At 38.1% G+C, this 461,373-nt stretch carries 411 protein-coding genes and 9 tRNA genes (2 of these 420 cut by a window edge); 239 read left to right on the forward strand and 181 right to left on the reverse strand.

From position 1 onward, the window contains the following. The 3 genes from ACQY77_RS17340 to ACQY77_RS17350 all read left to right on the forward strand — a co-directional run. Nucleotides 1-634 carry the 3' portion of a hypothetical protein gene (locus ACQY77_RS17340; protein WP_056095002.1) on the forward strand. It extends 41 nt beyond the left edge of the window, so 634 of the gene's 675 nt are visible here — the last part of the coding sequence; its start codon lies off the left edge, out of view; its stop codon occupies nucleotides 632-634. Nucleotides 635-818: 184 nt separating this feature from the next. Next, a complete protein-coding gene (locus ACQY77_RS17345; protein WP_147273612.1) occupies nucleotides 819-1,001 on the forward strand; it encodes a hypothetical protein in 183 nt (60 codons plus the stop codon). Between the two features lie 52 nt (nucleotides 1,002-1,053). After that, nucleotides 1,054-2,667, forward strand: coding sequence for a recombinase family protein (locus tag ACQY77_RS17350; protein ID WP_369817107.1), 1,614 nt, complete (start codon nucleotides 1,054-1,056; stop codon nucleotides 2,665-2,667). Here the strand turns inward: ACQY77_RS17350 and ACQY77_RS17355 are convergent. After that, nucleotides 2,627-2,700 (reverse strand) — tRNA-Met (locus ACQY77_RS17355). The genes ACQY77_RS17350 and ACQY77_RS17355 overlap by 41 nt on opposite strands. A gap of 532 nt (nucleotides 2,701-3,232) precedes the next feature. On the opposite strand from ACQY77_RS17355, the gene ACQY77_RS17360 reads away from it, so the two are divergent. From ACQY77_RS17360 to ACQY77_RS17370, 3 genes are all read left to right on the forward strand, one after another. Beyond that, nucleotides 3,233-3,613 (forward strand): START-like domain-containing protein, encoded by a 381-nt coding sequence (locus tag ACQY77_RS17360; RefSeq protein ID WP_421941039.1) that lies wholly within the window; start codon nucleotides 3,233-3,235, stop codon nucleotides 3,611-3,613. A 30-nt stretch (nucleotides 3,614-3,643) separates the two neighbouring features. Next, nucleotides 3,644-5,080, forward strand: coding sequence for an LptF/LptG family permease (locus ACQY77_RS17365; RefSeq protein ID WP_421941038.1), 1,437 nt, complete (start codon nucleotides 3,644-3,646; stop codon nucleotides 5,078-5,080). A 121-nt stretch (nucleotides 5,081-5,201) separates the two neighbouring features. Next, complete coding sequence (locus ACQY77_RS17370) at nucleotides 5,202-6,413, forward strand: bifunctional 3,4-dihydroxy-2-butanone-4-phosphate synthase/GTP cyclohydrolase II (protein ID WP_421941037.1); 1,212 nt, start codon at nucleotides 5,202-5,204, stop codon at nucleotides 6,411-6,413. 360 nt (nucleotides 6,414-6,773) lie between these two features. Here the strand turns inward: ACQY77_RS17370 and ACQY77_RS17375 are convergent, their stop codons facing one another. Beyond that, nucleotides 6,774-11,051: a translocation/assembly module TamB domain-containing protein gene (locus tag ACQY77_RS17375; RefSeq protein WP_421941036.1), complete on the reverse strand. Its 4,278-nt coding sequence runs from the start codon at nucleotides 11,049-11,051 to the stop codon at nucleotides 6,774-6,776. 221 nt (nucleotides 11,052-11,272) lie between these two features. Between ACQY77_RS17375 and tsaD the strand changes: the two genes are divergently transcribed. Continuing rightward, nucleotides 11,273-12,274: a tRNA (adenosine(37)-N6)-threonylcarbamoyltransferase complex transferase subunit TsaD gene (gene tsaD, locus ACQY77_RS17380; protein ID WP_421941035.1), complete on the forward strand. Its 1,002-nt coding sequence runs from the start codon at nucleotides 11,273-11,275 to the stop codon at nucleotides 12,272-12,274. Between the two features lie 145 nt (nucleotides 12,275-12,419). Next, entirely contained in the window at nucleotides 12,420-12,620 is a 201-nt protein-coding gene (locus ACQY77_RS17385; RefSeq protein WP_421941034.1) for a hypothetical protein, read from the forward strand. A gap of 73 nt (nucleotides 12,621-12,693) precedes the next feature. On the opposite strand, the gene recA is transcribed toward ACQY77_RS17385, so the two are convergent. The 3 genes from recA to ACQY77_RS17400 form a co-directional block, all read right to left on the reverse strand. Beyond that, complete coding sequence (gene recA / locus ACQY77_RS17390) at nucleotides 12,694-13,704, reverse strand: recombinase RecA (protein ID WP_421941033.1); 1,011 nt, start codon at nucleotides 13,702-13,704, stop codon at nucleotides 12,694-12,696. A gap of 123 nt (nucleotides 13,705-13,827) precedes the next feature. Continuing rightward, complete coding sequence (nth, locus tag ACQY77_RS17395; protein ID WP_421941032.1) at nucleotides 13,828-14,493, reverse strand: endonuclease III; 666 nt, start codon at nucleotides 14,491-14,493, stop codon at nucleotides 13,828-13,830. A 38-nt stretch (nucleotides 14,494-14,531) separates the two neighbouring features. Next, nucleotides 14,532-15,488 carry a helix-turn-helix domain-containing protein gene (locus ACQY77_RS17400; protein ID WP_421941031.1) on the reverse strand — a complete coding sequence of 319 codons (957 nt, stop codon included), beginning with the start codon at nucleotides 15,486-15,488 and terminating at the stop codon, nucleotides 14,532-14,534. Nucleotides 15,489-15,693: 205 nt separating this feature from the next. Here ACQY77_RS17400 and ACQY77_RS17405 point away from each other — a divergent pair, with 205 nt between their 5' ends. Genes ACQY77_RS17405 through ACQY77_RS17415 form a run of 3 tightly spaced genes read left to right on the forward strand, consistent with a single transcriptional unit; the run spans nucleotide 15,694 to nucleotide 17,519 of the window. Then, nucleotides 15,694-16,245: a hypothetical protein gene (locus tag ACQY77_RS17405; RefSeq protein WP_421941030.1), complete on the forward strand. Its 552-nt coding sequence runs from the start codon at nucleotides 15,694-15,696 to the stop codon at nucleotides 16,243-16,245. 1 nt (nucleotide 16,246) lies between these two features. After that, nucleotides 16,247-16,933 (forward strand): LA_2272 family surface repeat-containing protein, encoded by a 687-nt coding sequence (locus ACQY77_RS17410; RefSeq protein WP_421941029.1) that lies wholly within the window; start codon nucleotides 16,247-16,249, stop codon nucleotides 16,931-16,933. 4 nt (nucleotides 16,934-16,937) lie between these two features. After that, nucleotides 16,938-17,519 (forward strand): hypothetical protein, encoded by a 582-nt coding sequence (locus tag ACQY77_RS17415; protein ID WP_421941028.1) that lies wholly within the window; start codon nucleotides 16,938-16,940, stop codon nucleotides 17,517-17,519. Nucleotides 17,520-17,521: 2 nt separating this feature from the next. Here ACQY77_RS17415 and ACQY77_RS17420 read toward each other — a convergent pair whose 3' ends face one another. The 3 genes from ACQY77_RS17420 to ACQY77_RS17430 form a co-directional block, all read right to left on the reverse strand. Beyond that, on the reverse strand, nucleotides 17,522-18,721 hold the full coding sequence (locus ACQY77_RS17420; protein ID WP_421941027.1) for an MFS transporter: 1,200 nt from the start codon (nucleotides 18,719-18,721) through the stop codon (nucleotides 17,522-17,524). A 305-nt stretch (nucleotides 18,722-19,026) separates the two neighbouring features. Further along, a complete protein-coding gene (locus ACQY77_RS17425) occupies nucleotides 19,027-19,170 on the reverse strand; it encodes a hypothetical protein (protein WP_421941026.1) in 144 nt (47 codons plus the stop codon). A gap of 139 nt (nucleotides 19,171-19,309) precedes the next feature. Further along, entirely contained in the window at nucleotides 19,310-19,894 is a 585-nt protein-coding gene (locus tag ACQY77_RS17430) for an RNA polymerase sigma factor (RefSeq protein ID WP_421941025.1), read from the reverse strand. A 260-nt stretch (nucleotides 19,895-20,154) separates the two neighbouring features. Between ACQY77_RS17430 and uvrA the strand changes: the two genes are divergently transcribed. Then, nucleotides 20,155-22,968: an excinuclease ABC subunit UvrA gene (uvrA, locus tag ACQY77_RS17435; protein ID WP_421941024.1), complete on the forward strand. Its 2,814-nt coding sequence runs from the start codon at nucleotides 20,155-20,157 to the stop codon at nucleotides 22,966-22,968. Between the two features lie 50 nt (nucleotides 22,969-23,018). Beyond that, nucleotides 23,019-23,630, forward strand: coding sequence for a LysE family transporter (locus ACQY77_RS17440; RefSeq protein ID WP_421941023.1), 612 nt, complete (start codon nucleotides 23,019-23,021; stop codon nucleotides 23,628-23,630). A 570-nt stretch (nucleotides 23,631-24,200) separates the two neighbouring features. Here ACQY77_RS17440 and ACQY77_RS17445 read toward each other — a convergent pair. The 9 genes from ACQY77_RS17445 to ACQY77_RS17485 form a co-directional block, all read right to left on the reverse strand. Next, a complete protein-coding gene (locus ACQY77_RS17445) occupies nucleotides 24,201-25,235 on the reverse strand; it encodes a DUF2157 domain-containing protein (protein ID WP_421941022.1) in 1,035 nt (344 codons plus the stop codon). Nucleotides 25,236-25,294: 59 nt separating this feature from the next. Continuing rightward, nucleotides 25,295-27,508: a cation:proton antiporter gene (locus ACQY77_RS17450; RefSeq protein ID WP_421941021.1), complete on the reverse strand. Its 2,214-nt coding sequence runs from the start codon at nucleotides 27,506-27,508 to the stop codon at nucleotides 25,295-25,297. 150 nt (nucleotides 27,509-27,658) lie between these two features. Beyond that, nucleotides 27,659-27,997 carry a hypothetical protein gene (locus ACQY77_RS17455; RefSeq protein ID WP_421941020.1) on the reverse strand — a complete coding sequence of 113 codons (339 nt, stop codon included), beginning with the start codon at nucleotides 27,995-27,997 and terminating at the stop codon, nucleotides 27,659-27,661. Nucleotides 27,998-28,058: 61 nt separating this feature from the next. Beyond that, the gene (locus tag ACQY77_RS17460) at nucleotides 28,059-29,018 is read right to left on the reverse strand and encodes a bifunctional riboflavin kinase/FAD synthetase (protein WP_421941019.1); all 960 of its coding nucleotides are present in this window, start codon (nucleotides 29,016-29,018) and stop codon (nucleotides 28,059-28,061) included. 11 nt (nucleotides 29,019-29,029) lie between these two features. Beyond that, on the reverse strand, nucleotides 29,030-29,893 hold the full coding sequence (locus tag ACQY77_RS17465) for a YitT family protein (protein WP_421941018.1): 864 nt from the start codon (nucleotides 29,891-29,893) through the stop codon (nucleotides 29,030-29,032). Continuing rightward, complete coding sequence (gene truB, locus ACQY77_RS17470) at nucleotides 29,890-30,621, reverse strand: tRNA pseudouridine(55) synthase TruB (RefSeq protein ID WP_421941017.1); 732 nt, start codon at nucleotides 30,619-30,621, stop codon at nucleotides 29,890-29,892. The genes ACQY77_RS17465 and truB overlap by 4 nt, the downstream gene beginning before the upstream one ends. Before the next feature lie 26 nt (nucleotides 30,622-30,647). Further along, nucleotides 30,648-31,442, reverse strand: coding sequence for an undecaprenyl-diphosphate phosphatase (locus tag ACQY77_RS17475; RefSeq protein WP_421941016.1), 795 nt, complete (start codon nucleotides 31,440-31,442; stop codon nucleotides 30,648-30,650). A 105-nt stretch (nucleotides 31,443-31,547) separates the two neighbouring features. Next, entirely contained in the window at nucleotides 31,548-31,772 is a 225-nt protein-coding gene (locus tag ACQY77_RS17480) for a DUF3098 domain-containing protein (RefSeq protein ID WP_421941015.1), read from the reverse strand. After that, nucleotides 31,772-32,650 carry a cell division protein FtsX gene (locus tag ACQY77_RS17485; protein ID WP_421941014.1) on the reverse strand — a complete coding sequence of 293 codons (879 nt, stop codon included), beginning with the start codon at nucleotides 32,648-32,650 and terminating at the stop codon, nucleotides 31,772-31,774. Before ACQY77_RS17485 ends, ACQY77_RS17480 begins: the two co-directional genes overlap by 1 nt. A gap of 439 nt (nucleotides 32,651-33,089) precedes the next feature. Between ACQY77_RS17485 and ACQY77_RS17490 the strand changes: the two genes are divergently transcribed. Next, nucleotides 33,090-33,515: a lipocalin family protein gene (locus tag ACQY77_RS17490; RefSeq protein WP_421941013.1), complete on the forward strand. Its 426-nt coding sequence runs from the start codon at nucleotides 33,090-33,092 to the stop codon at nucleotides 33,513-33,515. Between the two features lie 183 nt (nucleotides 33,516-33,698). After that, complete coding sequence (leuS, locus tag ACQY77_RS17495) at nucleotides 33,699-36,485, forward strand: leucine--tRNA ligase (RefSeq protein WP_421941012.1); 2,787 nt, start codon at nucleotides 33,699-33,701, stop codon at nucleotides 36,483-36,485. A gap of 208 nt (nucleotides 36,486-36,693) precedes the next feature. Here leuS and ACQY77_RS17500 read toward each other — a convergent pair whose 3' ends face one another. From ACQY77_RS17500 to ACQY77_RS17510, 3 genes are all read right to left on the reverse strand, one after another. Beyond that, nucleotides 36,694-37,986 carry a DEAD/DEAH box helicase gene (locus ACQY77_RS17500; RefSeq protein ID WP_421941011.1) on the reverse strand — a complete coding sequence of 431 codons (1,293 nt, stop codon included), beginning with the start codon at nucleotides 37,984-37,986 and terminating at the stop codon, nucleotides 36,694-36,696. A 349-nt stretch (nucleotides 37,987-38,335) separates the two neighbouring features. Then, nucleotides 38,336-39,670, reverse strand: a complete 1,335-nt coding sequence (locus tag ACQY77_RS17505; RefSeq protein ID WP_421941010.1) for an MFS transporter — start codon at nucleotides 39,668-39,670, stop codon at nucleotides 38,336-38,338. Nucleotides 39,671-39,672: 2 nt separating this feature from the next. Next, complete coding sequence (locus ACQY77_RS17510; RefSeq protein WP_421941009.1) at nucleotides 39,673-41,019, reverse strand: APC family permease; 1,347 nt, start codon at nucleotides 41,017-41,019, stop codon at nucleotides 39,673-39,675. A gap of 332 nt (nucleotides 41,020-41,351) precedes the next feature. Here ACQY77_RS17510 and ACQY77_RS17515 point away from each other — a divergent pair, with 332 nt between their 5' ends. Together ACQY77_RS17515 and ACQY77_RS17520 are read left to right on the forward strand one after the other, a co-directional pair. Next, nucleotides 41,352-43,220, forward strand: a complete 1,869-nt coding sequence (locus tag ACQY77_RS17515; protein WP_421941008.1) for a DNA topoisomerase IV subunit B — start codon at nucleotides 41,352-41,354, stop codon at nucleotides 43,218-43,220. A 13-nt stretch (nucleotides 43,221-43,233) separates the two neighbouring features. After that, the gene (locus ACQY77_RS17520; protein WP_421941007.1) at nucleotides 43,234-45,387 is read left to right on the forward strand and encodes an ATP-binding protein; all 2,154 of its coding nucleotides are present in this window, start codon (nucleotides 43,234-43,236) and stop codon (nucleotides 45,385-45,387) included. 50 nt (nucleotides 45,388-45,437) lie between these two features. Here ACQY77_RS17520 and ACQY77_RS17525 read toward each other — a convergent pair whose 3' ends face one another. From ACQY77_RS17525 to ACQY77_RS17535, 3 genes are read right to left on the reverse strand one after another with little or no spacing between them, the layout of a single operon-like run. Next, nucleotides 45,438-46,451, reverse strand: coding sequence for a YihY/virulence factor BrkB family protein (locus tag ACQY77_RS17525; protein WP_421941006.1), 1,014 nt, complete (start codon nucleotides 46,449-46,451; stop codon nucleotides 45,438-45,440). Nucleotides 46,452-46,455: 4 nt separating this feature from the next. Further along, the gene (locus ACQY77_RS17530; protein ID WP_421941005.1) at nucleotides 46,456-48,777 is read right to left on the reverse strand and encodes a BamA/TamA family outer membrane protein; all 2,322 of its coding nucleotides are present in this window, start codon (nucleotides 48,775-48,777) and stop codon (nucleotides 46,456-46,458) included. After that, entirely contained in the window at nucleotides 48,761-53,749 is a 4,989-nt protein-coding gene (locus ACQY77_RS17535; RefSeq protein WP_421941004.1) for a translocation/assembly module TamB domain-containing protein, read from the reverse strand. Before ACQY77_RS17535 ends, ACQY77_RS17530 begins: the two co-directional genes overlap by 17 nt. A gap of 146 nt (nucleotides 53,750-53,895) precedes the next feature. Here ACQY77_RS17535 and ACQY77_RS17540 point away from each other — a divergent pair, with 146 nt between their 5' ends. From ACQY77_RS17540 to ACQY77_RS17560, 5 genes are all read left to right on the forward strand, one after another. Further along, nucleotides 53,896-54,384, forward strand: coding sequence for a cytidine deaminase (locus tag ACQY77_RS17540; protein WP_421941003.1), 489 nt, complete (start codon nucleotides 53,896-53,898; stop codon nucleotides 54,382-54,384). Nucleotides 54,385-54,420: 36 nt separating this feature from the next. Continuing rightward, nucleotides 54,421-56,106, forward strand: coding sequence for a PNGase F N-terminal domain-containing protein (locus ACQY77_RS17545; protein WP_421941002.1), 1,686 nt, complete (start codon nucleotides 54,421-54,423; stop codon nucleotides 56,104-56,106). A gap of 111 nt (nucleotides 56,107-56,217) precedes the next feature. Next, nucleotides 56,218-59,076, forward strand: a complete 2,859-nt coding sequence (locus ACQY77_RS17550; RefSeq protein WP_421941001.1) for a DNA gyrase/topoisomerase IV subunit A — start codon at nucleotides 56,218-56,220, stop codon at nucleotides 59,074-59,076. A gap of 361 nt (nucleotides 59,077-59,437) precedes the next feature. Then, on the forward strand, nucleotides 59,438-60,058 hold the full coding sequence (gene pnuC / locus ACQY77_RS17555; protein WP_421941000.1) for a nicotinamide riboside transporter PnuC: 621 nt from the start codon (nucleotides 59,438-59,440) through the stop codon (nucleotides 60,056-60,058). Further along, entirely contained in the window at nucleotides 60,058-61,146 is a 1,089-nt protein-coding gene (locus ACQY77_RS17560) for an acyl-CoA dehydrogenase family protein (RefSeq protein WP_421940999.1), read from the forward strand. Before pnuC ends, ACQY77_RS17560 begins: the two co-directional genes overlap by 1 nt. On the opposite strand, the gene msrA is transcribed toward ACQY77_RS17560, so the two are convergent. The 6 genes from msrA to ACQY77_RS17590 form a co-directional block, all read right to left on the reverse strand. Further along, the gene (gene msrA, locus ACQY77_RS17565; RefSeq protein WP_421940998.1) at nucleotides 61,143-61,685 is read right to left on the reverse strand and encodes a peptide-methionine (S)-S-oxide reductase MsrA; all 543 of its coding nucleotides are present in this window, start codon (nucleotides 61,683-61,685) and stop codon (nucleotides 61,143-61,145) included. The genes ACQY77_RS17560 and msrA overlap by 4 nt on opposite strands. A gap of 81 nt (nucleotides 61,686-61,766) precedes the next feature. Beyond that, a complete protein-coding gene (locus ACQY77_RS17570; protein ID WP_421940997.1) occupies nucleotides 61,767-62,816 on the reverse strand; it encodes a hypothetical protein in 1,050 nt (349 codons plus the stop codon). 98 nt (nucleotides 62,817-62,914) lie between these two features. Beyond that, a complete protein-coding gene (locus ACQY77_RS17575) occupies nucleotides 62,915-63,796 on the reverse strand; it encodes a class I SAM-dependent methyltransferase (RefSeq protein WP_421940996.1) in 882 nt (293 codons plus the stop codon). Next, nucleotides 63,793-64,101 carry a type II toxin-antitoxin system VapC family toxin gene (locus ACQY77_RS17580; RefSeq protein ID WP_428430148.1) on the reverse strand — a complete coding sequence of 103 codons (309 nt, stop codon included), beginning with the start codon at nucleotides 64,099-64,101 and terminating at the stop codon, nucleotides 63,793-63,795. The genes ACQY77_RS17575 and ACQY77_RS17580 overlap by 4 nt, the downstream gene beginning before the upstream one ends. A gap of 126 nt (nucleotides 64,102-64,227) precedes the next feature. After that, a complete protein-coding gene (locus ACQY77_RS17585) occupies nucleotides 64,228-64,980 on the reverse strand; it encodes an ABC transporter ATP-binding protein (protein WP_421940995.1) in 753 nt (250 codons plus the stop codon). Next, the gene (locus tag ACQY77_RS17590) at nucleotides 64,980-65,714 is read right to left on the reverse strand and encodes an MlaE family ABC transporter permease (protein WP_421940994.1); all 735 of its coding nucleotides are present in this window, start codon (nucleotides 65,712-65,714) and stop codon (nucleotides 64,980-64,982) included. Before ACQY77_RS17590 ends, ACQY77_RS17585 begins: the two co-directional genes overlap by 1 nt. Nucleotides 65,715-65,863: 149 nt before the next feature. Here ACQY77_RS17590 and ACQY77_RS17595 point away from each other — a divergent pair, with 149 nt between their 5' ends. The 6 genes from ACQY77_RS17595 (at nucleotide 65,864) to ACQY77_RS17620 (ending at nucleotide 72,326) form a co-directional block, all read left to right on the forward strand. Next, entirely contained in the window at nucleotides 65,864-66,553 is a 690-nt protein-coding gene (locus ACQY77_RS17595; protein WP_421940993.1) for an SDR family oxidoreductase, read from the forward strand. Between the two features lie 18 nt (nucleotides 66,554-66,571). Continuing rightward, a complete protein-coding gene (locus ACQY77_RS17600) occupies nucleotides 66,572-67,225 on the forward strand; it encodes a PspC domain-containing protein (RefSeq protein WP_421940992.1) in 654 nt (217 codons plus the stop codon). Nucleotides 67,226-67,230: 5 nt separating this feature from the next. Continuing rightward, nucleotides 67,231-68,184, forward strand: coding sequence for a LiaF transmembrane domain-containing protein (locus ACQY77_RS17605; RefSeq protein ID WP_421940991.1), 954 nt, complete (start codon nucleotides 67,231-67,233; stop codon nucleotides 68,182-68,184). A 59-nt stretch (nucleotides 68,185-68,243) separates the two neighbouring features. After that, complete coding sequence (locus ACQY77_RS17610) at nucleotides 68,244-68,858, forward strand: RDD family protein (protein WP_421940990.1); 615 nt, start codon at nucleotides 68,244-68,246, stop codon at nucleotides 68,856-68,858. A 166-nt stretch (nucleotides 68,859-69,024) separates the two neighbouring features. Next, nucleotides 69,025-70,980: a (E)-4-hydroxy-3-methylbut-2-enyl-diphosphate synthase gene (gene ispG, locus ACQY77_RS17615; RefSeq protein WP_421940989.1), complete on the forward strand. Its 1,956-nt coding sequence runs from the start codon at nucleotides 69,025-69,027 to the stop codon at nucleotides 70,978-70,980. A 77-nt stretch (nucleotides 70,981-71,057) separates the two neighbouring features. Then, nucleotides 71,058-72,326 (forward strand): mechanosensitive ion channel family protein, encoded by a 1,269-nt coding sequence (locus tag ACQY77_RS17620; RefSeq protein WP_421940988.1) that lies wholly within the window; start codon nucleotides 71,058-71,060, stop codon nucleotides 72,324-72,326. A 32-nt stretch (nucleotides 72,327-72,358) separates the two neighbouring features. Here ACQY77_RS17620 and ACQY77_RS17625 read toward each other — a convergent pair whose 3' ends face one another. Next, on the reverse strand, nucleotides 72,359-73,186 hold the full coding sequence (locus ACQY77_RS17625) for an alpha/beta hydrolase family protein (protein WP_421940987.1): 828 nt from the start codon (nucleotides 73,184-73,186) through the stop codon (nucleotides 72,359-72,361). Between the two features lie 566 nt (nucleotides 73,187-73,752). On the opposite strand from ACQY77_RS17625, the gene hemA reads away from it, so the two are divergent. The 15 genes from hemA (at nucleotide 73,753) to ACQY77_RS17700 (ending at nucleotide 88,054) form a co-directional block, all read left to right on the forward strand. After that, on the forward strand, nucleotides 73,753-74,979 hold the full coding sequence (gene hemA / locus ACQY77_RS17630) for a glutamyl-tRNA reductase (RefSeq protein WP_421940986.1): 1,227 nt from the start codon (nucleotides 73,753-73,755) through the stop codon (nucleotides 74,977-74,979). Between the two features lie 382 nt (nucleotides 74,980-75,361). After that, nucleotides 75,362-76,942 carry a hydroxymethylbilane synthase gene (hemC, locus tag ACQY77_RS17635; RefSeq protein ID WP_421940985.1) on the forward strand — a complete coding sequence of 527 codons (1,581 nt, stop codon included), beginning with the start codon at nucleotides 75,362-75,364 and terminating at the stop codon, nucleotides 76,940-76,942. Nucleotides 76,943-77,381: 439 nt separating this feature from the next. Further along, nucleotides 77,382-78,350: a porphobilinogen synthase gene (gene hemB, locus ACQY77_RS17640; protein ID WP_421940984.1), complete on the forward strand. Its 969-nt coding sequence runs from the start codon at nucleotides 77,382-77,384 to the stop codon at nucleotides 78,348-78,350. 79 nt (nucleotides 78,351-78,429) lie between these two features. After that, the gene (gene hemL, locus ACQY77_RS17645) at nucleotides 78,430-79,800 is read left to right on the forward strand and encodes a glutamate-1-semialdehyde 2,1-aminomutase (RefSeq protein ID WP_421942419.1); all 1,371 of its coding nucleotides are present in this window, start codon (nucleotides 78,430-78,432) and stop codon (nucleotides 79,798-79,800) included. Between the two features lie 25 nt (nucleotides 79,801-79,825). Further along, nucleotides 79,826-80,692: a sensor histidine kinase gene (locus ACQY77_RS17650; protein WP_421940983.1), complete on the forward strand. Its 867-nt coding sequence runs from the start codon at nucleotides 79,826-79,828 to the stop codon at nucleotides 80,690-80,692. Nucleotides 80,693-80,700: 8 nt separating this feature from the next. Beyond that, nucleotides 80,701-81,405, forward strand: coding sequence for a response regulator transcription factor (locus tag ACQY77_RS17655; RefSeq protein ID WP_090883492.1), 705 nt, complete (start codon nucleotides 80,701-80,703; stop codon nucleotides 81,403-81,405). After that, complete coding sequence (locus ACQY77_RS17660) at nucleotides 81,405-81,920, forward strand: hypothetical protein (RefSeq protein ID WP_421940982.1); 516 nt, start codon at nucleotides 81,405-81,407, stop codon at nucleotides 81,918-81,920. The genes ACQY77_RS17655 and ACQY77_RS17660 overlap by 1 nt, the downstream gene beginning before the upstream one ends. 199 nt (nucleotides 81,921-82,119) lie before the next feature. Further along, nucleotides 82,120-83,145: a uroporphyrinogen decarboxylase gene (gene hemE / locus ACQY77_RS17665; RefSeq protein WP_421940981.1), complete on the forward strand. Its 1,026-nt coding sequence runs from the start codon at nucleotides 82,120-82,122 to the stop codon at nucleotides 83,143-83,145. A gap of 57 nt (nucleotides 83,146-83,202) precedes the next feature. Next, a complete protein-coding gene (locus ACQY77_RS17670; RefSeq protein WP_421940980.1) occupies nucleotides 83,203-83,412 on the forward strand; it encodes a hypothetical protein in 210 nt (69 codons plus the stop codon). After that, nucleotides 83,412-83,693, forward strand: a complete 282-nt coding sequence (locus tag ACQY77_RS17675; RefSeq protein ID WP_421940979.1) for a type II toxin-antitoxin system YafQ family toxin — start codon at nucleotides 83,412-83,414, stop codon at nucleotides 83,691-83,693. Before ACQY77_RS17670 ends, ACQY77_RS17675 begins: the two co-directional genes overlap by 1 nt. Nucleotides 83,694-83,718: 25 nt before the next feature. Then, a complete protein-coding gene (locus ACQY77_RS17680; RefSeq protein WP_421940978.1) occupies nucleotides 83,719-84,273 on the forward strand; it encodes a CopD family protein in 555 nt (184 codons plus the stop codon). A gap of 152 nt (nucleotides 84,274-84,425) precedes the next feature. Beyond that, complete coding sequence (locus tag ACQY77_RS17685; RefSeq protein ID WP_421940977.1) at nucleotides 84,426-85,574, forward strand: hypothetical protein; 1,149 nt, start codon at nucleotides 84,426-84,428, stop codon at nucleotides 85,572-85,574. Nucleotides 85,575-85,868: 294 nt separating this feature from the next. Beyond that, a complete protein-coding gene (locus ACQY77_RS17690; protein ID WP_421940976.1) occupies nucleotides 85,869-86,438 on the forward strand; it encodes an RNA polymerase sigma factor in 570 nt (189 codons plus the stop codon). Further along, entirely contained in the window at nucleotides 86,419-87,168 is a 750-nt protein-coding gene (locus ACQY77_RS17695; protein WP_421940975.1) for a hypothetical protein, read from the forward strand. The genes ACQY77_RS17690 and ACQY77_RS17695 overlap by 20 nt, the downstream gene beginning before the upstream one ends. A 103-nt stretch (nucleotides 87,169-87,271) precedes the next feature. Beyond that, nucleotides 87,272-88,054, forward strand: coding sequence for an outer membrane beta-barrel protein (locus ACQY77_RS17700; RefSeq protein ID WP_421940974.1), 783 nt, complete (start codon nucleotides 87,272-87,274; stop codon nucleotides 88,052-88,054). Between the two features lie 285 nt (nucleotides 88,055-88,339). Here ACQY77_RS17700 and ACQY77_RS17705 read toward each other — a convergent pair whose 3' ends face one another. Beyond that, complete coding sequence (locus tag ACQY77_RS17705) at nucleotides 88,340-88,531, reverse strand: PIN domain-containing protein (RefSeq protein ID WP_428430011.1); 192 nt, start codon at nucleotides 88,529-88,531, stop codon at nucleotides 88,340-88,342. Between the two features lie 43 nt (nucleotides 88,532-88,574). Continuing rightward, nucleotides 88,575-88,796 carry a DUF6364 family protein gene (locus ACQY77_RS17710; RefSeq protein WP_421940973.1) on the reverse strand — a complete coding sequence of 74 codons (222 nt, stop codon included), beginning with the start codon at nucleotides 88,794-88,796 and terminating at the stop codon, nucleotides 88,575-88,577. A gap of 136 nt (nucleotides 88,797-88,932) precedes the next feature. Between ACQY77_RS17710 and ACQY77_RS17715 the strand changes: the two genes are divergently transcribed. After that, entirely contained in the window at nucleotides 88,933-89,925 is a 993-nt protein-coding gene (locus ACQY77_RS17715) for an ABC transporter ATP-binding protein (RefSeq protein ID WP_421940972.1), read from the forward strand. A gap of 157 nt (nucleotides 89,926-90,082) precedes the next feature. On the opposite strand, the gene ACQY77_RS17720 is transcribed toward ACQY77_RS17715, so the two are convergent. Next, nucleotides 90,083-90,451, reverse strand: coding sequence for a hypothetical protein (locus ACQY77_RS17720; protein WP_421940971.1), 369 nt, complete (start codon nucleotides 90,449-90,451; stop codon nucleotides 90,083-90,085). 136 nt (nucleotides 90,452-90,587) lie between these two features. Here ACQY77_RS17720 and ACQY77_RS17725 point away from each other — a divergent pair, with 136 nt between their 5' ends. Beyond that, nucleotides 90,588-91,148, forward strand: coding sequence for a DUF4230 domain-containing protein (locus ACQY77_RS17725; RefSeq protein WP_421940970.1), 561 nt, complete (start codon nucleotides 90,588-90,590; stop codon nucleotides 91,146-91,148). A gap of 36 nt (nucleotides 91,149-91,184) precedes the next feature. Here ACQY77_RS17725 and ACQY77_RS17730 read toward each other — a convergent pair whose 3' ends face one another. The 17 genes from ACQY77_RS17730 to atpD form a co-directional block, all read right to left on the reverse strand. Further along, complete coding sequence (locus ACQY77_RS17730) at nucleotides 91,185-91,535, reverse strand: cupin domain-containing protein (protein ID WP_421940969.1); 351 nt, start codon at nucleotides 91,533-91,535, stop codon at nucleotides 91,185-91,187. Between the two features lie 59 nt (nucleotides 91,536-91,594). Next, nucleotides 91,595-92,845 carry a threonine ammonia-lyase IlvA gene (ilvA, locus tag ACQY77_RS17735; protein ID WP_421940968.1) on the reverse strand — a complete coding sequence of 417 codons (1,251 nt, stop codon included), beginning with the start codon at nucleotides 92,843-92,845 and terminating at the stop codon, nucleotides 91,595-91,597. A gap of 166 nt (nucleotides 92,846-93,011) precedes the next feature. After that, a complete protein-coding gene (locus ACQY77_RS17740) occupies nucleotides 93,012-94,172 on the reverse strand; it encodes a 2-isopropylmalate synthase (protein ID WP_421940967.1) in 1,161 nt (386 codons plus the stop codon). A gap of 10 nt (nucleotides 94,173-94,182) precedes the next feature. Continuing rightward, nucleotides 94,183-95,274, reverse strand: a complete 1,092-nt coding sequence (gene leuB / locus ACQY77_RS17745; RefSeq protein ID WP_421940966.1) for a 3-isopropylmalate dehydrogenase — start codon at nucleotides 95,272-95,274, stop codon at nucleotides 94,183-94,185. A gap of 4 nt (nucleotides 95,275-95,278) precedes the next feature. After that, the gene (locus ACQY77_RS17750; protein ID WP_421940965.1) at nucleotides 95,279-96,742 is read right to left on the reverse strand and encodes an ATP-binding cassette domain-containing protein; all 1,464 of its coding nucleotides are present in this window, start codon (nucleotides 96,740-96,742) and stop codon (nucleotides 95,279-95,281) included. A 26-nt stretch (nucleotides 96,743-96,768) separates the two neighbouring features. Continuing rightward, nucleotides 96,769-97,356 carry a 3-isopropylmalate dehydratase small subunit gene (leuD, locus tag ACQY77_RS17755; protein WP_421940964.1) on the reverse strand — a complete coding sequence of 196 codons (588 nt, stop codon included), beginning with the start codon at nucleotides 97,354-97,356 and terminating at the stop codon, nucleotides 96,769-96,771. A 36-nt stretch (nucleotides 97,357-97,392) separates the two neighbouring features. Continuing rightward, nucleotides 97,393-98,151, reverse strand: a complete 759-nt coding sequence (locus ACQY77_RS17760; protein ID WP_421940963.1) for a class I SAM-dependent methyltransferase — start codon at nucleotides 98,149-98,151, stop codon at nucleotides 97,393-97,395. A gap of 123 nt (nucleotides 98,152-98,274) precedes the next feature. Then, complete coding sequence (gene leuC, locus ACQY77_RS17765; RefSeq protein ID WP_421940962.1) at nucleotides 98,275-99,681, reverse strand: 3-isopropylmalate dehydratase large subunit; 1,407 nt, start codon at nucleotides 99,679-99,681, stop codon at nucleotides 98,275-98,277. 60 nt (nucleotides 99,682-99,741) lie between these two features. Then, a complete protein-coding gene (gene ilvC / locus ACQY77_RS17770; protein ID WP_421940961.1) occupies nucleotides 99,742-101,223 on the reverse strand; it encodes a ketol-acid reductoisomerase in 1,482 nt (493 codons plus the stop codon). 200 nt (nucleotides 101,224-101,423) lie between these two features. After that, on the reverse strand, nucleotides 101,424-102,062 hold the full coding sequence (gene ilvN / locus ACQY77_RS17775) for an acetolactate synthase small subunit (protein WP_421940960.1): 639 nt from the start codon (nucleotides 102,060-102,062) through the stop codon (nucleotides 101,424-101,426). A 51-nt stretch (nucleotides 102,063-102,113) separates the two neighbouring features. Next, nucleotides 102,114-103,865, reverse strand: a complete 1,752-nt coding sequence (gene ilvB / locus ACQY77_RS17780) for a biosynthetic-type acetolactate synthase large subunit (protein ID WP_421940959.1) — start codon at nucleotides 103,863-103,865, stop codon at nucleotides 102,114-102,116. Between the two features lie 21 nt (nucleotides 103,866-103,886). After that, nucleotides 103,887-104,480 (reverse strand): ORF6N domain-containing protein, encoded by a 594-nt coding sequence (locus tag ACQY77_RS17785; protein ID WP_421940958.1) that lies wholly within the window; start codon nucleotides 104,478-104,480, stop codon nucleotides 103,887-103,889. Nucleotides 104,481-104,531: 51 nt separating this feature from the next. Next, nucleotides 104,532-106,211, reverse strand: a complete 1,680-nt coding sequence (ilvD, locus tag ACQY77_RS17790) for a dihydroxy-acid dehydratase (protein ID WP_421940957.1) — start codon at nucleotides 106,209-106,211, stop codon at nucleotides 104,532-104,534. Between the two features lie 245 nt (nucleotides 106,212-106,456). Then, a complete protein-coding gene (locus tag ACQY77_RS17795; RefSeq protein ID WP_421940956.1) occupies nucleotides 106,457-107,347 on the reverse strand; it encodes an aminotransferase class IV in 891 nt (296 codons plus the stop codon). 520 nt (nucleotides 107,348-107,867) lie between these two features. Next, nucleotides 107,868-108,599, reverse strand: coding sequence for a hypothetical protein (locus ACQY77_RS17800; RefSeq protein WP_421940955.1), 732 nt, complete (start codon nucleotides 108,597-108,599; stop codon nucleotides 107,868-107,870). A 107-nt stretch (nucleotides 108,600-108,706) separates the two neighbouring features. Further along, entirely contained in the window at nucleotides 108,707-108,949 is a 243-nt protein-coding gene (atpC, locus tag ACQY77_RS17805; RefSeq protein ID WP_090883555.1) for an ATP synthase F1 subunit epsilon, read from the reverse strand. Between the two features lie 79 nt (nucleotides 108,950-109,028). Continuing rightward, nucleotides 109,029-110,531 (reverse strand): F0F1 ATP synthase subunit beta, encoded by a 1,503-nt coding sequence (gene atpD, locus ACQY77_RS17810; protein ID WP_090883557.1) that lies wholly within the window; start codon nucleotides 110,529-110,531, stop codon nucleotides 109,029-109,031. Between the two features lie 161 nt (nucleotides 110,532-110,692). On the opposite strand from atpD, the gene ACQY77_RS17815 reads away from it, so the two are divergent. The 5 genes from ACQY77_RS17815 (at nucleotide 110,693) to obgE (ending at nucleotide 114,081) form a co-directional block, all read left to right on the forward strand. Next, the gene (locus ACQY77_RS17815) at nucleotides 110,693-111,598 is read left to right on the forward strand and encodes an SDR family oxidoreductase (RefSeq protein ID WP_421940954.1); all 906 of its coding nucleotides are present in this window, start codon (nucleotides 110,693-110,695) and stop codon (nucleotides 111,596-111,598) included. A 136-nt stretch (nucleotides 111,599-111,734) separates the two neighbouring features. Then, on the forward strand, nucleotides 111,735-112,217 hold the full coding sequence (locus tag ACQY77_RS17820) for a redoxin domain-containing protein (RefSeq protein WP_421940953.1): 483 nt from the start codon (nucleotides 111,735-111,737) through the stop codon (nucleotides 112,215-112,217). Nucleotides 112,218-112,297: 80 nt separating this feature from the next. After that, nucleotides 112,298-112,371: transfer RNA gene (locus tag ACQY77_RS17825), tRNA-Arg, on the forward strand. A gap of 72 nt (nucleotides 112,372-112,443) precedes the next feature. Further along, nucleotides 112,444-113,013, forward strand: a complete 570-nt coding sequence (locus ACQY77_RS17830) for an adenylate kinase (protein WP_090883563.1) — start codon at nucleotides 112,444-112,446, stop codon at nucleotides 113,011-113,013. Nucleotides 113,014-113,085: 72 nt separating this feature from the next. Continuing rightward, nucleotides 113,086-114,081 (forward strand): GTPase ObgE, encoded by a 996-nt coding sequence (obgE, locus tag ACQY77_RS17835; protein ID WP_421940952.1) that lies wholly within the window; start codon nucleotides 113,086-113,088, stop codon nucleotides 114,079-114,081. 232 nt (nucleotides 114,082-114,313) lie between these two features. Here the strand turns inward: obgE and ACQY77_RS17840 are convergent, their stop codons facing one another. Together ACQY77_RS17840 and ACQY77_RS17845 are read right to left on the reverse strand one after the other, a co-directional pair. Further along, nucleotides 114,314-115,057: a YdcF family protein gene (locus tag ACQY77_RS17840; RefSeq protein WP_421940951.1), complete on the reverse strand. Its 744-nt coding sequence runs from the start codon at nucleotides 115,055-115,057 to the stop codon at nucleotides 114,314-114,316. Between the two features lie 48 nt (nucleotides 115,058-115,105). After that, on the reverse strand, nucleotides 115,106-115,471 hold the full coding sequence (locus ACQY77_RS17845) for a YtxH domain-containing protein (protein ID WP_421940950.1): 366 nt from the start codon (nucleotides 115,469-115,471) through the stop codon (nucleotides 115,106-115,108). 116 nt (nucleotides 115,472-115,587) lie between these two features. Between ACQY77_RS17845 and ACQY77_RS17850 the strand changes: the two genes are divergently transcribed. The 4 genes from ACQY77_RS17850 to ACQY77_RS17865 all read left to right on the forward strand — a co-directional run bounded on the left by ACQY77_RS17850 (nucleotide 115,588) and on the right by ACQY77_RS17865 (nucleotide 120,387). Then, nucleotides 115,588-115,968, forward strand: coding sequence for an OsmC family protein (locus ACQY77_RS17850; RefSeq protein ID WP_421940949.1), 381 nt, complete (start codon nucleotides 115,588-115,590; stop codon nucleotides 115,966-115,968). 154 nt (nucleotides 115,969-116,122) lie between these two features. Continuing rightward, nucleotides 116,123-117,373 (forward strand): DUF2130 domain-containing protein, encoded by a 1,251-nt coding sequence (locus ACQY77_RS17855; protein ID WP_421940948.1) that lies wholly within the window; start codon nucleotides 116,123-116,125, stop codon nucleotides 117,371-117,373. Nucleotides 117,374-117,502: 129 nt separating this feature from the next. Further along, on the forward strand, nucleotides 117,503-119,686 hold the full coding sequence (locus tag ACQY77_RS17860) for a glycoside hydrolase family 97 protein (RefSeq protein ID WP_421940947.1): 2,184 nt from the start codon (nucleotides 117,503-117,505) through the stop codon (nucleotides 119,684-119,686). A 224-nt stretch (nucleotides 119,687-119,910) separates the two neighbouring features. Continuing rightward, the gene (locus ACQY77_RS17865) at nucleotides 119,911-120,387 is read left to right on the forward strand and encodes an acyl-CoA thioesterase (protein WP_421940946.1); all 477 of its coding nucleotides are present in this window, start codon (nucleotides 119,911-119,913) and stop codon (nucleotides 120,385-120,387) included. Between the two features lie 242 nt (nucleotides 120,388-120,629). Here ACQY77_RS17865 and ACQY77_RS17870 read toward each other — a convergent pair whose 3' ends face one another. The 12 genes from ACQY77_RS17870 to ACQY77_RS17925 all read right to left on the reverse strand — a co-directional run bounded on the left by ACQY77_RS17870 (nucleotide 120,630) and on the right by ACQY77_RS17925 (nucleotide 133,923). Beyond that, the gene (locus ACQY77_RS17870) at nucleotides 120,630-122,381 is read right to left on the reverse strand and encodes an ATP-binding protein (protein ID WP_421940945.1); all 1,752 of its coding nucleotides are present in this window, start codon (nucleotides 122,379-122,381) and stop codon (nucleotides 120,630-120,632) included. A 187-nt stretch (nucleotides 122,382-122,568) separates the two neighbouring features. Next, nucleotides 122,569-123,693, reverse strand: a complete 1,125-nt coding sequence (locus ACQY77_RS17875; RefSeq protein WP_421940944.1) for a sensor protein KdpD — start codon at nucleotides 123,691-123,693, stop codon at nucleotides 122,569-122,571. Between the two features lie 58 nt (nucleotides 123,694-123,751). Beyond that, a complete protein-coding gene (locus tag ACQY77_RS17880) occupies nucleotides 123,752-124,822 on the reverse strand; it encodes a porin (protein ID WP_421940943.1) in 1,071 nt (356 codons plus the stop codon). 100 nt (nucleotides 124,823-124,922) lie between these two features. Further along, a complete protein-coding gene (locus ACQY77_RS17885) occupies nucleotides 124,923-125,483 on the reverse strand; it encodes a K(+)-transporting ATPase subunit C (RefSeq protein ID WP_421940942.1) in 561 nt (186 codons plus the stop codon). 652 nt (nucleotides 125,484-126,135) lie between these two features. After that, on the reverse strand, nucleotides 126,136-128,163 hold the full coding sequence (kdpB, locus tag ACQY77_RS17890; protein ID WP_421940941.1) for a potassium-transporting ATPase subunit KdpB: 2,028 nt from the start codon (nucleotides 128,161-128,163) through the stop codon (nucleotides 126,136-126,138). An 89-nt stretch (nucleotides 128,164-128,252) separates the two neighbouring features. Then, nucleotides 128,253-129,971: a potassium-transporting ATPase subunit KdpA gene (gene kdpA, locus ACQY77_RS17895; RefSeq protein ID WP_421940940.1), complete on the reverse strand. Its 1,719-nt coding sequence runs from the start codon at nucleotides 129,969-129,971 to the stop codon at nucleotides 128,253-128,255. A 62-nt stretch (nucleotides 129,972-130,033) separates the two neighbouring features. Beyond that, nucleotides 130,034-130,237 carry a potassium-transporting ATPase subunit F gene (locus ACQY77_RS17900; RefSeq protein ID WP_428430017.1) on the reverse strand — a complete coding sequence of 68 codons (204 nt, stop codon included), beginning with the start codon at nucleotides 130,235-130,237 and terminating at the stop codon, nucleotides 130,034-130,036. Nucleotides 130,238-130,426: 189 nt separating this feature from the next. Further along, complete coding sequence (locus tag ACQY77_RS17905; protein WP_421942417.1) at nucleotides 130,427-130,570, reverse strand: PIN domain-containing protein; 144 nt, start codon at nucleotides 130,568-130,570, stop codon at nucleotides 130,427-130,429. Between the two features lie 2 nt (nucleotides 130,571-130,572). Next, nucleotides 130,573-130,794 (reverse strand): hypothetical protein, encoded by a 222-nt coding sequence (locus ACQY77_RS17910; RefSeq protein WP_421940939.1) that lies wholly within the window; start codon nucleotides 130,792-130,794, stop codon nucleotides 130,573-130,575. Continuing rightward, the gene (locus tag ACQY77_RS17915; RefSeq protein ID WP_421940938.1) at nucleotides 130,781-130,951 is read right to left on the reverse strand and encodes a hypothetical protein; all 171 of its coding nucleotides are present in this window, start codon (nucleotides 130,949-130,951) and stop codon (nucleotides 130,781-130,783) included. The genes ACQY77_RS17910 and ACQY77_RS17915 overlap by 14 nt, the downstream gene beginning before the upstream one ends. Nucleotides 130,952-130,978: 27 nt before the next feature. Beyond that, nucleotides 130,979-132,559, reverse strand: a complete 1,581-nt coding sequence (locus tag ACQY77_RS17920; RefSeq protein WP_421940937.1) for a M1 family metallopeptidase — start codon at nucleotides 132,557-132,559, stop codon at nucleotides 130,979-130,981. A 23-nt stretch (nucleotides 132,560-132,582) separates the two neighbouring features. After that, entirely contained in the window at nucleotides 132,583-133,923 is a 1,341-nt protein-coding gene (locus ACQY77_RS17925) for a sigma-54-dependent transcriptional regulator (RefSeq protein ID WP_421940936.1), read from the reverse strand. Nucleotides 133,924-134,055: 132 nt separating this feature from the next. Between ACQY77_RS17925 and ACQY77_RS17930 the strand changes: the two genes are divergently transcribed. The 5 genes from ACQY77_RS17930 to ACQY77_RS17950 all read left to right on the forward strand — a co-directional run bounded on the left by ACQY77_RS17930 (nucleotide 134,056) and on the right by ACQY77_RS17950 (nucleotide 141,606). Further along, the gene (locus tag ACQY77_RS17930; protein WP_421940935.1) at nucleotides 134,056-136,536 is read left to right on the forward strand and encodes a PIG-L family deacetylase; all 2,481 of its coding nucleotides are present in this window, start codon (nucleotides 134,056-134,058) and stop codon (nucleotides 136,534-136,536) included. Nucleotides 136,537-136,620: 84 nt separating this feature from the next. After that, nucleotides 136,621-138,312: a sodium:solute symporter gene (locus ACQY77_RS17935; protein WP_421940934.1), complete on the forward strand. Its 1,692-nt coding sequence runs from the start codon at nucleotides 136,621-136,623 to the stop codon at nucleotides 138,310-138,312. A gap of 35 nt (nucleotides 138,313-138,347) precedes the next feature. Beyond that, the gene (locus ACQY77_RS17940; RefSeq protein ID WP_421940933.1) at nucleotides 138,348-138,866 is read left to right on the forward strand and encodes a DUF2911 domain-containing protein; all 519 of its coding nucleotides are present in this window, start codon (nucleotides 138,348-138,350) and stop codon (nucleotides 138,864-138,866) included. Nucleotides 138,867-139,224: 358 nt separating this feature from the next. After that, on the forward strand, nucleotides 139,225-141,309 hold the full coding sequence (locus ACQY77_RS17945; protein ID WP_421940932.1) for a glycoside hydrolase domain-containing protein: 2,085 nt from the start codon (nucleotides 139,225-139,227) through the stop codon (nucleotides 141,307-141,309). 105 nt (nucleotides 141,310-141,414) lie between these two features. Next, entirely contained in the window at nucleotides 141,415-141,606 is a 192-nt protein-coding gene (locus tag ACQY77_RS17950) for a hypothetical protein (protein ID WP_421940931.1), read from the forward strand. Between the two features lie 83 nt (nucleotides 141,607-141,689). On the opposite strand, the gene ACQY77_RS17955 is transcribed toward ACQY77_RS17950, so the two are convergent. Next, nucleotides 141,690-142,211 carry an NADPH-dependent FMN reductase gene (locus tag ACQY77_RS17955; protein WP_421940930.1) on the reverse strand — a complete coding sequence of 174 codons (522 nt, stop codon included), beginning with the start codon at nucleotides 142,209-142,211 and terminating at the stop codon, nucleotides 141,690-141,692. A 181-nt stretch (nucleotides 142,212-142,392) separates the two neighbouring features. Here ACQY77_RS17955 and ACQY77_RS17960 point away from each other — a divergent pair, with 181 nt between their 5' ends. From ACQY77_RS17960 to ACQY77_RS18010, 11 genes are all read left to right on the forward strand, one after another. Next, a complete protein-coding gene (locus tag ACQY77_RS17960) occupies nucleotides 142,393-143,196 on the forward strand; it encodes a ParA family protein (protein ID WP_421940929.1) in 804 nt (267 codons plus the stop codon). A gap of 8 nt (nucleotides 143,197-143,204) precedes the next feature. Next, complete coding sequence (locus tag ACQY77_RS17965; RefSeq protein ID WP_421940928.1) at nucleotides 143,205-144,113, forward strand: ParB/RepB/Spo0J family partition protein; 909 nt, start codon at nucleotides 143,205-143,207, stop codon at nucleotides 144,111-144,113. After that, complete coding sequence (locus tag ACQY77_RS17970; protein ID WP_421940927.1) at nucleotides 144,113-144,817, forward strand: DUF5683 domain-containing protein; 705 nt, start codon at nucleotides 144,113-144,115, stop codon at nucleotides 144,815-144,817. The genes ACQY77_RS17965 and ACQY77_RS17970 overlap by 1 nt, the downstream gene beginning before the upstream one ends. 10 nt (nucleotides 144,818-144,827) lie before the next feature. Continuing rightward, a complete protein-coding gene (dapB, locus tag ACQY77_RS17975) occupies nucleotides 144,828-145,562 on the forward strand; it encodes a 4-hydroxy-tetrahydrodipicolinate reductase (RefSeq protein WP_421940926.1) in 735 nt (244 codons plus the stop codon). Between the two features lie 49 nt (nucleotides 145,563-145,611). After that, nucleotides 145,612-146,805: a signal peptidase I gene (gene lepB / locus ACQY77_RS17980; RefSeq protein ID WP_421940925.1), complete on the forward strand. Its 1,194-nt coding sequence runs from the start codon at nucleotides 145,612-145,614 to the stop codon at nucleotides 146,803-146,805. A 141-nt stretch (nucleotides 146,806-146,946) separates the two neighbouring features. After that, the gene (locus ACQY77_RS17985; protein ID WP_421940924.1) at nucleotides 146,947-148,134 is read left to right on the forward strand and encodes an ROK family protein; all 1,188 of its coding nucleotides are present in this window, start codon (nucleotides 146,947-146,949) and stop codon (nucleotides 148,132-148,134) included. Nucleotides 148,135-148,378: 244 nt separating this feature from the next. Beyond that, nucleotides 148,379-149,563 (forward strand): ROK family protein, encoded by a 1,185-nt coding sequence (locus tag ACQY77_RS17990; protein ID WP_421940923.1) that lies wholly within the window; start codon nucleotides 148,379-148,381, stop codon nucleotides 149,561-149,563. A 115-nt stretch (nucleotides 149,564-149,678) separates the two neighbouring features. Beyond that, complete coding sequence (locus ACQY77_RS17995; RefSeq protein WP_421940922.1) at nucleotides 149,679-152,945, forward strand: SusC/RagA family TonB-linked outer membrane protein; 3,267 nt, start codon at nucleotides 149,679-149,681, stop codon at nucleotides 152,943-152,945. A 20-nt stretch (nucleotides 152,946-152,965) separates the two neighbouring features. Then, the gene (locus ACQY77_RS18000; protein ID WP_421940921.1) at nucleotides 152,966-154,558 is read left to right on the forward strand and encodes a SusD/RagB family nutrient-binding outer membrane lipoprotein; all 1,593 of its coding nucleotides are present in this window, start codon (nucleotides 152,966-152,968) and stop codon (nucleotides 154,556-154,558) included. A 57-nt stretch (nucleotides 154,559-154,615) separates the two neighbouring features. Further along, nucleotides 154,616-156,037, forward strand: a complete 1,422-nt coding sequence (locus tag ACQY77_RS18005; RefSeq protein ID WP_421940920.1) for an alpha-L-fucosidase — start codon at nucleotides 154,616-154,618, stop codon at nucleotides 156,035-156,037. A gap of 2 nt (nucleotides 156,038-156,039) precedes the next feature. Beyond that, complete coding sequence (locus tag ACQY77_RS18010) at nucleotides 156,040-158,706, forward strand: glycoside hydrolase family 3 N-terminal domain-containing protein (protein ID WP_421940919.1); 2,667 nt, start codon at nucleotides 156,040-156,042, stop codon at nucleotides 158,704-158,706. Nucleotides 158,707-158,879: 173 nt separating this feature from the next. Here the strand turns inward: ACQY77_RS18010 and ACQY77_RS18015 are convergent, their stop codons facing one another. The 5 genes from ACQY77_RS18015 to ACQY77_RS18035 all read right to left on the reverse strand — a co-directional run bounded on the left by ACQY77_RS18015 (nucleotide 158,880) and on the right by ACQY77_RS18035 (nucleotide 166,762). Beyond that, nucleotides 158,880-159,968 (reverse strand): Ldh family oxidoreductase, encoded by a 1,089-nt coding sequence (locus tag ACQY77_RS18015; RefSeq protein ID WP_421940918.1) that lies wholly within the window; start codon nucleotides 159,966-159,968, stop codon nucleotides 158,880-158,882. A gap of 220 nt (nucleotides 159,969-160,188) precedes the next feature. Then, the gene (bshC, locus tag ACQY77_RS18020; RefSeq protein ID WP_421940917.1) at nucleotides 160,189-161,775 is read right to left on the reverse strand and encodes a bacillithiol biosynthesis cysteine-adding enzyme BshC; all 1,587 of its coding nucleotides are present in this window, start codon (nucleotides 161,773-161,775) and stop codon (nucleotides 160,189-160,191) included. Nucleotides 161,776-161,866: 91 nt separating this feature from the next. After that, a complete protein-coding gene (locus ACQY77_RS18025; protein WP_421940916.1) occupies nucleotides 161,867-163,696 on the reverse strand; it encodes an alpha-L-fucosidase in 1,830 nt (609 codons plus the stop codon). 329 nt (nucleotides 163,697-164,025) lie between these two features. Next, a complete protein-coding gene (locus ACQY77_RS18030) occupies nucleotides 164,026-165,912 on the reverse strand; it encodes a DEAD/DEAH box helicase (protein WP_421940915.1) in 1,887 nt (628 codons plus the stop codon). Nucleotides 165,913-166,294: 382 nt separating this feature from the next. After that, a complete protein-coding gene (locus tag ACQY77_RS18035; RefSeq protein ID WP_421940914.1) occupies nucleotides 166,295-166,762 on the reverse strand; it encodes a DUF4293 domain-containing protein in 468 nt (155 codons plus the stop codon). 129 nt (nucleotides 166,763-166,891) lie between these two features. Between ACQY77_RS18035 and truA the strand changes: the two genes are divergently transcribed. From truA to rlmF, 5 genes are all read left to right on the forward strand, one after another. Beyond that, entirely contained in the window at nucleotides 166,892-167,641 is a 750-nt protein-coding gene (gene truA / locus ACQY77_RS18040; protein ID WP_421940913.1) for a tRNA pseudouridine(38-40) synthase TruA, read from the forward strand. Between the two features lie 107 nt (nucleotides 167,642-167,748). Next, the gene (locus ACQY77_RS18045) at nucleotides 167,749-169,518 is read left to right on the forward strand and encodes an ABC transporter ATP-binding protein (RefSeq protein WP_421940912.1); all 1,770 of its coding nucleotides are present in this window, start codon (nucleotides 167,749-167,751) and stop codon (nucleotides 169,516-169,518) included. Between the two features lie 53 nt (nucleotides 169,519-169,571). Further along, nucleotides 169,572-170,597 carry an isoaspartyl peptidase/L-asparaginase family protein gene (locus ACQY77_RS18050; RefSeq protein WP_421940911.1) on the forward strand — a complete coding sequence of 342 codons (1,026 nt, stop codon included), beginning with the start codon at nucleotides 169,572-169,574 and terminating at the stop codon, nucleotides 170,595-170,597. Nucleotides 170,598-170,675: 78 nt separating this feature from the next. Next, a complete protein-coding gene (dctA, locus tag ACQY77_RS18055; protein ID WP_421940910.1) occupies nucleotides 170,676-171,944 on the forward strand; it encodes a C4-dicarboxylate transporter DctA in 1,269 nt (422 codons plus the stop codon). A gap of 353 nt (nucleotides 171,945-172,297) precedes the next feature. Next, a complete protein-coding gene (gene rlmF / locus ACQY77_RS18060) occupies nucleotides 172,298-173,299 on the forward strand; it encodes a 23S rRNA (adenine(1618)-N(6))-methyltransferase RlmF (protein WP_421940909.1) in 1,002 nt (333 codons plus the stop codon). Nucleotides 173,300-173,372: 73 nt separating this feature from the next. Here rlmF and ACQY77_RS18065 read toward each other — a convergent pair whose 3' ends face one another. Then, on the reverse strand, nucleotides 173,373-173,804 hold the full coding sequence (locus tag ACQY77_RS18065) for a cupin domain-containing protein (protein WP_421940908.1): 432 nt from the start codon (nucleotides 173,802-173,804) through the stop codon (nucleotides 173,373-173,375). 365 nt (nucleotides 173,805-174,169) lie between these two features. On the opposite strand from ACQY77_RS18065, the gene sucD reads away from it, so the two are divergent. From sucD to ACQY77_RS18200, 27 genes are all read left to right on the forward strand, one after another. Next, the gene (gene sucD / locus ACQY77_RS18070; RefSeq protein ID WP_421940907.1) at nucleotides 174,170-175,042 is read left to right on the forward strand and encodes a succinate--CoA ligase subunit alpha; all 873 of its coding nucleotides are present in this window, start codon (nucleotides 174,170-174,172) and stop codon (nucleotides 175,040-175,042) included. 357 nt (nucleotides 175,043-175,399) lie between these two features. Continuing rightward, nucleotides 175,400-175,900 carry a methionine-R-sulfoxide reductase gene (locus ACQY77_RS18075; RefSeq protein WP_421940906.1) on the forward strand — a complete coding sequence of 167 codons (501 nt, stop codon included), beginning with the start codon at nucleotides 175,400-175,402 and terminating at the stop codon, nucleotides 175,898-175,900. A gap of 143 nt (nucleotides 175,901-176,043) precedes the next feature. Continuing rightward, on the forward strand, nucleotides 176,044-176,424 hold the full coding sequence (locus tag ACQY77_RS18080; protein ID WP_421940905.1) for a septal ring lytic transglycosylase RlpA family protein: 381 nt from the start codon (nucleotides 176,044-176,046) through the stop codon (nucleotides 176,422-176,424). A 456-nt stretch (nucleotides 176,425-176,880) separates the two neighbouring features. Then, nucleotides 176,881-177,852, forward strand: coding sequence for a ribonucleoside-diphosphate reductase small subunit (locus ACQY77_RS18085; RefSeq protein ID WP_421940904.1), 972 nt, complete (start codon nucleotides 176,881-176,883; stop codon nucleotides 177,850-177,852). Nucleotides 177,853-178,014: 162 nt separating this feature from the next. After that, nucleotides 178,015-180,393, forward strand: coding sequence for a ribonucleoside-diphosphate reductase subunit alpha (locus ACQY77_RS18090; RefSeq protein WP_421940903.1), 2,379 nt, complete (start codon nucleotides 178,015-178,017; stop codon nucleotides 180,391-180,393). 178 nt (nucleotides 180,394-180,571) lie between these two features. Then, the gene (locus ACQY77_RS18095; protein WP_421940902.1) at nucleotides 180,572-181,945 is read left to right on the forward strand and encodes a TlpA family protein disulfide reductase; all 1,374 of its coding nucleotides are present in this window, start codon (nucleotides 180,572-180,574) and stop codon (nucleotides 181,943-181,945) included. 164 nt (nucleotides 181,946-182,109) lie between these two features. Then, nucleotides 182,110-182,325, forward strand: a complete 216-nt coding sequence (locus tag ACQY77_RS18100; protein ID WP_421940901.1) for a cysteine-rich CWC family protein — start codon at nucleotides 182,110-182,112, stop codon at nucleotides 182,323-182,325. Nucleotides 182,326-182,337: 12 nt separating this feature from the next. Next, complete coding sequence (locus tag ACQY77_RS18105) at nucleotides 182,338-183,081, forward strand: glycosyltransferase family 2 protein (protein WP_421940900.1); 744 nt, start codon at nucleotides 182,338-182,340, stop codon at nucleotides 183,079-183,081. A gap of 104 nt (nucleotides 183,082-183,185) precedes the next feature. Next, nucleotides 183,186-184,289 carry an MraY family glycosyltransferase gene (locus ACQY77_RS18110; RefSeq protein ID WP_421940899.1) on the forward strand — a complete coding sequence of 368 codons (1,104 nt, stop codon included), beginning with the start codon at nucleotides 183,186-183,188 and terminating at the stop codon, nucleotides 184,287-184,289. Nucleotides 184,290-184,375: 86 nt separating this feature from the next. Then, a complete protein-coding gene (gap, locus tag ACQY77_RS18115; protein ID WP_421940898.1) occupies nucleotides 184,376-185,374 on the forward strand; it encodes a type I glyceraldehyde-3-phosphate dehydrogenase in 999 nt (332 codons plus the stop codon). Nucleotides 185,375-185,475: 101 nt separating this feature from the next. Further along, complete coding sequence (locus tag ACQY77_RS18120) at nucleotides 185,476-185,913, forward strand: GNAT family N-acetyltransferase (RefSeq protein WP_421940897.1); 438 nt, start codon at nucleotides 185,476-185,478, stop codon at nucleotides 185,911-185,913. A 61-nt stretch (nucleotides 185,914-185,974) separates the two neighbouring features. Beyond that, nucleotides 185,975-187,168 carry a phosphoglycerate kinase gene (locus ACQY77_RS18125; RefSeq protein ID WP_421940896.1) on the forward strand — a complete coding sequence of 398 codons (1,194 nt, stop codon included), beginning with the start codon at nucleotides 185,975-185,977 and terminating at the stop codon, nucleotides 187,166-187,168. 311 nt (nucleotides 187,169-187,479) lie between these two features. Then, on the forward strand, nucleotides 187,480-187,947 hold the full coding sequence (gene mraZ, locus ACQY77_RS18130) for a division/cell wall cluster transcriptional repressor MraZ (protein ID WP_421940895.1): 468 nt from the start codon (nucleotides 187,480-187,482) through the stop codon (nucleotides 187,945-187,947). Further along, nucleotides 187,937-188,842: a 16S rRNA (cytosine(1402)-N(4))-methyltransferase RsmH gene (gene rsmH, locus ACQY77_RS18135; protein WP_421940894.1), complete on the forward strand. Its 906-nt coding sequence runs from the start codon at nucleotides 187,937-187,939 to the stop codon at nucleotides 188,840-188,842. Before mraZ ends, rsmH begins: the two co-directional genes overlap by 11 nt. Continuing rightward, nucleotides 188,839-189,261: an FtsL-like putative cell division protein gene (locus ACQY77_RS18140; RefSeq protein WP_421940893.1), complete on the forward strand. Its 423-nt coding sequence runs from the start codon at nucleotides 188,839-188,841 to the stop codon at nucleotides 189,259-189,261. Before rsmH ends, ACQY77_RS18140 begins: the two co-directional genes overlap by 4 nt. Then, complete coding sequence (locus ACQY77_RS18145) at nucleotides 189,251-191,353, forward strand: penicillin-binding protein (RefSeq protein ID WP_421940892.1); 2,103 nt, start codon at nucleotides 189,251-189,253, stop codon at nucleotides 191,351-191,353. The genes ACQY77_RS18140 and ACQY77_RS18145 overlap by 11 nt, the downstream gene beginning before the upstream one ends. Before the next feature lie 77 nt (nucleotides 191,354-191,430). Further along, on the forward strand, nucleotides 191,431-192,888 hold the full coding sequence (locus ACQY77_RS18150) for a UDP-N-acetylmuramoyl-L-alanyl-D-glutamate--2,6-diaminopimelate ligase (protein WP_421940891.1): 1,458 nt from the start codon (nucleotides 191,431-191,433) through the stop codon (nucleotides 192,886-192,888). Further along, complete coding sequence (mraY, locus tag ACQY77_RS18155; protein WP_421940890.1) at nucleotides 192,888-194,135, forward strand: phospho-N-acetylmuramoyl-pentapeptide-transferase; 1,248 nt, start codon at nucleotides 192,888-192,890, stop codon at nucleotides 194,133-194,135. The genes ACQY77_RS18150 and mraY overlap by 1 nt, the downstream gene beginning before the upstream one ends. A gap of 26 nt (nucleotides 194,136-194,161) precedes the next feature. Continuing rightward, nucleotides 194,162-195,553: a UDP-N-acetylmuramoyl-L-alanine--D-glutamate ligase gene (gene murD, locus ACQY77_RS18160; protein ID WP_421940889.1), complete on the forward strand. Its 1,392-nt coding sequence runs from the start codon at nucleotides 194,162-194,164 to the stop codon at nucleotides 195,551-195,553. Between the two features lie 15 nt (nucleotides 195,554-195,568). Beyond that, nucleotides 195,569-196,759 (forward strand): FtsW/RodA/SpoVE family cell cycle protein, encoded by a 1,191-nt coding sequence (locus ACQY77_RS18165; RefSeq protein WP_421940888.1) that lies wholly within the window; start codon nucleotides 195,569-195,571, stop codon nucleotides 196,757-196,759. Nucleotides 196,760-196,889: 130 nt separating this feature from the next. Then, the gene (murG, locus tag ACQY77_RS18170) at nucleotides 196,890-197,996 is read left to right on the forward strand and encodes an undecaprenyldiphospho-muramoylpentapeptide beta-N-acetylglucosaminyltransferase (protein ID WP_421940887.1); all 1,107 of its coding nucleotides are present in this window, start codon (nucleotides 196,890-196,892) and stop codon (nucleotides 197,994-197,996) included. A 114-nt stretch (nucleotides 197,997-198,110) separates the two neighbouring features. Further along, nucleotides 198,111-199,466: a UDP-N-acetylmuramate--L-alanine ligase gene (gene murC, locus ACQY77_RS18175; RefSeq protein ID WP_421940886.1), complete on the forward strand. Its 1,356-nt coding sequence runs from the start codon at nucleotides 198,111-198,113 to the stop codon at nucleotides 199,464-199,466. Beyond that, nucleotides 199,459-200,703 carry a cell division protein FtsQ gene (locus ACQY77_RS18180; protein ID WP_421940885.1) on the forward strand — a complete coding sequence of 415 codons (1,245 nt, stop codon included), beginning with the start codon at nucleotides 199,459-199,461 and terminating at the stop codon, nucleotides 200,701-200,703. Before murC ends, ACQY77_RS18180 begins: the two co-directional genes overlap by 8 nt. A 5-nt stretch (nucleotides 200,704-200,708) precedes the next feature. Further along, on the forward strand, nucleotides 200,709-202,067 hold the full coding sequence (gene ftsA, locus ACQY77_RS18185; protein ID WP_421940884.1) for a cell division protein FtsA: 1,359 nt from the start codon (nucleotides 200,709-200,711) through the stop codon (nucleotides 202,065-202,067). Between the two features lie 130 nt (nucleotides 202,068-202,197). Further along, nucleotides 202,198-203,826, forward strand: a complete 1,629-nt coding sequence (gene ftsZ, locus ACQY77_RS18190) for a cell division protein FtsZ (protein ID WP_421940883.1) — start codon at nucleotides 202,198-202,200, stop codon at nucleotides 203,824-203,826. A gap of 169 nt (nucleotides 203,827-203,995) precedes the next feature. Further along, nucleotides 203,996-205,237 (forward strand): aminotransferase class I/II-fold pyridoxal phosphate-dependent enzyme, encoded by a 1,242-nt coding sequence (locus tag ACQY77_RS18195; RefSeq protein WP_421940882.1) that lies wholly within the window; start codon nucleotides 203,996-203,998, stop codon nucleotides 205,235-205,237. Between the two features lie 259 nt (nucleotides 205,238-205,496). Next, nucleotides 205,497-205,673, forward strand: coding sequence for a hypothetical protein (locus ACQY77_RS18200; RefSeq protein WP_010602932.1), 177 nt, complete (start codon nucleotides 205,497-205,499; stop codon nucleotides 205,671-205,673). A gap of 57 nt (nucleotides 205,674-205,730) precedes the next feature. Here the strand turns inward: ACQY77_RS18200 and ACQY77_RS18205 are convergent, their stop codons facing one another. The 4 genes from ACQY77_RS18205 to ACQY77_RS18220 form a co-directional block, all read right to left on the reverse strand. Next, nucleotides 205,731-206,048, reverse strand: coding sequence for a hypothetical protein (locus ACQY77_RS18205; protein ID WP_421940881.1), 318 nt, complete (start codon nucleotides 206,046-206,048; stop codon nucleotides 205,731-205,733). A 254-nt stretch (nucleotides 206,049-206,302) separates the two neighbouring features. Further along, on the reverse strand, nucleotides 206,303-207,190 hold the full coding sequence (dapA, locus tag ACQY77_RS18210) for a 4-hydroxy-tetrahydrodipicolinate synthase (protein ID WP_421940880.1): 888 nt from the start codon (nucleotides 207,188-207,190) through the stop codon (nucleotides 206,303-206,305). 127 nt (nucleotides 207,191-207,317) lie between these two features. Continuing rightward, nucleotides 207,318-209,330 carry an NAD-dependent DNA ligase LigA gene (ligA, locus tag ACQY77_RS18215; RefSeq protein WP_421940879.1) on the reverse strand — a complete coding sequence of 671 codons (2,013 nt, stop codon included), beginning with the start codon at nucleotides 209,328-209,330 and terminating at the stop codon, nucleotides 207,318-207,320. Nucleotides 209,331-209,402: 72 nt separating this feature from the next. After that, nucleotides 209,403-210,077, reverse strand: a complete 675-nt coding sequence (locus tag ACQY77_RS18220; RefSeq protein ID WP_421940878.1) for an ACP phosphodiesterase — start codon at nucleotides 210,075-210,077, stop codon at nucleotides 209,403-209,405. 136 nt (nucleotides 210,078-210,213) lie between these two features. Here ACQY77_RS18220 and tyrS point away from each other — a divergent pair, with 136 nt between their 5' ends. The 3 genes from tyrS to ACQY77_RS18235 all read left to right on the forward strand — a co-directional run bounded on the left by tyrS (nucleotide 210,214) and on the right by ACQY77_RS18235 (nucleotide 212,552). Beyond that, nucleotides 210,214-211,500: a tyrosine--tRNA ligase gene (tyrS, locus tag ACQY77_RS18225; protein ID WP_421940877.1), complete on the forward strand. Its 1,287-nt coding sequence runs from the start codon at nucleotides 210,214-210,216 to the stop codon at nucleotides 211,498-211,500. A 119-nt stretch (nucleotides 211,501-211,619) separates the two neighbouring features. Further along, nucleotides 211,620-212,099 carry a type II RES/Xre toxin-antitoxin system antitoxin gene (gene parS, locus ACQY77_RS18230; protein ID WP_421940876.1) on the forward strand — a complete coding sequence of 160 codons (480 nt, stop codon included), beginning with the start codon at nucleotides 211,620-211,622 and terminating at the stop codon, nucleotides 212,097-212,099. After that, nucleotides 212,100-212,552, forward strand: a complete 453-nt coding sequence (locus ACQY77_RS18235) for an RES family NAD+ phosphorylase (RefSeq protein ID WP_421940875.1) — start codon at nucleotides 212,100-212,102, stop codon at nucleotides 212,550-212,552. It begins immediately after the preceding gene. Here the strand turns inward: ACQY77_RS18235 and ACQY77_RS18240 are convergent, their stop codons facing one another. Genes ACQY77_RS18240 through ACQY77_RS18250 form a run of 3 tightly spaced genes read right to left on the reverse strand, consistent with a single transcriptional unit; the run spans nucleotide 212,553 to nucleotide 216,351 of the window. Then, nucleotides 212,553-213,536 carry an acyl transferase gene (locus ACQY77_RS18240; RefSeq protein ID WP_428430023.1) on the reverse strand — a complete coding sequence of 328 codons (984 nt, stop codon included), beginning with the start codon at nucleotides 213,534-213,536 and terminating at the stop codon, nucleotides 212,553-212,555. A gap of 19 nt (nucleotides 213,537-213,555) precedes the next feature. Beyond that, complete coding sequence (locus tag ACQY77_RS18245) at nucleotides 213,556-213,915, reverse strand: hypothetical protein (protein WP_421940873.1); 360 nt, start codon at nucleotides 213,913-213,915, stop codon at nucleotides 213,556-213,558. Between the two features lie 3 nt (nucleotides 213,916-213,918). Further along, entirely contained in the window at nucleotides 213,919-216,351 is a 2,433-nt protein-coding gene (locus ACQY77_RS18250) for a penicillin acylase family protein (RefSeq protein ID WP_421940872.1), read from the reverse strand. A gap of 187 nt (nucleotides 216,352-216,538) precedes the next feature. Here ACQY77_RS18250 and ACQY77_RS18255 point away from each other — a divergent pair, with 187 nt between their 5' ends. The 14 genes from ACQY77_RS18255 to ACQY77_RS18320 all read left to right on the forward strand — a co-directional run bounded on the left by ACQY77_RS18255 (nucleotide 216,539) and on the right by ACQY77_RS18320 (nucleotide 240,229). Continuing rightward, nucleotides 216,539-219,409, forward strand: a complete 2,871-nt coding sequence (locus ACQY77_RS18255) for a TonB-dependent receptor domain-containing protein (protein WP_421940871.1) — start codon at nucleotides 216,539-216,541, stop codon at nucleotides 219,407-219,409. Between the two features lie 162 nt (nucleotides 219,410-219,571). Then, the gene (locus ACQY77_RS18260; RefSeq protein ID WP_421940870.1) at nucleotides 219,572-222,034 is read left to right on the forward strand and encodes a glycoside hydrolase family 31 protein; all 2,463 of its coding nucleotides are present in this window, start codon (nucleotides 219,572-219,574) and stop codon (nucleotides 222,032-222,034) included. Nucleotides 222,035-222,093: 59 nt separating this feature from the next. Further along, a complete protein-coding gene (gene glgB / locus ACQY77_RS18265) occupies nucleotides 222,094-224,061 on the forward strand; it encodes a 1,4-alpha-glucan branching protein GlgB (protein ID WP_421940869.1) in 1,968 nt (655 codons plus the stop codon). Between the two features lie 409 nt (nucleotides 224,062-224,470). After that, nucleotides 224,471-227,032 (forward strand): hypothetical protein, encoded by a 2,562-nt coding sequence (locus ACQY77_RS18270; RefSeq protein WP_421940868.1) that lies wholly within the window; start codon nucleotides 224,471-224,473, stop codon nucleotides 227,030-227,032. A gap of 17 nt (nucleotides 227,033-227,049) precedes the next feature. After that, nucleotides 227,050-227,739, forward strand: coding sequence for a hypothetical protein (locus ACQY77_RS18275; protein WP_421940867.1), 690 nt, complete (start codon nucleotides 227,050-227,052; stop codon nucleotides 227,737-227,739). Between the two features lie 26 nt (nucleotides 227,740-227,765). Next, nucleotides 227,766-228,710 carry a gliding motility-associated C-terminal domain-containing protein gene (locus tag ACQY77_RS18280; RefSeq protein WP_421940866.1) on the forward strand — a complete coding sequence of 315 codons (945 nt, stop codon included), beginning with the start codon at nucleotides 227,766-227,768 and terminating at the stop codon, nucleotides 228,708-228,710. Between the two features lie 4 nt (nucleotides 228,711-228,714). Next, nucleotides 228,715-229,695 (forward strand): type IX secretion system membrane protein PorP/SprF, encoded by a 981-nt coding sequence (locus ACQY77_RS18285; protein WP_421940865.1) that lies wholly within the window; start codon nucleotides 228,715-228,717, stop codon nucleotides 229,693-229,695. A 518-nt stretch (nucleotides 229,696-230,213) separates the two neighbouring features. Continuing rightward, complete coding sequence (locus ACQY77_RS18290; protein WP_421940864.1) at nucleotides 230,214-233,099, forward strand: hypothetical protein; 2,886 nt, start codon at nucleotides 230,214-230,216, stop codon at nucleotides 233,097-233,099. 22 nt (nucleotides 233,100-233,121) lie between these two features. Further along, entirely contained in the window at nucleotides 233,122-233,814 is a 693-nt protein-coding gene (locus ACQY77_RS18295) for a hypothetical protein (protein WP_421940863.1), read from the forward strand. A 32-nt stretch (nucleotides 233,815-233,846) separates the two neighbouring features. Continuing rightward, nucleotides 233,847-234,791 (forward strand): gliding motility-associated C-terminal domain-containing protein, encoded by a 945-nt coding sequence (locus ACQY77_RS18300; protein WP_421940862.1) that lies wholly within the window; start codon nucleotides 233,847-233,849, stop codon nucleotides 234,789-234,791. 15 nt (nucleotides 234,792-234,806) lie between these two features. Then, entirely contained in the window at nucleotides 234,807-235,784 is a 978-nt protein-coding gene (locus ACQY77_RS18305) for a type IX secretion system membrane protein PorP/SprF (RefSeq protein WP_421940861.1), read from the forward strand. Nucleotides 235,785-236,633: 849 nt separating this feature from the next. Beyond that, nucleotides 236,634-236,840 carry a hypothetical protein gene (locus tag ACQY77_RS18310; protein WP_421940860.1) on the forward strand — a complete coding sequence of 69 codons (207 nt, stop codon included), beginning with the start codon at nucleotides 236,634-236,636 and terminating at the stop codon, nucleotides 236,838-236,840. Between the two features lie 59 nt (nucleotides 236,841-236,899). Then, complete coding sequence (locus tag ACQY77_RS18315; protein WP_421940859.1) at nucleotides 236,900-238,072, forward strand: HlyD family secretion protein; 1,173 nt, start codon at nucleotides 236,900-236,902, stop codon at nucleotides 238,070-238,072. A gap of 3 nt (nucleotides 238,073-238,075) precedes the next feature. Then, nucleotides 238,076-240,229, forward strand: a complete 2,154-nt coding sequence (locus ACQY77_RS18320) for a peptidase domain-containing ABC transporter (RefSeq protein ID WP_421940858.1) — start codon at nucleotides 238,076-238,078, stop codon at nucleotides 240,227-240,229. 283 nt (nucleotides 240,230-240,512) lie between these two features. Here the strand turns inward: ACQY77_RS18320 and ACQY77_RS18325 are convergent, their stop codons facing one another. Beyond that, nucleotides 240,513-241,064 carry a 5' nucleotidase, NT5C type gene (locus ACQY77_RS18325; protein WP_421940857.1) on the reverse strand — a complete coding sequence of 184 codons (552 nt, stop codon included), beginning with the start codon at nucleotides 241,062-241,064 and terminating at the stop codon, nucleotides 240,513-240,515. 95 nt (nucleotides 241,065-241,159) lie between these two features. Between ACQY77_RS18325 and ACQY77_RS18330 the strand changes: the two genes are divergently transcribed. After that, nucleotides 241,160-241,909 (forward strand): DeoR/GlpR family DNA-binding transcription regulator, encoded by a 750-nt coding sequence (locus ACQY77_RS18330; protein ID WP_421940856.1) that lies wholly within the window; start codon nucleotides 241,160-241,162, stop codon nucleotides 241,907-241,909. A gap of 638 nt (nucleotides 241,910-242,547) precedes the next feature. Here the strand turns inward: ACQY77_RS18330 and gap (ACQY77_RS18335) are convergent. The 3 genes from gap (ACQY77_RS18335) to pfkA are packed head-to-tail and all read right to left on the reverse strand — an operon-like array spanning nucleotide 242,548 to nucleotide 245,389. Beyond that, complete coding sequence (gene gap, locus ACQY77_RS18335) at nucleotides 242,548-243,549, reverse strand: type I glyceraldehyde-3-phosphate dehydrogenase (RefSeq protein ID WP_421940855.1); 1,002 nt, start codon at nucleotides 243,547-243,549, stop codon at nucleotides 242,548-242,550. A 6-nt stretch (nucleotides 243,550-243,555) separates the two neighbouring features. Next, complete coding sequence (locus tag ACQY77_RS18340) at nucleotides 243,556-244,398, reverse strand: hypothetical protein (RefSeq protein WP_421940854.1); 843 nt, start codon at nucleotides 244,396-244,398, stop codon at nucleotides 243,556-243,558. 4 nt (nucleotides 244,399-244,402) lie between these two features. Beyond that, nucleotides 244,403-245,389 (reverse strand): 6-phosphofructokinase, encoded by a 987-nt coding sequence (gene pfkA / locus ACQY77_RS18345; protein ID WP_421940853.1) that lies wholly within the window; start codon nucleotides 245,387-245,389, stop codon nucleotides 244,403-244,405. Nucleotides 245,390-245,499: 110 nt separating this feature from the next. Between pfkA and ACQY77_RS18350 the strand changes: the two genes are divergently transcribed. Then, nucleotides 245,500-246,189, forward strand: a complete 690-nt coding sequence (locus ACQY77_RS18350; protein WP_421940852.1) for an NUDIX hydrolase — start codon at nucleotides 245,500-245,502, stop codon at nucleotides 246,187-246,189. Between the two features lie 332 nt (nucleotides 246,190-246,521). Here ACQY77_RS18350 and ACQY77_RS18355 read toward each other — a convergent pair whose 3' ends face one another. Next, entirely contained in the window at nucleotides 246,522-247,382 is an 861-nt protein-coding gene (locus ACQY77_RS18355) for a BadF/BadG/BcrA/BcrD ATPase family protein (protein ID WP_421940851.1), read from the reverse strand. Between the two features lie 220 nt (nucleotides 247,383-247,602). On the opposite strand from ACQY77_RS18355, the gene ACQY77_RS18360 reads away from it, so the two are divergent. The 7 genes from ACQY77_RS18360 (at nucleotide 247,603) to ACQY77_RS18390 (ending at nucleotide 255,460) form a co-directional block, all read left to right on the forward strand. Beyond that, nucleotides 247,603-248,625, forward strand: coding sequence for a threonine aldolase family protein (locus ACQY77_RS18360; protein WP_421940850.1), 1,023 nt, complete (start codon nucleotides 247,603-247,605; stop codon nucleotides 248,623-248,625). 122 nt (nucleotides 248,626-248,747) lie between these two features. Beyond that, on the forward strand, nucleotides 248,748-250,262 hold the full coding sequence (gene accC / locus ACQY77_RS18365; protein ID WP_421940849.1) for an acetyl-CoA carboxylase biotin carboxylase subunit: 1,515 nt from the start codon (nucleotides 248,748-248,750) through the stop codon (nucleotides 250,260-250,262). Nucleotides 250,263-250,287: 25 nt separating this feature from the next. Next, on the forward strand, nucleotides 250,288-250,878 hold the full coding sequence (locus ACQY77_RS18370) for a riboflavin synthase (protein ID WP_421940848.1): 591 nt from the start codon (nucleotides 250,288-250,290) through the stop codon (nucleotides 250,876-250,878). Nucleotides 250,879-251,132: 254 nt separating this feature from the next. Continuing rightward, nucleotides 251,133-253,784, forward strand: coding sequence for a family 78 glycoside hydrolase catalytic domain (locus ACQY77_RS18375; RefSeq protein WP_421940847.1), 2,652 nt, complete (start codon nucleotides 251,133-251,135; stop codon nucleotides 253,782-253,784). A 75-nt stretch (nucleotides 253,785-253,859) separates the two neighbouring features. Further along, nucleotides 253,860-254,324: a DUF4268 domain-containing protein gene (locus ACQY77_RS18380; RefSeq protein ID WP_421940846.1), complete on the forward strand. Its 465-nt coding sequence runs from the start codon at nucleotides 253,860-253,862 to the stop codon at nucleotides 254,322-254,324. A 223-nt stretch (nucleotides 254,325-254,547) separates the two neighbouring features. Then, complete coding sequence (locus tag ACQY77_RS18385; RefSeq protein ID WP_421940845.1) at nucleotides 254,548-254,844, forward strand: hypothetical protein; 297 nt, start codon at nucleotides 254,548-254,550, stop codon at nucleotides 254,842-254,844. A 25-nt stretch (nucleotides 254,845-254,869) separates the two neighbouring features. Next, the gene (locus ACQY77_RS18390; RefSeq protein WP_421940844.1) at nucleotides 254,870-255,460 is read left to right on the forward strand and encodes a porin family protein; all 591 of its coding nucleotides are present in this window, start codon (nucleotides 254,870-254,872) and stop codon (nucleotides 255,458-255,460) included. Nucleotides 255,461-255,525: 65 nt separating this feature from the next. Here the strand turns inward: ACQY77_RS18390 and ACQY77_RS18395 are convergent, their stop codons facing one another. The 7 genes from ACQY77_RS18395 to ACQY77_RS18425 form a co-directional block, all read right to left on the reverse strand. Next, a complete protein-coding gene (locus tag ACQY77_RS18395) occupies nucleotides 255,526-256,446 on the reverse strand; it encodes a YihY/virulence factor BrkB family protein (protein WP_421940843.1) in 921 nt (306 codons plus the stop codon). Between the two features lie 75 nt (nucleotides 256,447-256,521). Continuing rightward, nucleotides 256,522-256,920, reverse strand: a complete 399-nt coding sequence (locus tag ACQY77_RS18400) for an META domain-containing protein (RefSeq protein WP_421940842.1) — start codon at nucleotides 256,918-256,920, stop codon at nucleotides 256,522-256,524. 83 nt (nucleotides 256,921-257,003) lie between these two features. After that, nucleotides 257,004-257,216 (reverse strand): alkylphosphonate utilization protein, encoded by a 213-nt coding sequence (locus tag ACQY77_RS18405; RefSeq protein WP_090888443.1) that lies wholly within the window; start codon nucleotides 257,214-257,216, stop codon nucleotides 257,004-257,006. Nucleotides 257,217-257,366: 150 nt separating this feature from the next. Beyond that, the gene (locus ACQY77_RS18410; protein WP_421940841.1) at nucleotides 257,367-257,897 is read right to left on the reverse strand and encodes a GNAT family N-acetyltransferase; all 531 of its coding nucleotides are present in this window, start codon (nucleotides 257,895-257,897) and stop codon (nucleotides 257,367-257,369) included. 37 nt (nucleotides 257,898-257,934) lie between these two features. After that, nucleotides 257,935-258,432 carry a DinB family protein gene (locus tag ACQY77_RS18415; protein WP_421940840.1) on the reverse strand — a complete coding sequence of 166 codons (498 nt, stop codon included), beginning with the start codon at nucleotides 258,430-258,432 and terminating at the stop codon, nucleotides 257,935-257,937. 169 nt (nucleotides 258,433-258,601) lie between these two features. Next, nucleotides 258,602-259,144, reverse strand: coding sequence for a DUF4199 domain-containing protein (locus tag ACQY77_RS18420; protein ID WP_421940839.1), 543 nt, complete (start codon nucleotides 259,142-259,144; stop codon nucleotides 258,602-258,604). Nucleotides 259,145-259,248: 104 nt separating this feature from the next. Then, nucleotides 259,249-259,728, reverse strand: coding sequence for a response regulator transcription factor (locus ACQY77_RS18425; RefSeq protein WP_421940838.1), 480 nt, complete (start codon nucleotides 259,726-259,728; stop codon nucleotides 259,249-259,251). Between the two features lie 150 nt (nucleotides 259,729-259,878). On the opposite strand from ACQY77_RS18425, the gene ACQY77_RS18430 reads away from it, so the two are divergent. After that, complete coding sequence (locus ACQY77_RS18430; protein ID WP_421940837.1) at nucleotides 259,879-260,649, forward strand: hypothetical protein; 771 nt, start codon at nucleotides 259,879-259,881, stop codon at nucleotides 260,647-260,649. 101 nt (nucleotides 260,650-260,750) lie between these two features. On the opposite strand, the gene ACQY77_RS18435 is transcribed toward ACQY77_RS18430, so the two are convergent. The 5 genes from ACQY77_RS18435 to ACQY77_RS18455 form a co-directional block, all read right to left on the reverse strand. Beyond that, the gene (locus tag ACQY77_RS18435; RefSeq protein WP_421940836.1) at nucleotides 260,751-261,380 is read right to left on the reverse strand and encodes an alpha-ketoglutarate-dependent dioxygenase AlkB family protein; all 630 of its coding nucleotides are present in this window, start codon (nucleotides 261,378-261,380) and stop codon (nucleotides 260,751-260,753) included. Then, the gene (locus tag ACQY77_RS18440) at nucleotides 261,356-261,613 is read right to left on the reverse strand and encodes an Ada metal-binding domain-containing protein (RefSeq protein WP_428430029.1); all 258 of its coding nucleotides are present in this window, start codon (nucleotides 261,611-261,613) and stop codon (nucleotides 261,356-261,358) included. Before ACQY77_RS18440 ends, ACQY77_RS18435 begins: the two co-directional genes overlap by 25 nt. Beyond that, a complete protein-coding gene (locus tag ACQY77_RS18445; protein WP_421940834.1) occupies nucleotides 261,597-262,448 on the reverse strand; it encodes a methylated-DNA--[protein]-cysteine S-methyltransferase in 852 nt (283 codons plus the stop codon). The genes ACQY77_RS18440 and ACQY77_RS18445 overlap by 17 nt, the downstream gene beginning before the upstream one ends. A gap of 104 nt (nucleotides 262,449-262,552) precedes the next feature. Beyond that, nucleotides 262,553-263,212 (reverse strand): hypothetical protein, encoded by a 660-nt coding sequence (locus ACQY77_RS18450; protein WP_421940833.1) that lies wholly within the window; start codon nucleotides 263,210-263,212, stop codon nucleotides 262,553-262,555. A gap of 58 nt (nucleotides 263,213-263,270) precedes the next feature. Further along, complete coding sequence (locus ACQY77_RS18455; protein ID WP_421940832.1) at nucleotides 263,271-263,636, reverse strand: hypothetical protein; 366 nt, start codon at nucleotides 263,634-263,636, stop codon at nucleotides 263,271-263,273. Between the two features lie 228 nt (nucleotides 263,637-263,864). On the opposite strand from ACQY77_RS18455, the gene ACQY77_RS18460 reads away from it, so the two are divergent. Beyond that, on the forward strand, nucleotides 263,865-264,209 hold the full coding sequence (locus ACQY77_RS18460; protein WP_421940831.1) for a single-stranded DNA-binding protein: 345 nt from the start codon (nucleotides 263,865-263,867) through the stop codon (nucleotides 264,207-264,209). A gap of 78 nt (nucleotides 264,210-264,287) precedes the next feature. On the opposite strand, the gene ACQY77_RS18465 is transcribed toward ACQY77_RS18460, so the two are convergent. The 5 genes from ACQY77_RS18465 to ACQY77_RS18485 form a co-directional block, all read right to left on the reverse strand. Then, on the reverse strand, nucleotides 264,288-266,342 hold the full coding sequence (locus tag ACQY77_RS18465; protein WP_421940830.1) for a TonB-dependent receptor: 2,055 nt from the start codon (nucleotides 266,340-266,342) through the stop codon (nucleotides 264,288-264,290). A 97-nt stretch (nucleotides 266,343-266,439) separates the two neighbouring features. Next, the gene (locus ACQY77_RS18470) at nucleotides 266,440-267,759 is read right to left on the reverse strand and encodes a PQQ-dependent sugar dehydrogenase (protein WP_421940829.1); all 1,320 of its coding nucleotides are present in this window, start codon (nucleotides 267,757-267,759) and stop codon (nucleotides 266,440-266,442) included. A gap of 130 nt (nucleotides 267,760-267,889) precedes the next feature. Then, nucleotides 267,890-268,447 (reverse strand): hypothetical protein, encoded by a 558-nt coding sequence (locus ACQY77_RS18475; RefSeq protein ID WP_421940828.1) that lies wholly within the window; start codon nucleotides 268,445-268,447, stop codon nucleotides 267,890-267,892. A gap of 148 nt (nucleotides 268,448-268,595) precedes the next feature. Beyond that, nucleotides 268,596-269,930: an ankyrin repeat domain-containing protein gene (locus ACQY77_RS18480; RefSeq protein WP_421940827.1), complete on the reverse strand. Its 1,335-nt coding sequence runs from the start codon at nucleotides 269,928-269,930 to the stop codon at nucleotides 268,596-268,598. Nucleotides 269,931-269,950: 20 nt separating this feature from the next. After that, nucleotides 269,951-271,156 carry an ankyrin repeat domain-containing protein gene (locus ACQY77_RS18485; RefSeq protein WP_421940826.1) on the reverse strand — a complete coding sequence of 402 codons (1,206 nt, stop codon included), beginning with the start codon at nucleotides 271,154-271,156 and terminating at the stop codon, nucleotides 269,951-269,953. Nucleotides 271,157-271,443: 287 nt separating this feature from the next. On the opposite strand from ACQY77_RS18485, the gene ACQY77_RS18490 reads away from it, so the two are divergent. After that, nucleotides 271,444-273,663: an NADP-dependent isocitrate dehydrogenase gene (locus ACQY77_RS18490; protein ID WP_421940825.1), complete on the forward strand. Its 2,220-nt coding sequence runs from the start codon at nucleotides 271,444-271,446 to the stop codon at nucleotides 273,661-273,663. 206 nt (nucleotides 273,664-273,869) lie between these two features. Then, a complete protein-coding gene (locus tag ACQY77_RS18495; protein ID WP_421940824.1) occupies nucleotides 273,870-274,265 on the forward strand; it encodes a hypothetical protein in 396 nt (131 codons plus the stop codon). A 98-nt stretch (nucleotides 274,266-274,363) separates the two neighbouring features. On the opposite strand, the gene ACQY77_RS18500 is transcribed toward ACQY77_RS18495, so the two are convergent. Together ACQY77_RS18500 and ACQY77_RS18505 are read right to left on the reverse strand one after the other, a co-directional pair. Then, nucleotides 274,364-276,193 carry a DNA polymerase III subunit gamma/tau gene (locus ACQY77_RS18500; protein WP_421940823.1) on the reverse strand — a complete coding sequence of 610 codons (1,830 nt, stop codon included), beginning with the start codon at nucleotides 276,191-276,193 and terminating at the stop codon, nucleotides 274,364-274,366. Nucleotides 276,194-276,272: 79 nt separating this feature from the next. Further along, on the reverse strand, nucleotides 276,273-277,145 hold the full coding sequence (locus ACQY77_RS18505) for an AraC family transcriptional regulator (protein WP_421940822.1): 873 nt from the start codon (nucleotides 277,143-277,145) through the stop codon (nucleotides 276,273-276,275). 177 nt (nucleotides 277,146-277,322) lie between these two features. Here ACQY77_RS18505 and ACQY77_RS18510 point away from each other — a divergent pair, with 177 nt between their 5' ends. The 5 genes from ACQY77_RS18510 (at nucleotide 277,323) to rplI (ending at nucleotide 280,540) form a co-directional block, all read left to right on the forward strand. Further along, nucleotides 277,323-277,916: a hypothetical protein gene (locus ACQY77_RS18510; protein WP_421940821.1), complete on the forward strand. Its 594-nt coding sequence runs from the start codon at nucleotides 277,323-277,325 to the stop codon at nucleotides 277,914-277,916. A gap of 146 nt (nucleotides 277,917-278,062) precedes the next feature. After that, entirely contained in the window at nucleotides 278,063-279,313 is a 1,251-nt protein-coding gene (locus tag ACQY77_RS18515) for a hypothetical protein (RefSeq protein WP_421940820.1), read from the forward strand. A 150-nt stretch (nucleotides 279,314-279,463) separates the two neighbouring features. Then, nucleotides 279,464-279,820: a 30S ribosomal protein S6 gene (rpsF, locus tag ACQY77_RS18520; RefSeq protein ID WP_421940819.1), complete on the forward strand. Its 357-nt coding sequence runs from the start codon at nucleotides 279,464-279,466 to the stop codon at nucleotides 279,818-279,820. After that, the gene (gene rpsR, locus ACQY77_RS18525; protein ID WP_090884236.1) at nucleotides 279,820-280,083 is read left to right on the forward strand and encodes a 30S ribosomal protein S18; all 264 of its coding nucleotides are present in this window, start codon (nucleotides 279,820-279,822) and stop codon (nucleotides 280,081-280,083) included. The genes rpsF and rpsR overlap by 1 nt, the downstream gene beginning before the upstream one ends. A 13-nt stretch (nucleotides 280,084-280,096) precedes the next feature. Continuing rightward, a complete protein-coding gene (rplI, locus tag ACQY77_RS18530) occupies nucleotides 280,097-280,540 on the forward strand; it encodes a 50S ribosomal protein L9 (protein ID WP_421940818.1) in 444 nt (147 codons plus the stop codon). Nucleotides 280,541-280,710: 170 nt separating this feature from the next. On the opposite strand, the gene ACQY77_RS18535 is transcribed toward rplI, so the two are convergent. Then, nucleotides 280,711-281,409, reverse strand: coding sequence for an SDR family oxidoreductase (locus tag ACQY77_RS18535; RefSeq protein WP_421940817.1), 699 nt, complete (start codon nucleotides 281,407-281,409; stop codon nucleotides 280,711-280,713). A 42-nt stretch (nucleotides 281,410-281,451) separates the two neighbouring features. Next, nucleotides 281,452-282,249 (reverse strand): 3-keto-disaccharide hydrolase, encoded by a 798-nt coding sequence (locus ACQY77_RS18540; protein WP_421940816.1) that lies wholly within the window; start codon nucleotides 282,247-282,249, stop codon nucleotides 281,452-281,454. Nucleotides 282,250-282,331: 82 nt separating this feature from the next. Between ACQY77_RS18540 and mtgA the strand changes: the two genes are divergently transcribed. Continuing rightward, a complete protein-coding gene (gene mtgA, locus ACQY77_RS18545) occupies nucleotides 282,332-283,063 on the forward strand; it encodes a monofunctional biosynthetic peptidoglycan transglycosylase (RefSeq protein ID WP_421940815.1) in 732 nt (243 codons plus the stop codon). On the opposite strand, the gene ACQY77_RS18550 is transcribed toward mtgA, so the two are convergent. From ACQY77_RS18550 to ACQY77_RS18560, 3 genes are all read right to left on the reverse strand, one after another. Then, the gene (locus tag ACQY77_RS18550) at nucleotides 283,060-285,498 is read right to left on the reverse strand and encodes an AsmA family protein (protein ID WP_421940814.1); all 2,439 of its coding nucleotides are present in this window, start codon (nucleotides 285,496-285,498) and stop codon (nucleotides 283,060-283,062) included. The two genes, mtgA and ACQY77_RS18550, sit on opposite strands and share 4 nt — an antisense overlap. Before the next feature lie 107 nt (nucleotides 285,499-285,605). Next, nucleotides 285,606-285,893, reverse strand: coding sequence for a YciI family protein (locus ACQY77_RS18555; RefSeq protein ID WP_421940813.1), 288 nt, complete (start codon nucleotides 285,891-285,893; stop codon nucleotides 285,606-285,608). Nucleotides 285,894-285,898: 5 nt separating this feature from the next. After that, the gene (locus ACQY77_RS18560; RefSeq protein WP_421940812.1) at nucleotides 285,899-286,378 is read right to left on the reverse strand and encodes an ABC transporter ATPase; all 480 of its coding nucleotides are present in this window, start codon (nucleotides 286,376-286,378) and stop codon (nucleotides 285,899-285,901) included. 52 nt (nucleotides 286,379-286,430) lie between these two features. Here ACQY77_RS18560 and ACQY77_RS18565 point away from each other — a divergent pair, with 52 nt between their 5' ends. Further along, the gene (locus ACQY77_RS18565) at nucleotides 286,431-286,904 is read left to right on the forward strand and encodes a hypothetical protein (protein WP_421940811.1); all 474 of its coding nucleotides are present in this window, start codon (nucleotides 286,431-286,433) and stop codon (nucleotides 286,902-286,904) included. Nucleotides 286,905-286,969: 65 nt separating this feature from the next. On the opposite strand, the gene ACQY77_RS18570 is transcribed toward ACQY77_RS18565, so the two are convergent. Further along, nucleotides 286,970-287,758: a (Fe-S)-binding protein gene (locus tag ACQY77_RS18570; protein ID WP_421940810.1), complete on the reverse strand. Its 789-nt coding sequence runs from the start codon at nucleotides 287,756-287,758 to the stop codon at nucleotides 286,970-286,972. Between the two features lie 108 nt (nucleotides 287,759-287,866). Further along, nucleotides 287,867-289,162 (reverse strand): 4Fe-4S dicluster domain-containing protein, encoded by a 1,296-nt coding sequence (locus tag ACQY77_RS18575; protein WP_421940809.1) that lies wholly within the window; start codon nucleotides 289,160-289,162, stop codon nucleotides 287,867-287,869. A 231-nt stretch (nucleotides 289,163-289,393) separates the two neighbouring features. Here ACQY77_RS18575 and ACQY77_RS18580 point away from each other — a divergent pair. Together ACQY77_RS18580 and ACQY77_RS18585 are read left to right on the forward strand one after the other, a co-directional pair. Beyond that, nucleotides 289,394-289,466: transfer RNA gene (locus tag ACQY77_RS18580), tRNA-Phe, on the forward strand. A gap of 131 nt (nucleotides 289,467-289,597) precedes the next feature. Then, nucleotides 289,598-289,673, forward strand: a tRNA-Phe gene (locus tag ACQY77_RS18585). Nucleotides 289,674-289,744: 71 nt separating this feature from the next. Here ACQY77_RS18585 and ACQY77_RS18590 read toward each other — a convergent pair. Together ACQY77_RS18590 and ACQY77_RS18595 are read right to left on the reverse strand one after the other, a co-directional pair. Further along, nucleotides 289,745-290,194, reverse strand: coding sequence for an SRPBCC domain-containing protein (locus ACQY77_RS18590; RefSeq protein WP_421940808.1), 450 nt, complete (start codon nucleotides 290,192-290,194; stop codon nucleotides 289,745-289,747). A gap of 21 nt (nucleotides 290,195-290,215) precedes the next feature. After that, nucleotides 290,216-290,572, reverse strand: coding sequence for a DUF1801 domain-containing protein (locus ACQY77_RS18595; RefSeq protein WP_421940807.1), 357 nt, complete (start codon nucleotides 290,570-290,572; stop codon nucleotides 290,216-290,218). Nucleotides 290,573-290,924: 352 nt separating this feature from the next. On the opposite strand from ACQY77_RS18595, the gene ACQY77_RS18600 reads away from it, so the two are divergent. Beyond that, nucleotides 290,925-292,526: a S41 family peptidase gene (locus ACQY77_RS18600; protein ID WP_421940806.1), complete on the forward strand. Its 1,602-nt coding sequence runs from the start codon at nucleotides 290,925-290,927 to the stop codon at nucleotides 292,524-292,526. Nucleotides 292,527-292,577: 51 nt separating this feature from the next. On the opposite strand, the gene ACQY77_RS18605 is transcribed toward ACQY77_RS18600, so the two are convergent. Both ACQY77_RS18605 and ACQY77_RS18610 read right to left on the reverse strand, forming a co-directional pair. Next, a complete protein-coding gene (locus tag ACQY77_RS18605) occupies nucleotides 292,578-293,180 on the reverse strand; it encodes a hypothetical protein (protein WP_421940805.1) in 603 nt (200 codons plus the stop codon). Between the two features lie 88 nt (nucleotides 293,181-293,268). Continuing rightward, nucleotides 293,269-293,535, reverse strand: coding sequence for a hypothetical protein (locus tag ACQY77_RS18610; protein WP_421940804.1), 267 nt, complete (start codon nucleotides 293,533-293,535; stop codon nucleotides 293,269-293,271). 113 nt (nucleotides 293,536-293,648) lie between these two features. Here ACQY77_RS18610 and ACQY77_RS18615 point away from each other — a divergent pair, with 113 nt between their 5' ends. From ACQY77_RS18615 to ACQY77_RS18650, 8 genes are all read left to right on the forward strand, one after another. Continuing rightward, nucleotides 293,649-294,131: a GNAT family N-acetyltransferase gene (locus tag ACQY77_RS18615; RefSeq protein WP_421940803.1), complete on the forward strand. Its 483-nt coding sequence runs from the start codon at nucleotides 293,649-293,651 to the stop codon at nucleotides 294,129-294,131. Between the two features lie 130 nt (nucleotides 294,132-294,261). Beyond that, nucleotides 294,262-294,729, forward strand: a complete 468-nt coding sequence (locus tag ACQY77_RS18620; RefSeq protein WP_421940802.1) for a hypothetical protein — start codon at nucleotides 294,262-294,264, stop codon at nucleotides 294,727-294,729. A gap of 323 nt (nucleotides 294,730-295,052) precedes the next feature. Further along, nucleotides 295,053-296,147, forward strand: a complete 1,095-nt coding sequence (rhaT, locus tag ACQY77_RS18625) for an L-rhamnose/proton symporter RhaT (protein WP_421940801.1) — start codon at nucleotides 295,053-295,055, stop codon at nucleotides 296,145-296,147. A gap of 28 nt (nucleotides 296,148-296,175) precedes the next feature. Further along, entirely contained in the window at nucleotides 296,176-298,296 is a 2,121-nt protein-coding gene (locus ACQY77_RS18630) for a bifunctional aldolase/short-chain dehydrogenase (protein ID WP_421940800.1), read from the forward strand. 174 nt (nucleotides 298,297-298,470) lie between these two features. Next, a complete protein-coding gene (locus tag ACQY77_RS18635; protein WP_421940799.1) occupies nucleotides 298,471-299,754 on the forward strand; it encodes a sugar isomerase in 1,284 nt (427 codons plus the stop codon). 18 nt (nucleotides 299,755-299,772) lie between these two features. Then, complete coding sequence (locus ACQY77_RS18640; protein ID WP_421940798.1) at nucleotides 299,773-301,158, forward strand: FGGY-family carbohydrate kinase; 1,386 nt, start codon at nucleotides 299,773-299,775, stop codon at nucleotides 301,156-301,158. Between the two features lie 52 nt (nucleotides 301,159-301,210). Then, on the forward strand, nucleotides 301,211-302,242 hold the full coding sequence (locus ACQY77_RS18645) for a GntR family transcriptional regulator (RefSeq protein WP_421942416.1): 1,032 nt from the start codon (nucleotides 301,211-301,213) through the stop codon (nucleotides 302,240-302,242). Nucleotides 302,243-302,299: 57 nt separating this feature from the next. After that, the gene (locus tag ACQY77_RS18650) at nucleotides 302,300-305,677 is read left to right on the forward strand and encodes an SNF2-related protein (RefSeq protein ID WP_421940797.1); all 3,378 of its coding nucleotides are present in this window, start codon (nucleotides 302,300-302,302) and stop codon (nucleotides 305,675-305,677) included. A 216-nt stretch (nucleotides 305,678-305,893) separates the two neighbouring features. Here ACQY77_RS18650 and ACQY77_RS18655 read toward each other — a convergent pair whose 3' ends face one another. Beyond that, nucleotides 305,894-306,697: an SDR family oxidoreductase gene (locus ACQY77_RS18655; protein WP_421940796.1), complete on the reverse strand. Its 804-nt coding sequence runs from the start codon at nucleotides 306,695-306,697 to the stop codon at nucleotides 305,894-305,896. 100 nt (nucleotides 306,698-306,797) lie between these two features. Then, complete coding sequence (locus ACQY77_RS18660; protein WP_421940795.1) at nucleotides 306,798-307,379, reverse strand: thymidine kinase; 582 nt, start codon at nucleotides 307,377-307,379, stop codon at nucleotides 306,798-306,800. A 123-nt stretch (nucleotides 307,380-307,502) separates the two neighbouring features. On the opposite strand from ACQY77_RS18660, the gene ACQY77_RS18665 reads away from it, so the two are divergent. Continuing rightward, complete coding sequence (locus ACQY77_RS18665) at nucleotides 307,503-308,681, forward strand: hypothetical protein (RefSeq protein ID WP_421940794.1); 1,179 nt, start codon at nucleotides 307,503-307,505, stop codon at nucleotides 308,679-308,681. 109 nt (nucleotides 308,682-308,790) lie between these two features. On the opposite strand, the gene rodA is transcribed toward ACQY77_RS18665, so the two are convergent. The 7 genes from rodA to ACQY77_RS18700 form a co-directional block, all read right to left on the reverse strand. Then, the gene (gene rodA, locus ACQY77_RS18670) at nucleotides 308,791-310,056 is read right to left on the reverse strand and encodes a rod shape-determining protein RodA (RefSeq protein ID WP_428430034.1); all 1,266 of its coding nucleotides are present in this window, start codon (nucleotides 310,054-310,056) and stop codon (nucleotides 308,791-308,793) included. Next, nucleotides 310,053-312,068 (reverse strand): penicillin-binding protein 2, encoded by a 2,016-nt coding sequence (gene mrdA / locus ACQY77_RS18675; protein ID WP_421940793.1) that lies wholly within the window; start codon nucleotides 312,066-312,068, stop codon nucleotides 310,053-310,055. The genes rodA and mrdA overlap by 4 nt, the downstream gene beginning before the upstream one ends. Further along, nucleotides 312,068-312,583 carry a rod shape-determining protein MreD gene (locus ACQY77_RS18680; protein ID WP_421940792.1) on the reverse strand — a complete coding sequence of 172 codons (516 nt, stop codon included), beginning with the start codon at nucleotides 312,581-312,583 and terminating at the stop codon, nucleotides 312,068-312,070. Before ACQY77_RS18680 ends, mrdA begins: the two co-directional genes overlap by 1 nt. Beyond that, nucleotides 312,573-313,415, reverse strand: a complete 843-nt coding sequence (gene mreC, locus ACQY77_RS18685) for a rod shape-determining protein MreC (protein ID WP_421940791.1) — start codon at nucleotides 313,413-313,415, stop codon at nucleotides 312,573-312,575. Before mreC ends, ACQY77_RS18680 begins: the two co-directional genes overlap by 11 nt. A gap of 81 nt (nucleotides 313,416-313,496) precedes the next feature. After that, nucleotides 313,497-314,519, reverse strand: coding sequence for a rod shape-determining protein (locus ACQY77_RS18690; RefSeq protein WP_090884180.1), 1,023 nt, complete (start codon nucleotides 314,517-314,519; stop codon nucleotides 313,497-313,499). Nucleotides 314,520-314,790: 271 nt separating this feature from the next. Continuing rightward, the gene (purH, locus tag ACQY77_RS18695) at nucleotides 314,791-316,317 is read right to left on the reverse strand and encodes a bifunctional phosphoribosylaminoimidazolecarboxamide formyltransferase/IMP cyclohydrolase (RefSeq protein WP_421940790.1); all 1,527 of its coding nucleotides are present in this window, start codon (nucleotides 316,315-316,317) and stop codon (nucleotides 314,791-314,793) included. 157 nt (nucleotides 316,318-316,474) lie between these two features. Next, complete coding sequence (locus ACQY77_RS18700; RefSeq protein ID WP_421940789.1) at nucleotides 316,475-317,053, reverse strand: phosphoribosylglycinamide formyltransferase; 579 nt, start codon at nucleotides 317,051-317,053, stop codon at nucleotides 316,475-316,477. Between the two features lie 241 nt (nucleotides 317,054-317,294). Between ACQY77_RS18700 and rpsT the strand changes: the two genes are divergently transcribed. The 14 genes from rpsT to ACQY77_RS18770 all read left to right on the forward strand — a co-directional run bounded on the left by rpsT (nucleotide 317,295) and on the right by ACQY77_RS18770 (nucleotide 331,807). After that, complete coding sequence (gene rpsT / locus ACQY77_RS18705; protein ID WP_090884174.1) at nucleotides 317,295-317,549, forward strand: 30S ribosomal protein S20; 255 nt, start codon at nucleotides 317,295-317,297, stop codon at nucleotides 317,547-317,549. A gap of 73 nt (nucleotides 317,550-317,622) precedes the next feature. Then, a complete protein-coding gene (gene radC, locus ACQY77_RS18710) occupies nucleotides 317,623-318,321 on the forward strand; it encodes a RadC family protein (protein WP_421940788.1) in 699 nt (232 codons plus the stop codon). A 77-nt stretch (nucleotides 318,322-318,398) separates the two neighbouring features. Then, a complete protein-coding gene (locus tag ACQY77_RS18715; RefSeq protein WP_421940787.1) occupies nucleotides 318,399-319,238 on the forward strand; it encodes an endonuclease/exonuclease/phosphatase family protein in 840 nt (279 codons plus the stop codon). Nucleotides 319,239-319,242: 4 nt separating this feature from the next. Continuing rightward, nucleotides 319,243-320,016, forward strand: coding sequence for a prolipoprotein diacylglyceryl transferase (locus ACQY77_RS18720; protein ID WP_421940786.1), 774 nt, complete (start codon nucleotides 319,243-319,245; stop codon nucleotides 320,014-320,016). Then, the gene (locus ACQY77_RS18725) at nucleotides 320,009-321,403 is read left to right on the forward strand and encodes a radical SAM protein (protein ID WP_421940785.1); all 1,395 of its coding nucleotides are present in this window, start codon (nucleotides 320,009-320,011) and stop codon (nucleotides 321,401-321,403) included. The genes ACQY77_RS18720 and ACQY77_RS18725 overlap by 8 nt, the downstream gene beginning before the upstream one ends. 2 nt (nucleotides 321,404-321,405) lie before the next feature. Continuing rightward, the gene (locus tag ACQY77_RS18730; protein WP_421940784.1) at nucleotides 321,406-321,591 is read left to right on the forward strand and encodes a hypothetical protein; all 186 of its coding nucleotides are present in this window, start codon (nucleotides 321,406-321,408) and stop codon (nucleotides 321,589-321,591) included. Nucleotides 321,592-321,606: 15 nt separating this feature from the next. Continuing rightward, entirely contained in the window at nucleotides 321,607-321,801 is a 195-nt protein-coding gene (locus ACQY77_RS18735) for a hypothetical protein (protein WP_421940783.1), read from the forward strand. 215 nt (nucleotides 321,802-322,016) lie between these two features. Continuing rightward, nucleotides 322,017-324,416: a phenylalanine--tRNA ligase subunit beta gene (gene pheT, locus ACQY77_RS18740; protein WP_421940782.1), complete on the forward strand. Its 2,400-nt coding sequence runs from the start codon at nucleotides 322,017-322,019 to the stop codon at nucleotides 324,414-324,416. A gap of 31 nt (nucleotides 324,417-324,447) precedes the next feature. After that, a complete protein-coding gene (locus ACQY77_RS18745) occupies nucleotides 324,448-324,738 on the forward strand; it encodes a hypothetical protein (RefSeq protein ID WP_421940781.1) in 291 nt (96 codons plus the stop codon). Between the two features lie 35 nt (nucleotides 324,739-324,773). Continuing rightward, entirely contained in the window at nucleotides 324,774-325,064 is a 291-nt protein-coding gene (locus tag ACQY77_RS18750) for a cell division protein ZapA (protein ID WP_421940780.1), read from the forward strand. Between the two features lie 266 nt (nucleotides 325,065-325,330). Further along, nucleotides 325,331-326,902 carry a ribonuclease Y gene (gene rny, locus ACQY77_RS18755; RefSeq protein ID WP_421940779.1) on the forward strand — a complete coding sequence of 524 codons (1,572 nt, stop codon included), beginning with the start codon at nucleotides 325,331-325,333 and terminating at the stop codon, nucleotides 326,900-326,902. Nucleotides 326,903-327,063: 161 nt separating this feature from the next. Continuing rightward, on the forward strand, nucleotides 327,064-327,567 hold the full coding sequence (locus ACQY77_RS18760; protein WP_421940778.1) for a DUF962 domain-containing protein: 504 nt from the start codon (nucleotides 327,064-327,066) through the stop codon (nucleotides 327,565-327,567). Between the two features lie 111 nt (nucleotides 327,568-327,678). Beyond that, complete coding sequence (locus ACQY77_RS18765; RefSeq protein WP_421940777.1) at nucleotides 327,679-330,492, forward strand: TonB-dependent receptor domain-containing protein; 2,814 nt, start codon at nucleotides 327,679-327,681, stop codon at nucleotides 330,490-330,492. Nucleotides 330,493-330,592: 100 nt separating this feature from the next. Further along, nucleotides 330,593-331,807: a hypothetical protein gene (locus ACQY77_RS18770; protein WP_421940776.1), complete on the forward strand. Its 1,215-nt coding sequence runs from the start codon at nucleotides 330,593-330,595 to the stop codon at nucleotides 331,805-331,807. Nucleotides 331,808-331,919: 112 nt separating this feature from the next. Here ACQY77_RS18770 and ACQY77_RS18775 read toward each other — a convergent pair whose 3' ends face one another. Beyond that, nucleotides 331,920-332,213 carry a hypothetical protein gene (locus ACQY77_RS18775; protein WP_421940775.1) on the reverse strand — a complete coding sequence of 98 codons (294 nt, stop codon included), beginning with the start codon at nucleotides 332,211-332,213 and terminating at the stop codon, nucleotides 331,920-331,922. Between the two features lie 146 nt (nucleotides 332,214-332,359). Between ACQY77_RS18775 and ACQY77_RS18780 the strand changes: the two genes are divergently transcribed. Continuing rightward, on the forward strand, nucleotides 332,360-332,512 hold the full coding sequence (locus ACQY77_RS18780; protein WP_421940774.1) for a FeoB-associated Cys-rich membrane protein: 153 nt from the start codon (nucleotides 332,360-332,362) through the stop codon (nucleotides 332,510-332,512). Here ACQY77_RS18780 and ACQY77_RS18785 read toward each other — a convergent pair. From ACQY77_RS18785 to ACQY77_RS18795, 3 genes are all read right to left on the reverse strand, one after another. After that, nucleotides 332,509-332,784, reverse strand: coding sequence for a hypothetical protein (locus tag ACQY77_RS18785; RefSeq protein WP_421940773.1), 276 nt, complete (start codon nucleotides 332,782-332,784; stop codon nucleotides 332,509-332,511). The two genes, ACQY77_RS18780 and ACQY77_RS18785, sit on opposite strands and share 4 nt — an antisense overlap. 111 nt (nucleotides 332,785-332,895) lie before the next feature. After that, the gene (locus ACQY77_RS18790) at nucleotides 332,896-334,104 is read right to left on the reverse strand and encodes a hypothetical protein (protein ID WP_421940772.1); all 1,209 of its coding nucleotides are present in this window, start codon (nucleotides 334,102-334,104) and stop codon (nucleotides 332,896-332,898) included. Nucleotides 334,105-334,374: 270 nt separating this feature from the next. Further along, entirely contained in the window at nucleotides 334,375-336,126 is a 1,752-nt protein-coding gene (locus ACQY77_RS18795) for a lysophospholipid acyltransferase family protein (RefSeq protein ID WP_421940771.1), read from the reverse strand. A gap of 97 nt (nucleotides 336,127-336,223) precedes the next feature. On the opposite strand from ACQY77_RS18795, the gene ACQY77_RS18800 reads away from it, so the two are divergent. The 3 genes from ACQY77_RS18800 to ACQY77_RS18810 all read left to right on the forward strand — a co-directional run bounded on the left by ACQY77_RS18800 (nucleotide 336,224) and on the right by ACQY77_RS18810 (nucleotide 338,925). After that, nucleotides 336,224-337,120 (forward strand): ComEA family DNA-binding protein, encoded by an 897-nt coding sequence (locus tag ACQY77_RS18800; protein WP_421940770.1) that lies wholly within the window; start codon nucleotides 336,224-336,226, stop codon nucleotides 337,118-337,120. 255 nt (nucleotides 337,121-337,375) lie between these two features. Further along, a complete protein-coding gene (locus ACQY77_RS18805; protein ID WP_421940769.1) occupies nucleotides 337,376-338,530 on the forward strand; it encodes an acyl-CoA dehydrogenase family protein in 1,155 nt (384 codons plus the stop codon). Between the two features lie 218 nt (nucleotides 338,531-338,748). Next, a complete protein-coding gene (locus ACQY77_RS18810) occupies nucleotides 338,749-338,925 on the forward strand; it encodes a DUF6496 domain-containing protein (RefSeq protein WP_421940768.1) in 177 nt (58 codons plus the stop codon). Nucleotides 338,926-339,017: 92 nt separating this feature from the next. Here the strand turns inward: ACQY77_RS18810 and ACQY77_RS18815 are convergent, their stop codons facing one another. Further along, nucleotides 339,018-339,401, reverse strand: coding sequence for a hypothetical protein (locus ACQY77_RS18815; RefSeq protein WP_421940767.1), 384 nt, complete (start codon nucleotides 339,399-339,401; stop codon nucleotides 339,018-339,020). A gap of 166 nt (nucleotides 339,402-339,567) precedes the next feature. Here ACQY77_RS18815 and rpsU point away from each other — a divergent pair, with 166 nt between their 5' ends. The 21 genes from rpsU (at nucleotide 339,568) to ACQY77_RS18920 (ending at nucleotide 359,903) form a co-directional block, all read left to right on the forward strand. After that, entirely contained in the window at nucleotides 339,568-339,762 is a 195-nt protein-coding gene (gene rpsU / locus ACQY77_RS18820) for a 30S ribosomal protein S21 (RefSeq protein ID WP_086549247.1), read from the forward strand. 135 nt (nucleotides 339,763-339,897) lie between these two features. Then, nucleotides 339,898-340,782 (forward strand): tyrosine-type recombinase/integrase, encoded by an 885-nt coding sequence (locus tag ACQY77_RS18825; RefSeq protein WP_421940766.1) that lies wholly within the window; start codon nucleotides 339,898-339,900, stop codon nucleotides 340,780-340,782. Between the two features lie 14 nt (nucleotides 340,783-340,796). Beyond that, nucleotides 340,797-341,144, forward strand: coding sequence for a ribosome hibernation-promoting factor, HPF/YfiA family (hpf, locus tag ACQY77_RS18830; RefSeq protein ID WP_421940765.1), 348 nt, complete (start codon nucleotides 340,797-340,799; stop codon nucleotides 341,142-341,144). Between the two features lie 478 nt (nucleotides 341,145-341,622). Beyond that, nucleotides 341,623-341,695 (forward strand) — tRNA-Thr (locus tag ACQY77_RS18835). A 38-nt stretch (nucleotides 341,696-341,733) separates the two neighbouring features. Further along, nucleotides 341,734-341,816: transfer RNA gene (locus tag ACQY77_RS18840), tRNA-Tyr, on the forward strand. 86 nt (nucleotides 341,817-341,902) lie between these two features. Continuing rightward, a tRNA-Gly gene (locus ACQY77_RS18845) sits at nucleotides 341,903-341,975 on the forward strand. 86 nt (nucleotides 341,976-342,061) lie between these two features. Beyond that, nucleotides 342,062-342,133, forward strand: a tRNA-Thr gene (locus ACQY77_RS18850). 124 nt (nucleotides 342,134-342,257) lie between these two features. Beyond that, a complete protein-coding gene (gene tuf / locus ACQY77_RS18855) occupies nucleotides 342,258-343,445 on the forward strand; it encodes an elongation factor Tu (RefSeq protein ID WP_010601091.1) in 1,188 nt (395 codons plus the stop codon). Nucleotides 343,446-343,500: 55 nt separating this feature from the next. Next, nucleotides 343,501-343,574, forward strand: a tRNA-Trp gene (locus tag ACQY77_RS18860). 91 nt (nucleotides 343,575-343,665) lie between these two features. Further along, the gene (gene secE, locus ACQY77_RS18865; protein WP_090884125.1) at nucleotides 343,666-343,863 is read left to right on the forward strand and encodes a preprotein translocase subunit SecE; all 198 of its coding nucleotides are present in this window, start codon (nucleotides 343,666-343,668) and stop codon (nucleotides 343,861-343,863) included. Between the two features lie 9 nt (nucleotides 343,864-343,872). Next, nucleotides 343,873-344,412, forward strand: a complete 540-nt coding sequence (gene nusG / locus ACQY77_RS18870) for a transcription termination/antitermination protein NusG (protein ID WP_090884123.1) — start codon at nucleotides 343,873-343,875, stop codon at nucleotides 344,410-344,412. A 145-nt stretch (nucleotides 344,413-344,557) separates the two neighbouring features. Beyond that, on the forward strand, nucleotides 344,558-345,001 hold the full coding sequence (gene rplK / locus ACQY77_RS18875; RefSeq protein WP_090884121.1) for a 50S ribosomal protein L11: 444 nt from the start codon (nucleotides 344,558-344,560) through the stop codon (nucleotides 344,999-345,001). 20 nt (nucleotides 345,002-345,021) lie between these two features. Beyond that, nucleotides 345,022-345,720, forward strand: coding sequence for a 50S ribosomal protein L1 (gene rplA, locus ACQY77_RS18880; RefSeq protein ID WP_421940764.1), 699 nt, complete (start codon nucleotides 345,022-345,024; stop codon nucleotides 345,718-345,720). A gap of 2 nt (nucleotides 345,721-345,722) precedes the next feature. After that, nucleotides 345,723-346,244: a 50S ribosomal protein L10 gene (gene rplJ / locus ACQY77_RS18885; RefSeq protein WP_421940763.1), complete on the forward strand. Its 522-nt coding sequence runs from the start codon at nucleotides 345,723-345,725 to the stop codon at nucleotides 346,242-346,244. Between the two features lie 64 nt (nucleotides 346,245-346,308). Then, nucleotides 346,309-346,689: a 50S ribosomal protein L7/L12 gene (gene rplL, locus ACQY77_RS18890; protein WP_421940762.1), complete on the forward strand. Its 381-nt coding sequence runs from the start codon at nucleotides 346,309-346,311 to the stop codon at nucleotides 346,687-346,689. Between the two features lie 156 nt (nucleotides 346,690-346,845). Then, a complete protein-coding gene (gene rpoB / locus ACQY77_RS18895) occupies nucleotides 346,846-350,649 on the forward strand; it encodes a DNA-directed RNA polymerase subunit beta (protein ID WP_421940761.1) in 3,804 nt (1,267 codons plus the stop codon). Nucleotides 350,650-350,741: 92 nt separating this feature from the next. Then, the gene (gene rpoC / locus ACQY77_RS18900) at nucleotides 350,742-355,028 is read left to right on the forward strand and encodes a DNA-directed RNA polymerase subunit beta' (RefSeq protein ID WP_421942414.1); all 4,287 of its coding nucleotides are present in this window, start codon (nucleotides 350,742-350,744) and stop codon (nucleotides 355,026-355,028) included. A 143-nt stretch (nucleotides 355,029-355,171) separates the two neighbouring features. After that, nucleotides 355,172-356,776, forward strand: a complete 1,605-nt coding sequence (locus ACQY77_RS18905) for a sulfatase (RefSeq protein ID WP_421940760.1) — start codon at nucleotides 355,172-355,174, stop codon at nucleotides 356,774-356,776. A 207-nt stretch (nucleotides 356,777-356,983) separates the two neighbouring features. After that, the gene (locus ACQY77_RS18910; protein WP_421940759.1) at nucleotides 356,984-357,295 is read left to right on the forward strand and encodes a DUF3467 domain-containing protein; all 312 of its coding nucleotides are present in this window, start codon (nucleotides 356,984-356,986) and stop codon (nucleotides 357,293-357,295) included. Nucleotides 357,296-357,375: 80 nt separating this feature from the next. After that, nucleotides 357,376-358,599, forward strand: a complete 1,224-nt coding sequence (locus ACQY77_RS18915; RefSeq protein ID WP_421940758.1) for an OmpP1/FadL family transporter — start codon at nucleotides 357,376-357,378, stop codon at nucleotides 358,597-358,599. 11 nt (nucleotides 358,600-358,610) lie between these two features. Next, on the forward strand, nucleotides 358,611-359,903 hold the full coding sequence (locus tag ACQY77_RS18920; protein WP_421940757.1) for an SGNH/GDSL hydrolase family protein: 1,293 nt from the start codon (nucleotides 358,611-358,613) through the stop codon (nucleotides 359,901-359,903). Between the two features lie 54 nt (nucleotides 359,904-359,957). Here the strand turns inward: ACQY77_RS18920 and miaA are convergent, their stop codons facing one another. From miaA to ACQY77_RS18940, 4 genes are all read right to left on the reverse strand, one after another. Beyond that, nucleotides 359,958-360,869 carry a tRNA (adenosine(37)-N6)-dimethylallyltransferase MiaA gene (miaA, locus tag ACQY77_RS18925; RefSeq protein ID WP_421940756.1) on the reverse strand — a complete coding sequence of 304 codons (912 nt, stop codon included), beginning with the start codon at nucleotides 360,867-360,869 and terminating at the stop codon, nucleotides 359,958-359,960. Nucleotides 360,870-360,962: 93 nt separating this feature from the next. Then, complete coding sequence (locus ACQY77_RS18930; protein WP_421940755.1) at nucleotides 360,963-361,613, reverse strand: IS1096 element passenger TnpR family protein; 651 nt, start codon at nucleotides 361,611-361,613, stop codon at nucleotides 360,963-360,965. Nucleotides 361,614-361,714: 101 nt separating this feature from the next. Next, nucleotides 361,715-363,118 carry a CCA tRNA nucleotidyltransferase gene (locus ACQY77_RS18935; RefSeq protein ID WP_421940754.1) on the reverse strand — a complete coding sequence of 468 codons (1,404 nt, stop codon included), beginning with the start codon at nucleotides 363,116-363,118 and terminating at the stop codon, nucleotides 361,715-361,717. A 131-nt stretch (nucleotides 363,119-363,249) separates the two neighbouring features. Further along, nucleotides 363,250-363,816 carry an L-threonylcarbamoyladenylate synthase gene (locus tag ACQY77_RS18940; protein WP_421940753.1) on the reverse strand — a complete coding sequence of 189 codons (567 nt, stop codon included), beginning with the start codon at nucleotides 363,814-363,816 and terminating at the stop codon, nucleotides 363,250-363,252. Nucleotides 363,817-363,968: 152 nt separating this feature from the next. On the opposite strand from ACQY77_RS18940, the gene ACQY77_RS18945 reads away from it, so the two are divergent. Further along, complete coding sequence (locus ACQY77_RS18945; RefSeq protein ID WP_421940752.1) at nucleotides 363,969-364,514, forward strand: DUF4136 domain-containing protein; 546 nt, start codon at nucleotides 363,969-363,971, stop codon at nucleotides 364,512-364,514. Here ACQY77_RS18945 and ACQY77_RS18950 read toward each other — a convergent pair. Both ACQY77_RS18950 and ACQY77_RS18955 read right to left on the reverse strand, forming a co-directional pair. Further along, nucleotides 364,511-365,725: a glycosyltransferase family 4 protein gene (locus tag ACQY77_RS18950; RefSeq protein ID WP_421940751.1), complete on the reverse strand. Its 1,215-nt coding sequence runs from the start codon at nucleotides 365,723-365,725 to the stop codon at nucleotides 364,511-364,513. The genes ACQY77_RS18945 and ACQY77_RS18950 overlap by 4 nt on opposite strands. Before the next feature lie 16 nt (nucleotides 365,726-365,741). Then, on the reverse strand, nucleotides 365,742-366,560 hold the full coding sequence (locus tag ACQY77_RS18955) for a 2,3,4,5-tetrahydropyridine-2,6-dicarboxylate N-succinyltransferase (RefSeq protein WP_421940750.1): 819 nt from the start codon (nucleotides 366,558-366,560) through the stop codon (nucleotides 365,742-365,744). Nucleotides 366,561-366,637: 77 nt separating this feature from the next. Between ACQY77_RS18955 and ACQY77_RS18960 the strand changes: the two genes are divergently transcribed. Both ACQY77_RS18960 and ACQY77_RS18965 read left to right on the forward strand, forming a co-directional pair. Then, nucleotides 366,638-366,808, forward strand: coding sequence for a hypothetical protein (locus tag ACQY77_RS18960; protein WP_421940749.1), 171 nt, complete (start codon nucleotides 366,638-366,640; stop codon nucleotides 366,806-366,808). An 11-nt stretch (nucleotides 366,809-366,819) separates the two neighbouring features. After that, complete coding sequence (locus tag ACQY77_RS18965; protein WP_421940748.1) at nucleotides 366,820-367,221, forward strand: RNA-binding S4 domain-containing protein; 402 nt, start codon at nucleotides 366,820-366,822, stop codon at nucleotides 367,219-367,221. A gap of 18 nt (nucleotides 367,222-367,239) precedes the next feature. On the opposite strand, the gene ACQY77_RS18970 is transcribed toward ACQY77_RS18965, so the two are convergent. From ACQY77_RS18970 to ACQY77_RS18980, 3 genes are all read right to left on the reverse strand, one after another. Further along, nucleotides 367,240-367,995: an EcsC family protein gene (locus ACQY77_RS18970; RefSeq protein ID WP_421940747.1), complete on the reverse strand. Its 756-nt coding sequence runs from the start codon at nucleotides 367,993-367,995 to the stop codon at nucleotides 367,240-367,242. Nucleotides 367,996-368,037: 42 nt separating this feature from the next. Further along, nucleotides 368,038-368,514 carry a nucleoside deaminase gene (locus tag ACQY77_RS18975; protein ID WP_421940746.1) on the reverse strand — a complete coding sequence of 159 codons (477 nt, stop codon included), beginning with the start codon at nucleotides 368,512-368,514 and terminating at the stop codon, nucleotides 368,038-368,040. Nucleotides 368,515-368,578: 64 nt separating this feature from the next. After that, complete coding sequence (locus ACQY77_RS18980; RefSeq protein ID WP_421940745.1) at nucleotides 368,579-369,175, reverse strand: OmpH family outer membrane protein; 597 nt, start codon at nucleotides 369,173-369,175, stop codon at nucleotides 368,579-368,581. A gap of 363 nt (nucleotides 369,176-369,538) precedes the next feature. Between ACQY77_RS18980 and gyrB the strand changes: the two genes are divergently transcribed. After that, nucleotides 369,539-371,497 carry a DNA topoisomerase (ATP-hydrolyzing) subunit B gene (gene gyrB, locus ACQY77_RS18985; protein ID WP_421940744.1) on the forward strand — a complete coding sequence of 653 codons (1,959 nt, stop codon included), beginning with the start codon at nucleotides 369,539-369,541 and terminating at the stop codon, nucleotides 371,495-371,497. A gap of 92 nt (nucleotides 371,498-371,589) precedes the next feature. Here the strand turns inward: gyrB and ACQY77_RS18990 are convergent, their stop codons facing one another. The 9 genes from ACQY77_RS18990 to mdh form a co-directional block, all read right to left on the reverse strand. Beyond that, nucleotides 371,590-372,516 carry a bestrophin family protein gene (locus tag ACQY77_RS18990; protein WP_421940743.1) on the reverse strand — a complete coding sequence of 309 codons (927 nt, stop codon included), beginning with the start codon at nucleotides 372,514-372,516 and terminating at the stop codon, nucleotides 371,590-371,592. Nucleotides 372,517-372,541: 25 nt separating this feature from the next. Further along, entirely contained in the window at nucleotides 372,542-373,036 is a 495-nt protein-coding gene (locus tag ACQY77_RS18995; protein WP_421940742.1) for a hypothetical protein, read from the reverse strand. Between the two features lie 269 nt (nucleotides 373,037-373,305). Beyond that, complete coding sequence (locus tag ACQY77_RS19000) at nucleotides 373,306-374,685, reverse strand: sensor histidine kinase (RefSeq protein ID WP_421940741.1); 1,380 nt, start codon at nucleotides 374,683-374,685, stop codon at nucleotides 373,306-373,308. Next, a complete protein-coding gene (locus tag ACQY77_RS19005) occupies nucleotides 374,685-375,362 on the reverse strand; it encodes a response regulator transcription factor (protein WP_421940740.1) in 678 nt (225 codons plus the stop codon). The genes ACQY77_RS19000 and ACQY77_RS19005 overlap by 1 nt, the downstream gene beginning before the upstream one ends. A gap of 205 nt (nucleotides 375,363-375,567) precedes the next feature. Further along, nucleotides 375,568-376,104, reverse strand: coding sequence for an SRPBCC family protein (locus ACQY77_RS19010; protein WP_421940739.1), 537 nt, complete (start codon nucleotides 376,102-376,104; stop codon nucleotides 375,568-375,570). Nucleotides 376,105-376,167: 63 nt separating this feature from the next. Continuing rightward, entirely contained in the window at nucleotides 376,168-376,563 is a 396-nt protein-coding gene (locus ACQY77_RS19015; RefSeq protein ID WP_421940738.1) for a group III truncated hemoglobin, read from the reverse strand. Then, nucleotides 376,547-376,984 (reverse strand): hypothetical protein, encoded by a 438-nt coding sequence (locus tag ACQY77_RS19020; RefSeq protein ID WP_421940737.1) that lies wholly within the window; start codon nucleotides 376,982-376,984, stop codon nucleotides 376,547-376,549. The genes ACQY77_RS19015 and ACQY77_RS19020 overlap by 17 nt, the downstream gene beginning before the upstream one ends. A 61-nt stretch (nucleotides 376,985-377,045) precedes the next feature. After that, nucleotides 377,046-377,471 carry an aspartyl protease family protein gene (locus ACQY77_RS19025; RefSeq protein WP_421940736.1) on the reverse strand — a complete coding sequence of 142 codons (426 nt, stop codon included), beginning with the start codon at nucleotides 377,469-377,471 and terminating at the stop codon, nucleotides 377,046-377,048. Between the two features lie 4 nt (nucleotides 377,472-377,475). Beyond that, nucleotides 377,476-378,414, reverse strand: a complete 939-nt coding sequence (gene mdh, locus ACQY77_RS19030; RefSeq protein WP_421940735.1) for a malate dehydrogenase — start codon at nucleotides 378,412-378,414, stop codon at nucleotides 377,476-377,478. Between the two features lie 522 nt (nucleotides 378,415-378,936). On the opposite strand from mdh, the gene dnaE reads away from it, so the two are divergent. From dnaE to ACQY77_RS19045, 3 genes are all read left to right on the forward strand, one after another. After that, on the forward strand, nucleotides 378,937-383,370 hold the full coding sequence (dnaE, locus tag ACQY77_RS19035) for a DNA polymerase III subunit alpha (protein ID WP_421942413.1): 4,434 nt from the start codon (nucleotides 378,937-378,939) through the stop codon (nucleotides 383,368-383,370). A 174-nt stretch (nucleotides 383,371-383,544) separates the two neighbouring features. After that, a complete protein-coding gene (gene trxA, locus ACQY77_RS19040) occupies nucleotides 383,545-383,865 on the forward strand; it encodes a thioredoxin (RefSeq protein ID WP_421940734.1) in 321 nt (106 codons plus the stop codon). Nucleotides 383,866-383,989: 124 nt separating this feature from the next. Beyond that, nucleotides 383,990-385,195 (forward strand): PQQ-dependent sugar dehydrogenase, encoded by a 1,206-nt coding sequence (locus ACQY77_RS19045; protein WP_421940733.1) that lies wholly within the window; start codon nucleotides 383,990-383,992, stop codon nucleotides 385,193-385,195. A 40-nt stretch (nucleotides 385,196-385,235) separates the two neighbouring features. Here the strand turns inward: ACQY77_RS19045 and ACQY77_RS19050 are convergent, their stop codons facing one another. After that, on the reverse strand, nucleotides 385,236-386,171 hold the full coding sequence (locus ACQY77_RS19050) for a DUF3078 domain-containing protein (RefSeq protein WP_421940732.1): 936 nt from the start codon (nucleotides 386,169-386,171) through the stop codon (nucleotides 385,236-385,238). Between the two features lie 56 nt (nucleotides 386,172-386,227). On the opposite strand from ACQY77_RS19050, the gene ACQY77_RS19055 reads away from it, so the two are divergent. From ACQY77_RS19055 to ACQY77_RS19065, 3 genes are all read left to right on the forward strand, one after another. Then, a complete protein-coding gene (locus ACQY77_RS19055) occupies nucleotides 386,228-387,145 on the forward strand; it encodes a DUF58 domain-containing protein (protein ID WP_421942412.1) in 918 nt (305 codons plus the stop codon). 90 nt (nucleotides 387,146-387,235) lie between these two features. Next, a complete protein-coding gene (locus tag ACQY77_RS19060; RefSeq protein ID WP_421940731.1) occupies nucleotides 387,236-387,697 on the forward strand; it encodes a peroxiredoxin in 462 nt (153 codons plus the stop codon). Between the two features lies 1 nt (nucleotide 387,698). Then, on the forward strand, nucleotides 387,699-388,217 hold the full coding sequence (locus ACQY77_RS19065; protein WP_421940730.1) for a DsbA family protein: 519 nt from the start codon (nucleotides 387,699-387,701) through the stop codon (nucleotides 388,215-388,217). Nucleotides 388,218-388,469: 252 nt separating this feature from the next. Here the strand turns inward: ACQY77_RS19065 and hppD are convergent, their stop codons facing one another. Next, the gene (gene hppD, locus ACQY77_RS19070) at nucleotides 388,470-389,600 is read right to left on the reverse strand and encodes a 4-hydroxyphenylpyruvate dioxygenase (protein ID WP_421940729.1); all 1,131 of its coding nucleotides are present in this window, start codon (nucleotides 389,598-389,600) and stop codon (nucleotides 388,470-388,472) included. A 175-nt stretch (nucleotides 389,601-389,775) separates the two neighbouring features. Then, entirely contained in the window at nucleotides 389,776-390,942 is a 1,167-nt protein-coding gene (locus ACQY77_RS19075; RefSeq protein ID WP_421940728.1) for a homogentisate 1,2-dioxygenase, read from the reverse strand. Nucleotides 390,943-391,381: 439 nt separating this feature from the next. On the opposite strand from ACQY77_RS19075, the gene ACQY77_RS19080 reads away from it, so the two are divergent. Genes ACQY77_RS19080 through ACQY77_RS19090 form a run of 3 tightly spaced genes read left to right on the forward strand, consistent with a single transcriptional unit; the run spans nucleotide 391,382 to nucleotide 393,918 of the window. Beyond that, the gene (locus ACQY77_RS19080) at nucleotides 391,382-392,377 is read left to right on the forward strand and encodes a fumarylacetoacetate hydrolase family protein (protein ID WP_421940727.1); all 996 of its coding nucleotides are present in this window, start codon (nucleotides 391,382-391,384) and stop codon (nucleotides 392,375-392,377) included. 20 nt (nucleotides 392,378-392,397) lie between these two features. Beyond that, on the forward strand, nucleotides 392,398-393,285 hold the full coding sequence (locus ACQY77_RS19085) for a flavin reductase family protein (RefSeq protein ID WP_421940726.1): 888 nt from the start codon (nucleotides 392,398-392,400) through the stop codon (nucleotides 393,283-393,285). Between the two features lie 27 nt (nucleotides 393,286-393,312). After that, entirely contained in the window at nucleotides 393,313-393,918 is a 606-nt protein-coding gene (locus ACQY77_RS19090; protein ID WP_421940725.1) for a YdeI/OmpD-associated family protein, read from the forward strand. Nucleotide 393,919: 1 nt separating this feature from the next. Here ACQY77_RS19090 and ACQY77_RS19095 read toward each other — a convergent pair whose 3' ends face one another. The 13 genes from ACQY77_RS19095 to ACQY77_RS19155 all read right to left on the reverse strand — a co-directional run bounded on the left by ACQY77_RS19095 (nucleotide 393,920) and on the right by ACQY77_RS19155 (nucleotide 405,787). Continuing rightward, nucleotides 393,920-394,471 carry a C40 family peptidase gene (locus ACQY77_RS19095; RefSeq protein WP_421940724.1) on the reverse strand — a complete coding sequence of 184 codons (552 nt, stop codon included), beginning with the start codon at nucleotides 394,469-394,471 and terminating at the stop codon, nucleotides 393,920-393,922. A 111-nt stretch (nucleotides 394,472-394,582) separates the two neighbouring features. Beyond that, nucleotides 394,583-394,945, reverse strand: a complete 363-nt coding sequence (locus ACQY77_RS19100) for a DUF4870 domain-containing protein (RefSeq protein WP_421940723.1) — start codon at nucleotides 394,943-394,945, stop codon at nucleotides 394,583-394,585. Between the two features lie 85 nt (nucleotides 394,946-395,030). After that, the gene (locus tag ACQY77_RS19105) at nucleotides 395,031-395,732 is read right to left on the reverse strand and encodes an SDR family oxidoreductase (protein WP_421940722.1); all 702 of its coding nucleotides are present in this window, start codon (nucleotides 395,730-395,732) and stop codon (nucleotides 395,031-395,033) included. A gap of 44 nt (nucleotides 395,733-395,776) precedes the next feature. Beyond that, nucleotides 395,777-397,546, reverse strand: a complete 1,770-nt coding sequence (locus ACQY77_RS19110) for an aromatic amino acid hydroxylase (RefSeq protein WP_421940721.1) — start codon at nucleotides 397,544-397,546, stop codon at nucleotides 395,777-395,779. A gap of 30 nt (nucleotides 397,547-397,576) precedes the next feature. Beyond that, nucleotides 397,577-397,777 (reverse strand): hypothetical protein, encoded by a 201-nt coding sequence (locus tag ACQY77_RS19115; protein WP_421940720.1) that lies wholly within the window; start codon nucleotides 397,775-397,777, stop codon nucleotides 397,577-397,579. A 54-nt stretch (nucleotides 397,778-397,831) separates the two neighbouring features. After that, nucleotides 397,832-398,323: a GtrA family protein gene (locus tag ACQY77_RS19120; RefSeq protein WP_421940719.1), complete on the reverse strand. Its 492-nt coding sequence runs from the start codon at nucleotides 398,321-398,323 to the stop codon at nucleotides 397,832-397,834. Between the two features lie 109 nt (nucleotides 398,324-398,432). Beyond that, the gene (locus ACQY77_RS19125; RefSeq protein WP_421940718.1) at nucleotides 398,433-399,923 is read right to left on the reverse strand and encodes a catalase; all 1,491 of its coding nucleotides are present in this window, start codon (nucleotides 399,921-399,923) and stop codon (nucleotides 398,433-398,435) included. A 133-nt stretch (nucleotides 399,924-400,056) separates the two neighbouring features. Continuing rightward, nucleotides 400,057-400,746, reverse strand: coding sequence for a CAP domain-containing protein (locus ACQY77_RS19130; RefSeq protein WP_421940717.1), 690 nt, complete (start codon nucleotides 400,744-400,746; stop codon nucleotides 400,057-400,059). Between the two features lie 143 nt (nucleotides 400,747-400,889). Continuing rightward, complete coding sequence (locus tag ACQY77_RS19135) at nucleotides 400,890-401,654, reverse strand: SDR family NAD(P)-dependent oxidoreductase (RefSeq protein WP_421940716.1); 765 nt, start codon at nucleotides 401,652-401,654, stop codon at nucleotides 400,890-400,892. An 85-nt stretch (nucleotides 401,655-401,739) separates the two neighbouring features. Further along, nucleotides 401,740-402,147, reverse strand: coding sequence for a helix-turn-helix transcriptional regulator (locus ACQY77_RS19140; protein WP_421940715.1), 408 nt, complete (start codon nucleotides 402,145-402,147; stop codon nucleotides 401,740-401,742). Nucleotides 402,148-402,324: 177 nt separating this feature from the next. Continuing rightward, the gene (locus ACQY77_RS19145) at nucleotides 402,325-403,089 is read right to left on the reverse strand and encodes a DUF6252 family protein (protein ID WP_428430041.1); all 765 of its coding nucleotides are present in this window, start codon (nucleotides 403,087-403,089) and stop codon (nucleotides 402,325-402,327) included. 192 nt (nucleotides 403,090-403,281) lie between these two features. After that, the gene (locus ACQY77_RS19150; protein ID WP_421940713.1) at nucleotides 403,282-404,112 is read right to left on the reverse strand and encodes a ThuA domain-containing protein; all 831 of its coding nucleotides are present in this window, start codon (nucleotides 404,110-404,112) and stop codon (nucleotides 403,282-403,284) included. Between the two features lie 193 nt (nucleotides 404,113-404,305). Then, on the reverse strand, nucleotides 404,306-405,787 hold the full coding sequence (locus tag ACQY77_RS19155) for a glycine--tRNA ligase (protein ID WP_421940712.1): 1,482 nt from the start codon (nucleotides 405,785-405,787) through the stop codon (nucleotides 404,306-404,308). Between the two features lie 157 nt (nucleotides 405,788-405,944). Between ACQY77_RS19155 and ACQY77_RS19160 the strand changes: the two genes are divergently transcribed. The 11 genes from ACQY77_RS19160 (at nucleotide 405,945) to ACQY77_RS19210 (ending at nucleotide 415,648) form a co-directional block, all read left to right on the forward strand. Continuing rightward, nucleotides 405,945-406,865 carry a glycerophosphodiester phosphodiesterase family protein gene (locus ACQY77_RS19160; RefSeq protein WP_421940711.1) on the forward strand — a complete coding sequence of 307 codons (921 nt, stop codon included), beginning with the start codon at nucleotides 405,945-405,947 and terminating at the stop codon, nucleotides 406,863-406,865. Between the two features lie 12 nt (nucleotides 406,866-406,877). Continuing rightward, nucleotides 406,878-407,585: an ATP-binding cassette domain-containing protein gene (locus ACQY77_RS19165; protein ID WP_421940710.1), complete on the forward strand. Its 708-nt coding sequence runs from the start codon at nucleotides 406,878-406,880 to the stop codon at nucleotides 407,583-407,585. A gap of 4 nt (nucleotides 407,586-407,589) precedes the next feature. Next, nucleotides 407,590-408,135: a hypothetical protein gene (locus tag ACQY77_RS19170; RefSeq protein WP_421940709.1), complete on the forward strand. Its 546-nt coding sequence runs from the start codon at nucleotides 407,590-407,592 to the stop codon at nucleotides 408,133-408,135. A 217-nt stretch (nucleotides 408,136-408,352) separates the two neighbouring features. Further along, nucleotides 408,353-408,886, forward strand: coding sequence for a DUF3575 domain-containing protein (locus tag ACQY77_RS19175; RefSeq protein WP_421940708.1), 534 nt, complete (start codon nucleotides 408,353-408,355; stop codon nucleotides 408,884-408,886). Between the two features lie 275 nt (nucleotides 408,887-409,161). Next, a complete protein-coding gene (locus ACQY77_RS19180; protein ID WP_421940707.1) occupies nucleotides 409,162-409,698 on the forward strand; it encodes a hypothetical protein in 537 nt (178 codons plus the stop codon). Between the two features lie 102 nt (nucleotides 409,699-409,800). Then, nucleotides 409,801-410,526, forward strand: coding sequence for a gliding motility-associated ABC transporter permease subunit GldF (gene gldF, locus ACQY77_RS19185; RefSeq protein WP_421940706.1), 726 nt, complete (start codon nucleotides 409,801-409,803; stop codon nucleotides 410,524-410,526). Then, nucleotides 410,526-412,211, forward strand: coding sequence for a gliding motility-associated ABC transporter substrate-binding protein GldG (gene gldG, locus ACQY77_RS19190; protein ID WP_421940705.1), 1,686 nt, complete (start codon nucleotides 410,526-410,528; stop codon nucleotides 412,209-412,211). Before gldF ends, gldG begins: the two co-directional genes overlap by 1 nt. A 33-nt stretch (nucleotides 412,212-412,244) precedes the next feature. Next, a complete protein-coding gene (gene dnaN, locus ACQY77_RS19195) occupies nucleotides 412,245-413,369 on the forward strand; it encodes a DNA polymerase III subunit beta (protein WP_090884001.1) in 1,125 nt (374 codons plus the stop codon). An 86-nt stretch (nucleotides 413,370-413,455) separates the two neighbouring features. Continuing rightward, on the forward strand, nucleotides 413,456-414,136 hold the full coding sequence (locus ACQY77_RS19200; protein ID WP_421940704.1) for a DUF4397 domain-containing protein: 681 nt from the start codon (nucleotides 413,456-413,458) through the stop codon (nucleotides 414,134-414,136). Between the two features lie 58 nt (nucleotides 414,137-414,194). Further along, on the forward strand, nucleotides 414,195-414,908 hold the full coding sequence (locus ACQY77_RS19205; RefSeq protein ID WP_421940703.1) for a DUF4397 domain-containing protein: 714 nt from the start codon (nucleotides 414,195-414,197) through the stop codon (nucleotides 414,906-414,908). 65 nt (nucleotides 414,909-414,973) lie between these two features. Continuing rightward, nucleotides 414,974-415,648, forward strand: coding sequence for a VTT domain-containing protein (locus ACQY77_RS19210; protein ID WP_421940702.1), 675 nt, complete (start codon nucleotides 414,974-414,976; stop codon nucleotides 415,646-415,648). Nucleotides 415,649-415,703: 55 nt separating this feature from the next. On the opposite strand, the gene ACQY77_RS19215 is transcribed toward ACQY77_RS19210, so the two are convergent. The 3 genes from ACQY77_RS19215 to ACQY77_RS19225 all read right to left on the reverse strand — a co-directional run bounded on the left by ACQY77_RS19215 (nucleotide 415,704) and on the right by ACQY77_RS19225 (nucleotide 418,789). Beyond that, the gene (locus ACQY77_RS19215) at nucleotides 415,704-416,660 is read right to left on the reverse strand and encodes a zinc dependent phospholipase C family protein (RefSeq protein WP_421940701.1); all 957 of its coding nucleotides are present in this window, start codon (nucleotides 416,658-416,660) and stop codon (nucleotides 415,704-415,706) included. A gap of 62 nt (nucleotides 416,661-416,722) precedes the next feature. Beyond that, the gene (locus ACQY77_RS19220) at nucleotides 416,723-417,175 is read right to left on the reverse strand and encodes a DUF1569 domain-containing protein (RefSeq protein WP_421940700.1); all 453 of its coding nucleotides are present in this window, start codon (nucleotides 417,173-417,175) and stop codon (nucleotides 416,723-416,725) included. 582 nt (nucleotides 417,176-417,757) lie between these two features. Continuing rightward, entirely contained in the window at nucleotides 417,758-418,789 is a 1,032-nt protein-coding gene (locus ACQY77_RS19225) for an LLM class flavin-dependent oxidoreductase (protein ID WP_421940699.1), read from the reverse strand. Between the two features lie 554 nt (nucleotides 418,790-419,343). Here ACQY77_RS19225 and ACQY77_RS19230 point away from each other — a divergent pair. Continuing rightward, on the forward strand, nucleotides 419,344-419,904 hold the full coding sequence (locus ACQY77_RS19230) for a helix-turn-helix domain-containing protein (protein WP_421940698.1): 561 nt from the start codon (nucleotides 419,344-419,346) through the stop codon (nucleotides 419,902-419,904). A 46-nt stretch (nucleotides 419,905-419,950) separates the two neighbouring features. Here ACQY77_RS19230 and ACQY77_RS19235 read toward each other — a convergent pair whose 3' ends face one another. The 3 genes from ACQY77_RS19235 to ACQY77_RS19245 form a co-directional block, all read right to left on the reverse strand. Next, nucleotides 419,951-420,850 carry a M28 family peptidase gene (locus ACQY77_RS19235; protein ID WP_421940697.1) on the reverse strand — a complete coding sequence of 300 codons (900 nt, stop codon included), beginning with the start codon at nucleotides 420,848-420,850 and terminating at the stop codon, nucleotides 419,951-419,953. Between the two features lie 211 nt (nucleotides 420,851-421,061). Then, nucleotides 421,062-422,918, reverse strand: a complete 1,857-nt coding sequence (dnaK, locus tag ACQY77_RS19240; protein WP_421940696.1) for a molecular chaperone DnaK — start codon at nucleotides 422,916-422,918, stop codon at nucleotides 421,062-421,064. 229 nt (nucleotides 422,919-423,147) lie between these two features. After that, a complete protein-coding gene (locus ACQY77_RS19245) occupies nucleotides 423,148-424,380 on the reverse strand; it encodes a glycosyltransferase (RefSeq protein WP_421940695.1) in 1,233 nt (410 codons plus the stop codon). Nucleotides 424,381-424,728: 348 nt separating this feature from the next. Here ACQY77_RS19245 and ACQY77_RS19250 point away from each other — a divergent pair, with 348 nt between their 5' ends. After that, nucleotides 424,729-425,310 carry a tRNA-(ms[2]io[6]A)-hydroxylase gene (locus tag ACQY77_RS19250; RefSeq protein ID WP_090889813.1) on the forward strand — a complete coding sequence of 194 codons (582 nt, stop codon included), beginning with the start codon at nucleotides 424,729-424,731 and terminating at the stop codon, nucleotides 425,308-425,310. Nucleotides 425,311-425,413: 103 nt separating this feature from the next. Here ACQY77_RS19250 and ACQY77_RS19255 read toward each other — a convergent pair whose 3' ends face one another. Then, nucleotides 425,414-426,550 carry a DUF3810 domain-containing protein gene (locus ACQY77_RS19255; protein ID WP_421940694.1) on the reverse strand — a complete coding sequence of 379 codons (1,137 nt, stop codon included), beginning with the start codon at nucleotides 426,548-426,550 and terminating at the stop codon, nucleotides 425,414-425,416. Between the two features lie 203 nt (nucleotides 426,551-426,753). Beyond that, a complete protein-coding gene (locus ACQY77_RS19260) occupies nucleotides 426,754-428,088 on the reverse strand; it encodes a dihydroorotase (RefSeq protein WP_421940693.1) in 1,335 nt (444 codons plus the stop codon). 413 nt (nucleotides 428,089-428,501) lie between these two features. Between ACQY77_RS19260 and ACQY77_RS19265 the strand changes: the two genes are divergently transcribed. The 4 genes from ACQY77_RS19265 to ACQY77_RS19280 all read left to right on the forward strand — a co-directional run bounded on the left by ACQY77_RS19265 (nucleotide 428,502) and on the right by ACQY77_RS19280 (nucleotide 432,052). Beyond that, a complete protein-coding gene (locus ACQY77_RS19265; RefSeq protein ID WP_421940692.1) occupies nucleotides 428,502-429,848 on the forward strand; it encodes a DEAD/DEAH box helicase in 1,347 nt (448 codons plus the stop codon). A 359-nt stretch (nucleotides 429,849-430,207) separates the two neighbouring features. Then, on the forward strand, nucleotides 430,208-430,543 hold the full coding sequence (gene gldC, locus ACQY77_RS19270) for a gliding motility protein GldC (protein WP_421940691.1): 336 nt from the start codon (nucleotides 430,208-430,210) through the stop codon (nucleotides 430,541-430,543). Between the two features lie 115 nt (nucleotides 430,544-430,658). Then, complete coding sequence (locus ACQY77_RS19275; protein WP_421940690.1) at nucleotides 430,659-431,057, forward strand: hypothetical protein; 399 nt, start codon at nucleotides 430,659-430,661, stop codon at nucleotides 431,055-431,057. Between the two features lie 314 nt (nucleotides 431,058-431,371). Beyond that, on the forward strand, nucleotides 431,372-432,052 hold the full coding sequence (locus ACQY77_RS19280; RefSeq protein WP_421940689.1) for a class I SAM-dependent methyltransferase: 681 nt from the start codon (nucleotides 431,372-431,374) through the stop codon (nucleotides 432,050-432,052). Nucleotides 432,053-432,062: 10 nt separating this feature from the next. Here ACQY77_RS19280 and ACQY77_RS19285 read toward each other — a convergent pair whose 3' ends face one another. Next, entirely contained in the window at nucleotides 432,063-432,437 is a 375-nt protein-coding gene (locus ACQY77_RS19285) for a hypothetical protein (protein ID WP_421940688.1), read from the reverse strand. 47 nt (nucleotides 432,438-432,484) lie between these two features. After that, nucleotides 432,485-432,964, reverse strand: coding sequence for a methylated-DNA--[protein]-cysteine S-methyltransferase (locus tag ACQY77_RS19290; protein WP_421940687.1), 480 nt, complete (start codon nucleotides 432,962-432,964; stop codon nucleotides 432,485-432,487). A gap of 130 nt (nucleotides 432,965-433,094) precedes the next feature. Here ACQY77_RS19290 and ACQY77_RS19295 point away from each other — a divergent pair, with 130 nt between their 5' ends. The 4 genes from ACQY77_RS19295 to ACQY77_RS19310 all read left to right on the forward strand — a co-directional run bounded on the left by ACQY77_RS19295 (nucleotide 433,095) and on the right by ACQY77_RS19310 (nucleotide 436,349). Further along, nucleotides 433,095-433,760, forward strand: coding sequence for a heme exporter protein CcmB (locus tag ACQY77_RS19295; protein ID WP_421940686.1), 666 nt, complete (start codon nucleotides 433,095-433,097; stop codon nucleotides 433,758-433,760). A gap of 103 nt (nucleotides 433,761-433,863) precedes the next feature. Then, complete coding sequence (ccsA, locus tag ACQY77_RS19300) at nucleotides 433,864-434,526, forward strand: cytochrome c biogenesis protein CcsA (protein ID WP_421940685.1); 663 nt, start codon at nucleotides 433,864-433,866, stop codon at nucleotides 434,524-434,526. Nucleotides 434,527-434,571: 45 nt separating this feature from the next. Next, on the forward strand, nucleotides 434,572-434,778 hold the full coding sequence (locus ACQY77_RS19305) for a CcmD family protein (protein ID WP_421940684.1): 207 nt from the start codon (nucleotides 434,572-434,574) through the stop codon (nucleotides 434,776-434,778). A 149-nt stretch (nucleotides 434,779-434,927) separates the two neighbouring features. Beyond that, on the forward strand, nucleotides 434,928-436,349 hold the full coding sequence (locus ACQY77_RS19310) for a Glu/Leu/Phe/Val family dehydrogenase (RefSeq protein WP_421940683.1): 1,422 nt from the start codon (nucleotides 434,928-434,930) through the stop codon (nucleotides 436,347-436,349). A 261-nt stretch (nucleotides 436,350-436,610) separates the two neighbouring features. On the opposite strand, the gene ACQY77_RS19315 is transcribed toward ACQY77_RS19310, so the two are convergent. The 3 genes from ACQY77_RS19315 to ACQY77_RS19325 form a co-directional block, all read right to left on the reverse strand. After that, nucleotides 436,611-438,002: a hypothetical protein gene (locus tag ACQY77_RS19315; protein ID WP_421940682.1), complete on the reverse strand. Its 1,392-nt coding sequence runs from the start codon at nucleotides 438,000-438,002 to the stop codon at nucleotides 436,611-436,613. Nucleotides 438,003-438,004: 2 nt separating this feature from the next. Next, on the reverse strand, nucleotides 438,005-440,026 hold the full coding sequence (locus ACQY77_RS19320) for a hypothetical protein (RefSeq protein WP_421940681.1): 2,022 nt from the start codon (nucleotides 440,024-440,026) through the stop codon (nucleotides 438,005-438,007). A gap of 68 nt (nucleotides 440,027-440,094) precedes the next feature. After that, nucleotides 440,095-440,775, reverse strand: a complete 681-nt coding sequence (locus ACQY77_RS19325) for a hypothetical protein (protein ID WP_421940680.1) — start codon at nucleotides 440,773-440,775, stop codon at nucleotides 440,095-440,097. A 262-nt stretch (nucleotides 440,776-441,037) separates the two neighbouring features. Here ACQY77_RS19325 and ACQY77_RS19330 point away from each other — a divergent pair, with 262 nt between their 5' ends. From ACQY77_RS19330 to ACQY77_RS19380, 11 genes are all read left to right on the forward strand, one after another. Next, nucleotides 441,038-441,475 carry a cytochrome c maturation protein CcmE gene (locus ACQY77_RS19330; protein ID WP_421940679.1) on the forward strand — a complete coding sequence of 146 codons (438 nt, stop codon included), beginning with the start codon at nucleotides 441,038-441,040 and terminating at the stop codon, nucleotides 441,473-441,475. A gap of 5 nt (nucleotides 441,476-441,480) precedes the next feature. Further along, complete coding sequence (locus tag ACQY77_RS19335; RefSeq protein ID WP_421940678.1) at nucleotides 441,481-443,949, forward strand: heme lyase CcmF/NrfE family subunit; 2,469 nt, start codon at nucleotides 441,481-441,483, stop codon at nucleotides 443,947-443,949. A 1-nt stretch (nucleotide 443,950) separates the two neighbouring features. Continuing rightward, the gene (locus ACQY77_RS19340; protein WP_421940677.1) at nucleotides 443,951-444,712 is read left to right on the forward strand and encodes a Rossmann-like and DUF2520 domain-containing protein; all 762 of its coding nucleotides are present in this window, start codon (nucleotides 443,951-443,953) and stop codon (nucleotides 444,710-444,712) included. 40 nt (nucleotides 444,713-444,752) lie between these two features. Next, a complete protein-coding gene (locus ACQY77_RS19345) occupies nucleotides 444,753-445,085 on the forward strand; it encodes a 2Fe-2S iron-sulfur cluster-binding protein (protein WP_090882903.1) in 333 nt (110 codons plus the stop codon). Between the two features lie 105 nt (nucleotides 445,086-445,190). After that, nucleotides 445,191-445,433 (forward strand): Fe-S cluster assembly protein IscX, encoded by a 243-nt coding sequence (iscX, locus tag ACQY77_RS19350; protein ID WP_421940676.1) that lies wholly within the window; start codon nucleotides 445,191-445,193, stop codon nucleotides 445,431-445,433. Between the two features lie 48 nt (nucleotides 445,434-445,481). After that, nucleotides 445,482-446,009: a KdsC family phosphatase gene (locus ACQY77_RS19355; protein WP_421940675.1), complete on the forward strand. Its 528-nt coding sequence runs from the start codon at nucleotides 445,482-445,484 to the stop codon at nucleotides 446,007-446,009. A gap of 163 nt (nucleotides 446,010-446,172) precedes the next feature. Beyond that, a complete protein-coding gene (locus ACQY77_RS19360) occupies nucleotides 446,173-447,003 on the forward strand; it encodes a universal stress protein (protein WP_421940674.1) in 831 nt (276 codons plus the stop codon). Nucleotides 447,004-447,100: 97 nt separating this feature from the next. Next, on the forward strand, nucleotides 447,101-447,505 hold the full coding sequence (locus ACQY77_RS19365) for a hypothetical protein (protein ID WP_421940673.1): 405 nt from the start codon (nucleotides 447,101-447,103) through the stop codon (nucleotides 447,503-447,505). A gap of 70 nt (nucleotides 447,506-447,575) precedes the next feature. Continuing rightward, on the forward strand, nucleotides 447,576-448,139 hold the full coding sequence (locus ACQY77_RS19370; protein WP_421940672.1) for a Maf family protein: 564 nt from the start codon (nucleotides 447,576-447,578) through the stop codon (nucleotides 448,137-448,139). Between the two features lie 73 nt (nucleotides 448,140-448,212). After that, nucleotides 448,213-449,685 (forward strand): hypothetical protein, encoded by a 1,473-nt coding sequence (locus ACQY77_RS19375; RefSeq protein ID WP_421940671.1) that lies wholly within the window; start codon nucleotides 448,213-448,215, stop codon nucleotides 449,683-449,685. 76 nt (nucleotides 449,686-449,761) lie between these two features. Beyond that, the gene (locus ACQY77_RS19380; RefSeq protein WP_421940670.1) at nucleotides 449,762-450,436 is read left to right on the forward strand and encodes a hypothetical protein; all 675 of its coding nucleotides are present in this window, start codon (nucleotides 449,762-449,764) and stop codon (nucleotides 450,434-450,436) included. On the opposite strand, the gene ACQY77_RS19385 is transcribed toward ACQY77_RS19380, so the two are convergent. Continuing rightward, nucleotides 450,437-451,360 (reverse strand): exopolyphosphatase, encoded by a 924-nt coding sequence (locus ACQY77_RS19385; protein ID WP_421940669.1) that lies wholly within the window; start codon nucleotides 451,358-451,360, stop codon nucleotides 450,437-450,439. 246 nt (nucleotides 451,361-451,606) lie between these two features. On the opposite strand from ACQY77_RS19385, the gene ACQY77_RS19390 reads away from it, so the two are divergent. Then, entirely contained in the window at nucleotides 451,607-452,557 is a 951-nt protein-coding gene (locus ACQY77_RS19390) for a DUF3829 domain-containing protein (protein ID WP_421940668.1), read from the forward strand. 108 nt (nucleotides 452,558-452,665) lie between these two features. On the opposite strand, the gene dnaJ is transcribed toward ACQY77_RS19390, so the two are convergent. The 5 genes from dnaJ to ACQY77_RS19415 form a co-directional block, all read right to left on the reverse strand. Further along, the gene (dnaJ, locus tag ACQY77_RS19395; protein WP_421940667.1) at nucleotides 452,666-453,829 is read right to left on the reverse strand and encodes a molecular chaperone DnaJ; all 1,164 of its coding nucleotides are present in this window, start codon (nucleotides 453,827-453,829) and stop codon (nucleotides 452,666-452,668) included. A gap of 91 nt (nucleotides 453,830-453,920) precedes the next feature. Beyond that, nucleotides 453,921-454,502, reverse strand: coding sequence for a nucleotide exchange factor GrpE (locus ACQY77_RS19400; RefSeq protein WP_421940666.1), 582 nt, complete (start codon nucleotides 454,500-454,502; stop codon nucleotides 453,921-453,923). Between the two features lie 127 nt (nucleotides 454,503-454,629). Continuing rightward, nucleotides 454,630-455,313, reverse strand: coding sequence for a cell division ATP-binding protein FtsE (locus ACQY77_RS19405; RefSeq protein WP_421940665.1), 684 nt, complete (start codon nucleotides 455,311-455,313; stop codon nucleotides 454,630-454,632). Nucleotide 455,314: 1 nt separating this feature from the next. Next, the gene (locus ACQY77_RS19410) at nucleotides 455,315-455,518 is read right to left on the reverse strand and encodes a fructose-6-phosphate aldolase (protein ID WP_421940664.1); all 204 of its coding nucleotides are present in this window, start codon (nucleotides 455,516-455,518) and stop codon (nucleotides 455,315-455,317) included. 62 nt (nucleotides 455,519-455,580) lie between these two features. Continuing rightward, nucleotides 455,581-456,597 (reverse strand): acyl-CoA reductase, encoded by a 1,017-nt coding sequence (locus ACQY77_RS19415; protein WP_421940663.1) that lies wholly within the window; start codon nucleotides 456,595-456,597, stop codon nucleotides 455,581-455,583. Nucleotides 456,598-456,675: 78 nt separating this feature from the next. Here ACQY77_RS19415 and ACQY77_RS19420 point away from each other — a divergent pair, with 78 nt between their 5' ends. Further along, nucleotides 456,676-457,026 carry a 4Fe-4S dicluster domain-containing protein gene (locus ACQY77_RS19420; RefSeq protein ID WP_090882873.1) on the forward strand — a complete coding sequence of 117 codons (351 nt, stop codon included), beginning with the start codon at nucleotides 456,676-456,678 and terminating at the stop codon, nucleotides 457,024-457,026. Nucleotides 457,027-457,239: 213 nt separating this feature from the next. On the opposite strand, the gene ACQY77_RS19425 is transcribed toward ACQY77_RS19420, so the two are convergent. Continuing rightward, the gene (locus ACQY77_RS19425; RefSeq protein WP_421940662.1) at nucleotides 457,240-457,692 is read right to left on the reverse strand and encodes a universal stress protein; all 453 of its coding nucleotides are present in this window, start codon (nucleotides 457,690-457,692) and stop codon (nucleotides 457,240-457,242) included. A 109-nt stretch (nucleotides 457,693-457,801) separates the two neighbouring features. On the opposite strand from ACQY77_RS19425, the gene ACQY77_RS19430 reads away from it, so the two are divergent. Continuing rightward, entirely contained in the window at nucleotides 457,802-458,587 is a 786-nt protein-coding gene (locus ACQY77_RS19430) for an NlpC/P60 family protein (RefSeq protein ID WP_421940661.1), read from the forward strand. Nucleotides 458,588-458,622: 35 nt separating this feature from the next. After that, a protein-coding gene (locus ACQY77_RS19435; protein WP_421940660.1) for a carboxypeptidase-like regulatory domain-containing protein crosses the window boundary here: on the forward strand, nucleotides 458,623-461,373 show its 5' portion. It continues 3,039 nt past the right edge of the window; 2,751 of the gene's 5,790 nt are visible here — the first part of the coding sequence; the start codon lies at nucleotides 458,623-458,625; the stop codon falls past the right edge of the window.

Genomic DNA, 461,373 nt, shown 5'->3' on the forward strand with positions numbered 1-461,373 from the left:
TCATGGTTCGCTTGGACTGGACGGTGGGAAAATAAACATCCAGTCCGGTAAAGGAGTTGGCTGGAACGCTCTCACTCTCGGAAATGCATTTTATACTTCAATAAGTGAGGACGCCGCCTGCCTTTTTAGCCATCTCGTACTCCAGAAGTCAAGATTGAAAGGTGAATCGGGGTTTGATAATCTTGGATATGCCAAAATCTATAAGATAACACTCAGCAAGGATGCCAGCATTTTGGATGCTGACAAAGCTCTGGACGCATCTCGCGTCCGGAGTATTTTGCTGTGCGCAGGAGTTTCCGAGCGATACCTAAATCACCGGCACGATGACCAGCTCTCTGATTTTTACAAGGTTGCTGATCTGCTCTGCTATGGGATGGACTGGGAAGGTAACCGTAATGAATATCTTACAAGGGTACTGGGTTACGACGGACTTTTAATTAAAGAGAGAGCCTGGGAAAACTGGGATTATTATCCATCAGGCATTGGGATTGACTGGGATAAAACAAACGACCCGAAACTTTGGCCACCAAAAACAGTCGCGATATACAATACAGATAGTGTAGCGGGATTTGAGGTAATCCGCGATGGCGTAATTGAATCTTTGGCAATAGATCATTCAGATTTGCAAAGATAAATTATTAACAGGAGACTCATGTGCTCATCTCAAAATGCGAGTACATTAATGATAGATGCACCCCAGGTTATGCCTATTTGCATCTATTTCTAACAGGAGCGTAATTAAATGTGATTATCCAATCCTGTTATTCTTCAGAATACCGTTCGAAAAATATTTGTTACTCAAAATAAACGTCATGGATATGGAGTTTGATTTAAATATAGAAACTATTGTGCGCCAGCATGATCTAACGATCGAAGAGGTGCTTTCAAAGCAAATGTTTTCACATTTTACCGAGCAGCAGGCTAAGGATGTGATCCTTACTATCAAAAAAATGTCTATAATCATTTTTAATGCAAGTGAAAAAAAGGATCAAAAAACTTGATAAATTAATTGATTATTAGTATCTTATAGTGTAATAAAAAGAAGTATTATTTATGTCAGACATCTTTTTTTTCGACTCATTTGCAAAAGGGAAACAAAATAAAAAAGTTTCCAAAAGCTTGGAATGCGTTATCTATACAAGGGTTAGTAGTAAAGAACAGGCTGATAATTTAAGCCTGGGAACCCAATTGAAGGCATGTATGCTATACGCAGAGAAATTTGGGTTTAATATTGCCGCTCAGTTTGGGGGAACCTACGAAAGCGCTGAGAACGATGAGAGAAAGCAATTTACCGCCATGCTTTCTTTCGTGAAAAAATTCAAAGGAAAAATATCTTCTATCTTAGTGTATAGTCTGGAGAGGTTTTCAAGAAATGACAACTCAATCTGGCTTAGCGGAGAATTGAGGCGCTTAGGTATAGAAATAATTTCCGTAACACAACCTATTGATACCTCGAGTGCTTCGGGTCAGATGCAACAAAAGTTGTTGTTCCTGTTTGGCGAGTTTGACAATCAATTGAGAAAGCAAAAATGTAGTGCTGGTATAAAAGAGATGTTACTGCGTGGTGATTGGCCGACTAATCCTCCTTTAGGATTTGAGATTGACAGATCGAAGAACAAAAGGCAGATTGTTATAAATGGGAAGGGAAGGCTCATTCGTCAGGCCTTTGAATGGAAAGCTTATGAAAATGTGTCAAATGAGGTAATTCGCGATAGGTTGGCGGCTAAAGGACTAAAATTGATTCATCAGCGTATCTCAGAAATCTTTAGAAATCCATTCTATTGTGGCTTGATGGTGCACAATATGTTGGAGGGACAAGTGGTTGTGGGCAATCACGAGAAATTAATTAGCAGGGAACTTTTCTTAAAGGTTAACGGTATGCTAGATAAGATTCCCCATGGTTTTTCACTAAATGAAGAAAATGTGCACATTCCTTTGAAGCGCTTTATGGTATGTGCCGAATGCGGGAAGCCGTTGAGTGGCTACCTCGCACGCAAAAAGAATATACATTATTATAAATGCAAAACCAAAGCTTGCTGTAATAACAAAAATGCTGATTCTCTTAATTCCAGATTTGCAGACATACTTGATTTCTTTAAAATTGACATTGCCAAGGAATATATAGAACTATTGGTTGAGCAGGTTGCTGCAACATTTAACCAGTTGACTCAAAATAAGCAAGCGGATCTTTTAGAGTTGGAGAACAGCCACAGAGAAGTGAAGAAGAAGGTGGAGCGATTAGAGGAAAGATATATTGAAGAAGATATAAGTCAGGAACTTTACACAAAGTACCATGAGAAATATTCGGACGAAAAAAGAGAAATTGAGCGGAATTTGCTCATCCTGTCTAATAAAAGTTCGAACCTTTTAAAATGCGTTAGGTTGGCTATAGAATATGCCACTCAGCTACCTTTAAACTGGCTTTCTGGTGATTACCATACTAAGCAACAACTCCAAACATTACTGTTCCCTAGTGGTATGAGTTATGATAAGAAAAATGATAAAGTTCGAACCACTGAAATAAATTTAGTGTTTTTGTATATAGCTTATTTTCAGCAACTTATCAGTAAAAAGAAAAGAGGCATACCAGAATTATCTCTGGATTATGCCTCTTTTGCCGATTCGGTAGCGGGGAGCAGGATCGAACTGCCGACCTCAGGGTTATGAATCCTGCGCTCTAACCATCTGAGCTACCCCGCCAGGGGTGTGTCAAAGCGACACTGGTTATTTCGGACTGCAAAGATATAACATAAATTGTTTTTTAAAAAAGAAATTTGAAAAATAACATAAGCCATTCACTATCAATGAAAATAAAGTAGGTCAGGGCGGGCCATGAGGCTACTGATTGGCCCAAGCGGTAAGTTTTGGTCTTTTAAGCCTGTATCTAAGCCATAGTCTTTTAATTGAAGTTAAGTGTTTCTCTCCTCCCAAACCTTACAGTGGGACTTTAACTTTAAACTTTAAACTTTAAACTTTGTACTTTCAACTTTCAACTTTGCACTTTCAACTCTGCTCCTTCAACTTTAAACCCTCAATTTTCCCCATCAGTTTTCTCTTCCCTAAAGTCTTTAAAACGAAGCACAAACATCGATTTCGGATAAAAAATAGGATAAGGGTGTAAAAAAAAATCAGGGATATTTGGAAGAGTTGCAGATTTAGAATAAATTACCTTTCTTTAGCAAAAGAAAAACCAAATAAATTAATCCAGAGGGGTTCTGGGAGTGAATAAGACATGGCAGAAAAGAAGAAATTTACGCTTGAGTACGAGGTTAAATCGTCGCCAAGAATATTATACAGTTTTATAAGTGAACCTAATGGTTTATCGCAGTGGTTTGCAGACGACGTAAATTTCCGTGATCAGGTATATACCTTTACCTGGGATGATGAGCAGCAAAAAGCAAAACTGGTAGCGATAAAGGAGTACAAATCGGTTAAATTTAAATGGCTTGATGATGAACCGCAATGCTATTTTGAGATGGAAATTGTACAGGATGAGCTAACCAATGATGTGGCCCTGGCCATAACCGATTTTACCACAGATGATTTGCTGGCCGAGAAAAAACAGATTTGGGATAATCAGATCGATTATCTGATCAGTGTATTGGGTGCCTAAAAATCTTGCGCTTTTGCGTACCTTTGTAGGGTGAAAAAAATACATCTTCTATTAATAAAAGCATTTATAAAGCCTTTCGTTGCCACGTTTTTTGTGGTAATGTTTATCCTTTTAATGTTTTTCCTGTTTAAATGGATCGATGATTTAATAGGCAAGGGCTTTGAGTGGTACACCATTTTAGAGCTCATGGCGTATGCATCTGCCGCCAACGTAGCTATGGCGTTGCCATTATCGGTGTTGCTTTCTTCTATTATGACATTTGGCACACTGGGCGAAAATTATGAGCTGGTGGCCATCAAATCGGCAGGGATTTCTTTGCAAAGGGCTATGCGGCCCTTATTTGTGGTTATTCTTATCTTAACCATCAGTTCGTTCTTGTTTTCGAACTACATGCTGCCCAAAGCCAACCTTAAATTTAATTCCTTACTGTACGATATCCGGAATAAAAAGCTTTCCTTTCTGATTAAACCGGGTGTTTTTAACAACAGTATCCCGGAGTATTCTATCCGTGTAGACAGTAAGGATGAAGACGGCATGTTGCATGGCATCATGATTTACGACCGTAAAAACAGCAACGGGATTCCGAAAATTATCATGGCCAAAGAGGGCAAGATGGAAAAGACAGATGATGGCGAGTTTTTGGTGCTGCAACTTAAAAACGGGGTGCAGTATGAAGAGGGCTCGAGCAACAGCGGAACCTACAACCCCAGACAAACCTTCTCGCGCAGGCGCTTTAAAGCCACGGCGCCACGGTTTGATCTTTCGTCTTTTAAACTGAACCGTACCGATGAAAATGCTTTTGGTAACAGCACGCCCATGCTCAATTTAAAAGGCATTGAAAGAAAACACGATTCCTTGAGCAGGCAATTGGATACCATACACCGCAACACCATGCTTAATGTTAAAAGTAACTTTAAACAATACAATACGGTTGCAGGTTACTCTAAAGTAAAGATAAAACCTAAAAAAATAAGTGAGGTTATTTTAAGGGATATCCCTAACGGATCGCGCAAGGTGAGTGTTGAAAACGCAGCCAATATTGTTGCCGGTTTAATGCAGCATTTACCCAACTGGGTGCCGAGAGATAAGGATGTTAAGGGCGAAATTATTTTTACACGTGTAGAGTACCAGCGCAAATTTACGTTGGCTGCTTCCTGTATTTTGTTGTTCTTTATTGGCGCACCGCTGGGGGCCATTATCCGCAAAGGTGGAATGGGTTTGCCCGTAGTAATGGCTATTTCGTTCTTTCTGGTCTACCACATTATTACAACTGTTGCAGAGAAATCGGCACGGGAAGGTAACCTGAACCCGATTTTTGCCATGTGGATTGCCGTCATTGTGCTATCGCCGCTGGCTGTGTTTTTAACCTATAAAGCCACGGTAGATTCGGCATTATTCGATATTAATGCTTACAAGCTGTTTTTCAACAAATTATTTAAGATAAAACCTAAAACCAACGGATCTTAATCATTTAACTTCCAAATGATATTTTGATCCCGATAATGCCTAAAATAGGTCGTACCTTTGTATAGCTAAAAAGGATGGATTGAATACCCCTGTTTAGCCACAAAATTATTGTTCATAACAAATGCAAACAAAGTTAAATACCATAGAAGAAGCAATTGCTGATATTAAAGCCGGAAAGGTAATTATCGTAGTAGACGATGAGAACAGAGAAAACGAAGGCGATTTTTTAACAGCTGCAGAAAATGCTACCCCGGAGGTAATCAATTTTATGGCTACATATGGTCGCGGATTAATCTGCGCACCGTTAACAGAAGAGCGCTGCAAGGAGCTTAACCTGAACTTAATGGTGGGTAAAAACACCGCCGCTTACGAAACGAATTTCACCGTATCGGTTGATTTGGTTGGCCATGGTTGTACAACGGGTATTTCGGCCAGCGATAGGTCTAAAACCATGTTGGCTTTGGTAGATCCGAAAACCAATCCTGAAGAACTGGGCAGACCAGGACATATTTTTCCTTTAATTGCTAAAGATGGTGGTGTAATCCGCAGGGCTGGTCATACAGAAGCTGCGGTAGATTTAGCCCGCTTAGCCGGGATGAAACCTGCCGGACTTTTAGTAGAGATTTTAAAAGAGGATGGTGAAATGGCCAGACTCCCGGATTTATTTAAGATTGCTGCACAGCATCAGTTAAAAATCATTTCTATTGAAGATTTAATTGCTTACCGGTTAAACATAGATAGCCTGATTAAGCAGGAAGTGAGTATTGATTTACCTACGGCCTGGGGCGAGTTTAAAATGACTGCTTATACCCAACTGGATAACAATGCCACCCATTTGGCGATTTCTAAGGGCGAGTGGAATGCCGATGAGCCTATTTTAGCTCGGGTGCACAGTTCTTGCGTTACGGGCGATATTTTTGGCTCTTGCCGGTGCGATTGCGGCCCACAGCTGCATAAAGCTTTGGAAATGATTGAGAAGGAAGGTAAGGGAATTGTGGTTTACATGAACCAGGAAGGTCGCGGTATTGGCCTGATTAATAAACTGCGCTCTTATAATTTGCAGGATGCAGGTTTTGATACAGTTGAAGCCAATATTAAGTTAGGTTTTAAAGGCGATGAACGCGATTATGGTGTTGGCGCACAGATATTAAGATCGGAAGGGGTAACCAAGATGCGTTTAATGAGTAATAACCCTACCAAAAGGGCTGGCCTGATTGGCTATGGCCTGGAAGTAGTAGAAAATATTCCGATAGAAATTGAAAGCAACGTACATAACGAGCGCTACCTTAAAACCAAAAGGGATAAAATGGGGCACTCGATTATGAAAGGCTAGTAGAGTTACAGGTTATGGGTTGTGGGTGGTTGCGGGTAGTGATCCGGACTAAGCTATAAGCCTTAATTATCTGGTTAACAAAGAGGAGTTTTAAATTTGGATTGCATTGCACCGAATTTGGAACTCCTTTTTTTATGGAAAAGTTTAAACCTGGTTAGGGCTCAGGTGCTTAGCTGAACTGGCGATACGCACAAGAGTTCAGCGTAACAACAGTGGTTTAAGAAAACAGATTCTTCACTGCGCTGGATGATAAGTTTTGAAAAGTACGAAGTCAAGGCCCTGATACATGCTCAGGGTGACGGAGGCAATGCTGCGGATAGAACGGATTGGCGATTAGAACTCCAGACTGACGACTCCAGACTATTTCCGCTGTTTCCCCTGGTTCATAATCGCTTCTTTATTAATCGATTTATTCACTTTAACAGGTGCTTCGGTTTGTTTTCTTTTCAGGTTGCGACGATATGCTCCGGTGAGTTTTTGCAGGAACTCCCTGAAGGTATCAAACTGCTGGGTATACACCAGTCCGAATGAGGTTACATTGGCCGTGGCGCTGATGCCGCTGTTTAAGAAAATGCTTTGCTGGGTTGGTGGCTTATTGGCTACCTTACCTGTTAAACTGCCGTCCTTTTTAATCAGGAACAGTGCCTCAACCTCGCTACCCACATTGTTTTTAGAGAAGTCGATTACGGAGAAGTCGTTAATGCTGTTACGATCTACAATACCTGCGTTGATAATTAAGCGGTCGTTAAAGAACTTGAAGGATGCATTGGCCTCACTTAGCGACCTGACGTTTAAATCGACAAAGTTGAGGTTTAATGATGATAGTACATTGTTAAACTGGTTAAACACCAACTCTGTAGCCGTACTGGTAGCGGTAGAGCTCAATTGGTTACCAATAGATTCACCTCCGTTACCTGGTGCAAAACTCCTCCTGATGATTAAGCTGAATGCCTGTAGATTCAGGTTATTCTGGTCGCTGAAATAAGTTTGTAATTCTTCTTTAATGGCAGGCTGAGAAGGGAAGTTGATGTCTAGTTTAATATCTGGTTTTAAAAGTAAACCACTCAAACCCATTTCTACCTCTGTATTTACACGCTGGTTGGCATTGCTACTTGCATCGCGGTTGGCTGCTTTAAATAAATCGCTTAAGTTAGCCCGCAATGCATAAATAGCCTTCAGGTTAATCTGCGCTGCTGTTGGGTTACCGGTCCAGCGAATGGTACCGCCCTGTCTGATTTCGAATTTCTTATTGATTACTTCCTGGGCCGTAAAGTCGAAACTTCCTGTTTCAATGATGTAATCGCCAGACATTTCGAAATCGCCTAAGCTGTTAATGTTCAGGTTTAATTCTGCATTACCTTTTCCACTTAAATTACCCAATGTGGTAAATATATTGGCTGTGGTATTCGGATCTATGGTGAGTTTAAAGGTTAAAGTCAGTCCATCGAAATTAGTGGTTTTCTTCACCAGCTGTGTAGAATCGCGACTTACAAAATTGATGAAGTCATTATCAGATACGGTTTCTGAACTGTTTAATGGCAGGTTGAAGACTGTACCTTTAGCTGTTTTGGCCTTAATATCGATCTTCATTTTACTGGTTGGGCCGTTAAACTTAAATACCCCTGTGCCGTAGGCTTTACCATAATAAATGGAATTGTCTTTTGAGGTGGTATTTAAGGCCATAAAATCCTGTGCATTCAGGGTTACATCAAGCGTTGGGTCATCCAGGTTGTTTAAATCTACCGTTCCGTTTCCAACTGCTTCGTGCCCTTCTAAATCGTTCAGTTTGAAGTCTTCTAAACGGATTACACTGTTTTCGATGTTCACATCATCCGTAATTACATAGGTTGTTTTGAGGTAATTTACCATCAACTGCCCCTTATTTAGGGAGAGTGTACCATTTATGGCTGGTTTATCTAATTTTCCTTTTATGGTTAAATCAGATGAGATGTTTCCTTTTAGGTTAGATACCAGTTGTTTTACAAATGGCTCCAGGATGGTGAGTTTGCTTTCATCCATCTTTACTTCGAGGTCGATCTCTTTTTCTTTTAAATCCAGCCCCCCTGTAAGTTTGAAAGTTTCGGTATCCTCTACATTAATTCTGGTAAATACATTGATTTTGCTGCTTCCGCTGTTGAATGAAGAGGTATCGGTTAGCGTACCAATATAGATATCATTAAAGTTTAAGGAATCAATTTTTACATCATCATTTACCCGCGGGCCTTTTAATATGCCATAAAGATCAGTTTTGCCATTAAGGTTTCCACCCAATTTTACGCCGAAGCCTTTGGTAAATGGGTTAAGGGTTTTCAGGTTAAAATCTTTAAAGCCAACCTTCAGCAGGTCTTTCGGGTCTTCAGAAATGAAGCCATCTATGGTAACCTGTTGTGGCCCGTTGGTGAGGTCGAAGTTGCTGATCTCTGTTTTACCATTGTTAAGTACAATGCGTACTTTTTCCTGAATCCGCCATTCTTCGCTGTTAATTTTCAGGATAGAAGGGAGAATGCTTAAGCGGGCAGTGGTGTCCTGGTTTTTGGTGAATTCTACCAATCCGTTTAAATCGAGCTGGTTGGCTTCATCTGCGTTAGACATTTTTACGTTGAAGGCCAAACTATCATTTCTAAGGATATTGGAAATGTTCACGTCCTTCATGTATAAGCTATCGTTAAGCTGCACCCGGTCAGAGGTTACAATGAGTTGCAGTTGCTCTTTAGTGGTGTTCTCATCCAGGATGATGTTGCTTACCTCTACGCCCTTAAATTTCAGTTTTTTAACAAAGCCACTCAGTGCGGCAATATTATTTCGGGAGTCGAAATCTCCGATAAAGGTTGCGCCTTCCTCTAATTCGAGGCCAGGGGAAATGAGTTGTGCCAAAGGCTCAAATTTTTTGATCTGAAGGTTAAATTTAAAAATCTGTTCATTGTATTTAAAAATATCGGCCTTTAGCGATGGAACGTAAGTTTTAGCGATGGTTTTATAGTAAGAAATGATTGAGTTCAAATCGTACTTTCCACGGATGCTCGCGTCTAAAATGTCGGATTTAATATCTAAATTTCGGGATACACCGGTACCATTGGCCACCAGTTCTACCGAATCTACATGATAAATGCCTTTCGGATTTTGTAATCTAATTTCCTGAATAAGCAATTTACCTTCAATGTTATTGAGGTTGGTGCCAGAAAAGTTAGTTTGGAATTTAGCATCTACAATTAAAGAGTCTTTTAAAAGTTTTAATGCCCTTAATCTGGCTTTGGTAATGGTTGCATTGAAGTTAAATACAGGTAGTTTCGGATTGAGGTTAACCCCGCCGTCAAATACCAGTTTCACATTTTTATCATTAATACTCAACTTACCATCGAAATAGCGCTTATCAAAAGTGCCATCTATTTTTACGTTGCGGTAGCGGTACTGGTTAAAATCAATATAATCTACATCACCATTAATTTTTTCGGTTAGGTTTTTCAATTCCGTACCCCGGCCTTTTACATAAAGTGAAGAACTGATGCGTCCCAGGCTTTTCTCCTCTAAAAGGTTGCCGATATTGAAATCGAAGGTCTTAACGTTTCCTGTATAAGTAGGTACATCGTTTTTATCGATCTTCATGTTTACATCAGAAACAACGCGGCCAAGTTTGGTTTTAAACTCGCCATAGGCGATAAAATCATTCATGAATCCGGTAAAGTTACCGTTGAAGTTGATGTTGCCAAACTTGCTTATAATACCTGGAATAACCTTCTTTTTACTGTTGGTAATGCCTGCCACCACTTCTTCCAAATCAGTTTTGTTAGAGCCAGCCATTTCAATTTTAAGATCCATGAAGGTTTCTTTTATTTTAGGAAGCCCTTTTAAGATAAAATCGCCTTTGATATAGGTGGCTTTTCCGGTTTTAACAGAAAGTTTTTTGGCGCGCAGGTTGTTTACTAAACCGGTAATCTGACCATCAACATCCAGGTCGAGCTTCATATCGGCAAGTTCTGGCGCAAAGTAAGCCACATCTCTGGAAGATAGATGACTGTCTTTAAAAATGGCTTTCATGCGCACATTATCAATATAATGGTTAAAATCTCTAAAAGTATTGAACCGCATTTGATAATAGTTGCTCAACCGGCTTTGATTGGTTACCAGCAGTAAATTTTGGAGTTCTATGGCATTTGTGTCGATGGTTGCATCAGCACTGAGGTTTTTTAAATAAAACCCACTTTGTTCTCTAAAAGTTAAACCTTTAATTTTCGCTTTAAGCAAATGGTTTTTGGTATCTAAACCTTCAACAATCCCACTGAGTTCGTTTAAGTCTATGTTGTCGAAATTAATGGTCTTGCCCTGAAGCGTGTCTTTGGCAGCATAATTTTTATACTTAAAAGCAAATTTGTTTAAGATTACCCGTCCTATTCCAACGTCATATGGTTTTTTCTTCTTTTTTTTGACAGTAGGCTTACCAGAATCGAAATAGTCTATAATGAAATCGAGATTAGAACGCTTATCTTTAAAATCTTTTAAAAAGAAGTGCCCATCATTGATTTGGACCGTGTTGATGTCAATAATTCTTTCTTTGATAGACAGTTTATTGATGTCTACCATGAACTTTGGAGTGTGGAGTAAAGTGTCTTTTTGTTGATCGAGAACGAGTAAGTCTTCCAAAACAATAGATTTGAAAGGCTTTATATACAAGCTCTTGATGGAAATAGTAGTGTTAAGCTCTTTAGATAGGTAAGCAGCAGCTTTCTTTGCAACATAAGTTTGTACAGGCTTAAATTGTAAAGAAAAAATAATAAGTGCAAGCAGCAAAATTATTGATGCAATTACCCAAAGGAGTATTTTAAATAGTTTTTTAATAATTTTGCAGCTTAAATATTAATAATTTGTCTGTTATACTTGCTATCGAGTCCTCTTGCGATGATACTTCCGTTGCTGTATGTAACAACGGCAAAATTACTGCCAATGTTATTGCAAACCAAACAATTCATCAAAATTATGGTGGTGTAATTCCCGAATTAGCTTCGCGGGTACATCAACAAAATATTGTGCCTGCTGTGGCGCAGGCTTTAAAAGATGCCAATGTTACCAAACAAGACATTGAGGCCGTTGCTTTTACGCGTGGGCCAGGCTTGTTGGGCTCTCTTTTAGTAGGTGTTTCTTTTGCTAAGTCATTTGCATTAGCTTTAAATATACCGTTAATTTCTGTAAACCACATGCATGCCCACATTTTGGCACACTTTATTGATGATCCAAAACCGGCCTTTCCTTTTTTATGTTTAACCGTTTCTGGCGGGCACACGCAAATTGTATTGGTAAAGGACTACTTCGATATGGAGATTGTAGGTGAAACGCTGGACGATGCAGCGGGTGAGGCTTTTGATAAAACCGCAAAGATTTTATCGCTCCCTTATCCTGGAGGGCCGTTAATTGATAAGCATGCCCAGTTGGGTAATCCCCTGGCTTTTAAATTTGCGGAGCCGCAGATTCCGGAGTTAAACTTCAGCTTCAGTGGATTTAAAACCTCGATACTTTATTTTATTCAAAAGCAAGAAAAAGAGAATCCTAACTTTATTGCCGAAAATTTGAATGATATTTGTGCCTCTGTGCAGCATAGCATTATTCAGATTTTAATGAATAAGGTTAAAAAGGCAGCAATACAATATAACATTAAAGAAATAGCCATCGCGGGAGGGGTATCTGCCAATTCCGGATTGCGAAATACACTTAATCAAATGGCAGGTGAGCTAGGCTGGAACGTTTACATTCCGGCTTTTCAATACTGTACAGATAATGCGGGGATGATTGCCATTGCAGGATACCATAAATTCTTGAAAGGGGATTTTGTAGGGCAGGAAGTTTCACCACAGGCCAGGATGGAGTTTTGAGCAAATGAAAAGGCTGTTCAGTTGATTAATCGCTTGGTGGTTTAACTGATAATGGCGTAAGGGCCGGCGCAGACGACTGTAAACTGAAAACTAAGAACTGAAAACTAAGAACTGTAAACTGAGAACTGTAAACTGAAAACTGAATATGACTGGAGCATCATTAATATTTTGGATAGTTTGTGCGATACCACTGGTAGGGCTTTTATACTATTTAATCAGAAAAGATAAAAATAAATTAAAAGGAAGTTGGGGGATAATTATTTTAGGTGCATTGGTTATTGCAGCGCTTTTGGTTATAGTTTATGTAACTAAAGACTTTAATGCGATGTTTAGCCAGGGAAATTAACCTTGCAAGCTTATTATAGCAAAAGAGCCTGCTTAGTAGATAAGCAGGCTCTTTTTTATGAGAAATTATCGTCTTATTTTTCTTCTAAATGTTCGCCGGTAACTTCGGCTTTGATTTTAATTTCCAGTTCTTCTGCCAATTCAGGGTTATCCATTAAAAGTTGCTTAACAGCATCTCTTCCCTGACCCAATTTAGTATCTCCGTAAGAGAACCATGAGCCGGCTTTTTTAATGATGCCGAAATCAACACCTAAATCGATGATCTCTCCGTTTTTCGAAATACCTTCACCAAACATCACATCAAATTCTGCAATACGGAAAGGCGGAGCTACTTTGTTTTTAACGATTTTTACTTTCACGCGGTTACCAGATACTTCATCAGAATCTTTAATTTGTGAAGTACGACGGATATCTAAACGTACTGAAGCATAAAACTTCAATGCATTACCACCTGTTGTCGTTTCAGGGTTACCAAACATTACACCGATCTTATCACGTAACTGGTTAATGAAAATACAGCAACATCCGGTTTTTGAAATGGTTCCGGTTAATTTACGTAAGGCCTGGCTCATTAAACGTGCATGTAAGCCCATTTTACTGTCGCCCATTTCGCCTTCAATTTCACTCTTCGGTACTAAAGCAGCAACGGAGTCAATCACGATTACATCAATCGCACCAGAGCGAATCAGGTTATCGGCAATTTCCAGTGCCTGCTCACCATTATCCGGTTGAGAGATCAACAGGTTATCGGTATCAACACCTAATTTCTTAGCATAAAACTGATCAAATGCGTGCTCTGCATCAATAAATGCTGCAATGCCGCCTTTCTTTTGTGCTTCGGCAATAATGTGTGTAGCCAAAGTTGTTTTACCAGAAGATTCTGGACCGTAAATTTCAATGATACGACCTTTAGGAATACCACCGATGCCTAAGGCGATATCTAAGCTGATGGAACCGGTAGAAATGAATTCGATAGGTTCTACTGCTGTATCACCTAATTTCATGATGGTTCCTTTACCGTATGATTTTTCTAATTTATCTAGGGTTAATTGTAGGGCTTTTAATTTATCTGCGTTTGCGCTCATGTTCTGTTAAATCTGTTCGTAAATATAAGGTTATATCGGCTAAATATCTAAATGTATAATACTAAAATATTTAGCTAAGGTAAAAGTTTTTTAGCTAATGTCAATAGTAAATTGAAAATAATTTTAAGATTCTTTCTTTTCCTTTTCTCTTAGCGCAGTTTGACGCTCAAAGTAGCGGCACATATAGGTAATTTCACAAACATCGCATTTAGGGCTTCTAGCCAGACATACATATCTGCCATGTAAAATCAGCCAGTGGTGTGCAATGTGAATATCTTGTTGGGGCAGGTGTTTAACCAAATCTTTTTCTACTGCTAATGGTGTTTTTCCATTGGTTAAACCCAGCCTGTTGGCAACACGGAATACATGGGTATCAACCGCCATTGCAGGTGCATTGTAAATTACTGAAGCAATTACATTGGCTGTTTTTCTGCCTACACCTGGCATTTTCTGAAGTTGGTCTACATCTGAGGGCACTTCATCATTAAAATCATGTAACAAAATATTGGCCATTCCAACCAAATGTTTGGCTTTATTGTTAGGGTAACTAATGCTTCTGATGTAATCAAAAACAATGTCGGGCGTAACTTCAGATAAGGCTTTTGCATTCGGAAAACGTTGAAAAAGGGCAGGTGTAACCATGTTTACCCTTTTATCTGTACATTGTGCAGAAAGAATTACCGCCACTAAAAGTTGGTAAGGGTTGTTGTAATGTAATTCTGTTTCCGCATCTGGCTGTTTAGCCGAAAAATGTTCTACAAAAAGTTTATACCGTTCTTTTTTAAGCATGGGCAAATATAGAAAATTGATTGCTGAGGTATTGATGGTTAAGCTTGGTTTATTTCTGCAATCAGGTTATCACATTCTGTAAAAGCATGATATAAAAATTTGTTTCGGTGCTTCTCTCCCTGGCCGCTGAAAGATACGGATTTCATGATCAGGCCCTGCATCCATTTCCTGGTTTGAAGGCAATAGGGCTGATCTTCTGTTCGTAAGTAATTAAAGGTATTGAAACGGTTGTAGCAGGCCATGTTGTCTTTAAAATCGATCAGGTAGGAGATACTGCCTAAAACATCGCAGTTGTACCAGGTAAAGGTATGGCTGGGGTCTATGGTTTTTTTGCTGGCAATGGCGTACATATTCATATCGGTGAGGCAATACCTCACTTGCTCAATAATTTGTTCGGCCAGAGGGCTGGAGATATAGCCTGCTTCGTGTGCATAGCGAATCTGCTCTATCGTGCCATGTACAGTATCTTTTGCCCATATTTCAGTACAGGGAATTTCCAGATAGAGCTGATGAAGTTCCTTGGCTAAATTGATAATCTCTTCTGTAAATATACCTGGATCGAATTTCGTATCGGTATTCATCACGCTGTCCGACCAGTAAAAAAGCTTAAAGCAAGTTAATTCAGGATATTTAAAAAAGTGGAACAAGGGAATGTCATCTGTAGTAATGGTAATGTGTTTGCTCTTGCTTTGATGGATTTTTTGAAGATTCTTAAGGAGATCTTTTAAGTAGAGGAGCATATTGGGGATCTCCTGATCTACGCTCAGGTAATCGAATGTTACTGTAGGAAGCTGATCGGGCTTGTATAAGAACGGAACGCCAAAGTTATCTGATAGCTTCACAATCTGCTGTAAATTTAAAGTACTATTGCCTCTGATTTTTTTGTAAGCCTCGTTGGTACTAACCTCTAACACTTCCGCTACCGTTTGAGCCAAATTTTGGTAATCGGGTATAACGGATTTAATGCGGTTAAAAAAGTCAATCTGCTGATTCATATCTTTATTTCTTTAGGATAAAAGTAATCAAAATAATAATCTTCTAGATTATTTGTTTCGTGATTACTTTATTAAAAGATTATTTAGATGTTTAAGTGTAAGGTTGTTATTCTTTAGCATGGTAGTTTAATTTTGACTGTATCCTTTAAAGATAATCGGATTGTTTGGAAGGTTATACTTTTGGTTAAACTTTAAATCAACAGATATGAAAACGTTCAAATTAATAATCTTTTTAGTGTTGTTTACATCCGGTGTACAAGCGCAAACGGATACACCGGACTTCTTTAATCATTTGGGAATGGGCTTTGAGTTAGGTGCAGCTACGCTGAAAAAGCCTATGCTATCAGGTTTTATAAGTTACCGCAAAACCCACACTTATTTAAAATTTAAAATGGCTTCGGTATTGCAGGAAAGCTATGAGGTGAATGTGAATGGAGAAGAACAGACCAGGCCGGGCTTGTCTGAAGTAGGATTTGTGGTAGGTAAAATGATTAAGCTGGATGGGGCAGGTTATTTCGAACTCGGGGCCGGCCCTTCTATATTAATGGATTTAAAAAAGTATGATGCGACTAACAGCGATGCCTTTAGGGATAAGATTATTCAAAAAAATGCACCGGGCTTAAGTGCTGAGGTGAGGTATGTATTTCGCTTTTCAGGTACATTGGGGATCTCGCTTTCTGTAAACGGAAACCTCAATCAGCAAAAAAGCTTTGGTACGGCTGGCTTTGGTTTAGTGTTCATGGATCTCGACCGTTAAAATGAAAGCTTTCATAATATTTTTCATTCTGGGCTTATTGGGTAAAGGGATAGTCGCTCAGGAACGAGTTAAAAATTACTTCCCTGTTTCAATATCACGCGCTGCGAATGCTAAGACTAATGGCGTATCAATTGGTCTTATTACTGGTTTAAAGGAAAGGCAAGATAATGTAACCACTAACGGACTAAGGTTAGAACTCGTTGGCTCAGGCATATTTCTTCCATTGATTTCAAAAAGCCCAATAAGCGAGGATGATTTTTTGATTAAGTTTTCTGAGATTAAGTTTACTGAAAAGATAAACGGTATAAGTATATCTGCCACAGGGATGGTATGTGCAGATTGTTTAGTAAGTGGAGTAGCTGTTGGTGGGGTAGGTCAGTATAGCTATGCACACAACGGTATAGTTGTTTCTGTAATAATGACTGTAGTAGAACGGCAAAATGGCCTTCAGATGTCACTTTTTAATGACTGCAACTTAATGAATGGCATTCAAATAGGGCTGAGCAACAGTTCGGTATATTCCAGTGGCTTTCAAATAGGGGTATTGAATAAAGCTTTTAGGAGAACGAGTGGTATCCAGATAGGTGTTTTTAATACGTCAAAAGACTTGAATGGGTTTCAAATTGGTGTCTGGAACGTAAATAAGAAGAGAAAGATGCCTTTTATTAATTGGAATTTTAAAAATTGAGCTTATGAATAAAGTACTGAAAATTGTCCTTCTCCTTTTTATTTCTATTGATGTTGTGGCTCAGGCAGATTCACTCCATCAAAATCACAAGGTGTATTTTGGGCTTGGCTTTGGTTTAGGGCCGGGAAATAAAGAAGGCATATTTTCTGATGCCTATGTTTATCTCCAGCGAAATAAATACTATTATGAGTTTAAAACATCGGGAATAGCCAAAGTTAACCTTTTTGGCGACTATCCAAATCTTACTGTTTCTGAGCTCTCCTTTATCCTGGGAAAAAGTTATAGCTTAGATAAACACAGTTATTTTCAGTTCGGAACAGGGTTATCATTATTGAATAAGATAAGTCGTGGCGAATTTCTTTATAACAACTGTGATAAACCTAATGGATGTTTATTAAGTAGTAGTGTTTATGAGACGATTCGGCAGCGGCCACTTGGCCTGCCGCTGGAAACAAGATTTAATTTAAACCTCGATAGAACTGCCGCACTTACTCTTTCTCTATCTGCAAACTTAAATCGTTTGGAGTGCTTTTATGGGCTATCATTAGGTTTGGTGCTGGGACGGTTGAGAGACCCATTAAAATAAGCTTAATGCATCATCACAAATTTTTCTTCGCCTTCAGCGGCAACCGTTTCGCCTGGAGTGGAGCGGTTATTTCTGATTAACCAAAAAGCAAAGAATGATCCAATAAGCGCCATCGCAGCACCAACATAGGCAGGAGAAGTGTAGTCGAAGCCATAGGCGAGGGGTAGTCCACCGAAAAATGCGCCTAAAGCGTTACCGATATTGAAACTGGCCTGACTGGCAGATGCGGCCAACATTTCTGAGCCTTTGGCCGATTGGATCATCAGCATTTGTATAGGGGCTGCTAAAGAGAAAGCAACTGCGCCTGTAATGAAGGTCATGATTAATGCCAGCACCTGGTTACCCGAAACAAAGTGAACAATAGTTAAGGTTACTACCATTACGATCAACAATGCTGCAGATGCTTTTGCGGGTGAAAACTTATCTGCAAGGATGCCGCCAATAAAGTTACCCACCATCATTCCTACACCTGCAAGCATCAATATATAGGTTACATTGTCTGCAGAGAATCCGGCTACCTCCGTCATTAATGGTGCAATATAGCTGTACCAGGTAAATAAGCCACCTGTGCCGATAGAGATCATAAAAACAATGATCCAGGCATCCCTCTTTTTAAAGAAGCCTAATTCTGATTTTAAATCGCGGTTTTTCGCAGCTTCCAATGCCGGCAGCCAGAGTTTTAAACTCAATAGCGTAACTAATCCTACGAACACCACTACGGCAAAGGAGATTCTCCAGGAAAAGTTATGACCTATAAATGTACCTAATGGAACGCCTATGATATTGGCAATGGTTAATCCCATAAACATGAGTGAAACAGCTTGAGCGGCTTTCCCTTTCTCTGCGATGCGGCTGGCTACAACAGAACCAACACCGAAAAAAGCGCCGTGCGGCAAACCAGATAACAGCCTGGCAATAAATAAGGTTGTAAATGAAGGAGCAAAGGCAGAGAATGCATTGAATACGGTGAACATCACCATTAATGACAAAAGGATTTTTTTAGGTGGATATTTACCTGCAATCATGATGAGCAGTGGCGCGCCAATGACTACACCAAGTGCATATGCTGAGATAAGATAACCTGCCTTAGGTATGCTTATTGATAAATCTTTTGCAATATCTGGCAACAAGCCCATCATTACGAATTCTGTAATACCGATGCCTAAGCCGCCTAAAGTGAGGGGTAAAAATTTCTTTTGCATAAATACATAGTGTTAAAAATACACTATGTAAAGGTACGGGTTTTTTGAAAATCGAATTGTAAAAATTAAGCCATCTTGTCTTTGGTCTGTCCGCCCATGGTCCATGGCTCACGGACCAGCTTCTTTATGCAAGCTTCTTTATGTAATGGTCTGTGCGTCGCAGGTCATGGGGAATGGGAAAGGTTCAATTTGCAAGGATGATTTGAGTAATGATTGTGAATTAGTAATGGTCTGTGCGTCACAGACCATGGTGACAAAAAAAAGGCTGCATTACCAGGTAATGCAGCCTTTGCTGTGGGTGAAATTTACTTTGTTTTGCTGTAAGCAAGAATGTTGTTGATGGTATCGTCACTTGGACTTTTCATCAAGCTATCTAACTTATTTTTGATCTGGTCATAAAATAAGTTGATTTCTGCATCAGATTCATTATCAGTGGAAGACTGAAACATGTTTTGAAGGGGTAAATTTGCACTTGTTTTCGATGTAGAGGTTTTTGTCATAAGCAACTAAATGTGATAAGTTTTATAAACTTAACGATAGTTCAGATGCTTTATTTCAAAGCTCAATACATTTTTTGTAACAAGTTTGCTACCCTTTGTAGCTTACCTCTTTTGTTTTAAGCATTTTCCTCAAATTGCTCAAGGCGTAGCGCATACGGCCCAGTGCAGTATTGATGCTTACATCAGTCAAATCGGCTATTTCTTTGAAGCTCAAATCCGCATAATGGCGCATTAAAAGCACTTCTTTTTGCTCATCTGGCAATAAGTGAATCATGGCTTTTAAATCTTTATGGGTTTGATCGCGGAGCATTCTGTCTTCTGCACTCTCGTCATAAAAGTGTAGCATATTGAATACATCCATACCATCAGAACTGGTGATGATAGGTGTGCGTTTTTCTTTTCTGAAGTAATCTATAACCAGGTTATGCGCGATACGCATTACCCAAGGTAAAAACTTACCTTCTTCGTTATATCTTCCTGATCGCAATGTATTAATTACCTTTATGAAAGCATCCTGAAAAATATCTTCCGCCAGATATTGGTCTTTCACCAATAAGTAGATAGAAGTATAAATTTTGCTTTTATGTCTTCTTAAAAGTTCTTGCAATCCACTCTCGTTACCGGCAATATATAACTTTACCAGTTCCTGATCATTATTTGATTGTAAATTCATAGGTATACCTACACTAAATCCCGTACTATTTGCTAAAAATTAATTTGTAGATGTTTAATTTCTATAGCTGCTCTCCTATGTTTTTTTTGATGTGTTAGTTTGGTTCTGAGGTTGTTAATATTCAAAGAAAGTATTTTTTTTATCAAAAAACAAAAAATAAAATGTTAAAAAATAAATTAACCGTCTCAGTACCCTATTTTTGTATGTTTTTAAAAACCCAATCATAACTTCTGGGTTATGTTTTAAAACCTTTATCATTCATGAGCAAAAAAGAAGCCGAAAAAGATCCGCACAGAAATATTATTATAAAAGGTGCCCGGGTGCACAACCTTAAGAATATAGATGTTGCTATACCAAAAAACAAATTGGTTGTGGTAACAGGAATGTCAGGCTCTGGAAAATCTTCTCTGGCTTTTGATACTTTATATGCAGAAGGACAACGCAGATATGTAGAAAGTTTATCGGCCTATGCCCGCCAGTTTATGGGAAGGATGAATAAGCCCGATGTAGATTATATTAAAGGGATTGCACCTGCCATTGCCATCGAGCAAAAGGTAATAACCTCCAATCCACGCTCCACAGTTGGAACTTCTACGGAAATATATGATTATTTAAAACTGCTTTTCTCCAGGATAGGCAAAACCATTTCTCCGGTTTCTGGTGAAGAAGTAAAAAAGGATTCGGTGAGTACAGTGGTAGATTACGTGAGCAAACTGGAAGAGGGAACTACCGTTACCATCTTTTGTCCATTATATCCGCACAATAACAGAACCATAAAAGAAGAACTGGCCATTTTGCTCCAAAAAGGTTTTTTAAGGGTTTTAATAAATAATAAAATTGAAAAAATTGAATCTGTTTTAGACGATGCCTCGTTTAAAGATCAGGAACTTACTGACGACAAAACAGTACAGATTTTAATTGACAGAATTGTAACCAACCAGGAGGAGGAAACTTTAAGCCGTTTAGCTGATTCGGTGCAAACGGCTTTCTTTGAAGGTAAGGGCGACAGTTATGTTGAGGCTAATGGCGAAACGAAACATTTTAGTGATCGCTTTGAGCTGGATGAAATGCGTTTTGAAGAACCTACACCCAATTTCTTTTCTTTCAATAATCCATATGGCGCTTGTAAACGCTGCGAAGGTTATGGAAATGTAATTGGAATTGATGAGGATCTTGTTGTTCCGGATAAGAGTAAAAGTGTTTATGATAATGCCATCGCCCCATGGCGCGGAGAAAAGATGGGCGTTTGGTTGCAAAATTTCATTAAAGCTTCCTCGAAATTCGATTTTCCTATACACAGGCCATTTAGCCAGCTTACCGAAAAGGAACAACGCTTATTGTGGACAGGGAACAAATATTTCTCTGGCCTTGATGATTTCTTCAGGGAACTGGAAGAACAAACTTATAAAATTCAGTACCGCGTAATGTTATCACGCTATCGCGGAAAAACAACCTGCCCGGATTGTAAAGGCTCACGCTTGCGGAAAGACGCTTCTTATGTTAAAATTGCCGGGAAATCCATTATTGATGTGGTACTAATGCCATTAGCCAAAGCATTGGTGTTTTTTAATGAGCTGGATTTATCAGAAAACGATCGCAAGATATCTAAAAGACTATTAGCAGAAATTAACAATAGATTTTTGTACCTGAATAATGTGGGTTTAGGATATTTAACCCTGAACCGACTTTCAAATACCTTATCGGGTGGGGAATCGCAAAGAATTAACCTGGCTACCTCTTTAGGCAGTAGTTTAGTGGGATCTATTTATGTGTTAGATGAACCTAGTATTGGATTACACCCACGCGATACCAATAAACTTATTGAAGTATTACTTTCGTTAAGAAATGTAGGCAATACCGTTTTGGTAGTAGAGCATGAGGAAGAAATGATGCGTGCAGCTGATCACATCATTGATATTGGTCCGGAGGCAGGAACCCATGGTGGTAATTTGGTTTTCAGTGGCGACTACGAAGCCATATTAAAAGACAAAAAAAGTTTAACCGGAAGATATTTATCCGGGGAAGAAAAGATAGCCATTCCGGAAAAACGCCGCAAATGGAAAGATCATATCCTCATTAAAGGAGCAAGAGAGAATAACCTGAAAGGCATTGATGTGAAATTTCCACTGGGTGTATTTACTGCTGTGAGTGGGGTTTCAGGATCTGGTAAAACCAGCCTGGTGAAAAAAATATTGTATCCTGCATTGCAGAAAGCCATTGGTAATTATGCCGGAGAACAAACCGGGGCTTATGATGGTATTTTTGGAAACTATGATCTGGTTAGTGCCGTTGAATTGGTAGATCAAAATCCAATAGGCAGATCGAGCCGTTCAAACCCGGTTACTTATGTTAAGGCCTGGGACGATATCCGTGCATTATTTTCGGCCTTGCCAGCTTCAAAAGCAGCTGGACTTAAGCCAGCGGCATTTTCTTTCAACGTAGAAGGTGGCCGTTGTGATGTTTGCCAGGGGGAAGGAGAGGTTAAGATCGAAATGCAGTTCATGGCTGATATATACCTGCCTTGCGAAGCCTGTGGTGGCAAACGCTTTAAACAACAGGTTTTAGATGTGACTTATAAAGAAAAAAATGTTTCGGATATTTTGGATATGACCATTGATGAAGCAGTTGATTTCTTTAAGGATGAGGCTAAAATTATGAATAAGCTAAACCCTTTGGTAGATGTTGGCTTAGGTTATGTGCATTTAGGGCAATCTTCTAATACTTTATCGGGAGGAGAGGCACAGCGGATTAAACTCGCCTCGTTCTTAATTAAGGGAAATAATGCAAGTAAAACCTTATTTATCTTTGATGAGCCTACTACAGGTTTGCATTTTCACGATATTAAGAAGCTCTTAAAAGCCCTGAATACATTGATAGAACAGGGAAATACCATTTTGGTAATTGAACATAATATGGATATGATTAAATGCGCAGACTGGGTGATAGACATTGGTCCGGAAGGTGGCGATGGCGGTGGTGAAGTAGTTTTTGAAGGTGTTCCGGAGGATTTGGTGAGAGAGAAAACTTCTTATACCGGCAAATATTTGGCTTCTCATTTGAATATAAATCCATAATTTCGGCGATGCTTTTTCTAACGTTTTTCATTGGAGTGTTCCTAAATGCCATGGGATATATTCCTCCAGGTAATATCAATCTTACTGTAGCAAAGCTGGCCATTAATAAAGGTATGCGGCAGGTTTGGTACTTTATCATATCCTTTTCTTGCGTAGAAGTGTTTTTTACCTTCGGTATGATGCGTTTTGCACGTTGGGCTATGAGTGATATCAACCCCAATTCAGCCGTGAGTGAGGTTAGATTGGGGACCCTGGTAGATTGCTTCATGATTATCATGTTTTTGGTAATGGGAACCATCACCTGGTTACACCGGAAGAAAGTACCCAAAACCAGTAAAAAAGAAGAGGATAAACGCAGTGGAAGCGTATTGTATGGTTTAATTTTAGGGATTCTCAATCCTGTTCAAATTCCTTTTTGGCTATTCTTCGGAAACTATGTGATTCTTCACGACTGGATTAATACCGATTATCTGTCATTGGTGATTTTTAGCTTAGGCTCAGGATTAGGATCTACACTGGCACTTTATTTATATGCCCATTTTGCACAATACATTCAAGAGAAATTCGCCTTGAGCAGCATCATAATTAATAAATCAATCGCTATTTTCTTGTTTGCATTGGCGGCGTATTTGATTGTTAAACAGTTGATTGTTGTGTTTTAGTAGGAAGAAGTTGAGTTTCAGGAAGGAAGTATCAATAAAGAAGTATCAAGAAACAAGTATCAAGTATCAAGACGGGAAACTAATATAGCGTAACGCCTAGACGTCATGTCTAATTACTTTATACTAAGTACTAACTACTACAGGATTAACATTAAGAATTTAAGCTAAGGGTGATTCACTAAGCTCACAGGCTTCTGACCTCGGACACCGGTCTCCGGACTTCTTTCGAGTCTTCTAAGAATTGAGTATCAAGAATCGAAGAAACAAGTAGAAAGTATAAAGTATCAAGATGAGAAACTGGTAAAGCGTAATACCTAAGCGTCATGTCTAATTACTTTATACTAAGTACTAACTACTATAGGATCAACATTAAGAATTTAAGCTAAGGGTGATTCACTAAGCTCACAGGCTTCTGACCTCGGACACCGGTTTCCGGACTTCTTTCGAGTCTTCTAAGAATTGAGTATCAAGTATCAAGATGGAGGGCCGGTATAGCGTAGTTTATAGGCCTCATGTCTAATTACTTTATACTAAGTACTCACTACTTAAAACCGGAAAGAATCAGGATTTCTATTTCAAAAACTCCACATTCCAGATCTTTTCTGCTTTCCGACCAATTAGCCAGAAAGAGGCCGCAAGAACGGAGAAGAACAGGGCTTTGTGCCAGCTGTCCCAGAAATATTCAAAATAGCGGGTGTAGAGATTAATAAAAAGAAAGGTTATGCCAAATTCACGGGCGATATCATCCCGATACTTTAAACCAATGAAGGTACTGGCTACACATACGGCGGCGGAAATGAGTGCCCAATAAAATAAGCTTAATTGTCTAACTGCATACCATTCTTCCAGGCTGGCAAAATTTCCGAAAACAGACAGACCCCATAGAGAAACAAACAAATAGACCATGCCGGCAATGTAGGTTACCTGAAAGAATTGCTGGAGTTTGGATATCCTTTTCATTAAAAAGGAAGCAGCTGTTAGCAGGGCACCAAAGGCCACAAAACGCAAGGGGTAGTTCATACCCAGGAAATAATAGTTCCATCGGCTTAGATAGCCTGTTTCGGTGCCAAACCAGGCGCCAAGTGATAGGAGTGCAAAGATCCAGATGAGCCTGGAGTTGAACACGTAACCTAAAACTCCATATATGATCACCGAGATTAAGATCAGGATGGAAAAATTACCCGAGCCATTATCTATCGCTTTTCCAAAATACGCAACCGCATTTGCCGTTAATAAAATAGCAGCAAATACAATGGCTTCGTTGCTAAATTTCAGGTGGCTTTGTTTTTGCTTTCTTTTAAAACCTAAAATATACAGCCATCCGGCAATGCCAGCAGATATGATCGCAATGACGATATTGGGTGTATTGTAAATGCTTTGAAGGTATTTAAGAATAGTATTATCTATTAGCAAGGAGCCCAAAGCAATAACGCCACAAGCCAGTGCTACCCAAAAAGCATACTGTGCAAGGCGAAGCCAATCAAAGTTTTTCGCCTCATAACTTTTGCGAAGCCTGGCTCCTGTTTCTTCATTAATCAAGCCATCGTGTTCCCACTGCTCAATCATTTCATCCAGAAACTCACTCTTTTCGCGGTCAACTTTCATCGGCTTCAGTTGTCAGTTTACAATTTTCAGTTCAACAATAATAACAATAAATTCCCAACCTAAATAACCTCCTTAATCTTCTTATTATTCCCAACAATCCAAACAACATCTCCGGTATCAAAAACAAAGTCTGATGAAGGGTTTAAAATCCGGTCAGTTCCACGTTCAATACCTACAATTAAGGCTTGTGCTTTTTCTCTTATCCCTGCATTTCGGATACTTAAACCATGTACAGGAGATTCGGCATGTACAATCACCTTTTGAAGGCTCATTTCTTTATCTGGGAATCTATCCTCTGAAGCGATTTCCGGCCCTTCAATTTCTAATATACTTTTAACTGCCGCCAATTGATCGTCGGCACCGATTAAAAGTAATTTATCATTGGGATAAAGGCGTTCTCCTCTTCCCGGGGTAGGAATGCTATTTCTTCCACGTTCTATCAGCGCAATATTAACACCATACTTTTCCCTGATCATGAGTGTGGCCAATGTTCTGCCTACCACTTCAGATTCAGGAGATACCGTAAGTTCTGTTAAGTGAGTATCCCAGGGTAAAATGGCTGGTTTTTGATTTTCCCGTGCATTAAGGTTGAGGATAAAGCGTTTTTCTAGTTTGTTATAGAAAGCCTGTAGCTTTCTCGAGAAGATTACCATGACCAGGATAATCAAAATCAATGCAATTCCGGCTGCAACCCAGGTATCAAAGAATTCGTACATTAAAAAGCCTACAAAGAAAATTCCCAATGCAATTCTGAATACCTCAATCGCAATAAGTGGTCCGCGGGTATATTTTTTATTTAGCCAAAGATGTGAATAGGCTGTTTTTTGAATTCTGCGAATAGATAGTGCCCATAAAAAAGGCGCCATGATTATAAATGAAACGACTAAACTAAAAATAGTTGCCTGGATACCATTAACTACATTTTGAGCAATAAAGGGCTGGATATAGCGGGAAGCCAGGAATATGACGGCTACAATAATAACCGAATGGATAACTGTATTAAAAGCATAACTGCGGAGCAGGATTTTCCAATCGCTTAAAGTGGTAATACCGGCAGTACTAGAGCTATAACGGCTAATGCCATCAAGCCATTTTTGAGGTAGAATCCGGTTGAGAAAGTTATAAAAGGATTCGGAGGATTTGATGAGGTATGGCGTAGTAAAAGTTGTAATGGCCGAAGCAGCAACTGCAATTGGGTACAAGAAATCGCTGGTTACTTTTAGGGTTAAGCCGAGGGTGGCAATGATGAAAGAAAACTCACCTATTTGCGCCAAACTCATCCCGGCCTGAACAGAAGTTTTCAGCGGTTGTCCCGAGAGTAGTGCACCCAGCGTAGTGCTGATTAATTTTCCTCCAACCGTAGCCAGGGTAACCACAATAATGGGAATACTGTAGTCCAATAATATTTGCGGATTAATTAACATCCCTACCGACACGAAAAAGATTGCGGCAAATAAATCTTTAACGGACTTTACGAGGTGTTCTATTTTTTCGGCCTGCGTGGTTTCGGCTAAGATTGAACCCATAATAAATGCACCCAGGGCAGGAGAGAAGCCTACCTTCACCGCCAGCAACACCATGATTAAGCACAGCGCGAGTGAAACGATGAGCATGGTTTCATCATTCATGAGTTTTCTGGTAGCCTTTAAAAAGGTTGGAATTAAAAATATTCCACCTAAAAACCACAGGACTAAGAAAAAAGCGAGTTTAAGTATTGAAATCAGCATTTCACTGCCGGCAAATTGCTGGCTCACCGCGAGGGTAGATAGGAGTACAAGCAATAAAATTGCCACTAAGTCCTCAACAATCAGCACACCGAAAACTAATCCGGCAAACTTTTTGTGCTTTACACCTAACTCTTCAAATGCCCTGATAATGATCGTTGTAGAAGAAACTGAGAGAATTCCACCAAGAAATATACTATCCATGGTTTTCCAGCCCATTAATTTCCCAGCCGCAAAACCTATCAGCAACATAAAAATAACTTCTACTACAGCGGTAATAGAAGAAGATCCCCCAACTTTAACCAGTTTCTTGAAACTGAATTCTAGTCCTAAACTGAAGAGTAAAAATATTACACCAATCTCACCCCAAATGTTGATGCTTTTGGTATCGGTTACAGAGGGTAGAAAATCAAAGTGCCTGCTCACCAAAAGGCCTGCAAGGATGTAGCCTAAAACCAGTGGCTGTTTAATTTTTTTAAATATGAGCGTGGTAATTCCAGCAGCAGCAAGAATTAGCCCTAAATCGGCTATTAAATCAGGTAAATGCATTTAAAATAATAATAGGTTAAATATTTTTCAGCGCCAGGCGCATATTATTTGTTTTCGGAAAAATGATAAAGCAGCAGGAGGGAAATGGATTGAACGTATAATCGTTCCATCTGTAGATCGCTCCTTCGTTCTTTCAATTTAGCACACTATTTACCAAAAAGCATGTTCAGGGAATAATAGTTTAAACTGGCAGGTGTAGTTGTTTTGCTGACGCTTGTATAAAACCCTAAGGGCTTTGATAAAAACAACAAAAGCCAATAAAAAAAATATTACTGTGAATGCGTTAATATTTTCAAATTGAGGATGGTGAATGAAATCCTTTTGCAAGGTTTCATTATCTGGGGACGATGAATTTAACTTAGAAAAAATCTTTTGCTTAATGAGGTATGCTTTGGCTACGGTTTTTTGTTCAGGTGAAGAGGTTTCGGTTAAGTTGTTTCCTAAACCGATGCCCAATACCATGAAAATAATAATGTAGAAAAACCTCATTGCCGCTAATATAACGAAAATGAGGCTTTTTTGAAAGTTAAAACTGCAATTAATACAGTTATTAAAGGGAATCAAAGTAGGCGAGGGTAGCCTCTTTGTCTTTTTGGAGTTGAACGGTAAGGGCTTCCAAACCCGTAAATTTTACATCGTGACGCAAGAATTTTAAGAAATTCATTTTAATATTCTGGCCATATATTTCATGGTTAAAATCGAAGATATTTACCTCAATATTTCGGGTCATACCGTTAATGGTTGGGCGCTGACCAATATACGCCATGCCTTTGTATGTTTGGAGTTTGGTGTTTGAAGCGGGTAGCTCAGCCTCCATCTCTACCGTTACAGCATAAATACCATCACTTGGGATAAGTTTATAGGTTTCTTCTACAAATATATTGGCAGTAGGAAAGCCAATTGTTCTACCGATCTTATCGCCTTTAATCACTCTTCCAAAGATAGAAAAAGGGTAGCCGAGATAATCTGCAGCTAAACTAACGTTGCCTTCCAGCAGGGCCTGCCGGATTTTGGTTGAACTTACGGCAACATCATGAATATCCTGTTCCATAATTTCCTCTACCGAAAAACCGTAGGTTTTCCCGGCAGCTTTTAAATCACTTAGATTTCCTGAACGATCTTTCCCGAAACGATGATCGTAACCAATAATGATATGTCTGGTGCCAATATTATCCACTAGAGTGTTTTTAATATAGTCTTCCGGACTTTGATTCGAAAAATCGCGTGTGAAGGGTGTAATAATTAAATGATCTACACCTAAAGTCTCTAATATCTTGGCTTTTTCATCGATGGTACTGATCATTTTCAAGTCCTGATTTTCAGGGTCAATAATCATTCGCGGGTGGGGGAAGAAGGTTAAAATGACGCTCTCTCCCTGGTCTTGTTTAGCCCTTTCAACCAGTTGCTTAATGATTTTCTGATGGCCAAAATGCACACCGTCAAAAGTGCCAATAGTTACAATAGCATGGTCTAATTTTTTAAAATCTGAAAGGTGCTGATATATTTTCAATGGATTAAAGATTAATGTAGTGCATGGCGTTTAACCACTCCGCCTTTTAAATCGGCAATTTGTTGTTGTATTACGAAAGCATCCGGATCAATTTGCCTGATCATTGTTTGCAATTTACTCATTTCAAGTTTGGTAACTACAGTAAACAGGATATCAATATCTTTTTGTTCACCGTAGCCACCTTCGCCTTTGTAAATCGTTACCCCGCGTTTCATTTCGTTAATAATGAAGCCCTTAATGGCATCACGGTGATCGGAAATGATGGTAACCCCGGTATACTGCTCTACACCGTTTACAATAAAATCAATCGTACTCGAAGCAGATAAATAGGTTAGAATGGCATAAAGTGCCGTTTCTATATTTAAAAAATAGGCAGCAAAAGCGAAGATGATAATGTTTAAGATCAATATGATGTTACCCACAGTAAGGATACTGTTTTTACTGATGTAAAGGGCAAGAACCTCTGTTCCATCAATTACGCAGCCCCCACGCATAGCCAAGCCAATTCCTCCACCAAGAAAAAGTCCGCCAAAGAAGGCTATCAGCAGTTTATCATGGGTAATGGGTTGAAAAGGAATGAAGATCAGTGCCAATGAAAGTCCTGCAATGGCAATAGCCGTTTTAACCGCAAAAGCCTTACCTATTTGCCTAAAACCTAAAATAACAAAAGGAATATTGATGATGACGATCAAATACGACAGATTCCATTTGGTAAGCGTGCTTACCAGCAGTGAGATACCTGTAACTCCGCCATCTATAAAATGGCTGGGCATTAAGAAACTTTTCAAACCAAAACAAGCAGATGTTACGCCAGCAATAATTAAGAATAATTCTCTAACAAAGCGGCTGTTTTTACTCTTGAAGTGTCTGTTCATATTTCAGATTGAATTTTGGCTTCTTCTTTCTTGCTACGAATATAATTAACAAGTTCTAATACCTCAAACGCATTCTGGAGTAAAAAGTTTCCACTGCGGGTACGGGTAAGTTTGGAAAGGTAAGCGCCATTATTTAATTGCTTTCCAAAATCAGAAACTAAGGAACGGATATAGGTCCCCTTACTGCAAACTATCCTGAAATCTACCTCCGGAAGCGCTATTCTGGTTATTTCAAATTCCGGTACGCTAACAAACCGTTTACGGAGCTCCACCTCTTCGCCCAATCGGGCCTTAACATACAATCTTTCTCCATTTATTTTAACCGCAGAATGCGCAGGAGGATATTGCTCAATATCGCCAATAAAAGGTTGGCATGCGGCATATATGGCTTCTTCGGTAAGATGGCTGATGTCAAAGGTGGTGTCTACCTCGGTCTCCATATCGAATGAAGGTGTGGTAGCCCCCAAGATCATGGTTCCGGTATATTCTTTTTCTTCTGCCTGAAAGGTGTCAATCTGTTTGGTTAATTTTCCGGTACAGATAATAAGCAGTCCGGTAGCCAATGGATCTAAAGTGCCCGCATGGCCTACTTTAAGCTTTAAAGGCTTTAATGAATTACGGATTTTGCCTACCACATCAAATGAAGTCCATTTGTATGGCTTATTAATCAGCAATAATTCTCCTTCAGCAAAATTGAAGTCTCTAAATTTGGAATTTTCTGTACTCACGAATCTTTTTTCGGCAAAGATACAGATTAAATAATTTGCAGGTTGTGTCCGGTTGCCAGTAAGATGATGATTACCAGTCCGGCAATAATTCTGTACCAGCCAAATATTCTAAATCCATTTTTATTGAGGTAGCCTATAAAACTTTTGATGGCTAATAAAGCTACTACAAAAGCCACTACATTTCCAATAATCAATAAATTAACCTGGTCGTGCGTAATGGCATGCCCTTCTTTATAAAAGTCATAAAGTTTTTTGGCTGTTGCGGCAAACATGGTAGGAACGGCTAAAAAGAATGAAAACTCTGCCGCAACTTTTCTGCTCAGTTTCTGGCTCATTCCCCCAACAATGGTGGCACCTGAACGGGAAACGCCCGGAATCATGGCAATACACTGGAAGAAACCAATTTTTAATGCGGTAAGGTAGTTTACATCTTCTTCTTCATTGATGGTTGGCTTATCAAACCATTTATCAACGAATAAAAGAATTACCCCGCCAATTAATAAGGATATGCCTACAGCCATAGGGCTTTCCAGCAACTCGTCAATTTTTTTGCTCAACAACAGTCCAAAAACTGCCGCAGGAATAAAGGCTACAGCAAGCTTGAGATAAAAATGTACAGATTTAAAAAACCTTTTAAAATATAACACCAAAACAGAAAGGATAGCTCCCAGTTGAATGGCAATGGTAAATAATTTAACAAAAGGTTCTGTTGCGATGCCCATTGTTGATGAGGCAATAATCATATGTCCTGTACTCGAAACAGGCAAAAACTCGGTTAATCCTTCAACTACGGCAAGGACAATCGCTTCAAAAGAATTCATGTTTTTTGGGAGATAGCACAACAATAAATAAAAGGAAAACCTAAAAGTTAGCAGATTTTCCTTTTAACATTAAATGTGATTGATGATAATCCTAAACAGGATCAATTATTTTTTTAGAATAGCATAAACACCAAAGCCAAAACCAAACAATACCACCAACGGAGCAAGTAAGGTTTTTCTGAAATCATAGATGTCTGTAGTACCCATCATTAAGATAAAGCCCACTACAACTATTGCCATGCTGATAATTAATAGCTGGTAGTTTTTCTTGGTAAAAACCAATTCACTGTTATTGTCCTTTGAAATCGGACTTGTTTTTTTTTCTGCCATTATCTGTATAGGTGATAAGATTTTAAACGTAAATATCTACTTACTGCAAACCAGGTACTTATACCGGTAATAAAAATGCCAATAATTAATAATCCAACAAATACGAAACCAAATTCTTTGTAGTTGTTGAGGATAATAATTTCTGGTACTTCTTTTCTTGCATAAATTAAGGTTGCCAATAGGATAATAATTGCAATAAAGGCCGCGATTAATCCATGCAAAGCAGCATACAATAGAAAAGGACGTCGGATAAAATTTTTCGTTGCACCAACTAGCTGCATACTTTTAATTAAAAAGCGTTGAGAGTATATGGCCAGGCGGATGGTGTTGTTAATCAGGGCCAACGCGATAACCAATAACACTGCCGCAAAGGCAATGATGATTAATCCGATGGTGTTGATGTTGTTATTTACCATATCAATTAATGAACTTTGGTAAACCACTTCTTTTACAACCGGATTTTTTGAAATACTGGTTTTAAGTGCCTCAATGCTTTTGTTATTGGCATGGTCTGCCTTTAGATAAATATCGAAAGTGGATGTTAAAGGGTTGTAGCCCAAAAAGTTAACAAAATCTTCGCCTAAATCCTGAGTTAAGTTTCTGGCTGCCAGCTCTTTATTTACATACTGTGTTTGTTTAACCGCAGGATTTGCATTAAGCTCTTTTTGAAAAGCCAGCACATCTGCTTCTTTAGCGCCCTCATCTACAATGATGTTTAAAACAATGTTTTCTTTAACATAGTTAGACAGGTTTTTGGCATGAACAAGTACTAAGCCAAGTAGCCCCAACATTAACAAAACCAAAGCAATACTAAATATTGTAGAAATATATACCGTTTTGGTCTTCTTAGATGCGTCGCTTACTTCGAATTCTTCCATGTATTTCAATTTTGTTTTTGCGAAAATATAAATTATACCTGATAAACGCCAATTTAATGATTTAATGATGGATAATGAATTTTTGAATGACTGAGTTTTGAATGATTGAATGATTGAATGATTGAATGATTGAATGATTGAATGATCGGGTGGGATTGAGTTTTGAATGAGCGAATCCATCCATGACGAATAACATATGAATCAATGACCAATGACCAATGACAAATGACAAATGACTAATGAACCACGACCAATGAAAGATTCAATGACTACTCAACTCTCTTCTTGTACAGAAATTGCTTCAAAGTAGCTTTAATAAATTGGGTGAAAAAGCTCTAAAAAAGTACTTTGCAGAAGGTTTTTCTGTTTTTTGTAAAAAAACGGTACGAAATTTGGTGATCAGGCGTTAATTATTAAAACCTTAAACAATTAATCTGCTATGAAAGCAAAAATTACATCCCTTTGTTTATTTATTTTAACCGCTATCTCACTTGTATCCTGTAAAAAAGATGATCAATCTGTAAAAGCCCGCATAATGGGTAAATGGAATGTTAACAAAGTTGAAGTTACTGGTTATACCGGAACAGAGGTGTCCAAAAATGGCACTTTTGGGGTAACTGGGGATTATATGGATTTTAAATCTAATAACGATGATCAGGTTGAATTGCGTTTAACCAATCCGATCACTTCACAATCTAATACAAACATAGGAACCTATATTGGCACAGGCGATGGTTTTAACATGGTTTTCGCAGCAGATGGATCTTCATATTGCACAATCAATACACTTACGGATAACAAGCTTACTTTTACCGCAAAAATTGATAAAACCAGCGTTGTAAAAGTTTATACCTTATCAAGATAAAAAATTAAGTCCCGGATTTATTACTCACGCCACGCAAAGTTTTTGTGTGGCGTATTTTTTTGCTTTTATTTTGCTCAGATATGCTTATAAAGGCTTTTTTTGCCGAATTGGTAATTCCCCTCAATATGTTTCAAAAACCCTTTAATTTCTGTAATTTCGCAGCTTTAAAAATTAAAACTTGCAATGGATTATCAATTCAAAGAAATAGAGCAAAAATGGCAGAAATTTTGGGCCGACAACCAAACCTTTAAGGCCGAAAGTAATTCGGAAAAACCAAAATACTATGTGTTAGACATGTTCCCTTATCCATCTGGGGCAGGTTTACACGTTGGTCATCCGCTCGGATACATTGCATCTGATATTTTTTCAAGATATAAAAGGCTTAAAGGTTATAATGTGTTGCACCCAATGGGATATGATTCCTTTGGTTTGCCTGCAGAGCAATATGCTATTCAAACCGGGCAACACCCCGCAATTACTACTGAAGCCAATATCGCCACCTATCGTCGCCAATTAGATCAAATTGGTTTTTCATTCGATTGGAGCAAGGAAGTGCGTACCAGCGAACCATCTTATTATAAATGGACACAGTGGATTTTTATGCAACTGTTTAATTCCTGGTATAACATCGAGAACAACCGTGCAGAAGATATTTCTACTTTGATAGAAAAGTTCAATGCTTCAGGTACAGCAGATGTTAAAGCGGTTAGTGATGAGGATACTAAATCATTCTTGCCAAGCGATTGGGCAACCTTTACAGATGAGGAAAAACAAAAAGAGCTTTTGAAATATCGTTTAACCTATTTGAAGGAAAGTACGGTAAACTGGTGCCCGGCCCTGGGAACCGTTTTAGCCAATGATGAAGTTAAAGATGGCTTTTCTGAGCGTGGTGGATTTCCGGTAGAGCAAAAGAAAATGATGCAGTGGAGTATGCGGATTACAGCCTATGCCGATAGATTATTAAGTGGATTGGATATTATTGACTGGCCTGAACCATTAAAAGAAATGCAACGCAACTGGATTGGTAAAAGTGTTGGAGCTTCAGTAAAATTCCAGGTAGAAGGTAGTGACAAACAAATTGAAGTATTTACTACCCGTGTAGATACCATTTTTGGGGTTTCTTATCTGGTGCTGGCACCAGAGCATGAATGGGTTGCAGAATTAACTACTGCCGAACAAAAGGCAGATATTGAAAGTTATATTGCCAAAACTAAAAAGAAATCAGAATTAGACCGTATGGCGGATACTAAAACTGTTTCTGGTGCTTTTACAGGTACCTACGTAATTAATCCGGTAAGTGGCGAACGTGTTCAGCTATGGATTGCCGATTACGTTTTAGCAGGTTATGGTACTGGTGCCGTAATGGGGGTACCTAGTGGCGATCAGCGCGATTGGTTATTTGCTACACACTTTAATTTACCTATAGTTCAGATTTTAGATGCACAAAAAGAAATTGATGTTCAGGCCGATCCAACCAAAGAAGGTAAATACATTAATTCTGGCTTTATTAATGGCATGACCTACCAAGAGGCTGTACCATTTTTAAATAACTGGTTAGAAGAAAAGGGATTGGGTAAAGCGAAGGTGAACTTCCGTCAGCGTGATGCGATTTTTGGTCGCCAGAGATATTGGGGAGAACCTATTCCGGTGTACTTTAAAGATGGTCTTCCTTATTTGTTACAAGAAGAAGAATTGCCTTTATTATTGCCCGAAATTGATAAATATTTGCCTACAGAAAGTGGTGAACCACCATTGGGCAGAGCAGAAGATTGGAAATATGAAGATCAATATGAGTATGAGCTAAGCACCATGCCAGGTTGGGCAGGTAGCAGCTGGTACTGGTATCGTTATATGGATGCTCAAAATAACCGTGCTTTTGCTTCAAAAGAAGCAGTTGATTACTGGAAATCTGTTGATTTATATATCGGTGGTTCTGAACATGCTACCGGACATTTATTGTACAGCCGTTTCTGGAACAAGTTTTTGAAAGATTTGGGGTATACGCAAGAGGAGGAGCCGTTCAAAAAATTGATAAACCAGGGCATGATTCAGGGTAGAAGTAACTTTGTTTACCGTGTAAGTGATGAGGCTGGTAAACCAACAAATACCTATGTATCTGCTGGATTAAGAAAAGATTATAAAACAACAGCACTGCATGTTGACGTAAACATTGTAGATAACGATATACTTGACTTAAATAAGTTCAAAGCCTGGCGAGAAGAATATGCCAATGCAGAATTTATCTTAGAAAGTGGTAAATACATTTGTGGGGTAGAGGTAGAAAAAATGTCTAAATCAAAGTTCAACGTAGTAAATCCGGATGATTTGATTGAGCGTTATGGTGCCGATACTTTGCGTATGTACGAAATGTTTTTAGGTCCGTTAGAGCAAAGTAAGCCATGGAATACTAACGGCATTGAAGGGGTTTTCAAATTCTTACGTAAATTCTGGCGTTTGTTTCACAATGAAGACTGGACCTTCCATGTTAATGATGCCATTCCAACCAAGGCTGAATTGAAATCATTACATAAAATCATCAAGAAGGTACAGGAAGATATTGAACGTTTCTCATTCAATACCTCTGTGTCCAGCTTTATGATTGCAGTGAATGAACTGACGGATTTAAAATGCAAAAACCGTCAGGTATTAGAAGATATGGTGATTATTTTATCACCTTATGCGCCACATATCTGCGAGGAACTTTGGGTTTTATTGGGTAATGAAGCCGGAACACTTTCATATGCCAAATTTCCAGCCTTCAATCCGGCTTACCTGGTAGAAGATGAGTTTGCTTATCCGGTTTCAGTAAACGGTAAAATGAAGATGAACATTAATCTGCCTTTAACGTTAGCGCAAAATGAAGTCGAAGAGATTGTTTTAGCAAATGAGCAATTCCAGAAATACTTAGAAGGCAAAGCGCCTAAAAAGATCATTTTTGTTAAAGGGAAAATTATTAACGTAGTGGTTTAGTTTGAGCAGAAAGACTAAGCCAATAGCGGAATATAAAATAGCATAAAGAAAAACCCGAGGAGTTTGTACTTCTCGGGTTTTTTATTTGGTAGGATAATTGTTTAACTGCTAGCGCAACACAGCCAACTGAAAGCTGTTTAGCTATTAACTGGACTAGGTTTAGGTTCCAGGTCTCCCGACTCCTTGTATTTACAGTTTTTGACTTTGATTAGGCTTTAGCTTTTCTTCGATTGCCACCAAACCTTCTGTTATTGCTGGCGTTTCTTGGTTTGCCACTCATATTACCATCTCCGCCTTTGCCGCCGCCTTTTGAAGGGCGCTGAGGTTTGCGCTTAACTTCAGCTTTAGCGAGCATACTTTGCCAGCTTAAAGGGTAAGGATGATCTTCCACAATTGGAAGGGTAATCTTAATCAATTTTTGAATATCCAGTAAATACTCATTTTCTTCAGCATCGCAGAATGAGATGGCATTCCCGTTTGCTCCCGCTCTGCCTGTACGTCCAATACGGTGTACGTAACTTTCGGGAATATTAGGTAATTCGTAATTGAAAACATGCGACAGTTGCTCAATATCAATTCCACGTGCAGCAATATCGGTAGCTACCAATACACGGATTTTCTTTTCCTTAAATTCTGTTAAGGCTCTTTGACGGGCATTTTGAGATTTATTACCATGAATGGCTGCAGCCCTGATTCCGGCATGACTTAAGTCTTTTGCAATGCGATCTGCACCATGTTTGGTCCGGGTAAAAACAAGCGCTGTTTCAATATTTTTATCTCCTAACAGGTGAATTAATAATTTTTTCTTATCAGGCTTATCAACAAAATAAATAGACTGGTTGATGGTTTCAGCTGTAGAAGAAATAGGGGTAACTTCAACTTTGGTAGGATTGGATAAAATGGTATTGGCTAATTTTTGAATTTCATCAGGCATGGTGGCTGAGAAAAACAAGGTTTGTCTCTTTGCAGGTAATTTAGCTACTACTCTTTTAACATCGTGGATAAATCCCATATCCAACATTCTATCCGCCTCATCCAATACAAAAAGTTCAATGGTATTCAGGTTAATAAAGCCCTGATTCATTAAATCGAGCAAACGACCTGGTGTGGCTACTAAAATATCGACACCTCTTTTTAGTGCATCAGTTTGCGGCGTTTGTCCAACACCACCAAAAATTACTAAATGACGGAGATTTAGATTACGACCGTAAGCTTTAAAGCTTTCTTCAATCTGAATGGCTAACTCTCTGGTAGGGGTCAAAACCAAAGCTTTTATGTTTTTCGAAGCCTTGGTATTGATGTGTTTTTCATGCAAAAGTTGTAGCATGGGGATGGCAAAGGCGGCTGTTTTACCAGTTCCGGTTTGTGCGCAGCCCAATAAATCTTTTCCTTTTAAAATGGTTGGAATAGATTGTTCTTGTATAGGGGTTGGTTGTGTATAACCTTCGGTCTCAAGAGCCTTTAAAATAGGCTCTATGAGGTTTAATTCTTTAAATAACATGTATAATTTCTAAAATTTGCGAAGAAGCCGGAACAATCATCAATGATGAAGGACTAGCTTGCGGAGAGAGCTTTATCAGTGTGATAGAGAAAAAAATCACAACGGCTATATTCCTGCTTCGGCGGCAAAGATAGGTAAATAAATTTGTTTTGTTGGTATTTCTTAGTTTCGGCGGCAAGACCTTCAGGAATCGAGTTCTTTTATACGTTCAGCTTTTAACTTTGCACTTTTTAGTATCAAGTATCAAGATGGGAGGGCATTGGTTATTTCGTTTTATTCACTATTGAGGAGTTAAAGTAAATAGATACACATTCAACTTTGTACTTTCAACTTTCACCATTACCAAAAGTTATTTCTCTTCCTTGAACTTACTAAAACAAATCAGGGCCACCAGGCAAAGTGCAAATCCTACAATACCGTTCAAACGCAGGCCGAAGTCGTGACCAGGATCCTTGCCGTAAATGGTTAACATGGCAAAAATGGCGATCCCCAGTGTTTGTCCGAGTTTAACAAACAGGTATTTCACAGCGAAGAACATGCCTTCGTGGTTTTCTCCCCTTTCAAGGGTGTCTTTTTGGGCAATATCGGCAAGTATGGCTGTTGGTAAAATGCCCAAAGCAGCCAAAGGGAAAGACGCTGAAAGCACCAGTAAATAAATTTGATCGTGTGGGTCAAAAGGAAGTTTTCCTAAAAAGAAAATGGTTACAAAAATTAAGCACAATACGGCAAAAGAGAGTAGTACAAAGGGTTTTTTGCCAAACCTTGCAGAACCTAAGGTTACAATCGGGTAGAAAAGCAGGCTGGTTAGCACCATGGCGCCCATAAATTTTCCGCCTTCAGACTCCGGCAGCCCCAGGAGTACAGTACAAAAGAAAAGTAAACCACTGGAAATTATACTTAAGGCCGTGTAAAAGGCAAAATCAGAAACGAGGTAATACTTAAAATTTTTGTTGCTGAAAGTATTAATAATTGCAGGCCAAAGCGGGATATGTGTAGGTTTGGCCGCCGAAAAATCTTTTTCATTGATGAATAGAATGGGCAGTAACATTACCACACCAGATAGGATACACAATCCCCAAATGGCAAATTGAATGGCTTCACTGCGATCGGTTACTTGAAAGTTATCCTGAACCAGATCTGCAAAGTTATTGGTGCAAGCCGATAAGATGATGCCTAATACAAAACCAATTTGCTGATAGCTGGAGAGTTTTACCTTCTGTTTAGGGGTATGGGTAACCTCTGCCAATAATGCGTTGTAAGGGATAATATATGTGGTAACAGAAATAAAGAAAAAACAGAGCGTCAGGCTCAGCCACCAAGCATTGTGCAGGCTTTCAGTTTTATTTAAAGGGTAAAAAACAAGACTGCAGAAAAGCATTGCTGGTAAAATAGCCCATTTCATAAAAGGCATTCGCCTGCCATTTTTGTTTGTGCTGGCATCACTTTTAGCTGCAATGAAAGGATCAAATAACGCATCAACTAATCTGCCCGAAGCAGCAATGATAGATAAAATGTTAAAGGCACCAAATAAAACCAGTTGTGGAACTAAGGGTGGTAAACCTGCATTATTGGGCGGGAGATAGAAATAGGGTAGCATCACGATAATGATGTTCGTCATGATACTCCAGCCCATCATACCTGCTGCATAAGCTACTTCTTGTTTTCCAGAGAGTGTTTTATTCATTGTTAAGCTGTGGTTTTCTTATTAAACAATCTACTGAAGAAGTAGATGAGCAGAAATCCGATAAAAATATATAGTCCGTTTAGGGCCGCATTCGGATCGTCAATATAAATACTAAACGCCACAAATGTATAGGCCGCAATAAAAATTAATGGCAAAACGGGATAGAGTGGGACAGTATAAATGGTTTTTTCATCTAAATGAGCTGTCTTTTTGCGCAATACAAAAATTGTTGCAGCAGAACTGGCCATGCTGATGCTTTCTAAAAAGATGGTGTAGTTTAATATTTTATCAAAAGTTTTAGCATAAAAAATAATGGTTACCGCAATTAGGGTGAAAACGGTTAGGCTAACGGTGATTACATTCGTTTTTCCATTCATTTTACTGAATATTTTGGGCAGTGCGCCCTCTTCGCCCATGGCAAACATTGCCCTGGGATTGCTTAAGAGGTTTACATTAACATACCCCATCACAGAACAAAAAATAATGATGGAGAGCAAATTGAAACCTGCCGGGCCGAATATTTTGGAGGCTAATATGGCAGCTATACTTTCTGCCGATTTAAGATTTTCAAAGCCGATAACCCTAACATAAGCATAATTGAGTGCCAGGTATAAAATAACGATAATGGTTAGTCCAATAATGATAGAACGTGGGATTACCCTTTTCGCTTCTTTCACCTCGCCACCAAAATTGATGGTTTGGGCATATCCTGCAAAAGAAAAGGAAACTGCAATTAAGCAGAGGCCTAAGGCTTTGCCGTAATCAGACCAGGTGGGTAATGTTCCGGCTGTTGTTTTGAATACTGGAGTTGTACTTTGCTGTTCACTTCCAAAGAAAATCGCAGAAATCAAAGTTAAAACCATTACAATTTTGATAATGGTTAATATGTTTTGGGTTTTAGAACTCGCTTTTAAGCCTAAAAGATTAATCAGATAAAAAACCAGGATCGTGGTAATGGCAATGGCTACCCGATAATTCTCTGTTTGCAATGCCTGCGGCAGGATGATTTTACCTACATACTCTGCGCCGATAATTGAAATAGCGGCAACTGATGCGGCACTGGAAATGATCACAATGCAATTAATCGCAAATGCAATAGAGGGATGATAACCAATCGAAAAAATCTTGTAATATCCACCAGTAACCGGAAAGCGAGATCCGATTTCGGCGTAAGTGAGCGCCCCGCAAAAAGCTACAAAGCCACCAATAACCCAGGCTAAATAAAATAATTCTGGTACCTGTGCCTTGGCTGCAACATTTACCGGAGTACGAAAAATGCCCATACCAATCACTAAGCTTACCACAATCATCGATAAATCGAACAAGGAAAGTTGCTTTTTCTGCTGCATATACTTAAAATAAGGAATGTGCGCTCAAGATAAGGAAAAGAAATTATTGCCTGAGGGAATGGTTGAATGATTGGATGAGAGAATGATTGAATGAGAGAATGATTGGATGGGGGAATGGGTATTTTTTTAATGTTGATATTTTATTGTTGACAGCGTCAAAGATTAAATCTATTATTGTATAATATTTCGCTATTTAAAGTTGGAGCTTTAAGTATCAAATCATCTCTAAAAAAATGTCATGTTGAATTAAGGATTGCTACCGACATCCCAACGGTCATGCCGCTTTATGTTTCAGCATAAGGCTTTTCAAACTGACAAACTAAAAAATATTTATGGCAGAAGTAATTTATAACGACGACAGTATTCGATCATTAGACTGGAAAGAACATATCAGGCTACGCCCCGGTATGTACATCGGTAAGCTTGGCGATGGCTCTGCACAGGATGATGGTATCTATGTTTTGTTAAAGGAAATTGTAGATAACTCTATTGATGAGTTTGTAATGGGTACCGGTAAAACGATCGAGATCACTTTATCTGAACAAAAGGTGAATGTTCGCGATTATGGCCGTGGCATTCCTTTAGGTAAGGTTATCGATTGTGTAAGTAAGATAAATACTGGCGGTAAGTATGATAGTAATGCTTTTCAGAAATCTGTAGGATTAAACGGTGTGGGTACTAAGGCGGTTAATGCCTTGTCTACAAGTTTTATGGTTCAGTCTTATAGAGATGGGAAAACGAAGAAGGTAGAATTTGCAAAAGGAGAAATTGTTAATGAGCAACCTGTTATTGATACCACTCAACGCAATGGTACTGCCATTACATTTTATCCGGATGAGAGCATTTTCCGTAACTACCATTATATTCCTGATTTTGTAGAAAGTATGGTATGGAACTATGTATTCTTAAATACTGGCCTTACCATCAACTTTAATAACCAGAAATATTTTTCTGAACGTGGCCTTTACGATTTGCTTTCAAAATTTAACAAGCCTGAAGAAATACGTTATCCGATTATTCACCTGAAAGGAAATGATATTGAAATTGCAATGACCCATGGCCAGCAGTATGGTGAAGATTACCATTCTTTTGTAAACGGGCAGCATACCACACAGGGCGGAACACATCAGGCGGCATTTCGCGAGGCGGTGGTTAAAACAGTAAGAGAGTTTTTTAAGAAAGAGTATGACGCTTCGGACATTCGTTCCTCCATCATTGCTGCAGTTTCAGTAAGGGTTCAGGAACCTGTTTTCGAATCACAAACTAAAACTAAACTGGGCTCATTGAATATTGGTCCGGATGGCCCGTCGGTAAGAACCTTTGTTAATGATTTTGTAAAGAAAGAACTGGATGATTATTTACACAAACATCCTGATGTGGCTGATGCTTTACTGAAAAGAATTTTGCAATCGGAAAGGGAACGTAAGGATATTGCAGGTATTAAGAAACTCGCAAACGACAGGGCTAAAAAAGCTTCGCTCCATAACAAGAAGCTTCGCGACTGCAAAGTGCATTTTAATACCACACATGAAAAAAGATATGAAACCACTCTTTTTATTACAGAGGGGGATTCAGCATCTGGCTCTATTACTAAATCACGTGATGTAGATACACAGGCAGTATTTAGTTTGAAAGGTAAACCACTTAACTGCTATGAGCTAACAAAAAAGGTGGTTTATGAGAATGAGGAATTTAATTTATTACAGCACGCGCTAAATATTGAGGATGGGCTGGATGGTTTACATTATAACAATATTGTAATTGCAACAGATGCAGATGTGGATGGGATGCATATTCGTTTATTAATGATGACCTTCTTTCTACAGTTTTTTCCAGATCTGGTAAAAGCCGGTCACGTATATATTTTACAAACACCCCTGTTTAGGGTTAGAAATAAAAAGGAAACAATATACTGTTATAGTGATGAAGAACGCCGAAATGCAATAGAAAAGTTAGGGGGTAAGCCCGAAATTACTCGCTTTAAAGGGTTAGGAGAGATTTCTCCTGATGAATTTGGTTTGTTTATCGGTAAAGACATCAGGCTCGACCCTGTTATCCTTAAAGATCAAACCATTAAGAGTTTGCTTGAATATTATATGGGTAAGAATACTCCTGACAGGCAGCAGCATATCATCAGAAACCTGCGTATTGAAAAGGATGAAGTAAAAGAAGAGCCAAAACCAATAGACGAAGTTGCTTAAAATTCGGCGTTGATTGTCACAGAAATCAACGCCATTGAAAACTAAAAAAAACACCGCAGTCAAATATGTAATTGTAATCACTTTAATCTTATTGATTTTTGGATTAACAATTAGTTCTTTCATCAACTTCTCTAAGTTACCCTTATTGAAATCGGTTGATAAGATTGTTCAGGTCAAAAAAGACTTCTCCAAACTGGATAGTTGTATTTTTAAGCTCTATAATGCAGAGAACAGTTGCCGGATGTATGTGGCCACCGGAAAAAAAAGTTACTACAATGAATTTGAAAGTGAGATCAGGGCAGTTTCCCTGATCATGGACACCCTCGAACAGCAAAACAGCCACGAAAGGCCAATTTCAGCAGATAGTTTTGAAGAACTTTTGCTTCAAAAAAAAACAAGAACCGCTCAGTTCATTCGCCTTAAAAGGCTTTCTGATAGCTTAATCAATTTTTCCTACCATGTAGACGAGGCAGTGGAGCATAAAGCACCAAAGAGCCATCTGTTCACCGCAAGGCAGTTTAAAAACATTATTCATATCGATACCCTTAAACCTAAAGTAGTTCCTGAAGTTAAAAAGAAGCTTTTAGGTAGAATATTTGCAGCAATATCAAATAAGAAGGAAAAAAAGACAGATACGGCACAATCAACAACGGTGAAAACAACCATTTCTGCTGATACTTCCTCGATTAATGTTGCTTACAATAAACTACAGCTTAAAACCATTAATGATTATTACGCTAATTTATATCAGATCAATACAAAGGTAAAAGACAAAGAGATTGCTTTGCTTGATGTGAATCATTTGCTCATCAATAGCATTGTGGAGGGATTGAAGGAATATAAAAATAAAGAAACAATATATTATTCCACGCTTCAGGAAATTGCCAATGCCTCTATTTTAGAAACCCTTAAAAATATCGATAATTTTAGCATTTTCTTACTGGCACTACTCATCTTACTCATAGTTTTCATTTTTTATGCGATATACAAACTCTATCAGAATGAGAAACAGTTAATCAATTACAGTCATAAGGTTTCCTTAAATGCGAATTCAAAAGGGAAGTTTCTGGCCAATATGAGCCACGAGATCAGAACCCCTTTAAATTCGATTATTGGTTTCTCTGAACAATTAAATCAATTAGACCTGGCCGGAAGACAGAAGGAACAACTCGCTGCAATCCGGAATTCTTCTGTTATGCTTTTAGACGTGGTAAATGATATACTCGATTTTTCGAAATATGAAATAGGGAAGGTGAAGTTAGAAAGGAAGTCTTTTTCTCCCTATCTGGCTATAACAGAGGTGTTCGATAGTATGAAAATTCAAACAGAAATCAAGCGAATTGGATTTGAAATGCAGTGGAATTCAGATAAAGCCATTTTTGTGATTGGAGATCATTTGCGATTGAAGCAGATTGTGATGAATTTATTAGGAAATGCAATCAAATTTACCCAAAAAGGTGAAGTGATTTTAAAAGGAAGTCTGGAACAAGAGCTCTCGAAACAATTTAAACTGAAAGTTAGTGTAATGGATACCGGCCTTGGAATCAGTAAAGAAAACCAAGAGGTTATTTTCGATGAGTTTGCTCAGGTATATTACGCCTCTACTACAGAAATTTATCAGGGTACAGGCTTAGGGCTAGCCATTTGTAAACGAATAGTAGATCTTCATGGAGGAACCATAACGGTACACAGTGAGGAAAATAAAGGTTCGGTATTTTCTTTTGAGCTACCTTTTGAATTGGCTAAAGCAGGAAAGGAAAGCACTTCTATCATTGAACCGAATAAGAACCATACCCTTGCAGGGAAACGAATATTGCTGGCAGAAGATAATGCGCTAAATGTGCTGCTCACCAGAACCATTCTGGAAAAACACAAGGTTGTTCTGGATGTGGCGATTAACGGTAAAGAAGCCTGGAAATTATTTAATGATAATGCTTACGACCTTATTTTATCGGATGTTCAGATGCCCGAAATGGGAGGGGTAGAACTTGCTAAGAAAATCAGGGCTCATGAGGATTACAATAAAAAAGCCTTACCTATACTCGGAATTACAGCCAACGTAATGCATGAAGACCGGATTGTTTACATCCAATCAGGAATGAATGAATTGGTTACCAAACCCTTTCTGGAGCAAGAACTCTTAGATAAGATTATTATGTTTGTTTAGTGAGCTAAAATTGGTTAGGATAGCGTGATAAAGCCTGTTATTGCTATCTCCTAATCACGCACATTAATCGTATCTTCCGGATGTTGTGGTGGTAGTACATCTACCTTCTTCTCTACAATTGTGATTTTAGTATGTACAGCATATTTACTTGGACTTATACCGCCATCGTACTTTTCAGAATAAGCTTGGGTAAATTCTGCCCCAAAATAAAGAATAATTGATGTATAATATATCCACAATAAAATCACGATGATAGAGCTGGCTGCACCAAAAGCCGAGCCTGGATTCCCCTTTTCAATATAAATTCCGATAATATACTTGCCTAAACCAAACAACAGAGCCGTAAACAAAGCTCCAATAATGGCCGATTTCCATTTGATGTTTACATCGGGGAGCACTTTAAATATGATCGTAAATACGGCTGTTACCGCAGCGATAGTGATCACATTATTCAGGATATAAATTAACAGTGCCATGGTATCATTGGCAACCGGAATTACATCGTCTATTTTACTTTCTGACAGAAGTGATACAAGTTTCTCTCCTAAGCCAACCACCACACTATTGATGACCAATGAAACCAGCAATAGGAATCCCATAGAAACTACAAGCGAAAAAGATAAGAGCCTATTGGTAATCATTTTCAGCCAACCCTTTTTGGGGACAGCCTTTACTTTCCAAATAAGGTTGATACTATCCTGAATTTCGATAAAGATTGCTGTAGCACCTACAACGAGCGTTGCGATACCGATGATCAATCCCAAAGTAGACTGGCCGGTTTTATTGGCATTTTCTACAAAGCCTTTAATCTGAAGAGCGGCTTTATCTCCAACCAGCTCTGTTACCTCGACAAAGAATTTATCGCGGGTTTTCATTTTGTCGCCAAAAAATAAAGTGGCGGAGGAGAGTACAATGATAATTAAAGGCGTAAGCGAGAAAATGGTATAATAAGCCAATGAAGCACTTAGTTTAGTAACCCTATCTTCTATAAACCCTTTTCCTGCAGCAATAAACAGGTGGTAAATTGCTATGAAAAAATGCCTTACTCTTCTAACTAACCTCATAAATCTAAAAAGGATATCCGATACCAATATTATAAATTAAATTTTGCTTTCTCCAGTCTTTATTACCGAAAGCAATATCATCTAATACCCAACGCTGACCGGAAGGTAAATATGGTTTACGAATTGGGAAGGCCACATCTAATCGAATAACAAATATAGTTGCATCAACTCGTAATCCGGCCCCGGTACCAACAGCCATCTCTTTAAAAGCATTTTTTAATTTAAATTCAGACCCTGGTCTTGCAGAACCTGGCTGATCAGGGTTCCCTAAATCTTCCTTGCGCAGCCATATATTACCCGCATCAGCAAATACTGCACCATATAAAATACTTACCAATTTAAATCTAAGTTCAGTATTCAGCATCAACTTGATATCTCCTCCCTGATCTGCGAAAAGTGCATCATCTGGAACTTTATAGGTGCCGGGTCCCAATGTTCTGGCCGGAAAAGCACGGATGTCGTTACTTCCGCCTGCAAAAAACTGTCTCACAAAGGGTAGTGATGTACTGTTTCCGTAAGCATAGCCATAGCCTAAATTCAACCGGTTCGCCCATATCAGGTTTCTGTTAATTTTATAATAATCTCTAAAATCGGCCTCTACACGAACAAATTGCGTTAATGGGACATTGAAAATAGATTTCTGGCCCTTTTCATCTTTCGGTACGAATAATCCCCATACATTACCGCCAGTTTCCAAACCTCCAAAGAAATACATGTTATTCCTTCTTGAGTCTTCCATCTGGTTAGTATAAGTAAAGTTGTAGTTGCTTCCTATAATGAATTGCCGTTCTAGTGTAGTTCTTAATAAGGGATTCTCCCTATAGAGTCGTTGTTCAACAGTGTCATTTGGAAAACCCGGTTTTACAAAATTTACGGAGATCGGATTAAATGTATGCTCTTTATACTGGTTTTCTTTAAAGTTATAACCAAACTCGCCTTTGAACGAGCTCAAACTATATTCAGATCCTCTGTTGATAAACTGATAGGATAATGAAGCTATAGTTTTAGGGATGAAAGCATTGGTGCTGTTAGGCTTATAAAAAGGTACAATAAAGCGTGGGAAAGTCAATTTACCTTCCGCGGTAAGCGATAAAGAATTTTTTCCCTGCGATGTTCCTTTAACCTGCGTCTCAAAACCACCGCTCACACTTACATCCAGTTGTTCTGCACCTCTGAATAAATTGCGGGTAGTCTGGGTAACCTTAACTTCTGATCCTACAAAGTTGTTTGATTTACTGGTTCCGATCACAGAAAAACTAAGTGAATTTTTCTTCAGGGGGGTAAGGTATATATTCAGGTCCAACTGATTGTTTTTAAAACTATCAATTGGTAAAAATTCAGCCCTAACATCCTGAAAAGCCCCAATGTTTACCATTCTGTTAAGTGATTGATTGTGATCCTTACGGTTGTAATATTCACCCTTTTGGAAGAAAACCAACCTGTCGAAAAGTCTTGGCTTAAATGTATTCCGGTTATCGTAAATATTAAAGTCGTTATATTGCAAAGGTTTTAATCTGCGTAAAACACTGTCTCTCCTCAAAGTATAATTGGGGTATATGTTAATGTTCTTAATGGTATAAGGCTTTAAACCCGCGTCAGGCGCAATGTCTTTAACCTTTACCCTGATGTTAACCAGGTTTTTGCCAATTGTACTATCTACCTGCAAAATCAGGTACTCAGGACTAAAATAGAAATAACCTGCTTCCTTTAAATCATTATCTATCCGGATGCGTTCATTTTTATAAACATCCAAATCATAAAAGTTACCAACCTTTAGTAAACTCTCTTCCTTGTGTTGGTTAATAATTTTAGTTAACACACCAGTATCGGGTGGAAAGGTGATTTTATTGATTTTATATCTATTTCCGGTGTTGGCTGTATAAATCGCTTTGCCCTTTTTTGCCTTGGCATCAATCACGGTATCTCCGGTTACATTGGCTTGCAGGTAGCCTTGACTAATGAGGTAGCTGGTTAATACATCATTATTATATTTGAGTTTAACCTCACTTAATAATACTGGTGGTTCACCTTTTTTACGGAGCCAATTCTTAAAACCTTTCGGTTTTTTGGGCTCTCCGGCCAGATTGTAAATGGCCAGTTTGTATTTAATCCCTAAAATAGATTTATTAGGACGGGGCCTGGTTTTACTTTCCAGGTCTTCTTTTACCTGCTTCTGATTATCGATTCTGGCCGATGAGTCGGGATTAATATTAACGTCAGCACCCGTATATAGGTATTGCCCGGGTTTAAGTGATTTCGTAGAACTACATCCAGCCCAAACTAAGCAGGCCAGAACAAATAAAGATGGTCTAATTAGTTTTTTCATTAGGTTGTTTTTGCTCCATGTTTCTTAATCTTACTCTTCTCTTTTGGAAAATCTCTCTGAACTTGTTATAGTCTACTACTAAAGTAAAGCCCAGTCCGGTTTCTATAATCTGTCCTTCAATTACACTTTCATTCTGATTACGTCTGTAAGCCCTGAGGCGATATCTGCCATCGGCCGATAATGCGTATTCTACGTTTACATTTCCTGCAATATTGGTTGCATTTTGACCAGGCGCTTGCGGGCCTTCCAGTCCAAATGAGCTACCTACAGTTACCGTTAACCTGTCGTTCAACAATTTTTTAGATAAACCTACCTCCAGATCTGTTTTTTGCTGCAATGACCCTGTTGAGTAATCTTCAGATGAGTTCACGCCAAAGTTCAATTCTACACCCTGAATTAAATCTGATGCCAGATTATTCAGTTGCTCTTCTAATAACTTACTTACACTCGAACGGGCGAGTGTGGACAAACCTCCGCCACCACCGGCTAAACTCTGAAATGGATTATTGGCAATAAATCTTTCAAATGCCAGCAAAGCAAATACTTGCTTATTCAATTCACTTTCGTTTCTGTTAACGTTAATCAATTTGGTGTAAACCTGTCCGTCTAGCGCACCTCGTTCGTTCTCTGGCAAATCTATTTTGAAAGAAATGATAGGTTTCAGTAGCTCACCTTTCATCATCAGGTAAACCTGAAATGGAAGTTTTGTTTTCGCCTGAGCGTAATCCGGATCATTCAACAAATCAATCGGAGCTGCATTTACTTCATAAAGTGCAGTTAAATTTACGTTGGCAGCTGTAGGTTCGCCGGTCCAGATAATGGTACTTCCCTTTACAATTTTAAATTCTCTTTTCACCACCGCAACGGTTAGGTTATAAGAACCGTCAACTACTTCATATCGACCAGTCATGCTCATTTTACCGCTCGGATCCATTGTAAAGTTCAAGTTGGCATCGCCCTTAACTTTTAAATTATCTCCATTGGATGGATCTACAACTACACTTAGTTCAGCCTCAGGGTCAACATTGATGTCGGCAACCAGGTTAAAGCCTTTTATTGGCGATTTACTTATGCTGTCAACTTTTAATGCTTTTTGTCCGTTAAATGGTGGGGCATCCTCATCAATAAACTGAACAATTCCTTCCTGATCAATAATGGCAGGATCATTAGCTGGTAAGGCAAAGAAAAACTTAGTTCCTTTGTTTACTTTTACATTCATTCTAACATCAGGCTGGTTAAGATCGCCACGTACTTTGATGTCACTCGTTACGAATACAGTCCCATAAATCATTTCATTATTTGCGGCTGTAGAGTTGATTAAACGAAAGTTGTTCATCCTAACATCCAATCCAAACTTGTAGTTCTTAAAATCAGTAGTCGCTATTTTTCCATTAATGGTTGCCTTCTGATTTAAGGAATCAATCAATGTGAAGTTATTAAAAACTATTCCTTCGTTATTAAAGGATATCTTCTCATTAGGCATTCGGAAGTATGAGTTTACGTAGGCTACATTAATCCCGGCGTTGTTAAACGTTAAATCTCCCAATACTTTTGGAGCGGTAAGGTCTCCCTTAACTGTAAAGGCACCACTCACATAACCTGTTCCGTTTTTAAGCTGCCCAGCTGATAAACTTTCTACGTTTTTAAGCTCTATTTTATCAATGTTAACCGTTAGATCCAATGCACTTTGGGGTGCTGTATAATAAAAGCCATTCGCCCGCAGCTCATGCACACCTGTTAGTGCTACATTAACCTCAAAAGCATTTTCTGTGTTGTTATTTACAGCAATCCGTAAGGTGCCCAACTCATCTTTCAGGTAACGTAATTGGTCAACGGTGAGATTGGCTTCAAATTTTGGGGTTGTTGCCAGATCCTTAACATTCGCTGTACCGTTTAATCTTCCTCCTACCAATGTAGTATCGGTTTCGGCAAATTTAGTTAAGGTTTCCAATTGGAAATCTTTAAACTCCACTGCCAAAGGGGCATTCGGACTTGTGGGTGTACTGTTAATGCTTAACGACTGACCACTGTTGCTGATCTGAAATTGATTAACCAATATGCCTGATGTACCAAATTGAATGTAGTTTTCTGGTGAAACTGACCATTTCTCATAGTCAAGCAACAATTTTTGTGGATCGAGGCTGAATTTATAATCTTTTTGTATCGACTGGAATGTACCACCGATAACATATTTGTTTTTCAGTTGTCTATCTCGCAAAAATATGTTTACACCCAGGTTGTTGTTGGCTGCTTCACCACTAATTTCGGTATTAAATAATGCAATTGATGGGCTCTGCATACTTTTTACCGTTAATCCATAATCAATTTTATGGTTATCATTGTTGATATTCAAACGGGTGCTGTCTACCTTATAATCTCCATAAACGATTTGAGGAAAGTTCCCCTGGATCTGTAAACTATCCTTTTGGGTATCAATTAAACCATAAAACTGCGAAGGTTTAAACACGGTTAATTCCGGTACAAATTGTTTCAGTAATTTAGAATCGTAAATCTGAACAGCAAACCTTAAGCGTTGGTCGGGGATTTTGGTCACTTTACCAAAAGCATAATATTTATTAATCTCATTGATAATGGCATTACCCACCTGACTCAGCTGATATTTACCATCCACCTGGGCAGATAGAATCTCCGATTTAAGTGTAAGCTCGTTCGCTGTAGCACTAGATTTGGCCCTAACAAAGATGGTATCTACGTTAATTCTCTGCTGATCTTTTACCAGTTGCAAACCCGTCACATCCACTGATCCATTTAGATAATCAACATCTGCAGTTTGTAAATCAACTTTTACAACGCCAGCCGCGCTTAAAACGGTCGGACTAAAATTTAAAGCCTGAAGGTTAACTTGTTTTAGGTTTAAATCAGCCTTTACTGCAGGGTATTTGCCCGCTAAATTAACGTTGGCCACTAAATTGAAGTTAGCATTGCTATCGGGCATGCTACTTTTAATATTAACCTTCTGATTACTATAGTTTCCGGCCAAGCTAAGGTTTCGGTAAGTATATTTATTGTAATAGGCACTTAGCACTTTGGCATTAAACTTAGCATTAATTTTTTTAGGATCTAAGCCTGTCCCAACAACATCTGCTTTTACAGAAACGCGTCCGAGTTTAGGTTGCATTTTTAAGAGTCTGCCTACATTGAAGTTATTCAGACTTACATTTGCCTTATAGTTTTCTCTACCTTTTGGCCCCTTCATTGCTGCGCTCAGAACAGCAGCACCCATATCGGTTTGGATATTCATATTGGTGTTAAAATCTGTCATTGAGCCTTTAAAATTCCCTTTGGCATTAATCACATTGGGTAATTCTATAGAAGGAGGAAGAGATTTTTTAGGAACAGCTACAAGGATATCACTTTTAGTGAGGTATAATTTCTTAATATTTAAATCAAGGAAGGTTTTGTTAATATCTGGCAAACCTTTAGCTTTTCCACTAATATCAATCTGAGTATTTTTCAAGCCGCTGATTTGCAGGCGTGGGATGTTTAAATTATTTAAATAGCCATTAACGTCTGCATTTAATTTGATTTTTTCATTGCGGTAATTCGCTGGCACCGCATCACTAAAAAATGCTGCATCTTTTAATCCTATGGTTGTATTTTTAAAATTCAAACTCAATTTAACTCTTTCTGGATGCTTGGTTAAATCTTCCATTGAAGTGAAATTCAGCTCTGTAGCATTTTCGATCGTAGTGTTGGGTGTTTTGAGTATAAAGTTCGCCAGTTTGATCATTTTATCATTGTATACCGCATCACCTTTAAGCTCGTTTAAAACAAATCCACTTTTTTCTTTGAGTGAGCCATTTTTTACGTTGGCTTTGATGCCTGCTGCGCTATAACTAACATTATTTGCTCCTAAATTTAATCCATCAATTTTTAAGTGGTTAAAATCCATTCCCTTGGCAAGGGGTTTAGCACCTAAATTGTCAAACTGAACAGTATTGTCTGCCAGGCTTATGTTTTTGATAAACAATGCCAGTGGGGAAGTTTCTGCTACAACGGTATCCTTTACTTTCTTGAGATCGTTACTTGGCGCTGGTTTAAAAGCAAAAAGTACATTGGATTTATTCAGATGTGCATCTTCCACCTCATATTTGCTTTTAGTTAAATCAACCTTTAAATTAACCAGACCCAGGTCATTAACATCTGCAATGGCTTTTGTTGTACTGATTTGGTCGTCATAATTAACTTTTACCTGTTTAAAAATAAATTGTTGCACCTCAATCAAAGGCAATTTACCCTGTTCAATGTGGGCGCTGTCTACACTATTGGTTATATGCTGCACCAGCTGTGTAAGCGGTTTTTGTTGAATATATTTGAGGGAAGTATTGTTAAGGGCCAGCTCCTGGATGACATAGTGCTGATTGGCTAAATCAAAATCTTTTATCCTGGTTTTAAATGCACCCAGATAAAGTTTCACATTGTTCCCTGCTACATCGTCTACATAAGTAAGGCCAATATCCTCAAAGGAAACTTTATCTACCGAAAATTTAAGTGTTGAAGTGGTATCTTTGTCTACCTTTTCCTCTGGCTTTTTTTGCTCAGTCATAAAAGCATCTACCAAAAAGGAAAAATTAAAAGTAGTATCCGGGTTAGTACGTTTTACATTTGCACGTACAGTCTTTAGTTCAATATTATTTACTTCTACAGTGTTGTTCAATAGTTTAAAAAGACTAATGTCAACAGCCAGTTTCTGTGCGTAGAGCAGGGTGTCGCCTTTCCTGTCTTCAATGTAAAACTTATTCAATACCACATCCTTTGGAAGTGCAATTTTTATGCTCTCCAGGCTAATCTCCGTTTTAGTTTTCTTTTTAAGGTAGTTGATCGCTTTACCTTTAACAAAATTCTGGACCGCAGGGATATTTAATGATAGGGCAAGTGCTACCACGAGTATGATGATACTGGCGACAACCCAAAGTAAAATTTTTAAACTTTTACGTACGTATTTATTCAAAGCCGAGGGTGTTTGGTATTTACTAAGTGCTAAAAGTATGCCATCCAAATTAAATAATGGATGAATTCATTAAATAATACAAAAAATAGCTTAAATTGTTCGCCCGCCGTATAAATTTAACATTGCACGGCTTTAATTTACTAAAAATGAAGTCAATAAATTTAAACATATCTTTTGAACAGTATGACCAATTGAGCGATTTGAACGAATTGGATAAGACACTTTGTGGTTTGGCCGAGCAGGCGTTGGCTGGTTCTTATTCTCCATACTCTAAATTCAGGGTAGGTACGGCAATTAGGTTATCTACCGGTGAAATTGTGTTGGGAAGTAATCAGGAAAATGTTGCCTATCCTTCTGGTCTTTGTGCAGAAAGGGTGGCACTTTTCTCTATCGGGTCTAATTATCCTAATGCAGTAATTCAGAGTATGGCGATTACCGCTCAAACAGATGCATTTGAGATTTTGCAACCCGTAACCTCATGTGGAGGCTGTTTGCAAGTGATGGTTGAGTTTGAACGGAGGCAGAAATTACCCATCGAAGTAATTTTTTATTGCCTTAACGGAGAAATTTTAAAAGTACCCAGTGTAAAGAGCTTGTTGCCCTTCGCTTTTGTGGAGGAGAGATTAGAAGGATAAACTGAAGTAATGTTTATATTTGACTTTTTAGTCTATATGAAACCTTATTACATTCTATTCCTTTTAATTTCTTTTCCTTCTATTCTTCGGGCACAAGCCGCATTAAACAGCAAAAACACCTACAAGATTGTTTATTCACGGCCTTTAGCTGGAAGGCCTGGCGGAGATCAGAATGCTGTGGTTGTAATTGCCCATGCTGAACAAAATCTAATCAGTACTGCAAGTATTTTAGCCGGAAAAGCCAGATTCCCTTTTGAACAAAGCGTAATTGTTAAACCGGAAAATAATTTGTTTCAGGTAGCAGATTTAAGCGGAATAAATAAAATTGCTACAGAAGATCCCTCTGCTATAGCTAAACAAAATTTCGAAATCACAGCAGAAAGCAAAGTGATTTTGGGATATACCTGCAAGAAAGCGATTACTGTTGTTAATTCCAATAAAATTGAATTGTGGTTTACAGAAAAGGCTGCTATCAAGGCAGCCCCTACTGTACTGGGCCAAAATTTGGGTCTGGTTTTAGAGCAGGTACGCAATGGCAATATTATGCTAACAGCCACCGGGATAGAACCAATTAAAAACTACCAACCAGTTGATGTGGCTTCATTGAAAAAAGTATCAACTGATCCTTTAAATTACAAGGATTTACTTTGGAAAAGCAGGTTCACTACATTAAACATCTTCAATAATGAAACAATTAATTTTGTTGATAAACCACAATCAAACGATAGTATTTTTAGGTTTGCCGGTGGAACTGTAATTGCCAGGAAAGTAAAATTTCCAGCCGCTACAGTAAAACCGACTGTATTTGTTGACTTAACAGAACAGTCTAATGGCGATGCCTATGATCGGACGGGTTCTGTATTTGTAATCCCAACAGATAAGAAAATTAGTCTGCTGGATGCATTGAAGGGTTCAGTAAAACAATTGCCAGTGTACGATAATGGCAATGGCACTCAATATCAGGGCGTAGTGGCCACTGAAAATTATAACCCGGTAATCGAGTTGATGAGATTCTTCACACCATTTGGGGTAGGGAAATATAACGACCTTAAGCTTAAAGATAAAACCTGGGCCGATAAAGTTTATTATCGTCAGGATATTTCAGATTTATATCCCGTATTAAATAACAGGGAATTGTGGGTTGCCGTATTTGTTGGTAATTATGATAAAGGGGGACACAAAGTTTCTTTGAACATCACGATACATCAGGATGGAAGATCTGATGTAAAAAAGGAAACCCTTATTCCTTTGTTTAATTCTACGAATGTGATGGAAATGGCAGGACAGGAATACGGTACCATGTTTAGTAATGATAAAGGGCTGGAGGTTACATTTAACCTGCCTAAGGATATAAAGAATGCTAAACTTCGGTATATTACAACAGGCCATGGTGGCTGGGGAGGGGGAGACGAATTTGTTCCGAAAGAAAATACCATTTGGTTGGATGGGAAAGTTGCTTCAGCATTTACACCATGGAGGCAGGATTGTGGCTCTTATCGATTATCGAACCCTGCATCCGGTAATTTTGAAAGCGGTTTATCTTCCTCTGATCTGAGCCGATCGAATTGGTGCCCGGGTACAGTTACCAACCCAAATCTGATCGCTTTAGGAGATTTAAAGGCTGGCAGCCATACCATTAAAGTAACAATCCCGCTCGGAAAACGAGAAGGAAACAGTTTCAGCGCCTGGAACGTTTCGGGTATTTTGATTGGAACAGAGTAGTTTGTACACCTTGCTGAGCAGTGTAATTTGTATGCCGCGGTGTTTAAAACTTATTTTTAACAGAATTTAATGATATCTTATATTTACAATCATCAATAATGCGATTTCTTAATGAGTGAAGAACTAGACCAAAACATAAACGAAGAACACAAACATACCATAACGCCAATTAACGGTTTATACGAAAACTGGTTCCTCGATTATGCGTCTTACGTAATTCTAGATCGTGCAGTTCCGCATATTAATGACGGTTTAAAGCCTGTGCAACGCCGTATCATGCACTCGCTTAAAGAAATGGACGATGGCCGTTTCAATAAAGCAGCAAACGTAATCGGTAATACCATGAAATATCACCCACATGGGGATGCTTCTATTGGTGATGCCATGGTGCAGATAGGCCAAAAAGATTTACTGATTGATATGCAGGGTAACTGGGGTGATCCGGTTACAGGCGATAGCGCTGCTGCACCACGTTATATCGAGGCCCGGTTATCTAAATTTGCGAATGAGGTAGTTTTTAATCCCGATACTACCAATTGGCAACTGAGTTATGACGGACGTAATAACGAGCCAATTACTTTACCTGTTAAATTTCCTTTATTACTCGCACAAGGTGCAGAAGGTATTGCAGTAGGTTTGGCAACAAAGGTAATGCCGCATAACTTTATTGAGCTGATAGATGCATCTATTGAATCTTTAAAAGGTAATCGCCCAAATATTCTTCCCGATTTCTTTACAGGAGGTATGGCCGATTTTTCTGCCTACAACGAAGGACAGCGCGGGGGAAAAATTAGGGTAAGGGCAAAGATTACTGAGAAAGATAAAAAGACTTTGGTGATTACTGAAGTTCCTTTTAGTACCACTACAGGTTCGGTTATCGACAGTATTTTATCTGCAAATGATAAAGGAAAGATCAAGATCAAAAAGATCGAAGATAATACGGCTGCTAATGTAGAAATTGTGGTGCACCTTGCACCTGGTATTTCACCTGATGTAACCATAGATGCACTTTATGCGTTTACAGCATGTGAGGTTTCCATTTCTCCAAATACCTGTATTATTAAGGAGGATAAACCACACTTTATGAGTGTGAATGATATTCTGATTGAAAATACAAAACACACCAAAGCACTGCTAAAAAAAGAATTGGAGATTCGACTGCATGAATTGCAGGAGAAGATTTTCTTCAGCTCGCTGTTAAAAATATTTATTCAGGAGGGGATGTATAAAAATCCTGAATATGAAAATTCAAGTAATTTTGATACGGTTGTAGAAGTATTACATCTGTTGTTTGAACCTTTCAAACCCGCTCTTTATCGCGAAATTACACCAGAGGATTTCAAGAAGTTGATCGATAAGCCAATGAGTAGCATCACGCGCTTTGATGTGAAAAAGGCCGACGAACAGATGAAAGCCCTCGAGGATGATATTAAAGTGGTTAAAAACCATTTAAAACACCTTACCGATTATGCCATTGCCTGGTATCAGAAATTAAAAGATAAGTACGGTAAAGGCAGAGAACGTAAAACGGAAATTCGATTGTTTGATCGTGTGGAAGCGGCGAAAGTGGCTTTAGCTAATGTGAAACTTTTCATGAACCGTGAGGATGGATTTATCGGATCTGGTTTACGTAAAGATGAATTTGTAGCAGATTGCTCAGATATTGATGAAATTATTGTTTTCCGTGAGGATGGAAAGTGCATTATCACCAAAGTAGCGGATAAAACGTTTGTAGGGAAAGGTATTATTCATGCCCAGGTTTTCAAAAAAGGAGACGAACGGACCATTTATAACATGATTTATAAAGATGGCTCTAGCGGTACTTCTTATATCAAACGTTTTGCTGTTGTTGGGGTAACCCGCGATAAAGAATATGATTTAACCAAGGGTACAAAAGGCTCTAAAGTGCTCTACTTTACTGCTAATCCTAATGGAGAGGCAGAAGTAGTAAATGTCGCTTTAAAGCCACATTCGAAGCTCCGCAAACTGCAGTTTGATTTAGATTTTGCTGAAGTTGCTATCAAAGGCCGTGGTTCACAGGGTAATATTGTTTCTAAATATCCTGTTAAAAAGATTATTCTTAAAAGTAAGGGCGTTTCTACTTTGTCTGGATTAAAAATCTGGTATGATGATCTGTTAAAACGACTAAATGTAGATGGTAGAGGTAAATATTTAGGTGAATTTGATGGTGATGATAAAATTCTGCAAATTCATAAGGATGGATATTATGAACTGAGTTCTTTTGAATTAAGTAACCACTTCGATGACGGCTTGATCCTGATTCAAAAATTCGATCCGGAGAAAGTTTTTGCTGCGGTACATTACGATGGAAAGGCACAGAATTACTTTGTTAAACGATTCGTTTTCGAGTCCCAATCTGTTGGTAAAAAAGTAAGCTTTATTAGTGAAGAGCCTAAATCTAGGTTACTATTCTTAACTGCGCATCCTGCATCCAAAATTATTGTGGATGTATTAAAAGGTAAAACACAAATTCCCGAAACACTGGATTTGGTTTTAGCCGAAATGATAGATGTTAAAGGTTTAAAAGCGAATGGTAACAGGCTATCTCCACACGATGTACAAAAAGTGGTGCTAGAAGAGCCAGAAGAAGAGCTTGAAGAGGAAGTTGTGGATACAGACGAAGAAGGAGAATCAACGGAAGAAGCGGTTGAAAACGATGCGATTGAAAGTGCGGCTGTTGAAACAGAAGCGGAAGCAGGGAAGGATGAAGAAGTTGTTAATCAACCTGTTGTTAAAGAAAAGCCGAAATTTGAACGCACAGAAGCACCTGTGGTAAAAAAGGAAAAACCAGCTGAACCTGAACCCCAGGTAGTGGAAAAACCTGCTTCAGCAACTCCAAAAAAGGAAGAAACAAAAGTGGAGGAGAAGCCTGCGAAAAAAGTTGATTTCGAGATCACTAATCCTGATGATATCGATATGGATGATAAAGGTCAGCTAGGGCTTTTTTAAGCCATTTTTGTATAAAATACTTATTAATTTATAGGTCGGCCAGTGTTCTACTGGCCGATTTTTGTTTCTAGCCCCTGCCATGGTTTTAAGTTCCTGAATTTAAAACCTATATTTGCCTTACTCAAAGGGGTGCTTTTGTTTTTAAGATCTTTTAGAAACAAATGGCTGAGATTATACCCATTTTATTGGTCTGTGGATGACGAGTGGTTAAGGAGTTTGTATCCTAACCTTTTACCTTTAAATCCTATTCCTTTAAATGAACCTGATTCGGATAATGCCGACGTAGGAATTAAGACTTTCGCTGTTTGAACCCCTTACAACAGTTTAACTATTTTTTAGCTTTGGAGGCTATTGTATTGCAATGAATTTTCAAGATTGGTTGAAGCTTTTTGAAGAGCAGATTTTAAATACGTCATTAATAGAGTGGTTTGCACTTGCATTTGGGGTATCAGAAGTTTTGCTGGCCAAAAGAAACAGCGTTTGGTTATACCCAACAGGAATCATTTCTATTTGTTTGTGGATGTTTTTGTTGGTTAAAGTAGATTTATATGCTGAAACGCTCTTAAATATCTATTATCTGGTGATGAGCATCTATGGCTGGGCCATATGGAAAACACGCGCTCAGGATGCCGAAAACCAGGTAGAATGGAGTAACCATAAAGAGCTAACCATAGCTGTACTTATCTCAACCTTCGGTTTTTTGATATTATACCTTGTATTGACGAATTTTACTAAGTCTGATGTGCCAATAATGGATGCTTTCGTGTCGGCTACAGCATGGGCAGGAATGTGGCTCCTTGCTAAGCGTAAAATAGAAAACTGGATATTTCTCAATATTTCTAATATTGTAGCCATTCCTTTGTTATTTCATAAGAAATTGCCACTTATGGCGTGCTTAACTACTTTCTTATTTGTTGTTGCCATATTCGGCTTCCTTGACTGGAAAAAAATTATCGATAGAAAAAAATTAAAATTAGCCTGATGGAAGATGTGATTGCAGTAAACTGGAAAGAGAAGGTAAAGGAATATGCAGCCTCCTCAGAAGAAATGGGCGCTTTGCATCCGGAAATCTTAGCTTTAGCTTATCAGGAAAACTGGTTTAAACTTTTTGTTCCTGAAGTTTACGGGGGCGCAGGAAAGCAACTTCCAGAAATTTTAAGATTAGAAGAAGAACTTGCGCAAACAGATGGAAGCTTAGGCTGGACAGTAACACTCTGTGCGGGTGCTGCCTGGTTTGCAGGCTTTTTGGATGTAACGCTGGCAGAAGAGATTTTCGCTGATCCTAAGGTATGTTTTGCCGGAAGTGGTGCGATAGGAGGCACGGCTGTTAAAACCGCCTCAGGCTATCTTGTTAATGGCTTCTGGAAGTATGCCAGTGGTGCATTGCATGCAACTATTTTTACCGCCAACTGTATTTTAAAGCATAGCGATGGATCTGATGTATTGGATGAATCGGGTAATCCTGAAATAAAATCATTTATCTTAAAAAGAGATGAAGTAAAAATTATTTCAGGATGGTCTTATTTTGGCCTGGTAGCTACAGGTAGTCATGCTTTTGAGGCCGTAGATTTAGCAGTGCCGGAAAACAGAACTTTTGTAATCAACAATGATATTCAAGTTACGGATTTGGGATTTGACTACCCTTTTTTACAATTGGCAGAAACCACCCTGGCGGTAAACAGCCTCGGCATGGCTAATCATTTTGTTCAACTCGTAGAACATTCTTTTTTATCCCGGTCCGGATTAAACAGATACACACCGGCACAGATTGAGTTTTTTGAGGCAGAACTAGATGCCTGTAAACGAAATTTAAGTGACTTAAGAACAGTATTCTATAAATGTTTTGATGAATCCTGGGATCAGTTAATTAACAAAGGACGAATTTCAGAGTTGAAATTAACAGAACTTAGCAAAAGGAGCAGGTTATTAGCACATGCATGTAGATCAACATCAGATACACTTTTCCCTTATTGTGGGCTTGATGCAGCAAAAAAAGAAACAGAAATCAATAGGGTCTGGAGAGATATTCACACAGCAAGTCAGCATGCATTACTAACCTTCTTAGATTAGGTAAGGTACTCTGGTTTCATTTTCTCTTTAAATTCGCTGGCAAACTTGTTTAGTTTGGGCTGAATGACAAACGCACAATAAGGTTTGCCCTGATTATCGTTGTAATAGTTTTGATGATAGTCTTCTGCTTCATAAAATTCAGTAGCTGGAACCACTGTGGTAATAATTGGCTTATCAAAAACCTGCTCTTCACTCAACTGCTCAATCATTTGTTGTGCCTGTAACTTCTGCGTTTCATTTTCATAAAAAATTACGGAACGATATTGAGTACCAATATCATTTCCTTGCCTGTTTAAGGTAGTAGGATTATGCGTTTTAAAGAAAATCAAAAGCAGTTCATTAAAGGAGATAATTTCTTCATCAAATGCAATCTGTATTACTTCGGCATGCCCTGTATCACCATTACAAATTTCCATGTAGGTTGGGTGTTTAAGAGACCCACCCATATAACCAGATATTACGCTGTCAACACCTTTTAAGGTTTGAAATACGGCTTCAGTGCACCAAAAACACCCTCCGCCCAATGTCACTTTTTGCATATAGCAATAAACGTAAAATAAATCATAAAGGTTTTATAATGCCATAAAAAAAGCCCTACTTTTTAAAGTAAGGCTAATTTATTATTGATATTGAATATATATCGGTTTTGGTGTGAGTTTGATCAACTCCTCTGGTGTCATCATTCTGTTAGGAGCCTTTTTAAGGTCGTTTTTATAGAACAATTTGAATCCTGTAAACTGAACAGGTTCGCCGTAAATGAAATGACGGTAGGTTCCTTTTTTCAATTCTGGTTCACCCCATCCATCCATGTGCATTACAATTTGTACTTCCGGACGAAGCTTAATGTTTGCTGAGTTGGTTACCATTTTACGTGTAAAGCGGTGTACCACAAAAACTTTCGGAGGAAGGTTATATTTCTTAACCATATCGGCAAGGTAACCAGAAACGTAGTTGATATCTGCAGCGTCATAAGTGCCAATTCTTTTTCCTGGTAGTGATCCATCTTTCATAGAAAACTCCGGATCGATACCCAGGTGAACATAAGGTAATTGCAGGTATTTTTCAATGTGCGGCAATTCGGCTTTGATATTACTCAATGCTACCTGAAGATCTAAGAATACAATCGTATTAGGCTGCATTTTTGCAATCTTTAAGACAGAATCAATCTGTTTGTTTCCCATACGGTTAATGTATTTACCATCTTTACCAGGAGTTCCGCTGGCAACCGCTGCAATATAGTGCAAACCGGGTTGAACCGGAGTACTTGGATCAACCTTCTGCCAGTGTTTTACTTCTGTGTTTAAACGTTGCCACATTTCTTTAGGTGCATATTCGCCTAAAGCACCCATTTTCTTTGAGTGTAAGTTGCCATAGTAAACAACAATACGTTTGAAAGGTAAAATAGCACCAGCTAAAGGATAAGGCTGTTTCTTTACCGGCCATTTGCCTGTGGTATCACCATTTGCAAGCTTTTTTGTTAAGGAATCATAAAGCTTTGGATCAACAGGCTTCATAACATTTTCTGTCGAGTCTGTTTTTTTCTTCGTTGAATCTGAAGAGAAGATTTTGCCAATACCGCTAGTGCTTTTGCCGTCTGACTGGCAATTTGCAAATAGACTGATTGCGGCAAAACCGAGTATAAGTGTGCCCGCTAAAGGTTGAAATTTCATAGAATATATTAGGGATTAATGTTTATGCAGTTTTATCGAATCTGAAATGGATGAAAGTAGTACGGAAAAGCGATAGTTCAAAATAAATTAATTAACATTTACACATTACAGAATTTGCCAAAAACGCCTAACGGGAGTTTAGTACCTGCTGATGCCTGTAAATATAGTTCTCCAGTTTCCAGATTTTGAACTTTTGGAAAAGAAGTCCTGATCAGATTTTCTACAATTACGGATGAAAAACCCAAAGAATAAGTGTTCAAAATTAAAAAATGCTCTTTTTCATCTAAAAGTTGTACTACATCCTGCATCATCTCCTGGATATGATCTTCTAATTTCCATTTTTCACCATTAGGTCCGTGTCCGTATGCTGGTGGATCAAGGATAATTCCATTGTATTTTTTACCTCTCTTAAGCTCTTTTTTCACAAACTTTAAGGCATCCTCTACCATCCAGCGGGTGTTCTTCAGTCCAGATAGTTCCTGGTTTTCATTCGCCCAGGTAACCACTTGTTTAATAGAATCTACGTGTGTTGTTTCTGCTCCTGCAGCATTGGCAATTAAAGAGGCCGCTCCGGTGTAGGCGAAGAGGTTTAATACTCTGGGCTGAGGGGTTTTAAATTTTTTAATCGATGAAGAAATATAGTCCCAGTTTACCGCCTGCTCAGGAAATACACCCACGTGTTTAAATGAGGTGAGGCCTAAACGAAGTTTGATGGCTACTTCATTGTTTTTATATTCTACATGCCAGCGATCGGGAATAGACTGGTTTTTCTTTACCCACTCTCCAGAGGTTGCTGATCTGCCCCTGAAGGTAATATTAGCCGTTTTTTTCCACTCTTGTTCAGATAATGTTTTTTTCCAGACCGCCTGAGGCTCTGGTCTGATCAAAATGACATTGCCAAATCTTTCTAATTTTTCAAAATCCCCGCAATCTATCAGTTCGTAATCTTTCCAGTGGGTTGGGGTTAATAATTGTATCATGTATTAAAATAACTTAATTTCTGATGTTGATCATCAGTTATGAGTGATAATTCTTCAGTTGATGCCTGTGCAATGATTAATCTGTCAAAAGGATTTTTGTGGATTAATGGGAGAGCCAGATAGGTATGTAAGTGTTCCTGCTTAATGTCAATAATCCTGATCTTTAAATCCCTTATCAAATTATACATCTCTTTCAAATCCCGTGTTGCAAAAAGTTTTCCGATGTTAATTTTGACTGTTATTTCCCAGAGACTGGCAACGCTTAAATATTTATGATTTCTTCTATTTTCTATGAGTTTTATTATCTTTTTATCAAGATCATTTTAAAAAATCAACGAAATCCACGATCCCATTAACCATGTTTTCGGGTGAAGTTTCCAGTTTATCGATAATTTGCTTGGTTGCTGGTTTCATACACCAATATACAAAAATTAAAACTTATCCTTTGCAGCTTTCATAAAACGACTTGCAAATACAAAGTCGTTAAGTTCTTGTATATCAGTATGCGCAATCTCTTTATTGCTGCCTTCCCAGAATTTTTTTCCTTCATGTAGAAAGAGGATATAATCGCCGATTCCCATTACGGAGTTCATATCATGGGTTACCACAATGGTAGTAGTTTTGTATTCTTCTGTAATTTCTTTAATCAGTTCGTCGATAACGATAGATGTTTTAGGATCCAAACCCGAATTGGGCTCATCACAGAACAAATATTTTGGGTTCATAGCAATGGCGCGCGCAATACCCACACGCTTCTTCATCCCACCTGATAATTCTGCAGGATAAAGTTTATTCTTGCCTTCAAGATTAACACGTTCTAAACAGAAGTTAACACGTTCTAATTTTTCCTTACGGGTTTGTTCAGTAAACATGTTTAGCGGAAACATCACATTTTCTTCCACCGTCATACTGTCGAATAAAGCGGAACCTTGAAACAACATACCAATTTCTTTCCTTACCTCAATCCGCTCTTCATAGCTCATCGGGGTAAAATCTCTTCCGTCGTATAAAACTGAGCCCGAATCTGGTTGATGTAAACCTACCATACATTTTAATAAAGTAGTTTTTCCAGAGCCAGAACCACCAATAATCAGATTGGTAACCCCTTCTTCAAACTTTCCGGAAATGCCTTGTAGTACATCATTACCAGAAAACGATTTATAAATGTCTTTGATTTCTATCATTACAATAACAATTGGGTTACGATATAATCGCAAGCTAAAATGGAGATACAACTAATTACAACGGCTCTTGTACTGGCCTGAGATACCTCTAAAGCACCACCTTTAACATAAAAACCTTCGTACGCAGGTACAGAGGTGATAATGAAACCGAAAACAAATGCTTTCACCAAAGCCACCGTGATGGTATATGGATTAAAATCTGTAGTAATACCTTGCATATATTCTGCCGGAGTAACTGCTCCTGATAATGACCCACCAAGGTAGCCACCAGTAATACTTAAGAACATTGAAATAATTACCAACAAGGGCACCATGGTTATACCCGATATGATTTTGGGTAAAATCAGGTAACCAGGGGCATTAATACCCATGATCTCCAAAGCATCAATTTGTTCCGTTACCCTCATGGTACCGATTTCAGAAGAAATGGCCGATCCTATTTTACCAGCCAATACAATAGCACTAATGGTTGGACTTAATTCCAAAATACTTGAGTCGCGATTTACAGATCCGATAATGGTTTTAGGTATGAAATCACTAACCAGCTGGAAGGCAATTTGTAAGGTCATTACAGCGCCGATAAAGGTAGAGATGATCGCAATTAGCCCTAATGAGCCAACTCCAACATAATCCATCTGCTTTGCTATCTCCTTAAAATATATCTTAAATTTTTCCGGCTTTCTAAATACAGATTTGAGTAGCAGTATGTACCTGCCGAAATTGGTAAAATTCATTCCGTATGTGTTGCTTAATTTAAATGTTCAACTTTATAATACTACAAAGAAACGATAAAAAAGTTGTCGGACTTTGCTAATTGTAAAAATATTCGTGGTTTTGAATATAAATATGGTTTTTTGTTAACAAAAATTAAACCACAAAAATAATGAAAGCCATCATAACAGGGGCTACCAAAGGAATTGGTAGAGCTATAGCGATTAAACTTGCCGAAAATGGATACGATTTAATTTTAGTTGCCCGCAATCCTAAAGAATTGGATAATTTCCGTGTCGAGTTATTGGCGTTAACAAAGGGAGTTTTGGTTTATGCCCTAGATTGTTCGGATAAAGGTCAAGTACAAAAATTTTTAAAAAATGCGGAAGAGGATTTCGGCTTTGTTGATGTGCTGGTTAATAATGTAGGCACTTTTATGCCAGGCAGTTTGTTGGATGAGGCCGATGAGGTGTTCGAAAAACAACAAAACATTAATGTAAATGCAGGGTATTATTTCAGTAAGTTTTTTGGGAAAAAGATGCGTGCCCAGAAGAAGGGGCATGTTTTCAACATTTGTTCGGTTGCCAGCAAAGCACCAGTAAAAAATGGAGGAAGTTATAGTGTAACAAAAGCAGCGATGTTAAGTCTTAATCATGTATTGCGGCAAGAGTTAGCCCCGTACAACGTTAAGGTTACCGCATTTTTGCCTGGTTCAACGAAAACAGCTTCCTGGGAGGGAACAACCATTCCCGATGAGAAGTTTGTACAACCAGCGGATATTGCAGATACTTTATTTACCATTTTAAACTTAAGTAAAGGGGTAAACGTTGATGAGGTACTGATAACGCCGCTTGATTTTTAACACAAAATGAACAACGTTATGGAAAAGAAGCTTTTTAGAAACGAACACGATAAAATGATTGCTGGTGTGGCTTCGGGACTTGCAGATTATATGCAGGTGGAAGTAACCATAGTTAGATTATTGTTTGCATTATCTGCCATATTTATGGCTGGAGGTGGCCTTGTTGCCTATATTGTGATGTGGATTATTGTACCTGTTAATAATGATCCGGCAGCAAGATTTTCAAAATTCAATGATTATTTTAATAAAAATAACCCTAATGCTGCACCTTTTGGTACGGGGAGCGTAAACTGGACACAGCCTGTTAATGAAGGAGCAGAGAAAAAACCTTTCGAAACACAAGCAGACTTTAGCAAATTTAATAAGCCAAATGATACGGGTCGTATTATCGGTGGATTGATTTTATTAGTAGTTGGTTGTTTTTTCTTAACCCGTGAACTGGGATTAATTCCTTACTGGATTAGCTTCAGAAACCTTTGGCCAATTATCTTCATCGCACTGGGAATTAGCATCATTGCAAAATCCAAAAGAAAAAACGAGTGGAAAGAATGGCAGAACCAACAAACTGCTGAGCAGCCCAAAACTGAAACGGTTTCTGATGCCATAATTGTTGAAGAAAAACCGGCAGCTCAAGATGAAAATAACACAACACCTAATAACCCTCAAGTATAAATATTATGAAACTAGATAGATTAATTTGGGGTATTTTACTGCTTTTTATTGGCGGTGTACTCCTACTCGAAAACTTTGGCGTAATCGATTTTTACTGGCGATCCGTTTGGCATTTCTGGCCAGTGTTTCTGATCATAGCCGGTGTAAACATTTTGTTTAACAAAAATAACTCGCAAACAGGTCATATTATCTCTTTGGCTGTATTGGTGGTTTCATTAACATTTCTCTTCTTCAAAGGGCAGGAAAAACCAGCTAATTCATGGTGGGGAAGACATCATAAAGATCTAGATATCCATATTGATGACGACGATGATAAAGACACTGCTTTTAACCGCTTAAATTTAGTTGAGCCATTTGTTGCTGCTGATAGTGCGAAGAAAACAGTGCTAAATATATCAGGAGGAGGGATATCCTTTAAATTAGATGGGGAAACTTCAGAATTGATCAATGCCGACATCACTAAAAGACATGGGAATTTTTCCTTAAAAAAGCTGGTTACCGATAGTGCTACCATTTTAACCCTCAGTATGGATGACAGAAAAGGCAAATGGAAGTTTAATGATAATGGTAATGATGTGGATTTTAAGTTGAATAAAGCTGCCAATTGGGATATAATTATGAAGCTCGGAGCAGGCGAAGCCGATCTTGATTTTTCAGGATATAAAGTGCGTACCTTCCGTTTTGATGGTGGAGCCGCAGCATTGGATATTAAAATGGGCGACTTATTGCCTATTTCCGATGTTATCGTGAAATCAGGTGTAGCAGACGTTAAAATTAAAGTTCCAGCAAATTCAGGTTGCAGAATCAACACTAAAACAGGTTTGTCTGCCAAAGATTTTGAAGGATTTGAAAAACTGAGTGATGGCGTTTACCAAACTTCCAACTATAAAACATCAACAAAAAAAATCTTTATCAATTTAGACGGCGGATTGAGTAACTTTGAAGTAGAAAGATATTAGGATAATCTGGGTGCAATGCCCAACATCCTTAAATTTTCAAAGAAACTACCCAAAACCGCATGAATCCTGATAAACCGTATACTGTTGTTATAAATGGAAAGCCAACAGGGCCGTATAGCCTGAACGAACTCAATGCATTAAATATTTTACCCAATACATTTATCAGGAAACCAGGAATGGACGACTATAAAGAAGCTCACGCAATACCGGAATTGCGTGAGCTTTTTGGTTTTAAGTTTCAGAAAACCGCCCCACAGTACTTCGCGGCATTTGATCAGCGGCTGCTCGCCTCAGTAATAGATCATTTTCTGATTGTAATCGTCTATAGCGTAATCATTTTGACAAGTTATATTTATATCCAGGAAAAGCAAGAGCGGATTATGGCTTTCTTATTGCCATTTCCCTTGGTGTTTTTAATCAAGCTGATTTATGCCAGCTTCGCCGAAGCTTCAAAAAGCCAGGCCACCATAGGAAAAAAACTGTTAAACATTAAAGTAACGGATTTGGAAGGCAGCCGAATTTCAATAGGGATTTCTTTCGTTAGAAATTTTTCTAAAATACTCTCTGTTATTCCTTTCTTCTTTGGCTATCTGTATAGTTTTCTCAATAAGAAAAACCAGTGCTGGCATGATATCGCGGCAAATACTTTGGTTATTAAAGATCGGTTGATTTAACTGCTACTGCGAAGGCAGAAAGTGAATGGTATAAACGCGCTTAGCTTGCCTTAACCGCGTAATGGTTGAAAGTAAAAAGCATAGTCAAAACAATTTAAAGCGCTACTTTTTTCTTTTACAACATTCCAACATTAAAACAATTCAACAATCATTATCTTTGCATCGCATGGAAAATATATCGGAAAAGCATATTCTAGAAGGTGGTTATTGTAACAGTTTAACCCAATATTCGAGGTTTTTAACACGTGAAGTTAATATCGGAGATATTGCACTGGGTGGCCATAATCCAATCCGCATTCAGTCAATGACCACTACCGATACCATGGATACCTTAGGTACGGTTGAACAAACCATCCGTATGGTAGAATCTGGCTGTGAGTATGTGCGAATCACAGCGCCAAGTATTAAAGAGGCAGAAAACTTAGCTAATATTAAAAAAGAGTTACGCTACCGCGGATACAATGTGCCCTTAATTGCCGATATTCATTTTACTCCTAATGCAGCTGAAATGGCGGCACGAATTGTAGAAAAAGTTCGTGTAAATCCAGGTAACTATGCAGATAAAAAGAAATTCGAAAATATTGATTATACCCAGGATGCTTATAATGCTGAGTTAGATCGCATTTACAAAAAGTTTATTCCGCTGGTAAAAATCTGTAAAGAATATGGCACTGCCATGCGTATCGGTACCAACCATGGTTCGCTATCCGATCGGATTATGAGCCATTATGGCGACACGCCGAGGGGAATGGTAGAGTCGGCAATGGAATTTATCCGCATGTGTGAAGACCAGCAATATTATAATCTGGTAATTTCTATGAAAGCCAGTAATACTCAGGTTATGGTGCAGGCTTACCGTTTGCTGGTAGAAACAATGACCAAAGAGGGGATGAATTACCCTTTGCACCTGGGGGTAACAGAAGCTGGAGATGGAGAAGATGGTCGTATAAAATCGGCTGTGGGGATTGGTACATTGTTAGAAGATGGTTTGGGCGATACCATTCGGGTTTCTTTAACTGAAGATCCTGAATTTGAAGCACCTGTAGCAAAGGCACTGGCAGATCGTTATACCAGGAGAAGTTTGGAGCAGCTTGAAAAACGTACAGCTCCTCCCGTTCAATATTCAACTTATAGTCCTTACGAGTACAACCGTCGCATTACAGAACCAGTTCAACATATTGGAGGGCATCATCATCCATTGGTGATGATTGATGTTTCTAAAGAAAACCTTAAAGATCCGTATTTCCTGACTGCTGTAGGCTACAACTATAGTGCAGGTCTGGATAAATATAATCTCGCCGATCAGGCATGCGATTTAGCTTACCTGGGGGATAATCTCCCTTCTTTTTCTTTTCCGGGTAACCTGAAACAGGTATACAACTATAAAACCTGGTTAGGTTTGAAAGATAAGCACAATGCGCATCCTCTTTTCTCTATGGAAGAATTCAATCAAGCTTCGCTTAAGGATGAATATTTGAATTTCGTTCAGCTTGATGCAGATGGATTAAACAGTTCAGTTCAACAGTTAAACAACACAGTTGTCTTAATCCTTGAAACATCAGCTGCGCACGGCATGGCGGCACAACGATCGTTTTTTATAACCTTACAAGATCAAGGCCTTCAGCTTCCGGTAATTATCAAACGAAGCTATACTGAGGTAGATGCTGATAATTTAATGCTCTACGCCGCTACAGATTTAGGTGCATTATTAACAGATGGCTTTGGCGACGGGGTTTGGATTGATTCGCCAGGTCAGAATTTAGCACTGATTAATTCTACCAGTTTCGGTATTCTGCAGGCTACCCGTACACGGATTAGTAAAACAGAATATATTTCTTGTCCGAGTTGTGGCAGAACACTCTTTGATTTGCAGGAAACAACCCAATTGATACGCTCCCGTACAGATCATCTTAAGGGAATAAAAATCGGTATTATGGGTTGTATTGTTAACGGGCCAGGTGAAATGGCCGATGCAGATTATGGTTATGTTGGCACAGGGCCAGATAAAATTACCCTTTACAGAGGCAAAGAAGTAGTGAAAAAAAATGTAACTACTGCATATGCACTTGATGAACTTATTGGTATTATCAAGGATGATGGTAACTGGGTTGAGAAATTATAAGTTCTTAGTCATAAGTCGGAAAGTTGTAACCGCTCAACGCTTGCTAATTTTTAACGGAGAAATCTTAAATTGCTTTCATGAATCTGTTGGAGTTTCAATCCATATTTAATGAGCTAAGAAATATACTCAGCCGGCAAGGCTTAACGGGGAATGAACTGATATATGCTTATTTTTTTATAGGCTTAATAGGCGTTGTCCTTTTTTTGTTCATCACTATCTTTATTACGCGGCAGGTATTTATTGCTGCAGTTAAGAGTGCAAAAACAAAGTCGGATTGGCAGAAAGCACTTTTTGAATTTAGGGTTTTTAGGGCTTTTGCTTTAATTTTTGGTGCCTATATCATTTATAATGTTGTTCCATATCTGTTTATAGATTTTAAAACTGCACTATTTTATGCACTGATTTTTGCCAAAATCTATATCGTGCTGGCCGTTATGTTTGCGGTAAATGCCTTTCTTAACGCCCTGGTTTCCATTATGGAAGCCTCTAAAAAATATGCCGATAAACCAATCAGGAGTTATAAACAGGTAGCAAAAATTGTTTTTTACATTGTTGGTTTTGTACTGATACTGTCTATTATTTTGGGGGAATCTCCCTTGTATGTTTTTGGTGGTTTTGGTGCGGTAACTGCAGTACTTATCCTCGTATTTCGTGATCCTATTTTAGGTTTTGTTGCCTCAGTACAAATGAGTGCAATAGATTTGGTACGGGTGGGCGATTGGATAACTGTAGAAAAATATGGGGCAGACGGAGAAGTAACAGAGATTAACCTGACCACCATCAAAGTAAGAAACTGGGATAAAACAGTTACAATTGTACCCAGCTATGCCATTGTAAGTGAATCTTTTAAAAACTGGAGAGCGATGGAAGAAAGTGAGGGGAGAAGAATTAAACGGCACATCAATATTAAAATATCCAGTATTAAATTTTGCGATGAAGAATTGATTAATCGATTGAAAAGCATTGACTTTTTGAAAGATTATCTGCGCGAAACACAAGAACAAATTGAAAGGTTTAATGCAGAAAATACCGTAAATCCTAATAATCTGGTAAATGGCCGGCACATGACGAATATTGGTACATTCAGGGTCTATGCCGAGAAATACCTGGAAACCAATCCTTATATCAATACCGATATGACCTTTATGGTAAGGCAGCTTCAGGCTACTGAAAACGGACTGCCCATCGAGATATACGTATTCTCCAAAGAAAAAGGATTAAAGAAATTTGAAGAAGTTGCAGCCGATATTTTCGATCACCTTTTAGCAACTGTGCCTTATTTTGATTTGGAGATTTTCCAAAGCCCAAGCGGCAGTGATATGCGCCAGTTTATTAATAGAACATAAAAAATGGCGACTCAAGGTCGCCACCAATTCTATTATTCTTCCCTTAAAAATACCAAACATTTTTCGCAAACCTTAAATAAAAGTGGCGGTAGGTTGTCGTTTTCATAAGGCTGCGAGGCTCCGTATACATGATTGGCCCCTTCTATTTTAACCAATCTGCTACCTGGATTAGCCTCTGCTAATTTTTGTGCAGTTTCAAATGGTACATTTACATCTTCATCTCCATGGATAATTAACCAGGGTATGTTGATCCGCTTTGCAGCATTTATAATATTTAAAGTTTCAGCATTCGCTTCAAAATCCTCTAACAAAGTCACATTTAATGGCATCTTCTCCTTGGTTCTGGCATTGGTGACTTCTATTTTTCCAGTCTTTCTCCATTCTGTTTCCTGTTCTTTTTTCCAAAGACTATTAAAGCTTTCAATTGCACTCCAGGTAATAAGTTTATGGATGCGTACATCATTCGCGGCCTCAATAATGGTTAAGCCGCCGCCACGGCTATGTCCAATCAAATTAAGTTGAACATCCTTCCCATATGATTTTTCTATAAAATCCAATACAGCAGTTAAATCAAACAGCTCTTTAGAAACCGTATTGCTGGCAAAAGCATCTAAATCAGTTACGTCTTTTGGGTTATCAGCGGGTACACCACTGTGCGATAAATTAAATTTAATATAACGATATCCGTTGGCAGCAAAATAACGGGCAACTAAATTATGAGCTCCCCAATCTTTAAAACCTTTAAAGCCATGTACAAATAGCACTATTGGCGTATGAGGGTTTTTGTCATCAAATGTAATATCGCCGATAATTAATTTTCCATCAGCGCCTGTAAGACTGAAATCGCTTTGTGTAATCATAATTTTTAATTTTTTCCCCTAAAAGCATACGGTTCAATGCGCAAATAAAGGAAACTTTAGCATCATTTTTTAAAATTCTCCTGGTATATGCTGCCTAAAACATCTATAAAAATCGAAATGTTAGTCTTATTTATGCAATAATTGGTGTAATCTTTATACTCCAACGCAAAAAAGGTGCTTTTTCAATCCTAAAAATATAGACAGGTATGAACGCTGAGCGCATTAAAATAATTAACAGGGCAGCCTCCTTTCTGGTTTTTGAAAATAGTAATAATATACCCAAATAATCTCTATGAATCCCCTCATGTAGATTAAAAATCATCAAACAGGCAACCAATTAAGCATAATTTCGTAATATACCTTAGTGGAAATAAAGTGATTAATACCGGCAACAGTTTAGGAAATGGCATAGAAATAAAGCAGTATTTGTATCGCATAAATGTTATGTAATCTGTAGCTGTTTATTTAAAACCATTCTAAATTGCCCTAAATTACAGGTTAATGACAGTGAACTTAGCGCTGCTTGATTACTTTTGTATCCCGATAATAGTTAATAACGGAAGCAATTGGAATATTTCAAAGTAATCGCTTTTACGCACCATCATATAGACCTAAAATCTTTAGGGAAGTTAGTTATTTGCGACGAAAGTCTTGATAACAGGTTAAAGAATATTCAGGCAGAACTTCCTGTGAGTGAAATCTTTTATATAGGAACCTGTAATCGTGTAGAATTTGTATTCTTAACCAAAGAAAAAACCGATAAAGAATTTGTAACCAAATTTTTGAGGGTTTTAGATATGGGTTTGCCAGAAGAATTTTTAGAACGCTTTATAGATAATGTTTCTGTATACGAAAACGAAGATGCTTTCAATCATTTATTAAGAACTTCCTGCTCTTTAGAGAGTTTAGTAGTTGGCGAAAAAGAAATTTTAGCACAAATCAGAAGGGCTTATGAAAGTTGTCGCGATGCGGGCTTTACTGGTGATTACATGCGCATGATCATGGATCGTGTGGTAAAAACAGCTAAAGAGGTTTACACCCACACCAACATTTCAAAAAATCCGGTTTCTGTAGTTTCACTGGCTTATCGCAAGCTTAAAGAACTAAACATGTGTGGTAATTCGCGCATTTTAATTATCGGTGCCGGAGAAACCAATCAAAACATTGCTAAATACCTCAATAAACATAAGTACTCAAACTTTTCAATATTTAATCGTACACTTTCTAAAGCACAGTCGTTAGCAGAAGAATTGAACGGCAAGGCCCATACTTTAGATGCACTTGAAGATTTTAATGAGGGGTTTGATGTAATTATTACCTGTACAGGTTCTACAGAGCCAATTATTACCGAAGAACTTTATGCTAAGTTGCTTAACGGCGATACAGGTAAAAAAGTTATTGTAGATCTGGCAATTCCTAATGATGTAACACCTGCTGTGATTCACCATAACCCTGTTCACTACATCGAGGTCGAATCGTTGAAAGAAGTAGCACGCAAAAATATTCAGGAGCGTTACAACGAACTGGTTCATGCAGAGGAAATCATCAAAAATAACATTGCTGAATTTTTCTTGGTGTTAAAACAACGCCGCATTGAATTGGCCATGCAAGATGTTCCCCGTAAAATTAAGGAGATTAAAAACACTGCGATTAATGGGGTTTTTGCAGATGAAATCAGCCAGATGGACGATGCATCACGTGAAGTTTTGGAACGCGTAATGAATTACATGGAGAAAAAATGTATCAGTGTTCCGATGATCATGGCTAAAGAGATTTTAGTTAATCAATCTTAAAATAAAGTTTAATCTTAACAAATATTTGAAAAGCATTTGCAGTGCCGGTAGGCTACTGCAGTCCCGCTATTCATTTCTGCCGTGAAAAACGGCATCCATTGCTATCGGGTTTAGTTAAGGTATGACTGTGCCCCGAAACTGTAGCCCGGACAACACAAATAAAGTTATGCTTTTCGCTTTAGTGGTTTTCTATTCTCAGCCAACTGGCTTGTAAACAGCGCTGCGATATGGGGATAACTTCTTCATACTATCAAAAATATTTTAACTTTATTTGAATATGTTTCATTAATGACGAATTGTGTAACCTCACTGTCTCATTTTTAAACATTTTGTTAGATAAAGCGGTAATTACCTTAAATTTGCATTTCATTTAAATTTGATAGTGAAGAAATTAATCATTGGAACACGCGGAAGCGATCTGGCCTTATGGCAGGCAAATCATATTAAAGATGAGTTAGCCGCAATTGGCATAGAGGCGGAACTTAAAATCATTAAAACTCAGGGCGACAAAATTCTAAATCTTCGATTGGATAAATTAGAGGGCAAAGGATTTTTTACCAAAGAACTAGAAGAAGAGCTTTTAGGCGGCACTATCGATTTAGCCGTGCACTCACTGAAAGATCTTCCCACCGTGCATCCGGCAGGTTTGGTTATCGCTGCTATTCCTCCAAGAGAAGAAGCAACCGAGTACCTCTTGATTTTAAAAGATTGTGTTGATATTTCTCAGAAACTATCACTTAAAAAAGGCGCTATGGTTGGTACTTCTTCCAATCGTCGAAAAGCACAATTATTAGGTTTACGTCCGGATCTGGAAATAGAAGATTTGCGTGGAAATGTACCTACGCGGATTCAAAAGCTTAGAGACGAAGATTATGATGCCATTATGCTGGCTAAAGCCGGAGTAAAGCGTTTGGGACTGGATTTAAGTGATCTGCATATCGAAGAACTTGATAATACGGAATTTATCCCTGCACCTGCACAAGGTGCTTTAGGCATCCAGATCAGGGAAAATGATTCTGAGCTGTTTGAATTGCTTCAAAAAATAAATAACCCATCAACAGCTGAAGAAGTAGCTGTAGAAAGGAAAGTGCTTAACCTTTTCGAAGGAGGATGCCACATGCCTTTGGGTTGTTATTGTAAAAAGGAAAACGGATACTTTGAAGTTTGGACAGCAAAGGCTGAAACTGCTGAAGATTTCCCTGAGCGTTTATTCTTAAGGGCAGAAACTACAGAGGGCCTTGCAGAAAAAATCGTTGCTAAATTTAGTGGGGAACGGAAAAAACCAGGTAAGGTGTTTATTTCACGTGAAATTGGTGAGCACAGTTATTTCCGTCGTGCATTAGAAAATAACAATATTGAAATTGAAGGTCGTTCGCTGATTCGGACCTTCCCAATCGTCACGGTATTAGATCAATTCATTTTGCGGCATGTAGATTGGATTTTCTTCAGTAGCCGCAACAGTGTGGATTACTTCTTCAATTTAAAACCGATTTTACCTAAAAAAGCCAGGTTTGGTGTGGTTGGAAGAGGTTCTGAAGATGCTTTAAGGAAATATGGTCATTTTGCAGATTTTGTGGGCACCAGCGGCGATATTACTGAAGTGGCAGAAGATTTTGCACAATTGGTTTCAGAGAAACACGTATTGTTTCCGCGTGCGCAAGATTCATTGCAATCAATCCAAAAATCGCTGCCTGCAGATGCTAAGATAATCGATTTGCCAATTTACGAAACTGTAATTGAAGAGAATATCGATCAAAGCCATGCTGATGTATTAATCTTTACCAGTCCCTCGAATGTAGATGCTTATTTTGTAGATAATCTATTGGAGCCTGGCCAACAGGTAATTGCTATTGGTAATTCTACAGGTAAAAAATTTGATGAAATGGGTGTAAAATATACTTTACCTTATTCGCCAGATGAGATTGGTTTGGCTGAAGCGGTATTTGGGATTGATATTAGATAGCAACAAAATATAAAAGTAGTTAGTAATTAGTGCTTGGTATTTAAACGTTATACTAATTTCCTCCTCATTATTTTAATGAAATTGTTATGGCACTTTCATAAGTCAATTCAATGGAGAGCCTGAAGTAAAATTACACTACTTGATACTAAAAAAAATAAGTAGAAGGTAAAAGTTTAAGGCATTTAGTCTTGATACTTGCTACTCACTACTTGATACTAAAAAAGGTAGAAGATAAAAGTTTAAGGCATTTAGTCTTGATACTTGCTACTCACTACTTGTGATACTAAAAAAGGTAGAGGGTAAAAGTTTAAGGCATTTAGTCTTGATACTTGCTACTCACTACTTGTGATACTAAAAAAGGGTAGAAGGTAAAAGTTTAAGGCATTTAGTCTTGATACTTGCTACTCACTACTCACTACTTGATACTAAAACAATAATTATGTTAAATCGTCCGCGTAGATTAAGGAAAAATCCTTTAGTGAGAGAGATGGTAGCCGAAACCCGGTTATCGAAAGATATGTTTGTGTACCCATACTTTGTTGTTCCGGGTACTAATGTTACTCATGCCATCGATGCGATGCCTGGTGTAAACCATTATTCTATCGATAACTTAATTAAGGATGTAGAATCCGGTCTGAAAAAGGGGCTTAACAAAATCATGCTTTTTGGTGTTGGAGATGAAAAATCTGCGGATGCCAAATCTGCTTACCATGATCATTCATTGGTACCGACAGCTACCCGAGAATTGAAAAAACAATTTGGCGATGATTTATACCTCATTACCGATGTTTGCGTTTGTTCTTATACTACACATGGGCATTGTGGTATTTTAGAAAATGATTATGTTCAAAATGATAAAACGGTAGAAGTTATTGCCAAAATGGCTTTAACTCATGCCGAAGCAGGTGCAGATATGTTTGCACCATCTGATATGATGGACGGTAGAATTGAAGCTATGCGTAACTTGTTGGATCAGAATGGTTTTGTGAATGCAGCCATTATGAGTCATGCTACTAAATTTGCGTCGGCATACTATGGCCCGTTTAGAGAGGCAGCCGATTGCGCACCAAGTAAGGGCGACCGAAAGGCTTACCAAATGGATTTTAGAAACCCTGGCGAAGCACTACGTGAAGCACAGTTAGATGAACAACAAGGGGCAGATGTTTTAATGGTAAAACCGGGCTTGGCTTATTTAGATATTATCCACCGCTTAAAACAAGATACCAATTTACCTATTGCGGTTTACAATGTATCTGGAGAATATTCGATGGTGAAAGCCGCCGCAGAAAAAGGCTGGATTGATGAGCAAAAAGTAGTGATGGAAACCATGCATGCTTTCGCACGCGCTGGTGCCAGTATCATTACCACTTACCACATAAAGGATATTTTAAATAACGATTGGCTTTAAAAAGTTGTAAGTACAGGTTATAAGTTTTACGTTTTGACGTGCACTTAAAACTTAATGCGTACTACTTAAAACTAAAATGATGTTAGATTCACTAAAAAAAATGTTTTCAGGCAATGAAGCCGATGTTCCCGTAAATACCGGAAGTAAACCTGATATTTCCAGAGTAAAATCTGCCGAACTGTACGAGAAATCCAAAACCTATTTCCCTGGAGGTGTTAACTCTCCGGTAAGGGCTTTTAAGTCTGTGTATGGAACACCTTTGTTTATCGAAAAAGGTGATGGTTGTTACATCTGGGATGCTGATGGAAATCAGTTTATTGATTTTTGTGGTAGCTGGGGACCTTTGATTTTAGGTCATAATAATCCTAAAATCAGAGAGAAGGTGACGGAAGTGATGCAAAATGGAATGAGTTTTGGCGCACCTACAGCTTTGGAAAATGAATTGGCAGAGTTAATTATTAAAAATAATCGCTTTGTAGAAAAAATTCGTTTTACAAGCTCTGGCACAGAGGCCGTAATGTCGGCAATTCGTTTAGCAAGAGGTTTTACCGGTCGCGATAAAATCATCAAGTTTGAAGGTTGTTATCATGGTCACAGTGATTCTTTATTGGTTAAGGCGGGATCCGGATTAGTTACGTTTGGTGAAACTTCATCTGCTGGTGTACCTAAATCTTTTGCCGAAGAAACAATTGTTATCCCTTTAAATGATACAGGTGCAATTGAACAGGCTTTTAACCAGTTCAAAGATCAGGTCGCTGCGGTAATTATAGAAGGGATTCCTGCCAATAACGGCTTAATTATGCAAGATGAGACGTATATTAAGTTTTTAAGGAGCATTTGTACTGAAAATGGTTCGTTATTGATTTTCGACGAAGTTATTACAGGATTTAGAGTAGGTTTTGAAGGTGCTGCGGCGCATTATGGTATTGCACCAGATATTGTTACCTATGGTAAAATTATAGGTGGTGGTTTGCCAGTGGGTATGTATGGGGCCTCTAATGAAATAATGGCACATATTTCTCCAGATGGAGGTGTGTACCAGGCAGGAACCTTATCGGGTAATCCTGTGGCCATGGCAGCGGGTATAGCTACTTTAACAGAATTAAATAAATCTGGCTTTTACAAAGATTTGAATACCAAAACACAGGATTTTGTAGCCAGTATTCAGCGTTTTGCTACAGCAAGAAATTACAAATTTAAAGTATTTACTGTGGGATCAATCTTCTGGTTTGCTTTCACCGAAAAGGATAAAATTCAATCTGCTGATGATATTGATGCAGGTAGCATGGAGAAATTTAAGGTGATGCATCGTGAACTACTTAACCGTGGTATTTATTTAGGACCTTCTGGTTATGAGGTTGGTTTCGTATCTTCAGCACATACAAAAATTGAATTAGAGAAAGCAAAAAGGGCAATCTTTGAAGCCTTAGATTTAGTGTTTAAAAAATAAATTCTTTTAACCGGAAAGATTTGGCATGAAAAAGTCCATTATCATATTCTACTGTTTATTGCTTTATGCGTTAATTCAGTTAATTTCCTGGGGTACTTTGGTCGTGCGCTTGCAACCAAGCCGCATGACCATGATTATGGGAGAAGGCTCTGTATTTCTGTTTTTGCTTTGTATTGGTGGATATTTTCTCCATCAATCACTAAAAAAAGAAGATAAATTAAGAGAGCAACAGCAGAACTTTTTAATGTCGATTACCCATGAATTAAAATCTCCCCTGGCAGCAATCAAACTTTCTATCCAAACCATTGTTAAAAGAGATTTAGATAAAGCCCGGCAAACGTCACTGCTCAATAATTCACTTAAGGATATTGAGCGATTGGACGATTTGGTAGAGAATATGCTTTTAGCAACAAAGATTGAAAACCGTTCTTATAGTTTTCCTAAAGAATCATTTAACTTCTCTGAATTGGTTTATAAAATTACAGATCGGTTACAGGTACATTCATGCGGATGCGAACAAATCATTAATGCTAAAATTCAGCCAAATTTGCAGTTAGAAGGTGACAAATTTGCCTTATCGTCAGTGGTAACGAATTTGATAGAGAATGCGGTAAAGTATTCAAACCCTTGTGATGAGATAAATGTGCTTTTAGATAAAGTTGACGGGCATATTATGCTGCGTGTAGCAGATAAGGGTCCTGGTATTTCAGATGCCGAAAAAATGCTGATATTTGATAAATTTTACCGCGTTGGTAATGAGAATGTCAGAAAAGCGAAGGGAACTGGTTTAGGCTTGTTTATTGTGAAAGAGGTATTACAACATCATGACGCTGATATTATAGTTAAAGACAATCAGCCTCAGGGAAGTATTTTTGAAGTAACATTTAGTTAATCTCAATTATGTCACAAAAATTAAGAATTCTGTTGGTAGAAGACGAGGACCACTTGTTAGATGCCATTAAATTAAACCTCGAACTTGAGGGTTATAAAGTTCACGCCGTTAAAGATGGCAAAACCGCTCTTAAAGTATTTAAAGAAGAACGCTTTAATCTAATTATTTTAGATGTTATGTTACCAGAAATGGATGGTTTCCAGGTTTGTGAAACAATCCGTTTAGAGAACACTGAAGTTCCGATTTTATTCTTAACTGCGAAGAACACATCAGAAGATCGCGTATTAGGCCTTAAAAAAGGAGCTGATGATTATTTGGTAAAACCTTTCAACTTAGAAGAATTAATTCTTCGTGTAGGTATTTTAGTTAAACGCAGCTTAAAGTCAGACGATTTAAAAGAGTTAAACTCTTATAAAATTGGGGATAAAACCATCTATTTTAATTCTTTCGAATTGAAACATGATGACGGAACGATAACTCCACTGACGAAAAAAGAAACCATGTTATTAAAGCTTTTAATTGAGCGTAAAAATGATGCCGTTTCTCGTGAGCAGATTTTGGAAACGGTTTGGAATTATGACGTTTATCCTTCAACAAGAACGATCGATAACTTCATTTTAACTTTCCGTAAGTATTTTGAACCAGATCAAAAAAATCCTGTTTATTTTCACTCTATTCGTGGTGTTGGTTATAAATTTACCGATAGTCATTAATGTATAATAATCTAGGCAGGTATGCTTTAATGGCAGTGTTTATACTAGCTGCCCTGGTGTGTGTGATTTACAAGCAATACCAGTTAGCTGCGGTTTCCGGTTTTTTATTTGCATTCTTAGTTTGGAGTCATTTTAAGCACAGTTCAGTTTTGATGGCTTCAAAGTATTTTAAGAACAAAGAATTTGGAAAAGCCCGTGAAATGTTGGCTGAAGTAAAAAAGCCCGAACAGTTGGCTAAAAGCCGCCGTGGTTATTATGAGTTTATGCAAGGCGAATTAGCCCTAAAAGACGAAGATTACGATAAGGCAGAATATCACTTCCAGGTAGCCAGTCGTTATGGTGTGGGAGGTAAAACACAAAAGGCCTATGTCGTAATCCATTTGGCTAATCTGGCCTTAAGGAAAAAAGATAAAGAACGGGCAGAAGCTTATACCAAATTGGCAAAGGAATTGGCTGAAACGCAAAGATCAAAAGATATTATTGTCAAAATAGAACGAGAAATCAGCAAGTTATAATATTAATATTGTCATTTTGAGAAACGAAGCACCAGTTTAGGAATAAAAAGGTACTTCGTTTTTTTTTTATTTATACCTTTGCGCAATTAAAATTTTTAAGATATCGGAATCGCCGTGCCAGATTATTTCGGCACGTTGTTAATAATAAGACCCTGGGAATAAATTCCAGGTGGCGACCGAGGGATGACAAATACAAATCATGAAGAATAATTTATTTTTAGACGCTGCATTTTCGAAACAAACTGAACGCCCACCAGTATGGATGATGCGTCAGGCTGGTCGTTTTATGCCACAATATTGGGAGATTAAAAACAAGTACTCGTTCTTAGAAATGTGTAAAACTCCTGAGATTGCAGCTGATGTAACCATGTTGCCAGTTGATTTATTAGGCATTGATGCAGCAATATTATTCTCAGATATTTTAGTAACAGGTGAAGCTATGGGGGGCGATTTAAGTTTCACCCAGGGCGTTGGTCCTAAATTTGCCAACCCGGTTCGTACAGCAAAAGATGTAGAAGCGCTAAACGTAGATTGTTTGGATGAGCTTCAATATGTTGCAGATGCCATAAAGGTAATTCAACAAAGATTAAATGGCAGCATTCCATTAATCGGTTTTGCAGGGGCCCCTTTTACTGTAATGAGTTATCTGGTTGAAGGCGGATCTTCTAAAGATTTTAAGTTAACGAAGTTGATGTTGCATAACCAACCAGAACTTGCACACCAACTTTTGGCTAAAATAGCTAAAGTAACTGCCGAATACTTAAACCTTCAGATTGCTGCTGGTGTAAATGCAATTCAGATTTTTGATAGCTGGGCATTAGCTTTATCATGGAACGACTACCAGGAATTCTCTCATCGTTATATTCAGGAGATCATTTCTAATTTAAACAGAAAAGATATTCCGGTAATTTCTTTCTGTAAAGGAAGTTCTGTTTTTGCACCCATTATGGCCGAGGCGAAACCTGATGTAATTTCTGTAGATTGGAATGCAGATTTATTAAACATTAAAAATGCTTTACCAGCAGGTATTGCCGTGCAGGGAAATCTGGATCCCCATATTTTATATGCTGATAAACCTGTAATTAAAGCGCAAATCCACAAGCTTTTCGAACGCATGCGCGGTACTGAAGGCTTTATATTTAACTTAGGTCATGGCATCATGCCTGATATTCCTTTCGATAACGTGAAGTACGCTATTGAAGTGGTAAAGGAGTTTAGGTATTAACCCTTCAATCCGATTCAGGAGAATTTGACTACAGGTAAAAATTGATTATATTTGAATATGGAAACATTAATTATCGATATTCCTGAAAATAAAAGTTTATTAGTAAAAAGCTTATTAAAAGAGCTTGGTGTTACTATTCATAAAAAAAATACCAAGAAAGCTAGTATTCCAAATAAACTTACGCGCAAAACGATTGAAGATGCACATAAAGGAATTGGAATTGGAGAACCCATAAAGGATATAAAATCATTCCTTGGTTCTTTATAATGTTTACTTTAAAAGCTACGAATCAATTCAAAAAGGATGCAAAAAAAGTAATCAAAAGAGCATCTGAAAATTTAGATTTGATAGAGGATTTCTTGAAAAAATTGCAGGCTAACGGTGCAATTGGTATCGAAAAAAAACATCGTCCTCATAAACTTACTGGGAACTACAAAGGCAATTGGGAAGCTCATATTAAACCTGATTTGCTACTTATCTGGTTCGAAATAACGAAGGAAAATGAAATTATTTTGTTAAGGTTAGGCACACATTCTGATTTATTTTAAATCATCTCTTAAGTTACAACAGTAAATGATAGAAACATTATTGCCTTATTACCTATACTTTAAAGCAGTACACATTGTGTTTGTTATCAGCTGGATGGCTGGTTTGTTCTATATTTTGAGCTTATTTATCTATCACACAGAAGCCAGTGATAAGCCTGAACCAGAAAAAAGTGTTTTGGTTAAGCAGTTTATAAAAATGGAGGCTACTTTATGGAAGATTATTGCTACACCTGCGATGATTATTTCTGTAATAGCAGGTGCCGGAATGTTGACATTAAATTCTGGACTCCTTCAAATGGACTGGATGTGGGTTAAGCTTGGTTTTGTTGTTGGACTACTCATTTATCACTTTGTCTGTCAAAACATCGTTAAACAGCTTAAAAATGGCCAATACAAGCTCTCTAGCTTTCAGTTGCGTTTATGGCGGGAGTTAGCTACCATCTTTATGATTGCCATTGTTTTTGTGGTAATCTTAAAAAATGCGCTCAATTGGGTTTACGGTCTTATTGGCATTATGGGCGTTGCTATGGCCATAATGATTGCGGTTAAGTTGTACAAGAATTATAGGTTACGGAAATAAACCTGAGGACCAAAGCAGAAAAACAAAAGACTACAGTCCTAAAGTCCATTGTTTTCTTTTCGTCAACTTGTATTCAATCTTGAGATCTGAATCTTTCTACTTTATATTTTACGGAAAAACTATCCTAAATTTGGGCGATAAAATCCAAGCTCATGTTTAAAACCGAGGGTCTGAAAAAGGCCGTACTTTTTATATCTCTTATTTCCAGTACCTATATTGCATCAGCACAATTCAATCAATCGGCTTTTGAAAATAGAATCCGCCCTGATAGTAGTCTAACAAATGAAATTCATTTTAATTTCTACAACTTAAACTATGTTCGTAATTATGAGTATACCAACGATTTTCATGATGGATATACACTATACGGAACACAGTTGCAACCACAAGTAACCTACTATGCACACCCCAATCTGGCCATCACTGCAGGTGCTTTTATTCGCAAAGATTTTGGGAGAAATGGCATTACTGATGCAAAACCTTTATTTAACCTAAAATATCATAAAAGAAACCTTACACTAATTTTCGGAAGTTTGGAAGGCGGGATTCAGCATAAATATATTGAGCCGCTTTACGACTTTGAACGAACGCTTACGAACCCAATAGAATATGGTACACAGTTATTAGTCGAAAGAAAACGGTTTAATCTTGATGCCTGGATTGCCTGGCAAAAAATGATTTATACGGGAGAGGCAGCAAAGGAGGAAATAATAGGTGGCTTATCTACCGAGACTACACTTGCAGAAAGTAATGGCTGGAAGTTTAGTATTCCTGCTCAGTTTTTAGTTTTCCACCAGGGTGGTCAAATTGATGTTTTGAAAGAGATTCCTATAACAACGATGTTTAATGGAGCTGCTGGTTTAAAATTACATAAGCAGATTAATGAAAATATTAAACAGATTTATACCGACAACTATGTAGCTGCTTATAAAGATTTTTCTCCAGATAAACGAAGAGTCTATGAGGGTGGCTTTGGATTGTGGTTAAATGCAGGTGTAGAAAGTAAATGGGGCAGTTTGGTTGCAACTTACTGGAAAGGGAACAATTTCATCTCTATCAAAGGAATGCCATTGTACGAGTCTGTATCTTATAATCTTTATAGCCCTGGCTTAACCCAAAGTAAAAGAAATATTGTAGCCTTAAGATATGTTTACCAAAAAGAACTGATCCCACATTTTTACCTCGACGTACGTTTTGAACCCCATATTGATTTAGATAATTCTGATAAGCAACTTCAGTTTAATCACTCGTTTTTCTTAACTTATAAGCAAGACTTTAAATTGTTTAAGACAAAAAAATAAACTCACAGGGCTCGGATTAATCTGAGCCCTGTGAGTTTAAAGCGATAGTGGGCCAGCTTTGGTTTTTAGCACAAACGTTGTTAGATAAACCCGATAGCAGTGGTGCCGGTTCTTCACCGGCAGGAACGAATAGCGGGGCTGAACTGAAAAAGTACCACTATCTTTGCTTTTTCTGGTAAAAATAATAAGTTGATAATCAGTCTGTACTGATGTTTTTTTAACTTTATTTAACTTTTTTATAATTCCTATGCAACCATTGTTTGTAATCTGCCATCTTCTATTTACAAACACATAATGAAATTGACGCATACCTATACAATAAACGATTTGATGGAAGGCTGCAAAGCTGGCAACCGGAAGATGCAGGAAATGCTATACCAGCAAACTGCATCGAAAATGCTTGCCGTTTGCATGAGGTATGCCAAAGATAGGATGGAGGCTGAAGATGTGCTACAAATGGGGTATATTAAAATCTTTCAAAAGATAAAGGAATACAGAGGAGAGGGGTCATTTGAAGGTTGGATTAGAAGAATTATGGTTAATACTGCAATTGAGAGTTATCGCAAAAATTTACGGGGATTAACAGTTGTGGAAATTGATGAGGCTTACGAACAACCTTCTACCGGATTTGATTTTAGCCGATTAGGCATGCAAGATTTAATGAAGGTTATACAGAAATTAGCAGACGGCTACAGAATGGTTTTTAACATGTATGTAATTGAGGGCTATTCGCATAAAGAAATAGGAGAAGCACTTGGTATATCCGAAGGAGCCAGTAAATCACAATTATCGAGAGCACGAGCAATATTAAAAGAAGAAATTTTAAAAATGGAGGGCTTTGGTTATGCAACCTATACAGGATAAAGATTTTGATCAGCTATTTAAGGATACTTTTGAAAATGCTGAAGTTGCCCCCTCAAAAAATCTGTGGGCTAACATTGAAGCTGAGATAGCTCCAAAGCAAAAAAGAAAACTGCCAGTTTTATGGTTAGCAGCAGCGGCAATTTTGGTCGTTGTTACTGTTGGAATTTTGATCAGCAAACAACAGGAGGTGGTTGGCCCTGGCAGCAAGTTTGCTACTATTATGCGTAAAGCTAAACCAACTGTTGTGAAGGTGCCTGTTGAGGATGCAGTAAAAAATACCGTTTCTCCAATTGAACCAAAGAAGCCAGCTTCATCAAAACGAGATTATTTACCGAAGAAAAAGGTAACACAAGCTAAACCTCTCGATCTGCCAAAAGTTATAACCACCGATCAACAGATTAAACGGGATGTTCAACTGGCTCAAAATAATGATATTAAGCCGCAGGATCAGGATGTTTTAAAACAAAGGATTGATGCAGCTATACAACAGCCTAAGGAAGAGCAGCTTATTGCCAGCAATCCGGCTGCAGTTAAGGCTGATGAGCCCGTTAATGATGACGATCAAAGCTTCAAGAACATTAAGAATGTAGGTGATGTAGTTAATATCATTGTTAATAAGGTTGATAAAAGGAAAGATAAGTTCATTCAGTTTAGAACAGATGATGATGATTCTTCACTTTCTTCTATTAACATTGGCCCTTTTAAAATAGGTAAACGCAATAAGAAATAGGTCTGTTTTCTGTTAACAATTGACAGTTTTAAGTTAACATTTAGCCGATTAGTTAAGCAATTAAATAGTTCAACAATTAAAAACGCACTATAATACACACAATATGAAACGTCTAATTTTCACAACACTTTTGGTAAGCGGACTTGCCGGTGTTATGGCTCCAGGTGCTTTTGCACAACAAGATAGTACGAAGAAGAAATCCGATTACAGCGAAGGCCATGGGATTATCATTAAAACCCATGCAAGTGATTCCACAAAAAAAGGTCGTTTTGTAGGTGGTATTACTTTCACCAGAGTGGATTTAGGCTTTTCCAGATTAATAGATAACGGGAGTTTCAATCTCTCTCCAACCAATGAATTTTTAGATTATAAAGGAGGGAAAACCAGTACATTCTCTTTTGATGTTCTGCAGTTCGGTTATCGTTTCAATTCAAATTTCAAAATTTATGTGGCGGGTGGTTTCGACTGGACACTCATTCGCTTAAGAGATAATATTACCATTCAAAAGAATTCTCCGGCTTTAACTTATGTGACAGAACCCATTGAGTTTTCTAAAAATCGTTTCTCTAGTAGCTACGTGCATATTCCGTTAAACTTCGAGTTCCGCACCAAAGAAAATGATCGTGGTAAAAGATTCTATTTTGTATTAGGTCCAGAGGTGAGTTTCTTATTGAATGGCAAGATTAAGCAAATTAGTGACGAACGTGGTAAGGAGAAGTTTTACGATAATTATCACTTCCAATCGGTGCGCTACGGAGGTACGTTTAGATTTGGCTACGGCGGTTTAGGATTGTTTACCAAGTACTATTTCAACGATATGTTCAATACTCCGGCACAAGCAGGTTTGAAAAATATGAGTTTTGGTATTACCTTTGGTTTGAATTAAGACACAACAACACAACAAATAAATTAAATCCTGTTTCGGTTAGGCGAGACAGGATTTTTTGTTTACAAGATTTTTAGGAATTGCTCAGGTGTTAAAATACTGAGTTTACTTTTTTATAATCTTTTATATTTCTGGTGATAATAGTACTTATAGATCCATCATTTTCAGCAGAATAGTTTTGGAGGGCATCCTCAAAATCAGCAAATTCAGAATCAATTGCATTCGTGATTACTTTTTTGTCGACAACTAATACATTTAGAACATTTAATAAATCTCTAATGCCCCTCAATAAAGATTTTGAACTGTTTTTTTTTGAAGGAAGTAATAAATATTGGCAATGGCCAAACCTGTCACAAATCCATTTACTTTTTTGTTTTCACACAAGGCTAAAACCCTTGTAGAATGATCCGAAAAAGGTTTCCTGTCTAAAAAATGATCAAGAATTACATCTGAATCAATCAATACGTTATTATTCAAGATCTAGATATTTTTTATATTTCTCTTCTCTGATTTTATTCAGTTACATCTTGTAATCGTAATCAGCGGGTAGTTTAAAGGCACCCCTCAAAGATTTCACAATTGGGGAACGTTCTTCCTCATTAGTGGCAGAGGCCTCTTGGTTAGTTACCGCTTTTAAATAATTTTCTACTATCGCAGATAAGCTTCTGCCTTGATTTTGAGCATAAGCTTTTGCCTGTTTTATAACAGATTCATCAATGGTTAAGGTTAACTTGGTACTCATGATATAAATATAACAACTATAATTTACACGTGTAAAAATTGGTAAATTTGCACGTGTATTGTATTGCTTTACGCTTTTATCTTTCTGCTTTAGTCTTTGGCTTTAATCTTTCCCCTTTAATCTTTACTTTTACCCTGTGAGCAATACTATAATCAGCGTTAAGAATTTAACAAAACAATACCAGGCAGAACAGGCTGGAGGCATTAGAAATATCAGTTTTGATATAAACCGGGGTGATGTGGTAGCCATTATCGGTGAAAGTGGGAGTGGGAAGTCAACCTTATTGAAATCTATCTTCGGACTTTTAAAAACAGATGCCGGCGAGGTGTTTTTTGAAGATAAAAGAGTTTTAGGCCCCGACGAACAGTTAATCCCTGGCCATAAGCAGATGAAAATGGTTACCCAGGATTTTTCGCTTAATATTTACGCCAAGGTATACGATAATATTGCCTCACAATTATCGAATACAGATCTGAAAACTAAGGCCGATAAAACACTGGCCATTATGGACCACTTGCGGATTTCGCATTTGCAAAACAAGAAGATTATTGAGCTGAGTGGTGGTGAACAGCAGCGTGTGGCTATCGCAAAAGCTATGGTTTCTGATACACAGGTACTTTTGTTAGATGAGCCTTTCAGCCAGGTAGATGCTTTATTGAAAAACCAGTTAAGGGCAGATATTAAAAGAGTGGCTTCAGAAACAGGTGTTACTGTAATTCTGGTTTCACATGATCCGGCTGATGGATTGTTTTTAGCAGATCAATTACTGATTATTAAAGATGGTGAGCTCCTGCAAACAGGTAAACCAGTAGATATTTATCAGCACCCTAAACATATTTATACCGCGCAGATTTTAGGAAATGCTGTGGTACTGACACGAGACGAGGCGGAGAAGATTGGATTGAAAACGGATAAACAATTTGTGGTTTTTTATCCCGAATGGGCAGAAATTAATAACAGTTGGAACAGCAGGCGTTTTGAAGTCATAGATGTTTATTACAAGGGGTTTTATGATGAATTACTCGTAGAGCGAAAAGGCGTAAATATTCGCGCATTGCAATTGAATAGGGGAGAAAATAAAAAAAACGATCACGTTCAGCTAAATATCAGCCATTTTTTAGAATTTTAGCTACAGGTGATTTTACATTCTTAGACTTTCAAGATGGTAATCCCCAACTAGGGGAGCCGTCGTTCATTCAGTCATTCAAAATTCCTTCTTCGGGCAAAAAAAACGACCAAGTTCAATTGAACATTAGTCGTTTTCAGCCTTAGGGTGGAAAACTACACTAAGTTACATTTTCTGCCGCAACCAATACCACTTTAACACGGATTGGGGTGGTAGGTAAACTACTTCTACTGATTGATACTCCTCCGATGTGGGTTTCATAATCCATATCGCCATAAGGTAACTGATAGTAGTTGTTGTAGTTTGGAGTTGCAGTGTATATTAGAATTCCCTCATCATAAAAGTTAATATCATCTACTTCAGGAATATCTAAATCAAGATAGTACTTGCCATTTTCTAAAACCCATCTGTTAGGATTTACATCAAAAACGATGGTACGATTAGGGGTACTTTGAACAATTGTTTCTTTTTTGCAGGATACCAGGCCTAGCGTGGCTATGCAAAGCATTAAAATGGTCAGTTTTTTCATGTTGATTAGTTTTTTATTTGTGTGTTACTTTGCGTAATACAAAACTGTTGCCAAAAACACTATTGTATACCATTATGGATTAATTATTGTGTAATTAAGTCAATACATTTAACAAACCTTTTTGCTATTTGCTGATATGAAATTGTTTTTTCGCCTTCTCCCTTGGTTAGTCCTAGCCATTGCAGCCTACTTCTTTATTTCCAAAAAGTTTAGCATCAATACTTCTGTAGAAAGCAAACACCAGCTTCTGGTAGAGAAAATTGAAGCTATTGGGAAGTTAGAGCTGGTTCGATATCAAATTAGTGATGTTCTGGAACATAAAAATAAGACCGATTTCCTGCCCGAGGCAAGTGTGCTCCTGATCGTTAAAGCAGAAGCTGTTGGCTGTATTGATCTTACCAAGATAACCAGGGAAGATATAGAGATTGAAGCGGACACAGTTGTAGTAAATTTACCACAGCCAGAACTGTGTTACGTCAAAATTGATCACAAGAACTCGAGAGTTTATGATACGAAGATGGCTTTTTTCAGGGAAGCTAACCTGGTAGACGAAGCTTATAAGGCAGCAGAAAGACAAGTGAGCGTTGAGGTAAAAAAATCTGACATTCTGGTTCAAACTAAAACGAACGCGGTAAATGTGCTTAAACCCATTATCGAAGGCTTAGGATATCAGAATGTACGTTTTACTTTTGATTAAAAAAAAGACCACCTAAGATTATTAGGTGGTCCGATATTATTTTAGAAAATCATCCCGGTGGGGATTAAAGACATCTATCAAAAGGCCAGCTTCTAAACAGCGTACCCCATGGTAAACAAGGGTAGGAGCAAAGAACACATCGCCTTCATTTAAGATCTTTTTCTCGTCGCCCATGCTAACTTCGAAGCTTCCTTTGGCAACATAGCTCAATTGCAGATGTGGGTGATTGTGGACGCTCCCAACGGCATCCTTTTCAAAGTCTACCTTTACCAGCATCAGGTTTTCATCATAAGCCATGATTTTGCGCTTAACACCTGCTCCCAGGTCTTCCCAATCAATGTCTTTATCAGCAATTAAGGTTTTGTTTGTTAAATCTTTGAAATTCATTTTTTTTAAATTGTATCAAGTTGGCTTCCGGGTAAAAATCGTACAGGTAGTTTTAGTCTTTAAACTAAATACTCAAACAATGTTTGATCCTGGTTCAGCTCGATTACATCAAACTTGAACAATTTTAAACGCTCTAATATGCCGGCATAATCCTCTTTTTTTGTGAGTTCGATGCCAACCAAAGCGGGGCCATTTTCTCTATTGGTTTTTTTTATAAATTCAAAGCGGGTGATATCATCATGCGGCCCTAAAACCTCATTTACAAACAATTTTAAGGCTCCCGGACGTTGAGGGAAACGAACGATGAAATAATGTTTCAAGCCTTCGAACAAGAGCGATTTTTCTTTAATTTCCTGCATGCGCTCTATGTCGTTGTTACCGCCACTTACGACACATACAACTGTTTTCCCTACGATTTGATCTTTGATTTGAGCCAAAGCCGATACAGAAAGTGCTCCGGCAGGTTCTACTACGATAGCATCTTCGTTATATAATTTGAGGATAGTTGTACAGATTTGTCCTTCAGGGATCAAATGCATCTCATCCAGTAAATCATTGCAATATTGGTAAGTAAGTGCACCCACACGCTTAACAGCTGCACCATCAACAAAACGATCTATCTCATCTAAAGTAAATGGACCTTTCTTTTCGATTGCGGTTTGCATAGAAGGTGCACCTAAGGGCTCAACACCTATTAATTTAACATCAGGTTTAACAGTTTTTAGATAAGCACTAACTCCTGAAGCTAAACCACCTCCGCCAACTGGCATCACTACCATGTCTAAATCGGGGAGGTCTTCAAAAACTTCCATACCTACAGTGGCTTGTCCTTCTATAACCTTCTGATCATCAAATGGAGGAATAAAAGTGGCCGCGTGCAAAGCACTGTAATTCAGCGCTTCTTTCAAACAGTCGTCAAAAGTATCTCCAACAAGAACAACCTCAACATTGTCGCCACCAAACATGTTTACCTGGGTAATTTTTTGTTTAGGCGTAATCTCAGGCATAAAAATTACACCTTTAATGTTTAGTTTTTTGCAGGAATAGGCTACACCTTGTGCATGATTACCTGCACTTGCACATACCACACCATTGGTTAATGCATCTGGTGGTAAAGCGCTAATTTTATTATAAGCACCACGAAGTTTATAAGATCTTACAATTTGTAAATCTTCACGTTTAAGGTAAATATTAGCATTGTAGCGCGATGAAAGTCCTGCATTAAACTCAAGCGGCGTACGTTTAACTACTCCTTTTAAACGCTGAGAAGCTGAATTAAAATCCAGCGTTTGTGGTGTTGTATTATTCATAATTAATTATCAAATAACGAAAACTGGGTTCTCGTGCATATATTTTTTTAGAAATAGCGGGAAAGGATTTATTGTTCGCTATTCCCACTATTCGTGATTATTTTTTGATCTGACTAAAGCTTTGGCATCAGTATTTCAGCGTGCTGCTTTTTTTCGCACTCAGCTTTTAAGCCAGGTGCAAGGCAACTAACTGATTCAAGTCCTGATCGTTTATACCTTGTTTACTATCTGCTAAAACAAGGAATTGTTTATAAACGATATCCAGCTCATCTTTTTCTAATTTGTGGCCTAAGCGGTCTAAGTGATGCTTTAAAGCGTGGCGACCACTTCTCGCGGTTAACACGATTGTTGCATCAGGGAAACCAACATCTTCAGGTTTAATGATCTCGTAGTTCTCGCGGTTTTTCAAGAAACCATCCTGGTGAATACCAGAACTGTGCGAAAATGCATTGGCACCAACAATGGCTTTGTTTGGCTGCACAGGCATGTTCATCTGGTTACGTACCATGTGACTGATATCATAGAACTGGGTGCTGTCTATTTGAGTATTCAATCCCAGAACTTTATGCGTTTTTAAGATCATGACGACCTCTTCCATAGAAGTATTACCAGCACGCTCACCAATGCCGTTGATGGTACATTCTACCTGACGGGCACCATTTTGCAAACCTGCAATAGAATTGGCAGTTGCTAATCCTAAATCGTTGTGGCAATGCACAGAGATAATGGCATTGTCTATATTTTTAACGTTTTCTTTCAAAAACAGTATTTTCGAACCATATTGGTCAGGTAAGCAATACCCGTTGGTATCTGGAATATTAACTACTGTAGCGCCTGCAGCGATTACTGCCTCTACCATTTTAGCCAAAAATTCGATATCAGCTCTACCTGCATCTTCAGCATAAAATTCTACATCTTCAACATATTTTTTGGCATATTTCACCGCCTCAACTGCACGTACTAAAATCTCTTCGCGGGTGCTGTTAAATTTGTGTTTGATGTGGAAATCGGAAGAACCAATACCTGTATGGATACGCGGACGTTTGGCATATCTTAAAGCATCAGCAGCAACATCGATATCATTTTTGTTTGCACGGGTCAGGGCACAGATAATTGGATTGTTAACCGCCTTAGATAATTCAATTACACTATTGAAATCGCCGGGGCTGGAAACCGGGAAACCTGCCTCAATTACATCAACACCTAAAAGTTCGAGTGATTTAGCGATTTCTACTTTCTGGTTTGTATCTAACTGGCAGCCGGGTACCTGCTCTCCGTCACGCAATGTGGTGTCGAAAATATAAACTTTGTTAGGGTCGTGAATCATAATCTTATGTTTAGGTAGTGATTAATTTTTGAGACAAGAATTTTAATACCAGTTTGCCCATTTCGGCGGTGCCTAAAACTTTGAAACGGTTTGTGCTTTGATCTGCAATATCATGTGTTCTGAAACCTTCTTTTAATACCTGATCAACAGTATCAACCAATAATTTAGCCTCTTCTTTCAAGCCGAAGCCAATTTCCAGTAACAGTGCTGCAGATAGGATAGAGGCTAATGGATTAGCAAGATCTTTACCAGCAATGTCGTGTGCTGAACCATGGATTGGCTCATAGAAACCAGTTAGCTCACCTACAGATGCCGAAGCCAGCATACCCATTGAACCTGCAATTTGTGAAGCCTCATCTGTTAAAATATCCCCAAAAAGGTTAGCTGTTAGTACCACGTCAAATTTCTTAGGGTTTTTAATCAACTGCATGGCGGCGTTATCAATAAACATGTGCTCTGTTTCTACGTCAGGATATTGTTTCGCAATTTCCTGTACGGTTTCACGCCATAAGCGAGAGCTTTCTAAAACATTAGCTTTATCTACTGAACATAACCTTTTGTTGCGTTGTTGTGCTGCCTGATAAGCTTTGTGTGCAATTCTTTCAACCTCATAACGGTGGTAAATCATCAAATCAGAAGCCGTATTTCTGTCTTCAGAACGTGTTTTTTCACCAAAATAAACGTCACCTGTTAATTCGCGGAAGAAAAGGATATCTGTTCCTTTTAATATTTCGGGTTTAATGCTCGAAGCATGAAGAAGCTCATCAAATAGTAATATTGGGCGGAGATTGGCAAAGAGACCTAATTCTTTGCGGATTTTTAATAAACCTTGCTCAGGCCTAACTTTTAAACTTGGATCATTGTCATATTTTGCATGACCAACGGCTCCGAATAAAATAGCATCACTTTTTTTAGCTTTTTCGAGTGTTTCATCTGGGAGTGGATTTCCGGTAGCTTCTATAGCTACGTGACCCATTAAGGCTTCGTCAAATGTAAACTCGTGGCCAAATGCTGTTGCAATTTGTTCTAATGCCGCTTTTCCCCAGGTAGTTACTTCGGGGCCAATACCATCTCCAGGTATTACTAAAATGTTCTTCTTCATTGTACTAAACGCTTTCTAGTATAGTTTCGACGACTTTTACTTCGCCGTTTTCTAATAAAATTCTTTTCTCTATGCAGGTTGGGAGCTGCGTTTCAAAATGGCCAACATAAATCATTGTCATTCCATTATTGCTCAGTTCGTTCACCAATTGGTTAAAATGTTGTGTTTGTTGCAGGTCTAAACCCTGGCAAGGTTCATCTAAAATCAGTAATTGTGGATTTTTAATGATTGTTCTGGCCAATAGTACCAAACGCTGTTTGCCTAAGGGTAAAGTCCTGAGCAGTTCGTTTTTATCTTGTTTTAAATCGAAATATTCGATCAGTTCTTCTAATTGTATTTTTTTTGAATAGGGGATGTGCTGAAAAAGACCAACAGAATCATAAAATCCTGATGCGATACTTTCCCAAACAGTAGCTGAATGATCAAAATACCAATGAAACTCCGGAGAGATTAATCCAATTCGTTTTTTGATATCCCAAATGCTTTCACCTGAGCCTCGTTTATGTCCAAAAAGATGAATATCATTGGCATATGCCTGAGGATGATCTCCATTAATCAAGCTCAGTAAAGTTGATTTTCCAGAACCATTATGCCCCTGAAGTAACCATTTTTCTCCTGCCTTTACTTCCCAGTTTACGTTTTTTAAAACTTCTTTTTCTCCGTAACGGATGTTTACATTTTTCATGCTGATGATTTCATCAGTGAGGTAAACAGGGCGTTCAGTTAAAAATCGGGGTAAAGCCCCTAAAATTTTGTGATGGACAATCGATGTGCTCTCAAATGAGCTTCTTTCATGGATTTGTCCATTCTCGATAATTGCAAAACGGTTAATGTTAGCGGGTAATTCCTCATCATTACTAATCAGCAGAAGACTTACTCCTTGATTAGTAATTTCATCCAGCAGCTCATTTAAGTTTTGTCTGGACGCTACATCAAGTCCGGTATAAGGCTGATCAATAATCAACAACTGTGGTTTTAACCAAAGGGCCTTAATTAGTTGTAGCTTCTTATGCTCGCCGCTTGATAATTCAATTAATTGGGAATCTTTAAAACTACTGAAATTTAAGGCTGAAAGTAAACGGCTAACTTCGGCGATAGCCAAATTTTGTTCCTTGCCATACTTTGCAAGCTCTGCCTGAACCGTTAAAGTATCTTTGGCTTGCTTATGGTTATATCGTTGCTGATAATAGAAATTAGCATCGCCTTCTAAGTTTTTAAACTGATACCAGCTTGAAACAAAGAGCACCTGAGCAGGTAAGCTACTATTTAAATCAAAGTTGATGCTAATGTCGCCCAGAAATTTCTCTTCTTTTACAATGGCTTTTGCTAACGATGTTTTTCCACTACCGCTTACGCCACCTAAAACCCAGTTATCCCCGCGACGAATAGTCCAGTCTAAATCCTGCAAAACCGCCTTTTGGCGGTAATGTAAGTTTAAGTGTTTTATGTCGACGAAAATTTCTTTCATTTTTAAGATTTACTCCAGTGTATTATTTAAGCACTTTTAGCTTCAAAAGCTTCAATCAGATTTTTTTGGTTTAAGATAAAATCGATATCATCATAGCCATTAATTAAGCATGATTTTTTATATGGATTAATCTCAAAGGCAGTTTGGGCACCGGTAGCTAAAATGGTTACCGTTTGATTTTCTAAATCTACTTCTAAAGCTGACTTAGGATCTTGTTCAACAGCCTTAAAAATTTGTGCTAAAAACTCATCGCTTACCTGAATTGGCAATAAGCCATTGTTTAGGGCATTTCCTTTAAAGATATCGGCAAAAAAGCTGCTGATTACCGCATCAAAACCAGCATCCTGAATTGCCCATGCAGCGTGCTCACGACTACTGCCACAACCAAAGTTTTTACCAGCAACCAATACTTTTCCGCTGTAAGTTGGATTATTCAGTACGAAATCGGCCTTTGGCTGATTATCGCTCTCGTAACGCCAATCGCGAAATAAATTTTCTCCGAAACCATCTCTGGTGGTCGCCTTTAAAAACCTTGCGGGAATTATCTGATCGGTATCTATATTTTCAATCGGCAATGGAACTACCGATGAGGTTAATTTTTCAAATTTTTTCATGTTATTGTACTTTAGTTTTAGCGTTCTGCCTTTAGCTTATTTAACCGCTTTAACTCTTAATCTTCTATAATCTGCAACCCAATCGCCGTTTTTGAAATGGTTTGGTTTTAAAATTTCTACCGCTAATTTTTTCACTTCTTCAGCTTCTTCAACACTTAAGTTTTTAAATGCATGCTGTGCAAATTGATTAATCCACTCGTACATACCGTTTTCTCCCTTAAGTACGGTAGGGCGATCGAATAGCCAAATTTGCGCTACTTCAAATCTTGCAGCTTCAAGCAATACGGCATAATGACTTACTGAAGGGAAAAACCAAAAGTTTGTACTTACACGATGTTGAACACCAATGGTTTTAGCAGCAGTGGCAATGGCATCGGTTATAGATTTGACATTATCTTTTCCTCCAAATTCTGCTACTAATCTTCCTCCAGGTTTCAAGCTCTTGTATATGCCTTCCAGTAAATCTCTTTGGTTTTCGATCCAATGAAAGGTTGCATTACTGAAAACTGCATCAAACTCCTGGTCAAATGACAATTCTGTTGCGTTTTGTTGCTCAAATTTTAAAAGCGGAAATTTTTGTTTTGCCGCATCAATCATTTCTGCTGATGCATCCACACCAAAAACGCCTGCACCAGACTCTGCAATTTGATTTGCCAAATCTCCTGTTCCACAACCCACATCTAAAATGTTTTCACTTTCCTGAGGCGCTAACCATTGTAAAACATCTGCTCCGTAATCTGATACAAAACGATGTTTAGTGTCATACACTTTATTGTCCCAAAATATCTCTGGCATAACTTTTCTTTATTTTCATTAGCAACCGGAGTTGACTAAAATTTTAAATTCAAACTTTTCAATTGCGTATTTAGAATATTGTTCAAGCGCTAATCCAGATTTCAATTAGAAGCAGATAAGTTCTTAAGCTTCGGCAAGTAAATCCCTTACATCGGTAATTTTTCCCGTAACGGCTGCAGCTGCGGCTGTTAAGGGGCTTACCAATAATGTTCTGGCATTCGGGCCTTGTCTGCCTTCAAAGTTTCTGTTAGAGGTAGAAACGCAATATTTTCCTGCCGGAATTTTATCTTCGTTCATTCCTAAACAGGCACTACATCCAGGTTCGCGTAATTGAAAACCTGCATTTTCGAAAATCTTATCTAAACCTTCGCTTTTGGCTTGTTGTTCTACTTGTTTCGAACCAGGTACTATCCATACCGTAACATTTTCAGCTTTGTGTTTGTCTTTTACAAATTCTGCTACTTCACGTAAGTCTTCTATACGTGAGTTGGTACAACTACCGATAAATACATAATCTACAGGTTTACCAATTAGAGAAGCATCATCTTCAAAGCCCATGTAATCCAAAGCTTTTTGATAGGATAATTGTTCTGTTTCTGGTTGTGCTTTAGTTGCCGGAATATGTTCCTGGATACCCATTCCCATTCCAGGATTGGTTCCATAAGTAATCATCGGACTAATATCTGCGGCATCGAAAGTTAATATACTGTCGAATTTTGCATCAGCATCACTATATAATGTTTTCCAATAAGCCAGAGATTTATCCCACTCTTCGCCCTTTGGAGCAAATTCTCTTCCTTTAATGTAGTCGAAAGTGATTTGATCAGGCGCAATTAAGCCGCCTCTCGCACCCATTTCAATACTCATATTGCAGATGGTCATTCTAGCTTCCATGCTTAACGATTCGATTGCCGAACCAGCATATTCAATGAAATAACCTGTACCACCAGCTGCTGAAATTTTTGCGATGATGTAAAGAATGATATCTTTTGCCGTAACCCCTTTTCCCAGGGTTCCGTTCACCTCAATTTTCATTGTTTTAGGCTTTTGCTGCAATAAACACTGTGTTGCAAAAACCTGTTCTACCTGAGAGGTACCAATACCAAATGCAATGGCACCAAAAGCACCATGAGTTGAAGTATGGCTATCTCCGCATACCATTGTTTTACCTGGTAAAGTAATACCCAATTCAGGACCGATTACGTGAACGATACCTTGAAAAGGGTGACCCAATCCGTACAGTTCAATACCGAATTCTGCACAGTTTTTGGTTAACATATCAACCTGATAACGCGAAAGTTCTTCCTTAATTGGCAATAACTGATTAAGTGTAGGTACGTTATGGTCGGCTGTAGCTACCGTTTGTTTCGGACGAAACACTGGAATGCCACGTTTGCGAAGTCCATCAAATGCCTGTGGCGATGTAACTTCGTGAATTAAATGGGTATCGATGTATAAAATATCAGGAAAGCCTTCTTCACTCTTCACCACATGCGCATCCCAAATTTTTTCTACTAATGTTTTTGACATCTTTTTTATGTTTAGTTAGTATAAACCCCGCAGGTGAAAGCCTGCGAGGTTTTGTTTTTATTAAGCTGTTTTAATGGTTTTCATTGCAGTCATCGCTTTACGTAATTTTTGACCAACAATTTCTACCTGATGTGTACGTAATGCTTCGTTAACAGCAATTAACGTTCTGTTATCAACCGAACCGTCTTTTCCTTCGTTGAAGTTTTTACCTACTAAATCAGTATCAACTGTTTTCATGAAATCAGCTAATAAAGGTTTACAAGCCTGATCGAATAAATAACAGCCATATTCTGCAGTATCAGAAATTACACGGTTCATTTCGAATAATTTTTTACGTGCAATGGTATTGGCAATAAGTGGAGTTTCATGTAACGACTCATAATAAGCTGACTCTGGTTTAATACCTGCTTCAACCATGGTTTCGAATGCCAGTTCTACACCTGCTCTAACGAAAGCTACCATTAACAAATAGTTATCGAAATATTCCTGTTCGCCAATCTGTACATCACCAGCAGGTGTTTTTTCGAAAGCAGTTTCGCCTGTTTCAGCTCTCCATGCCAATAAGTTTTTATCACCATTAGCCCAGTCTTCCATCATAATGCGGCTAAATTCACCACTCATGATGTCATCCTGATGTTTTTGGAATAAAGGACGCATGATTTTTTTCAATTCCTCTGAAACTTCAAAAGCTTTGATCTTTGCAGGATTGCTCAATCTGTCTAACATACCCGAAACACCACCGTGTTTTAAAGCTTCAGTAATTACTTCAACACCATATTGAACCAGTTTGGAAGCATATCCAGCGTCAATACCTTTCTCTACCATTTTATCGAAAGATAGGATAGAACCTGTTTGTAACAAGCCACAAAGAATAGTTTGCTCGCCCATTAAATCAGATTTTACTTCAGCAACGAAAGATGATTTTAAAACACCGGCTCTGTGACCGCCAGTACCTACGCAGTAAGCTTTTGCCTGCTCTAAACCTTTTCCTTCAGGATCGTTCTCAGGGTGAACAGCGATAAGTGTAGGAACACCAAATCCACGAACATATTCTGCACGTACCTCACTACCAGGACATTTAGGCGCAACCATAATAACGGTAATGTCTTTACGGATTTGCATACCTTCTTCAACAATGTTAAAACCGTGAGAATAAAGTAAAGTAGAACCTTGTTTCATTAAAGGCATAACTGCATTTACCACAGAGGTGTGTTGTTTATCAGGAGTAAGGTTAATCACTACATCGGCAGTAGGAATAAGTTCTTCGTAAGTTCCAACCTTGAAGTTATTATCCGTAGCATTTTTCCACGAATCTCTTTTACCTTCAATTGCCTCTTTACGTAAAGCATAAGAAACATCTAAACCACTATCTCTTAAATTTAAACCTTGGTTTAATCCCTGTGCACCACAACCTACAATTACCAGTTTTTTACCTTTTAAAGCGCTTACACCATCAACAAATTCTGTGTTGTCCATGAAATCGCAAACGCCCAATTGGTCTAGTTGTTCTCTAAGTGGTAATGTGTTAAAATAATTTGCCATTGTTTTTATTGGTTAATTTTCTAGTTTTTATTATCAGTTATATATTTTGTATGAATTGAAAAGCAATTTTCTGTGCTTTTCGGTTCTTTCGGCCCCGCTATTCGTTCCGGCCAAAGGAAAAATTGGCCTCCACTGCTATCGGGTTTAGTTAAAGCCGTTCAGTTTTTCAAAACCTGGCCCCGTTCACTGGTAAAAACGAATTACATCGTGAAAATCTTCTCGCCTTTATCTAAAAACTCATTTTCAATAAGTTCTTCTCCGGGTTCGATTGCTTCAAACTCTTTTAGTTTTTCGTGGAAACCAGCACTATCCTTAATAATAGCTACCCTTGCCGAGCGAACAAATTCAATCAGTTCATAAGGTTCCAGCGCTTTTACCAGTGCATCAGTTTCTTCTCTATGACCCGTTACGGCAAAAACAGTATAATCTTTACGAATCACTACCGCACTTGCACCATACTGCCTTAAAAGACGTTCAACAGTTACTTTTTCAGCAATTTCATCTGTAGAAACTTTATAGAGTGCCAGTTCCTGCCAAATAATCTCATCATTAGTGTTAAAATATACTTTTAATACTTCGATTTGCTTTTCAATCTGACGGGCTAACTTCCTTACTACCTCAGAGCCCTCTGTAATTACAATGTTGAAACGGTGAATGCCATCAATTTCAGAAGGAGAGGTGTTTAAGCTTTCAATATTGATCTTTCTTTTAGAGAAAATGATCGCAATCCTGTTTAGTAAACCGATGCGGTTTTCTGCATAAACCGTAATGGTATATTCTTGCTTACCATCAGCATCTATGTGATCTATTTTGTGTTTTAATGTATCTTGAGTACTCATTATTTCCAGTTTTATTAATCTTATTCGCTGTCGTATTCTAGCTTTTTCGTCTTATTTCAACCTAATTTCGCTTACACTCATTCCTTGAGGAACCATAGGGAAAACGTTGTTCTCTCTTCCTACCATTACTTCAAGAAGATACGCCCCTTCATGGTTAATCATGGTTTCCAGGGCAGTACGTAGATTAGCTCTTTCATCCACTTTGCTTGCTTCGATATAATATGATTTAGCTAATGCGACAAAATCAGGACTGGTAATGTTTACAAACGAATAACGTTTATCATGGAATAACTGCTGCCATTGACGAACCATTCCTAAGAAACGGTTGTTCAAAATTAAGATCTTCACGGCGGCACCAAACTGCATAATGGTACCCAATTCTTGTGGAGTCATCTGGAAGCCTCCATCACCGATAATCGCAATTACAGTTTTATCGGGAGCACCATATTTAGCTCCAATTGCTGCAGGCAAACCAAAACCCATGGTACCTAAACCACCAGAAGTGATGTTGCTACGGGTATTGTTAAATTTAGCATAACGACAAGCAACCATCTGGTGCTGACCAACATCTGTAACAATAACTGCATCTCCACCAGTAATTTCATTGATTACGCGAAGTACTTCGCCCATGGTCATCTCATCGCTTGTTGGATAAAGTTCAGGAGTAATGACCTGATCAATTTCCTCCTGGTTATAAGATCTGAATTTAGCTAACCACTCCTCGTGTTTTTTCTCTTCAACTAAGTTTGTTAACAGTGGAAGCGTTTCTTTACAATCGCCCCAAACACCAACCTCAGCTTTAACATTTTTATCTATTTCGGCAGGGTCAATGTCTAAATGAACAATTTTTGCCTGTTTAGCGTATTTATCTAATCTTCCGGTTACACGATCATCAAAGCGCATACCTATTGCAATGATTACATCCGCTTCGTTGGTTAAAACATTAGGGCCATAGTTTCCGTGCATACCTAACATACCCACGTTTAATGGATGGCTGGTTGGAATTGCACCTTCGCCCATGATCGTCCATGCAGCTGGAATACCTGTTTTTTCAATAAAAGCTTTAAACTCTGCCTCAGCTTTACCTAAAATAACACCCTGACCAAATAAAATGAATGGTTTTTGGGCACTATTGATTAAGGCAGCAGCTTCTTCTATAAATTGAATCCTTACCTTTGGTTTAGGTCTGTAGCTACGGATATGGTTGCATTTAACATACGCTGGAAATTCTTCTACCTGCAACTGTGCATTTTTGGTGATATCAATTAATACTGGGCCTGGTCTACCACTTTTAGCGATATAGAATGCCTTTGCTAATACTTCAGGTATTTCTTTTGCATCTGTAACCTGATAGTTCCATTTGGTTACCGGTGTAGTAATATTAATTACATCAGTTTCCTGAAAAGCATCCGTTCCCAATAAATGGGCAAATACTTGTCCGGTGATACAAACCAATGGTGTACTGTCAATTTGTGCATCGGCCAAACCGGTTACTAAATTCGTAGCGCCAGGTCCGCTGGTAGCGAATACCACACCTACTTCACCACTTGCTCTTGCAAAGCCTTGAGCGGCATGTATTCCACCTTGTTCGTGGCGAACTAAAATATGTTCTAATTTATCAGCATAATCGTAAAGGGCATCATAAATAGGCATGATTGCTCCACCTGGATAACCGAAAATGGTGGTTACACCCTCTTCAATTAATCCATTCAACAAAACCTGCGAGCCTGTTCCTTTGAATAAGGTTTTTGAGGTTTCTGCTTTGGCCTCGTTTTGTTGTATTGTTTCTTGTGCAGTTTCCATAGTTATGTATTTGCGGTTCTATTATTCTTTAATTTTAAACCCAATTCTCTGTCTATCTTTCCACTTCAATTGAGCAATTTTTTCATCTATTAAATTTTCCATTGCATCATAAAGTTCATTAAGTTGAATATCATGTTCGCCAATTCGTTCTTTAATTTCAGTTAGTTGTTCGTTTATATTGTTCTGTTTTAACAAAATCTTCCGAACATCAACAAAGGCTCTCATGATGGCAATATTCATTTTAATTGCCCTTTCACTTTTTAAAACTCCACTTAACATGGCTACCCCTTGCTCGGTAAATGCGTAAGGTAGTTTTCGGGTGCCGCCCCAACTTGAAGTCACAAATTGTGACTTCAAGTTGGGCTGACTATTCACCACAATTTGTGATGCGGTCCCTTTATTATTATTTGCATCTATCTGAAATTTTATCGCTTCAAACTCAGCAAAACTTAACTGAAACATAAAGTCATCAGGGAAACGTGTGGAATTACGCTTAACTGCTTGATTTAATACTTTTGTTTCAACTTCATATAGTGATGCCAGATCAAAATCTAACATTACTCTTTCACCCCTAATGGTATAAATTCTACTTTCAATGCTTCTTATAATTTGCATGCTGCATTCTTTTTAATATTAATTTATAGTCTAGGGATGACTTTAAATTAGTTATTCGTCAGTAACGCAACCTTCAGAAGCATCTGATACGGTTTTAGCATATTTATATAGTACGCCCTTACTTACTTTCAATGCAGGTTGAACGTAATTCTTTCTTCGCTCTGCAATAACCTCGTCGCTCACTTGTAAACTAATGATGTTATTGACTGCATCAATTAAAATCGGATCTTCATCTTCAACCAAGCCAATTAACCCGCCTTTGTAAGATTCAGGAGTAATGTGACCAACCACGAAACCGTGCGTTCCACCAGAGAAACGACCATCAGTAATCAAAGCCACTGATTTTCCTAAACCAGCACCAATAATGGCCGATGTCGGTTTTAACATTTCAGGCATACCTGGTGCACCAATCGGGCCTGCATTTTTTATAACGATTACATCACCTGGTTTAACACGACCACTGGAAAGACCAGCAATTAAATCATGCTCGCCATCAAACACACGTGCCGGACCTTCAAATTTCTCGCCTTCTTTACCACTGATTTTTGCAACAGATCCTTTTTCGGCTAAGTTTCCATAAAGAATTTGTAAGTGGCCAGTTGCTTTAATCGGTTCACTAAGCTTTTGGATAATTTTTTGGTCATAGTCCATAACAGATTTTACATCTGCTAAATTCTCTGCTAAAGTTTTACCCGTTACCGTTAAACAATCACCGTGGAGTAGACCTTCGTTTAATAAATATTTTAATACTGCTGGTATACCACCATATTGATGTAAATCCTGCATTAAGTATTTTCCACTTGGTTTGAAATCTGCTAGAACTGGTGTTTCATCGCTCATGCGTTGGAAATCGTCCTGTGTGATGTTCACACCAATGGCCTTACCCATTGCAATGAAGTGCAATACTGCGTTGGTACTTCCTCCTAAAATGATGATGCTGCGAATTGCATTCTCGAATGCTTTTCTGGTCATGATATCACTAGGCTTAATATCTTTCTCTAAAAGGATTCTGATATATTTCCCTGCATCTAAACATTCTTTTTGTTTCTCTTCACTAACTGCCGGGTTAGAAGAAGAATAAGGTAAGCTCATGCCTAACGCTTCAATTGCCGAAGCCATGGTATTTGCTGTGTACATACCGCCACACGCGCCTGCACCAGGGCAAGTATGTTTAATGATGCCTGTGTAATCCTCATCAGAAAGGTTGCCACAGATTTTTTGGCCTAAAGCCTCGAAAGCTGAAACAATGTTTAATTCTTCGCCTTTGTAATGTCCGGGAGCAATGGTTCCACCATAAACCATAATCGATGGACGATCTAAACGGGCCATGGCCATAATCGCACCAGGCATGTTTTTATCACAACCCGGGATGGCAATTACACCATCGTAATATTGGCCACCGCAAATGGTTTCAATACTATCAGCAATTACATCACGGCTTACTAAAGAGTAACGCATCCCATCCGTTCCGTTGCTCATTCCATCACTTACACCAATGGTGTTAAATGTCAAGCCCACTAAATCATTATTCCAGACCCCTTTTTTGACCACTTGTGCCAAGTCGTTTAAGTGCATGTTGCAGGTGTTACCATCGTAACCCATGCTCGCAATACCGACCTGTGCTTTTTCCATATCGGCATCGGTTAAGCCAATTCCATAAAGCATTGCCTGTGCGGCAGGTTGTGTAGGATCTTGTGTAAATGTTTTACTGTACTTGTTTAATTCGCTCATTGTAAAATGTATGTTTCTGGTTGTTTTGTTAATTTAATTTTGAGGCAAAAAAAAAACCGCCTCTGTTTAGAAGGCGGTTTCGGTATTGTATATTTTATATTATACGCAACGGGATCCACCTTCCTGTCGGAAAATGACAATAATAATGTTGCTAATAATGTTTGTGTTAAAATTCATGTTCTGGATCGAACACAAACATACTAACTAATTAATAAATGCAAAGAACAATTTAAAAAAATGAGGTTTTATATGATTACCTCATAGTTTACTTTTTCGAGAACCAGGTTTTTGTAGGCCCTTTGAATGGTGTATCCAATCGATTCTCTCCAAAGTGGACGAAAAACCACATCATCTATTGCCGCTATGCCGGCAATTTCTGTAGCTGTTCCACATAAAAATGCACCATCTGCATTTTTCAGTTCGGATACAGTAATATCCTTTTCAATGCATTCAATATCTAAAACATGGCATAACTCTTTTACTGTGGTTCTGGTAATGCCAGGCAAAATATTCCCTGTTTTCGGTGTATATAATTTGCCGTCTTTTTCTATAAAAATATTGGCTCCGGATGCCTCGGCAACCAATCCATTCATGTCTAATAGTAATGCTTCGTCAAAACCTGCAGCTTTTGCTGCAGTAGTTGCTAAGATGGAGTTTACATAATTTCCACTCAGTTTGGCTTCCATGGGTGTAGACTTGGGATTTGGACGTTCGTATTTCGAAATCCCTAAGTTTAGAAGTTTACTCCCCGAATATGCATCCCATTCCCAGGCACAAATTAAAATAGAAACCCCTGACGGCTCATTTAATTTCATGTTTGGGTGGCAAAAAACGAGTGGACGGATGTAAGCATCCTTCAATTTGTTTAACTGAAGTAGTTTATAAGTGGCAACAATTAGCTCTTGTTTATCCCATGGAAATGGAATGTTCGCCAGTTGGCATGAACGTTCTAAACGATCAAAATGTGCAGCAGCTTTAAAAATCCGATTACCATTATGGGTTTTATAAGCTCTTATGCCCTCGAAAGCGGCATAACCATAATGCAATGACTGGCCATATAGGTCGGTACTGCTATTGATAGCTTTATCGAACTTTCCATCAAGGTAAATAATCGTGTTTGAATTATAGTAGTTCATTTTACACGTGTTTTGTTATTCAAAAAAAGCGCCCCGTTTGTGTCGGGACGCTTTAGTATTTTTTAGTTTTTTAATCTATTTAAACTGCGCCCGCTTATTGCCTAATAGGTTTAAGAGTAAGAGGTTTACTAAAATGACAGGAAACAACAGCACATTTCCAACTGCAAGAGCAGTAAGATTTGTAAGCGTATTGTTGTTTTGGATTGCCATTATTTTTTCTAATTGTTTATAAAACCAATTTAGTTTTTGGTATAGAATTATGCAAGGAAAAATGAAAAAAAACAAAATTAGAATATAGTTTCTGTAAAATTGTTTATTTCGAAATATAATTTCGTATTGGTGTTGAATTAGTGATTTAATACCGATGGCCGTAGACCAAATATCAAATCGGTATACGGTATAGATGTTATGCTTGCATTGTATTTTTTGATATTTTCTGCCTAAAATTGAATTTGGGTAGAGAAAAGTTGCATTTTTTGAGTAAAAATGAGCGCCAACACCTAAAGCAAAAAAGCACTGTTTATCGTTCGTGTGTAGGATGATACCTCATGAGCTTCATGCCGTAAAACCATCTGTCTGAAATGCTTAACAGATTACCTTCAAACTCGTAACCTGGAAAGAGTCGGGAGATTACATTTTCTTTTTTCAGCAATCTTTCCAGTTTTTTGATAGCCAATGGATGGAGCCGTTGAAAATACGGGTTTATTAAGTTTTGTTCTTTCAGCAGCAAACTACCATCATATATTTCAGCATCAGTTCCTTGTAAGGGTTGAGCTTCATATAAAGCTTTTAAATCTCCCCAGATGTTATTGAAGATTGTGTCGCTTCCTTTATTAACAAAGTCTTGAATCTGGTGATTTGAATACCCACAGATTGTGGCCATTGGGTGTAATAGATGTTTCAGTTTTCTTGCAGTTGAAGCAGCTACGCCTGGCCACCTGGTTTTAAAGCCCAAGGAATCAGTTTGATGTTGAAACCATAGGTAAAATGAACAACGCTCATTAAGATTTTTATACTCCAGGTAACCATTTTGTTTTTTTATATTGATGAAATTGGCCTGGTTCCAGATTTCATTGCTTTTTTCCCGATCTGACTTTAACCAGTTTCCATCCGTTCCCTGGTGTTTTCCTTTTGGGTTTTCTGCCATATAAATGGCTAAAGATTGGTATTCTTTACCTAATGTAAATTTGCTCGACAACAGAATGCTCAGTAGAAAGATTATGGAAGTGGTTAATTTGCTGGTATTCATCATATCTTTTAACAAGATACGTCAAAAATAAGGTTTAGGTTGCTCTGCTAAAAACAAAAAGCCCTTTCGGAATTACCGAAAGGGCTTTGCAAGTGTGTGTTGATGTGTTTTTAAGCTATACCTTCAGCTAAAACAACAATTTTATTGTGGATAGCTTCTACAACTCCTCCTTTAATAAAAAAGCGCTCCTCGTCGGCTTTGCCTTTGATAATAACTTCTCCATCTTCTAAAGTAGAGATAATAGGGGCGTGGTCTTTTAAAATCTGGAAAGAACCTAAAGTACCAGGCACCGTAACCGCGGTTACTTCACCTTCGTAAACTTTTTTATCTGGAGTTAATATTTCTAAATTCATTTTGAATAGATTTGAAATGTGAGGCATGAGATATGAGACAAAGTCCCTCTCACGTCTCACATCTAGTGTCTCAGGTCTGCTAGTTCGCTTCTGCTAATAATTTTTTACCTTTTTCGATAGCGTCTTCGATGCTACCTACCAAGTTAAATGCAGCTTCAGGATACTCATCAACTTCACCATCCATGATCATGTTGAATCCTTTGATGGTGTCTTTAATGTCTACCAATACACCTGCTAAACCAGTGAACTGCTCAGCTACGTGGAAAGGTTGAGATAAGAAACGTTGAACACGACGCGCTCTTGATACGACTAATTTATCTTCTTCAGATAACTCATCCATACCTAAGATTGCGATAATATCTTGCAATTCTTTATAACGTTGTAAAGTTTCTTTCACGCGTTGAGCGGTGTTATAATGCTCATCACCTAATACTGCAGGAGAAAGGATACGTGAAGTAGAATCTAATGGATCTACCGCAGGATAAATACCTAACTCAGCAATTTTACGGGAAAGTACTGTTGTTGCATCTAAGTGGGCGAAAGTTGTAGCCGGAGCCGGGTCAGTTAAATCATCCGCAGGTACGTATACCGCTTGTACTGAAGTAATTGAACCACGTTTAGTTGAAGTAATACGCTCTTGCATCAAACCCATCTCAGTAGCTAAAGTTGGTTGGTAACCTACTGCTGAAGGCATACGGCCTAATAACGCTGATACCTCAGAACCTGCTTGTGTGAAACGGAAGATGTTATCAACGAAGAAAAGAATATCTTTTCCTGCGCCTTCTCCATCGCCATCACGGAAATATTCAGCAACAGTTAAACCTGATAATGCTACACGAGCACGTGCACCAGGAGGCTCGTTCATTTGACCGAATACTAGGGTTGCTTTACTTTCTTTTAATTTTTCAGTATCAACAGCGTTCAAATCCCATCCACCTTTTTCCATTGAGTGTAAGAAATCATCACCATAGTTGATTACACCTGACTCGATAAACTCACGAAGTAAGTCGTTACCCTCACGAGTACGCTCACCAACACCAGCAAATACTGATAAACCAGCATAGGCTTTAGCGATGTTGTTTACCAACTCCATAATTAATACCGTTTTACCTACACCAGCACCACCGAATAAACCGATTTTACCACCTTTTGCATAAGGCTCTAATAAATCGATTACTTTGATACCTGTGAAAAGTACTTCAGTTTCAGTAGATAGATCTTCAAACTTAGGAGGAGTTGCGTGGATCGGATTACCATTAGTATTATCTACCGCGTTGATACCATCAATGGCTTCACCAACTACGTTAAATAAACGACCTTTAATCTGATCGCCGATTGGCATTTTAATCGCAGAACCTGTATCAACTACTTGCATTCCACGTACCAATCCGTCTGTTGAGTCCATCGCAATAGCACGTACACGGTCTTCACCTAGGTGCTGTTGAACTTCTAAAACAATTTTTTGTCCGTTTTCTTTTTTGATCTCTAATGCATCAAAAATTTTAGGTAGATGGGCATCATCAGCAAAGCTAACGTCAACCACTGGGCCGATAATTTGTGCTATTTTTCCTAAGTTAGGCATATCTGTTGTGAGTAAAATTATTACAGTCAATGAATTAAAGCAGTTTGTTAGGGCTCCAATTCGGTTGGCAAAGTTAAGCTTTTATAAATTAATTTTAAATATATTATATAGATTTTTTCAACAGTGTTTTTATGGGTATTTTCGAAACCTAAATTAAATTTATGAAAACCATTTTAGTTACTGGCAGTAATGGCCTTTTGGGGCAGAAAATAACCGAAAAAGTACTGGCTGGGGGTAGCATTAAACTGATTGCCACCTCCAAAGGCGCTAACCGCTATCCGGTAATACAAGGTTATGAATATGCCGAGATGGATATACTAAACCCCGATCAGGTAAGGGAAGTTGTTGAAAAGTATAAGCCTGATGCAATTGTGCATACTGCTGCTATGACTAATGTAGATACTTGTGAGGCACAAAAAGAATTGGCATATGCGCTTAATGTAGATGCAGTACAAGCTTTAATTTCGCTTTGCGGAGAGAAAAATATTCAGCTGATACATTTAAGTACTGATTTTGTATTTGATGGGGCTGATGGGCCGTACAAAGAAGAAGACGCGGTTAATCCTGTAAGTTATTATGGAGAAACAAAGGTGTTGGCCGAGGAATTACTTAAAGCTTCAAAGATTAAATGGGCAGTAATACGTACAATTTTAGTTTATGGAATAACCAGCGATATGAGCCGCAGTAATATCGTGCTTTGGGCCAAAGGAGCTCTAGAGAAAGGTTCTCCCATTAATGTAGTAAATGATCAGTGGCGGATGCCGACTCTCGCAGAAGATTTGGCAGAAGCTTGCCTGCTTGCAGTAGAAAAAGAAGCACAGGGCATTTATCATATTTCTGGCAAAGATTACATGAGCATTGCAGATTTAGTGAGAAAAGTTGCCGATTATTGGGCGCTCGATAAGTCGGTCCTTTCAGAAGTCAGTTCTGAAAGCTTAAATCAAACAGCCAAGCGTCCGGTGAAAACAGGCTTTGTACTGGATAAAGCCATTGGAGATTTGAATTACCAGCCGCACAGTTTTGAGGAGGGCTTAAGGATTGTTGCGCAGCAAATCAATTTACGCTAATAAGTGGTTAGTATCTAATTGATTTTCCAAACAATTAAGCAATTAAACAGTTAGACAATAATACAATTCAGTTTGCGGTGTTCAGTTAAGCAATTGAGTTGGCAATCTTCAAGTTAAACAATTAAACTATACTAGAATGGCATTACAAGTAGGCGACATAGCCCCTGATTTTAAATTATACACTTCAGAGTTGACAGAGATTTCTCTTTCAGCATTTAAAGGCAAGAAGGTAATTATTCATTTCTTTCCAATGGCATTTACTGGTACGTGTACCGAACAGCTTTGTGCCATGAGAGATAACTTCAGTTATTATGAGGGGATTAATGCCCAGGTTATTGGTATTTCTGTTGATTCTCCATTTTCATTAGCGAAATTTAAAGAAGTTCAAAGCTATCAGTTTCCGTTGTTGTCTGATTTTAACAAGGAGGTTTCTAAAGCCTATGGTGCTTTTTACGATGAATTTGTGTTTGGATTGAAGGGGGTTTCTAAAAGAGCAGCATTTGTTATTGATGAAGAAGGAAAAATTGCCTACGCTGAAATTTTGGAAGATGCGAAAGAGCTTCCTGATTTTAAGGCGATTAACGATGTATTGAATGCTTCGGGGGTGGAGGCAGGCTAACAATTTCAAAGTTTTTTTAAAATAAAATTTGGAAATTAAGATTGAGTTCATACTTTTGCAGTCCGTTAGCGAACGGAAATGCATTCGTAGCTCAATTGGATAGAGCATCTCACTACGGATGAGAAGGTTTGGGGTTCGAATCCCTACGAGTGCACAATTTGGAAGAAGCCTTGTTGCCCCATGGCGACAAGGCTTTTTAATTTTAAAGATAACCTAAACCACGTTAATGCTTAATTTAGTTCTCTTTGGCCCTCCAGGGGCGGGTAAAGGCACCCAATCTGAAAAGCTGATTGCAAAATATCAGTTGGTACATGTTTCAACAGGCGACCTTTTTAGGGCACATGTTAAAAATCAAACTGAATTAGGACAAAAAGTGAGTCAGTTGTTAGCTGATGGTGAATTAGTACCAGATGCGATTACAATTGCGATGTTGGAAGAAGAAGTAGATAAAAATCCTGAAGCTAAAGGTTTTGTGTTTGACGGATTTCCTCGTACTGTTCCACAGGCAGAAGAGCTTGACTTATTTCTGGAACGTAAAGGAAGCAACATTGCAGGTGTTATTGCCTTAGATGTGAACCAGGAAGAATTGACTAAACGTATCGCTGAGCGCCATAAAGTAAGTGGCAGACCAGATGATGATGCGGAGAAGTTGAAAAAACGTATTTCAGAGTACTTTGATAAAACCATCCATGTATTACCTTATTATGAGGCACAAGGAAAGTTGAATAAAGTAAACGGAATAGGTGAAATAGAAACAGTATTTAATGATCTTTGCGCTGTTATTGATCAATACTAAGTAATAAGAGTTTTTTTTAATGGCGGGAAGGATTTATTTTTTTCCGCCATTTTTTATTTAAGGAGTAATATTATGTCACAGGGTTCCAATTTCGTTGATTATGTAAAAATATGCTGCCGCTCTGGTAAGGGAGGCGCAGGCTCTGCACATTTACATCGCGATGTTTTAACATCTATGGGTGGTCCGGATGGTGGTGATGGCGGTCGTGGTGGTCATATCATTGTTAAAGGGAGTACCCATATCTGGACTTTATTACACTTAAAATATCGTAAGCACATCATTGCCGAAGATGGTATGGCAGGTGGAAGTTCGCATAAATCGGGCAGACAGGGTAAAGATGAAATTTTAGAAGTTCCACTGGGTACCATTGCTAAGAATGCAGAAACCGGAGAAGTACTTTTTGAAATTACCAAAGATGGTGAAACCAAAATTTTAACACCTGGAGGTCGCGGAGGTTTAGGTAATGCTCATTTTAAAACCCCAACGCAACAAACACCTCGTTTTGCACAGCCTGGTGAGGCAGGGCAAGAAGTTTGGAATGTCCTGGAGCTCAAGGTATTGGCAGATGTTGGTTTGGTAGGATTCCCAAATGCAGGTAAATCTACTTTATTATCCGTGCTTTCTGCCGCAAAGCCTGAGATTGCCGATTATCCTTTTACCACTATCGTACCTAATTTAGGTATTGTAAGTTATAGAGGAGGTAAATCGTTCATCATGGCAGATATACCGGGAATTATCGAAGGTGCATCTAAAGGCAAAGGATTGGGTTATCGTTTCTTGCGTCATATCGAACGTAATTCGGTGTTACTGTTTATGGTTCCGGCAGATACCAGCAGAAGTATTAAAGAGGAATACGAAATCCTTAAAAAAGAATTATTGTCTTACAACCCGGAATTAATGCAGAAGCCACATGTACTGGCCATAACAAAATCCGATATGCTGGATGATGAGTTAATGACCGAAATGAAACAAGACCTGCCTGATATTCCATCCATTTTTATCTCTTCTGTCGCTGAAAAAGGTTTAACAGAATTGAAGGATATGCTTTGGAAAGCTATCGACGGGTAGTTTGGTTTTCAGTTGGCAGTTTTCAGTTTGCAATTCTCAGTTCTCAGTTGGCAGTTTTTAGTCAAATAAATTGATAGACAATTGAGCGATTAGAGTTCTACTCGCTGGGTCAGCTAAATAACTCAACGATTAAGCGACTCACCAGTTCATCAGTTTTCAGTTGGCGGTTTGCAGTTTTCATTCATGAAGCAGAAGCAATTAGACGATTCAACAGTTAAACAACTCACCAGAATCATCTAAACCCATCAACCGCCAATCCGGCCCATTCTTTTAGGATCTTTTCCCATCCCGCGAATGCAGAAGCACTAGGAATGATAAAATCTCCAAGGTCAAATGTGGTTTTGCCTTCAAAGTCAGTTGGGTAATAATCCAGCTGTTTTTTAGAAAACCGACTAAAGATTAGTTTTGTTCTGGGGATATGCCATGCGCTGGTGATTATCAATATGCTGGCATTTGATTTATATTTTTCTATTAACTTCAAACTGTACTCCGCATTTTCTAAAGTATTTCTGCTTTGGTTTTCTACCAGAATAGCAGTATCCGGTATACCGATTTGTTTCAGATAGGTAACGGCCAAATCGGCTTCTTTAACGCTTTTGTCTATGAGGTTAGCATTACCACTACTGATCAGGATTTTGCCGATTTTCCCTGTTTTATAAAGTTTGATGGTCTGAAAAAGTCTATCACCACTATCTTCAAATTGAATGCTGTTATTACGCTTATTGTGAGCAGAAAAACCTCCCAGTAATATTCCTACATCATATTGATTTTCAGTTGGGTATCGAGGTTCATACCAAAGGGCGATTTTGCCAAAGATAAAACCATTGGAAAAGAGAAATAATAAAACCAAGGCCGAGGCCAGGAGCTTCTTGCGTGTGTTTTCCGTTTTAATTGATAAAGCGGTAATCAGAAGGGCTATAATCCAAACAATTGGCTTAATCAGGAAGAGCAAAATCTTAGACAATACAAAAATCATGATGTAAAGCTAAGAATTTGTTCAAATCCTGATCAAATTAGCTTGTTTTTATCCTTGTCCTTCTTGAACCTGCCCGTTTTCATAAGCATGTTCAAGGATATCTTTGGTATCTGTTTTACGTTTTTTAGTAACTTTATGTTTGAAATGAGGAACTTCATGCGATACAAAATCCTCTTCAATAGCCTCAACACCAAATACTTTTTCTTTTAGCAGATTGTACTTATCCTGGAAACCGTACCTCAGGTTTCTTGCTCCACTGGCAATCTTACCTCTTGTTCCGGCTCCGCTATCTGGGGCAAATAAAATACTGATTACAGCACCTGCGGCTAAACCTGCAACTAAAGCGATGGCTACTTGTGCATTGCTATTTGATTTTTGCGTCAAAAAATTTCCGATTAACTTTCTGTATTTCATGGCTATGTATTTTTAAAGCTAACAATTGCTATCAGATAAAGTTTCGCAAAAGTTAAATCGAATCGTAATAGCGTATAATATTTGCTAAGTTTAATTTTTAAATTTTAGTACAAAAAATGGTTAAAGCAACAATTAACAAAGAGCACTATGCATGCTCAGTTACCAATGGATCACATGAAATTGTAGTTGATGAGCCTCTTGAATTGGGCGGAACACATCAAGGATTTGCCCCCAAGGGATTATTGATGGCATCATTAGCATCTTGTGTGGCCATTACCCTCCGCATGTATGCGGATAGGAAAGGTTGGGAAATTGATAAAATTGAGGTGGAAGTAAATGTTGGAAGCGAAAATAATCAACTGCTTTTTCTGGAAGAAATCGTTTGTACCGGACCACTTACCCGAGAGCAGAAGGATAGACTGGAAGACATCGCTCAAAAATGTCCTGTGAGTAAAATACTTGCTGCAGGAAATGAAATCAGATCTAAGGTATTGTAAGTTACTATAATCCTTCAGTTAAATGGAGTTTAAAGATTAATGTGGAAAACGCTTCTTTAATCCCCTGCATTTTGGCTGAAGCTTTAATATCTTTGCAAGATATAGCCAAGTTTGTGTTTTTGATACAGATTTATTCAAATAACGATTTTATCACATGCCTACCGAAATAAAATGCCCCAACTGTGCCCACGTTTTTCCGATGGAAGAAGCTATGGCAGAAGATTATAAGAAAGAGCTCCGCGAGAAGATGTTGTCTTTTACCAAGCAGAAGGATGAAGAGTTTCAAAGGAGGCTGGCTACACTGGATGCTGAAAAACAGCAACAACAAAAAGCATTTGATGCCAGGTTGATTGAAGAGAAAAATAAGCTTAAAGAAGATTTAGAAGGAGATTTACGTAAACGTATTGCCTCAGATTTTGAAACCAAGCTGCAGATGCTGGAGGGTAATGCAAAGGAAAACGAAGAAAAACTAAAACTGGCGCGCGAAAAAGAACTGGAATTTTTACGTAGAGAACAAAGCTTAAAAGTTAAGGAAGAAGAGATGGAGCTTGCTTTTCAGCGTAAGATGCAGGAACAGCGAAATGAATTGGTTGAACAGATTCGCAAGCAGGAGGCCGAAAAAAATAGCATTAAAGAAACGGAACATCAGCTGCGCCTGAAGGAGTTGGAAAAACAACTGGACGATCAGAAAAAGCTCGCAGAAGAAATGAAGCGTAAAGCGGAGCAGGGAAGTATGCAGCTCCAGGGCGAGGTACAGGAGTTGATTTTGGAAGAGCTTCTGCGAAGCAACTTTCCATTTGATTTAATTGAAGAAGTAGGAAAAGGTGTTCGTGGCGCCGACTGCGTGCAGGTTGTTCGTAACCAGTTTGGGCAAGAGTGTGGCAAAATCATTTATGAGAGTAAACGCACCAAAGATTTTGGGGGTGATTGGATAGAAAAGCTCAAAAAGGATATGCGGAGTATGGGGGTAGATGTTGCAGTAATTGTAAGCCAATGTTATCCTAAAGGGATGGATTGTTTCGGACAAAGGGATGGTGTTTGGATTTGCTCTTTCGAGGAGGTTAATGCCGTAGCTTATGTTTTGCGGGATGGTATTCTGCGCCTGTCAAGTGCAATGAAATCACAGGAAAACCGTGGGGATAAAATGCACATGCTTTATGATTATTTAACCGGAGCAGAATTTTCAGAGCAGTGGAAAGCCATTAGAGAAGGCTTTATGAGCATGAAATTATCTATTCAACGCGAACGTGATGCTATGGAACGTTTGTGGAAAGCCCGTGAAAAACAATTGGAAAAAGTGCTGTTAAACGCAACGCACATCAGAGGTTCAATTGAAGGAATTGCGGGGAGTGATACCATTCATTTAAGTTTAACGGAAGGTGATGATGAACTTTTGTTGGATTAAATGGATTGAAATTAAGGGTGCTGTAATTTGTTGTGCTTAACTTGTTTCAGCATCTTTATCATATAAATTAAACCTTTCGGCAGGAATTTATTACTACCGAACTATAATACAATAATAATTAGCTGTTTGATGATCATATCAACCGGCAGTATAAACTTAATACATAAAACAGTGAATAAAGACCAGAAAAATAATCTCGCAGCCGATCAAGTTTCTAGATTCTTAGCAATAATTTGCTTCATTTTATTTTCCGGGAACGTTTCCGGTCAGGAGTTGAAGTCGCCAGATGCCAATCTGGTTGCGAAATTTGTACTTGAAACCGGAGGTGTACCCACTTACAGTTTAACTTATAAAGGAAAAGCGGTAATTAAACCGAGCAAATTAGGCCTTGCTTTAAAAACAGGTACATCACTGCTGGATGGCTTTACGGTTAGCGATACCAAGACCAGTACATTTAATGAAACCTGGAAACCGGTATGGGGTGAGGTAAAGGAAATTGTCAATCATTATAATGAATTGGCCGTAACCTTAACCCAGCAATCAACAGAGCGTTATATTATTGTTCGTTTCAGGCTGTATAATGATGGTTTAGGCTTTAGATATGAATTTCCCGAGCAAAAGAAATTAGATTACTTCGTAATTAAAGAAGAACGTAGTCAGTTCGCTCTGGCAGGCGATCATAAAGCATTTTGGCTACCTGGCGATTACGATACGCAGGAATACAGTACTGTAACGTCAAATCTATCGGAAGTTAGAGCAAAAATGAAAGATGCCGTTACGCCTAATGCATCGCAAACTACTTTCTCGCCAACAGGATTGCAAACACCATTGATGATGAAGAGCAAGGATGGTTTGTACATTAACATTCACGAGGCAGCTTTAATTAATTATTCTTGCATGTCGCTTAATTTGGATGATAAAAATATGGTGCTCGAATCATGGTTAACCCCAGATGCAGTAGGAGATAAGGGTTATATGCAGGCGCCTTGCCAATCTCCATGGAGAACCATTATTGTAAGTGATAAAGCAGGAGATATTTTAACCTCAAAGCTTACCTACAACTTAAATGAGCCTACAAAATTCAAAGATGTTTCCTGGATTAAGCCAACTAAATATGTTGGGGTTTGGTGGGAAATGATAACTGGAAAAAGTACCTGGGCTTATAATGATTTAACCAGCGTTCAGTTGGGGATAACCGATTATAGCAAAACAAAGCCTAATGGGAAACATGCCGCCAACACCGCACATGTAAAAGAATACATTGATTTTGCTGCTAAAAATGGTCTAGATGCGGTATTAGTTGAAGGATGGAATGAAGGTTGGGAAGATTGGTTTGGCAAAACGAAGGATTATGTATTTGATTTCGTTACGCCATATCCGGATTTTGATGCTCAGGAATTGCACCGCTATGCTGCTAGCAAGGGAATCAAAATGATTATGCACCATGAAACCTCTTCTTCTGTTCGGAACTATGAAAGACATATTGATACGGCTTATAAATTTATGAAAGCCAATGGATATGATGCCGTTAAAAGTGGTTATGTAGGGAATATGATTCCGAGAGGAGAGCATCATTACGGACAATGGCTGATCAACCATTATCAATTTGCAGTAGAAAAAGCTGCCGAATATAAAATTATGGTTAACGCCCATGAAGCTGTAAGGCCAACCGGGTTGGCTCGTACTTATCCAAATTTAATTGGTAATGAAGCTGCAAGAGGAACCGAATATGAAGCTTTTGGTGGTAACAATGCCGATCATACCACTATATTGCCTTTCACACGCTTAATTGGTGGGCCAATGGATTACACGCCAGGGATTTTCGAAACCAAAGTGAGTGTTTATAATCCGGAAAATAATTCTTTTGTACACAGTACACTGGCGCGGCAGTTAGCACTTTACGTAACGATGTATAGTCCCCTGCAAATGGCAGCAGATCTACCTGAAACTTATAATAAACACATGGATGCTTTTCAATTCATCAAAGATGTGGCTGTAGACTGGGATGATACTAAAGTTTTGGAAGCCGAACCGGGTGATTACATTACTTATGCACGAAAGGCTAAGGGAAAAAACGATTGGTTTATTGGCAGTACCTGCGATGAAAATGGAAGAACTTCAAAAATTGATTTCAGTTTCTTAGATAAAGGAAAGAAATATCAGGCTACCATTTATGCAGATGGAAAAGGAGCACATTATGAAACTAATCCCAAAGCTTATGTAATACGGAAGATTGAAGTGACGAGCAAAAGTAAACTTTCTCAATATTGTGCTCCAGGCGGAGGCTATGCAATAAGTGTAATGGTTAAGTAAGATTTTTTTGTTATAGATTGTGTTTTTGTTATTTAAAAGGCTAAATAGTTAATTTTTTGGATTGATTTTTCGTTTTTTATTGATATATAAATATCTTTTTGTTGATTTTTTGTGAAAAATTATAATGGATATTTATAAATTGCAGCGTTTTTGGTGTTTTGATGGTTTTCGGGCTCCAAAAATGCTAACCAATCAAAATAAACTTAACGAAAAAGCAAATTAGTATGGCGAAAAATAAAAATCACATCGAACTTCAGTTCTTGAGTGAACCATCTGATATCAATTATGGTGGAAAAGTTCATGGAGGTACGATGATGAAATGGATTGACCAAGCTGCTTATGCCTGTGCATTACAGTGGAGTCAGTCTTATTGTGTAACGGTTTACGTTGGAGGAATCCGATTCTTTCACCCGGTTCATATCGGGCATTTGGTAAAGATGGACGCCAGAATCATTTATACAGGTAAAACCAGTATGCACATTGCTGTTGATGCTTATTCGAAACCTATTGGACGTGCCGACTTTGTGAAAAATACACATTGTATCATTGTTTTTGTTGCCGTGTACGATGATGGACAGCCAAAACCTATCCCTGCTTTTATACCTAAAACAGAGAAAGAAGTTGCCATGCATAGCTATGCGATTAAGTTAATGGACCTGCGCAAAAACATCGATAAGGAAATGGAGCCTTATATTGTTTAACTTTTGAATCAGTGGATTTGCTGTTTGTCATTCTGAACGCTTGAAAAGTCTCCAATCGATGAAATGCTAATGTGAATTTGGCACTGCCGTATTAATGATCGTATGCTGTCAAAACAGATTAGATTCGCTGAGTACCTTGTGATTCTTCAAGTGTTCATAATAACAAATATTGTTATAGAGGCCTTAACTTTAATAACATTACATACGCTATAGACAGAGACATAAATCAACTATTTTAACCGCTATCCAATTGCCGGTAGCTTAAAGTAAAATCTACTACCTTCTCCTAATGCACTGGTTACTCCAATTTTCCCTTGCTCGGCTTCAATAAAATCTTTTGATATTGCTAAACCCAATCCCGATCCGGATTTGTTTTGCCCATCGGTAGGTACCTGAAAATACCGATCGAATAAGCGCTTCTGGTATTTTTCATCAATGCCTTTACCAAAGTCTTTTACAGAGAATTCTATAAAGCCATCCTTTTGAAAAACGTCAATGAGTATGGTTGATTTTTCTGCGCTATACCGCAAGGCATTAGATAGGAAATTGACCATTACCCATGCGGTTTTCTGAATATCTGCATTTACTTCAGGTAGTTTTTCATCACAGTTAATTTGCAGTGTAATTGATTTTTGCTCTGCCTGAAACTTTACCGCTTCAATCGCATATTGAACAATTTCTACAGGGGAGGTAAGGGTAAAATTTAATTTTAAATTGCCGGTTTCTGCCTGAGATAGATCCAAAAGTTCACTGGTAATTTTTAGTAATCTATCACTGTCATCTTTGATATGTTCAACCAATTCCTGTTGTTCATCATTCATTTTACCTACCCGGTCATCTTTTAAGAGCTTTAAGCTCATTTTAATTGAAGAGAGGGGTGTTTTCAATTCGTGAGACACTGTGGCTATGAAATTGGTTTTGGCCTCATCAAGTTCTTTAAATTGCGTAATGTTTTTAAGTACATATACATTTCCGGCAGATTTGGTTGCACTGATTAAGGCTTCTTCGTTATTTTCTTCGTAATTCGGGATAATGATTTCACGACTTTCAAGTTGAAAATAAGACTCCTTATCATTAGCATATATTTTAAGCATTTGATCGGTGCTTTCAGGTTTAATGATGCGTTTAAGTAATTCATTTTTGCTTACCAATGTTGCTATGTCCTGGCCAATTACATGTTGCTCTTCAACATTCATCAGCTGTGCTGCAAGTTGGTTAAGAAATAATATTTCTCCTTTTTCGCTGACACCAATAATAGCATCCTGCATTTGGGCAATAATGGCTTCGATGCGTGATTTTTCTGACTTGATTTTCGAGAGATTGCTGTTTTCCCATTCGCTTAGTTTGGTAACCATACTGTTAAAAGCTTCAGCCAATTCGGTAAACTCATCGTTATTTTCAAAATGTAGACGCTGATTATAGTTCTTTTTACTGATCTGTTTAATGGCTGCGCTGAATTCTGCCAGTGGATTGGCAACAAAACCAGGAAAATTAACGATAAAAGTGAAGAGGATGATAAAGCTCAATGTAGCAGCAATCATGATATAAAGATTGGCTCTGCCAGCTGTTTCATTTGCCAATGCATTCTTATTGTAGATGGCGTTCAGGTTAAGTTGTTCGATACGATGCAAAATTGTACGTAAACTCTTTATACTATTCAGCTGAATGGTTTCTGACTGACTATGCTGCAAAGTGTTGTAAGTAGTTCTTAACTGATCGAATGCTGCTTTTTCACCAGGTTCGGTAATGTTTTCTCCTTCGCTAGCCATATTTTTTTCGAAGGTTTTAGATGCGGACTGACTAAGGGGGAAAATATTTTCATCTAATATGCTGCGCATTTCTGCAACATATTTTATGGATTTGTAGTTGTCTTTTAAGATTACTTTTGATTTGCTGGAAAGTTCATTTAAAAAGAATAAAGCAATCAAGCCAAATGCAAGTACAATTATAAAGAGAAACCCAAATCCAAAACGGAGCTTGGTTTTTATTTTCATGGGATGTGTTTTTATAATTTAATAACCACAGAGAATACTGAAATTTTTATTTTTTTTCCATGTGGCCTTTGTGTTGTTTTTAGTGCCCTTTGTAGTAAAAATACTTTGTTTATAACCATTGCGAACACCGGTTTTTTCCATTTTGGACAGGCAGTCTAATATTATACTTACTCTCTGTAATTAAAACTTAAGAGAGCACCACCAAGTCAATTTCTTTCGCCGCTAAATTACGCAACAGCTGATTAAAAATTGCCGTTCGAAGGATAACCTGAAAAATATTTAAATGAGGCTTCCCAATACAAATGGTGGTGATTTCTTTTTCCTGTGCCATGTTAATAATGCTTTGAGTAATCTGATTACTTTTAACTTTAATCACCTCTGCACCTAATTCTGTAGCTAACTTAAAGTGATTAATTAAATGCCTTTGCTTATCCAGCTTAATTTTATCGAAACTTTCCTGATCACTCTGTACATATAAAACAATCCATGCTGAGTGATAGTAGGAGGCTAACCGGGCAGTTTTCCGAATCACGACTCCTGCCGTTTCGGCATTAGAAGAAATGCAGGCCAGAAACTTTTCTGGCCTAAGTTTAATTGATTTTGGGATTTCAGTCTGAATTTTACGTTCTACCTGATGAACAACTTCTTTTAGTGCGAACTCCCTTAACTGTAATATTTTATCGGCCTGAAAAAAGTTTTCCAGTGCCCGTTCAACTTTGCTCTTGTCGTATATTTTCCCTTCTTTTAATCGGGTAATCAGTTCATCTGCAGTAAGGTCTATGTTTACAATCTCATCTGCAATCTGCAATATTTTATCAGGGATGCGTTCCGTTACACGGATCCCTGTAATCTGCTCGATCTCTTCATTGATACTTTCCAAATGCTGGATATTAACCGCTGAGATAACATTGATTCCAGCCTCCAGGAGATCAAAAACATCTTGCCAGCGTTTGGAGTTTTTACTTCCCTCAATGTTACTGTGCGCAAGTTCATCCACAATTACTATTTCCGGATGACGATTGAGTATGGCTTGCAGATCCATTTCTTCAACTTCCTTTCCGCGGTAGAAAAGTTTTCTGCGTGGGATGATGGGTAAGCCATTTACCAATGCTTCAGTTTCGGTTCTGAGGTGGGTTTCAACATAACCAATCCAAACATCTATACCACCCCGAAGCAGGGTATGTGCTTCCTGGAGCATCCGGTAAGTTTTGCCCACTCCGGCGCTCATGCCAATATAAATCTTGAGTTTACCTCTCCTTGATTTTTTGATCAGCTCCAGGAAATGTTTAACCGATTCTTCTTTTTCTTCCATGAGGTGATTTTAGATTTTGGAATATAGTTTGCGATTCAACCCACCGGATATGCCATTTTTAGAATGACACAGCAATACTTGCCGTAACAGTTGTATTGGCATTTACGAAATTACCTTCCCGATTAAAAATTTTGTCTTTACTATCATAGGTTTTACCTTCCAGCCTCAGTACTGCATTTGGTATTGGTGAATAATCAATATTTAAGGAGTAACCTTTTGTTTTAAATCCATTTGTAGTACCTGTTGGGATAAAAACGCCGTTCTTATCTTCATAATATTCAAACCTTCCGGCAATAGCCCATTGATTAGTCAATTTATACTGTGCAATCACTACCGGAGAAAGGACTTCGTTTTTGTCACTGCTTCCCTTAGTTTTTTGTTGCGTACCGTAATCAAGCCCCAGTGTAAGACCAAATTGATCCGTTACCTGAAAAATACCGTATATGTTATGATAGAAACGATTTACACGGACCGAATCTGCTCCTTCTGCACCTAAATAGTTGCTGTAATTTACGGTAATTTTCGAAGTTGGTTTCCAGGTAAACTGTAATCCACCAGCAGGTTTGTTATTTCCATCTACACGGGTAATTCGTTGCCAGCCATTTAAATAAAGTAGGGTAGCACTGAGTTTGCCATCCTGTGTGGCGTAGCTTAGCTTAGCTCCTGATTCATAATAAGGCGTATTTTCTGAGGAAATGTTCCTGGTTAAAATCCAGCAGTCTTTAGATATGGCACTCTCAAAACCAATGTGTGATGAAAATATACCTGCATCAATCCAAAGATTTTCAGTTTTAGATAATTTAATTCCTGCATTAGCCTCAAATATGTTTTTGAGTACACCTGTTTCGGCACTTAAGTTTGCATTTGTATATGTGCCAGCCATGAGTGCCAGATTAGCTCTGATGTTTCCACTATCATATGCTGCTTTGATGAAACCCAAATTCAGGTTCAGCTCATTAGCTCTGTTGTGTGAGTAAATGAAGCCTGGTCGATTATGATCGTTGGGTTTATTGAAATCATAGCCATAATAGGTTTCCAGGTAGCCCGAGAATTTAACTTTAGGGTCGTTTTGTGCATGTACATTTAAGGTTGCAGCTAATATCGTACTCAGGATGATTAATTTTTTCATTGTAGTATTATTAATAGTATTATTTGGTATTCGTACTGAACTTGTTTTATATATATGTCGTGGTGCAGACTGAATTGCTGCATTAGGATCAGGTTGATGATTACAGGTTATCTAAGGCTAAATTCAATTTAAGTACATTTACTGATGAAGGTCCGAATACGCCCATAAATGGTTTAAGTGTGTTTAAAGCGACTAATTCTTTTACCTTTTGTTGATCCAGATTACGGGCCTTAGCCACCCTGGCAATTTGAATGGCCGCACCTTGTTCTGAAATATTAGGGTCTAAACCACTTCCTGATGCAGTAACCAGGTCAGCAGGGATATCCTCTTTTTTCAATCCTGGGTTATATTTTATTAAGGTGTCAACTCTTGATTCTACTTCTTTAAGGTAATCGGGATTGGATGGACCTTTGTTAGAACCGGCCGAGCCGGCAGCATTATAACCAACGGCAGAAGGTCTGCCCCAGAAATACTGTGGTTTGGTAAATGACTGGCCAAGCAGGACATAGCCTACGGTTTTTCCGTTTTGAGTTATTTTTTCACCGCCTCCATTCCCTTTGGCTAACTTACCTGCCAGAGCTATACTTAATGGGTAGATAACGCAGAGCAATACGATTAGAACTAAGGTGAGGCGTATTGATTGTAAGATGTACTTTTTCATGATTTTTTATTTTTAAACTTTTTGTTTGTTGTCATCCTGAGCTAGTCGAAGGACTTTGGTAATTGCGTTTCGACGGGCTCAACGTGACAGTCATTTATTGTCATCCTGAGCTAGTCGAAGGACTTTGGTAATTGCGTTTCGACAGGCTCAACGTGACAGTTAATTTTTTTTGTTTGTTGTCATCCTGAGCTAGTCGAAGGAGTTTGTTAATTGCGTTTCGACAGGCTCAACGTGACAGTTTTTTGTTGTCATCCTGAGCTAGTTGAAAGACTTTGGTAATTGCGTTTCGACGGGCTCAACGTGACAGTCATTTATTGTCATCCTGAGCTAGTCGAAGGAGTTTGTTAATTGCGTTTCGACAGGCTCAACGTGACAGTCGTTTGTTGCCATCCTGAGCTAGTCGAAGGACTTTGGTAATTGTGTTTCGACGGCTTCAAGGTGACAGTCATTTATTGTCATCCTGAGTTAGTCGAAGGACTTTGGTAATTGCGTTTCGACAGGCTCAAGGTGACAGTCTTTTGTTGTCATCCTGAGCTAGTCGAAGGACTTTGATAATTGCGTTTCGACGGGCTCAACGTGACAGTCGTTTATTGTCATCCTGAGCTAGTCGAAGGACTTTGGTAATTGCGTTCAGACGGGCTCAACCTGACAGTTATATAAATACCCCTATTAAAATGTCTATTAATTTTATTCCGATAAACGGGGCCACTACACCACCAATACCGTAAATGAATAAGTTTCTACGTAAAAGTGCTGTTGCGCCTATCGGTTTATAAGCCACACCTTTAAGCGCAAGTGGAATCAAAATCGGAATGATAATGGCATTAAATATTACAGCCGACATAATTGCACTTTCTGGAGTATGCAAACCCATAATATTCAAACTTTGCAAGGCTGGAATTGAGGCAATAAATAAAGCAGGAACAATGGCAAAGTATTTGGCTACATCATTGGCGATGGAGAAGGTCGTTAATGTACCACGGGTAATCAACAGCTGTTTACCAATTTCAACTATTTCAATCAGCTTAGTTGGGTCATTATCTAAATCGACCATGTTACCAGCTTCTTTTGCAGCCTGGGTACCACTGTTCATGGCTACACCTACATCTGCCTGTGCCAGTGCAGGCGCATCATTTGTACCATCGCCCATCATGGCCACCAATTTCCCTAAGGCCTGCTCTTCTTTAATGTAGTTCATTTTATCCTCAGGCTTCGCCTCCGCAATAAAATCATCTACGCCTGCCTTATTGGCAATATATTTAGCCGTTAAGGGGTTATCTCCGGTTACCATAACTGTTTTTACGCCCATTTTGCGCAGGCGTTCAAAACGTTCGCTAATACCGGGTTTAATGATGTCTTGCAACTCAATTACACCCAAAGCTCTTTCGTTTTCTGAAACTACAAGAGGAGTACCGCCATTGGTCGCAATGCTTTTAACATGATCCTCAAGATCTGAAGGGAAAACGTTTCCTGCTTTTTCGACTATATTTCGGATAGCGTCGAATGCCCCTTTTCTAATGCGTCTGCCATCTTGGGTATCTAATCCGCTGGAGCGGGTTTCTGCGGTAAATTTGATGAAGGTAGAACCTTCAGGAGTGCTCATTTGCTTAAAGCCTTGCTCATGGGCAAGTTCGATAATCGATTTTCCCTCAGGGGTTTCATCTGCTAAGGAACTGAGTACACAAGCATCTGTAAAATCTTTGATAATTACTCCTGCGGTAGGATAAAAGTTAGTGGCTTTACGGTTACCAATGGTGATGGTACCTGTTTTATCAAGCAACAACACATCGATATCGCCAGCTGTTTCTACCGCTTTACCAGATTTGGTAATCACGTTTGCCCTCAAGGCCCTGTCCATCCCTGCAATACCGATGGCGGATAACAGGCCACCGATGGTAGTTGGAATTAAACATACAAAGAGTGAAATCAGTGCGGCAATCGTAATAGGTGTGTTGGCATAATCGGCAAATGGTTTCAGTGTTACACATACAATGATAAATACCAGGGTGAAGCTGGCCAAGAGAATAGTCAAAGCTATTTCATTAGGCGTTTTCTGGCGGGAAGCACCTTCAACCAGGGCAATCATCTTATCTAAGAAACTCTCACCGGGAGCAGTACTCACCTGAACTTTTATTTCATCAGAAAGTACTTTTGTTCCACCGGTTACGGAAGATTTATCACCGCCAGATTCACGAATTACTGGGGCAGATTCTCCGGTAATGGCCGATTCATCAATGGTTGCGATACCTTCGATAATTTCTCCATCAGTAGGGATAATATCGCCAGGCTGACAAATAAAAATATCTCCCTTTTTTAATTGATTAGAAGAGCGAGTTTCTACATTGCCATTAGCTAAAATTAATTTGGCAGGTGTTTCTTCTCTTGTTTTACGTAAGCTATCCGCTTGAGCTTTACCTCTCGCCTCAGCAATGGCTTCTGCGAAATTCGCAAACAATACGGTAAGCAATAAAACCAGAAAGATGAAGAAATTGTACCATGGTGAACCTTGTCCGCTATTGCTAAATGAATACACAGTAACATACGCCATAATCAGCGTACCTACTTCTACGGTAAACATTACGGGATTGCGAACCATCACCCTTGGATCAAGTTTGATAAAAGATTGTTTTAATGCTGTTTGCACTAAAGCGGGTTCGAATAATTTATTGTTGGGTTTCATATATCAAGATCTATTTGGGATTTGTCATCCTGAGCATGTCGAAGGCGTTTCCTAATCCATTTCGACAAGCTCAATGTGACACTGATGAGTTATTTAATAAGCGTAAAATATTCTGCCAATGGCCCAAGCGCCAGTGCAGGGAAATAAGACAATGCATTCAACACAAGGATTACCGCAAAGGTCATTAAGGCAAATGTTTTGGTATCAGTTTTTAAGGTTCCGGCAGATTCTGGGATGAATTTTTTAGCCCCCAATAAACCAGCAATTGCTACAGGACCGATGATGGGTAAAAACCGGCCCAAGAAAATCACAATTCCGGTAGAGATATTCCAAAAAACATTGTTATCTCCCAAACCTTCAAAACCTGATCCATTATTAGCATTAGAAGAAGTCATCTCATAAAGCATCTCTGAAAAGCCGTGGAAGCCTGAATTATTTAACCAGTTTTTGGGTTGTACAGTCCAGGAAGCATCACCATGGTTGGTAAAAATATAGCTGGCTAATGCAGTTCCGGCTAAGATTAAAAACGGACTGAGTAAAGTTACCAGGGCGGCAATTTTAATTTCACGTGCCTCAACTTTATGGCCCAGAAATTCCGGTGTGCGTCCCACCATTAAACCAGAGATAAATACGGCTATAATGAGGTAGATAAAATAGTTCAGTAAGCCTACTCCACAACCACCATAAAAAGCATTAATCATCATGGCTAAGAGCTGCCATAAACCTGTTAAAGGCATGGTGCTATCGTGCATTCCGTTTACCGATCCGGTTGAGATTACTGTAGTTAAAGTGCTCCAGTATGCGGTAGCAGCAGGTCCGAGGCGTACTTCTTTCCCTTCCATGGCTCCGCTTGATTGCGAAATACCCATTTTGGCAATTGCCGGATTTCCTCCTAATTCTGAACTTAAAGTAGGGAGCAAAAGCATAAAGAATCCAATACTCATGATGCCAAAAATCGTCCAGGCCAGTTTTCTCCTGCGGATAAAATAGCCGAACGCAATAATCATGGCTAATGGAATAATGGTTTGAGCAGTCATTTCCACCATATTGGTGAGATAGCTTGGGTTTTCAAAAGGATGTGCGGAGTTGGCTCCAAAATAACCTCCACCATTAGTGCCTAAATGTTTAATGGCTACAAATTGTGCAGCAGGTCCACGGGAAACATTAACGGTATCGCCCTGAAGAGAAATAAACTGATCTTTACTTTCATAACTGGCTGGTGTGCCATTAAAAGTTAAAATTAAAGCAATAACAATTGAAAAAGGGAGTAAGAAGCGTGTAATTGAACGTACAAAGAACTCATAGAAGTTACCCAATTGAGCGGTAGATTTATCTCTGAATGCTTTAAAAAGTACAACTGCAGCAGCAATACCGGTAGCAGCACTTACAAATTGTAAGAACATCAGCACAAACTGCTGCGTAAGGTAACTCACCCCACTTTCACCCGAGTAATGTTGTAAATTACAGTTGGCTACAAAACTGATAATGGTGTTAAAAGCCAGGTCTGGTGTCATATCCGGATTTCCATCTGGATTGAAAGGTAATTTACTTTGGTAAATGAGTACCAGAAAACCGTAAACTAACCAAAGTAGATTGATGGTAAGCAAAGCCTTTAGGTGCTGCTTCCAGTTCATCTGTTCTTTTATATTAATACCAGATAATTTATAAATTCCAGATTCAATAGGTTTTAGAAAGTCTGTCCAGACTTTTTCTCCTGCAAATACTTTTGCTAAATATTTACCCAAAGGGATGGCGATGAGTAAGGTAAGCAGGAAGGTGGCAATGATGCCGAATAATTCAGTGTTCATTTTAATTTTGATAATGGGTTAGAGATGGGAAGTGATCGATTACTGACTTCTACACTCTTGAGTTAAAATTTTTCGGGCTTAATCAACACGTAAATCATATAGATAAATACGGCGATAGCGATGATGAATAGTGCTAACATAATTTTTAGATTTTTTCGAACCAGTCGATTGATTTGAACATTGCCCAACAGAGCAATAGCAGGATTAAAAAATAGATTATGGTCATAAACATGATGATTTGTTAATTGCCCATTGCCAACATGCATACCAAAAGAAGATGTTCTTTGTTAATATATTGAATTACAGGTTGTTGTGTTGTTTTTTGGTTGGTGTAGAAATTTTTGGGCAAAAAAAAACCTTTCCATTTTGGAAAGGTTTTTATCATTTTGGGAATTTTGTTTTGAATTTAGAAAGTGAAAATCGGATGATACCGAGTGTCATTAGCTATTAGAAAACTATATTTCTAAAATTACGCAATCTATTTTCTTAATCTTCATAAAGCCTTTATCTGCTGTAATTAATGGGATTTTCAATAATATAGAAGTTGCGGCGATAATTGCATCTGGGATCTTGATATTATATTTTCTTTTTAAATCAATTGTTAGGTACTTATTGCCTGGCTTTGATTTACTTTATAACCGGTAGAAAGCATATCTCTAATAACAGCATCTTGTTGTTTAGATAGGTCTTTCTTACTTAATAATTCAATTTCTGTTATATAAGAGAATGCCCAAACTTCATCTGCAAAAGGTATTAATAATGAATTTGCTTCTAGGAGATATATAAAACAGTTTGTATCTGCTACATATTTAATCCCATTCATTTCTTACTTTTTTTTGAAAATCGACACCATCACCGAACACACCTTTTAATTTGCCGGCAAAATCAGATAGCTTTAGGTTTTTTTTGTCAACTTTGATTTTCTTCAATGCAGCCTCGATAGTTTTTTTATCAGAGTTTTTATCGATTAAAATTACCATACTTATAAAGTTACGAATTTAGTTGAATTACTTAAAATCTCCTTCTTTCTTTAATAAACCAAAATAATCGTCCAGTTTAATTCCTAATGTTTCTTCAAAAGAAGCTTTTAAATCTGCAGGCGTCGGATGCTTATTCTTCCATTCACTGAAATAATTTTGGAAAGCTTTATCCATTTTTTCTCTTCCAACACTCGATTCCAGTATATAAAGCCAAAGCGCTGTCTTTACATAAGAGATCATTCCATATTCGTCAGATGTAGCAAAGTTTGCAGCAGGTGTTTCAATGGCAGATTTCATCGGGATACCTGATACCGCACCATAAATTGCATTTAGAAATTTATCGGATGGAAGTGCTTTTACATTCTCTGGAATAGCATCACCGAAAATAGAATTGGCCCTGTATTTTTCAGCCTCATATCTGAATTGGAAATAAGTATTCAGGCCTTCATCCTGCCAGGTGTGAATCCTTTCGTTGCTACCTAGCATACTCATAAACCAGTTGTGGCCAACTTCGTGCGCAATTACACCATCCAGAGAACTTACTTTGGCATCCGGGCTGGTGATTAACGTAATGGTCGGATACTCCATCCCGCCACTTGAATTATTCTTAGGCCCTTCAATAGCTTGAACCACCGGATATTGATACTCGCCAATCCAGTTGCTGTAATGTTTGGTGGCATCTTTAATATAATCTATCGAATTTACCCACAGTGTTTTAGGCTTGTTGTGGTAGTAAGAAAAAGCATCCACAATTTTACCAGAAGCTAATTTCACCGTGTCGTATTGAATGACTAAATCCTGATCAGCAAACCATGCAAAATCGGGTACATTGTTCATTACATAGCTAAGGGTTTTACTTTTATCTTTTGCTTGATACAAAACCGGCTTTCCATCTCTGTTTGCAGTGTTTTTTGAGCCAATGCTTTTGTATTTCTCTAATTCATCGGTATTTTGCAAGGTACCGGTTGCACCCACAACGTAATTCCCCGGGACAGTAATGTTCACCTTATAGTCGGCATATTCGCTGTAAAACTCGCCCATATCCAGGTATGGAAATTCGTGCCAGCCATCCTTATCAAACACAGCTGGTTTTGGATACCATTGCGTAATCATAAATTCCGTATCGGCATATCCTGAGCGGGAAAAATAACTTGGCAGTTTTACTTTGAAATCAGTAGAAATATCAATGGAGTCACCCGGATTTAGCGGTGCTGGAAGAATAACCTTTACAACATCGATATATTGGGGGTTGGAATGAGCTTCAGTAGCAGCAGCTTTGCCATTCACTTTAAAGTTTAATCCTTCGATGCTGCCGTAAGTAACATTTTTCAATTTTTCTTTACGTGAAGAATCATTTCTGATTTGCTGAAACAGGGCAGTACTTTCATTTTTATAAGCATTTGGCCAGATGTGAAACCAGATAAAATTTAATGTTGAAGGAGAATTGTTTTTGTAAACAATTTTTTCAGTACCCTGAAGTGTTTTATCCTTGTCGTTAAGCTTTACATCAATATTGTAGCTGAGATGTTGCTGCCAATAAGTTTGCTGTGCAAAAACTGAAAGCGAGATGAGGGATAAAAAGAGCATTAACAAGTTTTTTTTCATCATTGAATTTTTATTTTAGTGATACTTTATAGTTCCTTTATTTGGTATTCTTCTATTTTTCGGTAAAGCGTTGTCAAGCCTATTCCGAGGAGTCTTGATGTTTCTGTTTTATTCCCTTTAGTATGAAGCAATACCTTTTGTATGTGATACTTCTCTACTTGTTGTAAATTATAGTCGTTTTGTGGTGCCGTAGCCGCATCAAAAAATTCTGGTGGCAGTGCCGAGGCATCCAAAGTTTTACCATCCGACAATATAACTAAACGTTCAATCACATTTTTTAGTTCCCTTATGTTTCCTTTCCAACGATGTTCTGTTAAAACCGAAAGCAGGTTGTCGTTTATGCTCAAATCAGGGACATTGATTTTTTTGGAAAACTCGGCTAGATAATGTTTGGCCAGCGCTGGAATATCATTTTTTCTTTCCCGTAAAGGGGGCAAAATGATGCTGAACACCGATAAACGATAATATAAATCTGCCCTGAATTTCCCAGCTTCGGCATCTGACTTTAAATCTTTATTGGTTGCAGCTAAAATGCGCACATTCACCTGATTGGTTAAGGTATCACCAACTTTGATAAAGCTTTGGTTTTCCAGTACCCTAAGTAATTTAGCTTGTAAATCGAGGTTCATTTCACCGATTTCATCCAGAAACAGTGTTCCGCCATTGGCTTCTTCCAATAGTCCTTTTTTATCTTTATTCGCTCCCGTAAATGCTCCGGCTTTATAGCCAAATAGCTCACTTTCTAAAAGCTCCGGGCTAAAACCACTGCAGTTTAAGGCTACAAAGGGCTTTAAGGCGCGCGGACTTTCATAATGAATGGCTTGAGCAAAAACTTCTTTGCCGGTACCCGTTTCCCCTAAAAGCAGCACGGTAGTATCGGTTTGGCTTACCTTTTTAGCTAAAGTAATGGCTTCCATCAAGCTTTTCGATTGGCCGATAATGCGATCAAAGCTGTGTTTTCTGGTAATTTTATCCTCTAAATCAAAAACACGCTGCTGCAAGTTGGCTTTATCCATGGCCTTGTAAAGCAAAGGAATAATCTTATCGTTATCATCTCCCTTTACCAAATAGTCGAAAGCTCCATTTTTTATCGCTAAAACACCGTCTGATATGGTGCCATATGCAGTAAGGTTAATCACTTCAACAAAAGGTTTAATGGCCTTAATCTCTTTCACCAAAGCAACACCATTTACATCAGGCAATTTGACATCACTGATGATCAGGCTCACGTCATTATTTCTAAGTAATTTAAGTCCGTCTTTTCCTGTATGCGCCTGAAGCGTCTTAAACCCCTCAAGTTCTATAATACGCGAAAGGAGACCGCTGATTTTCTTTTCATCATCAATGATGAGGACAATCCCATTCATAGGTTAAATTTATGATGCAATATTAAGGATAAAACCTTTAAAAGACGGCAATTTGCCGATTGTACCTTTTTCGTTTCCTAGGCATTAAAATAAAAGCATTTTAGGCATATTTGAATGCACAAAACAAATGATATGATTAAAAGTCTAAAATCAATAACGGTTTTATTGTTAATGGCTGCCTTTTGCTCAGCACAGCAAGTGAGACCTTTAAAATCATCGGAGATTTATAGGGAATTAAAAACCTTGCAGCATATACCAAAGGTGTTGTACCTGGCAGCACACCCTGATGATGAGAACACTGGTATGCTTTCCTGGTTGGTAAATGAGCAAAATGTAGAGACGGCTTATTTATCATTAACGCGTGGAGATGGCGGGCAAAATCTTTTGGGTACCGAACAAGGACCGGCTTTAGGTTTAATCAGAACACACGAACTTTTGGCTGCACGTAATCTGGATGGTGCAAAACAATTTTTTACCAGGGCGATTGATTTTGGTTTTTCAAAAAACACAGATGACACTTTTAAACAATGGAATGCTGATAGTATCACAGCAGATGTGGTTTGGGCGATTAGAAAATTCCGCCCGGATATAATTATCTGCCGCTTTCCACCTACAGCGGCCGCGGGACATGGCCAGCACGCTGCTTCGGCTGTTGTAGCAGAAAAAGCTTTTAAAGCTGCGGCAGATAAAAGCCAATTCCCCAATCAATTAAAGTACGTATCCGTCTGGCAACCTAAAAGATTATTGTGGAATACCTTTCGCTTTGGTGCTGTAAATACAACGGCAGAAAATCAACTAAAAGTAACTGTGGGTCAATACGATCCGCAATTGGGAATGGGTTATGGTGAGTTGGCCGGTTTAAGCAGAAGTTTTCATAAAAGTCAGGGTGCCGGTACGCAATCTGTTGCAGGAATCCGGACAGAGTACTTTATTCCGGTAGCGGGAGAATCTTCAAAAGGAGGGATTTTTGATGGTTTAGCAATGAGCTGGAAGGCCAAAGGATATGCTGATATTGATACCGAAGTAGGTAAAATCATTGCCAATTTCAATTTCAATCGTCCGGATTTGAGCCTCAATGCTTTATTGGCTTTAAGGAAGAAAATTTTGGTCGTAAAAGATTTATACCTGCGGCAAGATAAATTGAAATCTGTTGATCAACTAATTTTAAGCTGTGCAGGTTTGATGGGCGAGGTCGTAACCAATCAGGCAGAAGCAGTGGCTGGAAGCAGTTATAATTTTAGACTGAATCTGATTGCCAGGGCTCAACCCCCTGTAGTGGTTAAGCAAATAAAATGGCTCAATGAAAATGAAACACCCGGGAAACAACTTTCTGCAGATTCATTAGTTACTATTGTTAAAAATATCCAGATTCCGGTTGATACAAAACCAACTGAACCATACTGGATGGCCAATCCTGCGAAGAACGCGGCTACTTTCAGTGTTCCAAACGATACCCTGATTGGCTTACCAGAGGCCGAATCACCATTAAAAGTAGTTGTTGACTTAAAGATTGGCGCTGATGTCTTTTCGGTTGAGCTGCCCTTGTCATTCAAAAAGTTAGACCCTGTTCGTGGAGATGTTGTTGAACCCCTGCGCATAATTCCTGCAGCAGAACTGCGGTTTACACAATCTATTTATCTGGGCAATGGCGAAGATTTACCCATCAGCTTCTTTGTTAAAAGAAATACAGAACAGGCTGGAAAAGGAAGAATCTCTTTGACTTATAATGGCCAATCTATAGGTGGATTAGATGTAGATTTGACAACGAAAAATATTACGGTTAATTACTTACTACCGAAGTCGGTTTGGGGGAAAATTAATGCCAACAGAATTCCCATTGAAGCACAATTAACCTTTGATGGAGCAACTTTTGGTAAATACCAGGTGCTGGTGCAATACCCACACTTACCAACGTTACAATACTTTAGTCATACCACAGCTTTCATTTTAAAAGGAGATGTAAAAGTGAAGGCGAAAAAGATTGGCTATATTCCCGGGGCCGGTGATTTTATTCCAGAGTTTTTACGCGAGGCAGGTTTACAGGTAGATGTTTTGGGTAACGGCGATTTGATGGATGCCAGAAAGTTAGCCGGTTACGATGCTATTGTTGCAGGAGTTCGCCTAAACAATACGGAGAAAAAACTTGGATTATGGATGCCTATGTTAAAGAACTACGTAAATGACGGAGGTACTTTTATTATGCAGTACAATACCAATCAGGATGTTACATTAAATGATCTGGGATTTTATCCATTCCGAATTGCCAACAAAAGGGTTACAGAAGAAGACGCTGCGGTTAAGATTTTAATTCCAAACCACCCTCTATTGAATTATCCGAATAAGATTACTAACGAGGATTTTAAAGGTTGGGTGCAGGAACGTGGCGCCTATTTTCCGGATCAATGGGATCAGAAGTATGAGGCTTTATTTGAAATGCATGATACTGGTGAAGAAGCTTTACAAGGTTCAACGCTTTATGCCAGGTATGGAAAAGGTAATTTTATTTACACGCCATTGGCATTTTTCAGGCAGTTGCCTGCTGGAAATGTAGGTGCCGCGCGCTTATTTTTTAATTTCTTATCAGCAAGTAAAGTAAATGAACAAGCACCTTAAAAACTGGAATACCTGGTACATTATTTTAGCCCTGGCTTTAGTGGCCCAGATTATTGGTTATTACTTTTTTACTAAATATTGGGCATGAGTAACATTGATTGGGCAGTACTTTTAATTACTTTGATTGCTGTGGTGGTTTACGGCGTATTTGTGGGGCGTGGCCAAACAAATAACCAAAGCTATTTGAAAGCAGATAACCAGATGCCCTGGTATATTGTCTTGCTCGGAATTATGGCTACTCAAGCCAGCGCCATAACCTTTTTATCAGCTCCGGGACAGGCTTATACAGATGGAATGCGCTTTGTGCAATACTATTTTGGTTTGCCATTGGCGATGATTGTTATCTGTATCACATTTATACCTATTTTTCAACGACTGAATGTTTACACAGCATACGAATACCTTGAGCAACGTTTTGATAAAAGAACCCGAATATTAACATCACTATTGTTTTTGTTTTCCCGGGGTCTATCTACAGGAATCAGTATATATGCCCCAAGTATAATTTTATCAAGTGTACTCAACTGGAACATTTATTTAACAAACGTTTTAACAGGTGGTATCTTATTGATATACACCTATATTGGTGGCGCTAAAGCCATTGCCCATACCCAAAAACTACAGTTTTTAATCATTCTGGGTACTATGGGCTTTGCCGGCTATCTGCTTATTCAGAATTTGCCCAACGGGATGGGTTTTAATGATGCGCTTTATCTCGCCGGAAAATCGGGCAAGTTGAATGTAATTACTACTGATTTTGACTGGAAAGACAAATACAATATCTGGAGTGGGATAATTGGTGGATTTTTTCTGGCGCTATCGTACTTTGGAACCGATCAAAGTCAGGTGGGGAGGTACATTACTGCCAAAGATACTTCCACTGGAAGAATGGGCTTATTGTTAAATGGTTTGGTGAAAATCCCGATGCAGTTTTCCATTTTATTAATCGGTGCATTGCTTTTTGCATTTTTTTCGCTGAAACCGGCACCCATATATTTCAACGAACGCTCGTATCAATACCTAAAAGACACGCAACCGCAAAGCGCTTCGGCTTTTGAAAGTGAACATCAACAGTTGCAGGAGCAATTCAATCAGGAATCAAAAACGATTTTAGCTGAAAAAGCTTCACAATCGCCAAACCTGGATAAATCTGTGCAGCAGTTTAAGCAAACGCAGTTGAAAGTTAAGGATTTGCACGGGAGGGTAGAAGAGGCGATTAATCAATCAGGCTATAATGCCGAAAAAACAGATACAAACTATATCTTTCTGTATTTTGTAAAGAATAATCTACCCATCGGGATGATCGGTTTGCTATTCGCCGTAATTTTTCTGGCGAGCTGGGGCTCAATCTCTGCTGCACTCAACTCACTTGCGGCTTGTTCTTTAAAAGATATACACTTGATATCAGCAAAAGAAACGCTGAGCGATGAAAGGGAGCTTTTCTACAGCAGGATGCATACCCTCGCCTGGGGTATTTTTTCTATCGCAGTGGCCATGTTCGCTACTCAAATGGGCTCGCTAATCGAAGCTGTGAATGTTTTGGGTTCGCTTTTCTATGGCCCTATTTTAGGGATTTTCCTTGCAGCATTTTATTTTAAACAGATTAATGGACGATTGGTGTTTGTTTCAGCAATTTTAGCAGAAATACTCGTTATTGCGGTTTACAATTTCAATATTGTGTCATTTCTTTGGTTAAATGTAGTGGGTGCGGCAGCAGTAATCATATTTTCATTGTTTGGGAGATTGTTTTATCAACCTAAAGAATTAAATTCGTGAAATCATAAACAACAATAACAGATAAATAAAATACTATGAAAACGATGATTAAATCAATCGCATTGCTATTTGTAGCGGTTGGCGTTTCAGTAAGCGCAATGGCTCAGGATACCCCAGCGAAACCAAGTCCGGCAGCCACAGCAACCGGAAAGGTGAAAGCTGCCACCATTACCATCAATTACAGCAGTCCGGCAGTAAAAGGACGTAAAATCTGGGGTGGTTTAGAAGCATGGGATAAAGTTTGGCGTGCTGGTGCAAATGAAGCCACCACTTTTGAAACTGATAAAGACATTACAGTAGAAGGAAAAGCTTTACCAGCTGGCAAATACAGTTTCTTCCTGATCCCTAAAGAAAGCGGAACATGGATTGCAATCTTCAACAAAGAACCTAAACAATGGGGTGCTTATAAATATGAAGAAGCTAAAGATGCTTTGCGTGTAGAGGTGAAAACAAAGCCTTTAAAAGCAACACAAGAAAGATTGGTTTATAAAATTACCAAAACAGGTTTTGCCTTAGAATGGGATAAAATTTCTGTGCCGGTTTCGATTAAATAAGAGATCAAATAAAATATTAGCGAGCCATCCTCAAAAGGGATGGCTTTTTGTTTTGAGATGCTTCAAAAGGCTAATTTTGACACGCTATCTACAAGCCTATTTCCCGTGCAATCTGTGTTCCATTGCAAAACGCAAACCAAAAGCTAAGCTTACTTTTTCTTGTGTGGATTATGCGGTTTAAGTTAAACGCTGTTTTTTTGTCATTTAGGGGCATTTAAAAGTAGTTTTTCCAATTATCCAGTATCTAAATGGTAAAATAATGAGCAAATGGTATTTTGGAAATTTAGCTTATAACATAATATCATCTTAACCTTAAAAAGCCTATTTTAGTTGCCATCAAAATAATCCAAGCACTTTAATGAAATCTTTTTATTCCCTTTTAGCTTTTTTATTGATTTTTAAGTTAAACGTTTTAGCTCAGCATGGAGCAACTCAATTTTCAATTGACAATACCAAACCGGTTGATTTAGTAAATGTTTTCCTGGGATCATCAGCCGATCACGGGCAGATGTCTCCTGCAGCCTCTTATCCATTCAGTATGTTGAGCATTTGCCCGCAAACTTATCCGAAAACACATACAGGATATGAGTATCTGGCTAAGAAGTTTCTGGGTTTTACGCACAACCGTTTTGAGGGGGTTGGTTGTCAGGGCTCCGGTGGAAATATCCTGATCAAGCCTTTTTTAGGCACTGAACCGGCGAAAACAGAATTGATTAAAGCAACAGAACAAGCCAGCCCCGGATATTATGAAGTTGGTTTTGAAAATCAGATCAAAGCTAAATTGACGGTGCTGGGTAATTCAGGTAAAGAGATTTATCAGTTTCCAAAAGGAGCAAAAGGTTTTTATGTAGACCTTGGCTATGCCTTTAACGGAGCTTTTGTAGCTGAGGAGCACGAAGTGCAAAACAATAAGATTACGGGTTGGATTGTGTCTAAAACAACTTGTGGCGCAGGGAAATACAAGATTTTTTATTGCTTGCAGCTCAAAGGAGCAGCTAAGTGGAAGGATCTTGGAGATCATAAACTAACCGTTAACCTGGATGCTGAATCAGCAATTGAAGAAGTAAATATTGCTTTTTCTTCTGTGAGTACAGCAGCCGCTCAAAAAGCTATAAGTAAAGCTGGTTTTGAAGAAACGAAAGCAGAAAGTAAAAGAGATTGGAATACTAATCTTTCTAAAATCGCAGTGAGTGGAGACCTGGAGAGTGCAAAGCTTTTTTATTCTTTACTATACCGAACCATGCAATCTCCTTACGTCATTTCTGAGTCGGATGGACAATATAGAAACACTAAAGGTGAGCTCAGGAAAGATAAAGAAATCCGTTACAACGGCTGGGCCATTTGGGATAATTACCGTACACAGTTGCCTTTGCTTTCGCTCATCACACCGGAACGCTACTCAGGGATGGTGACTTCCATTGCTGAAATGTATCAATCAGGTAAAAAGGATTACGCAACCCAAACAGAGCCTAGTAATACCGTAAGAACTGAACATGCTATAGTTGTTTTGTTAGACGCCTATCGTAAAGGTTATCCGGTAGATTTTAAAGAAATAGCTGATTCTTTAGTGAAAGAGGTGGATCATTTAGATTATAAATCGCCAGATAAAGCCCTTGAATCCAGCTATGACAATTGGGCGTTATCACAAATTTTTATCATTTTAAAAAATAAAGAAAAGGCCGCTTTTTATCTGAATAAAGCTTTGGAATACAAAAATTACTGGAATAAAGATTTTAAGGATATGACCAGGAGAGATGTAGACCAGATGCAGGCCCGCGGACTGTATCAGGGAACCATCTGGCAGTATCGTTGGTTTGTACCTTATGATTTTAAAGGTTTGGTAGCCTTAGATGGGGGAGAGGATGCTTACCTGGCTAAATTAGATGAGTTTTTTGAACGAGACCTTTACAATCACGCCAATGAACCTGATTTACAGGTTCCCTTGATGTATAATTTTACCAAAGTGGCTCATAAATCTCAATACTGGATGCATCAGCTGGCAGCAGATACCGTAATTCAAAACTATTTCAACGATAACAGCAGGGGCATAGGTTCCTATATTGGGAAAATTTACAGAAATCAACCCCATGCATATTTGCGCACCATGGACGATGATGCAGGAGCCATGAGTGCCTGGTACGTATTTACAGCCAGTGGTTTTTCTCCGGCTTGTGTAGGCTGGCCAATATACTACCTAAACGTTCCGCTTTTTCCAACCGTAACGTACCAATTACCAAAGGGAAAAACGTTCAAAATAGAAGTAGAACAATTTAATCCAAAGCATAAGTACATTCATTCGGTAAAACTAAATGGTAAACCTTTTAACAGGAATTACATTACTCAGGATGATATTGTAAACGGAGGCATTTTAACGATCAAGACTTCTATGGTGCCTGTAAAAAATGAAAATCAGGAGAAATGGATTTCGAGTATAGAGGAATAACCGAATCAGAATTGAATTTTACTTACAAAAAAATGATCAAATACAGGAAAATCTGCAAAACATAATTTGGTTGACCAATGTTATAGTTATATTAAAATTGATAACATGGCACCTTTAAAATTAAGCGAAGAACAAGTTGCTGCATTTAGTAGCAGAGTAGATCAAACTGATACCGATAACCAGTCTTTAGAGCTTCATCCCGAAGCCTATAAAGTAAAAGGGCCATCACCAGAGAAAATGAAGACAGTTTCTGCTTCATTAAGGCAATATGCCAACGGTTTGTACGGCCTTTTGTAAGGTTAAAAAATTAAGAGAAGAAGTTGCTGGATGTTCTGGCAACTTTTTTTTATGGTTGATTTTTAAATGGTACCGGTAAGCGGTTAAAATTTAATGAATTTATCGATCTGCTCATTTGTGAATTTAATGGTATCAGGTTGAATTAAATCGCCTGCTTCATTGAGTTCGGTTTTTATATTGGGGATATGTAATCTTAGGGGTAAAATATGGAGGTGGATGTAATGACAAACACCCGTAAAATGTTCTACGCCCCGAATATTGCCGTATTTCCCGGATGAGACTCCTACCAATGCCGCTTTCTTATCGTAAAAACTATCAGGGAAATTGCAGGCATCTATTAATACTTTTAATACCCCGGGATAGCTGCCGTTGTACTCGGGCATAATGAACAGGAATTTTTCCGTATCGGATATCATGTCCTGTATTTTTTGAAATTCATCCGACCTTTTCCCGTACATATCTGTGTTAAGAACATCAACTGGCAGATGCTCTAAACTAAAGATATTCGTTTCAACGCCCTTTTCTTTCAGTTGTTTCTGGTAATATTTCGCAACTTTTAGCGTATTGCTATGGGGTCTGTTGGTAGCGGCTATTATTGTTATCATGCATAATTGTTAATAAGATGTTTAAAACGCACATCGCCTTATTGCTAAAATTACCATATAGTTTGTATCTTAGCTGATTGTGAAAAAGGGCGTAAACAATGCAAAAATAGGACTTTTTTAGCAATTAAAAGGCATTAAAGGCAGCGCCCAGACAAACGTTTAGTAAATTTCGGATAGATAGATGAGCAAAATAATTGCATTAGCAAATCAAAAAGGTGGAGTAGGTAAAACAACTTCATCGATTAACCTGGCTGCGAGTTTGGCCGTATTAGAATATAAAACTTTATTGGTAGATGCTGATCCTCAGGCGAATTCAACTTCAGGAATAGGTTTTGATCCCCGAAATATTAAAGATAGTATTTATGAGTGCATCATCAATGATATTGATCCTGCTCAGGCTATTCAAAAAACGGATACACCCAATTTGGATCTTTTACCAGCTCATATTGATTTAGTAGGTGCCGAAATTGAAATGATCAATTTAAACAACCGCGAATACAAGATGAAGGCGGTTTTGGAGAAGATTAAAGATCAGTATGATTTTATTATTATCGATTGTTCCCCTTCATTGGGTTTAATCACCATTAATGCTTTAACTGCTGCAGATTCTGTAATCATTCCGGTACAATGTGAATATTTTGCATTAGAAGGATTGGGTAAATTGTTAAATACTATCAAAATTGTTCAGAACCGCTTAAATCCGGAATTGGAGATTGAAGGCATTTTACTTACGATGTATGATGTGCGTTTACGTTTATCTAACCAGGTGGTAGAAGAGGTAAAAACACATTTCCAGGATCTGGTATTCGAAACCATTATCCAGAGAAATACGCGTTTGAGTGAGGCACCAAGTTATGGTGTTTCGGTAATTATGCATGATGCAAACTGTAAAGGTGCTATCAATTACTTAAACCTTGCGCGAGAAATTGTTAAGAAAAATGGCCTGTTAAAAGAAGAGGCTAATATTGATTCAGTAACATTATAAATTTATAGATGACATCCTTTCAGCGAAAAACAGGTTTAGGAAGAGGGCTTAGTGCGCTTTTAGATGATAAAGAATCTACGAATCAACCCAAACAACAAATTGATCCGGTTAGTGAAACGGAACAGGTTGGTAGTATCAGTCATGTAAATTTATCAGATATTGAGACCAATCCTTTTCAGCCCCGTACAGAATTTGATCAGGTTGCTTTAAACGAGCTTTCTGATTCGATAAAAGTACAAGGCCTGATTCAGCCAATAACGGTTAGAAAAATTGGATCAAATAAATATCAGCTCATTTCAGGTGAACGCCGTTTCAGGGCATCTAAACTGGCTGGTTTAAATCAGGTTCCTGCTTATATCCGCAGTGCTAACGACCAGCAAATGCTGGAGATGGCATTAATCGAAAATATCCAGCGTGAAAACTTAAATGCCATTGAGGTGGCCCTTAGTTTTCAAAGGATGATTGATGAAGTGGGTTTGAAACAAGAACAACTTGGTGAACGGGTAGGCAAAAACAGAACTACTGTAACCAACTATTTAAGGTTATTAAAACTTCCTCCAGCCATCCAGGCATCCATTCGCGATCAGAAAATTAGCATGGGGCATGCCAGGGCGCTAATTAACGTAGATGGTGTAGATAAGCAATTGTTTATTCACCAGGAAATTTTAGATAAAAATCTTTCTGTGCGTAAAGTAGAAGAATTGGTTCGAAATTTACAGCACATACCGCTTAAACAAGCAGATAAACCCAAAGAAAAAGGTGTTTCTTTTCAATATCAAAAATTACAGGACGATCTGGCTTCAAAATTTGCTACACGTGTAAAACTGAAAGTAACGCAGAACGGAAAGGGCGCGATCGAAATTCCTTTTATGAGTGATGAAGACCTGAACAGAATTTTAGAGTTATTAGATTGGTAATGCAAGTCCAGAGACTTTTAATACTGCTTTCTTTATTTACATTTTTTCTTGTAAATCGGGCCTCAGCTCAGGTTGAGGATACGGTATTAAAGTCAACTGATACAACTAAATCAGTTAAAAAGCCAGTTGTTCAGCCTAAAGTAATGACCCGGCAGGATTCTATGAAAGCCAGGTATGTAAATCCCGGGAAAGTTGCTGGCAGAAAGGCGATATTCAGATCCATGATATTCCCAGGCCTGGGCCAGATTTATAACCTCCATTTACTTAACGATGGTTATGGAGAACGTGCGGGTAAAAGCCAAACTGGGCAACGCATTTATACCATTGGTAAAATTGGGGCAATTTATGGTGGTTTCACCGCTTTAACCATTGCTTATATTGATAACAGGCAACTTTATAAACGCTTTTTGGCAGAAGCGCAGTATCGGGAAGCTAATCCTGGCAAAGAAAATGATCTGGTGCAATACTCAGATGCTGGTGTGCTTTCTGGTAAAAGTACCTATAAACGGAACTCACAAATTGTAATTTTTTCTTACGGACTGGTGTACATCGCCAATATCGTAGACGCGTATGTTGCTGCGCGATTGCATTTCTTTAATATTGATGACCAATTAGGTTTCAAGATCTCACCTTCGGTAATTAACTCAAGTAATATGTATGGTTTTTCTGCAAATCCGGCAGTAAAACTCTCTTTCACATTCTAAAAATATAAACATGAAAATAGCGCTTTTAGGTTATGGTAAAATGGGGCAGATTATAGAAAAATTTGCACTTGAACGCGGCCATGAAATCGTTTTAAAAATCACCATTGATAATCAGGAAGACTTAACAAGGCAAAATCTGAAAGCTGCTGATGTAGCGATAGATTTCAGTACACCTGATTCTGTTTTGAATAATATCAACGCCTGTTTTGACGCCAATGTGCCCGTTGTGGTAGGTACTACCGGTTGGTATGGTAAGCTTCAGGAAGTTAAAAATGAGTGTAACAGCAGTAACAATACCTTGTTGTATGGGTCTAACTTTAGTATCGGCGTTAATTTATTCTTCAAGTTAAACCAAACTTTGGCCAAACTGATGAATAAATACCCGGCATATGAAGTGCAGGTAGAAGAGATTCATCATACACAGAAACTGGATTCGCCAAGTGGTACAGCAATAACCCTTGCTGAAGGAATTGTAGATAATGTAGAGCGTAAAAGTGAATGGTTAAATGAAGTTGTGGGTACAGATGTAGAGCTTTTCCCTAAGCCAGAGCAGTTGCTTATTGAATCGCACAGAATTGAGAATATTCCGGGTACGCATACGGTGATTTACAGCAGTGAGGTAGATGATATTGAAATTAAGCATACTGCTCATAACAGAGCTGGCTTTGCATTGGGAGCTGTAGTGGCAGCAGAATGGCTAAAAGACAAAACTGGATTTTTCAGTATAACAGATATTTTTGAATAATAAGCAGATAATGGTTAACCGATTGATCAGTTAACAAACCAAATAAAATATGAATTATAAATTCTGGCAGAGAAGAAAGGATGCCCCTAAAAAGAAGAAGACTAAAACCCGCGAATGGGTAGATGCAATTGTTTTTGCAGTAGTGGCTGCAACAATTATTCGTGTTTTTTTCATCGAAGCCTATACCATCCCTTCAGGATCAATGGAAAGATCATTGCTGATTGGTGATTTTCTTTTTGTAAGTAAGGTTAATTATGGGCCGCGTATCCCAATGACCCCTGTAGCATTTCCTTTTGCACATCATACCATGCCTTTAACTACCTCTACTAAAGCTTATTGGGATGGCGTACAATGGAAGTACCGCCGCTTACCGGGCTTATCAGAGATCAAAAGAAATGATGTTGTGGTATTTAACTTCCCTGAAGGAGATACTGTAGCTGTCGAAAATCAGGCAGATAGTTATTACCGTTTAGTAAGGGCAATGGGACGTGAAAATGTTCGCAGTACTTACACCATTGTGGATAGACCAGTAGATAAGCGTGAAAATTTCATTAAAAGGTGTATTGGTATTCCGGGTGATGAAATTACCATGAAAAATGGTGTTGCTTATGTTAATGGTAAGATGGAGCCTTTAGAAAATACAGGTATGATGCCGTATCGCATAGAGTTTAAAACCATGGAATTCGATTATTCGTTGTTAACTGATCTTAAACTTGGTTTAGAAAGCGCAGCCCCTGTGGCGGTCAATACTTATATCGTGGATGCATCTCCGGAAATTGCCGAAAAACTGAAAAAATTCGATTTTGTTAAATCTGTAGCACAAAGTCCGGATGCAGTAGGACCTGAGGCCGGAGGGATTTTTCCTAATGACCCAAATCGCCCCTGGAACAGGGATAACTATGGGCCAATCAAAATTCCTGCAAGAGGTTGGACAGTTAAAATAGACAGTAACACTATGCCGCTGTATTACAGGGCTATCAGAACATATGAAGGTAATAAGGTGGAACAAAAGGGTGGTGTTTGGTACATCAATGATAAACCTGCTTCAACTTATACCTTTAAAATGAATTATTACTGGATGATGGGCGATAACCGTCATAATTCTGCAGATTCCCGTTACTGGGGGTTTGTTCCGGAAGACCATGTGGTTGGAAAAGCATTGTTCATCTGGATGAGCTGGGATAGTGAGGCCTCATTTTTCCATAAAATCAGATGGAGCAGATTATTTAAAGGTATTCATTAACAAATATAAATGCATAGAAAAGGCGAGTAATCAAGAGGTTATTCGCCTTTTTCATTTCAAGGCGAACACTTTTTATTTTTTTTAAAAAGTGTTACTGATGTTTTGTAATTTTTTTATAAGTTTGAATATAACCAAATAATTATGTCGCTCATTGAAGAAAAAAATCAGCGCCTTAAAGCTGAGATAATCAAGCATTTGTATTACAAGATGGTGCTGTCGCTTACCGACTTAAGCAAGCTTACCAATAGAAGTTTGCCGCTTGTAACTACAATTGTGAATAGCCTTATCGCAGAAGGTTATGTATTGGAACAGGGTTTAGCTCCATCCACCGGAGGGCGCAGACCTTTAATGTATCTGATCAATCCCGATTTAAAAAAATATATTGTCGCAATTGCCATGGATCAGCTCGTGACCCGATTAACGATCTATGATCTATCCCGCAAGATGCGTATTCCCATTCAGACCCTAACTTTCGATATGACCAGAGAAGATAGTGACATTCATATTCTTATCGATTTTGTTCATCAGGTATTGCAGGAGTCTGGAATCCAGAAAGAATATATCCTTGGTGTGGGGATTGGGATGCCAGGATTGATTAATGCTGAAAAAGGAATTAATCATTCTTATCTGAAGGTGAGGAATCAAAGCTTAAAAAAATACATTTCAAGTCATATCAACTTGCCGGTATTTATAGACAATGATTCCAGCCTGATTGCGCTCGCAGAACTGAACTTTGGAGAAGCCATAGATATGAAGGATGTTATGGTGGTTAATATTGGCTGGGGAACAGGCCTGGGTATGATTATGAATGGTGAGTTATATCGAGGTAGTGGGGGATATGCCGGGGAGTTTAGTCACATTCCGCTGTCCAATAGCAATAATCTTTGTTCGTGTGGTAGAAGAGGCTGTTTGGAAGTAGATACTTCTCTCCTCGTAATGGCCAACAAAGCAGAGAAAGCTATAGCCGAAGGAGCCGAATCCAGTTTGCAGCAACTTTTGAAAGATAAGTCCAGGCATCCCAGCGATCATTTTTTAGAAGCTGTTGGACAGCAGGATCCTGTTGCTGTATCTATTCTGGCACAAGCCTCTTTTCAATTGGGTAAAGGAATAGCAACTTTAATTCATATTTTAAATCCTGAATGCATTGTGCTGAGCGGTAGAGGGGCTAAGGCTGGCCGAATGCTTCTTCCACCTATTCAGCAGGCTATAAATGAATATTGTATTCCAAGAACAGCAGAACAAACTACCATTAAACTTTCCACTTTAACAGATGAGGCCGAACTTTTAGCAGCGGCAAGTTTAATGGTGGAAAATAGTCAGTTCGAATAATAATAATTAAGATCTCAAAATAGTTATTACAAATGCCCTTGATGGTGTTGTTAAGGTTAAGAATGTGTTAAAATAGTTTAACTTAAGGCAGGTTAAAAAAATAAAAATTTAACGAAAGGCGAATGATCGAAAGATTATTTGCCTTTCGTGTTTAAATAAAAAGTTAAATTAACTTTTAAAAAAAATTAAAAAGTTTGAAAAAGTTTTAAAAATATTTTATAAGTTTGAGTAATCAAACTCCCTAATGTCAATAATTGAAGAAAAAAATCAGCGACTGAGAGCTGATATTATCAAACACCTTTATTATAAAAAGGTGTTGTCATTAACTGATTTGAGCAAACTAACCAAGAAAAGCCTGCCATTGGTAACTTCAATTGTAAATAGTTTGGTGTCAGAAGGGTATGTTATGGAGCAGGGTTTAGCGCCATCTACAGGCGGGAGAAGACCCTTAATGTTTTTGATCAATCCTGATCTGAAAAAATATATTGTAGCCATTGCAATGGATCAGCTGGTTACACGGCTAAGTATTTACGACCTTTCCCGCAGAATGATCATTCCGGTTCAGATGTTATCTTTTGATATGACTGAACCCGATAGTGATGTTAATGTTCTGGCCGATTTTATCAATCAATCTATTACCGATTCGGGTATAGATAAAGCTGATATTTTAGGTGTGGGCATGGGGATGCCTGGTTTTGTAAATGCTGAAGAGGGGGTTAACCATTCCTATCTGAAAGTAAAAAACGCGACTTTAAAAAAATACATCTCTAAAGAACTAGGTCTTCCTGTATTTATAGATAATGATTCCAGTTTAATTGCCCTTGCCGAACTCAACTTTGGAGAAGCCATAGATTTAAAAGATGTGATGGTTGTTAACATTGGATGGGGTACTGGCTTGGGGATGATTATGAATGGGGAGCTATATCGCGGTAGCGGTGGTTATGCAGGCGAATTCAGCCACATTCCTTTATCTAGCAGCGGTAACTTATGCTCTTGCGGACGTAAAGGCTGTTTAGAGGTTGATACTTCGCTTTTAGTAATGGCAGATAAAGCGGAGAAAGCCATAGCAGAGGGGGCAGAATCGAGCATGCAGGAACTTTTTAAAGATAAAGCCAAACATCCAAGTGATCATTTTTTGCAAGCTGTTGGGCAGCAAGATCCTGTTGCTATTTCCATTTTAACCAAAGCTTCTTTTCAATTAGGTAAAGGGCTGGCTACATTAATACACATTTTAAACCCCGAGTGCATTGTTTTAAGCGGCAGAGGAGCAAAGGCTGGAAAAATGCTATTGCCACCGATCCAACAAGCCATCAATGAATTTTGTATACCCCGCATCGCCGAACAAACCAATATAAAATTATCAACCCTCACAGATGAGGCCGAACTGTTAGCTGCTGCCAGTTTAATGATTGAGCACAGCCAGTTTTAGAAATGAACTGAATTTTTAACCATAAACCAAAAATATATGATGAAATAAACAGACTACTATTCTAAATAAGTTCCAAAAACAAACTAATAACATAACTAAACTAATAAATACAGCCATGACAAAAATGTATGTAAAGTGTTTAAGCGTGCTATTGTTAAGTATCTTTACAATAGCTGCCTATGCACAGAAAACCATTACCGGTACGGTAAAAGATGCATCGGGGCCTCTGCCAGGTGTAAGTGTATCTGTTAAAGGTACAGCAAAAGTTACCCAAACTGATGGGAGCGGAAAATTTTCTATTAGCGTAAATCCAAACGAAGTTTTGGTGTTCACCGCAATCGGTTACACCAGACAAGAACTAAGTGTAGGTAATCAATCTTCAGTAAGTGTAATTTTAAAAGAAAGTTCAAATCAATTAGATGAGGTGACCGTAGTTACTACTGCACTCGGCATCAAAAGACAAGAAAAATCTTTAGGTTACGCAGTAAGTACAGTAACTGCCAAGCAGCTCACTGAGGCAGGTAATACTAACTTTGCTTCTGCTTTATATGGTAAAGCAGCTGGGGTTAAAATTACAACCGCCCCAGGCGGTGCAAGTAGTGCGGTAAACGTTCAGATCAGGGGTATCAACTCCATTAACTATAATCAACAACCTTTATATGTTGTAGATGGGGTGATGATCCGTAATGATGGACAAAACGGTGCTGCTGGAGCAAACAATAACAACTACTGGGATGATCAGCGTGTGCGTGGTAATGGTATCTTAGATATCAACCCTGCAGATATTGAAAGTTTAACGGTACTAAAAGGAGCAAGTGCATCTGCACTTTATGGTTCTGATGCAGCCAGCGGTGTTGTTGTAATTACCACTAAAAAGGGATCTAAAAACAGGGGACTAGGTATTGATTTTAACTACCAGGGTTCAATTGATCAGGTTGCTTTCTTACCTAACTTCCAAAATACCTACGGTCCGGGTTACGATAGAGAAACCAACGTAGCCAATGGTGCAACAGAAGAAGGCTGGATTGCTGATGCCGGTTCGCCAAGTGGTTTCAGACCATATTTCAGAGCTTATGCTAACTTCGGTCCTAAAATGGAAGGCCAGCAAGTGAGATGGTGGGATGGTTCTATTCGTTCTTTTTCTCCTCAACCGAATAACTACAGAGATGTATACCAAAATGGATATACCTCGAATGCAAATATTGCTATTTCTAATCAAACAGAAGGCGTAAACTATCGTTTCTCAGCTTCTCGTTTAGATTATAAAGGAACTCAACCAGGAAATACAGGTTCGAAAAATACCTTTAACTTAAACTCTACAATTAAACTTGCACCAAAATTATCTGCAGATGTGATTGTAAGTTACGTTAATACCTTAACAAAAAACAGACCTTATCAATTGGGTCAGGTATTGGGTTCATTCAGTGGTTTCTTCAGCCGTGCAGAAGATATGAACTTGATGAAGGAGAAATTTCAAACCAGTAACGGTTACAAATATGCTACTTTTGATCAAACTGCCCGCCCAGAGCCATTTCTTTTCAATATCAGAGCAACTAACTTGTTAGATTTCTATTGGCAACAATTGAAAAACCAATACAATGAAAATGAAAACAGGTTATTGTCAAGTTTCACATTAAACTATGATGTAGCCAAAAACTTAAAGTTAAGAGGTCGTATTGGTAATGACTATACCAGTGCTAAATCGGAAAATCGTCAATTCACTGAAATTCCAACGGCTTTAAATGGTAATACCAGTACAGGATCATATACTACAACTCAGGGCCAATACTCAGTTCTATATGGGGATGCGTTATTAACCTATTCTAATAAAATAGGTGAAGACTTTGGTTTGTCTGTAAGCGGTGGTTACCAGGGTAGAAAAGAGACTTACAAAGACTTAAGATCTAATACAAGAGATGGATTAGTTACAGAAAACTTTTTTGCTTTATCTAACTCATTCGGAGTAGCTGAAACTTCTGAATCTCGTAAAGAACAACTTAAATATGCTTACCTGGGCTTGATGAACTTAAGCTATAAAGATTTCTTATTTGCTGAAGGTACTATAAGACAAGAGTATGTTTCAACACTTCCTCCTGGAAATAATCAATACTCTTACTATTCGGTAAACAGTGGTTTCGTATTCAGTGATCTTTGGAAATTACCTTCATTTTGGAATTATGGTAAGTTAAGAGCATCTTATGGTGTGGTAGGTAACGCGCCTCCAATTTATGAAGCTAACGTTTCTTACACGCAAACTTCACAACAAACCATCAACGGTTCCGTACCTACCTTGGTGCCTGCAAGAGCTTATGGTAACTTAGGTTTAATGCCAGAAAAGAAATACGAAGCTGAATTTGGTTTAGAGACCAGATTCTTAAACGGAAGATTAGGTTTAGATGTGAGTTATTATGACAACAAAATCAAAAACCAAATTTTACCATTAGAAGTAAGTTCTACAAATGGCGCACAAAGCCAGATTGTTAACGTTGGCGAAATTGGTAACAAAGGATGGGAGATTGCATTAAACGCTACTCCTGTATCTGGAAAATTCAGATGGGATACCCGTTTAAATTTCTCTACCAACAAATCTAGAGTAAATTCACTAAAAGATGCAAACTCAGAAATCAACTTCTATTCATCAGATCAATCTACTGCTAAAATCGTAGCAAGAGCTGGAGAAGAATTAGGTAATATCTATATCCGTCCTAGAAAAACTGATGCTAATGGAAATTTCCTGATCAACGACGATGGTTATTATGTAATGGATAACTCTGTATATGTTAAAGCAGGAAACATCATGCCTAAAGCAGTTGGAGGTTTCTCGAACACTTTTAGCTATGGTAACTTTGCTTTAGATGTTACAATTGATTACCGTTTTGGTGGTAAAATGATTGCACCTAACTTGAAATACATGCGCGGTGCAGGTATGTTAGAAAACTCAATGGAATTCAGAGATGCAGCTAATGGCGGTTTAACTTACACCAGCAATGGTAAAACCTATAATGATGGTGTTGTTTTACAAGGTGTAAATCAAACAACAGGATTGGCTAATACAAAAGTACTTTCTGCTGCCGATTATTACTTAACTACTTACAACTGGGGAGAAGGCTCTTTAACTGAAGCAGAGATTTTTGATAACAATTATATCAAGATGAGAGAGATTGTATTGAGCTATAAAATTCCAGCTTCGTTCACTAAAAAACTGAAAATTTCGAATTTAAGATTTTCTTTGATCGGACGTAACTTGTTTTACATCCACAGAACTTTGAAAGATCTGGATCCAGAAGCACCTCTTGGAAACAAATGGTGGTCTCAAGGTGTAGATGTAGGCTCAACAGCTGCATCTAGAAACTTTGGATTCTCATTAAATGCAAATTTTTAGTCATTAATAAATAAGATATTATGAAAAAGTTAATCATAAAAGCAAGTTTTCTTGTATTAGCTTTGGCTTCAGTGCTGGGTTGCAAGAAAGACATTGATGAAAAGTTTAACAATCCAGAAAAGGTTTTAGATCCAAACTTACCAGGATTGTTCACTGCTATGCTCAACAATGATAGAGTAGCTGCTAAGTATTGGAATGTGCGTACCTTCTTAAGCCAAATGCCGGGAGTTTATGCTCAAACTACTTATATTTCCAATGGTAATACCATTTATCAGCAAAGCGATGCTTATTCTCAACAATATTGGGATGATTTTTACAGCACTGGTGGAAATGGCAGTGGCCCGTTAACAATTTACAGAGTAATGGAAGGAAAGTTTAACTCACTTTCTGCTGCAGATCAGACTAGCCAGAAAATCATCATGCAGGCAGCTAAAGTTGTATTATTGGAACAAGCCGCTAAAATGGTGGATTTATGGGGCGATATCCCATATTCTGCTGCTGGTAGCTTACCTACAAATAGTACCATTAGCAATCCAAAGTATGATGAGCAAAAAGCCTTATATACTTCTTTTATTGCCGATTTGGATGCAGCAGCTACATTCTTTAAGTCAGCAACGACTACTGCAGCCTTCGCTAAATCAGACATTCTCCTTAAAGGTGATGTATCAAAATGGACGCGTTATGCAAACTCATTACGTTTGAGGTTATTAATGCGTATTTCTAAAACTGATGAAGCAACAGCTAAAACAGCAGTCTTACAGATGTTAGGTAATCAGGCAGGATATCCATTAATTGATGGTGGAAATGTTGGAACTTATAATCCAGGTAACAGTGACGTATTATTACAGCCTTTAACCAACAGTACAAGTGATTTGCATGATGCATTTTTCGAAGGTAGCTGGTATGCCACTGATTATATGTTAAATACTGTTTTATTACCAGCTAATGATCCACGTATTCCTGTATTATATGATAAATTCGGACGTACTGTAGGTGGTAAGTTTGTACAGAATGCAACCTATAGAGCAATGCCGGTAACTTTTACTACTGCACAACAAGAATCTAGCTTTGCTGATTATTCTGTATTGGACTCTGGAACTTTTGTTTACAATCAAAAACTTCCAGGGATTTTAATCACAGCTTCAGAAGTGAACCTGTTAAAAGCAGAAGCTTACGAAAGATGGGGAAGTACAACAGATGCAAAAACGGCTTATGATGTTGCTTTAAGACAATCTGTTTCATTCTATTATTATCTTAATAATTTGAATCAGGGCGCTTACGTGAAATTAGATGCTCCTGCTGCTGCAACTGTAGACACTTGGGTAAATACTTCTACTGCAGCATATACTGGTGCTTCAACTGATAAGTTAACGAAGATCTATACTCAGAAATGGGCGCATTTTGGTGTGCTTCAATCAACTGAGGCATGGTCTGAATACAGAAGAACAGGTTTCCCTGTGTTAACTTTCCCTACAAATGGAAAACAAGTTGGATTCGAAACTCCACCAACAAGATTAATTTATCCAGCAAAAGAGAAAACTTTAAATAGCGTAAATTATCAAGCTGTACAAGCTAAAGATACCCGCAAAACTAAAATATTCTGGATGCCTTAATCCTTTTTAAAGTAAATCCCGGCAGAAACCTGCCGGGATTTTTAATTATCTTAAAATATGAAAATACCTAGCCTTTTAATTGCTTTTATCTGTTGTGTCAATGTTGCTTTCGCGCAACGAAACGATATCCTCAAAGAATCAACCAAATACGAATGGCCAAAAGATGAAGCAGTAAAAAAGAAATTAGCGCATTGGCAAGACCAAAAGTTTGGAATGATTATCCACTGGGGTTTATATGCCGTTCCTGGAATTATTGAATCTTGGTCAATCTGTTCGGAAGACTGGATTGACAGAGACAGTACAATAAAGTACGATGATTACAAGAAATGGTATTGGGGACTGAGTGAAAAGTTTAATCCAACTCAATTTAATCCTGAGCAATGGGCGAAAGCTGGTAAAGATGCAGGCATGAAATACCTGGTTTTTACCACCAAGCATCATGATGGATTTGCCATGTTTGATACCAAAGAAAGTGATTTCAGTATAGCTAAAGGACCATTTGCCAATAACCCTAAAAAGGACGTAGCCAAATATGTGTTCGATGCTTTCCGCAAACAGGATTTCATGATTGGTGCTTATTTCTCTAAACCTGATTGGCATACCCAATACTATTGGTGGGATAAATATGCTACACCAAACCGGAACAATAACTACGACATTAAGAAATTTCCATGGAGATGGAATATGTACAAAAAGTTTACCTACAACCAGATTGGAGAACTGATGAATAATTATGGTAGCATAGATATTTTATGGTTAGATGGAGGTTGGGTTCGTCCTTTGGAATCTGTAAATGAAGAAGTGCTTTCATGGGGTGCACCTATTCCAGAATGGAGTCAGGATATCAACATGCCTAAAATTGCCGAAATGGCAAGAAAAGCACAACCTGGTTTAATCATGGTTGATCGCACCGTTCACGGACAGTTCGAAAACTATCAAACACCAGAACAAAAAATCCCTGAGCAACAGTTGGATTATCCCTGGGAAAGTTGCATGACGCTGAACCACAATTGGGGCTGGGTACCAAATGATGAGTACAAGCCTACAAAAGAGGTGGTACATAAGCTGGTTGAGATCGTTGCAAAAGGTGGAAGCTTGCTTTTAGGAGTAGGTCCTAAGCCAGATGGTACAATGGATCAGGAAGCCATTCAAAAACTAGAAGAAATTGGTCAATGGACCAGTAAAAATGGCAATGCCATTTACAATACCCGCAGTACTAAAAATTACCATGATGGTAATGTCTGGTTTACACAAAGTAAGGATGGTAAGACCATTTATGGTATCTACCTGGTTGGAGAAAAATTGCCAAAGGAAATCAGTTGGAAAGGGAGCATTCCGAAAAAAGGAACAACTGTTTCTATTTTAAATGGTAACAAAAAAGTTAAATGGAAAGTAAATAACGGAGTAGCAAGTTTCAGTGTACCGGGCATAACCGAAAAGGTGGCTTTAGCTTTCTCTTTTACTCCAGAATCAAAATAGTAATGTTCAGCATTAAAAAAAATATTCTGTCCCTTTGGTTGTTGATGGTGCTCCTTGAGCCCATCAACTTATTTGCACAAAATCCGGTTTATAAGAATCCAAAGGCCGATATCGATTCACGGATTAAGGACTTGATTGCTAAAATGACTCCTGAAGAAAAGTTCTGGCAGTTGTTTATGATTCCTGGAGATGTTACCGCCGAGAATAAAGCCCAGTTTAAACAAGGCATTTTCGGCCTGCAGGTAAGCGCAGCCGCACAAGGAGCGGGGAACGCGCAGCAGATGCTCAGTTACAATACCTCTGAAGATGCACTTTCATTGGTCAGAAAAATTAATAAAACCCAACGTTTCTTTGTCGAGGAAACCCGCTTGGGTATACCCATTATTCCATTTGATGAAGCTTTGCACGGATTGGTAAGGCAAGGCGCAACGGCATTCCCGCAATCTATCGGCCTGGCAGCAAGTTTTGATACTACCATGCTGGCCCGGATTGGTACTGCAATTGCGATGGAAGCCAGGGCGCGGGGATTAAGAGATTTGCTGGCTCCGGTAATCAATATTGCCACAGATGTAAGGTGGGGAAGGGTGGAAGAAACCTACGGAGAAGATCCCTACTTAACTACCGTTTTAGGCCATGCTTTTATGCGTGCTATCGAAAAGGAAAATATCGTAGTTACACCCAAACATTTTATTGCCAATGTAGGTGATGGTGGGAGAGACAGTTATCCCATCGAAATGAGTAAACATTTTTTAGAGGAGATTCATTTTCCGCCTTTTAAAGATGCCATAAAAAATATAGGTATCCGTTCTTTGATGACTTCTTACAATAGTGTTTTTGGTACTCAAGCTACGGCTAATAGCTGGCTTTTAACAGAAAAGTTGAGAAAAGAATGGGGCTTTAAAGGATTTGTTATTTCTGATGCTGGTGCTGTAGGTGGTGCAAATGTGTTGCACTTTACTGCTAAGGATTATAAAGACGCTATGGCACAAGCCATCAACGCCGGACTTGATGTGATTTTTCAGGTAGATTATAATCATTATAAACTTTTTTTACCAGCTTTCTTAGATGGAAGCATTCCTCAAACCAGGATTGATGATGCAGTAGCAAGAGTACTGCGGGCGAAATTTGAACTTGGACTTTTTGAGCATCCTTATGTAGACGAGAATCTCGCAAAAAAGATGCTTACCGATAACAGTAATCGGAAATTAGCCAGGGAAGCTGCGTTAAAATCATTTGTGCTCTTGAAAAATGAAAACAATACACTTCCCATAAAAAATGCAAAAAAGGTTTTAATACTTGGAGAAGATGCTATTGAAGCTCGTTTAGGCGGATATAGCGGTACAGGTAATAATAAAGTAAGCATTCTTCAGGGTTTGAAAGAAACTGCAGGAAAGAACGTAGAGATTTCGTATTTAAAAGGGAGTAGCCGCGAGCCCAAAACATTTGTACCCGTAGATAGTCAATTCCTTTCTGCTAATCAAAAAGCCGGCTTGATCGGGACTTATTATAAAGGATTAAATCCAATGGGTAATGCAATATTAACCAGAAGAGATAAGCAAATTGATTTCAGCTGGACACTCTACCCACCAGAGGAGCAGTTAGCACTAGATGATTATTCAGTAAGCTGGAATGGTGAGATTAAAACCGATAAAACAGGAGTTGTTAATATAGGTTTAGAAGGAAATGATGGTTTTAGGTTATACCTGGATAATAAATTAATTATAGATAACTGGGATAAACGTTCTTACCATATAGCGACTAAACCCTTTCATTTCGAAAAGGATAAAAGCTACGCCATTAAAATAGAATTTTATGAACCCAAAGGAAATGCTAAAGTAAAATTAGTTTGGGATTATAATGTTATGCCAAGCAATGAAGTAGCAGAAGCTGTTGAGGCAGCAAAAAATACAGATGCAGTTGTAATCGTTGCGGGCATTAAAGAAGGAGAATTTCTAGATCGGGCGATGTTAAACTTGCCCGGTAATCAGGAACAGTTAATTCAGGAAGTATGCAGGTTGGGTAAACCGGTAACGGTAGTGTTAGTAGGCGGAAGTGCGATTAATATGCAACCCTGGTTGAAATCTGTTTCTGCTGTATTAAATGTATGGTATCCTGGAGAGGCGGGTGGTACTGCCGTTGCAGAAACGTTGTTGGGAAAAGCTAATCCATCGGGTAAACTGCCCATCACATACCCGGTTCACGAATCTCAATTGCCCTTGGTTTATAACCACAAGCCTACTGGTAGGGGAGATGATTACAACAACCTAAGCGGTGAACCTTTGTTTCCTTTCGGATATGGCTTAAGTTATACCACTTTTTCTTACTCGGATTTAAAGTTGAGTAAAAAAAGCATCTCTGCAAATGAAACAGCCACATTAAGTTTTACGCTTACCAATACCGGAACTTTAGAAGGCGAAGAAGTGGTTCAGCTCTACATGAGGCCGCTTTTAAGTAAGTTAGCTCAGCCAGTGCTGGCTTTAAGAGCTTTTAAACGTGTAAAATTGAAGTCTGGTGAAAAAAAGACCGTAACCTTTAGTATTGATAAAGAGGTGTTGCAAACACTTAATATAGATAATCAGTGGCTGGTTGAAACTGGCGATTACAGGATTATGATTGGCTCATCTAGTAAAGCACTTTATTTAAAGGATACTTTGAGCGTTAAGCCATAAAAACTTGCCCCATATGGTGGGCCAATACCATATAAATAGTAGTAGTTGCCGCAAACCTTGGTTAAGTTTGCGGCTTTTTTTATTAATGAGAGAATGAGAGAATGAGAGAATGAGAGAATGAGAGAATGATTGAATGAAGGGTGACTATTGACAAATGGCCAATTAACCAATGACTAATAAACTAACCCCTCAATTCCCAATTTACCAGCCAGTTCGTTCAGATCGTTCACCACCACATCAATTAATGGTATGCCACTTATTTTTCTTTCCTGTTCAAAGGAATATTCTGGTTCGCCAGGAATGATTACTTTTTGATTAGGATCAACTGTTTCCGCACTTTTGAAGCGTTCTATCCAGTTATCCAGATGAGCTTTGAAATCATCAGCTGGCCGAAAACCGTCTACACGCATTGCACCTAAGAAATGCCCAAGTCCCTCACCAACCGGATTGGCTGAAGGCTCCAGAAAGGCTACAAATGGCGGTACCCAAGGGCCATAGTTTGCACCGGAGAGTACTGCAGATAAAATGTCGACAGTAGCGCCTAATCCATAGCCTTTATGGCTTCCATGGTCTTTATCGCTCCCTAGAGGAAGCAAGGAACCTCCACTTTTTAACTCGTTTGGGTCGGTAGAACTTTGCCCTTCTTTATTTTGAACCCAACCGTCAGGGATTTTTTTATTAGCTCTTTGAGCAATTTCCAATTTTCCGTTTGCAGCAGCAGCTGTAGCCATATCAACAATAACAGGTGGATATTTTCCTGCGGGGAAAGCATAGCACATGGGGTTGGTGCCTAATAGTCGCTCAGCAGAGTAGGTAGGGGCTACGAGAGGACTAGCATTGGTCATACTGATGCCAATCATATCCTTTTCTACGGCCATTAATGCATGATAGCCAGCAATGCCGTAGTGGTTTGAATTTTTAACAGACACCCATCCACTTCCGTATTTTTCAGCTTTCTCTATTGCTACCTGCATGGCAAATGGGGCAACCACCAAACCCAATCCTGCATCACCATCCACCGTTGCAGTAGTAGGCGTTTCATGTACAACTCTGATATTGGGTGTCGCATTTATTCTTTTCTTTTCCCACAAGCGAACATAACCACTTAAACGGGCAACACCATGTGAATCAATTCCACGTAAATCCGAACGAATTAAGACGTCCGTTGCTAAAGTTGCATGGTCATCAGAGCAACCCATTCTTTTAAAAACATGGTACGTGAAATTTCTTAAATGCGTTTCGGTAAAAGTGATGAAGTTCATGTTTATTATAGTATCAAGTATTTAGTATCAAGACTGGCTGCCGATTTATATCTCTTTAATCACTCTACTTCCAGACTCCGGTCTCCGGATCTTGGAATTCTGACTTTTAGTATCAAGTATCAAGACTGGTGTTAATACATTTTGCTTCAGTCTGTTTGCTTCGTAGTGGCCAGGTTTTCCTCTCAAACTCTGAACTCCCAACTCCTTACTCCAAGCTCCCTTAGGGAAGTAACAAAGTAAAATCGCCACCCAAAGGCTCAAAATTTTCTATGCACGACGAAAGAAAATCTTCGCCATAGTTTACATACATAGGGGCAATGTTTAATATTCTTTCTTGCAGGGTTCCGTTCGGAAAAAGCCTGTTTTTTACATTTTCTATCTGGAGAAGGGCAGTCTCATGTTTGCGTTTTTCGGCTCTGAACAGCTTTTTCTCCAAATTAGCCAACAGCCTGTTTGTTTTTTGTTTTGCCGTATCTGCAGATATAGAAAGTGTTTTGTCTATTTTGAACGCATTGAGTTTAATTTGATCAAAAATACTGTTAATGGCTCTGGTCTCATCCGCTAAACTCAATTGAATTTCAGTGTTTTTTCTAACCCATTTGTTTTTGAGCTCTTCAGCAGGTAAGAAAAAATCAGCCAGTTCAAATCCTAAACTATAAATATTTTGTGCAGTTCTTTTATCAATTAAAAGGGCTGAATTGCGAAGGAGCAATACAGGGAAATCAACCTGGTAAAAATCAAAATTAGCTTTCAATTGCATCCAATACGCCACTTCTGCGCCACCACCAATATAAGCGATATTGGGTAAAATCACCTCCTGGTACATGGGGCGCATAACTACATTGGGGCTAAACCTTTCGGGGTACGTGGCTATTTCAGCTTTAACTTCTGTTTCTGTAAATGAAATGTCGGTGTGATTAACCAAATACTTCCCATTTTCAAATATTATCCTTTCCCGCAGATCATCCTTTAAATAAAAGAAATTGATGTCACGACCATTCACCTGACTTTTATAATCGAACGAAGCCAGGTGATTTGAAGTTTCGCCGATTAACCTGGCACTGTTATGCTCAAGGATATCTCGCTCAATAATCGATGAAAACTGTTTTTTTAATTCATGATCATCAGCATTAACGATAACCAGGCCATATTTCTGGAATAAATTATTAACTAAATATCGGGTTGCATCTGCCAGGTTATCATGCTCTAAGTAAGCCTGTTCAACAAGCTTGGCAATGTGTTTCCCGTTTTTAGAAATGCCCAGGTAACCTTTATATGCCAGTACTGCTGCGGCTACTGTTTTGGTACTCAATCTTCCGGTAGCACCATTGGTCTGCTGTATCCAGCTGATATTTTTCTCATCAACACTTACATGATTGATTTCATCAAAGTCGTGATCCTCAGTAGCCATCCAGTAAACAGGAACAAAGTTCTTATCGGGATGAGCCATCTTAAGCTCAAGAGCAAGGTTAATGGTGGTTACAATCTTGTAGATGAAATAAAGTGGCCCGGTAAACAGGTTTAACTGGTGTCCGGTGGTAACGGTAAAAGTATTTTCCTGACCTAGCAGCTCAATATTTTTAGTAACTGATTTATTAGGAACTAAATGCTCATATTGTTTCTTGAGTACCTGAACTAAAGTATTTCGATTTCCCTGAAAATGCCTGTTCGCTATAGCTTCAGCCAAGCCATCCATATCAGGACGATAGCTGTAAAAAGGGCGAAGAGATTCTTCATTATTAATATAATCCAGAACCAGTTTAGAGAAAGAGCCTGTTTCTTGGTACGAAATATATTTTGCCTGCATAGTTTGCGAATTAAGGCAAATTTAATCAGAAAATGTTTTCGCTTTACATATTTTACAAAGGATAGATAAAATGCCCTTCATTGAACCTGAATTAGTTATTCTGATCCAATACCCCTACATGCTCCCGGTATAAATCAATTGGTCCCTCAACAAGTACATTAATAATGGTAAAGTGTTTATCTAATCTTTCTGTTGGTATTGGAATATAGATGATGCCTGGGATCTTGCTCCAATAGAGTTTGTTGTAGGTTTCATAAGGCAAAATGGTTCCTTCACCAACAATTCTGATCCTGTTAATTTTATTTTTTAGGCCTTTAATGGCAATTGGTCCAGTCGGTTGACCTTCAACAACTAGGAAGAGATTTTGCTTATCCGCTGATAAAAAGGTTTTACCCTGATAGTGCCCTTCAGGGATGCCTGTTTGGGTCTTTGATAAGGCCTCGGTATTTTTTAAAACCCAGTTATAAGCTGCTGTGTCCAGGTTTTTTACCGATGACTCGAAACCTGCTCCATCTATGGTCAAATTCACCTTATTGAATATATTGTTGCCCTTGCTGATTTCATTTATTACTGACTCCAGTTTTTGGTGTGTAGAAGGTTTGCTGTTGGTTAAAAGTTCGTCAACAGAAATGGTTAGGGTTTTTGCGGGTCTCAGCTGAACAGGCTCATCGAAAGTAACTTTTATTACCGTTACCTCCTGATCATAAGCAGCTTTCGGTATGTTGATCAGGTAGTTATTATCATTAATATTTTTGTAGTTAATGGTACCTCTATAGCCTATTACACTAACATTTTTAATTTTCGATTGTATGCCGTTCAAGGCTAAACCATCATTCGCTTGATAGTCAGCGAATAAATAAAGTGTTTTTTTGTCTTTTGAAAGCGCGGTTTTACCATTGAAATGAGCAGCGGATAGCCCTGTTTCTGTGCCATAGATAGCCTCACTATGTTTTTTTGTCCATCTGCCTAATTTTTTCAGGATATCAACTTGTTCCGGAGCAATTGTGCCATCAGCTTTAGGGCCGATATCCAATAGCAGATTCCCTCCCATACTGATGCAGTCTACAAGTGTCCTGATAATCATATTCGCAGATTTGTAATGTGTATCAAAAGGCTGATATCCCCAGGAGTCGTTCATGGTATAACACAATTCCCAATATTTGGCTTGTGGTTTCAAAACAGGTACACCTTGCTCAGGTGTTTCATAATCGCCATAAGCACCCAACCTCGAATTGAATATTACATTTGGATTTTTTTTACTGAGGATGTTTTTAATCTGTGGCACTTCCCATTCTTCAGCGCTGTGTTCCCAATCGCCATCAAACCAATATAAATCCGGATGGTAAGCATTACTCAGTTCTTTGAGTTGCAGTTGTTGATAGTTTAAGAATTTCCTCCATTGCGTGGTGTCTTTTTTTGCATCATAGCGCTTATGTTCGCGCGTAAAAACATCATAATGAGGGTACGACCAATCTGGTAAAGAAAAATAAATTCCCGTTTTTAAACCCGATTTCTTTAATGCGCTAACAAAAGGACTAAGGACATCTTTTTTAGCTTTGCCATCTTTAGGGATAGTAAGGGCTAAGGGTGCTTTGCTATCCCAAAGGGAAACTCCGTCATGGTGTTTACTGGTAATCACTGCGTATTTAGCGCCACTTTCTTTAATTAAATCAACCCATTCTGTAGGGTTATACTTTGTTGCGGTAAAACCATCAAGCTGTTTTTTATAGGTAGGGTAATTAACGTAATTGTTATAGAAAGACCATGATTCAGAAATTCCATTTACCGAGTAAACGCCCCAGTGAATAAATATTCCAAGTTTGGCATCGGCAAACCATTGCATTTTATCACTTTTTTGGGCTGATGCCTGGATATAGAGGAGGGTTAAAGATAGGATGGTTAGGATTTTTCTGAAAGACATAGGGTAAGGATAATTTTCGTAAATATATCCTATTTCAAAGAAAAGGGATTGAATTTAAAGGGTAACTTATTCAACATAATTGTACATTCAGTCCATACAGGCATTGGTGATGATGCTAAGCTATGCTACCCGAAAATTTTATCAGGCCGATTGGAGGGGATGGAGCCGTTGTGATATGGCTTAGCCGGTAGCAAAGCTTTTTGAATTAAGATTTACCTCTTGCAAGGAGATCAGGGCCGGATTAATTCGCTATTGATGTAATAGCTCTCTTAAAAAAAAAGCCAGTTTCGAATGAACGAAACTGGCTGCAAAATATTTGGTTTAGTGATTTACCATTTTTTTCTGCGTTCGCCGCCTTCACGGTTTCCGCCTTCTCTGCGGCTACCGCCACCAGCGTTTCCGCCACGATCTTCTCGTTTACGTCCAGAAAAGTCTCTGAAACCACCGCCTTCACGATTTCCACCATCACGTCTGTCTCCACCTCTTCTGTCGCCACCACCAAAACTACGGCCGCCACCACTTCTTCTCTCACCACCGCCGAAACCACGTCCGCCGCCTCTGCGTTCTCCACGATCTCCACCTTCACGACCACCATCTCCACTACGTTCAATACGCACGTTACGTCCGTTAAAGTCAACAGCTTTAAAGCCATCAAAAACTTTATCTACAATTGCATCTTCAACTTCAAAGAAAGAGTAAACACCTTTCAGATCAATTTTACCAACGCTCTTGCCACTTACTTTTGCATTGTTGCAAATGAAAGATAACATGTCGCCACGGGTAAACTCATCAACAGAACCTAAATTGATAAATAAACGGGTGTAACCTTCGCTGCTTCTAATGCCGCGGGCACCACGCTCACCTCTGTCGCTTCCACGATCATCAGCCTGAGCATTAAGATCCGGAGCGTTTTGGTAATAATCTAAGAAACGGTTAAACTCTAAAGAAGCAAAACGTTTAATTACTTCTTCTTTTGTTAAATCAGCAAACTCATCCATAATGCGTGGGATATACTGATCAATTTGCTCAGCATTAACTTCAACATTATGAACTTTATGTACTAATGAGAATAATTGTTTTTCACAAACGTCAAATCCAGTTGGCAATTCAGCTTTAGTAAACTGTTTACCGATAATTCTTTCAATCTGACGGATTTTGCCAACCTCTTTAGAGTTGATGATACAGATAGAGATACCAGTTTTACCGGCACGACCAGTACGGCCAGAACGGTGGGTGTAACTCTCAATTTCATCAGGCAAAGCGTAGTTAATTACGTGCGTTACATTGTTTACATCAATACCACGGGCAGCAACATCTGTAGCAATTAATAACTGCATACTGCGCTCACGGAAACGTTGCATAACTTTATCACGTTGTTGTTGTGATAAGTCGCCGTGTAAAGCATCTGCATTGTAACCATCTTTAATTAAATGCTCAGCTACGTCTTGTGTGTCTAATTTAGTTTTGCAGAAAACAACACCGAAAATATCCGGGTTAAAATCTACAATACGTTTAAGGGCAGCATATTTATCTCTGGCACGTACTACATAGTACTCATGTTCGATATTTACGTTACCAGTGTTTTTGGTGCCCATGGTTAACTCTGTAGGGTTTTCCATATAGGTTTTAGCTATACGGCGAACCTCTGCCGGCATGGTAGCCGAGAATAACCAGGTTTTTTTGTCATCAGGTGTAGTTGATAAAATCTCGTTGATGTCTTCCTGGAAACCCATGTTCAACATCTCGTCGGCCTCATCAAGCACAACATATTTAACATTTGAAAAATCAATGGCTTTACGGCCAATGATATCCAACATACGGCCGGGCGTGGCCACTACGATTTGTACGCCATTGCGTATTTCACGTAGTTGTTGCATAATGTTTGCACCACCGTAAACGGCAACTACATGGGCATTAGCAACATTTTTAGAAAAGTTTTTAAGGTCGTTAGCGATTTGCAAACAAAGCTCACGGGTAGGGCATAAAATTAATGCCTGTGGCTTGTTCATCTTAAAATCGATTAGTTCTAACAGCGGCAAACCAAATGCGGCTGTCTTTCCTGTTCCTGTTTGGGCCAAACCAACAAAATCATTAGTGCCTTCTAACAGTACAGGGATACTTTGCTCCTGAATCGGCGTTGGATTTTCAAATCCAAGGTCTTTAATGGCATTAACGACGTCATCACTTATCCCCAATAATTGAAATGGGTTTATCATTCGTCTTCTTTTTTTAATTGAGCCGCAAAGGTACGGTTAATAATCCGTATTTCACAGATAACCAAGTAAATAGTTTTTCGGGTTAAATGTTTGAAAATAAGGAAGTAATACTAAAAAAAGCTGGCGAATGTAAAGCTGAAACACATACTTTACGGTATTATGTGCCTTGATTTAGGAATAAAGCTGGTATTTTTTTATTTGTACAGCGCAAATCATCCAGGCAAATTCAATCAGATTTGAAAAAATATGTTTCAAGTCTATCGGTTTCTGCAGCCCCGTTTTTCGCTATATCTTTTGCTGAAAAAGCAAAAGGATGCCGCTTCACCCGGGTTTACAAAACAATTCCAGTGCTGCTATCTTCTAAAAATGACCAATGTAATTACTAACGTAGGCGTTCAGCAGAACGGATTAAGCGCTCATCTTTGTTGATGCCGAAAATAGCCAGCATACAAAACAATATAGCCAAAGCGGGAAGATAAGCACCAAAACCAAATGCTGCACCATCAATGCCACCAGGTAATTTTTTTGCATAAATACTGCACCAAAAACCAAAAGCAATGATAAGTACAATAGAAAGAACAGCCATGCGCTTTTGTAAGCTCCTTTTTCTAAAATTAAATATGTTTACCAAACAAATAACGGCCACGGCAATGTTTGTAATCAGTAAGGGTAAAAAAGCTTCTGCCTTAATGCCCGATCCACTCTGCCCGGCAGATTTTTGAAATAACCCTGAAGTGTAAATACTGTTTTCAACACTGTTGGCCTCTTTAATTACCAATGGTGAAAACAACATTAAAACTAAGCTGAGAGATGCTAAAAAAAGCCAGATAGATTGTACGCGCTGTATCATGTTAACTTATAATTTAGGCAAACTTAATTATTCTGCTCAACCTTTAAAAAACATTTTTACAGTTGAGGGATATTAATTTCTTTTAATACACCTTATCTAATAGAAGGAAAAAAGTATTTTTGCATCACTTTGAGTCAAAACAGATATTTCATACAGATTGCCTATGATGGCACACTTTATCATGGCTGGCAAACCCAACCCAATGCAGTGGCGGTGCAAGAACTGTTAGATAAAGCCATGTCTACTTATTTTAGGCAACCTGTAGAAACATTGGGTTGCGGACGAACCGATACCGGCGTACATGCAACAGTTTTTTTTGCGCATTTTGATCTCACTGATGTGGCAGAAAGCAAAGTAGTAACCGCAATAGCAGGTATTAATGCCCTTTTACCTTATCAGATAGCGGCTCAGAAAATCATTCCGGTTCTGCCCGAAGCACATGCCAGATTTGATGCAACTGCAAGGGCCTATAAATATTATGTGCATTTTCAGAAAGATCCATTTAAATTAAACCGTTCATGGTTATTAAAAGATCAGTTGGATGTAGATAAAATGAATCAGGCTGCCAATACATTATTCGGGTTTACTGATTTTTCAGCCTTTAGTAAATCCAACACCCAAACCTTTACCAACAATTGCAAAATTATGGAGGCGAGATTTGAGATAGTAGAGGATGGTTTGGTTTTTAATATTAAGGCAGACCGCTTTCTTCGCAATATGGTCAGGGCTATAATGGGTACCCTGGTAAGAGTGGGTAAAGGCGAAATTGACGTGGAAGATTTTAAACAAATAATAGCAAGTAAAAATCGCAGTAAGGCCGGGCAATCGGTACCTGCTTGTGGTTTGTACCTGGTGAAAGTGGAATACCCGTATATATAATTATTGAATTATAGAATTATAGAATTATAGAATGATTGAATGATTGGGTGATTGAATGAGGGATGCGAAATTCACTCCTTAAAATTCATTCATTAATTTAAAAAAAAATGGCAGTAGCAGGCGAAGTATACAACACAGGATTACTTAAACGGATTTTTAAATACGTAAGGCCTTACCGTGCAATTTTTATTTGGTCGGTTATTTTGACCATTCTTTTAGCAGCAGTGTCTCCCGTTAGACCACTTTTAATTAAATATACCCTGGATAAATACATCCTGCCAGGAAATTATGAAGGTTTAGTTACCATGTCGATTTTGATGATTGCCATGCTGATTTTACAAACCCTAATTCAATACAACCACACTTTACTAACCAATACCTTAGGCCAATCGGTTATCCGTGATTTAAGAATCAATGTTTTTAACCACATTACGAAGCTTCGGTTAAAGTTTTTCGATAGAACACCCATCGGGCAACTGATTACCAGGACTGTGTCTGATTTGGAAACTATTGCCGATATTTTTTCTGAAGGATTAATTTCCATGATTGGTGATTCACTTCAGGTGATTGTAATTGTAGCTGTAATGCTGTATACCGATTGGGAGTTGAGCCTCGTTGTATTATTGCCAATTCCGCTATTAATTATGGCTACACGTATATTTCAAAAAGCCATTAAGGTTGCTTTTCAGGAAGTACGTACAGAAGTTTCTAACCTCAATACCTTTCTTCAGGAACACATTACCGGAGTTTCCATTATACAATATTTTGCCAGAGAAAGGCAGGAGTATAAGAAGTTTCACGCCATCAATAAAAGATATCGGGATGCCAATATTCGGTCTAATTGGTACTATTCTATATTTTTTCCTGTAGTAGAGTTGATCTCGGCCATGTCTTTAGGATTATTAGTTTGGTATGGTTCCAGAACAATCCTGGCTAAGCCAGATGTGGTTACTCCAGGTACAATTGCCGAATTTATCCTCTACATCAATATGTTGTTCAGGCCGATAAGAGAATTGGCCGATAAATTTAATACACTCCAAATGGGGATGGTAGGAGCCGAAAGGGTTTTTAAAGTTTTGGATACCGATGAAGTTACACCTAATAATGGTGTGGCAGCCCCAAAGCAGTTAGCCGGTAACATTAGCTTTAAAGATGTTTGGTTTGCCTATAATGATGATCAGTATGTGTTAAAGAACCTCACTTTTGACGTTAAAGCAGGAGAAACCGTGGCTTTAGTGGGGGCTACAGGCGCAGGTAAATCTTCCACCATTAATATTTTAAATCGCTTTTACGAAATCAAAAAAGGCGAAATTACAGTTGATGGAATTCAAATCAATGAATTTGATTTAGATTATCTCCGAAAAAGTATTGCAACAGTATTGCAGGATGTTTTCCTTTTTTCAGATACAATATTAAACAATATTACCCTCAATAATCCTCAAATTGGTTTGGCAGAAGTGATAGAAGCAGCCAAAAAAGTGGGTGCACACGATTTTATTGAGCGTTTACCAGGAGGCTATCAATACAACGTTATGGAAAGAGGAGCAACCCTGTCTGCTGGTCAGGCACAGTTAATTTCCTTCATCCGTGCACTCGTTCATAACCCGGCAATTTTGGTTTTGGATGAAGCAACCTCATCCGTAGATACAGAAACTGAACTGTTGATTCAAAAAGCGATTGATAACCTTATGGACGGACGAACTTCAATCGTGATTGCCCACCGCTTATCTACCATTCAAAAAGCAGATCAAATCATCGTTTTAGATAAAGGAGAGATTAAAGAAAAGGGTACACACCAGGAACTTTTGAAACTAAACGGTTACTACAAGAAACTTTATGAGCTTCAGTTCTCTTCTGAAGGGATTGCCAAAGCATAAATACTTTATTCCGGCAGAATTTCTTAATTTAACCTTTTCTAAAATCTTATCATATGAAGTGGATCAAGGCAACAGCCCTAATGCTGTTTTCAATGTTTGCATTGCAGGTTGCTGCCCAGCAGCAAAAATATGTAATGGTTATTCATGGTGGCGCTGGTACCATCCTCAAAAAGAACATGACACCCGAGAAGGAAGCAGCCTATATTGCAGGTTTAACCCAGGCCTTAAAAGCAGGTTATGCTAAAATAAAAGCAGGAAAGAGTAGTTTAGATGCTGTGGAGGCCACCATTCATGTATTAGAAAATGACCCACATTTTAATGCAGGTAAAGGCGCAGTTTTTACCCATGATGGCCGAAATGAACTCGATGCGGCAATAATGGAGGGTAAAACTTTAAAAGCAGGAGCTGTTGCAGGGGTTACAACTATTAAAAATCCTATTTCTGCCGCCCGGGCTGTAATGGAAAAGTCAGAACACGTGATGATGATTGGCACAGGAGCAGAGCAATTTGCCAGAGAAGCTGGTCTGGAGATTGTTGATCCAAAATATTTTTGGACGCAGGAACGATGGGACGGGTTGCAAAAGGCCATTAAAGCCGATTCTGCTAAGGCTGTTTTAGATCATGGAAGCAAAAAATCGGAGCTTTTAGGAATTAAAAATCACGATTATAAGTTCGGAACCGTAGGCTGCGTAGCCTTAGATCAGGAAGGAAACCTTGCTGCCGGAACTTCAACCGGAGGAATGACCAATAAAAAATATGGCCGGGTTGGAGACGCACCGATTATTGGTTCGGGAACCTACTGCAATAATGAAACTGCCGGAATTTCCTGTACAGGCTGGGGTGAATTTTATATCCGCAATGTGGTGGCTAAAACCATTTCTGATTTAATGGAATACAAAAGCTTATCCGTATCAGAAGCATCAAAGATTGTATTGGATAAAGTAGGTAAAATGGGAGGAGATGGCGGTTTGATTGCTTTAGACAAAAAAGGCAATATCGCTATGCCTTTCAATACCGAAGGGATGTATAGAGGGGCCGTTACTGCTGATGGTAAAATAGAAGTGTTGATTTATAAATAGCACCTGTTTTCAGATTTGCTGATTAAATACAGTACAATTTTCAAAATAGCCCTATATTTCGTGTCCTAAACGAATCAAATGAAATCTGTTATTTCCAATTTAACCTTTCAGGTTTTAGTGGCCATTACTCTGGGTATTATAGTAGGAGCAAGCTTTCCTGCATTTGCGCCAACGGCTAAACTCATCAGTCAGGGTTTTATTAACATGATCAGCATGTTGATTGCTCCGATTATCTTTTTTACCATTGTTTTGGGTATTGCCCACATGGGAGATATGAAAAAAGTTGGTCGTGTAGGAGGAAAGGCACTGTTATATTTTGAAATTGTAAGTACTGTAGCCATAGCGGTTGGTTTACTCGTGGCCAACATCCTTAAACCAGGTGTGGGTATGCAAACAGGCAATGGCGATGCATCGAAAATTGCAGGTTATGCAGAGCAGGCGAAGGACATGAACTGGGGAGAATTTTTTCTTCATATCATTCCACATAATGTAATTGATTCTTTTGCTGAAGGAAATATTCTACAGATTCTGTTTTTTGCTATCCTTTTTGGATATGGACTAAATAAACTCGGAGGGGAGGGCATAGCAGTACTTCATGCTTTTGATAAAATTTCTAAAGTGCTTTTTAGAATCATGAAGGTAGTGATGCGTTTAGCCCCTGTTGGAGCCTTTGGTGGAATGGCTTTTAGCATCGGAACACATGGGCTGCAAAGCATTTTGGGTATGGCAAAACTAATGGGGGCTGTTTACCTCACTTGTTTCCTCTTTATCTTTGTCATTTTGAACGGCATCGCGAGATATTATAAATTTAGCCTATGGCAATATCTTAAATACATCCGTCAGGAAATCTTAATTGTTTTAGGAACATCTTCTTCAGAATCTGCCTTGCCAAGTATGATGCAGAAAATGGAAACCATTGGCTGCGATAAGTCGGTAGTTGGTTTGGTTATACCAACAGGCTATTCCTTTAATCTGGATGGAACAGCCATTTATTTAGCAATGGCGGTAATTTTTCTTTGCCAGGTTTTTAAAATAGATTTGTCGATTGGCCAGCAGCTAACCATTTTAGGGATCCTGATGGTTACCTCAAAAGGTGCAGCAGGTGTTACCGGAAGCGGGTTTATTGTACTGGTATCTACCTTAACCGCGCTGAAAATTATGCCTATTGAGCACATTTCTATTCTGATTGGTGTAGATCGGTTTATGAGCGAAGCCAGGGCAATAACCAACGTAATTGGCAATGGAGTAGCAACCATAGTAATTGCAAAGAGCGAAAGGCAATTTGATGAAGCCAGGTACCAGAAAGCGATAAGGCCTGCGGCGATAGAGCAGAGCGAGGAGGTTTAGTTTTTAGTTTGGAGTTTTCAGTTTGGAGTTGGCAGTTTGGAGTTGGCAGTTTGAGGCGCCCAGACTTTCAACCCACAACCCTCAACTTAGTTTGGAGTTTTTAGTTTGGGGTTTGGAGTTTTCAGCCAGTAACTCACAACTTGTTTATGCGCCCTGACTTAGAACTTATAACCTACAACTTACCACTTTAACCTGGGCGCCCGGACCTGTAACTCTCAACCCGCAACTCACAACATTTTAAGCGGCCAGACTTAGAACTTATAACCTACAACTTACCACTTTAACGCTCAACTTTTTTCCCTACCTTTGCAGTAGAAATAAGCACACAGCTTATTTAATTAATCCAGATCACATTGGCTCAGAAAGAAAATACCCGCTCAGAGAAAAGCGAGTTACATCCCAGGAACAAGCACCGTTCCCGTTACAATTTCAAACAACTTATTGCAACTTCAAAAGAACTGAAACGTTTTGTTTTTTTGAATGATCATAACGAAGAATCGATAGATTTTGCTGATCAGCAAGCAGTTAAAGCACTTAACAAAGCATTGTTGAAGCATTTCTATAATGTTTCTCAGTGGGATATCCCCAAAGATTATTTATGTCCGCCTATTCCCGGACGAGCAGATTATATCCATTATGTTGCCGATTTATTAGGTTCGAGTGATAAAGGTAGAATACCAAAAGGAAACCATGTTAAAGTACTTGATATCGGTACGGGTGCAAATTGTATCTATCCGATAATAGGACATCAGGAATACGGTTGGGATTTTGTTGGATCAGACATCGATCCGCTTTCTATTGAAGCAGCAAAAAGAATTGTTGATGCCAACAAGTCGCTTCAGGGTCACGTTGAGCCCCGGTTACAGCAATCCCGGATGGCTACTTTTAGGGGGATTGTGGGTGCAAAAGAAGAATTTGACCTGACCATCTGTAATCCACCTTTCCATGCATCTTTAAAAGAGGCCGAGCAAGGTACGCGACAAAAATGGAGAAATTTAAAGGGTGAGGCAGAGATTAAGCATGTTTTAAATTTTGGGGGCAATAAAGCTGAGCTTTGGTGCCCCGGAGGAGAGCGTGCTTTTGTGGAGCAGATGATTATTCAAAGTGCTCAGATTCCTAAAAAATGCCTTTGGTTTACATCCTTGGTTTCGAAAAGTGCCAACTTAAGAGGCATTTACAACGCCTTGATTAAGGCCAATGCATTTGAGGTACGCACCGTTCAAATGTCACAAGGACAGAAAATCAGTCGCTTCGTAGCCTGGACTTTCCATAACGATGCCGAACAGGCAGACTGGGCAAAACGATGGAAAACAGAAGCTAAGCCCAAAGCTGAAGCTACTAAATTAGAAGGTTAGTTTTATTTATAAGAAAGGCCAGGTTAGCGATAAGTTAATCTGGCCTTTTTGTCTTCTTTCTCTTGTTGGATGCTTATTTTTTCTCATAAACAATCATGATTACAAGGTCGTTATCTGCATTGGGTTTGATACCATGCGAACTCCCTGGGCGGGTTAATATGGCATCGCCTGGTTTTACCGGGAAAGTTTTACCGTTCATTTGCATGGTGCCGTTTCCAGAAACGATATAGTAAATTTCATCTTCCTTTTGAGGATGGTAGCCAATAGATGAACCAGGCTTTAAGATTCTTTTTTTAAAAACAGTCTTTAGATTTTTTGCCTGAGCAAAGAAGTTAAAGCCAATGGTTTCGCCACCTCCCTGATGTGTGCCAGGCTCTTTCTTCGCTACATCTGCATCATTTTGAAGAATATACTTGCTGGTGTCAGCAGTTTGGGCCTTGGCTTTAAATTGAATGGCCAAAAGACAATATAGGGTTAAGGTAATTGGTAATATTTTTTTTCTCATGTGGTATTGTTTATTATCTGACTGAGCGCTTTCAAATTTTGTCGCTTTGAGCTAAACATTAAGAATGTAAGTCGTTAGCACTTTCAACTTTTCACTTTCAACTTCCAACTAAAATAGGCGTTTAAGTTTTATTTGCCAAGTAATGCTGCATGTTTTGCGCTAAACCCGGGAGGAGCGGGATACTTTTTGGCCAGGATATTTAACCTTTAAGCGGAATAATCCCCAAAAAGATTTTAGCGGATAACGGGGCTACAGTAGCCATAATGGAATTACTTACATTTTCCTGAGAAAAGGCGGTAAATAATATGCTTTTCGGTTTGACTTTCCAGTCAATAATATTAGCTTTGCACAAAAAAAATTGATACATGAGCGTTTTAGTAAATAAAGATTCTAAGGTTATCGTTCAGGGTTTTACCGGAAACGAAGGAACTTACCACGCCGAGCAAATGTTGGCTTATGGTACAAACGTAGTTGGTGGTGTTACACCTGGCAAAGGTGGGCAATCGCATTTAGATAAGCCTGTTTTTAATACTGTTAAGGATGCCGTTGATAAAACTGGCGCCAATGTATCGATCATTTTTGTTCCACCTGCATTTGCTGCAGATGCGATTATGGAAGCTGCTGAAGGTGGTATTAAAGTTATTGTTTGTATTACTGAAGGTATTCCTACTAAAGATATGATCTTGGTTAAAGAATATATCACAGGTCGTGATGTAACTTTAATCGGTCCGAATTGCCCGGGTATTATTACTGCAGATGAGGCTAAAATTGGTATTATGCCAGGTTTCATCTTCAAAAAAGGTAACGTAGGTGTAGTTTCAAAATCTGGAACTTTAACGTACGAAGCGGTAGATCAGGTAGTTAAAGCTGGTTTAGGTATCACAACTGCTATCGGTATCGGTGGTGACCCAATTATTGGAACGCCAACTGTTGAAGCTGTTAAATTGTTAATGAACGATCCGGAAACTCACGGTATCATCATGATTGGTGAAATTGGTGGTGGCATGGAAGCTGAGGCTGCTCGTTGGATTAAAGAACACGGTACTAAACCTGTAGTAGGTTTCATCGCTGGTCAAACTGCGCCTCCGGGACGTAGAATGGGACACGCCGGTGCAATTGTTGGTGGTGCTGATGATACTGCTGCGGCTAAAATGAAAATCATGCGTGAGTGTGGTATCCGCGTAGTGGAAAGCCCTGCTGAAATTGGTGCTGCAATGGCAGAAGAATTAGCCAAGTAAGATTTTAAAGTTTACATAAATGAAAGCGTTTCGATTAATTTCGGGACGCTTTTTTTGTTTTCTGAGTTTTTTGCCACGGAAACACAGGATTCATGGCAAAAGAAAAGGGGAGAAAGAGAAATTTGTTTTTTTCGTTAAAATCATCGTTTATGGATTATTAAATAAGACAAAATAATCTTCCCTGTAAAAATGAAACGGATTTAGTTATTAATGCAGCAATCGAAGTTAAACTTCAGATTTCGTGTCTTCTGAGTTTCCGTGGTAACTCTCCATGGCCAAAATATCATCGCTTTGTAAACACTAATCCGGGCGTTCTTTACAGCAAACCAAAGCCAAATAATCCTCGTATATTGTAATATGAAAACGATGTTAAATAAACTATTTTTGAGCTCGGCTGTTGTTCTGATAACAACGCTTTCAGCTTGCGCCCAAAAGCAGGATAAGCAGGTAAAAAAGGTTAAAGAAACAGAACAAAACATATCAAAAAAGAAAATGAACTGGAATCCATTAACTCCCGAAGAAGAAAGAGTAATTGTTAATAAAGGAACCGAGTATCCCGGAACAGGTAAATATGAACATACTACAGATAAAGGTACTTACACCTGCAAGCGTTGTGATGCTGCATTATATCGCTCAGAGAGCAAGTTTGATGCCCGTTGTGGCTGGCCGGCTTTCGACGATGAAATTAAGGGTGCAGTGAAGCGCATTCCGGATGCTGATGGCTCACGTACAGAAATTGTTTGTGCCAATTGTGGCGCACATTTAGGTCACGTTTTTTTAGGAGAAGGGTTTACCAACAAAGACACTCGTCACTGTGTAAATTCTATTTCTATGAACTTTGTGCCGGATAAAAAATAAGGTGGGTATAGTCGGGTTAGGTAAGGGCGTACAGCTTTAAGTTGTACGCCTTTTTTATGGGCTTTAAAGCCGGTTTTTGCTTCAAATTATTGATTATAAACTAAATGCTTATATTTGCAGGCTAGTTAACAAAGATTTAGCCTATGAAATACCTTCTGTTATTAAGTAGTTTGTTCTTGTTTTTACATGGTAAGGCACAAGATTCGGATTCATCAAATGAGCCAGATAGTATCAAAAAAACAGTTCTCGCAACTTATTATCATAGAAAATTCGAAGGTCATCGAACTACCAGTGGCGCCAAATACAGGGCCAAAAAATTAACAGCAGCACACCGCACTTTACCTTTCGGGACCCTGGTTACCGTTACTAATCCTGATAATGGAAAATCAGTTGTAGTGAAGGTAAATGACAGAGGACCTTTTTCAAAAAGACTGGCGATTGATTTGTCAGAAAGTGCCGCAAAAAAAATAGGAATTTTCCGTAAAGGTATCGCCAAAGTAAAGCTGAGCTACACCCTGGAGTAGTATTCCCTTCAGCTCTAATTATCAGCTCTTTTGAGTCCTGAATTTAAGTTATTAACACTCTTTTTTGTTTGTTAAGTGCTTAAAAAGAAATGATTAGCTTTTTTTTCGCCTGAAAATGATATTTAGCTGATCGTTTTATCCACGAGTTTCAAGGTAGTGTTAACAACTTTGATTCAAATAAAACCCCCTCCGTGTATATATTTGTTATCACAAAGTTCTTTAACTTCTTGCGTTTGAAAACAAATATAAAAGCTTAGTTTTTAGTGATTTATAAGCCGATCTATCTGATTGCATTTTTAAATTTTCCTCAACTAAAAGCTCAGTCGTTTGTCAAACCCACGGGAGTTAGCACTTTCACTACAGCGTTTATTACAAAACATAACAATCGTCATATAAAATTGATGAATGCGGTGCTTTGTCTGCGCTAGATAATTTGAAAACATTAAAGTATCAGCTATGGAACAGGAACTATTACTACAAGAAAACAAGGATCGCTTTGTATTATTACCCATAAAATACCCAAAAGTGTGGGAAATGTATAAAAGAACAGAAGCTAGTTTTTGGACTGCAGAAGAGATTGATCTTTCTGACGACCTTAAACACTGGGAAAATTTAAATGATGGTGAAAGACATTTCATCTCTCATATCCTGGCTTTCTTTGCTGCTAGTGATGGTATTGTAAACGAGAATCTGGCGGTGAACTTCATGAGTGAAGTACAGATTCCGGAGGCACGTTGTTTTTACGGTTTCCAGATTATGATGGAGAATATCCACTCTGAAACTTATGCCTTATTAATTGATACTTATATCAAAGATCCTGAGGAAAAAGATCGCTTATTCCATGCTGTTGAAACCGTTCCGGCTGTTAAAAGAAAGGCTGACTGGGCGTTACGCTGGATTGAGAACGGAACATTTGCTGAACGTTTAGTGGCTTTTGCTGCGGTTGAAGGTATCTTCTTTAGCGGAAGTTTCTGCTCTATCTTCTGGTTAAAGAAACGTGGTTTAATGCCTGGATTAACTTTCAGTAATGAGTTAATTTCAAGAGATGAAGGCTCTCACTGCGAATTTGCATGCTTATTATACAGCATGTTGAGCAATAAGCTGAGTGAAGAACAAGTTCACGGCATTATTAAAGATGCTGTAGAAATTGAAAAAGAATTCATTACCGATGCACTTCCGGTTGCTTTAATCGGTATGAATGCTAAATTAATGAGTCAATACATTGAATTTGTAGCCGATAGATGGTTACAGGAATTGGGCTATAAGAAAGTATACAATGCTACTAATCCTTTCGATTTCATGGAAATGATTTCGCTGCAAGGAAAAACCAATTTCTTCGAGAAACGTGTGGGCGATTATCAAAAAAGTGGCGTGTTAACCGCTGCTGATAATAAAGCACAGGCATTCTCTCTGGATGAAGACTTTTAAATAATTCAGAATTAATGAATGACAAAAGGAGTGAATGCTCGTTTCGTTGTTCAGAAAGCATAAAAACAATATAGCGGATGATGTTGTAAGGGAGGAGGGGAAAACATTTACTCATTCCAAACGCATTCATTCAATAATTAATAAAATTAAATCTCATAAAATATGTTCGTACTAAAAAGAGATGGCCGCAAAGAAGCGGTGCAATTTGACAAGATCACGGCCCGTATTCAAAAGCTGTGCTATGGTTTAAATGCAGACCTGGTTGATCCGATTGACGTAGCCAAAAAGGTTATTGAAGGTTTATATGATGGTGTAACCACATCAGAACTGGATAACCTTGCTGCAGAAACTGCCGCATCCTTAACCACCAAACATCCAGATTATGCTTTGTTGGCTTCGCGTATTGCCGTGTCTAACTTGCATAAAAACACGACTAAATCATTCTCGGGTACAATGAAGATGTTGTACGAATATATTGACCCGAAGGCGCAAAAAGAGGCACCTCTTATCGCTGATGATGTGTATGAGATTATTCAAAAGAACTCTGATATTTTAGACAGTTCTATTATTTACGACCGTGATTTCGGTTTCGATTATTTTGGGTTTAAAACACTTGAAAAATCGTACCTGTTAAAAGTTAACGGTAAAATTGTAGAGCGCCCTCAGCACCTGTTCATGCGTGTTTCCGTAGGTATCCACAAAGAAGATATCGAGAGTGCAATTAAAACTTACAACTTGATGAGTGAGCGTTGGTTTACCCATGCTACACCTACCTTGTTTAACGCAGCTACACCAAAACCACAAATGTCTTCATGCTTCTTGCTAACCATGCAGGACGATAGCATTGAAGGTATATATGACACGCTAAAACAAACCGCTAAGATTTCTCAAAGTGCAGGTGGTATCGGTTTAAGCATTCACAACATTCGCGCAACCGGATCATATATTGGTGGTACAAATGGCACAAGCAATGGCATTATCCCAATGTTACGTGTATTTAACGATACCGCACGTTATGTAGATCAGGGTGGAGGTAAACGTAAAGGTGCTTTCGCAATCTATTTAGAACCTTGGCATGCAGATGTTTTCGAGTTCTTAGACCTGCGTAAAAACCACGGTAAGGAAGAAATGCGTGCCCGCGATTTATTCTATGCACTTTGGATTAACGATTTGTTTATGCAACGTGTTAAGGATAATGGCGAATGGACATTATTCTGCCCACATGAAGCACCAGGTTTGGCAGATTGCTTTGGTAAAGAATTCGAAGAATTATATACCAAATATGAAGCAGAGGGCCGTGGCCGTAAAACCGTAAAAGCACAAGAGCTTTGGTTTGCGATCTTAGATTCGCAAATTGAAACGGGTACACCTTATATGTTGTTTAAAGATGCTGCTAACAGCAAATCAAATCAACAAAACTTAGGAACCATTAAGAGTTCTAACTTGTGTACTGAAATTATCGAGTACACTTCTAAAGATGAAGTTGCAGTTTGTAACTTAGCTTCATTGGCATTACCACGTTTTGTAATCAATGGTCAGTTCGACCACCAAAAATTATATGATGTAACTTATCAGGCTACATTGAATTTGAATAAAATCATCGACCATAACTACTACCCTGTGGTTGAGGCAGAAAACTCGAACCGTCGCCATCGTCCCGTTGGTTTAGGCGTACAAGGCTTGGCCGATGCTTTTATTCTATTGCGCTTACCTTTCGAAAGTGATGAAGCAAAACGCTTAAATAAAGACATTTTCGAAACCATTTATTTCGCTTCTATGACTGCTTCGCATGATTTAGCAGTGAAACATGGTCCTTACGAAACCTTTAAAGGTTCTCCATTATCTAAAGGTAAATTCCAGTTCGACCTTTGGAATGTAACACCAGATAGCGGTCGTTGGGATTGGAATGCGTTGCGTAAAAAAGTAGTTAAGGATGGGGTTTACAACTCATTATTAGTTGCACCAATGCCAACAGCTTCTACCTCACAAATTTTAGGTAACAACGAGTGTTTCGAACCTTATACATCAAATATTTACACCCGTCGTGTATTAAGTGGTGAGTTTGTAGTGGTAAACAAACATTTATTGAAAGATCTGGTAGCACTAGGCTTATGGAATAACGATATGAAGAACAAAATCATATTGGCCAACGGTTCAATCCAGGCGATTCCGGAAATTCCTGATTACATCAAAGAATTGTATAAAACAGTTTGGGAGATCAAAATGCGTAATATCATTGATATGGCTGCTGATCGCGGGGCTTACATTTGTCAGTCACAATCATTAAACTTATTTGTAAACGCACCTAATACCTCAAAACTAACTTCAATGCACTTCTATGCATGGGAAAAAGGATTGAAAACAGGTATGTACTACTTACGTACACAGGCAGCCTCTCAGGCAGTTAAATTCACAGTAGAGAACCAAGGTGGTAAAGCTATTGAAGCTGTTATCCCAGCGGTAATTGACAATGCTGCAGAAGAAATTGTAGAAGGACCGGTTTGTTCAATGGAAGAGGGCTGTATCAGCTGTTCGGGTTAATCCCCAAGTCCCCTAATGGGACCTTCTCAAAGCAATAAAAAAAAAGGTTTTGGACGAAAGTTCAAAACCTTTTTTTTTGCCCCCCCCTCAGCTGTTAAATCCTGTTAAATATTTAGTTAAGGTTTGTTAAATGCGAAAATTTGGAATCTATTTGATATAGTTTAGTAAAAAACAAACTATGATAAAGATTGCCACATTTATTCTAGGGTTCTGTGTATCAATACCCGCCATTGCACAAACGGTAAGAATCAATGGTACTATTAAAAATACAAAAGACAGTGTTATTTGTTTTTTAAAAACAAGCAGCGAGGTTACTTCCGGACTAAATGCTGAAAAAAGGTATAAAGCAAAATTGGACGGGCAGGGAAGGTTTGTTATAGATCTCCCTGTTAACGATATTTCCCAGTGGATGATAGAAATTAACCAAGGTTATGATGTTTTTAATCTTATCCCAGATGAAAATCTTAATTTAAGTATTACCTGCGATAGCACGGGTATCAACTCTACTAAGGCTAGTGGTCCGCATGCCGATAATTTTAATTATTTCTCCTATTTCCTGCAAGAGGAGTCCAAAGGATTTCCCAGAAATGAACTTGTTGAAAAAATTGAAATACTCGATATACCAGGCTACCTCAATCTTCATAAGGAAATTGCGGCTTACAATTTAAATAAGTTAGCCAGATATAAAAAGTCATATAATCTGACTAAGGCATATTACAAATGGTTAAAGACTTATTATGAATATTTGCCAGCCACCCTTGCAATACACAGGGCAAGAGCTAAAAGAAAATCTCTGGATAGTAAGGTATTCGACCTGTTAACAGCTGGTTTAAAGAATGATATCTATGCAGCAAAGAATTCTTCTTTATACAATGACATACTTGACTATTATATGCATGTTAAGTTTAACGGGGTTAAATATCCCATTGATGTCGCCAGTTTTATCGATTTTGTCAAAACAACACCTTTTCACAGTTCAATAAAACAGGCGGCAATAACCCGTCAAATGATTGCCATAGCCACATTGGTAAGCGACAGTTTGTATACACAGAAGCTACAATATTTTAAGCAAAATGTAACCGATCAGGATTATGTAAAGCTTGCCACTAATGCCAGAGAGACAGTTTTAAAGCAGAGAAGCCTTGTTGTAAAGGAAAACATAAGTAAAGCAAAATTATTAGGACAAATTTTTAAAAAATATGGTGGTAAAATAATATATGTAGATTTTTGGGGCAGTTGGTGTGCTCCCTGTAGAGCTGAAATGGCAAATTCGGCCATCTTAAGCAAAAAATTAGATGGGAAGAATATTGTTTTTTTATACCTCGGTTATAAGGATGATAAAGAAAAATGGACTTCTGCCAGAAAAGACCTTAAAATAGGAGGTGAGCATTATTTGCTCGATGCACAAATGATTGCCGAAGCGAATGAGCTATTCGGTATCTATGGCGCGCCTCATTACGCAATTATAGGTAAAGACGGGACGATCTTACAGAAGAATGCCTCATGGCCAACTCCTGTATATGGTGAACTGGAAAAATTACTAAAAGAATAGTGTGCTAATAAGCAATAAAAAAGTAAGGTTTTGGGCGAAAGTTCAAAACCTTACTTTTTGTTTATACTTTTACAAAGTATTAATTGTTGAATGATAGAATAAGGAGAATTGCAATATTCACTCATCCACTCAATTCAACAATCACTCATTAATATCTGTAGCCGATGAGCACCTTCAAACATAGCAAACATGAAATCATTCCTTGCGAAAGGTGTGGGACTGCTATTGAGTGCAAGGCAAATGCTTACACCAAATGTCAATGCAGCGTGGTGCAGTTAAGCATTAACGAGGTGCAGTATATTTCAGAACTTTATGACGGTTGTCTTTGTGCCAATTGTTTAAAAGAGCTGCAAGAAGAATATCAGGAAACCATAGCTTAATATTTCCATTTAATGAAGATATCCATCATTACAGTCGTTTACAATGGGGAAAAATACCTGCAAGACTGTATTGAATCTGTTATTACACAAAACTATCCGGAAATAGAGTATATCGTAATTGACGGAAAATCGACCGATGGAACATTAGCAATCATTCAGCAATACCGCGGCCACATCCAGCATTTCGTTTCTGAAAAAGATAAGGGTCTTTACGATGCTTTAAATAAAGGGATTGCCTTGGCTACAGGAGCAGTTGTAGGTATTTTAAATGCTGACGACCGTCTGGCTGATAATAGTATTATTGCTCAAGTAGTAAATGCATTTAAAGCAAGCGAAAATACGGAAGGTGTGTATGGTGATTTAAATTATATACACCCCGATAATGGTGAAATTATCCGGAAGTGGAGATCAAAACAGGCCAATTGGTTAGATATTGAAAAAGGTTGGATGCCTGCCCACCCAACTCTATACATTAAACGTAATTTATTTAATCTTTACGGTAATTATGCACTGGATATGGGCTCTGCAGCAGATTATGATCTCATATTGAGGTTTTTCCATAGCCATAAACTTAAAGCCGTTCATCTCCCGGTGCTGATGGTGGAAATGAGGGTAGGAGGGCTGAGTAATCGATCTTTTTCGGCGCGTTTATATGCATTTAAACATGATTATCTTGCCTTGATAAGGAACAGCGTTCCTCATCCGGTTTGGGTAGTTTTAAAGAAAAAATGGCTTAAAATCAGGCAGTTCGAATGATGAACTTGCTAATGGAAGGTTGATTAATATCAAGTTAAACCTGTAAAGTATAGTGTGAACTTAGTTTACGGTTCACTATATTTGTTAACCAATCGTCCCAACTATTGATAAAAGATATTCTCCATACCAACCCCATTTTCTTTTATTTTGCTTCAGCGATACTGGCATTTGCGGGTGTTGTTTTTAGTACCCCATCTATTATCTACACCTCGCTAAAGTACGGTCTTTTCGATAAAAGTGATTTATACAGGAAAAAGCACAAAACCACCATTTCCCGTTTAGGAGGTTTAGGTCTTGTGGGAAGTTTTGCCGTGAGTATTTTACTGTTTTCAGGCTTCATCAATTTTAATGAAGCTAATTTTCTAATCGTTTCCTGTATCATCTTATCGGCTTTAGGTTTAAAAGACGACGTTTATGGAACCAATACAAGTACTAAATTTATCCTCCAGCTTACGGTAGCCTTCATTCTGGTTTTTTTCGGTGGCTTTAGCCTGAGCAGTTTGTATGGCGTATTCAATATTGGCGATATGCCTCCATTGTGGGGTGGGCTCTTTTCCATTGTACTGATCATTTTTCTCAATAACAGTTTTAATTTAATTGATGGGGTAGATGGCCTAGCCGCAAGTATCGGCCTGGTCGCTAATCTGTGCTTCGGATTACTTTTCGCCAGGATTGGCTTAATTCCATATGCACTCATTGCTTTTGCAATGGCTGGAGCTATTGCAGGGTTTTTAAGATTTAACTGGTACCCGGCCAAGATTTTTATGGGCGATACGGGTGCGCTGATTATTGGTCTGGTTTCGGCAACGCTGGCCATCAAGTTTATAGAAGAAAACAAATTTGGGGGACCTGTAAATCCAGCATATTTTTCCGCTCCTGCAATTGCAGTATCTATTCTGATTGTGCCTATATTCGATTCATTGCGGGTATTTACAGTGCGAATATTAACCGGGAAATCACCTTTCAGGGGGGATCGGAATCACATTCATCATCGGTTAGAAAACCTGGGCCTTAAAGCCAATCAAGTCGTTTGGGTAATGCTGGCATTTAATATCATAATTATTGCCGGTGCACTTTTACTGCAACATCTGGGAAACTTCCTTTTAATTTTTGTATTAATAGGAACCTGTGCCATTTTAAATGGTGTACTTACCCTTTCACTTTGGAAAAAAAATAAGGCTAAAAAGGTATTGGAGAAGGTTTTATAATACGAATTCCATATTATTTTTATAGATCTTATTTCTCCTGTCCGCTTTAACAAATAAACACTAATTTTGCGCAAAATAACAACAAAATGAGGCTTGCAATAAATGGGTTTGGTAGGATTGGACGAACGTTTTTGCGTTTGGCACTGGCAGAAGGATATGATGTAGTGGCAATAAATGATTTGGCAGAAGCCAAAACGATGGCACACTTGTTTAAATATGACTCTGTTCATGGGGTTTTTAACGGGACAGTTTCAGCGGAAACTGATGCGATTATCGTGAACAACTCATCCATTACAACCTTTTCCATTAGAAATGCGGCTGAATTACCCTGGTCAGCTTTACAAGTTGATCTGGTTATAGACTGTACAGGTAAAAACCTCACCAGCGAGGCAGCAAATGCACATATTTTAGCCGGGGCTAAACAGGTTTTAATTTCTGCACCCGCGGCAGATGATATCCCAATGGTGGTATTAGGTGTGAACGATAAGTTAATTGATTTGAAAAGTCCGGTTCTTTCCAATGCCAGTTGTACAACCAATAATATTGCCCCAATGATCAAGATATTGAACGACAACTGGGGAGTGGAAGAAGGTTATATTACTACAGTTCACTCGATGACGGGAGATCAAAATCTTCATGATGCTAACCATAAGGATTTAAGAAGAGCAAGGGCAGCTTCCTCGTCTATTATTCCTACAACTACTGGCGCAGCTAAAGCCATCACCCATATTTTTCCCGAACTGGAAGGCAGATTAGGTGGTGCAGGTATTCGCGTTCCCGTTCTAAATGGATCTCTTACCGATTTTACCTGCTTGCTGAAAAATAAAACCACTATTGAAGAAATTAATCAAGCTTTTAAGAATGCATCAGAGCATGAATTAAAAGGCGTTATTGAATACACTGAAGATCCTATCGTTTCTATAGATATCATTGATAACCCACATTCCTGTGTTTTTGATTCCCTTTTAACTTCAATTGTAGGCGATTTAGTGAAAGTGGTAGGCTGGTATGATAATGAATATGGCTACAGCAGCAGATTAATTGATGTGGTGAAAAAGATTGAAAATGCCAATCAGGAAAATTAACTGAAAGGCAATTTTTACGATATATTTTGTCAAATCCTTTAAGGTTTTAAATGCTTTGCTAACTTTGCGCACACAGTGTCCCGCTGTGAGCAGATGAACGTATGGTAAAATTTATCCAGTCCGATGAAGTACTCCCTTTGCGGAGTTTAGTATTGCGAAATGGCAAACCATTTTCCGAATGCGTTTTTGAAGGCGATGACCGCTACGATACTTTTCATTTAGGCTACGCTGTTGGAGAGGAAATTTTATCTGTAGCAACATTTATGCGGAATGATTTTTTTCCAGATGAAGGTGTAGGATACCAGTTACGTGGAATGGCAACACATCCCGAATCCGGGGGAAAGGGCTATGGGGCGGCACTTATTCGTTTTGCCATAGAATATCTTGAAGAATACGATACCGACTATCTCTGGTGCAATGCCCGCTCAACAGCAGCAGCTTTTTATAAAAAGATTGGTTTTACAACCGAGTCTCCAGAATTTGATATCCCCGGAATTGGATTCCATTATGAAATGAAATTAAACCTAAATACTAAATAAAATAGATGAGTATCTATGAGAAATGAGAAGCTCAGCAATACCATCACTAAAACGTACAAAGATGAAAACAATTGACCAGTTAGATTTTAAGGATAAAAAAGCGCTAATCAGAGTAGATTTTAACGTTCCTTTAGATGCTGACTTCAAAATTACAGATGATAAAAGAATGCGTGCTGCATTGCCAACGATCGAGAAAATCTTAAAAGATGGCGGTTCAGTAATCTTAATGTCGCACTTGGGCCGCCCTAAAGATGGTCCGACTGATAAATATTCCTTAAAACACATATTGGGCGATCTTTCCAGAATGTTGGATTTGGAAGTAAAATTTGCCGACGATTGTATCGGTGAAAATGCAGTGAAACTGGCTAAAAACCTTTATCCTGGAGAAGTTTTGTTATTAGAAAACCTCCGTTTCTATAAAGAAGAGGAAAAAGGAGATGTAGCTTTTGCAGAAAAATTATCTAAACTGGGTGATGTTTACGTGAATGATGCATTTGGTACAGCTCACCGTGCACACGCATCAACTGCGGTAATTGCACAATTTTTCCCGAACGCAAAATATTTTGGCTACTTAATGGCTGCTGAAGTTAAAAATGCAGAGAAAATTTTAAACCACGCCGAAAGACCATTTACGGCTATTATGGGTGGTGCTAAAGTTTCTGATAAAATTCTTTTAATTGAGAAATTATTAGAGAAAGTGGATAACATTATTATTGGTGGCGGTATGGCTTATACTTTTGCTAAAGCACAAGGTGGCGAAATCGGTACTTCTCTTTTAGAGGCTGATAAACAAGAACTATCTTTAGAACTGATTGAAAAAGCAAAAGCGAAAGGGGTTAACTTAATTCTTCCTGTTGATACCGTAATTGCAGATAAGTTTGATAATGAAGCCAATAAACAAGATGTAGACTCAGGTCAGATTCCTGCAGATTGGATGGGCTTAGATATTGGTCCTAAAACAGCTGCATTGTTTTCTGATGTTATCAAAAACTCTAAAACATTATTGTGGAATGGGCCAATGGGTGTTTTCGAAATGGAAAACTTCCAGGTAGGTACCAAGGCAGTAGCTGATGCAGTAGTAGCAGCAACTAAAGAAAACGGCGCTTTCTCACTTATTGGCGGAGGAGACTCTGCAGCGGCAATTGCGAAATTCGGGATGGAAGATGAAGTAAGTTATGTTTCAACCGGTGGCGGTGCACTTTTAGAATACATGGAAGGTAAAGAATTGCCAGGTGTTAAAGCTATCAATGAATAAAAAATAAACTGATCTGGCTTTTTCAGGTCTTTTAAATCATACGTTAAACCTCGCATGTCCGATCAGATGTGCGAGGTTTTACTGTTTTTGTGGGCGAATGTGACACTTTTTGAGTAAAATTTATCACTTAAATTAAGTCGCTGTAAATCAGTAGCTAATGTGTATCGTTGCCTGTTGGTTCTGCTTTTTTTGTTGCATTTTATGCCTTTAAGTGTAACAAAAACGATGTGGAAAACTTTTTTGTGGTAAAAAGTGGTAAAAAGTGGTAGAACTCTTTACTTTTACACTACATAAAAAGTGTAGCTACCACTATGACCCAACTTTTAGGAGAATTTGATTGTAAACTTGACGCAAAGGGCCGCCTTATGGTTCCTGCTGCGCTCAAGAAACAATTGCCTGAAGCGGAGCAAGATGGTTTAGTGATTAACCGGGGTTTTGAAAAAAACCTGGTTATTTATCCTCGTAAAGTTTGGGAAGCTATTGTTGCAGATCTGAACAAATTAAATCCATACGAGAAGAAAAACAGAGAATTTATTCGATCCTTTACCCGTGGTGCGACAGAGCTAACGCTTGATGCGGCCGGGCGTGTGCTTTTGCCTAAATCTTTGGTTGAGTTTGCGGGCATTTCTGCTGATGTAGTGTTGGCTTGCCAGCTAGATAAAATTGAGGTTTGGGATAAACAGGCTTACGAAGATCTTTTTGATGATGTTCCTGAAAATTTTGCTAATCTGGCAGAAGAAGTAATGGGCAATAAAAACAGGAGGGAAGATGGAGAATAATTACCATGTTCCTGTAATGTTGCAGCCTTGTGTTGACGGGCTTAATATTAAACCTGATGGTGTTTATGTAGATGTAACTTTTGGTGGCGGAGGTCATTCAAGAGAGATACTAAAACATTTGGGGCCTAAAGGAACTTTAATTGCGTTTGATCAGGATCCTGATGCGCAACAGAATATCCCTCAGGATGACCGTTTTGTGTTTATCGATCAGAATTTTGGGTTTTTGAAAAATAATCTGCGATTAAAAGGTTTTCGTCAGGTAGATGGGATATTAGCGGATTTAGGTGTTTCCTCTCATCAGTTTGATGTTCCTGAGCGTGGTTTTTCCATCCGCAAGAACGGCGATTTGGATATGCGCATGGATCAGCATCGTACATTAACGGCAGCAGGTGTTTTGAATACCTATCCTGAAGATAAGCTACATAAGATTTTTGGTATTTACGGTGAAGTTAAAAATGCCAGATCGCTGGCGAAAGCCATTGTAACTTCTCGATTGGATACGCAGTTTACTGATATCGATAGTTTTAAAACAGCTATTGCAGATTATATCCCAAGGGGAAAAGAGAATAAGTACCTGGCGCAGGTTTTTCAGGCTTTGCGCATAGAGGTGAATGCAGAGATTCAGGTGTTGGAGAATTTTTTACAGCAGGCTGCTGAAGTATTGAAACCTGGGGGGCGTTTAGTGGTGATGTCATATCATTCGCTGGAAGATCGCCCGGTGAAAAATTTTATGGCTAAGGGTAAATTTCAGGGAGAGGTAGAGAAAGATTTCTTTGGAAATCACCAGAAGCCATTTGATGTGATTACCCGGAAAGCCATAGTAGCTTCTGATGAAGAGATTGCCCAAAACAACAGGGCTAGAAGTGCGAAACTCAGAATTGCGGAAAAGATATGAATAAGTTCAGGGAGGATATAGAAGAAGAGGAAGTTGGGCCTGAACCCGAGTTGAAAACTGTGCCTAAAAAGCCAAAAACTGCAGAGGAGAAAATGGATAGTAACTCCTTTATCAGTAAGCTTTTCAATGATGGATTAGTAACTAAAGAGGCGGCAACTGATGCATTGCCTTTTTTGTGCTTTTTGGCTTTTTTAGGGATGGTGTACATTGCTAACAGCCACTTTGCGGTAAATAATGTGCGCCGCATTGATAAATTAAATAAAGAAGTAAAAGAACTAAGATGGGAGTATAAATCGCTAAAAGCCGACCTCATGTTTAAAAGCAAATTAACAGAGGTGGCTAAAAAGGTAGATACACTCGGAATAAAAGAATTGATTGAACCTCCAAAAAAAATAATTGTTAAAAGCGATGAATATTAGAGCAAACATATTGCTTCGTGTATATCTGGCATTTGGCTTAATTGTGCTTTTTGCTTTGGCGGTATTGCTCCGTCTTGGGCAAGTTCAGTTTGTGCAGGGGCATAAGTGGAAAGCTATGGCAGATAGCCTTTCTACACGTTATGTAAACGTTGAGGCTACCCGTGGAAATATTTATTCTAATGATGGTAGTTTGCTGGCAACTTCAGTTCCTGAGTATGAGTTGAGGATGGATATGTTTGCAGGGGGTATTCAGGAGGATAAAGTATTCAATGAAAAAGTAGATTCATTGGGCATTAAGCTGGCGGAAATATTTAAAGATAAAACAGCAAAGGAATATGCCCGCTATTTGAGAAAAGGCAGGCAGGATAGTGCAAGATATTTATTGATTCACCGTAAAGTGGGGTATGCTGATTTAAAAACAATCAGGACTTTTCCATTATATAACATTGGTAAGTTTAGCGGAGGTTTAATTGCTGTTCAACAAAACAAACGGATTTTGCCTTTTCAGGCACTTGCCGCCCGTACCATTGGTTATAAAAATGAAAATGTAAAGAACGGAGTAGGTTTAGAAGGGGCATATACCCAATATATTAACGGTGAAACCGGCAAAAGATTAATGCAGCGGATTGCTGGTGGGGTTTATATTCCGGTTAATGAAGAAGCTGAAGTTGCGCCTAAAGATGGTGCTGACATTATCTCTACTATTGATATCAATATGCAAGACCTGGCGCAAAATGCGCTTGAAAAGCAATTGATAGCAAGTAAAGCAGATCATGGTACAGTGATCTTAATGGAGGTCGCTACAGGTGAGATCAGGGCGGTAGCTAATTTTTCTAAAGTAGAAGAAGGGGTTTACAAAGAGAAATTTAATTATGCCATTGCCGGAAATCAGGATCCGGGTTCGACTTTTAAGTTGGCGTCGTATATGGCGCTTTTAGAGGATAAACTGATAGATACCAATACATTGATTGGTACAGGATATTACCAGATCCCAGGGAAGCTCATTAAGGATTCGCACCCGAAGATTGAAACAGTTACAGTAAAAAAGGCATTTGAGGAATCTTCTAATGCAGCTATTGCAAAGCTGATCAACATGCACTATGGAAGTGATCCAATGAAGTTCACCGATCACTTGTATGATTGGCATTTGAATGAAAAAATGGATCTGCAAATTCCTGGTGAGGCAACACCGGTAATTAAAAATATTAAAGCGAACAAAAGCTGGAACAAAAACATGACCTTACCTCAAATGGCTTATGGTTATGAAATGAATTTAACACCTTTAAAGATGCTGTCACTTTATAATGCAGTAGCTAACAATGGTAAAATGGTAGCGCCGATTTTCGTGAAAGAGATCAGAAGGCTGGGCAATCCAATCGAACAGTTTAAAGCGCGTGTTATCAATGATAAAATCTGCTCTGATGAAACCTTAAGTAAAGTTAAAAAGATGCTTGAAGGAGTGGTAACTGAGGGGAGTGGTAAGCAAATTGTTTATAATCCGCTGTATCCGATTGCCGGTAAAACCGGTACGGCACAGGTTGCCGATGCCAATAAAGGATATAAAGGGAAAAAACAATATCAGGCCTCTTTTGTGGGGTATTTTCCAGCCAATAAACCGAAGTATTCGCTCATTGTAGTAATCAACGACCCAAAAGGTGCTTATTATGGTGCAGTAGTGTCAGGGCCAGTATTTAGGGAAATAGCTGATCGGATTTATGCCAGTGATATCCAGATGTATAACGATGTGCCGACCCGTTTGGTAGGCAACACCGTTAATCCGCCTACCAAAGCCGGACAGAGTAAAGCCACACAAAAAGTTTATAAAGCATTTGGATTTAAGCCGCTTTTTGCTTCTAAATCTGAATACTATAATATTATTGATACGAGTGCAGGAGCAGTTTATCAGGAAAATACAGAGAAAAAAGGGGTAATGCCTAATGTGGCTGGTATGGGATTGAAAGATGCGCTGTACCTCTTAGGAAACGCAGGATTGAAAACGAAAGTTGTAGGCGCTGGAAAGGTAGTAGCCCAATCTATCGCTGCAGGAACAAGAGTTGGAAAAGGATTAGGTGTACAAATTGAATTAAATTAAATGAACGGGTGAGAGAATTAGGGATGTTTCTGGGAAGCATTCAATCATTCAAAATTCAATCATTCAAAATTAAAAATATGCAATTACAGGATCTGCTTTACGGTATTACGATTAAAGAATTGGTTGGCAAAACCGATCTGGAAATCAATGCGCTGAATTTTGATTCGCGTAAAGTTACCAAAGGTGATGTTTTCTTTGCTGTTGTGGGTACGGTTTCTGATGGGCACCAGTTCATTAATCAAACTATTGCTCAGGGTGCAAGTGTAATTGTTTGCGAAAATCTTCCTGAAATTGAAGATTACACCATAACCTATATTAAAGTAGAGAATACTGCTGTGGCCTTAGGGATTATGGCAGGGAATTACTTTGGAAATCCTTCTTCAAACTTAAAATTAATTGGCATAACGGGAACCAATGGTAAAACAACCATTGCCACCATATTATTTAAGCTTTTCAAAGAACTCGGCTTTAAGACAGGGCTGATTTCTACAGTTGAAAATTATGTGAATGATAAGGTGGTTCCGGCTACACATACCACACCAAATCCAATTGCATTAAATGCATTGCTGAAGGAGATGGTAGATACGGGTTGTGATTACTGCTTTATGGAGGTGAGTTCTCATGCAGTTTCTCAACATAGAATTGAAGGATTGACCTTTTCGGGAGGGGTTTTTTCAAATCTTACGCACGACCACTTAGATTTTCATAAAACATTTGATGCGTATTTAAAAGCCAAGAAAACCTTTTTTGATACACTTCCAAAATCTGCTTTTGCATTAACCAATATCGACGATAAAAATGGTGCGGTAATGCTACAGAATACAAAAGCACACAAGAAAACTTATGCTTTAAAGCAAATAGCTGATTTCAAAGCCAAAATTATCGAAAATGGTTTTAGTGGTTTACATCTTGATATGGATAATGAAGATGTTTATTTCAAGCTTGTAGGCTCATTTAATGCATACAACTTATTAGCTGTTTATGGTACCGCAATTTTACTTGAGCAGGATAAGTTGAAAGTATTAACGGTATTGAGCAAATTAAGTGGGGCTGAAGGCCGGTTTGATTATATCACATCTCCAAACAAAATCATTGGTATCGTTGATTATGCGCATACACCAGATGCTGTTCAGAATGTGCTGAGTACGATTGCCAATATCCGTAAAGGAACAGAGCAGGTAATTACGGTAATTGGTTGCGGTGGTGACAGAGATAAAACAAAACGCCCAATTATGGCCCAGGTGGCTTGCGATTGGAGCGATAAAGTGATTTTAACATCTGATAATCCCAGAACAGAAGATCCGCAGGCAATTATTAAAGAGATGGAAGAAGGAGTTTCTCCTACCAATAAAAGAAAAACCCTGTCCATTTTAGATAGAAAGGAAGCTATAAAAACAGCCTGCCATTTAGCGCAAAGCGGAGATATTATTCTTGTAGCAGGAAAGGGCCATGAAAAATATCAGGAAATAAATGGTGTTCGCAACCATTTTGATGATAAGGAAATTTTACTTGAACAACTAAATCCAAACAGCTAATGTTATATTTATTATTCGAATACCTGCATAAGCATTATGATATCCCTGGACTCAGGTTGTTCCAGTATATTACATTCAGGGCCTCTATTTCCATCATTTTATCTTTGATCATTACAACGGTATACGGACGTCGTTTAATTGATTACCTACACAAAAAACAAGTTGGAGAAACGGTAAGAAATTTAGGACTGGAAGGACAAATGCAAAAACAAGGTACCCCGACTATGGGTGGTATTATTATTTTGCTGGGAATCTTAATTCCGACACTGCTTTTTGCTAACATCAGCAATGTGTATGTTATTCTGATGATTATTACCACCATTTGGATGGGAGCAATAGGTTTTCTGGATGATTATATTAAAGTATTTCGTAAAAATAAAGAAGGTCTAGCCGGTAAGTTTAAAGTAGTTGGTCAGGTGGGTTTAGGGGTGATTATCGGCTGTACCATGTACTTTCATCCAAATATTGTGGTTAGAACTACTGTTCAGGATGATGTAAAAAATACATCTAATGTGCCTATGGTGCTTAGACAAAAAGGAGAGACTTTTTATTATACACAGGATGTAAAATCGACGAAAACCAATATTCCTTTCTATAAAAATAATGAATTTGATTATGCTAAGGTTTTAAAGTTTTTAGGACCTGGCTATGAGAAATATGCCTTTTTGGTTTTCTTAATCTTTACCGTTTTCATTATTACAGCTGTTTCTAACGGAGCTAATATTACCGACGGAATAGATGGACTGGCTACCGGTACATCGGCAATAATTGGAACTACACTGGGGATTTTGGCTTATGTATCTGGTAATACACTTATGGCCGATTATCTTAATATCATGTACATTCCAAACTCGGGTGAGCTAATGATTTTTGCGGGCGCTTTCGTGGGGGCTTGTGTCGGTTTCTTATGGTACAACTCTTACCCTGCACAGGTATTTATGGGAGATACCGGAAGTTTGGCAATAGGAGGGATTATTGCAGCTTATGCAATTATGATCAGGAAAGAGCTATTAATTCCAATTCTATGTGGTGTTTTCTTAATAGAGCTGGTTTCGGTTATTACTCAGGTATCTTATTTTAAATATACCAAGAAGAAATATGGGGAAGGGCGGCGAATTTTTCTTATGTCACCACTCCATCACCACTACCAGAAAAAAGGCTATCATGAAGCCAAGATTGTTACGCGGTTCTGGATTATTGGAATCATACTGGCCATCATCACCGTAGTAACCTTAAAACTAAGATAGAAGTACAAAAAAATATAAATACAAGCATGAGCACTAATCCTAACTTTTCACCATCTAATCTTCAGTCAGAAATGACAGGGCTTGGCCGTGTTGTGATTTTAGGTGCAGGAGAAAGTGGTGTTGGCGCTGCTAAACTTGCTCAAAAGCAAGGTTTCGATGTATTTGTATCTGATTTTGGTGCTATTGCTGATCAGTATAAAAAAGCGCTCGATGAGATGGCTATTCCTTATGAATCTGCTCAGCATACCGAAGCACTTATTTTGAATGCTAAAGAGGTGATTAAAAGCCCTGGTATTCCGCCAACAGCACCAATTGTTAAAAAGCTGTTGGAGCAGGGGGTGCCTGTAATTTCTGAAATAGAATTTGCGAAACGTTATACCAATGCTAAAACAGTCTGCATCACAGGTTCTAATGGTAAATCTACTACCAGCTTATTAACCTATCATATTCTGAAAAACGCAGGCTTAAATGTTGGCCTCGCTGGTAACATCGGATACAGCTTTGCTGCACAGGTGGCCACGGAAAATTTTGATTGGTATGTATTGGAAATATCAAGCTTTATGCTGGACGATATGTTCGAATTTAAAGCGGATATCGCTGTATTATTAAATATTACCCCCGATCATTTGGATCGGTACGAATATAAGATTGAGAATTATGCTGCATCAAAAATGCGCATTATTCAAAATCAAACTGAAAGCGAAGTTTTTATCTATTGCGCAGATGATGAGGAAACTCTTCATGCGTTAAAAAATGTTCATCCAAAGGCAAAAATGTACCCTTTTTCAATTGTAAAAACAGTAGATCAGGGAGCCTTTTTAGACGAAAATACAATACACATCCTTATAGAAACCAATAACCAACTAACCATGTCTATTTCAGATTTAGCCTTACAAGGCAAGCACAACATTTACAATTCGATGGCTTCAGGCATTGTTGCTAAAGTTCTGGAGTTGAGAAATGATTCCATTCGTGAAAGTATGGGCAATTTCAAGAATATTGAGCACAGGTTAGAACATGTGGCCAAAATTTCTGGAATCGACTTTATCAATGATAGCAAAGCAACCAATGTAAATTCTACCTGGTATGCCCTGGAAAGCATGACTTCTGATGTTGTATTGATTATGGGAGGGGTAGATAAGGGTAATGATTATAACATGCTTAAAGATTTGGTTAAGCAGAAAGTGAAAGCTATAGTGTGCTTAGGAAAAGATAATAAACGCATTCATGATGCATTTGAGGATGACGTAGAAGTTATCGTAAATACTTTTTCTGCGGAAGAGGCTACACAAATTGCTTATCACCTGGCTAAGCGTGGAGATGCTGTTTTGCTTTCCCCGGCTTGTGCAAGTTTTGACTTATTTAAAAATTATGAAGACCGCGGAAATCAATTTAAAGCGGCAGTTAGAGAATTATAACAGGAGGGCTAAACTATGTTAGAGGCATTACTTAATAAAACCAAAGGCGACAGGTGGATCTGGTTGATCATCATCCTGCTTTCGCTTATATCAGTAATGGCTGTATACAGTGCCACAGGCACATTGGCTTATAAAAAGGGAGAGGCAGTTGAAAAACTGCTATTAACCAAACACTTAATCTTTGTGATGCTCGGAATTGGAATGATTTATATCTCGCACCTGCTCGATTACCGGTATTATGCCGGGATTTCTAAAGTGCTGATGATCGTAACCATACCATTGCTTGTTTATACACTAATTTTTGGTACTAATTTAAATGATGCATCCCGTTGGGTTAAAATTCCGGTAATTGGTTTAACCTTCCAGACCTCCGATTTAGCAAAATTGGCCTTAATTACTTTTCTGGCCAGGATGTTAACCAAGAAACAGGAGAATATTAAAGACGTTAAAGAATCGTTTATCCCGATTATGGGTTCGGTTTGTGTTGTTTTTGTATTGATTGCATTAGCAAACTTATCTACAGCATTAATGCTTTTTGGGGTAAGTATATTATTGTTAATTATCGGTAGGATCAGTATTAAACAGATTGCTATCGTATGTGCCGGCGGATTTGTATTGCTGCTATTTGTTTTCTTTCTGGGGCCCAGAAGGAAGACTTATATGTCGCGTATCAACTCGTTTATGCATCCCGAGATGCAGCACTCAGATAAAACTTTCCAGGCAGATCAGGCAAAAATTGCTTTGGCTACTGGTGGTGTTTTTGGTAAAGGACCAGGTAATAGTACACAACGCAATTTCCTTCCACATCCTTACTCCGATTTTATTTTCGCCATTATTATTGAAGAATGGGGAACAATGGGAGGAATTGTTATTATGATGCTTTACCTGGTGCTTTTATACCGATGTATAAAAATAGTGACCCGAGCCCCGAAAGCATTTGGGGCCCTGCTCGCCGCCGGACTTAGTTTTAGTTTAACCATACAGGCGTTTGCAAATATGGCAGTTGCTGTAGGTCTGGGGCCGGTAACTGGTGTACCGCTTCCATTGGTAAGCATGGGGGGAACATCGATGATTTTTACCAGCGTGGCCTTCGGTATCATTTTAAGTGTAAGTCGTGACGTTGAGGAACATGTAGCAGGTAAGGAATCAACAGAGAAGAATAAAAGTAATAAAGTAATTATCGGAGAGATTCCGGCGATAGCGTAGTCGAGTTATGAGTTGTGGGTTATGAGTTTCAAGTTTGGAAGCTTAATCAATACTCAAATAAATTGTGATAAAAACTCAGTGTGCCCAGTGAAAACTCAGTGCACTCGGTGGTTAAATAAGAATATTAAAAATGAATAATTCCCCAAAAATTATCATATCAGGTGGTGGCACCGGCGGGCATATATTTCCCGCCGTAGCCATAGCCAATGCGCTCAAACGCTTGGTGCCCTCGTGTGAAATTTTATTTGTTGGGGCCAACGGGCGAATGGAAATGGAAAAGGTTCCTGCTGCCGGATATAAGATTATCGGTTTGAACATTGCCGGCATACAGCGGGGATCGATACTGAAGAATTTAAGCTTACCATTTAAGGTAATTGGAAGTGTACAAAAGGCACTTCAGATTATCAAAGATTTTAGACCTGATGTTGTAGTAGGAGTTGGTGGTTATGCCTCAGGCCCGTTGTTATACGCGGCTTCGCTAAAAGGTATTCCGTATCTCATTCAGGAGCAAAACTCTTATGCAGGAGTTACCAATAAGTGGTTGGGTAGAAAGGCAGCAAAAATATGCGTGGCTTTCGATGAGATGGATCAGTTTTTTCCTGCAGACAGAATCTTGAAAACTGGTAATCCAGTACGAAAAGAAGTGGTAGACATTAAAGGGAAGCATCATGCAGGTGCTGAGTTGCTGAAATTAGATCCACTAAAGAAAACGATTTTAGTTACAGGTGGAAGCTTAGGTGCAGGAACATTAAATAAAAGCATAGAAAAACATTTGCCCGAAATCCTGGCCGAAGATGTTCAGGTGATTTGGCAAACAGGCAAGTTTTATTATAAAGGGATTATCGAACGTTTAGGAGAAAATTATCATCCCAATGTTCGCATCCTGGAGTTCTTAAATAAAATGGATTTGGCTTATGCCGCTGCTGATGTGATTATCAGCAGGGCAGGAGCAGGAACGATAGCTGAACTTTGCTTGATTAAAAAACCGGTAATTCTGGTGCCTTCACCTAATGTGGCAGAAGATCATCAAACTAAGAATGCGCTGGCCTTAGTTAAACAAGGTGCTGCAATATTAATTAATGATCGCTCGGCAGAAGATACACTGGTAGCAGAAGCACTTAGGTTGTTAATGAACCAGGAACAAGCCGGAAGTTTGTCTGAAAAAATTGGCAGTATGGCATTGCCGGAGGCAGATGAAGTAATAGCAAGCGAAGTGCTAAAGCTGGTTAGAAGCTAAGCTTGAATGATCAAAGCTATAGAAATTGGGCAGATAGTGAAAAAAAGTACTGGAAAAGAATAGAAATAAAGTAATAAACGGTAAAAACAGCTTTAAGCTTTTATCTCATAAGGAATGGAACTAGGTAAAATAAATAGAGTATATTTTGTAGGTATCGGTGGTATCGGCATGAGTGCGCTTGCTCGTTATTTTGCCAAGCGTGGAGTGGCAGTTTGTGGTTATGATAAAACCCGGACAAAACTCACAGAAACTTTGGAACAAGAAGGAATTTTAATTTCCTATTTGGATGAGGCTTCTGCACTCCCATGTGCGTTTCTTGATAACCATGATGATACATTGGTGGTTTATACGCCAGCGATTCCGAAAGATTCTAAAATCCTGAATCATTTTAAAGATAAGGGCTTTGATCTCAAAAAACGTTCAGAAGTTTTAGGCATTATCAGTAAAGGTATGTTCTGCATTGCGGTGGCAGGTACACATGGTAAAACCACTACTTCTTCAATTGTTGCACATCTTTTAAAAGATACAGGATATGATTGTACTGCATTTTTGGGCGGTATAACCAGTAATTATAATAGCAATGTGCTTTTTGGTAAGAATAATGTTGTGGTGGTAGAGGCGGATGAATATGATCGATCTTTCCTTACACTGCATCCGGATGTGGCTGTAGTAACCTCTATGGATGCCGATCACCTGGATATTTATGGTGATAAAAGTCACCTGGAAGAATCTTTTAGACTTTTTGCAGGTCAGTTGAAAGAGAGAGGGATATTGTATGTACATGAGGGTTTACCGCTTGAGCACTATATCAGCTATGCTGCAAGTAATACTGCAACTGCAAGAGCTGAGAATTTAAGGGTAGAAGGATCAAAATTTGTTTTCGATTATGCCGACAGAGATCACCGTATCAATGATATCAGCTTGATGCTGCCTGGAAAGCATAATGTAGAAAATGCAACCGTAGCCATTGCTATTGCACTGCAACTTGGGATTGATGCTGCAAAGGTGAAACAAGCAGTAGGTAATTTCAAAGGTGTTAAACGTCGTTTTGAATATATTGTAGATAACAGCAGGCAAATCTATATTGATGATTATGCTCATCACCCTGAGGAATTAAAAGCCTGTTTTAATGCTGTAAGGCAATTGTATCCTGCTAAGAAACTGACTGTGGTATTTCAGCCGCATTTGTTTACACGCACCCGCGATTTTGCTGATGAATTTGCAAAAGTTTTGAGCACTGCTGATGAATTATTGCTTTTGGATATTTATCCAGCAAGAGAATTACCGATTCAGGGCATAGATTCAGCTTTTTTGCTTGATAAAATCACATTAGAAAACAAACAGGTATGTGGGAAAGATTTTGTGCTTCAGTATGTTAAGGATGCTGAGCCTGAACTAATTTTAACTGTAGGTGCAGGAGATATAGATACATTAATTGAACCTTTAAAAAATATATTAAACCATGCTTAAGCGTTTAAACTGGGGAGCGATATTTACTGGCTTTGCCTGGCTAATTAGTCTGGCAGGGGTGGTAGTGCTTTTAGGTTTTATTAATGTTAAGAAGCAAACGGTTACCTGTACAGATGTTAAGATTATAATTCCCGGGGCAGATAACTTTATTGAGCGCGAGGAGATCGATGCCATTTTGAGAGAAGATCAGGGCGTGTTGCTGGGAAGAAAGCTGGAAAAAATTAACATCCATCGCATTGAACAAAAATTACAGTCCAATCCTTATATCGGATTTGCCAAAGTATACGTAGATATGGATGGTGTTTTACATATTGAGATTAAACAGCGTCAACCCATATTGAGGATTTTGAATGCAAACGGACAAGATTTTTATATTGATAATGACGGATTGAAAATGCCGATTTCGGCCAACTTTACTGCGAACGTTTTAGTGGCTACCGGAAACATAACCGAAGTATTTGGTAAAAGCGTAGATACTTTACACACCCAGTTAGCCCGCGATCTGTATCGAACCGCATTGTATATTAAGAAAGATACGCTTTGGGATAATCAAATTGAACAAATAGTTGTAGATGGCCAGAAAGACATGGAGCTGATTCCAAGAGTAGGCGACCAGCGGATTATTTTGGGTAATGCCGATTCGTTGGAGATTAAAATGAAAAACCTGTTAATCTTTTATAAAAAAGCTATGCCGCAGGTAGGGTGGGATGCCTATAAAACAATCAATATTAAATACACGAATCAGATTGTTTGCGAAAAAAGGGATTCAACAGCTATAGGGAAAAAAGCAAAAACAATTTCCTTAGCTGATAGTTTGAGGATACAAAGAAAAGTTACTGATTCGCTGATTAAAAGCATGGTTGGGGAGGCAATGGAAGATAGACCCGAAGAGGCTGAACCCCAAAATGAAGAACCTAAAAAGATAGTAGTGGCAGCCCCTAAAAAGACGGAGCCCCTAAAAAAAGAAATTAAAAAAACTGTAGTTGCAACAACAGCAAAACCCAGGGAAACCAAACCTGCGGTAACTAAACCTGCGGCAAATAAACTGGCGGTTAAGAAACCAGTAATTTCGAAACCAAAAGATAATAAACCAGCGGAAAAAAAGCAACAGCCTAAAACAACTACAGCAACACAGCCAAAGCCGGCAAAATCTGCGGCAGATTTGAAGAAACAGAAAGAAGCGAGAGAGAAAGAAATCAAAGCCCTGGAAAAACTGTATAAAACTCAACAAAATTAACGAATATGGACAAGGCAAAATTTACCAGTCAGTCGCCCATTGTAGTAGGATTGGATATCGGTACTACAAAAATATGTGTTATCGTAGGACGGAGAACACAACACGGTAAGATAGAAATATTAGGAATCGGAAAGGCAGAATCGGCGGGTGTAACTAGAGGAGTGGTTTCAAACATTCAAAAAACCGTGCAGGGTATTGCTCAAGCAGTTGAAGTAGCAAGCGGACAATCCAATGTAGAAATACAGGTGGTAAATGTGGGTATTGCTGGTCAGCACATCAAGAGCTTACAGCATAGAGGAATTTTAACCAGAAGAGAATTGAACAACGAAATCGGTAAAAAAGATATCGATAAACTGATTGATGATATGTTTAAGTTGGTTATGCCTCCGGGAGAAGAAATTATTCATGTATTACCACAGGAATTTACCATTGATAACGAACCCGGAATCAAAGATCCGATTGGTATGGCAGGTGTGCGTCTTGAAGCAAACTTCCACATCATCTCCGGTCAGGTAACGGCTGTTAAAAATATCATGAAATGTGTAAACAATGCAGGATTGCAAACTCAGGATTTAATTCTTGAGCCATTGGCATCTTCTGAATCGGTGTTGAGCGATGAAGAAAAAGAAGCTGGTATTGCATTGGTAGATATTGGTGGTGGTACTACCGATATTGCGATCTTCCATGAAGGCATTATACGTCACACCGCTGTTATCCCCTTTGGTGGTAACAGTGTAACTGAAGATATCAGAGAAGGATGTTCAGTGATGCGTAATCAGGCGGAATTATTGAAAACCCGTTTCGGTTCGGCATTGGCAGAAGAAAATAAAGAAAATGAGATCATCTGTGTTCCTGGTTTACGCGGACGCGAGCCGAAAGAGATCTCTGTTAAAAACTTAGCCTATGTGATTCAGGCCCGAATGGAGGAGATCATTGAGCATGTTTATTACGAAATCAAATCATCAGGATATGAGAAAAAATTAATTGGTGGTATTGTAATTACCGGTGGTGGCGCTTTGTTAAAGCACCTTAGCCAATTAGTAGAATATGTTACCGGCCTGGATTGCCGTATTGGTTACCCTAATGAGCATTTATCTAAATATGAAGATATGCCAAAAACCATTTACGATGATTTGAAGAGCCCAATGTATGCAACCAGTGTTGGTTTGTTAATAAAAGGTATTCAGAAGGCCGAAGAACTGATTGAAGAAATGAAACAGCCAGGTGTATTTGTTGAAAAGGCTAAAGTTGCTAAAGAAAAAGAAAAACGCGGACCAGGTTTATTCGATAAGCTGCTTGCTAAAACACGTACTTTCATTCAGGATGACATGAATGTAAGTGACGAAGATTACTTGAAAAATTAAGTTTTTTTCAACAAAGAACGAGTTTTCCACATTCTTAACACTTGTGGAAAACGTCTGTTGAAAAAGTGTTAATATTACATGGAGTAATGAACAGGAATTAAAAATTTTTAAACAACTGATTCATAAGATTATGCAGTTCGAAATGTTAAAAGATAAATCATCAATCATCAAAGTTATTGGTGTTGGTGGTGGTGGTGGTAACGCAGTTAACCATATGTACCTATCCGGTATTACTGGTGTGGATTTTATTATTTGTAATACAGATGCCCAAGCTTTAGAAAGTAGCCCTATCCCTAATAAAGTTCAGTTAGGTGCTAGTTTAACTGAAGGAATGGGAGCTGGTTCTATACCCGAAGTTGGTAAAAACTCGGCAATAGAAAATATTGATGACATTAAAGCTATGCTTGGCAGTACAACAAAAATGTTGTTTATTACTGCTGGTATGGGTGGTGGTACCGGAACAGGTGCCAGTCCCATCATCGCAAAAGCGGCAAAAGAACTCGATATTCTGACTGTTGCAATTATCACTACACCATTTTCATTCGAAGGTAAAAGACGTCGACTGCAAGCGGATGAGGGGATGGAAGAATTAAAGAAATATGTAGATTCTTATCTGGTTATTTCTAATGATCGACTTCGTGAAATATTTGGAAACTTAACATTAGGCTCTGCTTTTGGTCAGGCCGATGATATTTTAACCACCGCAGCAAAAGGTATTGCAGAAATCATTACTGTTCCCGGTTACATCAACGTGGATTTTAAAGATGTGCGTACTGTAATGAAAGACAGTGGGGTAGCCATTATGGGTAGCCATTCTGCAGAGGGTGATGAACGTGCATTACAAGCAGTAGAAGGAGCTTTAGCATCTCCACTATTGAAAGATAGCGAAATTGAAGGTGCAAGGTATATCTTACTTAACATCAGTTCTGGTGTTAGAGAAGTTACGATGGATGAAGTTTCGATCATTACAGATTACATTCAGGAAAAAGCGGGATTGTCTGCTGATTTGATTTGGGGTAACTGTACAGATGAAACTTTAGGAGAGAAACTTTCTGTAACCATCATTGCTACCGGCTTCCAAACTTCAGAAGAGCGCGTGCATGAAGAACGCAATAAAAAGAAAATTTCTTTATTAACACCAGAAGAGGCACCCTTAGTTCGTCCGGTTGAACCCGTAAATTCTTTTATTCAGCCAAAAGAAGTAGCGCCTTCATACGAGCCGGTTATGAAAACTAAAGAAGAAGTTTCTCAGGCCGATTTATTTGGTGGCATGTTCAATAAGGCAGAAGCTCAGAAAATTCAGGAACCTGAAAACAATATCGTTCGCCATACTTTAATAGAAGAAGAACCCCAGGTAGAAGCTCCGCAAGAAACAGGATTCGAGTTTGAAGTAAAATTAGCTGAAACAGAATTTGTATTCGAAACCCCTGTAGCTGAAGTGCCGGCTATGCCTGAACCGGAAATAGAAATGCCGGTGGTTGGTTTAGACGATGATAAGAATGATGAATCTATGGAGGAGCAGTTGAGAAAATCTAAAGAACGTATTTTACGTTTAAAAGATTTAAGTATGAAACTGCGTACTACCAACGGATTGCAGGAATTAGAGAATGAACCTGCATATAAACGTAAGCAAATGCAATTGCAACAAGTTCAGCATTCATCAGAATCACAGGTGAGTCGTTTTACCTTGAGCAATGATCAGGACGGCGGAACAGAAATCAGACCGAACAATTCTTTCTTACACGATAATGTGGATTAGATCGAATCGACTATACTTTAAAGCCTTAACTTAATTGTTAAGGCTTTTTTGGCATAATATTGGCTCGTTAAAAATGTTTAAATTACCATGCACCACCTAGATTCGGTTGATTTTAAGCCGAATAAACCTTAAATTCGCAAAATTTTAAGTACAATAAATACATAATACATTGGATATATTTGATAAGATAACGAAACACATGGGCCCTCTTGGTCAGCACCAGAAATGGTCTCATGGGTATTTCTCATTTCCAAAATTAGAGGGAGAGATTGCGCCACACATGCAATTTCGTGGAAAAGAGCACTTGGTTTGGAGTTTAAATAACTATTTAGGTTTAGCCAACCATCCTGAGGTTAGAAAAGCAGATGAAGAGGCAGCAGCTCAATTTGGTATGGCATATCCTATGGGTGCCCGAATGATGAGTGGTAACTCTAAATATCACGAACAATTAGAGCAGGAACTCGCGGCTTTCGTAGGTAAACCTGATGCTTTCTTGTTAAACTACGGTTATCAAGGTATGGTATCTATCATTGATACCTTGGTAGATAGAAATGATGTTATCGTTTATGATGCAGAATCGCATGCTTGTATTATTGATGGATTGCGTCTTCACATGGGTAAGCGCTTTGTTTACAAACACAATGATATTGAGAGTGCCCGTAAGCAATTGGAGCGTGCAACCAAATTAACTAACGAATCAGGAGGTGGAATTCTTTTGATTACTGAAGGTGTTTTTGGTATGAGCGGCGCGCAAGGTAAACTTAAAGAAATTGTTGATCTTAAAAAAGAATTCGAATTCCGTATCCTGGTTGATGATGCACATGGTTTCGGAACAATGGGTAAAACCGGCGCAGGTACGCACGAAGCTCAGGATTGTATAGACGGGATTGATGTTTATTTCGGAACATTTGCCAAATCAATGGCAGGTATCGGTGCTTTTGTTGCCTCTACTGAGGAAATCACTAATTTCCTTAGATATAACATGCGTTCGCAAACTTTTGCTAAGGCACTTCCAATGCCAATGGTTATTGGTTTGTTGAAACGTTTAGAGCTGTTAAAAACAAAACCTGAACTGAAAGATAAGCTTTGGGAAATTGCAACAACCTTACAAAAAGGTTTGCGCGAACGCGGTTTCGATTTAGGTGTAACAGATTCAGTGGTTACACCGGTTTTCTTAAAAGGTGAATTATCCGATGCAACTGCAATAACGTTCGATTTAAGAGAGAACTATAGTATTTTCTGTTCAATCGTAGTATATCCGGTTATCCCTAAGGGGATGATTGAGCTTCGGTTGATTCCGACAGCGGTACATACTTTAGAAGATGTTCAACGTACTTTAGACGCATTTAGCGAAGTAGCCGAAAAATTAGAAAACGGTTATTATAAAGAAAATCAATTCGCAACAGCATAACCCATTACGATGATGTAAAGGCCGCTTTAAACCAGTTTAAAGCGGCTTTTTTGTTGATATGTATTTTTAAGTGTTTGTTTTTCAGCTTGTTGACCTTTATTTTTGACTGTTTTTTGTTTATAAATACACAAAATGTGGAAAAAAACACTGTTTGAGCATGTTTTTTATTTATTTAAAAATTTTTTTATTTCATGAAACCCTCTAAATTAGAGTAAGATAATTAAAACTCAAACCTTTAAAATTATAGGAGTACTTAAACATGAAAAAATTTGAAGAAGTAAAAAGTTTAGTAGCGGCTTTAGAAGCTGACGCAGACAAGTTTTATAACAAAGGTAACAGCGCTGCTGGAACCCGCGTTCGTAAAGGCATGCAAGATTTAAAAAACTTAGCTCAAGCTATCCGTTTGGAAGTTCAAGACACTAAAAACAAAGCTTAAGCAATCCAGATATTTATAACTAGAAAAGCCGCTGAATTTCAGCGGCTTTTCTATATGTTAATTTTTTCTCAACAGACTGCGCTCAACACTGACCGTACTTTTATTAAAAAAGTGAGTTTTCTGTTCAAATTTAGCGAGCCTGCCCTTGCCAAAATAATAGTAATCGTCTATCCATAATTCAGAGTTAGACATGCGGTAAACCTTATAGGTAGCAGAATCGGCAGACAGATAAACCAAGCCTGCACGGGGATAGTCGGTTTTAAATTCCTCCAGGCTCATCCCAATTATAGGATCTGGCTTTTCTACATTCTTTGACCGCAATGCACAGCCAGTGGCTGTTGCGCCAATCAGGGCAATAAATAATAATTTTTTCATGTGTGTTTTATTTGTGTGTACGTTTTGACACACAATAATTATGCTAGCATATATTACATTAATTAACACACTTGACCTGAGGTAATTGGGAGAGGAGATTTATTGCTGGCAAACATTTGATAATGAGCTTTTTTGTCTCTGTAATTTTTTATTTACCTCAAAAAAAAACAGATTGATCAGTATGCTTATTCTAGCAAACCAAACAATCTGTTCTGTTTTTTATGGAATTAGGGATTTTTATTTCCCTATTATATTTATGCTAATTGACTCAACTTATCGATTTCTTTAGCGATAGCCGCTTCTAAGCTTGCTGAGGCTTTAACTAATGGAAGTCTAACAGTGTCACCGCAAATACCCAATAGTTTCAAGGCAGCCTTAATTCCTGCCGGATTGCCTTCTGCAAAAGCAAGGCGTGTAAATTCGATTAGGCTTAAGTGAGCCGTTGTAGCATTTTTAAAATCGCCTTTTAAGCAAAGCCTTACCATATCAGAAAACTGTTTAGGTAATGCATTCCCAACTACTGAAATAATACCAGATGCACCTAAAGCAATCATCGGTAGTGTAATTGGATCGTCACCAGAGATTAAAAGGAAATCTGCAGGTTTATCTCTCATGATCTGGTTAAACTGGTCAAAACTTCCCGAAGCTTCCTTTGTGGCAATGATGTTTTTAAAATCATGCGCCAATCTGCAGGTAGTTTCCGGACTCATGTTGCTTCCGGTACGACCAGGTACGTTATATAGAATCAAATCTAAAGGAGATACTTCAGCTAAGTATTTATAATGCTGATAAATGCCTTCCTGAGTTGGTTTGTTATAATATGGGCTAACAGATAAAATTGCACTGTAACCCGATGCATCGAAAGATTTAATGTCATTTGCAACAGCTAAAGTATCGTTTCCGCCAATCCCGGCAACTAAAGGCAGTCTATTGTTGTTAATTTCAGCAGTATAAGCCCACACCTTCTTCTTCTCGTCCTTAGTCATTGTGGCTGTTTCGCCGGTTGTACCTAAAGAAACGAGGTAATCTATCCCTCCGTCGATCAAATGATTAATCAGGTTTTTTAAACCGTTATAATCAACAGATCCATCTGCGTTGAAAGGCGTAACTAATGCTACACCAGTACCCTGAAATTTGTTCATTTTTTAATTTATAATATTTAATTGTCGAATGAGTGAGTTTTGAATGATTGAATGTTTCTAAGCCAAATCAAATATTCTCTCATTCAGTCATTCTATAATTCATTCATCCTTTCATTCAGTCATTTCTTCATCCAATCATTTTAATCAGTTCTTCGTCGCTGATGATCGGAATGTTAAGTTTAGTCGCTTTTTCTAATTTTGAAGGGCCCATATTATCTCCCGCAACCAGGTAGTTCAATTTACCCGAAATACCACTTAAAATCTTCCCGCCATTGGCTTCAATCAGGTCTTTTAGTTCATCGCGACTATACTTCTCAAAAACGCCCGAAATTACGAATGTTTTTCCAATAAGCGTATCACTGGCCAGTTCAATTATCTTTTCTTCAATTTCGAAGCGTAATCCTGCTAATTTTAATAATTCTATTTGCTGCAAATGTTCATTTTTTGCAAAGTATTCAACAATACTCTCGGCAATGCGTTGTCCAATTTCATCTATTGCGATCAATTCTTCTACTGTCGCTTTTGATAAATTGTCGATATTTTTAACACCAGCTGCTAATTTTTTGGCTACAGTTTCTCCCACATAACGAATCCCTAAACCGAAAAGAACTTTCTCAAAAGGCATTTCTTTTGATTTTTCAATTCCTGAAAGCATGTTTTCTATCGAGCGTTCGCCAAAACGATCGAGCGTTTTCAGCTGATCAGCTTTTTTATGTAAGGTATAAAGATCACTGATGTGAGCAACTAAGTCATGCTTGAAAAAAGTTTCAATTGTTTCATCACCCAGCCCGTCGATATTCATCGCTTTGCGTGAGATAAAATGTTGTATTTTACCTACAATTTGTGGCGGACAACCCTCATCGTTCGGACAATAATGAACGGCTTCACCTTCCTTTCTGATCAACTCGGTGCCACATTCCGGACAATGATGCAGGTATACCACCTTTGGCGAATCCGGTTTGCGTTCGTCTAAATTAACTTTAATAATTTTTGGGATAATTTCTCCACCTTTCTCAACAAAAACGGTATCACCTTCATGTAAATCTAAACGCTCAATTTCATTTGCATTATGGAGCGTAGCTCTTTTAACCGTAGTTCCGGCCAATAAAACAGGTTTTAAGTTAGCAACAGGTGTAACCGCCCCGGTTCTGCCAACCTGATAAGTTACTTTTTCGAGTATGGTTTGAACTTCTGCAGCTTTGTATTTATATGAAATGGCCCAACGCGGAGATTTAGCCGTAAAACCTAATTCCTGTTGTTGGGCATAGCTGTTTACTTTAATTACAATTCCGTCAATGTCGTAGCTCAGTTTAAACCTTTCTTGTTCCCAGTGGTGGATAAATGCTAAAACCTCATCAATATTGTTCACTAGTTTATTGTGCTCACAAACATGAAATCCCCAGTCTTTAACCGCATTTAAGCTTTCCCAATGATTTTTAAATTCGTTTTTGTCGGTGTAAAGGAAATAGATAAAACCATCTAGTGGTCTTTTGGCAACTTCTTTACTATCCTGCATTTTGATGGTTCCTGAAGCAAAGTTTCTTGGATTTGCATAAGGAATTTCTCCCAGTTCCTCTCTTGCAGCGTTTAGTCGCAAGAAAGCCGCTTTATGCATGAAAATTTCACCACGAATCTCGAAGTGCTCTGGAGCTGCCTGAGTTTTAATCTGGTGTGGGATGGTATGGATTGTTTTTACGTTATTGGTCACATCATCACCTTTGGTACCATCACCACGGGTTACCGCCCGTAAAAGTTTTCCGTTCTCATATGTTAAGCTGATAGACAATCCATCAAATTTTAATTCGCAAACGTATTGGAAATTGTCGCCTATTGCTTTACGGATGCGTTCATCAAAATCCCGAAGATCTTGTTCGTTATAAGTATTCCCCAGTGATAACATGGGGTATTTATGATTAACAGTGATGAAATTTTTTGTAATATCACCGCCAACACGTTGAGTAGGGGAATTAGGGTCTGCACAATCTGGATTTGATTTTTCCAGCTCCGCCAAACGGGCAAGTTTCTTATCAAATTCATAATCACCTATGGTAGGCATAGCCAAAACATAGTAATTATAATTGTGCTGGTTTAGCTCTGCAACCAGGGCATCCATTTCTTCTTTTATAGCAAGTAGCGACATGAAACAAAGATAAACTGATTTTCGAGGTTTGAAAAACTATGAATGGGATTTATCAGATAATGTGAAGAGAATTTAAACTAATTTTTGCTCAATATCGTAGAAAATCTCCATGAAATCTTTTTCTAAAGCCTCCTTAAAAATACTAAGGGCAAAGGTGAGTTGCTGGAGTTGCTTTTCATTGAGCGTTTCAGGCCATAGCCGCATGCAGATTCTGTTTAAAGCATAACTGATGTTTTCTAACTTCTGGTAGCTTAATAAATATTTGCTGCTGATAAAACCCGCCAGGAACTGATAGAACTTACTTTGGTCCCTTAAACCACAGTGTTCCAGAAAGTCAACAAGGGCATCATTATTGGCGGCAACCAGGTGGTCGTAAAAATGGTTCACCTGTAGCAGGTTATGTTCAATGAGCAAATGATCTAACAGTAATTCTAAACCAATGTGGGCCAGAAAGGAAGGCCTTACAGCTGTATTTTCTGCAATAGGTTTTATCAAAAGCTTCAGCTCTGTGGTTTTTTCTAAAAAGAATGCAGATGAATGAAAGTGTAAATCAACAGCAAGGTGCCTCTTCCATCCCCGAAGAAGTGCTTCCTCATTCGGATTACCTAAAAATAGAAACTCATTTTTCTGAGGATACAGGTTACTATCCTTTGATGCGTTTTTGACAAGATCAGGCAATACCGTTCCCATCACTACACAAGAATCTGTAGTTAACCTATCAAAATAATAATGGGATAAGAAGTTCATGTTGCAAGGTAATACTTCTACAAAACAGGAAGAAATAAAAAGATAACATTGAACAATGTTTTACACGATAACTAATTTGTTTTAAACTAAGCTAAAATTTTATCTTTGCACGCACAATAATTAATGTGTTTGTACAATGACGAATTTTGTTGAAGAGTTAAAGTGGCGTGGCATGCTACATGATATTATGCCGAATACAGAGGAAAAGTTAAATGAAGGTATGACTTCTGGTTATATTGGATTTGACCCAACGGCTGATTCATTGCATGTAGGACACTTAACTCAGATCATGACTTTAATCCATTTTCAAAACGCCGGACATAAGCCTTTTGCTTTGGTTGGTGGTGCAACCGGAATGGTTGGAGATCCTTCTGGCAAATCAGACGAAAGGAATCTTCAAACTGAGGAGATGATCGAACATAACCTTAAAGGAATGAAACGCCAGTTGGCTAAATTTCTGAAATTTGAAGAAGGTGGAAATGGAGCAGTAATGGTTAACAATGCGGATTGGTTTAAAGATATGAACCTTTTTACTTTTATCCGTGATGTGGGTAAGCACATTACTGTTAACTATATGATGGCAAAAGATAGTGTTAAGAGGCGTTTAGAAGGTGATTCTGGACTTTCTTTTACCGAATTCTGCTATCAGTTGATACAAGGATACGATTTCTATTATTTATGGAAAAATAACAATTGCCTCGTACAAATGGGAGGCTCCGATCAATGGGGGAATATTGTTACCGGAACAGAATTAATCAGAAGAAAGGATGGCGGAACAGCTTATGCCATTACTACACAGTTAATTAAAAAGGCTGATGGCACTAAGTTTGGAAAAACTGAAAGTGGTGCGGTGTGGCTTGATCCGGAGAAAACTTCTCCATATAAGTTCTACCAATTCTGGTTAAATGCATCTGATGATGATGTGAAAAAATGGATCAGAATTTTTACCTTAAAAACGAAAGCTGAAATTGAAGCTTTAGAAGCTGAGCACGATGCAGCGCCTCATTTAAGGATTCTCCAAAAAGCATTGGCAGAGGATATTACCATTAAAACGCACTCTGTTGAAGCTTTGGAAACAGCAATTAAAACCTCTGAATTCTTGTTTGGAAATAGCTCATTGGAGTTTTTGAAGACGTTATCTGAAAATCAGGTATTAGAAATGTTTGAAGGAATCCCTCAATTTAAAATCTCTAAGGATGAGTTAAAGGGTGGGTTAGATGCTGCAACATTATTGGCTGAAAAGGCCGCTGTTTTTGCTTCAAAGGGTGAAACTAAAAAGCTAATTCAAGGGGGCGGTGTGTCGGTCAATAAAGAAAAGGTAGTTGATGCTTCATCTATTTTTAATTCTTCACATTTGATAAATGATAAATTTATTGTAGTTCAAAAAGGGCGAAGAAATTATTTCCTTTTAATCGCCGAATAATTTTTAGAAACGCTCAATGAAAATTGGGCGTTTTTTTTGGTTTGGACTTCTTAACGCTCAAGTCAATCTTTTTGTTTTAATCAGACAAAATGTGTATATTGGTGTATTGTTGTCGGGTTATGAAAAAACAAGTTCAGGATATATCGCTTTTAGAAGAACCATTAGCCGTTTATGGGGCAGATCCAGCCATTCCGATGTTTGGAATTTTTGGTAAACAAACTGCTTCACCAACAACCTTTGATTTGCTTCAACTGGCACGAAAGGGTATTTCTAAGAAATCAATTACACAGCTAGCCAAGCAAATTACACTTACACTCGAAGAGATATCTGCCGTGCTGCACATTTCCGAAAGAACCTTACAAAGGTATGCACCAACCACTTTAGTAAAAACAGAGCATGCAGATCGTGTTATCGAATTAGCCCGTTTATACGAACGGGGTATAATTGTATTAGGTAGTGCCGAAGCTTTTAATATCTGGATGCGTCAACCTAATCGGGCACTAAATGACGAAATCCCTCTCCAATTATTAGATACTTCTATAGGATTTGAGTTGGTTTTACAGGTTTTAGGCCGTTTAGATTATGGTGTGTTTAGCTAAATGATATTATATAGGATTTCACACTGTAAACATTCAAAAGATACGAGTGGAACCGGGGCTAAGCTTTTCGGCGGGCGTTGGAATTCAGTAGGGGTGCCTATTCATTATATGGCTTCTAGCAGGGCATTGGCCGCGCTCGAAGTATTGGTTAATATGAATAACCTGAATAATAATCTTAACTTTTGTTTAACCAGTTTTGAATTACCTGAGCAGAGTATCCAAGTGGTAAATATCGGGGAACTGCCAGAAAACTGGAGGAATTATCCTTCAGGATTGGTACTTCAGCAGATTGGAGATAACTTCGTGAAGCAGAATGATAAACTTTTGTTAAAAGTACCCTCGGCAATTATTGAAGATGAGTTTAACTATCTGATGAATGTTACTCACCCACTTGCTGCTGAAATCCGGGTTATTGATGTAAAAACATTCAGTTTTGATGCCCGGTTATTGTAATTACTGAACCAAAAGATTACAACCCCTGATATCGGCATTGTCGAATCTTCCGAGTACTTCAAAACTTCCATCCGGATTAATTCTTCCTAAATCTTGCGTAGCGATGAACGAACAGGAATTGATGTTGGCCAAATCAATTACATTGATTCCTCCGGTTCTACCTTTTTCGATTAAGCTTAATGGATCATTTGTATCGCGAATAAGCACCCGCATCCAATCCGGGCAATGAAAAATACCATCACCAAGCGAATAGGCTTGAGATAATAGCTCTGTCATACCATACTCACTGTGTATAGCCGCAACACCAAAGCCTTTTGTAAGCTGTTCATGTAATTCTTCCCTTACCATTTCTTTTCGTTTCCCCTTCATTCCCCCTGTTTCCATAACCACCAATTCGGGGAAATGGATCTCATACTGTTCAATAAAATCAAGCAAGGCATAGGTAACACCTATCAGTACGGTTTTTTGCTTACGGTTTTTTAAATCTTTCAGGGTTGAAAACAGATCATCATGATTGTACAAAAAGTAACCGCTTTGGGGATGTTTGCTTTTCTGAATCAGGTCATCTACCATATAAATTAAAGATGAACCAGTTCTTTCCTGATAGGAAGGTAAAAGTGCCAGGAAACAGTATTCTTCAATATTTCCATAAAATTGATTAAAAGCCTGCAGGTAACTCTGTTCGTATAGCTTTACATCGGTCACCAGATGATTACTTTGACTCATTCCTGTGGTGCCAGAACTGCTAAAGGTTACTTCAACAGGGGCAGTAGTACTTAAAATGGAATGGCTTTTAAAAAAACTGATTGGTAAAAACGGGATTTGCTCAATATTTTTAACCTGTTCAATACGCACACCCAGGTGATGAATATATTGATGGTAAACAGCACAGTTTATGGCTTGGAAATTAAAAATCTCTAATGCCTGCCCGCTAAACTCAGCGGCTGAATGATTGGAAAAAATGGCTTTGGAAGTAATGCTCACCTCGCAAAAATACAAAGCATTATGCTATTTTTTCGTCAGTTTTTTTTGCCAGCATGGCCATGCGAAACTGATACCCGCAATATCCGCTTATTCCGGCGGCCAGGCCACTCAAAATTCCGGTAACCAACAGTAAAGCCCACCAGAGTTTAATACCCGTCGTAACCGCTACCCGGCTGGCCAAAACATTATCATTTGGCAGGCTTTTAAATAACGCGTAGCCTATCCAAAGCAGAAAGATGGCTAAGAACGATTGCCAAAAGGCAATTTTTCCGGTTTTACCAATGATGCCACAGGTGGCGAAGGCAATGACAATAATAACCCACCAGGGCGCTACCATTTGAAGCAGGAAACAGATGATTAATATAGCAATAAAGACCATTTTTTATTTTTTTGATATTTTTAAACGAGAAATAACTGTGCCCGAACGATCATCAGGGCTTTGCATATAAAAGAGATCGTAAAGTTTACCATTTGCCCAGGTATCAACCATATTGTCGTAAAATTTACTGCCTGGATTTCCGGATTGCCCGCCCGGGTATACGCCATGTCCTTTCGGGGTTTTCCCTAGCTCGATAACCATTCTCCAGGAAGGACCATTAGATTCGCCCAGCGCGTTAATGGTACTCTTTGCGCCGCCAATTAATAAGGTTTTAGAACCAAAACCCGGTATTTTGGCTAAATGGGGAACATTGCTCCCTTTAACATTACCCCAGTTCCAATCTTTGTTAATTGGTCCGAACTTACGTTCTAAACTATCGCAGCTAAACTTAAAAGATTCATTTACCCAATATGCAAGTGTTTCATTTTGAGGAGTATTGATGTTGTCGTACCACCTGGCAGTAGGGTAGTTTAAGATCATTTCAACTGTTCTGTCTCTTGAAGGGTAGCGCATAGGAACGCCATCTACATCAAATTCATCATGCCAGATATCAAAAGATAAGCGTTTGGTCCAGATTTCGAAGATGCTTGCTGCAATCTCTTCTGCATCATAGCGTTTATTCCACCTGCCAAGGTATCCTAAAGCTTCTTTTTGGGTGGCATTAAGCTGATCTGCATTTACCATTGGTACTAAAGCCGGGATTAAATTTTGAGCCATAATGCTATAGTTATCGGTTTGCATGAGTCTGATACTATCTGCAGTGGCTTTATTCATTGATGCAAGTCGGTCATTAATACGCTTGCCACGTTCATAAGGAGAAAACTCCCAATTAATGTAATATGGGTAAGACTGATCAGTAGAAGACTGATTGGCAGAGCTAACAAAACCCCTGGCTGGATTTTTTACCGTTGGATTTTGATTTGCCGGAATCCATCCATGCCAATCGTAGGCAGGGTCGGTACCATCAAGAATAAATTTTCCCTGGTCTTTCCATTTTAACGGGAATTTACCATTAGGCGTTATAGCAATATCGTTATCTACACTGGCAAATACAAAGTTCTGTGCCGGAGCAGTATAAAAAGTTAAAGCTTTGCGATAATCTGCATAATTTTTCCCCCTGTTAAGATAATAGAAGGTCATTAGCTCATTCGATTCTTCATGCGCTATCCATCGTAAAGCATCACCTACAGGTACATTATTTGCTTTGCTGTACATAGGTTTCTGGAAATAAACTACAGGTCCCTGGTGTGTGTAATAAACCGTATCCAGCTCATCCTTTCCACCCCTGATTTTGATCGTTTCTACACGTTGTGTTGTTTTTTTCCATTGATTATTATACCAGTATTCCTGGTGGGAGTTGTCTTTAAATTTAATTTCATAAAAGTCTAAAACATCAGCAGCTACATTGGTTACTCCCCAGGCAATCTTTTGATTAAAGCCGATAATAACCCCGGGTGCCCCTGGCAAGGAAACGCCATAAGTGTTTACTCCGGGAGCATGTAATTGAATCTGGTACCAAATAGAAGGTAAAGTGAGGTCTAAATGAGGGTCGTTAGCCAAAATTGGAAATCCGGATGCAGTTTTTGTTCCGGATAATGCCCAGTTATTACTGCCAATCCCCTCTACTTTTTCTTTCGTTCTTACTTGTCCGGTTTGGGCATCGGTAAAGCTTTTTGGTGTTTCCGGAATGGGAAGCGGAGAGAAATCCCATTTAGTACCCACAGGAATAATAGGGTCTTCGCGGAAAGGATAATCCGGAAAAAGATCTTTGGTTATTTCAGGGCCAAATTTCTTTAAAATATTTGTCATGTAGAATTCATCAGAACCCATGGCCAATACTGCAGACATCTGCTTTAACAGCAATGCACATTTAATGGGTGTCCAGTTTTCAGGTTTGAAATCTAATATTTTATATTCAATAGGATAATTAGCTTTAGATAGCGTTTTAATGTAAGCATTTATCCCATCCGTATAGGCCAGGATCATTTCTTTAGCTTTAGGATCGGACATCATTCCCTTGAGGGAGTTTTCTGCTCCATACACCATACCCATCCGACGCTGATAGCGGTCTACTTCTATGGCCTTGTCGCCCACCACCTCGCTGATTCTTCCGGCAGCAAACCGGGTTTGGAAATCCATTTGCCAAAGGCGGTGCATAGCCGTTACATAGCCCTGAGCAAGGTAAAGATCATGGTCGTTTTTAGCAAAAATATGTGGGATCATCCGGTCGTCGAATACAATTTCAATCTCGTCTATGGCTCCTTTTATCTTGGTTTTATGGTTAAACATAAAGTGATTGTTTTCGGCATTTTGCCAAAATCCCCGGAAAGGATTTAAAAACTTTAAGAGGGGAGGGGTACTGCCAATCTTCGTGTTAAACAGAAAGGCCAGAGCAACTGGGATAATGATGCAGAAAAGCGCTTTGATTTTATTCATATGGTTAGCCAAAAATTCGATCTCAATAATTGGGATAAGATTAGAAGATATGCAAATTACAACAAACTGCATATCAATCAAAATTATAAAATTGATTTATAATTATTATGCAAACATAATTTGTTAAATTAAAAAAAAGCACCTAAGTTTATGTAACTAATTAACCGATAACCAAACTATATCATTTATGAGCAGAACTTTTACCCAGATCTTTTATGTGTTTTTATTGATGTGCAGCTTTAATTTTGTTGCACAGGCACAGAATATAACGGTTAGCGGAACCGTTAAAGATAAGCAGAGCAAAGAAGGACTAGCCGGTGTAAGTTTAACCATCAGGGGGCAATCAGGTGGTACCGCCTCTACGGCAAATGGTTCTTTTTCTTTCACTACTTCAGCCAAGGTTCCTTTTACTTTAGTAGCATCTTACGTTGGTTATGGTACCGTAGAACAACAAATTACAGGTAGTACAACTGGTATTAATATTGAAATTGAAACGGCCGTAGTGTTAGGCGGGGATGTTGTCGTTTCTGCTTCCAGAACACCGGAAAGAATTTTAGAATCTCCGGTTTCTATCGAAAGAATGAGTGCAGCATCTATCAGAGAAATTGCAGCTCCATCATTTTATGATGCCCTGAACAACATGAAGGGGGTAGAAAGCAGTATGCAGAGTTTAACCTTTAAGTCAATTAACACCAGAGGGTTTAATTCAAATGGTAATACTCGTTTTAATCAGTTTATTGATGGAATGGATAACCAGGCTCCCGGCTTAAACTTTTCGGTTGGTAACATTGTAGGTATTACAGAACTGGATGTAGATAATGTAGAGCTTTTACCAGGAGCAGCATCAGCATTGTATGGTGCAGGAGGGATTAACGGTACTTTGTTAATGACTTCTAAAGATCCTTTTAAATATCAGGGTGCTAGTTTTCAATATAAAACAGGTGTGAATCACGTAAATGATGATAATAGCAGTGTGCAGCCATTTAATCAGTTGGACGTACGTTTAGCGAAATCATGGAACAATAAATTCGGTATTAAAGGGGCATTTTCTTTCTTGCAGGCAAAAGATTGGTTTGGAAACAATTATACCAATTTTGACCGCAATGCACGTACAGAAAAATCGGGGACAAGAGAATCTGATCCGAATTATGATGGTATCAATACTTATGGTGATGAGTTAAGTCAGAACATGAGAAATGTGGCTCAAAGTGTACTGGCCACAGGAACAGCAACTTATATTAAAAATTATGGTTTGGCCACAGGTGGTGGAGTGCCCACACAAGCGCAGATTGTAAATTTCCTTTCTACCAACGCACAAACCCGACCTTTTTATTTAGGTATTAATACACCAGGTTTAATCCCTAACCAAAATGTAACGCGTAATGGTTATCAGGAAGCCGATTTAGTAGATTATAATACCAAATCATTAAAGCTTTCAGGAGGTATGTACTACAATATTTCCAAAACTGTTCAGGCAACTTTTCAAGCTAACTGGGGTACAGGTACATCAGTTTATACCGGATCAGACCGGTATTCTTTACGTAATTTCAACATAGGTCAATACAAACTGGAATTGAAGGGTGAAGATTTTATGTTGCGTGGTTATACCACTCAGGAACGTTCGGGTGATTCTTATATATCTTCAGTTTTAGGAAGCTATATCAATGAAAAATCAAAAGTATCTCAGGCCTGGTTTCCAGAGTATGTAGGAAATTACGTTGGCGCAAGATCATTGGGTTTAAGCGATGTACAAGCTCATGCAGCGGCCAGAAATGCAGCTAACTCTGCCTCAACAGGTGGTAGTGCTTATTTTGCTCCGGGCTCACAGCAGTTTCTAAATGCAAAAGAGCAGATTATGAACACCACCATTAGTGCTTCAGACCCAAGCAAAGGCATTTATGGTGCAAAATTCGATGATAAAACGAATCTGTATCACTATGAAGGATTGTATAATTTCACTAATCTTTTAAATAAAGTTGTAGAATTTCAGGTGGGTGCTTCATATAGAATTTATGATCTGAATTCTGCCGGAACCATATTCGATGATTTGAATCGTGAAATAGATATTAAAGAGTACGGAGGCTTCGCACAAATCGGAAAGAAATTTTTCAATGATAAAGTGAAATTCACTTTCGCTGGACGTTATGATAAAAGCCAGAACTTTGAAGGCAGATTTACACCAAGGGTAACAGGTGTTTTTACTGTAGCTAAAAATAATAATATCCGCGTTTCTTATCAAACTGGTTACCGTAACCCAACAACACAAAACCAATATATAGATTTATCAGTTGGTGGAGGTACTCAAAGGCTGATCGGTGGTTTACCAGAAATCCTTACCAAGTATAATCTTTATAACAACAAAGCTTATACCGATGTTAGTTATCGTGCCTACCTGGCTTCTGCTGCAACAACAGGAGCTCCAAATCCGGCGGTATTGCAACAATATAATTTTGATGCACGAGGCGTACGCCCTGAAAGTGTACAGTCTTATGAGTTGGGGTATAAAGGATTGGTACTTCCCAATTTATTAGTAGATGCTTATGGTTATTACAACATCTACAAAGATTTTATTACTGCTGTAGATGTGTATCAAAATGTTAATGGCAGCTTTGTTAAATTTGGTGTACCTGTTAATGCAGAAGGTGAGGTTAAATCTTATGGAGCTGCGTTGGGTTTAGATTACCTGATAGGAAAATATAACATTAGCGGTAACGTATCTTACAATGAAATTGGCGATTTACCTGTAAATTATATTAACGATTTCAATACCCCAAAAATCAGATACAACCTTGGATTTGGAAATAAAGAAATTGTTAAAAATTTCGGATTTAATGTAGCGTATCGCTGGCAAGATCAATTCTACTGGAATTCATCATTTGCATCAGGTCAGGTGCCTGCATACAGTTCATTAGATGCACAAATAAGCTTGAAAATTCCTTCGGTAATGTCAGTAGTTAAATTGGGCGGTTCAAATATTTTGAATAAATACTATTTCACCTCATATGGTAACCCTTCAGCAGGTGCAATATATTACCTTGCCGTTTCCTTTAACCCATAAGATACTTATTCATCTCAGGAGCCCTCTTACTTAAAAAGTACAGAGGGCTTTTTTATTGATTTATTCCGGCCATCTTTTGTAAAATATTTGTATTATAGTACTTTCTTAAGCACATCCCGGTTTAAGAGCAAAAAATCATTATAAATTTTTGAAATAAATAGGATGGAATCGCAAAACGACAAACAAGAGGAAATAGGGGATTTAATTGAAAAAGAGCAAGAAATACAGCACTTAAACAACCCTGTTGACATATCAATAAAGCCAATTGTAAAACAATACCTGGGTTCGGTAAAAAAGGTAAAAAAAGAAGGAAACCGGTTCTATTTTTCGGATGGAGATGCCAGGGTTGAAATCAGGGTGGTAAGTGACGATATCATTCGTGTAAGGTTAGCCCCACATGGTGTTTTTCTGGATGATTTTTCATATGCTGTTCCTGAGGTAGACCAAAAGGTATCTGTATTTAAAATGCAGGAGCATGATGATCATTACGCCATATCTACACATGCAGTAACTTGTAAAATAGAAAAAGCCAATTTTCATATCTCATTTCACGATAACATTACCAACTTGGTGATGGTAGATGAGGCCAATTCAATGCACTGGGAAGAGAATGTAGATTTTGGTGGATACTATATTTTTGCCACTAAAAAATGTCACCCGGAAGAGAATTTCTTTGGTTTGGGAGATAAATCAGGCAATTTTAACCTTCGTGGCCGCCGATTTGAAAACTGGAATACTGATGCGTATTCTTACGGTTGGAATCAGGACCCTTTGTATAGAACAATTCCTTTTTATATTGGCTTGCACAATCAGGCTGCATACGGAATATTCTTCGATAACACCTTTAAATCATATTTCGATTTTGGTGGAGAAGATGTGAATAAAACCAGCTTTTGGTCTGATGGTGGTGAACTGCAATACTATTACATTCACGGGCCACATATGATGGATGTGGTTAAGCGGTATGCAAGTTTAACAGGAACCCATCCTATGCCACCAAAATGGACATTGGGCTATCAACAGTGCCGTTGGAGTTATTATCCTGAATCTAAAGTAAGGGATATTGCAAGGAATTTCAGGGAACGGAAAATCCCTTGTGATGCTATCTATCTGGATATAGATTATATGGATGGGTACCGTTGCTTTACCTGGAACAAAAAATATTTTCCGGATCCAAGAAAGATGATCAAAGATTTATCAGATGACGGTTTTAAGACCGTTGTGATGATAGACCCGGGAATAAAAGTAGATGACGACTACTGGGTATTTAAGGAAGGTAAAGAGAAAAGATTTTTCTGTCGCCGAAGCGACGATTACTATATGGAAGGTCATGTATGGCCAGGCCGCTGCCAATTTCCCGATTTTACCAATCCTAAAGTGAGAACCTGGTGGGGCAATTTGTACAAGGAATTTGTAGATATGGGTGTGGCAGGTTTTTGGAATGACATGAATGAACCAGCTGTTTTTGGATCGGGTACTTTTCCTAACGATGTACGCCATAATTACGACGGTTACAGGGGTTCTCACCGTAAAGCCCATAATGTATACGGTATGCAGATGGTGCGTTCAACTTATGAGGGATTGAAAAAACTGATGCGCAACAAGCGTCCGTTTACCATTACTAGGGCTGGTTATTCTGGTATGCAGCGTTTTGCAAGTGTATGGACGGGTGACAATATCGCTACCTGGGAACATTTAAAAATTGGTAATATTCAATGCCAGCGGCTTTCGGTATCAGGTGTTCCGTTCTGTGGTACGGATATTGGCGGTTTTAGCGGAGAACCTGATGGCGAATTATTTACGCGTTGGATTCAATTGGGAACGTTCTCGCCGTTTATGCGTGCCCACTCCGCAGGTGATACCGCTGAAAGAGAGCCATGGAGTTTTGGAGAGTTTTTTGAAGATATTAACCGTAAGTTCATTGAACTAAGGTATCGTTTAATGCCTTATTTATATTCGGTTTTCTGGGAGCATCACCGTTATGGTTTCCCTATCTTAAGACCATTGGTCATGCTCGAACAAGAGAATATCAGCAACAGTTTCCGTCAGGATGAATTTACTTATGGAGATAAATTATTGATATGCCCTGTTTTAGAGCAGGGAGCTATATCACGAAAGGTTTACCTTCCTAAAGGTACCTGGTATAATTTCTGGACAAATGAAGTACTGGTGGGTGAAAATGAATATACTGTGGAAGCTAAAATTGACAGCATGCCAATCTTTGTTCGTGCAGGTTCAGTTATTCCTGAATACCCGGTAATGCAATATGTTGATGAAAAAGCCATTACAGAAGTGGCATTAAATATTTACTATAGCGATTACGAAGTAAACTCTTACATGTACGAAGATCATGGTGATACTTTTGCTTATGAGCAGGATATCTACCTTGAAAAGCGGTTCACAGTAAAAGGCGATACAGAACAATTAAAAATTAACCAACGAAGTGATGGACTTTATACGCCAAATTATGAGCTTTATGCCTGTAATGTTGCCGGAATAAAGTTTCAGGTAAAGAAAATTGTGGTCGATAGTAAGGAAATTAAGGATTTTTATACTGATGATCAACACATATTACACTTTAAGTGTAATAAAAACTTCACAGAAATACAGATTTCAACTTTGTAAATCTTTTAGCCCCAAGTACTGTTTAGTACCTGGGGCTTAATCTATCTAGCCAACAACATATGCCAACATCTAAAAAAGTTCCAGCCAAAAAGAACACACCTTCTGTGAAAATAGATAAAACACAAGCGGTTTGGATTTATAGTCTCTTCAGTGAGTATGATATAGATCTTTTTCTTGTGGGAAAACACTTCCGATTGTATAATAAAATGGGATCTCACTTGCTGGAAGTTGAAAAAACGGCTGGAACTTACTTTGCTGTTTGGGCACCCAATGCAATAAAAGTAAGTGTGGTAGGTAATTTTAATGGTTGGAACAGGGGTAGCCATACACTTTATAAAAGATGGGATAAATCTGGGATTTGGGAGGGTTTTATACCAGATGTAAAAAAAGGAGAGGTTTACAAGTATTTTGTTAAAGGCTTTGATGAGTCGGAACATGAAAAAGGAGATCCTTACGCCCGCAGGTGGGAGCATCCGCCTCAAACCGCATCTATTGTTTGGGATACGGATTATACCTGGAAAGATAAATCCTGGCTCAATAAAAGGGCGAAATTAAATGCACTTGATCAACCTATCTCTGTATATGAAATTCATTTGGGTTCCTGGGAACGAGATCCGGGAAATCCTGAACGTGTACTGAATTGCAGGGAAATAGCAACCAGATTAGTGCCTTACGTTAAAGACATGGGCTTTACCCATGTGGAGCTAATGCCGGTAATGGAGTTTCCTTATTTTCCGAGCTGGGGTTACCAAATTACAGGATACTTTGGCGCAAGTTCACGCTATGGATCTCCGCAAGACCTGATGTACTTAATCGATGAATTACATAAAGCCAACATCGCTGTTATACTGGATTGGGTCCCTTCACACTTTCCGGGAGATAGGCATGGACTTTATGAATTTGATGGAACGCATCTTTATGAGCACGCCGATATGCGTAAAGGTTTTCACCCGGATTGGAAATCTTACATTTTTAATTATGATAGGAATGAAGTTCGTTCATTCCTCATTAGCAATGCTTTATTTTGGCTGGATCAATATCATGCGGATGGATTAAGAGTTGACGCGGTAGCATCAATGCTCTATTTTGATTTTTCAAGAAAGGATGGTGATTCGGCTACCAATGAGTATGGTGGTAGTGAAAACCTTGGTGCTATTCAGTTTTTACAAGATTTGAACGTTGCTGTTTATGGTAATTTTGAAGGCGTACAAACCATAGCTGAAGAAAGCAGTACCTATCCTGGAGTTACCCATCCGGTGCATGCAGGTGGTTTAGGTTTTGGAATGAAATGGATGATGGGCTGGATGAATGATACTGAAAAATATTTCAAAGTTGATCCTTTGGGCAGAAAACATCATCATCATCAGCTGAGTTTTAGTATGACTTATGCTTTTACCGAGAACTTTATGTTACCTTTTTCACATGATGAAGTGGTTCATGGAAAATCGCCAATGTTGTATAAAATGCCAGGAGACGATTGGCAAAAGTTTGCCAATCTAAGGGCTTTGTATGGTTATATGTTTACGCATCCTGGTGCTAAACTTCTTTTCATGGGTAATGAATTTGGTGATACCAGCGAATGGAATTTTACATCTTCCTTAAATTGGCATTTATTGAAATATGCACCTCATAAAGGCATGCAAGAAACCGTAAAGGCCCTAAATCATCTTTTGAGAAAAGAACCGGCATTACATCACTTTAATTTTAGTTATGAAGGATTTCAGTGGATAGATGCAGATAATGCTAATGAGTCGATATTTGTCTACATGCGTAAGGGGCCAAATGCTAAAGATACCCTGGTAATTGCGCTAAATCTTACCCCTGTTGTTCGGGAAAACTATCCTATAGGCGTTCCCTTTAAAACCAAGTGGAAAGAAATATTCAATACCGATGCAGAAGCGTTTTATGGTAGCGGGAAATTAAATACTGGCGACCTCACACCTGCTGAGCAAGAATATAATGGACAACAGTATACTTTAAAAGTTACCTTACCACCTTTAGGTATTTGTATTTTTAAAAGTAAATAGCACCATTTTCAAAGTTTTGCATGAAAAATAAACGTTTATTTTTTTTATGGAGAGATTATTTGGAAATATACCAATAACCATATGAAACAAAGTTTTTAAAAAAAGCCCTGTATTTGTACAAATACAGGGCTTTTTTTATGTGCTAAGTATTTGTTAGTGAATGTCTTGTCGTAAATATTTTCTGTTTCTTTTTTGTTAATTTCGACCTTAAGATTCCCTTAAAACCAACTCCTAATTTTCTGGAATAATTGATTTTTCAGCAGATCAATTATAAATCATTTTTCAGATTTATCTGGCTCTTTACATTGCCAGTGTAAATCTGTGGGTATTTATTGTGTTTTAAGGAGCAGTTAGAATGGTAATGCACAAAATGTTTTTGCGGATTAATTTTGCAGGGTTCCTTATTTTTTTGTTAACGCTAACAAAAGTAATCGGTGCTACCCCAATATTTTTGTCAGATGTTAATGGCTCTAAAAAGAACCTGTTCCTACCGCCCAGCTATTCTAAACATTATATTGCTCCTGCTCCCTGGCAATACTGGAGCAAGGCAAACGAAATTGTAATTACTACCAGTAGTTCGGTACCCGTTAGCGGAACAATAAAAAAGAGTGATGGAACATTCCTAACCAATTTCACTGTATCTCAGAATACCCCTTTTATTCATACTTTTTCTGGTTTACCAAAAAATGCACCAGCATTTAACCTTAATACTGTAATTACAGGTGGAGGCATAATTGTAGAAGCAACCGGATCCATTGCCGTGAACGTACGGAATATTGCATCTGATAATTTAGGAACGGATGGCAATGACGCCAACATTAAAGGAAATGCTTCTCTCTTCAGTTTTGGCGACGCGGCGATAGGCAAATCATTTCGGGTAGGCTATTATCGGGCTGGAAACCTGTCCGGTACGCCTACACAACCTATTTATAGCATTATGGCCATTGAAAACAATACAGTTGTGAAAATAGGAGGTGTGGTTGTAGCAACCCTGAATGCGGGACAGAGCTATTTGTTTAAAACGCCTATAGGTACATTAATCGAGTCATCAGATCAGGCGGTAATGAATACAGGTGCTATGCTTGATGCACCCAGGGGCTGTGGCGACGGCACATTTAACCCCATTCCACCAGTAGCATCCTTAGGAAAAGAATATGTGATTGTTAGGGGAGAGGGGAATATCGTCGCAGAGCAATCCACCATTATAGCTGTAGAGCCTAATACGAAGGTAGTTGTAACTCATTTCGATGCTAATGGTATGGAAAAATCTAAAAACAACTATACTTTGGTGGCAGCGGGTAATAAGGTAACGTTTAATCATGGTTATCTGAATGGAGCGTATAATATAAGTTCAAATACAGGCAGATATTCCTCTTCTTTCATATCTGCTGATAAAAATATAGAGGTTTTCTCCGGCACCGCGGGTATCTCATATGGTGGAGGTTGCGAGGTAGATATCGCTACCTTAGCACCTATCTCTGCCTGTTCAGGATCGAAGAGTGTTGAAACAACTAAATTTACATCTTATAGTGGCGCTTCGGATCTTCCATATTTTGGATACATTGTAACCAAAAACCCCGACAAAATATATTTAACAACTCAGGGGGGAGGTACCAACTATACTAATAAGGATATCGAAACTATCGCTGCAGTAGGTGTTCGTAAACCTTTAGGCAGCTCAGGCCTGTCTCTAATAAGTTTCACCAGCGCTCAAATCGGATCTCCAAAAAATATTTCAATATCGAGTACTGAGCGCCTTACTGTTTCAATGGTTCAACAAAGTAGCGCTTCATCGATGTCGAACTTTATTTCCAGATTTCCAGAAAAGGCAGAACAGCCTGTAATTGTTGATGAAAATTGTGCCTCAGTTAAACTTGTGGCCGTGCCGAACGCAGCGCCCTATCAGTGGTATCTGAATGATCTTCCAATAGATGGGGCTAATAGTGACTCTTATCTTGCTACAGTTTCTGGAAGTTATAGTTTAACCTATCAGCTCGATTGCGGGCTCAGTGCTCCCTCTCTTCCGGTTAAGGTTTCTGTTTGTGTTATAGATCGCGCCATTACAAAAAGCGTTGACATTGCTTATCCTGATTTAAACAGTAATGTTGTCTTCAACTTAAAAGCCGAAAATTTGGGAAATGGTATTGCTGTTGATGTTTTAGTAATGGATAAACTCCCTGCTGGCTACAGTTATGTATCAAGTATTGCTTCTACGGGAACCATGTATGATCCTGTAACGGGAATCTGGAGTATTGGCCAGTTAGGAATAAATGGTATTGCCAAACTTGATATCACTGCTAAGGTAATCCAAACTGGTTTGAACACCAATACAGTAACCATTAGTGGGCCACAGCCCGATTTGGTAATTAATAATGATCATCGTTCAGTATCAACTTCTACAAAACCTGCTGATACAGAAACTTGCGTTGACAATCCCATTGCGCCAATCGTATATAATATTTTACCAAACACAACAGCTGTTAATGTTCATGGGCTGCCAGCGGGACTCGGCTTTGTATATAATCCTGTTAACAGCGTGCTAACGATTAGCGGCACTCCAACTGTTGCAGGCCCTTCGGTTAGTTATAACGTTATTGGCACTTCAGGTGCTGCGATTAACTTTGAAGGAAAAATTAAAATTAATCCATTGCCCTCATTAACCCTTTTTGCAGATCCGGTGATTTGCGAAGGAACGAACATGGCTGCATTATCGTATTCCAATTTGATGAATAATCCAATTTCTTATAGTATTAATTGGAATTCAGCAGGTTTTTCGAATGTTATTGACCAGGGATTCCCCCCAGGAGATATACCGCTGAATATTCCTTTGGATGCAACTGTCGGTAGTCATTCAGCCATTTTGACAATCAAGACCTCAAATGGATGTAAAAACCAATTCAATTTTAACGTTGATATAAAACCTAAACCATTGGTGCCCCATGTTCCGGTGCCTGTAACCTCACAATATTAAAGTACTAATTAATTTTTATGAAGAAGTTCCTGATAACTAAAATCCTGTTCATCCCGCTAATTATACTTTGCATACAAAGTACAGTTATTGCACAAGTGGTTCCAACTACGCCGGGGGTAAATTTATTTTGCGAGGGTTCAGATTTGACACTCCCTGCACCAGCTGCAAATGAAAACTGGGTAGTGAAATATAGTGCATCACAAACTACCACTCCAGCAACAGTTATTCCTTTGGTTGCTGGCAATAAGATTCCTGCGGCAGATTTGAAAACAGGATATTATTACCTGAGTACAAAGTCTACTGCTCCAGCCTCCTGTGAATCTGATATGCAGGAGATTCCTGTTTACGTGCTCAAACCATTGTTGCCAAGTTTTACTCCTGCAAACTTTTGTATAGAAAGCCCCGTACAACAGGTTGGTAGTGTTGTAAATCCGGAAGATCCGATCATCAGCACAATAGCTTATCAGTGGTATACATTATCAGGAGGAGTGGAAAATATAATAGTGGGCGAAAATTCGAAGGATTATACTCCGGTTAACCCAACAGCAGGTACTAAAACCTATCGCTTAAAGGTTGGCTATTTAATCAATGGCAACAAATATTGCCCACAAATTATTGATCATAATGTAACCATAAATCCTAAGCCAGCTAAACCCAATGTTACCAACAGTACCATAATCGGTACAGCAAACGCTGTCACCTTTTAATCTGTATTTCTTTGCAAAACTGATAAATGAGCATAAGGGTATCTATATTCTGGTTTATGCTATTGCTGTTGCTGAGTAGGCAATCAAGTTATGGTCAAAACCTGTCTACAGGAAGGCAAATCGTTACGATCGTTGAGGGATCGTCAGCGGTACTGCATGCCAGTTCAGCAGGCGCTAATTCATTTATCTGGTTTAAAGATGGTGTTGTGGTGAATGGCCAAATCACCAGTAGCTTAATCACCGCTACACCAGGAATTTATAAAGTTGCCTCAATAAACAACCTGGGCTGTACATCTGATATTTCAGATGAAATTGAGGTTATGGTGGTTCCGAAACCTTCAGCTGATGTATCGATTACCAAACATTCGGAGAAAAGAATCGTGATCAGTAATCAGGTTTTTGAATATGTTTTGCATGTGAGAAACAACGGAGAAGATACAGCTACAGGACTTTCTGTTAATGATATACTGCCTGTAGAGCTCATTTTTGAATCACTTGTTATTCCACCAAAAGGAGATGCCTTTTATGACGCAAGCAGCAGAACCGTCACATGGAATGTCGCAAATCTTGCAAATGGAGAATTTATCGATCTGATTATTAAGGTACATGCTAAACAGCAAGGACTAATCATTAATAGTGCAACTGTAACTGCAAATGAATTGGATCCGAATCTTTCCAACAATAAGGCTGTGGATAATAAAGAAATTGTTGGACTTAGAATTCCAAACGTCTTTACGCCTAATGGTGATGGTAAAAATGATGCTTTCTATCTGGAGCATTTAGATGCTTTTGAGCATAATGAAATAACCATAATGAATCGATGGGGCAGTACGGTATACCAGACGGCTGAGTATGCTAACAACTGGACAGCTTTAGGTTTGAGTGATGGAACTTATTTTTATGTAATAAGGGTTAAAAATGGTAATGACGATTGGAAAAATCATACAGGTTACATAACGGTGATTCGATAACAATATGAAGTATTTTGGAAAGATAATGGGCTTATTCCTTGTTGTGTCGGTGTCGATCAAAAGTTATGGACAGCAAAATGCCCAGTTTGGACAATATGCTTTTAATGGGTTATACATTAACCCTGCATATGCCGGATACAAAGAGGAGCTCTATCTTCAGCTTTTTGCCCGCGCGCAGTGGACAGGGATTAAAGGGGCACTGCAAACACTTTCGATTTCAGCTGATGAAGCCATTAGCAATGAAAGTATAGGTGTGGGTGCTATTATCAGTAAAGATAAAATCGGTGCACAGAGTGCCCTTACCGCCTCAGCTAATTTTGCTTATCGAATTAAAATAGACAGGACAGAAACTAAAGTTTTAGCATTTGGGTTAGGTATTGGCTTAATGCAGCTTGGATTAAACGGGAGCCTTTTAGAACCAATAGAACAAGGAGATACCAGAATTCCAACAGGAAGTGTTAACCAGATTGTGCCAGATCTACGCGCTGGATTTCATTATTCCAGCGATAAATTTTTTGTTGGATTTTCGGCAAATAATCTATTTTGCAGTATTCTATCTACCGATGTAGCTTATAAGCTCCTAAATGTAAAGGTTCAACCTCATTTTTATTTAACGTCTGGTTTTGCATTCCCATTTAACGACACATTGGTTTTTAAGCCAACCTTTTTGATTAAAGAAGATCTTCATGGTCCAACATCACTTGATTTAAATGCTTTCCTTCTTATTAAAGACCGGTTTTGGATCGGAGGGATGTACCGCAGCTCATTGCAAATCTTTCCCAAATCAAATTTAGAATCAAATCTCCCCGCCAGAAGTGCTATCGGATTGATTTCAGAATGGTTTGTCAGGCAAAACCTGAGAATTGGGTATGGTTACGATTATACTTTAAATAAACTCGGCAATTATGACTATGGCTCTCATGAAATATCAATCGGTTACTACCTGTTAACCCGAAAAAGCCGAAGACCCAAATGCTATTTCTAGCAAAATAAAGCTTCGAAAGATTTACAAATTCTTAACAGTTCAGCTATTGTTATCCAGTTTCATCCTGTATTTTGGGTGGTTCGTCAAAAAAAATGCATCCTGGTCTGCTCTTCCGCTTAAAAATATTTTCATTGAGACCGTTATTGTATTTTGTGTTTATAATTACTTATTTATAAGTATGTTGTTTGTTTTTTTCTTGTGTTTCTTTAAATACGCGGGTGTAAAAATGTCTCTATAATAGTAGTATTAATTATACATTGTTTTTTTAATCTGTAATTGTGCTCAAAATCGTGGTTTATGTTGGTGTAAAATTAATATTCGGCCTATTTTACCTCATACTATTTTGGGTATTTTAGAGTTGAAGAAATCCTTGTAACTGATATTTTGCATTTTTAATATGATTATTAATCCTACGCAGGAGTAGTAGTCTATTGTCTGAGATTTACCCTTGGCTGGCTCTGCTATTGCCCAGGCAAATCTTAATGCGTTGTATTGCTTCGAGGTTGATTAATGTGAACATGATTAAAACGCTGTCCCGGTTAGTATTTTTATTATCTATACTCATTCTGCTCTTTCAGGCAGAAATGAAAATTTATGCATTTAACAATGCTCCGTTTTACATTACAGATAATGGCTTATACAATGCTGCAGGGATAAATGTTAAAAGGTTGGCTAATTTCATGCCACCAAGTTATTCTAAACACTATATTGCTCCAGCCCCATGGCAGTATTGGAGTAAAGCCAATGAAATCGTAATCACTACAGATTATACTACTGCTGTAACCGGAACAATTTATAAAAGTGACGGTACAGTAATCACAACCTTTAACTGCGCACAGAACAGCCCATTTATCTATCGGTTTTCGGGTTTACCTAAAGATGCTCCGGCTTTCAGTTTGAATACCGTAGTTTCTGCTGCTGGAATTATTGTAGAAGCAACTGCATCTATTTCGGTTAATTTAAGGAATGTAGCTTCTGATGACCTCGGGACTGATGGTACGGATACTAATATTAAAGGAAATGCCTCGTTATTCAGTTTTGGAGATGCAGCAATAGGTAATGCCTTTAGGGTAGGGTATTACCGGGATGGTGACTTGGCAGGTGCTGCATACAGGCCAATATATAGCATCATGGCTATTGAAAATAATACCATCATTAAAATAGGCGGTGTGGCTACTGCAACATTAAATGCAGGGCAAAGCTATTTGTTTAAAGCTCCTATTGGAACACTGGTAGAGTCATCGGCATCTGCAGTAATGAATACAGCTGCGGCTCTTGACGCCCCTGGAGGCTGTGGAGACGGTGCATTTAATCCTATACCTCCAATTTCTTCTTTGGGTAAAGAATATGTAATTGTTAGGGGTGAAGGTAATTTAACAGCAGAACAATCAACTGTTATTGCAACAGAAGCCAATACAACCATTACAGTAACCAGTTTTGATATAGATGGAACACAAAGAAGTATTCAGACCTTTACACTTAACTCGCCTGGAGATAAACAAACCTTTAATCATGGCTATCTCAATGGTGCGTATAATTCCGCTACGAATACCGGTCGCTACTCTTCATCCATAATTGTTTCTAATAAAAATGTGGAAGTATTCTCCGGAACTGCGGGCGTATCAGTTGGTGGGGGTTGTGAGGTAGATGTAGCCACACTGGTTCCCATTTCTGGTTGTTCGGGTTCAAAGCGGGTTGAAACAGTCAAATTCACCGCTTATGCTCCAACAACAGATCTACCTTACTTTGGTTACATTTTAACTAAAAGCGCCGATCCCATTTTACTCACCACCAGTGGTGGATCTACTACTTATAACAATACCAATATTGAAAGTATTGCCGGGATTGGAACACGTAAATCTTTAGGTACTACCGGATTGGCGCTGATTAGTTTTACGAATACAGACATTGGTTCGCCAAAAAATATATCCATTACGAGCTTGGGGCGATTAACGGTTTCCATGGTTCAGCAGAGTAGTGGTTTTTCGATGTCTAATTTTATTTCACGTTTTCCAGAAAAGGCGGAGCAGCCTGTGATGAGTCAGGTAAATTGCGCATCTGCTACGCTCACAGCCCTTTCAAATGCTGCTCCTTATCAATGGTATTTAAATGGAAATCCGATTGCGGGAGCAACAGCCGATACTTATGAGGTGAGCACTTCGGGTAATTACAGCGTTAGTTATCAGCTGGAATGTGGGGTAAGTGCCCCTTCTTTACCAATAAATGTATCACTTTGTAATATCGATCGTGCGATCACCAAAACGGTGGATATTCCATACCCGGAATTGAATACCAATGTCGTTTTTACTTTAAAAGCAGAAAACCTGGGCAATGGAAACGCGGTAGGGGTTTCCGTTTCTGATAAACTCCCGACAGGATATACCTATGTATCCAGTATTCCCTCTTCAGGTACAGCATATGATAATGTAACCGGTATCTGGACCATTGGAGATTTAACCAGCGGTGGAATTGCAACGCTTAAAATTACGGCAAAAGTAACGCAGAACGGCACTTTAGTTAACAATGCAACAATTACAGGCTCACAACCTGATCAGGTAAACAGTAATGATCAGAGCAGTGTATCCACGTCTACGGGGTCAGGGGATAGAATTGTGTGTGTTAATACAGTAATGTCGCCTATGGTTTTTTTACTATCTGCCAATAGTGCAACTGTAACAGGCTTACCCGCCGGGGTTACCTACCAGTACAGTACATCGCCTAAAAAAGTAACCGTAAGCGGAACACCAACAGTAGCCGGAACATTCACGTATACTGTAAATCCGAGTTCGGGAGCTTCTTTCGGAGGTACCATTACAGTTAACAGCAATGTAAGCACGCCAGTTTTCAATACTGGATTAACAGATAACAGGTGTATGGGATCAGGAACAGATACTTATTTAGCTACAGCAAATAACACCAGTGAGATTGTTTATACCTTATCTCCTTTAGCAGCAGGTTTAATTGACGCTTCAGCAGGAAAGGTTACCTGGTCTTCTGGTTTCAGCGGAACTGCCACTATTACCGCCACAGCAAAAGGCTGTGAAGAAAAAACATCCACTTTTACAGTAACTGTTAATCCTGCACCAGGCATCACACCAGGAAGTGATCCGGAATTGTGCCAGGGTTTTGGCAATACGCAATTAAACTATACCAATCCAGTAAACAATCCAACAACATATAGTATCGCATGGACAACTCCCGGTTTTATTGCCATTAATGATTTGTTATTACCGGCGGGGAATATTCCCATCAATGTACCAGCAGATGCCAGTGTTGGTATTCATTCGGGTGTTTTAACCCTTAAAAATGCTGCTGGATGTACAACAAAAATCAATTTTAACATTAAAATAAATCCAAAACCTTCAGCACCGCATGTGCTGGTTAATACCAATTCACAATATTAATTAATTTAAAAAAATCGTCCCCATGAACAAATTCTTTACCAAAGCAGTTTTAACTATCGCAACAGTGTTATTATGCAGTTTCTTAACCTTATCTGCACAAACTTTGGCTCCAAATACCGCTGGAGTAAATCTTTTCTGCGCTGATGCAGACCTCACCTTACCAGCAGCCCCTGCAGGCTCAGATTGGATCGTAAAGTATAGCGCAACCGCTACTACAACTCCCAGTACTGGTGTAATCTTAACAGGAGGTAATAAAATAGCCAATGCAGAGCTAAAAACAGGATATTATTATTTAAGTTCCAAATCACAAACAGCTGGATCCTGCGAATCGGAAATGCAGGAAATCCCGGTTTATGTATTGAAACCCCTGGCTCCAACCATTACACCAGCAAACTTCTGTGTAGAAAGTCCTTTAGCACAAGTAGGTAATGTTACTAATCCGGAAGATCCAACCAAAGCTGCTTTAGTTTATCAATGGTATACCGTATCAGGTGGTACTGAAACCATTATAGCTGGGGCAAATACTAAAGATTATACGCCAACTGCGCCAACAGTAGGTTCTATCACTTACAGATTGAAAGTAGGTTATGAAATTAACGGTAGTAAATATTGTCCGCAAACTACTGACCAGACCATTACAGTAACTGCCAAACCAACTAAGCCAACCATTACAATTGGTACTGCACAAGGTACGGCAGGAGCAGTTACTTTCTAAGGATAGATACCAACATACTGTAAATCATATACATGAGACTAAGGTTTTATACCTTCTGGTTTCTGGTATTTCTGTTAATATTTAATCTTAACGGATTTGCTCAGAATGGTCCGAAAGGGCGTCAATCGATTACGATCTCCGATGGGTCGTCTGTAATCTTGCGCGCTAATTCGGAGGGGGCCAGCTCGTATATATGGTTTAAGGATGGGAAGCTTATTCCGGGTCAAAATAAATCATCACTCGTTACTGCAACGCCAGGTATTTACAAGGTGGCATCAATAAATAAAGAGGGCTGTACCTCTGATCTTTCTGATGATATTGAGTTGCTGGTGTTACCTCGTCGTTCAGCCGATGTGTCGATTACCAAACGCTCTGAATCCAGAACCATAGTTCGGGATCAGGTTTTTGATTACTATATCAATGTGAGGAACAACGGCGCTGATGATGCTTCCGGAATTGTGGTTAAAGATGTTTTACCAGAAAACCTGACTTTCGAAAGCCTCTCCGAACCAACAGATGGAGAAGCAACCTTCGATTCAGGATTAAGAACAATAAGGTGGAATATCGGTCAGCTTGCCAATGGAAAGTTTGCCGAACTGGTAATAAAAGTTCGCTCAACACAGCAAGGAATGGTCAGCAATACTGCAACTGTGACTGCGAATGAGCACGATCCCAACCTTTCTAACAACACTTCCACAGATAATAAAGAGATTTCAGGACTCAGGATTCCAAATGTTTTTACGCCTAATGGGGACGGCAAGAATGATACATTTTATCTGGAGCACTTAAATTCTTTCGAATCTAGTGAAATAACAATAATAAATAGGTGGGGTAGTACGGTGTATGAGACCAAAAACTATCAAAATGATTGGAATGCTCCCGGTTTGAGTGATGGCACATACTTCTATGTGGTAAAAGTGAAAAATGGCAATTCAGATTGGATTGCCTATAAAGGATATGTGACAGTAATAAGATAACGAAAATAAAGCAACATGAAAGCTATAGGAAAATTAATTGTAGTTCTGATGTGTTGCTGTTCAAAAATGGTTTTTGCACAGCAAGATGCCCAATTTGGGCAGTATGTTTTTAATGGAATGTATATTAACCCGGCTTATACGGGTTACAAAGAGGAATTGTATCTGCAAGCTTTTGTCCGTGCACAATGGACAGGTGTAAAGGGTGCGCCACAAACACTTTCCATCTCTGCAGATGAGGCGATTAATGATGAAACTTTAGGTGTAGGCGGGATAATCACCAAAGATAAAATTGGCGCGCAAAGTTCTTTAAATGCATCTGCAAATTTTGCTTATCGCATCAAGCTCGATCGGACAGAGACCAATATCTTAGCTTTTGGTTTGGGAGTTGGCGTAATGCAGGTAGGTTTAAATGGGAATTTGCTGGATCCGATTGAACAAGGCGATAACCGCATCCCGACAGGGAGTGTCAGTCAGATTACTCCTGATATTCGGGCTGGAATCCATTATTCCAATGAGAAATTTTTTATCGGATTTTCTGCCGATAACTTGCTCGGCAAGTCGTTATCCGTATTCGGAGATTACAAATTGCTTAACGTAAAGGTTCAGCCCCATTTTTATTTAACTGCAGGTGTAGCGTTGCCAATAACCGATGATTTTGTTTTTAAACCAACATTTTTAATTAAAGATGACCTGCACGGACCAACATCTATGGATTTGAATGCTTTTTTGTTAGTTAAAGAACGTTTCTGGATTGGTGGTGTTTACAGGAGCTCTGTTAAATTATATCCTAAATCAAATTTACAAGCTAATTTAACAGCCAAAAGTGCCGTAGGTTTTATTTCCGAATTTTTTGTTCGTGAGAATTTGCGAATAGGGTATGGGTATGATTACAGTTTGAATAAACTTGGTAATTATGATTATGGTTCACATGAAATATCGGTAGGTTATTATCTTCAAACTAAGAAAAGCAGAAGGCCAAAGTGCTACTTCTAGAAATATATTTTTTAAGCATTTTTTATATAGATTTTAACCGCTAAGATAAACAGTGTTTTAATAAAAAAAGGTCTGATTAAATCCTTTATCACCCATTTTTGTAATTTATTTTTGATTGCTTAATACTAGGTGAAACGGAGCTTGTAGCCATGCCTAACGAATTAGTTAACAAACTTTCCCCATACTCATCCCGAAACAACTATTATTGGACGAAATTTTGGCTATTTGGCATTACGAAGCCTCAGAGCGATCTATTTTGACAAGAATTCCCTCGGCTGAAGCTTGATTTGAAAGGTTGATGACCAATAATGGTAATAGTCTGAATTTAGTGCGACTTCGTTGTATAGCCAGCTACTTTGGCATGTGCATCGAAACCCTGAGTAGAATTGGAAACAAAATAGTAAAAGAAAGAATAACCGCATAACACTGGTCAATCTTCGTTTAAAATCTCTATGCTTTTGTAAAATTATAAATCTACTTAAAAGGGATTTATCTCTACTGATTTTAGCTTTTTTTATACTAAAATAGATAATTTCCGCACCGCAAATGATCCAAAATAACAGGCTTAATACATGATTTTTAATTGAACAAAAACTGAATAGCTGGGTTATACTTTGTTATTATAACGAATAAACTGAATAAATGCCTCAAATCATTTAGCATTGAGGGTTTTTGAACCCTAAAATTTGTTATGTATGTTTTGTTTTACAATTGGGTATTTGGGTTGGGGTTTTGGGTGTATTTTTTATTCATGTCTTCTATAATATATTTGCCACAAGGTTGGCCAACCTGGGCGTTCCCTGAAAAGCCATAAAAAAGAGTAAGGAATAATCTTTAAAATCCCAAATTATGAAAAATTTAGATTTAAAAAACCTTGGCGTTCAAGAAATGAATGCATCAGAAATGACCCAAATCGAAGGCGGTGGTCCACTTAACGATTTATTAGGTGGTCTTTTAACTTCAGTAGTAGGTACAGTAAACGGTGTTTCAACTGATTTATCTACTTTCTTAAACAAGACTATTGCTAACGTTGTGAAACTAGTTTCAAACTTATAGAAAAACATTGCGGTTTTTGCTTCCTAACCAGAAACAAAAACCGCTTTTTCGTTTAGTCCATGGCATTACCCACATATAACGCGGATACGGTTTCTACCCTTTCACTGGTTTACAGATCGCAGATCGGTAAATCAACCCGGCTTATATATGTGGCAACTTTAGCACTAATTGTTCTGGTGCTTCTTAGTCTTCCTTTTATTTATATTCCCATTAACGTTAAAAGTGGCGGGTTACTTCAGTCTTCCATAGAGAAAACTGCGCTGAGCGTCCCTGTGGGTGGACGATTAACTGATTTGAAGATTGCTGATAATCAAAAACTTAAAGCTGGCGATACTTTGTTAATCATCGATGCAGCCTTACCCAAGCAACAAACTTCTTTGGTGCAGAGCCGCCAAACACAAGTTAACCAGTTTTTAGGCGATATCTCCGAGCTTCTGGCCAGGATTAGCCGGGGAGGAAGAACTCCAGATCTTCAAACTGGCCAGTATAATGCGGCCTGGCAACAATATGTGCAGGAACTGGAAAATGCCCGTATTGTTAGGAAACAGGCAGAAAATACTTTCAGACGTTACAGTACGCTTTACCAAAATAAGGTGCTTACTGCAGCCGAATATGAAAAATATAAATTTGAACTTGATCAGGCTAAATCAGCCTACTTAATGATAATAACCAAATATAAAACCAAATGGCAAACTGAAGCCAATGAATTTCGTAATGAACTTAACCAGCTCTCCGGCGAGCAGATTGAATTAAATGAGCAAAAGAAACAGTATATTTTGCGTGCTCCAATTTCTGGCTCTATCCAAAATTTAACCGGAATACAAAAAGGGGGATATGTATTTGCCAATCAGAAGTTGGCAGAAATTTCTCCTGACACCAACCTAACTGCATTCTGCTATATAAAGCCCTCAGATATTGGTTTAATTCAGGTTGGACAGGAGGTGAGGTTCCAGATTGATGCCTTTAACTACAATCAATGGGGTTTGGCTAAAGGAAAAGTTATTGATGTATCTGATGATATCATTCTTTTGAAAGACAATGTACCAGCATTTAAAGTTAAGTGCAGCCTTACCGATAAGCATCTGACACTGAAAAATGGTTACAAAGGATACCTTAAAAAAGGAATGAACTTTACAGCACGCTTTAGTGTTGCCAAACGCAGTCTGTATCAACTTTTATATGATCAGGTAGATGATTGGGTAAATCCTAATATTGCTTCCAAGACTGAATAGCGCATGAGTATCAAAATCAAACAAAGGGATATTACCGACTGTGGGGCAAGCTGCCTGGCCTCTATTGCTGCCCATTACCAGCTTAGTCTTCCTGTAGCACGGATCCGTCAGTTTGCCGGAACGGATCAGCGCGGGACTACGGTATTAGGTATTGTTGAAGCCGCCCAGAAGTTGGGCTTCGAAGCTAAAGGTGTAAAAGGTACTTTTGATAGTCTGTTTAAAATCCCCACTCCGGCAGTAGCTCACATCATTTTAAACGGCATTATCCAGCATTATGTTGTTATCTATAAAGTTAATGCTAAGTATATCGAGGTAATGGATCCCATTGACGGGCAATTACACCGCAAAAGCCATGAAGCCTTTAAAGCAGAATGGACAGGCGCTTTGGTATTGCTTTTGCCTGCAGAGGAATTTCAGGCTGGAGACGAAAAAACCAGTATTCAGAGTCGTTTCTGGAATTTGATTAAACCTCATAAAAATATTCTTCTTCAAGCGCTGCTAGGCGCAATTATTTATACCATTCTTGGTTTGTCTACTTCAGTGTTTGTTCAGAAACTGGTAGACTTTGTTTTGGTAGATGGCAATCACAACCTGCTCAACCTCATGGGCGTAGCCATGATCTTCGTGCTCATTATTCAAATCTTCATCGGCACTGCCAAAACCATTTTCACACTTAAAACCGGGCAAATGATTGATGCACAATTGATTCTCGGTTATTACAAGCACCTGCTTAAATTACCGCAACAATTCTTTGATACTATGCGGGTAGGAGAGATTATCTCCCGGATTAATGATGCCGTAAAAATCAGAACGTTCTTAAACGATGTAAGCGTAAACTTCCTGGTTAACGTGTTTATTGTGTTTTTCTCCTTTGTGATGATGTTCAGCTACTATTGGAAGCTGGCCTTCATTATGCTTACTGTAATTCCGCTTTATTCTTTAATTTATTACGTTACCGATAAGCTGAATAAGAAAGCGCAGAGGCAGCTGATGGAAGAATCGGCTGATCTCGAATCTCAATTGGTAGAAAGTTTAACAGCTGTGGGAACTATTAAAAGATTCGGACTGGAAGATCATACTAACGAAAAAACTGAGGTCCGTTTTGTAAAACTCTTGCAAACGGGTTTCAGATCTAACCTCAACTATGTGTTTTCTGGTACTTCTTCAGAGTTTATCTCCCGATTGCTCACCATTGTGTTGTTGTGGGTGGGTGCAGGCTATGTAATGGAGAGTAAAATTACCCCAGGTGAACTGTTGTCTTTTTACACCCTTATCGGTTATTTTACTGGTCCGGTTTCCTCACTGATCGGTATGAATAGAACGGTGCAGGATGCAGTAATTGCGGCAGATCGTTTGTTTGAAATTATGGATCTGGAAAGAGAAAAGGATGAAAACCAGATAGATCTTTCCGTTGATCAAATTGGTGACATTACTTTCGAAAAGGTAACCTTTAGATATGGTACCCGCGCGCCAGTATTCACCGAACTGAACCTGCACATTCCCAAAGCTAAGTTTACAGCTATTGTGGGTGAAAGTGGTTCAGGGAAATCTACACTAATGTCTATCGTGCAGCATATTTATACCGTCCAGGAGGGGCGGGTAAGTATTGGCGCTTACGACTTAAAATATATCAGCAATGCTTCATTGCGTAGGTTGATCGCGGTAGTGCCACAGCAGATCGATCTCTTTGCGGGCAATGTAATTGATAACATTGCCGTTGGCGATGATCAGCCTGACATGCAGCGCATTATTCAAATAGCTACCCAGTTGGGTATGATCGATTTTATCGAAGCATTACCCAAAGGTTTTCAGACTTATCTCGGGGAGCGTGGTGCTTCCTTATCAGGCGGGCAACGCCAGCGCATTGCTATTGCCAGGGCATTATACCGTAATCCTGAAATTCTCATTCTCGATGAAGCAACCTCTTCATTGGATTCTGCATCTGAAAAGTACGTGCAGAAAACCATCGAACTCTTAAAAGCAGAAAATAAAACCATTATTGTAATTGCCCATCGCTTGAGTACCCTTAACCAGGCCGATAAAATTATTGTACTGGATAAAGGTAAGGTTATTGAAGAAGGGAAACATCAGGAGCTATTGTTTAATCCAACTTCGGCGTATACCAATCTCTGGAAATTACAAGGGATCGGATCGTAGTAATTCTTCAACAGCTGGAAACGCAAAGGTTTGACCAGAAAAGACCGCAATGCTTTTCAATACTTCGTTCTTGGCCAGGTTAGCAGTCTGTGAAATTGTGCTTTTAAATGCACCTAAACAGTTACAAGATAAAAATTGAGCTCTGTTTTTGTCATGAAGACATATGAAAACATAAATGCCTCCAATGGTTTGTCAATAAAACCTAGTCTTGATGGTTAATACATGGGGTACAGGTCGATTAAATATTCAGTTTCACAACCTGTAACATACAATCTTCAGTCCATTAGGCTACTGCTAACTTATCTGCTTCTATTTCTTTAAGTAAGCTGTGGATGTCATTCCAGTGATTAATTCTTTTGTGATGATTCTTGTTTACATTGTGAAATGCTGTAAACATGATTGCCTTGCCTTTGCAGAAATCCAGGTTCTTGCAATGGTCATCAATCAGGTAGTTGGTATCAATGATACTTTTATCTCCGCAGAAGATAATATTTCTCCAGCTGATAAAAGGGAAGTGCTCAGAAAGCCATTCGCGTTTTTCAAATAGAGATAATGGAAATTCCATTGCAGCAGATACGATGTAAACTTCATATTCTTCCATTAGTTTTTTTACAGCTTCAATCGCGCCTGGCATAACGGGTAGTGTTCTAAAGAAGCCTGCCTGATGGAAAATTTTCTTTGCCAGTTCAGGGTCGGCTATTACTTCCTCCTCTGATAGCCCTTTAATGTCATCTCTCGTCATCAGTATGCCTGTTTCCCTTTCATATGCTTTTAACATATGATCCTCAATATCGGCCAGTACGCCGTCCATATCAATTCCTATTGTTTTTTTCATGTATGCTTTATTTTGCAACAAATATCGTTAATATTGCAATATATTGCAATTAATTTTCGATATTAAATCTTATATTTGCAATATATTGCATTGTTATGGTAAAGGAAGAACGGCTACAAATTATCATCAGTACCTTAGAAAAAGACAATAAGGTTCGTTTAGATCAGCTGAGTACATTGCTTAATGTATCAGAAGATACGGTACGCCGCGACATTAAAGAGTTGGATAATCTCGGTTTACTCAGGGCCGTTAGGGGAGGAGCAATAGCGCGCTCACCAATACCTAAACATTATCGCGACCGGGAGCATTATAACCAACAGCACAAGCAAGCGATTGCAGTTAAAGCCTTGCGGTTTTTAAAGGATGGTCAGGTTGTATTTTTCGATGGCGGTACCTCTGTTACAGCATTGGCTGCACAGTTGCCTAAGGATTTAAAAATTACGGTTGTAACCAATAGCTTTCCTGTTGCCAATATTTTGGAGGATCATCCCAGTGTTGAAGTAATCTTTGCCGGAGGAAGATTGCAAAAAACAGCATTTACCACTGTTGGACAGGAGACCGTAGATACTTTTAAAAAAGTGAGGGCCGATATCTGCATGTTGGGAATCTGTAGCTTGCACCATGCCATCGGTATCACCTCTATGGTTTATGAAGATGCTCAGCTCAATAATATTATGATCGATCATGCGCAAAAAACGATAGCCCTGTCTACCCTGGAGAAAATCAATACCGTAGAGCCATTTTATGTTTGCCCGGTTGGCGATTTAGATGTGATCATTACAGAAGCTGATCCTGCTCATGCAGATTTAGAAGCATATAAAAAGTTAGGGATAGAGATTGTTTAGCAGATTGCGTGTGTAATCTATGTTTGAGTGAGTTATTATAACCCCCTTTAAAAAACAAAAGAGATACTCCATCCAGACGTATCTCTTTTTTCTAACCAAATATAAACCTGTTATGAGCCAGGCTTTGTCTTTAATCTCCTTTCTAAACTTTAAGCTTATCCGGGAAATGATTTATCTTTTTAATTGGTAATAAACTTCGTTCCGTTTATTACTCTACAAATATAGGAAAAAAAATGATAGTGTAAAAAATACACTAAGAAATTTTTAAGTATTTTTTTTGTCATTTTTTAAGAACGGCGCTTTTTATGAAGCATTCCGGATAAAAACAACTGATGCTACAAATATAGGGTTATTATTTTTTAGGTTATTGTTAAATATTGTCAAAATATAGTACGAAATATTCCTAAAATATAGGGCTTAAGTCTTTTTAGCTCAAATTTAATTAAATATTAACCTGTTTTTTGTGTTTTTTATCACGAGAAAACGGCTTTTTAACAAATAAATAGGTTGCTTAATGTTAAAATTATGTTAAATCAAACGTTTGTTTATTAGTGAAAAATATTTTTATAAATAAAAAAGGACTTCGATCGAAGTCCTTTTAGGTGTTTTTATGAAAAATAGGTTTTAAAACCCTATTCTTATTTTAAATTTCCGTAATATTCAACAAATTTAGCTAAAGCTGATGAATATCCCCACTCGTTATCGTACCAAGATACAACTTTAACGAAATTATCATTTAAAGAGATACCTGCTTTTGCATCAAAAATAGAAGCATGATCGTCTCCGATGAAGTCAGAAGAAACAACTTCGTCTTCAGTATAAGCCAATACACCTTTTAATTCACCTTCAGAAGCAGCTTTCATAGCCGCTTTGATTTGCTCATAAGTAGCAGGTTTTTCTAAACGTGCAGTTAAATCAACTACAGAAACGTCAGCCACAGGAACGCGGAATGACATACCAGTTAATTTACCTTTTAATTCAGGAAGTACCATGCCTACTGCTTTAGCAGCACCAGTTGATGAAGGGATGATATTAGAGAAACCACCACGGCCACCTCTCCAGTCTTTAGCAGAAGGACCATCAACAGTTTTTTGAGTTGCAGTTACCGCGTGGATTGTACTCATTAAACCTTCAACAATACCGAAGTTGTCGTTTAATACTTTAGCGATAGGTGCTAAACAGTTAGTAGTACAAGATGCATTTGAAACAATAGTTTGATCTGCAGTTAATTTATGGTGGTTTACACCCATTACATAAGTAGGGATGTCGCTATCTTTAGCAGGAGCAGAGAAAACTACTTTCTTAGCACCAGCAGCGATGTGTTTTTCTGCATCAGCACGGGTTAAAAATAAACCTGTTGATTCGATTACTACTTCAACACCTACAGCATCCCATTTAAGGTCAGCAGGGTTTCTTTCTGCAGTAACACGGATTGTTTTTCCATTTACTACTAAATTACCGTCAACAACTTCAATTGTACCATCGAATTTGCCGTGGGTAGTATCATATTTTAACATATAAGCCATGTAATCTGGCTCAATTAAGTCGTTAATTGCTACAATATCTAATCCTCTTTTCAAAGCAGCTCTGAAAACCAGTCTGCCGATACGGCCAAAGCCGTTTATTCCAATTTTGCTCATTGTTTGTTAATTTGTGTAATGTTTTAATAAATTTAGTATTGGTTCTTTTATAATGGTTTTAATCATTAATTGGTGCTTTTGTGCGGTTAGCTGAAGCCTTTCTTCTAGCTCGGCAGCAACTTTACCTACAAAATGCAGTTCTTCACCAGGATGCTTTTCCACAGTTGGAAGCACATAAAGTTGAAAATATTTTTCAAAACCCTCATCTATCAATTTGATGATAAACTCATGTTTTATGTTCTGTGTAATAAAATCAAAGAAAGAAGTTAAAAATATATTAGCCTGAGGCTTGTTGTAAATTCTTTCTAAAACCTGAGGGCGTTCTAGATTGTAATTTCTTACTAATTTGGTTTCCAGATCCTTGGGAAGTTTTTTGCTTAAAAAACTTTTTAAAAGCATCTTGCCGAAGTAGTTTGAAGAGCCTTCGTCTCCCAGGATATAACCTAGTCCAAAATTGTTTTTCTCTGGCTTTTTACCATCAAAATAGGCGCAATGTGAACCGCTTCCTAACATACCAACAATACCGGGTTTATCATAACAGGCTGCCTTAGCGGCGCCAAAAAGATCATTTTCTACCACTACTTTGCTGTATCTGAAAAAAGAGGAAAGCGTATCTGCTAGCTCTTCCTTTCTATCAGGAGATGTGGCTCCGGCTGCAAAGAAATAAATTTTCTTTATATTTTCTGCATTGTTTACCAGAACAATTTTCTTATTCAGTATCTGAAGGATGGTTTTGGGGTCAACAAAACAGGGGTTTATTCCTGCTGTGTTGCAATGTGCCACAACTTGTCCGTTTTGGGTTAATTTCCAAAATGCTGTTCTTGATCCGCTATAAACAACCGCTATCATATACTTATATAGATAGTACTTCGGTCATCTCCATTAAATCTGGCTCCAGTTTGAAAGAATGCGCTGTTAGGGCTTCTTTTATACTGGTTAGTTTAATCTCGTTTCCATGTAGTCCAACCATCATTTCTGTTTCTCCTGCAATAAGGGCATTTACAGCTGCAAAGCCTAAACGGCTACCCAAAATACGGTCGAAACTGCTTGGGCTTCCGCCACGTTGTAAATGTCCTAATATTGTCACCTTAGTATCGTAATGATCAAAGGTTTCTTTTACTTTCTTAGCAATATCGTAAGCACCGCCTTGTTTGTGCCCTTCAGCTACAATAACAATGCTCGACGATTTTTTAGTTGCCGCGCCTAATGCCAGTTTGTCAATTAACTCATTAACACTGGTTTCACGCTCGGGCAATAAAACGGCTTCTGCTCCACTGGCTATCGAACTTCTTAATGCAATACAGCCAGAATCACGACCCATTACTTCAATAAAGAACAAACGATCGTGTGCATCGGCAGTATCTCTGATTTTATCAATGGCATCAATTACCGTATTAATGGCGGTATCATATCCCAAAGTAAAGTCAGAACCTACTAAGTCATTATCAATAGTGCCCGGTATACCGATCACTTTCACTCCAAAGTTTTCTGAAAAACGTTTAGCTCCTGTAAAGGTACCATCTCCACCGATAACTACAAGGCCATCAATGTCGTTTTTCTTTAAATTATCGTACGCAATCTGCTGTCCCTCGTCGGTCTTAAATTCTAAACAGCGGGCTGTTTTCAGGATAGTCCCCCCTAAATGTAAAATATTACTTACAGAACGGGCGTCCATTGGTTTTATGTTATCGCTGATCAGTCCCTGGTAACCTTGCATCACACCAAACATGTTAATGCCATGGTATATTCCAGTACGAACAACTGCTCTGATTGCGGCATTCATTCCTGGGGCATCGCCTCCGGAAGTTAGTACAGCTATATTTTTAATATTTGGCTTCATCTTTATAGTACGAATATAGTGTGTAATTTTTACACTAAGTAATTTTTTTTATTTTTTTTACTTAATATTGAAAGTCATACCTTTATCGCTTAAAATAACTAAATTTTGCCTTGGAACAAATTTTACCTCATTTAGATTCAGTATTCTCGATAGATTGCGTTTTGTTTGGATTTGATGGTAAGGAACTCAAAATCCTGCTCATTGAAAGGAATGAAGAACCATTTAAAGACTGGTGGGCACTGCCCGGTAATATCGTTGGTCCTGACGAAAGTTTAGATCAATCGGCCTCTCGTATTTTGTATGAACTTACCGGACTACGGGGCATTTATATGGAACAGTATTATGCTTTTGGAGATCCGAACAGGCACCCTCAGGGCCGTGTAATTACATTGGCTTATTATGCATTAATTAGGTTGGGAGGGGATAAAGAGCTTCGTCCGATCAGTACCTATGCTAAACGGGCGAACTGGCTTCCGATAACTGATTTGCCTAAACTGGCTTTTGATCACCAAAAGATTTACGATAAGGGTTTAGAAAAAATCAAACGCAGAATTAAGCACCAGCCAATTGCTTTCGAGCTTCTACCAGAGAAATTTACGCTTACACAGTTACAGCATGTTTATGAATTGGTATTGGGCAAAAAACTCGATAAAAGGAATTTCAGAAAGAAAATTGTAAGCTTTGGTGTGCTTAAAGAACTTGATGAAAAACAAAAAGGTGTTTCTTATCGTGCAGCTACCTTATATAAATTTGATAAACGTAAATACGCCAAATTATTTGGTAAAGAAATATCTTTTTAATTTGAAAGCTTAAGAAGAAAGTTAAAAGTATAAATGAAATGCCTGGTTTGAAGCTCAAATCAGGCATTTTTTGTAGTTGGTTCATTTCCTAAACCTGAAAGTTCGTTTTGCAGCCAGCCTGGTATCAGAATAATATAAAAAGTGATCATGACATGCTAACTTATCTCATCTGATATGATTGGGAGAAATAATTGCGCAAAGATTGTGGCATTGGCGCCTTCACAACGGCGCGAACAAATTCATCATTAAGCAACAAACCCCGATGAATAAGATCGGGGTTTGTTGTTATATTGAGATAAAGCTTCTGGACTAAATACTCCAGAGTAAAAAAACTAACCTTTAGGCGCTAGCTCCAGATGGTAATGAACCAAATCATCTATAGGTGAACGGATAATTTTTCCAACACCCATTTCATAACGGTCGGCAACAATACTTAAGATATCGCGGAAGCTGTAACCTACAGAACCTACACAGTTCAATTTGTGATCTTTATAGTTTGGATAGTGAATAACCAAAGCTTCGAAGAATGCTGTAAAAGCATAATCAATCGTTGCAAAGGCATAATCTTCATAATTATCTTTAAAATCGTATAAAAATTTACTGAAACTTGCACAGAAACGATTGGGTAGAGGCTTGTTGTAAATGTTATCAAAGATATCTTCGTTGGTTAGGGCGTAGTTATCATAAAAAGCTTCTCTAAGGCCTTTGGGCATATAGCCTTTCATGTAATCGCTTAGGATACGTTTTCCAATAAATGAACCACTACCTTCATCACCTAAGAAATAACCTAAAGAATCGATGTTCATGGTAATATCATTTCCATCATAAAGGCAAGAATTGGTTCCTGTACCCAAAATTGCAGCAAAACCAGGCTCGTTACCTAATAAAGCTCTGCATGATGCCAATAGATCGTGGCCAACAAAAATCTCTGCATTGGTGAATACCTGAGTCATTGCATCAGCAACAATCTTCTTGTTGGCTGGAGTTGAACAACCGGCACCGTAATAATATACACCCGTTAATTTTTCCCTTTCCAAGTGGTCTGGAAGAGTTTCGTTCAATGATTTTACAATGTATTCTGTTTTGGAAAAATACGGGTTGTAACCTTCAGTGTTAAAGTAAATTTTTCTGCCGGCCTCGTTAATCAAGCACCAATTTGTTTTGGTTGATCCACCGTCTGCAATTACTATCATTTTATTTATTTTTGGTTTTAGCACGATAAAAGTATAAAAACTCTTATATTTTGTATCTTTTTTTTTAATAATTTTTTAACAATTTATTATCTTATAAAACCAAGTGTGTAAAAAATACACTATATATGGGGCTAAACACCCCTAAAAACCTTAAAATTATACCAGAAAAGGCATTAGTCTTTTTTTTAAACCTATAAATTATTTTACAATCGATAAGCAGATGAACAACCCTATTTTAGATTTTAGAAGTGATACGGTAACCAAGCCAAGTCCCGGAATGCTGGAAGCAATGATGATGGCAAAAGTGGGTGATGATGTTTTTGGTGAGGACGAAACTGTACATGCACTAGAAAAAAAACTGGCTGCTACTTTTAACAAGGAAGCCGGACTTTTCTGCCCATCAGGAACGATGACCAACCAAATCGGGATTAAGTGTTTTACGCAACCAATGGATGAGGTCATCTGCGATCAAACCGCCCATGTTTACCGGTATGAAATTGGAGGGATTGCTTATCACTCCGGAGCTTCAGTGAGGTTATTGTATGGGGAACGTGGTATTTTGACACCGGAATTGATTGAACCCGAAATTAATGAAGACAATATTCATTATCCCAACTCCAGTTTGGTGGTATTGGAAAACACAGTTAATAAAGGTGGGGGAAGTTGTTATACTTTAGCTCAAATTGCACCGATCCATCATTTATGCAATATAAAAGGTTTAAAACTCCACCTCGATGGAGCAAGGATTTTCAATGCACTGGTAGCCACGGGAGATAAGGCGGCCGATTATGGACAATACTTCGATGGAATCTCGGTATGTTTATCAAAAGGCCTGGGCGCACCGGTAGGCTCAGTTTTGTTGGGAAGTAAAGAAACCATTAGTAAGGCCAGGAAAATTAGAAAGGCTTTTGGTGGAGGCATGCGTCAGGCTGGATTTTTGGCCGCTGCGGGGATTTATGCGTTGGATAATCATGTTACCCGTTTAAAAGACGATCATGCTCATGCAAAAGCGTTAGCCCAGGCGCTATCACAAACCAAATATGTAAAATCAGTATTGCCTGTAGAAACCAATATTGTGGTATTCGAAGTAGCAGACGGCCAGGCACAAAAAATAGTTCATCATCTTAAAGAAAAGGGATTGCTTTGCAATACTACCAGTTCGAATACAATAAGGTTGGTAACCCATTTAGATCTTAGTGCTGCAATGATAGATCGTGCGATTGAAATAATATTACATTTGTAAGGGCTGGGGTGTTTAATTGCTTAATTGTTGAACTGTTTAATTGTGCCCACTGAAAACTGAAAACTGAAAACTGTGAACTGAAAACTGAAAACTGAAAACTGTGAACTGAAAACTGAAATACCATGTCTCAAAATTCTCAACCAGCATTCCCAATTACAAAAATTTTAGTGGCCAACCGTGGAGAAATTGCTTTACGTATTATGCGTTCGGCAAAAGAAATGGGTATCCGGACGGTAGCTGTTTTTTCAGAAGCAGACCGGAACGCGCTTCACGTACGGTATGCAGATGAAGCCATTTGTATTGGCCCTGCGGCTTCCAGTCAAAGTTATCTGGTAGGTGAAAATATTATTGCGGCCTGTAAGCAAACAGGGGCAGAGGCTATTCATCCTGGCTATGGCTTCCTTTCGGAAAATGCCATTTTTGCCGGGATGGTTGCCGAGGCTGGTTTGATATTGATTGGACCTTCTGCTGCGGCGATGGAGATAATGGGAAATAAACTTTCTGCAAAAGCAGCGGCTTTGAAATACCAGATTCCAATGGTTCCTGGAACTGAAGAAGCGGTTAAAGATGTAGCTGAAGCTAAAGAAAGAGCAGTGGAAGTAGGTTTTCCAATCCTCATTAAAGCAGCAGCAGGAGGTGGAGGGAAGGGCATGCGCATTGTAGAACGTGTTGAAGAATTTGAAGAGCAAATGCAATTGGCTGTAAGTGAGGCTACTTCTGCATTTGGCGACGGATCAGTTTTTATCGAACGATACGTAACTTCTCCAAGGCATATCGAAATTCAGATTATGGGCGACACTCATGGCCAGATTGTGCATTTGTTTGAAAGGGAATGTTCCGTTCAGCGCCGCCATCAAAAAGTGGTAGAAGAGGCACCCTCATCGGTGCTAACAGAAGAAATCAGAGCTAAAATGGGTCAATGTGCAGTAGATGTGGCCAGGTCTGTTAATTATACAGGTGCCGGTACTGTCGAATTTATACTCGATGAAAACCTGGATTTCTTTTTCCTGGAAATGAATACGCGTTTGCAGGTAGAGCATCCCGTTACCGAACTTATTACCGGAATTGATTTGGTAAAAGAACAAATTAGGGTTGCTGCAGGAGAAAAACTTAGCTTTAAACAAGAAGATTTAAAGATCAATGGACATGCAATTGAGCTCCGTGTTTATGCAGAAGATCCTAAAAATAATTTCCTGCCAGATATTGGTACCTTAAAAACTTATAAAACACCCAAGGGTAACGGAGTGAGGGTAGATGATGGTTTCGAACAGGGAATGGAAATTCCTATATATTACGATCCGATGATTGCTAAACTCATCACCTACGGAAAAGATAGAGAAGAGGCGATTGGCAGAATGTTGCGGGCAATTGAAGAATATGATATTACTGGGATAGAAACTACGCTGGGCTTTGGTAAATTTGTCATGCAGCATGATGCCTTTAAAACGGGAAATTTTGATACCCATTTTGTAGGTAAATATTTTAGCCCCGAATCGTTAAAGGCTGAAGATGAAACAGAGGCGCTGATTGCTGCTGTTATTGCTGCCCAATTATTTCAAAAGGAAAAACCTGCGGTTGGAGTAAGTCAAACAACAAATGGTGTCTCCAATTGGAAAAAAAACAGACAAAAATATTAATACAAGCGTAAAAATACAGCAATACATGTTTACCGGAATTATTGAAACACTTGGTCAAATTACGGCCATTAAGCACGACCATACCAACATTCATTTTACGATATCATCGGCTATTAGTCACGAATTAAAGATAGACCAGAGCGTTGCCCACAATGGGGTTTGCCTTACGGTTGTAGCTTTAGATGATAGTACACACACGGTTACGGCTATAGATGAGACATTGAATAAAACGAATCTGGGAGATTTAAAGGTTGGTAGCAAAATAAATTTAGAACGTTGTATGCAAATGAATGCCCGTTTAGACGGACATATAGTGCAAGGTCACGTAGATCAAACGGCTGTTTGTGTAAAGCGGGAAGCATTAGACGGCAGCTGGGAATACCGTTTTAAATATGATGGTTCTGCGGGTAATGTAACCGTAGAAAAAGGATCTGCTTGTGTAAATGGAATCAGCTTAACAGTTGTTAATTCTGAACCCGATGAATTTTCAGTTTTTATTATTCCTTACACTTTTGAACATACCAATTTACAAGAAGTTCAGGTTGGTGATACAGTCAATCTTGAATTTGATATCATTGGTAAATACGTAGCGAGATTAATGGGCGGGAAAAAGTAAAAAGTTGAAAGTGAAAAGTAAAAAGTTGAAAGTGAAAAGCTGAGATTGTGAGTTGGTTTTGCGAAGATTGGAATCCTAGAAACAACCTATCTTTAAATGAGCCACAGACTAATAGAGATTGCAGAGAAAAGCATGTGAAAACTATTTTTACACGTTAGAACTACGTTTATTTTCTCATAACAGTACAGGATGGTTGCCTGAATAATATTTCAGATTATAGCACTGTTAAGAATACTCATTTAACCTAACCACTTATGAACAAAACCCTCTACCTCAACAGTACAGCGCTTACTTTTGCCCTATTTGTTACTTTCCTTATTCAAGGATCAGCGCAGCAAATTGCAGTTAAAGATTTAACTATTGACCATTTAGTAAATCCTTTTAGTATTGATAATCCGAAACCCCGGTTTAGCTGGAAAATCACTTCCAGCAGAAAGAATACGCTCCAGAACGGGTATGAAATCAGATTGGGTACTTCAGAAAAACTGAATGCTAATGTTTTATGGAGCCTTAAAAAAGACGATGGTCAATCTGTTTTAGTTCCTTACGGTGGTCCCGAATTAGCCAGCAAAACCAAATACTATTGGCAGGTTAGGGTTAAAGACAATCAGGGCCAGGCATCTGATTGGTCGCCAGTTCAATATTTCCGCACAGGATTAAAAGCGAATGACTGGAAAGCAAAATGGATTACAGTAAGCGGTAAAGACACTTCCTTAATCAGCCCGTATTTTAGAAAAGAAATTAATCTAAGCAAAAGTATTAAATCGGCAACAGCCTATATTACCGCGAAAGGCTTGTATGAAGCACATGCAAATGGTGCTCGCGTTAGTAATGATTACTTTACACCTGGCTGGACCAGCTATAAAGATCATATCCAATATCAGGTATATGATTTAAGCAAATCATTGCACAAAGGCAACAACGTAATTGCTGCATTATTGGGCGATGGCTGGTACAAAGGAAGAATTGGGTTCTCCAATCAAAAACACTTCTATGGCGACACCCGGGCGTTGTTGTTTCAGTTAGAAGTGGTTTATATAGATGGTAGTAAAGAAATCTTCAATAGCGATGAAACCTGGAAAACAGCTAATGGGCCAATTTTGTCCTCTAATATTTATGATGGAGAGACTTATGATGCCCGGAAAGAATTGACAGGCTGGGATCAGGTAGGCTTTACTGAATCAGCGGAATGGAGACCAGTATCGATACTAGAAAAGGGACCTGAAAAGTTAGTAGGCATGAGCGGCCCCCCGGTAACTAAGCACGAGGTATTAAAGCCATTGAAAATTTTTAAAACGCCTTTAGGAGAAACCGTAGTTGATTTTGGTCAGAACATGGTGGGTTGGGTAGTTTTGAAAGCAAAGGGGCAGGCTGGGGCCAGGATAATATTGAGTCATGCCGAAGTTTTAGATAAAGCCGGTAATTTTTATACTGCCAACCTTCGCTCAGCAAAACAAAAAAACATTTACATCCTGAAAGGAGCAGCTGAAGAAGTATTCGAGCCTCATTTTACTTTTCAGGGTTTTAGGTATGTTAAAGTAGAAGGCTATCCGGGAGAACTTAAGGCAGAGGATTTAACGGCAGTGGCGGTCTACTCCCACATGGAACCTACTGGAACATTTATCACATCCAATCCTTTATTAAATCAATTGCAACATAATATCCAATGGGGGCAAAAAGGAAATTTTGTTGACGTGCCTACTGATTGTCCACAAAGAGATGAGCGCTTAGGCTGGACAGGTGATGCACAGGCATTTGCAGCAACTGCGGCATATAATATGGATGTAGCTGCTTTCTTTACCAAATGGATGAAAGATGTGAGTGCCGATCAGTTGCCGAATGGGAGCGTTCCTTTCGTTGTTCCGAATGTACTGAATCAAAGAGATGCAGGCTCTGCAGGATGGGCAGATGTTGCTACCATTATTCCATGGAATATGTATATCGCTTATGGTGATAAAGGAATTCTGGAAAATCAATATGGAAGCATGAAGAGATGGGTAGATTATATCTCTTCGGTGGCGCAAAACAATCTTTGGAACACTGGATTCCATTTTGGAGATTGGTTGTTTTATCGTCCAAATGATGATAATGACGGACGTGCAGCTGTGACAGATAAATACATGATTGCCCAAACATTTTATGCCTATTCTACCCAACTTCTGATTAATGCTGCACGTGTTTTAGGTAAAACAGAAGAGGTAAAGCAATATGCAGAATTGCTTGATAAAATAAAAGCAGCTTATTTAGTTGAATATGTTACACCGAATGGAAAACTGGTTTCCAATACACAAACAGCCTATGTTTTAGCACTGCAATTTGATATGTTACCAGAAAAGATGCGGGATCAGGCGGCACAGCGATTGGTGCAGAATGTTAGGGACTATGGAACACATTTAACTACAGGTTTCTTAGGAACGCCTTATCTATGTCATGTACTAAGCAGATTTGGGCATGATGATGTGGCATATGATTTATTGTTACAGGAAGGATATCCATCATGGTTATTCCCTGTAAAGCAAGGCGCAACAACCATTTGGGAACGTTGGGATGGTATTAAACAGGATGGCACTTTTCAAACTACGGATATGAACTCATTTAATCACTACGCGTATGGTGCCATTGGCGATTGGATGTATAAAAACATTGTGGGTATAAATCCCGTTGTAGACCAGCCTGGTTATAAGAACATATTAATCAGCCCTAAACCTGGCGGCAAATTAACCAGTGCTGCTGGAGAGTTAGAAACGGTATATGGTAAAGTTAAATCTTCCTGGACTTTGGCGGATGGGATTTTTAAACTGGATATAACTGTTCCTGCCAATACAAAAGCAACGGTTATTTTGCCAAAAAGCAATAAAAGAGAAGAAATAGGTTCAGGAAACTATCATTTTGAAAGTAAATATTAATCGCTAATATTGCAGCAAAAGAGGCAAATTATTGATGATCTGATCAATAATTTGCCTTAAAATCAACAGGCGGACATGTACAGCAAAGAAGAAGCAGCAAGATTAAGGCAACAATTCTGGATCAGCTTTGGTCAATATATGAAACCTGTTCCCGCTGCGAGTGGAACTACCGTAAACTGGATCAATTATAAAACCGGTGTTAAACACATTTATTTTAAAATGGATGTAGATAATAAAAAGGCTTCAATAATGATTCAATTGGCACACCCGGATAAAGGAATTAGGCATTTGGTGCTGGAACAGTTCCAGGAATTTAAACTTATGCTCCGAAATGCATTAGGAGAAGATTGGGATTGGATTGCTGACACTACCGACGACTATGGCAAAACCGTAAGCCAGATATCTGCCACTCTAAATGGCGTAAACATCTATAATCAGCAACATTGGCCAGATTTAATTTCCTTTTTCAAACCCCGCATTATTGCTTTGGATGATTTTTGGGATAACGTTAAGCCTGTATTTGAAGATTTAAGTTTATAAAATATCCTGACCCTACTGCAACGCAGAAATTTCTGTATAACAACAGGTTAAAGAAATGCATAAAGCCTGTTCTTATAATCAGGGCCTGCTAAAATTATTTTAATATCTCTAATATCTCCCCCTTAAAACGCGTGTCATATGTGTTAAAGCTTTTGTCTTTTCAAACAAAATAAAGCCTTATCGGTTTATTATTGAAACAGTATTAACTTAAAAATAAGAACCTATGAATACTTTAAAGAAGTTTGAATTAATGGAAAAGATTGTGCGTGAATTAGAAGACTTACAGAATTCTCAGCAGGCACTTATTCAAAAAATTGGTAAAATCGAAGTTGATAACATAGAGCTGGGAGACAGTCGGTTAGAGAAAGATTTGCCAGATATCCACCAAAGGTTAGCCGACAACTTAGATACAATTGTTGGAATTTTAGCTGATTTTGCAAATAAAACTCAGAACTTTGGGGACAAAAATAATGTTGATGCCTTGAAAGAACAAGAGGCATTTAATAATGCAAATAATTAAAACCTTTATTTAATCATCCCTAATTATGAAATCTCTTACGCTGACAATTGTCTGCTTAGTCGCCTGCTTTTTTGCCAGTGCGCAAGTACTTCCATCTTTTCAACTGGGTTTAAAAGCTGGAGCCAACTTTTCTAAATTTAATACCGAGAATACTTTTAGTAGTGATAACCGTGCTGGTTTCTACGGTGGCTTATGGGCAAGAATTGGTGCAGCGGGACTTCATTTTCAGCCGGAATTATACGTATCCGGGAAAAAAACAAATCTTGTTAGCGATGCTACAGGTGAGGTAAACAGCGTCCGCTTTACAAGTTTAGATGTGCCATTGTTGGTTGGAACTAAATTTGGTGCTGTAGGTATTGGAGCGAGAATTAACACCGGGCCAATGTTTTCTTTCATTCTTGATGAAAACCAGAGCTTTGGGCAAGCTGCGGGTAACGTATTTAAAGCAGATTTTAAAGATCAGGCGGTGGCCTGGCAATTTGGTGCTGGCTTAGATATTAAAAAGCTTAGCATTGATGCCAGATACGAACTGGGATTATCAAAAATCAACAAATCTGGTTATCCGGGTACAAAGCTTAATTTATTTACGATCGGTTTAGGTTATAGGATTTTATAGCTTTCTGAGAAACTTCAACGGAGTAAAAAGGGCAAATGATGATTCATTTGCCCTTTTTAGTTTATTTATTTCTGAAGTCCAACCTCGGTGAGCTCATATGCAAAAGCCCCATTTTTAGGTATAATCGGTGTTTCGCGTTGCACGCTCAATGCTTTGATAAATGATGCTCCAAAGTAGAATATCAATGATGAGTAAAAAACAAACAGCATAATAACGATAATGGATCCTGCAGAACCATAAATGTTGCTGATATTACTCAAGGGGAGTAAGATTCTTAAAATGTATTTGCCTGCAGTAAACAAACATCCGGTAAGTAATCCACCAGAAATAGCGGCTTTCCAGGTTGGCCGGCCGTTGGTTAGAAACCTAAAAAGCATGGTAAACCAGGTTGTTACAATAATTACAAATATGGTTTGATTAAGAATTGAAGTTAACACCAGGTTAAATGATGGCGAATTGTTCTTTAAATATGATCCAATAAAGGCCTGAACACTGTCTGCCAATAAACCGATAAAAAATAATATCCCCGCAAAAAGAATAATGGTTACAGAAATGGCCCTTGATTTTAAAGTATTCACAATCCCTTTTTTATGCTTGTAGCCAATATTCCATATTTGCTCTAAAGAATTCTTGATTACATTAAAAAGTGTGGTTGCAACAAAGAGGAAAAATACAAAACTAAATAAAGTAACATACCAGGCCTGATCAATGCCTCTAATGTTCCTCAAAGTTAGCCTGATTTGTTTGATACTATCTTCATCTAGAATATTCGATAATCTTTCAAACAGATGTGTAACAAACATCCGTCGGTCTGTAAACATCCCAAACAGGCGGATAAGAATAATTAGAATGGGAGGAAGGGCAAAATTGGTGAAAAAAGCAGTGGCGCCGGCAAGTCTTAAAGGGTCATTTTTTTGAAATAAGATAAAGGCTTTTCTCCCGGTAGAGAAAAAGAATTTTAAATCTGCTTTGAGTTTTAACAGCATCCCTTCTAAATAAACTAAAAAGCCCGAAAATACTAAAAATAGTTTGATCGGACTTTCCAGATATGTTAAATATCGTTAATTTGATTGGCTAAAAACCAACAAGGTTTTATCTCCATTCATCAATTTCAGTTTTCCTCCATTTAACTTAGCTGCATTTACCTGATTTAAAGCAGATAAATAAGCATTTTCAGCTGTAGCAGTTTCCTGGCAAAACATTTTTGTGCCAAATAGATTTTTCAAGCTTACATTATTGCCTGTAATTTCGGCCTTTCCTCCATAATTGTTGCAGAAAGATTTTCCACTTACCCTTAAGCTATCGCCAAAGTTTAAGGTCGCTTTAGCATTAGCAGGAAGAGTAGTGCCCGGCATTTCTGTCAATTCCCATTTCGTGTTTGTTAATTTAGCCGGATCTATTTTCTCCAAACATGAACTGAATAAACAAAGAATAAAGGCAAAGATGATTAAGTTTTTCATGGTGTAGATATTTTGTTGATTAGCTATCAAAAATTAATCCAATAGGCCATTTAAACAATATTTTAACCTTAAATAAATCAGTTCTAGTTCTTTTTCTTTAGAAATTCCGTCTTCAAAACAATTACGGTCCCGTTTACTTTTCCCTCAATCGCTTTGGGATCATCTGTTAAACGGATATTTTTTACTGCGGTACCTTGTTTAATATCAGCAGCCATTCCTTTTACTTTTAAAGTTTTAATTACGGTTACCGAATCTCCCTCGTTTAAAATGTTGCCATTACTGTCTTTAGTTTCCATGTCGTTATTTTTTGCGAAATTAAGATTTTATCAGAGAATTTTGTGTTTTTACCGGAAAGAACAACCCATTTATACTTAGAAAAGCAGGGTGGGCAACTAAGCCCATAGCTTAGTATCCGGTCTATTCCCATTCCTTCGCAAGCTACCCTTTTACCTGCCCGGTTCTCTTTCTATCTCAAACCAATAAGACTGAACGCCTTTGTAATCAAATGTTCCCGATCTTTTAAAACCACTTTTTTCCAGCACATGGATAGAAGTTTGGTTTTCCGCATCTGCCATAGCATATAAAAACGTTTGGTTTAGCTGGTTAAAGCCATAATCTATACTCGCTTTTGCTGTTTCTGAGGCGTAGCCCTTTCCCCAGAATCTCTTGATGAAACGATAACCGACATCATAATAGTTCAGGTGGTTATTAACAGGTTGGGTAATTAACTTCAAACCTCCCCAACCCATAAATTCGTTTGTCGATTTTTGAACTACCGCCCATCGGCCAATGCCATTTGTTTGATACTGATCGCGGATGAATGCTATGTCTGAAAGGCTCTGTGCTATGGAGGTAACCGGATTTCCACCTAGATACCGATGAACCTCCGGATCTGAATCCAGTTCAAACATACCTGCTGCATCAGCTGGCAAAAGTTCTCTTAATATCAGGCGATCAGTTTCGGCGAAAATTTTCATGTGGTTAAAAAAGCCAGTTTTGGCTGGCCTTACAATATTAGTTACTTTCCTCGTAAGTAGGGCCATATAAGCCCGGAACTTTGTTTCCTGTTGACCGCAAATAAATAATCATTTCCCCCCTGTGATGGTAAACATGGTTCATTAAAAAGCCCCTTACTACCTGTATCCGGGGCATTTCAGGGATATAGGTTTTTCCGTTGCCTACCATTGTCCACATCTCGGTTAAGCTTTCATCTGTAGCTGATTCGATACTTTTTTTCGCTTTTTCAAAAGCCCTTTCAAACTTTCCTACAATATTTTCTGCTTTGCTGAGATCAACATTATCATATTCATATTTGCTGATATCAAAAACATTGGCTTGAAAAGTTCCGGTATACCAGTTATAAATTTCAGCAATATGCGAAGCAAGCTCTGCAGTAGTCCATGAAGTAGGAGAGGGCTTGAAATCCAATGCACTGTCTGGAATGGCTTTTAAAAGTTTACGGGTATTTTCTGCCTCATGTAGAAATTCACCCAGAATTGATTGAACTAGCATGATATTTTCATTTAAGCTTATAATCATTTGAAGAATATACTGCTAATAAAATGCAATTTTCAAGCTTATTGTTTTAATAAAAATAAATCTCCACAAGTCAATTGGGTGATGTACAGTTTTGTAAGTTTGCCTATAACCGTTTGATCTCTAATGCCTAATCGCTTTGCTTTTACGCCAGTTGTGTTTCAAGATTATTATCTGGTTTTTGCTTCAAAATTATGGCACTAATGAGCGAAACCACTACTCCAATAGGAATAATTTCCATGTAGGTAAGTAAGATTACCCAAATTGGATTTTTATACATTTCCTGATATTTATGCATTTCTTGTGCCTTTTCTGCTATTTCCTTTGCACTGAGTCCATCTCTTCTGGCCTCTGAAAGTACATGGGCAGTATACTTGTCCATAAAATCGGGCATAAACAGATAATAATCAATCAGCCAAACCCCCACATAAACAGTTGAGGCAACCAGACAGATGAAGAATCCAATCTTGAAGGCTTTACCAAAGGAGATTATCCCATTATTATGTTTATCACGATAGTTTTTAATGCCGATGAATATAAAGGAAAACGCCAGTAACATAGAGGCATAGCCTAAAACCATGTTACCCTGAAAATCCGGATCGCTATAACACCTGGCCATAGAAACCACCATAATCGCAGTTACAATAAAGCCTGCAATTAACCCAAATACAATTATTGTTCTTTTCATGATTTAAATATTTGATTCAAAATTCTGCTAAATAAATCTTTTCATGCTCATACTTTCGGGTGATTTTAAAGAAAGTACACCTTTTGGGACATTATTTTACCGTTTTACGGAATTAGTTGCAAACGTCTGGCCATTTCTACTGCCTGCATACGCCGTTTAACTTCCAGTTTTTCGAAAATATTTGAAGTATGTGTTTTGATGGTGTTTAGCGATACAAACAAACGGTGGGCTATTTCCTGGTTACTTATTCCTTCTGCCAGTAATGAGAGAACTTCCAGCTCCCTAACACTTAAGCCTAATCTTTCCATTTCAGAGGTATTTAAAACAAAATCACCACTTTTTTCCAAAACAACAGGCTTTTCAATAATAATGGTTTGTGTTTTAGGCTTTGTAAGTTTGAGCGCGAGCCAAATGCCTAATGCAGTAAAAATTATTGCGATTGCACCAGCATAGATTTCAAAGGCATGATTGATAATAATGAAACGAAGTTCAAGCCATTTCATCAATAATAAAAGAATGGCCAGGCATAGGCCATAAAGCACTATACTTCTGTTTCTATTTAAAAATTTTGTTTTGTTAGCCATTACTCCTATTGTAACCAAAATTAAAAAAAAGATCAGGCGAACAAAATGATTCATATTCTGAAATTTCGTTTCAGCTTCAGCAATATATTTCTAATTTAGGCCGATAATTTTTAACAGAAACAATTTAATTAAAATAACGCAATACGTCTTATGAAAAATTCTCTCCTTGCATTTTTAGCAGTCCTAACCTTTATTTCCTGTAAACAAGGTCCTTTAGAAAAAACATTAACGCCCAGGGTTCTCGCTGCAGAGGGACAATTTAATGGGATTCCTAAATCTAAAAGTGAAATTCTGACTATTGTTGATCCGGATTCGAATGGAAAGGATGCAGGTAAGCGTGTTGCCATCAAATTCAGAGATACCACAATTACCATTGAAAAAACTAAAGGAAATAAGCTGGATAAATTTGCTGATGCAATGTTCATAAACAGCCAGAAAACGGCGGTACTCGTACAAACTACTGTTGAACCCTTATTTTATATTATCAATATAGATAAAGGTACGGTTGAAGTTGTCGATATAAACAGACCTTCAGGCAAGAGCGGAGACCGTCAGTTTTTACCAGGAATGGAAGCATTGACCCGAACAAGTTTTGTAATCAATAATGATTACATTGTTACAGCGGTAAACGGCAGTGTGCATCCCATTAAGCGGCAAAACCCTGAAGATCGGATTCGTGGTCAGTTTTTCGCTTATTCTAAAGATAAAAAGACCCTGGTTTTTTTAACAGACAGTGCACTCTATCAGGTTTGCTATATAACAGATGAGACCTTTACACAACCTTTAACCCGAAAAGTTGAAAATATGTATAATGAAGTTCAACAAAATTATACCTGGGTTACCAATCAACGTGGTACTTCTTTTTTAAAGAAAAATGCTGATGATAACAGGATTGTGGATATTTCCGAATTTAAGCATTAATCGGGATTGTGTGGCTTAAATTAATGACACAAAGGACCTCAGGGGAATAGGGAACAGTAAGCAGGAAAAAGATTGCTGGAAAACGGAAACCCCTGAGGTGATTAAATCATTTTCTTTTGTGATTCAATATCCATAGTTCGGAAGGTAAGGTTAACACGTGGTCTGGTTACTTTTTTTGTCGGAGGTAATCGATGAAGCCAATTGCTTTGTGTTTCATCTTTCATTACCAATAAACTGCCGTGTTCTAAAAATGTAGTGACGGTTTCTTTGGTTTGTTTGTGCTTAAAAAGAAATCTCCTTTCGGCACCAAAACTTAATGAAGCAATAGCGCCGTTTTTTTGCAAAGCTTTTTCATCGTCGCTGTGGTAAGCCATTCCTTCATCACCGTTGTGATATAAATTCAATAAACACGAGTTAAATTGAACCCCGGTTTTATCTTCTGCTATTTTTTTTAATGCTAAAAGTTCTTCAGTCCAGGGGAGTGCAAGTTTAGATGCATTTGAATAGGTATAAGAATAAGTATCATCACCATACCAGGCTACTTTTCGTTTAGTGATGATATGTTTACCCATGATATAAGCTTCGTCATTTTTCCACTCAATGGTCTCCATCAGTATTTGATAATATTGATCGGCTAAAGCTTGAGGAAAGAGTTTCCCAAAATAATTAACCGTTCCGCCATAAGGCAAGAGGTTATGCTTTGTATCTATTTCGATGTTGAATAAATCCATTTTTTATATTTTTCATGTAAACAATGACCGCAGGGGCGAAAGCCGTTTTTTAATGCCTCGGCTTCATTTTTAAAGAAAACCCGGTTTTGTTTTTTCATCCTTTTACCAGATTTGCAATCTAATTTGCCATAAATTTTTAATCTGGAGTTTCCGGCACAGCAAATTTCGTGGTTTTTTATGCTTTTTCTTAGTTCCAGATCTGATAATAAAAGATGATTAATCATCTCCGACATACATTTTGGATGCTTCCCACGCTATAATTGCTGTTTTCCGGTCTAAGCCCCAATGATAGCCACCCAAAGCTCCACTCGCCTGAATTACCCGATGGCAGGGAATGAGAAAAGCTACAGGATTGCTTCCAATTGCGGTTCCAACTGCCCTTGATGCTTTCTGATTTTGCAATTGCTGTGCAATTTGTCCATAAGAAGAGAGTTGTCCCATTGGAATTTTTAAGAGTGTTTCCCACACTTTGAGCTGAAAATCAGTGCCTCTTAAATGAAGTTTAATCTGATTAAGTTTACTCCAGTCATGATTAAATATAAAGAGTGCCTCCTGATGGGCCAAATCGGTTATGTGTTTATAACAGGCATTCGGGAAATGACTTTGCAGTGTTTTCAAAGCAGTACTTTCTTCTTTGTAAAATGCCAGGTGGCAAATGCCTACAGCGGTTGAAGCCACGATGATATGGCCAAAGGGACTTTCTGCAAAGTTATAATTGATATTGAGGTTCTCTCCACCATTTTTATATTCCCCGGGAGTCATTCCTTCAATATTTACAAAAAGATCGTGTAACCTGCTTGTGCCGGATAAACCAGTTTCCATTGCGGTTTCAAATAATGTTGCCTGATCTTGTTTCAGCAGTTTCTTAGCATAGTTTATACTCACAAACTGAAGAAACCGCTTCGGACTTGTTCCGGCCCAATCACTAAATAATCTTTGAAAGTGGAATGGGCTCAAATTAACATAGGTAGCAATCTCCTCTAAGCTTGGCTGCTGCTTAAAATTTTCTTTAATAAATTTTATAGCCGCTGCAATTCTATCGAAGTTAATTTTATCCTGAGTTTTCATAATCTGCTTATTATAGCACAAATTTAAAGTAGAATGGAGGCTTAGAAAACCCGAAACTTGCGCTGTTTATCAACAATGAATACCTTAAGCAAAATGAATTCTGATTAAATGAAAAATCTGAAAAAGACAGATCCGGTCAATATAAGGCCAGTGATAAAGATAACCAGGTATAAAAACCTATCAATTTCTTTTATAGATCTACCATCTTTCATCATCAGATTGCCGAATTTTTTAATGCTCAGCATCAAAATACTCGTTACTAAAGCAAAGGCAAGTGCCATTAGCGCTCCGTTGCCAAAGGGCAGAGCCAGGTCATTTTTCTGATCTCGTATAAAATCAGATAAGAATAATAAATTCCAAATGATAATTAAACCAATGGCAACCGGAATTTTGATAGGAAAACCACCAGATTGCTGTCTGGAAAGGATTTCAGTAAGCTGGGCAGAGGAGTTGTGAGATTTGTTTAAAAAGCCTGTTGCTCTTATTCTGGAGATCAAGCTTTCGGGATTTTCAAATGTCATGAAGATTATATTAGCACTATAATCTTTAACCGTGTGATTTATTTTGATGGCGTTTCCAATTAATGCCATAGCAGGATTAATTTCAATAGAAATAACATCTATCGGAGAAAAAACCAAATTTCCGATAATGAAAGCATTAAGTTCTAAACGGTTTGAGCTGACTTTAAGGTTGGCAAATGGCCATGAAGCTCTTGCAAGGCCAATTCTTGCTCCTCCATTTACACGAAGCTCATTGATATACATTTGAACATTAATTTTTATCCGGAAATTAGCTTTAATTATACCGATAAGCAAAAAATAGCTAAGATAACCACATTTTTTCCTCCCTTTTTACCAGTAAAAATTCATCTTCATTTAGCAAGAGATAGCCATATTCATAGCAAAATGTATAGGAATTTCCGTTTTGAGTATTAAAGGTAAAGGTATGATAATCAAAATTGAAACCTGCGGCGGCTAGTTTTTTTCTGCTGATCTTTACTTTTCCCTGAGGATTGAGATTAGCCAGAATTGACCGGTTTTTTTTGAGGATGACGTTAATTTTTTTTAATACAACATTGTCTTCACTCTTAACCTTATTATTGTGGTTATTTCGACAGGCGTCATTACAAAATTTTTTATCGGATCTACCCTTCACAAGGTGACCGCAATCTAAACATATACGTTCCATAATTAATATTTTAAATACTTCATTATGGGATGATGTGCGTTAAAAATAATAAATAAATTATCTATTTCTAAAAAAAAATATCTCCTTTTTCTTTTAAAAATTTATCCGTGTATAAACGTTTATAAACGGTTATCTACCGTTTAAAATAAAAGAAGTACTGCAATTTTGTTTTGTCGGTAGCATGTTGCTACTGTTCGTTAACCATCAGAAACAATAAATTTTTAGATTATGGAAAATGCAATTAACAAAGTAGTACTAAGCGGATTTGCAGGTGCGGATGCAGAATTAAAAATCTTAGCAGGGAATCAGAAACTGGCTAAAGTTAATTTAGCAGTAAATGAGTATCACAGAACAGTAACGGGTGAAGAAGCAAAGAAAACCCAGTGGTTTAGCCTTGTTTTTTGGAATGCAAAAGCTGATGCAGCAGTTGAGCAAATCAAAAAAGGAACCAAATTCAGCGTTGAGGGAAGATTACAAACGGGGAGCTATGAAGCTAAAGACGGTACTAAGCGCTTTACAACCGATATTGTTGTAGGTGAAATTGTAGTTCATGAAGCCGAAGTGAAAAATTAGACACTTCAAATTAAGCCGTTCTAAAGCAATAAGACTATCTTTGTGTTATTCAATTAGAACGGCTTTTTATTCTGGTTTTTATAATTTTGCTGTGAGTCCGGTGTAGAAATTTCTACTAGCCGCAGGGTTAAAATAACGGCCGTTTGCCGCATTCAAATCATTTCCCAAGCTGTAATTTTGATTGAGTAAATTATTAAGCCCCAGAAAAACATCCAGCTTGAGGCGTTTGATTTTAATATTCCTGACCCCCGTTTTTAGTTCTATTAAATGGTATTTACCCGCAAAAACGGTATTTGTATCATTTAATGGGATAGCGTCTGTATAATTGTGCTGGGCGAAAAGGTAAAGCCCTTTTTTAAATTGAAAATCCAGGCTGTTTAGCCATATATTGCCTGGTACCCCCGTGAGCTTATTCCCTGAAAAATCGAGGCTTCCTATAGTGTAATTATCAAATCTAAAATGACTATAAGTGTAATTGCTTTTCCATTGTAATCCTTTTAACCACGAAGAATTATTCTGAAAGATCCAAAGGGCCGTTTCAAGTTCCAAACCCGTTTGTTTTGTACCCCCTGCATTAATAAAATACTCGGTATCATTTGAATTCAACCTCCTGACAATGGCATTGGTTAAGTGGTATTTAAAAAGACTTCCATTGAGGTAAAAGCCGTTATTCGGACTTTTATATCGGAATCCAAATTCATAGTTCCATCCATATTCTGCCTGAAGGTTATTATTGATATTATTATCTGATGATCTCACTTCTGCGATAGTTGGTGCAGCATATCCCTTACTCACTGAAGCTCTTAGAGAAAATACAGAAGAGAGCAAGTAGGAGGCAGCCATTTTAGGCATAAACTGAGCTTTGAAATTTCTTTTTTGGCTAGCGATTACATTTGGAAAAAAGCTTTCATATTGATAATGATAGAAATTGACACTGGAAGCCAACTCCAAAAGCAATTTTTGACTCATGCTGAAATTAAACCTGAGAAAGGCAAAATTCTGGTATGCACCTAAATCATCAGCAGCTTGCATCGCCCCTGGTTCTCCCGCGTCGTTGTTGAAATTCTTGATCTGACTTCGTGTTTTTGCACTTTCCACTCCCAGCTGCACATCCAGTTTGTCATCGTTGAGTGTAAGGTTATAATCTAAAAAAGTTCTTAAACCAAAAGTGCTTTCATATCGCTTTTCATAATTGGTGATAAATGGGTTTTTAAAATCTGTGTAGGTAGCAAAAAGTGATACCACATGTTTGAAATGATTATTAAATTGATAAGTATTTGATATTCCTGAGAAAACGGTCTGATTATAAATTGCTGCTTTTTGAGTAATTGCGCTGGGTAACGTGTTGGTTTGAGGTCTGGCCAGCCGTGGGTTTTGTTCCAGTTGGGAAGCGGTTAAGCCTCCTGGTGTTTGGTAATTGAGATCGCTATAAAAAACAAAGGCTTTTAATCTTCCTTTAGCAGAATAATCCCATTGATGAAAAGTTTGAAAGTAATTTCTTTTCATTGCACTATTCTGTCGGTAACCATCACTGGTCATTGTACCTTCGTTAAAACTGAAACTATAATTCTTAAATCGCTGTACAATTTCTGCCGACTGATGAAATAATCCATATGATCCGGCCGTAATAGAAGCGCTGATCGAATTATGATCTAAATTTCTGGGGTTCAGGAGGACCGTTCCTCCCGTACTTGCGCCGAAAATGCTGGCTTCCGGACCTTTGTAGATTTCTATTGCAGCTATCGCAGAAATATCCAGGGCATTCAGGTAAGTGTTACCTCCTGCATCGGTTAAGGGAAAATCATCAATATAAATTTTTATATTTCTGATGCCAAAAGGAGAGCGTAATAAACTTCCCCGGAGCGATAAACGATAACTTCCTGGTGAGCGCTCCTCCATTCTTACACCTGGTACAGTATTAAATGTACTTACCAATGAACTGTTTTGCTGATTTTGTAGAGATGTACTATCGATTAGACTAACTGCTGAAACGGATCTTAAAAGTATTTGTGGATTATAATATCCCCTAATTGTAACTTCCTTTAATTTCTGAGTGGAATCTGGCTCAATGATCTGACTTTTAGCAGTAACTGAAAGTAATAAAAGTGCAGCGGCAATTAATTGTGGTTTCAATTTGATGTCTGGTTTTTTGCTTCTAAAATACTAAAGAATAAATGAGTAAGTATAATGGAAAATCTAATCGGGGTAATTAGATTTTCCATGTACCTGATTATTTAGCTGCAACCCTCCAGATAACACCACTAACATCGTCGGCTACAAGTAAAGCGCCATCAGGAGTGAGTGTTACGCCAACTGGCCTGCCATATACTTCACCTTTATCTGCATCGGCAATAAAACCAGTCAGGAAATCTTCTGGCTTGCCAGTTGGTTTCCCAGCTTTAAAGGGAACAAAAGCTACTTTGTAGCCTGATAGGGCAGAGCGGTTCCATGAACCATGTTGACCTATAAAAGCACCTCCCTGATATTTTTGAGGAAATTTGGTGCCTTTGTAAAATGCTAAGCCCAAAGATGCGGTATGCGCACCAACTGCAACATCTGGAACCACTGTCTTTTGTACTAAAGCAGGGTTTTGACCTTTTAACCTGGGGTCCTCATTTTGTCCGAAATATGCATAAGGCCAACCGTAAAAAGCCCCTTCCTTAACACTCGTTATGTAATCTGGAACTAAATCATCTCCTAAACCATCCCGCTCATTCACTGCTGTCCAAAGCATATTGGTTCCTGGTGCCCAATCTACACCCACTGGGTTTCGTAATCCACTTGCGTAGATTTTTTCTCCTTTACCATCGGGATTGATTTCTAAAATATTTGCTCTCCTCACTTCATGCTCCATTCCATTTTCGCCAACATTACTTCCTGAACCCACAGTAATGTAAATTTTGCTTTGATTTTCATTGGTAATCAGGTTGCGTGTCCAATGATTATTATATCCTCCGGCAGGAAGACTTAATATCTTTTTGCCGGTACCAGTAATTTTAGTGTCGCCATTTTTATATGGATATTGCCACAATCCATCCGTGTTTGCCACGTAAAAACTGCCCCCAATGATGGTCATTCCATAGGGTTGATTTAAACCACTTAAAAAAGTATGGGTTTGGTCAGGTTTCCCATCTTTATTTACATCACGATATAATAGGATCGTATTGGCGCTCTTTCCAGGGACCTCCGATTTAGCCTTGCCGGTTACCGCGTTGGCTACTTTCTCCACAGCACTCCGTTCGGAATTGGTTAGCACGACCACAACATCTCCATTAGGAGTGATATACATGTTTCTTGGACTTTTAATATCTGAAGCGAATCGGGTTACTGAAAATCCTGCCGGAGCTTTGGGAGTGATATTGGCTGGCCAGCCAATTACTTTACTGAATTTGTTTTTAGCTGCTTTTTCATCAGGTGCAGGAAGCTTAACTTCCTGAGTTTCGGTTTTTACCGTGTCGCCTTCTTTAGTTTGCTGACTGTTTGAATTACTGTTGCAAGCCAAAAGTGAAACTGAAACGCAGAGGCAGAATGATAAATAAGTTGTTTTCATGGGATCGTTTTAAGTAAATGCTCTTCAAAATGATAACATTAAAAAGCTTACTTAGTTTGGCAGATATTTAAACCTATAACTCCTGTCGGCTCAATTCCTATCCCCGTTATGTGGTAATCGCGAGAAATTTTTATTTTACAAGGTTTTCAATGAGCTTTTGCTCAATCTGTTTGGCGTCGAGCAATAGTGCAGTAAAATGGGAGTCAGACTTGATTAATACAAATTTGCCGTTGGGTAAAATAATGGCGGAAGTACCACATTTGGTTTTGGTTTTAAAAAGCAATCGTTTAAGTATACCTGGATCAGTTTCTATTTCTAAACCTTTTGACCTTATCGGACTGAAATTATTTCCTTCTTCTCTATATTGATAAATGGCTACATCAACTCTTTTGGCCGCCTTTTCCTGTATGTTTTTTTGATAGGCCCAACGCGCATTGTTGATAAATTCCGGATTTTGGCCATTTAAATCAGACCAGCAATTATCATTATTGAAATCATACTTGATCATTATGGTGTCCCGTAATTTAACTGTAGGATTTGTTTTAAGGAATGTACGCAAAGAATCAAATGTACTTGTACCCAAAGTGCCTGCTTCGTACAGATCGTCCACATATAATTTGGGCGAACAGGCAGAAATTAATACCGCAATTATGGCAGCGAGAGTCGAGAATCTAAATAATGGTTTCATCCAATTACTATATTTAGGGAAATATTGGTTCTGAAAAACAGATGCCGCAGCTATGATTTTAGATAAAGCTAAAATTTAATTTTCAAGAGATAAAGTAATTTTTATAAAATTGTGATTTACCCCGGTAAATCACAATCATAAAAAACATTTATCGGCTTAATATTTTGGTTTTTTCTGCTTCAAATTCCTGCTGAGAAAGAATCCCTGCATCTAATAATTCTTTCAGATCGAACAAAGCCTGTTTTTTGCTGCTTAAGTCCTGTATACTGGTTTCTGGTGCAGGTATACTTTCCGTTTTTGATGCAGGGGTAGCTGGAGTGCTATATTGGAGCAGGTAAGTGGTGATTTCGTTGAAACCTTTAATGTTTGCGTAATCAATAGCTTTTTGTTCTTTAACATTGATTATCCCGGCATCGCCTCCGTTTTCCAGCAACAATTTAATAATATCTTTCTTCCCGTTTGCAGCAGCATAATGTAAGGCAGAATTGCCGCTTTCGTCCTGAAGATTTACATTGGCTCCCCGCGATATAAGGAGTTTAACCATGCTCAGGTTCCCGTTTTTTGCCGCTACATGAAGTAAACTTTCTCCTCCATTGTCGTAGGTAGTATTAAGTGAGAAATTCCCTTCAACAGCAAGATTGTTAGCCGTTTCTACCCAATCGAGGTAGCCGTACATGGCCGTTTCATTTTCTGTAAAAGGTTTAGCATAATTGGGGTCTATACCATTCTCAATAAATAAATCTACTATTTCCTTCTGATTGTGGCCCGCAGCATACCAAATTGGCGAATTGCCGTTCTTTGCAGTAACAAAAATATCAGCACCCCGCTCTACCAATGTCTTTATTAACATTCTGTTTCCATCATAGCAGGCTATAAGCAATGCTGATTCTCCCAGGTGATTTACATGGTTTACGCTTGCTCCAGCATCTAGTAAGGTGCTAACAATAGCCATATCTTTAGCTTTTGCTGCAATTAGTATTGGCGAATCACCAAGTTTATTGCTGGTATTAACATCAGCACCCTGCTCAATTAATTTCTTAACAACCTCTTTATTTCTAAAGCCTGAAGCAATCAGGAGGGGAGTTTCTGCCTGATTGTTTTCTGTGTTTACATCCATTCCTTTTTCAATCAGCCTCTCCAATATTTCAGTCTGGCCTGTTCTGGCAGTAAGGTGGAGCAAACTATTTCCTTCAAAGTCTTTGATGTGGATGTTTGCCCCCCGATTTAAGAGATAAAGGGCAGTTTGTTTTTGTTTTTGCAGGCAGGCAAAGTAAAAAGGTGTTTCTCCGGCATGATCTTCATAGTCAAGGTCAGCACCTTCATCTATCAGCAATTGAACTAGATCCAGATATCCTCTATGAGCTGCATAATGGAGGGCTGTCCGGCCTTTTTCATCCGTATATTTAACATCTACCTCTTTGTTTTTTAATAAAATTTCCGCAATTTTTCGTTTTCCACCTTCACAGGCGATAATAAATGACATTGACATATTGGCGTTTCAGATTAAGCTTGCTTCATTAATAATTCTACTGTTTTTACTTTTAGGTTATCATCAGACGCGAGCATTAAGGCTGTTTTATCGTCATCATTTGTGATGGCTGCATCTGCACCCTGCTCGAGCAGTAATTTAACTTTGCGATAAGTTTCCTTAGCCTTATCCTGTTCATAATTCACATTATAGGCACATACTAAATGAAGCAGAGTGTTTCCTCTATCATCCTGACGATTGATATCTATGGCGCCAGTATCCAGCACAGCAGACAATACATCTGCCGATTTTTCAGCTATCATATTTAAAGGGGTTACTGATTTGCTATAATGTGTAACAGATTGATAAAGGTCGGCTCCATCTTCAATTAATTTTTTCAGGAAGATAATGTCCCGTTCAGCGTTTCCATTTAACATGCGGATATATTCAAATAAAATATTAACCTGAGCCTTATTAATTACACTGAAATCAGGTGTGGCAAATTGAGCGAGTTCGTTATATATGCTTTGATCTCTCAGGTTAACAACCGCATAATAGAAAGCAGAATTTCCATCTTTGTCAACAAGGTTGGGGTCGGCACCTAACTCCAGCAAGTGTTTTAAATAGGCCTTCTTGTTAAACTCAATCGCATACATCAAAGGCGTTTTGCTCACTACATCCTGTTCATTAATATCTACACCCCGTGCTACCAATATATCTACGTACCCCAAAATAAGTTGTGCCAGTTGCTCATCGTTAAGGTTAAATTTTCTGATGTAGAGCTTTACCACGCGATGGATGTAATTTTGTTCTGCATTGTTTTTGAAATGAGGATCACAACCAGCCGCTATCAAAACCTCGATGCTGTGGAGGTTCATTCCCTGTTCAAAGAAATACCCTAAAAGGGTTTGTCCGTTAACTTCATCATTTAAATTATCGAAATTGTTAATAAACGTCGTGAAGAAAGCAATCGAGTCTCCATCATCTGGCAGATACCTTACAACACTTTGAAAAATACTTCGATCGAAATGCTCAAATTCGTAAATATCTGTTTCAATTGTTTTGTCGTTGATCAGATGTTCAATAATATCAAATTGTTTCTTTTGTATTAGCTTGTCAAAGATTTGCGACTTTTGGTGGCCTTGAATTCCCTGATTTAATTTTTCCCCTTTATGAAGCAGGAGTCTGGCTTCCTGAAAATTGTCAGCGTTGAGATGTTGTTCTAAGGTAGATGTATTCATACTGTATGTAATGTTGCTAAAAAACGAAAATTCTACGGCAAATATTTAATTATGTAATTATCCTGTACCTTAAACGTAAAAGTTTTGAAGAAGTTTTAAGAAGATATGATTTAAATAGGATGCAACTGGAGAAAAAGCTGAAATATATCGGCTTAAACGTTGATAATTAACGCCAGAATGTTCCTTAATTCATCTGTTTATTTTATCTTTAGGCGATTTTAAAAAATGGGGTTTTAAATACTTAGCTCCTCATTACGTTTCACATCAAAAAGAAAAATCAGTATAACATGTCAAACACATCAAAAATTATCTACACCAAAACCGATGAGGCGCCAATGTTGGCTACTTACTCACTTTTACCTATAGTACAAGCTTTTACTGCTTCAGCAGGAATTGATGTAGAAACCAGAGATATTTCTTTAGCGGGAAGAGTTTTAGCGAATTTTCCTGAGTATTTAAAAGACGACCAAAAAATTGGTGATGCTTTAACGGAGCTGGGTAACTTAGCAACAACACCTGAGGCCAACATCATCAAATTACCAAATATATCAGCATCAATACCTCAATTAAAAGGTACAATAGCCGAATTACAATCTCAGGGATTTGCTATTCCGAATTATCCTGAAGATGTACAAAGCGATGAAGAGAAAGCAATTAAGGCCAAATACGCTAAAGTATTGGGCTCTGCTGTAAACCCTGTTTTACGTGAAGGAAACTCTGATCGCAGAGCTCCAAAAGCAGTAAAGAATTATGCCAAACAAAATCCACATAGCATGGGTAAATGGTCTGCAGATTCGAAAACTAAAGTGGCCAGCATGACTGAGGGAGACTTTTACGGTTCGGAGAAATCGACAACTGTAGCAGAAGCGTCGCAATTCAAAATAGAGTTTGTTGCTACTGATGGTACTGTAACTGAATTAAAGGGTTTATCTCCATTAAAAGCTGGAGAAGTAATTGATAGCTCAGCATTGAGCTTGTCTAAGCTAAAAGCTTTTGTTGCTGAAGCCATTGCAGAAACTAAGGCTGCGGGAGTATTACTGTCAGCGCATTTAAAAGCAACGATGATGAAGGTGTCAGATCCAATTATTTTTGGCGCAATCGTTGAAGTTTACTTTGCTGATGTTTTTGCAAAATATGCAGATCTTTTCAAATCACTTAATATTGATACCCGCAATGGTTTAGGAGATGTTTATGCTAAAATTTCAGGTAATGAGAAAGAAGCAGAGGTGAAAGCTGCTATTGATGCAGCCATTGCAAATGGACCAGCTTTAGCCATGGTGAATTCTGATAAAGGTATTACTAACCTTCATGTTCCATCTGATGTGATTGTTGATGCTTCAATGCCAGCTATGATTCGTACTTCAGGACAAATGTGGGATAAAGACGGAAAACCTCAGGATACCATTGCTTTAATTCCAGACCGTAATTATGCTGGTGTTTACACCGCTACTATTGACGATTGTAAAGCAAATGGTGCTTTTGATCCAACAACTATGGGTTCTGTTCCAAATGTGGGTTTAATGGCTCAAAAAGCAGAAGAATATGGTTCACATGATAAAACTTTTCAGGCAACTGCGGCGGGTGTAATTCGTGTAACTGACGCTGTGGGGAATGTTTTCTTTGATCAGAATGTAGAGAAAGGCGATATCTTCCGCATGTGTCAAACTAAAGATGCACCCATTCAGGATTGGGTTAAATTGGCTGTTAACAGAGCCCGTTTATCTGATACACCGGCTGTTTTCTGGTTAGACGAAAACAGGGCGCACGATAGGGAAATCATTGCAAAAGTGAACAAATACCTGAAGGATTACGATACTGCAGGTTTAGATATCCGTATCCTGGCACCAATTGAAGCTACTAAGTTTACACTGGAGCGTATACGTAAAGGTTTAGATACCATTTCTGTTACAGGTAACGTATTGCGTGATTATCTGACAGATTTATTTCCGATCTTAGAATTGGGTACATCAGCAAAAATGCTTTCTATTGTTCCATTAATGAATGGTGGCGGTTTATTCGAAACCGGAGCTGGTGGTTCTGCACCTAAACATATTGAACAGTTTATAGAAGAAGGTTACCTGCGTTGGGATTCTTTGGGTGAATTCTTAGCCCTTCAGGCTTCTTTAGAGCACCTGGCCCAAACACAAAATAATTCAAAAGCACAGGTTTTGGCTGACGCATTAGATGAAGCAAATGCTAAATTCCTTGCAACTGATAAATCTCCTGGTAGAAAGTTAGGAACTATCGATAACCGTGGCTCACACTTCTACTTAGCGCTATATTGGGCTGAAGCATTGGCCGCTCAAACTAAAGATGCTGATTTACAGGCTCGATTTGCTCCTTTAGCCAAAACCCTTGCGGAAAATGAAGCTAAAATTACTGAAGAGCTAATCGCTTCTCAAGGTAAACCGCAGCAAATTGGTGGTTACTATAACCCTAATGATGAGTTAGCAGGCAAAGCCATGCGCCCTAGCGAAACTTTAAATACTGCATTGGCTAGTTTGTAAGAACAAACCTCGCATAATCAAGAGCGTTTTAGAGATATTCTAAGACGCTTTTGTTTTTTATTATTGTCCTCCTGCTTTACTTGTTCTGTATCTTTCTCCATAATTCCATGTTGCAGATTTAAAAACCCGTAGCCAAAAGTCGATTCTGGAAAACCAAATATTAATCCGATTGTTATTTCTCTATAATTAATAAGGAGATCATTACCATGGCTACCAATGCACACAACAGATTAAACAGTACTACAGAAAGCGATAATATCAATAACGAGAACTTATCCTATGATGAGACTAAGCAGAGTTATGAATTAGATGTTAAAGGTAAAAACAAAGATTATGACCATCCAATGGGATATGAAACCGTGGCGGCCGGAGCTAAAGATGATGACTCAACTTATGATGAAGCTAATCCCTATGTTGGTGATGAATATGCTAAAAACGACGATATTGCCAATGACGAACTCGAAGAATTAGGGATGCACGTAGATAATGGTGAAAGTGTAAAGCTTACGCCGGAAGATGAATTTTTAGCACGTACTCCGGAAGATAATAGAGATGATCTGGATGAAGAAGGTTATCCCATTAATGATGTACCCAAAAAATAGTCAGGAGATTAACGTCGGGAGGATGTTAATCTGACGAAAACAATCATAATTGGAAAGCAGGATTGAGCTTAATATGAGTTTGATCCTGCTTTTTTGTTTTATGGGTTGATGTCCAGGTTAAATCTCCTTCTCAACTCTTCCAATTTAGGATTCTTATTGAGTAGATAATCATATTTCTCCCGATTTCCATAAAGTCTGTTTTCTAGCTTACGCTCAACCTGCTTAAAAGTAATATCAATAGCATAGTTTTGCAGCCCATTTCTTAGAAAGTTCATTAGCTCTACTAGTTCCTGTTGTACAAGTTGTTCCTGTGTTTTACTTTCGACAGAAACTTCGATTAACACAGGACTTAATAGTTTTGGAGGAAAATTGTTTAGTATAGTAAAAAGATTGATCTTGTCACTAGACTTGAGGATTTGAACATATTGGCTCCACATTTCGAGCAATCGATCATAAGTAAAGGCTTCCCGGGCTTCACCGGTAGCTTTCTTTGGCCCCTTGTCATCATCAGCACTTGCGGTTTTTCCCAGATCATTGAGATTAGGGATTAATGTACTTGCAGCATTGGCCTTTGGGATGTTAATACTAATTGATGAAGCCGTAGGTATACTATTTACCCGGGGAGCTTCTTTAGGTGTTTCAGTAGCAGGAGTAGTACTGGTTGCAGATGGAGGAGCTTTCGGAATAGAAGCCGCGCTAGAAGTAGGGGGTTCGCTTTCGGCTTTCGGCTTTAAACTTTCCGTTTGCTCATTTACGACATTAGTTTTTTTTTTATCCTGATCTCCGTCAGTTGCTGTATTATTGGTGCTTAAAGGTTGTTGGGCCAGATTAACTACCGATCGTATGTGGCACATTTTTATTAAGGCCAGCTCTACCTGTAAACGTTGATTTTTAGAGTTCTTATAATTCAGATCACAACTGTTGGCCAGGTTTAAAGCGGTTAGCAGGAAAGATAATTCTGTTTGCCTGCACTGCTCTAAGTACTTTTGCTTAATATTTTCGCTTACTTCCAGAAGTCTGATCGTGGTTGAGTCTTTTCCAACCAAAAGGTTTCGAAAGTGAGTAGCCAAACCATTGATAAAGTTGTTGCCATCAAATCCATTATTCAAAATTTCATCAAACAATAAAAGTGTCTGACTTACTTCGGCAGCGGTTAAGTAGGAGGTAAGTTTGAAAAAATAATCGTAATCTAAAATATTAAGATTGTCAATTACAGCTTTATAGGTAATGTTTTTATTCGCGTAACTTGCAATCTGATCGAACATAGAAAGCGCATCACGTAATCCACCATCGGCTTTTTGCGCAATGATGTGAAGACCATCAGGTTCAAAAGCTATATTTTCACGTTCGGCAATCTTCGAAAGGTGATTTGCAATATCCTCTACCTGAATGCGATTAAAATCGAAAATCTGACAACGGGATAAAATGGTTGGCAGGATTTTATGCTTCTCTGTTGTGGCCAATATGAAAATGGCATAAGAAGGTGGTTCTTCCAATGTTTTCAAAAATGCATTGAATGCACTTTGAGAAAGCATATGAACCTCATCGATGATATAAATCTTAAATTTCCCAGCCTGTGGTGGTATTCTAACCTGTTCAATTAAACTGCGGATGTCATCCACAGAGTTATTAGATGCTGCATCTAATTCATGTACATTGAATGAATGTCCGTTTTGAAAAGATTGGCAGTTATCACACTGTCCGCATGCTTCCATCTCTGCTGTGGGGTTGGTACAGTTGATGGTTTTAGCCAAAATCCGTGCACAAGTTGTTTTACCAACACCACGTGGTCCGCAAAACAAAAAAGCCTGCGCCAATTGGTTGTTTTTAATGGCGTTTTTTAGCGTTCCGGTAATATGCTGTTGCCCAACAACGGTTTCAAACGTTGCCGGACGATATTTACGGGCAGAAACAATAAAATTTTCCATCGGCACGAAAATAGGAATTTTTTAGGTGTTGTTAGATTGAAAAATGGGAATGTTGAAAAGTTGGTTGCCGCAACAGTTCTTACTTTATTATTGATCTGAGTTCGTTTCTATATTCTGATGCACTTTTTCCGGTAAATTCATGGAATATCTTATTGAAATGACTAAAGTTATTGAAGCCACTTTCGTACGATATGGCCGTAATCCCGATATGTTTTTCAGCTAAGAGTTTCGAAGCATGTACAACCCTATATTCATTCACAAAACGGGTAAATGTTTTTTTAGTTATTTTCTTAAAATAACGGCAAAATGAAGGAACAGTCATGCTAGACATTTCCGCAATATCCTCTAAACTGATTTGTTCCTGGAAATGATCTTTTACATAATTAAATATCATGTTGATTCTGTCATTATCCTGCACTTGCATTTCCATTGAAAAGCCTGCCGCATTTAAAATGGTATAATCAGTAGCTGTTTCCAGATGTTTTAAAACTTTCAGGAGGGTGAGTAGCTTTTCAAACGGTGCCTGATTAGCCATTTGTTCAATCAAATGACCGACCGCATTTTTGGTGTTCTCTCCAAATGCGATCCCACCTTTTGCCTTATCAAAAAGTTCTTTAATCCATTTGTTTTCAGGTAATGATAAAAAATCAGTGCCTAAAAAATCAGCTTTCATCTGGATAACAGTCTCATTTTTGTTTCCGGTTTGGGTATCGGTAAATCCACAATGAGGCAGATTGCTGCCAACAAAAATTAAATCCCCATCAGTATAATAAGAAACGTGGCTACCAATTTGCCGTTTTCCGGTTCCCCCGTTAACGAAAACCATTTCAATTTCGGGATGATAATGCCATACATGCGCCATGTTATTCGCATTTCTATCATATTTTGAATAATAAAACGAACTACCGAACGAAGGTTCGACGATTTCGAAGCTTGGTTTAAGTGTTTTCATGACTATTTGATGTAAAAATAAGCAAAAGAAATATGCTTTTTTGATCAATTTATATAATTGACCTAATTATGAGGTTAATATTGCATAGAAATTGGAAAATATGGAGGCGTTTCGAGCTATTTTTTCGCTGTAATTTAGCAGTGTTAAATAAATGTTAACCCTTAAGCTAATTAGAGTATGAAAAATTTTGTAAAAATCGGGCTAATTGCAGCAGCTTTGTTTGCCGCTCCCGGCGCATTTGCTAATGATGTTGATTTTTCTTTGAAAGTTAAAAACGAAAAGGAAAAAACGATTAGAATTTTCATCAACCAGCCAAAAGAGGTAGAAGTCTTTATTTATTCGGCAGATGATGAAATCCTTATGGAGGATAAAATCAGTGCTTCCAAAGAATTAACCAAAACTTACGATTTAAACGCCTTGCCTGATGGTAAGTATAGGGTTAAAGTAGAGATGGGGTCTCAGGTTGCTATTTATGAAGTAACCATTGCAAATCAGATGGCTGTGCTTTCTGCACCAACAATTAAACAAATATTAAAACCAGAACTTAAAGTAGAAGATGATTTTATTACTTTGAATTTGGATAATGCTGCTAAAGGGCCAATAGAAGTGCAAGTATTAGACGAGCACAACGATCAGGTATACTTAGAAACTTTTAAAGATAAACCGAGTTTGTTCAGGAAATTTAATATCAGCCAAAGCAGCTGCTCAGCTTATACCTTTATTATTAAGCAAGACAAACAAGTGTTTACTAAAACTATTCAAACACTTTAAGATATTTTAACTACTATTTATTAAGAAGGGAGGTTGAGCAATTAATCTCCCTTTTTTGGCGTATATGAGCGTCTTTTTTGCTCACATGATGTAAATTTTATGTTTTTAATTTTTATAGCTTTGCCGAAAAATTAAAAATATATTAAATGAAACGCTTTTTACTCTATTTTTTGCTCTCTCTGCCTGTCATGGCGCACGCCCAGATTAATTTAAAAAAAGGATATATTGTTAAGCCGTCCGGGGATACCGTGCGGGGATATATTGATTATAGAGAGCGCGGTGAAAATCCTGAACAGGTAAGATTTACTAAATCTCTGGATGAAAAAACATTATCACATGGTTTTGAGGATTGTTCGGCCTTTGGTATTGATGGTATTGTTAGTTATGAAGGCTATGTGGTGTCAGTAAGCCAAAGCCAGGAATCATTATCTTATTTGTCTAAAGGGGTTGATACCACATCTAAAAGAGATACAGTCTTTTTGGAAGTGATGAGTGCAGGGGATAAAATTTCTTTATATAAGTATCGTGATAAGATTAAAACCAGGTTTTACATCAGGGAGCATCCTAATTCAGTACCACAAGAATTAATCAGGCATGTTTTTTTAAATCCTGATAAAGACGGTAGTATGGTTACCCTGGACCGGTTTAGACTTCAGTTAATTAATGTTAACCGGAACTTTAATGGTAGCAACGGTTCTGATGAAGCTGGCATAAACAGATTAAGGTATACTGATTCGGATTTGATTCGTTTTGTGGAAAAAATCAATCAAGTGAAGCATGTGAAACAGCGGGTATCCAAAACCAGATTTTTCGTAGGAGCTGGTTTAAATGTGAGCCATGCCAGTTATTCGGGACAGACCCGGTTAGCAGAAGCCGATGCAGTTTCTAAAACCAGTTCATTGCCCACTTTTTCGGCTGGTATAGATTACCTGGCAAATCCTTCGATAGGCAAGATGGTTTACAGATTAGAACTCAATTATAGCAGTACAAATGGAGACATCTTTAGAGAAGGGGATGGGAGTTACTCTTATTCGTTAAGACATCAGTTTAAACAGCTTAATTTATCAGTGATACCACAAATTTTATATCACTTTTATGCCAAAGAAAAAATGAAAGTCTTTATTTCTGCCGGCGTAGGTTTAAATTTCCCAAGCTACAAAAATAATCAATCGTCGGCTACTCACATTATTAGAAACGAAAGCGATGTTTATATGGATCAGGTAGTTTTTGAGGATTTTTATTACTCTTTTCAAGGTAAAGGAGGAGTGGTATTTAGTAAACGATTCGAACTTTCTGCAGGATATATTTTTAATACGGCTATAACCAATTACAGTTATTATAATGTGAATATCAATAGAATCACACTAGGATTAAACTATTTCTTTGGAGCTAAGTAATATGGTTTATCCAGTAATTTTATTTTAACGGAATCAAATTTCTGATAATATTATATTCTTCTGTTGTAATCGTTTGATTTAAAGAAAAATATTACTACATTTGCAGCCCGAATTATATCGGAAATAAAAAATTAAAACAATTAAATAACAATGAATCAGTACGAAACTGTGATCGTTCTAACCCCGTTGTTATCAGAAGATGCTGCTAAAGAAACATTAGCAAAATTTAGAGGCATCATTGCTGATAGCGGAGCCGAAATTATCCAAGAAGATAATTGGGGTTTGAGAAAATTAGCGTATCCGATTGACAAAAAATCAAACGGATTCTTCAGCTTAACTGAATACAAATCTTCAGGAGAGTTGATTAGCAAATTAGAGCTTGAATTAAAACGCGATGAGCGTGTGTTACGTTTCTTAACCGTAAGGTTAGACAAACACGCTGTTGCTTACAATGAAAAAAAGCGTAGTGGTGCTTTTAACAAAAAGAATAAGGAGGTTGTAGCGTAATGGCAAGAGAGCAAATTCAATACGTAACTGCCCCTAAAGTAGAGGATAACCGTAAAAAATACTGCCGTTTCAAGAAAAACGGTATTAAATATATCGATTACAAAGACGCGAACTTTTTGTTGAAATTCGTTAACGAGCAAGGTAAATTATTACCACGTCGTTTAACTGGTACTTCATTAAAATTCCAACGTAAAGTGGCTCAGGCAGTTAAACGTGCCCGTCACATCGGTTTGTTACCTTTCGTTGCAGATCAATTAAAATAGGAGGCTAGCTGATATGGAAATTATTTTAAAACAAGATATTAAAGGCCTTGGCGAGAAAGATGATGTAGTGACGGTAAAACCAGGTTATGGTCGTAACTATTTAATCCCTCAAGGATTTGCTGCTTTGGCTACTTCTTCTGCTAAAAAAGTTTTAGCTGAAAATTTAAAGCAAGCTGCATTTAAACAAGATAAAATTAAGAAAGATGCTGAAGGTATTGCTGAGCGTTTAACTGCGGTTAAATTGACTATCGGTGCTAAAGCAGGCGAAAGCGGTAAAATATTTGGAGCTGTTAACACTATCCAGGTAGCTGAAGCATTAAAAGCGCAAGGCTTTGATGTTGACCGTCGTCGTATTACTTTCGAAACTGAACCTAAATTTGTTGGCGAATATGTAGCTAACTTAAACTTACACAAAGAAGTGAAAGTTCAGGTTCCTTTTGAAGTAGTTGCTGAATAAGCATTTCTTTAAAAACATAAAAAGGCGTTGTGCATTTGCATAACGCCTTTTTTTATGTTTTGAGATATGAGATATGAGCGGTTAGATTTGAGAGAGGCCAATAGAACTTTAGTCTTTGATACTCGCTTTTACTTCCCAACTACCAACTCCAAGCTCCCAACTTCTTTATCCTACCCTTTAGGCACTGTGGGCCTGATCTCGATTTTACTGGGTAATGTCCTTTCTGGCATCGCCAATAAATCTACTACAAGTTTACCCATATCTTCCGGCTGTATTTTCCAGGCATCATTTTCGGCATCTGGATGGTGATCGTTGAAGTGACTCGCTACAGAACCCGGCATAATGGTACTTACCCGGATTCCATGCTTGCGCAGGTCGAGCATTACCGATTGGGTAAATCCGGTTAAACCAAATTTACTGGCATTATAAGCCGAACCACCTGCAAAGAAATTGGTTCCTGCAAGGCTGGAAATGGTAATGATAGCCCCTTTGTTCTTTTTGATTTCTTCCAGTGAAGTTTTAATGCTGTAAAATACTCCCGTAAGGTTAGTGTCGATAATATCGTGCCACAACGTTGGCTCCATGTCTTCAATGGAAGCGAAATGACCTACACCAGCATTGGCAATCAGTACATCCAATCGACCCCACTTATCTACAATTTGTTTAACAGCATTGGCCTGCGATTCGTAATCCTTCACATCTGCGGCCAAAGCCAGCACGTTTTCATTATGTGGAAGTTTTTGTAATGCTTCTTCGGCATTTGCCTGATTTCTACTGGTAATGGCTACCCGGTAACCTGCGTTTAATAGTGCTTCAGCTATGCCAAAGCCTATTCCCTTACTTCCGCCTGTAATTAATGCAACTTTCATCTTGTTTTAACGTATTAAGCTTAGAATTGTTTAATCATGTTTTTAAGATTTGGGTACAGGGAGCTGCCTGATTTCAATGTCTTTAAAATCAACAGGCTGTCCTTCACTTTGCAAGGCAATAAAGCCGCTTTTCAGTGCTTTACCATCTATTTTTATCTTAGGATCATATCGATTGGCTACTCCTCCACCAATTTGAGGTTTGCTGTATTGTAAAACGGTATCCCCATTAATGATATGCTTCACCAAATCATCTCCCAATACAATTAATTCGGCCGATACCCATTGGTCACCATCGTAGGTTTTGGATCTGGAATCAATACAATGTGAGGCTGCAATCTTTCCCTGATAAACAATTTCTGTTCCCGGGGAACACATGTTTCCTGTAGGGCGGGGGCGGCCATCACTTAAACCTCCTAAAAATTGCATCTCAACAGAAATTGGCCAATCTTGCTCTTTGAGCATTGATTTTGGGTCCTGAGCATGAAACATTACACCACTATTTCTTAAAGTATAATCGGGAGCACCACGCTGTAATTCGCCAACAAATCGATATTTTAGCTTAAGGTGATAATGTGAAAAAGGCGTTTTATAATAAAGATGACCAAATTGGTCATTAAAATCACCGTATTGGTCATACCGAACTTTAATGATGCCATCTTCAACCCGAAACGTATTTCCAAAGTTTACATTATAATCATGGTGATGAATTTTAACGTTCCAATCCTTAATATCTTTTCCGTTAAATAGAGAAGTCCATTTTTCAGATTGATGATTTGTATTTCTACTTACACTACAGCTCCATAATACGGAAGCCAGGAGAAAATAACCTAGTTTTTTCATATGATATATTTGATTCCAAAATACAGAAAAACATATCATTTAGTTTTGTTTTCAAATTAATTTCTTTATTTACCTTTGCGCCATGACTAAAACGCGAACAATCAAATCAAAAAGTAAAACGAAACACCCGCTTCTAAAAAAGATTACCAACATCGCTACTAAGGTGTTTTTATACTTTTTGCTGGTGTCTGTACTTTGGGTAATTGCGTTGCGTTTTATCAATCCGCCAATAACGCTGTTAATGGTTCTTAGGAATATAGAGCGAAAAGCAGATGGCAAATCGTTTAAAACAGAGAAAAAATGGGTCAAATTTGAAGATATGTCCGATAATATGAAACGGGCAGCTGTTTCAGCAGAAGATCAACTTTTTCTAAAGCATATTGGTTTTGACTTCAAAGCGATTGAAAAGGCTTTTGCCGCTAATGCCAAGAATAAAAATAAGGTAAAAGGTGGAAGTACGATATCTCAGCAAACGGCTAAGAATGTCTTTCTATGGCCTGGCAGATCCTGGATTAGAAAAGGATTTGAAGCCTATTTTACTTTATTAATAGAAATATTCTGGAGTAAAGAGCGTATTTTAGAGGTGTACCTGAATGTAATTGAAATGGGCGATGGTATATACGGCGCTGAAGCAGCAGCTCAGGAATATTATGGTAAATCCTGCACTAAGCTGAGCAAAAGACAAGCGGCGCTGATTGCTTCATGTTTTCCGAATCCACGTCGATGGACTCCTAAAAATGCTACTCCCTATATCAGGCACCGTCAGTATTTAATTTTAAAAAATATGCGTCGCCTGGGGCCATTGGATTTCTAGAAGATGCCATGATCTTTGTTCCATTTAATTTTTACCCCGCCTTTGTTATCATCTACTGCGCGTAAATGAAGCACAATTCCTTTCATCCTGTCTGTGGCTTTTTGTCGAGAGTCTTTGCCTTTGTCTTTCTCAGGGTTTCTTAATGGAATATCCATAGAAATATCTGTGCCGTTGGTCATCCCATAGGTACCCTGAACATCAAAATTGATCACACTGGAGTTGACCTTCAAGGGTAAAATATCAACCTTGTCTCCTTTTACGAGTAAAGTTCCATTAAGATTTCCTAACTGTATGTTGGAAAGATCCCTGTTTGCAAAAGCATATTTCTGCACGGCTTCCATGGGTTTGAAGTTTTTTAGAGAGGCCGCCCTTAAGCTAAAATTAACTTTCCCCTTCATAGATTTTGGCAGAAGTTTTCCATTTTCAGTAATAACACCTGCAATATCAGTATTCGCAGAAAGATATCCGGATAAATTTTTACTGGTTATGGTATTTTGTCCGAAGTTATCGAAAGCATAGAAAAAGTCTTTTACACTTGCATTATTTACCAGGCCGTGAATGCTATAATTATTATACTTCCCTGTTTGTTTAAGCACGCCATTGATGTTTAGACTGCCGCCAGCATGATTTACTGATATTTTTTGAAGGTGTATACCATCGCGTTGTAAAGAGATGTTGGCCATTAGGTTTTTAGCCTGAAACTTATTGTAAACGGCCCGGTCCACTTTTAACAACATTTGAATTTGTGATGCATCAATTACTGTTTCCAGTTGTTCTGAAATTTCTTTTACTGAATTGCCGGGAGTTTTACGGTGTCTTTTAGCTTGTTTACGTTCGCTTAGTAATGGCATCAGCTCTCCCAAATGTAAATACGGACTATAAAGTTCCAGTTTAGCAATCATCATTTCGGGGTCGGTGTAGTATAAATTAAGGAAATTCTTAACATACAGGTCCATATCCAGAGAGCTCTTACCCAATTGAAAGTGACCACGTGTGATTTTTAAATCTTTATCATTAAAATTGAGGTTCAGTGCACTGTTTATTAAATGGATTTTTCTGGGTACATATGTAATATCAGCATTGGTAATTTTGATATTTCCTGATAATCTGGGTTTGGTAAATTGGAGGTTATCTATGTCCGCTTTACAATATAATTTTAAATTGGCATCGCCACCTTTAAAATTAAAGGTCTCTCCCCCGATAGATGAGTTTAGATTGGTTAAGGGGAAAACAGAGGTAACCAGACCTGCAGCAATCGGGCGACTGAGATTGGTTACCATAAAACTATCGCAAACGATCGGGGCATTGTAGTAATTGGCTTTGAGGTTTTTAAACTTAATTAATGAATTTTCGTCGCCAATAGGCCTGTTTGAAGTATCTTTATTGGTGAACGAGCCATCAAAATTGCAATTGGTTAATTCTCCGGAAGGAATAGTAACCACATTGTTTCTAACAGTCATGGCTACTTGAATATAGGGATCGCTATGTGCAGCACCTTTGCCGTCATCTATAATCTTACCTTTAATGTTTACAGGCTCTGCAATTTTAAACTTAAGCAATTTGGAAGAGATATTGGGTGCCAGGATACCTGCAACATGACTGAATTGAACATTGTTTACATCAATATCGATGCTAAACGGTGCTGGTTTTATTCCTGTATTGATAGTTGCACCAATTGCATAAATATCACCTCCAATATTTAATTTTTCCTGGCCAATGGTTACAATTTTCGTATCGTCTTTGTAGCTGAATTTTATCGTGCCTTGTAGCGTTTTATCTTTCAAAAAACTGCCTTTTCTGGTGTTGAAAGCAAAACTTTTAATTAAGGTATTGATTTTAATTTCGCCTTCCCAGCCGCTTAAAGGATAGTCTATCTTTCCCTGCAGATCTTTAATGTCGAAATCAAACCTTTTATAACGTTGCTGATTATCTACTACCAATTGTACATTGTTCATGTTAATGCGCTTGATTTCAGGAGCTTCTCCTGATTCGGCATCTTTTGCAGGCTTTGTTTTTTTTGATTTGAAAATACTGGTATTACTGTAGCCTGTTGAATCGGTGTAAAGATATATACTGGCGTCATTAACAGTAATTTTATTGATGCGGGTATTGCCGAATAATAATGAAAATACATTTAAAGCAACATCAATATCCTGAGCTTTTAATAAATCGTGCTTATGCTGATTGTATAAACTGTCTTTAAGGGATACATTCTTTAAGGAAACTGATATTCCCGGGAAGGCTTTTAACAGGGATGGTTCCATGGAAGCTATTTCTGCTTTCCCGTTTAAGCTATTATTAAGTGTAACCAGTACCTTATCCAATACTTCTTTTTTGTTCCTGCTGATGTAAAGCGAGCCTCCAATCCAAATGATAATCAACAAGCCTACGAGTGTAGCTAAAATGCCAAGAGATATTTTAATCCAACGGGCCATAAATTTGAAGGTTAATTTATAGCAATATAAGGGTTTTAGCTGCCATTTTGTTTGACTGGAAGCTAAAAATAGACAAGAAAAGAGAAGGAGGTTTTGAAAATAACCTATTAGCCTAATAATTTCTCTAAATCAGGATGGTATTGCGAAGTTAAGAATTGGGTTATTTTGTAATCAGCGAGACGATGTTTATAAAAGGGATCTTCCATCAATATTCCCTTTAGTTCATCTTCTGTGTTTACCAAAGCCAGTATAATGCCTCCGGTACGCGGAACTTTTCTACCTGAAGCAACAAATATGTCCTTCTTATAGAATTTTTTTAAGAAAGCAACATGATCTGCCATATGCTCGTCAAGTTGTTCAAGCGGTACAATATAATGGAGATCTACAATGAACATTATATTTATAATAAATGCGCAAAAACTGTTGAATGCCAGCTATTCTGAAAAGGAACTTCCCATTTAGTCTCCAATTCGGCTAAAGTTTGTACCATATTGTTAAAAACAATGGTTTCTGGCGTGATTTGCTTAATATTAACCAAGGTTTCGAAATCTTCTTTGTTATTAACAATCACTTCATCCTGCAGTTTATAAGCAATATTGAATCTATTGAACAAATCAACATTGTATTCTTGTTCTATTTCTTTAATTAACCTAACTGAACTATCAATAGAACATCCGGTTACACTGGCCTGGCTTTCATCAACAGTAAGAATGATAAAAAAACCATACCTGATTTCAGCTTTGGCTAATAGTTCATTGCCATGTGCTTTCCATTGATTGGTAAATGCTTCTAATTTTTTAAGGATAGCAGTTTCTTCAACATTAGAAAATTTTCTATTGCTTTGGTAGATCCAGATTCGAGATTGTGGAGAAAAACTCATAGTACAAATTTATCATTTTAATTAATTTGGTATAGCTAAAAACATCTCCCTTATGAAAAAGTTTACATTGCACTTGAAAACTACCTCAATTGTTGCTTTTTCCACCTTTCTATTGGCATTTACAGATCCTGACTCTATAGAACAATATGTAGGCAGTTTACAGAAATCTTTTACTGATCACTATGATTTTAGTCAGGAAAGTGATCACATAAAGCGGTATGAACTTAATATTACTAACAACGGTTTTTGCCGGTATAAACGATATTTTAGTAATGGAAAAACGGAGTATTTCTCTTTCAAGCTAGCTAAATTTAAAGATATGGATTACTCCGGAAGCAATGCTTCAGGGAAATTGTACCTGCATACTAAAGGAGATGATGTGATTGTACAAACTTACAAAGATAGAGGAGGGGATGTTGATTCAATGGCAACCCAAATTGTCATCCCCCTGAAAAACGTAGAGGCAGAAGATCTGAATTTGATTAAAGATAACCTGCTTAAAATTTGTAGTAATCAAAATCCCTGAGAAAGCAGTTCAGTCATCAGTTTACAGTTTTCAGTTCAGCAAATTAAACAATTCACACCAATACCTTAAAGCCCGTTAGCTCTTGCGGTAATTTCAGCAATATCCAGAACTTTAACTTCCTGCTCTTTGTCTTTTAGTTTAATACCATCACTTAACATTGTCATGCAGAAAGGGCATCCTGCTGCAATTACCTGCGGATTGGTTTGCAGGGCCTCATCAACACGTTCAACATTGATGTCTTTATTTCCTTTTTCAGGTTCTTTAAACATTTGAGCGCCACCGGCACCACAACAAAGGCCATTACTTTTGCAGCGTTTCATTTCTACCAGTTGTGCATCCAAAACTTCGAGTGCCTTTCTGGGTGCTTCGTAAACGCCGTTTGCTCTACCCAGGTAACATGGGTCGTGAAAGGTGATCTTTTTTCCTTTGAAGCTTTCGCCGCCCTCGGCTTTCAGTTTGCCTTCATTAATCAAATCCTGAATCAACTGGGTATGATGGATCACTTCATAGGTGCCACCTAATCCGGGATATTCATTTTTTATAGTGTTGAAGCAATGCGGGCAGCCGGTAACGATTTTCTTGATGTTGTAAGCATTTAACACCTCAATGTTTGTCATGGCTTGCATTTGGAAAAGAAATTCATTTCCTGCGCGTTTGGCAGGATCGCCTGTGCAGCTTTCTTCTGTTCCTAAAACAGCATATTTAATTCCCACATGGTGAAGAATCTTACAAATGTCGCGGGTAATCTTTTGCGCTCTCTCATCATAGCTGCCTGCACATCCTACCCAAAATAATATCTCTGGTTCTTCTCCTGCCGCCATTAATTCGGCCATTGTAGGGACTTTAAATTCCATTTTTGTATCGTAAAAGACTAACTATCGTTTAATAGCCAGCTGTTTAAGTGATTAACTGTTAATTGTTTTGCTATGCCTAAGACTTAATACTTAGGGCTCAAACGTATATTATCCTCCTTCTGCCCAATTAAAGCGATCGGCAGGAGAGTATTTCCAGGGCGCCTGATTGTTCTCAATATTACCCATCATAGCATTAATGCTCGAAGGCGCCTGAGATTCTTCCATTACTGCATATCTTCGAAGCTCTACAATAATCTGAAGCGGATCAATATTAACCGGGCAAGCTTCAACACAAGCATTGCAGCTTGTACAGGCCCAAATTTCTTCTCTGCTGATGTAATCATCAAGTAAAGATTTTCCATCCTGATGATCTGCTCCGTGCTTGTCGATATGCTTACCAACCTCGGTAATGCGATCGCGGGTATCCATCATAATTTTCCTTGGTGATAAGAGCTTGCCTGTAATATTTGCAGGGCATACTGAAGTACAGCGACCGCATTCGGTACAGGTATAAGCATTCATCAAGTTTACCCAGGTGAGGTCTGTCACATCCTTAGCTCCAAATTTACCAGGCTCAGTCTCTGCCGGAACAAATGAAGGATCTAGCATTGCTTTAACTTCGTTGGTAACAGATGCCATATTGGTGAACTCACCTTTTGGCTCCAAATTAGAGAAATAGGTATTTGGAAAAGCAAAAAGAATATGGAAATGTTTAGAGTAGGGCAAATAATTCAGGAAAGCAAGAATACCAATGATATGGAACCACCAGCAAACGCGTTCGATCACAACCAGTGTTGTCTCTGAAGACGGTAATAAATTCATTAAAGACTGGCTAACGGGGAATGCTCCTGCCTGAACATAATGGCCAACATTTAAAGCCTGTAATTTGGCATCTGCGGCATTCATCAGCAAGAAAGCGCTCATCAATAATATCTCGGTAATAAGGATATAATTGGCATCGGATTTTGGCCAGCTGGTCATCTCCACCCCCCTGAAACGCTTTAACTTTAAAATGTTTCTTCGGATCAGAAAAATAGCACATGAAACCCATACTGTCAATGCTAGTACCTCAAAAGAACCGATTAAAAAGTTGTATAGCCCACCTAAACCATGAAAAATCCGATGCGTACCAAAAATACCATCAATCATAATTTCCAATACTTCGATATTGATGATAACAAAACCCACATAAACGAAGAAGTGTAGGAAGGCTGGTATAGGACGTACCACCATTTTGGATTGGCCAAATGCTACTCGAATCATGGTCATCAACCTTTTTTGTGGTTGATCATTTCGGTTGGCAGATTTACCTAAGCGGATATTGCGAATTATTTTTCGCAGGTTAAAAGAAAACAGCGCAATTGCTGCAAGTGTTAGTACTAGAAAAATAATCTGTGCTACCATGCATTTTAATATTGTTAGCGCTAAATTAGGATAATTAATCGGAATAATTTACTATGCATGCATAAAAAAATACTGAAAATTTATAGTTTATCCTGATTCTAAGAACGTTCCGTTACGAAGATTAGATAAGAAATAAAAAATAATTAACTGATTATCAATAAGCGAGGTGATTTTTGAAAAAAAAGTTTTGCTTTTAAAAAAAGAACACTACATTTGCAATCCCAAACGGGAGGTGCCATAGCTCAGTCGGTAGAGCAAAGGACTGAAAATCCTTGTGTCCCTGGTTCGAATCCAGGTGGCACCACTTCCAAAAGCCTTTCTATTAAATGAGAGGCTTTTTTATTAAGTAGAGGGCAATGCGTTTTTTGGAATAAAAATAAAATTGCCTGCTTGGAATTGACAAAAAGAATACTACATTTGCAATCCCAAAACAATGGTGCCATAGCTCAGTCGGTAGAGCAAAGGACTGAAAATCCTTGTGTCCCTGGTTCGAATCCAGGTGGCACCACCAAAAAAGCCTTCAGAAAATCTGAAGGCTTTTGTTTTTTAAAGAAAATTCTATTCGTTTTTGCTTCGGCTTACTTAGGTTTCTACATGAAATTTATGGGTGCCTTCGGCTATTTCCTTAATCTTTTCAAAGGCTTTTGGCCAAACGTTTTCGAAATATTCTTTCCATTCTTTATTGGTATCCATTGATACAGTTAGTTCAGTTGTACCATCATTTTCTTTGAGTTCATAATTTTCGAAAGAAACTTCCCATCCTTCAGGAATAATTTCTTTTCCATCTTTTAGTTCTCCGAGGTGTTTGATAGACATGAATTTATTCGGAATACTTTCTGCAATTTCCGAAACCATTCCATTGCCTTTTCCGTCGAGAAACAGCGCTTTACTTCCTTTTTTCCAGTCGGTTTCCACTGCAGATCCCTCGGTAAAAACTACTGTCCATTGCGGGTAGGTTTCTACACCAAACAGGGTGTCCCACACTTTTGCTGCATTGGCGTTAATTTCGCTGCTGAATGTTATCTTTTCCATGGTTTTAGGGTTTTATTGGGGTTATTTATTCATTACATCGATCCAGTTTTCAACTGCCTGTTTCAATGCGCTTTCATTTTTTAGTACATCACTGAGGCTGTAAAATTTGCCATAGGCTTTTCCTTTACCGGCATCTTCCAGGAAGCCATAATTACCATTAAGCAAAGCAGCCTTATGGAAAACAACTATAACATAGTTTTTGATTTTAGGATTTAGGGTTGCCATATCTTCTTTGTATTTAAAACTGGGGCCACCCCATTTAATATCACCCGATATCTGCGGATTTGAAGAAATAATTTCGACTACCTTCTCCATTGCGCCTTTCAAAGGATGATCTATTGTAGTCATAAAAGTTGTTATTTTTTCGCTTATGCTCATGGTTTGGATTTTATTTATCAAATATCCGATGAAACCAATTAAAGTTAGCGGTGCAAAGGCGACATTTTACGGGGGCATACTGGTATGATTAAAGACAATAAAACTTAAGATTAAAGTCATTTCAGTTATTTTATTTAAGAAAACTTATCCTTATATTTATTGTACTAAATGATAGATGTTTCTCATCCCTAGGTAATTTAATCGACAAATAATTGCTTTTCATCCTCAAAGGATGGGCCTTGCGCAATAAAATAGATTATATTTAGTTAGTTGATACGTAAAAAGTTATGCTCTCAAACAACCTGACAAGCGATGAGTGCGTATATGAATATAACAGGTGATAAAAATCTACATGAAAAATAACAAACTTGGCTTTGGGATGATTGTGATGCTTTTCGGTTTAAGCGTCTTCATTTCTTGTAAAAAAAATACCCCAGAACCAGAAGAAACAATTCCCCCGACTACAACCCCGGCTACCGGTACACGCGCAGAGTTAACTAAAGATTCTATGTTCCTTTATGCGAAAGAGCTGTACTATTGGAACACTTCATTACCAAGTTATGATGTCTTCAATCCGAGGAGTTACAGTTCAAATGAATCCGAGCTTTATGCTTTAACCCAGTATACAATGGATCCCGCTACTGGTAAACCTTATGAGTTTGTGAGTGGCTCTTCTGAACCTAAATATTCTTTCCTGGATTATGTGAGTACTTCAGGAAAAACAGCAGCATTAAAGGCAGATGTGAATGGAACTGCCAATGATTATGGTTTTTCTGTTGATTATTATTCTGTTAATGATTTAAGGGTAAATTATGTTTATCCAAATTCTCCGGCCAGTGCCCAGGGCTTAACCAGGGGTTGCAAATTGACCAGTATAAACGGCAGAACAAACCTCAGTTATAGCAACAGCACTATTAATTTTTTAAATGGCGCTATCTTCGGGACAAATGCCAGTATAACTTTAACTTTTCAGGACTTAAATGGTACTGTAAAAAATGTAGTTGTTAACAGTGCCAGTTATACTGTAAATCCAATTCTTTATACACATGTATATACTGTTGGAACTAAAAAAGTTGGCTATATAGTTTTTAATAGCTTCACCAATAATGTTACTACTACCCTGAATAATGTTTTTAATAATTTTTCGACCGAAGGTGTTACGGAGCTGATTGTTGATTTGCGTTATAACGGTGGTGGGTATGTTTCTACCGCAACTCAAATTATTAACCTGGCGGCACCAGTTGCTCAAAATGGTAATACCATGTATACCACACATTACAATAGTTATCTTCAGAATTTAACCACTGCGCAACGTAAGGCATCTGTTCTGGCTCATCAGCCCCTGCTGGATAATGCAGGTAAATTACAAACATTCACCACAGGTGTAAATGGAAAATATGCTACATATGCCGATTTGGATTATACCCTTAATGCAGCTGATAATATAGAGAAATTCTCAAAATCTGGTTCGCTGACCTTGGGAAGAGTTTACTTTCTGGTATCAGGTTTAACCGCTTCTGCCAGTGAGTTAACCATCAATAGCTTGAAACCGGTAATGGATGTTAAAGTGGTAGGTGTTACAACTTATGGAAAACCTGTAGGTTTTTTCCCAATTAGAATCAATGATTTTGATATGTATATTCCTGAATTTGAAACTAAGAATCAAAATGGAGTAGGGGGGTATTACTCAGGTTTAACAGTAGATAAATCTGCTTTTGAAGATGTGACCAAGGACTGGGGAGATGTTTCAGAAACTTTGCTTTATTATGCACTTACTTATGCAGAGAAAGGAAGTTTTATTGACCCTCCGGCAAAAACAGCAAGTTTAAAAACAACTTCAGTGGCCATTCAGGATAAACTATCTTCTGCGGATATTCAAACCATACATACTACTTTGGATCAGCATCGGTTTAAAGGTATGGTTATGAAGCCGAAAGGTAATTTTAGATTTTAAAGAGAAACAAAAAAGGAGGACAGTAAAATGTCCTCCTTTTTTGTTTGAAGATTAAAGCAATATTTTACTGCTGATATCTTTATTGATGGTAATATATCCGGGATATTTCACCGGAGTATTACCCAGCATAAATGTTGGTTTTATTTTGATGGTTAGTAATCCAAGCTTTTCATCCTTTGCAGCAGAACCCTTTTGTGCCGCTTTGATAATTTCATTAAGTACAGTTCCACTGGAAATCAAACCATAGATATTACTTATCAATTGAACGGGTACAGTTACGGTTTGGCCTTGACCAATACTAACATTCTGATTAACCAGTCCTTCGGCTAAATCGGTATTGTTTACCAATATTTTATACTCGAATTGATTAATCGCAGCCAGGTTACTTGAAGGATTAGAGATTTCAAGATTTAAATTGGCTTTTAGTGGAATATCTTTTCGTAATAAGCCTAAAGCTACTCCTGGCAAGCTACCAATATTGAAATTCTGTTGATCAATGAGTTTTTTTACATCTGTGCCCGCAATAGTTATTTGTTGTACACTTGTAATCTTGTAGGTACAATCTTCCAGCGCTTTTATTTGTTGCGCCTGCTTGTTTATTCCACAGCTAAAAAAGCTTATTGTGAAAAGACAAAGCAATAGTTTTTGTTTCATTTGTGTTTTCTTTTATAAATGTGCTATTGATAACGCCAAATTAGCAAAACTATTTCAGCTGTGGCAAAAGGTTTAGCATTCTTTAACATTAATCGCCTGGCGTAATCGTTTCCACCTGATCGCGTTTATCATCGTCATCAAATTTTTCTTCAGTGTTTAAGCTGTTTTGTTCTTCATCTTTTGATTTTTCCACTCTGTTATCCTCACTCAGAGCTGATTTGTCATGATTTGCCTGAGGTGGTGTTTTTTCAGTTTCCTGCTCCACAGCAGGAATAACAGTTTCAATTTTCAATTGAACATCATCAGACGGGCTTGGATGCTGATTGGTTTTCTCGTCTTTTTCTTCGTTTTTCATATCGTTACGATTAATCTGTTAAATGACCCTATTGTAATAATGTTTTTTTTACCATTTTGTTTGTGATTTTGTTAAAGCTTAAGGCATTGTTAACTTTAGAAAAAATAGGACCGATGAGCATAACTTTAAGAAAAATAGAAGAAAAGGATAATCATGCAGTTGCTGAAATGATCAGGACGGTAATGCGTGAATTTAAAATAGATAAGCCTGGAACAGTTTATATAGATCCAACAACAGACCATTTATCAAAGGTGTTTGAAGTTGCTAATGCAGATTACTGGCTGGCAGAAGAGAACGGGCAGCTTTTAGGGGGATGCGGCATTTACCCTACAGCTGGTCTTCCTGAAGGTTGTGTAGAATTGGTAAAGTATTACGTCCGCTCTGAAGCCAGGGGGAAGGGGATTGGTAAGGCATTAATGGAGAAAAGTATTGAATCTGCCCAGCATTATGGCTACAATGAGATTTATCTTGAATCTTTGCCGGAATTATCAAAAGCAATTGGTTTGTATGAAAAAGTAGGTTTTAAAACTTTGTCAGGACCATTAGGTAATTCGGGTCATTTTGCCTGCAATGTATTCATGTTGCTGGTACTGTGAGGGAGATTAATTGTTGAACTGAACTGAAAACTGCCAACTGAAAACTGATATCAGATGTTCAAAAGTTGCCAAAAATATTTATCACGTTTTTTTTAAGTTTGTTGCAATAAAGAATAAATCAGACATCATCATGCAAGAAACCAATTCACTCAATCAGGTTGCTGAATTTCATACTACTTTTAAACATCCAATTCTTGAAAATCCTATTATACCTTCAAAGCAGCGGGCAGACTTACGGGTATCACTTTTAGCAGAAGAGTTAAAAGAACTTCAGGAAGCAATAGAAAATAATGATTTAATTGAAGTAGCAGATGCACTTTGTGACCTTCAGTATGTATTAGCGGGGGCCATTCATGAATTTGGGCTAGGTGGTAAATTTAAAACTCTGTTTGATGAAGTGCACCGTTCTAATATGAGTAAAGCCTGTAAAACAGTTGAAGAAGCAGAGCAAACTATTCAGTATTATTTAGATAAGGATCAAACAGAATCTTACTATAAAGAAATTGATGGCCTATTTTTAGTTTTTAGAAAGGCTGATGATAAAACATTGAAATCGATCAACTATTCTCCAGCGGACCTGAAGTCGCATTTGGTATAAGCGCTGACTGCAGGATTTCATCTGTTTAGCAAAATATGATAAGAGCATCTTAAAAGGATGCTCTTTTTTTGTGCCCTGCTTTTAACTAGCGCAATTGTTACAATTTCCCGTATTCGAATTTAACCTCAATTATTTGCTGTTGAAAAATATTGTTTAGCTTTATTATTGAATAATATATTTATATATGAATTAAGTTTAATGAAGTAATTTAATCTGAAAGTTTGAGCTTTTGCGTAAGATTAAATTCAGATGTGCAGAACAGTGCATAACAGTTAAACTTTAGTCAATTTATATTTTTAGACAACCAAATATTTAATCAGAGCATGCAGGCAATTCTAGGCGTAATTTTTCACTTCATCGGCGGTTTCGCGTCGGGAAGTTTTTACATTCCATATAAGAAAGTTAAAGGTTGGGCTTGGGAGAGTTATTGGATTGTGGGTGGTATATTTTCATGGCTAATTGTTCCTCCACTGGCGGCATTTTTAACCATCCCTAACTTTACAGATATCATTGCCAGCGCAAGTAGCAGTATTTTATGGCTCACTTATTTCTTTGGTGTATTGTGGGGGATAGGTGGTTTAACCTACGGTTTGGGCGTGCGTTACCTGGGGGTATCTTTAGGAAGTAGCATTATTTTGGGCCTTTGCATGGTTTTAGGTTCTATTTTGCCTTCTATCTATTTCGATATCTTTCCGCAGGTTGGAAAGGATACTTTTTCTATGTTCTTAGTAACCGATTGGGGCCGCATGGTTTTACTAGGCTTGCTGGTATGCGTTTTAGGGATTGTAATCTGCGGTAAAGCAGGAATGATGAAAGAAAAGGAGATGAAGACCGGCGTTACAGATCCACATGGCATGGAAGTTAAAACAGAATATAAATTCGGTTTGGGCTTATTTGTTGGGATTGTTTCTGGTGTTTTGAGTGCTTGTTTCAATTTCGGAATCGAAGCCGGAAAACCTATGGCAGATGCTGCAAATACCATTTGGAAAGCTGCAAACCCAGCCGAAGCAGGTAATTTCTTATATCAGAATAACGTTACCTATGTAATCGTACTTTGGGGCGGCTTAACAACCAATTTTATCTGGTGTATGATTTTAAACGCCCGCAACAAAACATTCGGCGATTATACCAATACTGCAACACCTTTACTTAAAAACTATATTTTCTCTGCCATTGCCGGTACTACCTGGTTTTTGCAATTCTTCTTCTACGGAATGGGCGAAAGTAAAATGGGAAATGGTGCCAGTTCGTGGATTTTACACATGGCATTTATCATTTTAATTGCCAATACATGGGGTTTGGTTTTGAAAGAATGGAAAGGTGTATCACGCAAAACGCTGGTTACCGTGTTGGTTGGTATCCTCACCATCATAGCCTCTGTACTTATTGTAGGTTATGGTAATTCAATAAAAGGTTAATTATTAAAAATTTAAATAAAATACTGGTATGTCAGTCGATACAAAAAGTTATAAACACGTAAGTTATTTATGGGATGAGCAAGAGGCGGCAAAATTGGCCGGCGATGAAGTTGCATTGCTCATTTATCGCTCAAATTTATTAGGTGCCGATTTACGCCTTACCAATTATGGTGGTGGAAATACCTCCTGTAAATTAATGGAAAAAGATCCACTTACAGGATTAGAAACTGAAGTAATGTGGGTTAAAGGTTCTGGAGGTGATTTAGGTACCTTAAAGAAAAGCGGTTTAGCTGCTTTGTATGTAGACCGCTTACGCAGTTTGAAAAATATTTACCGTGGTGTGGAGCACGAAGACGAGATGGTTGAATTATTTAACCACTGTATCTTTGATTTAAGCTCTAAGGCCCCATCAATTGATACGCCTTTGCACGGATTTTTGCCGTTCAAACATATCGATCACCTACATCCGGATGCAGCTATTGCTATTGCAGCTGCTAAGGATGGAAAGCAAATTACACAAGAATTGTTCAATGGAACAATTGGTTGGGTAGAATGGAAAAAACCAGGATTCGAGCTGGGTTTACAATTAAAAAAATGCTTGGATGAAAATCCAGGCATCCGTGGAATCATGTTGGGTTCACATGGCTTGTTTACCTGGGGCGATACGGCCTACGAAAGTTATTTGAATACTTTAGAAGTAATCGAAATCTGTTCCGATTATCTGGAGCAAAACTATGGTAAAAAAGGCCCTGTTTTTGGCGGACAAAAAATTGAAAGTGCAGCGGCTGATTTGCGTAAAAAACAAGCAGCAGCTATTGCCCCGGTTTTACGTGGTCTTTGTTCTTCAAAACAACACATGATTGGTCATTTTACTGATGATACAAGAGTATTGGAGTTTATTAATTCTAACGATTTAGGCCGATTAGCGCCAATGGGAACCAGCTGCCCGGATCACTTTTTAAGAACTAAGATCAGTCCTTTAGTTTTAAGTTTATCCAGTGATGCCGATTTATCTGATGCTAAAGCTTTAAAAGAGGTATTAACACCAGCTTTTGAAGAATACAGAGCGATGTATACAGCTTATTATGAGGCTTGTAAACATCCTAATAGCCCAGCTATACGCGATACCAACCCTGTAGTAATTTTATATCCGGGTATTGGTATGTTCACTTTCTCTAAGGATAAACAAACAGCAAGGGTTGCAGCAGAATTCTATATTAATGCGATTAATGTAATGAAAGGTGCTGAAGCGGTTTCAGAATACACCTCATTACCGCATCAGGAGGCTTTTAACATCGAATATTGGTTGTTAGAAGAGGCTAAACTTCAGCGTATGCCTAAGCCAAAACCGCTTACCGGTAAAATTGCCCTGATTACAGGCAGTGCTGGTGGAATTGGTAAAGCAATTGCCAAAAGATTTGTTGCTGAAGGTGGTGTGGTTATTTTGAATGACATGAATGCCGAGCGTTTAGCGGAAGCAGGAGAGGAATTCAAATCACTGTTTGGTAAGGATGCTTATAGCACAGCCATTTTAAATGTAACCAGCGAGGAAGATATTAAAGGTGCTTTTGCTGCTGCGGCTTTAGCTTTTGGCGGTGTTGATATTGTGGTTAACAACGCTGGCCTATCGATTTCTAAAACCATTGGTGATCATACAGAAAAGGATTGGGATTTATTATATGATGTATTGGTTAAAGGCCAGTTCTTTGTTACACAAGCGGCAACTGCTGTGATGCAAAAACAAGGTATTGGTGGCGATGTAATCAACATTGTAAGTAAAAATGCCTTAGTAAGCGGACCTAATAATGCAGGTTACGGAAGTGCAAAATCAGCACAGTTGCACCTAAGCAGATTAAACGCTGCTGAGCTTGGTGCAGATCATATTCGCGTTAACGTGGTTAACCCGGATGCGGTAATCAGTGATAGTAATATCTGGGCTGGTGGATGGGCCGAAGGCCGCGCTAAAGCTTATGGCATTACTGTGGCAGAATTACCAGCGTACTATGCTAAGCGTACCTTATTGAACCAGATTATTTTACCAGATGATATTGCCAACGCTTGTTTTGCCTTTGTTGGCGGCTTACTTAACAAATCAACAGGAAACGTATTGAATGTTGATGGTGGAGTAGCTATGGCCTTTGTGAGATAAATTTAAATTTAGTTTTAGTAAGTTGTTTATCAGGTCTGTGATTTATTTCACAGACCGTAAGCGACTTTTTCAGTTCGATCGTCAGAAAGGATTAGAGAAAGTGTAAAATGCACCAGATTCTGATTCATTCAATTGAAATGACGATATTATCAACCTTAACCAAATCATACCCTGATGAATATTGAGCAGAACCAAATAGAAAAACACAACGATTCCCTTTTAACTTCGCATCAGCGTAAGCTAAACTTTTTGAAAGAGGAGTGGTCACATGTGAATTTAGAAAGTGTGATTCAGAAACTGGTAGATTTCCAAATCGCCATTCCAAGTTGGGCTTTAGGTACCGGAGGTACACGTTTTGGTCGTTTTGCCATTTCTGGCGGCGAGCCACGTACAATCGAAGAAAAAATTGAAGATGTAGGTTTGCTACATGCATTAAATGCAGCAAGTGGTGCTATATCGTTACATATTCCATGGGATATCCCTCAAGATGCAGCAGCTTTAAAATCACTGGCTTCCGGCTATGGTTTAAAGTTTGATGCTATGAATTCTAATACTTTCCAGGATCAGGCCGGATCGGCACATAGCTACAAATTCGGTTCACTCCAAAATGTTAGCAAGGCTGTTCGTAAACAAGCTATTGAACATAATATTGAAGTAATTAAGCATGGTGTTGCTTTAGGTTCAGATGCTTTAACCGTATGGTTAGCAGATGGCTCTTGTTTCCCCGGTCAGTTAAATTTCAGAAATGCATTTGAAAATACATTGGAGAGCCTGCAAGAAATCTATGCAGCTTTACCCGATGATTGGAAGATGTTTGTAGAGTATAAAGCATTTGAACCTAACTTCTATTCAACTACTGTTGGAGATTGGGGTCAATCGTTACTATACGCAAGTAAACTGGGCAAGAAAGCTTATACTTTAGTCGATTTAGGTCACCACTTACCAAATGCCAATATTGAGCAAATTGTAGCTTTATTATTGATGGAAGGTAAACTGGGAGGTTTCCACTTCAACGATTCTAAGTATGGAGATGATGATTTAACTGCCGGAAGCATTAAGCCTTACCAGTTATTCTTAATCTTTAATGAACTGGTAGAAGGTATGGATGCTAAAAACATGAACCATGCTAAAGATTTAGGCTGGATGATTGATGCTTCCCATAATGTAAAGGATCCCCTTGAAGATTTATTACAGTCGGTAGAAGCCATCATGATTGCTTACGCCCAAGCGCTATTAGTTGACAGAAAAGCTTTAAAAGCAGCTCAGGATAATAATGATGTTGCTGCAGCTCAGGAAATACTACAAAATACTTTCCGCAGTGATTTAAGGGCAGTTGTGGCTGAAGCCAGATTAAGGGCTGGTGCGGCATTGTTACCAATTGGTTTATACCGTGATTTAAACTGCAGGCAATCATTAGTTAAACAACGTGGGTTAAACACTGTAGCAACAGGCTTATAAAATTTAGAGGCGGAAAAGATGGCGAAACCTGTAATAGCGGTATTTGATGTTGGGAAAACCAACAAAAAATTGTTTCTGATAGATGAGAATTATCGTATTGTTTACGAACGTTCGGCAAGATTTGTAGAAACAAAGGATGAAGATGGAGAACCTTGTGAAAATCTGGACAGCTTGCGTTCTTCTGTATATGATTCCCTGCATCAGGTAATGCAACTAAAGGAATACGATATCAGGGCCATTAATTTTTCTACATATGGTGCAAGTTTCGTATATCTTGATGAGACAGGACAGCCCTTAACTCCGCTTTACAATTATTTAAAAGAATACCCAGAGACGTTAAAGGAAGAATTCTATGCCAAGTACGGTGGCGAGGAACAAATCTCTTTGGCAACTGCATCGCCCATTTTAGGTTCACTAAATTCGGGCATGCAGTTGTATCGTCTGAAAAAGGAAAAACCAGAGATTTTTGCAAAGGTAAAATGGGCACTGCACCTGCCCCAATATTTAAGTTATCTGGTTACCGGCAAAGCCGTTGCAGACATTACCAGCATTGGTTGCCATACACAACTTTGGGATTTTAAGAACAATCAATACCACAATTGGGTAGATGAAGAAGGAATTACAGCCAAGTTCGGCAAATTTACACCTGCCGATTCCAGCGAGGTAACCAATTTTGAAGGTCAAAATTTTAAAGTTGGCGTTGGACTTCACGATAGTTCCGCTGCGCTGATTCCATATCTGGCCAATTTTAACACCCCTTTCGTACTTTTATCTACCGGAACCTGGTGCATAAGTCTGAACCCATTTAACCAGGAGCCATTAACCGCAGCAGAGCTTAAAGAAGATTGTTTGTGCTACATGCACTATAAAGGTAAAGCCGTTAAAGCTTCACGAATTTTTGCAGGTTATGAGCATGAGCAACAACTTAAACGCATTGCGCAGCATTTTGATCGCGCAGCTTACCTGTTTAAACATTTAAAGTTCAATCCGGGATTAATCCTGAAACTGGCCAATAAAATTCCTGAAAATCAATTTCCACAAGAAGCATTTTCACTGAATTCGGCTTTCCCTGATCGGGATTTAAGCATCTTTCAAACCGCGGAGGAAGCGTATCATCAGTTAATTTTTGATCTGGTTAAACAGCAAATCTATTCTTTAAAACTGATCTTAAATGCAGGTGTGAAGCGGATATTTGTTGATGGTGGTTTTGGTAAAAATGCCATTTACATGCATTTACTGGCTACTTCAATTCCGGACATAGAGGTTTACGCTTCTTCAGTATCCCAAGCTACGGCCATTGGAACTGCATTAGCCATAAACGATGCCTGGAATCCAAATCCGGCACCAACAGATATTATTCAGTTAAAGTATTATTCGGCTATCCAAAGAAGCTTAGTTTCTTAGCGTATGGCATAAATTCGCTATATTCGAAAACTAACCATTGGAGATCACTGATTTGAAACCCGAAGATTTTATAGCCCATATCCATGTTGATGAATTTTCATCAACACCTAAGTACAAACAACTTACTAATGCCGTACTGGCGGCTATAGAAAGTGGTAAATTGAAGAAAAACAGTTTGCTCCCATCTATCAACGAGTTGAGTTTTAGCCTGGAGATCTCCAGAGATACAGCAGAAAAAGGATATCGGCATTTGAGAAAACTTGGCGTGGTAGATTCTGTGCCTGGCAAGGGTTACTTTATCGTTAATACCGATTTTTCCAGAAAACTAAAGATTTGCCTTTTTTTCAATAAACTCAGCACGCACAAAAAAATCATTTACGATTCCTTTGTGAAGGCGATTGGAGAGCAGGCTTCTATAGATTTTTATATCTATAACAATGATTTTGCATTGTTTAAGAAGCTGTTAAACAGTAAGCGAAATGACTATACGCATTTTGTTATTATCCCTCACTTTTTAGAGGGAGGGGAGAATGCACATGAAATTATCAATACCTTACCTAAAGAGAAGCTGGTTATTCTGGATAAGCTGCTGCCTGGCATTTCGGGTGATTATGCGGCGGCTTATGAAAACTTTGCCCAGGACATATACGCTGCTTTGGAGCAGGCACTCGATCGTTTGTCTAACTACAACACTTTAAAGATCATTTTCCCCAAAAACAGCTACTTCCCGCATGAAATTCTAACTGGTTTTTATCGTTTTTGCCAGCAATATGCTTTTGATCACAAGGTTATCCATAACATTAAAGATGAGGTGATTAATCCCGGAGAGGTATACATTAACCTGATGGAAGATGACCTGGTGATGCTGATTGAAAGACTTATTGCACAGAAACTCAAAATAGGAAAAGATGTTGGGGTAATTTCTTACAACGAAACACCTTTAAAGAGCATTATACTGGATGGTATTACTACTATTTCTACTGATTTTGTTCGATTGGGCACCGAAGCTGCTGAATTAATACTTGATAATAAGGCAGAGAAGGTAGAGGTTCCTTTTTATCTTAAATTGCGGAATTCACTGTAACCATAGTTAGGGAACGTGTATATTTTACTAATTTTAGTTTTTATATACATCGAGTAAATGAAGGGTTATCAGGCAGAAGACGAAGCACAGGAAAAACATCCGTACGATTATATTTTAAGAGATTTTAATCTACAAGATCTAAGTGCAATTGTTATTCTCCGGCACCTGAGTAACCAGGTAGATACTGGCTCGAAACATTTCTACAGCCTTCATGCACAGCAGATAGAAATTGATTTTGGAATTTTTGATCTGCCTGAATCGAGCGATTTCTTTCCTCCGGTTATTGTTCAGCAAGGACATAATGATGTAAGGTTGTCTTGCAGATGTATACAGCCAAAAAGCAGGTTGTGCGAGCATCAGGCTCAGGTTTTATACAATATTCTTCAACGCCAGGAGCTTAAAATATTCTTTGATAAGCCAGTTAGAACAACTCATCTTAAGAAACAGGCCAGTATTTATGGATTAGAACAAGAATCTAATCTGGATGAGCTTTTTAACCTCCATTTAATTGAGAACAGGCTAGAAGTTAAACCGAAAATCCCCCTGCAGGCTTTTGACAAAGAAGCCCAGCAACAATTGGAAGATTTGTTGATCCCAAAGGTGAAAAACAGGATATCAAAAATCGAAAATCAGGAACAATTGATTTTGGTTTTAAGTCAACATCGGTACTACAATAACCTGGTTATGGAGATTTTTGAAGCCGAGAGTACCAAAAATGGTAAGGTTAAAAATCCTTTCAAGTTGATAAGTCCTGCAGATTTGATTTTCAAAACAAATGAAGCAGAAGAGCTAAAATTTTTAAGTGGCATATCAAGCTTTCAACAGAATTTCAATGATGACCAATCTGAAGCTGAGATTGCTGCTTTAAAAGCAGTGGTCAAAAATCCCCTTCAGATTCCCGTCTATCAGCATGATGCCGGTATTTCTCCAAACATTCAGGCATCATCCGTTAAGCGCATCAAGTTGCAAGCGCTTTCTGTCGATCTGAGGCTGTCGGTTAACCAAAAAGATGATTTCTATGAGATTACCGGAAGACTGAACATAGATGGAAAATCTTATGAACTGGACCATCTGGTGCTGTGTTATCAGTATTTTATTAAGCTTGGTGATCAGTTATTTTTAATAGATCGATTCGATTTTCTAAAAGTCATTAGCTTTTTTAAAAAGCAAAGCAATAGGTTGATAATCCACAAATCTAAATATGCTGAGTTTCAGAAACTGATTTTAATTCCATTAGAAGGAAGTATTCATGTCGATTACTCTTATTTGAAGCCTGCGACCAAACGTCAGATTGAAGAAAAAGGCTTTGACCTGGAGGTCGAGAAATTAATTTACCTTTCAGAATCTGAAGATTTCATTTTGATTACACCGGTAATGCGGTATGGAAACATGGAAATTCCGGTACTTTCTAAAAAGCAGATCCAGGCACAGGATAAATTAGGCAATGTTTTTACGCTACATCGTGATGAAGCTGTAGAGCTTCAGTTTATTGCCGATATCATGAAACAGCAACCATTCTTTTTTGAACAGGAAACGAATGATTCTTTTTACCTGCATCGTAAAAGATTTCTGGAACTTGACTGGTTTTTAGATACTTTTGACATCTGGAGAAAAAAGGATATTCAAATTCTGGGTTTTAATCAACTCAAAAATAATAACTTCAATCCTTACAAAGCAGAGATTAATATTGAAGTACTTAGTGGAACAGATTGGTTTGAAACCAAGGCAGAAGTTAAGTTTGGAAAGCAGAAAGTAGCGCTGAAATACCTGCATAAATCCATCCGGAATAAGAGCAAATTTGTGAGGTTGGATGATGGAACACAAGGCATTTTACCCGAAGAATGGTTAATTAAGTTTAGCCAGTATTTTAACGCAGGTGAATTGGCAGAAGATAAAATCCTAACACCTAAAATTAGTTTTGCTACCCTCGACGAGATTTACGAGGATTCCCTTTTGGATGGGGCAGTGAGAAATGAAATTATTAGCTATAAACAGAAATTTAGCGATACGACCTGGATTGAGGACGTTCCTGTTCCAAAAGAGTTGAAAACTGAATTGAGACATTACCAAAAAGATGGTTTAAACTGGCTAAATTTCTTAGACGACTTTAATTTTGGTGGCTGCCTCGCAGATGATATGGGTTTAGGAAAAACGATTCAGATCATAGCATTTATTTTGTCGCAGCGTAAAAAGGTCCTTTTTAACACCAACCTGGTAATTGTTCCTGCATCCCTGATTTTTAACTGGAAAGCAGAGATAGCCAAATTCGCACCATCTATTAAAGTTAAAACCATTTACGGAAATGACAGACAAAAAGTAACCGACGATTTCGATGCATATGAAGTAATACTAACCTCATACGGTACGCTACTTTCAGATGTTCGTTTTTTAAAAGACTATCGTTTTAATTACATCTTTCTGGATGAATCGCAAAACATTAAAAACCCCGAGTCGCAAAGGTATAAGGCGGCCAGGATGTTACAGTCTCGGAATAAAATTGTGATGACAGGTACACCAATTGAAAACAATACCTTCGATTTATATGGGCAACTGTCTTTTGCCTGCCTGGGGCTTTTTGGTACCAAGCAACAGTTTGCCGACCTCTATTCAACGCCTATAGATCAGTTTAAAGACAGTAAAAGAGCGGCAGAGCTGCAGCGTAAAATAAAGCCTTTCATTCTGAGAAGAACTAAAGAACAAGTGGCTAAAGAACTACCCGATAAAACGGAAGTAACATTGTATTGTGAAATGGCTGAGGAGCAGCGCGAAGTTTATGAAGCCAATAAGAAAGAAATTCAGGATTATATTTTAGGTAAAACAGAAGATGAATTGCCTAAAAGTGCCATGCATGTGCTTAAAGGTATTACCCGCTTAAGGCAAATCTGTAATTCTGCGGCACTGTTGGCCGATGGTAAATCCTATTTGCAGGCCTCTTCAAAAATTGATGTGTTATTGGAGCAAATCGAAACCAAAGCACCCAATCATAAGATTTTGATTTTCTCGCAGTTTGTAACCATGCTGGATTTGATTAAAAAACAACTCGAGCATAAAAAAATCAGATATGAATACCTCACCGGGCAAACCAGAAACCGAAAGCAAGTGGTAGAATCCTTTCAGCAAAATGAGGAAATTCCTGTTTTCCTGATTAGCTTGAAGGCAGGTGGTGTTGGTTTGAATTTAACTGAAGCAGATTATGTTTATTTAGTAGATCCCTGGTGGAATCCGGCGGTAGAAAATCAAGCCATTGACCGTGCCTATCGTATAGGCCAGCATAAGAATGTAATGGCTATAAGATTAATTTGTCCGGATACAATTGAGGAGAAGATTATGAAGCTGCAGGCTACCAAGAAAGACCTGGTGCGTGATGTGATACAAACTGATGGAGCGCTGTTTAAGCGGATGAATAAACAGGAGCTATTGGGATTGTTGAGTTAGTAGATGTTATAAATGGGTTTATAATTTGAGCGTAGGCAACAAAATCTGCAACAATTTTCGGCTAAGGATTAAATTGTTGCACAAAGGCGAAACTATTTTAGGTGAAACAAAAAAAGTTTCCGGTTAAAAAGTTTACAAAAGAAATGAGCAGTCGTTAAATTACCATGAGGATTATTGGAGCTGGATTCTAAGCGAATGATTATTAAAACAACCAACCTAACTTAATTCTTTTTGGAACACATATCCCAATTGCGGAACATTCACACTATTAATAATTTTCCATTGAACTTTCTCTGCGATAAATGAGGGTGCTGTTAAATCAGCATTCTTCGCTGCTGCGGTGTAGAAATCATTTCTGCTAGGATGCTCAGGAGCGCAAACATTGTAAGTTTTTCCGAAGCCTTGTTGCTCCAGGAGTTTGCTGGCAAAACCTATAGCATCTTCCTGGTGGACTAAATTTACCGGGGCTAAGCCATTGGGCACATCGGTTTTTCCTGCGAAAAATCTTCCCGGGTTTCGGTTTGGACCTATTAATCCTGCAAAGCGGATAATGGTGAAGCTGGATGGATGCTTAGCTTTAAAAAGAATTTCGGCTTGTAAAACTACCTTTCCGGATGGAGTATCAGGGTTTGTGGTTGTGTTTTCATCTACAGCTTTATTTTCATCACCATAAACACTGGTAGAGCTAATTAATACAACATTTTTGCTTTTATTTTCAGCTGCGTTTAATATAGCACTAATCTTTTCAGGATAGTCATTTAACTCATTTGAACTTCTCTTAGGCGGAATGCAGATAAAGAGCACATCTGTTTCAAAAAAAGCAGGATCAGCAGTCATTTCCGCTGCTGTAAAATTGATCAGATAAGGATCGATTTGTGCTGATGAGAGTGTCCCTAATTTTTCATTTGTAGTTGTCGAACCTTTAACCCTATATCCCTGAGCAACCAGTGACTTTGCAAAAGCTAAGCCAAACCAGCCACAACCCAGGATAGAAATGGTATTGATATAATGAGGTTTCATTTTTAGTTAGTTGGCAGTTTTCAGTTCAACAATTAAGCAATTCAACAATAAGCAATTAGGCAACTAACCGATTAAACAATTCACCTGATCACCAGCATACTTATCCTTTACCCACATTATAACAGGCCCTGCACCTGGGCTCATAACTTTCTTTTTCACCCAAAAGCACGGTAGATTCATTGGCTACAGTGCGGTAGCTGTAAAGCGCCGGGTTTCCGCAACATACGCAAACGGCATTCACTTTAGTCACATGCTCGGCGATGGCCATTAAGGCAGGCATTGGGCCGAAAGGCTTGCCGGTGAAATCCATATCTAAACCTGCAACGATTACACGAATCCCCCTCAAAGCAAGTTTGTTACAAACATCGGGCAGTTCGTTATCAAAGAACTGCGCTTCATCAATGCCCACAACCTGTGTATTGGTTCCTAATAATAATATAGCAGAAGAGCTATCCACAGGTGTAGATGATATGGAATTTAAATCATGGGAAACTACAGCAGATTCATGATACCGGGTATCTGTTCTGGGCTTAAAGATCTCAACGTTTAATTTAGCTATTTGGGCTCTTTTCAATCTTCTGATCAACTCTTCGGTTTTACCAGAGAACATGGATCCGCACACTACTTCTATGCTTCCAGAAAATTCACCCCTTCTTCTAAAATTTTGTTCGCTAAATAACATTCCCGTTCGTTTGTTGCCCTACGTAATTTCTATAAATTTTAAACCGAACAAATATGAGAATTATGTGTTATTTTTGAATACATAGTTACCAACATAAATCGATCAAAAATTCGTTTATAATTTATGATGAACCAGCAAGATATTTTCAAAAAGATAGGCCACATTTTAGCAGAATTAAATGAACAGTACCATTTTTTAGCTCAAAACCCTCAACAATTGAATGATTTAGAGGTAGAACTTTTCCTCGCTAATGCCAATTTTCTTTCTGATCATGTCCACATCGTTAAAAAGTTAAATACGCAAAATAAAGAAGCTGCTGTTGAACATCCGACGGCCATAGTCCAGGCACCAACCATAGCAGAAGAGATTCTGGCCGAGAAACACCCTACACCCACTCTTGCAGAAGAGCAAAATATATTATCCGAATTAGAGGAAATTGCTACTGCTGAGGAAGAAGAAGAGCGTGTAGATATTAAACCCGAGCAGGAAGCTTTAGAAGAACAGCAGATTCATGAAGAAACAGCCGATGCGGTTTTAAATAAAGACTTTTTTAAACCGGATCAGGAAGATCATTCTTTTGAATTTGTTTTGGGGAACCACAGTGAAAGTGATCAGTTTGATTACGAAGCCAAGCCTGTGGAGGAAATCTTCGACCGTAAGCTGAGTAAGGAAGAAGAAGAGATTTTGTTACAGAAAAAGAGAATCCAGGAAAGGGAATCACAGCAGGTAGAAGTTCAGCAGGAAGTTCCGGTAAATGAAGACGATGAGATAGGGCCGGATCCATTTTTGATTCCACAGGTGGAAGAGGAAGAGCCAGATACAGTTGTTGCAGCTCAGATAGAGGAAGAAGCAGAAATAGAAAAATTGTCTGAACCCATTGAAGCTTTAAAGGGCGTTAATATGGATGAGCCGATTATCTCTCCTCCGGTAGAAGAAAGACCTGTTTTTACACCACAGGCAATTCCCGTAAAACCAGTAGCTGCCCCTATCGAAACAAAAGCTGTGCCTACACTTAATGATCTGCTCGCGAAAAGTAATGCACCTCAGGAAACCGTTAAAGCACCTATTGCGGATTTGAAACAGGCCATCAATTTGAATGAAAAACTATTGTTTATTAAAGACCTGTTTAATGGCTATAATCTGGCTTATTCGGAAGCAATTGATATCATCAATAAAATGACCAGCTTCGAAGCTGCAGATAGTTTCTTGCAAAGTAATTATGCTGCTAAAAATAACTGGGCGAATAAGCAATCTACTGTAGATCAGTTTTATGAGGTTTTGAACAGAAGGTTTGCTAAATAGCGGCCTTCAGTTTTCAGTTGCCAGTTTTCGGTTGGCAGTTCAGTTCAACAATTCAACAGTTAAGTATTTAAACAGTTAAACAGTTAAATAATTAACCACCTCACCAAACCTATATAAAGCCCATTCTGTTCGAATCCAGTTTCAGGAAAATAAACAGCAAAATGGTAAAGCTCCAGAGAGAAGAGCCACCATAACTGATTAGTGGCAGTGGAATCCCGATTACGGGGATAATCCCGATGGTCATCCCGATGTTGATGAATACGTGAAAGAAAAGAATACAAGCCACACTATACCCATACACACGAGAGAAGGTAGAGCGTTGGCGTTCTGCTAAGTTTACCAGTCGTAAGAGCAGGAACATGTATAAGCCAATAACAACCGAACAGCCGGCAAACCCCCATTCCTCACCTATAGTAGAAAAGATAAAATCAGTGCTTTGCTCAGGTACATAGCCATATTTAGTTTGAGTTCCCTGTAAAAAGCCACGTCCAGTAGCCTGACCAGAGCCAATTGCGATTTGTGACTGGATTACATTATAACCCGCGCCCTTATTGTCGGTTTTTAGCCCCAGCATTAATTCAATTCGGCTGCGTTGATGGGGTTGCAGTACTTTCTCATAGGCAATTTTAACCACAAAAAGATAAGCAATTGCAATAAATGTAACCAGTACGGTAGTAATGATGAGCTTCTGTTTTCGTTTATTTGCATAAATAAATAACCCACCAATACTGATTAAAATAATGATGAGGATATACGTGGGTACCAGGAAATCAGCAATAAACAAGGCAATCATGCCTAAAAAAATCAACAAAAAATAACCCGACAAACCTTCGCGGTATAGGGGAAACATAAATGCTAAGAATACCAAAGCAGAACCTGTATCAGGCTGAAGCATAATCAACATTAAAGGGGCAATTACTATTGCAGCAGCGATGAGTATGGATTTCAGGTCTCTGAATTTGGGGTTAAAAGTACTTACATATCTTGCTAATAACAGCGCTGTGCCAAATTTGGCAAACTCTGAAGGTTGTAGCCTAAATGATCCGATGGGGATCCAGGCCTGGTTACCACCTACATTTCGACCAACAAATAACACAACTACTAAGAGTAATAAGGTTATACCATAGATAAATGGTGCAAAAACATTGAAAAGTCTCCCGTCAAATAACAAGATTGATAAGCCTAAAATTAATCCCGTAATGATATAGATGAATTGCTTACCGTAACTACTGGTAAAATCGAATACGCCTGCCTTATCAGGGTTATAAATAGACGCGTAAATATTGGTGAAACCCACAGCGCACAAAGCAATGTAAAGGAGTACCGTAATCCAATCCACATTAAAAAAGAACCGATTGCCTTGCTGTTGCATCATTGTTTTTGAATTTCGGTTTTAACTGCACTTAAATCCGGCGCTTTAAGCACATTGGGTTTAGTTAATGAAGTGCTTTTCAAAGTTGCTGCCTTTGTTTTTAAACTATCCTTTAATCTCTTTAGTGAATCTGTTTTCTTGATAATTAAACTATCCGCTTTGGTTAGCTTCAGTTTTTTAGTCTTATCAATCAGTGCAGGAAGCAAATTCTGACTTTTCATCCACTCTACCTGTGATGCCCTTGCGCCACTTATATTTCTTTTAATGTATTTTTCTACCATGTAGCTGGCGATAGGGGCGGCATATGTACTTCCATAACCTGCATTTTCTACAATTACTGCTATGGCAATTTTCGGATTATCGCGTGGAGCAAAACCAATAAACACAGAGTGATTTTTTCCGTGCGGATTCTGTACCGTCCCTGTTTTACCACAAAGTATAATATCTGGGATTCGTGAAAGCGTAGCTGTTCCCCAGGAGGCGTTTACGCAATCCTGCATACCATCTATTACAGGTTCGAAGTGTTTGGCATCAATACCTACGAAGTTTTTCGCTACATAACCCTTTTTGATCAGGTTTTTATCGCCCATGGCTTTAATCAGGTGAGGCTTAATATAATATCCTCTGTTAGCGATAATGGCCATGGCATTGGCAATTTGAAGTGGGGTAGCGGTGATCTCTCCCTGTCCGATAGCCTGAGAAATTACAGTCGTATATCCCCATCGCTTACCATAAATCTTATCATAATGATCGGCATTATAAAAATACCCCTTACGCTCGAATGGTAAATCCACTTCCAATTTGGTTCCAAAACCAAATTTGGCAATTTTATCTCTCCATTCCTGGTAAGTTTGCCTTTGGTTCTTCATTCCGTTTTTGGTAATGAGTCTTTGAAAAACATTACAAAAATAGGTATTACAACTTCTGGCAATCCCCATACGCATACCGATGCTCCCATCTACGTGTTCACATTTTACCTTGTGGTTACCGGCCATATAATACCCAGGGCAAAAGAAAGGAGTATTTGGATCAATTACACCTTCTTGTAAGCCAATTAAGGCATCAATGGGTTTAAAGGATGATCCCGGAGGATAATACCCCTGAATGGGCCTAACTAAGGAAGGGCGATAAGGATTACCAATTAAATCCATATAGTTGTTCCCCTGGTCGCGGCCAACCAGGAGGTTAGGATCATAACCCGGACTACTCACCATCGCCAGTATTTCACCTGATGAAGGCTCGATTGCAACAATAGCCCCCACTTTGTTCATCATGAGTTCTTCACCCAGTTTTTGGATTTGAATGTCAATACCAGAAATCAAACGTTCGCCAGAAACGGCGTTAATGTCGTATTTTCCATCGGCATAGCTTCCTTGTGGGGTGTTTCTGGCATCGTAAACAGTATTAATTACACCACGTTCGCCGCGTAAAACTTCTTCGTAAGAACGTTCCAGGCCGCTTTTGCCTTTATAATCTCCTGGTTTGTAATACCCTTCAGATTTTTCGATATCATCATCACTAACCTCCCTTACATAGCCGAATAACTGTCCGGCAACACTATCAGGGTAATGACGCACTGTTCTGTCCTGTGTTCTAAACCCAGGGAAGCGGTACATAATCTCCTGCAGACGGGCATAACTCTGAACTGAAATTTGCTTTAAAAAGGGGGTAGATTGATAAGTTGATTTCCCTCTCGCTTTGCGTAAATTTTTGCGCACATCCTCTGGTGTTATATCGAGTGCTTTGGCCAGGGCTAAAGTGTCAAAAGGTTTTACTTCATTGGGGATAACCATTAAATCGTAAACGGGTTCGTTTTGAACGATAACCTTCATGTTGCGATCTAAGATAGCTCCCCGGGCGGGATATTTGTAAATTTTGCGGAGTACGTTACTTTCTGCCGAGAGAAAATATTTATCACTCACAATCTGTATGTAAAACAACTTGCCCAGTAAAATGAGGGCAACCACAATGAATAATCCTTGTACGGTATATTTTCGGTTAAATAATTGATCCATTAGCGTGCCGTTCTCCTATAGAATATAAACTCCACCAATAAAATAAGAAGTAGCGTAAAGATACAACTTAAGCCGCATCTCATTAAGGTATAACCAATTTCGGACAACCTGAATGTTTCTAAGAAGAAAAGAACCAAATGGTGTGCTAAAACACATAAAAATGCATAAAGTGCAAACCACTGAAAGCCCATATAGCTTAATGAGGGTTCGGGATCGTCAATAGCGTCCCGGTTTAAACTAATGGAAATAAAAGCAATTCTGACAAATGCCAGTACCACGCAGGCAGTAGCGTGTACGCCCATCGTATCGTAAAATGCATCGAGTGTTAGGCCTGTACCAAATGCCAGCAAATAAAGCAAGATATTGGGCATGCCGAAGGGCAACAGCAACAAGAAAAGTACATAAATGAATGGTGTAGACAAGTCGTAAAATCCCATGTTTTTGAGCAAAAAAATCTGCACAAAAAGTAAGATAAACCAACGGATCACATTTACGATTAATATTCTACTGTTCATTCGTTTTGGCTACATTTTCAAGGTTCTTTTGTTCTGTCGCTAATTTATCTTTCACTACATATACATACTGTAAGGTACTAAAATCGGTAAAAAGATTAAGTTCTGCCGATAAGAAATTGTCGTTTGTTGCAACATTTGTTTTACTGATTTTTCCAACCAGGATTCCGGCAGGGAATGATCCATAACCAGATGTAATTACCGTATCACCAATTGACATCTTAATGTGATTCGGCACTTCTTTAATAAAGGCTTTCTTAATGTCGAAATTTCCTTCGCCCCAAACAAGGGAACCCAGGGCATGATTCTTTTTTAATGTCACACTAATTCTGGCGTCTTTATGTAAAAGCGACTGAATGGTTGCTAAATGTGCCGATACATCACGGATAAAGCCCACAACACCTTTTTGGGGTGCAATTACAGCCATGCCACTCTCAAGTCCATCCAGGCTACCTTTGTTAACGGTTATGATATTATTTCTGAGCGTAATGGAGTTTTTAATCACCTTGGCGGGCAGGTAGGTATATTGTTGCCTGGTTACCGTGTCGATAACTTTAACATCTTTTGCCGTATCAATAGTGGTTAAGGCTAAAATTTGTGTTTTAAGCTTGGCATTTTCAGCGGCCAGGCTGTCATTTACCATGCCCAGATTTAAATACCTTTTAAAAACATTTAAACGTTCATAGGCACTTCCCACTACTTCATTTGTAGAGTTTAACGTAACACTGCGCTGATAGGCATTGTTCTTTACCGTTAGGTAAACGCCAATGGTAAAAAAGATAATAAACAAGAAAAATGCGTTGTATCTGCTGATGAAAATCCAAAGGTTACGCATTTGAGTTGGGAGTTGAGAGTTAAAGTTTGGAGTTTTGACTGGTTACTCGCAAGTCAAAACCCCAAACTCAAAACTATAAGGTTATTGCATTAAAAATTTATACCCGCCGATATTTTTAAGGGCGATACCGGTACCGCGAACAACGGCACGTAATGGATCTTCAGCAACGTGAACCGGTAATTTGGTTTTAGCAGCAACACGTTTATCCAAGCCTCTCAATAAAGCCCCTCCACCTGTTAAATAAATACCGGTCTGGTAAATATCAGCAGAAAGTTCTGGTGGCGTAATCTCTAAAGCTTTTAATATCGCTTCCTCAATTTTCGAAATTGATTTATCTAAACAATGCGCAATTTCAGTGTAGGAAACTGTAATTTGTTTTGGTACACCTGTCATCAAGTCACGACCCTGAACTGCAAAATCTCCAGGAGCATCCTGTAATTCTGGAAGTGCTGCACCTACTTCAATTTTGATCTTTTCTGCTGTACGATCACCAATCATGATATTATGTTGACGGCGAATGTAGTTTACAATATCAGAGTCGAAGTTATCTCCGGCAACACGAATAGATTGATCACAAACAATACCAGATAAAGCGATAACCGCAATTTCTGTTGTTCCACCACCGATATCGATGATCATGTTACCCATAGGTTCCTCCACATCAATACCAATACCTACAGCAGCAGCCATAGGCTCATGGATGAGGTACACTTCTTTTGCGCCGGCAATCTCTGCCGAATCGCGTACCGCACGTTTTTCTACCTCTGTAATACCTGAAGGAATACAGATAACCATACGTAACGAAGGGAACATCCATCCCTTACCGCCATTTAGCATACGGATCATACCTTTAATCATCGCTTCAGCAGCGTTAAAATCGGCAATTACACCATCCTTTAATGGACGAACAGTTTTAATATTATCGTGGGTTTTACCTTCCATCTGCATCGCCTGACGACCGATGGCAATTACTTTATTTGTAGTGCGATCAAAAGCAACAATCGAAGGTTCATCAACTACTACTTTATCGTTATGTATAATTAGGGTGTTCGCTGTGCCTAAATCGATGGCAACTTCTTGCGTAAACCAATTGAATAATCCCATGTAAGGTATGTTTCTTTGTTTTAGTTTAAAACTATACTATTCCTAATGTAAAAATAGCTTTTTTATTGTATTAACTTTTATTTTCTTTAGTCATTAAATTGTTTTTAAGGCAATTAAAATATTCAGAAAATGAAAACCCTGGCGTATTTCGTTTTTTTGTCTCGTTATTGGTCGTTCGTTCGCCTAAACCTAACTTTAAACTTTAAACTTTCAACTTTGAACTCTCAACTTTGAACTCTCAACTCCCTACGCCTTCTATCTTAAACCTTTATTAGTGTTTAAAGTGTCTTACACCAGTAGTAACCATCGCAATACCTTTTTCATTTGCTTTCGCCACAGAATCAGCATCTTTGATAGAACCACCTGGTTGCAATACAGCAACTATTCCTGCATCAGCAGCAATCTCTACACAATCAGGGAAAGGGAAGAATGCATCAGAAGCCATTGCAGCACCCTGAACACTAAAACCAAAAGAAGCAGCTTTTTCAATTGCTTGCCTTAAAGCATCCACACGTGAAGTTTGTCCAACACCGCTGGCAATTAATACATCATCTTTAACCAAAACAATGGTATTAGATTTAGTGTGTTTAACAATTTTATTAGCGAAATATAAATCTTTTAACTCCTGAGCGGTAGGTGCTTTATCCGTTACAGTAGTCATTTGCTCTGGACCTTCGATAATTAAATCCTTATCCTGCTCAATTACACCGTTCAATAAAGTTTTAAATTGTTTTTTGCTCAATTCAACTTCATTGCGTTTTAAAATTACGCGGTTTTTCTTTTTGCTGAACAATTCAACAGCTTCAGGCTGATATGATGGAGCAATTAACACTTCAAAGAATAGGTTGTTAATTTCTTCAGCGGTTGCCAGGTCAACTTCGCGGTTAGTAATTAAAACACCACCGAAAGCAGAAACAGGATCACAGGCTAAAGCATCAATCCAGGCTTGCTTAACTGTGGCACGAGAAGCCACGCCGCATGCATTAGTATGTTTTAAGATAGCGAAAGTAGGTTCTTCGAACTCATCAATAAGCGCTACAGCTGCATCAACATCTACTAAATTATTGTAAGAAAGTTCTTTTCCATTTAATTTGGTAAACATGGCATCTAAGTCGCCATAAAATACACCTCCCTGATGCGGGTTTTCTCCGTAACGTAAAGTTTTAGCCTCAGTAACACTTTGCTTGAATACATCAAGCGGTTCTTCTGTATTAAAGTAGTTAAAAATTGCAGTATCATAGTGAGAAGAAGTATGGAAAGCTTTTTTAGCAAAGGCTTTACGTTGTGCTAAAGTGGTTTCACCATTTTGCTCTTCTAACTGGGCTTGTAAGGTTGGGTAATCATTTTTAGAAGCAATGATTACAACATCGTTGAAGTTTTTAGCTGCAGCACGGATTAAAGAAATACCACCGATATCAATTTTTTCAATAATTTCTTCAGGGGTTCCGCCGGCTTTTACTGTTTCTTCAAAAGGATATAAATCTACAATTACTAAGTCAATCTCCGGAATCTCGTATTCGGCAATTTGTTGTTGATCACCTTCCAAACCTCTGCGGTTTAGAATTCCACCAAAAACTTTTGGATGTAAGGTTTTAACCCTTCCACCTAAAATAGAGGGATAGCCCGTTAAATCTTCAACAGCCGTAACCGGGAGATCTAAATCTTTGATAAATTGTTCAGTTCCACCTGTGGAAAACAACTGCACGCCCTGAGCGGCTAACAATTTTACCAATGGCGCTAAACCATCTTTATAATATACTGAAATTAAAGCGTTTTTGATTTTAATGGATTGACTCATTCTACTCGAAATTTTGAGCCGCAAAGGTAGTAAAACAGGATGGTTTTTGAAATGGAAAGCCCCTCAATATTAATTTTTTTTAATGATTTTAATGTCAAGGGGCTGTTATCAAGAGATAATAAACTGTAATTCGCTTAATATGTATGCATTAAGAGCTTTATTTCTTTATTTTTTTGACTAAACTTTCTACAATTCTTGGGTAATGCAGGTGTTCTAATTGCTGCCCTTTAAATTTTACCATTTCCAGGTTGTCGGATTTATCGATTTTATACCTGGCCTGGTAAATATATTCTCCCTCATCATAGTTTTCATCAACATAGTGGATGGTGATTCCACCCTCAGGTTCGCCTGCTGCCATTACCGCATGATGTACATAATCGCCATACATGCCTTTGCCGCCAAATTTAGGTAAAATGGCAGGATGTATATTGACTATTCGGCCAGGATAGGCCTGAATTAAATTTTGAGGAACAAGCCATAAGAAGCCTGCCAGCACTATAAAATCGATATCAAGATTTTTAAGTAAATCGATAACTTCGTCTGTTTTATAAAACTCATGCTTATCAAAAACGTGACTCGGAATTTCAAAGTTGTCAGCCCTTTGAAGCACATAGGCTTCCGCGTTATTCGTTAAAACCAAAGAGATTTCGATGTCGTTACTTCGTTTAAAATGCTCCATTAGCTTTTGGGCATTAGACCCAGAGCCAGAAGCAAAAATGGCTATTCGTTTTTTCACTCAAAAATCGTTTTCCCCAAAAATAGTATTTTAATGTTTTAGTTGTAATACAAAATCGGTTTTTATTAATTTCTCTGCCATTTATTAATGTGGTAATTAAAACGTACTTTTACGGCTTCTGAAGCACTTTTATTTTTTGTGGAAAAAAAGTTGAAAGTGTTTTGTAAATTAAAAACATTAGTCCTATATTTGCAACCCGAATTATAGGAAACGATTAAAAGAAAAATAAAGGCTAATAAAAATGGCAAATCATAAATCTTCATTAAAAAGAATTAGAGCAAACGCTACAAAACGTTTACGTAACAGGTATCAGGCAAAAACTACTCGTACTTTCATCAAAAGATTACGTGCAGCTGAAGATAAAAATTCTGCTTCAGAATTATTGCCTAAAGTAATTTCTATGCTAGATCGTTTAGCTAAAAAGAATGTTATTCACAAAAACAAAGCAGCTAACAATAAATCTAAATTAACGAAATTCGTTAACGGTTTAAAATAAGCTAATTTTTTTACGATATTAGTAGAAGGCATCCCAACCAAAAGTTGGGATGCCTTTTTATTTTGTAAAAAAAATGAGCGCATACGAGCAAAAACTAGGAATAAAGCTTTGGGCTGAAGAGGATCGCCCACGGGAAAAGTTAGTACAAAATGGCCGCAGGCACCTAACGGATGCTGAATTGATTGCTATTTTAATTGGATCGGGGAATAAAATAGAAACTGCCGTGGATTTGAGTAAAAGAATCCTGCTCTTTTACGAAAACGATCTGGCCAAGCTGGGTAAGGCCTCTATACAGGAACTCTCTAAATTTAAAGGAATAGGAGAGGCTAAGGCCATTTCGATTATTGCGGGCTTAGAATTGGGGCTCAGGCGTAAAGAAAGTCCAGCGGAAGAAAGGCTTAAGGTTACTGCCTCAAGAGATGCTTATCTCTATCTTCAAAATACCTTCTCTGATCTTAACCACGAAGAGTTCTGGATACTTTTGCTCGATCGCTCCAATCGTATTATGGGTAAACACCTCATCAGTAAAGGTGGGCAGGCCGGTACAGTAGCAGATCCCAAAATGATTTTTAAAGTAGCATTAGAGCATAATGCGGCAAGCATTGTTCTGGCTCATAATCATCCTTCTGGTAATTTAAATCCCAGTGATAGCGATGATAAAATTACACGATCATTGGTTACATCCGGACAAATGCTCAATCTTTTAATTGCTGATCATCTGATATTCGGACATAATAATTATTATAGTTATCGGGATCAGGAACGAATCTGATCATAGCTTGTCTCAATAGTGTGATATTAATACAGATTTAACAAGAAATCCGTATTATCGCATCAAACGACATCAACATGAATACAATTAAACTATCATTCTTCCTTTTGCTTTTTGCTCTTCCCGTTTTTGCGCAGAAGAAATCAGCACCTATTAATGTAATTACTTACAATATCCGCCTAAATGTTGCCTCTGATGGGATAAACGCCTGGCCAAACCGCAAAGACAATGTAAAGGCTTTAGTTAAATTCCACGATGCCGACATTCTTTGTGTGCAGGAAGCGCTACCAGAGCAATTTGATGCATTACTCGAAAATTCCAATTTTGATGTAATAGGTGTGGGCCGTGAAGATGGTAAGCGCAAAGGAGAATTCTCTGCAGTTTATTTTGATAAGGATAGATTTACTAAAAAAGAGGGTGGAACTTTCTGGCTTTCTCAAACACCAGATGTGCCATCAAAAGGCTGGGATGCAGCCTTGAACCGGGTATGCAGCTGGGTAAAGCTTTATGATAAATTAAATAAGAAAGAGTTTATCGTTTTTAACACACATTACGATCACATTGGCGTGCAGGCCAGAATTGAATCTGCCAAATTACTTAAACAGAAAATTCAACAAATTGCCCCTAATCTTCCGGTAATCTTTACCGGCGATTTAAACGTAACCCCCGAAACTGAAGCCATTGCTACAATAAAATCCTTTCTTTCAGATTCAAAAGCAATTTCTGTGGAACCTCCATATGGACCTGATGGCACTTTTAATGCTTTCGATTTTAACAGCGATCTTAAAAACCGGATTGATTATGTCTTTGTAAATCAAAAATTTCAGGTACAAAAGTATGCGGTGTTAACTGATAGTAAAGACAAGCGCTATTATTCTGACCACCTTCCGGTTTTTGTAAGACTTTATATTAAGTAATCATTTGAATTCAGCGCATCTGTTTCCTTTCAAGTTCGAACTGTTTGGTCAGTCTTACCATTATCATTATCTGTTCGAAACGCTATCCTTCATCATAGGTGTCAGGGTATATTATTACTTGAAAAAAGGAATATCCGATCCCATTTCGGATGAACATAGGCTTTGGATTATGCTTGGTGCAATGCTTGGCGCATTAATTGGCTCTCGCTTAATTGCCATACTCGAAAGTCCTGAAGCATTAGGACAACTTAGTTTTCTAATGCTTTATCAAAGTAAAACCATTGTGGGTGGATTGTTCGGCGGCCTATTCGGGGTAGAGCTGATGAAAAAAATTATCGGTGTTAACATCGCTTCTGGTGATATTTATGTAGTACCGATATTAACAGCTTTGTTTATCGGACGTATGGGATGTTTTTCTATGGGTATAGATGAGCCGACATATGGCGTTGAAACAGGTTTTTTTATGGGAATGGATCTCGGAGATGGGCTTCGTCGCCATCCGGTTATGCTTTACGAAATGATTTTCCTCCTAATACTTTTTATGCTGTTTACTTCAATTAAAAGGAAGGAGCTTATTAATGGAGATCGATTTAAACTCTTTATGGTTTTGTACTTTCTCTTCCGTTTTGCAGTAGAGTTTTTAAAACCTTATCACCCCTTGTTCCTGAATTTAAGCAGTATTCATTGGTCGGCTTTGTTTATTTTTCTGTATTATTATAAATTCATTATCCGGATGGCCCAAACCATTTTTTACCCTAAAGCACTGAATTATGGCTAACACAAGAGATTATATATATTACGATTACACTAAAAGTCTCTGTCCGGAATGCTTACAGCTTTGCGATGCAAAAATTGTTTTTCAGGATGCAAAGGTTTTTATGCTTAAGCATTGCAGAACACATGGAGCAAGTAAAGTAATGATTGCGGATGATGTGGAATACTATAAACAGATTCGTAATTATAATAAACAATCAGAAATCCCCCTTAAGTTCAATACAAAAACACATTATGGATGTCCTTACGATTGTGGCCTTTGCACCGATCATGAGCAACATTCCTGTTTAACAGTTATCGAGGTAACCGATCGTTGTAACCTGGCTTGCCCTACCTGTTATGCGATGTCTTCTCCAAATTATGGCAGGCATAGAACGTTAGCTGAAATTGAGCGCATGATGGATATCGTAGTGGCAAACGAAGGGGAACCGGATGTGGTGCAACTTTCAGGAGGAGAGCCTACTGTGCATCCGGAGTTTTTTAAAATATTGGATTTAGCCAAAACTAAACCCATCAAACACCTGATGGTAAATACCAATGGGATCAGGATAGCCAAAGACATACACTTTGTAGAAAAACTGGCCACCTACATGCCCGATTTTGAGATCTACCTCCAGTTCGATAGTTTTAGTACTGAGGTATTAACCAAACTTCGGGGAGAGGATTTAACGGAGGTAAGAAAGAAGGCGATAGATCATCTAAATCAATTTAATATTTCTACAACCCTCGTCGTTACCCTGCAAAAGGGCTTGAATGATGGAGAAATTGGAGATATCTTAGCTTATGCTCTGAAACAAAAGTGCGTTAGGGGTGTAACCTTTCAGCCCACACAAGTTGCAGGTAGAAATGATGACTACAACGATCAGCAGGGTCGGATTACCCTCACCGAAGTTAGAAGGAAGATTTATGAACAATCGCCGGTTTTTACACCGCAGGATTTGATTCCTGTACCCTGTAATCCGGATGCCTTATGCATGGCTTATGCTTTAAAAATAGGAGATGAGGTATTTCCAATGACCCACTTAATTAATCCGGAAGATTTATTAAATAACTCTAAAAATACCATTGTATTTGAGCACGACGAAAAGTTAAAAGAACATATGCTTAATTTATTCAGTACCGGGGTTTCGGTAGACTGTGCTGAGGATACTTTTGGCGAGTTGATGTGTTGCCTGCCCAGGGTAAAATCAGATAGTCTGAGTTATGATAACTTATTCAGGATCATCATTATGAATTTCATGGACCCATTAGACTTTGATGTCCGGGCTGTGAAAAAATCCTGTGTCCACATTGTAAGCGATAAATATAAGCTCGTTCCATTCGAAACCATGAATATTTTTTACCGCGACAATAAAATTGATGCCATTAGAGAGAAATTAAATCTAAACTAGTTATGGTTATACTTTTAATATTTTATGCATTGGCCATTATTGGGCTGTTTATTGGAGGTATTATTACGATTATTGTTAAATCATCCAGAAATGAGCCTGTTAAACCAGGTATTCAAATGGTAATAGCCTCAGTAATTATGGTAATTATCGGCTTTGGAGCATGTGTCGCATTATTGGCTAATGGGTAGTTAAAATAAATTAATATGGAATTATTTGGTCTCTATTGGTTTGCCGTTATCGGACTTTTCATCGTTGGCCTTATTACTATAATTGTTAAAGCCGCAAAAAATGAGCCTGTTAAAACGGGGCTCAAGATGGTTATTGCATCTGTTATCTTATTGGTAATCGGTGCAGGTGCCTGTGCATTAATACTTTCCAACTTGGGCGGAATGCATTAAAGTATGCTCAAGCCAATTCTAATTGGTTCTGCTGCTGTCATTCGAACAAACAGCGTCATAAATTAATTATTAATCACGTTTTGTAGAACGTTTACTTTAATCCTTTCGGCATTAATATTATCTTTGCGCATTATTTAACGGTATTGCAGGAAGTGTAGTTTGATACACAAAAAAATCTCGGTACTCATTACTCAATACGTCATACTTTTCAACAAATGAAAATATCATATAACTGGTTAAAACAATTCGTTCAAATAGATAAAACCCCTCAGGAACTCTCGCTGATTTTGACTAATATAGGTTTAGAGGTAGAAAGTGTAGAAAAAGTGCAACCTGTGCTTGGTGGTTTAGAAGGCTTGGTTATTGGCGAAGTATTAACCCGTATACAACATCCAAATGCTGATCGTTTAAGCGTAACAACAGTTAGTGTTGGTGGCCCTGAAAACCTGCAGATAGTTTGTGGTGCACCTAATGTTGCTGCCGGACAAAAAGTTGTTGTAGCCACTGTAGGTACAACCGTTTATCCGCTAGAAGGAGAGCCATTCAAGATCAAAGAATCAAAAATCAGGGGCGAAGTTTCCAAAGGGATGATTTGTGCAGAAGATGAAATTGGTTTAGGAAAATCTCATGATGGAATCATGGTTCTACCAGCTGATGTGGAGATTGGAATTTTGGCTAAGGAGTATTTTCAAATGGAGGATGATTTCGTTTTCGAGATCGGCCTTACCCCCAATAGGGCAGATGCAGCCTCTCATTTAGGCGTAGCCAGAGATTTGGCAGCCTATTTCAGAAGCGAATATGAAATGCCAGATTTAGCCTCATTTAAAGTTGATAACGAAAACCTGGTAATCCCTGTAATAGTAGAAGACCCGGAAGCCTGCCCTCGTTACAGCAGTGTAACCGTTTCGGGTGTAACCGTTAAAGAATCACCAGACTGGTTAAAAGATAAATTAAAAGTTATCGGACTGCGTCCGATAAATAATATTGTAGATATTACCAACTATGTTCTACATGGATTGGGACAGCCATTACACGCATTTGATGCTGATAAAATTAGCGGTGGTAAAGTAGTTGTTAAGAAAGTGGAAGAAGGTACATCTTTTGTTACCCTTGATGATGTAGAACGTAAATTAAGCGCAGACGATTTAATGATCTGCAGTGCAGACGCACCCATGTGTATTGCCGGAGTTTTCGGTGGTAAAACATCGGGTGTTGATACCGAAACTCAAAATGTATTTTTAGAGAGTGCTTATTTTAATTCAGTTTCGGTACGTAAAACAGCTAAAAGACATGGTTTAAAAACCGATGCTTCCTTCCGTTTTGAACGGGGAACAGATCCGGAAATTACGGTTACAGCTTTAAAATACGCAGCCATTTTAATTAAGGAACTGGCAGGTGGAGAAATTTCTTCCGCTATTTCAGATATTTACCCAAGCCACATTAAACCATTTGAGTTTGAGGTGAGTTATACCAATATCAATAAGTTGATTGGAGCAAATATTCCTTCAGCCGAAATTAAACACATTATTACAGCTTTAGGTATTTCTGCAACCAACACATCCCCTGATACCCTCGCATTAAGAGTACCATCATACAAAGTGGATGTAACACGTGAATGTGATATTACAGAAGAGGTTTTACGTATTTATGGTTATAATAACATCGAGATTCCTACAAAAGTGAACGCTTCGTTGTCCTATACCAACAGGCCTGATAGAGAAAATACACAAAATGTGATTGCAGATATGCTTACAGCCAATGGTTATGCAGAAATCTGGTGCAATTCATTAACCAAATCAGCTTATTCTAAGAACCTTGATGAAGCAGTATTTATTTTGAATCCCTTGAGTAGCGATTTGAATGTAATGCGTCAGAGCCTTTTAATGCCAGCTTTAGAAAGCGTTGCTTACAATCAGAACCGTAAAAATGCTGACGTTAAATTTTATGAATTCGGAAAAACCTATCACTTAATTAATGAGAAGTATGTGGAGCGCCCACGCTTATTGTTATTGATTTCCGGAGCTAAACAAACCGAGCAATGGAACCAAAGCACTAAACCTGTAACTTTTTATAATTTAAAGGCTGCTGTAGATGCAATTATTGCTCGTTTAGGCATTACTACTTATCAAACTGATGTTTTGAATGAGGAGAACTTTGCCTATGGAATTAAATATTTTAGAGGAGATAAAGCATTGGTAAGTTTTGGTGCAGCCAGCAAGGCTGACAGGAAGTTGGCTGATGTTAATGCAGAGGTTTTCTATGCTGATTTTGATTGGGCGGGTTTATTGGATATTGTAAAAAAGAACAAAATCGTAAATAGAGAAGTTTCTAAATATCCTCAGGTGAGAAGAGACTTGTCATTACTCATTGATAAAGATGTAACTTTTGAATCATTAAAAAGCATTGCATTTAAAACAGATAAAAAACTGATTAAAGAAGTAGGGGTATTTGATGTTTACGAAGGAGATAAGCTTCCGGAGGGTAAAAAATCTTATGCATTGAACTTTATTTTGCAAGATGAGGAGCAAACCCTTACAGATAAGCAGATTGAGAGCACAATGCAGAAATTGATGTCGAATTTAACCCAACAAGCGGGCGCAGAAATTAGGAAATAAAATATTAATTCGTATTTTTAGAAATAAATTCATGACTTCTGTTGCAGATCAATTAGATAAAGTACTACAAAAAACAGCTCAATTAATAGAGTTGTGTAATGCTTTACAAGAAGAAAATGATTTATTAAAGCTTGAGAATCAATCGTTAAAAGTTGCGCTTGATACATCGAAGGTTAAAAATGTAGATCTTGAGGAGAAGCTCAGGGTAACTAAATTGGCTAAGAGTATTGAGGGAACAAGCGAAAAATCGCTTGACATTAAACAAAAAATTAACGATTTTGTGCGGGAGATAGATAAAAGTATCGCACTGCTGAAGAAATAAATAAGTAGTGTGGAAAATCGAAACTAAGCTAAACAATGGGAGAAATCTCGATTAAGATAACCATTTCCGACCGCATTTACCCTTTAAAGGTGAATATGGAAGAGGAAGAGATTGTGAGACGGGCAGCAAAAATGATCAATGAACGCATAAAAGACTATCAGGAAAATTATGCGGTTAGAGACAAGCAGGACCTTCTTTCAATGGCTGTATTGCACTATGCAACGGCTGTTTTAAGAACAGAAAATAAGGTGCAAAGCCAGGATACTGCAGTTGCTGATAAAGTAGAAGAGTTGGATGGTTTATTAAACGATTTCTTTTCAAAATAAAAGGGTACGTTCTTTCAAAGTTTTATCACATAGCATAATTTTGCTAGGGTAACACTTTAATATATTAGCACAAAAATATAGCCGCAGCTAGTTTTTGAGTTTCAAAATTTATAAAACTTAACACTTCAATATCTATAGGGTTAAGAGGGCGTATTTCATTTGTTTTACATCTGAAAATGGCTTAAATCCTAATTATGCTTAGTTGAGGTTTAAAATGATGAGACTTTAAAAAATTAGATGCGGTTTTTTTTTACTTAAAAAACAAAATGGAAACAGTTGAAATATTAGGATACATATTTGCCTTAATAGCAGGCCTGGGTATCGGAATAGTGGTGGGGAGATTCCTACTTCGCAACCTGTTAAAACAACAGGAAATTGCCGCTCAAAACAAAGTGAAGAAGATTTTAAAAGATGCAGAAAACAATGCTGAAATCTTAAAAAAGAATAAACTTTTAGAAGCAAAAGAAAAATTTTTACAATTAAAAGCCGAACACGAACAAGAGGTTAATACTAAAAACAATAACATTAACCAACGTGAGAATAACATTAAGCAAAAAGAGCAATCTGTTAATCAACGTACCGAAAACCTGCACAAAAAGGAGCAGGAACTTGATAAGGTAAAAGCAAATTTGGAGAAACAAACGGATATTGCTGTTAAAAAACAGGATGAAGTTGAAGTATTAAAAAATCAGCACCTTAAGCAGCTGGAGAGCATTGCCGGCCTTTCGGCAGAAGAAGCTAAAGATCAGCTGGTAGAAAACCTGAAACAGGAAGCCCGTACGCAGGCGATGATGCAGGTTAAGGATATTGTTGATGAAGCTAAACTTACCGCAAGTAAAGAGGCTAAAAAAGTAGTGATCCAAACGATTCAACGTACGGCTACAGAAGCCGCTATTGAGAATTCAGTATCTATTTTCCATATCGAAAGTGATGAAATTAAAGGTCGCGTAATTGGTAGAGAAGGTAGAAACATCAGGGCATTAGAAGCAGCAACAGGAATTGAAATTATTGTTGATGATACACCTGAAGCCATCATTCTCTCAGGTTTTGATCCGGTAAGAAGAGAAATTGCACGTTTAGCTTTGCACCGTTTAGTTACCGACGGACGTATCCATCCGGCTAGAATTGAAGAAATTGTAGCTAAAACCAAAAAACAAATTGAAGATGAAATTATCGAAATCGGCGAACGTACGGTTATCGATTTAGGTATTCATGGTCTGCATCCAGAGCTAATCCGCATGGTTGGCCGTATGCGCTACCGTTCATCTTACGGACAAAATTTATTACATCACTCTCGTGAGGTTGCCAATTTCTGTGCTACCATGGCAGCAGAGTTGGGCTTAAATGCCAAGCTAGCCAAACGTGCAGGTTTACTACACGATATTGGTAAAGTTCCGGATGATAATCCTGAATTGCCACACGCCATTTTGGGTATGCAGCTGGCCGAGAAATATAAAGAACACCCAGAGGTTTGTAATGCCATTGGTGCCCATCATGACGAGATCGAAATGACTTCATTAATTTCTCCAATCGTTCAGGCTTGTGATGCAATCTCAGGAGCGCGCCCAGGTGCACGTAGGGAAGTGGTAGAAAGTTACATCAAACGTTTGAAAGATTTAGAAGAACTGGCCCTTTCTTATCCCGGGGTAGAGAAAACATTCGCCATTCAAGCCGGAAGAGAACTTCGTGTAGTGGTAGAAAGCGAACGTGTAACCGATGCTCAGGCAGAGTTATTAGCCGCAGATATATCTACCCGTATTCAAACCGAAATGACTTATCCTGGTCAGATTAAAGTTACCGTAATCAGAGAGACCCGCTCTGTAGCTTTTGCTAAATAGGTGTATCTTTATTAAAAATAATGAAAGCGATGGATGTATTCCATCGCTTTTTTGTTTTAGGCACTTATTAAGTATTCACTTCTACAGTATAATATTTAGGTTCTTCATTCTTAGAATATGCTTAGCTTTTGTTAATTTTACCGTAAATGAGCAAACCAAGTATGAAAACGCTAGAAGTGAAACGCCCGGTTGATGTCCTTTTTGATAAATATGCAGAAAGCCATCAAAATCCAACCAATAAATTATTCCATTGGATTTGTGTGCCGTTAATCGTTTTTAGTCTTCTGGGGCTGGTTTGGCAGATTCCTTTTCCACGCCTGGGCTTTCTGGGTAGTTATAATGGCTACTTTAACTGGGCTTCTTTCTTATTGGCTTTTAGCTTGTATTATTATTTTACACTTTCGCCTGTTTTATTCTTTATGATGATTTGGGTTGTAGGCATCATGAGTTACGGAATTGTTCAACTCGAATATTGGGAAGCAGCAGGTGGGCCAGCAGCCTGGTTAATCTTTTTAATCATCTTTGTCTTATCCTGGATTGGCCAGTTTATCGGCCATAAAATAGAAGGTAAGAAACCATCCTTTTTAGACGATATTAAATTCTTGTTAATAGGCCCGATTTGGTTATTGCACTTCATTTGCAAGAAAACAGGTATTCGGTATTAATCCTGAGCTCGGTAACATTAATTTAACTTTTAGCTAAACAAATCTTAATTAACATCTAACATACAGCTAACATTGTGGTAATAGCTTTGCCTAAAATTAAATACAGGCAAATTGAACTCAATCACAACTCTTAAAAAATCGGCACTAACAGTTCTGATTTTATTTCTAGGCATAGTTTCTTATGCACAAACAGGTAAAATTTCAGGTACCGTAACAGATAAGAAAACTGCTGAAACTTTAATCGGCGTTACTGTAAAAATTAAAGGTACTACCAAAGGAATTGCTACTGATGTAGAAGGTAAATATACCATCGCAGGATTAGCTGCTGGTAAATACACTTTGGTTTATCAATATGTTGGCTACACCAATAAAGAAATACCAAATGTTGAAGTAACCGATGGAAAGGTGACCACACTCAATGCTATTTTAGAAGAAGCTGGTGGTCAAACGCTTCAACAGGTTGAAATTAAGTCCACTGTTAATAAAGAAAACGAAACAGCCTTATTAGCACTTCAAAAAAATGCGACCGAAATAAAGCAAGGTATTGGCATCCAGGAGCTATCTAGAAAAGGTGTTAGTGATGTAGAAGAAGGGTTGACCAAAATTACCGGTATTACTAAAGTTGATGGACGTGGTTTGTTTGTAAGGGGATTAGAAGATCGTTATAACAACCTATTGATTAACGGATTGGCAGTTCCTTCTAACAATCCATTCAAAAAAATTATTCCATTAGATCTATTTCCTACAGATATAGTAAGTGTTTTAGAAACTTCGAAAACCTTTAACTCAGGATTATATGGCGATTTTGCCGGAGGAACATTTAATATTGTAACTGCTAAAGGTGATAAGAGTGTTACCAAAATCAATATCGGGGCTAGTTATGTATCGAATAGCAGCTTCAAAAAATTCCTTAGAGCAGAAGATGCAACATCAGTAGGCGATTATTTCGGAATAACTGGAAATGAACGGGATTTGCCTAAAGCTTTTGGTAAAGTACCATCTTCTTATACCATGACATCTAGCGAAGCCAATTCTCAATTTGGTTCTGGCTTTAATGTTGACGAATCTAAAGCGCCCCTGAACACCAACATTGGTATCTTGCACTCACAAAAAATTAATCTTGAAAATCAACGCACATTTCAGTATTTAGTTTCACTTAACACAGATAATAATTTCCAGGTTAGAGAAGGAGTAGATCGTTTCTTCAATACTGCACAAGGTATTTATGATAATAATCTGTACACAACCCGATACAGGTTCTCTACCAACTCTTCTGTTTTGGGTGCTTTCAACTATGGTTCAAACCGATTAAGTTTAAACTTGAATGCCTTTTATTTAAAAGGAACCGAAAACATGATTCAGGATCAATTGGGTTACACCAACAGTCAGAAAAATGTGAATAATTCATTTATCAGATTGAATCAATTACAGAAAACAGATTTCTTCACCGGGCAGTTGTTTGGAAACTATAAAATCACTGAAGATGATGCACACAGTATCAAAGCAGGTGTTTCATATTCAAAAACTCAATATCAATTGCCTGATAGAAAGTCGTTCAAAGGTTCTATGATTGGCGATAACACCTCTGTAAGTTATACAGGAAATAGTATTGTTAGACAGTACATGGATTTCAATGGCGACTTCTTTGCTTCTGGAATGTTAGAGTATAACTGGAAATTTGGAAATGAGGATTTAGCTAAAGCACATAAATTGTCTGTGGGTTACAACGGCTCGTTCAACAGAATGGAATCTGACTTTAGGTTTTTGGTTTCTCAAAACTTAAATTCCAACAATGTTCTTTTGAATACGAATAATCCTGATGCGGCACTTAGCTCAGAGATTGCCAATTTGAACTTCAGTTATAGAGAAGGTTCTAACGCAACTTACAGAGCAAAAATGCAGGAAGGTGTTAACGCAGGTTATGCAGACTTAGCACTCGTGTTGAACGATAAATTAAATTTAAATGTTGGTACAAGAGTAGAACAATCACAAAGGATTACGAGATATAGAAATTCAGGAAGCTTTGATGATCCTTTTCAAAAAATAACCAGAAATAACGTTGACATTTTACCATCGGCTAACTTAAAGTATGCATTAACAGATAAGGCTAATTTGAGGTTTTCTGCATCAAAAACGCTTACTAAACCTGTAATTATGGAGGCATATCCGTTAGAATTTGTTAATCCCGATGCAACCATTGAAAACGGTAACCCAAATGTAGTTAATAGTAAAAATTACAATTTCGACATCAAATACGAATTATTTCCAACCAGTAAGGAAATGATTGCAGTTACTGGTTTTGCAAAGTATTTACAAAATCCAATTGAGCGTTTATTCTTACAATCAGCAGGTAGTGGTGGTTTACAGATTACTTATGATAACTCTAAAAAAGCAGTGATTTATGGTGCTGAACTGGAGTTGTTATTACAGCTTTCAAGAATCAGTGAATCACTTTCTAATTTCTCTGTAGGTTTCAATACCTCATTGATGTACACTCAAACAACGATCGACAAGGTTAAAAACAGCTCTGAAACTGCGGCAATCGGTGATGATAATACCCGTAAGTTACAAGGTGCTTCTCCGTGGTTAATCAATGCAGACATTAAGCATGAAACAGATTTCGGTAAGAAATGGAAGAGCACTATGACACTTGCTTATAACATTTACGGTGAACGCATTTATGCAGTAGGTACAAATGGTTTAGATAACTACTATGAAAAGCCATTCGGGAAATTAGATTTCATTTGGAACAATAAAATTGCTACAAAATGGGATTTGAAATTAGGTGTGGAAAACATCTTAAACCCAACCTACCGGGTAGACTTAGGTAATAAAAGTACTGTACAGATCTATGAAAATAGCTTAACCGTTAAAGATTATAAGAGAGGTGTAGGGGTATCGTTAGGCTTAGGCTATACTTTCTAACTAATTAACATTTTGTTAACCCAACTTAATACAATGGTAAAGTTGGGTTAATACAACCACAACATTCACAGACTAATTTTACACTATAAAAAAAATTAAAATGAAAAAGTTACTTTACGCAATTGCAGTTTCAGCTACAATCTTTACTGGTTGTTCTAAAGATGATGATGATGATACCCAACCTACAAAAGTGCCAGTTGAAGGTGAAATCACTGGTGATATTACTTCAAACAGAACGTTAGCTTATGGTAATTACACTTTGAAAGGAATGGTTAAAATTCAATCAGGAGTTACATTAACCATCGAAGCCGGTTCTACATTTACTGCTGATAAATCAAATGGTGAAGATGGTTTAGTTGTACTTAATGGTGGTAAGTTAATCGCTAATGGTACTGCAGATAACCCGATTGTTTTAACCGAAAAATCTAAAATCGCAGGTTCATGGGCTGGTATCATTATGTATGGTGATGCACCAATTGTAAACTCATCTACAGCTGTTGGTACCCAGGTAGCAATTTCTGAAGATGGCTTAAATTTAAGTTACGGTGGCACCAATGCAGCGCATAATGGTGGTTCATTAAAATATGTAAGAGTTGAATACGCCGGTCAGGTTATCACTACGAACAATAAAGAACACAATGGTTTTTCTTTTTATTCAGTAGGTAACGGCACAGTATTAGAAAACCTGGTATCATATAAAGGTAATGATGATGGTTTTGAATTTTATGGAGGTACTGTTAGTGGTAAGAACTTAGTTTCTTATGGAAACTCTGATGATTCTTTCGACTGGCAAGATGGTTGGAGAGGTCAGGACAATACTAACTGGTTCGCCTATCAAACGGGTATTGGTAACTACGGTATGGAAGTTGAAACTAAAGGTATTAACAATAACTTCTGGCCAAAAGTAACTAATATCACTTTGAAAAGAGCTACTGGTACGCAAACTGAAGCACAAAGTGAAATCCAGTTAGATGCAATCCAATTTAAGTCTAATGGTAATGGCGATTTCAGTAATATTGTTATTGATGGATATACCAGTCAAACCACTCCTACAGCATTCGCAGGTGGTGCGATACAAATCCGTGATAAAGCAACTTATGACAATCAGGTTGTTGGTGGCAAAATCAAGTTGACGAACGTAAAGCTTAACAATACCCCATTGTTATTTATTAGTGGAGCAGCAGCAGCAGATTTCACGCTTAATGCAGCTAGCTTTGGTGCTAACTGGGCGGTTACAACTACTGCAACAGGTGCTTCATTAGCTAAGGGCAAATGGGCAACAGTTGATGGTGTTGATTTATTAGCAAACCTATAAAAACAAAGCCTTTAAGCAGGCAAATAAAAAGGGTATTCATTAACTTGAATACCCTTTTTTTGTCGAATCAGTTTTAATGTAAACCGATTCAGAATTAAATCAATCACGATAGTTAACTATCTTTTTTTACGGGAGATTGCTTTTTTGCCTTTGGTTTGGCTGTTTCTTCAGCGGGAACCAAGGGAATTACTTGTTCTGCAACTGGATTGTTTTCAATTTGCAGTGCATTAAGATTTATTTTCCTGGAGAGTTGCTTAGCAAATTTCTCTATCAATTTCTCAGTCTTCTTAGCTTTGCCATATTCACTCACCACTTCGTTAAATGCAACTGCTAATTTAGATGCTAATGCTTTACGTTCTTTTTTGCTTGCCGAATGTGCTTTCGACCTGGATTTCTTCTTTTTCATTTAACTGCTTATGGGTTTTGCCCAAAGATAGCCGATTCAAAAGTTAAATTAATATTATGATTATGTTAACTAAGTTAGTGATACTTAACATCTAATAATTTTAAAGTATCTTTAAGTAGTTGATTTGAACACTTAATCTCAAGACAATGAATTATCCCATATTGATAGGCGTAGCAATATTAGTAATACTTTTGATTGGCTACCTGATTAGAAAAAATCTAAAGGATAAGAAGAAGTTTGAGGAAGAAACCATTCAATCAGAACTTCCTCCGGAGAAAGATGATCAGGAAAATGTTTAGAAGTTAGCACCTCTGGCTACATCTCCTCCCAGGTCCAGCGTATTTTGAAACCCTTCCATGTATTGAAGTAAATGTCTTTCTGCATTTGCATAGGAGGTAAATTTTGATGCAGGTTCGTGAGCTTCAGCATCGCTTTTACTTTTATAATATAGGTTAACCTGGAAAATGAAGGTGCTGTCATCCTGCACAGGCGACATAATTCTAGCCTTAATGGCATGGCCATGAATATCAGCGTAAAACTCCTTAATAATGGTGTAGATGGTAGCCGGCATACTTTATTCTTTTGAATACTATTATGCGAAAATACTTCAAATAGTAGGTGATGCAGTCATTTATCAATAAGATAACATTTTGTTAAAATTAATTTAACATCATACAGGCCTCTATAAATGTCGGGGTTCGTAAGCGTATACAATCTCGAATTTGATATTTTTTAGATTTTGAGGTATTTGCCCAATCTTTAAGTCTTCCATTTGTGGGGTAGGTTCACAGAAAGAATATTTCTTACCATTATAAGTAATGAAGTTGCCAACGGGTTTGTTAAATTGAACAGCCATAGTGAGGTGAGTAGGGTAGAGTACGGCAATCATAGGCAGGTCATAAATTTCTTTTACCAGGTAAAAAAATAATGCAGCCCGGTCATCACAATCACTGTATTTATTAAGTAAAGTTTGTTCTGGGGATAATCTCTTTTCCTTGCCAAAGTTTTGCCCGTCATCTTCATAAAGGAAAGCATAGCGTGTAAATCTCATTAAATAATCAACACCTTTCTTCTGGTCCATCTTTTTTAAATTATCCTTTAAAACAGGAATCAGCGAGCTGTATGTTTCCCTGCTAAGCGGGATATTAAAGTAGCTCTCAAAATCAACTACCGGATAATTTTTAAATAAGGTCTGAACATCATCATTAACCTTTAATTTAAAGTGATAGGTTTTTTGTTTGTAGCTAAATGCAATATCTTTCACCTGATAATCTTCTGGCTTGAAATCAGGCATTTTGGTAACTTTATAAGAGAAGGAATTTTTCCCTTCAGGAATCGTTATTTTTACTGGTAAATAAACAGATTGTTTAAAAAGCTTACCATAATCATGATAATTTAAACAACTGTATTTCTTATTGTCGACCATAAAGAATGGAATGTCACTAATGTCTTCCTCGTTCCTTACATAAAAAACAATCTGTTCATTTCCAATTGCAATGCGGGCATCATAACCACATTTATTCAATAAATACCATTTATATAAAGTATATCTAAAATAGTTTTCTTTTTTAGGGCTAATTTGCTCTGCTACTTTGCGAATCAACTGATAATAAACCCAGTCGTTAAAATGGTATTGACCACGGTATTTTTCCAGGGCAGCTATCAATACAGTATCTTTAACCTTGTTGATTTTAGTGTAAAATTCTGCTACATCAGGATAGTTGGCCGTTTTTGAAACCTGAATGAGGAAAGCTTGCTCTGTTGTAAAATTAAAAGTGCCATTATAAAAATCGAATGAGTAATTCTGGCCATGGGTTTTAATAGCAGGTAAAGCCATCAAACCAATGAAGGAAATTAAAAACAGATAATATTTTAAAAGCCTACTTTTCAAACCGCGCCATATTTGGTTACATTGAATTTACATATAATTAACGTAAAAGCAACAATTTCTTTATGTGAAGGTTCGTGTCGCTGGTTAACATTTTCTTAACGTTAAACCATTTTTTAAGAAGCTTTTTCTGTTAAATCGTAACGCGGGCTTAATATATCCTTAATGTGATGGGCTTACTTTTGCGGTATAAATATTTGGTTAGTATTTATAAAGTTTAGGTTAGTTGATAATAAAAAACCTCAGATGGATGTCTGAGGTTTTTTTGTTGATTTACAAATTCTTGCCAAGCTTTTCCAGCATCTCTGCCGGAATGTTGTGGGTGTCTACCACCAGGAACCCGTCTAAACAATCTGAAAATTTAGGATCAATATTAAAAGAGATGATCTTTGCGTTCAGGTTCATGTACTGCCTTAGCAATACAGGTATCTTAATGTGTGTATTTTCAATATCGCCGATAATACTATCTAAATCCTTGAATGATTCACTGCTATCTACCAAAGCATCAGTTGCAATGGGTAGTAAATCTGCTTTGAATTTATTTCGGGGTTTAACATATTTCGCCATTTCATAGTCAAAATGGTTTTTAGTGATATAATCTACAATCAAGGCTTTACTAAATTTCGAAAAGTTATTGCTGATACTCACCGGGCCAAACATGTATCGATACTGCGGATTGTCCAGAAGATATTTAAGAATACCTTTCCACAACAGAAATAGTGGTAAGGGTTTGCCCTGATATTCTTTTCTGATCCATGATCTTCCCAATTCAATTCCTTGTTTTAACATTGGATAAAATTGATCTTTCATTTTAAAAAGTTCTGAAAGATAAAAGCCGCGGCGACCCATACTCTCTAAAATTTCGTCTCCCTTACCAATACGGTAGGCCCCAACTATATTTTCTAAATCCTTATCCCAGATAAACAGGTGGTTATAGTAAATATCATAATTGTCGAGGTCGATTTTTTTATTTGTACCCTCACCAACTTCTCTAAAGGTGATCTCTCTTAAACGACCAATTTCCCTCAGAACATTAGGGATTTTCAGTGTAGGTACAATATAAACCTCGTAATTTTTTTCGGTCCAGACCCTAAAGTCTTCTAAAGTTTCTACTTCAGCTTTGATTAATGTTCTGGCAGTTTCCTCAATAACCTCAGCAGGCTTTTTCTTGATTTTAAATAGCTTTAACGGATTGAACAGTTTTTTTTCTGTATCTAAACCAACACCTAAAGCATAAGTACGTGCACGCAGATAATCCATCAGCTTATTTCCAGCACTCATAGATGAGATTTCAGAAACCGTAATGGCTTTTCCAATCCTCACTTTAATGGTACGGCCATGCTTATTTAAAAACTCTGAAGGTAATTTCGCTGTGCGTAATGTTGGGTGGATGAAGCTTAATATATTAAAGAAAACGCCATTGTTTCCATGAAAATAAATAGGAACAACAGGTACTTTTGCTTTGGCAATTAATTTACCCACCACAGGGTGCCATAACCTGTCTGTCACTTGTTGAGCATCTATTTTGAAGGTAGAAACTTCTCCTGCAGGGAAAATTCCTATCGGTGTTCCGTTACGTAAAAGATCAAAAGTGGTTTTTAAGCCACTGATACTTGAGGAGTGTTGTACGTTTTCGAAAGGGTTAACAGCCACAAAGAATTCATCCAGATTAGGGATTTTCTTCAAGATAAAGTTAACCATCACCTTCGCATCTGGCCTTACTGTACATAAAAGTTTAACCAGAGCCAAACCTTCAACCCCTCCGTAAGGATGGTTAGCTATCGCTATAAATGGCCCTGTTTTAGGAATCGAATTTAAGTCATCTTCATCAAATTCGATTGAAACACCAATGGTTTCCAATATTTTATCTACAAACTCTAAACCTTTAAAGTGCTGATTTTGAGCGAAAACATCATTGATGTCGTTCAATTTCATAATCTCCATCAACAAACCTGCTAATCCGGGTACACCAAGCTTATCAATCTTCGTCGCCTTAGCAAATTCTGAGGTAGTAATGATTTTCATATAAATAAATTCGTTAGGTTGTTGCCGCAAAACCGCTCCGTTTCGCAATCCCAAAAATAAGATTTATATTTAGAATAAGGTATGTTAAAAATAACGCATGAGAACATGGTTAAATAAATATTTTGGTTTTAGTAAAAGCGAATTCAATGGATTGCTGCTACTGATTTTTATTATCATCGTATTAAAAAGTATACCTATTATATATGTCTATCTCCAACCGGCAGAAAAAGACAATCCGGATCTGTTAGCGGAGATTAAAAATATAAGCATTACTAATCAGGAATCATTTTACCCTGAGAAGAAGTTGTATCATAATTACGCGACTAGCAAAGCAGCTAAACTTTTTGCCTTTGATCCGAATACCTTAAGCCAAAGCGGATGGGAAGGCCTTGGACTTTCTCCCAAACAGGCCCAATCAATAGTAAATTACAGACAAAAGGGAGGGAAATTCTATCGGGCTGAGGACCTTCAAAAAATGTATACCATTTCTCCTGAGCTGTATGCGAAACTATTGCCCTATGTACAAATTGAAGATCCGGGTGATACTAAAAAAACATATGCGTTTGAGAAAAAGGAATTTGTAAAAAAGGCCTTAGCTATCATTGATCTTAATCATGCAGATTCCATGCAACTGGATGCAGTTAAGGGTATAGGGCCTGCATTTGCAAAAAGGATTCTGAAATATCGTGAGCGCCTTGGAGGCTTTTACAAAAAGGAACAGCTTCTGGAGGTATACGGCTTGGATTCTGTTAAATATGAAGGAATCAAAGATCAGGTAATGGTGGGAAAGGTTGACTTGAGGATAATAAATATCAATACCGCCACATTTAACGAGTTGAAAATAAATCCTTACCTTTCATATAAGCAGATAAATGCCATTTTGCAATATAGAAAACAGCATGGCAATTTTTCAAAAGCTGCGGATTTACAGAAGGTAGCTATTCTCAATGCGCAGGCTATTGAAAAAGTATTACCTTATATTTCTTTTAAATAGTGGCATCTGGTGATTCGTAAAGTTTAGTTAATTGCGCTTTTTCGCTTGAACAGCACTGTTTGAATATAGGCTGTACATCATTCAAAAAAATATCAAATAAAATTTTGAGCGTATTTCAACTTCTTTTCACTGCTTTAAAACTTACAGATTCATTTATTGTACTAAATACCATTTTATTCTAGTTTTTACCTAATATTTGATGGTAACTAGCTATTAAATAATTGATTATAATTGCCTAAACCAATACTATACTATATGAGCGTAAGCTTCAATTTTTCAGAAACAGAAACCCAGCAGAGCGTAAAACAAATGGTTCGTGATTTTGCCGAAAAGCATATCCGCCCAAATGTGATGGAGTGGGACGAGTCGCAACATTTTCCAGTTGAATTATTTAAACAGCTTGGAGAGTTGGGGGTAATGGGGGTTTTAGTTCCTGAAGAATATGGCGGATCTGGCTTAGGTTACCAGGAATATATCGATGTGATTGTAGAAGTTGCACGGATTTGTGGTTCAATAGGTTTGTCTTTGGCAGCGCATAATTCGCTTTGTACCGGTCATATTTTAGCCTTTGCAAACGAAGAGCAAAAACATAGATGGTTACCGAAACTGGCTTCGGCAGCATGGATTGGCGCATGGGGTTTAACAGAAGCGAATACCGGATCTGATGCATTAAGAATGATGACTACCGCTGTAGAAGATGGCGACGATTACATTATTAATGGCTCTAAAAATTGGATCACCCATGGTAAAAGTGGTGATATTGCTGTAGTAATGGTAAGAACAGGAGAGCAGGGGAGTTCTAAAGGGATTTCTGCTATAGTGGTAGAACGTGGAACTCCTGGTTTCACTGCCGGGAAAAAGGAAAATAAACTTGGCATGAGAGCTTCTGAAACAACAGAAATGATTTTTGATAACTGTAGGGTACCTAAAGCTAATCTATTGGGAAACGCTGGAGAAGGATTTAAACAAGCGATGAAAGTTTTGGATGGTGGCCGCATTTCAATTGCAGCATTAGCTTTGGGTATTGCAAAAGGCGCTTATGATGCTGCGGTGGCCTATGCTAAACAACGTCAGCAATTTGGAAAACCAATTTCGAGCTATCAGGCCATAAGTTTCAAATTAGCAGATATGGCAACAGAGATTGAGGCTGCAGAATTATTGATTCGTCAGGCAGGTGATTTAAAGAACAGGCATCTTCCCGTAACCAAACAATCGGCTATGGCAAAATATTTTGCTTCGGAAGTTGCTGTAAAAGTAGCCACTGATGCTGTACAGATTTTTGGCGGATATGGATACACCAAAGATTTTCCGGTAGAGAAATTTTATAGAGACAGTAAATTATGTACAATAGGCGAAGGAACTTCAGAAATTCAAAAGATCGTAATCGCCAGGGAAATATTACAGGGGTAGAAGGATAAAAGGTTTAGCTTTTAAGCCATTATCGGTCATGCGATAAGTTTTTTTACATCTTTAATTTCATTAACAAACCAAATATATTATGAGAAATCCGGCAGGTTGAAATACCTCCGGATTTTTTTTGCTTTTTTTAAAACCAGGTTTTCCAATTTCTTGTTCCCACTAATGACTAATGACTAATGACTAATGACTAATGACTAATGACCAACGTTATGGCAAAGTACTCAAAAAAAGCAGGAGAAAAAGTTGAAGAGACCATGCACGAAATGAAAGAAGGTAAACTTAAAAGTGGCTCGGGAAAAAAAGTAACCTCTAAAAAGCGAGCCGTTGCGATAGGCCTGTCTGAAGCGAGAAAAGAAGGAGCAAAGGTTCCAAAAAAGAAAAGTTAAAAACTATTCCTGAAAGGCCAGGCGTAAAACAAGTAAAGCGCATACGCTGTGGTGGCTTATCCTGTTATGCTTTTAACCTTGACTTTCAGCTTTTACTGAATATCCCTTGTAGTTAATATACTATCTACAACATATACACTAAATCCCCTCCAGGGAAGTGTGTTTTTGTATTCCTTATAATGTAATTCATAAAATTTACCGCTATTGGCCATCATCTTGTCGGCTATTGCTTTATTTGCAATAGAGAATTCGAACTCATTGCTTTGAAGGGTGCCCGTTTGGCGCGATTTTATTCCGCTTTGAATAAGCTTGCCTTCATATGTTTTAAATAAATAGCCCTTTTTTACCACATAATTGAGTTCGCCGGCTTTTACACCCTCACCAAAAACAAAAAAGTAGCGGTAATAACAAATGATTGCAAGGATGATTAAAAGAAGGGTAGATAAAATAACGATAACTTTTTTGCCTGTTGTCATAGTACTTATATTATATATAAATGTAACAAGTGTTCGCTAAAAGTTTGTCAAAAGCGATAAATAATTTTTCTTTATAAAACCTTTCTCATTTTCAATAAAATACTTACATTTGCATCCCCGAATAGAACGGGAATTTAAAAACCACGAGAGGAGGTATTTCAGCGTTATGATCATTATCAACATTAAAGACGGCGAATCATTAGATAAAGCCCTTAAACGTTTCAAGAAGAAATTCGAAAAAACAGGAGTTTTAAGAGAACTACGTAGCCGTCAGGCATACGAGAAAAAATCTGTAGCTCGTCGTACTGAAATTAAACATGCTGTTTATATTCAAAACATGAATCAAGATACAACTGCATAGTTGTTTTCTATATAAAAATAAGATGCCTTTGAGATTTTTTCTTGAAGGCATTTTTTTTGTTTATTATTTTTTTACTTTCTATTAATATCAAAACTATTCGTAACTTCATACTAAAGCCGGTGTAAACGAGTTTGAATGTTGCAAAAGAGTTTTATTACATATTTATCCCACGAGAAGCGTTATTCTCAGCATACCATTACTTCCTATCAGGCAGATTTGAACCAGTTTAGGGAGTATATTCAAGAAACATTCGAACTGGATCTTTCAGCTGTTAAGCACAATCATTTACGGAGTTACATGGTGGATTTGATGGAAAACAATAACAGCCCTCAAACTGTAAATCGTAAAATATCAACATTAAGAAGCTTTTATAAATTTTTGCTCCGGGAGGGGAAAATTATCAGTAATCCGGCAGCGCTAATTAAGGCTCCTAAAGTTGCCAAACGTTTACCTGTATTTGTTGATTCACAAAAAATGGATCATCTTTTGGATTCTGAAGCATATTTTGGAGAAGATTTTCCTGCCGTACGGGATCACCTGATCATCGAACTACTTTTTGGTGCCGGATTACGTTTGGCAGAGCTGTTGCAGATTAAAGAGTCTGATATAGACATTTATGAAAATACAATTAAGGTATTGGGAAAGCGGAATAAAGAAAGAGTTGTTCCAATAAATAAACAGCTTATCAATCAGGTAAATAAATATATCGAACTAAAAAAGTTGCAGAATTTTAATAACAATTTACCTATATTAATCGTTACAAATACAGGGAGCCCCGCATATCCAAAACTGATATACCGTGCGGTTACCGGGCATTTAAAATATGTATCAACTCATGAGAAGAAGAGTCCCCACGTATTACGCCACAGTTATGCAACCTCGTTGCTTAACGCCGGGGCAGATTTAAACGCCATTAAAGAATTATTGGGCCACTCCAGTTTAGCGGCCACACAGGTTTACACACACAATTCGATCGAAAGATTAAAAACAATTTATAAACAAGCCCATCCAAAGGCATAAAAAAAGGAGGAAAAATGAAAATCGGAGTTCAATCAATCCACTTCAATGCAGACAGTAAGTTGTTAGATTTTATACAGAAAAAGGCGAATAAACTCGATCAGTTTTTTGATCAAATCATCAGCGGTGAAGTGTATTTAAAGTTAGAGAACGTAGAGGATGAGGCTAACAAGATCAGTGAAATTAAACTGATTGTACCTGGCGGCACCCTATTCGCTAAAGAACAATGTAAATCATTTGAAGAGGCCACAGACCTGGCTATCGAATCATTAAGAAAGCAAATTACGAAACATAAGGATAAAACGAGAGCAAAATTAAGTGAGCACAAGGCGATTTTAAGCGAAAGCGAAGCCTCGGATTACTAGAAAATAATAAAATAATAAGCGAAGGGCAGCATGATTAATAATTGTGCTGCCTTTTTTTTTGAACTAAATTCCGGATAAACAGGAACAGGTTGAGCTGAAAAACACCCTAAAAATTAATTTTTTTAAATTTTCGAACTGCCGCCTGGTTCCGCATTGAGCTGGATGATTAGCGCATTTCTAAAGTTCTTCGAAAAAAAATGAAAAATTTATTGATTTTTTTGGCTTAAGCAAAACAGCTGATTATGAAGATAATATTTGTAAAAGCGATTGGTTTAAGACCAGTCTAGCCGATAACTTCTCTAATTTTTTTTCAAAATAATTTTGAAGTGAAATATAAGTGTGTATATTTGCATTCCCTTTCGGAAAGGGCGTTACGCCAGGAAGAAAAGGTAAGTTCTATGAAAAGATAAAAGTTTTAAAAAAACACGTTAATTGTAGGAAAAAAGAAGTTTTTTCGTATAATTGCACAAAATTTAAAGCCTCCTTAGCTCAGCTGGTAGAGCAACTGACTTGTAATCAGTAGGTCATTGGTTCGATTCCGATAGGAGGCTCTTTTTATTTTAAAGTGTTAACATTTTAAGATAAAGTTGGGGAGATACCAGAGCGGCCAAATGGGACAGACTGTAACTCTGTTGTCGTAAGACTTCGAAGGTTCGAATCCTTCTCTCCCCACTCTTTAAATGCGGTAATGACCAAATGTTTTAATGATAGAATAATTCTCTCATTCTTTCATTCAATCAATCACTAATTTTAAAAAAGCGGAAGTAGCTCAGTTGGTAGAGCGATAGCCTTCCAAGCTATAGGTCGCGAGTTCGAACCTCGTCTTCCGCTCTTAGATGTTCATTAGTAAGTTTGTCCATCGGTTCATGGTTAGCCAATTGAACAAATGACCCTTGAACTAGTGAGCTAATAAAAAAGCCGAAGTAGCTCAGCGGTAGAGCACTTCCTTGGTAAGGAAGAGGTCGTGGGTTCAAGTCCCATCTTTGGCTCAAAAGAAAAAGCTTTGTTAAGTCTGTTTTAGGTGCAGATGGACAAGGTTTTTTGCGTTACATTGTATCAAAACAATAAATAAAATTAATAAAAAAGTTAACCTACTAATTAGTTATAAATAAAATGGCAAAAGAAAAATTTGACCGCAGTAAACCGCACTTAAACATCGGTACAATCGGTCACGTCGATCACGGTAAAACAACTTTAACAGCGGCTATTACAAAAGTTTTGGCTGATGCTGGTTTAACTGAGGCACGTTCATTCGATTCAATTGACTCAGCTCCTGAGGAAAAAGAAAGAGGTATCACTATCAATACAGCTCACGTTGAGTATTCAACAGCTAACCGTCACTATGCACACGTTGACTGTCCAGGTCACGCGGATTACGTGAAAAACATGGTTACTGGTGCTGCTCAGATGGACGGTGCAATTATCGTTGTTGCTGCTACTGATGGTCCAATGCCACAAACTCGTGAGCACATCTTATTAGCTCGTCAGGTTGGTGTTCCTTCATTAGTTGTATTCATGAATAAAGTGGATATGGTTGATGATCCTGAATTATTAGAACTAGTAGAAATGGAAGTTCGTGAATTATTATCGTTCTACGAATTCCCAGGTGATGATATTCCAGTAATCCAAGGATCTGCTTTAGGTGGATTAAACGGAGATGCTAAATGGGTTGGTAAAATCATGGAGTTAATGGATGCTGTAGATAGCTACATTCCAATCCCTCCACGTTTAACTGATCTTCCATTCTTGATGCCAGTTGAGGACGTATTCTCAATCACTGGTCGTGGTACAGTAGCAACTGGCCGTATCGAGCGTGGTGTAATCAACTCTGGAGATCCAGTTGAAATCTTAGGTATGGGTGCTGAGAACTTAAAATCTACAGTAACTGGTGTTGAGATGTTCCGTAAAATCTTAGATTACGGTGAAGCTGGTGATAACGTAGGTTTATTATTACGTGGTATTGAGAAAACTGATATCCGTCGTGGTATGGTAATCTGTAAACCAGGTTCAGTAACTCCTCACACTGATTTCAAAGCTGAGATCTATGTATTATCAAAAGCTGAAGGTGGTCGTCACACTCCATTCTTCAACAAATATCGTCCTCAGTTCTATTTCCGTACTACAGACGTAACTGGTGAGATCTCACTAGCTGAAGGTACTGAAATGGTTATGCCAGGTGATAACGTTACCATCACTGTTAAGTTGATCAACGCTATCGCAATGGAAAAAGGTCTACGTTTCGCTATCCGTGAAGGTGGTAGAACAGTAGGTGCTGGTCAGGTAACTGAAATCTTAGCTTAATTTTAAGCTTAATAATATAAAAGGAGCTAGTTAAGGCTAGCTCTTTTTTAAACACACGGGAATAGTTCAATGGTAGAATAGAGGTCTCCAAAACCTTTGATCAGGGTTCGAATCCTTGTTCCCGTGCCAAAAGTAATGATTGAATTAGTGAATGTTTTAAAGTTTGAATGTGCTAACATTCTTTCTTCACTAGCTCAATCATTTAATCATTAAAATAAATATGGCTAAAGTAGTTCAATTTATAAAAGAATCATACGATGAAATGACCCAGAAGGTTACTTGGCCTACATGGGGTGAGCTTCAGAGTTCTGCGGTTCTTGTTTTAGTAGCTTCTTTAATCATTGCATTATTAATTTTTGCAATGGATAAAGGATCTATGTTTGTGTTAGATACTTTTTATAAATCACTTTCTAATTAATATTTCTGAATGAGCGATCTAAAGTGGTATGTTGTAAGAGCTGTTAGCGGTAAAGAGAAGAAAGTAAAACAGTATATAGATGCTGAGATTAGCCGTTTAGGTTTCTCTCATTTGGTACCTCAGGTATTAATCCCTATGGAAAAATACTACCAGATGAAAGATGGAAAGAAAATAGCCAAAGAACGTAACTTTTATCCTGGATATGTTTTAATTGAAGCCATTTTAGATGGGGAATTAGAGCACGTAATCAAAGGTATCAATAGTGTTATTGGTTTCTTAGGAGACAAAGCGGGCACGCCAATCCCAATGCGTCAGGCAGAAGTTAACCGTATTTTAGGTGTGGTTGATGAGATGAGTGAGCAAGGGGAGATGATGAACGTTCCTTACTATGTTGGAGAGAACATCAAAGTTATGGACGGGCCATTTAACGGATTTTCAGGTATTATCGAAGAGGTAAACGAAGAGAAGAAAAAGCTTAAAGTAATGGTTAAGATTTTCGGAAGAAAAACGCCGTTGGAGCTTAACTACATGCAAGTAGAAAAAGAGTAAAAAATATTTTTAAAAATATATAGGAGGACTGCAAGATTATTCATATCTTTGCAGTCCTTTTGGTTTTGTATAAAACCGTCTGGAAAATAAAATGTTACATGCTTCCAAATTTAACATTGAGTTTTAAATAAATTAAAAACAGAAAATGGCAAAAGAAGTCAGTGCAATGATCAAATTACAGATCAAGGGCGGAGCTGCAAATCCATCGCCACCAGTAGGGCCTGCATTAGGTGCTAAAGGTGTGAATATCATGGAGTTTTGCAAACAGTACAATGCTCGTACCCAAGATAAAGCAGGTAAAGTATTGCCGGTTGTAATTACTGTTTATGCTGATAAGTCATTCGATTTCATCATCAAAACCCCTCCTGTAGCAGTTCAGTTGAAAGACGCGACTAAATTACAGAGTGGTTCTGCTGAGCCTAACCGTAAAAAAGTTGGATCGGTGACCTGGGACCAAATTAAAGTTATTGCTGAAGATAAGATGCCTGATTTAAATGCATTCACTATCGAATCAGCAATGAGTATGGTTGCTGGTACAGCACGCAGTATGGGAATCACCGTTTCTGGTGACGCACCCTGGAACAATTAATTAAAAAACAGTTTACAACAGTGGCGAAATTAACTAAAAATCAAAAAAAGGCACATGCTAAAATAGAAGCTGGCAAAGCTTATACTTTGAAAGATGCTGCTGCTTTGGTGAAAGAAATCACTACTACTAAATTTGATGCATCAGTTGATATTGATGTAGCTTTAGGTGTAGATCCACGTAAAGCCAATCAAATGGTACGTGGTATTGCTACTTTACCACACGGTACAGGTAAAACTGTACGTGTTTTAGCTTTAGTAACTCCTGATAAGGAAGAGGAAGCAAAAGCAGCTGGCGCAGACTTCGTAGGTTTAGACGAATATGTGGCTAAAATTGAAGGTGGTTGGACCGATGTAGACATTATTATCACTACACCAGCTTGTATGGCAAAAGTAGGTAAATTGGGCCGTGTTTTAGGACCAAGGAACTTAATGCCAAACCCTAAATCTGGAACAGTAACTAACGAAGTTGGTAAAGCTGTAACAGATGTAAAAGGTGGAAAGATCGATTTTAAAGTAGACAAAACAGGTATCATTCACACCTCGATAGGAAAAGTATCATTCCCAGCAGATAAGATTTATGAAAATGCTTTAGAAGTAATTCAAGTGTTAGCTAAATTAAAACCATCTGCTGCAAAAGGAACTTATTTTAAAAGCATTCACGTGTCTTCTACAATGAGTCCTGGAATTGCAGTTGAAACCAAATCAGTAGCGGGGATTTAATCATGAACAGAGAAGAAAAAAACGAAGTAGTTTTAGAACTACAAGGACAAATGCAGGAGTATGGCAATTTCTATATTGCAGATACCTCTAGCCTTTCTGTTGAGAAGATCAATGAAATCCGTCGCAAATGTTTTGAAAGCGATATCGTAATGAAAGTTGCTAAAAACACTTTGATCCGTAAAGCGATCGAGAGTTTAGATGGCGATTCTTCAGAGATATTCGAAGCCTTAAAAGGTTCATCATCATTATTATTCTCAAAAACAGCTAATGCTCCGGCTAAGTTGATTAAATCTTTGAGAAAAACAAGTGATAAACCATTGCTAAAAGCAGCGTACATCGATTCATCAATTTATGTTGGCGATGATCAATTAAATTCATTAGTAAGCTTGAAATCAAGAGAAGAGCTTATCGGAGAAATTGTTGGTCTATTACAATCACCAGCTAAAAATGTTCTATCTGCGCTTCAATCAGGCGGTAGCAAAATTGCAGGAATTGTTAAAACTCTTCAAGAAAGAGAAGGTTAACGAACACCTTAAGTTCGCAAATTAAACAAAATTATTTTACGTAAATTTTTAAAATCTTAATAAAATGGCAGATTTAAAAGCGTTTGCTGAGCAATTAGTAAACTTAACAGTTAAAGAAGTTAATGAATTAGCTCAAATCTTAAAAGATGAGTATGGTATCGAGCCTGCAGCTGCTGCTGTAGCGATTGCTGGTCCTGCTGCTGGTGGTGATGCACCTGCTGCTGCTGCAGAAAAAACATCTTTTGATGTAATCTTAAAAGAAGCTGGTGGTCAGAAATTAGCAGTTGTAAAACTTGTTAAAGACTTAACTGGTTTAGGTTTGAAAGAAGCTAAAGACTTAGTAGATGGTGCACCTAAAGAATTAAAAGCTGGTGTTGCTAAAGACGAAGCAGAAGCGCTTAAAAAACAATTAGAAGAAGCTGGAGCAGTAGTTGAAATTAAGTAATCACTTAATTTAGCTTCGCTAAAAAAGTATCAGACACCGACTGAAAATGTCGGTGTCTTTACCTGTTTATAAACATCTCATTTTGTTTGGTTGATGAGGTGCTTTAACCAAAGCCAAACAAATAGTTTATTCTTAAACTAAAAAACTTTTAGTCCATTGGCAAAGAAAGTCGAACAAAGAGTAAATTTTGCAACTAGTAAGCACATTATAGATTATCCTGATTTTCTTGACGTGCAATTGCAATCATTCAGAGAATTTTTCCAGATAGATACCACATCAGACGATCGCTCTAGCGAAGGTTTGTTCAAAGTGTTTGCCGAAAACTTCCCAATCACTGATTCAAGAAACATCTTCGTACTGGAATTTCTTGATTATTTTGTGGATCCACCTCGTTATGATATACATGAGTGTATCGAACGTGGATTAACCTATAATGTTCCGTTAAAAGCAAAGCTCAAGCTTTCTTGTAATGACGAAGAACACGAGGATTTTGAAACCATAATCCAGGATGTTTACTTAGGTACCATCCCTTACATGACACCTAAAGGTACATTTGTAATCAACGGTGCTGAACGTGTTATCGTTTCGCAATTACACCGTTCTCCAGGAGTGTTCTTCGGCCAAAGCCGTCACACTAACGGAACCAAATTGTATTCTGCGCGTGTTATCCCTTTCAAAGGTTCATGGATTGAGTTTGCTACAGACGTTAACAACGTGATGTATGCTTACATCGATCGTAAGAAAAAGTTCCCGGTTACCACCTTATTACGTGCTATTGGTTACGATTCTGATAAAGACATCTTAGAATTATTTGATCTTGCCGATGAGGTTAAGGTTAGTAAATCTGGTTTGAAAAAATATATCGGACGTAAGCTTGCTGCAAGGGTATTAAGAAAATGGGTAGAGGATTTTGTAGATGAAGATACTGGTGAGGTAGTTTCTATCGATCGTAATGAAGTGATTCTTGAAAGAGAAACCATTTTAGAAGACGAACATATCGATATGGTAATCGAAGCAGGTGTTAAAACTATTATCTTATCTAAAGATGACGGTGCCAGCCAGGCCGATTATACCATTATTTATAATACATTACAAAAAGATACATCAAACTCTGAAAAAGAGGCTGTTGAAAACATCTATCGTGCTTTGCGTAACGCAGAACCACCTGATGAGGAAACTGCACGTGGTATCATTGATCGTTTATTCTTTTCAGATAAACGTTACGATTTAGGAGATGTTGGTCGTTACCGCATCAACCGTAAATTGAAAATGGATACACCGGATGATGTAAAGGTTTTAACAAAAGCAGATATTATTGCCATTGTTAAATACCTGATCAAATTGATCAACTCTAAAGAAGAGGTGGATGATATTGACCACTTATCAAACCGTCGTGTACGTACGGTAGGTGAGCAGTTATATGCACAATTCGGTGTTGGTTTAGCCCGTATGGCCAGAACCATCCGTGAGCGTATGAACATTCGCGATAACGAGGTTTTCACCCCAACTGATTTGATCAACGCTCGTACGTTATCATCAGTAATCAACTCTTTCTTTGGTACGAACCAGTTATCTCAGTTCATGGATCAAACGAATCCATTGGCAGAGATTACCCACAAGCGTCGTTTATCAGCTTTAGGTCCAGGTGGTCTATCTCGTGAACGTGCTGGTTTCGAGGTTCGTGACGTTCACTATACGCACTACGGTCGTTTGTGTACTATCGAAACTCCTGAGGGTCCAAACATCGGTTTGATTTCATCACTTTGTGTACACGCTAAAATCAATAACTTAGGTTTCATCGAAACACCTTACAAACGTGTGGAAGAGGGAAAAGTAGTGGTTGATTCTGACGTAATTTATCTTTCTGCTGAGGATGAAGATGGTAAAACTATCGCTCAGGCCAATGCAGAATATGATGACCAGGGTAATTTTATCACACCACGCGTTAAAGCACGTTATGAGGGTGACTTCCCGATTATTGAGCCTGAGAAATTAGACTTAATGGACGTTGCACCTAACCAGATTACTTCAATTGCTGCTTCGTTGATTCCGTTCTTAGAACATGATGATGCGAACAGGGCTTTGATGGGATCGAACATGCAACGCCAGGCCGTACCATTGTTACGTCCTGAAGCACCAATTGTTGGTACAGGTTTGGAAGGTCGCGTTGCCCGTGACTCAAGAACACTGATTAACGCTGAAGGTGATGGTGTTGTAGAATATGTTGATGCTAATGAAATTACCATTAAATATGAGCGTAACGAAGATGATCGTTTGGTATCATTTGAAGGTGATAGCAAAACTTATAGATTAATCAAATTCAAGAAAACCAACCAAAATACTTGTATTAACTTAAAACCAATCGTTAAGAAAGGTCAGAAAGTTACTAAAGGACAAGTTCTTTGTGAAGGTTATGCAACTGAAAACGGTGAGCTTGCACTTGGTAGAAACTTGAAAGTGGCATTCATGCCTTGGCAAGGTTTCAACTTTGAGGATGCGATCGTGATTAATGAGCGTATCGTTCGTGATGACGTATTCACCTCATTGCATATTGAAGAGTTTGAATTAGAAGTACGTGATACTAAACGTGGAGAAGAGGAATTAACACCAGATATTCCTAACGTTTCTGAAGAGGCAACTAAAGACCTTGATGAAAACGGTATTATCCGCATTGGTGCTGAAGTAAAAGAAGGTGATATTTTAATTGGTAAGATTACCCCGAAAGGTGAGTCTGATCCTTCACCGGAAGAAAAATTACTACGTGCAATCTTTGGTGATAAAGCAGGTGATGTTAAAGATGCGTCTTTGAAAACTCCTCCTTCAATCCAGGGTGTAGTAATTGACACTAAATTATTCAGCCGTGCTAAGAAAACTTCGAAAGCAGAAGAGAAATCAGCAATTGAGAAGTTGGATAAGGACTACAACAAAGCAACTGAAAAGTTAAAAAATGAATTAGTAGACAAATTATTCGCTATTGTAAACGGTAAAACATCTCAAGGTGTATTTAACATTTACAAAGAATTATTGGTACCTAAAGGTGCTAAGTTTACACAGAAAATTTTAGCTGAGCTTAATTATGAGCACATTAGCCCTAATAAATGGACTACTGATGATGATAAGAATGAGCTTATTAAGATGTTGCTTCACAACTATGGTATCCGTGTTAACGAAGAACTTGGAGCTTACAAACGTGATAAATTCGCGATTAGTGTAGGTGATGAGCTTCCATCGGGAATTGTACAGATGGCCAAAGTTTATGTTGCTAAAAAACGTAAGTTAAAAGTAGGTGATAAGATGGCAGGACGCCACGGTAACAAAGGTATCGTTGCACGTATTGTACGTGATGAAGATATGCCTTTCTTAGCTGATGGTAGCCCGGTTGATATTGTGTTGAACCCACTGGGTGTACCTTCACGTATGAACCTTGGTCAGATCTACGAAACTGTATTGGCTTGGGCCGGTAAAGAATTGGGTGTTAAATTTGCAACTCCAATCTTTGACGGTGCTAAACACCATGAAGTAGAAGAGTGGATCGCTAAAGCAGGTGTTCCGGCCTCAGGAAAAACTTACTTATATAATGGTTTAACAGGTGAGCGTTTCGATCAGACTACAACTGTAGGTATTATCTATATGTTGAAATTAGGACACATGGTTGATGATAAGATGCACGCCCGTTCAATCGGACCGTACTCATTAATTACACAACAACCATTGGGTGGTAAAGCTCAATTCGGGGGTCAGCGTTTTGGTGAGATGGAGGTTTGGGCATTAGAGGCATTTGGTGCTGCTAATATCCTTCAAGAAATCTTAACCGTTAAATCGGATGATGTTATTGGAAGGGCTAAAACCTACGAAGCCATTGTTAAAGGTGAAAATTTACCAACTCCAGGCGTACCAGAATCGTTCAACGTATTGGTACACGAGTTACGCGGCTTAGGTTTAGATATTACGTTAGACTAATTGAATGAAAGAATGAGTGAATGATTGAAAGATGGGTTAACTATCATTCAATCATTCAATCACTCAATCCTTCGATCATTAAAGAAAGAGATATGTCTTACAAAAAGGATAATAAATTAAAAAGCAATTTCACATCGATTACCATTAGCTTATCGTCTCCGGAAATTATTTTGGAGCGTTCTAGTGGTGAGGTGTTGAAACCAGAAACCATTAACTACCGTACTTACAAACCTGAACGTGATGGTTTGTTCTGTGAGCGTATTTTTGGTCCGGTAAAAGATTACGAATGTCATTGCGGTAAGTATAAACGTATCCGTTATAAAGGTATTGTTTGTGACCGTTGTGGTGTTGAAGTAACTGAAAAGAAAGTACGTAGAGAGCGTATGGGGCACATCAGTTTGGTGGTTCCTGTTGCGCACATCTGGTATTTCCGTTCTTTACCAAACAAAATCGGTTATTTATTAGGTTTACCTACTAAAAAATTAGATTTAATTATCTATTACGAGCGTTACGTAGTTATTCAGGCAGGTTTAATGGCTGAAGAGGGTATCAATTATATGGACTTCTTAACTGAAGAAGAATATTTAGATATCTTAGATAAATTACCTAAAGAAAATCAATATTTAGATGATAAAGATCCTAATAAATTCGTAGCCAAAATGGGTGCGGAAGCATTAGAAGACTTATTAAAACGTATTGATTTAGATACTTTATCTTACGATTTACGTCACCAGGCAGCTAACGAAACTTCTCAGCAACGTAAAAATGAGGCTTTAAAACGCCTTCAGGTTGTTGAAGCTTTCCGTGGCGCTAATACACGTATCGAGAATCGTCCTGAATGGATGATTGTTAAGATCGTTCCGGTTATTCCACCAGAATTACGTCCTTTAGTTCCATTAGAAGGTGGTCGTTTTGCTACTTCAGATTTAAATGATTTATACCGTCGTGTAATTATCCGTAACAACCGTTTAAAACGTTTGATCGAGATTAAAGCACCAGAGGTAATTTTACGTAACGAAAAACGTATGTTGCAGGAAGCTGTAGATTCGTTATTCGATAACTCACGTAAAGTTAATGCGGTAAAAACTGAAGGTAACCGTGCTTTGAAATCACTTTCAGATATTTTGAAAGGTAAACAAGGTCGTTTCCGTCAGAACTTATTAGGTAAACGTGTGGATTATTCAGCTCGTTCGGTAATTGTTGTAGGGCCTAGCCTTAAATTACACGAGTGTGGATTACCAAAAGATATGGCTGCTGAGCTGTATAAACCATTCATCATTCGTAAGATGATCGAAAGAGGTGTGGTAAAAACGGTAAAATCAGCCAAGAAAATTGTTGATAGAAAAGACCCATTAGTTTGGGATATCCTTGAAAATGTATTAAAAGGTCACCCGGTATTATTAAACCGTGCACCTACGTTACACCGTTTGGGTATCCAGGCTTTCCAACCTAAATTGGTTGAGGGTAAAGCAATCCAATTACACCCATTAGTGTGTACAGCATTCAACGCGGATTTTGACGGTGACCAGATGGCTGTCCACTTACCATTAGGTAATGCAGCAATTTTGGAAGCCCAAGTGTTGATGTTAGCTGCTCACAACATCTTAAACCCTGCTAACGGTACGCCAATTACAGTACCTTCTCAGGATATGGTTTTGGGTCTTTATTATATTACTAAAGGCCGTAGAACAGATGAAACCAGAGTAGTAAAAGGACAAGATGCGTCTTTCTATTCTCCAGAAGAAGTAATCATTGCTTACAACGAAAAACAATTAGACTTACACGCATTTATTAAAGTAAAAGTAAATGTTAAGCAAGCTGATGGTTCTATCGTTAATAAGTTAACAGAAACTACAGTTGGTAGAGTATTGTTTAACCAGATGGTTCCTGAAGAAGTTGGTTATATCAATGAGTTATTAACTAAGAAATCGTTGAGAGATATCATCGGTGAGGTAGTTAAGATGACGGGTATGGCACGTGCTTCAAGATTCTTAGATGATATCAAAGAATTAGGTTTCAAAATGGCATTCCAAGGAGGTTTATCGTTCAACTTACAAGACGTAAACATTCCTGTTGAGAAACATACTTTACTTGAGCAAGCTGCTGCTGAAGTTGAAGAGGTAAGAAACAACTATAACATGGGTTTCATTACCAACAACGAGCGTTACAACCAGATTATCGATATCTGGACACGTATCAACAACAGATTAACTACTTTCGTAATGAACCAGTTATCTAGCGATAACCAAGGTTTCAACTCTGTGTACATGATGCTTGATTCAGGTGCGCGTGGTTCGAAAGAGCAGATTCGTCAGTTATGCGGTATGCGTGGTTTGATGGCTAAGCCTCAGAAATCAGGTTCAGGTGGTGATATCATTGAAAACCCGATTTTATCAAACTTTAAAGAAGGTTTATCGGTATTAGAGTACTTTATCTCTACTCACGGTGCTCGTAAAGGTTTGGCGGATACGGCATTAAAAACGGCGGATGCGGGTTACTTAACTCGTCGTTTACATGATGTTGCTCAGGATATGATCGTTAATGATGTAGATTGTGGAACCTTAAGAGGTATGTACACTACAGCGTTAAAAGATAATGAGGATATTGTAGAACCATTATATGATAGAATTTTAGGTCGTACTTCATTACACGATGTTTATAATCCTTTGGATAACACATTGCTGGTAGGTGCGGGTGAAGATATTAACGAAGAGGTAGCTAAAGCAATTGATGAATCTCCGTTAGATGGTATCGAAATTCGTTCGGTATTAACTTGTGAAGCGAAACGTGGTGTTTGTGCATTGTGCTACGGACGTAACTTAGCTTCTGGTAAACGCGTTCAAAGAGGTGAGGCTGTTGGTGTAATTGCTGCACAGTCAATCGGTGAGCCGGGTACACAGTTAACACTTCGTACTTTCCACGTGGGTGGTACTGCATCTAACATTGCTGCAGAATCAAACATCGTTGCGAAATTTGATGGTGTTATCGAATTTGAAAATATCCGTACAGTAGATACAGAAACTGAAGATGGTAAAGTACAAGTTGTATTAGGCCGTTCAGGTGAGTTCAGAATTGTTGAGCCGGGTTCAGGTCGTGTTATTGTAACTAATAACATCCCTTATGGAGCATTCTTATTTGTTAAAGAAGGAGATAAAGTTACCAAAGGTGATAAAATCTGTTCGTGGGATCCATACAACGCGGTTATCATTTCAGAGTTCGCCGGTAAAGCAGAATTTGATGCAATCATTGAAGGTGTAACTTTCCGTGAAGAGTCAGATGAGCAAACTGGTCACCGTGAAAAAGTAATTATCGATACCCGTGATAAAACGAAAAACCCTTCGGTTAAAATCGTTGATAAAAAAGGTGAATTCGTTAAAGGTTATAACATTCCGGTAGGTGCTCACGTTTCAGTTGATGAAGGTGAAACTATCCAAACTGGTCAAATCATTGCGAAAATCCCTCGTGCAACAGGAAAAACCCGAGATATTACAGGTGGTTTGCCTCGTGTAACTGAGTTATTTGAGGCGCGTAACCCTTCAAACCCAGCTGTTGTAACTGAGATTGATGGTGTAGTAACTTTAGGTGGTGTTAAACGTGGTAACCGTGAGATTACTATTGAATCTAAAGATGGTGAAGTTAAAAAATACCTTGTTCCATTGTCTAAACACATCCTTGTACAGGATAATGACTTTGTGAAAGCGGGTATGCCATTATCAGATGGTTCGATCTCTCCGGCAGATATCTTAGCAATTAAAGGTCCTGCAGCGGTTCAAGAATATCTTGTTAACGGTATCCAGGAGGTTTATCGTTTACAAGGTGTAAAAATCAACGATAAACACTTTGAAGTAATCGTTCACCAGATGATGCAAAAAGTTCATATCGAAGATCCGGGAGATACCATTTTCTTAGAAAATAATGCTGTAGATCGTTGGGATTTTGCAGAAGAGAACGATGAAATCTATGACAAGAAAGTTGTTGTAGACGCCGGAGACTCAACTGAATTCAAGCCAGGTCAAATTGTTTCTCTACGTAGATTAAGAGATGAAAATTCTCAATTGAAACGTAAAGATTTAAAACAAATTGAGGTGCGTGATGCAAGACCAGCAACAGCTAGTTCTATTCTACAAGGTATTACACGTGCATCATTAGGTACTAAATCGTTCATTTCTGCGGCTTCGTTCCAGGAAACCACGAAAGTATTAAATGAGGCTGCAATTGCAGGTAAACGCGATAATATGTTAGGCTTGAAAGAAAATGTGATCGTTGGTCACTTAATCCCTTCAGGTACTGGTGTACGTGGTTACGAACGTATCATTGTAGGTTCACAAGAAGAGTACGATAAATTATTAGCTTCTAAACAAGAAGAAGTAGAAGCATAATAGCTTATCTGTTCCAATATTTAAGCCCTTCAGAATTCATTTTCTGAAGGGCTTTTTTTATGATAAAAATCTTAATCCATTTTTAACAAACCTACTTTATAAAAAGAGATTATATTTGGAATATACATTAACTTACTTTTCGTATGAAGCACTATTTTTTCATTTTACTTCTTTGGTTGTATAGTTTAGCATCCTTTGCTCAATCCAAGCGTCCTAACATTATTTTTATACTTTCAGATGATCATGCCTATCAAGCCATAAGTGCATATGGAAATAAGTTAATCTCTACACCTAATATTGATCGGATAGCTAAATCGGGAGCTTTATTTAATAATGCCGTAGTCGCAAATTCCATTTGTGGTCCCAGCAGAGCCTGTTTGCTCACCGGACAGTACAGTCACAAAAATGGGTATAAAGTGAATGATGGTGTGCTGGATACCAATCAACGTTTTCTGCCTAAGATCATGAGTGAAAGTGGTTACCAAACTGCATGGATAGGTAAGTGGCATTTGGGTAGTTTACCAAGTGGTTTCGATTATTGGAATGTAATGCCTGTTCAGGGACATTATTTTAACCCTGATTTCATCAATCAAAAAAATGATACCGTGCTTTTCAATGGATATGTAACTGATGTAATTACGCAACTTACCAAGAGCTATCTGGATAAGCGAGATACTACTAAACCTTTTTTTCTGGTTGTTGGCGAAAAAGCCACCCATCGCGAATGGTTACCGGATTTGAAAGATCTTGGAGCTTATGATTCCATAACATTTCCCCTGCCTGGAACTTTCTATGATCAATACCAGGGTAGAAAGGCTGCTTCCAAACAGTTGATGGGAATAGGAGAGGTGATGACGCTTAAAACCGATCTGAAAATTAATCAGCCTTTTGGTGAAAAACCCAGATCGAAAAATCAGGATAAAAATAATGTAATCAAAGGTAAAGAGATAGAAGCATCCATTGCAAGGTACTATCAACAGGGTGAATATGCGAGGATGGATAGTATTCAAAGTAGCAGCTACCGCAACTATTATGGGAAAATCACTCAGGAATTTGAAAAGCTTAATTTATCCGGAAATGCGCTTAAGGAATGGAAATTCCAACGCTATATGAAGGATTACTACGCAACTGCAAAATCTTTGGATCGTAATATTGGTGAAATTTTGGATTATTTAGACCGTACCGGATTAGCAGAAAATACCATCGTGATTTACGGTTCTGACCAGGGTTTCTATCTGGGAGAGCATGGCTGGTTCGATAAAAGATTTATGTATGAAGAATCCCTCAAAACCCCTTTAATGATTCGGATGCCTCAATTACCCCTACAAAATAAAAAGCTTAACCAGATTGTATCCAATGTGGATTGGGCACCCACTATTCTTGACTTTGCGGGTATAAAAAAGCCAGATTTTATGCAAGGGAAATCATTTTTACCCGTATTGAAAAATCCTGATATTAAAGATTGGAAAAGTGAGGGAGCTTATTATCATTATTATGAGTATCCCGGCCCGCACCACGTTTCTCCTCATTTCGGGATTAGGACTGATGACTACGTTTTAATCCGGTTTTATAAAGGTGTGGATGCCTGGGAACTTTATGATTTGAAAAAAGATCCCAATGAATTGGATAATATAATCGACAGTAAACAATACGTTAAAGTTAAGGAGTTGCTTAAGCAAAAGTTAAAGTCACTTATTCTGATTAATGAAGATACTGAAGCATTAAAAATCTTCAACAGCAAATTATAGGGGGAAATAAAACTTCATAAAGCCGATTGGTGTGGTAGTAAAGTTTCTTGCAGCAAGGCAATGATTGCTGTTTATAATCACTATTCGGCGCGCTATCAATGGAGAGAAAAAACTTATATCTGCCTTCCTCCACTATTTTTATAAAACTATTTATAAAGATGAATGTTTACACCATTCATAAGCTAAGATTTTTTACTTTTGAATATCATGGAAGAACAACAACACGAGAACCAATTAAATATAGAACTATCTGAAGAGATAGCAGAAGGGATTTTTTCTAATTTGGCCATTATCACACACTCTAATACGGAGTTTGTACTGGATTTCATCAGGGTGATGCCAGGTATCCCTAAAGCAAAAGTAAAATCACGGATTATACTTACTCCTGAACACGCAAAACGCCTGTTATCAGCACTTGAAGACAACATTGCAAAATTTGAAGCGATAAACGGAAGGATAAAAACTCAGGAAGAACCACCATTTCCAATGGGATTTGGAGGGCCTACCGCACAGGCTTAATGCTTTTTAAGATTGTTTAAAACAAATTATTTGCTTGCTATGTTAGCATAATATATATTGTTCGACAACCATCTATAAGCATGAAAAAAATTTTATTGAGCGTAATACTGTCTGCGCCCCTGTTAGTTATGGGGCAAGGATTTCAGGTTAATTTACAAGGACAGAAACAAATAGGCATGGCAGGCGCAGGTTCTGCCTTAGCCTTAGATGAAGCATCAGTTTTTTTTAATCCGGGAGCAGTAACTTTTTTAGAAAAGAATTCTGTATCAGCAGGTGTTAACCCCCTTCTTTTTAAATCTGCATTTAAGCAATCAGGATCTAACGTTACCGAAGACGTAAAGAATAAAATTGCTCCTCCATTTGAGTTTTATGCTGTATGGGGCCCTAAATCCCAAAAATGGAAGCTGGGGTTAGGGGTTTATACACCTTTTGGCGGTTTAGTTGATTGGGGAGATGATTGGTCAGGTAGATATGCACTGACGTCATTAAATTTAAAAGCCATATACTTTCAACCTACATTAAGTATTAAAATCACAGACAGGATCGGTATCGGTGCCGGATTTGTATATAACCATGGTGATGTTAACTTACAAAGGGCCTTACCTGTAAACTTCCCTGATGGAAGATCAGGAAAGGCTACACTGGATGGAACGGGGACCGGATATGGATGGAATGCAGGAATTTACATCAATACCTTAAGTAACATTACCTTCGCCATTGTACATAAATCGAAAGTGGTGACTAAACTGGATGGAGGGAGTGCTGAATTTGATGTGTCCAATTCCTTGAGATCATCTTTCCCTACGGGTAATACTTTTAACGCCGAGCTCCCATTGCCTGCAACCACAACTTTAGGTATAGGTATTCCATTGTCGTCTTCTACAAAATTAGCATTCGATGCAAGCTGGGTACAATGGCATGTTTACAAGGAACTAGCTTTTGATTATGCTACCAATACCACAGCGCTTGCCGACACGAAATCTGCACGCAATTATCGTGATGGTTCTTCGTTTAAATTGGGGATCAACCATCAGGCAAGCGAGAAACTTGCCTTAAGGGCAGGAGTTGGATATGCATTTTCTCCGGTGCAGGATGGATATGTAACTCCCGAAGCACCAGATGCCGATCGGTATATTTTAAGTGCAGGAGTAGGCTATGCGCCTACAAGCCATTTTGAAGTCAATGCATCTTTTTTCTTTGAAGATGTTAAATCCCGTAAACAGAAAAATATAGAAACGGGTTTAGACGGTACATTTAAAACGCTGGTGTATGCACCTGGTCTTTCATTAACTTATAAATGGTAGGAGAATGCGCTATGAAAAAGTTTATATTGAATAGTTTCATTGCTGCAGTAATACTATTCGCAGCATCATGTAAACCTGAAATCGAAAGTCCGGCAGGAACATCTGCGGGTACAGCCAATTTTAGTAAATATATTGCAGTAGGAAATTCATTAACATCTGGTTTTGCCGATGGAGGCTTATATTTAGAGGGACAAAAAGTAGCATACCCTAATTTAATCGCTGAGAAATTGACTACTCTTGGTGGTGGAGCTTTCACCTCTCCATTTTTTTCAACAGAGCAAGCTAACGGATCAGGATATGCAAATCTTACTGCATTGGTAAATGGCAGCCCAACAATAGCTAATGTAACCAATAACCTGGCCTACCGGGACGCGGCTGAACATTTAACAAAAAATACTGCCGAAATACAGAATTTAGGTATCCCGGGGATGCGGGTAGATTTGGCCTTTGCTCCACAGTTTAGCGCATTAAATCCTTACTTTGAGCGACTGCTTCCGGATGCGCAGGTTGGGACTACAAGTTACTTTCAGTATATACAGGGCAAAAATCATACTTTCTTTTCCTTATGGATAGGAAATAATGACGCCTTAGGTAATGCATTAAATGGTGGCGTTACGGTAATGACTGATCCAACGACCGTACTAACCGATAAAACAACATTTGCCTCGCTTTATTCCAATTTAGTAACTGCCTTAACAGTAGCTGGACAAAAAGGGGTAGTTGGAACCATTCCGGATGTAACGGCCGTTCCTTATTTTAATACTGTTACGGTAGGGGCTTTACTCAACGCAGCTAAAGCCATTAACCCTGCAGCAACAGCTGTTTTTATACAAACGGGTACAGGCACAGTTAGAGAGGCTACCAATGAAGATTTAATTCGTCTACCTTTTCAATCACAAAATCTGTTTGGAGTTCCGGGACCCGGAGGTGCCCCTTACGGCTTGCATAGGGCTAACCCCATTACCAGTAACTGGGTATTGGATAAAGATGAAGTAACCAAAATTAAAGATTATATCAATAGTTATAACAGTACAATTAAGTCATTGGCGGCTAGTAAAGGTTTAGCTATAGCTGATACCTATGCGTATTTTAATCAGGTTAAAAATGGAGTTACGATTCAAGGTGTAGGGATAAATGCTGCTTTTATAACTGGTGGTGCTTTTTCATTAGATGGAATTCATTTAACTCCAAGAGGGAATGCTGTAATTGCCAATGTTTTTATTGATGCCATTAATACGAAGTATGGTTCAACGATTCCATCTATAGACATTACCCGGTATAGAGGAGTAAAATTTCCTGATTAATTAGATTATTTTAGATGGTAACAATTAAGGCCAGCGTAATTGCTGGCCTTAATTCTAAATTTTATCCTTAATGTAAGTAATTATCTTGTTTAACTCATTGGGTTCAAACCAGGTAATTTCATCATCCCTTCTAAACCAGGTTAACTGTCTTTTCGCAAAACGGCGGGTATTTTGTTTAATTGCAGAAATTGCATCTGCTAAGTTTGTTTTTCCATCAAGGTAATCGAAAATCTCACTATATCCAACGGTATTTAGTGCGTTGTAGCTGCGATAGGGGATAAGCGATTTTACTTCCTCTACGAGTCCGTTTTCGATCATCAAATCAACTCTTCTGTTAATTCGATCATAAAGGACAGCGCGGTCTGTATTTAAACCTAATTTAATCACTTTGAAAGGGCGAACTTTTTTAGTTGCGGAGAGCATAGAGGATAGTTTTTTCCCGGTTGAAAGAAAAACCTCTAAGCCCCGGATCATTCTTTGTGGGTTATTTTGATCAACTTTAGCAAAATACTCCGGATCTAGCGCTGCCAGTTGCAATTGGATAGCAGCTAATCCCTCAATTTCAAATTTTTTGTTTAGCTCTTCTCTAATGGCTAAATCAATTTCTGGCATTTCATCAAGTCCGTTCAACAGCGCATTTACATACAAGCCCGATCCACCAACCATTATAGCAACATCACGTTTAGAATAAATTTCTTCAAGTGTTTTTAAGGCTTCCTGCTCGAAATCTCCGGTGCTGAACAACTTAGCGACAGAATGAGAATCGATAAAATGGTGTTTTGCAGTGGCCAGTTCTTCAGGACTTGGCTTAGCTGTACCAATTTCCATTTCTTTAAAAAATTGCCTCGAGTCTGAAGAGATAATTTCTGTATGAAAATGTTGAGCCAATTGTATAGCCATAGCCGTTTTACCAATAGCTGTTGGTCCTACTACTGAAATTAAGGTCTTTATGGAATTTGATTGCATGAGCATATAAAATAAAAAGTCAGATGGAATCCATCTGACTAGTGTTTTATTCTAATGCCAGGCAGCACCTGGCATTGTACTTTAAATGATGTGTTAATAATCGTCTCGGCGACTATCGTCATCGTAGTTATCGTTGTCAGAGAATTCATCACCAAATTCATCTTCTTCTTCATTTTCTTCATCCTCATCCCGCTCTTCCTCGTTAATTCCCATTTCTCCCATGGCTTCTAGTTCATCGGTATCCTCAGGAACAAAGTTCATTTCATTTAAGAAATCAAATTCACTGGCAGCGGCACCTGCTCCACGCGGATCAACAGCTGTAGGGCTGTTTTTTTCCATAATTTTTGGTGCTTCGCCTGTACTTTTCGCCAAAAACGGATATTCAATATTAGGATCTGCGTCCAAAATAATTTTTACCAGCTCTACATGGAAATCGTAAGGGCGGTCGAAATTATAAGTATAATAGAATTTCTGATGAGGATCTTCAATGAAACCGCTTAATTTTGAATTTTCCATTAAAACTACACGATCTTTTTTACGCTCACTTGGCAAATAAGCTATTTCATCACCCTTTAGCCAATTGTCTGTGCTTACATAGAATGAAGAAGGTTTTTCGGCATTATATCCCGTAGATCTGTGGATAGCCTTATGCAGGTCTTCAAAGGTTTGGTTTGATTTAATGTCGATCTCTCTCACAACATCATCAAAATCTTCAAAAGTAATTCTAAATTTATAAATAGCCATTTTTGTATTTTGGAACCGTAAAATTAAAGTTAATTTACATCAACGCAAAGCAGCAAATGCAACAATTGCAGTTAGAATCCATGTTTTTGATGAATTAATTTTTATTTAACAGGATTTAAACCCATTTGTTTTGCCTGATCGAGCATAAAATTAAACGCTTCGGTATAATCGTTTGTTATTTCTCCTTCTAAAATAGCTTCGCGAATAGCATTTTTGATCAGTCCAACTTCCTTTCCTGCAGCTAAACCGAATGTTTCCATAATGTCATTGCCCGTAATCGGAGGTTGCCAGTTGCGGATTTTATCGCGTTCTTCAACGTCTTTTAATTTCTGTTTTACCAATTCGAAATTATTTCTGTACTTGGTTTTTTTATACTCGTTTTTTGTTGTTACGTCGGCATTGCACAACATCATGAGCGCTTCAATTTCTTCTCCTGCATCAAAAAGCAATCTGCGTACAGCAGAATCTGTAACTACATCCTGAGCCAGTACAATAGGACGAAGGTGAAGTTGAACCAGTTTTTGTACAAACTTCATTTTTTCATTTAGAGGCAGTTTCAGTTGTGCAAATATTTTGGGAACCATTCTTGCTCCCTTGTCTTCATGACCGTGAAAGGTCCAGCCGTGTCCTTCCTCAAAACGCTTTGTAGCGGGTTTGGCAATATCGTGCAAAATTGCTGCCCAACGTAACCAAAGATCATTTGTATGTTCGCAAATGTTATCTAATACTTCAAGGGTATGATAAAAGTTATCCTTATGCCCTTTGCCCTTAATTACATCAACGCCATAAAGTTGCGCCATTTGAGGGAAAATCAATTGAAGAAGTCCAGTATCAAAAAGATGTTTAAAACCAATGGAGGGCTTTGGTGATAAAATGATTTTATTCAGTTCATCTGTAATTCTTTCTTTAGATACGATGCTGATGCGCTGTTTTTGTGATTTGATCGCATTAATTGCCTGCTCATCGATATTAAAATTAAGCTGCGTGGCAAAGCGTATGGCCCTCATCATACGTAAAGGGTCGTCAGAAAAAGTAATCTCGGGATCAAGTGGGGTACGGATCAATTTGTTTTCCAAATCCTTTACTCCATCGAAAGGATCAAGAAGATCGCCGAAATTTTGTGCATTGAGGTTAATTGCCAATGCATTAATGGTGAAATCCCTTCTAATTTGGTCATCAGCAAGACTCCCATCTTCTACAATGGGTTTCCTGGAGTCGGATCTGTACGATTCTTTTCTTGCACCAACAAATTCTACCTCTAAATCTTGATATTTTAAGTTGGCAGTACCGAAATTTTTGAAAATGGCAACCTTAGTATTTAATTTTCTGCCTACAGCTTCTGCGTAGCTAATTCCACTGCCGATTACTAATACATCTATATCTTTTGAAGGACGATTTAGAAATAAATCACGTACAAAGCCACCAATAACATAAGCTTCGGTGTTGCTTTTATCCGCAATAACAGATAGCGTTTTAAAGATCGGATTTTGTAAGTGTTGCTGCATGATTGTGGAGTGGTCCAACTGAATTTTTATTTGAGTTTTCCCATTTGACTTAGCCTGGGCATCCCATAACATTCAATCCAAATTGATGCTGAAGGAATGACTGAGTTAAAATTTATACAAAAGTAATAAAATTACTTCCTAATAAACTCAAATTGCCCTGATGGTCCTAATTTAATTATTGTTGAAGGCTTTTTGTTGTTTTGAATGGCTTGTTCAAAATCTACCACGTAATCTACCTGATCAATAATTTCAGAAGCAATATCATCGAAATTCTTTGGAGATGGAGCTCCACTGATGTTAGCTGACGTCGATACAATAGGTTTTCTGAATCTCTGAATCAATGGAGTGCAAAAATCATGCTTGGCAATCCGGATTCCGACACTGCCATCAACATTAATTACATTTGATGCTAAATTTTTAGCACCTGAAAATATGACTGTCAAAGGATTTTCAGCATACTCAATCAAATCATAAGCTACATCCGGAATTTCTGCAACATAACTTTGTAGTTTATTGTCGGTATCCAGCAAAACAATCAGGCTTTTTTCCGCCGGGCGGTTCTTGATTTTAAGCACCTTCTCTACAGCCTCAGGATTTGTAGCATCGCAACCTAATCCCCAGATGGTATCCGTTGGATAAAGAATTACACCTCCTGATTTAAGCACTTCTAAAGCTTTGTTTATTTCTTCTCTAAGCATGTACAAAGTTAATTTTTTAACTGCAAATGTTAAAAATGGTTAATCCATTGTAATAAAGGTATGTTACATGAAACAAATGGCTCCTGGCAATCGTTTTTTAGCAAAGAAATCAGTATATTTATTTAGGTTATTAAAAATATAAATTGCACAAAATGAAAACAGCTCACAAATTGTTAATGCTCATTGCAGTTGTAATGACATTATCCGCATGTACTACGTTACGGACATCGTCTGATTACGACAAAAAAATTGATTTTTCAGGTTACAGAACCTATAATTTTTATGATAAAGGATTGGCCAGGCTTAAATTAAATAACCTGGATAAAAGACGTATGCTCGCTGCAATAGAAACTGAAATGAATGCTAAAGGCTTTACTAAAGCTGAAAAACCTGATTTGTTAGTGAATTTAGTTGTAGTGGCCAGAGAACGTGTAGATGTTTATAATTACGGACCTGGTTATTATGGCTGGGGCGGCTGGGGCTGGGGTTGGAGATCTCCTTTCTGGGGCCCAAGCATGAACAGCGTAAATCAATACATGGAAGGAACGATCATTATCGACTTTTTAGATCCTAAACAAAAAATTCTAATCTGGCATGGCAGAGGAAGTGGTTTTAATCTTGATAATATGAGCAAAAGAGAAGAGCGTGTGCAACGTGGTGTAAGCGAGATCCTTGCGCAATATCCGCCAAAAAATTAATAGGCAGGATTTAATAAATTGAAATAACAATTCATTAACTGACTTGTAACTAAAGGGCTGTTGAATTTCTGAACGAATTCCAGCCCTTTTGCTTTCATCGTTTCTCGCTTTTCTGGAGAATTTAAAATTTCGTTAATGGCTACAGCGAGTGCATCGGAATCTTTTGGATTGATGTATGTGCTGGCTGGTCCACCAGCTTCTTCAAGGCAGGACCCTGTCGCCGCAATTACCGGAACGCCTGAATATAAAGCCTCAATAATCGGAATCCCAAATCCTTCATAAAACGATGGATAAGCAAAAATTGTCGCCATTTGATAAATCCCGGGCAGATCGGCAAATGGAATATTTTTCAAGAAAATAATTCTGTTTTGAAGACCTAATCGTTGTATTTCCTCTTCTACTGTTTTGAAATACCGGGTTTTCTTCCCGATTACAACGAGTTTAACTGCTGCAGGTACATTTTGAAGGGCAGTAATCAGTAGTTTAAGGTTTTTACGTTCCTCAATAGTCCCTACATTTAAAATGAAGTGATCAGGAAGCGCATATTGATTACGGATTTTTTCCAGCCTCTCTTTTTCAAAAGGGGTTTTGAAACTGTCATCACAACTTTGATAAATGACCTCTATTTTATCCGGATGCGTTCCGAAATATGAAATAATATCTTCTTTTGTCTTTTCGCTTATGGCGATAATTTTGTCAGCATTTTTACAGGCCGCCTTACTTTTTATCTGATAGAGCTTTCTGTCAATCAGTTTGTAATATTGTGGAAAACGTAAGAAAATCAGGTCGTGAATGGTTACAACCGATTTAATATTGGTATGATGTATTTTAAAAGGAATCTCATGGCTTAATCCATGATAAAGCTGGATACCATCTTTCTTCAGATCTTTCAATATTCCGAAACTTCTCCATAACAAACCTCCGGAATGTGGAAGTTTTAGATTAATGTTATGATGGTGGAGAAAGGAATCAATTTGTTTTGCCTGTTTAAGCTTTGGCGTGTAAACAAAATATTCATTTTGAGGGAACTGATCAGCCAGGTGTTCAATAAGCGACCGGCTATAATTTCCTAAACCAGTTAAGTTATTGGCTGCACGTTTACCATCAAATCCAATTTTTAGCCCAAAGCTTAAAGCCGAAACCGCAAAGCTTGATTGCTCAAGTTCAGCGCCTTCGGCTTTATTTTTATGATTTGTGCTTTCAGCTTTCAATCCTTATGCCTTCAGCTTAAACAGCTACATTATTTTCTCTCAACGCATCGTTAAGTGAAGTTTTCTTGTCAGTGCTTTCTTTACGTTTGCCGATAATTAGCGCACAAGGAACCTGATACTCGCCGGCAGGGAATTTTTTAGTATAGCTTCCTGGTATTACTACTGAACGTGCCGGAACAACACCTTTATATTCAACCGGAGTAGGACCCGTTACATCAATAATTTTAGTAGACGCGGTTAATACCACATTAGCGCCTAAAACAGCTTCTCTTTCTACTTTAACACCTTCAACAACAATGGCTCTTGATCCAAGAAAAGCATCATCTTCAATAATTACCGGAGCGGCTTGAACAGGCTCTAAAACGCCACCAATACCAACACCACCACTTAAGTGAACACGTTTTCCAATTTGTGCACAAGATCCTACAGTAGCCCAGGTATCTACCATGGTACCCTCATCTACGTATGCACCAATGTTTACGTAAGAAGGCATCATAATTACACCTTTAGCTAAAAATGAGCCATAACGGGCACTTGCCATAGGTACCACGCGAACACCAGTAGATTTATAATCGGTTTTTAAATCCATTTTGTCGTGGTAAACAAAAGGGCCGCTCTTAATTTCTTTCATCTCACGGATTGGAAAATATAAGATAACAGCTTTTTTTACCCACTCATTAATGCCCCAAGAGTTTAGAACAGGCTCTGCAACACGGATTTCACCTTTATCCAGGCCCATAACAACGGCTTCGATGGCTTCACAATAGTTGCTATATTTCAAAAGACTTCTGTCTTCCCAGGCGGCTTCAATTAATTTCTTTAAATCTGAATACATGATGTTTTTAAATTTTACGCAAAATAAATCAATTTTTATCTATTTGAAAGGGAATATTGTTATTTAGTGGAAATCATATGCAGGTAACTATAATTGCTAAATGGCTTTATTGTTCTATTTTTGGTGCTACAGGTCAGGTGTGTATAGGATTATCAATCAACGAGCTGGAGCAATTAAACAATTCAGCAATTAAACAGTTAAACAATCCATCAGTTAAACAACAGCACCAAGTTCCAGATATTTCTTAATTTTGAACGTCATGGGAGAAACAGAGAAACTTAGGATAGATAAATATTTATGGGCAATCAGGTTGTTTAAAACCAGAAGTTTGGCAACTGATGCCTGCAAAGCAGGAAGGGTTAAGTTAAATGGCCAGAATATAAAGCCTTCCGCTATTGTAAAAATTGGAGATGTTTATCAGGTATCGAAGGGTATTGAAAAGAAAATAATAGAGGTGGTTGATTTTTCATACAACAGAACAGATTCTCCAACCGCTTTAACAAAATACAAGGATTTAACACCGCCAGAAGAAACACATGCTTTTAAGAGTGCCTTCCATTCGCCTGTACTGAAACGCGACCGCGGGGCCGGCCGTCCTACCAAAAAAGACAGGAGAGAAACCGATGATTTAATTACCGGAATGTTTGAAGATGAGGATTAAGGTCTTCTTAATTTCAAGCTAGTTTTTGATTTTAAGCGTTGCTGTTCCTTGAACCTTCTGTATGCTAAAATACCGCATTCGATAACCCATCATGGCCGTTTTTCCTAATCTGTCAATCAGTTTATAATTGGCCACGGCCCCAACTGCGGCACCTACGAAAGGTAAAAGCTGCGCGAGCTTAGCCAGGTCTATATAATCTCTATACTGTTGCTGGAAAGTTAACCAGTCAAATTCATCAATGTTGGCCGGCAGCGCATGTGCCCGATTATCCCAATCCTGCATTTTTAAAAAAGCATTTTTACTCTCTTCTTTACTTGAAAAGGCAAGTTGAAAAATATGGAGGATGTACAGGCGTTCGCGGTAATCTTTAACATCATAACCATAAATAGCTGCAATATCAAAAAGCATCTTCATCTTAATGCCCAGCAAAATAGGGAAGTCGGCCATGCTCATTAAAAAGCCGCCCGCTCCGGTTATACCGCCTTCTGCAGCCCCTGTTTTTCGATAGTTCTCTATCTTCTGCTTAACCAGTGCCTCCCTATGCATCATGGTCAGGTCTGTTAATGGTTTCGAAGTGGTAAAAGTAGAACCAAATAATACGGCCTTTACCATCTGTTTAATGGCTGCGGTAATGCCTTGATGAATTTTATCAGGAATATAGCTATTGATCTTCTTCTGAACTTTATCAGTTACCTGATTCAATAAAGAGGGCTTTTGCAAGATTTTATATCTCCAAAATTCGAGCTCACTGATTATTTTCTGATCATAGGTCATACTGTTAAGACGATAAAAGATTTATTTTGTTTCAGTTTGATATCAATATTCAATCCGCATAGGCGAGGTTTCCCAAAGTTTGAAAGCCTCAAGCCCTTCATTACGCATCATCTGGATAATTGGAAGGGTTCTTTTTTCCTTTGGCTGTTCCAGTTCATCATAAATAAATTTATCACTGAATCCAATGTTTTCAGCATCGCTTTTGGTGTTGGCATAATAAATGGTTTTGATTTTAGCCCAATAAATGGCTCCCAAACACATGGGGCAGGGCTCGCAACTGGTGTAAATTACACAGCCGGTTAAATCGAAAGTTTGAAGCTCAGAACAGGCTAAGCGGATAGCAGATACTTCAGCATGTGCTGTAGGGTCGTTGGTGGTAGTTACTTTATTGGCAGATTGCGCAATTATTTTTCCATCCCTAACAATTACTGCTCCGAAAGGTCCACCTATATTTTCTTTTACATTGTTTATGGAAAGGGCGATAGCCATCTTCATAAAATCTTCGTGCGTATGTTCCATGTGAAAAAAAGCACAAAAAAAATGCCCCGATTTCCCGGGGCATCTTCATAATTTATCTTTCAGATTATTTCTTGTTATATTCTGCGTTTAAGCCTTTGATTACATCGCTGGTTACGTCTAAGCTTTCATCGGCAAATAAAATTGCACTGTTGCCTTTAGAATACGTTAACACCATCTTGTAGCCTTTTTCTTTTGCATAAGTTTTTAAGTAACCAGCAACTTTATCGTAAAGTTTCTCTGTTTCAACAGCTTGCTCATTTTGCAATGCACCACCAGCATTTTGTTGGTAAGTTTGCAATTCCTGTTGTTTACGTGCTAAGCGCTCTTCAGTTTCTTTACGTTGATCAGCTGATAAGGTTCCTGCATTTTGTTGGTACTGAGCAACTTCTCTTTGGAAAGCTTGCCCTTTAGCCTGCATATCAGATTGAGCGCTTTTAGTTTTTCCTTCGAATTTAACTTTAAGATCTTTATAGTATTCATATTTGTTCAACAATGAATCTTGATTTACAAATACAATCTTATCGTTAGCAGAAACAGCTGAAGTGCTATCTGTTTTTTTAGTTTCAGTGGTTTTGGTGTCTTTGTTCTGGCACGCAGAGAATGCAGTAATTAAAGCTGCAGATGCGAATAAACCAAAGGTTTTAAAGGTTTTTCTTTCCATTATTGTTTAATAAATTTTAGCAAACTTATATAAAATTGGTATCAATCGCAATTTTATCAGTGGCTTAAGCACCCGCAGGCTGAATAATCGAATTTCATTTAGCTTTTTGTTGTAAGCTGCGATCAAGAGGGGCGGGTAACCCCTGGATTAATATAACGCATAGTTCTCAAAAGATGCTCAGATTCTTAAAATGGGTGTCTGATTCTCAGGCGCTAAGGCTTGAGCGCATGCCAGATTAATTTATTTACGTTAAACGTTTTTTTTGGTCATTTTTAAAGCTTTTCACAGTGTAAAACTTATCCACATATTGGGCTATATGGCTAAAATTTCGTATTTTTGATACTTATTGTTTTATCATTATTTATGAGCGAAGAATTAGAACAGAAGTCGAATTATTCGGCGGATAATATACAGGTTTTAGAAGGATTAGAAGCGGTGCGTAAGCGCCCTTCAATGTATATAGGCGATACCGGTGTAAAGGGTTTGCACCATTTGGTTTATGAAGTTGTAGATAACTCGATCGATGAGGCGCTTGCCGGGTATTGTACTGACATTTTTGTAACTATACATGAGGGTAATTCCATTACCGTTGAGGACAATGGCCGTGGTATCCCTACAGGAATTAATACCAAAGAAGGTAAGTCTGCTTTGGAAATCGTAATGACGGTTTTACACGCTGGTGGTAAATTTGACAAAGATACCTATAAGGTTTCTGGTGGTTTGCACGGTGTGGGGGTAAGTTGCGTTAACGCTTTATCTACCCATGTAAAAACCGTTGTACATCGTGAAGGAAAGATTTTTACACAGGAATACGAAAGAGGTAAGCCTCTGTTCGATGTAAAAGAGATTGGTACTTCTGATCGTACAGGTACTATTCAAACCTTCCAGCCAGATGCTGAGATTTTTACCCAGACTTTAGAGTACAGGTATGATACGCTGGCGGGTCGTTTGCGTGAATTAGCCTTCTTAAATAAGGGGATTAAACTAACGCTGACAGATGAACGTGAAAAGATGGAGGATGGCTCATTCTTATCAGAAACCTTCCATTCTGAAGGTGGTTTGAAAGAATTTGTTGCCTTTTTAGATGGTACACGTACTTCGTTATTGGTTGAACCTATTTATATCGAAGGAATTAAGAACGGCGTTCCGGTAGAACTGGCATTCCAGTATAACGATAGTTATTCTGAAAATGTTCACTCTTATGTGAATAACATTAATACGCATGAAGGTGGTACCCACATAGCAGGTTTCCGTCGAGGTTTAACCCGTACATTAAAGAACTATGCCGATAAAGAGGGCTTACTGAAGAATGTGAAAATGGAAATTACCGGTGATGACTTCAGGGAAGGCTTAACCGCAGTAGTCTCTGTGAAGGTAGCAGAGCCTCAGTTTGAAGGACAAACCAAAACCAAATTGGGTAACAGTGAGGTGATGGGATCTGTCGATGTTGCCGTAGGAGAGGCTTTAGGTAACTATCTTGAAGAAAATCCAAAGGAAGCTAAGTTAATTATCAATAAAGTAATCTTGGCGGCTACTGCCCGCGCTGCGGCACGTAAAGCCCGTGAAATGGTTCAACGTAAGAGTGTAATGGGTGGCTCGGGTTTACCGGGTAAACTAGCCGATTGTTCTGACAGTGATCCTGAAAAATGTGAGATTTTCCTTGTAGAGGGAGATTCGGCAGGTGGTACTGCGAAACAAGGTCGTGATCGTAACTATCAGGCAATCCTTCCGTTAAAGGGTAAGATCTTAAACGTTGAGAAAGCTATGGAGCATAAGATCTACGAAAACGATGAGATTAAAAATATGTTTACTGCTATTGGCGTAAGCATTGGTACACCTGAAGATGATAAAGCGCTTAACTTAACCAAACTCCGCTACCACAAAATAGTAATTATGACAGATGCGGATATTGATGGTTCTCACATTACCACTTTGATCCTGACATTCTTCTATCGATATATGAGAGCATTGATCGAAGCTGGTTATGTTTACATTGCATCGCCACCGCTTTATCAGGTTAAAAAAGGTAAGGAGTTTGAATATTGCTGGAATGATGTACAACGTGATGCCGCAGTACAACGCTTAAAAGGCGCTGGTAAAGAAGATAGTGTTCACATTCAACGTTATAAAGGTTTGGGCGAGATGAACGCTGAGCAGCTTTGGGATACAACCTTAAACCCTGCAACCCGTACGTTAATGCAGGCAACTATCGAAAGTGCTGCAGAGTGTGATCATACTTTCTCGATGTTAATGGGCGATGAAGTTGCTCCTCGTAGAGAATTTATCGAGCGCAATGCGAAATATGCAAAAATTGATGCTTAGATAAGCAAATCATAAATGTAAAGCACAGGCTTTATAAATAAAAAGCTCTTCAAGGACAACCCTGAAGAGCTTTTTGCTTTTAAGATATAAAACTATAGGATGTAATAAGAGCCTACCTGGGCCAACTCGGTTTGAGGCTTGTCCTCATACAGTTTGTTGTCATCTAGCATTTGACAAAGATCTCTTTCAATGTTCCTGCAAATTGTAGTTGTAGGGGTATCAGTTGGCTTGTTTTCAAATGGATCCTGAAGATGGACAGCCATTTTCTCCACCAGCAGGAAAAAGGCAGCAATAGCTACTACCAATGGTATTTCCATGTAGCCAAAGTATTCGATTAAACCGAAAGGTAAAAGAACTATGAACAAATGGATAGACATATTGATATACTTACTATATGTTACCGGGAATACTGTGTTTTTGATTCTTTCTGATCCTCCCATGTGGTTACACAATGCCGTTATGGTTTTATCTATTTCAATTTGTTGATATTTATTAATCCAGCCTTCGTTTAAAGCCCTTTTAAGGTCCATGCCATGAAGTTCTAAGATAGAGGTCGTAACGTTTTTACGTTGCTTTAAAAAAGCAAGTTCATCGGCATCCAGATATCTTTCCAAGCCTTTTGTTGGAGAAAAACCTCTTAAAGCCTGACTCAAGGCATAACACCAGGCAATTTGTCGCTTAATAAATTTCTCCTTAAACTCATCTACTTCTTCAAGTCCGTAGGGATTTTCTACGAAGGATAAAATCTGCCGGGAAATGGATCTCGAATCGTTAACTATAGCTCCCCAAAGCGTTCTGGCTTCCCACCACCTGTCATAGGCCTGATTAGATCGAAAGGCAAGCAATAGGGAGATAATTGTTCCCAATAATGCCGGTACAGCTACTGGAATAGAAATTCTTGTAACATGAAAATTTTGATAAAGAATCACAATGCCAATCGAATAGGCAATCACAAAAAATAATTCTTTCTTTATTTTTCCAAAAATGTAAGTAAGCGGAATATTATTACGTAGCAGCATGATATAAGAGTTTAAAAGTGATTAATTAAGCACTTGCGGTATGCAGTTGCTTTTCTTCAATTCTGGTGTCAATAAGATTTTCCTGAGCTGGGATGTTTGCAGTATCTAATACCAGAACTTTACATCCGGCGCGTTCAGTTAAATATTTTGGATCAATGCTTAATTTATTGATCGGTTTGAAGTTATAGTCTTTAGGATAAGCGATGCAGTCTACCTCCAGGTTTTCGATAAAGTTCTTGAACGTAGCAACGGTGCTTCCGTAAAAGTATTCAATACCTACGTTTAATCGGTTCTGATAAATGTTTTTGTAATTGTTTAAAGATTGATAAAATTCATCGCTGATGATTTCGTAATCCCTGCTTCTTCTGGTAAGCATAAGCATGTCATTCATCGAATCAGATATTTTAAAAGCGTGTATAAAGACGATCTTGAAAGTTTCCTGAGGTTGATCGTGTATTAACGCCTCAATGATTTGAACACTTTCTAAATTGAAATCTGTTGGAACAAGTACGGTTTTCATGGCTTTTATCTTGTTTAAATAATTAATTTATACAAGTTTACAGCCCTGAAATAAGAGCGGAATAAGAATGAGATTAAAATTAGATTAGAATTTACCTGGACAAGAGTGAAATTACTCCTTTTGGCTATTTTTCTGTAAAAGAAGTGATTTTTATTGGTATTTATTTCATTTTTAATGAAATAATATCATTTTTATTCTTAATAGTGATTAAAATTTTACCTGCTGTAAATGATGAGAGGCTATATTATAAATTTAGCTTAAAAGGTTAGCTATGTTGAAGTAAATAACCATCCCGAATAAGGTAGCAATACTTTGATTTCTGTACCAATACCTTCCTGTGATTTAATAGCAATACTGCCGCGATGAAGCCTGATAATGTTTAACGATAAAGGCAGGCCTACACCATACCCTTTATAATCATTTGTATTAGAAGCACGGAAGAAAGGTTCAAATATATGCTGGATGTCTGACTGTGGAATGCCAATGCCTTGATCGGTAACCGCGATAGAAATGGTATTACCCGTGTTTTCAATTAGGATATGAACAGGTTTATAATTAGAGTATTTGCAGGCGTTACTTACAATGTTGCTTATTGCCAGTTTGATGAGGTTTTTATTTACCCGTGCAGTTAGCTGTTCTTCATTTTCTGGAAGTTTACTCAGGTCGATTTCAATTTTGCTATCCGTGTGCACTTGCTCTACCGAATCTTTAATTTCCCATAATAACTCGTCCATTCGTACCTCTTCCCAAGGTTGGTTTTTTCCGTTAAAGCCCGATTGTGCCAGACCCAATAAACTGGTTAAAATGTGCTCCAGCCGATCTGCTTCGTCTTTTATTTTCATTAGCGCCCGATGTTGATTTTCTGGGGCCTGATCGGATTTAATGGCCAGTTCAACCTCTCCGCTAATGATTGTTAGTGGTGTTCTGAGCTCATGAGAAGCATTACTGATGAAATTATTCTGCGTTTCAAAGGCAGTTTCCAATCTGTTAAGCATATTATTAAAAGTTTGGGCAAGCTGCGACATCTCATCGCTACCCTTTTTTACATCCAGCCTGAGGTGAAGGTTTTCGGCCTTGATCTTTTTTACACTTTTAATGATATTTCTTAATGGCATTAGCATGTAGTTGGAAAAGCGCCAGCCTACCACAAATGATAAGATGATAGAAAGGAAAAATCCAATGATGAGGATTTTTTGCAAATCTTTCAGCTCCCTAAAGCCAAAAGGATCATTTGCGGAAATGATCACAATGTAATCGCGATTGCCAATTTTAAAATATTTTCCGGCATAAAAGTGGTTTTCTACCCGATAACGGGCCATTTTTCCGGAGTGTATGTTTTGTGCGAATTTTTCAGGTAGTACTATGTCTGCTTTTAAACTGTTAACTTTTTTAGGGTCGGCTTCGATAACATATGCACGCTCAGCGGGCAATCTTTCTAGATATTGATTACGCATCTGCGCATAGGCTTTATTATTTTCATCTTCATAAAGCTTAAGCTGTGCCGTAATTTTGACCCTGGCCTCTAGCCTTTTATAAAAATCTTCAAAAGCAAATTCATTTGAAAAGTACCAGACAAAACCGCTTAAGAGTGATATAATCACCGCAGAAAGAATAGCAAACAGCAGAGTGATTTTTTTCGCAATCTCCATTATTTCTCTTTTAATACATAGCCTAGTCCAACGGCTGTATGAATGAGCTTCTGATCTGCATTTTTATCTATTTTTTTTCGCAGATAGTTTACATAGACATCTACTACATTAGTGCCTAAATTAAAATCGATGTCCCACACACTTTCTAAAATATCAATACGGGAAAGGATTTTAGATTTGTTTTTGGCCATAAACTCCAACAGGCGATACTCTGTCGCAGTCAGGATAATATCTTCTTGCGCTCTTTTTACAGTTTTCGCAGTCAGATTAATCTGTAAATCAGCAATATTGATGATTTGATCCTGGTTAACTATGCCACTGTACCTTCTTAACAGCATTCTGATTCGGGCAAACAGTTCGGCAAATTTGAAAGGTTTAATCAGGTAATCGTCTGCTCCATTATCAAGGCCAGTTACCACATTTTCTGTTGTACCTAGTGCGGTGAGCATAACAATAGGGGTATTGGGTTTTTCTTCTTTAATAATCTTACAGAGCTCTAAACCATTTATGCCAGGGAGCATAATGTCAAGTATGATAAGGTCAAAATTGTTTTCGAGCGCCATTTGTTTACCTGTAGAACCGTCAGGAGCAATACTCACAGTGAACCCTTCTTCGGTTAATCCTCTGGAAACTACCGAGACCACATTAGGCTCATCTTCTACTAGTAATAAATTCATTGATCGCAAATAATCTAAAAAAAGGGAGATAACAAAATCCTAAAATAAACTTGTTAAAGTTTTTACCTCCTTTTAACCAAAACAGGCAACATTTGTTTGATGATTTTTAGTTTTCATAGTTTGATGTATAAAAAACGCCTGAAAAAGTAAATCTGATAATGATGATTTGCTTTTTCAGGCGATACAATGTTCTTTTAAAAGAGACTTAACTTCCTTTTTCAGATTTTTCTTTTAATGATTTCAATCCGTCTTCAAAATCTTTACCAATCATACTGTCCATGCTTACGAAAACACACATCCATTTGCTGATCAGGTTATTTTCACCGCTCATGGTCCAGATTACTTTGTTCCCTGTTCCATCAGGTTGAATATCAAATTTAGTATCGGCAAGGCTTTCAAAAGGTTTAATAAACTTGAGCTCGATGTCGATCATCTTACTTGGCTCTACTTTGACAATTTTCATCTGTCCTGTTCCTGTTTCTTTTCCTTCCCACTGATACAAATGCTCAGGTTGAGCTGCCGGACCCGAAACGGTAACTTTTGCTGAAGGTTCCATTTTTGACCAGGGATTCCATTTCACAAATTGATTGAAATCTGCAATATTGGTATAAATTGTGGTGTCGGGCGCATTGATTACTGTACTTCTGCTTACAGAATAAGTTTTAGGCAAGAAAAGTCCACCAATAACAAAAATTAGGGCAAGTACGACAATAATGCCGATGAGGATTTTTAGAAATTTCATAATAAGTTCGATTTGGTTTACTTAAAGTTATAAATAAACCTTGAATTTAAACGAAATTCTAAGTTAAATTATTGGGAATTGTGGTTTAGGCGAATTGATTTTAAAGTGCATTAAATCTGCGATGGATTGTGCTTTTTGCTTTATTGTATCCGCATTTTCTCCCTCAAAAAGATCATCTACGGTATGGAAAAAGATATCTTTCCATACTTCAAACTGTTCAGATTGCAAAGGTGTCTTATCATTAATGTCAAAGTGTCGGATCATGGGATTTCCTTTGTAAACAGCCTTGCCAAACAAAATACTTTCCCAAAAATCGTACATTTTTGGTAGGTGATGTGACCAATCTACTTTGGCAATATCGGTGAAAATCGGGCCGATTAATGGATTTTCCTGTACACTATTGTAAAATGTATCTACCAGCAGGATCAGGTCGTTGCGGTCATTAATATCTTTTTTCATGAGAATCTTTAAGGTTAAGAAATCCTAAAACCAGTAACGTTAAGAGCTTAATGCTTTCGAAAATAATGTATAGAATATGGTGATAGCTTTGTTTTACCACAATTCCCTGAAGAACTAATCTGGCTCTTTCATCTAATCGTGGCAAAAGCCACAACGTATCTAAAGCCATTATAATAATCAATGTAATCAGTAAACAACCTTTTAAACTTTTTGGTTTGGTGTGATACATTGAAAACGTTAGGAGCAGCACGAGTAGTATTTCAATTTTGCTTAGTGCCTGAAAAACCAGTTGTCCTATGCCTAAGCCGAGTGGGATGGTAATTCCAGGTGCCTGGAATTTTAGTGGTGCTTCAAGAAAACTGATGCCTGCGATTAATCCAGCCCAAAAAAAGGTGCAAAAAACAGCTAAATATCTTTTCATTTCTGAAGACAAATATCCGACTAATAAGCGTTTAAAAAGTGATGCTGATCAGGAAAATAAATTATTTTCGAAGTAAAAGCTCCATTTTATCGTAATCGATAATGGCTTTGTATTCCCAAAGAATATCACCTCCGATAATACTGGAAATAGGTGGGTGGCCAAACTGTTGATAGGTTTCGCTAACGGATTGCAGATCAAATGCTACCGTTTCGTAGTTTTTGATCTTTAATTTACCAATTTTTAGTTCAGGGATGGTTGCCTGAATGGTAGTGGTGGTGGTAAACAAAGTAGCTGCATTAATTTCTTCAGATGTTTGCAGGGTTTCTGAAAGGTGCTCTTCAATTAATGCCTTGTCAAAAACGCTTCTGGATGCTCCGGTGTCAATAACAGCAAAGTGTTTCTGCTTAAAAACAACAACTTCCACCAAAAGGTGGAAGCCGTCGTCTTGTAGGTTGATTAATTTTAAAGGGATTGAAATGGTTTTCATTGAATTATACCAGATTCATCTCTTTTAAAACATTATTCATATTTCTTACTGCATCAGCACTTTTGTTAAATGCAGCTTGTTCTTCATCATTTAATTTAAAATCAATGATCTTTTCCCAGCCCTTTCTTCCGATAATTACCGGTACACCCAAACAAATATCGTTTTGACCATATTCGCCTTCCAGTGATACACAACAAGTGAAAAGTTTCTTTTCATCGCGTAAGATGGCTTCTACCAATGCAGCTCCGGCTGCTCCTGGCGCATACCATGCAGAAGTACCAATAAGCCCGGTTAAAGTTGCTCCTCCAACCATGGTGTCGGCAGCTACTTTATCCAGTGTAGCCTGATCTAATAAATGACTAACGGGTAAACTTTGATAGGTGGCAAGCCGTGTTAAAGGAATCATGGTGGTATCTCCATGTCCACCAATTACAAAGCCTTGTAGATCGCTCGGATTGCAATTTAAAGCTTGTGAAAGATAGAATTTAAAGCGGGAACTATCCAGGGTTCCACCCATGCCGATAATGCGGTTTTTGGGTAAGCCCAGAGATTTTAAAGCTAAATAAGTCATGGTATCCATAGGATTGCTGATGACAATAAAGATAGCTTCAGGAGAGAATTTTAATATGTTTTCTGCTACACCTTTAACAATGCCAGCATTAATCCCAATCAATTCTTCTCGGGTCATTCCGGGTTTACGAGGTAAGCCAGAAGTAATGACCACAACATCAGATCCTGCAGTTTTGCTGTAATCTGCGGTTACTCCCGATATTTTGGTGTCAAAGCCTAATAGGGTGGCTGTTTGCATCATATCAATGGCTTTGCCTTCTGCAAAACCCTCTTTAATGTCAAGCAATACCAGCTCATTGGCTAATTCTTTGCGGGCAATATTATCTGCACAGGTTGCGCCAACTGCGCCTGCGCCAACAACCGTTACTTTCATTGTATCTGTATTTAAGGTGTGCTCATCTTCCCCAAGATGGGATTAATTTGTTGTTTAAATATTAGTCGAAGGTAGAAATAAATATAAGGTTTAAAAATGCTTTTCAAAATTTTATCTAGAGCTTTGGTAGAGTACCCCGGGTTAAGTATTCGTAATCCATAAACTTATAGCACTACAGGTTGTAATCAACACATATCAATAGTTATTGATTAGCGATCCGGATGCTTTGCTTTGAAATGAAGGTCATGTTAATCAGGCCTTATTGCCTGGGAAAGCGACCGATTTTTCATCGGGACCTGAACAGAAGGCAGATTATGGTAGCCAATGCAGCGCTGAACTTGTACTTCTAAATAATGGAAAAAAAACTTTGAAAATATTCGGCTATTGAGTGTCAGCTATTTGTAGCGAGAGCCAAATGTCTGGTCTGTTTTTGTTGATAAAATCTGACAAAATCCCCTGTCAAAATCCTTATTTTTGAAGAACCGTTTGTATCCTGAAACGGTTGATTCTGGAGAAAAGCTTATGTACTTAATTTTTGATACTGAAACGACGGGTTTGCCTCGTAATTACAATGCACCGATTACCGATACCGATAACTGGCCGCGTTGTATACAAATTGCCTGGCAGTTGCATGATGAGATGGGGAGGATGATCGAACATCAGGATTATTTAGTTAAGCCAGAGGGCTTTAATATTCCGTATGATGCTGAGCGGATTCACGGAATTTCTACTGAGCTTGCCGATGAGCAGGGTATAACTTTGGCGGAAGTTTTGGAAAAGTTCAATATCGCCTTATCCAGATCAAAGTTCATTGTCGGTCAAAATGTTGGCTTCGATGTTAATATTATGGGTTGCGAGTTTCACCGTTTTGGTGTAGCGAACATACTCGCCGATCTTCCTGTGCTTGATACCTGTACGGAGGTTACGGCAGATTTATTAAAGCTACCTGGAGGTAGGGGTGGAAGATTTAAATTACCAACCTTAACTGAGTTGCATGCTTATCTATTTGGAGTTCCGTTTAGTGAGGCACATAATGCCACCGCCGATGTGGAAGCCACAACACGCTGCTTTCTGGAATTGATTAAGAGAGAGGTATTCAAAAAAGAAGAATTACTGGTAGATGCCGAGTATTTCCCCCGTTTCAGGGAAGTTAACCCTGATGCAATTGGCAGTTTTGGCATCCAGCACATTAACCTCAAGGCTGCATCTGATGAGATTCGCAAACGCATTCAAAAAGCCGAAGGTGGAGGCGTTTCCCAAAAAGAACTTGAAGAGAATAGACAGGAGCTTGCTGCTGCAACTTTTGTACACTTACATAACCATACGCAATTTTCGGTGCTTCAAAGTACCACCAGTATTTCTGATTTGGTAAAAGCGGCAGCGGCACAGAAAATGCCTGCTGTTGCAATGACTGATCACGCCAATATGATGGGTGCATTTCACTTTGTGAACCATGTACTTAATCATAATAAGGCTGCGGAAGCTAAAAATGCAGCGGCAATTGAGGCGGGAGAACGTCCGACTGAAATTGTGATGAAGCCTATTGTGGGCTGTGAGTTTTTCGTTTGCGGAGATCACACAGATAAAACACGGCAAGATAATGGCTACCAGATGGTGTTGTTGGCGAAGAATAAAAAAGGCTATCATAATTTAGCTAAAATGTCGTCAATTGCCTATACAAAAGGTTTTTACTATGTTCCCCGTATCGATAAAAAGGTAATTGAGCAATATAAGGATGACATCATTGTGCTTTCGGGAAACCTTTATGGCGAGATCTCTAATAAGCTCCTTAACATGGGTGAAAACCAGGCCGAGGAAGCATTGCTTTGGTGGAAGGAACTTTTTGGTGCTGATTTTTATGTGGAAGTTATGCGGCACAATCAGGAAGATGAAAACCGGGTAAACACCTCACTTGTTAATCTCGCGAAGAAACACAGTGTTAAGTTGATTGCAACGAATAACACCTATTATATTAATAAAAAGGATGCCAATGCCCATGATATTTTATTGTGTGTAAAGGATGGCGAAAAGCAGGCAACACCGATTGGGCGTGGAAGAGGTTTTCGTTTCGGATTACCTAACCAGGAATATTATTTCAAACCTGCTGATGAAATGAAAGCGCTTTTTACCGATTTACCGGAAGCGATTTTAAATATTCAGGAAGTTATTGATAAGGTTGAAATTTATAAACTTGCCCGTGAGGTACTATTACCTAAATTCGATATTCCCGAAGAGTTTCAGGTAGCAGATGATTTAACTGATGGAGGAAAGCGTGGAGAGAATAAGTTTTTACGTCATTTAACCTACAAAGGTGCAGAAAGACGTTATGATGAAATCACAGAAAGTATCAGGGAACGGCTAGATTTTGAGTTGGCCACAATTGAAAAAACAGGTTACCCGGGTTACTTCTTAATTGTACAGGATTTTATTGCCGAAGCGAGAAATCTGGATGTATCAGTTGGGCCAGGCAGGGGATCTGCTGCAGGATCAGCGGTAGCTTATTGTTTGGGAATTACAAATATCGATCCCATTAAATATGATCTCCTTTTTGAGCGTTTCCTTAATCCGGATCGTGTTTCCATGCCCGATATTGACATCGACTTTGATGATGAGGGGCGTGGAAGGGTAATGGACTATGTAATTAATAAATATGGTGCTAATCAGGTAGCGCAAATCATCACCTATGGTACCATGGCAGCTAAGTCATCTATCCGGGATACGGCCAGGGTACTGGATTTGCCGCTTTTTGAAGCCGATAAGATTGCTAAGCTGATTCCAAATATGAAATTGGCGAAGATTTTCAATCTGGATGAAAAGAGTTTGAAAGATGCTTTACGCCCCGATGAATATGAACGGGTGCTGGAGCTGAAAGCCCTTGGCGCAGCGAAAGATTTAAGCGCCGAAACCATTCAGCAGGCGCAGGTTTTAGAAGGATCAGTACGTAATACAGGTATTCACGCCTGCGGTGTAATTATTACTCCTGATGATATTACCAATTTCGTTCCGGTATCAGTAGCCAAGGACTCGGATTTATATGTGACCCAGTTCGATAACTCTGTTGTAGAAAGCGCTGGTTTACTGAAAATGGACTTTTTGGGGCTTAAAACGCTAACCTTGATTAAGGATACCGTTAAATTGGTCAAAAAGCGATACAACATTGATTTGGATCCTGATAAAATACCTATTGATGATGTAATGACTTATGAGCTCTTTCAACGTGGTGAAACCATCGGGATTTTCCAGTACGAGAGTCCGGGGATGCAGAAATACATGAAGGAACTTAAGCCAACGGTTTTCGACGATTTAATTGCGATGAACGCATTGTATCGTCCGGGGCCGATGGAGTATATTCCGAGTTTCGTTCGCCGTAAAAATGGGGAAGAAGAAATTCAATATGATTTGGATGCCTGTGAGGAATATTTAAAGGAAACTTACGGAATTACCGTTTATCAGGAGCAGGTAATGCTTTTGTCGCAAAAGCTGGCCGGATTTACCAAAGGTGAGGCCGATGTTTTGCGGAAGGCAATGGGTAAAAAACAAAAAGATGTACTCGATAAAATGAAACCTAAGTTTGTTGCTCAGGCAGCAGAGAAAGGCCATGCCGCGGCTACATTAGAAAAAATCTGGAAAGACTGGGAAGCATTTGCTTCTTATGCGTTTAACAAATCCCATTCTACTTGTTATGCCTGGATTGCTTATCAAACCGCTTATCTGAAAGCCCATTATCCTGCAGAATATATGGCTGCGGTACTGTCCAATAACATGAGTGATATTAAGCAGGTGGCCTTCTTCATGGAAGAGTGTAGGCAGATGGGCGTAGTAGTTTTAGGCCCGGATGTAAACGAATCTGATCTTAAGTTTTCGGTAAACATGAAGGGTGAAGTCCGTTTCGGCATGTCGGCTGTTAAGGGAGTAGGCGAGAAGGCGGTAGAAAGTATTATAGAAGAAAGGACTGAAAAAGGGCCATATAGCAGTGTTTACGATTTTGCCAAGCGCTCCAACACCCGTATTGTTAATAAAAAAGCTTACGAAAGTTTTGTTTATAGTGGTGCTTTTGATGCATTTGGTAATCATAGGGCGCAGTATTTTTATATCGGTCCGAATGATAAGATGAATGGCATTGAGAAAATTATCAAATATGCCAATGATTTCCAGAATAATGAAAGTACCTCTCAGGCCTCACTTTTTGGTGGTTCTAAAGCCGAATTAATTTTAGAACCCACTCTTCCGGTTTCGCCGGAGTGGGCTTTGATTGACCGGTTGAAATACGAAAAAGATGCAATCGGGATCTTTCTTTCCGGGCACCCATTAGATAATTATAAGCTTGAACTGGATAGGTTTTGTACACACAACGTTAGGCAGCTCAGCATTATCAATAAAGTAAGGATGGGCGATACCAACGAAGAAGTCTTAGCCGAATTTAACAAATTAACAAATAGAGAACTTTGCGTGGGTGGTTTAGTGGTTACGGCTTCTCAGCGAATCACCAAAACAGGAAAGCCTTTCGGAACCTTTGTTTTTGAAGATTATGATGATAGCTGTGAGATGGCCTTGTTTGGTGAAGATTTCTTGAAGTTTAAATCATTCTTAACTGAAGGATATTTTTTGCAGATCAGGGGGCGTGTAGGGGAGCGTTTTGGAAAGGCGGGCGACTGGGAATTTAAAATTACCGCAATTAACCTTATGTCGGAACTGAGAGATAAATTAGCGAAAAGCATTACCATTCAAGTGCCGATAGAAAGGGTAAATGAAGAGCTGATGCGCCAGATTGAGGAGATTTTAGCAGACAATAAGGCAAGTACAGAACAGCAAAACTGTCAGCTCAATTTTGCCATTTATGATCGGGAAAAAGAGTTCATGCTGGATTTACCCTCCAAGAATTTGAAAATAAATCCTAATAATAAGTTTTTGGAACAATTGATAGGATTAAATGTTGTTAATTACAAGTTAAACTAAGATATGCTCTGCTACACCAGTTGTATTTCAGTTATTTCTTTTTGATAGGTAAATCTCGCGGTAAGTGTATTCAGAAAGGCATAAAGACAGAAGAGTTTTCTAAATGTCAAATTGGCATTATAATTTAGCTGGCATTACAATTGAATACCTATATTTGAACATAAAAAATTAATTATGGCATTAGAAATCACAGATGCAAACTTCGAGGAAGTTGTGTTAAAATCAGATAAACCCGTATTAGTAGATTTTTGGGCAGAATGGTGTGGCCCTTGTCGCATGGTTGGTCCGGTAGTAGAAGAAATCGCAAAAGAATATGATGGTAAAGCGGTAGTTGGAAAAGTTAACGTGGATAACAACCCTCAGATTTCTATGCAGTTTGGTATCAGAAACATCCCTGCTTTATTGTATTTCAAAGACGGTCAGGTTGTAGATAAACAAGTTGGTGCAGTTCCAAAATCAATTTTAGCAGATAAATTGAATAAGCAATTAGCTTAATCAACCGAAAATAATACAATATAGCCTCATGGCTTGTAACATATTTAAAACCCGGATTCATTTGATGCATCCGGGTTTTTTATTGTCCCATTTTTTTTGTTGTTTTAAACAAAACTAACATCCTATGAAATTAAATAATCAGCAATGCATTAGGTTATTAACAGCTGGTCTTATTCTTACCTGCGCTAATGTATTTAGCGTTTCTGCACAAGTGGAAACGGGAACGCCATCTGCAGACTACAAGCCCGCATTTGCAGGTCAAACCCGTATTACAGCGGTTAAAACTCAAACACCTTTAAATATCTCGATTTTAAACAGCAAACTGGAAAACCCTTGGGCCATTTCTGTAATGCCAGATGGACGTTTCCTGATCACACAAAAGCAGGGCACGATGGTCATCCTTAGCACTGATGGTAAGCTACAAAAGAAAATAACAGGCCTTCCAGAGGTTGATCCTTCGGGTCAGGGTGGACTTTTAGATGTTACCTTAGCCCCCGATTTTGCTAAAAGCAGATTGGTTTACTGGGCGTATTCAGCGCCCCAGGCTAAAGGGGTGTTATTAGCAATTGCTAAGGGAAAACTTGCAGCGAATGAAACTACGATAGAGGATCAGAAAGTTATTTACAAAGCTACTCCGGCCTACAATGGTAAGCTTCAATACGGATCAAGGATTGTTTTTGATAAAAACGGAAACCTTTTTGTGAGTACTGGAGAACGCTCAGGTTCAGATATCAGAATTCAGGCACAATACCTCAACTCTTCCCTGGGGAAAATTCTTCATTTAACCCCTGATGGCAAACCTGTAGCCAATGGGCCATTTGCAGGTAAGGCAGACGCACGTCCTGAAATATATGCCTATGGATTACGTAACCCTGACGGATTAGCCATTAACCCACAAACAGGTGAGTTATGGGAAGCCGAATTCGGGCCTAAAGGCGGTGATGAAGTAAATATTATTAAACCAGGTAAAAACTACGGCTGGCCAATTATTACCTATGGGGTAGAATACAGCGGTAGAAAAGTAGGAGAGGGTATTCAGCAAAAAGAAGGAATGGAACAGCCTGTATATTATTGGAATCCAAGTATTTCGCCGGGAACCATTGCTTTCTATAATGGTGATGCGCTTGCCGAATGGAAAGGAAATCTTTTCGTAGGTGCTTTAAGCGGATCGCATATCATTCGATTGGTCATCAAGGATAATAAGGTTGTTGGAGAAGAAAGACTTCTTGAAAATAAAGGAGAAAGATTCCGTGATCTGGTAGGAGGAAAAGATGGTGCTTTATACGCGGTTACCGATAATGGAAATCTCTATAAAATAGCGAAGAAATAATTATTAAAACCCTGTAGCTTAACTACAGGGTTTTGTTTTTTTAATACTTTCCAAATTTATACGTTAAGCCTACACCTAAAGTTTCTTTTAATTGAAGCTTACCAATTTGGTTATCATCATAAAATAAATCCGCTGTAATTTGTGTAGAAATAAAGCGATTTACTTTCATGTCCAGAATGGCAGAATAGGCAAGAACTAAATTTTGTGGATCTTTCAGGTAATTACTAAAAATACCAAAACGATTATCCAGCACAATGTTCTCCATTAAATTGGCCTTATATCTTCCGCCAATATAAGCACCTAATTGGTAAACAAAGTGTTTCCCGGGGCTTACTCCGAAAACTTCTGTAAGTATACCGTCGCGATTGGGATCAAAAACCATTTCATCTTTCACATAGGTTAACCTGGAAGTTAATGGATGTAAACTGATCTGAAAATGATCATTTGGAATGTAATCCACCCCAAGTCCAAGGGTTAAATAACCTGGAGACAGGAAATTGGACAGATAACTTTGATCGGGTTTACTGTAATCAAAGCCTTTACTGAATTGTGTTTTGAAATTAACTGCCGCAGTGGCAAACCAGTTACTTTGGTTGATTTGATAGCCGTATTTTGACGTTAAATCAATCATGTCTTCAACCTTTGTGGTACGGTTTTCCTGTTCAGAACGTAAACCATATCCGGAGAGGATGCGGTTTTCCCAAAGATTTTTACCTTTCTTGAGGTTAAATTCATAATCTACACGGGCAGTTAAAGCTACCGAATTGATCCCTCCGGCTACCCAGTTAGAAAATGCGGCCTGGTTGAGCAGTAAGGTGTTCGATCCTCGAATGGTCCAGCCTTCTTGTTTTTTTGCAGTGTCTATTCTGCTAAGAATTTTTGTGCTTTCTGTGTTTAAACCTCCATTTGTTAAGTTTTGACCAAAACTATTATAACTGATCAGGGATGATAGTGATAATAATAAATACTTATTCATTTTTTTTGGTTAAGCGATAAAGATAATCAAATGAATTTATTTTTTAGATTTACATGATGCAAACAGTAAATTACGAGAATGAAACCAGTTATGGCAATTTAGAATTGCTGGCTAAACAAGTTGTAGAAGGTTTTATTACGGGTTTGCATAAAAGTCCCTTTCATGGCTTTTCGGTAGAATTTGCAGAGCATCGCCAGTACAATAATGGCGATAATGTTAAGAATATCGATTGGAAATTATACGCTAAAACGGATAAGCTCTACAGTAAACGCTTTGAAGAAGAAACTAACCTGCGCTGCCAGTTTGTAATCGACGTTTCATCTTCGATGTATTTTCCTGAGCCCAAAAACAACAAGCTCAGTTTTTCCATTCAGTCTACGGCATCTTTGATGTATTTGTTAAAGAAACAAAGAGATGCTTTTGGATTGAGCTTGTTTACAGATGAGATTTTATTGAATTCAGCAGCAAAATCCACAACTGTTCACCAGAAATTTTTGTTTGCTCAGTTAGAAGATCTGCTTCAAAAGCCAAAAGTAAATGCTACCACAAATTTGAGCGAATCTTTACACCAGGTAGCCGAACTGATTCACAAACGGTCGCTGGTGGTTGTTTTTAGCGATTTATTTAACACGCAAACTACTGCCGGGAAAACAGATCAATTCTTTGATGCCCTCCAGCATTTGAAATTCAATAAACACGAAGTAGTAGTTTTCAATGTTGTGGACCGTTCGAAAGAGGTCGATTTCAATTTCGATAACCGCCCTTACCAGTTTATTGACATGGAGACAGGTGAAAGTATTAAAGTTCATACCAATCAGGTTAAAGACAATTATATGCAGGCGGTATTGGCTTACAGGCAACAAATCGAGCTAAAATGTAACCAATACAAGATTGATTTGATTGATGCGGATATAAATAAAGGTTTCTACAGCATATTACAGGCTTATTTGATCAAGCGTCAAAAGATGGGTTAACTATTTATCCATTTTATATTCCCTGTACAAACATCTTGACGGTTGAGGTGTTAAAATTAAATTATCATTCATTTTTTTATCCATCCCATTATGTTAGAAAAAGGCGCAAAGGCACCAGATTTTGAGTTAAACGCTACACCAGATCAGAAAGTTAGGTTGGCAGATTTTAAGGGGAAGAATGTGATATTGGCATTCTATCCGGCAGATTGGAGCCCGGTATGCAGCGATCAAATGGCCCTTTATAATGAAACCTTGAAATATTTTAGTAAACATAACGCTCAGGTAATTGGCATATCTGTAGATAGCGTTTGGTGCCATTTGGCATTTTCTCAAGATCGAAATCTACATTTTCCATTATTAGCAGATTTTGAGCCTAAAGGCGCAGTCTCCAAAGCGTATGGCGTATATGATGAAAGAGTGGGTGAAAGTAAAAGAGCACTTTTTGTGATAGATAAGGAAGGTGAAATTGCGTGGAGTTATTTATCTCCAACCGCGATAAATCCTGGCGCAGATGGTATTCTGGATGCATTAGAACAATTAGAAAAAGATTAAGATGAGCACATTAAAACCAGCAGTAAATGGCAATGACCATATTGAGGGACCATCTTCAGCTCCGGTAGAGATTGTAGAATTTGGCGATTATCAGTGCCCCTATTGTGGACAAGCCTATCCCATTATAAAAGATATTCAGGTTTTATTTGAAGGACAGATTAAATTCATTTTCAGAAATTTCCCGCTTCAGGAAATCCATCCGCTTGCTTTTTTAGCTGCACAATCAGCGGAGGCTGCTGCACTTCAAGGTAAATTTTGGGAAATGCATAACGCCATTTATGAGAACCAGACCGGAATGAGCGAAGAGTTTTTTATAAAAACTGCCACAGAAATTGGCCTTGACTTGAAGCAATTCCAGGAAGATGTAGCTTCTGAGTCAGTAAGAGAAAGGGTAGAAGCAGATTTTGAAAGTGGTGTAAGAAGTGGGGTAAACGGTACGCCATCGTTTTATGTGAATGGACAAAAATTTGATGGTGGCGCAATTGACCTTCGCGATATGCTGAACGAAAGTGCCGGGTAAGAAAAAACCTCATGTATTTTTCAATACATGAGGTATCAGATAAGGGTAACCGGAAAACTAAAAAACTAATTATGAGTTTTTAGAATTAACAAAACTGAAATCGCTCCTGGTGTTTTGTTAATCAAAGATGCAGTTCAATTATGAAGTTTTAGTGAAGAAATTGGTGAACGATTTAATTAAGTGTAGAGAAACGGAGTTTACATCGTTAAAATGTATTTTTTTCAACTTATTCGTTAATTTGACACCGAATTTCTACAAATTACCCCTCAATTCCTGTTCACGTTCAAGAGACTCAAATAAGGCCTTGAAATTTCCTGCTCCAAAGCTTTGAGCTCCTTTGCGCTGGATGATTTCAAAAAATAATGTAGGACGATCTTCTACAGGTTTGGTGAAGATTTGAAGCAAATAGCCTTCTTCATCACAATCGACCAAAATCCCCAGACTTTCTAAAAGCGTTATTTCTTCATCAATTTTACCTACCCGCTCCGGCATCATTTCGTAATAAGCTTCTGGTGGAGCGCTCAAAAATTCTACACCTCTCGATTTTAGTTCTTTCACTGTATGCACAATATCTTTTGTCGCTACAGCAATGTGTTGTACGCCTTCACCTTCGTAATATTCTAAATATTCTTCAATTTGTGATTTCTTTTTTCCTTCCGCAGGTTCATTGATCGGGAATTTGGAATAACCGTTACCGTTACTCATTACTTTACTCATCAAAGCAGAATATTCTGTATTGATTTGTTTATCGTCGAAAGATAGAATATTAACGAAGCCCATCACATCCTCATACCACTTTACAGCTTCATCCATTCTATGCCAGCCCACATTACCTACGCAATGATCAATGTACATTAAACCAGTTTCAGCAGGCTGATATTCACTTTTCCAGGGTTGATATCCAGGCATAAATGCGCCACTGTAGTTCTTTCTTTCGATGAACATATGAATGGTTTCTCCATAGGTATAGATTCCACTCATTTTGACTTCACCAAATTCATCTGTTAAGGTTTGGGGAGTTAAATAAGGCTTCGCACCACGTTTTGTGGTCTCTTCATAAGCGCTGTAAGCATCGTCTACCCATAGAGCAAGTACTTTTACACCATCACCATGTTTTTTTACGTGTTCCGAAATCGCATGATCAGATTTAAGTGCTGTGGTGAGTACCAGCCTGATTTTACCTTGTTGTAAAACATATGATGCACGATCACGAACACCCGTTTCAGGGCCAGCATAAGCTAAGCTTTGAAAGCCGAAGGCTGTTTTATAATAATGTGCGGCTTGTTTGGCATTACCTACATAAAATTCGATATAATCTGTTCCGTTAATTGGCAGAAAATCCTGTGCTTTAGATATCTTTTCTGCAAATGTTAATGATTCCATATTGTTGTGTTGTTTGAATTGTTGTTTAACTGTTTAATTGTCTAATCGTTGAACTGTCAACTGAAAACTGTCAACTGAAAACTGTTTAATTGATGAACTGTTTAATTGTCTAATTGTTGAACCGCCAACTGAGAACTGTCAACTGAGAACTGCCAACTGGTAACTACCAACTGAGCTATTCAATATTTTCCTGCCAGCTTTTGTGGTAATTTTCGTCTTCAATATCCAAAGCCTCCTGCGTAAGCATTAAAGGTTTGAAGGGATCGATCATCACAGCCAGTTCATCTGTCTTTTCCTTTCCGATAGATTTTTCTACCGTTCCGGGATGAGGACCATGAGGAATCCCTCCTGGATGAAGGGTGATCTGACCTTTTACAACGCTTTTACGACTCATAAAATCCCCATCCACATAATAAAGCACTTCATCGCTGTCTACGTTGCTGTGGTTGTAGGGAGCTGGAATGGAATCCGGATGGTAATCGTATTTGCGTGGTACAAACGAGCAGACTACAAAGTTGTGTCCTTCAAATGTTTGATGTACAGGAGGCGGTTGATGTAAACGGCCGGTGATTGGCTCAAAATCGTGTATTGAAAAGGCATATGGATAATGATAACCATCCCATCCCACATAATCAAAAGGATGAGTACCATAGGTGTATGGATAAATAAGTCCTTGTTTTTTAATTAAAACCTTGAAATCTCCATAAGCATCATAAGTTTTTAAATTTTCTGGCAATCTAAGGTCGCGTTCGCAATAAGGAGCATGTTCCATCAATTGGCCATATTGATTTAAATATCTTTTAGGTGGACGAAGCGGACTAAAACTTTCGACAATAAAGAGGCGATTTTCTTCGCTGTCGAATTCCATTTGATAAATAGTTCCCCGTGGAACTATCAGATAATCACCATAAGAAAACCTGATCTCACCAAAGCCGGTTTTCAACTTGCCTGATCCTTCATGGATAAAAATCATTTCATCTGCCTGACTATTTTTATAAAAATAATCTGTCATTGATTTTCGTGGAGCGGCTAGAATAATATGAAGATCGCTATTGACCAAAACAGGCTTGCGACTTTTTAAATAATCGTCTTCGGGCTTGATTTTAAATCCAATTAAACTGGTATGCTTAAGGTGTTTTTCTCTGGCTATTTTGGGCTCCACGCTATAGGCTTCACCTAAATGTTTTACCATTGTAGGGGGGTGACAGTGGTAAACAAGAGAATAAAGACTCGAAAATCCTTCTGTGGATACAAGTTCTTCAGCATAAAGTTTTCCATCAGGCTTACGAAAAACCGTATGTCTTTTTGCTGGTATCTGCCCCAATTTATGATAAATAGGCATAATTGATTGATGTTAGGTTAGAAAAAATCCAATTAATAAACAATTCAAACGCGAATGCGTTTCAATTCAAAAGAAATAAGCGGATATTAAAGAGAATACTGAGCCATGATCAGCTTGGATAGCATCTTATAGCGACGTACAGCGATTGCGTCGTTCACTAAATCAATATGTAATGCTTTTAAGATCATGATTAATTGAGAGCCAAGTTAGATATTTTATTTAAAAAATGAAACTTTATTTATGGATAAATGATTATGCGGTAATTTGAAAATGAGCTTCTGATGGTCTTGTTGTGTAATTGCAATAGCTTGATTGCGTGCTTGTTATCGAGTATAAATTAAGTCTGTAGAATTACTTGGATTTAAAAATTTACGAATACTGCTTGTTTTTCACCTGCTTAAATCGCTAGCTTTACCTCCGAAATTTAACCCATTAAATTATGAAATTAGTATCCTACAAAACCGAAGATCGAGAGCATTTGGGCATTTTTGTGAATGGACACATTTACAACCTGAATAGTTGTGATAAGCTACTTCCCGATAACATGAAGGAATTTTTAGAAGGTGGAGAGGTACTAATGGAAAGAGCAAAAAGGGTAGATGATCAGATTAAGGAAGGAGCTTTGGAGGCGAAAGAAGAAATTTTTTATGAACTCTTAGCACCAGTTCCTCATCCTGCAAGTTGCAGAGATGGTTATGCTTTCAGGCAGCATGTGGCTGCGGCCCGCAGAAACCGTAAAGCAGATATGATTCCGCAGTTTGATGAATATCCTATTTTCTATTTCACTAATCATAACGCCATTCAGGGGCCGGGAGAAATCGAATGTATGCCCGACCATTTCGAAAAACTTGATTTCGAACTTGAAATTGCCGTAGTAATCGGTAAAAAAGGTAGAAACATTAAAGCTTCAGAAGCTGATGATTATATCGCTGGTTTCATGATTATGAACGACATGAGCGCCCGTACTTTGCAAATGGAAGAGATGTTACTGAACTTAGGCCCTGCAAAGGGAAAAGACTTTTCTACTGTAATCGGTCCCTGGTTAGTTACACCTGATGAATTGCTGCTGTATAAAGTGGATCCGAAAGAAGGGCATGTTGGCAATAATTACGATTTGAAGATGACCTGCCGCGTAAATGGAATTGAAGTTTCTAAAGGAAATGTTTCCGATATGGACTGGACCTTCGCCGAAATTATTGAACGTTGTGCTTATGGCGTAGATATTCTTCCCGGTGACGTAATTGGTTCTGGTACTGTAGGAACAGGATGTTTTCTTGAACTTAATGGAACAGGCTTGTTAAACGATCCAAACTATAAACCGCAGTGGCTACAGGATGGTGATGTAGTTGAAATGGAAATTACAGGATTAGGTGCCTTAAGTAACATCATTAAAAAAGCGGATAGCGATTTTTCTATTCTTGCGTTAAAGAAATAATTTAATCTAATTTTTTGAATATGCTTACGCTTAAAGCTGCTGATTTAAGCGCAGTTCAGATGCAGGATTACCTGCAGTATGCCATTGCGCCCCGGCCAATCTGCTTTGCTTCAACTATTGATGCTGAAGGGAATATCAATTTGAGCCCCTTTAGTTTTTTCAATATGTTTAGTACCAAACCACCCATCTGTATATTTTCACCTGCCAGAAGGGTTCGCGATAATACCACTAAGCATACACTTGAAAATGTAAAAGAGGTGAAAGAGTGCGTAATCAATATCGTAAACTACGATATGGTTCAGCAAATGAGCCTGGCAAGCACAGAATATGCTAAAGGAGTTAATGAGTTTGAAAAGGCTGGATTTACGATGCTAAAATCAGATTTAGTGGCTCCTCCCAGAGTTGCAGAAGCGCCTGTTCAGTTTGAATGTGTCGTTAATGAAGTCATCTCCCTCGGCGAAAACCATGGTGCCGGAAACCTGATTTTAGCAGAAATAAAACTTATCCACATCAATGAAGCAATCCTCGATCAGCAAGGGAAAATTGACCAGGAAAAAATCGATCTGGTAGCCCGGTTGGGTGGCGATTGGTATTGCAGGGTAACACCCGAAAATCTGTTCAAAGTGGCTAAACCATTAGCTAAACTCGGTATTGGTGTAGATAATTTACCTCAATCGGTCAGGTTTTCTAAGGTGTTGACCGGTAATGATTTAGGGATGTTGGGGAACATTGAAAACTTACCCACAGATGAAGAAGTTGATTTGGTAAGTTTTTTACCTGAGGTGAAAGAAGTTTTAGACGCCACTATAGGCGATGCAACCAACAGGGAACGAGAATTGCATCAACTGGCACAACAATTTCTGGCACAAAATGATGTAGCACTTGCATTAAAAATTGTTTTGCTTTAAATTTAAGTAAGGCATAATTCTTTCATCATGAACACCATCGTACAGGTAGATCAGTATATCGCAAATTCTGCAGAATTTGCCATTCCTATTTTAGAACATTTAAGAAGTTTGGTTCATCGTGCAGATGCCAGAATTGAAGAGAAAATTAAATGGGGCATGCCGTTCTTCGATTTTAAGGGAACAGTTTGCCACATGGCTTCATTCAAAAAGCATTGTGTTTTTGGTTTTTGGAAAGCCTCACTGATGAATGATGAGCTCCAGATCTTTAAAGATAGTTCAGAGGCAATGGGTGGTTTAGGGCAAATTAAATCGTTTGCGGATCTTCCCGGCGATGAGATTTTAATAGCTTATATCCAGCAGGCGATTAAGCTCAATGAAGATGACGTGAAGTTGCCCTCTAAACCAAAATCAACAGAAAAGAAGGAAATTACAACGCCACAGTATTTTCTGGACGCCTTAAAGCAAGATCCCTCGGCCTTAGCTACTTTTCAAAATTTTAGCTATTCAAATAAGAAAGAATATATTGAATGGTTAGAAGAAGCTAAAACTGAAGCAACTAAACAGAAAAGGTTAGATACAGCTGTTGAATGGCTGGCAGAAGGTAAAACCCGAATGTGGAAGTATAAAAAGTAAATCAGAGTATCGTTACAGCTTTTATGAAGCGACTCTTGTAGTAACCATCTAAAGGTGTAATGGTTACGCCATGTGCTTTCCCCGATGAAGCATGGATAAACTTAATGCCATCGCTATCAATAGAGTAAATGATTCCTACGTGGCCAATTCTTCGTACTCTTGGGTTGCTGCCAGTAAAAATAAGTACATCTCCAACTTTAGCATTTTCCAAGCTTACTTCTTTTCCTGTACTGCTAAACTCTACAGATGATCTGGGAACTTTAAAACCAAAATTACTAAAAACATAGCTTACAAAACCTGAACAATCGAAGCCCACTTTTGGGTTACTGGTGGCATAGCGATAGGGAATACCTAACATGCTTTTGGCGAAATCAATTAAGCTGGTAGAATTAGTGCCCGACTGATTACGACCTTCCGCATCTTTTACTTCCTTTGGAAGATTGGCAACTAATTTCTTTATTACCTCCTGATACTGTGCTGGTACAACAGTTTGTGATTTAGCAGTAGTGGCAGATAAAATGAAAAACAAAATCGGGACTATAATTTTCTTCATTGGCTCCAAAGATAGAAGAAAAAATATAATCTTATTAAAATGTTGAAAATGAGTTGAAATAAGAAAGCCCTGATCAATGACCAGGGCTTTCTCAAATTATCTTGTAGTGGGCTAAATTTGTGGAAAAATGCTCTGTGCTCTTTCACCGATTAGCGGAATAGGTTTTTTCTGCCCATTAACGGCACCGATAAAGCCAATAATCCATAGGACAAAAAGAACAATGTAGAGTGCGTAAAAAATGTAACCAATTGAAAGTGATGCGGTGATAACAAGTAAAATGTTACTTAAAATACCCAGCCCAATGTTAATTAAGTGGAGCAATAAGGTTTGTCTTAACTGGTAACTGCCCAAATCCGTTTTTTTGTCTTTGTGCATTGCAAAGTAGGCAATCAACCAGCCAATAATTGTTAAATAGCTTACAATGCTTACGGTCTTTCCGTCCTCTGTTGTGGTAGTAAAATTGTTTGTTTCCATAGGTTATTAAATTAGATTTCTATTCACAACAAATAAATGGATAAACTGTTGTGAAAAAGTTAAAATAATTTAAACAAAAGAAAAACTAAGGTGTTGTTACTGCCACCGGCAAAATTTTTCCATTAAAGAACTTGTGCGCAGACCTGGCAAAATCAGCAATATATTTTCCCATTTCAAATGCCATTACCGGGCTTTGGTAGCCAGGAAATGCAGTTTCGAGCATTTCAGTTTGTGCAGAGCCCAGGGCCAGGCAGTTTACCTTAATCTCGCGTTCGGCAAGTTCAAAGGCCAAACACTCTGTTAAGGTATGCAATGCAGCTTTACTTGCAGAATAGGCAGATAGCCCAGGGAATTTAACACTACCCTGAAAACCGCCCATGCTTCCAATATTTACGATGTGACTTCCTGCTTTCATTAAAGGCAATACATGTTGAATCATTCTGAAATGTGAAATTACATTGCTTTGAAGCATTTCACCCAAATCCATTTCTGTTGTATCCACAAAAGGTTTGTTAATTAAGGCTCCTGCATTATTAATCAAAATATCAATTGTACCTAATCTTTCCTGTAAAAAAGGTAATAGCGCAGCATAGTCATCATTTACAATATCAAATTCTACAGGTAATAACGTACAATCAGGATTAATTCCTCTTGCTATTTCCAATAACTTGCGGAGTTTATCTGCAGATCGGGCAATGGCCACAACCTTATTTTCTTTTTGTAAACTAAACTCTAAAGCGGTTTCAAAGCCAATTCCGCTACTGGCACCTGTAATAATGATATTCATCTAAATATTTTAAAAGCTGTAAAGTTAAAAGGAATTTTGAAGGTTTAATCTTCAATTAACTGATTAACCGGATTCTTGATCACATGTAAACCGTCATTAATTAATTTGGTATGATCGGGCTCTTTACTGGCTTTAATTTCCAGATACACCTGCACTTCCTTCTCCAATTGCTTGTTATTTTTTTGATGATACAAAATCTCCAGGATTTCAAGTGCACAAAGCCAGTCTTTTCTGTGGTCGGTTCTTAGTTGTTCAAAAATATCGCCCAAATCATCTAAGTCCTGTGCACTGTTTCTAATCTCACGCACCCGTTTATACAATCCATGAAGGGAGAGGGTTTTCTCATTATAAGAATAATGGAGCGTTTTCTCCTCGCTAATCAAGGTAATCTCCTCAAAAGCATCTTTATCTGCAGCGCCATTAAAAACGGAGGTTATTTTTTCACCAACTGCCATGTCGTAAGTTCCCCATTCGGGCTGGAATAAAATATTGCCATTACCTTCTTTTACAGTACAGTTATCAAACACGATCAGCACAATCTTATCTTCTTTTCTAAGGATTTGTTTAACAATACCTTCTACAGAAATTCCACTTTCAAAAATTAGTATTACAGGTTTATAAACTAAAATTCCGGCAGCATACAAATCTTCATCTGTGTAAGCTTCTAAAGCCTTGGTGCTGTTCGCCAATTTACCTACAGGAGAAGAAAAACCATCCTTATGGTAATCCTTCCCATGGCCTGTTAGCTGCTTTCCTTCAAACGCCAGCGCAGTTGGCCCGTTTGTTTTAATAAATGTAACATCATCATTTGGCGCTAAGCCAACATCGGTAAATGTGCCACTTACCTGCAAGCCAGAGCTATACATGGCTGTAGCTACGTTTTTGCAGGCGATAGCTTTCAGTATTCCTTCAGAACCTCCGCGCCTAAAGGCCATTGTATCTGCAAATTGCTCTAAAACATCAATCAGGTTTTGAAAATTAGGCGTAACAAATAGTTGTGGCTGAGGTTTAGTAATGTCATACTGGTAGTTCAGGGTGTCTATATTATACCATAACTTTTCTACTGCCGCATGCATGCAAGAGGCACTTTCTCCGATCGAGGAAAGCAGACCTGCACCATATATTTTAGGGTCTTCCAGGGTACCAATCAAGCCATATTCAACCGTCCACCAGTGTAAGCGGCCTAACAAAGCCATCTCCGAAGGTTCGCCCATATTTTCGCTAATATACTTCAGTTCCTGCTCGGCTTTAACAATATCCCGTTCATCCGTATCGTTAGCTTCTTTTAATATGGAAAGCTTTCTAATGGCTTCATAGAGTTCAAAATCTTTAGCCGAAAACATGGCCTTGGCACCTATAGCCCCGAAATAACTGAGGTAATTATTGTAATCGGTATCTGCAATAATTGGTGCATGGCCGGCACTTTCGTGGATAATATCAGGGGCAGGGGTATATTCTATGTGGTTGATTTGTCTGATGTCGGCAGCGATGACCAATACCCGGTAGGCCTGATATTCCATAAAAGCCGCCGGAGGAATAAAGCCGTCAACCGTTACTGCTCCCCAGCCAATTTTGCCAAGGTTATCGTTCATGGTTTGTAAATCAGGAATATATTCAATGCTAAGCCCTGCCCGTTGCAAACCTTTTATATAAGGGTAGTAGGCTACATTTTTAAGGTAACTATAATTCTGTCGCATTACGTAACGCCAAACTGCCTGGTCTATCGGCGTATACTTATCATAATTTTGTGCAACAATAAATTGCTTTAAATGCTTGGGCAGTTTTGCCACTTGCGCATTATTAAAATCGCTCATTGGTATTATAATAGTTAGTTGGAGGCTAAGTTAGGATGTTGTTTTTACCAAAGCAAGGACATTACCGCTATAATTAACAGCCTCAGGTAAATAAAGTTTAAAATGCTGCTTAAAATATTTTGAAAAGGAGTAGCCCTGCCTGTTGGTTCTGTCCCGTACCGCTTTCACTGCAATCTTTTTGCTTATGGTCTGCGTAAAAAGCAGGTAAGCGATAACAAAAAGTATTTTCACTTCATCGGGTTTATTGCTGTAAAGACCATTCAATTAGCCCAATCACTGTCAGTTTTAATGTTTTGGCTTTTTTCCGAATTTTTTTACGCTGAAGGTGAAGTAGTGCTGATAAATGTAACTAAACCCGGAAATCCCTACACCTACAATTAATCTGGATATTGTTGGGTAAATATTAAGAATATCGGTAAAACCTTTCATTAATACATAATTTAAGAGCATATTGATGAGCTGCAAATTCAAAAACCGAAATAATTGAACCCTCGATTTAACCTCACTATGCGTAAAGATAATGTACTTGTTTAAAATAAAGCTGTAAGGGATAACAATAGCAAATTCCACAGCAAGTGATATCGAATTGCGGCTAATGGTAAAGTCAAAATACTTTAAATCGTTAAGGAATACAAAGTTATAGGCGATGTAGAAAATTACCTGACCCAGAACAAATGTACTCCCACCAGTGGCCAAATACCTGAAATTATGGAGGGAGATATATTTTTTAAAAGGTGGGTGGAAAAAATCTATAAAGGCTAAAATGGCTCTGCGCATTGATTATTCGAAATGTTTGGGCAAAGGTAATTGTTTAAACCTAAAAAAGCGCCTTGAAATTTAAAGACGCCTTTTATCATTGTATAAGAAGTTTTTTGATATAGTTTTATCAATGATTCATGCTTTCCATTGCTTTCTCTAAATTAAGTTCAAGTCCTTTTGCAATGGCTAAACCTAAACTCATATCAGCCCTAAACCAGTGGCATAGCTGGCGATTGATGATGTCATCTTTCTTTGTTCCATTTATTCCGCCCATGGCACTAACAATATTTTTAATTGTATTTTGTTTGGCCTCCGGGTCCATTAAACGAAACAGATTTCCAGGTTGAGTATAATGATCATGATCACCTTCTGCATTTCTATCGTAATGGTCTGCCAATAACGAATCTAAGGGCCATGCTGGTTGTTTATAATGTGTGTCCACTTCAATGTTGTCAAAACTATTGGGGAAATAATTTGGATTTGCGCCACCATTTCCGTCTACCCGCATAAAACCATCTCTTTGATAATTGCTCACCATAAACGGACAACGGTTAACCGGAATCTGTTCATAATTCACCCCCAAGCGATAGCGTTGTGCATCAGGATAAGATAGTATGCGTCCTTGTAACATTTTATCTGGCGAGTAGTAAATCCCATCTACTACATGTGCCGGTGCAAAAGCAGCTTGCTCAACTTCCGCGAAATAATTATCAGGGTTTTGGTTTAATTCCAATTCTCCTACTTTAATCAGTGGATAATCTGCATGCGGCCAAACCTTGGTTAAATCGAAGGGATTAATAGGGTAAGTTTTTGCCTGTTCAAAAGGCATAACCTGTATATAAAGCGTCCATTTTGGAAAATCTCCTTTTTCAATGGCTTCAAACAAATCACGTTGTGCATGATCAGGATCCTGTCCTTTCATCTCTATAGCTTCTTCATTACTAAAGTTTTGGATGCCTTGTTTCGTTTTAAAATGAAATTTCACATAAAAACGTTCATGCTTATTGTTGTAGAAAGAAAAGGTGTGGCTGCCAAAACCGTGCATGTGGCGATAAGAAAATGGGGTTCCTCTGTCGCTCATTAAGATCAATACCTGGTGCAGGCTTTCCGGGTTCAAGCTCCAGAAATCCCACATCATGGTGGCGCTCTTCATGTTGGTTTGTGGATCACGCTTCTGTGTATGGATAAAATCGCCAAATTTTTTCGGGTCTTTCACAAAGAAAACCGGGGTATTGTTACCAACCAGGTCCCAATTACCATCTTCTGTATAAAATTTAACTGCAAAACCTCGTGGGTCACGTTCAGCATCTGCCGAACCTCTTTCACCTCCTACAGTAGAAAATCGTAAAAATGTTCTGGTTTTTTTTCCAACCTCTGCAAAAAGCTTTGCTTTGGTATAGGCTGTAATATCATGTGTAACTGTAAATGTGCCATAAGCTCCGGAACCCTTGGCATGAACTACACGTTCTGGAATGCGTTCACGATTAAAATGAGCCATTTTTTCATGTAAAATGAAATCCTGAATCAGTATGGGGCCACGTGGCCCTGCCGTCATACTGTCTTCATTATTGGCATAAGGAATACCTGAAGCACTGGTGAGTTTTTTCTTTTCGCTCATAGGTAGAAAATAGTAGGTTTTGCCCGATAAAAATCAACTTATTTAGCAGTAAAAAGCAAACCGTTAACCGCTATCTCAGAATAGAAGATATGGGTCAGCCTGCTGTATCTGCAGTGGTTGAATTTAGTGAAATTTACTGGTTTTCACTGTAAAATATAGGTTGCGCAACAAAATCAATTACCGCGCACCAGGTGTAAGATGGATGAGGCTGAATGCTTACACCAACGGTATTGAGCTTATATTTTTGATCCAATAGATTGAACCGGTGACCCAGTGAGGGAACGCCACAGTCTAACAACAAATGGCAAACAATATCAAGACTGTTTGAATAACCAAAATCTATATTTTCGCTCATAGCCCGGTTGGGAAAATACCGGGAAAGCCTTTTATTAAATTTATCTCCATTGCTGCTCTCATGGCTTTCCAGATTATTCCTGTTAAGATCAACCGCATGATTTCGGCTTAAAATAGTTAATCGTTCATCAGGATAAAACATGGGCAGGTTTTTTACCCCTCTTAAATGTTTAAGTAGCGAAACGTAGTATGAGTTGCTGCGCGTTATCCGAAGTTCATTGTAGTTTCTATATTTCCTAACTTTTGCGTTATAGTTGTTAATGTAATCTTCTAAAAAGGTGTAATAAAACTTTTCGCCATCCAGGCGAATGAGATTCATGTATAAAACGATGTTTTTTTCCTCATCAGTTAAATAGGGCGCGTTTGCTGCAGTATTCGCTTTTCGGAATTCTGCATCTGACCATCTTTGGGCAAGAAGACTGGAACATGGGAAAAATAACAGAAAAAAGGGTAGGAGCCGCTTAAACATGGAGGACGATTTTCATGGATAACGCCAAAGCAACGCTTTTATTTTTGGTGGCGGCTAAAATTAATTGCGAGTTGTGGGTTATGTGTTTGGGATAAAATATTTTAGCCGTTTTTTTAACTCATAACCCACTACCCGCAACGTCTCTATAAGAACATTCCTCCGGATGCCTCAATACGCTGTGCATTAATCCATCTTGCATCTTCAGTGCACAAGAAGGCAATTACACCACCAATATCATCAGGTAAGCCTACACGACCCAAAGCCGTTTGGCTAGCAATTATTTTATTAAGATCAGCATTATCGCGTACAGCACCACCACTAAAGTCAGTTTCTATAGCCCCAGGAGCTACTATATTTGACCTGATGCCTCTTGATCCGAGTTCCTTTGCCTGGTATTTGGTTAAGGTTTCCATTGCTGCCTTCATAGATGCATATGCTGCATATCCCGGAAGTGAAAAACGGGCCAATCCTGTAGAAATATTTATAATGGCAGCCCCATCATTTAGTAATCCAAGCGCTTTTTGTGTGAGGAAGAAGGCTCCCTTGAAATGAATGTTTACTAAATTGTCAAACTGTTCTTCTGTTGTTTCGGCAAAGGATGCATGTGCACCAACACCTGCATTGTTGATTAGGAAGTCAAATTTATCTTTATTGAATACGGATTTTAAAACGGATTTGATTTCCAGGAAAAATGAATCAAAGCTTTTAGTATCAGCTACGTTTAACTGTAAAGCGGCGGCATTTGCGCCAAGCTTTTTAATTTCTTCAACAGTATGCTCAGCATCTTCTCTTTTGGATTGATAAGTTACAATCACATCAATGCCCTTTCCTGCAATTTTTAGAGCCGCGTTTTTTCCCAATCCCCGGCTGCCGCCAGTAACAAGGGCAATTTTATTTTGTGTTTCCATTGTCTTTTTATTTGATAACAAAATTAGCTGGAAACAGATGAGAAAAATGGTGAGTAGTTAAGTTAAAATGGTGAAAGTTTAAGTTTTATATGGTGATAATTTCCTTTTTTTCTGCTAACGACAGGAAATATGCGGCCCGGTATTGCTTAGGCGTTTGACCTGAGAAGTGTTTAAAGAATTTGGTGAAGTTTGAAGGATCGTAAGTAAGTGTTCTGGCAATTTCGGCAATAGGAACGCTCACATTTTGAAGCATCGATTTAGAAATCTCCATCAAGCGTTCTTCAAAAAAGAAGCATGGAGAATGACCCGTAGCAGCTTTAATGGTATTACTTAAGTGAGTTGGATGAACATGAATCAGGTCTGCAAAGTCTCTGACCTCAAACATCTCAGTAGCTTTTCCTGATAGGATATCATCGAGGTGTTTGTCCAGTTCCTTTAAAAAATCTGCTGCAATTTCATGTCTCCGGGCAAAAAACTTTTCAGGGATTTTCATTTTTATCAATGGCTGTTTAAACAAATATAATCCTGGAAAAATCGAATAAGAAATTTAATTCTTGTTTATGACGCTTATGTTATTAACCGTACCAAAAATGAGGCGTATAAAAATTTGGAAATAAAAAAACCGCTGATTTGAAATATCAGCGGCAGAACCTTTGCTTAAGTCAAGTTATTATTTTTTGTATGGCAAATCAAAGGTGCCCTCGGTAACAGTTACTGATGTTTTAATTTGATAATCTTCATTTGGTGCTTTAAATGAAAATGTTCCTTTTATCCTTCCTCCCGAATCGCTGCTGATGGTTAAAGTTCCACTTTCAGCAGAGAAGGATCCTGTAGGTGTTTGATCTTTCATATATGCGCCAGTTCCTTCACTAGCAAGATCATAAGTGCCCGCCCCTTTGTATCCGATAACACCTAGTATCATTCTTTTTTCTCCATTAACAGTGATAATACTGAGGGTGTTACCAATAGGAGTGGCAACGGATATAGCCTCGCCAGTGAAACCGATAACGGTGCCGTCTACCTTTGCGCTTAAATTATTGGTGCTGTTATTGGTTTCGGGAAGCTTTATTGGAACTAAGCTGATGCTAAATTGTCCCTCTGTTATATTTTTTTGCGCCGAAGTTATCATATTCTCCCCTTTGAACTCAAAAGTGCCTTTGATGATCTGGTTAGCAGTGTAGTTGGTAATCTTCACTGTTCCTGTTGAATTACTTATGTATCCGTCTTGCAAACCTGAAGTACCAGGTGCATAAATCCCTAAATTCTGATCGGAAAACTGATAAGTTCCTACCCCCTTAAAATCATTGATCATGATGCTAAAGCCGCTTAAGCCTTTATTACCGATAATTTGAAGGGTAGTTTTTGATCCTACTACAAAGATTTGTGCAGAGGCAACAGAACATTGTAGTAATGTACCATCAATTTTTGCACTCATAGTAGATACATCCCATTCAGGATGATAATCAATTTTTTTATTGCAGGAAGTAATAATGAAGAGGCATAAAAATGCCAGTAGAAATGATTTTGGCTTATTCACGAGCGAACTAAATGTTTGGTTAACACAAAGGTAGCGAGAATTTTCTAATTAATATAGCTTTATGAAATACCTTGTAAAGTCTTCCGGTAATCACTTCCCTTTACCCAACCACAGTAAGCTGTTGATAATCATTTTGGATTGTATTTCATTTTCAAAAGTATAGGATAAAGTTTTGTTGGACCGATCAAATTTATGTTCATAGTCAATATCGTTGTGCCCCATATTTACATAAACCATTTTATAATTTTTATTGCTCCATACCACAGGGTAATATCCGCTGTGCCAAATTTCGTGTGCTTTAGGGCCAGTACCCAATGGAAAACTTGTAGAATCGATAGCCAGTAAAATATTAATATTCTGATTCTTCCTCAAGTCATTTTGCCATCTATACCACTCATTGGGCTGTGCCTTAAATGTTTTGGGTAAACCCTTCGTGATTGGATGTTTCGTGTTTTCCAGTTTTAAAATTGCAGAAGTGGGTCGCCAGGTATTGCTCGCATATTCGCCTGAACCTAAAAAAGTTTGATGGTACCAGTCCCAATTTTGAGGATAAGTTGATTTGGATAGTGCAAAGGCAGAAAAATGAAAGCCCATCCAGCTGCCGCCATTCTCCATATATTTCTGAAAGGCTAATCGTTGCTCAGGAAGCTCTGGCCGGGTATCTAAAAATAAAACCACTTGATATTGAGACAAAAATTCTGCATTTAAATTGTTCCAGTTGGAAGTAGAATCATATCTAAAATGATATTGCTGAGCTATTTTTGGAAACCACTTGTTGGCCTCATGAACAAAACTGATGTGAGCCTGATCGTTTTTTGAGGTATAAAAAGCAATGACTTTAAAACCGGATTTTGAAGCCTGACCGAAGCTGAAAACGGTACTCAGCACAACAAATAATGTGATTAATGATAATTTGGGCATTTGATTGGGGATTGATTAACCCAAATTACCTAAACCTAACTTAGATAGAGAATCCCTTTAACCTGAAGGTATAAATTTGTGGGCGGGAACAAATTTCAAACGTTTGATAAAATTCATTCCGAAGAGCTTATAAAAAAACCGCAGACTATAAAATCTGCGGTTGTATATCATGTACTAAAAAGCCTGAACTTTATTAAGCCAATAAGGTTTTCCAGCTAACTGCATTGCCCACAATATTACCTAAATCAGCAATGGCTACACGTTCCTGCTCCATGCTGTCACGATGGCGGATAGTAACAGTATTATCTTCTAAACTCTGGTGATCAACAGTAATACAGAAAGGAGTACCAATAGCATCCTGACGGCGGTAACGTTTACCTATGGCATCTTTTTCTTCATAAATACAATTGAAATCAAATTTCAAAGTATCCATAATCTCGCGTGCTTTCTCTGGCAAACCATCTTTTTTGGTTAATGGGAAAACAGCTACTTTGTATGGTGCTAGGGCCGGATGCAATCGAAGTAAAGTACGGCTGTCCTGTTTCTCTTCGGTACTCAAATCTTGCTCTTCAAAAGCATTGATCATGGTTAACAAGAACATACGATCTAAACCAATAGAAGTTTCAATAACGTAAGGAACATAATTTCCATATGGCTTACCTTCTTCGTTTAAGTCGTTGTCAAAATACTGCATTTTCTTGCCAGAATATTCCTGGTGCTGACTTAAATCGAAATCAGTGCGGCTATGAATTCCCTCTACTTCTTTGAATCCAAATGGGAATTCAAACTCAATGTCGGTAGCAGCATTAGCATAGTGTGCCAACTTTACGTGGTCGTGGTAGCGATATTTCTCTGGAGAAGTACCCAATGCCTGATGCCACTTTAAGCGGGCTTCTTTCCAATATTCAAACCATTTTTTGTCTTCACCAGGGCGAACAAAAAATTGCATTTCCATTTGCTCAAACTCACGCATACGCATGATGAACTGGCGTGCAATTACTTCATTTCTAAATGCCTTACCAATTTGGGCAATACCAAAAGGAATTTTCATTCTTCCTGATTTTTGAACATTTAAAAAGTTAACGAAAATCCCTTGAGCTGTTTCCGGGCGAAGATAAACCTCATCACTTCCCTCAGCCATTGCACCAAATTGGGTGCTGAACATCAAGTTAAACTGACGAACTTCAGTCCAGTTTTTTGTGCCACTAACCGGGCAGGCAATTTCATGTTCTTCAATTAAAACTTTTAACTGAGGAAGGTTTTCAGCTGTTAAGGCAGCATCCATATCTGCCTGTAACCTGGCAGCCTTCTCAGTTTTACCTTCTTTTTCGTATTTAGCTATTTTATCTTCTAATAACTGATCCGCACGGTAACGTTTCTTTGAATCTTTATTATCGATCATTGGATCGTTAAAACCATCTACGTGGCCACTGGCTTTCCAAACTTTAGGGTGCATGAAAATTGCAGAATCAATACCTACAATGTTTTCGTGCATTTGCACCATCGCTTTCCACCAGTAAGTTTTGATGTTGTTTTTTAACTCGGCACCTAACTGGCCATAATCGTAAACGGCACTTAAACCGTCATATATTTCGCTGCTTTGGAATACAAAACCATATTCTTTAGCATGGGAGATTACATTTTTAAATTGTTCGTCGTTATTCTTTTGAGCCATAATGCAGCAAAGATAATTATTTTGAGCTTTCTACTTAAACTTTAAACTTTTAACTTTCTACTTTTAACTTTTAAACAATTAACCCGATAAACCAATACCTGATACTAGATATTAAATACTTGCTGCTTAATAAATCAATTTCCTTTACTTTTGGGGCATGAAATTTTATCAAATCCTTTTTTTCTCTGCCACAGTCTTATTTGGATCATGTAAGCAAGAAGAAAAAGTAAATCATTATATCAATTTTAACAATACAGCAGAGTTATACCAGTTCCTGAAATGGACGCCGGAAAATCGCTTCCCATTAATTAGCGCGCATCGTGGCGGACCAATGCCTGGTTATCCTGAAAATTGTATTGAAACCTTCGAAAATGCTACTACCTACAATCCGGTTGTGATAGAATTTGATATCGCCTATAGCAAGGATTCTGTGATGGTTATCATGCATGATGATAAACTCGACCGGACATCTACCGGCAAAGGGCCGATTGGAAATTATACATATGAAGAACTGAGGGTTTTTAATTTAAAAGATAATGAAGGTAAGGAGACAACTTTTAAGATCCCAACATTAGATAGTGTTTTGAGTTGGAGTAAAGGAAAGGTACTATTAACCATCGACTTAAAAAAAGGCGTTTCTTATGCAAAAGTAATTGAGAAAGTAAGGCAATATAAAGTAGAAAGTAATTCAATTATCATAACTTATACAGCCAATCAGGCACAGGAAGTACATCACCTGGCACCCGATTTAATGATTTCAGCTTCAGTTCAAAAAAAATCTGAATTAAAAAGGCTTAACGAGCTGGGGATTCCAAATGATAGGATTGTAGCTTTTGTTGGTGTTGCTGCGCCAAATAAAGGCTTTTATCAATTTTTACATGAAAAGGGAATTACCACTATTTTGGGTACAATGGGCAACTTAGACAGAAGTGCAGAGACAAGTCCGGCAAGAATGGTGTATTATCATTTGGTGAATAATGGTGCGGATATTTTATCGGGCGATAATTTGCCTCAAACGGCAGAAGAGTTAGATAAATTTCGTTATAACAAAAAGTTAAGTTCCACTCACGTTAATTAGGGCGACAGTAAGATGGGCATTTCAGTAAAAAATCTTTCCAGGCACTATGGCAAGCAAAAAGCAGTAGATGCAATTAGTTTCGAAGCCAAACCTGGCCGTATTTTAGGTTTCCTGGGGCCAAATGGTGCAGGAAAATCGACCACAATGCGCATGCTTACGGGGTATCTGGAGCCTACATCAGGAGCAGCAAGCATTTCAGGGAATGATGTTCAAAAGGATATGCTTGAAGCTAAAAAGCATATCGGGTACCTCCCGGAAAATACGCCACTCTATCCCGATATGTATGTTAAAGAGTTTTTGAATTTCATTGGTCAAACCTATCGTGTTCCTGATTTAACCCCTAGGGTAGAGGAGGTAATTAAAATGGTGGGCTTAAGTCCGGAGCAGCATAAAAAGATTGGAGCTTTATCAAAAGGATATAAGCAACGCGTGGGATTGGCACAGGCTATTATCCACAATCCTCAGGTGTTGATTTTAGATGAGCCTACCAGTGGCTTGGATCCAAATCAATTAGTTGATATCCGGGCGCTCATTAAAACCTTGGGAAAGGATAAAACGGTGGTGATTTCTACACACATTATGCAAGAGGTAGATGCCATTTGTGATGACATTATCATCATTAACAAGGGAAAAATTGTAGCAAGCGATACACTTGAAGGCATTAAGAAAGCACATAACTCCAATTCGTTAGAAGACATTTTCAGAAAACTTACCGCATAACCCAATGATTACAAGACTAACATCTCGCTTCATATTCTTTGTTCTATTAGCTACTTCATTTACCTTAAAAGCACAAAATACCACAAACATTGGTGTTTCGGCAGAATTCGGACTTCCTTCCGGTAATTTCTCTAACGTATCGGGTGTAGGTTTGGGAGCTTCCATAAAAGCGGATCTGCCAATTAGTGAAGAATTTGTATTGACATTAAATGCTGGGTTGATGAATTTTTTTGGAAGAAATAGCCGGGTAGTTAGTTTGCAGGATTTGACATACCTACCGGCAAAATTGGGGCTCAAATACCAGGTAAGTGGGGGCTTTTATGCAGAAGGCCAGTTAGGTGCTGCGGTACCTTTAAATAGTGGTCAAAAAACACTTTTCGTGTGGTCGCCTGGCATTGGAAACTTCTTTAATCTCAGCAGCGGAAACAAACTGGATCTTGGAATCCGTTATGAGGCCTGGGCAGGTCAAACCGAAAAAGTTTCGGTAATCAATACTTCGAGTTCTAAAGGTTTTGTAGGTATTCGTTTTGGCTATGTTTTCGGTCTTTAGCCAATCTTTTCAAAAATATCCAAACAAGTAATTTTATCCCCAAAAAGGGAAAATACCTCTACGTTTCCTAAACTTTACGGTTGATTCCTGTAATGTAATTTTTGGTTTTATTTAGTTGTAAAACAGCTAATTTAATTGTTTTGGGGGCCTTCTGTGTGTCCTTTCATTTTAATGGCATTTATGTTGTTTTTGGTTATAGAAACCAAAACTAAATTAAATGAAAAAATTATTATTGTCTTTATTAACGGTTGCAAGTTTAACAGTTGCAACTACTCAGGCTCAAACTGTTGCACTCAAAGCCAATCCTTTGGCATTTTTTGGCGGTACCGATCTCATCAGCGGAGAAGTTAAAATTGGAGAGAACAGTACAGCCATTGCCGGGCTTGGAGTTGCAGGTTACAAAATTGCAGGCTCAAAATATTCCAGTGTTGGTGGTGAATTACAATATCGTTACTATTTTAAAGAGGCACTTCATGGATGGTATGCGGGTGCAAAAGTGGGTTACCTCTCTGGTAAAGTAAAATTAAATAATTTTTTTAGTGAAGAAAGCAACGAAACAAATTACGGTGCCTTTAATGTTGGGGCTAAAGCCGGATACCAATGGGTGTTCGGTAGCGGATTTACCCTGGATTTAAATCTTGGGGCAGCTTATTCATCATTCAAGTACGATGACAACTCCGGTGATTTCTCAACGTTAAAAGCCAGTGGAATTTTACCTAATATCGGGTTCGGTCTGGGCTTCTCTTTTTAAGAACTTCTCATAATTTGACTTAAGTGTTTCCTCGCCAGCAGATGTTGGCGGGGATTTTTTATTTATTCCCTTTAATTGTGTAGTTGTCCTATTGCAAAGACGTTTCTTAAAAGGTTATAATCCTTTCATTCATCAAATTTGATTCTCTTTTATTTATTTAATCCTTTGTATTTCAGCTTGTTATTATGGTTTGTTTGGGTGGTTGTAACTTTTTGGCATAAGTCTTGTCAAAACTCGCGATATATAATTTTAACAATCATAATTAACAAATCACAATGAAAAAAGTATTACTTTCTTTATTAATGGTTGCAGGCTTAGGCTTTGCAGCTTCAGCTCAAACAGAAGGAGCAGTAAACAAAATTAGTGTTGGACCAGAATTTTTATTTCCAGTTGGAGATGCTGGTGAAGGTTTCAACTTAGGTTACGGTGGTTCGGTGCAAGCAGAATTCAATGTAGCACCTTCTTTAAATTTAACAGCATCTGCTGGTTATATTTCATTAGGCTACAAAAAAGAAATAAAAGATGCAGCGAAAGCTTTTGGTGTAGAGTTGTCAAATCCTGGATTTGTACCTGTAAAAGCAGGCGCTAAATATTATTTTGGTGGTAACTTCTACGGTGCTGCCGAACTTGGTGCTGTTTTTGGTACAGATGAAGGTAGCGGTACTGCTTTTGTTTATGCACCAACTTTAGGTACATCTTTCGCAGTTAGCGATAAATCAGCAATTGACTTAGGTGTACGTTATGAAGGATGGTCTAAAAATGGTACTTCATCATTTATTGGCATCCGTGCAGCATTTGCTTTCGGACTATAAGAAAAATGAATTTTAGTTTAAGAGCCTCCAAGCAATTGGGGGCTTTTTTTATGAAATTTAATTTGCAGTAATAATTGAGTAACTTCGGCATTTTTACCGCCTATGTACGCAGTTTTTAAACGCGAATTATTCAGTTTCTTGAATTCGATGGTAGCCTACATTACCATTGCTGTCTTTCTACTGGTTTCAGGCTTGTTGCTCTGGTTTTTTCCTGATACCTCCTTACTTGACTATGGATACGCCGATTTAAGTGGGTTTTTCAGTCTGGTACCTTACCTGTTTATGTTTCTCATCCCAGCGATAACCATGAGGTCTTTTGCTGAGGAAAGAAGAGAGGGAACCTATGAATTACTGGTTACTAAACCCATCACCATCTGGCAAATTGTGATGGCTAAATATTTATCAAGTTTAACATTGGTGCTTTTGGCCTTAATTCCAACAGTTATCTATTATTTTTCAGTTTCAAAGCTCGGTTTTCCGGAAGGGAATGTGGATACTGGTGCAGTAGTGGGTTCATATATCGGACTATTTTTATTAGGTTCTGCTTTCACTGCTATAGGGATTTTTTCATCAGCCTTAACAAAAAATCAAATTATCTCATTTATAATCGCCGCTGCTTTATGTGCTTTTTCTTTTTTAGGTTTTGATTACTCCAGCCAGTTCTTAAGCCTGCAAAATGTTGAGGCTGCGATTGCCAGTTTAGGCATTAATGCACACTATTTATCCATTAGCAGGGGAGTTTTAGATACGAGGGATCTCATTTATTTTATCACCTTCGCATCGCTGTTTCTTCTGTTTACGCAAATGATTATGGGAGGAAAGAAGTAATGCTGAGTAGAAAAAAATGGATTAAACCTTTAATCCTGATTGTTGCGCTACTATTGATCAACGTATTGGGAGCCAATTTTTATCACCGTTTTGATTTTACAGCGGATAAGCGATTTACCTTAAACGATAAAACAAAAACACTTCTGTCCAATAATCAGAAACCCATCATAGTTACGGTTTTTTTAGATGGCGAACTTCCTCCGGCATTTAAACGATTACGATCGGGTGTAAAGGATTTATTGGCAGATTACAAGGCTTATTCTTCCCAGGAAATTAAGGTCGTTTTTTTAGATCCATTAAAAGGATTAAGCGCTGAAGACCAGGATACGGTGATGCATAACTTGTATGATCAGGGCATAGAACCCACTAACCTCAGTGTTAAAACAGAAGCAGGGCTAACGCAAAAACTTGTTTTTCCTGCAGCGATGATTGAAGGTGGCGGAAAGATGTTGCCCGTTAAATTACTTCAGAATCTGGATGTTTCTGGTAGTTACGAAGATAATATCAATCGTTCTATCGAGAATCTAGAATATGTATTTACTTCCAGTTTAAAAAAGGTAATTACAGGAAGCAATCCACGAATTGGTTTTACAGAATCAAATGGAGAATTGTCTGATCTTCAACTCGCTGATGCCATTCATACGCTATCTAACAGTTATGAAGTGGGGCGTGTTGACTTACAATCAATAGATCAGGGAGGACTTGATAAACTTAAGGTTTTAGTTATTGCAAAGCCTAAAAAAGCATTTACCGAAACCGAAAAATATAAGATTAATTATTTTGTAATGAATGGGGGGAGGGTGTTATGGAGTATTGATCAGGTAAATGCAGAATTAGATAGTTTAAGAGGGCGAAATGGTCAGATGGTTTTTAACCAGAGCCTAAACCTGGATGATATGCTCTTCATGTACGGCGCAAGAATTAATTATAACATCATCGCCGACCCGGCAAATTGTGCTGAAATCCCGGTATCCACCGGAAATGTGGCCGGCCAAAGCCAAATTCAACTGCTTCCATGGTTTTATTATCCTATTGTGCTGCCCGATACTTCAAAAAGTGTAGTGAAAAAACTAGATGGTATAAAAACAGAATTTCCAAGTACAGTAGACACCATTGGGGCAAAAGGGATAAGTAAAAGCTACCTTTTAAATACTTCTGCTTTTAATCGTGTTTTCGAACTGCCAAAGTTATTTAGTTTGCAAATGGTGGCAGAACAGCCAGATCCTAAGTTGTTTAGCAACCGCCCGCAAAACGTTGCTGCGCTCCTCGAAGGAAGTTTTCCATCAGTTTTTGCAGGAAGGCCATTACCTGTCGGGATTACAGCACCTTATACCGATTTACAATCAGGTAAAACAACTAAAATGATTGTTATTGGAGATGGAGATGTATTTAAAAATCAGGTTGTGGAGAAAGATGGTACACCATTACCTTTAGGCTTTGATCGATATAGCCAGCGAACTTATGGTAATAAGGCACTTTTATTAAATATAATTGATTATTTTACCGACGATGATAATTTAATCAGCCTTCGGGATAAGGAAGTTAAGATTAGATTAATGGATAAAGGCAAAATTAAGATCGAAAAAACGAAATGGCAGTTTATAAATGTAGTTGCCCCCTTGCTTTTGTTAATATTCTTTGCGATTTTTCAACATTATTACCGCAAGTACAAGTACGCTAAATAATTTTTATATTTTTGAAGAAGACTAAATGATATCATGAGATTTATTGTATCCACATCAACTTTATTAAAACATCTACAAACTGTAAATGGTGCTTCAAGCAGCAGTACAGTTTTACCAATATTAGAAAATTTTCTATTTGAGATTAAAGACGGAAACTTGACTATCTCTGCAACTGATTTGCAAACCAGTATGACTACTGCATTACCGGTAGAGTCAAAGGAAGAAGGCAAGGTTGCTGTTCCCTCAAAAATTTTATTAGATACTTTAAAAACCTTACCAGATCAACCTATCGCTTTCAATATTGATGATAGCACTTTTGCTATTGAGATTAGTGCAGGTGACGGTAAATATAAATTGAGTGGCGAAAATGGAGATGATTTTCCAAAAATCCCGGTGGTAGAGAATGCTTCATCTGTAAATTTGCCCGCTTCTGTACTTACTGAGGCCATTACCAAAACCATTTTTGCTGTAAGTAATGATGAGCTTCGCCCGGCGATGACAGGGGTGTTTTGTCAATTATCTCCTCAACACATTACGTTTGTTGCTACCGATGCGCATAAGTTAGTACGCTATCGCAGAATGGATAGCAAAGCTGATAAAGCAGCTTCATTTATCTTGCCTAAAAAAGCTTTAACCTTACTGAAAGCGGCATTGCCTTCAACAGATATCAATGTTTCAGTTGATTATAATGCAACAAGTGCTTTTTTTAAGTTCGAAAATATCAATTTAGTGTGTCGTTTAATAGACGAGCGTTATCCTGATTATGAGGCGGTTATTCCTCAGAACAATCCGAACAAATTAGTCATCGACAGAGGATTGTTCTTAAATACACTCCGTAGGGTGGTTATTTTTGCAAATAAAACAACGCACCAGGTAAGATTAAAAATTAATGGCAGCGAACTGAATATTTCATCAGAGGATTTAGACTTTGCAAACGAAGCGCATGAGCGTTTAAGCTGCCAGTATGATGGTGAAGATTTAGAAATTGGCTTTAACGCACGTTTCCTGATCGAAATGTTAAACAATTTAAGTGGCGAGGAAGTTACTTTGGAACTTTCTACACCGAACAGAGCGGGCTTATTAATTCCGCAAACCAACGATGAAAATGAAGATGTTTTAATGTTGGTAATGCCGGTTATGCTTAACAACAGTTATTAGTAAATAAACTATTCTTTTAGATTGTTAACAGAAATGGCTTGGTTTTTGACCAAGCCATTTCTGTTAACAATCTAATACAACAACTCATGAAAATCTTTACTAAACGCTCGCTTCAAATTCTCAATTTTCTAATTCTTATTTCTTTATTTACGCTTGGTGCCTGTAAAAAGCATGATCCCGATGTTGTGGCAAAGGGAGAGGCCAGGGTAAAATTGGTTAATGCTGTAACAACTGAATATAACCAGGATGTTTATGTTGATGGCGAAAAGAAAACCACCGCTGCATTAGCCTTTAGTGAATCTACCGAATATTTAAAACTATTTTCGGGGAGCAGGGAAATTTCCTTTACAGGTGCAAATAATATTACCACAGCCGGAACTATAAATTTCACACCCTCACTTGTTTATACTGTTTTTTTAACCAATAACAGAACTGGTGAGCGCGAAGTTATAAGTTATGAAGATAACCTCAGTAACACAGAAACTGGAAAGGCTAAAATTAAACTCATCAACCTCACACCTTCGTTTGTAACAGGGATTAATGTAAGTGTACAGGCCGGTACTCAATTCGTAAACGGACTATTATATAAGGAGGCATCCAATTATTTCGCGGTTGATGCAGGTATGAATTTAAGATTTAATGTTGTTGGCTCCGGAAGTATTAAAACTTTAGATGGTAAATTATTAGAGGCAGGGAAAATTTATACCATCTGGTTTAGCGGAAATACGGCCTCAACATTGGAAGCCCATCTCATCAGCGATAATTAATTTAATAACTTAATATGCTTTGTGCTATCTTTACGTTTTTATAGTACATTCAGTTTTTATGAAGAGCAGATCATTTCTATTTACCAGCATATTTTTATTATTCGGATTAGCCTTATGCTTTGTTGCGTGTAGTAAGAATGAAAATTTTATTGCCGGTGATGCAAAAGTCAGGTATTTTCAAAGTGCTGTAACGGATACCACGCAAAATTTTTATTTAAATGGCATTCAATCTGGTGCTTCTACCGTATACGGATCCAATAGTAATTACATAGTGGTTGCCGGCGATTCAACCTATAAAATTACTTCAAGGAACATTAATACCACAAATGCCGTTGCAAGCACCGATCAAAAGTTTGAAATTGGGGCACATTATTCTGTTTTCTACACCCGTAAAACCCCAACCGACCCACCATCGTTGCTTGTTTACCGGGATGATGTTAAACAAGACTTAGATTCTGCTAAACTTACCTTTTTAAATTTAGGATACACGCTGGGAAATAATACGGTTCAGGTAAGAGATGCAGGAAATGCATTTGCTCCTTTTACTCTAGCGTACGGAAATAAAGTTACCTATAAAGTGAAGGTTACCAAAGCAACAAAAATATTTTTCGATTTAACAAACCCTATTGCAACACAGAAAGCATTAGATTCATTAGACTCAGCTGGAACAACAACTAAAAAGATTGCCATAAGTAAAGGTAAGGTGTATACCGTTTTGCTTGATGGGAACAAAGCCAGTGAACTTCAAATGCGCTTGGTTCAAGCAAACTAACATATTTACTTATCTGTGAATTAAAATCCTTTTCATATTCATATTTTTGCCCAAAATCAGATCAATTGGAATTACTACAACAACTCTGGGATTTTATTGCCCATATCGATGTTCACTTAGCCGTAATCGTTCGCGACTATCAAACCTGGACTTACCTCATTTTATTCTTAATCATTTTCGCAGAAACTGGATTTGTAATTACCCCTTTCTTACCTGGTGATTCGTTGCTTTTCGCAATGGGTGCTTTAATTGCAGGTGGAAACACAGGTCTGAATATCTGGCTAATGTTGTTAATCTTAATTGTAGCCGCAATTGCTGGTAATACCCTAAATTATAAGCTCGGAAGTGTGCTTGGAGCGGGTGTTTTCAAGGAAAATAATAAAATATTAAAACTTAAATACTATCACCAATCTCACGAATTTTTCGAGAAACATGGAGGTAAGGCCATTATGTTAAGTAGGTTTTTACCTATTTTCAGAACAATTGCACCTTTTGTTGCTGGTATTGCAAAAATGCCTTTCGGAAGATTTACCTTCTTTAACATTGTTGGTGGATTTACCTGGATTTTTGCTTTATTAATAGGTGGTTACCTGCTTGGACAAATTCCGATTATCAAAAATAACTTTGAAGTGGTTATCATTACCATTGCTGTAGTAACTTTTGTTCCGGCTATCTGGGCCGCAATTAAAAGCCGTATGCAACCTAAAAAAATCGAAAAGATTTTAGAAGTAGAAGATTAGTCACTTCTAAAATTTATACAGAAGCCCGATGATCAATATCATTGGGCTTCTTTTGTTAGAACTCTCTTCCAACAAGCCTTGCGCTTTTAATTTTCTTATTTAATTCTTCTTCCGCTTTTATTTCCTCAGGAAGAAGTTCAATTTTTTTTAGCCCTTTTAAGCTGGGCTGACCAGCATCTACCCAGGCTGAAAACCAATAAGAACCTGTTTGTATAATGGCCGAACGCATTTGTTTCTCTACCATATGATTCATCTTGTCATGGTATGCCTTAGAATAGGCAAGTGAATACTGTTTAACCACCTGGTTATGCTGTTCAGTAAAGCTATACTTCAAATCAGAGGGGAAAGACCGGTTGAGTGCTGCTTCAAAACTAAGTACGGTATCAACCAGCTTGTGCGTGTGTTTTACAATGCTCCATGCTTGCTTTAAAGGATTTTCAATGTAAACAGCTTTACCTACTACGAAATTATAACGCGTGGAAAATAATTCTGGTAATCGGCTTTCCCAAAATGCATGTATGCCAACCTGATTACTGAACTGACCATTGTGATTGGCTGTAGTGTGCAAAGGTACATGTGCATCGCCAATATAATGACCTAAATCAGCCGAATACTTCAATATTTTAATTGAATCTCTGGTTTTAAAAGCTTTAACCAAACTATAATATGTTCGTTGAATTTGCCAGGGAACTATACCATTGGCATTCAATCTTTTTTGCCCGTATTTAACTACTGCATCTTGCCATTTTTCGGGAATGCTATCCATATGTTTCTCATAATTTTCTACATCCAGATAATGCCTTGGGGCTTCTAATGAGTCTGCATAGCGTCGTTTGTCGGCATCTACCGCATGTTCAGTTATATATTTTGCTTGCCGCTTATAGAAACCAAACATCTCAGCGGGAAGTGTGAAAATGGCCAGTTTATTTATCCTTTGATGCGCAAAGAAGCCCCAGGATGTGCAAAAAAATAGTGGGATGATTAACGTAATACATAGCGCTAATCTTTTCATGATAGAAGGTAAGTAAAAAACAGCACTTACAAGATTCTTGGCAGGTAAGTGCTGGTAAAATTTTATACGCCAAATTGCGCGAGATGGTGGTCTATGTGTTTGTAAAATAATATATTCCACTCAGATTTATTCAACTTTCCAAAAGAATGTGATTCCTTCCCATCGAAATAATCTTCACCTAATTCCTGCGTCTTATTCAGGTATTCAATTAACCGTGCTTTTTCTTTTGCAAAGTCTTTTTCAGTTGTGATGATAAACTGAGGAGCAGTAGGGCTACTTTTTGGATATGGCTTTTCGCTCATCACCTTGGCTTTAACTAAATTTTTTAAAATGAATTTCATAAAAAAATTAGGTTTTGGATGTATGTCATCATAAACCATTTCATAGCTTACATTACAATGTGCAAGCATTTGAGATGCATTCATTTTACCCCATTTTGCAGGTAATCCAGGTTCAAGTCGATTAATCCTATCAATTACTTCAGTGTTTACCGAAGGCTGAAAAATATTCTTCATATTCTGTTTGGTTGTTAAACTAATATATGGATTGGATTGGAGATACGCAAGCTGGTTGTGAAATGGGGAGTTGAAAGTGAAAAGTTGAAAGGCTATCTCCAAACCCGTCTTAGACGTCTAAGATGTCTTAGGTGGTGAAAAAGTCCGGAAGTCAGAGGTCGGAAAGTCGGAAAAGGTGGAAATGAAAAGTTGAAAGTAAAAAGTTTAAAGCCACCGCCAAAACCCTCTTAGGTGTCTAAGGTGCCTTAGGTGGTGAAAAAAGTCCGGAAGTCAGAGGTCGGAAAGTCGGAAGAGGTGGAAGTTGAAAGTTTAAGGTAAAAAGTTGAAAGGCTATCTCCAAACCCGTCTTAGACGTCTAAGATGTCTGAGGTGCTGAAAAAAGTCCGGAAGTCAGAGGTTGGGAAGTTGGAAGAGTTGAAAGTGAAAATACCACCGCCTAAAAACTTCTTAGGGACCTAATATGCCTTAAGCGGTGATAAAAAAAATAATTGTTTACACGGTTTTCAATTCAACAATTAATCAATTAAACAATTCAGTACCCTGTCTTGATACTCAATACCTGATACTAAAAAAAGCACATCCTTACCCTTGCAATGCTTTCCTCACCGCCGGAGCGATCTTCGTTCCAAAAATCTCTATTGATTTCATCATTGCACTATGAGAAGGACCACCAACATCCATGTGGGCAGAAAATCTGGTTAAGCCAAAAGTTTCCTGCATAGACAGAATCTTATCAATGGATTCATTGGCATCTCCAATAATTAAAGCTCCACTGCTACCTCTTCCCATATCAAATTGGCTGCGCTGGTAAGGGGGCCATCCTCGGCTCTTGCCAACCCTGTTCATTTGGGCAGCATAAAGCGGGTAATAATATTCGGCAGTTTCCGCACTATTTTCGCCAAATAAAGAATGCATATGAACACCCACTTCAAATTTATTCATGTCGTGCCCGTATGCTTCGTAAACACGTTTGTAATAATCAAACAGGGGTTTAAATTGTATAGGTTGCCCGCCAATTATGGCAAACATTACCGGTAACCCTAATCTGCCTGCTCTTTCAACAGATTCTGGTGTGCCACCTATGGCTACCCAAATTTTTAATTTGTTGTTAACTGCTCTGGGTAAAACCTCCTGGTTAACCAATTCAGATCTGAAATTGCCCTTCCAGCTAATTTTAGGTTCTTTATTTATTTTTAAAAGTAAATCCAGCTTTTCCTCATACAGTTGATCGTAATCCTGAAGGTTAAAACCAAATAATGGAAAAGATTCAATGAAACTTCCGCGGCCGGCCATCAATTCTGCTCTGCCATTAGAAATAAGATCGATCGTAGCGAAATTTTGATAGAGTTTTACCGGATCTGATGAACTCAAAACAGAAACGGCACTGCTCAGTTTAATGTTTTTGGTAACGGTAGCTGCGGCTGCTAAAATAATTTCGGGACTAGACACAGCATAATCCGGGCGATGGTGTTCTCCAATGCCATAGAAATCTAAACCAACCTCATCCATGAGTTTAATTTCTTCAATAATCTCTTGTAATCTTTGCTGTGCGGGCTGAATTTCGCCTGATGCACTCACCTGCAAATCGCCAAACATGCCAATACCTAATTCCATACGCTTAAATAATTTTAACAAAAATAAGTATTGAGCTTTAGTTTAATTTTGATGTATGGTAAGAAAAAGTCTATAGGTAATTTAACGGCAAAGGAGGCACTGTTTAAATCGGCTGTACAATTCTCCTTTTAGAATTTGTTTCTTATTAACTTTTATTTACGTTTGAGTATTGATTCCCTAAAATTTATTTTCAGCGTATACTTCACAAAATATTGAAGCATTTCGCACTATAGTCTCGTGTCAGAAACCTTAGAAATTTCAATCCGAATGAGAGAATAGTGTTATACTCATGCTATTGGCGTGGGCCCACCTTTCTCATTCAGGGCTTCTCAGGGCCTCTAACAGTGGAAGTGGGATTACCACGCCTTATTTTTGGTAGTTCCCTTTTGGAACAGAAAGTCTGTGAAAATAATTTGTAACCTATTTTATTGTAACATAAAAAAATGTAACAACAAATTATGTTACAAAAGATGTAACATGTTTTATTGCAACACAAAAAAATGTTACAAGAGAAAATGTTGCAAAAAATAATTTTAAAATAAACTTTACACACAATGAAAGAGCTTAGGAAAGAACTGGGTTTAACTCAAGAGGAGTTTGGTAATTTAATTGGAGCATCAAGAGTAAGCATTACTCAGTACGAAAAAGGCCTCCGTTATCCTAATACTAAACAGCTTGCGGCATTAAGTACTATAGCGCTTTTAAGGCACACAGGCTTAGAAAAAGACATTAAATCTTTTGAGCAAATTTATACCAAAGAGCAAAGGGCAGCACTTGAGGTAGTTAAAGTTTTAACTGATAAAGTAAAACAATCTTCCTATAAGCTGGATCTTCTTCGAAATAAACTGGCAAAGCTACAGACAGATTATTTGCAGACCCAAAATTTATGGAACCTGATTCCTGGTTTAAAAATAAAATTTTCCGATGATCAACCAACTATGGTTTACATAGAGGTGCTAGAGATAGAATGCGCGCAGAAATTAAACAAATTCGGTGTTAAAAAGCAGGCTTTGCTTCGCTTTGAAATTCTGATGCTCGAAAAGGAAATAGATTCGGCAAAATTAATTATGGATGAGGTTAGCTCGCTTACGCTACCTTTACCCCAACAGATATAATTTCGGCTGGCCTACAAACGACAGGGATTCACTTTTTGTAATAAAACTACAATCTCATAGAGATTAGGCTGTCATATACACTGTCAATTACTTTGCTCATTCTTTCAATATCCAACGTTTCCATGGTGTCTGTTTTTTGGTGATAGTTCTTATTGCGGTAGAAGGAGGTATCTGTAATCATTAAAGCACCAAAGCCAAATTTCCAATAGTTCAAATGGTCAGAAAAATCAATTCCCGGGAGTTTTGGCGGTCCGGCAAAAGTTTTTGTCCTGATCTTATCAGCAGATTTAAATCTTTTAACAAAATGGCGCACAAACCTGCCTGCACCAAATTTCTTTACCAGTGTAATATAATTTCCTTTATTTCCGTAGAAGGCTGACAGTATGCCAATAGGGTAGGATTGAGATGCGGGTTCATCTTTAAAATAGCCAATCATTTCGAGAGAAATCATGCCCAATACATCTGATTTTATATCAGTTAATGATTGTGCATGAATATAGCTTCCCATATGTTCCGTTCTAAAGTAAGGTGGTTCCTCTAAAGTATAGGCCACCAGATCAATGCGGTAATTCAGCTGCTTACCTGCAAGCATCCTGGCCAGTTCCAATAAACCTACCACCCCCGATGCATTATCATCTGCCCCTTCCTGATCTCCACAAACATCATAATGTGCACCAACTATAATCCGTTGTTTATTTTCTGTGCCGAAAGAGCAAATGACATTTTTGTAAACTTTTTGGTCTACAGTATATTCTTGAAATGATACGCTATCTGATGATTTCCTAAAAGTTGAACGGATATATTCAGCAGTTGAATTGAGTTGATCTAAGTTGCTATGGTTTCTATAACCAGCTGTTTTTGTAATATTTTTAAGCTGAGTAATAATTAGGGCGGTATCAGATTGAGCATTGGAATGGAGGACATTAACCATCCATATTAAAAGCATTATCGGATAAATTTTTAAGTTGATGAAGCGCACAGTTGAAGATAATTATTTAAGCGCTAATATCCAATGAACCAGAAAGTTTCCGGAATAAATCAGAATGCGAGACTCTTGCAATCGACGAGTAGCTGACTTGCTTTTCTAAAAAGAAAAAGGATTATGAACATTGGCCCATAATCCTTTCTAAAAATTTTTCAGCTAAAAAAGCAAGCAATTATTCTATTTTTTTGCCTTTCATGGCTGTAGAAATGGCTGCATCCATTACACGTTCTGCAAAAGGGCGGGTAAATTCATTCAACTCATCAGCTTTTTTCAGAATTAAGTCTTTATCGTTCAATGTTAGTGCATTTTTTAAGGCACTAATGTACAGTTGCGTATCTCTGATTTCTGCCTGGGTTAAGTGTTCGGCATGTTTTTCTATAAAGCGCTCGGCGGTGTACAGCAATTGTTCACCCTCACTTCTGGCTTCAATCAACATCCGTTGTGCAACATCACTTTGTGCGTGGGTAATGCTGTCAATTAACATTTTTTCAACCGTATCATCCGTAAGTCCGTAACTTGGTTTTACTTCAATTTCTTGTTTTACACCAGAACGAAGCTCAATGGCTTGTACGGTTAAAATTCCATCGGCATTCAGCAAAAAGTTAATATCTACCTTAGGCAGTCCCGCTGGCATTGCCGGAATACCTTTTAAATCAAATTCTGCAAGTTTACGGTTTTCTTTAACCAAATCTCTTTCGCCCTGGTAAACAGAAATTTTCATGTTCACCTGCCCATCAATAGAAGTAGTATACTGGCGGCCAGCTTTGGTTGGAACCTTACTGTTACGCGCAATAATCACATCCATTAGGCCGCCCATGGTTTCAATACCCAAAGAAAGTGGCGTAACATCCAGCAATAAAATATCCGAACGGTTCCCGGCTAAAACATCAGCCTGGATGGCCGCACCAAGCGCAACTACCTCGTCCGGGTTAATATTATCCTGAGGTTTTTTGCCAAAGAAGGCTTCTACTTGTTGTTTAACATAAGGTGTACGGGTAGAACCACCCACCAAAATAACTTCATCAATATCTGCTGCGGTTAAACCCGAGTCTTGCAATGCATTTTTACAAGCAGTAATGGTTTCCTCTACCTTTGCTGCAATTAGTTTTTCGAAAGTTTGCTTATCCAGTGTGCACCAGATTTCGCCCACCTGCTCATTGTATAAATTTTGGCTCGATAGGGCTTTCTTTGCAGCTTCTGCCTGTAAACGTAATGTCTGCATCAATACGTTATTGCTGGAAAGTTCAGTTTTATCGAGTTTGTTTTGTTCAATCCAATAATTTAAAATGGCACGATCAAAATCGTCACCACCCAAAAAGGTGTTTCCATTGGTGGCCAAAACCTCAAAAATTCCGTTTTGAATCTGTAGAATGGAAACATCAAAAGTTCCGCCACCCAAATCGTAAACGGCTATCGTTTTTTGCTGAGCCGGATCTAAACCAATTCCATAAGCTAAACTGGCTGCAGTAGGCTCATTAACAATGCGCATTACATCCAAACCGGCAAGCTTGCCCGCATCACGTGTAGCCTGGCGCTGGCTATCGTTAAAATATGCCGGCACAGTAATTACGGCCCTGTTAACAGGCGTTTTAAGTGCATGCTCTGCACGGGCTTTAAGCTCCTTTAAAATTTCTGCTGAGAGTTCAATAGGGGTATAGAAGCGATCTCCGGCGTGTATTTTTACCAGGGCATCGCTATCATCATCAATAATTTTATAAGAGAAAATATCGGAGTGTTCTGCAACATCTTTGTAAGAACGACCCAACAACCTTTTTACCGAAAAAATAGTGTTTGCAGGGTCGGTGGTTAAGAATTCTTTGGCATCATTGCCCACAATTGCTTCGTTATGGCTGTTAAAATAAACAACAGATGGTACAAGCAGTCCTTTGCCCGAATCATTAATTACCTGAGGGTTTTTATCCGGGTTAATAAAGGCTACCAGACTGTTCGTAGTACCTAAATCAATACCTACAATAATTTCTTCTTGCTGTAATGAACCTGTTGCCAGGTTAATCGATATTTTTGCCATGCTGCGAATTTACACACTTTGTTGCTCAAAATTGTTGTAATGTTGTAAAGTTGGCAATGGTATGTTAAAATTCTAATGCAGCATATTTTAGAAAATGGTTTACAGTGGTTCTTCGGCAGCAGCAGTCCTGCTTTTTGGTCCAAGCCAAACAGAAGGGTTTGGGCTTTCCCCTTCAATCAGGTTTAGTTTACCTAAATGGGTGCTCATCGGCCAGTGAAAAACCCAGGTGTTAATTTTTTTTGTTCTTCTCTTCAATCCAAAGCGACATATACTTGGTACTTTGAAGGCTGTGATGGCTGAGGATTTGTCCGAAAAAATTATTTTCTCTGTGGGTCTTTAAGTTTAAAAGCAAGGCATCTATGGTGGTTAGAAAAACATCGGCAAAAGCGGTTTTAGCATATCGTTCATTAATAATGCGCATGCCGTTTTGCTGTGCAGTGTGCCAAAGCGTTTGATCTTGGTATAAGGTTACCGCTGCAGAGATAAATTTATCAGCATCATCTTCAATAATGCCATTCCAGGCTAAATCACCGCTCATGGCCTCTGCACCTACAGTAGTGGTAACGGTTGGTGTTCCTACCTGCATGGCATCGATAAATTTGCCTTTAACACCAGCACCAAATTGAATGGGAGCCAGCAGGATGCGGTGTTTGGCAATGGTTTGCTGCGCATCTAATGCCCGGCCTTTAATCAGGAATTTTTCAGTCTTGTTGTTTAAATCCAACACCTTTTGAGTAGGGTAGGCTCCATAAATATTCATGCTCGCACCTGGAATTTTTTTTCGTAAAACAGGCCAAATTTTAGTTTTGAGTATCTGTACGGTGTTCCAGTTGGGTTCGTGCAAAAAGTTGCCTATAAATGCAAAGCCTTCTCTCTCATCAAATGAGAGCCACTTATTTACCTGAGCTTGCGTAATTTCATCTTCTAAGAAAGGGAGATAGTGCAACAGAGATGGCTCAATCTTAAACTTCTCCAGTAGTAAATTCATTTCCATTTCAGAAATAATTAAACTTATATCGCAACGCAAAATAGAAGCAATTTCTCTTTTGGCAACATCAGAATATAAGTTAACCAGTTCTTCTTTCTTTGCGCCGAGCTGGCGGGCCTGTCTCAGAAAATGGAGATCTTCGGTATCTAAAATCCTTAAAGCATCAGGACATTCTTGTTGAACGCGCCAGCCATATTGTTCTTCAATCATGAAACGATCAAAGAGGATTATATTTGGACGCAGGTCCTTTAAAAACGAATTAAAACTTTCATCGTTTAATATTATTGGCTGTTCTTTAATATTTTTACCTGCAAAATCATAGCTAAATTCACTTTTAGAAGCAGCTGATGCAAAGGTGATTTCATAGCCTTGAGTAAGAAATAGGTCAATCAGCTGAATCATTCTTGTACCTGCTGCCGATGAAGTTGGTTCAGGCCATACCATTCCGATGATCAATAATTTCTTGGGGCTCATGATTAAAATTTGTACAAAATAAAAGGTTTTTTCCGTTCCCCGCAGATTAAAATGATTTTAAAGGGGTTTGGTTTTTTATTTTTTTAACCACCTCAGACATCTTAGGCACCTAAGAGGGTTTTGGCGGTAGCCTTTCAACTTTCAACTTTTCACTTTCCACTTTAAACTTCCATCTGTTCTGACTTCCCGACCCCGGACTTCCGGACTTTTTTCACCACCTCAGGCACCTTAGGCACCTAAGAGGGTTTTGGCGGTAGCCTTTCAACTTTCAACTTTCCCCTCCCCGCAACACCTTCCTCCTTTACTATCAGAAATATTTTTAATTTTGCAGCCGATAGAGATAACACCATGCTAGGATTAAAATTATTGACGGACCCGCGTTGGGCCAATATTGCTGAATCGAATTTAGAAGAAATTTTATCTGATCATGCCTGGTGCGAACAGAAAGCCGCAAGTAATGCGATTACCTTAATTACTCAAAATTCAGAGCATCAGGATTTGGTTGATGAGCTTACTGCGATTGCCATTGAGGAAATGCAACATTTTCAAATGGTAATCAATATCATTAAAGAAAGAGGGTATACCTTAAGTCGTGAGCGTAAAGACGATTATGTAGGCAAGCTGGTTAAATTCAGTAAAAAAGACGGAAGCCGAAATACCGCTTTCATCGACAGGCTTTTATTTGCAGCCATGATTGAGGCCCGAAGTTGCGAACGTTTCCGTGTGCTTTCGCAAAATATCAAAGATGAAGAATTAGCTAAATTCTATTACGATTTAATGGTTTCTGAAGCTGGCCATTATACTACCTTCTTAAATTTTGCCCGTAAATATTCGATTGATGTGGATGTAGAAAAACGTTGGAAAGAATGGCTGGATTTTGAAGGTGAGTTAATTCAAAGCTTTGGAACTAAAGAAGCTATTCATGGCTAGGTTTTGTGGAAGATGAGATATGAGATATGAGATGTGAGATTTGAGATGTGAGATTGATGTGCAGAATATCTTCCGACCTCTGTCCCCTGAATTTCCGACTAATTTAGATTTGAGGGGAGATTCGCACAATATCTTCTGACTTCGGACCGCTGACTTCCCGACTAATTTCAGCCTTATGAATATTCCAAAGCCAGATTACAATATCCTGGTAGCTATCAATCCCTTTTTTCTGGTTGTTGAGTTTTAAAAAACGATCAAAAGCAGCATCCATGTAGCCAAACATCTGGCCGTTATATTTTCGCCAGAATTCTTTTTCTGCTTTAAAATCTGCTAAAACAGGCTCAGAAATTTTGCTCCTTATGGCTTTATAATCGTCCGGGGATTTCATCCTGATTTCAAGCAAGATATACCTTAGCATTTCATAATTCGCAGAGTATTGAAAGTAAATGTTGTTGCTGTTACCAGCGGTTAAATACCCCATTAAGTTAGCCTCATCTTCGTATGCAATACCCAATTGGTGGCCAATTTCATGGCAAGTAACATAGGGTTTTACAAAGCTGGGTAAATCAGTATTGATATTGGCTTCAGCAGAAAGTGGCGCATAATAACCTTCAATACCTACTTTGCTAATCACCCAGGGTATTAAAACCGACTTTACGCTTGGTTGAGGGTAATAAAAAACGCTATTTTTCTTATCCATTTTGGCATAAGCGGCAACCGCTTGTTCTCGCAGTTGTTTAAGTGAGAAATGGATTTCATTGCCATCGGCTAAGCAATTACTTTTTAAAGTGTTGGTTTTATTTACAAAGTAATTCCCCAATAGCAAAAGCTCTTTTACATTATATTTCTGATTTCCAATGCCGAGTTCTTCACTAATGCTTGGTCTGCTGTAATTTAAACCCCAAACCAATTTGAATATGATGTAGAGGAGGAGACCGAAATTTAAAACTTGCAAAGGCACAGTTATTCGGTGGCTTTTTTGGAGTTGCTTTTTTCTAATCAGTTGATAAAACTGATAGATTTTATAAATGACGTAGCCAATAAGCAGGGCGTAGATAATATCGCCAATGGCAAAAGGAAAAATTGATGAAACAAATCTTAAAGTAGCAGAAATATAAATATATATCCCCGTTGAGTAATAGGTTTGGACGAGGGTAGGAGATAAGCCAAAAAAGAAAATTAAAGCAGTAATTATAATCAGAATACCGCATTTAATAAGATAAGATTGGACTGATCTCATTTTTGCCAGTGGGTTAGTAACTTTAGATCTTTAATATTATTGAAGTGTTTTTGATATTACGAAATTAGTCCGTCAAAAAAGAGGTATCAACCATTATGATTTGGTTCTCCATTCATTAATTGATTTTCTGGTTTTAGGAATTTCCTGTACTTGATCTTCAAACCTTCATCACTAATGGCTTAAGCTAAACAAATATAATAAACTTATCGGGCAAATGTTAGCCTTTTGCCAATCTCATCAGTAGTGAATTTACCTTTTTGATAAGCTAAATTACCCGAAACGAAGGTATGGGTAATACTGGCCTGAAAAGTGTTGCCATCGAAAGGGCTCCAACCACATTTATAGAAGTTATTCAGTTTAATAACTGTCCATGGATCATTTAAATGAACAAGAACCAAATCTGCCCAATAGCCTTCACGGATAAATCCCCGTTTTTCTATATCGAAGCAAATAGCCAGGTTATGAGCAGTTTTTTCAACGATCTTCTCTAAAGAAATTTTTCCCTGAAGGTGCATTTCCAACAATGCCGGCAATGCATGTTGTACCAATGGACCGCCAGAAGGGGCTTGTGCATAAGGTTGTTGTTTTTCTTCTAAGGTATGTGGAGCATGGTCTGTTGCAATAACATCAATGTTATCATTTAGCACACCTTGTAAAATGCCTTCCTGATCTGCCTGGGTTTTCACCGCAGGATTCCATTTAATGAAATTACCCTTTGTTGCATAGTCCTGGTCGTTAAACCAAAGATGGTGTACACAAGCTTCAGCTGTAATTTTTTTGTCTTTTAGCGGAATGGAATTGTCAAAAAGTGCAATTTCTTTAGCAGTTGAAATATGAAGAATATGCAAACGCGTTTGATATTTTTTAGCCAGTTCAACTGCCAATGATGAAGATTTATAGCAAGCTTCGGCGCTACGGATTAATGGATGCATATCAATTGTGAGCTCATCACCGTATTGTGCTTTGAATTTAGCTAAGTTTTCGCGGATAGTTTGTTCATCTTCGCAATGGGTAGCGACCAAAATAGGCGCCTGACTGAAAATATTCTCCAAAGTCTTTTCATTGTCAACCAACATATTTCCGGTTGATGAACCCATGAAAACTTTAATTCCGCAAACGTTTTTAGGGTCAGTTTTTAAAACTTCATCAATATTATCATTGCTCGCCCCCATATAAAAAGAGTAGTTAGCCAATGAGGTTTGTGAAGCGATATCGTATTTATCTTGTAAAAGTTGCTGGGTAAGCGTGTTGGGAACGGTATTAGGCATTTCCATAAAAGAAGTAATACCTCCAGCAACAGCGGCCATACTTTCTGTAAAAATATCTGCCTTATGGGTTAATCCCGGTTCGCGGAAATGTACCTGATCATCAATCATTCCCGGTAAAAGGTACTGGCCTTCTCCATTAATTTCTTTAGCCTCTGGTGCCGATAAATTTTGACCGATTTTGGCAATTAAACCATCTTTTATAAGTACATCAGCAACCTGTTTTTGGCCTTCGTTTACAATTGTAGCCCCTTTTATCAGATAAGTATTCATGGCTTCAAAGGTAATAAATTAGTACGGAGAATTTGTATCTGGTATCGGAGTTGATTGTGAATCGTTTAATCGGTCAGTTGTTTAATCGGTGAGTTGCTTAACTGAGAACCACACAAACCGCTAATTTTATAGTCATTAATCACCCAATTAGGTTTTGGCGGTAGCCTTTGAACTTTGAACTTTCAACTTTGAACTTCCGGACCCCGGACTTTCCGACCTCCGACTTCCGGACCCCGGACTTTCGGACTTTCCACTTTCAACTTCCGGACTATTTAACCACCTAAGGCATCTCAGACACCTAAGCAGGTTTTGGCGGTAGTACTTTCAACTTTCCACTTTCCACTTCTGACTTCCGGACCCCTTCACTACATTTCATCTTTCTGCTAAAACTAAATACACTATCTTTGTACGCTATGGCAAAACCTTTTGAAGAATTTAAGTTAAACAGGCAGATATTAAATGCAGTTGCCGATGCAGGCTATACTACAGCTACACCAATACAGGAAAAAGCAATTGCGCCAATTTTATCTGGTCAGGATATTTTTGGAATTGCTGAAACAGGTACAGGTAAAACCGCTGCTTTCGTATTACCGATATTAATGCAATTGAAGTATGCCCAGGGAGAAAGTCCGAGAGCTTTAATTTTGTCGCCGACCAGGGAGCTGGCCATGCAAATTGCAGAACAGGTAAAATTATTTTCTACCTATACCGATTTACGTTCGCTGGTTATTTTTGGAGGTATTGGCCCTAAAACTCAAAAAGAAGAAATTGCAAAGGGGGTAGATGTCTTAATTGCCACACCAGGCAGATTTTTAGATCTTTACCTTGCCGGTGATATCAATACGCAGAGCCTTAAATTCCTGGTGCTGGATGAAGCTGATAAAATGATGGATATGGGTTTTATAGGCTCGATTCACAGAATTTTGGAAATTGTACCAAGAAAGCGCCAAAACTTACTTTTTTCCGCTACCATGAGCGATCTGGTGCAGAAAATTGCCGGCGATTTCTTGAAAAATCCAACCGTTATTGAAGCTTCTCAACAGGCAACACCTGCACAGAACGTAACCCAGGCGCTTTATTATGTGCCCAACTTTAAAACCAAAATCAATCTTCTTCAAAATCTGCTTAAGGATGATGAGGCTTTTTCCCGTTTGATTATTTTCTGCAAAACCAAAACAGTTGCAGATAACATATTCAGTTTTATTGAGCGGAGATACGGTGCAGAAAACGTTCGGGTCATTCATGCCAACAAGGGACAAAATACACGGATCAATTCTATCAATAGTTTTAAGGAAGGCAATATTCGTGTATTAGTGGCTACAGATGTGGCGAGCAGAGGAATTGATGTAAGCGATGTAAGCCATGTAATTAATTTCGACGTTCCGATTATCATTGAAGATTATGTGCATCGAATTGGTAGAACGGGCAGGGCTTTTGCCAAAGGTGATGCCATAACATTTGCTACCGATGCAGAGAAATACTATATCCGAAAAATTGAAAAATTAATCAGACAGTATATCCCGGTACGCGAAATTCCTGAAGGTGTTTTTATTGAAGAAACCCCGTATGAAGAGCGTCAGCATATTGCAAGAGAAATTGACAATCAAAAACGTAAGGAAGACCCTGACTTTAAAGGGGCATTCCACGAGAAGAAAAATGCTAAGGTAATTGAGAAAACTGCTCGCGAAAAAGCAAAAGCCAAGGCCGGAAAAGCAATAAAGAGTTTTAAAAAAGGTAAACGTTTCGATAAGAAAAAGTAATGAAGGCAAGAATTACACCTTTAAATATTATAACAGCTATTGCATTTGCGCTATTGGTCGTTAGTTTTATAGGGACCAAATCACCGGGTCAACCTGTAGATCTAACTGGCTTTTATAAACTTATATTAGGCTGTTTAGTATTAGTGACCTTCATAACAGATCTGATTTTTCGTTTCACTTTAAAAAATCTTAAACGAATCTGGGTAGTAGAAATATCATTTATAATTGTCTCCGCAATCTTGATGTTAATTTTACAAAAAGTAGCTTAATCATCAGTGAAAATCGATATTAAAATCAGCATCTTTGCGGGCTTGAAATACCATTGAAATCCAGATTTCGATACAAATTAAATTATTACAATGAGGAAAGCAGAAATAAAGATAACCGTAGAGTTAGATGATAATAACATGCCCGAGAATATTCTTTGGGAAAGTACAGATGCGAAAACAACAGATCAGGTGCCTGTAAAATCGATGATCCTGGCTTTATGGGATCATAACTATAAAAACTCTATGCGCATCGATCTCTGGACTAAAGACATGCCTGTTGATGAGATGAAGCGCTTTTTCTACGAAACTTTACAAACCATGGGCGATAGCTTTTTAAGGGCTACAGGTGAAAAATTAATCGTTGAGGATCTACGTGATTATTGCGCTCACTTTGCCGATAAAATGGGCATTGATATGGGTAAATAAGTCAAAAGTTTAAAAAGACTAAAGCTATGTGATTATTACTGTTCGCTTCATTAGTAGATTAAACAGAAATCAATTAGCCGGTTAAATAATAGAAGAATCAAACAGTTCAATCAATATGTTAATCGTTAGTAAATTTAGAGCATGGGTGGGTATTTTACTTTGCATTATTGCGAGTTTCTGTCCAATGCTAAAAGTGCCGATCAAAGGTAACTGGAATTTATATCAGTCGGACGCCCGCTTGTTTTTTATTACCTATGCTATTATTGCTTTAGCAGTACTTTGTCTTTTCATCAGAAAAGTAGGTGCTTTCAGGTTTATGAGTTTTGTAATGGCTATTTGGTATGTCTTGGCGGTGATTGCGGTCTACTTTACTGCTCATAATTATACTAAATACGGTTTTGCCAATAAGCTTATTGGTAAAGTAGTGCATTTCCAATGGGGTTGGATCGTATTTTTAGTTGGTGTTTTATTTATGCTTTTTAGTGTAAAGCGCGGCGAAAAATTAACTGTATAAGTATCGGGCACCAGGTTGCGATGTAAATTTACTTAGATCGCAACACAATTAGCTGATTAATCATTCCTACTGTACTCCTGACAGAATTGTTCTCCGTTTGAAATGGGTGATTCATCTTTGCCGCTGTGCACCAAAATCTAAGTCACTTCTTAATTGGTATAGCGATTTAAAATGACATTAACTTTAAAGAATTAAAGCACATTTGTGAAATTTCCTGGTCCAACTTCACAACTGCTGTACAATCTATCTACATTTTAAAACTTATAGGGATAAAAAAATTAAATTAGATTTCTTTCAATTAAAACCTTGATATTATGGATATTAATGGAAAAAGAGATTTAATTGGTTGGGATATTGTTAACTGGTTTAAGGCAATACCTTACTGGGAAAAACGTGTTTCTTTAGTAAATGGCGATAAGAACTGTTTGGAGCTTGGCGCAAGCAATGGAGGGTTGTCGTTATGGATGGCGAAGCACAATAATCAGGTAATCTGTTCTGATTTGACTAAACCTGGTAAAGAAGCATTAAATATTCATGCTAAGTACGATTGCCGGAAAAACATCAGTTATGAGGCTGTTGATGCTACGCATATCCCCTATAAAGAACAATTCGATATTGTGGCATTCAAATCAATAGTAGGAGGGATTGCGGGATTCTATGGAGATAATTCCTATAAATATAAAACACTACACGAAATGTATGAAGCCCTTAAACCCGGAGGGAAATTGCTTTTTGCAGAGAATTTAAAAGGGACCACATTTCATGCCTGGTTGAGGAAACATTTCGGAACAAAGGATTGGAACTATCTTCGTTTAGACGAGATGAGTACCGTTTTTGCTGATTTTAAAAATGTAAATTACACTACAGTCGGTTTTTTCGGCTGTTTGGGCAGGAATGAAAAACAACGTAATTTCTTAGGGAAAATTGATACACTGATAGAAAAAATTATTCCTAAATCATTTCACTATATTGTAATTGGTGTAGCAGAAAAATAGCCCCTGAAGGCTAATCTGCAGTAAAATAATCATCAGCATCTGCCTCCAGAGGTATATAGATTCTTTCCCATTCATTACCATCAATAATTTCCCAGGTATGCCCAAAACCCAGGGTATCATTGGCAATCAAAATAACTCCGGGCTCAATGATAAAAGTGTTGCCATTACTTACCTCAAATTTTAGCTTTCCTTTTAGCGTAATTACATATTGTCTCCGGGGTGCCGGATGCGGGATTTTCTCTAAAGTGCTTACATCGGTTTGAGCGAAGAAATAATTGGCGTTGATGTGCTGACGGATGGGGATTTTGCCCGTTTCAAAATCACATTTATCATCTTCTATATTAATTAAACGAATCGCGCGTAAATAGTTCTTATGATCTGACATGTCGGCAAGGTATATTGTTGTTCCTGAGAATCTGTAATAAAGTAAAATTAAAATTTAAGGCTGGCCTGGCCTGTTTGAGCAATTTCTCTTTCATGATCCAGGAGCCATTGTTTGCGCCATAAACCACCAGCATAACCTACAAGCTTGCCATTGCTGCCAATAACCCTGTGGCAGGGTACTACAATAGCCAGGTTATTTTTACCATTTGCGGCAGCGATTGCTCTTATGGCCAAAGGATTGTGTGCTGAAAATTTAGCATAGGAAGTTGTTGTGGCATAAGGAATGAGAAGCAAATCCTGCCAAACCTTCTGCTGGAATTCGGTACCCTTTTGTTTAAAAGGAAAATCGAAATGCTGAAGCTTTCCATCAAAATAATCTTCGAGTTGACCAGCCACTTTTAGTGTGAGTTCATTTGCGGCTAAATCTTCAATGTCTCTTTCAGCAAAAGTGATTTCCGCTATAAAATCATCATCAGCAATGATGGTTAACTTACCAATAGGCGATTCGATAGCAGATGCAAATTTCATTTAAAATGTAGTCAACTTGATATATAGATTCCTTTAAAGCAGGCTAGCTGAGCAGAGAAATCAATGCAATATTACAACAATACAACAATTTTATCTTAAGATATTTGTCAAGAAAAGTATCTTTGCGGTTATGCAATTGACCAAAGAGGTTAAATATTTAATTCACAAGGAAGTATTGTTAGAATGGCGCTCCAAGTATACCATTAATGGCGTACTGTTATATGTGGTATCAACGATCTTTACCTGCTATTTGTCTTTTGTTAGTTTAAGCGATAAACTGGCCTGGAATGCACTATTCTGGGTAATTATGCTTTTCGCTTCAATCAATGGGGTTTCTAAAAGTTTTTTGCAGGAAAATAAAGGACAGCAATTATATAGCTATGTCTTGGCAAGTCCGTCTGCTGTATTGATCTCTAAAACCATTTACAATACCTTGCTAATGTTAGTGTTAACTACCATTGCGCTGGGTTTTTACTCACTCGTGTTTGATACTTTTACACCTCCTGATATGCTCATGTACTATGTTGCAGTGGTACTGGGAAGCATTAGTTTTTCAACTGTTTTTACGATGGTTTCGGCCATCGCCAGTAAAGCAGGTAACGGGGGAATGTTAATGGCTATCTTAAGCTTTCCAATTATTATTCCTGTATTAATTTTATTGATCAAGTTGGCAAAAAATGCCGTAGATGGCTTGCCCTGGGAAAATAGTTATGATGATATCGGTATGCTACTGTTGGTTAATGTTATGACGGTGGCAGCCTCTTTATTGTTATTTCCTTACCTTTGGAGGGAGTAAATAAATTAGTGAATTATTGAATGAGAGAATGATAGAGTGATAGAATTGGCAACTTGCAGCTATTCACTCATTCAAAACTCAGCCATTCAAAATTATATAAAATATGAAGAAAACCTGGTGGAAGATCTTAGGATCAGTGTTAGTGGTTTACACGGCAATTGCCGGAATGCTTTTAGGCGTACCACATTTGGCTATTTTAAATGAGACAATCAGAAATCTTTATTTTCATGTGCCCATGTGGTTTGCCATGATTGTATTGTTCTCCATATCTGTTTTTTACAGTATAAAATCACTAAGCAGCAAAAGCGAAATAGACGACCTGAGAGCAGTAGAGAGCGTAAACGCCGGGATCATTTTTGGAGTTTTAGGCTTAATTACCGGAGCCATTTGGGCAAAATACACCTGGGGTCAATTCTGGAGCTTTGATCCAAAACAGAATTTCGCCGCCATTTCTATATTGTTATATTTTGCTTATTTAATTCTTCGCAATGCGATAGACGAAGAGCAAAAAAGAGCCAAGCTATCTGCTATCTATAATATTTTTGCTTTCCCGATGATGGTAGTATTGTTATTTGTATTGCCTCGACTTAAAGATTCATTACACCCAGGAAATGGTGGTAATCCAGGATTTAACAGTTACGATTTAGATAGCCGCATGAGGATGGTTTTTTATCCGGCGTGTTTAGGATGGATACTCATTGGCTATTGGGTATATAGCATTCGTTTTAGAATCCGTTCATTAGAAAATAAAAAACAACACAACTAATTATTCTTTCCAATGTTACTCCCGCTTAGGGATCAATAAATCATCATGAAAAAACTTATTTTCTCTTTAATATTAATGTTCACAACGCTGCAGATTTTCGCACAGGATAACGGCGTGGAAATGGCAGATCAGATGCGTAGCAACGGTAAAATTTACGTAGTGGTAGGCTGTATTGTGGTAATTTTAGTAGGCTTATTGGTTTATCTTTTCTCTTTAGATAAAAGATTAAAAAAATTAGAAAAAGATAACTAAGAAGAAAAACTTAGTTTAAACTGTTTAAACCTATTTTTAGATGGAAAATAGGGTGGTGTTTGCTTTACACTAAGTATTTTTGCATTTGGATATGTGCGGTTTTTTTAGGCAATTTTGCATCGAAAACTTATTCATAAAAAAAATAACTAATGGCTAATCTAGCAGACGAGACCAAATTCTTTGCAGATGTTTGTAAGAATTTTGACAGTGCGGCTCAATTTACCAATCATCCAGAAGGTTTATTGAACCAGATTAAAGCATGTAACAGTGTGTACCGTTTCCAGTTCCCTATCCGCCGCGGAAACGGCTTTGAAGTAATTGATGCCTGGCGCGTAGAACACTCTCACCACATGAGCCCAACCAAGGGTGGTATCCGCTATAGCGATATGGTAAATGAAGACGAGGTGATGGCGCTTGCAGCATTAATGACTTACAAATGCGCAATTGTTAACGTTCCTTTTGGTGGTGCAAAGGGTGGTATTAAAATCAACACCAAAAATTATAGTGTTGCCGAGTTAGAAACCATTACGCGCCGTTATACTACCGAACTAATCAAGAAAAATTTTATTGGCCCTGCTGTAGACGTTCCTGCGCCAGATTATGGATCTGGAGAACGCGAAATGAGCTGGATTGCCGATACCTATATGACAATGAATCCTGGTCAGCTCGATGCATTGGGTTGTGTAACAGGTAAGCCAATTGCACTTCATGGTATCCGCGGACGTAAAGAAGCTACTGGTCGTGGGGTTGCCTACGCAGTAAGAGAATGCGTTGACGTAGCTGAAGATATGCAGAAAATTGGCTTAACGGCTGGTTTAAATGGCAAAAGAGTAATTGTTCAGGGTTTAGGTAATGTAGGGTATCATTCTGCAAAATTCTTAGCTGAATTTGGTGCAACCATAGTAGGTTTATGCGAATACGAAGGTGCAATCTACAATACGAATGGATTAAATGTTGATGAAGTTTTTGCACACCGTAAAAATACGGGTTCAATTTTAGGCTTCCCGGGTGCTAAAGAATTTAAAAACTCAATGGAAGGCCTGGAGCAGGAATGTGATATTTTAGTTCCTGCAGCCTTAGAGAATCAATTTACAGAACACAACATCCGTAACATCAAAGCTAAAATTATTGCTGAAGGTGCAAACGGTCCAACTACACCAGAGGCTGAAGCTATTTTTACTGAAATGGGTGGTATCATTATTCCTGACATGTATTGCAATGCTGGTGGTGTAACAGTATCTTATTTTGAATGGTTAAAAAATCTTTCTCACGTGGCTTTTGGCCGTATGGAGAATCGTTACGCAGCCAATTCAAACGCTAATCTGATCAATACCTTAGAAAACTTAACCGGTAAAACCATTCTTCCTGAACATCGCTTAATGATTGTTAAAGGTGCCTCAGAGATTGAATTGGTAAATTCTGGTTTAGAAGACACCATGATTCACTCATATCACGAAATTCGTGAAACATTGAAACAAAAACCAGCTACTCAAACCTTGAGAACAGCTGCTTTTGTCAATTCGATTGATAAAATCGCAGTTTCTTACATGAATTTAGGCGTTTGGCCATAATAGCTTATCAGGGCTATTAAAGGCGAAGAGAATATATATGTCCCTGCAGAGATAATTTGCAGGGACTTTTTATTGTTATACCTCCAGCCTCTATAGGTCGGCATCTACACCAAGCCGAAATACTAATGCGATTGGATATTTAGGAAAGGAACGTCAGTGCCCGGTTGTAAAGGTTCGGTCCTGCTCCCGCTTCTGCCGATGAAAAATCGGCATCCCGCTAAATCGGGTTTAGGTACAAGGTCTCTCACCTGCAAAACATAATCACTGATTCTTAGGCATTGCGTTACCAAAATTGATCTGGATAGGGGTAGATTTTAATTTTTGGTACATTTTAACCAGTTGAATCAAGGCATTAGCCTTTTCATTTTGAAAATCAATAACAGTTTCGAATTTAATTTTTTTAGCCCCAGTCTTTCGCCCTTTAGATTCGAGCTTTTTAAGTGTTAATAAATTGTTGGCCACTAAAGGAAAGGAAGAATCTTTAAAAAGCTTGTTGAAATCGGCATACAGGTAGAAAAAATCATCAGAAGCTATGCGGTCTGCGTTAAAGGGTGCCTGATTAACCGTACTCAGCTGGATTTGATTTCCATTACTTTGAAAATAAGTTTGGAACAGTGGGATAGCCATTGTGCTAATCTTATTACTTTGTGTATCCAGCAGGTTCGAATCTGTTAAATATCTGACCAGTGGTTTGGCATCAGCATCCATATTGATGAAGAGCTCGGGGATTTTCCGGTCAACGATTTGTTTTTTTTCTACCTGCTCAAAGTTCTCATTAAATTCAAAAGATATGATCGTATCCTTTTTATTGGTGCTTTTAAGCCATTCTATATCCAGATAACCTTTATAAAATTTAAAGAAATTTTGTTTAATAGAAGGGGTTTTGGCAAGCGGCTTCACATCTGCTTTAAAATCTGCATTTAGCCACATTATTAATGGACTGTTGCTGTTTAATTTGCGGTGTTTTGGATGCTCAAAAGGCAATATCTGATCGGTTATAAATTCGTTGTTAAATTTAACCTGACCATCGTAAAAATTAATAGTGGCCTTGCTTGTTGAACTTTGATAAGCGATATGATCCGATAAAGAACCTAAAGATTCGAATTCACTATCTTTAAAATTGAGGGATTTTTGATTGGATAAAACTGACAGTAGGATAGGATAGATGTCTTTTTTAGCCGGATGGTATCCAAACACAACTTCCGAATTAGAAAATAAGAGGCTTAATGAAGAATCGGCAAGTTGCGCGTAACTATGTCTTCCTTCAGCAGTATTCTTAATGCTTTTAAAATGTTTATTAACAAAGCTTTTAAACGCTACGCTATCATTGATTTTAAATTTAGTGAAATAGTTTTCTTTATTCCCCTTCAATGTAAATAAATAGATGTTAGCAGGAATTTGAATGCCGGTATGCAGATCTTCAATTCTTTGTTTAAGGTCTTTTTTCTCAGCCCCTTTATACTGTTCCGGATGCTTTAGGTAACTAATGGCAATGGTTTTATACAACTCATCCACATTTATTTTTACTAAACTTTCAGTGTTGGAAGGGATCAGAAAGCTATTGGCTTGAATTTGTCTGTATTTAAAAAAGCCAAAGTAAGCAACTGCCAGCAATGTAATAATTGCCAGCAGTATGATTAGAATTTTTTTCATGCTTATTTAGCTGCATTTTCTATTAATGAAAATAGATATTTCAGCGCATTTTCATGACCGTTAGGGATTTCGGCGCTGATATCTGCAGAAACGATGTTGCCTTTGATCGGATTAGACTTCATGTAGATGTTCCCCATCTTACCCAATGTTTCGTTAAACTTCGCAGCGGTTTCTTTACCCCCAATTTCTTCATCAGGAACTTTACCTACAAGATTTTTGGCATTGAATAAAAAGCTGAAGTTATTTTTTGCCAATAAGTTTTTATGGGGTTTGCTAATATTTGTGCGATAGCTGTTATTACTGATGCTTTGTATCTCGGTCAATGAATTTCCAAAGAACACAATACCATCTTTAATCAGGAAATAGATGTCAACCGGACTTTGTTTAGCTGCGATTTTATAAACATTTTGATCAACACTTACTAATTTCTTATTGATACCATAATTGATCAGCTTATTAAATAATCTGGTATCTTCAGATGAAAACATAAACAGGAAGTCGGGTAAAGTCTCTTTTTTAGTTTTAGTTACTTCCTTGCGGTTATAATCGTCATCATAATCATAACTGGTATAAGTTACTTCTTTTGAATTTAGGCCATTAATTACAAATAATGCATCACCTTTTACCACTTTACTAACTGCTTCTTCATCTAAAATGAGCGAAAATAAATCTGAGCCAATCTCAATCTCTTGCTCCATACTAGCACCTAAGAAAGAACCATAAGCCTGTTTCATGAATTTTGGAAATTCTTCCAGGTATGCTTTAGTATCAATAGAATAGCCCATAAAACCAATGGCCTTTTCGCTGTTTACATATTTCAAAAAGTTCTTATTAATCTTTTTGTTCATGATCTTTTTATATGCATCAGCTTGTTCTTTAGCTAATTCAAGGCCAGTAGAAATACGAAAACTGGTTTTATCCATGAATAGTTTTGCATTTAAACTACCATATCCTTTCATGATGTTTGCTTTGCCGTAGGTGCCAAATTCTGGCGCTACAGAACCATAAACGTCTTGTAAACTCGATACCCAAAGGGAAGCAATCGCAGATTGATCCAGACTTTCGGTATAGGATTTATTTTTATCAATGGATTCGTAGTCTGTATTGAGAATTTTCGCTGCATGATCGGTAATCCATTCCAGCGCAAGTTTCTTTTTCTTGGCATCTTGTTCGGCCCTTGCCTGCTGATATTCATCGTAGTCATCTGCAGGTGCGGCAACGGCTTCAACGGCCGCATCAGCAGCCATTGGCACATCAACAACCTCAACAGTTTCTGCATCAGCAACTGGCGGCGGAGTGTACTGTTTTTTCTTTTTTATCGTTTTTTTAGCGCCAGTTCTTGCTTTTGGAGTTGCCTTCTTTTTGCTTTTTGTAGTTGCCACCTTCTTTTTTACTTTAGGGGGGGCTACCGGTGCAGCTACTTCTTCAGTGTAAGTCGTATCAGGGTATGTTGCTACAGTTGCACTGTCAACGGCAACTGCAGTTTGATCATACTCGTTTTGATATCTGATATCTTTTATGCCGTATTTTGCAGACTTGGTCGAATCAGCGAAAAAAGAACTTTTAATGCTACCATTAACACCGCATAACATGGTGTTATTCCACATTAAAATGCCAGAACTATCGGGTAAAATATAAGTCCTAATCTCACCCTTTTTCTCAAATCTGCTTTCTTTGCTTTTAATCAGCTCATCAAATTTATTGGCGTCTTTTATGGGTATTAGAAAATGATGGTAAGTAATACTATCGTTTAACTGGTTAAAATAGTACATACTTTTATCGAGATTGATACCAAAATCTTCGATGCTGTTAAAGTTTTTATCCAGTGATTTTGATGCGCCGGTTAAAAACTTCTTGCCTAAGAAAGATTCGTCGAAATCTTTAACAAACATCAGTTTAAAAAGGTTATCACCTTTGATGGTGGCTACAGTAAATGCGTTGGTAGGGATTTTCTTAACAAGATCTTGAGCAATAACGCCCTTAACAGTTAGAAAAAGGGTGATGGCAATTAGAATTTTTTTCATTCAGTGGATGATTTAGATAGAGACTGAGCATAGACAGGTTTATATACCTCCATGATGACAATCTTAGTTTATTTAGATAATTGTATTTGATTTGAAACGTTAATTTTTCCGTTAATTAAATCGAGAATGCTGCTTTTCAACATCACAGCCTTGCCTGATTTTGAAATGTTTGACGCAGGGTTGCTGGTGTTTGTTACAGGAGAATCAAAACGATAAACACTGGTGTAGGTAGCGCCATTAAAAACCGCTTTATCTTTGCTCTTCAATTTGTTGTATTCAGTTTTGGCAGTGCCAACAGGTTGGTATTTTCTGTTGAAAAGTTTGGTTACCTTATTAAAACTATAGGAAGAATTATTAGGCGCTTTGATTTTTTGCTGTGCTAAAATGTTTTTCGTGATATTGTTAATGTTGGAGACATCTTTGAAAGAGAAACTAATGGTTGCAATGTAATTATTGAAATCGGTGGTACTTTTCACATTAGAGATGCCTTCAGATTTTCGGAGGTAATTTACCGCTTCGTTTAATTCTTGCTGAATTTTCTGTTTACTCGGTACTTTATATCCATTTATGCTATCTAAAAGCATAACAGATTGAACTTTGGTTTTACTCTGGCTGAGATTGATGGTTAATAGTACCTCTCCGGTGCCATCATTGTGCATAGTGAGTTCTTCAATTACCTGAAAACAGGAACTTAAGGTTGGAACAAGCACAATAAAAAGTAAGAGTTGGTAGAATTCCTTGAGCTTCATGTGAATTTTAATTTAGGATTGGAGAATAGGGATTGGGAATGATTACCTGGGATCAAACATACTCAATATTGGTTAAAAAATTAAACCCAATCAGGGATAGGCACCTTTTTAATAAGAATCGTTATGGATAACTCACCATAAATAAAAGTTTTATCGCCAAACTATCAGCTAATTGTCAATATAAAGACAAGAAAAATGTAAAAGAAGGTTCACTATGCCGATTTTTTTATCTTTGTTGCCAGCTTTTACAACACTGTATATTATGAAGAAAAGTGCTATTATTGGATTAATCACCATAGCTATTTCAGTAGGAATCCTGTTCAGCTTAAATGCGAATACCGATACCTATTCAAATTTTACCCAGGCCGCTACTTCTGATAAAGAAGAACATGTAATGGGATATTGGGAGAAGTCTAAAGGCATGTATTATGATGCTGTTAAGGATCCAAACCATTTTGGTTTTTTCATGAAAGATGAAAAAGGATTAGTAAAAGAAGTTATTTATAGTGGATCCAAGCCCCAGGATTTCGAAAAATCTGAAAAATTAGTACTTATTGGTCAGATGAAGAACGATAAATTTTACGCCTCTAAAATTTTAATGAAATGCCCATCTAAATATAACGATAACCTTGTTGAAATTAACAAAGACGGTAAGGTGGAATCGACAAGTAAGGACGGCAAAATTCAACAATATAACTAATCTTAATGGATATTCAATTTGTAGGCGAAAACCTGCTACCTGGTAAAATAGGGCAGTTTTTTATTGTGCTGGCGTTTAGTGCTTCGTTACTTTCAACCATCGCGTATTTTTACGCCAGTCGAGAAAAAAATATAGATGACAAATCTTGGCGTAATCTGGGTAGAATTGGATTCTTAGTAAATTGGGGAAGTATTATTGGTATTGGTGCCATTTTGTTTTACCTGGTTTTAGGGCACTATTACGAATATCATTACGTTTATTCACACTCTTCAAAACAACTTCCTGTTTATTATATTATTTCTGCATTTTGGGAAGGACAGGAGGGGAGTTTCTGGCTTTGGGCCTTCTGGCAATCTGTTTTAGGAGCTATACTCATCTGGAAGGCTAAGAACTGGGAACGTCCCGTAATGACTGTTGTAGCATTCTCTCAGGCGTTTTTAACATCAATGCTTTTGGGCGTAGAGATTTTTGGAGAACGCATTGGTAGTTCACCATTTATCTTACTCAGAGATGCAGTTGATCTAAAATCAATGGCTCCCGTTGTTTTTGCAAATCCTGAAAATTACAGTCAATATTTAAAGTTTATTGTCGATGGAAAAGGCTTAAATCCACTCCTTCAAAACTATTGGATGGTTATCCACCCACCAACCTTATTCTTAGGTTTTGCCAGTATGGTTGTTCCATTTGCTTATGGTATTGCTGGTCTCTGGCAAAAAAAATACAAAGAATGGATTAAACCTGCCATGCCCTGGGCACTATTTGCGGTGATGATTTTGGGAACAGGAATTATCATGGGATCTTTCTGGGCTTACGAAGCACTAAACTTTGGTGGGTTCTGGGCTTGGGATCCGGTAGAGAATGCTTCCCTGATTCCTTGGTTAACCCTAATTGGTGCTGTACACGTTATGATTGCTTATAAAAATACTGGTCATGCTTACTTTACGGCAATAGCGCTGGTTTTTTTAAGCTTCCTATTGGTTTTATATGCATCATTTTTAACCAGAAGCGGGATTTTGGGCGATACTTCGGTCCACTCATTTACCGATATGGGAATGTTTGGCCATCTTATTCTTTATAATGTTGTATTTGCCGTTTTAGCAGTCTTTTTAATCGTAAAAAGGTGGAAGGATCTTCCCATTACAACTAAGGATGAAGAAACTTATTCACGTGAATTCTGGATGTTTATTGGTGCATTGGTGGTAACCATCGCCTGTATCCAGGTTATCTTCTCTACTTCAGTTCCGGTGTTCAACAAAGCTTTTGGAACTAAATTTACACCTCCAATAGATGCAGTAAAGTATTACAATCAATGGCAGGCTCCTTTTGCAGTGTTAATAACTCTAATTTCTGGTTTCTCTCAATACCTGAAGTATAAGAGAACTGATCCAAGAAAATTCTACAGCAGTTTAGTTTCTGCAGTAATTTTTTCTATTGTATTAACCGCAGGTTTAGTTTATGTGGCAGAGATTTACACCAATACCATGTATATCCTGATCACTTTTAGCTGCATGTTTGCGGTATTGTCAAACGCCAGTATTCTTTATCAGGCTTTTGGTGGTAAAGCGAAATTGGCTGGTGCTGCGGTAGCACATATTGGTTTTGCCTTTTTAATATTAGGCGCATTGATATCTGCGGCAACCAATAAGCCATTATCTATAAATGCCAATAACTTCATTCCGGTAAAGGATTTCGAGAAAACCGAGAAACCTGGGGAGAACATTATGCTGTATAAGAATGAGCCTAAGCAAATGGGCAAGTACACGGTAACTTATGTAGCTGATACAGCAGTAGCTCCAAATACATTCTATACCCTCAACTTCAAGGTAATGGATGAGAAAACAGGTAAGGTGAAAGAAGATTTTGATTTACATCCACATGTTCAGGATAATGAGAAGATGGGTTTAATTGCCTCTCCCGATACCAAACATTACCTTACTTACGATGTGTATACCCACATTACCAGTGCTGCAATTAAGCAAGAATCTCACGAAGATCATGAAGGTCATTCTGATGATGAAAATTATAAAGCACCAAGGATTGTTAAAGTAGCTGCAGGTGATACCATTCATACTGCAAGCGGTATTGTAACGGTTAAAGATTTAAACAGAAAACCAGCTGCAAAAGATTTAGTTTTAGCACAAGGTGATTTTGCTGTAGGCTTACCTTTAGAGATTAGTGCTGCCGGTAAAGTATTCAACACAGAGCCAATCTTCTTAATTAAGGGCAATAATACCTTCGATTTTGCACGTAAAGTGGATGAACTGGATTTAAAATTCCGTTTCTCGAAAGTACTTCCTGAAGAGAAAAAAGTAGAATTACAGATCTTCGAAAAACCACAGCAGGCAAAAGACTGGGTAGTTTTCAAAGCAATAGAATTCCCTTTTATCAACTTATACTGGGCAGGAACAATTGTCATGGTGATAGGCTTTATCCTATCCATCTTCAGACGTAGAAAAGAAGCTCAAATAGGATAAGATGCGCATTGTAATATTAGGATCGGGAAATGTGGCCACACAATTAGCCCTCTCGCTAAAAGCGATAGGAGAAGAAATTGTACAGGTTTACAGTCCGAACTTAACAAATGCAAATAATCTGGCCGAGAAGGTTGCTGCATCTGCAATAAGTAATCTTGCCGCAATCAACACGAAGGCAGAACTTTATATCATTTCGGTTAAAGACGATGCTATATCCGCTGTAGCGGCTGAGTTAAACCATGTGAACGGATTAGTTGTACATACATCGGGTACAACAGATTTAAGTATTTTATCTGATCAGGTGAAAAGGGCAGGGGTATTTTATCCTTTACAAACCTTTTCTAAAAGTAGAAATGTTTCTTTCAGACACATTCCAATTTGTTTGGAAGCTGAGGAACAGGATCTTATTTTATTACGTGAGCTTGCGGGTAAATTAAGTAGTAAGGTTTATGAGTTGGATGGAGAAAAGAGAAAAGTTCTACACTTAGCAGCAGTTTTTGCATGTAATTTTCCAAATCATTTGTATGCTTTAGCAAATCAGATTTTACAACAACACAATTTAGATTTTGATATAGTGAGACCTTTGATTGCAGAAACTGCAGATAAGGTAATGGTCAATCTGCCTGATAATGTGCAGACTGGGCCAGCGATAAGAGGCGACGAACGCACCATGGATAAGCATTTAAAAATGCTGTCAAACCTGCCCGAATTGCAGGAAATTTATCAAACCTTAAGCAATAGCATTAAAATAACACATAAATAGCGTAATTGCCGCTTTTGCTTATTACTTTTGCAAAATAATTATGAGCATTTTTAAACTTAAAATAAACTTTGAAGAGGCAGATCACGAGCCTGTAGAATTACCTATTGCTGCTGGCGAATCTGTTTTAGATGTTTGCCTGGATAATGGTATCGAGTTGCAACACAATTGTGGTGGCGTATGCGGTTGCAGTACCTGCCATGTTTACGTAACTAAGGGAATGGATAACATTCAGGAAATCTCTGATAAAGAAGAAGACTTTATCGATAGAGCAGTTCAACCTAAAATTACTTCCCGCCTGGGATGCCAGTGCGTGGTAATCAATGGTGATATTGAAGTAACGATTCCAGATCAATCTGGATTTATGGGACACTAATTGAGTCTGGGTCATAAGTCTGCAGTTCTTAATCTTTGTACCGGCGCATGAAGACATGTGTCTGAAAAGCAATCAAAAAATAACCAAAACAACAATTAACAAAACATGAATAACGAAAAGTTCGCATTACCATTTTACTGGAATGATTATGAAGATATTGCAATGTCTTTATATGAGAAATTTGGTGATGATTTTTCTGAAACTAAAATATACCGTGTGCGCTTTACCGATTTATTGGAGTGGGTTTTAACACTTCCAAATTTTAAAGGTACAAGAGAAGAAAGTAACGAAGGACATTTAGAGCAAATTCAATCTGCCTGGGTTTACGAATGGAGAGACAATCAGTAATTAGTCCCCAGTCCAAAATCTCGGGTCGGATAGTCTAGAACAAAAAAGATGTTTCTGCAAAAGCTAAAAGATATTACCACTTTCATCTTTGATGTTGATGGCGTACTTACAGATGGTTCTGTTCAGGTTACTGATAATGGCCAGTCTCTCCGTACCTTCAATATCAAGGATGGTTATGCGATGCAGTTGGCGGTTAAAAAAGGGTATAATATCTGCATTATATCCGGAGGCGATGGCATAGCCATGGCAAAGCGTTTTAGCAATTTGGGCATTACCGATGTTTTTTTAGCTGCAGGTGATAAAGTAGCCCTTTTTCAACAATACCTGCTGAATAAAAGCCTTACAGCAGATGAAGTGCTATACATGGGAGATGATATACCAGATTTAAAGGTGATGAAATTAGTAGGACTCCCTACCTGCCCGGCAGATGCTGTAGAAGAGATCAAAGCCATTTCTACTTTTATTTCACCTTATAATGGTGGAAAAACAGCCGTTCGGGACATTATCGAAAAGGTTATGAAAGTACAGGGACGCTGGCACGACGAAAATCCGCAAGCTGCAGATTCGGGTAAATAAGTTTAATACTCGACGGGCAATGCTGATCTTATTATTTCAATAAGATTATAAAATTCAGGCAATTAAAATTTGCGATACAAGGTACAATATGCGAAATTTACATTCATCCATCAATCAATCGATTGATTAATTTATGAATGTAAAAATTGTTAATTTTAATGATATGAGCACTTACCTTGTACCTGTAGATTTCTCTAAAACAGCTGATCATGCTGCTAAATATGCTGCCCGTTTAAGTTGGGCGATGAACGATGCTAAAATAATTTTATTAAATGCTTACTATGTTTCAGAATACGAAAGCATTTTACCCACACCCGATCTAATCGTGACTACTGATGACCATATTGCAGACGAAATTATAAGAAGGAGAGATGCGTTAACGAGATTGAAGGAGAAACTACTGGAGATTAATCCGAATGCAGATATTGAACTTTCTTTAACCAGGGAAACTATTTTAAGATCTATAATTGATCGGGTGAATGAAGAACCTATTGATCTGATTATAATAGGGAGTAATGGAAAGAAAGCTAAGGAGGAAAGCGATATAGGTTCTAATGCAATAAAAGTATCTAAGGCTAGCCCGGTGCCGGTTCTGGTAGTACCACCAAAGGCAGATTATCAGTCTATCCGCAAAGTTATTCTGGCTTGCGATTTTAAAAAGGTAAAAGAGGTGATCCCGATGCATGCCTTAAAGAATATTCTGAGTAAACATGCCATAGAACTTCTAGTGCTAAATATCAATTCTGGTAATCCGGTTGATTCGGACGAAGCACATTTTTTACACGACATGCTCAAGGATTTTAATCCCCAATACCACTATGCAGAACATCCGGATATGATCAAAGGAATAGTTAAGTTTGCGAAGGCCGAAGAAGCTCAATTGTTAATTGCATTACCAAAAAAATATAGTTTTTTTGAAAATCTACTGCATCAAAGCGTTTCTCAAAAGCTTACTATAAAATCTCATGTACCGGTACTACTACTTAAGGACTAACCCTTTGTTTTTTTGCAACAACGAAGTTACATGCACAGGTTAAACTATTGATTTTTTTTTAGCTCAAATCAGTCTAAATTTTAAAACAACAAGAAACATGAAAAAATTAATGATGATTTGCGGATTAATACTAGGTATTGCTGGCTTTGCAAATGCGCAACAACAAGGTGGTGGACGTGGACAGGGCAGAATGATGATGAAACCTGAAGAGCGTGTAAAACAGTTAGATGAGAAATTAAAATTATCTGATGATCAAAAAACAAAGTTAACAGCAGTTTTTACTGAGCAGGCAGATAGTATGAAAAAACTACGTGAAGAAATGCAGGGTGGCGACAGAGATGCAATGAGAGAGAAAATGCAAAAAATGCGTGCGGATAATGATGCAAAAGTTACTGCCGTGTTAACCGAAGATCAGAAAAAAACTTACGAAGCCTGGCAAAAGGAGCAACGCGCTGAAATGCAGAAGCGTATGCAAGGTGGTCAGGGTGGTGGAAATAACTAATACCCTCAAAATATAAATAACAAAGCGGCCATCTAAGCCGCTTTTGTTATTTTAGACCAAAATTTCTATCATGTTATCGAATACACCAATTATACTCGCCTCTAAATCACCACGCAGACAGGAACTGTTAAACTTAATGGGACTGAATTTTAAGGTAGAACTTAAAGATGTAGATGAAAGCTATCCTGAAGGATTAAGCCCTGCAGAAATTGCAGTATATATATCGGAACAAAAGGCTAAAGCATTCCATGCAGATGGTGCTATAGTCATAACCGCCGATACCATTGTGGCGCTAAATGGTGAAATTTTAGGAAAACCGACAGATCGGGCTCATGCTCAAGAAATGCTGGCCAAGCTATCAGGAAGCAAACACGAAGTTTTTACAGGCGTTACCCTGGTAAAAGGAGAAGCTATGTATTCGTTTTATGATAGAACTGCTGTGTATTGCAAGGAGGTTACTTCAGAAGAGATTGATTTTTATATTGATAACTATCATCCATTTGATAAGGCAGGTAGCTATGGTGTACAGGATTGGTGGGGCATTGTTGTAGTTCAGCATATAGAAGGCTCCTATACAAATGTGATGGGCTTACCAACCGAAAAGCTTTATTCAGCGCTTTTAAAAATAATTTAATTTAGCTTCAGCAATGTTTATGGAAAATTCGTAAACGATTCATCATCTGTTTCAAATGCTAAACTTAAACATTATGAAACTGATATTAACGTTTTTGATTTGGACCTGTGCTGTGGCTGGCTTTGCTCAAAATGAATTTGGAGAAACTGGCCAGGACCTGCTTTATTCTGATCGCACAATTGGGAAACTAAAATCTATCGTCGATTCTTTAAACCTGAAGTTCAAGGTTTGTGAACTAAACAAAGTTTATAAGGCAAAATCACAAGCCATTGGGCACTATGTTTCGCTGTCTGATATACCAATAAGTGAAGCTAAGCAGGATCTTGAAGCCAATATTTCTTATGAAGACTTCAAGAAGAAATACCCTACAGCAGAAACTGTATCTGATTTACTGATTGTAAAATTCGATTATAAAAACTATAAAGGACAACCTGTTATTGAGTTTAGTAGCCTGGAACTGGCTGGGAAATACCATCATCAGATAACATTTACAGGTTATCAGATTAAAATTAAACCATCCAAAAATTCATGGTTAATCTCTCATCAGCCTGCGAATAAATACTCGAAAGAATCGCTATGTGCCTTTTTTATTAAGGATGCATTTAAGCAAAATCAGATCCCCTTAACCTATGCCAAAATGATACAGTATGCTGATTGTATGATAGATACGGCGACGCAGGTTTTTTACGAAAATGCCTCAAAAGATAGATGGAGATCTATTAATAATAAATTGGTAAAGGCAAAATTATTGGATGGTTATGTTTCGGCAAGGACAGTCAGAACGAAAGGCCTGGATGTAAACGATAAAGATTTTTATAAAAAGCTTGATGACCTGGATAAAATTAAAAAACAGAAAATTGATAGCTTGTACAAGAATGATCCTCAATTTAGTATATTATTAAAAGAAGCAACAGAAGAGGCGCTGAAGAATCATAACTCGAACGAGGAGCTTGAAGAGCTTGTTCAATTATACTATTCGAAGGAAACCGCGTTAGAATTAAAGCGCCATAGAATTGTGGTAGGTATGTGCAGCATGGACGACAGTCCAAGAAAACACGCCATGAAAATTGCGATGCTATCTGCCGAAACAGCTAAATGGGAGGTTTTTCTGAGGTCGCATCTGGATATTATGAATGATAAATTTGATCGGATGAGCGATGGGAGTTATGCACAGGCAATGAGACAAACCTATATTAAAGAATTAGAAGTTTTAGATATTAATGTATTGGATTTATTGTTAGGTATAAGTCTCAGGGTTGAAAACCCGAGCATTAACCATTATAATGGAAGTATCAATAGATTGGGAAGGGCCTTGTCTGAAACCAAAGACAATAGGTTGATTGAAGAAAAGATGCTGAGTATGATTTCTGATAACCAGTTGGATGATTATAATAGAATGTTGATTTATTACTTGTTTCTAAATTACAATTACAGCCTTACCAATAAAGATACTAAGGTTGCCAATGTTCGAAAACTGGATACGGCAATTAAAACATTGCCCGATTATTTAGCCGGAAGATTAGGTACTAACAAAGAGGGTAAATAGAAAGTTCATTTAGGTTTATTTTTATCCGGTTATGGAAATTATTTAATTCATACATCATCTTAAAAAATTAAACGATATGAAACCTGGAATTAAGCAAATTACGATACCCGATCCTTGCCAGCAAAACTGGGATGAGATGGAGAAGTTAGAAGGATATAACTTCTGTGCCGCATGTAGCAAATGTGTAATCGATTTTACGGGGTATTCTAATGCGGAGATCATTGCAACACTTTCAAGCGCCCAGGGCCAGGTTTGCGGACGTTTAAGTCAATCTCAGCTTAATCAGTTAAACTATCATTTATCGGTTGTGCCGGTTACCAATCGAAACTGGATGAAATATTTAGGCGTTTTGGCTATTGGCGCAAGTTTAATGATCCAAGAAGCTAAAGCTGAGGTGTTGAAAGCGCCGATTGAATTCATTGATAATACAATAGGGAAGCATAAAGGGGAAACCAAAAAGGTTAAAAAAATAGTTGGGTATGTTTTAGACCTGAACAATAAACCTGCAGCCGGAATAAGACTTTCCATTTTGAATACCTCAATTGTTTTAACAACAGATCGTAATGGGCGTTATGAATTTAAACTCCCAGATCATTTCGATTACAAAAATACCTTGTTGAAGGTGGAGAGTTTACAATTTTCAGGTTCTTTATCAGTTAATTATGAAAAAGAGCAGCAATTACCAATTAAACTTGCAGTTCAGGAAACTTTTATTGTGGGAAAGATAGTGATGCCTGTTAAAGGAAGATAATCACTTGCTATCAATGAATTTATTTAATAAACCCATTTTCAAATCGTAAGTTGAAAGGACAAGCCTGTTCAGTTTTAATCTACCCATCACGTAGTTGGTAATCAGGGCAGCCACTACAATCATATCTACCCGCAATGGAATCATTCCCTTCATTGCGGCTCTTTCGTTATGTGTAGCATTAATGAGCTGGATGGCTATAGCAATATAATCATCAAACTCAAAATCGAAGGTTTTTACATTTTTGATATCAGTAGTTTGATTTTTTTTCTGGATAATAAGTTCTGCAAAGGTTTCAAAAGCACCGGCAGAGCCTATTAAAACCTGTGGTCGATGAATTTCGCAGATATCGAATAGCGCTGCCAGTTGGGTTTGGATATGATTGAGTATAGCACCTTTCTCCTCATCGGTAATGGGGTCTGATTTAAAGAACTGCTGCATTAACCGGGCAGCACCGATGTTATAACTTTTTTTCCAGATTAGTTTTTGTGTATCGCAGAGAATAAATTCTACACTCCCGCCGCCAATATCCATAATTAACGAAAGTTCCTGAATGGCACCACTTAGTTTTACTCCCTGATAAATTAATTCGGCCTCTTCATCGCCAGAAATGGCTTCGATGGTAATGTTGGCTTGCGCTTTTACCTGCTGAACAAATTCAAAGCCGTTCTCTGCACTTCTAACAGCCGACGTTGCAGTAGCCCTTACCTGGTCAACTTCATGTTTTTCAATCATTTCTGCAAAGCTCTTTAATGTATTTAAGCCTCTTTCAAAAGCTGCCGGTATAATGATGTTTTCATTGATTCTACCTTCTCCCAGTTTTACAGGCACGTTTGTTTTATAAAGGATTTCAAATGTTGTGCCCTGCACTTCTGCAATGAGTAGATGAAATGTATTGGTGCCGAGATCTATTGCTGCGAAACGCATAAGTTTAATGTTTAGCCTTGCTAAAGGTAGAAAAAATATTTATTGGGCTATAGGCTTGTTTTTTTATGAGCAGTGGCTTGAAATTATTAAACGGGATAGAAACGGCAGCCCCGAGGAACGAGGGCTAGAGAGGATAGCCCGACTAACCTTGATAGGTGCAGAAATTTCCTTTTCAAAATAAATAAAACTTTTTGGAGTATTATTTGCTTTACAAGGATCAGATTTATGAAAACAATTTAAAAACCTATGAAATCATTCTTAAAATTAACCGCCCTTGCGCTCGCCCTGTCATTTACTGCGTGTAAAAATGATGGAAAGAAAGACAATAATGCTAAAACTGCTTATGCTGAAGCAGATGATGAAGATGCCAATGCCATTATTGAGTATAATAATGTTATGGTGAGCTTTACAGACAAGAATAACGATTATATTAAACGAATTGAAGATAATATCATCAAAATCGGAAAAGGTCTTGAGAACCCAACGGATCGCTTTGCCTTTATTGGTTTGATATCACCTTTTGCGATTAATCATATAACGAGTAACAAGGTTAAGCCTGATACTCCGCCTGATGCGTTAAGTAAAGAGGATCAGAAATTTTTTAAAGAAAATGTAGCATCGATGACCACAACCCTCGATAGAATTAAAGCCACTTACAAAACTTTAGATGAGTATATTAAAGCAGAGGATTGGAAAGATGATAAAGGTGTTAAAGGAAAAGCCCTGGTAGATTCGATTTATGCTATGGGCAAAAAATACTATACTTATGATGATCAGGTTTTAGCTAAACTTGAAGTGATTGGAGATGATGCTGAAAGGATTATTCTCAAAACACATCCGCTGAAGGAGTATATATTTGCCTTAAAAGATGATAGAAGTGACGTTGCTGCTTTTACTAAACTGATGGCAAGTAATGAAAATTATAAAGCTATTGAGGCAAAAGCTAAAACAGCTTATCAGACACTTGAAGAGCAGTACAAAAAGCATAATGAAATGACTCCACCTGATGGAAGTAAGTTTCCAGGAAAAGATGGGTATTTTAAGAATTTTAACGATCGCTTAAATGATTACCTGATTGCTGCTCGAAAAATGATGCGTGATGCTTCTGCTTCTGGGAAATTGACAACGTACAATATTGACGAATTGGTGCGGAAACAGGATAATATGCGTTCTGCTTACAACAATTTTGTTGACTAGTGCTTTCCTTTGGATTTTGGCTAGCTTAGTGCCAAATTAGGTCTGAAAGCAAGAAAACCGATACTTTTGATATCGGTTTTCTTATTTATATAGATTTCGAAAAAATGCTTATTCAAAATATTCCTTCATTCTTTCGAAGAAGTTTTTCTCATTTTTACCCGGTTGTGGCTTAAAGTTAGGCGATTCACGTAGTTTTTCTAAGGTACTGCGTTCTTCACTACTTAAGGCTTTAGGTGTCCAGATGTTGATGTGAATAATCTCGTCACCTCTGTGGTAAGAATTCACTTCTGGTAACCCTTTACCTTTTAAGCGCAACAATTTTCCACTTTGTGTACCCGGTTCTATCTTGATTTTTGCTTTACCATCAATAGTTGGCACTTCAATACTCATTCCCAATGCCGCATCAACAAAGCTTAAATGTAAATCGTAAACGATGTTGTTGCCTTCACGTTTTAGTGTTTCATGAGGGGTTTCTTCGATTAAGATAATTAAATCGCCCGGGATACCACCATTTGGTGCTGCATTACCTTTTCCACTCATGCTTAACTGCATGCCTTCGCTTACGCCTGCAGGAATGTTAATGGTAATGGTTTCTTCTCCTCTTACCACACCATCGCCATGGCAAACATTACATTTAGAAGTAATTTGCTGGCCGCTACCGTTACAAGTAGGGCAGGTAGATGCAGTTTGCATCTGGCCCAAAATAGTATTGGTTACTCTGCGAACCTGACCGCTACCGCCACAAGTGCCACAAGTACTTACCGATGATTTATCTTTAGCACCAGAACCATCGCAGGTTTTACAAACAATAAGTTTGTTTACCTTGATTTTCTTTTCTGCACCGTGTGCGATTTCTTCCAAAGTTAATTTTACTTTAATGCGAAGATTGGTGCCTTTTGCTACCCGTCTGCCACCACGTTGCTGGCCACCGCCACCACCTCCGAAAAAGCTCTCAAATGGATTATGACCACCAAAAATATCCCCAAAATTGCTGAAGATATCATCCATGTTCATGTGTCCGCCACCATAACCGCCAGAGGCACTGCTGCCTACACCGGCATGCCCAAATTGGTCATAACGTTGCTTCTTCTCCGGACTACTTAAAACTTCGTAAGCTTCTGCAGCCTCTTTAAACTTATCTTCAGCGGCCTTATCTCCGGGATTTTTATCCGGGTGATATTTGATAGCCATCTTGCGATAAGCTTTTTTAATCTCATCGGCTGAGGAGCCTTTACTTACCCCTAGTACGTCGTAATAATCTCTTTTACTCATCTTTATTTTAATGATTGAATGAGGGAATTAGCGCATGAAAGAATGGTTTGAACCTTCAATCATTCAAAATTTAATCATTCAAAATTATTTTTTACGCTCCAACTACTACTTTAGCAAAGCGAATCACATTGTCATTTAAAGTATATCCTTTTTCAACTTCGTCTATCACTTTTCCTTTAAGGTCATCTGTAGGCGCAGGGATATTGGTTATGGCTTCGTGAAAATCAGTGTCAAAATCTTTACTGATGCTTTCCACTTCTTTTAAGCCTTTCTGGCCTAAAATATTTTTGATTTTATGGTGTACCAACAATACGCCTTCTTTAACAGGGGCAACATCGGCAGCGGTTTCCATTGCTTTTAAAGCACGGTCAAAATCGTCTAAAACTGGTAACATAGACACAATAACGTCTTTACCAGCCGTTTGTAATAATTCTACACGTTCTTTTTGTGTACGACGTTTATAATTATCAAATTCGGCATATAAACGTAAATATTTATCATTTAGCTGTTGAACTTCTGCTTGTAATTTCTCTTCTGCAGATAATTCTGGAGCCTGTTCTGTTTCATTGGTAGGGGCATCAGTATTTTCCACATTTTCAGTGATATTTTCTGATGTATTTTCAGTATTCATTATATTTTCTTCTTTATCGTTATTTTTCTTCTTATTAAACATAATTGTAGGCTGAATTTTTTTGTGTTAATCTCAACTATTTTGCCATAAAAGAAAATCAGCCAAGCTGTCAGATTTATTTGAATTAAACTGAACAGTTTGGCTGATTGGCTGACGGATGTCAGTCTTGTTATGCTATTTGTGCATCCTCATGAACGATTCCGTTATCACATTTGATGATGCGTGATGGGAAAGTTCTGATGATGTGATAATCGTGTGTGGCCATTAAAACAGCGGTTCCGTTCTGACTAATCTGTTTTAACAGGGTTACAATTTCTTCTGAAGTTTCAGGGTCCAGGTTACCTGTTGGTTCATCTGCCAGAATGATTTCAGGGTCGTTTAAAAGTGCACGGGCAATTACAATGCGCTGTTGCTCTCCACCAGATATTTCATGGGGCATTTTTTTAATCTTAGACCGAAGACCTACTTTATCTAAAACATCTTTTACGCGCTCATTGATCAGTTTTTCATCTTTCCAACCTGTTGCTTTCAGTACGAATTCTAAATTTTTCTCAATTGTTCTATCGGTGAGCAATTGAAAATCCTGAAATACGACACCTAATTTTCTACGAAGAAAAGGTACCTGGTTTTCCCGAAGGTTTTTAAGGTCAAATCCGACAATATCTCCATTGCCGTTACCAATATGTAAATCGCCATATAAAATTTTAAGCAAGCTACTCTTTCCTGAACCTGTTGCACCGATTAAGAAAACAAATTCGCCTTTTTCTATATGTAAATTTACATTAGAGAGCACTAGGTTTTTTTGTTGAAAAACATCAACGTTGCTTAAATGAATTACTGCGTTTCCTGCCATTTTATATTTCTAATTTAGCAATTTGCCCAAAAGGCAAATCTTTTACTACTTCCATAATGTAATCAAGTTTATCGCCAAGGCCCAATTTATCAAGCGATTTATCAGGTCTATCTACCCTGAAATATGCCAGAAGTGTAAACTTATCGTCTCTCAGCTGCACGTAATCTGGAATTTTGGCTATGCCTTTTACTTTAATGATATACATTGTGTCCAAAAATAGCATTTCAAAATGAGAAGCGGAAAGATAAGGTCAATTAAGAATCCGGTTTAAGCAATTGAATTCAAAAAATCAATCGTGTTAATATTATCAGCATAATCCCAAAGTTTAGGGTGCTGGCTTTGGCCAAAGGCAAAAGTTGGAACAGATAAGGTCGTATTACTAACTACACACTGAATATCTTCAGCTTTTTCATTCAACGTTTGATCAAGGGCTTTTAAGTCTTCATATTCTTCGTAAAATACCACGGCCAGGGGAGAAGCGAGAGATTGATCTTCTTTTAAGAGCAAGAAACCATTATCATAGTGCTTTGCGGCATTTACCAAATAAATAGATTTATTGTAATCATAATTGTTCTGGTATTTGAAATGGTTGATAATATCCTGGTAAGTCTCTAAGTGGTCATAGAATTTAGCAACATCATATCCTTTGGGGAAATACATTTTAGAAACATTTCTGCATCCTAAGCCAAAATAATCAAAAATGTCGTTTCCAAGGTTTTGAATGTCTGCTTCCGTTTCTAAGCCATTCAGAACTGCTACACTATTCCGGTTTTTCCTGATGATGTGTGGAACTTTACTGAAATAATATTCGAAGTAACGAGATGAGTTGTTGCTTCCTGTAGCAATTACAGCATCAAAATCTTTCAGTCGCTCTACATATTCAATATGAGATTCAAAAGCTGGCTCGATTTCGATTAGTTTGGACAATACCGTTTTAATCAGTTTATCATCTGATGAGGAAAGTTTGATCAAAGCAATATTGCCGGTAGCCAAAACGCATAAAACATCATGAAAACCTACCATTGGAATATTTCCCGCTAAGATAAGCCCGACCTTTTTTGCTGAGGGATTAAAGCTGGCAGATTGGAACCAAAGATCAATATCTTTGGTGTTTAGCATCTCTCCAAAAGAAATTAATGATTTTTTTATATTATTTTGGGTAAACCAGGGATTGCTGCTTTCGGCACTAAAAATTGTATTTCCTAGTATGTCAGTAGGGTTTGTAAGCATTTGTCCCAGGGTTTTAAAGGCGCTAATTGCTTTATCATGTGTTAATGCTGACATATTTAGAATTATTATTAAGTGATTATATATTATATTTGCATCGCAAAGGTAAACTAAGCAAAAGAATTAGACGAAAACATGGCAATTAAAATAACAGATGAGTGTATAAATTGTGGGGCTTGCGAACCGGAATGCCCAAATAACGCAATTTACGATGCCGGTACTGCATGGCGTTTTTCTGACGGAACCAATCTAGAGGGCATCATTGATTTTGGAAATCAGCAAATTGAAGCAGATGCTTCGCAAGAAGCAGTATCTGATGAGGTGTATTATATCGTATCGGATAAGTGTACAGAGTGTAAAGGTTTTCATGATGAGCCTCAGTGCGCTGCAGTTTGTCCTGTAGACTGCTGCGTGGATGATGAAGATATCCGTGAAACAGAAGAAGAATTATTGGCTAAGAAAGCCTGGTTGCACCAGGAAGGATAGGCTGATTGAAGATATATTTGGAAAAAAAGACACTGAAAAGTGTCTTTTTTTGTTTAATTGCTAGGCTGTTTAATTGTTGATTGCAATCGGCCAACTAATTGTTCGATATTATTGTGGACAAAAATGGGTTAAACCAATGACTAATGACGAGTAAACTATTGACTATTGACTACTGACAATTGACTACTGACAAATCAACCAATTCCCAATAAACTAATCCACCTCACACTTATTCGGGATAATCAAAACAGGGCAGGCTGATTTTCTGGCTACGTGCTCGGCCACACTTCCCATTAAAAAGTGGTACAGACCAGTTCTGCCATAGGTTCCGATTACAATAAGATCAGAGCCCCATTCGTCAGATTGCTGAATAATACCATGTGCAGCTGTATCCACAATGCTGAGGTAAGTTGTTTTTATGCCTCTCCCAAATTTGTCCTCAATTTCTTTGAGCAGGATGTGGCTGTTTTCCTCACTATTGTCGTAAGTCTCTAAAAATACTGGTGCCAAAGTTAAATCAGGGTTTACATTGGCGGGAATTGGCTCAATAATATTAACCAAGGCTACCTCGGCACTGAATTTTTCGGCCATATCATAACCAGCTTTTGCTGCTTTTTCTGAGCAGGTACTGTTATCAACTGCGATTAATATTTTGTTAAACTTCATGGCGAGCAGATTTAAATGTAATCATCATAAAAATAACAAATTTGCTGGCAAAATGTTAGGCAATAGATGTAAATTGTTAGTTTTACATACCTTTTAGTAAAAGAAGTCAATGGAAAATCAATATGGTATTTGTCGGGTTGCAGTTGCGCCTTTAAGAGCTGATGCATCGGATAGAGCAGAAATTGTATCTCAACTATTATTTGGAGAAGCTGTAGAAATTATCCAAAAGGAGGAGCGTTGGTGGCTTATCCAAAATGGTCATGATGGTTATCAGGGTTGGATTGATTTCAGGCAGCTTACCGGAATATCTGAAGCTGAATTTCAGGATTTAAAAAACTGTACTCAATTGGCTCCCTTAAACTTTAATAATGTGCTGCGTGCAGAAGATGGTAGTTTATACCATTTAAGTCCCGGAAGTAATTTACCTTTTCTAAAAGATGGTTTTTGCTTTGCCGGAACAGAAAAATTCCAGTTGGATTTTGCTCCTTATGATAGTAAGCAGGCAAATTTTAGTCGAGATATCGAAGCAACAGCCAAATTTTTCCAAAATACACCTTATTTATGGGGAGGCAGACACGCATATGGTTTAGATTGCTCAGGTTTTGTACAAGTGGTGTTTAAGATGTTGGGCATCAAATTAAACCGGGATGCTTCACAGCAGACTGAGCAAGGCAGGTTGGTGAGCTTTCTTGCCGAATCAAAACTGGGTGATGTTGCTTTTTTTGATAATGAAGAAGGAAGAATCACGCATGTGGGTATTATGTTGAATCCTAATGAGATCATCCATTCTTCAGCCAAGGTAAAAATTGATCCTATTGACGATCAGGGGATTTTTAGTAAGGAGCTGGGGCGCTATACGCATAAGTTGAGAATTATAAAACGATTTGTGGAATAGCCGGAAGAATTGCATCTTCATTTAAAATCATTTATATGAAGATATTTTTAACGCTTTCCTTATTTCTTTTTTGTTCTTGGAGCTTTGCTCAAAATAAATTGTCATCTAGTAAAGAAGCTGGCTACTATACCTATATTTATAAAATAACAGAACAAGAGACCGCTAAAATCGCATCAAAAGGCAAGGATGCATTGAGTGATACTTTTTTTCATACCTTGGTGGATAGTTTCTATACAGACAAGGGGTATAAAAAGCACCTCGCTTTCGGGAATTACATCTATGTCAGTACCTACAAAAATACTATTCGCTACAGGTTTGAAGCCGTTGGAAATGTAGAGTTACATTTTATAAACAACCTTAAGGAGTTTCAATTTTTTATTACAGATTTGAGTGGAAACCTGCTCCCAAATGCTAAAGTCAATACTGGAAAAGGGAAGGTGATTAGATTTGACCATCAATCACAATTATATAAAACTTCTTATCCTAAAAAAGAAGATTTTATACAAGTCGAATTTAATGGGGTTGCCAATTTCTTCTCCTTCGATTTAGAAAGCACAAAACCTTACAATCACAAACAAAACTGGAACTTTTTTAAAAAGGTAGTTTATTCATCTCCGTTAAGATATACTTGGACACCCCTGCAAAGTCTTTTTTCAAGGCGTAAAAATAAATCATCTCAATATCAGGGCTTTATGGTTTTTAGTAAGCCAAAATATAAACCCCTTGACACCATTAAGTTCAAAGCCTATGTGTTAACTTCCTCAGGTAAAAAAATAAATAATAAAATTGTAGAGGTAGTACTTTCAGACAATAGAGGAAAACAAAAATTATTGGCTAACATCAAGCCCTACCGAGATGGTGGATATTCATACGACTTTGTATTAGCCGATAGTTTAAACCTGACTTTAGATCGGAATTATACTGTAGCTTTAATTGTAAAGGATAAACGTGGAAGTAAAACCTTGATTTCAAGAAATTTTTTATATGAAGATTATGAATTAAAATCACTGAAATTTGCTGTCCGCACAGATAGAGTAAATCATCAGGTGGGGGCTCCGGCAACTATTTTTTTTAAAGCTACTGACGAAAATGAACTTGCAGTACCAGACGGAAGGGTCGAGATTCTAGGTTTGACCTCATACGTTTCCCGATTTTCGGATACCCATGTTTTTATTCCCGATACACTGTGGAAAAGGACAATAAATCTAGAGCCTGTAGGTGAAACCAAACTTGTTCTCCCAGATAGTATATTCCCAAAAGCTGATTTAAACTTTTTATTAAGATTTAACTTTAGAAATAGCAATAATGAAACCCGTTCCGAAACTAAAAATCTATCATATATCTATAAGAGTGGTGATAAGCCTTTGGAAGAAATTAAATCAGTTTTGAAAAAAGATAGTTTGCTTATTGACTATCGGGTAAATGATCAATCGAATAAACACGATGCCACAATACTTTCCTATTCCAGTGCAGGTATTTTATTAGATTCTTTTTTTGTAACACTCCCAGCAACGCTCAAAATTGATTTTCGTATTGATCATTATAGAGTAATCATCGCCAATGGAACCAGGCAGGATGTGTTTTTGTCTGATTTTAAGCCTGTTCTGGATATTGCCGCATTACAGAATAAGGATTCTCTAAGGGTGGTTGTTAATAATGTACATAAAGTTCCCTTTTGGTACACCATCTTTTCGGGAAACAAGGTTTTGATAAAGGGATTTACAAATGCCTTGGATACTGTATTTAAACATTCCAGAAATAATATGGCTCATATTCGAATTAACTACTTTTGGGACGGTAGTGAAATAAGTAAAGAAGCCAGTGTTGCTTTCAATGACCAACAATTAAACCTAAGGTTGATAGCCCCTGACATGGTTTATCCCGGCCAAGAGGTTAATATGAGAGTAAAGGTTACAGATGCAAATGACAAACCAGTTGCGGAAACGGATTTGACTGCATATGCATTCACATCAAAGTTTGAAAATGATAACCAGCCTGCACTCCCTAATTTTGAGAAGAAGTTTTATGCCCGAAGGAAGAAGAATTTCGAGGTTGAATCAGATTATATATCTCTTAATGCCAATTTTATCATCAACTGGGAAAAATGGGGGAGGAAACTAGGGTTAGATACCATTGAGTACTATAAATTTACACATCCGAAATCGTTTTACTCAATACAGGAGATCGCAAAAGATACCATTACTCAGGTAGCTCCATTTGCGGTTTTAAACGGAGCGATTTTACCGGTGAATATTGTTTATATTGATGATATACCTGTTTATTTTAGTCAGGCAGACCAACTTGCACGGTATTCATTTCCTGTAAAACCCGGAAAGCACTCTTTTCGTTTGCGTACTGCAGGTCAAACTATATCTTTAACTGATGTTGAAATCCCAAAGGGGAAAAAAACCATTTTTAGTGTGCTTGCCGATCGCACTAATAAAATTGCGTCAGTAGTAAAATCGCCGTACGACTTAAGCCTGGAAGAAAGTGAGCAATTGAATAAATATATGCTGAAGATTCAGGATAACTTTGATAGTGAAAAAGCAATCTTAAGTGCAGACCAAAATAATTATTTGCTTAATTCTCCACCGAGTGTGTATAGTGGTAGAGAATTGTTAATAGGACCAATAGGAGTAAATTACTTAACCTTTAGAAGAGGGTCAATTGTTCAGGATTTTATTAAAGAGCCAGGCTATACTTACACCTTTACTCCAGGCTTAATCAAGCAAAAATCATATCGTGGAATTTGGGCATTTAGTTCGGTTCTTTCGTCTCAGTCCAAC

The sequence above is a fragment of the Pedobacter sp. genome, from assembly GCF_965279535.1.
In the GTDB taxonomy this organism is placed as follows: Bacteria; Bacteroidota; Bacteroidia; order Sphingobacteriales; family Sphingobacteriaceae; genus Pedobacter.

Coding starts and splice junctions, on each gene's coding strand:
- ACQY77_RS17345 (WP_147273612.1), top strand. CDS start 819: ATGGAGTTTGATTTAAATATAGAAACTATTGTGCGCCAGCATGATCTA.
- ACQY77_RS17350 (WP_369817107.1), top strand. CDS start 1,054: ATGTCAGACATCTTTTTTTTCGACTCATTTGCAAAAGGGAAACAAAAT.
- ACQY77_RS17360 (WP_421941039.1), top strand. CDS start 3,233: ATGGCAGAAAAGAAGAAATTTACGCTTGAGTACGAGGTTAAATCGTCG.
- ACQY77_RS17370 (WP_421941037.1), top strand. CDS start 5,202: ATGCAAACAAAGTTAAATACCATAGAAGAAGCAATTGCTGATATTAAA.
- ACQY77_RS17385 (WP_421941034.1), top strand. CDS start 12,420: ATGACTGGAGCATCATTAATATTTTGGATAGTTTGTGCGATACCACTG.
- recA (WP_421941033.1), bottom strand. CDS start 13,704: ATGAGCGCAAACGCAGATAAATTAAAAGCCCTACAATTAACCCTAGAT.
- nth (WP_421941032.1), bottom strand. CDS start 14,493: ATGCTTAAAAAAGAACGGTATAAACTTTTTGTAGAACATTTTTCGGCT.
- ACQY77_RS17400 (WP_421941031.1), bottom strand. CDS start 15,488: ATGAATCAGCAGATTGACTTTTTTAACCGCATTAAATCCGTTATACCC.
- ACQY77_RS17405 (WP_421941030.1), top strand. CDS start 15,694: ATGAAAACGTTCAAATTAATAATCTTTTTAGTGTTGTTTACATCCGGT.
- ACQY77_RS17410 (WP_421941029.1), top strand. CDS start 16,247: ATGAAAGCTTTCATAATATTTTTCATTCTGGGCTTATTGGGTAAAGGG.
- ACQY77_RS17415 (WP_421941028.1), top strand. CDS start 16,938: ATGAATAAAGTACTGAAAATTGTCCTTCTCCTTTTTATTTCTATTGAT.
- ACQY77_RS17420 (WP_421941027.1), bottom strand. CDS start 18,721: ATGCAAAAGAAATTTTTACCCCTCACTTTAGGCGGCTTAGGCATCGGT.
- ACQY77_RS17425 (WP_421941026.1), bottom strand. CDS start 19,170: ATGTTTCAGTCTTCCACTGATAATGAATCTGATGCAGAAATCAACTTA.
- ACQY77_RS17430 (WP_421941025.1), bottom strand. CDS start 19,894: ATGAATTTACAATCAAATAATGATCAGGAACTGGTAAAGTTATATATT.
- uvrA (WP_421941024.1), top strand. CDS start 20,155: ATGAGCAAAAAAGAAGCCGAAAAAGATCCGCACAGAAATATTATTATA.
- ACQY77_RS17440 (WP_421941023.1), top strand. CDS start 23,019: ATGGGATATATTCCTCCAGGTAATATCAATCTTACTGTAGCAAAGCTG.
- ACQY77_RS17445 (WP_421941022.1), bottom strand. CDS start 25,235: ATGAAAGTTGACCGCGAAAAGAGTGAGTTTCTGGATGAAATGATTGAG.
- ACQY77_RS17450 (WP_421941021.1), bottom strand. CDS start 27,508: ATGCATTTACCTGATTTAATAGCCGATTTAGGGCTAATTCTTGCTGCT.
- ACQY77_RS17455 (WP_421941020.1), bottom strand. CDS start 27,997: ATGAGGTTTTTCTACATTATTATTTTCATGGTATTGGGCATCGGTTTA.
- ACQY77_RS17465 (WP_421941018.1), bottom strand. CDS start 29,893: ATGAACAGACACTTCAAGAGTAAAAACAGCCGCTTTGTTAGAGAATTA.
- ACQY77_RS17475 (WP_421941016.1), bottom strand. CDS start 31,442: ATGAATTCTTTTGAAGCGATTGTCCTTGCCGTAGTTGAAGGATTAACC.
- ACQY77_RS17480 (WP_421941015.1), bottom strand. CDS start 31,772: ATGGCAGAAAAAAAAACAAGTCCGATTTCAAAGGACAATAACAGTGAA.
- ACQY77_RS17485 (WP_421941014.1), bottom strand. CDS start 32,650: ATGGAAGAATTCGAAGTAAGCGACGCATCTAAGAAGACCAAAACGGTA.
- ACQY77_RS17490 (WP_421941013.1), top strand. CDS start 33,090: ATGAAAGCAAAAATTACATCCCTTTGTTTATTTATTTTAACCGCTATC.
- leuS (WP_421941012.1), top strand. CDS start 33,699: ATGGATTATCAATTCAAAGAAATAGAGCAAAAATGGCAGAAATTTTGG.
- ACQY77_RS17500 (WP_421941011.1), bottom strand. CDS start 37,986: ATGTTATTTAAAGAATTAAACCTCATAGAGCCTATTTTAAAGGCTCTT.
- ACQY77_RS17505 (WP_421941010.1), bottom strand. CDS start 39,670: ATGAATAAAACACTCTCTGGAAAACAAGAAGTAGCTTATGCAGCAGGT.
- ACQY77_RS17510 (WP_421941009.1), bottom strand. CDS start 41,019: ATGCAGCAGAAAAAGCAACTTTCCTTGTTCGATTTATCGATGATTGTG.
- ACQY77_RS17515 (WP_421941008.1), top strand. CDS start 41,352: ATGGCAGAAGTAATTTATAACGACGACAGTATTCGATCATTAGACTGG.
- ACQY77_RS17525 (WP_421941006.1), bottom strand. CDS start 46,451: ATGAGGTTAGTTAGAAGAGTAAGGCATTTTTTCATAGCAATTTACCAC.
- ACQY77_RS17530 (WP_421941005.1), bottom strand. CDS start 48,777: ATGAAAAAACTAATTAGACCATCTTTATTTGTTCTGGCCTGCTTAGTT.
- ACQY77_RS17540 (WP_421941003.1), top strand. CDS start 53,896: ATGAAGTCAATAAATTTAAACATATCTTTTGAACAGTATGACCAATTG.
- ACQY77_RS17545 (WP_421941002.1), top strand. CDS start 54,421: ATGAAACCTTATTACATTCTATTCCTTTTAATTTCTTTTCCTTCTATT.
- ACQY77_RS17550 (WP_421941001.1), top strand. CDS start 56,218: ATGAGTGAAGAACTAGACCAAAACATAAACGAAGAACACAAACATACC.
- pnuC (WP_421941000.1), top strand. CDS start 59,438: ATGAATTTTCAAGATTGGTTGAAGCTTTTTGAAGAGCAGATTTTAAAT.
- ACQY77_RS17560 (WP_421940999.1), top strand. CDS start 60,058: ATGGAAGATGTGATTGCAGTAAACTGGAAAGAGAAGGTAAAGGAATAT.
- msrA (WP_421940998.1), bottom strand. CDS start 61,685: ATGCAAAAAGTGACATTGGGCGGAGGGTGTTTTTGGTGCACTGAAGCC.
- ACQY77_RS17570 (WP_421940997.1), bottom strand. CDS start 62,816: ATGAAATTTCAACCTTTAGCGGGCACACTTATACTCGGTTTTGCCGCA.
- ACQY77_RS17575 (WP_421940996.1), bottom strand. CDS start 63,796: ATGATACAATTATTAACCCCAACCCACTGGAAAGATTACGAACTGATA.
- ACQY77_RS17585 (WP_421940995.1), bottom strand. CDS start 64,980: ATGATAGAAATCAAAGACATTTATAAATCGTTTTCTGGTAATGATGTA.
- ACQY77_RS17590 (WP_421940994.1), bottom strand. CDS start 65,714: ATGAATTTTACCAATTTCGGCAGGTACATACTGCTACTCAAATCTGTA.
- ACQY77_RS17595 (WP_421940993.1), top strand. CDS start 65,864: ATGAAAGCCATCATAACAGGGGCTACCAAAGGAATTGGTAGAGCTATA.
- ACQY77_RS17600 (WP_421940992.1), top strand. CDS start 66,572: ATGGAAAAGAAGCTTTTTAGAAACGAACACGATAAAATGATTGCTGGT.
- ACQY77_RS17605 (WP_421940991.1), top strand. CDS start 67,231: ATGAAACTAGATAGATTAATTTGGGGTATTTTACTGCTTTTTATTGGC.
- ACQY77_RS17610 (WP_421940990.1), top strand. CDS start 68,244: ATGAATCCTGATAAACCGTATACTGTTGTTATAAATGGAAAGCCAACA.
- ispG (WP_421940989.1), top strand. CDS start 69,025: ATGGAAAATATATCGGAAAAGCATATTCTAGAAGGTGGTTATTGTAAC.
- ACQY77_RS17620 (WP_421940988.1), top strand. CDS start 71,058: ATGAATCTGTTGGAGTTTCAATCCATATTTAATGAGCTAAGAAATATA.
- ACQY77_RS17625 (WP_421940987.1), bottom strand. CDS start 73,186: ATGATTACACAAAGCGATTTCAGTCTTACAGGCGCTGATGGAAAATTA.
- hemB (WP_421940984.1), top strand. CDS start 77,382: ATGTTAAATCGTCCGCGTAGATTAAGGAAAAATCCTTTAGTGAGAGAG.
- hemL (WP_421942419.1), top strand. CDS start 78,430: ATGTTAGATTCACTAAAAAAAATGTTTTCAGGCAATGAAGCCGATGTT.
- ACQY77_RS17650 (WP_421940983.1), top strand. CDS start 79,826: ATGAAAAAGTCCATTATCATATTCTACTGTTTATTGCTTTATGCGTTA.
- ACQY77_RS17655 (WP_090883492.1), top strand. CDS start 80,701: ATGTCACAAAAATTAAGAATTCTGTTGGTAGAAGACGAGGACCACTTG.
- ACQY77_RS17660 (WP_421940982.1), top strand. CDS start 81,405: ATGTATAATAATCTAGGCAGGTATGCTTTAATGGCAGTGTTTATACTA.
- hemE (WP_421940981.1), top strand. CDS start 82,120: ATGAAGAATAATTTATTTTTAGACGCTGCATTTTCGAAACAAACTGAA.
- ACQY77_RS17670 (WP_421940980.1), top strand. CDS start 83,203: ATGGAAACATTAATTATCGATATTCCTGAAAATAAAAGTTTATTAGTA.
- ACQY77_RS17675 (WP_421940979.1), top strand. CDS start 83,412: ATGTTTACTTTAAAAGCTACGAATCAATTCAAAAAGGATGCAAAAAAA.
- ACQY77_RS17680 (WP_421940978.1), top strand. CDS start 83,719: ATGATAGAAACATTATTGCCTTATTACCTATACTTTAAAGCAGTACAC.
- ACQY77_RS17685 (WP_421940977.1), top strand. CDS start 84,426: ATGTTTAAAACCGAGGGTCTGAAAAAGGCCGTACTTTTTATATCTCTT.
- ACQY77_RS17690 (WP_421940976.1), top strand. CDS start 85,869: ATGAAATTGACGCATACCTATACAATAAACGATTTGATGGAAGGCTGC.
- ACQY77_RS17695 (WP_421940975.1), top strand. CDS start 86,419: ATGCAACCTATACAGGATAAAGATTTTGATCAGCTATTTAAGGATACT.
- ACQY77_RS17700 (WP_421940974.1), top strand. CDS start 87,272: ATGAAACGTCTAATTTTCACAACACTTTTGGTAAGCGGACTTGCCGGT.
- ACQY77_RS17710 (WP_421940973.1), bottom strand. CDS start 88,796: ATGAGTACCAAGTTAACCTTAACCATTGATGAATCTGTTATAAAACAG.
- ACQY77_RS17720 (WP_421940971.1), bottom strand. CDS start 90,451: ATGAAAAAACTGACCATTTTAATGCTTTGCATAGCCACGCTAGGCCTG.
- ACQY77_RS17725 (WP_421940970.1), top strand. CDS start 90,588: ATGAAATTGTTTTTTCGCCTTCTCCCTTGGTTAGTCCTAGCCATTGCA.
- ACQY77_RS17730 (WP_421940969.1), bottom strand. CDS start 91,535: ATGAATTTCAAAGATTTAACAAACAAAACCTTAATTGCTGATAAAGAC.
- ilvA (WP_421940968.1), bottom strand. CDS start 92,845: ATGAATAATACAACACCACAAACGCTGGATTTTAATTCAGCTTCTCAG.
- ACQY77_RS17740 (WP_421940967.1), bottom strand. CDS start 94,172: ATGATTCACGACCCTAACAAAGTTTATATTTTCGACACCACATTGCGT.
- leuB (WP_421940966.1), bottom strand. CDS start 95,274: ATGAAGAAGAACATTTTAGTAATACCTGGAGATGGTATTGGCCCCGAA.
- ACQY77_RS17750 (WP_421940965.1), bottom strand. CDS start 96,742: ATGAAAGAAATTTTCGTCGACATAAAACACTTAAACTTACATTACCGC.
- leuD (WP_421940964.1), bottom strand. CDS start 97,356: ATGAAAAAATTTGAAAAATTAACCTCATCGGTAGTTCCATTGCCGATT.
- ACQY77_RS17760 (WP_421940963.1), bottom strand. CDS start 98,151: ATGCCAGAGATATTTTGGGACAATAAAGTGTATGACACTAAACATCGT.
- leuC (WP_421940962.1), bottom strand. CDS start 99,681: ATGTCAAAAACATTAGTAGAAAAAATTTGGGATGCGCATGTGGTGAAG.
- ilvC (WP_421940961.1), bottom strand. CDS start 101,223: ATGGCAAATTATTTTAACACATTACCACTTAGAGAACAACTAGACCAA.
- ilvN (WP_421940960.1), bottom strand. CDS start 102,062: ATGAGTACTCAAGATACATTAAAACACAAAATAGATCACATAGATGCT.
- ilvB (WP_421940959.1), bottom strand. CDS start 103,865: ATGGAAACTGCACAAGAAACAATACAACAAAACGAGGCCAAAGCAGAA.
- ACQY77_RS17785 (WP_421940958.1), bottom strand. CDS start 104,480: ATGCAAATTATAAGAAGCATTGAAAGTAGAATTTATACCATTAGGGGT.
- ilvD (WP_421940957.1), bottom strand. CDS start 106,211: ATGAGCGAATTAAACAAGTACAGTAAAACATTTACACAAGATCCTACA.
- ACQY77_RS17795 (WP_421940956.1), bottom strand. CDS start 107,347: ATGAACTACTATAATTCAAACACGATTATTTACCTTGATGGAAAGTTC.
- ACQY77_RS17800 (WP_421940955.1), bottom strand. CDS start 108,599: ATGATGAATACCAGCAAATTAACCACTTCCATAATCTTTCTACTGAGC.
- atpC (WP_090883555.1), bottom strand. CDS start 108,949: ATGAATTTAGAAATATTAACTCCAGATAAAAAAGTTTACGAAGGTGAA.
- atpD (WP_090883557.1), bottom strand. CDS start 110,531: ATGCCTAACTTAGGAAAAATAGCACAAATTATCGGCCCAGTGGTTGAC.
- ACQY77_RS17815 (WP_421940954.1), top strand. CDS start 110,693: ATGAAAACCATTTTAGTTACTGGCAGTAATGGCCTTTTGGGGCAGAAA.
- ACQY77_RS17820 (WP_421940953.1), top strand. CDS start 111,735: ATGGCATTACAAGTAGGCGACATAGCCCCTGATTTTAAATTATACACT.
- ACQY77_RS17830 (WP_090883563.1), top strand. CDS start 112,444: ATGCTTAATTTAGTTCTCTTTGGCCCTCCAGGGGCGGGTAAAGGCACC.
- obgE (WP_421940952.1), top strand. CDS start 113,086: ATGTCACAGGGTTCCAATTTCGTTGATTATGTAAAAATATGCTGCCGC.
- ACQY77_RS17840 (WP_421940951.1), bottom strand. CDS start 115,057: ATGATTTTTGTATTGTCTAAGATTTTGCTCTTCCTGATTAAGCCAATT.
- ACQY77_RS17845 (WP_421940950.1), bottom strand. CDS start 115,471: ATGAAATACAGAAAGTTAATCGGAAATTTTTTGACGCAAAAATCAAAT.
- ACQY77_RS17850 (WP_421940949.1), top strand. CDS start 115,588: ATGGTTAAAGCAACAATTAACAAAGAGCACTATGCATGCTCAGTTACC.
- ACQY77_RS17855 (WP_421940948.1), top strand. CDS start 116,123: ATGCCTACCGAAATAAAATGCCCCAACTGTGCCCACGTTTTTCCGATG.
- ACQY77_RS17860 (WP_421940947.1), top strand. CDS start 117,503: ATGATCATATCAACCGGCAGTATAAACTTAATACATAAAACAGTGAAT.
- ACQY77_RS17865 (WP_421940946.1), top strand. CDS start 119,911: ATGGCGAAAAATAAAAATCACATCGAACTTCAGTTCTTGAGTGAACCA.
- ACQY77_RS17870 (WP_421940945.1), bottom strand. CDS start 122,381: ATGAAAATAAAAACCAAGCTCCGTTTTGGATTTGGGTTTCTCTTTATA.
- ACQY77_RS17875 (WP_421940944.1), bottom strand. CDS start 123,693: ATGGAAGAAAAAGAAGAATCGGTTAAACATTTCCTGGAGCTGATCAAA.
- ACQY77_RS17880 (WP_421940943.1), bottom strand. CDS start 124,822: ATGAAAAAATTAATCATCCTGAGTACGATATTAGCTGCAACCTTAAAT.
- ACQY77_RS17885 (WP_421940942.1), bottom strand. CDS start 125,483: ATGAAAAAGTACATCTTACAATCAATACGCCTCACCTTAGTTCTAATC.
- kdpB (WP_421940941.1), bottom strand. CDS start 128,163: ATGAAACCCAACAATAAATTATTCGAACCCGCTTTAGTGCAAACAGCA.
- kdpA (WP_421940940.1), bottom strand. CDS start 129,971: ATGAACACTGAATTATTCGGCATCATTGCCACCTTCCTGCTTACCTTA.
- ACQY77_RS17900 (WP_428430017.1), bottom strand. CDS start 130,237: ATGCATGTTGGCAATGGGCAATTAACAAATCATCATGTTTATGACCAT.
- ACQY77_RS17910 (WP_421940939.1), bottom strand. CDS start 130,794: ATGAATGGGATTAAATATGTAGCAGATACAAACTGTTTTATATATCTC.
- ACQY77_RS17915 (WP_421940938.1), bottom strand. CDS start 130,951: ATGGTAATTTTAATCGATAAAAACTCTGATAAAAAAACTATCGAGGCT.
- ACQY77_RS17920 (WP_421940937.1), bottom strand. CDS start 132,559: ATGATGAAAAAAAACTTGTTAATGCTCTTTTTATCCCTCATCTCGCTT.
- ACQY77_RS17925 (WP_421940936.1), bottom strand. CDS start 133,923: ATGAATGGGATTGTCCTCATCATTGATGATGAAAAGAAAATCAGCGGT.
- ACQY77_RS17930 (WP_421940935.1), top strand. CDS start 134,056: ATGATTAAAAGTCTAAAATCAATAACGGTTTTATTGTTAATGGCTGCC.
- ACQY77_RS17935 (WP_421940934.1), top strand. CDS start 136,621: ATGAGTAACATTGATTGGGCAGTACTTTTAATTACTTTGATTGCTGTG.
- ACQY77_RS17940 (WP_421940933.1), top strand. CDS start 138,348: ATGAAAACGATGATTAAATCAATCGCATTGCTATTTGTAGCGGTTGGC.
- ACQY77_RS17945 (WP_421940932.1), top strand. CDS start 139,225: ATGAAATCTTTTTATTCCCTTTTAGCTTTTTTATTGATTTTTAAGTTA.
- ACQY77_RS17950 (WP_421940931.1), top strand. CDS start 141,415: ATGGCACCTTTAAAATTAAGCGAAGAACAAGTTGCTGCATTTAGTAGC.
- ACQY77_RS17955 (WP_421940930.1), bottom strand. CDS start 142,211: ATGATAACAATAATAGCCGCTACCAACAGACCCCATAGCAATACGCTA.
- ACQY77_RS17960 (WP_421940929.1), top strand. CDS start 142,393: ATGAGCAAAATAATTGCATTAGCAAATCAAAAAGGTGGAGTAGGTAAA.
- ACQY77_RS17965 (WP_421940928.1), top strand. CDS start 143,205: ATGACATCCTTTCAGCGAAAAACAGGTTTAGGAAGAGGGCTTAGTGCG.
- ACQY77_RS17970 (WP_421940927.1), top strand. CDS start 144,113: ATGCAAGTCCAGAGACTTTTAATACTGCTTTCTTTATTTACATTTTTT.
- dapB (WP_421940926.1), top strand. CDS start 144,828: ATGAAAATAGCGCTTTTAGGTTATGGTAAAATGGGGCAGATTATAGAA.
- lepB (WP_421940925.1), top strand. CDS start 145,612: ATGAATTATAAATTCTGGCAGAGAAGAAAGGATGCCCCTAAAAAGAAG.
- ACQY77_RS17985 (WP_421940924.1), top strand. CDS start 146,947: ATGTCGCTCATTGAAGAAAAAAATCAGCGCCTTAAAGCTGAGATAATC.
- ACQY77_RS17990 (WP_421940923.1), top strand. CDS start 148,379: ATGTCAATAATTGAAGAAAAAAATCAGCGACTGAGAGCTGATATTATC.
- ACQY77_RS17995 (WP_421940922.1), top strand. CDS start 149,679: ATGACAAAAATGTATGTAAAGTGTTTAAGCGTGCTATTGTTAAGTATC.
- ACQY77_RS18000 (WP_421940921.1), top strand. CDS start 152,966: ATGAAAAAGTTAATCATAAAAGCAAGTTTTCTTGTATTAGCTTTGGCT.
- ACQY77_RS18005 (WP_421940920.1), top strand. CDS start 154,616: ATGAAAATACCTAGCCTTTTAATTGCTTTTATCTGTTGTGTCAATGTT.
- ACQY77_RS18010 (WP_421940919.1), top strand. CDS start 156,040: ATGTTCAGCATTAAAAAAAATATTCTGTCCCTTTGGTTGTTGATGGTG.
- ACQY77_RS18015 (WP_421940918.1), bottom strand. CDS start 159,968: ATGAACTTCATCACTTTTACCGAAACGCATTTAAGAAATTTCACGTAC.
- bshC (WP_421940917.1), bottom strand. CDS start 161,775: ATGCAGGCAAAATATATTTCGTACCAAGAAACAGGCTCTTTCTCTAAA.
- ACQY77_RS18025 (WP_421940916.1), bottom strand. CDS start 163,696: ATGTCTTTCAGAAAAATCCTAACCATCCTATCTTTAACCCTCCTCTAT.
- ACQY77_RS18030 (WP_421940915.1), bottom strand. CDS start 165,912: ATGATAAACCCATTTCAATTATTGGGGATAAGTGATGACGTCGTTAAT.
- ACQY77_RS18035 (WP_421940914.1), bottom strand. CDS start 166,762: ATGATACAGCGCGTACAATCTATCTGGCTTTTTTTAGCATCTCTCAGC.
- ACQY77_RS18045 (WP_421940912.1), top strand. CDS start 167,749: ATGGCAGTAGCAGGCGAAGTATACAACACAGGATTACTTAAACGGATT.
- ACQY77_RS18050 (WP_421940911.1), top strand. CDS start 169,572: ATGAAGTGGATCAAGGCAACAGCCCTAATGCTGTTTTCAATGTTTGCA.
- dctA (WP_421940910.1), top strand. CDS start 170,676: ATGAAATCTGTTATTTCCAATTTAACCTTTCAGGTTTTAGTGGCCATT.
- ACQY77_RS18065 (WP_421940908.1), bottom strand. CDS start 173,804: ATGAGAAAAAAAATATTACCAATTACCTTAACCCTATATTGTCTTTTG.
- sucD (WP_421940907.1), top strand. CDS start 174,170: ATGAGCGTTTTAGTAAATAAAGATTCTAAGGTTATCGTTCAGGGTTTT.
- ACQY77_RS18075 (WP_421940906.1), top strand. CDS start 175,400: ATGAAAACGATGTTAAATAAACTATTTTTGAGCTCGGCTGTTGTTCTG.
- ACQY77_RS18080 (WP_421940905.1), top strand. CDS start 176,044: ATGAAATACCTTCTGTTATTAAGTAGTTTGTTCTTGTTTTTACATGGT.
- ACQY77_RS18085 (WP_421940904.1), top strand. CDS start 176,881: ATGGAACAGGAACTATTACTACAAGAAAACAAGGATCGCTTTGTATTA.
- ACQY77_RS18090 (WP_421940903.1), top strand. CDS start 178,015: ATGTTCGTACTAAAAAGAGATGGCCGCAAAGAAGCGGTGCAATTTGAC.
- ACQY77_RS18095 (WP_421940902.1), top strand. CDS start 180,572: ATGATAAAGATTGCCACATTTATTCTAGGGTTCTGTGTATCAATACCC.
- ACQY77_RS18100 (WP_421940901.1), top strand. CDS start 182,110: ATGAGCACCTTCAAACATAGCAAACATGAAATCATTCCTTGCGAAAGG.
- ACQY77_RS18105 (WP_421940900.1), top strand. CDS start 182,338: ATGAAGATATCCATCATTACAGTCGTTTACAATGGGGAAAAATACCTG.
- gap (WP_421940898.1), top strand. CDS start 184,376: ATGAGGCTTGCAATAAATGGGTTTGGTAGGATTGGACGAACGTTTTTG.
- ACQY77_RS18120 (WP_421940897.1), top strand. CDS start 185,476: ATGGTAAAATTTATCCAGTCCGATGAAGTACTCCCTTTGCGGAGTTTA.
- ACQY77_RS18125 (WP_421940896.1), top strand. CDS start 185,975: ATGAAAACAATTGACCAGTTAGATTTTAAGGATAAAAAAGCGCTAATC.
- mraZ (WP_421940895.1), top strand. CDS start 187,480: ATGACCCAACTTTTAGGAGAATTTGATTGTAAACTTGACGCAAAGGGC.
- rsmH (WP_421940894.1), top strand. CDS start 187,937: ATGGAGAATAATTACCATGTTCCTGTAATGTTGCAGCCTTGTGTTGAC.
- ACQY77_RS18140 (WP_421940893.1), top strand. CDS start 188,839: ATGAATAAGTTCAGGGAGGATATAGAAGAAGAGGAAGTTGGGCCTGAA.
- ACQY77_RS18145 (WP_421940892.1), top strand. CDS start 189,251: ATGAATATTAGAGCAAACATATTGCTTCGTGTATATCTGGCATTTGGC.
- ACQY77_RS18150 (WP_421940891.1), top strand. CDS start 191,431: ATGCAATTACAGGATCTGCTTTACGGTATTACGATTAAAGAATTGGTT.
- mraY (WP_421940890.1), top strand. CDS start 192,888: ATGTTATATTTATTATTCGAATACCTGCATAAGCATTATGATATCCCT.
- murD (WP_421940889.1), top strand. CDS start 194,162: ATGAGCACTAATCCTAACTTTTCACCATCTAATCTTCAGTCAGAAATG.
- ACQY77_RS18165 (WP_421940888.1), top strand. CDS start 195,569: ATGTTAGAGGCATTACTTAATAAAACCAAAGGCGACAGGTGGATCTGG.
- murG (WP_421940887.1), top strand. CDS start 196,890: ATGAATAATTCCCCAAAAATTATCATATCAGGTGGTGGCACCGGCGGG.
- murC (WP_421940886.1), top strand. CDS start 198,111: ATGGAACTAGGTAAAATAAATAGAGTATATTTTGTAGGTATCGGTGGT.
- ACQY77_RS18180 (WP_421940885.1), top strand. CDS start 199,459: ATGCTTAAGCGTTTAAACTGGGGAGCGATATTTACTGGCTTTGCCTGG.
- ftsA (WP_421940884.1), top strand. CDS start 200,709: ATGGACAAGGCAAAATTTACCAGTCAGTCGCCCATTGTAGTAGGATTG.
- ftsZ (WP_421940883.1), top strand. CDS start 202,198: ATGCAGTTCGAAATGTTAAAAGATAAATCATCAATCATCAAAGTTATT.
- ACQY77_RS18200 (WP_010602932.1), top strand. CDS start 205,497: ATGAAAAAATTTGAAGAAGTAAAAAGTTTAGTAGCGGCTTTAGAAGCT.
- ACQY77_RS18205 (WP_421940881.1), bottom strand. CDS start 206,048: ATGAAAAAATTATTATTTATTGCCCTGATTGGCGCAACAGCCACTGGC.
- dapA (WP_421940880.1), bottom strand. CDS start 207,190: ATGAACAAATTTCAGGGTACTGGTGTAGCATTAGTTACGCCTTTCAAC.
- ligA (WP_421940879.1), bottom strand. CDS start 209,330: ATGTCGCTACTTGCTATAAAAGAAGAAATGGATGCCCTGGTTGCAGAG.
- ACQY77_RS18220 (WP_421940878.1), bottom strand. CDS start 210,077: ATGAACTTCTTATCCCATTATTATTTTGATAGGTTAACTACAGATTCT.
- tyrS (WP_421940877.1), top strand. CDS start 210,214: ATGACGAATTTTGTTGAAGAGTTAAAGTGGCGTGGCATGCTACATGAT.
- parS (WP_421940876.1), top strand. CDS start 211,620: ATGAAAAAACAAGTTCAGGATATATCGCTTTTAGAAGAACCATTAGCC.
- ACQY77_RS18235 (WP_421940875.1), top strand. CDS start 212,100: ATGATATTATATAGGATTTCACACTGTAAACATTCAAAAGATACGAGT.
- ACQY77_RS18245 (WP_421940873.1), bottom strand. CDS start 213,915: ATGGTCTTTATTGCTATATTAATCATCTGTTTCCTGCTTCAAATGGTA.
- ACQY77_RS18250 (WP_421940872.1), bottom strand. CDS start 216,351: ATGAATAAAATCAAAGCGCTTTTCTGCATCATTATCCCAGTTGCTCTG.
- ACQY77_RS18255 (WP_421940871.1), top strand. CDS start 216,539: ATGAGCAGAACTTTTACCCAGATCTTTTATGTGTTTTTATTGATGTGC.
- ACQY77_RS18260 (WP_421940870.1), top strand. CDS start 219,572: ATGGAATCGCAAAACGACAAACAAGAGGAAATAGGGGATTTAATTGAA.
- glgB (WP_421940869.1), top strand. CDS start 222,094: ATGCCAACATCTAAAAAAGTTCCAGCCAAAAAGAACACACCTTCTGTG.
- ACQY77_RS18275 (WP_421940867.1), top strand. CDS start 227,050: ATGAAGAAGTTCCTGATAACTAAAATCCTGTTCATCCCGCTAATTATA.
- ACQY77_RS18280 (WP_421940866.1), top strand. CDS start 227,766: ATGAGCATAAGGGTATCTATATTCTGGTTTATGCTATTGCTGTTGCTG.
- ACQY77_RS18285 (WP_421940865.1), top strand. CDS start 228,715: ATGAAGTATTTTGGAAAGATAATGGGCTTATTCCTTGTTGTGTCGGTG.
- ACQY77_RS18290 (WP_421940864.1), top strand. CDS start 230,214: ATGATTAAAACGCTGTCCCGGTTAGTATTTTTATTATCTATACTCATT.
- ACQY77_RS18295 (WP_421940863.1), top strand. CDS start 233,122: ATGAACAAATTCTTTACCAAAGCAGTTTTAACTATCGCAACAGTGTTA.
- ACQY77_RS18300 (WP_421940862.1), top strand. CDS start 233,847: ATGAGACTAAGGTTTTATACCTTCTGGTTTCTGGTATTTCTGTTAATA.
- ACQY77_RS18305 (WP_421940861.1), top strand. CDS start 234,807: ATGAAAGCTATAGGAAAATTAATTGTAGTTCTGATGTGTTGCTGTTCA.
- ACQY77_RS18310 (WP_421940860.1), top strand. CDS start 236,634: ATGAAAAATTTAGATTTAAAAAACCTTGGCGTTCAAGAAATGAATGCA.
- ACQY77_RS18315 (WP_421940859.1), top strand. CDS start 236,900: ATGGCATTACCCACATATAACGCGGATACGGTTTCTACCCTTTCACTG.
- ACQY77_RS18320 (WP_421940858.1), top strand. CDS start 238,076: ATGAGTATCAAAATCAAACAAAGGGATATTACCGACTGTGGGGCAAGC.
- ACQY77_RS18325 (WP_421940857.1), bottom strand. CDS start 241,064: ATGAAAAAAACAATAGGAATTGATATGGACGGCGTACTGGCCGATATT.
- ACQY77_RS18330 (WP_421940856.1), top strand. CDS start 241,160: ATGGTAAAGGAAGAACGGCTACAAATTATCATCAGTACCTTAGAAAAA.
- gap (WP_421940855.1), bottom strand. CDS start 243,549: ATGAGCAAAATTGGAATAAACGGCTTTGGCCGTATCGGCAGACTGGTT.
- ACQY77_RS18340 (WP_421940854.1), bottom strand. CDS start 244,398: ATGATAGCGGTTGTTTATAGCGGATCAAGAACAGCATTTTGGAAATTA.
- pfkA (WP_421940853.1), bottom strand. CDS start 245,389: ATGAAGCCAAATATTAAAAATATAGCTGTACTAACTTCCGGAGGCGAT.
- ACQY77_RS18355 (WP_421940851.1), bottom strand. CDS start 247,382: ATGATAGTAATTGCAGACGGTGGATCAACCAAAACAAATTGGTGCTTG.
- ACQY77_RS18360 (WP_421940850.1), top strand. CDS start 247,603: ATGAACAACCCTATTTTAGATTTTAGAAGTGATACGGTAACCAAGCCA.
- accC (WP_421940849.1), top strand. CDS start 248,748: ATGTCTCAAAATTCTCAACCAGCATTCCCAATTACAAAAATTTTAGTG.
- ACQY77_RS18370 (WP_421940848.1), top strand. CDS start 250,288: ATGTTTACCGGAATTATTGAAACACTTGGTCAAATTACGGCCATTAAG.
- ACQY77_RS18375 (WP_421940847.1), top strand. CDS start 251,133: ATGAACAAAACCCTCTACCTCAACAGTACAGCGCTTACTTTTGCCCTA.
- ACQY77_RS18380 (WP_421940846.1), top strand. CDS start 253,860: ATGTACAGCAAAGAAGAAGCAGCAAGATTAAGGCAACAATTCTGGATC.
- ACQY77_RS18385 (WP_421940845.1), top strand. CDS start 254,548: ATGAATACTTTAAAGAAGTTTGAATTAATGGAAAAGATTGTGCGTGAA.
- ACQY77_RS18390 (WP_421940844.1), top strand. CDS start 254,870: ATGAAATCTCTTACGCTGACAATTGTCTGCTTAGTCGCCTGCTTTTTT.
- ACQY77_RS18395 (WP_421940843.1), bottom strand. CDS start 256,446: ATGCTGTTAAAACTCAAAGCAGATTTAAAATTCTTTTTCTCTACCGGG.
- ACQY77_RS18400 (WP_421940842.1), bottom strand. CDS start 256,920: ATGAAAAACTTAATCATCTTTGCCTTTATTCTTTGTTTATTCAGTTCA.
- ACQY77_RS18405 (WP_090888443.1), bottom strand. CDS start 257,216: ATGGAAACTAAAGACAGTAATGGCAACATTTTAAACGAGGGAGATTCG.
- ACQY77_RS18410 (WP_421940841.1), bottom strand. CDS start 257,897: ATGAAAATTTTCGCCGAAACTGATCGCCTGATATTAAGAGAACTTTTG.
- ACQY77_RS18415 (WP_421940840.1), bottom strand. CDS start 258,432: ATGCTAGTTCAATCAATTCTGGGTGAATTTCTACATGAGGCAGAAAAT.
- ACQY77_RS18420 (WP_421940839.1), bottom strand. CDS start 259,144: ATGAAAAGAACAATAATTGTATTTGGGTTAATTGCAGGCTTTATTGTA.
- ACQY77_RS18425 (WP_421940838.1), bottom strand. CDS start 259,728: ATGGCTAACAAAACAAAATTTTTAAATAGAAACAGAAGTATAGTGCTT.
- ACQY77_RS18430 (WP_421940837.1), top strand. CDS start 259,879: ATGAAAAATTCTCTCCTTGCATTTTTAGCAGTCCTAACCTTTATTTCC.
- ACQY77_RS18435 (WP_421940836.1), bottom strand. CDS start 261,380: ATGGATTTATTCAACATCGAAATAGATACAAAGCATAACCTCTTGCCT.
- ACQY77_RS18440 (WP_428430029.1), bottom strand. CDS start 261,613: ATGTCGGAGATGATTAATCATCTTTTATTATCAGATCTGGAACTAAGA.
- ACQY77_RS18445 (WP_421940834.1), bottom strand. CDS start 262,448: ATGAAAACTCAGGATAAAATTAACTTCGATAGAATTGCAGCGGCTATA.
- ACQY77_RS18450 (WP_421940833.1), bottom strand. CDS start 263,212: ATGTATATCAATGAGCTTCGTGTAAATGGAGGAGCAAGAATTGGCCTT.
- ACQY77_RS18455 (WP_421940832.1), bottom strand. CDS start 263,636: ATGGAACGTATATGTTTAGATTGCGGTCACCTTGTGAAGGGTAGATCC.
- ACQY77_RS18460 (WP_421940831.1), top strand. CDS start 263,865: ATGGAAAATGCAATTAACAAAGTAGTACTAAGCGGATTTGCAGGTGCG.
- ACQY77_RS18470 (WP_421940829.1), bottom strand. CDS start 267,759: ATGAAAACAACTTATTTATCATTCTGCCTCTGCGTTTCAGTTTCACTT.
- ACQY77_RS18475 (WP_421940828.1), bottom strand. CDS start 268,447: ATGAAACCATTATTTAGATTCTCGACTCTCGCTGCCATAATTGCGGTA.
- ACQY77_RS18480 (WP_421940827.1), bottom strand. CDS start 269,930: ATGTCATTTATTATCGCCTGTGAAGGTGGAAAACGAAAAATTGCGGAA.
- ACQY77_RS18485 (WP_421940826.1), bottom strand. CDS start 271,156: ATGAATACATCTACCTTAGAACAACATCTCAACGCTGACAATTTTCAG.
- ACQY77_RS18490 (WP_421940825.1), top strand. CDS start 271,444: ATGTCAAACACATCAAAAATTATCTACACCAAAACCGATGAGGCGCCA.
- ACQY77_RS18495 (WP_421940824.1), top strand. CDS start 273,870: ATGGCTACCAATGCACACAACAGATTAAACAGTACTACAGAAAGCGAT.
- ACQY77_RS18500 (WP_421940823.1), bottom strand. CDS start 276,193: ATGGAAAATTTTATTGTTTCTGCCCGTAAATATCGTCCGGCAACGTTT.
- ACQY77_RS18505 (WP_421940822.1), bottom strand. CDS start 277,145: ATGAAAACACTTAAACCAAGCTTCGAAATCGTCGAACCTTCGTTCGGT.
- ACQY77_RS18510 (WP_421940821.1), top strand. CDS start 277,323: ATGAAAAATTTTGTAAAAATCGGGCTAATTGCAGCAGCTTTGTTTGCC.
- ACQY77_RS18515 (WP_421940820.1), top strand. CDS start 278,063: ATGAAACGCTTTTTACTCTATTTTTTGCTCTCTCTGCCTGTCATGGCG.
- rpsF (WP_421940819.1), top strand. CDS start 279,464: ATGAATCAGTACGAAACTGTGATCGTTCTAACCCCGTTGTTATCAGAA.
- rpsR (WP_090884236.1), top strand. CDS start 279,820: ATGGCAAGAGAGCAAATTCAATACGTAACTGCCCCTAAAGTAGAGGAT.
- rplI (WP_421940818.1), top strand. CDS start 280,097: ATGGAAATTATTTTAAAACAAGATATTAAAGGCCTTGGCGAGAAAGAT.
- ACQY77_RS18535 (WP_421940817.1), bottom strand. CDS start 281,409: ATGAAAGTTGCATTAATTACAGGCGGAAGTAAGGGAATAGGCTTTGGC.
- ACQY77_RS18540 (WP_421940816.1), bottom strand. CDS start 282,249: ATGAAAAAACTAGGTTATTTTCTCCTGGCTTCCGTATTATGGAGCTGT.
- mtgA (WP_421940815.1), top strand. CDS start 282,332: ATGACTAAAACGCGAACAATCAAATCAAAAAGTAAAACGAAACACCCG.
- ACQY77_RS18550 (WP_421940814.1), bottom strand. CDS start 285,498: ATGGCCCGTTGGATTAAAATATCTCTTGGCATTTTAGCTACACTCGTA.
- ACQY77_RS18555 (WP_421940813.1), bottom strand. CDS start 285,893: ATGTTCATTGTAGATCTCCATTATATTGTACCGCTTGAACAACTTGAC.
- ACQY77_RS18560 (WP_421940812.1), bottom strand. CDS start 286,378: ATGAGTTTTTCTCCACAATCTCGAATCTGGATCTACCAAAGCAATAGA.
- ACQY77_RS18565 (WP_421940811.1), top strand. CDS start 286,431: ATGAAAAAGTTTACATTGCACTTGAAAACTACCTCAATTGTTGCTTTT.
- ACQY77_RS18570 (WP_421940810.1), bottom strand. CDS start 287,758: ATGGAATTTAAAGTCCCTACAATGGCCGAATTAATGGCGGCAGGAGAA.
- ACQY77_RS18575 (WP_421940809.1), bottom strand. CDS start 289,162: ATGGTAGCACAGATTATTTTTCTAGTACTAACACTTGCAGCAATTGCG.
- ACQY77_RS18590 (WP_421940808.1), bottom strand. CDS start 290,194: ATGGAAAAGATAACATTCAGCAGCGAAATTAACGCCAATGCAGCAAAA.
- ACQY77_RS18595 (WP_421940807.1), bottom strand. CDS start 290,572: ATGAGCATAAGCGAAAAAATAACAACTTTTATGACTACAATAGATCAT.
- ACQY77_RS18600 (WP_421940806.1), top strand. CDS start 290,925: ATGAAAAATAACAAACTTGGCTTTGGGATGATTGTGATGCTTTTCGGT.
- ACQY77_RS18605 (WP_421940805.1), bottom strand. CDS start 293,180: ATGAAACAAAAACTATTGCTTTGTCTTTTCACAATAAGCTTTTTTAGC.
- ACQY77_RS18610 (WP_421940804.1), bottom strand. CDS start 293,535: ATGAAAAACGAAGAAAAAGACGAGAAAACCAATCAGCATCCAAGCCCG.
- ACQY77_RS18615 (WP_421940803.1), top strand. CDS start 293,649: ATGAGCATAACTTTAAGAAAAATAGAAGAAAAGGATAATCATGCAGTT.
- ACQY77_RS18620 (WP_421940802.1), top strand. CDS start 294,262: ATGCAAGAAACCAATTCACTCAATCAGGTTGCTGAATTTCATACTACT.
- rhaT (WP_421940801.1), top strand. CDS start 295,053: ATGCAGGCAATTCTAGGCGTAATTTTTCACTTCATCGGCGGTTTCGCG.
- ACQY77_RS18630 (WP_421940800.1), top strand. CDS start 296,176: ATGTCAGTCGATACAAAAAGTTATAAACACGTAAGTTATTTATGGGAT.
- ACQY77_RS18635 (WP_421940799.1), top strand. CDS start 298,471: ATGAATATTGAGCAGAACCAAATAGAAAAACACAACGATTCCCTTTTA.
- ACQY77_RS18640 (WP_421940798.1), top strand. CDS start 299,773: ATGGCGAAACCTGTAATAGCGGTATTTGATGTTGGGAAAACCAACAAA.
- ACQY77_RS18650 (WP_421940797.1), top strand. CDS start 302,300: ATGAAGGGTTATCAGGCAGAAGACGAAGCACAGGAAAAACATCCGTAC.
- ACQY77_RS18655 (WP_421940796.1), bottom strand. CDS start 306,697: ATGAAACCTCATTATATCAATACCATTTCTATCCTGGGTTGTGGCTGG.
- ACQY77_RS18660 (WP_421940795.1), bottom strand. CDS start 307,379: ATGTTATTTAGCGAACAAAATTTTAGAAGAAGGGGTGAATTTTCTGGA.
- ACQY77_RS18665 (WP_421940794.1), top strand. CDS start 307,503: ATGATGAACCAGCAAGATATTTTCAAAAAGATAGGCCACATTTTAGCA.
- rodA (WP_428430034.1), bottom strand. CDS start 310,056: ATGATGCAACAGCAAGGCAATCGGTTCTTTTTTAATGTGGATTGGATT.
- mrdA (WP_421940793.1), bottom strand. CDS start 312,068: ATGGATCAATTATTTAACCGAAAATATACCGTACAAGGATTATTCATT.
- ACQY77_RS18680 (WP_421940792.1), bottom strand. CDS start 312,583: ATGAACAGTAGAATATTAATCGTAAATGTGATCCGTTGGTTTATCTTA.
- mreC (WP_421940791.1), bottom strand. CDS start 313,415: ATGCGTAACCTTTGGATTTTCATCAGCAGATACAACGCATTTTTCTTG.
- ACQY77_RS18690 (WP_090884180.1), bottom strand. CDS start 314,519: ATGGGATTATTCAATTGGTTTACGCAAGAAGTTGCCATCGATTTAGGC.
- purH (WP_421940790.1), bottom strand. CDS start 316,317: ATGAGTCAATCCATTAAAATCAAAAACGCTTTAATTTCAGTATATTAT.
- rpsT (WP_090884174.1), top strand. CDS start 317,295: ATGGCAAATCATAAATCTTCATTAAAAAGAATTAGAGCAAACGCTACA.
- radC (WP_421940788.1), top strand. CDS start 317,623: ATGAGCGCATACGAGCAAAAACTAGGAATAAAGCTTTGGGCTGAAGAG.
- ACQY77_RS18715 (WP_421940787.1), top strand. CDS start 318,399: ATGAATACAATTAAACTATCATTCTTCCTTTTGCTTTTTGCTCTTCCC.
- ACQY77_RS18725 (WP_421940785.1), top strand. CDS start 320,009: ATGGCTAACACAAGAGATTATATATATTACGATTACACTAAAAGTCTC.
- ACQY77_RS18730 (WP_421940784.1), top strand. CDS start 321,406: ATGGTTATACTTTTAATATTTTATGCATTGGCCATTATTGGGCTGTTT.
- ACQY77_RS18735 (WP_421940783.1), top strand. CDS start 321,607: ATGGAATTATTTGGTCTCTATTGGTTTGCCGTTATCGGACTTTTCATC.
- pheT (WP_421940782.1), top strand. CDS start 322,017: ATGAAAATATCATATAACTGGTTAAAACAATTCGTTCAAATAGATAAA.
- ACQY77_RS18745 (WP_421940781.1), top strand. CDS start 324,448: ATGACTTCTGTTGCAGATCAATTAGATAAAGTACTACAAAAAACAGCT.
- ACQY77_RS18750 (WP_421940780.1), top strand. CDS start 324,774: ATGGGAGAAATCTCGATTAAGATAACCATTTCCGACCGCATTTACCCT.
- rny (WP_421940779.1), top strand. CDS start 325,331: ATGGAAACAGTTGAAATATTAGGATACATATTTGCCTTAATAGCAGGC.
- ACQY77_RS18760 (WP_421940778.1), top strand. CDS start 327,064: ATGAAAACGCTAGAAGTGAAACGCCCGGTTGATGTCCTTTTTGATAAA.
- ACQY77_RS18770 (WP_421940776.1), top strand. CDS start 330,593: ATGAAAAAGTTACTTTACGCAATTGCAGTTTCAGCTACAATCTTTACT.
- ACQY77_RS18775 (WP_421940775.1), bottom strand. CDS start 332,213: ATGAAAAAGAAGAAATCCAGGTCGAAAGCACATTCGGCAAGCAAAAAA.
- ACQY77_RS18780 (WP_421940774.1), top strand. CDS start 332,360: ATGAATTATCCCATATTGATAGGCGTAGCAATATTAGTAATACTTTTG.
- ACQY77_RS18785 (WP_421940773.1), bottom strand. CDS start 332,784: ATGCCGGCTACCATCTACACCATTATTAAGGAGTTTTACGCTGATATT.
- ACQY77_RS18795 (WP_421940771.1), bottom strand. CDS start 336,126: ATGAAAATCATTACTACCTCAGAATTTGCTAAGGCGACGAAGATTGAT.
- ACQY77_RS18800 (WP_421940770.1), top strand. CDS start 336,224: ATGAGAACATGGTTAAATAAATATTTTGGTTTTAGTAAAAGCGAATTC.
- ACQY77_RS18805 (WP_421940769.1), top strand. CDS start 337,376: ATGAGCGTAAGCTTCAATTTTTCAGAAACAGAAACCCAGCAGAGCGTA.
- ACQY77_RS18810 (WP_421940768.1), top strand. CDS start 338,749: ATGGCAAAGTACTCAAAAAAAGCAGGAGAAAAAGTTGAAGAGACCATG.
- ACQY77_RS18815 (WP_421940767.1), bottom strand. CDS start 339,401: ATGACAACAGGCAAAAAAGTTATCGTTATTTTATCTACCCTTCTTTTA.
- rpsU (WP_086549247.1), top strand. CDS start 339,568: ATGATCATTATCAACATTAAAGACGGCGAATCATTAGATAAAGCCCTT.
- ACQY77_RS18825 (WP_421940766.1), top strand. CDS start 339,898: ATGTTGCAAAAGAGTTTTATTACATATTTATCCCACGAGAAGCGTTAT.
- hpf (WP_421940765.1), top strand. CDS start 340,797: ATGAAAATCGGAGTTCAATCAATCCACTTCAATGCAGACAGTAAGTTG.
- tuf (WP_010601091.1), top strand. CDS start 342,258: ATGGCAAAAGAAAAATTTGACCGCAGTAAACCGCACTTAAACATCGGT.
- secE (WP_090884125.1), top strand. CDS start 343,666: ATGGCTAAAGTAGTTCAATTTATAAAAGAATCATACGATGAAATGACC.
- nusG (WP_090884123.1), top strand. CDS start 343,873: ATGAGCGATCTAAAGTGGTATGTTGTAAGAGCTGTTAGCGGTAAAGAG.
- rplK (WP_090884121.1), top strand. CDS start 344,558: ATGGCAAAAGAAGTCAGTGCAATGATCAAATTACAGATCAAGGGCGGA.
- rplJ (WP_421940763.1), top strand. CDS start 345,723: ATGAACAGAGAAGAAAAAAACGAAGTAGTTTTAGAACTACAAGGACAA.
- rplL (WP_421940762.1), top strand. CDS start 346,309: ATGGCAGATTTAAAAGCGTTTGCTGAGCAATTAGTAAACTTAACAGTT.
- rpoC (WP_421942414.1), top strand. CDS start 350,742: ATGTCTTACAAAAAGGATAATAAATTAAAAAGCAATTTCACATCGATT.
- ACQY77_RS18905 (WP_421940760.1), top strand. CDS start 355,172: ATGAAGCACTATTTTTTCATTTTACTTCTTTGGTTGTATAGTTTAGCA.
- ACQY77_RS18910 (WP_421940759.1), top strand. CDS start 356,984: ATGGAAGAACAACAACACGAGAACCAATTAAATATAGAACTATCTGAA.
- ACQY77_RS18915 (WP_421940758.1), top strand. CDS start 357,376: ATGAAAAAAATTTTATTGAGCGTAATACTGTCTGCGCCCCTGTTAGTT.
- ACQY77_RS18920 (WP_421940757.1), top strand. CDS start 358,611: ATGAAAAAGTTTATATTGAATAGTTTCATTGCTGCAGTAATACTATTC.
- miaA (WP_421940756.1), bottom strand. CDS start 360,869: ATGCAATCAAATTCCATAAAGACCTTAATTTCAGTAGTAGGACCAACA.
- ACQY77_RS18930 (WP_421940755.1), bottom strand. CDS start 361,613: ATGGCTATTTATAAATTTAGAATTACTTTTGAAGATTTTGATGATGTT.
- ACQY77_RS18935 (WP_421940754.1), bottom strand. CDS start 363,118: ATGCAGCAACACTTACAAAATCCGATCTTTAAAACGCTATCTGTTATT.
- ACQY77_RS18940 (WP_421940753.1), bottom strand. CDS start 363,816: ATGCTTAGAGAAGAAATAAACAAAGCTTTAGAAGTGCTTAAATCAGGA.
- ACQY77_RS18945 (WP_421940752.1), top strand. CDS start 363,969: ATGAAAACAGCTCACAAATTGTTAATGCTCATTGCAGTTGTAATGACA.
- ACQY77_RS18955 (WP_421940750.1), bottom strand. CDS start 366,560: ATGTATTCAGATTTAAAGAAATTAATTGAAGCCGCCTGGGAAGACAGA.
- ACQY77_RS18960 (WP_421940749.1), top strand. CDS start 366,638: ATGCAGGTAACTATAATTGCTAAATGGCTTTATTGTTCTATTTTTGGT.
- ACQY77_RS18965 (WP_421940748.1), top strand. CDS start 366,820: ATGGGAGAAACAGAGAAACTTAGGATAGATAAATATTTATGGGCAATC.
- ACQY77_RS18970 (WP_421940747.1), bottom strand. CDS start 367,995: ATGACCTATGATCAGAAAATAATCAGTGAGCTCGAATTTTGGAGATAT.
- ACQY77_RS18975 (WP_421940746.1), bottom strand. CDS start 368,514: ATGGAACATACGCACGAAGATTTTATGAAGATGGCTATCGCCCTTTCC.
- ACQY77_RS18980 (WP_421940745.1), bottom strand. CDS start 369,175: ATGGAAAGAAAAACCTTTAAAACCTTTGGTTTATTCGCATCTGCAGCT.
- gyrB (WP_421940744.1), top strand. CDS start 369,539: ATGAGCGAAGAATTAGAACAGAAGTCGAATTATTCGGCGGATAATATA.
- ACQY77_RS18990 (WP_421940743.1), bottom strand. CDS start 372,516: ATGCTGCTACGTAATAATATTCCGCTTACTTACATTTTTGGAAAAATA.
- ACQY77_RS18995 (WP_421940742.1), bottom strand. CDS start 373,036: ATGAAAACCGTACTTGTTCCAACAGATTTCAATTTAGAAAGTGTTCAA.
- ACQY77_RS19000 (WP_421940741.1), bottom strand. CDS start 374,685: ATGGAGATTGCGAAAAAAATCACTCTGCTGTTTGCTATTCTTTCTGCG.
- ACQY77_RS19005 (WP_421940740.1), bottom strand. CDS start 375,362: ATGAATTTATTACTAGTAGAAGATGAGCCTAATGTGGTCTCGGTAGTT.
- ACQY77_RS19010 (WP_421940739.1), bottom strand. CDS start 376,104: ATGAAATTTCTAAAAATCCTCATCGGCATTATTGTCGTACTTGCCCTA.
- ACQY77_RS19015 (WP_421940738.1), bottom strand. CDS start 376,563: ATGAAAAAAGATATTAATGACCGCAACGACCTGATCCTGCTGGTAGAT.
- ACQY77_RS19020 (WP_421940737.1), bottom strand. CDS start 376,984: ATGAAAAGATATTTAGCTGTTTTTTGCACCTTTTTTTGGGCTGGATTA.
- ACQY77_RS19025 (WP_421940736.1), bottom strand. CDS start 377,471: ATGAAAACCATTTCAATCCCTTTAAAATTAATCAACCTACAAGACGAC.
- mdh (WP_421940735.1), bottom strand. CDS start 378,414: ATGAAAGTAACGGTTGTTGGCGCAGGCGCAGTTGGCGCAACCTGTGCA.
- dnaE (WP_421942413.1), top strand. CDS start 378,937: ATGTACTTAATTTTTGATACTGAAACGACGGGTTTGCCTCGTAATTAC.
- trxA (WP_421940734.1), top strand. CDS start 383,545: ATGGCATTAGAAATCACAGATGCAAACTTCGAGGAAGTTGTGTTAAAA.
- ACQY77_RS19045 (WP_421940733.1), top strand. CDS start 383,990: ATGAAATTAAATAATCAGCAATGCATTAGGTTATTAACAGCTGGTCTT.
- ACQY77_RS19050 (WP_421940732.1), bottom strand. CDS start 386,171: ATGAATAAGTATTTATTATTATCACTATCATCCCTGATCAGTTATAAT.
- ACQY77_RS19055 (WP_421942412.1), top strand. CDS start 386,228: ATGCAAACAGTAAATTACGAGAATGAAACCAGTTATGGCAATTTAGAA.
- ACQY77_RS19060 (WP_421940731.1), top strand. CDS start 387,236: ATGTTAGAAAAAGGCGCAAAGGCACCAGATTTTGAGTTAAACGCTACA.
- ACQY77_RS19065 (WP_421940730.1), top strand. CDS start 387,699: ATGAGCACATTAAAACCAGCAGTAAATGGCAATGACCATATTGAGGGA.
- hppD (WP_421940729.1), bottom strand. CDS start 389,600: ATGGAATCATTAACATTTGCAGAAAAGATATCTAAAGCACAGGATTTT.
- ACQY77_RS19075 (WP_421940728.1), bottom strand. CDS start 390,942: ATGCCTATTTATCATAAATTGGGGCAGATACCAGCAAAAAGACATACG.
- ACQY77_RS19080 (WP_421940727.1), top strand. CDS start 391,382: ATGAAATTAGTATCCTACAAAACCGAAGATCGAGAGCATTTGGGCATT.
- ACQY77_RS19085 (WP_421940726.1), top strand. CDS start 392,398: ATGCTTACGCTTAAAGCTGCTGATTTAAGCGCAGTTCAGATGCAGGAT.
- ACQY77_RS19090 (WP_421940725.1), top strand. CDS start 393,313: ATGAACACCATCGTACAGGTAGATCAGTATATCGCAAATTCTGCAGAA.
- ACQY77_RS19095 (WP_421940724.1), bottom strand. CDS start 394,471: ATGAAGAAAATTATAGTCCCGATTTTGTTTTTCATTTTATCTGCCACT.
- ACQY77_RS19100 (WP_421940723.1), bottom strand. CDS start 394,945: ATGGAAACAAACAATTTTACTACCACAACAGAGGACGGAAAGACCGTA.
- ACQY77_RS19105 (WP_421940722.1), bottom strand. CDS start 395,732: ATGAATATCATTATTACAGGTGCCAGTAGCGGAATTGGCTTTGAAACC.
- ACQY77_RS19110 (WP_421940721.1), bottom strand. CDS start 397,546: ATGAGCGATTTTAATAATGCGCAAGTGGCAAAACTGCCCAAGCATTTA.
- ACQY77_RS19120 (WP_421940719.1), bottom strand. CDS start 398,323: ATGCGCAGAGCCATTTTAGCCTTTATAGATTTTTTCCACCCACCTTTT.
- ACQY77_RS19125 (WP_421940718.1), bottom strand. CDS start 399,923: ATGAGCGAAAAGAAAAAACTCACCAGTGCTTCAGGTATTCCTTATGCC.
- ACQY77_RS19130 (WP_421940717.1), bottom strand. CDS start 400,746: ATGTTTAAGCGGCTCCTACCCTTTTTTCTGTTATTTTTCCCATGTTCC.
- ACQY77_RS19135 (WP_421940716.1), bottom strand. CDS start 401,654: ATGGAAACACAAAATAAAATTGCCCTTGTTACTGGCGGCAGCCGGGGA.
- ACQY77_RS19140 (WP_421940715.1), bottom strand. CDS start 402,147: ATGAAAATCCCTGAAAAGTTTTTTGCCCGGAGACATGAAATTGCAGCA.
- ACQY77_RS19145 (WP_428430041.1), bottom strand. CDS start 403,089: ATGAGTGCAAAAATTGATGGTACATTACTACAATGTTCTGTTGCCTCT.
- ACQY77_RS19150 (WP_421940713.1), bottom strand. CDS start 404,112: ATGCCCAAATTATCATTAATCACATTATTTGTTGTGCTGAGTACCGTT.
- ACQY77_RS19155 (WP_421940712.1), bottom strand. CDS start 405,787: ATGGCTCAAAAGAATAACGACGAACAATTTAAAAATGTAATCTCCCAT.
- ACQY77_RS19160 (WP_421940711.1), top strand. CDS start 405,945: ATGAAATTTTATCAAATCCTTTTTTTCTCTGCCACAGTCTTATTTGGA.
- ACQY77_RS19165 (WP_421940710.1), top strand. CDS start 406,878: ATGGGCATTTCAGTAAAAAATCTTTCCAGGCACTATGGCAAGCAAAAA.
- ACQY77_RS19170 (WP_421940709.1), top strand. CDS start 407,590: ATGATTACAAGACTAACATCTCGCTTCATATTCTTTGTTCTATTAGCT.
- ACQY77_RS19175 (WP_421940708.1), top strand. CDS start 408,353: ATGAAAAAATTATTATTGTCTTTATTAACGGTTGCAAGTTTAACAGTT.
- ACQY77_RS19180 (WP_421940707.1), top strand. CDS start 409,162: ATGAAAAAAGTATTACTTTCTTTATTAATGGTTGCAGGCTTAGGCTTT.
- gldF (WP_421940706.1), top strand. CDS start 409,801: ATGTACGCAGTTTTTAAACGCGAATTATTCAGTTTCTTGAATTCGATG.
- gldG (WP_421940705.1), top strand. CDS start 410,526: ATGCTGAGTAGAAAAAAATGGATTAAACCTTTAATCCTGATTGTTGCG.
- dnaN (WP_090884001.1), top strand. CDS start 412,245: ATGAGATTTATTGTATCCACATCAACTTTATTAAAACATCTACAAACT.
- ACQY77_RS19200 (WP_421940704.1), top strand. CDS start 413,456: ATGAAAATCTTTACTAAACGCTCGCTTCAAATTCTCAATTTTCTAATT.
- ACQY77_RS19205 (WP_421940703.1), top strand. CDS start 414,195: ATGAAGAGCAGATCATTTCTATTTACCAGCATATTTTTATTATTCGGA.
- ACQY77_RS19215 (WP_421940701.1), bottom strand. CDS start 416,660: ATGAAAAGATTAGCGCTATGTATTACGTTAATCATCCCACTATTTTTT.
- ACQY77_RS19220 (WP_421940700.1), bottom strand. CDS start 417,175: ATGAAGAATATTTTTCAGCCTTCGGTAAACACTGAAGTAATTGATAGG.
- ACQY77_RS19225 (WP_421940699.1), bottom strand. CDS start 418,789: ATGGAATTAGGTATTGGCATGTTTGGCGATTTGCAGGTGAGTGCATCA.
- ACQY77_RS19230 (WP_421940698.1), top strand. CDS start 419,344: ATGAAAGAGCTTAGGAAAGAACTGGGTTTAACTCAAGAGGAGTTTGGT.
- ACQY77_RS19235 (WP_421940697.1), bottom strand. CDS start 420,850: ATGCTTTTAATATGGATGGTTAATGTCCTCCATTCCAATGCTCAATCT.
- dnaK (WP_421940696.1), bottom strand. CDS start 422,918: ATGGCAAAAATATCGATTAACCTGGCAACAGGTTCATTACAGCAAGAA.
- ACQY77_RS19245 (WP_421940695.1), bottom strand. CDS start 424,380: ATGAGCCCCAAGAAATTATTGATCATCGGAATGGTATGGCCTGAACCA.
- ACQY77_RS19250 (WP_090889813.1), top strand. CDS start 424,729: ATGCTAGGATTAAAATTATTGACGGACCCGCGTTGGGCCAATATTGCT.
- ACQY77_RS19255 (WP_421940694.1), bottom strand. CDS start 426,550: ATGAGATCAGTCCAATCTTATCTTATTAAATGCGGTATTCTGATTATA.
- ACQY77_RS19260 (WP_421940693.1), bottom strand. CDS start 428,088: ATGAATACTTATCTGATAAAAGGGGCTACAATTGTAAACGAAGGCCAA.
- ACQY77_RS19265 (WP_421940692.1), top strand. CDS start 428,502: ATGGCAAAACCTTTTGAAGAATTTAAGTTAAACAGGCAGATATTAAAT.
- gldC (WP_421940691.1), top strand. CDS start 430,208: ATGAGGAAAGCAGAAATAAAGATAACCGTAGAGTTAGATGATAATAAC.
- ACQY77_RS19275 (WP_421940690.1), top strand. CDS start 430,659: ATGTTAATCGTTAGTAAATTTAGAGCATGGGTGGGTATTTTACTTTGC.
- ACQY77_RS19280 (WP_421940689.1), top strand. CDS start 431,372: ATGGATATTAATGGAAAAAGAGATTTAATTGGTTGGGATATTGTTAAC.
- ACQY77_RS19285 (WP_421940688.1), bottom strand. CDS start 432,437: ATGTCAGATCATAAGAACTATTTACGCGCGATTCGTTTAATTAATATA.
- ACQY77_RS19290 (WP_421940687.1), bottom strand. CDS start 432,964: ATGAAATTTGCATCTGCTATCGAATCGCCTATTGGTAAGTTAACCATC.
- ACQY77_RS19295 (WP_421940686.1), top strand. CDS start 433,095: ATGCAATTGACCAAAGAGGTTAAATATTTAATTCACAAGGAAGTATTG.
- ccsA (WP_421940685.1), top strand. CDS start 433,864: ATGAAGAAAACCTGGTGGAAGATCTTAGGATCAGTGTTAGTGGTTTAC.
- ACQY77_RS19305 (WP_421940684.1), top strand. CDS start 434,572: ATGAAAAAACTTATTTTCTCTTTAATATTAATGTTCACAACGCTGCAG.
- ACQY77_RS19310 (WP_421940683.1), top strand. CDS start 434,928: ATGGCTAATCTAGCAGACGAGACCAAATTCTTTGCAGATGTTTGTAAG.
- ACQY77_RS19315 (WP_421940682.1), bottom strand. CDS start 438,002: ATGAAAAAAATTCTAATCATACTGCTGGCAATTATTACATTGCTGGCA.
- ACQY77_RS19320 (WP_421940681.1), bottom strand. CDS start 440,026: ATGAAAAAAATTCTAATTGCCATCACCCTTTTTCTAACTGTTAAGGGC.
- ACQY77_RS19325 (WP_421940680.1), bottom strand. CDS start 440,775: ATGAAGCTCAAGGAATTCTACCAACTCTTACTTTTTATTGTGCTTGTT.
- ACQY77_RS19330 (WP_421940679.1), top strand. CDS start 441,038: ATGAAGAAAAGTGCTATTATTGGATTAATCACCATAGCTATTTCAGTA.
- ACQY77_RS19335 (WP_421940678.1), top strand. CDS start 441,481: ATGGATATTCAATTTGTAGGCGAAAACCTGCTACCTGGTAAAATAGGG.
- ACQY77_RS19340 (WP_421940677.1), top strand. CDS start 443,951: ATGCGCATTGTAATATTAGGATCGGGAAATGTGGCCACACAATTAGCC.
- ACQY77_RS19345 (WP_090882903.1), top strand. CDS start 444,753: ATGAGCATTTTTAAACTTAAAATAAACTTTGAAGAGGCAGATCACGAG.
- iscX (WP_421940676.1), top strand. CDS start 445,191: ATGAATAACGAAAAGTTCGCATTACCATTTTACTGGAATGATTATGAA.
- ACQY77_RS19355 (WP_421940675.1), top strand. CDS start 445,482: ATGTTTCTGCAAAAGCTAAAAGATATTACCACTTTCATCTTTGATGTT.
- ACQY77_RS19360 (WP_421940674.1), top strand. CDS start 446,173: ATGAGCACTTACCTTGTACCTGTAGATTTCTCTAAAACAGCTGATCAT.
- ACQY77_RS19365 (WP_421940673.1), top strand. CDS start 447,101: ATGAAAAAATTAATGATGATTTGCGGATTAATACTAGGTATTGCTGGC.
- ACQY77_RS19370 (WP_421940672.1), top strand. CDS start 447,576: ATGTTATCGAATACACCAATTATACTCGCCTCTAAATCACCACGCAGA.
- ACQY77_RS19375 (WP_421940671.1), top strand. CDS start 448,213: ATGAAACTGATATTAACGTTTTTGATTTGGACCTGTGCTGTGGCTGGC.
- ACQY77_RS19380 (WP_421940670.1), top strand. CDS start 449,762: ATGAAACCTGGAATTAAGCAAATTACGATACCCGATCCTTGCCAGCAA.
- ACQY77_RS19385 (WP_421940669.1), bottom strand. CDS start 451,360: ATGCGTTTCGCAGCAATAGATCTCGGCACCAATACATTTCATCTACTC.
- ACQY77_RS19390 (WP_421940668.1), top strand. CDS start 451,607: ATGAAATCATTCTTAAAATTAACCGCCCTTGCGCTCGCCCTGTCATTT.
- dnaJ (WP_421940667.1), bottom strand. CDS start 453,829: ATGAGTAAAAGAGATTATTACGACGTACTAGGGGTAAGTAAAGGCTCC.
- ACQY77_RS19400 (WP_421940666.1), bottom strand. CDS start 454,502: ATGTTTAATAAGAAGAAAAATAACGATAAAGAAGAAAATATAATGAAT.
- ACQY77_RS19405 (WP_421940665.1), bottom strand. CDS start 455,313: ATGGCAGGAAACGCAGTAATTCATTTAAGCAACGTTGATGTTTTTCAA.
- ACQY77_RS19410 (WP_421940664.1), bottom strand. CDS start 455,518: ATGTATATCATTAAAGTAAAAGGCATAGCCAAAATTCCAGATTACGTG.
- ACQY77_RS19415 (WP_421940663.1), bottom strand. CDS start 456,597: ATGTCAGCATTAACACATGATAAAGCAATTAGCGCCTTTAAAACCCTG.
- ACQY77_RS19420 (WP_090882873.1), top strand. CDS start 456,676: ATGGCAATTAAAATAACAGATGAGTGTATAAATTGTGGGGCTTGCGAA.
- ACQY77_RS19425 (WP_421940662.1), bottom strand. CDS start 457,692: ATGAAGTTTAACAAAATATTAATCGCAGTTGATAACAGTACCTGCTCA.
- ACQY77_RS19430 (WP_421940661.1), top strand. CDS start 457,802: ATGGAAAATCAATATGGTATTTGTCGGGTTGCAGTTGCGCCTTTAAGA.